This window comes from Falsochrobactrum shanghaiense (assembly GCF_003149535.1).
Taxonomy (GTDB): Bacteria; Pseudomonadota; Alphaproteobacteria; order Rhizobiales; family Rhizobiaceae; genus Brucella; species Brucella shanghaiense.
Map to the genome: position 1 here is coordinate 344,895 of NZ_QGDB01000002.1, position 450,624 is coordinate 795,518.

The following is a 450,624-nucleotide window of genomic DNA, read 5'->3' on the forward strand; positions in this document are numbered from 1 at the left end:
TACGAGAAATGGTCGCCGCTTATTCTGTCGCGCAAATATGATTCCTCGCAAAAGCCAGCGCTGAACAAGCAGGGCATCACGCTCGGCATGGGCATGACCGAAAAGCAGGGCGGCACCGATGTTCGCGCCAACACCACAAAGGCGGTCCGCAACGATGACGGCAGCTATAGTATAACTGGCCATAAATGGTTCATGTCCGCGCCGATGTCCGATGCGTTTCTGGTGCTGGCGCAAGCGGAAGAGGGGCTTTCGTGCTTTTTGCTGCCGCGCCTGAGCATCGAGGGTGCGGGAAACGGCTTTATGTTCCAGCGCCTCAAGGACAAGCTCGGCAACCGCTCGAATGCCTCGGCGGAAGTCGAATTCGGCGGGGCCATCGGCCATATGGTCGGAAACCCCGGCGAAGGCGTAAAAACGATCATGGATATGGTGACGCTGACGCGGCTCGATTGCGCGGTCGCCTCTGCCGGGCTGATGCGCTCCGGCCTTGCCGAAGCTGTTCATCATAGCCGCCACCGGCAGGTTTCAGATAAAGCGTTGATCGAACAGCCGCTGATGAGCCGGGTTCTGGCGGATATGGCGCTGGATGTGGCTGCTGCCACGGCGCTTTCCATGCGGCTTGCGCGCGCATTCGATATGGCGGCAAGCGACCGCGCTGAAGCGGCCTTTGCGCGCGCTATGACGCCGGTGGTCAAATATTGGGTCTGCAAGATCGCACCTGCACTGCTTTACGAGGCCATGGAGTGTCTTGGCGGCAATGGCTATATCGAAGACGGCAATCTTGCGCGTGCTTATCGCGAAGCGCCCGTCAATGCGATCTGGGAAGGCTCCGGCAATGTCATGGCGCTGGATGTGGCGCGCGTGCTCTCGCGTGCGCCTGCGCTTTTCGATGAGGTGCTGGACTGGATCAGCGTGCAGCTTGGCGTGCGCGGGCAGGGCACGATCGATGTGTTGCAGGCGGCATTGCATCTGACCGAAACCGATCAGGGCATGGCGCGGCTTCTGACCGAGCAGCTGGCCTTTGCCGCCGCTGCCGCCGAATTGCGCAATCTGGGGGCTGACGATATTGCCGATGCCTTTATCGACACCCGGCTTGGCGGGCAATGGCGCACGACCTATGGCATGCTCGATGCGCGCCACGATGCCAGCCGGTTGCTGGAACTGCTTTATCCGGCATCGTGATCGTCGTTCCGGCGCAGCATGTGCAGCCGGTCGAGCGCGCCCTGAAGGATGAAGGCGGCGGCAGCCGAATCGATGCGTTCGGCCCGCTTGCCGCGCGAGACATCCATGCCGATCAGCGCGCGTTCGGCGGCAACGGTCGAAAGCCGCTCGTCCCAGAAGACGAAGGGAAGGTCGGTCAAAGGCTGCATGGTGCGCACGAAAGCGCGCGTTGCCTGAACGCGCGGACCCGCGCTGCCATCCATATTCATCGGCAGGCCGATAATGATGGCGCCCACATTATCGGCTTGCAGGGCTTTAAGCAGCACCTGAGCGTCGATGGTGAACTTGACCCGCTTGATGACGGGACGCGGATGGGCGAAGGACAGGCCGAGATCGGACACGGCCAGCCCGATTGTCTTCGTGCCGAGATCCAGCCCGGCGATGGTCTGTCCGGGTTGCAAAATCTGTGCAATGTCTTCTATTTCAATAACGGCCATTCATCCTCACCGGCTTTTTAAGCCCGTTGCTGTTGCCTTCTTTCTTATCGGCGTCATATCTGTTCGCAAACCTGAAATCGAGACCAGAGGAAGAACTTATGAAAATCACCTGGCTGGGCCATGCCGCCTTTCGCGTTGAAACTGCGAATGCGGTTATCCTCATCGATCCTTTTCTCAATGGCAATCCCGGCGCCAAGGGCATCGATTTTGCTCAAGCGACAAAGGGCGTTACGCATATTGCCCTGACGCATGGCCATGGCGATCATGTCGGCGATACGGTTGCCATTGCGAGGGAAAGCGGCGCAACCGTCATCGCCAATGCCGATCTGGCAAGCTGGCTTGGCAGTCAGGGCGTGGAAAAGGTCGATCCGGGCAATACCGGCGGCACGATTGCCCATGACGGCTTCACGATCACCTTTGTCAATGCGCTGCATTCTTCCGCCATGCTGACCGAAAACGGCGTTTCGCAGGCGCTGGGCAATCCGAACGGACTGGTGTTTCATTTCGATGATGCGCCAACGCTTTATCACATGGGCGATACCGATATTTTCTCGGATATGGCGCTGATCAACGAATTGCATCAGCCGGAAATCGGCATCGTGCCGATCGGTGATCGCTTCACCATGGGCGGGGCGGTGGCAGCACTTGCCTGCCAGCGCTATTTCCGGTTCAAGGCCGTGCTGCCCTGCCATTATGGATCGTTCCCGATTATCGATCAGACAGCGGAGCATTTTATCGCAGGCATGGCCGATCATTCGGAAACGAAGGTAATTGCTGATCCGGCTGGCACGGTTCACAGCTTCTGAACAGCTTAAAATGTTGCGCTTGCACAGCCGCGCCGTTATAGCCGGTAACAAGGAAACTTCGGGGCGGCGGTGCGTCGCCCGTCATGATTATTGCGGAGAACAGGATGTCCGTCGACCTTTCCACCGTCAAGCGCGTCGCGCATCTGGCGCGCATTGCGGTCAGCGAAGAAGCTGCCGAGCGTATGACAGGTGAACTCAATGCAATTCTGGGCTTTGTCGAGCAATTGAACGAAGTCGATGTCGAGGGTGTCGAGCCGATGACATCCGTTACGCCGATGAAGATGCGCCTGCGCGAAGATGCGGTTACGGACGGCAATATTGCCGACGCCATCGTCGCCAATGCGCCGGTTACGGAAGAAAATTTCTTCGTGGTGCCGAAGGTCGTCGAATAGGACCCTTTGAACCCGCTACGAAAAACGCCCTTTGTTTTGCTGGAAATGCTCTAACTACGGCGTACTGACAGGATTTTACAATGAGCGAACTGACCGCACTCACCATTGCCGAAGCGCGCGACAAGCTGAAGGCCAAGGCCATCACCGCGACCGAACTGACCGACGCCTATCTGGGCGCTATCGATTCAGCCAATGGCGCCATTAACGCCTATATTGCCGTGACCGCCGATCAGGCCCGTGAAATGGCCAAGGCTTCCGACGAGCGCATCGCCAGCGGCAAGGCGGGCGCGCTCGAAGGCATCCCGCTCGGTGTCAAGGATCTGTTCGCCACCAAGGGTGTGCACACGCAGGCCTGCTCGCATATTCTCGATGGCTTCAAGCCTGAATATGAATCGACCGCCACCGCCAATCTCTGGAATGACGGCGCAGTCATGCTGGGCAAGCTCAACATGGACGAATTCGCCATGGGTTCGTCCAATGAAAGCTCCTATTACGGCCCGGTCAAGAATCCGTGGCGCGCGAAAGGCTCCAATGCCGATCTCGTGCCGGGCGGCTCATCGGGTGGCTCGGCTGCGGCTGTTGCGGCGCATCTTTGCGCGGGCGCGACCGCAACCGACACGGGCGGTTCGATCCGCCAGCCGGCAGCTTTCACCGGCACGGTTGGCGTCAAGCCGACCTATGGCCGTGTATCGCGCTGGGGAATTGTTGCTTACGCTTCCTCGCTCGATCAGGCGGGACCGATCGCGCGCGACGTGCGCGATGCCGCCATATTGCTTAAATCGATGGCCTCGCTCGACCTGAAGGATTCGACCTCCGTCGATCTGCCGGTGCCGGATTACGAGGCGGCGATCGGCAAATCCATGAAGGGCATGAAAATCGGTATTCCCAGGGAATATCGCATGGACGGAATGCCCGATGAAATCGAGCAGCTTTGGCAGAAGGGCATTGAGTATCTGAAAGATGCAGGTGCCGAGATTGTCGATATTTCGCTGCCGCATACCAAATATGCGCTTGGCGCTTATTATATTATTTCGCCTGCTGAAGCATCGTCGAACCTCGCCCGTTACGATGGCGTGCGCTATGGCCTGCGCGTGCCCGGCAAGGATATTGCCGACATGTACGAGCAGACCCGTGCAGCCGGGTTCGGTCAGGAAGTCAAGCGCCGTATCATGATCGGCACCTATGTGCTCTCGGCCGGTTATTACGACGCCTATTATCTGCGCGCGCAGAAAGTGCGTACGCTGATCAAGAAGGATTTTGACGATGCCTATGCGCAGGGCATTCAGGCGATCCTGACGCCTGCGACGCCTTCGGCGGCTTTCGGCCTTGCCGACGAGGAACTCGCCAACGATCCGGTGAAGATGTATCTCAACGACATTTTCACCGTCACCGTGAATATGGCCGGACTTCCGGGCATCGCGGTTCCCGCCGGTCTCAACGCGCAGGGCCTGCCGCTGGGCTTGCAGCTTATCGGACGTCCCTTTGAGGAGGAGACGCTGTTTCAGGCAGCAAGCGCCATCGAAAAGGCCGCTGGCCGGTTTACGCCGCTCAAATGGTGGTAAACCACACTCGATTGAATAAGTTGCTAGTGTAGCTTTGAAACCGAAATTCGCTACACTAGCGAAATCGCTTGAGCGCGAAACCGTCGAGCTTGTGCCGGGGTTGTCTGTTTTCCACCAGATCGGCGACTACCAGCCCCATCCCCGGCCCGATCCCGAACCCATGGCCGCTCATGCCGGTTGCAATCGTCACCCCGCCAATAGGCGCATGATCGACAATCGGGAGCATGTCCGGCATGGTATCGATCATGCCCGCCCAGGTCGATTTCACGCGTGGCTTCTCGATATTCGGAAATGTGCTTGCGAAGAATTCCAGCACCCGGTCAAGCTCTTTCCTCCCTGGCTCGGGATTTAGAATCCGGCAGCGCTCAAACGGGGTGATCTCGTCTGCTTTCCACTTGCGGCTCGTGCTCCAGGCATCCGGATAGTTCTTCGGAGCGGCGAGCTTGAAACGCGTGCTGGCAAACTCCTCGCGCAATTGTGGAAGATAAGACACGAAATTACGAAACGCGTCCGGCCCGATGAAGAAATCATGGTTTGACCAGGGCGTCAGGGTATAGCCGCCATCCGCGCGTCTGCGAAATGCAATGCGCTCGTCGCCAGCGGCTGCATTGAAGAACTCCGCCATGGGTTCTGTGCGGATCACCGATGAAACGACGGAAAGCTGCGGAATGCGTATGCCGTGCGCAGCCAGAAACAGCGAGCTCCATGCGCCAGCGGCCACGACCACGCGTTCGCATCTGACCATGCCCTTTTCAGTGATGACGCCCTGCACGCGACCGCCTGCGACGTCGAGCGTGCGAACCGCACAATCTTCGCGGATGATGACGCCATCCTCCACCGCAGCTTCGGCAAGGGTGGGAACGGTGACGAATGGTTCTGCCATGGCATCCGACGGGGTTGTCATGGCTCCGATCCACGCGGTCGAATCAGGCACCAGTGATCGGGTTTCGCGTTGGGACAGCATGCGGGTATCGACGCCGAATTCCCGCGCGCCTTCCAGCCATTGTTCAAATTCAGCCAGACTTGCCTCGTTTCGCGCAAGATAGGTGATGCCTGCCTGCCGGAATCCTATTCTTTCGCGAAGCCTGTCACTGAGGCTTTTCCATATGGGGATAGTCTCCATCATGATCGGCAGTTCGGCATATTCGCGGCCCTGTTGGCGCACCCATCCCCAGTTTCGGCTGGATTGCTCTCCTGCAATCCGCCCTTTTTCACAAATGAGGACTTTTACCCCGCGTTTCGCCAGTTCCCATGCCGTCATGACCCCGATAATCCCGCCGCCGATGATGGTGACATCGACAGATTCGGGAAGGATTCCGGTGAACTGGGCGGGAATATTCATATGGATCGGAAATGTGGACATGGGTGATTAAAATCTCGCTCAATCGGTGAGGCAGGCACGACCTGCGGTCTTTTGTACTGTATCGGAAGGGAGGTTTATAAGGGTTAACCCCAATATCACGGCCCTGTCTGCTTGCTTATATATCACTCACGATAAGCAAATCGGGAGGATTTGCTGGACTGGCGATGCGTGCATCTTGATGGATCGATCTTAGTTCTCATTTGACACGCTTCACGGCTCCTGCTTCCTTTCGAAATGGCTAAGCGTTTGACGCTTCTGGCAGGTATGCGGCCCAAATATGCGATTCGGGCCCGCATGTGGCCGGACTTTTGCAGCCAGCGTCTGGCGTGGAGGCCTCATGCAGAATTGAGAGGATCCACTATGTCCAAGAAGAAATGCGCCATCATCGGTTCGGGCAATATTGGCACGGACCTGATGATCAAAGTCATGCGTACGTCGAAAAATATCGAGATGGGCGCCATGGTCGGCATCGATCCGAATTCAGATGGGCTTGCACGCGCGGCCCGGCTCGGCGTTCCGGTGACCCATGAAGGCATTCACGGCCTCATGCGCATGCCGGAATATCGCGATATTGATGTCGTATTCGATGCTACTTCCGCCAAGGCGCACCTCGTCAATGATGAATTGCTGCGCAAGGATGGCAAGAAAGTCATCGATCTTACTCCTGCCGCCATCGGCCCCTTCACCATTCCCGCTATCAACGGCGATGCCAATATCGACGAGCCGAATGTCAATATGGTGACATGCGGCGGTCAGGCGACCATCCCCATGGTCTATGCCGTCAAGCGCGCGACCGAGCGCGTTTTCTACGGCGAGATCGTCGCTTCGATCTCGTCGCGTTCCGCAGGCCCCGGCACGCGCGCCAATATTGACGAGTTTACCGAAACCACATCCAACGCGATCCAGAAACTGGGCGGCGCGGAACGCGGCAAGGCGATCATCATTCTCAATCCGGCCGAACCGCCGCTTATCATGCGCGACACGGTTTTCGTGCTGTCGCAGGGCGGAAGCCGCGAGGCCATCGAGGCTTCCATCGAGGACATGGTCAAGACCGTGCAGGCCTATGTGCCCGGCTATCGTCTGAAGCAGAAGGTCCAGTTCGAAACGATCGGCGACAATGCGCCTGTGCGGGTTCCGGGAATTGGCCCGGTTTCCGGTCTCAAGACTACCATTCTGCTTGAGGTCGAGGGTGCCGCCCATTATCTCCCGGCCTATGCAGGCAATCTCGACATCATGACATCTGCCGCCCTGATCACCGCCGATCACTGGGCAGCGAAAGCTCTTGCGAAGGAGGCTGCATAATGGCCCGGACCAATCCCGATAAGCTCTATGTGCAGGATGTAACCCTGCGTGACGGCATGCATTCCATTCGCCATCAATATACGCTCGACGAGGTGGTCAAGATCGCCCGCGCGCTGGATGCAGCCAAGGTTGATGCCATCGAAATCACCCATGGCGACGGTCTTGCCGGGTCCACTTTCAATTATGGCTTCGGACTGCATGACGATGTGGAATGGATCGGCGCGGTTGCTGATGCTTGCGATCATGCGCGCGTCACGGTGCTGCTTATTCCGGGCATTGGCACGGTCCACGATCTCAAGGAAGCCTATAAGGCGGGCGCGCGTTCTGTGCGCGTGGCAACCCATTGCACCGAAGCGGACGTTTCGCGCCAGCATATCGAGGTTGCGCGTGAAATGGGCATGGACACGGTCGGCTTTTTGATGATGGCGCATATGGCGGAGCCTGAAAAGCTCGCCGAACAGGCCAGGCTCATGGAAAGCTATGGCGCGGAATGCGTCTATGTCACCGATTCCGCAGGCGCTTTGCTGCCAGAACAATATAATACACGCGTAACCGCATTGCGCGATGCGCTGCGCCCCGAAACGGAAGTCGGCGTTCATACCCACCACAATCTGACGCTTGGCGTCGCCAATGCGGTGGCCGGTATCGAGGCGGGTGCCGTGCGCGTGGATGCGTCGCTTGCGGGCATGGGGGCAGGAGCGGGCAATGCGCCGCTCGAAGCGCTCATTGCCGTCCTCAATCGCAAGGGTATCGACACGGGCTGCGATCTTTCGGCCCTCATGGATGCCGCTGACGATCTCGTGCGGCCATTGCAGGACCGTCCGGTCCGGGTGGACCGCGAAAGTCTTTCGCTCGGCTATGCGGGCGTTTATTCGAGCTTCCTGCGTCATGCGGAGAATGCCTCGAAACTCTATGGCGTTGATACGCGTGAAATTCTCATGGAACTGGGCAAGCGCCGCATGGTCGGCGGCCAGGAAGACATGATCATCGACGTTGCGCTGGACATACTCAAAAACAAAGCGGCGTAAGCAAAAAACTGCGCCTTCCCATCGGAGGAAGTGAAATGACCGTCTCGGAAGGCGTGGCTTTGCCGCGCGTAGAAAAGGACACCCTCGTCACGGAACGAGATCGCCGTCGCGCTCTTATCGGCAGCGCGGTTGGCAGCACCATCGAATGGTATGACTATTTCCTGTATGGAACCATGTCGGCCATCGTTTTCGGCAAGCTGTTTTTCCCAGCGGATGATCCGGTGACCAGCCAGTTGCTGGCATTGGCATCATTTGCGCTCGCCTTTCTGATCCGTCCTATCGGCGGTATTCTGTTCAGCCATATCGGCGACCGCATCGGGCGCAAGAAAACCCTGGTCATCACTCTCTCGATCATGGGTATTTCCACGGTGCTGATCGGTCTCATGCCGACCTATGCCATGATCGGCATATGGGCGCCGATTATTCTGACCCTTCTGCGTCTGCTGCAAGGTCTGGCTCTGGGTGGCGAATGGGGCGGCGGACTTTTGCTTGCCGTCGAATATTCGCCTCGCAACAAGCGTGGCTTCTATGGTGCGGTGCCGCAGACCGGCGCGCTTTTCGGTCTGGCGCTGGGCAATCTTGCCACGTCCGGCCTTGCCCTTGGCTTCAGCGAAGAAGCGTTCCTCTCCTATGGCTGGCGTATACCGTTCGTTCTGTCGTTCGTGCTGGTCGCGGTCGGCATGTGGATCCGCAACAAGGTTGACGAAACGCCTTCCTTCCGTCGCGTTGCCCAGTCCAACACGGCCAAGAAGGTGCCGCTGCTTGAGACCCTGAGCAAGCACTGGCGTGCCGTTCTGATCGTGATTGGTGCGAAGTTTATCGAAACGTCGACATTCTTCCTCTTTGCCACATTCACCATCTCCTATCTGGTCGGCCTGGGTTATGCCCGCGTGGATGCGCTTAATGCCGTTCTGGTCGCCGCTATCGTCGCCGTTCCCGTCATGCTGTATTTCGGCAGCCTTTCGGACCGCATCGGCCGCAAGAAGGTGTTCATGCTGGGTACGGTCGTGATGATGGCTTACATCCTGCCTTATTTCTGGCTGCTCAATCAGGGCTCGTGGTTCGTTGCCATGCTCGCAGTCGTTATAGGCTTTGGCATTATCTGGTCCACCTACGGTTCGGTACTCGGCACATTCTTCGCCGAAAGCTTCCCCGCAGATGTGCGCTATACCGGTGTGTCGCTCGGCTATCAGGTGGGCGCTGCCATCGTCGGCGGTCCGCTGCCGCTGATCGCAACCGCACTCCTTGCCAAATATGATGGCAGCTACCTGCCTATCGGTCTGTTCATCATCGCCTGCGGCATCATCTCGCTGATCGCGGTCGCCTTCACGACCGACAGAAGCGGCCAGCAACTGGACGACTGATATTCCCTTGATCAAGGAGCCGGCTCAGGCCGGCTTCTTTTTTGCGCATTATTATAGGAAAGCATCTGGCGGATGAGTTCGGCCACATTTGCCACTTCCATTTTTTCCATGACGTGGCTGCGGTGGGCTTCGACCGTCTTGATGCTGATATTCATCAGGTCCGCGATCTGCTTGTTCAATTTGCCCGCGACGATATAGTCGAGCACTTCCTTCTCCCGCTGTGTCAGGCTTTCATATCTGCGCAAAAAGTCCCCGGACTGCTTGCGGCGCTCTGAAATCTCCCGCGCGCGCGCCAGGCAGAATGCAATGCGCTGCAACACGTAATCGTCATCCAGCGGCTTTTCGATGAAATCGACAACACCGTCGCGAAAGGCCGTGACGGCCATTGGCACGTCGCCATGCCCTGTGACGATGATGGTCGGAAGATCGACGCCGAGGGCCAGCATATGCCGATGCAGTTCAAGGCCGTTCATACCCGACATGCGCATATCGGCTATGACACAGCCGGACAGGCCGGCGGACAAGTTCTGCTGCACGAAATCCAGAAATGCCTCTGCCGACGTGAATGAGCGCACGGGATAATTGCTCGATTCAAGCAGCCAGCCGAGCGAATCGCGAAATGCTTCATCGTCATCAATGACATAGACGGTTTCGTTCATGCGGTGCTTTCTGAAGACGTGCGGCTGGCGGGCAAGGAGAAATGGAAGGCTGTGCCGCCTTCGGGATTGGCCTCGCACCAGAGCTGTCCGCCATGAAATTCCATGATCGTGCGGCATATATTAAGGCCGACCCCCATGCCTTCGGCTTTGGTCGTATAAAATGGATCGAATATTTTCTGAAGATCGGCTTCGGCAATTCCCTGTCCGAAATCGCGGACCGTCGTTTCCACCCATCGCCCGCCTGCAACCGCCCTGGAAGAAATCACGATGTCCCGCCGTGGAGGGGGCATTGTGCTTGTTGCTTCTATGGCGTTGCGCAAGAGGTTGAACACGACCTGCTCGATCATCACGCGATCGGCGAGAACGGGCGGGAGAAAGCCTGCAATTTCCATTTTGATGCGGAAGCCCCGCCTGCGCGACTCTATCTCGGCAATCAGCGCGGTTTCCTCAATAATTTCGTGCAGTTCAAGCGGTTTGAGGGTCGGCTCGCTCCGGCGAAGAAAATTGCGTATCCGCGATACGATGCCGGATGCACGCTGGGCCTGACGGGCAGCTTTTTTCATGGCGTCGAGCAGGGCTGCCCTGTCGTCCGTTCCGGCTTCCAGCCGCCGCACCGAACCCATGCAATAATTGCTGACGGCAGCAAGGGGCTGGTTGAGTTCATGCGCAAGGCTGACGGCCATTTCGCCCATTGAAACCAATCGGGCCGTCTGTTCCAGACGCAATGCGCTGTCGCGTTCAAGCGCAAGCATCGCCTCGCGGTCTGCCTGTGCCCTGGCTTCCTGCTCGCGCAGCTTTAGCTGGAGAACCTCGAATTCCCGCCCCGTTTTCTTGAAAATTTCGACCGCCCTTGCAATATCCCCGATTTCATCGTGACGGTGCTGGTCCTCGACTGTGAAATCATATTTGCGGCGCGTCAGTTGCCCGATAACGGCGGTAAGACGCCCAAGCGGCTGCGTTATGCTGCGCGCAAGAAGAACGAGAAGCGCGATGATGGCCAGAGCGATCGCCGCAAACAGGCCGCCCGCGCGCATGACAACGCTTGTCGTCTCGCGCTCGACATCATCGAGATAAATGCCTGTGGCAACAAACCAGCGCCATGGTTCGAACGGGCGCACATAGGCAAGTTTCTCCGCTGTGAAACCTGTATTGGGCTTGGTGAATTCATAGCGCACCACGCCGCCGCCAGCCTTGGCTGTTTCAGCTTGCATCTTCACATAATAGCGGCCTTCTGAATCGACCAGACCGGAGGCGTCGGTGCCTTCCAGTTCGGGTCGAATGGGCAGAAGGACGGAATTGCCGTCAAAATCGTCGATAAAGAAATATTCGTCATTGGCATAACGCAGCCTGCGCAGCGTTTCGACCGCATTGTTTCTGGCCGCATCTTCGCTGATCTCACCGGCTTTATAGCGATCATATTCTCCCTGAATTATGTCGCGCGCCACTTCGGTCATGTTGCGAACCATCGCGACACGATCTTCGATCATCTGCGAACGCAATGCATGAATGGTAACGACAGCCATGACAAGCAGGCCAACGAAACTGACGACGCTCGACAGGAGCAGTTTGGACCGGATACCCAATTTGATTTCGCTTCGATGAATGTGACGCCAGCGGCGCGGATTGTATTTTGTGCCTCAAAGGCGGCCACCGCCGCAACCTGTTTTCCAGTCATGGCGGATCGGAGCAAATTATTGATAGCTGTTGCAGCCTTTCGTCAAGATGCTACTCATGACGCGTCAGCATGGCTCCGCCGCCGGGGCTTGAAGCGAAATATCGGTGCAAGCAGTGAGATAAACAGTGTTGAAAATCAGCGGCCTGATCATTGTATCCGTCATCGCGATACTGGTCGTAGCCCACATCGTCTTCAGGCCGCCGTCTCTTGAAGGGCGATCTGTGACGCAGGCCGTCAAGGCCTCTCCCGAGACAATGCTTGGGCGGATCGCACTTGAGCCCGCAGCGCTGGATAAGGGCGATAGCGGCGTCTTGCCCCTGCTCGACGGGCCGGATGCTTTTGCTGCGCGTGTGGCGGTGATCCGTGCGGCGGAGGTTGCTCTTGATGTCCAGTATTATATCTGGCAGCGCGATGCGACAGGCTTGATGCTGATGGATGAGCTGCGCATGGCGGCGGAGCGCGGTGTGCGGATTCGCCTTTTGCTCGACGATAACGGCATCAGCGGCCTCGATGACGACCTTGCGGCACTGGATGCTTTGCCCAATGTGGAAGTCCGGCTGTTTAACCCGTTTATTCTTCGAAGCTTTAAACCGCTCGGCTTTACGTTTGATTTCGTGCGTTTAAACCGGCGGATGCATAACAAGTCGCTGACCGCTGATGGTGCAGTCAGCATTCTGGGCGGTCGCAATATTGGCGATATTTATTTCGGTTTCGGCCCGGGGCTTCAATTCATCGACAGCGACGTCATGGTGGTGGGGCGGGCGGCTGCGGATATAGGACTGGATTTCGACCGCTATTGGCAAAGCCGCTCTGCCCATCCCATCGACCGCATCGTGAAAACTCAAGGCTTGCTCGATGTGCTGATGAGCGATGCCCGGCAGGCCGGGCAGTCCGCGGAAGGGCAAGCCTATATCGAACGGCTGCGCAGTTCCAATATCGTCACCCGGATCGAGGCAGGACAACTGGCCTTCGAATGGACCAAGGTCACGCTGGTCAGCGATGATCCGGCCAAGGGCATGGGCGAGGCCCGGATTCGCGATATGCTTTTTCCGCAACTCATGGCGCTTACTGCGGCGCCATCGCATTCGGTTGATGTGGTTTCCGCCTATTTCGTTCCCGGCAGGCTGTTTTCGGAAAGGATCGAACGACTTGCGGAGCAAGGTGTGCGGGTGCGCATTTTGACCAATTCGCAGGCGGCGACCGATGTGTTCGTGGTGCATAGCGCCTATGTAAAATACCGGCCGGACCTGCTGCGCTCGGGCGTTGAGCTTTATGAACTCAAACCCGCTTTCTCGATACGCGATGAACCCGAAACACAGGGCTTTGCGCGAACCTCGCGCGCAAGCCTTCACTCGAAGACCTTGGCCATTGACGGCAAGCGGATTTTCATCGGCTCGTTCAATTTCGACAAGCGCTCTTTATTGCTCAATACCGAGATGGGCGTCCTCATCGAAAGCCCCGATATGGCCAGCGCTCTTGCCGCTGCATTTTCGAGCAGCTTTCCCTTTGTGAGCTATACGCCACGACTGAACGATACAGACAAGCTGATATGGGACGAGGCAGCAGCGAATGGAACGAACATCCACCACGAGCTTGAGCCGGGAACGAGCCTTGGCTCGCGGTTGCTTTTATGGTTCCTCGGCCTGCTTCCAATCGAATGGCTGCTTTGAAGGGAAGAAGTCTGGAAGAGCGGTTTTACTCGTCTCTTCTATTGCCAGATGCGCGTTCAGGCTGGCCCAAGAAAAATATGGGTTTCGGATTTGGCAACGCCTTCCATGGCGCGGATACCGGTAATAAGGCGGTGAAACTCGTTCATATCCGCAACCTCGATCTCGGCAATCAGGTCCCATGCGCCATTCGTCGTGTTGACGGCTGAAAAGCTCGGATTCTTGCGCAGCATCGAAATCACGCTTTTGATGGAGCGTCCCGTCAGTTCGATCATCATTATGCCGCGTATCATGTCCGAACTGCCATGGTCGCGCAGCCGGACGGTAAAGCCCGCAATGACCCCGGAGGCAATCAGCCGTTCCATACGGTTTTGTACTGTGCCGCGTGCAACGCCCAGAATACTCGCCAGGGTGGGAATTGATGCACGCGCATTAACGCGCAATTCGGATATGAGGCGCTGATCGAGGTCGTCCATGCTGTTCCTTTGACGATTTAGTCAGATAAATAGCGTTTATCGCAAATTGTTGCGCTTTTTTATACATAAATGGCGTTTTCGTTAGGTCTTTTCTTGGCTAGTTGGGGAATTCAAACGCTTGAACAGCGCCCGATTGTAATGCACAAGGCAAGGCGATGAGGGAGGACAGGTCATGACATCCACCAATCAATGGGATCCCACGCAACGGGTGCGCGAACTTTCCTGCCGGATGGTACGCTGGCCGAGCGAGACGGGAACGCCGGATGAAGCCGCTTTCGCGCCTAAGCTTGTGGAGCTTCTGCGTACAATTCCCTATTTCAGGGACAATCCGGACAATATAGCGCTCATCGACAGTCACGGCTCTCCGCTCACCAGGAATGTCGTTGCGCTGGTGCGCGGGACAGGGCGGCGCACACTGGCTCTGGCTGGCCATTATGACGTGGTGGAGACGACCAATTTCCGCGATCTCAAACATCTCGCATTTGAACCGGATGCATTGCTGGAGGCCCTGCTGGCCGATCTGACCAGCCGTCCGCTTGCGGAAAACGAAGAAAAGGCGCTCGCTGACTTCCAAAGCGGCGACTATCTGCCCGGACGCGGCATGCTGGATATGAAGAGCGGCGTGGCGGCGGGCATTGCCGTGCTTGAACGTTTTGCCCAGCTTCCCGAGCGCGAGGGCAATCTGGTCCTGTTTATCACGCCCGACGAGGAACGCGGATCACGCGGCATGCGCAGCCTGCGTGATGCATTGCCGGAACTGATGGAAAGCTGGGGCCTTGATATTGTGGCGGGCATCAATCTGGATGCGACAAGCGATCAGGGTGACGGCTCCGAAGGCCGCGCCATTTATCGCGGCACAATCGGCAAGCAATTGCCCTTCGCTTTCATTATCGGCCAATCTTCCCATGCCAGCTACCCCTTCGAGGGCATCAGCGCGCATCGGATCGCTTCGGAGATCATGCGTGCCGTTGAGGCCAATACCGCACTTTGCGACCGGGGCGAGGGGAATGTGTCGCCGCCGCCGGTCTGCCTTGAAGCCCGCGATTTTCGCGGCGGTTATGAGGTGACGACGCCGGAGCGCGCATGGATCGCCTTCAACTGGCTTACCCATTCGCTTTCGCCCACGGCCCTGTTCGCCCGATTTACGGAGATTATCGGCAGCGCGCTCGAAGACGCGATTGCGCAATTCAATGCCAATGCGCGCACTTATGCGCAGCTTACGGGAGAAAAGTTTCTCGCCGGCCATAAGGGCCGGGTGATTAGCGTTGCGCAATTGCGTGAAATCGTGCGTGAAACCGGCGGCGAAGAAGCATTGCAGCGCATCGCGGAATTGGAAGCGAAGCTTTCGATAAGCGATAATCCCTTGCTGATAACCCGCGAACTGGTTGAGCAGATGGTGTCGGACGCACGACTGACCGGACCGATGGTGGTTGTCGGTTTTGGCAGCCTCGTCTATCCGCATGTGAATATGAGCAATGAGACACCGCTTGAGTGCGATTTCGCAAAAGCGCTGGAAGATGCCCGCATTCAGATTGAAGAACGCTGTCGTACCACGATCAAATATCGCGAAATCTTCGCGGGCATATCGGATATGAGCTTTTTCGGCCATGTGCCCGATGAAAGAGACAGCGAGATTATTGCGGGCAACACACCGGCGGCGCAGTTCATCGACAAGGCCAATCCGAATGCCTTGTCTTATCCGGTGGTCAATATCGGCCCTTGGGGGCGCGAATATCACCAGAGGCTGGAACGCGTCCATGCGCCTTATGCTTTCAGCATATTGCCGCAATTTCTCGATGAAATCGCCAGACGCCTTTTGCGGGACAAATAAATATAGCGGTAGCATTTCATCCGGGAGCGGGTCAGACTCCCGGATAAGACGTTTTCTATCGTTCGGAGAATTCCAGAAGCGTGCCGCTCGCATTTTCCGGCAGAATAGCAATGCCGTTTTGCGTCTTTATATAGGGCACGCCGTTTGCATCCAGCGATGTGCGGGCTTTCTCCAGCGCGCTTACGCGGAGGCGAAGGACCGCAAAGGCGTTTGCGGGTGTCGCCGGGAAATCGACGCCGGGATAGGTTTCCGCAGCCTGCTGTGGCGTCAGCACGATGAGATCGGCAGAATGCGCGCCGGTCGTGACTTTCCAGCTACCGTCATCCTGTGCCTGCGCCTTTCCATCCCTGTAAAGCCGCGCAAAACCTCTTGCCGTCGTTTCCGGATCGGACGACAAGGCAAAGATTGCTGAAAGCGCATTGGCGCCATTGGCGTGTTCGAGCAATTCAGGCAGCCAGACCGTATCGCGGGTCTTGTGCTGGCACATGAACACCATGCCTTGCGGCACTTCGCTCTCGGCATAGGCCACAGTCTCGAAGGCTGCCACGCCTTCGCCGCCATTGGGCAATTGCACGGGACGCGAAAAAGCGCCTACGCTGCCTGTTTCGATGCCAAGCTCGGCGAGTTCTGCCTTGGCCTGCTGGGCATTGTCGATGCGGCAGGCAATGGCATGAAGCCCTTGTCCCTGTGCCGCGAGCTTCTTGCGCTGGTGCAGATTGCCCTCGGTTTCGGCCACGATGCCCAGAAGCTCGAAATAATCTTCCGGGAACATGATCGTATAATTACCCGTTCCCTTTTCCTTGCTGTGCAGGCCGCGCGGACTCAGCGTAAAGCCGAAACGGCGATATTGGGCAGCACTTTCTTCAAGATCGTCAACAAGAAGAAAAACATGATCGACGCCTTTAACTGGATGGGACATAGGCAGCTTCCTTTTCGTGCGGTGAGAGATATTATTTCTTCGAGGGCAAGGCTGACAAGCCGATGCCTGCTTTGCAACCTGACCGATAATTGCGCCCGACAGGCGTGCTACCTGAAGAAAATCGGCTTTTCTTCAGGTGGCCCTTTGGAGTATTTTTCCAATATTGGGACTAATATTAGTTTATATTAACATGATCTCCGTTTATTCTGGCATGACAGTGCTTGTGTGGGAAGACTCGTCTGGAAAGGGTGCTTTTTAAGCAATATCAGGGACTTGAACAATATTGGTACATGCGGGAAAAGAGGATTGAAAGCCCTCTCTCAACATTCTTCAGGGGAATAAAAATGCATATAAGAAAAGCTGGCCTCGGCCTGTTTCTCGCTGCTTTTTCGCTCGCTGTGACGCCTTCTCACGCCGAAGAAGTCAAGCGCGGCGGCACCGTCATCGTCCACATGAACTCCGAGCAGGGCGTTCTCAACCCTGCGCTGCGCGCTTCTACAGGCGTCTATCAGATCACGGGCCGCATCATGGAGCCGCTGATCGATCGCACCTATGAGGGCTATGTGCCGGTGCTGGCGACGAGCTGGACTTCTTCGGAGGACGGCAAGGAGATCACCTTCAAGCTGCGCGAGAATGTGCGCTGGCATGATGGTCAGCCCTTTACCTGTGATGACGTTTCCTACACAGCAATGAATCTGTGGAAGGAACTGCTCAATTATTCCTCCACGCTTCAGGCCAATCTGGAAGCTGTCGACTGCCCCGATCCGCATACGGCGCTGTTCCGCTATTCCAAGCCCATGCCGCTTGAATTGCTGGTTGCGGCCATGCCCGATCTGGGCCATCCGGTGCCAAAGCACCTGTATGAAGGCACGGATATTCTCAAGAACAAGTATAATTCCGCGCCGGTGGGTACGGGGCCGTTCAAATTCGTGCAATATGAGCGCGGCCAGCACATTATCGCCGAGCGCAATGAAGATTACTGGCGCGGTAAGGAATATCCCTATCTCGACCGTATCATCTGGCGTTTCATGCCGGACAAGGCTGCTGCTGCCGCAGCCCTTGAAGCGGGTGAAATGATGGAGACCGGCTTTAACGGCATTTCCATGTCCGATACGGAACGTCTGCAAAAGGACGGGCGTTTCGATACCGGTCCCAAAGGCTTTGAAAACAACGTCGCTCATTCGACCGTCGAGTTCAACCTGCGCAATCCGATCCTTGCCAATCTGAAGGTGCGGCAGGCGGTTTATCATGCACTCGACATCGACTTTGCGATCAAGACCATCATGCGCGGCTATGCCAAGCCGGGGCGCGGACCTATTCCGAGCACGGCGGGCGCAAATTATACCGATGACGTCCAGACCTATGATTATGACGTCGAGAAAGCCAAGGCGCTGCTCGATGAAGCCGGTTATCCGGCCGGGCCTGACGGTATCCGCTTCAAGCTGCGCCATCGTCCGGCGCCCTGGGGTGAGTATACGCAGCTCTGGGCTGAATATTACGCACAGGCGATGAAGGAAGTCGGCATCGATGTCGAGATTCTGACCAATGATGCGCCGGGCTTCCTCAATGGCGTCTATCGCGATCATGATTTTGATACGGCCAATGGCTGGCACCAGTTCCGTTCGGACCCGGCTGTTTCCACCACGGTCTGGCTGCGTTCCGGCGCTCCTGTGGGCACGGCATGGTCCAACCAGTTCGACTACAAGTCGGACGAGATGGACAGCCTGATCGATCAGGCCGCATCCGAACTCGATCCTGCCAAGCGCGCCGAACTCTACCACAAGATCCAGCAGCTTGAGATGAAGGACCTGCCGGTCATCTTCGCCATCGAACATCCATTCATCGGCGTGACCAACAAGGTTCTGAAAAATCACCACAATACGCCACGCTGGGATTCTTCGAGCTGGTATGATCTGTGGATCGACCAATAATAATCCAACCATGCCGCTGCCGGCTGTCCGGCAGCGGTTTAAGCTCAGGCCAATGCCAGAAATGCTTTTGAATAATTTGCAGGATAGTACGCAATGACCTTGCCCCCCATCCTGAGTTTTGCGCTGCGGCGCATCTTGCAGGCGATACCCGTCATTTTGCTGATAATGATCGGGTCGTTTCTGCTTATCAAACTTGCGCCCGGTGACACCGTTGATGCGCTGGTCGGCGATATGGGCGGTGCAGATCCGCAATTTGTCGCCAATCTGCGCGCCGAATACGGGCTCGACCAACCTGTCTGGGTGCAGCTCTGGATCTATATGAGCAAGCTTGCACGGCTCGATTTCGGCTGGTCCTATGTCTATGAACTGCCGGTTCTCGACGTGCTGATGAGCCGTCTCGTCCCTACGCTTTTGCTGATGCTGGCTTCGCTTTCGGTGGCGTTCATATTCGGCGTCGCGCTTGGTGCCTTTGCGGCGCGGCGCGCCTATACGCTGACCGATAATGCCATTTCCACGCTCGGTCTCGTCTTTTATGCCATGCCGAGTTTTTTCCTCAGCCTCATTTTGATGTTCGTCTTTTCGGTCAAGCTGGGCTGGCTGCCCGTGGGCGGCTACAAGACTCTGGGCGGCTTTTATACGGGCTGGAAGAATGTCTGGGACATTGCGGTGCATCTGGTGCTGCCGACCACGGCGCTCTCGCTCATCTATCTTGCTTTCTACATGCGGCTGATGCGCACCAGTGTACTGGAAGTGGAGGGCCTTGATTATGTGCGCACTGCGCGCGCCAAGGGGGCCAGCGGCGCGCGGCTGATGTTCCATCACATCATGCGCAATGCCTTCCTGCCGGTGGTGACGCTGCTGGGGCTTCAGTTCTCGACCATTCTGGGCGGCTCGGTGGTGGTCGAAACGATCTTCTCGCTGCCCGGCCTTGGCCAGCTCGCCTATACATCTGTGATCAAGCGCGATCTCAACACGCTCATGGGCATCATCTTCCTGTGCTCGGTGCTGGTGGTGTTGGTCAATCTCATAACGGACCTGATCTATGCGCGGCTTGATTCGAGGATAGAACTGTCATGACCTCTCAGGATTTTTCCCTCAGCCGCCCGCAAGTCTCACGAACGAGAGTTCTCTGGCAGCGTTTCAGCCGCAATCGCGCCGCAGTGCTCGGACTGGCTCTTTTCATCGCCGTGGTGGCGATCGCACTTCTGGCCGATGTGATTGCGCCCGGCGATCCGCTGCGTCGCGCAGGCGATCCGCTGCTCTGGCCTTTCATCAATGCCGCAACACCGCTTGGCACCGACCAGCTTGGCCGCGACATCATGGCGGGTATTTTCCATGGCGCGCGCATCTCGCTGCTGATTGGTGTCGTCGCAACGCTGATCTCGATCTTTATCGGCATCATAATCGGCGCGCTTGCAGGCTATTATGGCGGTTGGGTCGATGATGTGCTGATGCGCGTGACGGAGGCATTCCAGACAGTGCCGAGCTTCGTGCTGCTTCTGGCGCTGGTTGCGATTTTTGGTTCATCGATTGAAAATATCATCATCTGCATAGGCATTGTTTCGTGGACAGCGCCTGCGCGCATGGTGCGCGCGGAGTTTCTTGCCCTGCGCCAGCGCGAATTCGTCGATGCCGCGCGCAATCTTGGCGTCGGTAATATCTCGATCATCTTTCGTGAAATCCTGCCCAATGCCCTGCCGCCGGTCATTGTTTTCGCATCGGTCGTCATGGCGACATCCATATTGATGGAAAGCGCGCTGGCCTTTCTGGGGCTTGGTGATCCCAATTATGCAAGCTGGGGCAATATGATCGGGCAGGGGCGTGCGGTTTTGCGCAGCGACTGGTTTTGCTCCGTCATTCCGGGTATCGCCATTCTGCTGACGGTGCTGTCTTTCAGCCTGCTTGGTGAAGGACTGAACGACGCGCTTAATCCGAGGCAGAAGAAATGACGGCCGCGCCCATTCTCGAAATCAAGAACCTGCAAATCGCGCTGCCCGAGGGGGCTGACCGGCCATTCGCCTTGCAGGACCTCACGCTCAGCGTTCATCCGGGCGAGATCGTCTGCCTTGTCGGCGAAAGCGGCTCGGGCAAGTCGCTTTGCGCCAATGCCATCATGCGTCTGTTGCCGCAGCCGCATGTGCGTGTCACCAGGGGCACCATAGCGCTGGAGGGCACCGATCTTTATTCGCTTGGCGAAGCGGAAATGAAGAAGCTGCGCGGCGACCGTATCGGCATGATCTTTCAGGAGCCGATGACCGCGCTTAACCCGCAGAAGACAGTGGGATGGCAGATCGATGAAGTGCTGCGCCTGCACACGAAGCTTGGCCGCAAGGAGCGTCGTGCGGCGGTTCTCGACATATTGCATGAAGTGAAGATACCCGACCCGGAATCTGCCTATAACGCCTATCCGCACCAGATTTCGGGCGGGCAGCGCCAGCGCGTGATGATCGCCATGGCGCTGATCCTCCAGCCGCGCCTTATCATCGCCGACGAGCCGACGACAGCGCTCGATGTGACGACACAGGCGCGGATTCTCAAACTGATCCGCGATCTGCAAAAGGAACACCAGACCGGCATCTTGTTCATTACCCATGATTTTGGAGTGGTGGCCGAAATTGCCGATCGCGTTGCCGTGCTGCGGCTTGGCGAACTGGTCGAGGAAGGCCCGGCCGAAGAGGTTCTCAACCGTCCGCAGCATCCCTATACGCAGGCGCTGATCGCTTCTGTTCCCGCACTCGTGCCGCCGCCGCACAAGCCATTTGGCGAAGCGCAGCCCGTCATTCTCAAGGCGGAGAATTTGCAGAAAACCTTCAAGGCGCGCGGCGGGCTGTTCAGCGGCAAGCGCAGCGCCGTGCCTGCGGTGAAAGACCTGTCGTTTGAACTGCGTCAGGGCGAAACGCTTGGCGTGGTGGGCGAAAGCGGTTCTGGCAAGACGACTGTTTCGCGCATTGTCACCCGGCTTCTTGAGGCTGATAGCGGCAAAGTCGAGGTCAATGGTAAGAATTTCCTTGATGCGGGCCCGCGTGAAGTGCGCGCCATGCGCAAGAATATCCAGATGGTCTTTCAGGACCCGATGGCCTCGCTCAATCCGCGCCGTCGTGTCATCGACCTGATCGCGCAGGGGCCTATCGTGCATGGCATGCCGAAGAAGCAGGCACATGCAAAGGCGCGCGAGTTGCTGGAACTGGTGGAACTTTCACCTGCCGCCGCAGACCGCTTCCCGCACGAATTTTCCGGCGGTCAGCGACAGCGCATCGGCATTGCCCGCGCCCTTGCGCTGGAGCCGCGCATCATCGTGGCCGACGAGCCGGTCTCCGCACTTGATGTCTCGGTGCAGGCGCAGGTGCTGCGTCTGCTGGCCGATCTGCGCGAGCGGCTCAACCTGTCGCTGCTGTTCGTCACGCATGATCTGCGGGTTGCAGCACAGCTTTGCGACCGCATCATCGTCATGTCCAAAGGCGAGATCGCCGAAGCGGGGCCAACGGCGCAAGTTTTCGCCAATCCGCGCCATGAATATACGCAGCGCCTTCTGGCCTCCATACCGGGCAGGGACTGGACGCCTCCTCATATTGAAACCGTGTGATCCATGCAGAATGTGAAATTTCCGCCATCCATCTGGGCTGCAACCGCGCCTGAACGCGTACCGGCACCACCACTTACCAATGATACGGAAGCCGATGTCGCAATCGTTGGCGGCGGCTTCACTGGCCTTTCGGCAGCGCTTCATCTGGCAAAACGCGGTAAGCGCGTGATCCTGCTGGAAGCCAAGGCGGTGGGCTGGGGTGCGTCGGGGCGCAACAATGGTCAGGTCATTCCGACCATGACCGCAGCCGAGCCGGACGCTATCGCCAGACGTTATGGGGCGGCGGGCGAGCGTTTCGCCAGACTGATCGGCAGCAGCGCCGATATTCTGTTTTCCATCGTGCGCGAGGAAAATATCAAGGCCGAAGCCGAGCAGAACGGCTGGTTTCAGCCTGCCCATTCGCCGGGCCGGGTGAAGCTTTCGCAAATGCGCGTCGAGGCATGGAAACGCTTCGGCTTTCCCGCCGAATTTCTTGATCGTGCGGCGACATCGAAGCTGATCGGCAGCGACTTCTGGTATGGCGGCATGTTCAATCCGACCGGCGGACACATCAATCCGCTGGCGCTGGCGCGCGGTCTTGCGGCGGCTGCCGAAAGCCATGGCGCGATCATCCATGAGCAAAGTCCCGTCACCTCTTTCCGACAGGAAGGCGATATTTGGGTCGTGCGCACAGAAAAGGCGACGGTTCGCGCCAAAGGCTTCCTGCTCGCGACCAATGCCTATACGGGCGAATTGCGCGAAGGGCTTGCCCCGCGTCTTGCGCGCACCATCGTGCCGGTTCTTTCATGGCAGATGGCGACCGCACCCGTCAGCGACAATCTGCGCGCCACGATCCTGCCCGGCAGGCAGGCGGTATCCGATACACGTGGCGATCTGCGTTTCTTCCGCTATGATGCGCGCAACCGGCTGATTACCGGCGGCGTGGTGATGGGCAACTACAATGTTGCCGAACGGGTGAAGCGCAAATCGGCACGCAATATGGCGGAAGCTTTTCCAGCATTGGGTGAGCCGGAAATCACCCATGTATGGAGCGGCTATATCGGCATGACATGGGATCGCTTTCCGCGCGTCCATCAGCTTGGCTCCAATGGCTGGGCGTGGATCGGCTGCAATGGGCGCGGCGTGGCGCTCGGCACCGCTCTTGGACGTGAATTCGCGCGCGCACTCGATGGCGAGCCGGTCGCGGAACTGGCCTTGCCGGTTTCGGAGCCTGCGCCGCTGCCGTTTCACAAGGTCGCGCGGAAGATCGCTCCGTTTTATCTCGCATGGCTTCGGCGAAAAGATCTTACCGAGCCAAAATTCTAGCTCAATATGTGAAGGGGCAAGCCGATGAATCAAATGCCAATTCTCGAACGTCGCCGCATCGAGGCGCTGGTTCTCAAGAACGTTTACGAAGTTATTCGCGAACGCTCCGGCGAGGAAGAAGCGCAAGCTGCAATCGGCGAGGCTGTGAGCCGTTCGGCCATCGAACAGGGCAAGAGCTTTGCTGAAGAACTTGGCCGCACACCGACGATACAGGATTTTGCCGACATTCAGCCGCTCTGGACGAAAGAAAATGCGCTGGAAATCGATGTGATTTCGCAGGGCGAAGATCATTTCGATTTCAACGTTACGCGTTGCCGCTATTCGGAAATGTATCGCGAGATGGGACTGGGTCATATCGGCCATCTGCTTTCGTGCAATCGCGATGGCGATTTCTGCATCGGCTACAATCCGGACATGAAGCTGGAGCGGACGCAGACGATCATGAAGGGCGCAAGCCATTGCGACTTCCGCTATCGTCTCGAAACATCTGCAAACGAAGAAAGGGCCTGACATGCCGGTTGAAAACTGGACCTCGAACCAGCTCGATGAACTCATCGCATTCCGTCGCGACCTGCATCAGAATCCCGAACTTCTTTACGATGTGAACCGTACTGCGGAAAAGGTTGCCGAAGAGCTGCGCGCAGCCGGTGTCGATGAAGTCGTAACAGGCATCGGGCGCACGGGCGTTGTCGGCGTCATTCGCGGCCAGAGCAACCATTCGGGTCGCGCCATCGGCCTGCGCGCCGATATGGACGCCTTGCCGATCCTTGAGGAAACCGGCGTGGAATGGGCGTCGAAAACCCTTGGCAAGATGCATGCCTGCGGCCATGACGGCCACACGACCATGCTTCTGGGGGCTGCGCGCGAACTGGCCAGAAGCCGTGCTTTCGACGGCACGGTCGTCGTCATTTTCCAACCAGCCGAAGAGGGTGGAGCGGGCGCGAAGGCGATGATCGACGATGGCCTTCTGACCCGCTGGCCTCTCGATGAGGTCTATGGCATGCACAATCGTCCCAATCTCCCCGTCGGCCATTTCACCATCAATTCGGGGCCGATCATGGGTTCGGTGGACGTACTGGAAATAAATATCGAGGGAATTGGCGGGCATGCGGCCTCGCCGCATCATACGGTCGATCCGATTACCGTTACCGCCGCGCTCATTCAGGCGATCCAGACATTGACGGCGCGCACCATCGACCCGCTGGATTCGGCAGTGATTTCGATCACCACCATTCACGGCGGCGACGCGTTCAACGTTATTCCGCAGAGTGTCTCGCTGACGGGAACGGTGCGCACGCTGCGCGAGGAAGTGCGTGACCATATCGAGGAACGGCTGGGACGTGCGGTGCAGGGCATCGCTGATGCCTTTGGCGCCAAGGCAACGCTTGATTATCGTCGCAATTATCCTGTCACCGTCAATCATGAGCAGGAAACCGAACTCGCAGCCCTAGCCGCCGAGGCGGTTTCGGGTGCCGAGCGGGTCACGCGCGACATGCCGGCAACGCTTGGCGGCGAAGATTTCGCCTTCATGCTCAATGAAGTGCCGGGCGCGATGATCAATATCGGCAATGGCCCCAGCGCCAATCTGCATCACCCCAAATATGACTTTAATGACGATGTCATTGCCTGGGGCTGTTCTTACTGGACGACATTGGTGCGCCAGCGTCTGCCCGCGGTCGCCAAGGCGGCCTGAATTCAATCTCTTTAACCAAGAAAAACGCCGCATCCAATCGATGCGGCGTTTTGCTTGCGATTTGTTCTGCTGATTAGCCGTCGATCTTTCCGATGGTGAAGAACTGCGTTTCACCGTTGCTGTCATCCACGCCGTCATTATCGGTGACGACATAGGCATCGCCGGATTTGGTGATCGCAAAGCCTTCAAGCTTGTCGGGAACAAAGCCGTTGAGCTTCTTGAGGTCGGGGATGAAATCACGCACCAGGGTCTTTGTGAGCACTGGCAATTTTTCACCCAGTTCCACAGGCTTGAGATCGGCAAGCGCGACCTTGTAGAGACGCTTGTTCACCGCTTCCGAACCAATCAGATTGTCGCGCTCGACGATATAGAGATTGCCGTCATGAGCGGTGACTTCCGACAGGCCGACCCAGCCCTTTTCTTTCACATCGAGCGGATAGGCGACGGCCTTCCAGCTCTTGTCCTTGATGTTATAGGCAAGAAGCTTGACCTGCCCCTTTTCATCATCGGCCCATTCGCGCTGGATAACCATCCACAAGACGGCGTCGTCGCCTTCACCAACACGCGTGATGCCTTCGAGGCCGAAGCGCGTCTGGTGCTTGAGCAGGTCGTTTGGAAGCGCGATTTCCTTCTTGATGACACCCTTCTCGTCCACATTGAGGATCGCATGCGGAACCAGCTTGGCCTGATCGCCTTCATTGGCGAGCCAGAAGCCGCCTTCGCCGTCGGTGGTAATGCCTTCAAGGTCGATTTTCTGTGCCGCATCCTTGCCGCGCTTGACGACGAGCGCCGAGGTGATTTTTGCAGGCGTCTGGTTGGCATCGATCGTGTAGATCGACGGCGCGGCATAATAAGCGGAGTCGGATACGGCGTAGAAAATGCCATCCTTGCTTTCATCCGCTACCAAACCGGAAAGCGCACCCCAGCCAATCGGCGTACCGTCTTCGGTGAGTTCGGAGATGATTTGCGGATATTGCGCAGGCTGGTCCTGCAATTCGAAGATCATGACATGGGAGCGTGCGCCGCCGTCTTCGCCAAGGTCGGTTTCATTGGCGGTGACGAAGAGATTGCGCTGCGGGATGGCGAGCAGTCCTTCAGGACCGATTCCCGAAGGCAGCAATTGAAGCAGTTCAGGCTCTGCGCCGCTATCCTTGTAAACGCCGACCATCGAACCGCGTTCGCTGGCGACGAAAATATAATTGGTGTCACCGAATTTGCCGACTTCCGCGCCTTCAGGCTCGATGCCCTTCTTGTTGCGCTTGTCGGGATAATGGCCTGCCGCAGCAATCTTGTGTTCCAGCGTCGCGCCCGATTCATAAAGCAGTTCGCCACTCTTGGAGAAGATCGAGAAGCCGCGCGAGCCGCCCTTGTAGTCGCCTTCATTGGCAATCAGGATGCGATCATTATCGATCCATTTTACCGTATCGGGCTCACGTGCAACGCCCTTCATCTCGCCGCTAAAGCTGATCTGGCCGTCTTTTTTGGTATCGATCTTTTCGAGATCCACCGACCCGGCGGAGAAATGCGAAGTGACCTTGCCCGTCGCGGCATCGATGATTGCAATATGGTTGTTTTCCTGAAGAGTGACTGCAATCTCGTTGTTATCGTTGAAGGAAACGAATTCCGGTTCCGGATCTTCAGGCCCAACTTCGGCAATGCCGGTGAGATCGACCGTCTTCATCGATGCGCAATCGAGATTGCCATCCTTCAATTCAAAAACCTTGAGATTTCCGGCCGGCAATTGCGGCAGCTCGCCGTCATTCAAATCTTCATCGCGTTCGTTCTCGATAGCGACGGCCAGAAACTTGTGGTCATTCGATATGGCGACCGAATCCGGCTGTCCGCCCAGATCGCAGCTGGCTTCGACTTTTCTGGAAGCCACATCGATAATATCAAGCCGGCCCGATGGGTTCGTGTAGCTTTCCGATGTGTTGACGCCCGCATAAACGCGCGTGCCGGATACGGCAACGGATGTCGGCTCGCCATCCACCTTGAGGATGCCGCCAGCCTTCGGCGCCTTTGGATCGGTAATGTCGACAAAGCCGATCGCGCCATAAGGACTGTCGGAATAAATCAGCGTATTGCCATCTTCCGTGACGGTAATGATTTCAGATGAAGTGGCTTTGGACTTGTCTGCATCCGCAGGCAGGTTATCCACCACCGGAAAAGAGGCAATGCGATTAAATACCGGCTCAGCCGATGCGGAAAAGGCAACGGACGCAGAAAGCGCTGTCAGCATTGCAAGTGTAATCGAACGTGTTTTCATCGGAAATCCCCGGCTCCATTCATTTAAACCGGGGTGAGCTTTGACGAGCGATCATTGCAATGCGATGACACTTATATGAAGAGACGATGACAGAAGTGGCGCAGGCAGCATCCACCTGTCCGGATGCTGCCTGCTGCGCCTTATCAGGCAGCGCTGGAAGAAGACGATGAAGGTGAGGGATTGGCGGCAGCGCGATTGGGCCGTGCCGCCAGAGGCTTCCGTTTGGGGCGCGGCAGCAGGCCCTCTCTCTGGGCCTTCTTTTTCGCTTCCTTGCGGGCGCGGCGGATGGCTTCATCTTTTTCGCGCGCTCGACGTTCTGAAGGCTTTTCGTAAGCGCGGCGCGCTTTCATTTCGCGAAAGACACCTTCGCGCTGCAACTTTTTTTTGAGCGCCCTGAGCGCCTGATCAACGTTGTTATCGCGTACAATGACTTGCAAGTGGTCTCCTTTCGCAGCAAGGGGCTGCTAAATCGTGGGTGATGAAAAATCCTCGTGAGTGGGCGATGGGGGCGGCAAATGATAAATGGTGCGTCTGAACGGCATGAAAACGTGTTCAAACCCAGTATCGCCGGAGCTTTGGCCCGAGTTCTGACAGCAATATCAGCCGTCACTTCGCCAGATATTATTTACGAGGTGCGGCAAGCAGCTCATCCAGACGCTGTTGCTCCAGTCGCGCTTCTCTCAGGCGACGGGTCTTCGCGTCGATGGCCTTCCTCTCGCCAAGCAGAATGGCTCTGGCAATGCGGTCTGTTTGCGCGCTTTTGGATTCGGTCCGCGTGGGCGGCTTGTTAAAGGAAGCATTCTTGTTCAAGCTGACGCTTTGTTCTTGCATGAAGCATTCTCCTTGCTTGGTAATCTCCGTTGTGAGGGGTTGAAATCAAATGTTTAAAAAAGGTCGGGTTTCCCCGACCTTCCGATCGCCTCAACAATCAATGCCAGTACATCCGTGGTCAAAGATCGGAGACAATATTTAAAAAGCGCTTGTTAAAGAGCTTGCAGGTTCTCTGCTGCGATCTTGCCCGAGCGGCGATCCGTAACAGCTTCGAAGCTTACTTTCTGGCCTTCATGCAGGCTGGAAAGCCCTGAACGCTCTACTGCCGAAATATGTACGAATACATCCTGCGCACCATCGTCAGGCTGAATGAAGCCGAAACCCTTGGTGGTGTTGAAAAACTTGACTGTACCATTTGCCATATTGAATTCCTTTCAATTCTCATGGTCTTTATCTAGTGAACTTGCGCTCACTGCCGAGTGTACGAGATTGAAAGAAAGAAATTGAGCGGCTATGGCCCAGATGCATTCGAAAACAATATCGATACGTTCAATATAGGGCGTGCGATTTATCTTTACAAGCCCGGACGGGGATTTAATTTTTATTAAAGTATAGAATATTTCTATTTAGGTGAATGTGAATATATCGAGAGATTATATGCAGCAATAATAAGCACCGAAAGGAAAAAAGAAAGATTGTGCATGGTTGGAATAGTTCACCGGTCAGGCTGGCTTCCGGGCGGTGAGACGATTTGGCTGAAGCTTCAGCCGGCTTGCAGTTCCTTGGCGATCATTTCGCGGAAGATTGCGCCGCCAAGGCCAAGGGGCCGGGCTTTGCGGTGAATGAGAAAACATGTGTTCTCTGTGCGGCCCCGATCGATCTGCAATTCCCTTATCGCGCCCTTTTCAACCCAATGGCGGGCGAATTCGACGGGGACGACGCCCAGATAGCGCGACGACAGGATCATGATCATGCGTGACAGGATCGTGGGGGCTATGGCCTTTATGGTGAGGCCGCGGAAGAATTCGGAAAAGCCTTCCTCCTGCATGACCTCCGACGCCACGAAACCGTGCTGGCGCAGGTCGTCATAGCTCAGTTTGGTATCATCGGCGCGAAACAGGGGATGGTCGCGTCCGCAGAAAATCCCCATCAGCTCCGTGCTGATCGGAGTGGCATTCAGCGCCGGATTGTCCCGGATGAGCGCTGTAAAGCCAATATCGGCCGAGCCTTCCAGCACGGATTCATAAATATGATCCGGGGAAGACATACGAATATTGAGCTTAACGTCGGGGTAGTGGTCATTGATGCGGGCTATGGCGCGCGCGAGCGGATCGCCAAACTCGAACACGAAACTGTCGTCGGCATAAAGAGTTATCTCATCTTCGAGCTTGCGCGTCGTGGCCCCGACGAAATCCGTGAAGCGACCTATTTCGGCGAGCAGCTGCACGGCGGCAGAATGCACGAGCAGACCTTGCTGGGTAAGGCGGAAGCCGCCGCGCCCGCGTTCGCACAAATGCAGCCCCAGCCGTTCTTCCAGCCGCGTCAGCCCCAGGCTGATGGCGGATTTCCCTTTTCCCAGCCGCGCTTGTGCCGCGGTAATGCCGCCAGCGGAAACGATTTCCACGAATTCGCGCAGGCGGGCAATGTCCGCATTGGAAAGATTGCCCCGAAAAGGCGTTGCATGTTTTGTCACGATCTCCTCCCGCATGGCTTGGTTATCTAATCGTCAAACTTGCGTTAAGCAATCTTGTATCGAACTCTGTCCCACATTCCTTTAGTGAGGAATGAACAGGCAGTGAAATTCGGGTTGATGTGAACGACTCCATGGCAAAACACGACATCATCGTGATCGGCGCAGGCATAGTGGGGCTTGCGACCACATATTATCTGAGGCGCACGCGCCCGGATCTGGACATTATGGTGATCGAAAAGGAAAACGCGCCCGGCCTGCATCAGACGGGGCATAATTCCGGGGTCATTCATGCGGGTATCTATTATGCGCCGGGCAGCCTCAAGGCGCGGCTGTGCAAGGCCGGTGCCGAGCAGACCAAAGGCTTTTGCGAAGAAAACGATATTCCTTTCGATGAATGCGGCAAGCTGATCGTCGCAACAGACGAGGGCGAGCTTGCGGCGCTGGATAATCTGCGCAAGAGGGCCGAAACCAACGGGTTGGGTATTCGCATCATCGAAGCTGCGGAAATGGCTGAAATCGAGCCCAATATAAACGGGGTTCGCGCCATTCTCAGCCCCGCCAGCGGTATCGTCGATTATGGCCGGATTTGCCGCGTTCTGCGCGACAGGCTGGCGGCGGATGGGGTGGAGTTTCATTTTGGCACGCAAGTATCGGGCATTCGGGAGCGGGCGGACGCGGTAACGGTCCAAACCACGTCGGGCGATTTTTCCGCCTCGACGCTCGTTGCCTGTGCGGGCCTTCAGGCCGACCGTCTGGCGGATATGTCCGGTCTGGCCGATGATTTCCGCATCATTCCATTTCGCGGCGAATATTTCCGCCTGTCGGAGCAGGCAGGCAATCTGGTCAGCCATCTGATTTATCCGGTTCCGGATCCGTCATTGCCCTTTCTGGGCGTTCACCTGACCAAGATGATCGGCGGCTATACGACCGTCGGTCCCAATGCGGTGTTCTCGTTTGGCCGCGAAACCTACAAGGGCAACGGGCTTGATCTTGCCGATGCCATGCGCAGTGCGGCTTTTCCCGGTTTCTGGAAGCTGATGGCGCGCTCTGTAAGGCCGGGAATTCATGAGCTGCGCGGCACGCTTTCGCGGCGGGTCTATCTTGAGCGCTGTCGCCGTTATTGCCCGGCGCTGACCCTTGCCGACCTCCAGCCTTATGAGCCGGGCATCCGCGCGCAGGCGGTTGATCGCCATGGCAAGATGATCGACGATTTCCTGTTGCGGCAGACGGCGCGGACCATTCATGTTTGCAACGCTCCGTCTCCTGCTGCAACATCGGCATTTCCGATCGGGGCCGAAATCGGCTCCAAAATTCTGGAGAAAATCTCTGTCTGAACTATTTTGGGTGCAGGAAGCTGCGCCATTTCGACAATAAGCTATCTCGGCGGCTAACCGCCTTCACTCAAGGAATCTCTTCATGAATACGATCCCAAACTTCACGAACACTCTGGAAGCGCGAGACATCGAATTCCACTTTCATGGCTACACCAATGCCCGGCGCCACGCGGAAGTCGGCCCCATGGTGATCGAGAAGGGTGACGGCATTTATGTTTTCGACAATGACGGCAACCGCTATATCGAGGGCCTCGCCGGTCTCTGGAGCGTTGGGGTAGGCTTCAACGAGCAGCGTCTGGTCGATGTTGTCACCAGGCAGATGAGCAAGCTGCCCTTCTATCACAATTTCGGGCACAAGAGCCACGCTCCCGCCATCGATCTCGCCGAGCAGCTCATCGCTCTGGCGCCGGTGCCGATGAGCAAGGTTTTCTATACCAATTCCGGCTCCGAAGCCAATGATACCGCGCTCAAGATGATCTGGTATCGCTCCAATGCAATGGGCAAGCCGGAGAAGAAGAAGGTTATCGCGCGCCAGCGCGGCTATCATGGCGTGACGATTGCCTCCGCCAGCCTGACCGGGCTTCCCAACAATCACCGTTCCTTCGATCTTCCCATCGACCGCGTTCTGCACACGTCTTCGCCGCATTACTGGAGAGAGGCGCTTCCCGGCGAAAGCGAAGAAGATTTTGCAACGCGTTGCGCGCAGGAACTCGATGCACTGATCCAGCGTGAGGGACCCGATACGATTGCCGCCTTTTTTGCCGAGCCGGTAATGGGTGCTGGCGGGGTGGTCACGCCGCCTGCGACCTATTTTGAGAAAATCCAGGCCGTGCTTGCCAAATATGACATCCTGTTTGTCGCTGACGAAGTCATCTGCGGCTTTGGCCGTACAGGCAATATGTTCGGCTCCATCACCTATGACATCCGCCCCGACATCATGGTCATGTCGAAGCAGATCACTTCGAGCTACGTTCCCTTCTCCGCGCTGATGGTCAATGAACGTGTATTCGGCCCGATTGCGGATGAAAGCAACAAGATCGGAACCTTCGGCCATGGCTTCACCGCAGGTGGTCATCCGCTCGGTGCTGCGGTCGCGCTCGAAAACCTTGCGATCATCAAGGAGCGCAATCTCGTCGAGAATGCCCGCGACGTCGGTGCGCACTTCATTTCCCGTCTGGAAACACTCAAATCCAGCCCACTGGTCGGCGAAGTCCGTGGCGTCGGCCTTATCGCTGCCATCGAACTGGTGGATGACAAGGAAGCGAAATCCGTCAAAACTCCTGCTATGCTCGGCACGTTGATGAACACGGCAATGCAGCGCAATGGTCTTATTTCACGCAATATGGCCGATGCGGTAGCATTCTGTCCGCCAATGATCATGACACGCGCCCAGGCGGACGATATGTTCGAGATCATCGCAAAATCGCTTCGTGAAACCGAAGCAGAGGTAGGAGTGGCCTGATGAATGTGGAAACCAATATGAAAAAGCTTGAAAAAGCCAATTTCATCAATGGGGAATGGGTTAGCAGCGACGATTTCAGCGAGAATCGCAACCCTTCCAATCTGGACGATCTGGTCGGCCTTTATGCCCGCGCATCGGCGCAGCAAACCCATGACGCCATTGCCGCCGCAAAGGCAGCGCTGCCAGCATGGGCTGCGACTTCGCCGCAGGTGAGGGCAGAAATTCTCGAACGCGTCGGCATCGAATTGCTGGCGCGCAAGGAAGAGCTGGGTGAGCTCTTGTCGCGCGAGGAAGGCAAGATTCTTTCCGAAGGCATCGGCGAAGTCACTCGTGCCGGTCAATTGTTCAAGTTCTACGCGCAGGAAGCCCTGCGTGTGGAGGGCCTTGCAATCGCTTCCATTCGTCCCGGCGTTCGCGTTGAAGTGCGCCACGAGCCGGTGGGCGTCGTGGGATTGATCACGCCGTGGAATTTCCCGATTGCAATTCCTGCGTGGAAGACCGCGCCAGCGCTTGCGTTCGGCAATACGATCGTCTTCAAGCCTGCCGATCTCACGCCGGGCTGCGCCTGGGCGCTGGCCGACATTCTGGCGCGCGCGGGACTGCCTGCCGGTGTATTCAACCTCGTCATGGGGCGCGGCAGCGTGGTGGGCGACATCATAACCCGCTCGCCGGATGTTAATGCGGTTTCGTTTACCGGCTCGGAGGCGACCGGACGCGGCATTCGCACAATCGTTGCCGAGCGCGGCGGCAAGATCCAGCAGGAAATGGGCGGTAAAAGCCCGCTGGTGGTGCTCGACGACGCCAACCTTACCAATGCGATCGACTGTGCGATTGGCGGTTCCGTCATTTCGACCGGCCAGCGCTGCACGTCGAATACCCGCATCATCGCAACCCCCGGCATCTACGATGCACTTGCCGAGGGGATGGCCGAGCGGGCACGCAGTCTGGTGGTCGGCAACGCGCTCGATCCCTCCACGCAGATCGGGCCGGTTGTGGACCAGCGCCAGCTTGATACCAATCTGCGCTATATCGGCATTGCGGACGGTGAGGGCGCCCAGCGGCTTTGCGGCGGCGAAGTGCTCGAAAAGTCGGAGCGCGGCTTCTATATGTCGCCTGCGGTTTACGCAAATTGCACGAATGACATGGTGCATGTCCGCGAAGAGATTTTCGGCCCCGTCGTCAGCGTTCTGAAGGCTGCGGATTATGAGGAAGCATTGTCGATCGCCAATGATTCCGACCTTGGTTTGTCGTCGGGTATCTGCACGACGTCACTCAAATATGCCGAGGATTTCAAAACCCGCTCGACTTCGGGCATGGTATTCGTGAACCTGCCTACGGCGGGTGTCGATTATCACGTTCCATTTGGCGGGCGCAAGGCATCCAGCTACGGCCCCCGCGAACAGGGACGCGCTGCGCGGGAATTCTTCACCGTATCGAAAACCGCCTATACAAATCCGGTCTGAAGCATAGTGTAGGCCGTGCGCTCTCGCAGGAGTGAAGAGCGCATAGGTTTCACATGGCCTGACAGGAATATATGATACAAGTGCCCGCCCGGGAGGGCGGTTGCCGATGGCGACCGGGCCTGCCGGGGTACTTGCCGCGACCAGAAGGAGGACATTATGGCCGCAATATTGGACAAGCGTAAGTTTTATATCGATGGTGCCTGGGTTGATCCCGTGCAGCCCAACGATCTGGAAGTGATCGATCCTTCCACCGAGGAAGCGGTTGCCGTCATCAGTCTTGGCGGCGAAGCGGATACGAACCGCGCCGTGGCTGCTGCAAAAGCTGCATTTCCCAGCTGGTCGCAAACCTCCCCTGCCGAGCGTCTGGCTTATGCGGAGAAGATTCTGGAAATTTACAAGCGCCGCGCGAAGGATATGGCGGAGGCCATTACGCTGGAAATGGGTGCGCCGCAGGATATGGCGCTCGATGCCCAGACCGGCGCGGGCAGCTATCATATTGAGAATTTCCTCAATGCGTTTCGCAATTTCAAGTTTATCGCCCCTCTGGGCGATCATGCCCCGACGACGATGGTGGCGTGGGAGCCGATTGGCGTTGTCGGTTTGATCACGCCATGGAACTGGCCGATGAATCAGGTCACGCTCAAGGTGCTTCCGGCCCTGCTGGGCGGAAATACTGCGGTTCTCAAGCCGTCTGAAATCGCGCCCCTGTCTTCCATTGTGTTCATGGAAATCGTGCATGAGGCAGGATTGCCCAAGGGCGTCGTGAACATGGTGAATGGCGATGGCGCTGGCGTCGGCACCCAGCTCTCCACGCATCCGGATGTGGACATGATCAGCTTTACGGGTTCGACCCGTGCCGGTATCGCGATCACCAAGGCGGCGGCGGATAGTTTGAAGAAGGTAACGCTGGAACTGGGCGGCAAGGGCGCCAACCTGATTTTTGCCGATGCCGATGCCGATGCGGTCGCACGCGGAACCCGCCATTGCTTCAATAATAGCGGCCAGTCCTGCAACGCTCCGACGCGGATGCTGGTCGAGCGTTCGATCTATGACAAGGCCGTGGAAACGGCAGCGCGGGTCGCGAAGGAAACTGCGGTTGCAACGGCGCATCAGCCGGGCAAGCATATCGGCCCGGTCGTCAGCAAGCAGCAATGGGACAAGATTCAGGATCTGATCCAGCAGGGCATTGACGAAGGCGCGCGTCTGGTCGCCGGCGGCACGGGTCTGCCCGAAGGCGTCAACCGTGGATATTTCGTTCGCCCGACCGTTTTTGCGGATGTGAACAACGAAATGTCGGTTGCCCGGCAGGAAATTTTTGGACCCGTTCTCTCGATCATTCCTTTCGACAGCGAGGAAGAAGCCGTCGAAATCGCCAACGATACGATCTACGGGCTGACCAATTATGTGCAGTCGCAGGACGGGGAACGCCGCAACCGGCTTGCACGCAAATTGCGTGCAGGGATGATCGAAATGAACGGCGAGTCGCGTGGGGCAGGCTCTGCCTTTGGCGGCGTGAAGGCGTCGGGCCGTGCGCGTGAAGGCGGACTGATGGGGCTGGAGGAATTCATGGACTCCAAGCAGATTTCCGGCTGGAGCAGGTAAGCCCGACCGCTGATCATTGATATGAAGAGAACCTGCGGCAGATAGGCTTCGCCCATCTGCCGCATGGTATCGGGCATGCCTGCCTCGGCGCTTGCCGATACCTTCCGTTCAAAAGCCATATTCCACAAAATTCAGGGTCCAATCCGCAAGGACGAACAGGCTGATTCATCTCATGCCTGCCTGTAGGCTTGCGCATATTTCAAAATGATACATCAAATTGATTTTAAATATAAAATATCAGCTTCGTCTTTTGACGTAAGCTGTGGTGTGAAAAATAAAATAGTATAAAAACAATATGTTAAAAAATTTTCACAGAGTCTGTTGACAGGAAAATAAGATGCATCATAGTGTGAAAAAATAAAAAGAACCGATCCCGGAATCCACATTCGCGTGAACTAAAAAGGGGAAATCCTGTATGCTGAAATCCTTTCTTCGGCTGGCGACAGCCGCATTGTTAAGCTGTGCCTGCATTGGCGGTGCAGCCATGGCCCAGAGCGCTTCCGATGGTGAAGTGACAAAGGGCGGGACGCTGAACATGATCGTTCAGCCGGAGCCGCCAATGCTGGTGGTCGGCCTGAATACCCAGGGCCCGACGCTTTATGTGGCAGGCCAGATCTATCAGAGCCTGCTGACCTATGACAAAGACCTCAACCCGCTGCCGCAGCTCGCCAAAAGCTGGGAAGTTTCGGAAGATGGACTGACTTATACATTCAAGTTGCAGGATGGCGTGAAATGGCATGACGGAAAGCCTTTCACCGCTGCGGATGTGGCTTTTACCGCCAATGAATTTCTCGTCAACGCGCATCCGCGCTGGCGTCTGATCGCCGAAACCTATGTCGAGGACGTAACGGCGCCGGATGATCTGACCGTCATCTTCAAGATGAAAAAGCCGTTTTCGGCATTCCTTTATGGTTTCGAGCTAAGCTCGTTCCCGATCATGCCCAAGCATATTTATGAGGGCACGGACTACCGCACCAATCCCGCCAACACTGTGCCGATCGGCACCGGCCCCTTCAAGTTCAAGGAGTGGCAGCGCGGGAGCTATATTCACCTCGTGCGCAATGAGGACTACTGGAAAGACGGAAAGCCTTATCTCGACGATCTGTATTTCCGCGTCATTCCCGATGCTGCTTCGCGCAGTGTCGCCTTCGAGCAGGGAACAGTCGATGTCTTGCGCGGCGGTGACGTAGAGGGCTTCAATATCCGCACGCTGGCTGCATTGCCGGGCGTCGAAACCACCATGGCTGGCTGGGAGTATTTCTCTCCGCAGATGTTCATTCAGCCGAATCTGCGTCTTGAAGTGTTCAAGAACGATAAGATCCGCAAGGCCATGTATCATGCGCTCGACCGTGATTTCATTGTCAATGCGATCTTCTTCGGTCAGGGCAAGGTTGCGCGCGGGCCTTTCGCCGCCACCACGCTTTTCCACGATCCCGAGCTTGTGCAATATCCTTTCGATATGGAACTGGCCAAGAAACTGGTTGCTGAATCCGGCGTAGACCTGAGCCAGCATCCGATCCGCCTGATGGGCCTGCCTTACGGCGCGACCTGGGATCGCATGGCTGAATATGTCAAGCAGCAGCTGGAAGAACTGGGCTTCAAGGTCAGCATTCAGGCAGTGGATCCGGGCGGCTGGTTGCAGAATATAGGCAATTTCGATTTCGATCTGGCTTTCAACTTCCTCTACCAGTTTGGCCATCCGGCGCAGGGCGTTGCGCGTAACTACTACAGCGACAATATCGTCAAGGGCACGCATGCGGGCAATAATGAAGCCTATGTGAACCCGAAGGTGGATGAGCTGTTCACCAAGGCAGCGGATGCTGTGGACCAGAAGGATGCGGCGCAGGCCTATTCCGAAGTCCAGAAAATCCTCGCCGACGATGTTCCGCTTCTGTGGATGTTCGACATGCAGAACACGACTGTCTATCGCGACAAGGTCAAGAACCTCGTCCGCTCGGCGATCGGCCTGAACGAGCCGATGGATGACGTCTGGATTGCGAAATAACCAGCCTTTTCCCACCCCGGAAGATTGCTCTTCCGGGGTGGGATTTGCCTCGAATACAATGCCAAAACGGAGCCCGGAACTATGCTAGCTTTTACCGTTCAGCGTATTGGAAAGGCGCTGATGGTGATCATAGGCGTCATCATCCTCAATTTCCTGCTGATCAAACTTGCGCCCGGAGACCCTGCGGCTATCCTCGCTGGCGAAGCCGGCTCCGGCGATCCGAAATATGTTGAAATGCTGCGCGCGCAGTTCGGGCTCGACCGTCCCGTGCCGGTGCAGCTCTGGCATTATCTCACAAGTGTCGCCACGGGCGATCTTGGTTTTTCCTACCGCAATCAGGTGCCGGTGCTCGATCTCATTTTAGACCGCCTGCCTGCCACGATTTTGCTGACCGGTGCTGCATTCATCTTCTCGCTGGCAACGGGCATTCTGTTTGGCGTTCTGGCTGCGACCAATCGCGGCAAGGCGCTTGATAGCGTCATTACATCTCTGGCCCTGCTTTTCTACGCGACGCCATTGTTCTGGATCGCGCTGATGTCGGTGCTGCTGTTCTCGATCAATCTTGGCTGGCTGCCGCCTTTCGACATGGAAACGATCGGGGCGGGATATACCGGCTGGCGCCGCCTGGCCGATATTGGGCATCACCTTATCCTGCCTGCCATTACACTCGGCCTGTTTTACACCGCGATCTATACCCGTGTGACGCGTGCTTCCATGCTGGAAGTGATCGGGCTGGATTTTGTCAAGACGGCCCGTGCCAAGGGCGTGCCGCGCAAGCGCATTATCCGCAGGCATGTGCTGCGTAATGCCATTTTGCCGGTCTTCACCCTCGCCAGCATGCAGGCGGGACAGTTGGTCGGCGGGGCGATCCTGACCGAGACGGTTTTCGCCTGGCCGGGGATTGGCCGATTGATGTTCGATGCATTGATGCAGCGCGACTATCCTGTATTGCTCGGCGTATTTCTTGTTACGGCGATTGTTGTCGTCGTCGTCAATTTCATCGCCGATCTTCTCTACCGCGTCGTCGATCCGCGTATCGGCATCGCCTGAGGACTGACCATGAAAAACCTGAAACGATTCTCACAGAATTACGGGGCTGTCTTCGGCCTTGTCATTCTCACCCTCATCATCCTCATGGCGTTGACTGCGCCCATCCTGTTTCCCGGAAATCCGTGGCGGACGGTCGCCATGCCTTTGCTGCGGCCGATGGAAAATCCGCAATATCTGCTTGGCACCGACATGCTGGGGCGTGACATTGCTGCGGGAATTGCCCATGGAGCAAAGGTTTCGCTCCTGATCGGCGTCGTTTCAACGGCGGTTGCGGTGCTGATTGGCGTGAGCATCGGTGCTCTGGCCGGCTTTTTTGGCGGGCGCGCCGATGATCTGCTGATGCGCTTCACCGAATTTTTCCAGATCATCCCGGCCTTTGCTATGGCGGTGGTTCTGGTTGCGATTTTCAGTCCGAACATCGTGTCGATCACGCTTGCCATCGCCGTCGTGTCATGGCCGGGCGTGGCGCGGCTGGTGCGGGCGGAGTTTCTCAGCCTGCGGGAGCGCGAATTCGTTCAGGCAGCTGTCGTCATCGGGCAGAGCGCGCCGCGCATCATCCTCACACAGGTGCTGCCGAATGCCATTTCGCCCATTATCGTTACCGCGTCGCTGATGGTCGCAACTGCAATTCTGACGGAAAGCGCCCTGTCGTTTCTTGGACTGGGCGACCGCAACATGATGAGCTGGGGTTTCATGATCGGGGCCGCACGCACCATGCTGCGTGAAGCCTGGTGGATGAGCTTCTTCCCCGGCCTTGCGATCCTGCTTTCGGTGCTGGCGATCAACCTGATCGGCGAAGGCATCAACGACCTGATGAATCCGCATCTGCGCGGGAGAAAACAATGAGCACCGTCAATTCACCGCTTTTGAGCGTAAAGGGCGTTTCCGTTGCGCTTCCTGCCGGTTTCGACCGCGAATATGCGATCAGGGACATTACATACGACCTGCATGCAAATGAGATTCTTTGCGTCGTGGGCGAGTCCGGCTCGGGTAAGTCCATGACCGCAAACGCCATCATGGGGCTGCTGCCTTCCTATCTGACGCCGAGCGAGGGCCGGATAGAATATCGGGGCAAGGACCTGCTCACGCAGTCCGAGGAAACCCTGCGCGAGCTGCGTGGCCGTGATGTCGCGATGATCTTTCAGGAGCCTTTGTCCGCGCTCAACCCGCTGATGACGGTGGGCGAGCAGATCGACGAGGTGATGCTGGTTCATGGTGAAACCAATGCCGCCGCACGCTCGAAGCGTGTTCTGGAACTTCTGGAATATGTTGGTCTGCCCGATCCCGCAACGCTGAGGAATTCCTATCCGTTCCGCCTGTCGGGTGGACAGCGCCAACGTGTGGTGATCGCCATGGCGCTTGCGCTTGAGCCGTCTGTCCTGATCGCTGATGAGCCGACCACTGCTCTCGACGTGACGACACAGGCACAGATACTCGAACTCATCAGGCGCATCCAGCGCGCCAAGGGCATGGGCGTGATTTTTGTCACGCATGATTTTGGCGTCGTCGCCGATATTGCCGATCGCGTCGTCGTCATGGAAAAGGGGCTGGTGGTCGAGGCCGGTCCTGCCAGGGAAGTGCTCAATGCGCCAAAGCATCCTTATACGCGCAGGCTGATCGCTGCTGTTCCTCACCGCAAAAGCGGGGATCAACTGGCTGAAAAAGCCGAAAGCTCGCGCGAAATCCTGCTTGAAGTGCGCAATCTCAACAAGACCTATCGCAGCAAAGGGGGCCTTTTCTCCAGGCAGCGTGTGGTGCCAGCGGTTCAGAATATCAGTCTCAATCTGCATCAGGGCGAGACCTTGGGTGTGGTCGGGGAATCCGGCTCTGGAAAATCGACCCTTGGCCGCGTCATCATGAAGCTGACGCCCCATGATGATGGTGAGATTCTGTATCGCGGCAAGGATATTGCCTCGCTGTCGCCTTCGGCCTTCCGTCCGATGCGGCGCAAGATCCAGATGATCTTTCAGGATCCTTTCGCCTCTCTCAATCCGCGACAGACCATTGGCCGCATTCTGATCGACGGTCCGCTGGCCAATGGCGCATCGCTCGATACGGCCAAGCGGCGGGCGGAAGAGCTTCTGGCCCGCGTCGGACTGGACAAATCCGCCTATGAGCGCTTTCCGCATGAATTTTCCGGTGGTCAGCGCCAGCGTGTCGGCATTGCCCGCGCGCTCATGCTGGACCCGGAAATCCTGATTGCGGATGAAAGCGTTTCCGCGCTCGACGTTTCGGTGCAGGAGCAGGTGTTGCGGCTTTTGAAGGAAATTCAGGAGCAACTGCAAATCGGAATGATCTTCATTACACATGATCTGCGCGTTGCAGCGCAGATTTGCGACAGGGTTGCCGTCATGCGCCGGGGCGAAGTGGTCGAGATGGGGCCGCCCGCGCAAATTTTCGAGAAGCCCCAGCACGAATATACCCAGCGCCTGATCGCAGCCATTCCGGGGCAGGACTGGGATCCACAGCAAGTCATCAAGGGAATTTACGAGGAAGCACGATAATGTCGACTGCCAATGTCAACGCCAGCACCAATATTGCCGAAGCCGGCGGCGGCGAGATTCTCGTTCGCCAGCTCGAACTGCACGGGGTGGATACCGTGTTCATGGTTCCCGGTGAAAGCTTCCTTCCCTGCATCGATGCGCTCAGCACCCGCCAGCAGCGCATCCGCACCGTCACCTGCCGTCAGGAAGGCGGCGCGGCCTATGCGGCTGAAGCCTATGGCAAGCTGTCGGGCAAGCCGGGTGTTTGTTTCGTTACCCGCGGCCCCGGCGCGACCAATGCCTCCATCGGTCTGCATGTGGCGCGTCAGGACGGCACGCCGATGATCCTGTTCGTGGGCCAGATCGGCTCCGATACGACGGAGCGCGCCTGTTTTCAGGAAGTCGATTATCGCCAGATGTTCGGCCCGGTCGCCAAATGGGTGGCCCAGATCGACCGTACCGACCGTATTCCGGAATTCGTGGCCCGCGCTTTTGCGGAATGCCGCAGCGGGCGTCCGGGGCCTGTGGTTCTCGCTTTGCCGGAAGATACGCTGTGGGGCAATGCGGCTGTTGCCGATGTTGCGCCATTCGAGCGCGCCCATCCGCGTCCGCATGCCGGTGAAATTGCCCGGCTGGAAGAATTGCTGGCCAAGGCCGAACGCCCCTTCGTGATTGCAGGCGGCACCGGCTGGACGGATTCCGCGCGCGCCGATCTCGCCGCTTTCGCCGAGCGCTTCGATCTGCCGGTTGGCGTTTCATGGCGACGTCATGAGGTTTTCGACAACCGGCATCCGAATTTTGCAGGCCATGTCGGTTATGGCACCGATCGCGCGCTGGCCGAGCGCATCGCCAAGGCCGATCTGCTGATTTCAGTCTGCTCGCGTCTGGATGAACCCACCACCGAAGGCTACAAGCTGGTGGAAAGCCCGCTGCCGCGCCAGACGCTGGTTCATATCCATCCTGATGGCAACGAGCTTGGACGCGTCTATCGTCCGGCCCTTGCGATCAATGCCGATCCGGTGGGGATCGCGGGCGCACTGGCGCAAATGCGTCCGGCTGCGCCGGTTCGCTGGGCGGGGCTGGCGAAAGCGGCCAATGCGGATTATCAGCGCTCGCGCATTGCTCCTGATTGCGATTCAGCTCTGGATATGTCGCGCATATGCCTGCATATGGCCGATGTCCTGCCCGAAGACACGTTCGTTTCGGTGGGTGCTGGCAATTTCGCCCTGTTTCCGCACCGTTTCATGCAATTTTCCCATCTGGGAACGCAGGCTTCACCGATCTGCGGGTCGATGGGCTATGGATTGCCAGCGGCAATCGCTGCGAAACTGGCTTTCCCGGAGCGCGAGACAATCGCCTTTGCCGGTGACGGCTGTTTCCAGATGACCATGCAGGAGATCGGCACTGCCGTTCAGCAGAGGCTCGGGATCGTCATTCTGGTGTGCAACAATCAGGCATGGGGCACCATCCGCGCGCATCAGGAGCGGGAATATCCGGCGCGGTCATTCGCGCTTGATCTGGAAAATCCCGATTTTGCCGCTTTGGCGCGCAGCTATGGCGTGTCGGGAGAGGTCGTGGAAAAGACCGAGGATTTTGCCGCAGCCTTCCAGCGTGCGCGTGATTATGCCGGGAAAAACCAGCGCCCGGCTTTGATCGAACTGCGTTATGATGTTGAATATATCACGCCAGATACACGTCTCAGCCAGATAACCGCAGCCGCGCAGGCCGCAAATGCGTAATAATAACCACAATAATAACGTCGAGTTCAATTGAGGATCAGGCCATGCGCGCATTCTATCATCCCGATCAGGCGCTTCATTCCCCGCAGCAATTCATGCGTTACGGAGTTCTTGCCGATCCGACCGATATTCCGGTTCGCACCGAAAAGCTGCTGGGCGCCTTGGCGCGTCTTGGCGTCAATGTCGAAACGCCGCCCGATTTCGGGCGTGCGCCGGCGGAGGCGATTCACCCGGTCCACTATCTCGACTATCTCGAAACGGCCTATCAGCGCTGGCTCGAATTGCCTTCACATGGACCTGAAGTCCTGCCCAATACGTTTCCTTATTGGAATGGCGATCCGTCGAAGGATAGCCGCCCGCCATGCCCGACGGATCAATTGCTGGCGCAGACCGGCTATTATCTTGGCGATCTTGCCGTGCCGATCAGCGAATTCACCTATCAGTCCGCCTTGCGTTCGACACATACCGCTACGGCAGCAGCCGATGCGGTGATTGCGGGCGAGAAAATCGCCTATGCCTTGTGCCGCCCGTCAGGCCATCACTGCCGCGCGGATCGGGCGACCGGCTTTTGCTATATGAACAATTCCGCGATTGCCGCCCAGCGCCTTCGCAGCAAGTTCGGCAAAGTGGCGGTTCTGGATATTGACGCCCATCACGGCGACGGGACGCAGGAGATTTTCTATCGCCGCAAGGATGTGATGACGGTTTCGGTGCATGTCGATACCGACTACTACAATCCGTTCTTCACGGGCCGTCCGCATGAAACCGGCTATGGCGAGGGGGAAGGGTTCAATCTGAACATTCCATTGGCTCCGCATAGCGGCAACGAGGCGTTCCTTGCCGGTGTCGAGCGCGGTGTCGAGGCCGTCAAGGCCCATGGCACCGAAGCACTGGTGCTGGCGCTGGGCTATGACACCCACGTCGAGGATCCGCTAAGTCTCGTCAAAGTGACGACGGAAGCTTTCGGCGCAGCCGGAAAGGCGGTGGCATCGGCTGGTATACCCGTCGTCGTCGTTCAGGAAGGCGGCTACCAGATAACCGTGATAGGCGATTGCCTGGAAGCTTTCCTGAGCGAATTGCAGGCAGGCTGACGGGTATATCTGATTGAGGAGGCAATTTTGTTGACTGGATCAGGCAGAGATAAAATCGGGCTCGCCGTCGACGTTTACAACCAGCTTGCAAATTCCCTGATGTCGGGAGCCTTGTCTCCCGGCAGCAGGCTGAAAATCCGTGAACTTGCCGATCAGATGGGTGTGAGCGTCACACCGGTGCGCGATGCGGTCCTGCGTCTGGTCAATAATGGCGGGCTGCTTTTCCAGAGTCCGCGCGATATTCGCGTACCGGTGATCGAAAGGGCGCGCTATCTGGAGATTCGCGCCATTCGAATGGAGCTTGAGGGGCTGGCGGCTGAACAGGCGGCGATCCATGCATCGACGCAGGATATAGCCTTTCTTGAAGCCTTGTTACAGGAGAACGAGGAGGCGCTGGCGGCAGGCGATTATCAGCAATGCCTGCGCATGAACCAGCGCTTCCATTTCGCTTTAAGCGAAATCGGCAACATGCCCATTCTTCGAGAATTGCTTGAAAATCTTTGGCTGCAGATGGGACCGCTGATTTCTTCCGGCTACAAGGAAGGCGGGCGCACGATGGTCGAACATCACTATACGGTCATAGAAGCCGTAAGGAATGCGGACGGAACCGCAGCGCGCAGCGCCATCCGCAAGGATATTCTCGAAGGCGGCAAAATCCTGCTGCTTCGCGGCGCGCTTTCCGCACCTTCCCCTGCCAATTAGAGCGGTTCCTGTTTAAACAAGAACATCGGAACCGCTCTATCTATTTGTTTTGACGCATTATCCGGTCGCAAAACCGCTTCGCAGTTTTGCTGGAAATGCTCATCTTTGCTTGTCGCATTATCCGACGCATCGGAGCAAGGAAAGAAATCAGTCCAGTGAACTGATTTCCTTGCGAAGGCGCTTTGCACTTTTGCTGGAAATGCTTATTTCAATGCGGCTTCAAAACTGTCACCGAGAACATCGAGCAGATGATCCGCATTCGCCTTGCTGAAGATCATTGAAGGGCGCATTTTCAGCACATTGTCGAAAGGCCCTTCGGTTCCCATCAATATACCACGCTCACGCGCGCCGTCATTGATCGCTTTTGCAAGCGCGGTTGCGGGTGCTTTGGTCTTGCGATCCGTCACCAGTTCAATGCCGAGAAACAGCCCCTGTCCGCGCACATCGCCGATAATATCGAACCGTTCCTGCATCTTTTTGAAACCGTTGATCAGATAATTGCCGGTTTCAAGCGCGTTTTCACGCAGCTTGTCGCGTTCGATGGCATTCAATACCGCCAGCCCCGCCGCACAGGAAACGGGATTGCCGCCGAAGGTGTTGAAATATTCCATGCCATTGTTGAAGCTTTCGGCTACTTCGCGCGTCGTTACCACCGCCGACATGGGGTGTCCGTTACCGATCGGCTTGCCCATGGTCACGATGTCGGGAACCACGTTCTGCATTTCGAACGCCCACCAATGGCTGCCGATACGGCCAAAGCCCACCTGTACTTCGTCTGCAACGCACAGTCCGCCTTCAGCGCGCACCATCGCATAGACTTCTTCCAGATAGCCTTGCGGCAGGAAAACCTGTCCGGCAACGCTTGGAATGGATTCCGCAAGGAAAAGAGCTGGCGCACGTCCCTGCTTGCGCATGGTTTCAATCTGTTCGGCAACGCTTTGCGCAAAGCGTTTTCCATGTTCTTGCAACGGCCAGTCCTCGGGCGCGCGATAGCTGTCCGCAATGGCTGCTTCATAGACGTGATCGGGACGTCCTTTTCCGCCTTTTCTTTTGTATTTATATGGGCTTAGATCGATAAGTTCCTGCGTTGTGCCATGATAGGCCCAGTCAAGAACAATGGCATCGCTGCGCCCGGTATGATTGCGCGCCATGCGCAGCATGAGACTGTTTGCTTCACTCCCTGAACAGGCGAAGGATGCAACGCACAGGCCGTCTGGCAGGGTTGCGGTCAGCCGCTCGGCATAATCAATGATATTGTCATGCAGATAGCGCGTATTGGTATTGAGCAGCGCCGACTGGCGTGCAATGGCCTCGACCACATCGGGATGGACGTGGCCCAGATGGCAGACATTGTTGAAGCAATCCAGATAGGCGCGCCCGTAATTGTCGATCAGCCATACGCCATCGCCGCGCACGAACTTGATCGGCTCGGAATAGGAAATCGACAGGTTGGGCAGCAATATTTCCTTGCGCTTGCTGATGATTTCGCTGCGCGTATGGCCGCTCTGGCGATAGGTCTCCGGCGGAATTCCGGCCAGCATCGATGCGTCAGGGAAAATATCGGCCCAGACGTCCAGATAATGGGCCTCTCCGACGCCGAGAATCTCGGTTGCACTCAGGGCCGTATCCGTTGAAATCTGGAAATGAAGATGTGGGGTCCAGCCGCCATTCTCATGAATGTCACCCATATAGCCGACGAGATCGCCTGCTGCAAGTTCTTGTCCGGGCTTGAGCCGGGACAGCGCCTCATGCGCCATGTGTCCCCACAAAGTGATAAAGGCGGGGCAGTCTTGCGGCCTGTGTTCGAGCGCGATCAGTCCGCCATAGCCAAGCGGATCGGGTTCTATTTCAACACTTCTGACCGTTGCATCCAGCGGCGTATAAAGGGGCGTACCCGCTGGCATGAAAAGATCAACGCCAAGGTGATGTATCCGCCGTACGCCTTCCATGAAGCGCGATTCGAAAGCCTTGTCCGTATAGACGGTGCGCTTTTCTCCCCATGGACCGACACCGAGTTCGATATTGTTGGTCTTGCAGAAATCATCCCACCATCGGGTTGCCTCCTCCGCCCGTTCCTCCGCCGAGGCGATGGTCATTTCATGGGTTGCGTCTCCGTAAGGAACGATGGCCTTGGTCAATGTCGCCGCCGCAGGGCGCACGATAGATGCAAAACCCTTGCGGTTTTCATCCAGCCAGCCGCGAATGGCGGAAGCTCCCTCGACCGCATCGAAGCCGCAGGCCTTGCGGATAATGGCGGTGGCGAAGCGTGGATTCATCGCGTCCATTTTTTGCAATAGTCGCCATGCCGGAGCCTCGCTTATCGCCAGATAGGGATTGTCGCCGGTCTTGTCGTGTCGTGACGCCGAAATGGTAACACTGGTCACCAGTCGCATGGCGATGAGGTCGAAAAGAATGTCGATTTCTTCGGCCTGCAACGGGTAGCTTTCATGAAAACCCGCAGCGAGCGCCGCCGCAGCACCGATCGGGTCTTTTGTATCGAGAATGGAATAGGCACAGGCAATCGCGACTTCCGCGATCAGCAGCGTATGGACCGCATCACCGAAATCGATCACCCCGGCAATATGCTCCGGTTCTTCGGGGTCGATCAGTATATTCCAGTCATTGGCGTCATTATGAATGACCTGCGCGCGCAAAAAGGGCAGCTTTGGTGCGACATGCGCGTCAAAGCGGTCGAGAAAACGCTCAAGAAGCGCTCTTTTTTCCATATCCTGTATGAAATGCAGTCGTGAACGCGCCCGTCCTGCATGGCGAATATCCCAGTCAATATCGCGAAGCGCGCCCGGATGAATAAAACCCTTGAGCGCCTGATCGAGCCTGCCGAGCGAGCGGCCGAGATTGCGCATCAGGCCGAAGCCACGCTCAGCCCTGGCAAGCGGAGTGCCCGGCAGCCATTGGACCAGACGTATGGCGTGCTGCTCGCCGTCTGTTGTGGTGGCGCAGGCAAGGAAATTCCCCGAAATTGCGGCCTTTAGATGGGGAACCGGCAAATCGTCATTTGCTTGCGCAAGATGGCGTAGCAAGGCCGTCTGGAATTCGCTTTCAATACGGGGTTCGCTCGAATTGACGATCTTGAGAACCCATCGGGGCGTGCCATCCACATCGAGCCGGAAATTGCGATCCCTCTCGCTGTCGAGCAGGGTGGCTTTCGCCGTGATGCCGAAAAGGTCCTGGGCCAGTTTTTCAGCTTCTGCGACGCAGTGAGACGGGGAGCGATGAGAAAGATCGGTCATGGTCATATTTTCCGTAGGGAATTACATGACGGAAACTTGGCATGGTTCTCGTTTTGAGGCATCAAGCATAATATCGGCTCAACCGTCATTATGCCGGAATGGACCGGCATATTGCCGGTCGGACGCCCAGGGAAACCATATGCAAAAACTTGATGCAAAAGACCGTGAAATCCTGGCGATCCTTTCCAAGGACGGGCGTATCGCCCTCAAGGCGCTTGCAGGGCGTATCGGGCTTTCGCGCAGTGCCGCCAGCCAGCGCGTGACCAATCTGGAAAAAAGCGGAATCATCAGGGGCTATCGTGCCGATATTGGTGAAATCGATACCAATATTATCCGCGCGATATTGCTTGTAAGCCTCAAGCGGACACCCGCTCTGGAGCTTCTCGATATACTGGCGCGGCAGGCCGAGGTGAGGCGCGTTTCTTCGGTGAGCGGCCAGCTTGACCTGATCGTGGAACTGGAAACGTCGACCATCGACAATCTCAATCGCGTGCGCGATCTGCTCGCAGAGCATGAGACGGTGGAAGACCTGACGACTGCTTTCGTCTTGCGCCGGGATATTGATCGTACTTAAATAGTTGCGCAGCGGTTTGCGCCCGCCGGTCCGACGGGCGCAACACTCTATCTGACCCACAGGATGCGGCGGGTGCCGCTTTCGACAAGCGCCGGCCTGCCGTCCACATAAATATAGGAGTAGGTCGGCTCGTCGGGTATGATTTCGAGCGGGATGTCATCGGGCAGGATCGCCCCCTCGACCAGCTCATCCTCATATATCACCGGCGGCGAGGGATTGGTTTCTATATAGGTGACGACATCATCTGGAATTAAGGGTCCGGCATCGGGGCCTTCGCTGTAATAGACCACCCGTCTATTCTGCATGGAAACGATCACCGGCTTTCCGTCGACATAGATATATCCGAAATCAGGATCATCGGGGATGGGGATGACGGTGACAGCTTCAGGCAGGATATAGCCCTCGCCAATATCATCATCGATGATGACCGGATCGGCGGGATGGGCGATGACATAGTCCTGAACGGTTCTGGGCACCTCGATGATGACCCTATCCTGCGCGAAGGCTGCGCAAGGCAGGGTAAAGAAGGCTGTGGTTGCAATCAGAATTATCTTTTTCATGACAGGCCTCACTTTCGTAGGGGCCTAATGCCTGTGCGGCTTTTGCGTTCCGTTCATAGCCAACACAACATGCAAAAGAGCGAAATAAAATATGCTCGGCGATCCGAGGGATCGGCAATCATGCCATATCGGCAAACTGCATAGATTGTCGTCATTATGAACAAAAATATAAGGCAGACTTGTCAGTTCAACATATTGCTTGTTCAAACATTCAATGGAACAGTTCCCAACAACAAAGGAAAAACAAAATCGGGGAACAGTGCGGGAGCGGCAGCTGATATATCCAGGGCGGACCGAATTTCCGGCGAAGGCGAAATCCATAGGGAGATCGCCGCAACTATCCGCGTGTTTTCCTTTATAAAAACTGTGAGTCGATGTTTCTGGGAGGAAATGACTGCATGCCTGCAAGGCCGGAATTACACGCCGATACCATCTTGTTCAATGGCACAATCTGGTGTGGTTATCAGGAAGGGACTGTCGAGGCATTGGCCATATGGCAGGACAAGGTTCTGGCGACAGGAAACCAATCGGAAATCATGGCTTTCAAAGGCGCAGATACGCGCCTTATCGATCTTGAGGGCGGCTTTGCGACGCCCGGTCTCAATGATGCGCATCTGCATCTTATCTCGCTGGGGCTGACGCTTGACTGGATCGATGCGACGCCGCACGCAGCCCCCACGCTTGACAGCCTTCTTGATGCCATTCGCAGCAAGGCCGCAGAAACAGCGCCCGGCGCATGGATCATGGCGCGCGGCTATGACCAGACGAAACTCGACATTGGGCGTCATCCTCTCAAGGAAGAGCTGGATGCGGCCACCCCTGACCATCCCGTTATGCTGGTTCGCGCCTGCGGGCATGTGGCGATCTTCAATTCTGCCGCCTTCCGTCTTGCGGGAGTGGATGAGAATACGCCTGTGCCTGAAGGGGGGCTGATCGAGAAGAAGGACGGCAAGCTGACCGGCATGGTTGCGGAAAACGCGCAAGGTCTGGTACGGGCCGCCATTCCGGATCCCACGACCGGGCAGATGATCGACGCCATCGAGGCCGCAGGCAATCTGCTGCTATCTTATGGCATTACGAGCGTTATGGATGCTGCCGTCGGGCAGGTTGCGGGCTTTGACGAGATTCGCGCCTATAATCTTGCCAGGCTGCATAAGCGCCTGCCGGTGCGCTCATGGCTGGTCCTGCTCGGTGATCCGGGCAAATCCATTGTGGAGCAATGCTACGAGACCGGCCTTGTTTCCGGCGTCGGCGATGACATGGTCACTATCGGCGCGGTCAAGATTTTTCTCGATGGATCGGCAGGCGGGCGCACCGCATGGATGAGCAAGCCCTATCTGGGCGATGATGATAATACCGGTGTTCAGATATTGCCTGATGCGGAGCTGGAAGCACTGGTTCTTGATTGGCACGCCAAGGGCTATCAGTTTGCCTGCCATGCCATCGGCGACGGGGCCATCGAACAACTGATCACCGCTTACGAAAAGGCGCTGGCCGCACATCCGGACGCTGATCGGCGTCACCGTATCGAACATTGCGGTTTTTCCACGCCGCAGCAGCATGAACGCATGCGCGAGGCAGGCATTTATCCATGTCCGCAGCAGGTCTTCATCTATGATTTCGGCGATGCCTATATTTCAGTTCTTGGCGAGGAGAGAGCGCTTTCCAGCTACCCGCTGAAAACGTGGAAAGATCTGGGGTTCAAGCCTGCGACGGGCAGCGATTCACCGGTTTGCCATCCCAATCCCTATCCGAATATCTATTCCATGCTGACGCGTGAAACCGGCAAGGGAACGGTAATGGACGCCAATGAGTGCGTTTCTATCGAGGAAGCCTTGCAGGTCTATACTGAATATGGTGCATTCTCGCAGAAGCTTGAGAATGTGAAGGGGAGGCTGGTGCCGGGGCAGTTGGCGGATATTGCGGTTTTCTCGCGCAATATGCTCACCGCGAAGCCGGAGGAAATCCTCAACGATACACAATGCATGCTCACCATTCGCGGCGGCGAAGTCGTGTTCGAGCGCAGATAAGCCGGGGGGCAGCCGGGCGGCCTGGCATCTTGCTGTGCCGCCCGGATAGACGGTGCCGGAAAACCAGAACAATAATCTTGCCAGAGCAACAATCTTGAAGGGGAAAGAAATGAAAAAATTCGCATTGATGGCAGCTTTATCCGCCGTGCTGATGGCGGGGACCGCAGCTTATGCTGCCGAGGAGCCGCGTTCCGGCGGGGTGGTGAATTTTGTCGCGCCTTATGGCGACAGCTTTTCGTCGCTTGATATTCATGCTTCACCCGCCACGCAGGACGAATTTCACGCCAAGGCAATTCATCGCACGCTCTATGACTGGGATGCCGATGAAAATACGCCGGTCCTTGGACTTGCAACGGAAGTGAGCGTTTCGGACGACAAGCTCACCTATACCTACAAGCTTCGTGAAGACGCCTATTTCCATAACGACAAGCAGCTTACAGCCGATGACATCATCTGGAGCTATACAAGGATGATGGACCCCAAGAAGGCTTTTCCTCCGGCTCGCTATATCGCGGAAATCAAGGGGGCCGATGAATATTCGCAAGGAAAGGCCACCGAGATTTCCGGCCTCAGGAAGATCGATGATCACACGCTTGAAATAACCCTCAAGCAGCCGGTCGATCCCAGCTTCCTTTTCATGCGCAACAATACGGCGATCTATCCCGACGGTGAGGGCGATAGTGAGGAATTCCTGCGCCATCCCATCGGGCTTGGGCCTTATAAATTTGCCGAATATATTCCCGGCTCGCGCCTTACGGTCGAAAAATGGGACAAATATTACGGCGATGGCCAGCCTCATGCCGACAAGATCAATATCATGATCATGGGCGATGCGGCGGCGCGCGACGTGGCCTTCCGCAACAAGGAAATCGACGTGGCGGTGTTGGGATCGGCGCAATATGTCGCCTATCAGCAGGATCCGGAACTGTCGAAGAACCTGCTGGAAGTGGCTGAGGTCTATACGCGCCTTGTCGGCTTCAATCCCGATCATGAGCCGTTCAAGGACAAGCGCGTCCGGCAGGCAATCAATTACGCAATCGATAGCGATCTGATCATCAAGCGGCTGGTCAAGGACAAGGCCTATCGCGCCGTAGGCTATCTGCCCGCTTCGTCGCCTGCCTTTGACAAGGACGCGAAGCCCTATCCTTATGATCCGGAAAAAGCCAAGGCCCTGCTTGCCGAAGCTGGATACCCGGATGGTTTCGAGTTCGAACTGACGGCAACGCAGAATGAAAGCTGGGGCCTGACGATTGTCGAAGCGATCATTCCGATGCTCGATAAGGTCGGCATCAAGGTCAAGGCGAAGCCGGTGGAAGCTTCTGTTCTTTCTGAAGTCGTGCCGGCTGGCAATTTCCAGGCCTATATGTGGTCGCTTGAAAGCGGGCCCGATCCGCTGACCTCGCTTCAGTGCTTCCATTCCGAGACGCCGCAATCTTCCTGTAACTATCAGAAATTTGCCAATGCAAATTTCGACAAGCTGATCAATGATGCGAAGGTCGCAGCGAGCGAAGAAGAGAAGAACGAACTTCTGCGCAAGGCCAATAATCTGTTGCAGGAAGAGGCGCCGATCTGGTTCTTCAACTACAACAAGGCCGTCATGGCCTATCAGCCCTGGCTGCATGGTCTTCAGCCAAACTCTGCCGAGCTTGCCATCCAGTCCTACGAAAAATTGTGGGTGGATGACACGGTGCCGTCCGGTCGCTGATCGCGGACGAACAGGATCGGCCCGCTCTGGATAATATCCGGGCGGGCCACTGATCCCCTTTGCTCCAGCGCCTTGAGCGCTGATACGGAAGGAGGACCGTGTGCTTTATTTTATCGTGCGGCGCGTATTGCAGATGATACCGACCATCATTGCGGTGTCTTTGCTCATATTCGTCATTTTCAGCGTTGTGCCGGGCAGTATCGCGTCCGGGCTTCTCGCTGGCGGCAAGGGTATGAACGACCCCAGGGCGGTTGAAAAAATCAAGCAGGAATTCGGGCTGGACAAGCCGGTGCATGTGCGCTTCGGCAATTATCTCGTGCAGCTCGCCCAGTTTGATCTTGGAACGTCCTATCGCTCGCGCCAGCCGGTTATAACGCTCATTCAGGAGCGCATGTGGCCGACGCTCAAGCTGGCTTTCGCCGCCATGGGTTTCGCTATTCTCATCGGTGTGCCGCTGGGCTTCATCGCTGCGCTCAAGCCCGGAAGCATTCTCGACAGCGTGACGATGATCGGGGCGGTTTCGGGCCTGTCGCTGCCGCAATTCTGGCTCGGCCTGCTCGCCATGTACCTGTTTGCGCTGACGCTCGGCTGGCTGCCCAGTTTCGGCTATGGCGATGGTGGTCTGCGCAATATCATCCTTCCCGCCATGACATTGGGCGTGGCCCCGCTGGCGCTGCTCGCCCGCACGACACGCGCCGCGGTTCTTGAAGTGATGAATGCCGATTTCATCCGCACCGCGCGCTCCAAGGGCATGAGCAATTTCCGGCTCGTCAAATGGCATGTCGGACGCAATGCGCTGGTGCTGATCATTACGACAATCGGCCTTCAGTTCGGTTCGATGATGGGGCAGGCGGTGGTGGTGGAGAAGCTCTTCTCCTGGCCGGGACTTGGTTCGCTTCTTATCGACAGTGTTTCACTGCGCGATATTCCGGTGGTGCAGGGAGCAATCCTCGTGATCGTATTATGGTTTCTGACCATCAATACAATCGTCGATATTCTTTACGCGGTCATCGATCCGCGCATAAGCCACGAGTAAGCTCATGAATCTGCGGTTTAATTTCGTCTTCGGCGGAGCCATCTGCATCATCATGGTGCTGGGCGCGATCTTTGCGCCCCTGCTTACCCCTTATGAGCCGATCATGGGCGCAAACCTGATGAATGCCGAACTGCCCCCCGACGCCGAATTCTGGTTTGGCACCGATGCGCAGGGGCGCGATGTGTTTACGCGCATTCTCTATGGTGCGCGGGTATCCTTGACCGTCGGGGTCGTCTCCCAATGTATCAATACGGTCATCGGGCTTTGCTTTGGTATTTCAGCGGGATATTTCGGCGGCTGGTGGGATGATTTCGTCAACGGCCTCACCAATCTGATGCTGGCTATTCCCTCGTTGATTTTTGCGCTCGCCATCATGGCGGTGCTTGGCCCCGGCTTGCCGAGCCTGCTGATAGCACTCGGACTGACCAACTGGTCCTGGACCTGCCGCATTGCGCGCAGTTCTACCCTGTCGCTGAAAAAGCAGGGCTATGTGCAGGCGGCCAAGACGCTTGGCTATAGTGATATTCGCATCATGATCACGCAGATCCTGCCCAATATGGTCGGCCCGATCCTTGTCATCGGGACGCTTGGCATGGGGGATGCGATCCTTGCCGAAGCGGCGCTGTCTTATCTTGGTCTGGGGATCAGTCCGCCAAATCCGAGCTGGGGCAATATGCTGACTGATGCGCGCGAATTGATCGTCAATGCGCCATGGGCGGCAATTTTCCCCGGTATTGCCATTTTCCTCACCGTGCTTGGGCTTAATCTTTTCGGAGACGGCCTGCGCGACTGGCTCGACCCGCATATGAGGACGCGCAAGATATGAGTGAAAACGTGCTTCTGGAGGTGGAAAACCTCCGCCTCGACATCGTTTCAGGCAGTCAAAGCTATAATGTGGTGGAAGATGTCTCTTTCACGATTCGTCGGGGCGAGACTTTCGGCCTGGTGGGGGAATCGGGCTGCGGCAAGAGCATCACAGCACTTTCGATGATCGGCCTGCTGCGCAAGCCGCTGGCAGTCACTGGCGGCGCCATCCGCTTCAAGGGGCAGGATTTGCGCTCCGCATCCGCGCGCGAAATGCGCAAGCTGCGGGGCGATCGCATCGCCATGATTTTTCAGGAGCCCATGACGGCGCTTAATCCGCTCTCGCCGGTGGGGCGGCAGATCGCGGAGATGTTTGTGCTGCATAAGGGCGCAACCTGGCATGAGGCGGAGCGCAAGGCCGTTGAAGCTCTGGCAAGCGTGCAGGTTCCGGCCCCCGATCAGCGGGTGAAGAATTATCCGCATCAGATGTCGGGAGGCATGCGCCAGCGTGTCATGATCGCCATCGCACTGGCCTGCAATCCCGATCTTTTGATCGCCGATGAGCCGACCACGGCGCTTGATGTGACGGTGCAGGCGGAAATCCTGCGGCTGATGCAGGAATTATGCAGCGCGCGCGGCACGTCGGTTCTGATGATCAGCCACGATCTGGGGGTGATCGCCAAAATGTGCCGCCGTGTCGGGGTCATGTATGCGGGGCATCTGGTGGAAGAACGTGCGACGGCGGATTTGTTTCACAGCCCCTCGCATCCCTATGCCGAAGGGCTTCTCGCCTCGCTACCGCAGCTTGGCTCGCGCCAAAGCGAGGGCCAGCGGCGTTTGCAGGAGATCGAAGGCGTGGTGCCTTCCATTTCCGCCTTTCCAAAGGGATGCCGGTTTGAACCGCGCTGCGTGCGCGCAACTCAAATATGCCGGGAGAGCCCGCCGGGCCAGACGCCGCTGGCGGATGCCGGTTTCGTGAGGTGTTATCACCATGATTGACAGAGCGAGCTATTCCGCAGCCCTTGCCGAGCCGCTGGTCCGCATTGATGATCTGTGCGTCTATTTTCCAGTGGGCGGCGGGGTGTTCAACCGGTCAAGGCAATTGCTGCGGGCGGTCAACAATCTCAGCCTGACGCTGAACAAGGGAGAATGCCTGTCGGTCGTGGGTGAATCGGGCTGCGGCAAGTCCACATTGGCGCTTTCGATCGTCGGCCTGCAAAAGCCGACGAGCGGGCAAATCTATTTCGAGGGCAAGCCGATCTCGGGAAAGGGAGAGCCTTCCCGGCTGGAACGCGCAAAAATGGCGCAAATGGTATTTCAGGATCCGTTTGCCTCGCTCAATCCGCGCCAGACGGTATACACCTCCCTGGCCGCCCCCTTGCGTCTTCACGGCGTGACGAACCGCAGCGAAATCGACGGGCGTCTGGAAGAAATCCTGAAACTCGTCGGCCTGAAGCCAGAGCAGGCAAAGCGCTTTCCGCACGAGTTTTCCGGTGGTCAGCGCCAGCGTATCGGTATTGCGCGCGCCCTCCTGCTTAATCCCAAAGTGATCGTGCTCGATGAGCCGGTATCGGCGCTCGATGTTTCGATCCGGGCACAGATCATCAACCTGCTTCTGGAACTGAAAGAACGGCTGGGCCTTTCTTATATCATGATCAGCCACGATCTGAGCGTCGTCGAACATATGAGCGACCGCGTTGCGGTGATGTATTTCGGGCAGATCGTCGAAACAGGGCCGTGGGACCGGATTTTTTCCAATCCCACCCACCCTTATACGCGGCGGCTGATCAGCGCCATTCCCGATCCGATGACGGAACTGGCGGGCGGAAAGCTGGTGGATGACAGCGTGCCGCCGCTGCCGCCGGAAGGCTATCGCTTCTACCCGCAAAGTTTCGGCACGCATGACGTGCATCAGGTGCCGCCGCCCACGCAGCTCGTGGGGATTGGAGGCGGGCAAAGCGTGCGGGTTATCGAGGAAGCCTGAGCGGCTTCACCCGATCAGGCGGTTCTGGCCCGCAGCCTTTCTTCGCCAAGGACGAATGCGCTGTTGATCAGGATGGCAAGGGCCGCAACGACAAGGCCGCCTTGCAGGACGAAGGCGGTATTGCCCGATAGCAGACCAGCGACGATCACCTCGCCAAGCGTGCTGGCGGCCACGGTCGAGCCGATGGTCGCGGTCGCAAGCGAGATAATCGTGCTCAATCTGATGCCCGAAAGGATGACCGGCAGGGCCAACGGCAATTCGATCTTCAAAAGCAGTTGCCGCTCGGTCATGCCCATGCCGCGCCCAGCATCGACCACCGATGCGTCAAGCTCCGTCAGTCCGGTCAGCGTATTTTCAAAAATTGGCAGCAATCCATAAAGCAGCAGGGCGATGAAGGTCGGCACAGGGCCAAAGCCGAAGACCGGCACCGCGATGGCAAGGACCGCGACGGGCGGGAATGTCTGCCCGATATTGGCGATGGCGCGCGAAAGCGGCAGGAATTCGCGCCCGCCCGGACGGGTTGTCAGGATGCCGAGTGTGACGGCAATGAGCGTTGCAGTCAGCGTTGCGGCGCCGACGAGCGCGAGATGATTGATCGTCAGCTGCAGCAGGGAGTTTTGCGTATAGATCGCCGGTGCGTTGTTGCGCGTATAAGGCGCAAGCACAGCTTTGAAGAGCTGGGGCTCGAACAGAAATACGCAAAGAAGCGCAAGCAAGGCGATTTTTGCAATCGTGCCTGCCTTCATGATGCCGCCTTGCGGGCGTGTTCTTCAATTGCAGCGCGGCTGATATGCCCGACGATCTCACCGTCACGGCTTACCGGCAGGGTGGCGCGGCCGCTCCACAGGCTCGTACCCAGCGCTTCGCGCAGGGAACTGGAACTTGCCACCGGCTCGCCATCCGCAGGGCCTGCTTCAAGCAGCTCGTTGACCGTTTTCAGCGCAAGCAGGCGAAACACGCGGTCCCCGCCGCCGCCCAGCAGCGCGCGGACGAAATCCGTGGCAGGATGGGTAATGATGCGCTCAGGAGCGGCATATTGCAGCAATTCACCCTTATCCATCACCGCGATCCGGGAACCCAGACGGATGGCTTCTTCCATATCATGCGTCACCAGCACGATCGTCGTGCCATAATGTTTCTGGATTGCCATCAGATCTTCCTGCGCCTTGTCGCGTATGATGGGATCAAGGGCGCCGAAAGGCTCGTCCATCAACAGGATTTGCGGGTTGGAGGCAAGTGCGCGCGCCACGCCGATGCGCTGCTTTTCGCCGCCGGAAAGCTCATGCGGCATGCGCTCGCGATAGCGGGCGGGATCAAGACGGAACAGCGACAGGAGTTCATCGACGCGGGCCGAAATCCGCGCCTTGTCCCAGCCAAGCAGCACGGGGACGGTGGCGATGTTTTCGGCGATGGTGCGGTGCGGAAAAAGCCCATGCCCCTGAATGGCATAGCCGATGCCGCGCCGAAGAATATGCGGGGGCAGTTCACGGTTGTCCTGTCCATTGATGCGAATGGTGCCGGATGTCGGCTCGACCAGACGATTGATCATGCGCAGCAAGGTGGTCTTGCCTGAACCCGACGTGCCCACGATCACGGCCACATCGCCTGCGCCGACCGTAAGTGAAACATTATCGACGGCAGCCTGTGCGCCAAAGACGCGGGTTATATTGGTAATCTCGATCATGAAGTTCGCTCCGGATTTATCGGCACGCGGCTGATTTCGATAAGCGCATCAAGAAGAATTGCAGCCACAAAGGCCATGGCGACGGTCGGCAATGCGCCCAGCAGCACGAGATCGGTTGCCGTCTGGCTGATGCCCTGAAAGACGAAAATGCCCAAACCGCCGCCCCCAACCAAGCCTGCAATCACCGCAAGCCCGATATTCTGCACGAGCACCACACGGATACCGGTGAGGATTATGGGAAAGGCAAGCGGCAGTTCGACCGAGAAAAGCCGTTGAAGCCGGGTCATGCCGACGCCCTTTGCCGCATCGATTACCGTTGCAGGCACGCTGTCGAGGCCCGTTACGCTTGCAAGGGCGAGGGGCAGGAGAGCATAGGCGACCAGTGCGATGAAGGCTGGAGCAGGGCCGATACCGGCAATGCCCAGCGCCGCCGCACCGGGAAAATTGGCCGCCACCCAGGCAAGTGGCGCAATCAGCATGCCAAACAGCGCCATGGACGGAATGGTCTGGATGACGTTGAAAACGGAGAGCACCGCGTCGCGCAATCCTTTGACGCGATGGATCAGGACGCCAATCGGCATGGCGATGATGAAGGCCGCAATGAGCGAACCGCCAGCGAGAAGCGCATGGGTGCCCAGAGCATTCAGGAACGGCCCGCGATGGGACGCATATTCCTTAAGCAGGGAGAGTTCGTTCCACATGCCGCTATAAAGAAATATAGCCAGCGCAATGAGAAACAATGCAAGCACCGCCAGCCGCGTTATCGGCTTTAGCTGCAAGCGAACGAAAGTGTCGCCTATGGCCAGCGCGAGCGCCAGAAATAACAGCCAGAAACAGCCGCCCGGTGAAACGCGCGTGTAATTGCTTTCGGCAGGTGTGAGGTAGTTTGCGCTTGCACCGATTGCGACGGCAAGGGCCAGCAGGGTCAGGCACAATATTGCCAGGCGCGACAGCAAGGCCGTGCGCAGCGCCATCATAAGCGCGGATGCGAGTGCCAGCCCGATCACCACGAGCGATTGCCAGAAGGCAAGCGCGCTGGCGACGAAAACAGGTTCCGCCGCTGCAATGCGATTGGGGCGCACGAGCGCGAAGGGTTGCAGGGTCAGGGCCAGAACCACGATAAGCGCAATGACCAGTCCAAGCCGGTCAATGCGAAAACGCGCGGGAAAAGCTGCGGCATGGTCTGCTGGTGATTGCATGAAACTCCTCTTCACCGGGATGAAGGATTTCCAGCGCTTCTGCTTGAACGGAATCGTCGGAACCGCTCTATCTATTTGTGTTTACGCATTATCCGGACGCAAAACCATTTCACGCTTTTGCTGGAAATGCTCTATTTGATGAAGCCCTTGCCGGTCAGATAATCGCGTGCGACATCCGCCGCCGGTTCGCCGCCCACCTGCACCCGGCCATTCAATTCCTGAAGGGTTGCGAGATCGAAGGACTCGAAAACGGGTTTTAACAGTTCCTCGATTTGAGGATATTCCTTGAGCACTGCTTCGCGAATGATCGGGGTGGGCAAATAGACGGGCTGCACGCCCTTGTCGTCCTCCATGACGAGAAGCCCTGCTGGCGCGATGCCGCCATCCGTACCATAGACCATCGCGGCATTGGCGCCGGAAGTCTGTTGGGCTGCGGCTGCAATGGTTGCGGCCGTATCACCGCCCGAAAGAGTAATGAGCTGATCCGGTTTCAGGGTGAATGCGTAGGCGGTCTGGAAGGCGGGGAGAGCGGTAGGAGAGGTCACGAATTCGGACGAGGCTGCAAGTTTTATCTCGCCGCCATCGGCAATATATTTGCCGAATTCCGACAATGTCTTGAGATCGTTCGCTTCCGCCAGATCCTTGCGCAGGGCTATGGCCCAGGTATTATTGGCATTTGCCGGCGTCAGCCATACAATCTTGTTGGCGTCGTAGTCGAGCTTTTTAGCCTCCTCATAGCCTTCTTCGGGCTTGTTCCAGACCGGCAATTCCGCCTTGTTGAAGAAGAACGCCGCATTGCCCGTATATTCGGGGTAAATATCGATCTGTCCCTGAATGATTGCCTCGCGCACGATGGGCGTGGCGCCAAGCTGTATCTTGTCGGCGACGGGAATATCATTGGCTTTAAGAACCTGAAGAATGACGTTGCCCAATACGCCCCCTTCGGTGTCGATCTTCGAACTGACGACAACGTCAGCGGCGTTGGCGCTGCTTATGACGCCCATACCGACAAGGAGGCCGGCCATGATCAGTGATGTCTTCATCATTCTGTCTCCATTCAAGTCAGGCTCGTGCAGAGGGCGGTTCCTGTCAGAGCGGAAATGGCAGACCCTCTCCATGTCTTTGCACATCGTGATGTCTTTGCCGCATCGTGCGGTGCAAGTGCGCCGTGCGCCTTTGCCGGAATTGCACCAGCTTAACCCGATTAGCATTCATCGGATAGGGTTAATGCGGATTCGGAATGATGACGGTAAAAATTTTACTGACAAGATGTCGGGATATATTCGTATGATACCGCTTCGGGGCATGAAAAGGACAGGCCGGAAGGCGCGGATTTGCGCACGGCGCAGGTCGGGGGCGAGGGGAAACCGCTAGTTGAGGCAATTTACCCCTTTAGTTAACGCATCGAGGCGGTTAAACGTGCGGAATGCGGCACATCCTGCGGATGTCGAAATACAGATCGCAATGCGATGATTATCGCAGACAGAAAGGAAATATAATGAGCTGGAAACCCCATGGAAGCCATCTGATTGCCGGTGAATGGGTTGCGGGCGCGGATAGATTTGCATCCTCACCTGCGACGGGGCCGTCATATGCGTTTGCCGTTGGTACGCCTGAGCATGTGGCCCGCGCCTGCGAGGCCGCGGAAGAGGCATTCTGGACTTATGGCTATACTTCGCGTGAAGAGCGCGCCGCGTTTCTGGAAGCAATCGCTGACGAAATCGAAGCGCGCGCTGCCGCCATTACTGAAATCGGCACGCAGGAAAGCGGATTGCCCGCCGGACGCCTCGAAGGCGAGCGCGGACGCACGACCGGCCAGTTGCGGCTTTTTGCCGAGCATATTCGCAAGGGTGAATATCTCGATCACCGTGTCGATGTGGCTTTGCCAGACCGCAAGCCTGCGCCACGTCCTGAAATCCGCATGATCCAGCGCCCGATTGGCCCGGTGGCCGTATTTGGCGCTTCCAATTTCCCGCTGGCTTTCTCGACCGCAGGCGGCGATACCGCAGCAGCGCTTGCTGCGGGTTGCCCCGTCGTCGTCAAGGGGCACTCCGCCCATCCGGGGACCGGAGAGATCGTTGCAGATGCCATTCTGGCGGCGATCGAGAAGACCGGAATGCCCAAGGGAGTGTTCAGTCTCATTCAGGGCGGCGATCGCAAGGTCGGCGAAGCGCTCGTAACCCATCCATTGATCAAGGCAGTCGGTTTTACCGGTTCGCTTGGTGGCGGACGCGCCTTGTTCGATCTCTGCGCCCGGCGTCCGGAGCCGATTCCTTTCTTTGGCGAGCTTGGATCGGTCAATCCGATGTTCATGCTGCCCGAAGCCCTCAAGGCGCGCGCCGCTTCGCTTGGCGAGGGCTGGGCCGGTTCGCTTGCCATGGGCGCGGGCCAGTTCTGCACCAATCCCGGAATCGCCGTCGTGATTGACGGGGCCGATGCGGATAATTTTGTCGCCTCGACGCGTGATGCGCTTGAGAAGGTCGGCCCGCAGACCATGCTGACCGACGGGATCGCCAAAGCCTATCAGGATGGCAAGGCGCATTTCGACAGCCGCAATTCGGTCAAGCCGATCCTGACCACCGAAAGCAAAGGCCGTGAAGCCTCGCCAAACCTTTATGAGACGACGGGCGATGCCTTCCTCGAAGACGACTCTCTGAGTGAAGAAGTATTTGGTCCGCTGGGCGTGGTTGTTCGCGTCAAATCCACAGATGATATGGTGCGTCTTGCCAAGGGTTTTGACGGCCAGCTCACGGCAACGCTGCATATGGATGCGGGCGACGCGGAGGCTGCGCGCAAGCTTCTGCCGGTGCTCGAACGCAAGGCGGGCCGCGTGCTGGCCAACGGTTTTCCGACCGGCGTGGAAGTCGTTGATGCCATGGTGCATGGCGGCCCCTATCCGGCGAGCACCAATTTCGGTGCAACCAGCGTCGGTACGCTTTCCATCCGTCGCTTCCTGCGCCCGGTCAGCTATCAAAATCTTCCGGCTGATGTTCTGCCGGAAGACGCCTGATACGCATCTGGTTTCCGGCTGATAATAAAGGGTGGCCCCTCTCTGTTTAAGGGAGGGGCTGCCCTATCTTTATTTGCCAATTGCCGGATGCGACAACACAGACAGATCAGTGCAGAACCGGGGAGGGCAATTGATATGGTTCCTCAACGGGACTCATGCTAACCAGTGCAGATTGGACGCCGTAAAATTGACCGGTTTTTTCATTGTCTCTGGCTATGAGTGAGAGCAAATACATATGAGTTTTGGATCGCCATGGCAGAGACTTGTCTTGCTGCCGCGCCGAAGCAAGCAGATCATTTTGCTGTTGAGCGATTTCGTTTTGTTGTTGCTCAGCGCCTATCTTGCTTTTGTCATCCGCCTTGGCTTCGTTTTTGTGCCGACCAAAGCACAATTCTTTCTCATTCTGGTCGCGCCGATTCTGGCGATTCCGGTTTTTGTCCGTTTTGGCCTGTATCGGGCTATTATCCGTTATCTGGCCGAGCGCTCCATCTGGCCGATTTTTCAGGCTACCGCTATTTCCGCCCTGTTCTGGGTGGCTCTGGTCTTTCTTATGGAGCTTTATGGCGGCTCGGGACTGCCGCGTTCGGTGCCGCTGCTTTACTGGCTGCTGAGCACTGTATTAATTTCCGTCAGCCGTTTTGGCGCAAAATGGCTGATGCGTCGCGCGGAGCCGCACAAGAACTATTCGAGTTCGGCCCTTATCATCGGCGTCGGTGAATCGGCGCGTCAGCTGGCTGTCGCGCTCAGAAGCCATAGCGATACCCGCGTCATGGGTTTTGTCGATCCGGGCGGCCAATTGGCGGGCATGGATATAGTCGGCCTGCGCGTTTACCGGGCCAATCAAATTCCCAGCCTGATTGATAATTTGGGGCTTGATCAGGTGCTGATCTCTGAACCGGCCCTCACACAGCAGCAAAGACAGGATTTTGCCCGGATTCTGGGGCGGTTGCCGGTAAACACCCGTATGCTGCCCCCAATTGCCGATCTGACCGCAGGAAAATATCTCGTCAGCGCGCTCCGCAATATCGAGATCGATGACCTGCTGGGGCGCTCGCCGGTTCCGCCTGACACTGAAATGTTGCGAGAGGTGATCGAGGGGCGCCGTATCATGGTGACGGGTGCCGGGGGATCGATTGGCAGCCAGCTTTGCCAAACCATCGCGAAGTATAATCCTGCCTGCATCGTTCTTTTCGAACTGAGTGAATTCGCGCTTTATCAAATCGACAGACAATTGCGCCAGATCGCATCCTGTCCTGTTATCCCCGTGCTTGGATCGGTGCGCGACCGGCTCAGCGTCGAAAAGGCGATCCGCGAGCATGGCATCGATACGGTCTATCATTGCGCGGCCTATAAGCATGTGCCGCTGGTGGAGAAAAATCCGCTGGTCGGCATTTACAACAATGTTTACGGCACGTTGGAAACCGCGGCGGCCTGCCTTGCAAGTGATGTGGAACGCATGGTGCTGATCTCATCGGACAAGGCTGTGCGGCCCACCAATATTATGGGGGCGACAAAACGCTGGGCGGAACTGGTCGTCTATTATCATGGCCTGCTGGCGGCGCAGGCCGGCAAACGCAAACTGTTTTATTCGGTTCGTTTCGGTAATGTGCTCGGCTCCAACGGTTCGGTTGTCCCGCTGTTTCGCGAACAGATCGCCCATGGTGGTCCCGTAACGCTGACACATAAGGATATGACGCGTTATTTCATGTCGATAAAGGAAGCGGCGGAGCTGATTGTTCAATCGGGGGCCATTGCAGAATCCGGCGATACGGTTCTGCTTGAAATGGGAGAACCGGTAAAAATCCTCGATCTGGCCGAGAATATGATCCTGCTGGCCGGGCTTAGCATCCGCGACGAAGAGAACCCCGACGGCGACATTGCCATTGAAGTGACGGGCGTGCGCGAAGGGGAGAAGATGTATGAAGAGCTCTTCTACGATCCCTCCCATGCGCAGCCGACGCGTCACCCCAAAATCATGCGCGCGCCGAAGGGCAAAAAGACGGACGTGGACGTGCCTGCCAGTCTGGAGGCCTTGCAAGCAGCCATCGAAAGTGGCGATGTCGAAACAGTCCGCAAGGTTTTGTTCAGCGTCATAGCTTTCTGAAATGTCCGCGAAAGTCGAGTATCAGCACCAATACGGCAACGATTGCGACCAGCAGGAAGGCCAGCCGCACGAACATGTGATCAAGGCTCATCATGGCGATGGCGCTGCCAATCAGAATGAGGTTGAGCATGGTGACATGTCCGATGATTTTCCAGACGCTCCAGCCCGACCGTCTTGCGATCTGATAGGCATGTCTGGAATGGGCCTTGAGAATATTCTCGCCGCTGAGCGCACGCAGGATGATGGTAGTGACGGCGTCAACGATATAATAGAGCGGCAATATCAGGGCCACGGCGATATGGGTTTCTTTAGCCAGCAGAAGAAACGCCGTCCCCGCCAGCAAGCCGAGTGGAAAACTGCCTGAATCGCCCAGAAAAATGCTTGCGGGAGGGCGGTTGAAGAATGCGAAGCCGAAAAGCGCGCCTGCGGTAATGGCGGCAATCAGGCCGCTTTGCGCGTCCGCAAGATGCAGCGCCGCAAGCACGGCCACACCGGCCAGTGGCATGCCGATGCCTGCAACCGTCATCAGGTCGAGGCCGTCCATGAAGTTTGTGACATTGATCGTGGTGACGAGAGCAAGCACGACAAGCGCCATTTCGAGCCCATGCGGCAGCATATCCGGCAGCAAGCGGAAATCAGGGCCCAGTCCATAGACGACAAGGCAGGAGGCGACGATTTGCGAGCCAAACCGCGTTGGAACCGAAAGATCGAAACGATCATCCAGTCCGCCAATGACCCATAGCAGGGCGGTTGCACTGCAAATACAAAGCACAAACCGGCCCGTCAGTCCTGCATCCGCACCAAATATCAGCAGGGTCGCAATGATGGCCGGTATGAGGGCAAGCCCGCCGATTTGCCGCGCGGCCACCGTATGATTGGAGCGTGCATTGAAATGGGCTGCCAGAAATTTGCCCGGCAATATGGTCGCCAGGAGATAGAGGCCAACGCCGCAAAGCACGGCGCTCACAAGAAAAACGACCAGCAGAAAAACCATTGCGATTACCAAGGAAAATAAAACTGCAAATCGATTAACAGTTTTGCAGCCGCACGCAAATCCCCGCACCGGCAATGATCTGTGCAATCCCGCCCATACCAGCCGTTTCGGGATATGGAATTTTGATATGCGCTTCGCTATGGTTCGGGCCTGTCTCAATAGGAGAGTTCGTTGACTATTTTTGTTTTCGGCAGCGTTAATATCGATGTCAGCGCCAGAATGGCGGCGCTTCCGCGTCCCGGAGAGACTGTCAATGCCTCGACCTATGGCATTGGTCTCGGCGGCAAGGGTGCCAATCAGGCCGTGGCGATCGCCAGACTTGGCGGAGAGGTTCACTTTGCCGGCGCGGTCGGCAGGGATGCCTTTGGTGATCTGGCGATCAGCCAGATGCAGGAATTCGGCCTCGGCACGGAGGGAATCCGCATTATCGACAATGTCGATACCGGCATGGCGATCATTCAGGTGGAGGAAGCGGGGCAGAACACTATCGCAGTTTGCGCCGGGGCAAATGGCCGCTGGAGGGCGGCGGATGTCGATGAATATGCCGCCGATATGGCGAGGGCGAAAATCGCGCTTCTGCAACGGGAAGTACCCCACGAGGCTAATCTTGCGGTCGCAAAGGCCGTAAGGGCTGCGGGCGGTGCGGTTTGTCTGGACCCCGCTCCGGTTGGCGGTGCGGATCACCTCATGGACCTGATTGCGCTTTGCGACATTATCTCGCCCAATGAAACGGAAGCCGCGCAGATAACCGGTATCGAGCCGAACGATCTGGCTTCGGCGGAAGCGGCGGCACGCGCAATTCTGAAACAGGGACCGGAAACCGTGATCATAAAGCTTGGCGGGCGCGGATCGCTGCTGGTGACGGCGGACGAGACACGTCATTTCGAGCCTTTCAAGGTCAAGGTCGTCGATACGGTCGCCGCAGGCGACAGTTTCAACGGCGGATTTGCCACTGCTTATGCGCAGGGCCGTTCATTGCATGACTGCGTGCTCTATGCATCGGCTGCGGGTGCGATAGCCGTGACCCGCCCCGGCGCGGGGGCGGCGGCGCCAACCGGGCATGAAGTGGAGGCATTGCTCAAAGGCGGTTGAAGCGGCTCGCCTTGCGGGAAGCGAATGATGTCATGCCTTAATAATGGATGACATTCCCTTGAGCTTTCTGGACAAAATCCGGCAGAACAACTATGTGTTCGGAACGGACAACAGCGTGTTTGACGGTGACGGTCATGTTTGCATACCAGCGTTACACAATTTGTGTTGCTGCAGTCGTTTTGACGCTGATTTCGCTTCTGGGCGCAATTTTCTATAATAGCTGGTTATGGCTGCCTGCGGCCCTCTTCGGCGCTCTGGTGCTGGTGGGCATTCATGATGTGCGGCAGCGCAGGCATGCGATCCTGCGCAACTATCCCATCATCGGCCATATGCGTTTCATCCTTGAAAGCATCCGCCCCGAAATTCGCCAATATATGCTCGAATCCGATCATGAAGAGGTTCCTTTCAGCCGGCAGGATCGCGGACTGGTCTATCAGCGCGCCAAGGGCGTGGAAGACAAGCGGCCCTTTGGCACGATCGAAAATGTCTATGGTTCGGGTTATGCGTGGCTGACGCATTCTGCGGCCCCCGTCGTCATCGCCGATACGGATTTCCGCGTCCGCATCGGCGGCTCTGCCTGCAATCAGCCTTATAGTGCCAGCCTTTATAATATCTCCGCCATGAGTTTTGGCGCGCTGTCCGCAAACGCTATCCTCGCGCTCAATAGCGGTGCGCACAAAGGCGGCTTTGCACATGATACGGGCGAGGGCAGTATCAGCAAATATCATCGGCAGGGCGGCGGCGACCTGATCTATCAGGTGGCATCGGGCTATTTTGGCTGTCGCGATGATGCGGGACGATTCTCGCCGGAAAAATTTGCTGTCACTGCCGCCGATCCGCAGGTCAAGATGATCGAGGTGAAACTTAGTCAGGGTGCCAAGCCCGGCCATGGCGGCATGTTGCCGGCATCCAAGATTTCTGCGGAAATCGCTGAAGCGCGCGGTATTCCCATGGGCGTGGATTGCGTGTCTCCGGCGGCGCACAGCACTTTCTCCACGCCTGTCGAGCTGATGCAGTTCATCGGGCAATTGCGCATGCTTTCAGGCGGCAAGCCGGTCGGCTTCAAGCTGTGCATCGGTCATCGCCGCGAATTCATGAGCATGGTCAAGGCCATGCTGAAGACCGGCATTGTTCCCGATTTCATCGTTGTCGACGGTGCGGAGGGCGGCACGGGTGCAGCTCCCGTTGAATTCGCAAACCGTGTTGGCATGCCGATGCTGGAAGCCCTGACCTTCGTGCATAATGCGCTGCGTGGTGCTGGCATAAGGGATGAAGTGAAGATCGGCGCGGCAGGCAAGATCATTTCTGCCTTCGATATAGCCCGTACATTGGCTCTGGGCGCCGACTGGTGTAATTCCGCACGCGGCTTCATGTTCGCTGTCGGCTGCATTCAGGCGCAGTCATGCCACACCAATACATGCCCGGTGGGCATCGCCACACAGGATCCTCTGCGTCAGAAGGCCATTGATGTCGGTGACAAGAGCGAGCGCGTAGCACGCTTTCATCGCAATACCATGCGTGCCCTGGGGGAAATCGCCGGTGCCGCGGGCCTGACCAATCCAAGCGATTTCATGCCCTATCACTTCATGTTCCGCCAGAAGGACAATGAATTCCTCGATGGCAACGAAGCCTATCCCTATCTGCCGGAAGGTTTTCTGGTCTCAGGCAGCGAGATTCCTGAATTGTCAGACTGGTACAGTCGCTGGGACCGTGCGTCGGCGGAATCATTCACGCCGCCGGAAATTCCCCATGGGCCATTTCAGCGTCGCAAGGCGGCATGATTCCGGCTGGTTCGCTTTACAAATAATTCATCCGGGCCGTCGTGCTTGTCCCCTTTAAGTGGGATATTGGAGGCCGGATGTTTCCGCTATATGGACCCATGCGCCTTTCATGAATTGCGCGTCGACCATAGGAGGAATTTATGTTCAAGCGTACTGCTTCGGCAATTATCGCAGTTTTGATGGCATCCAGCGCGGCGGTTGCGGCGGAAGAAATCACGATCGCCACCAATATCGCCAATGTGCCTTTTGAGTTTGAAGATGCCAGCGGCAAGCTGCAGGGATTTGAAGTCGATCTGGTCGACATGATCGCAGCGCGGATCGACAAGACAGCCAAATTCACGCAAATGCCTTTCAACAGCCTGTTTTCGGCTGTGCAGTCCAGCCGCGCCGACATTGCGATCGGATCGATCACCATCACGTCCAAGCGGCTTGAGTCGGTCTCCTTCACGCAGCCTTTCTACGATGCCGACCAGTGCCTGACGGTTGCTACATCCGGCGGCATTGAAGGCTTGGATGGCCTGGAAGGAAAGGACGTTGCAGTCATCACCGGAACCACCGGCGAAATGTGGGCTTCGGAAAATGAGCCGAAATATAAATTTGGAACAATCAAGCGTTATGATGGAAATGCTGACCCGATGCTGGACATTGCGACCGGTCGTATTGCCGGTTTCATCCATGATTGCCCAATCGACGCATATTACATCCGCGACAAGCCGCAATATAAGATCGTAGCCACGATTCCGACCAATGAGCAGTTTGGTCTGATGCTGCGCAAGGATAGCCCGCTTCTCAATGATGTGAACGAAGCCATCACCGCCCTTAAAAACGAAGGCGAGATGGAGCGTTTGCACAAGAAGTGGTTCGGAACCGATGCAGCAGCCGATTCGAGCACTTTGACGGTGCAGCCGATCCCTACGAACTGATCGTCTTCAAGACAGCCTGAAACGATGGCCTCCTTTTAGGGAGGCCATCTCTTTACTCGGCTGTTGCCGGCAGCCGAACAAACATAATGCCATTGGTGGTTTGAATGGATTTTATAACAACTTTCGTGAATGTCGGCGTACTCACGCAGGCGGCTCCGCTGCTCCTGAAAGGCTTTGGCCTTACGATCGTTCTGGGCGCGACGAGCCTGGTCCTCTCGCTGGTTCTGGGGCTGATGCTGGTGCTGATCCGCCTTTATTCGCCCTATGTCACGCGTGTTCTGGCAACGGCCTATATTGATTTGTTCCGTGCGATACCGCTGCTCGTCCTGCTTGTGCTGATCTATTACGCCCTGCCTTTTGTCGGCATCCGCCTGTCATCCTTCTGGGCCGCGACCGCAGCGCTTTCGCTTGTCGCATCGGCCTATATGGCAGAAACCTTCCGCGCCGGGATCGAGGCCGTCTCACGCGGCCAGTTCGAGGCAGCGCAGGCGCTTGGTTTTTCCTGGCCGCGCATGATGCTCGATATTATCCTGCCGCAGGCCATGCGCATGGTCATCCCGCCCGCAACAGGCGTTGCCGTCGGTCTGATCAAGGATACAGCACTTGCTTCCGTCGTGGCCCTGCCGGACCTGCTCAAGCAGGCAACCCAGGCGCAGGCATTCTATGCAAATCCCTCGCCGCTGATCGGCGCCGCAGTATTATATCTGATCCTGCTGCTGCCGCTTGTCCGCATCGTCAATGTCCTTGAGTCGAAGCAAAAGCGCTCTCGTTGAAAACAATGCGAAATATCACGCGGCCGCGCGGGAGGAATTACTCATGAATCAAACCAGTCAGAAATCGAACGACGCCGATGTAATCATCGAGATCGAAAAGCTGGAAAAGCATTATGGCGATTTCCATGCCCTCAAGGGTATCGATCTTTCGGTGAAGCGCGGTGAAGTCATCGCCATCATCGGATCGTCGGGTTCCGGAAAATCGACGCTCATTCGCTGCATCAACCTGCTTGAAGACTTCTCTTCCGGCAAGATCACTGTCGACGGCGTGCCCGTCACGCAAGGAAAAAATCTTGCAAAAGTGCGTGCTGAAGTCGGCATGGTCTTCCAGCAGTTCAACCTGTTTCCGCATATGACGGCGATCCGGAATGTGGCGATTGCCCCGGTGCGGGTACGCGGTCGCACATGGGCCGATGCGGAAGCAAAAGCAAAGCAATTGCTTGAGCGGGTCGGTCTTGCGGAGCATATGCACAAATATCCGGACCAGCTTTCGGGCGGACAGCAGCAACGTGTGGCAATCGCACGCGCTCTCGCGATGGAGCCGGTCGTCCTTCTCTTTGACGAGCCGACCTCGGCGCTCGATCCTGAAATGGTCGGCGAAGTGCTCGATGTGATCCAGCAGCTTGCGAAAACCGGCGTGACGATGCTGGTGGTGACGCATGAAATGTCGTTTGCCCGGCGTATCGCAGACCGCATTCTGTTCATGGAACGCGGCGAGATTATCGAACAGAACGATCCAGACAGCTTCTTCGATAATCCGCAGACGGAACGGGCCAAATTTTTCCTCAGCTCGATCGTCCGCTCGTCGGAAAACTGACGTCTCCTTTTCGATATTTCTGTCTTGCAAAGGCAAAACCCATGAATATTCACCCGTCTTTTCCGATTGAAGCCCGGCCTCAGGTTCAGGCGCTCTCCAGCTCGCTTATTCGCGAGGTCGCCAATAGTGCGATGGGGCAGGCGCAGGTTCTGCCTTTCTGGTTCGGGGAATCGGACCGTCCGACGCCGGATTTCATTCGCGAAGAAGCCGCGCGCTCCTTGATGGGCGGAGAGACCTTCTATTCGCAAAATCTGGGGCGGCCTTATTTCCGTGAAGCTGTCGCACAATATCTGAGCAATCTGCATGAGCGCTCCATTGAAGTGGAACGGGTGGCGGCGGTCGGCTCCGGTGTTTCGGGTCTTATGATCGCCTCGCAGCTTTTGCTGTCGCCAAACGATAAAGTCGTTGCCATCACGCCTCTTTGGCCGAATGTGTGCGAAATACCGCGCATTCTGGGCGCGCGCGTTGAACGCGTGGCTCTGGATGTGGCCGAAGGCAAATGGTCGCTGGACCTTGATAAGCTTATTGCCGCGCTGACACCGGATACGCGTGCACTTTTCATCAATTCGCCCAACAACCCCACGGGTTGGACAATCGATGAAGAAGGCATCACGGCAATTCTCGACCATTGCCGCAAGCATGGTATCTGGATTTTCGCCGACGATGTCTATGAACGGCTGGTATATGATCCCGCCAAGCGTTCGGCACCCTCGTTTCAGCGGCATTATCAGGATGGGGATCGTATAATCTCCGTCAACAGCTTTTCCAAAGCCTGGTCGATGACAGGATGGCGTGCAGGCTGGATTCTTGCGCCAAAGGCTCTTGCCGATGATCTGGCTAAGCTGATCGAGTATAATTTTTCCTGCATCTTCGAGCCGACCCAGCGGGCCGCGACCATCGCGCTTGAAAAGGGGGAAGCGGAAGTGCTCAGCCTGCGACAGCATCTCGCGCATACGCGTGCGGTCCTGCAAAATGCGCTCAACGGACTTGACGGCGTTGAAGTGCCTGATGCGGGCGGCGCCATGTATGTCTTCTTCCGCGTCAACGGATTTGACGACACGCTGGCCCTTGCAAAGCAACTCGTAAGCGAGGTCGGCCTCGGGCTTGCACCGGGCGGTGCATTCGGCTCCGAAGGCAATGGCTGGCTGCGCTGGTGCCACGCTGTGCAGGAAGACAAGCTGCTCGCCGGGATCGAGCGTTTCTCGTCATTTATCGGCAAGCATCGGTAATTCCGGGCAAGCCAAGAACTGGCCGATCGGGTTTGGCGCCTTTCAAGGCGCCAAACGCGTTTTAAGTTGCTGTTCTGACATCAGTTATTGCCCTGGCAGACTTGTGTTTTATGAAAAAAGTCCATTGACATGGCGGGGTTCTCGTAGCATTGTTCATATTGTAAACAATATGTCCATATTATGAACAGGGAGGAGAGCGTGTCTGCAGAACAGCCGGGCGATAATATCGACCCCGAAACTATACGACGGATGCCTTATCAGAATCCCCAGCCGGTCGAGATGTTGCCGGATCTGGTGGTTCCGAACGCTATTCCGACCGACGACCGCATCTGGGTGCCGCAATCTGAAAATGTCTGGTTCAGGCCGCTTTGCCTCAACCGGTCGGCGGGCTACTGGATGAACCTGCTCAAGGTGCGCAAGTCGGGCGTTTTAAGCCGCCATCGTCATCCGGGGCCGGTGCATGCACTGGTGCTGAAGGGGAGCTGGCGTTATCTGGAACATGACTGGATCGCCACCGAGGGCTCTTATGCTTTTGAACCGCCGGGCGAGATTCACACGCTGGTGGTCGATGAAGGCGTCGAGGAAATGATTACCTATTTCCAGGTCAATGGCTGCATGTATTACGTTGACCCATGGGGCAACAATAATGGCTATGAGGACATCTTCACCAAGATCGATATGTGCCGCAAGCACTATGAGGAAGTCGGTCTTGGCGCGGATTATGTTGATCAGTTCATTCGCTGAATTGTGAATTGCCAGATTGCGGACGGCCATAAGGCCGTTCGCTTTTTTAGAGCGCATCTCGAAAACTGTGAAACGGTTTCGGGATAACGACATGCTTTAATGATGCGTTGCGGGTGGAGCTTATGACATTTCAATCGGATATTTTTGCCGGTAAAACGGCTCTGGTTACGGGGGCTACGACCGGCATTGGCGCAGGCGTGGCGCAAGGTCTTGCCCGTCTTGGCGCGAATGTGACAGCCGTCGGGCTTGGTGCCGATCAGGCGCGTGCGCAGGACGGGAGCGCAATCAGTTTTCGCGAGCTGGATGTTTGCGACGAAGCCGGTGTGCAGGCTTTGGTCGACAGTCTGGACCGCATCGATATTGTCGTGAATTGTGCTGGCGTGATCCGCCGCCACGAAGAGCATCAGCTCGATGTTTTCGAAAAGGTGCTGGCCATCAACCTGACGGGCACCATGCGGGTTTCAACGGCGGCACGCGCGAAGCTTGCCGAAAGCAAGGGAGCGATCGTCAATACGGCTTCCATGCTGTCTTTTTTCGGCGGCGGGCTGGTTCCCGCCTATAGCGCCAGCAAGGGCGGCGTGGCGCAATTGACCAAATCGCTCGCTATCGCCTATGCGCCTGATGGCATCCGGGTCAATGCCGTCGCACCCGGCTGGATCGCGACACTGCTCACGCAGGCGCTTCAGGATGATCCCGCGCGATCTGGCCCGATTCTTGAGCGCACGCCGATGAAGCGCTGGGGCAAGCCCGAGGATATTGCCGGAGCTGTAGCATTTCTGTGCAGCCCTGCCGCAGCATTCATCACCGGCATTGTCATGCCGGTCGATGGGGGCTATCTGGTGAGCTAGAGCATTTCCGGCAAAAGCGTGAAACGCCTTCGCAGGTAAATCAGTTCACTGGACTGATTTACCTGCTCCGGTGCGTCGGATAATGCGATGAGACAAAAACCCGGAACGGTTGGAGGTTGCGGCGCCGATGAGTGACGAAGAAGCTGGTCCTTCGGGCAGGCAGGAAGTGCCCGGCACGGCGTCTTTTTCGCGTTTCATGCGCGTATTGCAGGCGGTCAGCGACAGTGAAGCGCCATTGACGACGGCCCGGCTTGCAATATTGGTGGGGCTCCCGCGTCCGACGGTCTATCGTATCGTCGCAGCACTTAAAGCCGAAGGCATGCTGACGGAAGAAGCACAGACCGGCGCATGGCTTCTCGGTCCCCGGCTCGTCAGTCTTGCCGCGCGCAGTTGGGACCGATCCGATCTGAGAAAGGCTGCGCAAATTCCGCTTGCCCAACTTCGCGACCAGCTTGACGAGACGATCCATCTGGCAATTCGCAGCGGCGATGAAATGGTCTATATCGACAAGATTGAGAGCAATCGCACCGTACGCATGATGTCGCGCGTCGGAACATGCGTTCCGCTTCACTCCAGTTCAGTGGGCAAGGCCTGGCTCGCCAGCCTCGATGATGTGGAAATGCGCGCAATTCTCGCGCAATTGCCTCTCAGGCCGCGCACGAAGCATACATTGACGACCCGCGAGGCGGTCGCGGCTGAAATTGCGGCTACGCGCGAGCGCGGCTACTCGCTCGATTTGCAGGAAAATGAAGAAGATATTTGCTGCTATGGTCGTGCCATTCCCGATCAGAATGGCCGCGCTCGGGGCTGTATCAGCGTGAGCATGCCGCGCTATCGTTTTGAAGAGGCCCCGTCCGGGCCGATTACGCAGGCAATGGAGCAATGTGTCCGCGCTATTGCTCAACAGATGATTTCCATGGATGGCTGAACCAATGACAATTCCCGTATCCCCTGCTTTCGTTTGTGTCGTTGATTGGGGCACCACCAGCTTTCGCCTGTGGCTGCTCGATCGCGAGGGCGCGGTTCTTGCTGAAAGCCGTTCCGATGAAGGCATGATGAAGGCGGCGGAGACAGGCTTCGCTGTCGTCTTGCAAAAGCATCTTGCAAAGGTTGAGGCGCATCCCGAACTGCCGGTGCTTGTCTGCGGCATGGCCGGTGCGCGGCAGGGTTGGGTGGAAGCGCCTTATGTTGCAGTGCCCGCGACGCTTGCCGGGCTTGCGCAAGCCGCCGGAAAGATCGAGGAACTGCCGCGCGATATTCGGATTCTGCCGGGTGTCGCGCAGCGTGATCCAGATGCGCCCGACGTCATGCGCGGCGAGGAAACCCAATTGCTGGGCCTTGCAGACATCGGCGCGGAGCAGATCATCTGCATGCCCGGCACCCATAGCAAGTGGGTTGAAATGCGTGAAGGAGCCATCCATGGCTTCACCACCTATATGACCGGGGAGCTTTTCAGCGTTATCGGCAAGCATTCCATTCTCAGGCACACGGTTGGCGACGCGAAGGGCGGCACGGAAATTCCGCCAGCCTTTCTGGAGGCGGCGAGCCGCGCAATGGGCAATCCTGACGCATTGACGCAAGGTCTCTTCAAGCTGCGCGCAGGCCAGCTTCTGGGCTATAGCGAGGACGGAGAAGGCGCAGCGCAATTGTCGGGCCTGCTGATCGGTGCCGAAATCGGCGCTGCCTTGCGGCAATATCGCGATATGCGCGCGCCTGTCCTCATTTCCGATGGCCGTCTGGGGCTGCTTTATGAAGCAGCGCTGAAACAAGCCGGATTGGAGCCGGTCATCGTTGATGCCGGCGACATTACGCGCGCTGGCCTCTATACGCTCGCCCGCCAGATATGGGCGGCTTGAGCCAAACCTATAATCCGCCTTTGTTGCAAGGAGTTACATATGTCCACACCATCGCCCAAAATGCCATGGCCCGATCTCAAGCGTTCACTGGTGGCGATCCTGCGGGGTATTCGCCCGCAAGAGGTGGAAGCCATTCTGGGCGTTCTGATCGAGGAGGGATTTGAAGCCATTGAAATTCCGCTCAATTCGCCCGAACCGTGGGTTTCGATCGGCAAGGCGGTCGAACTATATGGCGATCGCGCGCTCATCGGAGCAGGCACGGTGCTCAGCGCGGAGGATGTGCATAAATTGGCTGATCTGGGCGGACGCATCATGGTCAGCCCCAATACGGATGCCGAAGTCATTCGCACGGCAGCCGAGCGCGGTCTTTATTCCATGCCGGGCTGCTTCACAGCCAGCGAAGCCTTGCTGGCCATCAAGAGTGGCGCATCGGCGCTTAAATTCTTCCCGGCAGCAACCCTTGGACCATCCGGCATTGCGGCAATCAGCACCATCCTGCCGCGCGATGCGGTCGTCGGCGCGGTCGGTGGCGTTTCCGAGCGTGATTTTGCGGATTACGTCAAGGTCGGCGTGCGTGCTTTCGGTCTGGGAAGCAGTCTCTACCGGGCGGGCGATGACGCGGCAAGCGTGCGTGAAAAGGCGAAAAGAACAATCGCTGCCTATGATGCACTGGAGCTATAGAAAGTTCAGCCGCTCTGGTAAGGCCAATTGAAAAAGCCTGCCTTTCAGGGTAAAGCCTGAAACCATCCTCTTGAGTGGGGATGGGCATCATTGATGTTTCGCATGGTCAGCGAGGTTCAGGGACGATAATCAGAGATGAGATCGGTTGAGACGAGCGATTTCGCAAAATGCAACAAGGCGATAGCTGCCCTTATCGAGGAACTGGATAATCCCAATTTCGAGAGCAGCTTTGTGACCGCATTGCGAAAGGTGGTTCCTTTCGATCTCGCCATGATTTCCATTTACGACCGCGACAATGTGTTTGCGCCCGATTGTGCGCTTCCTTTCGGAATCAGCGAGGATGTGCTCGAAAAATATTATGCGTCTACCTATCGGTTTAGCCCGTTTTTCCAGATGCATAAGCGCGGGCTGCGCGGCGGTATCTACCAGATGGAAAAGCTGGCGCACTCGTCGGTCTTGAAAAAGCCGACCCGTAATATGGATATTCTGGAAATCGACCACTCCGAAGAGGTCGGTTACAGCACGATCGGCTGGCCCAAGCGCCTGCGGGAAATCGGTCTGGCGATCCGTCTTTCGAGCACGCAGACCGTGCAGGTCGCCCTCTATCGCGTCGGCGCTTCGCATTACCGACCGGGAGAAGTGGAAAGTCTCGCCGCTATTTCGCAGGTCATGGGTTCGCTTTACAGGCGTTTCCGTTCCAGAGCCGGTGAACGGCGGCAGCAGCCCCAGTCGATGGTTGCCCAGTCATTGCAGGAACTGGCCGCTCATATGCTTTCTCCGCGCGAGCTGGAAGTGATCACGCTGATTGTGGAAGGCCAATCCGGCGAAAATATCGCCCGCATACTCGGTGTGGGGGAAGAGACGGTCAAGACCCACCGCAAGCGCGCTTATCAGAAGCTGGGGGTGAAATCCCATGTGGAATTGTTCGTTCTTTTGATAAGCCAAATGAAAAGAGCCTGATTGCCGAAGATTCTGATTGCTTGGGCAGTTTTCACGCCTGTTTGTCGGGCATGGCATGGTCTCCCAGCGTGATTTCGGGCGTGAACACGATTCGGCGGGTGAGGGTAGCGCGCTCGTCGGTCAAGGCGCGGCATGCGATGCGCGCAGCCATTTCGCCCATATGACGGCGCGGAGAGCATGAGGTTGCGATCTTGACGGGAAGGGCTGCGGTCAGTTCCAGACCGTTGAAGCCCGCAATCAGCACCTGATCGGGAACTGCGACGCCTTTTTGCATGCAGGCAAACAAACCGCCCGCGGCCATGTCATCATTCGAATAATAGATGCAGTCAGGTTCGGGCGCGGTTGCCAGCATTTCCAGCGTCAGCCTCTTTCCGAGGGCCGCAGAGGAGAATTCCGGTGCGATTGATTGTGCGATGAAGCTCAATCCCGCAGCCTTCAGGACTTTTTCAAAGCCCAGTTTGCGCTTTGCCGCGCGTAAATCCTTGTCGAGCGCACTGCCGACATAGCCGAATTTCCTGCGGCCCGCGCCAAGCAGGGCATGGGCCATTTCTTCGCCAGCCACGCCATGCGAAAGCCCGATGTTGAATTCGATCGGATAACCATCCGTATCCATGATCTCGATCACGGGAATTTTTGCCTGTTCCAACAGCCGCCTTGTCTCCTCGCCATGTTCAAGGCCGGTCACGATAATGGCGGCAGGCTGCCATGAGAGCATGTCGCGGATAACAACATGCTCCTTGAGGGGATCGTAATCGGTGATGCCGAAGACGGCCTGCATGCCGCTTCCTTCAAGACCTGCACTTATGCCCGCAAGTACCTCAGCAAACACGATATTCGACATGCTCGGCACGACGACGCTGACCAGATTGGTTCGTTGGGACGAGAGTGCGAGCGCCAGGCGGTTGCCCACATAGCCGAGCTGCTCTGCCGCACGGCTGACTTTCAGCACGCTTTCTCTGGAGACGTCAGCCGCCCCGCGCAGCGCACGCGAAGCCGTCATCTTGCTTACGCCTGCCGCTGCCGCAACTTCTTCCAGGGTCGGTTTTCGCATCTATGAAACGGCTTCCCGCCAAATGGCCCGGTCAATATTGCTGCTATTGTTAGGCGCGGGACGCTTAAAACGCAAATCATGCCAGCCGTTGACAGAGGGCGTTTAATATACATAGTTTACAAAACCGGTACCGATACCGGTATCGATACCAGCGAGCGGAGGGCAGCGTGTCAGCGGACAATACGGCTACTGTGATCGGGCTTGGATCGATGGGCTGGGGTGCGGCCTTGTCGCTGCTGCGTGCCGGTTTCCGCGTCAAGGGTGTCGATATAAATCAACAGGTGCTGGAGCGTTTCAAGGAAGAGGGCGGTGAACCTTATGCGCTGCCTGCCAATGCTGGTGAAAGCGACGTCGTTCTGGTATTCGTGGTCAATTCCGATCAGGTCCGGCAGGTTCTTTTCGGGCCGAATGGCGCTCTTGAAAGTGCAAGGCCCGGCACGGTCTTTCTGTTATGCGTGACCATGGCGCCAAGTGCGACGGTTGAAATCGCAGCCAAACTCGAAGCGGCAGGAATGGCCGTCATCGATGCGCCGGTATCGGGCGGACATCTCAAGGCGCTTGCAGGCGAACTCACGGTCATGGGATCAGGACGGGAGGCGGCTTTCGAAGCGGCCTCCGCTGCATTGGATGCGGTGGCCGTCAAGGTATTCCGGCTGGGCAGCGAAGTCGGCACCGGCTCGAAAATCAAAATGATCAATCAGCTTTTGGCGGGCATCCACATCGCAGCGACTGCCGAGGCGCTGAACCTTGCGGCAAAAATCGGCCTCGATCTTGAAACCGTCTTTGAGGTCATTCGCGTTTCTGCGGGGTCGTCCTGGATGTTCGAGAACCGTGGGCCGCATATTGTGGACGGTGATTATACGCCGCGTTCGGCGATTGATATTTTCGTCAAGGATCTGGGCATTGTCACAGGCGAGGCGCAAGGTTATTGCGGCGTGACGCCCTTGAGCGAGACAGCGCTTGCTTTGTTCAAAGAAGCTGCGCAAGCCGGGCTGGGGGCGGAAGACGACGCTGCGGTGGCCAAGATTCTGGCCCGCAAAAGCGGCGTCCTCTTGCCGGGCATGCCGGGGCAGGCCGGTGGGGAGCGCGTTTGAAATGGTAAGGTTTTCGGCCAATCTTGGTTTCTTATGGCAGGAATTACCGCTTCCCGAAGCTATTCACGCGGCAAAAGCCGCTGGTTTCGATGCGGTTGAATGCCATTGGCCTTATGCTTTCGGCACGGATGAGATTGGCGCCGCACTCCGGCAAACCGGGTTGCCGATGCTCGGGCTGAATACCAGCCGCGGCAATGTCGAGGCCGGGGATAACGGGCTTGCGGCCATCCCCGGACGCGAGAGCGAAGCGCGTCAGGCTATCATGCAGGCTATCGAATATGCGGCGGCACTTGAGGTTCCCAATATTCATGTCATGGCTGGAAAAGCGCAGGGCAGCGAGGCGCATCGGACATTTCTGGACAATCTCGCCTATGCCTGCGATGAGGCCGCAAGGCACAATATTACGATCCTGATCGAGCCGCTCAATCATCGCGATGCGCCGGGTTATTTTCTCAAGACATCCGTACAGGCCGCTGCAATCATTGAAGAATTGAGTATCTCCAATCTGAAGATCATGTTCGACTGTTATCATATCCAGATCATGGAAGGGGACATCGGCACACGGCTTCAGGCCCTGCTGGCGCATATCGGGCATATCCAGATCGCCTCGGTGCCCGACCGCAGCGAGCCCGATCATGGCGAACTGGATTATCGGCATATACTCCGGCTGATTGCTTCTATAGGCTATGCACAGCCCATTGGTGCGGAATACCGCCCGGCGGGTACGACCGATGCCGGACTTTCATGGATGAGGGAGTTGGGATGAGCACGCTGGCGCGCGGGAAAAATGGTGGTGTTGCACTTGTGACCGGCGGCGGTACGGGCGTGGGCCGGGCCATCAGCAAGGCGCTGGGGGCTGCCGGCTATAGGGTCGTGATTTCCGGTCGCCGCGCAGAGGTGCTGGAAAAGGCCGCAGCCGAACTTCGCGACGAGACAGGGGCGGAATTTGTGGCCATCGCGGCCGATGTCAGTGATCCGCATTCCGTGCGCGCGCTCTTTGATGCAATATCGGACAAGTTCGGACGCCTTGATCTTCTCGTCAACAATGCCGGCGGCACAACTCCGGGCATCCCGCTGGAGGAACTGAGCTTCGAGCAGTGGAGCGCAATTGTCGGAAGCAACCTGACCGGTGCCTTCTTGTGTACCCAGCAGGCATTCCGTCTCATGAAGGCGCAGACCCCGCGCGGCGGACGCATTATCAATAATGGCTCTGTTTCCGCCACCGCGCCGCGACCCAATTCCGCGCCCTATACGGCAACCAAACATGCCATCACCGGCCTGACCAAATCGACCGCACTCGACGGACGCAACTTCGACATCGCCTGCGGGCAGATCGATATTGGCAACGCCGCAACCGACATGACACAGACAATTGCGGCTGGCGTGATTCAGGCTGACGGGACGCTGGCGGCTGAACCGACCATCGATGCAGCTCATGTCGGAGATGCCGTGGTTTACATGGCCGGTTTGCCGTTGAACGCAAATGTGCTTACCATGACAGTCATGGCAACGAAAATGCCGTTTGTCGGACGCGGCTGAACGAAGAAAAAAGCCGCCTGCCAAACGAAACGAATAAGCAAGGAGAATGCCCAAGGCGCAGAACCGGGAAGTGAGGAGCCCGCCACCGCGCTGCAAGAAACATCAAATCAGGTTGCACTCTGGGAGGAGACGCATGGCCGCTGTTCAATTTGCCGAGGTGAGGAAATCTTTTGGTAATTTCCCCGTCATCAAGGGCGTGGATATTGATATTGAAGATGGCGAATTTGTCATTCTGGTAGGACCATCGGGCTGCGGCAAGTCGACTCTGCTGCGCATGCTGGCAGGGCTGGAGAATATTTCCGGCGGAGAAATCCGCATCGGCGGCAGAACGGTCAATCATTTGCCGCCCAAAGAGCGGGACATTGCAATGGTGTTCCAGAATTATGCTCTTTACCCCCATATGACCGTTTCAAAAAATATGGCTTTTTCGCTGATGCTCAATTCCGCGCCGCAGGCGGAAATCGATAAGCGCGTCAATTATGCGGCCGATATTCTGGGCCTCAAGAATCTGCTTGATCGTTATCCCCGTCAGCTTTCCGGCGGGCAGCGCCAGCGTGTGGCGATGGGGCGGGCTATTGTGCGCGACCCGCAGGTCTTTCTCTTTGACGAACCGCTTTCCAATCTCGATGCGAAATTGCGTGTCGCCATGCGTTCGGAAATCAAGGAACTGCATCACCGCCTGAAAACCACGACCGTCTACGTGACGCATGACCAGATCGAAGCCATGACCATGGCCGACAAGATCGTTGTCATGCATGATGGCAAGGTGGAACAGATCGGCTCGCCGCTCGAACTTTACGATCACCCCAACAATTTGTTTGTCGCAGGCTTTATCGGCTCGCCTGCCATGAACATGATCAGGGGCAGGCTCGACCCCGCTGATAGCCGCACTTTCATTGCGGTCGACGGTACGCGGCTGCCTTTGACCCATGCTTACCCCCAGGGCGCGGGCAAGGATCTGGTTTATGGGCTTCGTCCTGAATATATCCGGCTCGACAGTGCGGGAGTTTCCGCACCGGTCGCCGTTATCGAGCCGACCGGTTATGAAACCCATATCGTCGTGAGTTTTGGCGGCGCGGAAATCACCTGTGTTTTCCGAGAGCGGGTCAATGCACGCCCCGGCGAGACGATCACGGTTTCGATCGACCCGGGCAATGTTCATCTTTTCGATGAACAAAGTGGAGAGCGCCTGACAGCATGACGAAACAGGATGCGCTGACGGAGAGGAGCCGTCTGCGTATCCACCGCCTTGCAATTCGTCGCTTGATCGCAGCATTCGACCATTGGGACAGCGAATGCGGCAGGGGAAAATGTCCCGAATTTGGAGGAGGAGCATTATGAGCATCAAGAGAAGAACATTCCTTGCCGGAACAGCAAGTCTTGTGGGTGCCAGCAGCCTTTCGGGACTGGGTATTCGTCCCGCCTTTGCCGCGGAGCCTCAATATACGCCGGAGGAGGGTGCCAGTCTGCGTCTTTTACGCTGGACGCCTTTCGTGAAAGGCGATGAGGATAGCTGGCTGGCGAACACCAAGAAGTTCACCGACGCCACCGGCGTCGAAGTGCGCATAGACAAGGAAAGCTGGGAAGATATTCGCCCCAAGGCTGCGGTTGCGGCGAATGTGGGGTCCGGCCCCGATCTCGTCATGTGCTGGTTTGATGATGCGCATCAATATCCCGAGAAGCTCGTCGACCTGACCGAACTGGGCAATTACCTCGACGCCAAATATGGCGGTTTCTATGACGGGTTGAGAGGCTATGCCACGCGCGATGATAAATTCATCGCCATGCCGTTGACCGCCATCGGTAACGCCATCGTCTATCGTGACAGCCATATGAAAGCAGCCGGTTTCAGCGAATTTCCGCAGGATACTGCGGGTTTTCTTGAACTATGCAAGGCGATGAAAGCCAAGGGAACACCAGCTGGCTTTCCGCACGGCAAGGCGGTGGGCGACGGCAATAACTATGCCCACTGGCTTTTGTGGAGCCATGGCGGACAGATGGTCGATGAGAGCGGGCAAGTCACGATTGACTCACCCGAAACACTTGCGGCGATCAATTACGCCAAGGAGCTTTATGCCACCTTCATTCCCGGCACCGAAAGCTGGCTCGACATCAATAACAACCGTGCTTTTCTCGCAGGGCAGGTCTCGCTGACGGCAAATGGCGTTTCCATCTATTATGCCGCCAAGAACGATGCCGCACTTGCTGAATTCGCCGAGGATATGCGCAGCACGAACTTCCCCGTCGGGCCAGTCGGAAAAAGCATAGAATTGCATCAGACCAGTTCCTTGCTGTTGTTCCAGCACACCAAATATCCGGAAGCCGCCAAAGCCTATATCAAATTCATGATGGAAGCCGATCAGATGAACGCCTGGATCGAGGGTTCCAGCGCTTATTGCTGCCAGCCATTGAAGGCTTTTGCTGAAAATCCGGTCTGGACGGCCAATCCGATCCACGCACCTTACGCGCGGGCATCCGAAACCTTGCGTCCGAATGGATATGCGGGTCCGCTTGGCTATGCCTCGGCGGCGGTCATGGCGGATTATGTGCTGGTCGACATGTTCGCGGCGGCGGTGACCGGGGCTTCCACGCCCGAAGAGGCCATCGCTGGTGCGAAAAAGCGGGCCGAACGATATTACCGCGTCTGATCCGTTGCGGCTTTGGGGCGGGATATGATTTTCCCGCCCCGCCACCGCTATCGTGCCTTGCCGTGCTTTGCTTGCCCTGGAGATATGATCCATGACAGTGACGAGTCCTATCGAACCCGGCCCACCGCAGCGCTCCATTCGTACCCGGCTTGGAAACAACCGCGACATGCTTGGCTTTTTGTTCATGCTGCCTGCGGCGGTTTTCCTGCTCTGCTTTCTGACCTATCCGCTGGGCCTTGGTGTCTGGCTCGGTTTCACCGATACGACCATTGGCCGCGACGGTATTTTCATCGGGCTGGAGAATTATGAATTTCTCTGGGACGACAGCGTCTTCTGGCTCTCTGTGTTCAATACGCTCCTGTACACATCCGTTGCGTCAGTGCTGAAATTCGCGCTCGGCTTGTGGCTTGCGCTGCTGCTTAATGAGAATCTGCCGATCAAATCCTTCTTCCGCGCAATCGTGCTGCTGCCCTGGGTGGTGCCCACCGTGCTTTCTGCCCTTGCATTCTGGTGGATATATGATGCGCAGTTTTCCATCCTGTCATGGTCACTGATGAAAATGGGACTGATCGACCAGCCGATCAATTTTCTCGGCGATCCCAATAATGCGCGCGCATCGGTGATTGCAGCCAATATCTGGCGCGGCATTCCCTTCGTGGCGATCTCGCTGCTTGCAGGGCTGCAAACAATTCCCGCTTCGCTGCAGGAGGCGGCATCGCTGGATGGTGCATCGAGCTGGCAACGCTTCCGCTATGTGACATTGCCCATGCTCACCCCGATCATTGCCGTGGTCATGACCTTCTCGGTATTGTTCACATTCACCGATTTTCAGCTCATCTATGTGCTGACCAAAGGCGGCCCGGTCAATGCGACGCACCTTATGGCGACGCTGTCTTTCCAGCGCGCGATCCCCGGTGGCCAATTGGGTGAGGGGGCGGCCATTGCGGTTGCGATGATCCCCTTTCTGCTTGCGGCCATCATGTTCTCCTTCTTCGGCTTGCAGCGCCGCAAATGGCAGCAGGGCGGGGGCGATTGATGACGGAGACGAGCATGAATACCATTTCTAAAACGGCTCATGATAAAGCTTTGAGCGACGATACGCAGGGCATGTCCTATCTCAACCGCCTGCCGCGGCGGATCGTGGTGCTTTATCTGCCGCTCGCACTTTTTGTTTTCGTGCTGCTGTTTCCATTTTACTGGATGGCGATCACTGCGGTGAAACCCAATGCGCAATTGACCGATTACGATAATTACAGCCCCTTCTGGGTGGTCGGCGCGACCTTGGACCATATCAAATATCTGCTGTTCGAGACGTCTTATCCGGGTTGGCTGTGGAACACGATGCTGGTTGCGATGGCGTCTACCATCCTCTCGCTCATTGCTTCTGTGGCGGGGGCCTATGCTATCGAGCGCATTCGCTTTACCGGTTCGCGTTCGGTGGGCCTGCTGATTTTCCTGGCCTATCTCGTGCCGCCATCCATCCTGTTCATTCCGCTTGCCTTCATCGTCTTCAAGATCGGCATTTATGATTCCCGCCTCGCGCTGATCTTTACCTATCCGACCTTTCTCATCCCGTTCTGTACCTGGTTGCTGATGGGGTATTTTCGCTCAATTCCCTTCGAACTTGAGGAAAGCGCGCTGGTGGATGGTGCAAATCGCTGGCAGATACTCACCAAGATCATCCTGCCTCTGGCGGTCCCGGGGCTGATTTCAGCAGGCATATTCGCCTTCACCCTTTCATGGAACGAATTCATCTATGCCCTGACATTCATTCAGTCTTCCGAAAACAAGACTGTGCCGGTGGGGGTGCTGACCGAACTGGTGCGCGGCGATATTTTCGAATGGGGCGCGCTGATGGCGGGGGCGCTGTTCGGGTCGCTGCCGGTCGTCATCCTCTATTCCTTCTTCGTCGACTATTATGTCTCGTCCATGACAGGCGCAGTGAAGGAATGAGTTCTATCGGGGCGGCTTTTCATCGCTTTATCGTGTCGCATTATGCGAGGAAAAGCCGTTTCATAGTTTTGCCGGAAATGCTCTAATTCTAGCTCTTCGCCAAACCGAGTCGCGCATGGCGCGTTTGGGCTTCAGATAAGCGGATGAACAGAAAGGCAGTCCGGATGTCGCAACGAGTTTCTGCTCTTGCACCGTTTCAGAACAAAACCTTTCGCGGATTGTGGTCCGCCACGCTGGTTTCCAATCTGGGCGGTCTGGTGCAGACGGTCGGCGCGGGCTGGATGATGGCCACCATCGCCCATTCCGATGCGATGGTCGCCTTGGTGCAGGCATCAACGACATTGCCGATCATGATTTTCTCCGTTGCCGCAGGGGCGCTGGCCGATAATTTCGACCGGCGGCGCATCATGCTGACTGCGCAGAGCATGCTGCTGCTGGTATCTTTTGCCCTGGCTGCCTTCGCCTATATGGGGGCGCTTACACCATGGATGCTGCTGGGCTTTACTTTCCTGATAGGCTGCGGCGGCGCATTGCATAATCCGTCATGGCAGGCCTCGATGGGCGACATCGTTCCCCGCGCGGACCTGCCTGCGGCGGTTGCTCTCAACAGCATGAGCTTCAATCTCATGCGCAGCATCGGACCGGCGATCGGCGGACTGATCGTAGCAATTGCCGGGGCGGCTTTCGCCTTTCTTTTCAATGCCATGAGCTATTTTGTTCTCATTATAGCGCTATGGCGTTGGAAGCCGCAAATCGCCAAGTCTGTTCTGCCGCGCGAGACATTCGGTTCGGCAATGATGGCGGGATTGCGCTATGCGTCCATGTCGCCAAACCTTCTGAAAGTCATGTTTCGTGCCTTTCTCTTTGGCTTTTCTGCGGTCATCATATTGGCGCTTCTGCCATTGGTCGCACGCGATCTGGTGCAGGGCACAGCGCTGACTTACGGCATCATGCTCGGCTTTTTCGGACTGGGCGCGATTGGCGGTGCGCTCGCAAGCGCACACTTGCGTGAGCTTTTGGGCAATGAATGGCTGGTTCGCTGCGCGTTTCTGGTTTTTGCCATAAGTTGCGCGCTGCTTGCGCTCAGCAGGAATGTATGGCTCGGATGCCTGTTTCTGCTTCCGGCGGGCATGTCATGGGTTCTGGCGCTTTCGCTCTTCAATATGACGGTGCAGCTTTCCACGCCGCGCTGGGTGGTGGGGCGGGCTTTGGCGCTCTATCAGACCGCCACTTTCGGCGGCATGGCGGCTGGCAGCTGGCTATGGGGAGCAATGGCCGATGAATATAGCGCTCCCACCGCCTTGATGGTGGCGGCTGTGGTTCTTGTATTTGGAGCGCTGATCGGTTTCTTGCTGCCGCAGCCGGAGTTTGAATCGCTCAATCTCGATCCGCTCAATCATTTCAGCGAACCGAAGCTGCGCCTTGACCTTCGCTCACGCAGCGGCCCGATCATGATCATGGTCGATTATAAGATCGCGCAGGAAGATGTTCCGGCCTTTCTGGCCGCCATGACCCTGCGTCGACGCATCCGCATTCGCGATGGCGCGCGGCAATGGGCGCTGCTGCGCGATCTGGAAAATCCGGAGACATGGACCGAAAGTTACCATGTGCCGACATGGGTGGAATATGTGCGCCATAATCAGCGCCGGACCCAATCCGACGCTGAAGTGTCAGAACGCCTGTTCGCTCTTCATCAGGGCGACAAGCCGCCTGTGGTTCATCGCATGATCGAACGCCAGACGGTGCCTGTGCGCGACGACATGGCGCTCAAGCCCCATCTCGACGTGCCATAACGAGACAGGGCACAGCCCCGGAAACGCGTAAGAAGGCTTTCGGGTGAGGGAAATCAGCTCGTAACCTGCTGTCCCTTCGTCGGATCGGGAATGACGACCAGCGTGCTGCCGTCACGCACATTATCGTAGAGATCGATTATATCCTGATTGAGCAGGCGGATACAGCCTGATGAAACAGCCTTGCCGATGCTCCATTCCTCTGGCGAGCCATGAATGCGGTAAAGCGTGTCGCCTCCACCGTCATGTATATATAAGGCGCGTGCGCCCAATGGGTTTTTGAGGCCGGGCGGCATGCCTCCATTGGCGATGCTATAGGGTTCAAGCGAGGGCTGGCGAGCGACCATTTCATCGGGCGGCGTCCAGCGCGGCCATTGCCGCTTATAAGCAATCCTCGCGCGTCCTGCCCATGAAAACCCGTCGCGTCCCACGCCGATGCCGTAGCGCATTGCCCGCCCATTGCCGCGCACATGATAAAGAAACTTGTTCGGCGTATCGACGATCACCGTACCGGGCGCTTCACTGGTCGGATAATCGACTTCCTGCCGCCAGAATTTCGGGTCCACCTTGCTGACATCTACCGCTGGCAGCGGAAATTGCTCTTCAGGCATGGCCTGATACATGAGGGGCACAGCCCGTATCGGCTGCGACGGTGCCGGTGCCGTGGACGGCTGGGAAGGCGGTGCCGCCGAAACACAGCCCGAAAGCGCCATGGCGCCTGCCCCAAATAAAAAAGCGCGGCGTGTCGCCAATCCATGTTTTGAAAAAAGGGAGCTTTTATTGTCGGGCAATCCATCCGGCATTCTGCAACTCTTCCACGTCGATTCAACAATTTATGATCAATGTCCCGCTTTGCGGAGCGGGAAGGAAGATGCAGAAAAAGGGGAGAAAACTTAAGCCAGCCTTAAGAGAGGGCCAGCGCCGCAACAATGGGGCAGGATTTGCCACCACGACCTCAAAATAAAGACCCCTGACCCGAGGGACCAGTGGATGTTTTGCGGCCGGAGGGAGCTGCCGAACTTTTGGAAACGGGTGTTTCTCCCGCTATGGCGGCAATATCGCCGTCACGGAATCGAAGCGATAAGGTATCCCCATCTGAAATGGCAGCCGCCTGTTTGACCGGATTGCCATCCGCGTCGAAAACAACGGCGAACCCCCGCTCCAGCACACTTTCATAGGACAGTGTGCGCATGAGCCGTTCCAGTTCCTGCCCGCGCCTGCGAATGCGTTCGATGGTGACGCCTATTGCCTGATCGCGGCGGCGATCAAGCTGATCGATCGTTGCCTTGGCCTGCTGCATATGCCGCAGCAAGGGGCTTGCCACCAGCCGTCCGGCGCGATGCGCAAAGAGCGTGCGCCTTTCCCGCAAGAAAGCTTCCAGCCCGCGCGGCAGGCGCTGGCCGAGCATATTCGTGTTGCGCTTCTGCTCATCAAAACGCCGTTGCAGCAGCCGCGGCGATAATTGACGCGCATGTCCTTCAAAGTGAACGCGTTTCTTTTGGGTGTTGACAAACAGTGCCCGCGTGAGGCGCGAAGCCGCTTCGTCATAACGGCGGCGGGGCAGGGCCAGCAATTGATCGGCAGAAGGCAAAGCCCGCGCGCAGGCACGGTGCGCCTGTCGTTTCAGATCGATAAAGCGCGATATGGCTGCGTTCAGGCGTGCCGAAAGCGTTGCGACCGTAGCCGCCAGATCAGCCTTGACCGGAACGGCCATCTCAGCGGCGCCGGTCGGTGTGGGCGCGCGAACATCGGCGGCAAGATCGATCAATGTCCAGTCGGTTTCATGGCCGACGGCGGAAATTATCGGGATGTTTGATGCGGCAACCGCACGCACCACCACTTCATCGTTGAAACCCCAGAGATCCTCCAGACTGCCGCCACCGCGCGCGACGATCAGCACGTCCGGGCGCGGGATGGAGCCATTTTCTGAAATATTGTTGAAGCCTTCGACCGCCCCGGCGACTTCCGCGCCGCTGGTCTCTCCCTGAACGCGCACGGGCCAGACCAGCACATGCAAGGGATAGCGGTCCGAAATACGATGGATGATGTCGCGGATTACCGCGCCGGTCGGGGATGTCACGACCCCGATCACGCGTGGCATGAAAGGCAGCAATTGCTTGGCGGCGGGGTCGAACAGTCCTTCAGCGGCAAGACGGCGCTTGCGCTCTTCGAGCAGTGCCATGAGCGCGCCTGCACCCGCCGGCTCCATCTGTTCGATAACGATCTGGTATTTGGACGAGCCGGGATAGGTCGTCAGCTTGCCGGTGGCAATGACTTCCATCCCCTCTTCGGGGCGAAAGCGCAAACGGCTCATCGAGCCGCGCCATATGACCGCTTCGAGCCGCGCCCGGTCATCCTTGAGCGCGAAATAGGCATGGCCTGACGAGTGTGGCCCGCGATAACCGGAAATCTCCCCGCGCACGCGAATATGCGAAAATGCGCTCTCGACCGTGCGCTTGAGCGCGCCGGAAATTTCGGAAACGCTATATTCGGCTACATTGGAAGCAGCCTCACCAAAACTCGAATCGGAACCCATGCTCATCCCGTTATTGGTTATCTGGTGCCGCGATACGTCAACTGGTCAATACGCCGCCCCGGTGACTATCCCCGCTTACCAGCCGGGCAGCAACTCACTGGAGCGTACGCGCCGCATGCGCACGGAAGAAAAAGGGGTTATTTCCGGCGAAACCAGCGCCGCTTGCGCAGGCGCGGAAATATTGTCGAGGCTTTCAATAATATGCTGGGCAAGGGCGTCGACAATAGCGTTTTGCTTGCTGTGGCCGCGCATGATGCCGATGCCGAATTCCGGCAATGCGCCAAAACCTTCGGCCTCGCCAAGCACCCGCATGCCGGGCCGCAACGCACATTCGGGCAAAACAGAAATCGCAAGCCCCGACAGCACCGCTGCGGCGAGGACCGTTGCCGACCAGCTCGTGATGATGATGCGATAATCGCGCTGTGCGCTTTCGAGCATATCGATCGCCACCTGCCGCCAGATGCATGTGGGGCGCCCCACCGCCAGCGGCAGCATTGCTTCTTCATGGACCGTATGGGTGGCGGATGTGACCCACAAGAGCGGCTCCGTGCGGACGACTTCGGAGCGGCGCTTTTCATCGCATTGCGTCACAAGCGCAATATCGAGGGTTCCGCGTCGGATCATTTCGTCCAGATTGACGGTCGGCTCGCAGACCACGGAAAGTTCCACGCGCGGATTGGAACGGGCAAAGCGCGCCATGATTTCCGGGAGGAAACGATCCGCATAATCATCGGGCGTGCCGATACGCACATGTCCTTCAAGCTGTGTATCGTCGAAGGCGGCGAGCGTCTCGCCGTTGAGTTGAAGCATGCGTCTGGCATGATGCAGCAATTTCCTGCCGTCTTCCGTCAGGCGGTTGGTGCGGCCATCGCGTTCGAATAAAGGCTTTCCCACCCGTTCCTCAAGGCGACGCATCTGCATGGAAACCGCCGACTGCGTCTTGAAAACGGCCTCCGCCGCCTTCGTGAAGCTGCCAGTGTCGGTTATGGCGACAAAGGTTTGCAACTGATCAAGATCCAGCGGTGTGCTCATCCGAACCATCCATCACAATTATTGAAGAAATATATTAGAAACATTCGTTGGAATAATCAATTCGATTATTCAATAACGCATGCGCCGGATTTATTCCGACAAGAACTCCCATTGAAACGAGCGAGCTTGAAGGAGAGCCGCCATGACATCGACAAGCAAGACCATGACAACGTTTTTACCCTTGGCCGGTCGGCGCGTCTTCGCGCCTGGACAGGCGGTCGGGGCGGTTTTTGGCCGGGTTAAGCATCGATGGACCTCGTGGCGCAATCGACGCCACCTTTCGCATCTTCATGAGCTGGACGATTATTTATTGCGCGACCTTGGTTTGGAGCGCCGGGACATCAGCGCAGCACTTCATCATTCGGGCAATGAAGATCCCACGCGGCTTTTAAATGTTCTTGCCGATGCGCGGCTGCGACTGGAACTGAGTCGCAACATCACCTGAAGGAAGAGAATCATTCTGATTGTCAGGCAGGCGCCGCCCTCACATGCCGGATTCCCCTCCGGATCAGCCTGCCCTTTGGCCCGACCGCTTTTGCTGTCGGGCTTTTTTTAGCGCTATAATTGGCAGTTTTGCGGGACAAACGCCCCATAGAGGGCATGGCCTGTCTCGTCGTGAATTCATTATCTTCCGGCATTTGAATTTACTTCAATTTTTTGTCGCAAAGGGGTTGCGTTCGTAATTCGGAAACGGTAGATGAAAGCCGCTCGCAGACAGACAATCCGGTCGGAGCAAAGTTGCAGATCACGGTGCTGATCCGCAATCCCTGCTGGGGGATAGTTTAAGGGTAGAACAGCGGACTCTGACTCCGTTAGTCTTGGTTCGAATCCAGGTCCCCCAGCCATTTGATTTCCTTTATGACAGCAAGACTATAGGCTTATTGGCAAGTTAAGCTGGATAGCTGGGGTTTATCGCGCGGCTGCTTTTCGCCTCTGCCAATAGCGATTGCGCATGCGTGGGGCGAGAAACCATGATGCCAGGGGCGTGACCAGAAAACTTATCAAGATCACTGCTGGCAATCCGTATTTTGCATGTTCCGCCAAGGCCGGGATGGACAGGACGGTGATCGCGCCGATCCCGAAGATCACAGAATTGACGACGATGCACAACACGGCGGCAATTTGAAAACGGACAGACATTTTTGAGCTCCCATAATAAGAAACTCAACGTCGCAAGGCAGTGATGGTTCCAGATGGCGCTGGGCTGTCCCGGATAAAGGGTGGTGGGATCAGCCCTTGAAATCGCGTGCGAGCAGATAGAGCTCGACGGATTCGGCTCGTGATGCCGGTGGCTTGACGTGATGCACAGAACGGAACTTCTGCTTGAGCAAAGCCAGAAGTTCGTTTTCAGTCCCACCCTGAAAAGTCTTGGTGAGGAAATGCCCGCCCGGCTTGAGCACGGAAATGGCAAAGTCGGCCGCGACCTCGCACAGATGCACCGTTCGCAGATGGTCGGTGCGGCGGTGGCCGGTGGTCGGTGCCGCCATATCCGAAATAACAAGATCGGGCTTCTCGCCGAGTGCTTCCATAAGCTTTTGCGGAGCCTCGTCGTCGAGGAAATCCATTTCGAGCAGAATCACGCCGGGCAGGGGGTCGACGGGAAGATAATCGATACCCACAATATGCGGATCTTCATCCGTGGATCCCACAATCTTGGCGGCGATTTGCGACCAGCCGCCGGGTGCGGCACCCAGATCGATAATCTTCTGGCCTTTTTTCAACAGATCATAGCGGTCATTGATCTCGATCAGCTTGTAAGCCGCGCGTGAACGATAGCCATCGGCCCTGGATTTATGCACATAGGGATCATTGAGATGGCGCTCCAGCCAGCGGCGCGAAGAAGCCTTGATCGTGCCCGCCTTCTTCTTCACGCGTACATGAAGATTGCTGCTGCCCGCCCCGCCGCGACCGCCTGTGGTCCGTCCGCCGCCTTTATTTCCGCCCGCCTTGCTCATCGTCAATGCCTGTTTCTTATATCTGTTTTAGCGCCCGTTCTGGCGCCTGCGGCACGATTGTGCCGCCAGGCACCATCACGCGACATCAGTTCAGTTAAAATGCCTTCGCGCAAGCCTCGATCGGCAACGAGAAGTTTTTCGCTGGGCCACACGCTGCGGATGGCATCCAGAATGGCACAGCCCGCCAGAACCAGATCGGCGCGGTCCGCTCCGATGCAGGGATTTGCAACACGCGCTTCGAAATCCCATGAAAGCAGCCGGCTGGTCATTTGCGTGACCTCGTCGGCCCCCATCCACATGCCATCCACCCGCCTGCGATCATATCGTTCAAGTCCAAGGTGGATGCCTGCAAGCGTCGTCACCGTGCCTGATGTTCCCAGCAGATGAAAGCGTGAACCGGCTGCAAGCTGGCCCAGGCAATGACGCTCCGAAAAGGCCGAGAGAAGCCCGGTCACATGTTCGACCATGGAATCGTAACTTTCTGCGGTGACATTGCGCCCGCCAAAGCGCTCTGCCAATGTAACCACGCCAACGGGCAGTGACGTCCATGCCATGATATGTTCGGCAAGGCGGGGAGAGCGGCGTTGGGACACGTCGATCAGCGCGATTTCGGACGAGCCGCCGCCAATATCGAACAGGACCACTGCATCAGTGTCGCGCGTAACCAGCGTACCACAGCCGGAAACAGCAAGCCGCGCCTCGGTCTGGCGGTCAACGATTTCAAGTTCGAGGCCGGTTTCATTGCGGACGCGGCTTAGAAATTCCTCGCCATTCGCAGCTGAGCGACAGGCTTCGGTGGCGATCAGTCGTGCACGCTTGACCTTGCGCGAGGCAAGCTTTTCGGCGCAAATTTTCAGCGCGTCGATGGCGCGCTGCATGGCCTGCTCACCAAGCCGCCCTGTGGCGCTTACCCCTTCACCAAGCCGGACGATGCGCGAAAACGCGTCTATGACGCGAAACTGCCCGGGCCGCGTCGGTGCCGCAATCAGCAGGCGGCAATTATTGGTGCCCAGATCAAGGGCCGCGTAGAGGGGTGCCTCGCGATGATCGCTTTGGGCCGGGTGCGGTGGCCGAACATTGTTCCGGTTGTGCTGCGGGCGCATATTCTGGCTGTCCGGCCTGATCGTAGCTCCCTGCGTCACGCCTGCATTGTCCGCCCCTGCAATGGCACCATTTTGCTGGAGTGCCTGCTTTTTCTTGCGAGCGCGGCGGCGGCGATTGGATATTTTTCCGGAAGGCCGGACATCTGTCGATTTCTCGCTGGCAGCGGGACTTTCGGCGATGGCGGACTTATGCACCGCGCCCGTCGCAGCGCCTGCCGTTTTTCCACGGTGGCGGCGGCGCGCACGCTTGCGCTGGCTCTGGGAGCCCTTGCTTTCCGTATCCGGGCATCCTGAATCGGCAGCTTCAGATGATGCATTGCCGACTTCTGAAACGGCTTGCTTGCGCGGTTTGCGCTTGCCGTTTCCGAACGGATTCCGGGCTTGACTATTGCCCGATTGTCCGTTGGACGCCCCCTGATGCGCCATAACTGCGTGGCGCTCCTCGGGGTCTTTCAAGGTACTTATCCTTTTGGCGCCGCGCGAACCGATGAGGACGCAGGCAAGGCGCTTTTATCTTACGTTGCCCTTAATGTAGCAGCGCTTGGGGGATTTACCAAGGGGCAGGGATGAGAGCCGGTATAAAATTTCCAAAGGACAAGGTCTGGCGGAAGGAATGAACCTCCCCAAAGGACGCAAGGCGGGGGCTTGAAATTGTAAAAAGGGCTCTTGCAACACGCAAAAGCCCCTGTTCTTCATGTCAGCGGGATTAAAACTAAATGTCGTAGGTATGAGCGGCGTTGATCGTCGCCACGAATTTTTTGGTTCGGTCGCGTGCCGGACGGGTGAAAATATCGTGCGCGCTGCCGGTTTCGACGATCTTGCCTGATTCCAGAAACACGACATTCTGGGCAATCTTGGACGCAAGCCGCAGATCATGCGTGGCAATCACCATGGTGGTGCCTTCCTGGGCGAGTTTGCTCAGCACATCGACCACTTCCGAAGCCAGTTCCGGGTCAAGCGCAGATGTCGGTTCGTCGCATAGCAGCACGCGCGGCGAAGGCGCGAGCGCTCGCGCAATTGCGATGCGCTGCTGTTGCCCGCCTGAAAGTGTCGATGGCCAGGCATCGGCCTTGTGCGCCATGCCCACTTTGGTGAGCAGCTCCATCGCCCGCTCCCTGGCTTTTTCCTTTGGCCATTTGAGCACTGTCAGAAGACCTTCCATGACATTCTGGATGGCCGTCTGATGCGGGAAAAGCTGGAAATTCTGGAACACCATGCCGGTTTGCCGCCGGATCGACTGGATTGCCTGCCAGCTTGGCTTGCGCTCCGGTTCGAATGCCAGACTCTGCCCGCCGAGGATCAATGTCCCGGAGGTGGGCACTTCCAGCAGATTGATGCATCGCAACAGGGTGCTCTTGCCGCCTCCCGATGGCCCGACAAGCGCCGTAACCGTGCCTTCCGCGATTGTCACGCTGACATCATCGAGCACGACAGTGTCACCGAAGCGTTTTACGATATGCTGTAACTCGATCATGAATTTGTCTCCAGCGTTCCGCCATAGCGTCTGAAACGCTGTTCGAGCCGGGCCTGAAGCTGTGACAGGATTGTGCTCAACGCCAGATAGATGAGCGCTGCTTCAATATAAAGGATGAGCGGTTCGTAGGTGGTGGCGACGATGCGTTGCGCGGATTGAAACAGTTCCGGCACGGTGATGGCGGCGGCGAGCGATGTGTCTTTCACCAGCGAGATAAAGGTGTTGGAGAGCGGCGGAACAGCAGTTCTGGCCGCTTGTGGCAGCACGGTGCGTGCCAGCGCCTGCCGCCAGCTCATGCCAATGGAATAGGCGGCTTCCCATTGTCCTTTTGGGACCGATGAAATCACCGCCCGGATGACTTCGGAACTATAGGCGCCCACATTGAGCGAGAAGCCGATAAGCGCAGCTGGGAATGCATCGAGATAGATGCCTGCGCTCGGCAAGCCGTAGAAGATCACGAAAAGCTGCACCAGCAAGGGCGTTCCGCGAAAAATCCAGACGTAAAAACGCGCGACGGATGACAGCCAGATAGGTGCGAACAGGCGCACCAGCGCCGTGATAAGGCCGAGCGACAAGCCGAAAATGAAGGACAAGATTGTCAGGGGAATGGTGAACATCAACCCGGCCCACAAGAGCGTCGGCAGTGATTCCACCATCAGTTGAAGCCAGTGGGGCAAGTGTCCGGTTCCTCTGCTCGGAAATTCATCAAGCTATTTAATCGAATAAGTCCATGGCCGCAAAGGAAAGAAGCCGGAAACTTGTTCCGGCTTCACATTCGCGGTCGAGCGGGAGCTTACTTGGAAACGTCCTTGCCGAAATATTTCTGCGAGATTTTCTCGTAAGTGCCGTCAGCCTTGATGTCGTCGAGCGCCTTGTTGATCGCAGCGACCAGTTCGTCATCGCCCTTGCGAACGATAATGCCTGAAGGAGCTCCCTTTTCTTCTTCCGCAACGACCTTTACCGGAGCGTTAGGCTGCTGCTTCTTGAAATCAAGATAAGACAGGCTGTCATTGAGTGTCGCATCGGCGCGTCCGGTCAGGACAAGCTGGATGGACTGGTCAAAACCGTCGGTTGCGACCAGTTCGGCCCCGGCTTCCTTGGCCATCTTGCCGTAATTGCTGGTCAGCGATTGCGCCGATTTCTTGCCTTGAAGATCGGCGAAATCCTTGATCGTGTCATTCTTGTCGCTGACGATCAGCACCACCTTGGAAACGATATAGGGATTGGAGAAGTTGAACTTCTGCTGGCGCTCTTCCGTGATGCCGACCTGATTGATCACGGTGTCGTAACGCTTGGAATCCAAGCCCGCGATCAGGCCATCCCATTTACCTTCGACGAATTCCGGCTTCACGCCAAGCTTCTCGGCCACCGCTTCACCGATTTCCACGTCGAAACCAACAAGCTTGTTGTCCTTGTCGTGATAGGTGAAGGGGGCATAGGTGCCTTCGGTGCCGATCTTGAGGACGCCCGCGGCTTTAATGGCATCAAGGTTTTCACCCGCCAGGGCGGTCGAAAGAAATGCGGCCTGAAGAATGCCGACCGTAGCGAGAATTTGAGCGAGCTTCATGTTCGTTACCTGTAAAATTATTCGACTGAGCGTAAAATACAGGAAATTCATTCTAATGTAGCGTTCAAACATGCCGCTTTCGCATAGCAAAGAGAAATTATTTTTGATGATTGGATATATATAGCAATAATATTCTACAGTACTTCAGGCTCTGATTGTCCTGCCTTTCTGCGGTTTTCTGGAAATGAAAACGCCGCCCTTTCGAGCGGCGTTTTCGTCGTCGTTATTCGGGCTTTCCGTAACCCCCGCCCGTGGGCGTAATGACGGTAAAGGCTTCACCCGCCTCAAGAATAGTCTGATCGCAATTGCCGAGCACTTCCACCGAGCCATCCTTGCGGCGCACTTCATTGCGGCCTGTCTGGCCGGGTTCACCGCCTTCAAGGCCGAAGGGCGCAACGCGGCGATGGCCGGAGAGAATGGCAAAATCGAGCCTCTCCAATGCGCGGATCGTGCGGCTGGTGCCATTGCCCGCATGCCATTTGCCCTTGCCGCCCGAATTCTCGCGGATGTGGAAATCCTCAAGCAGAACGGGGAAGCGTGTTTCGAGAATTTCCGGGTCGGTCAGGCGCGAATTGGTCATATGGGTGTGGACGGCATCCGCACCATTGAAGCCCGGACCGGCAGGCGCGCCGGAGCAGATGGTCTCATAATACTGATACTGGTCGTTGCCGAATGTCAGATTGTTCATGGTTCCCTGTGCTGCTGCCATGGCGCGGGTTGCGCCGAACAGGCAATTGGTGACAGCCTGACTGACCTCGACATTACCGGCTACAACCGCTGCCGGATAACGCGGCGACAGCATCGAGCCTTCAGGAACGATGATCCTGACGGGCCGCAAGCAACCTGCATTCATCGGAATGTCGCCTTCGACCAGCACGCGGAAGACATAAAGCACTGCCGCGCGCGTGACAGGTTCGGGTGCATTGAAATTATCCGGACGCTGTTCGGATGTGCCGGTAAAATCGACGGTCGCCTCGCGTCTGGCCTTGTCGATGGTAATGCGCACCACGATCTTGCAGCCCTGATCCATCTCATAGGTAAACTGGCCGTCGGGCAGCTTGTCGAGGACGCGGCGCACGCTTTCGGCGGCATTATCCTGAACATGACCCATATAGGCTTTGACGACATCTTCGCCGAAATGGGCGACCATCTTCCTGAGTTCTGCGACGCCCTTTTCATTGGCCGCGATCTGCGCCTTCAGGTCGTTGACATTCTGCGTAAGATTGCGAACCGGGTATTTTGCGCCGGTCAGCAGTTGCGCCAGTGCTTCTTCGCGGAAAGTGCCGCGATCGACCAGTTTGAAATTGTCGATATAGACGCCTTCCTGCTCGATATTGACCGCAAGCGGCGACATGGAGCCGGGCGCGATGCCGCCAATGTCGGCATGATGGCCGCGACTTGCCACCCAGAAGCGGATTTCGCGATTGTCGTCATCGAAAACGGGCGTGCAGACGGTGAGGTCGGGCAGGTGGGTGCCGCCATTATAAGGGGCGTTGATGAGGAATACGTCGCCCGGCCTGATGTCTTTGTTCTCGCGGATCGCGGTGGCGACGGAGGCGTCCATCGATCCCAGATGCACAGGCATATGGGGCGCATTGGCGACGAGATTGCCCTGCGTGTCGAATACCGCGCAGGAAAAGTCCAGACGTTCCTTGATATTGACCGAATAGGCGGTGTTCTGAAGCGTCACGCCCATCTGCTCGGCAATGGACATGAACAGATTGTTGAAAATCTCCAGCATGACCGGATCGGCTTCCGTGCCGATGGCCGTGCGAGCGGGCAGAGCCTTGATGCGGGTCAGCACCACATGGTCGTGGGCTGTCAGGCGCGCCTGCCAGCCATCCTCGATCACGATGGTCTGGTTCTTTTCGATGATGATCGCCGGGCCGGTCACGGTCTGGCCGCGCTGGATCTGCTCGCGCATGATGACGCCTGCATCGTGGAATTCACCTTGCGAGAAGATGCGCGTGCGCTTGCTGGCCTGTGCCTCCGTCTCATTTTCCAGCGGCTGTGCGGTTTCGGTTTCGCTTGCGCCGCCGCCGACGGCCTCAACCTCGACCGCATCAATTACCAGAGCCTTGTTTTCAGCGATAAAGCCGAAGCGGCGCTTGTGGGCAGCCTCAAATTCCGCACGTAACCGCCCGGCATTATCCATGTCGGGGAAGGTTGCATCAATGGAAAGCACGGTATCCGTACCGGCATAGCGGATATGCGCGCGCAGATATTGATGGATGGCGGAAGCCTCTATGCCCTGCGCGGTGAGTTCTTCCACGCATTCGCTCGCCAATTCCTTGCCAAGTTCCTTGAGGGCGGCGGGAGCATCGGCATCAAGCGAAACCCCCAGTGCCTTCTGGCGGGTCGAGCGAATATCCGCAAGGCCCATGCCATAGGCGGAAAGCAGGCCGGACATGGGGTGAAGGAGAATATTCTTCATGCCCAATGCATCGGCCACGAGGCAGGCATGCTGGCCACCGGCACCGCCAAAGCAATTCAGCGCATAGCGCGTCACGTCATAGCCGCGCTGCACCGAGATTTTCTTGATCGCCTCGACCATATTGGCCACCGCAATGCGGATGAAGCCATCGGCAACGGCCTCTGGTGAACGCCCGTCACCGATTTCATCGGCAAGCTTGGTGAAGAGTTCACGCACACGCTCGACATCGAGTGGCTGGTTCTGCTGCGGGCCGAAGATTGCCGGGAAGAATTCAGGCACCAGCTTGCCCAGCATGACATTGGCGTCGGTGACGGCAAGAGGGCCGCCATTGCGATAGCAGGCGGGACCAGGATTGGCGCCCGCCGAATCGGGTCCGACCCGGAAACGGCCTGCGTCATAATGAAGTACAGAGCCGCCGCCTGCCGCGACCGTGTGGATCAGCATCATCGGCGCACGCACGCGCACACCGGCTACTTCCGTCTCGAAAGCGCGTTCATATTCGCCGTCAAAATGCGCGACATCGGTGGACGTTCCGCCCATGTCGAAGCCGATCACCTGCCCGAATCCGGCTGTTTCACCCGTCCGTGCAAGGCCGACAACGCCGCCAGCGGGGCCGGACAAAATCGCGTCCTTGCCCTGAAACAGATCGGCTGCGGTAAGCCCGCCCGAAGACATCATGAACATGACGCGCGCGCCGGTGCGCTCGACGTCGAGTTCATTGGAAACCTGCGCCACATAGCGCCGCAGAACCGGCGATAGATAGGCATCGACAACGGTGGTATCGCCGCGCCCGACCAGCTTGATCAGGGGCGAAACCTCATGGCTGACGGAAACCTGCTCGAAACCAAGATCGCGGGCAATGCGAGCAATTTCAGCTTCATGCGCCGGAAACTTGTAAGCGTGCATTAAGGCAATCGCGATCGATTTGTAGCCTTGGTCTTTCAGGCTGCGAAGTGCTGTTTCAGCCTCTGCAAGATCGAGCGCCTTTTCGACGGCGCCATCGGCGCGGACACGCTCGTTTATTTCCACAACACTATCATAAAGCGCCTCAGGCTTGATGATTTCGGTGGCGAAAATATCCTTGCGTTCCTGATAGCCGATGCGCAAGGCGTCGCGGAAGCCCCTGGTGGTGACAAGCGCCAGCCGCTCGCCCTTGCGCTCCAAGAGTGCGTTTGTGGCAACTGTCGTACCCATGCGCACTTCACCGATCAGCCCGGCTGGAACCGGTTCGCCGGATTCCAGGCCAAGGTGCAGGCGGATGCCATGAACGGCGGCATCCCGATAGGCTGACGGATTTTCAGAGAGAACCTTGCGTGCATGGAGATTGCCCTCAGGATCGCGTCCGATGACGTCGGTGAACGTACCGCCACGATCGATCCAGAAGTCCCATACTCCCCGTGCAGTTTCGCTCATTTGAGGCTCCCTGATGTGCAATATTCGGCATATTCTGAAATCTTTTTCAGAATTTAATGGTCCCACTTTATTGACAAAATGTCGATAAGATGGTGACATAAAATACACAAAAATGTGGGAGCGGCAAGAATGGAGAATAGGAGAAAGGCGGAAAATATGGCAAATCCGCCAGATCAGCAGCCAATTCAGCAGCAGGATCGGATGCAGGAATCGGGCTTTGACGAAAGCACGCTGCACACGAATCTGCATTCGCTTGCCGGTCCCATCGTTTCTTCCGCACATCTTGCCGACGGCGGCTCGCCTGCCATGTCCGAGGTCGAATATGGCCTTATTCTCGCGTCGCATGCGTTTTCGCGCTGGATGGTGCGCTGCATGGCGGCGGCCGGTGTGCCCGGACTATCGCCCATCGAGGTATTGATCTTGCATTCTATCCGCCATCGCGGACGAGAGAAAAAGCTTGCGGATATTTGTCTCGTATTAGATATCGAAGATACGCATATTGCCAGCTATGCTATTCGAAAACTTGAAAAGGCGGGCTTGTTGACGACAGGCAAGGCGGCAAAGGAAAAGACAGTGCAGATCACCGCGAAGGGAGCCGAAGCTTGTGCCCGCTATGGCCAGATTCGCGAACGTCTGCTGGTCGATGCGACGGCAAGCGCGCGCCCTTCGGAGGAATTGCTTTCAGAAGTAGCCATGCTTTTGCGATTCATGTCAGGCGCATTCAATCAGGCCTCGCGGTCTGCCATTACGCTATAGAATTTAGAAACTGATCGGAGCCGAGTTGAGCGAAGCTGTGTCGAAGCCTCTTTTGACCGTTGATGGACTTAGCGTTGAATTCGGCGCAAGCCGCGTGGTCGACGATCTGAGTTTTTCTGTTGCCCCCGGACGCACTTTGGCCATTGTCGGTGAATCGGGTTCGGGCAAATCCATCACGTCGCTTTCCATCATGCGGCTTGCCGATATGAGCGGAGCGAAATTCCCGACCGGACGAATCCTGTTCGACGATCGCGCTAAAGGAGAGCGCGATCTGCTCAAAGCCGATCAGGACACCATGCGCGGCATCCGCGGCAATGAGATCGCGATGATCTTTCAGGAGCCGATGACATCGCTCAATCCTGTTTTCACCATTGGCAACCAGATTGCCGAGGTGCTGATGCTGCATGAGAACATGAGCAAGCGCGCGGCCCTTGCGGAAGGCAGGCGCCTTCTCGAAATGGTGCGGCTACCGGATGCCGAAGGGCTGCTCAAGCGTTACCCGCACCAGCTTTCGGGCGGCATGCGCCAGCGCGTCATGATCGCCATGGCTCTGGCTTGCCGACCCAAATTGCTGATTGCCGACGAGCCGACGACGGCGCTGGATGTCACCATTCAGGCTCAGATACTGCACATTATAAGAGAATTGCAGCAAGAACTTGAAATGGCGGTGATTTTTATCACCCACGACATGGGCGTGGTTGCGGAAATGGCCGATGATGTCGTCGTCATGTGGAAGGGTAAGAAGGTCGAGGAAGGCCCGGTGGAGCGCATTTTCGAGGCGCCGCAGCATCCTTATACACAGACGCTTCTTTCGGCTGTGCCCAGGCTCGGCAGCATGACGGGACAGGAATATCCCAAGCGCATGCCCGTCATGACGATGCAGAATGGCGTGCCGGTGCTTGCGGGTGAGGAGCGCATTCAGGATACCGCACGTTACGACGTCAAGCCGGTTTTGGCGGTCGATGATCTTTATGTGCGTTTTCCGATCAAGAAGAATATTTTCGGCAAGGTCACGCATGTCTGCAATGCCGTTTCCAAAGTGGCCTTCGACATTTATCCGGGCGAGACACTGGCGCTTGTCGGCGAGTCGGGGTCGGGGAAATCGACCATCGGGCGCACGATCCAGCAGTTGCAGAATCCGCTCTCGGGCGAGATCCGCTTCAATGGCAAAGCCTATTCCCAGATGAGCGCTGGCGAGCGCTATGCCATGCGCCGCGAAGTGCAGTATATTTTTCAGGACCCCTTCGCTTCGCTCGATCCGCGCAAGACGGTCGGCTTCTCCATTGCCGAACCCATCCGCACGCATGGGCTTCTTCATAGCGATAAAGAGATCAATGCCCGCGTTACGGAATTGCTGGAACGTGTCGGACTGGGGGCGGAACATGCCTCACGTTATCCGCATGAGTTTTCCGGCGGCCAGCGCCAGCGCGTCTGTATCGCCCGTGCTCTGGCTTCCAAGCCCAAGCTCATCATTGCAGACGAAGCATTGTCAGCGCTCGATGTTTCCATTCAGGCGCAGGTCATCAATCTGTTCATGGACCTGCAGAAAGAGCAGGGGCTGGCTTATCTCTTCATCAGCCATGACATGGCAGTGGTCGAGAAAATGAGCCATCGTGTCGCCGTGCTTTATCTGGGGCAGATCATGGAACTCGGCACCCGCACGCAGGTTTTTGAGACGCCTGCACATCCCTATACGCAACGGCTTCTTTCCGCGGTTCCCGTTGCCGATCCATCGGCGCGCACCAGACGTCCGGTGCTGGAAGGCGAAATTCCAAGCACGACGCGGCGCGTAGAAGATGAACAGATTATTTATGGTCATCGCGAAATCGTCCCCGGACATTTCGTGGCGACCAATGCCTGAAACAGAAAGTTCAACCGAACCCAATGGGGGAGAGACAATGATGAGGAAAACTTTTAAGGCCATGCTTCTGGCTTCTGCCGTTTCGGCAGCCGTGCTGGCATCCGCTCCGGCCTTCGCGGAAGGCAAACTGACCGTTTCATCGCCGCAGGATCCCGGCAGCTGGGACCCGATCGATACGTTTCTGGTGAACTGGGCTTCCGTTGCGACCAATATTTTCGACGGTCTTGTCTATCGCGGTCCCGATCTCAAGCTCGTTCCCGCACTGGCGACATCGTGGGAAGAACTGGACGAAGGCAAGCGCATTCGCTTCAATCTGCGCGAGAACGTCAAATTCCACAATGGCGAGCCATTCAATGCCGAGGCCGTCAAGTTCACCTTTGATCGCCTGCTTGGCGATGAAGGCGCCAAAGGTCCGCAGCGCTCCAACTATATCGCCATTGAGAGTGTCGAAGTCATCGACGACAAGACGGTTGATTTCCACCTCAAGGAGCCTGATCCGGTTCTCATCACCAAGCTTGCCGGATACGGCGGGATGATCGTTCCGCCGAAATATATAGCGGAAAAGGGCGATGATTTCTTCAACATGAATCCGGTCGGCACCGGCCCGTTCAAATTCGTCTCCTACCAGCCGAAGGTGAGCATCAAGCTTGAGGCATTCGCCGATCACTGGGATGGCGCGCCGAAGCTTTCCGAACTCGAATACCGTTTCATCACGGAGCCTTCCACGGCGGTTGCCGAATTACAGGCTGGCCGTGTCGATCTGGTCATTCCGCCCACCATTCCCATCGGCATGATCCCGACCATTGAGGGCGATCCCAATCTCGAACTGGTGACGACCGCAGGTCCAACCGTCGATGCGCTGCGCTTTAATACGCGTGACGGCATCACCAAGGATGAGCGGGTGCGCAGGGCGCTGATCATGGCTGTGGATCGCGATGCGATCATCCAGTCGATCCTTGCCGGTCAGGCTGAGCCGATTGCGAGCTTCCAGAGCGCACTTTCGTTCGGTTACGATCCCGAATTGAAGCCGCTGCCTTATGATCCGGAACAGGCGAAGAAACTGCTTGAAGAAGCAGGCGTGCAGCCCGGTGCAACGGTGCAGATCGACGTGCGCGGCAATGATGCGACCTTCAACGAGGTGGCGCAGGCGGTGGCAAGCTTCCTGCAAATGGTCGGCGTGAATGCCGCCATCAAGCCCTATGACACCAATGTCCTGCTCAATGACATCATCCCGCAGGGCAAGACCGGCGCCATGTTCCAGCAGAAATGGGGCGGCTGGACTTTCGACTATGACAACACCGCCTATGCGATGTATCATTCCGGCGAGAAGTGGAATCCGTACGAGAAAGACGAAAAGCTCGACGAGATGCTTGAAGCGCAGCGTTCCGTCCTTGATCGCAATGAGCGCGAAAAGCTCCTTCAGGACATCGCGAAATATGCCGCCGATCGCGCATATGAAATGCCGCTCTACAACACGAAGGCGATTTACGGCGTCAACAAGCGCGTGAAGAATTTCGTGCCGGCACCCGATAACCGCATGCGCCTGTCGGATGTGACTGTCGAGTAAAACGCAATTGAACGGCAAGCCGCTTGTCGGCTTGCCGCAGCATTCTGGAGGCTCTGGTGGCCGGATTTCTCATAAAACGAATTTTGCAGGCGCTGTTCGTGCTCGTCGTAATGACGCTGCTCGTCGCCTATGCAATTCGCCTGACCGGCGATCCGGCCCTGATGCTGACGCAAGGCGCGGGCAGCATAACCGAAGCCGATCTTGAGCGTATCCGCGAGGGGCTTGGCCTCAACCAGCCGTTCCTTGTGCAATACTGGCAATTCTTCAAGGGCCTGTTCACCTTCGATCTCGGTCGCAGCTTCCTTGGCGGAACGCCGGTTTCCCTGCTTGTCAGCAACGCACTTCCAGCAACACTGATGCTGGCCTTCGCCTCGCTTTTCGTGTCCATCCTCATTTCGATCCCGCTTGGCATCAAGGCCGCCGTTTCACGCGGCAAATGGGCGGATCAGTTGATCCGTGTCTGCTCGCTAGTCGGCTTGTCATTCCCGAACTTCTGGCTTGCTACCATGCTGGTGCTGCTGTTTGGCATCTGGCTGCAATGGCTGCCGCCAAGCGGTATGAGCGGCATTGCAAGCTTCATCATGCCTGCTTTGACGATGGGCATCATTCTGACCGCGACCAATGTGCGTCTTGTGCGCACCTCCATGCTCGAAACGCTGCAATCGCAATATATCATGGTGGCGCGCGCCAAGGGGCTGAGCGAGAACAAGGTTCTTTACAAGCATGCGCTGCGCAATTGCGCCATTCCGCTCATTACCTATATCGGGCTTCAGTTCGGCGGGCTTTTAGGCGGCATCGTCGTGGTTGAGCGCGTGTTCAACTGGCCGGGCATGGGCACACTGGCCTTCGACGCTGTGGCCAGCCGCGATTATCCGACGCTACAGGCGACCATCGCAATCCTGTCGATGCTCATCATCGGCGTCAATCTTCTCGTGGACATTGCCTATGGCCTTGTCGATCCGCGTATTCGCACGGAGTAGAGCCATGGCGAGCAAAACATCTTCCATCCTTTCCTCCCGTTTTACGAGCTTTGAATTCATTTTCGGCGTGCTGCTGACGGGTGCGATCTGCTTTGCCGTGCTCTTTTCCGGCTATCTGTTTCCGGGCGGCGCCAACAAGATCGATCTGCTGGCGCGCCTCACACCGCCATTCGTCAATCCCGCGCATATATTCGGCACCGATCCGCTTGGCCGTGACGTGCTGGCGCGGGTGGTGTCAGGCGGCAAGATTTCGCTCTTTGTCGGCTTCGTATCGGTAATCGGATCGGTCATCATCGGCACGATCATGGGGCTTGTGGCGGGTTATTATCGCGGCTTCTGGGACATGGCGCTGATGCGTTTTGTCGATGTGCAGCTTGCCATGCCCTTTATTCTGCTTGCCATCACGGTCATGGCGATTTTTGGTGCGGGACTTTTCAACACGATCCTGCTGCTGATCATCTCGCAATGTGTGCAATATGCGCGTCTGGTGCGTGGATCGGTCCTGTCGCTGCGCGAGCGCGAATTCATTCTCTCGGCGCGCGCCATTGGCGTGAAGGACCGGCGCATTATTTTCCAGCATCTTCTGCCCAATCTGCTTGGCCCGGTCATCGTGCTGATGACGCTCAATGTCGCCAACAATATCCTGCTCGAATCCAGCCTGACCTTCCTTGGCCTTGGTGTCGATCCGACAACTCCAAGCTGGGGCGGCATGCTGGCCGACGGACGGACCTATCTCCAGACTGCATGGTGGGTCAGCGTATTTCCCGGCCTTGCCATCCTGTTTACCGTGCTTGGCCTCAATCTCCTTGGCGACTGGCTGCGCGACAGCCTCGATCCGACTGGCAGAACCCGATGAGCCTGATTTTTGAAAAGAGCTATGAGCGGACGATCGATGCTCTGATTGCCCGCTTCTCGAAACCTGAAATGCGCGGCGCAAAGGTCGAGGCATGGCTGTTCGATGATCAGCCGAGCCGCTTTGCCGCCGAAACCGCATTGCGCGAGGCTGGCATCAGCGCGCGCCTGCGTTCGGCCTATAAGCCGCTTTTGCACTTCTTCCTGGAGGAAGTGGATGGAAAAGCGCTTGCGTCGGCCACCATTCATTATCCGCGCCATGAGAATTGCGTTAAAAACCGCTTTCTGCTCGAAACCTATCCGCTATCCGCGCTTCTGCCGCATGCTGATATTGCGTTCGCCGCCTCCGGCAAGGATGATTTTTTCTATGAAGTCGAACTGACCCTTAAAGACGGCAGCGCTCAAAATCATCGCGTTTTTGCGCCCAACCGGGTGCATCAGGATTTTATCGGCGAAACGCTGGTTTCTCCGACGGGCTGGCTGATTGTCGAACATGGCGGCGCCATCGAAAACAGACGCTACGAAACGGCCTATGAAAAGCTGTTTCATGAGACGGTTTCTGCGATTGCCAGCCATGACTGGGGCAGGGACGAGCCTTATTTCGATGAACTGAACATTGCCGTCAACCTGCCGGTTTCCGACCGTCGCCTGTCTTACGATGAGGAATCGCTGAGTCTCACGGAAGCCATGCACGAGGATATTTATTTCTCGCTGCTGGAAGTGTTCCAGAAGAAATCCGGTCGGCCTATCGGTGATCGCGGATTGCAGCCCGGCCAGATCGTGCCGGAAGTGCGCTTTTTCGATGGCGCGCCCGGTGTGAAAGTCGAAACCCGACCATTTTCTGTTGCCGATTCATTGACGGCTGAACAAGTGCTGGAAAAGGCGCAGGCGCCGCTTTCCGCCGATCAGTTGCGCCGCGAAATCCGCAAGCTCGGCGGCGAGCCGTTTGAGGCCAAAACCCGCGCAGGCCGCGTTGTTTACGCCACTTACATCAAGGGCAGCGATACGCCCATGATGATCAGCGCCGGGCAACATGCCAATGAAACGACCGGCGTTGTGGGTGCCCTGCGTGCAGCAAACCGCCTTGCGGCGCGCAAGGACGCGCATTTCACGATCTCGCCGCAGGAAAATCCGGACGGTTATGAAATTCATAAGCGTCTTTGCAAGTTACAGCCGCATCACATGCATCACGCGGCGCGCTATACGGCTCTGGGTGACGATCTGGAATATCGCAGCGGCGAGGGGCTTTACGAAAAAGCCATCCGCGTCGAGGCGGAAGCGCGCACCAATGCGAAACTGCATGTCAATCTGCATGGCTATCCCTCGCATGAATGGACGCGGCCATTATCGGGTTATGTGCCGCGCTCCTTCGCCATGTGGACGCTGCCCAAGGGTTTTTTCCTGATTATCCGGCATCATCAATCATGGGAAAAAGAAGCGGAAGAACTGATCGACCGCGTGACAAAACATCTGGCTGCAATCGATGGGCTGGTCGATTACAACAATGCGCAGATTGCGTTGTTCGAGCAGCATGCAGGCGAGACGGGCTTCCGCATCATTAACGGCTTTCCATGTCTTGTCGGCATCGACGACCGGCATACGGTTCCACTGACATTGATTACCGAATATCCGGACGAAACCGTCTATGGTGATGCCTTTGTGAAGGGGCATACGGCGCAGATGGAGACCGTTCTGGCAGCCTATCATGCCTTGCAGGCCATTATCCCTGCAACGCCTGCAGTGTAATTAGAGATAATAAACGCCGATACGCTTGCCGCCGATTATTTCGACGGCAATTTCCATCTGATAGATGTCTTGCAGGATTTCCGGGCGAATGAGTTCGTCCGGAGTTCCCTGATGCACGACCCGGCCATGGCGCATGGCGACGATGTGGTCGGAATAGCAGGACGCGAAATTGATGTCATGCAGCACCAGCACGACCGTCTTGCCCAATTCATCGGCCGCGCGCCGCAACAGCTTCATCATCGCGGCGGAATGCTTCATATCCAGATTGTTGAGCGGCTCGTCCAGCAACACATAATCCGTATCCTGACACAGGACCATCGCCACGAATGCCCGCTGGCGCTGACCGCCTGAAAGCTCATCCAGAAAGCGGTCCTGAAGATCCTCAAGCCCCAGATAGCCGATGGCCTGTTCGACATGTTTGAGGTCTTCGCTGTTGGGCCGACCCTTGGAATGTGGATAGCGGCCAAAGGCAACCAGATCGCGGACCGTCAGGCGCGAATTGATGGCATTGTCCTGCCGCAGGATCGAAAGCCGCTTTGCCAGCACATCACCGGGCGTCTTCACGACATCCAGTCCATCCACGGTGACGCGGCCCTTATCCATCGGCAAAAGGCGGCTGACCATGGAAAGCAGTGTGGATTTACCAGCACCATTCGGCCCGATGATCGAGGTGATGCCGCGCGCCGGCAATTTCAGCGTCACATCGTCAACGACGAGGTTCGTGCTGTAGGATTTGCTGACTTGGCTGATTTCGATCAACGTGCCGTACCTCTTACAAGAAGGATTATGAAGACAATCCCGCCGAGAAATTCGATGATGACGCTGAGCGCCGTATTGAAAGCAAAGACGCGCTCAAGAACCGTCTGCCCTCCGACGATACACAGGATCGCCAGCAGCACCGCCACCGGCAAGATGACGCGATGTTTGGCAGAGCCTGAAATCATATAGGCAAGATTGGCGACAAGCAGGCCAAAAAAGGTGATCGGGCCAACAAGAGCGGTGGATACAGAAACAAGGATCGTCACGATCAGCAGGATCTTATGGACCTCGCGGCGATAATTGAGGCCGAGATTGATCGCCGGATCGCGTCCGAGCGAGAGCACATCCATCACATGAATGAGGCGCAGGCCATAAAGCGAGACGGCTGCCACGATAATGGCCGCAAGCAGGAGAATATCGGCATTGATGCTGTTGAAGGTGGCAAAGAAGCGATCTTGCAATATGGCAAACAGGTTGGGGTCGAGCATTCGTTGCATCAGGTTTGAGATGCTGCGGAAGAAGACGCCGAATATTATGCCCACAAGCATTACCAGATGGAGACTGCGCGCAGCACCTGAAAACAGCCATGCATAGAGCAATCCGGCAAAGATGATCATGATGGCTGCTTCGGCGAGGAAGCGGATATTGGGCCCGATGCCTTCGATATGAACCGCGCCGAACGCGAAAACCGCAAGGGTCTGGATGAGGATATAGAGGGCATCGAAGCCCATGATCGACGGCGTCAGGATACGATTATGCGTGACGGTTTGAAACAGCACCGTGGAAACCGCGATTGCATAGGCGACCAGCAGCATTCCCGCGAGTTTGGTTCCGCGAAATGACAGAATAAATGACCAGCTTCCCTTGGCACCGAGTGTCATGAAGGCGGCGCAACTTAGCACCACGAGCACGGCCAGAAGGGTGATGATGAAGGCGGGACGGCTCTTAGGCAAGGCGCGACCCCCGCCGTAAAAGCAGATAAAGGAAGATCGCGCTTCCCACCACGCCCATCATGGTTCCAATAGGAATTTCATAGGGATAGCGGATCAGGCGACCGGCAATATCACAGGCGAGAACGAGAGCGGCCCCCAGAACCGCAACCCAGGGCACCGCACGGCGCATATTATCGCCTATGAATATGCTTACCACATTGGGCACGATCAGACCCAGAAACGGGATCATGCCGACCGTCACCACGACGGATGCGCTCACCATGGAGACAATGACAAGGCCGAGCGTTACGACGCGACGATAATTGAGGCCCAGATTGGTGGTGAAATCCTCGCCAAGCCCGGCAACCGTAAAACGGTCGGCGGCGATATAGGCAATTATCGTGAGGAAGAAGGAAAGCCACAACAGCTCATAGCGCCCGCGAAGAACGCCGGAGAAGTCGCCATTGGTCCATGAGTTGAGCGATTGCAGCAGATCGAAGCGATAGGCTATGAAAGTCGTGATCGCGCTGACGACCCCGCCCAGCATAATGCCGACCAGTGGCACGACCAGAATGGAGCGAAGCGGGATAGCGCGCAGGATACGCAGGAAGAGCGCCGTACCGGCGAGGGCGGTGACGGAAGCCACCAGCATCTTGCCGAAGACGGGTGTTTCGGGTGCAAACAGAATAACGAGAAGAATACCGAGGCTCGCCGATTCCACCGTGCCCGCGGTTGACGGCTCGACGAAGCGGTTACGGGTCAGCATCTGCATGATCATGCCGGCCACCGCCATCGACATTCCGGCAAGGATGATGGCCAGCGTGCGGGGTATGCGGCTGATCAGGAGAACCTGCGTGGCGCGGTCTGTGCTGCCAGTCCCGAAAAGCGTGTTTAGCGACACATCGCTGACGCCGATAAACAGGCTGGTTACAGCCAGTACGGCGACAATGATTATGGCGGCTGCAAATCCTTTCACGCTGGGGTCCTGTTTTCCTGCCTTGTCACAATAACGGGCCATCCGGCTTTGCCTGCGAATGGCCCGCATGGACTGGGTCGTTATTGATTATTTCGCCTTGTCGAAAGCCTGCGACAGCTGCTCGATATTGTTGTGCATCGCACCCAGGCCGCCTCCGACGAGATACCAGTTCTGCGAGACCAGATAGACGATCTGGTCATTCTTCGAAGCGTTGGTCTGGCGGACGAGGTCGTTGTCGAGAAGCTGTTTGGCCGAATTGCCTTCACGGCCGATCGCAGCATCGCGATCAATGACGAACAACCAGTCAGGATTGGCTTCCAGCAGGAATTCCGCGCTGATTGGCTGGCCATGATTGCCGATGGAAAGATCAGGTGCCGCCGGTTCGATGCCGAATTCATCGTGCAGCGTGCCAAAACGCGATCCGGGGCCATAGGCGCTCATTTTGCCGCCAGAGGTGAGGATCATCAGGCCCTTGCCTTTTCCGGCAGCTTTTTCATGCAGGGCCTTGATTGCCGCATCGAGCTTTTCGACTTCGGCCTTGGCTTCCGTTTCCTTGTCAAAAATCCGACCGAGCTTTTCGACATTGGCTTCGACATCGGAAACGAAGTTCTTGGCATCCACCGTCAGATCGATCGTGGGGGCGATCTTTGCCAGTTCAGCATATTTTGCCGCAGAGCGACCGCCGACGATGATCAGATCGGGTTCAGCGGCATTGACCGCTTCATAATCGGGTTCAAACAGCGTGCCGACCTTGGTGTAATCATCGCCTTCATATTTTTTCAGATAGTCTGGAAAAGCGATATTGCTTGGAATGCCGATTATCTCGACGCCGAGGCGGTCAAGATTGTCGAGCGTTGCAAAGTCGAACACCACGACCTTTTGCGGATTGGCAGGAACGGCCGTTTCGCCCTGGGCGTGCTTGATGTTGATGTCGGCAGCGCTGGCCGCAGAGGCGAGGGCGGCTGCGACAAATACTGCACCGCAGAGACGGGATATGTGCCGGCTGAGGTTCAACATGGTATTCGGTCCTTCTATCAATCCTGTGCTTTATAGTCTGGTTTTCTTCCAGTCAAAGCAGGAAGTTAAAATTTCTGCTTTTTGGCCTAACCAGAGGATTCAGCGGTGATACCATTTGAATGGATCACACCGTAAATAAGAGCTGGCGATTGAAGCAATCGCCAGCCCACCGATCAGCAGTATTTAATCAAAATTTCGATGTGAGAGAGATGAAGTAGCTTCTGCCGTTCTCAACGTAATTAGATTCTGTCTTCGGCTGTTTATCGAAAATATTGTTCACGCCGAGGCGGAGAGTTACATGTTCCGTAGGATCATATTTGAAGGAAACATTGGCAACCGCGTAGGGTGATACGTTCTGGGCTACAAGTGTTTCAGGGGACAGAACATAATCAACCTGCTTGCCATAATAATCGACTGAGCCAGTAACGCTGAAGTCTTCACGCGCCTGCCAGGTGACTTCCGAATGGACCGAGTATTCCGGATCCGCGGAAAGAGGCATTCCTGTTTCAAGGTTTTTGGATTCAAACAGGTAGGTAAATGAGTTCGTCCAGGTCCAGTCCTGATGAGGATAGACCGTCAATCCGCCTTCCAACCCTTGTGTGCGAGCGCGGTCGATATTGACCTGTTGCACATATTTGGTGCCTTCGCCCGTTATAAGCGACGCTTGGCGGGCCGAGGTGATCTTGTCGTCAATTTCATTATAGAAATAGGTCAGGCTGGCTTCCCATATGCTTTGCTGATAAACGCCGCCAAGCTCGAAGCTGTTGCTCGTTTCCGGCTTCAGGTCCGGATTGCCAACCATTTCGCAAGGGCCACCAACGGCACCGCAACCGCGACCCCGAGACGTCTGTACCCAGTTCGGATTCAGCTGGCGCATATTTGGCGCCTTGAATGCCTGCGCCCACCCGGCCTTGAAAGTCAGATTGTCGTTGAAATCATAATTTAGATAGACACGAGGGCTTGCGTGGGTGCCGAATTTCTCGTGCTGATCAATACGAAGGCCAGCTGTCAATTTCAGATCTTCACGAAGCTTGATCTGGTCTTCGACAAATATTGCCCCGGTCCACATGCTCGTTTCAGTGGAGCCAGTGGTTCCGGTTACAGAGTTGGCTTTTCCAAGGTTTTCCGGATCACTCATTTCTTCGTAACGAAGTTCACCGCCAATCGTCAAATCCTGTTCAAACCAGAAATCCAACGGCATTGAAAGTTTGCCGTCCAGCGTATAGCTGCGCACATTGATGGTCGTGTCACCGGTTACAACGCCACTCCGGTCAATAGTATTGTGATGGTTATCGGCATTTTCGATAAATGCCGTGATCGTCGATGTGCCAAAATCCCATTCGCCCACATGCCGGAGGGAGCCCGTAGTGCGGCGGATAGAGGTCTTACTCGTATCGATCTCACCGTCAGCTAGATAAGGACGATATTTCTCCTGCCCTGTGCTTCCTTCAACTTCAAACAATTGGTTGGAAGTGGGGGTCCAGGAGAATTTTGCCGTAATGTCATAATCATCGACGCCGCGCGGCGTCTGGATGTCATCATGCTCTGTCGGATTAGAGGGTTTTTGTCTACCGATACTGCCGTAAGCTGTGAAAGTCAGCTCATCGGGAACAATAGGCCCACTTACATATGCGCTTACTTTTTTGGTGACACCCGTTGATTTGCTCTCAGGTTGAATCCATTCAGTGGTGAGGGATCCCGTCCAGCTATCTTTAGATTTCTTGGTGATAATATTTACCACACCACCCAATGCATCTGATCCGTACAGCGTGGACATTGGACCACGAACGATTTCGACCCGCTCGATCGCGTCAACAGGAATCCAGTCAAGATCGCCATTGTAGTGACGCAAGGTTGTAAGGCCAGCATTTACGCGCTTTCCATCAATAAGAATAAGCGTGTATCCGCTGCCCATGCCGCGCATACTGATACCGCGGGTTCCATCACTTCCAAAACCGACATTGACGCCCGGTACGGTTCGCAATGCTTCCGTTATATCGGGTGCTGCTCTTTGCTGTAGTTTTTCCTGGCTCAGAACAGAGATGCTTGCTGGCGCATCCTTTGCGGTCGTTGCGATCGAGGACGCCGTAACAACGATCTGATCGAGTACAATTCCGCCACCATTCGTCGTGGCCTGCGCAGCTTCATTGCTGGTTGCATCTGTGTTTGATGCATTTTGCGCAAGAGTTGTCGTATTACCAAGAATGAGTGCCGTCGAAAGACATGTACCTGCAAAAACAGCCTTTATGAAGAGCGATCTGCGGATCGACTGCCCGCTCTGCGCATCTTCGATACACAATCCCCGAAACAAGCTGGTCATATTTGTCACCGTTAAAGTTGAGCTTTACGCTCTCCTTATGTATGGCAATAAGATGACGTCAAGGATCATGTTTTAAAAGAGTTCCAAATTGCAAAAACCGCAACTAAGCCTATATGGAGGATTCGATGGGTAAGCCTGAGAAAACGCAGGCAGGGGTTGAAGCAGCGCCTTTGGGGCAATTGCGGCTGTTAATCGCATTGGATGCGCTGCTCGTTGAGGGGAGCGTCGGCGGGGCGGCAAAACAAATGGGGGTAAGCACCGCCGCCATGAGCCGCCTGCTTGGCCAGATTCGTGAAAAATTCGACGATCCTATCTTAGTCCGCTCCGGGCGCAGCATGATTGCCACGCCTAAAGCAGAGGCGCTTCGCAGCAGGCTTCGCCATCTTGCCAATGAGGCAGAGGCTCTCATGAACCTTGGCGGCGCCGATGCTCCAACCGCCTCGCGCGATGCCCATGAGGGCTGGAAGCATAAAAGCATCATGGGCGCGCCGCCGCGCCTTGGCCTTCGCAAGATTGTCCAACTGGAAAACCACCCATCCCCGGAACATGTCGCCGCGCAATTTGCGTTCATTCATACAGAGAACGATCCTGCCCGGCGACTGGCAAAATATATCGCAGTAACGGGACGTAAAGTCGGCCATACCCGCCCCCTTCATATCGATGAGGCGGAAGATGCATTCACAACGATCCTTGCGGGTGAAGCTGATCCCATGCAGATAAGCGCCTTGCTGCGCCTCATTCATTATCGCGGGGAAACAGCGCCCGAGCTTGCCGGGATGGCGCGTGCGGCCCATAGATATTATTCCACCGATACGGGCATGCGCTCACCGGCCCTCGACTGGCCCGCGCATCTTTCAGCCAATTCGCGGCAGTCTCCATGGTTCATACTGGCGGCTTTGCTGGTCGCGCGCGCGGGTTATCCTGTCGTCCTTCATGGCAATTACGGGACAGGCGAGCTTTCCGGCAAGCTGGAACTGGCAGCGGAAGCGGTCGACATACCAGTTGCAACATCGCTGGCACAGGCGAAAACGGCACTGGCGGCACGCCATATCTGCTTTATGCCCCTGGCAGGGTTTGCGCCGCAAATTCATGCGCTGCTTGCGCTCTATCCATTATTTGAATCGCGATCGTCAATTAACAGTCTGGTCCATCTGCTCAACCCCATGCGGCTTTCAGCGTCCTTCCTCGGCGTCACGCAGCCAGCCTATCGTGAGCTTCACCGCGATGCCGCAGCCCTGCTCGAGCGGCAATCTGTATCGGTTGTTTCGACGAGCCGCGACGTGGCGGAACTCGTCCCCCATCGCCCGCATGCGATACACCGGCTGATCAATGGTGAAAAAACGGATTTGCTGCTGCCGACCTTATCGAAGGCCGATGGGGACAGCCATGTGGGCCTGAGCACTTTCGAATATTGGCAAGCCGTCTGGTCGGGGGCCGCCACAGACCAGCGGGCGCAATACACCATCATCGCCACGACAGCTTTGGCCTTGATGACAGTGCAGGGCGCGGATGATGGCAGCTATGCGCAATTCTACAGCAAGGCAGAAAATTTATGGCTTCATCGGCATCAGCGACGTGTTTAACCCATTCCTTGACGGCCAGAAATTGAGCTTAAAGCGTGTTGCGTTTTATCGGATTTATACAACACGCTTTAACTGTTTGTTTTTACGCATGTCTTTATCCCAAAACCGGTACCCACTTTTGGGAGACATGCTCTAGCTTGCCGTCAAGGAACAGGCCGGGGGTACGCGCCTATAATCGGCCTGTTTCGCGATTCGATTAAGCTGCTAATAGTGCCAGTCGAAGCGCACAATGCGGCGCCGGTTTATTCGTTCTCATATGTCTCGACGTCTATTCCCAGCGCAACCAGACCTTCCTCTATATAGTCGCCCAGAAGGGGCGTTCCGAGAAGGTATTTCGCCTCGCGCCCATTGTGGCGTTCGCTTGCCATATTCAATGCATCTTCCCACTCATCGGCGCTGAAATCCCCGCGCCCCACCCACATCAAGGCCAGAAGTTCCATTTTCTGATCTTCATTGAGAGAACGGATTGCCGCGACCAGTTCCTTGCGGGTCGGATTGTCGGGCGAGGCGTCGAAAATATCGACATCGCCATCATCGGCGGCATTGGAACCGGAGTTTTCATCGACGGTCGGCACCTGCACATCATATTCGCGTGCCTTGGAGATGATATATTCCAGGTTATCGATATTGTTTGCCAGCTCGACCATGATGCGTCTCCGTTTTTCAGCCACGCAAGGATATGGTGACGGAGGTGGCGAGCGTTGGCAAGCGGAAATAATCTACCCGAAAAATGACAGAGTCCAGTCGGCAATCAGCTTTATGGACAAGCCGAAAAGCGCAAGCTGCACGAGAAGAAAGAAGGGGCCGTCCGGCATGATGCGGGTTAGTTTTGCGCCGGCAAAAGTGCCGATGACAGCAGCCGGAATCAGCCAGTAGCCCAATCCCCAGTCGAGGCGGGAGAACTGCTGCATTTCCCAATAAGGAACGAGCTTGACCGCGTTGACGACCGCGAAAAGGATCGTCGATGTTCCGGCAAAGACCAGTTTTTCCAGACGCTGCGGCAGCACATATATCTGGAAAGGCGGACCGCCGGAATGCGATACGAAGCTGGTCAGCCCGGTCAGCGCGCCCCAGAAAACCCCGCGCGGTATATCGGCCTTGCGGGCCTGTCGGCGATAGCGCGCGCCGATCCAGGCATTCAGGCAAAAGAAGATGCCGATCAACCCCACCAGCATGCCGATGAATTTGCCGGAAAGATGGGAGCTGAACAGCCAGCCGATACCAATGCCGATAATTGCCGCCGGTATCATGATCGCCAGATTTCGCGCCGAGTAATGGCGGCGGTAGAGATAAAGGCCGAACATATCGCTGATGACATAGATGGGCAGCAAGAGTGCGGCCGCCGTTACCGGCGAAATAACCAGCGCCATCAGCGGCACCGCAAGAGTGCCGACCGAAGGCAGGCCGCCTTTCGAAAGCCCGACCAGAAAGGCTGCGATGATCGCGATCGAAAGAAAAAGAGGGCTATGCTCAAGCATCAGGGATGCGTCTTTGCCGATCAGCTATGCGCCCATTCCCAGTAGAGCGCGCGAGCGCGTTTTGTCACCGGACCATAGGCAAGTGCCCGGTCGTCGAAGCCGATAATCGGCACGACCTTGCTTAAATTTCCGCTGGAGAAGATTTCGTCCGCTTCGCGAAAGTCCTGAATTTTCAACGTCGTTTCGTGGACGCTCACACCTGCCTCGCGCAGAAGCCCGATTACCCGCTGCCGCGTAATGCCGTTGAGGAAGGTGCCATTGGGAACAGGGGTGAAAACCTCTCCGCCGCGCACCATGAAGACATTCGAGGTTGCAGTTTCTGCAACATTTCCGAGCACATCGGTCACCAGTGCATTGTGGAAGCCTTTCGCCTTCGCCTCGCGCAGCATGCGCGCATTATTGGGATAGAGGCAGGCGGCTTTTGCATTGACCGGCATGACTTCGAGATAGGGCCTGCGGAACGAAGTCGTCGTGATCGTAAAGCCTTTGGGCTCCACCATCGGGATGGCTTCAAGGCATAGGGCGAAGTCGGTGGATTCGGGCAGGGCGGCAACCGTGCTGGCGTCGCCTTCTTCCGCCCAATACATGGGGCGGATATAGACATCTGTTCCGGGGCCGAATTTTTTTAGCCCTTCGCGCGCCAATGCCTCAATATCCTGTGTCGAGAGCGCTGGCTCCAGCCCCAGGGCGCGGGCTGAGTCATTGGCGCGGGCGCAATGGCGATCAAGATCGGGCGTGACGCCTTCAAACAGGCGCGCACCGTCGAATACGAGCGAGCCGAGCCACGTCGCATGGGATGCTGCGCCCAGAATACGAACATCGCCCTCATGCCATTCGCCCTTGTAATAGGTCCACATAGCCCGCTTCTCTGTCATTTTCTCGTCCTCCAGGATCACATTCTCACAAGATGCCCGGAAGCTCGATACCGGACTCAATTGAGTGCCTTATATCTGAAATCCGCCTTGAATGGATCAGCTTTGTGCATCTTCAATCAGGGCCGGAGCAGCCTCAAGAGAAGTAACCGCCGGAGGGCCTTCCACACCGCGTTCGCGTTCGCGGATGAAGGTGAAAAGACCGGAGACGGTAATGAGTACGATACCGATCAGCATCGGCAGGTCGATATGATCGTTGAAGATGAAATAGCCGAACAGGATCGCCCAGAGCATCTGGCTATATTGCGGGGTGGCAATGGCGCTGGCGGGCGCGCGCTGCGCTGCAAGCATCAGCAAAATATTGGCGAGCGCCGCCAGAAGGCCATAGCCTGCGAGATAGGTCCATTGGAGCAAATCCGGTGCCTGATAGGAGGGGATCATCAGAAGCCCGCAAATGATGATCGGGCCGATAAGACCAGCGGTATAAAGCGAGATGCGCTTTTCATGCTTGCCCATCACGCGGAAGATGATGATGCTCATTGCACCGCCAAAGCCGCCGCCCAGCGCCCCAAGATGGCCGATCGAAAGCTCGCGGAACCCCGGCCGAAGCACGATCAGAACGCCCAGAAACCCGATCGCGACGGCTGACCAGCGCCGCCAGCCGACCTGCTCTTTAAGAAAGAGGACCGACAAGATGGTGACGAAGGTTGGCAGGAGGAAAATCAGCGCGAAAGCTTCAGCCATGGAAAGATGCGTGAAGGCGACGACACTGCCGATAACGCCCATGGTGGCGGTCACGGTGCGCAGCAGCCATAATTTCATATTGCTGCTGCGGAACATATCGGACCAGGCATCGTCTCGCTTCTTGGTGAAGGGGATCGCCAGAAGCCCCAGCACGGCTCCAAAAAATGCCGTTTCATAGGGAGAAAGCGTGCCGTCGATGAATTTGACGCAGGCGTCACTGATGGCGAAAGCGGCGTAGGAGGCAAAGGCCAGAAAAATACCGTAAAGCATGGCGGCGTCCAGAAAATGCGGGGGCGTATTTCTCTGCCCTAATCCATCAGCTCCGAATTGGCAAAAGGCATTTTCGTATTTATGGCGCGGGAGGGGCTCAATGTGCGCCAAGACCTTATGACGTAGGCGATTGCGGCCAATTCAAGACCGGCAGCATCAGCGAAAATGCATGCCTCATTTGCAATCATATCCGTGGTGATTTTTTGGGCAAAAGCTTATTTAAAGATCATCCAACGAGGAGAAAGCAAATGAACATCCGTCAGAAAGTCCAACAGTATGTATCCCGCCGCCGCGCCGTCCGTGAACTGGGTGCGATGGACGACTATCTTCTTGCCGATATTGGTGTATCGCGTTCCCAGATCCAGAGCGCAGTTTTCGGCAGGTAATTTCGTATGGTGCGGCTGATAAATGATCGCCCCATAACGGAAACAAAAACAAGGTAAAAGCGTCGGTCTCCAGTCCCGACGCTTTTTTTATTTGTTTTACTGCATTGTCCGACTGCTCGAAGCAGGAAAATAAATCAGCGCGGTGAAGTGATTCCCCTGCACAAGCGTTTTAAACTTTTGCCGAAAAATGCTCATTTCCTCCATCACCCCGATGGGAGAAGCTGCGAATCGCTCCTTGCACGCGTTTTCGCAAGCATGCCGGATCAGTCGCCCGGATCAAAATTCCGGCCAGGACATCCTGCATTTTCTTGAAATTCTTTCAAAAAATTTACAGAAATGACGGGCTGGCGCTATTTGTCCTGCCGGTCCAAGTTAAATCGTGTCAATAAATAGGCATTCTTGCGACAGAACTGTGCTTTTGTGTGCAATGGGTGTATGGGGAACAATCCGCGTGCGTGACATGCGCAAGCGGCTAACAATTCGGCAATCGCTTGAGGTTGCTCCAAACTGATGATGCGGACAGCCCGTATGTCGGCTGCATATCGGAGGCGGGGAGCTGAGGAGCGCAATTTCTGCCTGGAGGAACTATGCTCGAAAAGCTGTTCAAACTACGAGAACATGGCACGTCCGTTAGAACGGAAGTGATCGCGGGTCTGACGACCTTCCTGACCATGTCCTATATTATTTTCGTCAACCCGGATATTTTGTCCACTACAGGAATGGACCGCAATGCGGTCTTCGTGGCGACCTGCCTTGCCGCAGCGCTCGGTTCGTTTGTGATGGCCTTCGTCGCCAATTGGCCGATCGGCATGGCGCCGGGCATGGGCCTCAATGCCTTCTTCGCTTTCACGGTTGTGGGCGCGATGGGCTTTACATGGCAGCAGGCGCTCGGAGCGGTCTTCATTTCCGGCGTGATCTTCCTGCTGTTGACCGTTACCGGCGTCCGCCGCTGGCTGGTCGATGGCATTCCGGTTTCGCTGCGCAGCGCCATTGCCGCCGGTATCGGCATGTTTCTGGCGCTCATCGGGCTAAAGAGCGCAGGCATCGTCGTGGCCAATGAGGCAACGCTCGTTGCGCTGGGCGATCTGACCCATTCGGGTACGCTGCTCGCCATCCTGGGCTTCTTCATCATTGCCGCCCTCGACGCACTCAAAGTGCGCGGCTCTATCCTGATCGGCGTTCTGGTCGTCACGATCATTTCCATCCTTCTGGGCATCAGCCAGTTCGGTGGCGTTTTCTCCGCACCGCCCAGCCTTGCGCCGACCCTCCTGCAACTCGACATACTAGGCGCGCTGCATACCGGCATCATCCATGTCATTCTCGTATTCGTTCTGGTCGAAGTCTTCGATGCAACGGGAACGCTGATCGGCGTCGCAAAGCGCGGCGGTCTGATCGAGCCGGGCAAGCCCAACCGTCTGAACCGCGCCTTGTTTGCCGACAGCACCGCAATTCTCGGCGGCTCGCTTCTGGGCACTTCATCGACCACGGCCTATGCGGAAAGCGCATCGGGCGTACAGGCAGGCGGACGGACGGGGCTGACGGCTCTCGTCGTCGCCGTGCTGTTTCTGGCCGCCTTGTTCATCTCGCCGCTCGCAGGTTCCGTGCCTGCTTATGCGACTGCTCCGGCGCTGATCTACGTCGCCTGCCTGATGATGCGCGAACTCTCGGAAATCAACTGGGACGAGATCACGGATGCTGCCCCGGCTGCCTTGACTGCCCTGGCAATCCCGTTCACCTATTCGATTGCCAACGGCCTTGCTTTTGGCTTCATCAGCTATGTCGTGCTGAAAACCGCTACGGGCAGGGTGCGCGAAGTGCATCCGGCAACCTGGATCGTCGCTATATTGTTCATTATCCGCTTTGCTTTCTTCCCTGAAGGCTAAACGGAATTATCGATAAAAAACACCGCATATCCATAGGGATATGCGGTGTTTTTAATAGAGCGTTTTATGCTCGAAATCCAGATCAGATCCGGTCGAGCAGCTTGCGTTCCTGCAGGTTTCGAATCAGCGCACGAATGCCGAATGTCCATTCCGGGCACTTGTCGGTGCGATCAACCCGGTTGATGAGACTTCCCAGCTTGGGCGTCGAAATCTCCACAAGGTCGCCAATTTCATGGGTGAAGCCCTGACCCGCGCCGCGGCGGTCCTTTACCGGGGCGAACATGGTCCCAAGGAAAAGAACGGCGCCGTCTGGATATTGATGATTGCGGTTCATCATCTGCCCGGCAAGATCTTCCGGGTCGCGGCTGATTGCCTCCATCGGGCTTTCACCCGTCATTTCGAAGCCATCCTCGCCATGAACCTTGAGCGAGAGCTTGAGCTTGCGCAGCACGTCCATGGTGAAATCGCCATCGAACAGGCGAATGAAAGGACCAATGGCGCAGGAGGCGTTATTGTCCTTGGCTTTACCAAGCAGCAATGCGGAACGGCCTTCGACATCGCGCAGATTGACATCATTGCCCAATGTGGCGCCTACAATGCGGCCATCGGATGCAATCGCGAGAACCACTTCCGGTTCAGGATTGTTCCATTCGGAAATCGGCAGGATACCGACGGTCGCGCCGCAACCGACAGCGGACATGGGCTGGGATTTGGTGAAGATTTCCGCGTCAGGCCCGATGCCGACTTCCAGATATTGTGACCAAAGCCCCATTTCCTGCAAAAGCGCCTTCACCTGAGCCGCCTTTTCAGAGCCTGCTTCCACGCCGCGCAGATTATCGCCAATGACCGGTGCAAGCCGTTCGCGAATTTCGCGCGCGCGGGTAGGGTCGCCCTTGGCCTGCTCCTCGATGACGCGCTCAAGCATGCTATCGGCGAAAGTCACGCCCGCGGCCTTGATTGCCTGAAAATCGATCGGGGCGAGCAATTCGCCTTTCTCGCCTGACAGAAAATCATCCAGCGCGCCAAGGGCAGTGAAACGGCCTGCATCTTTCAGTTCATTCACGAGCGTCTTGCGTTCCAGCAAACCCGAGACGGTTGCGGAAAGGCTGGAAAGGTCGTGTACCTGCCCATTCGAGACGAGGACAGGGCAGGGACCATTTTCGGCTTTGGACCAGACGCGTCCGATCAGCAGCGCCGAAGAACTGTCTTCAGGCAGGATCAGGGTCGAGTTCAAAACAGCTTTGTCTAGCACGGATATATCTCCCGGTTTCATGATTGGTTGGAGGTGTCTTTATGGGTGACAGGGGGAGGCAAGCCCGTCCATCATGGCCGGGCTTCGATCTCATCTTCGATATGGGCCTTGATGATTTCATCGAAGGATGTTTCCGCCGTAAAGCCGAGCGCACGGGCGCGATCTGCTTCGAAACCGGCTGCCCATCCGGCAACGATGCGCATGATCGCTTCGTCCGGCTCATGGCGGATGAGCTTGACCGCCTTTTCACCGGCAACCCGGCGCAAGGCTTCGATTTGTTCGCCGACTGTGGCACTTAGGCCCGGCATGGAAAGATTGCGGCGGGGACCGATCTTTTCGCTGTCAATAGTGGCGGCATGAATGAGAAATCCGACCGCCGATCTTGGCGAGGTGTGCCAGTGCCGGACATTTTCGGGCACGGGCAGCACAGCCTCCTGACCCACCAGCGGTTCGCGCAATATATTGGAAAAGAAGCCCGACGCCGCCTTGTTCGGCTTGCCGGGACGAATACAGATTGTGGGCAAGCGAATGCCAATGCCGTCAAAAAATCCCCGGCGTGTATAATCGGACAAAAGAAGTTCGCCGATGGCTTTCTGCGCGCCATAGCTGGTCAGCGGCGTCGTGTGAAAATCGTCCGGAATGGATTGGGGAAGCGGTGTGCCGAACACTGCAATCGATGAGGTGAAGACCACGCGCGGTCTGTAGCCGTCTTTCTGGTGGGCGTGGCGGATGGCATCGAACAGATAGCGCGTGCCGTCAAGATTGATGCGATAACCCTTGTCGAAATCCAGTTCCGCCTCACCGGAGACGATTGCCGCGAGATGGAAAATGACCTCAGGCCGCGCGGCAATGATTTTTTCGGCAGTTTCGGGTCTGGAAATATCGGCTGCCAGCGAAACAACATCGCCGGTGAAGCCTGCGGGCGCTTCGGCAGCTGTCACATCAACGAGTATCATCTTTTCAACCGGACGATCGCCAAGCGCGCCCTGTGCGGCAATGCGTTGAGCAAGCTTGCGCCCGATCATTCCCGCCGCGCCAATTATTGCAATATGCATATCCGACAGCCTCCTCACACCGTCCGATCCGCTTTCGGGATCTCCCATGAAAGCCCTGCACGCCAAAGGAGGGAGCTCAATCCTTCGTCATTGCGAAAGAACAAACCACCTTTGTCTTTGCGCACTTGTAATGTTGTCTGATAACTTGATATCGAGCTCTTGGGAACCGTTTTCTGCTCCAGGGCGACAGGTGAAATAGGAAAAAGCACAAAATGTCACTCAAGGCGAAAAGGCGGGATGCGGGACAGGCAGGAATATTTGGCGAGATCAGGCGCGGCGAGCAGCTTCCCGCTCGCATCGCGACGCAGATCATGCGGCAGATAGATGAAGGTCATTGGGCACCCGGAGATAAATTGCCGACCGAGCATAGTCTGGCGCAAGGTTTCGGCGTCAGCCGCTCGGTCATCCGCGAAGCCATTGCGCAATTGCGCAATGAAGGGCTGATTGAAACGCGACAGGGCGTCGGGGCTTTTGTCATGGAGCCGGAGCGGCGGCAGGCCATCCGGATTGAGCCGGAAATGCTGGCTGACCGCGACAATTTCCGCAGCCTGTTTCAATTGCGCATGGCGCTTGAAATTGAAGCAGCCGGACTTGCTGCGGTGCATCATGATGCAGATGATTTGCACAGGCTTGATACAGCACTTGCACAGATGAGCGGCGCGCAGAAATGGACGGATGAAGGCATTTCCGCTGATCTGGCCTTTCATCGCGCTATCGCCGCCGCGACCCATAATGAATATTTTCCACATGTCCTGGGCTTCATTGCCGAGCGTATCAATCAGGCGATCAGGGCTGCACGCGCCCGCGCGGTGCTAAAGGACATCGTCGAGCTTACCATTGGCGAACACGAGCAAATCCGCGATGCCATCGCCATGCGCGATCCTCTGCACGCGCGCACCGTCATGCGTCGGCATATTGTCGGGGCTGCAGGGCGCGTCAATCTCCAGCTTGAAACATTTTGATGCCGCCCTTTGGAATTCGGACTTGTTAATGATCGGGTTTTGCCTATTGATGCCGCGACAAGATTTGAGCATGTGAGGGCATGATGCTGCGTATTATAGTCATGGGCGTTTCTGGTTCGGGAAAATCGACCATAGGCGAGAAGCTGGCGGACGCCCTTGATCTGCCTTTTCTGGAAGGCGATTCACTGCACCCCAAAGCAAATATCGAGAAGATGTCCTCGGGCATTCCCTTGCAGGACGAAGATCGCTGGCCGTGGCTGGATGAGATCGGTGCTCGCCTCGCGGGGGCAAAAGACGGCATTGTCATTTCGTGTTCGGCGCTTAGAAAAACCTATCGCGATCGCTTGCGCACGGCTTGCGACGGGCCGCTCCTGTTTGTCTTTCTCGATGGCAGCTTCGAAGTGCTGCATGAGCATATGGGCCATCGTAGCGGCCATTTCATGCCTGTTGCCATGCTGGAAAGCCAGCTTGCGACATTGGAGAGCCCTGTCGGTGAACCGCTTGTTTTCCGCGCCGATATTGCCGATCCGGTCGAAGATATTGTTGTCCGCAGTCTTGACTGGATTCGTTCGGGCCAGCGATAGGAACTTATTGCAGCGGCCAGAAGAAGATGAGTGTCGGTACGCTGACCAGCGCGATGAGAACTGAAAGCGGGAATCCAAGCCGCGGATAATCGGCGAACTTATACCCGCCCGGCCCCATGACCAATGTATTGCACTGATGGCCGATAGGGGTGAGGAAATCACACCCCGCGCCGATGGCGACCGCCATCAAGAACGCCTCCGGCCGAAAGCCAAGCCCGGTCGCAAAGCTTGTTGCAATCGGCGCCATGACCAGCACGGTTGCCGCATTATTGAGGAAGGGCGTGACGATCATCGCAGCTATGAGGATAAGCGCCAGAGCGCCTGCGGGCGGCAGTTGAGTGCCGATCCCGGCAAGCCCTTCTGCGATCAGATCCGTGCCGCCCGTGACGCGTAAAGCGTCGGAGACGGGAATAAGGGCGGCGAGCATCACCAGAATGGGGCCGTCGATTTCATCATAGACTTCGTTAAGGGGAATAACCCTGAACAGGAGCATCGCGACGGCGGCAGCGAAAAAGGCGATGGCAACGGGAAGAATGCTGAAAGCAGTGGCAATAACGGCTGCAATGAGTATCGCCAATGGAATCAGGCCGCGCCTGACACTGCCCAGCATCAGCTTGCGGCGGGCAAGCGGCAACAGTTCGAATTCGGGGAGAAAGGTCGAAAGCTTGGCCTGCCGCCCTTGCAGAACGACCACATCGCCAAAACGCAGGGTCACTTCGCTGGGCCGTTCGGTGATGCGTTCTCCGGGGCGGCTGACCGCAAGAAGGTTGACGTCATAGCGGGCATAAAGCTCAAGTTTTTGCGCAGTCAGCCCGATGAGCCGCGAGTTTTTCCCAATGACCGATTCCACGACCTCAATGTCGGTCGACCCGCTCGTATCCGAAGGATTGCGGTTTTCGTTCAGGGTCAGCTTGCCCGAATTGATAACGAGATCGAGCGCCTTGGGATCGCCTTCGAGCAGCACCACATCGCCTTCCGCAAGAACGGTGTCGGGAAGCGGCGTCATGCGCTGTTTCTTGCGGATGATCGCCATCACCATCGCTTCGCCCTCAGAAGGCTTGATGAGATCGGTGACGCGCTTGCCAACGACTGGCGAACCCTTGGGAATGCGGGCTTCCGAAGCGTAATTCTTGATCTTGATCGCTTCATTGAGCGAGACGTTGCCCCGGCTTCGCTGCGGCACGAGCCAATAGAACCCGGTCAGATAGATCAGGCCCACCACCGCCAGCACGGCGCCAACCGGGGTGAAGTCGAACATGGTGAAAGGTTCGCCGACCAGCTCTCCGCGAATGCGGGATACCACGATATTGGGCGAGGTGCCGACCTGCGTCATCAATCCGCCCAGAAGCGCTCCGAATGCCATGGGCATAAGGAATGTCGAAGGGGAAACATTGGACCGGCGCGCAAACTGAAAGGCGACCGGGATCATGATCGCCAGTGCGCCGACGTTTTTCACGAAAGCGGAAAGAATGGTGACGATGGCGACGAGCACCGCCAGTTGCAGCCGGAGACTGTTGATGTCGGGCAGAAACCGCTGCACCGCTTCCTGCATCAGACCGGAGCGGGCAACGCCTGCACTGACCACCAAAGCGCTGCCGACGATGATGACAATATCGTCGCTAAAGCCGGTGAAAGCCTGATCATAAGGCACGACGCCAACGGCAACCGCAAGAAGAAGGGCGCAGAGTGCGACCACGTCGTAGCGAAACCGCCCCCAGATAAATGCCCCCATCATGAGAATGATGACTGCAAAGGACAATATCTGCTGATGGGTCATGAAACGCGGAATCCCCAGTCTGGAAATATGGAGAGAAACTGTTCCGCATTGTGTAGCGCATAAGCATGAGGCATAAAACAACTATTCAAGCGCATATGCATATGTCGCATGGAGAAAAAAGCGGGACCGCTCCTGAGCGCTCCCGTTACGGATTTTCGACAGTCAGGCGCTGACACGCTTCCCATTTGCATCGAATATATGAATGTTGCGCGCCGATGCGCCGATTCTGACCACTTCATCCACATTATGGCCTGCGCGGCCCGCAACCCGGAAGATCAGCGGCTTGCCATCAGGCAGCGTGCTGTGAATATAGCTTTCGGCCCCGATAAGTTCGATGGCGTCGATGCGGGCCTGGGCATTGAAGCCGTCTTCGGCAGCATCGCCTTCTTCCAGAATGCGAATATCCTCCGGGCGTATGCCCAGGCTGAACTTATCCCCGGAGGGCAGGGTGACGGCACGGCCCGGTTGCCATGCTGCGGACTGACCGCCTTCGAACAGGTTCATGGATGGCGAGCCGATGAATGTCGCGACGAAAGTCGTTGCCGGTTTTTCATAAAGTTCAATCGGCGTGCCGACCTGCTCGATATGGCCTGCATTCAGCACCACCAGCCGGTCGGCCATGGTCATGGCTTCCATCTGGTCATGGGTGACATAGACGCTCGTCGTCCCCAGCGAGCGTTGCAGGCGCTTGATTTCCACCCGCATCTGCACGCGCAATTTGGCGTCGAGATTGGAAAGGGGTTCATCGAAAAGAAAAGCAGCCGGTTCGCGTACGATAGCACGCCCCATCGCGACACGCTGGCGTTGCCCGCCGGACAATTGCCGTGGCTTGCGTTCAAGAAACGGCTCTATTTCCAGCGCTTTTGCGGCTTTTGTTATGCGGCGTTCGATCTCGTCTTTCGCTGTCTTACGGTTTTTCAGCCCATAGGCGAGGTTGTCGCGCACCGACATATGCGGATAAAGCGCATAATTCTGGAAGACCATGGCGATGTCGCGATGGGCCGGTTCCACATCGTTTACCACGCGTTCGCCGATGGCAATGGTGCCTGCGCTGATGCCTTCAAGCCCCGCGATCATGCGAAGAAGCGTCGATTTTCCGCAGCCGGACGGACCGACCAGAACGACGAATTCCCCATCCTGGATTTCCAGCGAAACGCCTTTAATGACGTCGACATTGCCGCCATAGCTCTTGCGGACATTATCAAGAACGATCTTGCTCATTATTTTTCCGTTTCAACGAGACCTTTGACGAACCAGCGCTGCATCAGCACCACGACGAGGATTGGCGGCAAAATGGCCAGAATAGCCGTCACCATCACATAATTCCACGGCGTGGAGGCATCGGCGAAATCCACCATACGGCGCAGGCCGATGATGATGGTATTCATCTGTGCGTCATTGGTGACGAGCAGCGGCCAGAGATATTGGGTCCATCCATAAATGAAGAGAATGACGAAAAGGGCAGCGATATTCGTCTTCGAAAGCGGCAGCAGAATATCGCGCATGAAGCGAAGCGGACCGGCATTGTCCATGCGTGCGGCTTCGACCAGTTCGCCCGGAATGGTCAGGAAAAACTGCCGAAACAGGAAAGTCGCCGTGGCAGACGCGATAAGCGGCAGCGTAAGCCCGGCATAGGTATCGATCATGCCAAGATCGACGATGACCTTGTAGGTCGGCAATATGCGCACTTCCACCGGAAGCATGAGTGTGACGAAGATCATCCAGAAGAAGAACATGCGGAAGGGAAAGCGAAAGAACACGATCGCGAAGGCCGACATGAAGGAAATGATGATCTTGCCGATAGCGATCACCATGGCGACGACGAATGAATTCCAAAGCAACCGTTCGAGGCTCACCCCGACGGTGCGCTCGACACCGCCAAAAATCGCCTCCTTATAATTTTCGATCATGTGACTGCCGGGCAGCAGCGAAATTGGCGGGCGAATGATTTCGCCAGAGGTCATGGTCGAAGCGACATAGGTGTAATAAATCGGGAAGGCGACGATGATGATCCCGATGACGAGGATCAGATGCGCCAGCAAGTTTGAGATCGGGCGTTTTTCAATCATCTTCGCCTCATCACGAATAATGCACCCGCTTCTCGATGAAGCGGAACTGGAAGGCGGTCAGGGCGATCACGATAATCATCAGGATAACCGACTGGGCGGAAGAGGAGCCAAGGTTGAGATTGACGAACCCGTCATTATAAACCTTGTAGACCAGCGTTTCGGTCGCCTTGGCCGGACCGCCGCCGGTGACGGCATGAATGATGCCGAACGTATCGAAGAAGGCATAGACCGTATTGACCACGAGCAGGAAGAATGTGGTGGGCGCAAGCAGCGGAAACATGATGGTCCAGAATCGGCGCGCGCCGCGCGCACCGTCAATGGCAGCGGCTTCGATCAATGATTTGGGAATAGCCTGCAAGCCTGCGACAAAGAACAGGAAATTATAGGAAATCTGTTTCCATGCAGCGGCAACGACCACCAGCCCCATGGCCTGATTGCCATCAAGCAGTGGATCCCACGCAAAACCATTGCGGCGCAGGATATAGGCCAGCGTTCCCATTGCCGGATTGAACATGAAGAGCCACAGCATGCCTGCAACCGCCGGCGCGACGGCATAGGGCCAGATGAGCAATGTACGATAGAATGTCTTGCCGCGTATGACCCGGTCGGCGGAGGTCGCAAGTAATAATGCGACGCCCATCGCCAGCAATGCAGTCAGCACATTGAAGACAATCGTTATCTTGACGGAATGCAGATAATTAGGGTCGCTCAATATGGTTGTGAAGTTGGACAGCCCGACAAAGGTTGATCTTAGTCCGAAGGCGTCTTCGCGTAAAAACGACTGATAGATTGCCTGACTAGCCGGCCAGAAAAAGAAAACCACCGTCAGGATGATTTGTGGCGCAAGCAGGAAATAGGGCAATATCTTATTTGGAAATATGACTTTCTGCACGGATGGCTTCCTCGCGGACAACAAAGCCGCCTGATTTTGGCATCAGGCGGCATGTTTTAATTCATTCCGTTATTGAGCGGCTGCGATAGCTTCATTGGCGCGCTTGACGCCATTCTCAAGCGCGGTTTTCGCATCCTGCTTGCCGCCGAGCATGGCCTCGAATTCTTCATTGAGAATGTCGCGAACCTGCGGCAGGTTGACGAGGCGTACGCCCTTGGAGTTCTCGGTCGGCGCCTTGCCCATCATCTGAAGGATCGGCGTTTCACGGCCCGGATTCTTCTCATAGAAATCCGACTTCTTCGTTTCCTCATAGGCCGCCATCGTTACCGGCAGATAACCTGATTTTTCGTGCAACTTGACCTGAATCTTGGTCTGGGAAAGGAAGTTGAAGAACTCGGCGACGCCTTTGTACTGATCGTCGCTCAGACCTGCGAATACCCATAGGCTGGCGCCACCCGGAATCGTGTTCTGCGGACCATGACCTTCATAATAGGGCAGTTGGCCGATGCCGTAATTAATGCCGGATTTCACCACATCGCCAAGGCCGCCGGACGATTCGGTCAGCATGGCGCATTCGCCGGAGGTAAAGAGCTGCTTGGCCTCGGAAGTGCGCCCGCCATAACGGAAGGTGTCATCCTTGGCGAGATCGGCGATCGCCTGAAAATGCTCGATATAAAGCGGCGAGTTGATTTCAAGCTTTACGTCCGTGCCACCAAGCCCGTTTTCATTGGTGCCATAGGGAACATTGTTCCAGGCCGCAAAATTTTCGGTCTGGATCCAGGTCAGCCAGGTCGAGGTAAAGCCACATTGCGAAGCGCCGCTGGCCTTGATTTTCTTTGCAGCCTCAAACACTTCCGGCCAGGTCTTTGGCGGCGTGTTTTCATCGAGGCCAGCCTTCTTGAAGGCGTCCTTGTTGTAATAAAGGATCGGCGAAGAGGAATTGTAGGGGAAGGACAGCATGGTGCCGTCGGGCTTTGAATAATATGCCACGATACCGGGCAGATATTGCGACTTGTCGAACTTGTAGCCGCCCTTTTCGAGCACTTCGGCTGCGGGAACGACCGCGCCTTCCGCCGCCATCATCACGCCGCTGCCTGCATCGAACACCTGAATGATTGCAGGCGGCTGCTTGGAACGGAATGCGGCAATACCGGCATTCAGCGTTTCGGGATAGCTGCCCTTGTAAACCGGTACGATCTTGTATTCGCTCTGGCTTTCATTGAACTCGTTGGTGAGTTCATTGATCATTTCATTGTTGGCGCCGGTCATGCCGTGCCACCATGCCAGTTCCGTCTGGGCGAAAGCCTGCGAACCGATGGTGAGGGCCAGTGCGCCGGTAAGCGCTGAAGTCGTAATCAGACGGGTAAGCATGTTTCCTCCTCGAAGATGAGATTGCCTGAACATCAAGGACGATATGCATTGTCCCTGCGGTCCGGGCATCGGCATTTTATTATTGCACTATATGAATGCAATTTTTGACGAAGGATCAACCTTCAATTTCTTCAATGGCAGAATAAATGCGAAAACGGTAGCGGTTAAAATGAAAAAAAACGAAAAAGAATCGATAATAATGAAGGATTATGTGGATAGATTTGAATTATGTGGCTGATCTGGCGGCTACACGATTAAAGACAATGTTGACCGATAAGTGCGTCTTCACTGATATATCGCATAAATCCCGACGGGCCTGTTTTGTTTCATCCCTTTGAAACCGAACAGGATTGCCCGATGAAAAATAATCATGCGGGGAGGAAAATGAGCGCAGACGATCACAGGAAAAGCAGGGTTACGCTGCTGGATGTCGCACGCCATGCAAATGTTTCGCGCGCGACGGTTTCTCTCGTTGTGCGCAAAAGCCCGCTCGTGAGCGAGGCAACGCGCGCAAAGGTCGAGCGGGTTCTTCACGAACTGGGCTATATCTACAATATGGGCGCGGCCAGCCTGCGCGCCGAACGTTCCAATACGGTCGGGGTGATCGTCCCCACGCTTGGCAATCCTTTTTATGGTGAGCTTCTGTCAGGCATAGACAGCGTGGTCGGCGAAACGGGGATGGCGGTGATTCTCGCCAATAGCGGCGAGCAGTTCTCGCGCCAGAGCCTGTTGCTGCAACGGATGCGCGAGCATGGGGTGGACGGCATCATCGCGTCCTTGACTGCGGAAACGCAGGCCGAATGCATCGAGCAGATTTCCGATTGGGGATTGCCGGTTGTGCAGGTCCTGCGTCAGGTAACGGACCGGCTGGATTATGCCGGCGTGGATTATGCCGGAGGCATGCAGCAGGCGGTCGATTACCTCGCCTCGCTGGGCCACCGGGAGATTGCCTTTGCCGTGCATGGACCCGTTCATTCCGCGTATCGCGAGCGCATCGAGGGGTTCCGGGGCGCGATGCTGGAGCGCGGCCTCGATCCTGATCTGATCGTGCGGGTTCCGATGGCAATGCCCGACATCGCCAGTGCGGTGCCGCTTTTATTCGAACGGAAGACACCCACTGCCACAATCTGCTTCAACGATGTGATCGCCCTGGGACTTGCCGCAGGGCTTTACGACAGTGGCCGCGTGATCGGGCAGGATTTCTCGCTGGTCGGTTTCGACGACGTTTCGGACGCTGAGGCCACGCGGCCCAGACTGACATCCGTTTCGAGCAGACCCACCACGGTCGGGCAGAATGCGGCGCGTCTTTTATTGCAGCGCATCGCGAAACCCCATCGCGCCCCGCAACAAATTGTCAGCAAGACTTATCTGAAAATTCGGCAGTCCTGTGGACCTGTTGATGCTTTTACTATCTAATTCAGAAATCGCCTATTGCGTATTGACTGACCGCCCTGAGCGTTTTAGATCGATCTAAATTCGATCCTTGAAGGGATTGGCCAGATCCATGCTAGGAGTCACAACACTTGTATAATTTCAATTTTGCACCAGTGTTTGCATCAATGGACAAGTTGCTGGTCGGTGCGTGGCAGACGATCCAGCTATCCTGTGTCGCGATGCTGGTTGGCCTGATCGTCTCGATCGTTTGTGCCTGGGGCAAGACATCCGGTCCGAAGCCGCTGCGCTGGGTCATCGATGCTTATGTCGAGATCATTCGCAACACACCCTTTCTGGTGCAGATTTTCTTCATCTTTTTCGGCCTGCCTTCGCTCGGCCTGCGGCTTTCGCCCAACAGCGCGGCATTGCTGGCCCTGGTCATCAACTTTGGCGCTTACGGCACGGAAATCATCCGCGCCGGTATCGAATCCATTCATCGGGGGCAGATGGAGGCGGGGACGGCGCTCGGCCTTTCGAAATTGCAGGTTTTCCGCTATATCGTGATGAAGCCTGCGCTGCGCACGGTCTATCCGTCGCTGACCAGCCAGTTCATCTACCTGATGCTGACATCGAGCGTGGTTTCGGTGATTTCCGCCAATGAGCTTGCTTCCGCAGGCAATGATCTGCAATCAGCCACCTTCGCCAGTTTCGAAGTCTATATCGTCATCACGCTTCTTTACCTCGTCATGTCCATCGGCTTTTCAGCGATTTTCGCGATCATCGAAAAGATGGCATTCAAATATCCCCTGAGCCGATAGGAGCGCATCATGATCAGACCTTTTGGCTGGAACGAGTTTCTCATCATCGTCTACGCAGCGCAGTGGACCATCGCGCTTTCGGCGCTGGCCTTCGCCGGCGGCGGACTGGGCGGAATCCTTGTCGCGCTCATGCGTGTTTCGGATGCGCGTCTGCCGCGTTATATCGCGCTTGGCTTTATCCGGCTTTTTCAGGGAACGCCGCTCCTCATGCAGCTTTTCCTGGTGTTTTTCGGCCTCAACATCTTCGGTTTTGGCATCAACCCCTGGATTGCGGCGACGATTGCGCTGACGTTGCATGCCAGCGCGTTTCTGGGCGAGATCTGGCGCGGCTGTATCGAGGCGGTGCCGCCGGGACAGAAAGAAGCCGCGACCGCTCTGGGACTTCGCTATTTTAACCGCATGCGCTACGTGATCCTGCCGCAGGCAAGCCGGATTGCCGTTGCGCCGACCGTGGGTTTCCTGGTGCAGCTGATCAAGGGCACGTCGCTTGCAGCCATTATCGGCTTTACCGAACTGACCCGGCAGGGGCAGATCATCAACAATGCGACATTCAGCCCCTTCATGGTGTTCGGAACCGTGGCGGCGATTTATTTCATCCTGTGCTGGCCGCTGTCGATTCTCGCGCGCCGTATGGAAGCAAGGTTTTCTCGTGCAACAACCCGTTAATCGGGGATTTGACGAGATTTATCGCCGGCGGGAGCCCGGCCTAATCAGGGAAGGAAAGAACATGAATTTTACCAGACGTATGGCCCTTATCGGAGCGGGAACTCTGATCGGCGCAAGCGCGCTGGCAACAGCCTTTGCACCTGCGGCCTTCGCCCAGACGGTCGAAGGCATCAAGTCCGCAGGTGAGGTCAAGATCGGCATGCTGGTCGATTTCCCGCCTTTCGGCATCATGAACACCAGCAACGAGCCTGACGGCTATGATGCCGATGTTGCGAAGCTTCTCGCCAAGGAACTGGGCGTCGAAGCCAAGATCGTTCCAGTGACCGGCCCCAACCGTATTCCATATCTGCAAAGCGGACAGGTCGATGTGCTGGTCGCCTCGCTGGGCATTACCGAAGAGCGCGCAAAGAACGTGGATTTCTCGCAGCCATATGCGGGTATTTCCATCGGCATCGTCGGCCCCAAGGATGCCACCGTCACCAAAGCGGAAGATCTTTCGGGCAAAAGCATCGGCGTGGCGCGTGCCAGCACGCAGGATACGGCCGTAACCAACTTCGCCCCATCCGACGCGACCATCCGTCGTTTTGATGATGACGCCAGCGCCGTGCAGGCCCTGCTCTCCGGGCAGGTCGACCTGATCGGTCTTTCCAACGTCGTTGCGGCGGAAATCGAGAAGGCTGCTCCCGGTCGTTATGACCAGAAAATCCAGTTGAGCCAGCAGGTTCAGGGTATCGCCGTGAAGAAAGGCTCCACGGAGATGCTCGAATTCGTCAACAAGTTCCTTGAAAAAGTGAAAGGCGACGGCGAACTCAACAAGATTCACGAAAAATGGCTCGGCTCGCCGCTGCCTGATTTCGTGGCAGACGCAAAATAAGAACGAAATTTCCATGTCCGGGACCGCCCGGACATGGACCCAATTTGAAATGAGGGAAGGAAGTTTCTCATCATGAACCAGACGGCTCAGAATAAAGCGCAGCGGCCAGAAGCTTCCGGTCCCGCAGTGCTGATGGAAGGTGTCAACAAGTGGTATGGCACCTATCACGCATTGCGCGATGTCAATCTCACCGTCGCACGCGGCGAACGCATCGTTATCTGCGGGCCTTCCGGCTCGGGTAAATCGACGCTCATCCGTTGCATCAACCAGCTTGAAACCATTCAGAACGGCCGCATCGTCGTCGACGGTCTCGACCTGACCGCGAGCAGCAAGAATGTCGATATTGTGCGTCAGGAAACCGGCATGGTTTTCCAGCAGTTCAATCTGTTTCCGCATATGACGGTTCTGGAAAACTGCACGCTTGCACCGATGAAGGTGCGCGGTCTTTCTCAGGCGGAAGCCGAAAAGACGGCGCGCAAATATCTTGAGCGCGTTCGTATTCCCGAACAGGCGGATAAATACCCGGCGCAGCTTTCTGGCGGCCAGCAGCAGCGTGTGGCGATTGCACGTGCGCTATGCATGAATCCCAAGATCATGCTGTTCGACGAACCGACCTCGGCGCTCGATCCCGAAATGGTCAAGGAAGTGCTCGACACGATGATCGATCTCGCCAAGGAAGGCATGACCATGCTCTGCGTGACCCACGAAATGGGCTTTGCGCGGCAGGTTGCCGACCGGGTGATCTTCATGGATCAGGGTTCCATTCTCGAAATGGCAGCGCCGGACGAGTTCTTCGACAATCCCAAGCACGAGAGAACCCGCGCCTTTATCGGGCAGATTTCCTGATAGTAACCAGTAATCTGGCGATGGAGCTTAAAGTGACGCACGAAATTCTGCTCGTGGAACCGATGATGCCGCAAATCGAGGAGCAGCTCGATGCCGCCTATAAGGTGCACCGGCTCTATAAGGCGGATGAAAAGCCGGCCATCGAGGCGGCGCTCGGCGCAATCCGCGCTGTTGTCACGGGCGGCGGTGCGGGGCTTTCCAATGAGTGGATCGAAAGGCTTCCTTCGCTCGGCCTGATCGCCATCAATGGGGTGGGGACCGATAAGGTCGATCTCGATTTTTCCCGCAGCCGCAATGTGCATGTCAGCACGACGCCCGGTGTCCTCACCGATGATGTGGCCGATACAGGCATTGCGCTGATGCTCGCCGTTCTGCGTCACCTTCCCCAAGGCGACCGGTTCGTTCGCAATGGCGAATGGGCGCAACGCAAGGCATTTCCGCTTGGAACCAGCCCCAAGGGCAAGCGCGTCGGCATTCTCGGTCTGGGACAGATCGGCAAGGCGGTTGCCAAACGCGCGGAAGCTTTCGGCATGAGCGTTCATTACTGGAACCGCTCTCCCGTTTCAGGCTGCAACTGGACCGCACATGCCTCTCCGATTGAGCTTGCACACAACAGCGATGTGCTTGTCGTCTGCGTTGCCGCTAATGCGCAGACGCAGAATATCGTCAATGCGGACGTGCTTGCGGCCCTTGGCAGCAAGGGCATCATCGTCAATGTCGCGCGCGGCAGCGTGATCGATGAGGATGCATTGCTGGCAGCGCTTGACAAGGGCACGATTGCGGGAGCGGGGCTTGATGTCTTCGTCAACGAACCGGTGATCCGCGAGGCGTTCCTTACCGCGCCCAACACGGTGTTGATGCCGCATCAGGGCAGCGCCACCTTCGAGACACGCATCGGCATGGGTGAACTCGTCCTCTCCAATCTGAAAGCCTATTTTGCGGGCGATGTGCCGCCCACCAAAGTCAATTGAGACACTCCGATGATCGTCAGACAAGCTTTTTTTGAAGGCCGTATCCATGCCGGGAGCGAGGATGCATTCAAGACCTATGTATCGGAAATATTGATGCCCATGTGGCTCAAATTCCCCGGCATCAGGGAAGTCCGCGTCCTTTATGCGGTAGAGCGCGACGAGGGCGCTCCGGCCTATCCCATGGTCTTGTGGACCGTCTATGAAAGCCGCGAAGCACTGGCGCAGGCGCTGGAATCGCCTGTGCGCTATGAAAGCCGCGAAGCGACCAGGGGCCTGATGGAAATGTTCGAGGGCCATATCCACCACCATGTTTTCGATCTGGCTCTGCAAAATCCGTAAGACCGGTGGAAATAATAAAATCGTTTCAGTCTTTTGCCGGAAATGCTCTAATTGATTCCACATGAGATGGAGCGAGCAGATGCTGGAACAGATGATCGATCAGGGGGCGGGGCGGGAGCCTGCCGATCTTGTACTCAAGGGCGGGCGCTTTTTTGATCTTGTGACCGGCGAGCTGGTCGAAAGCGATATTGCCATTTGCGGCGACCGCATCGTCGGCACTTTCGGAACCTATCGCGGCAAGCAGGAAATCGATATTTCGGGGCGCATCGTCGTGCCGGGATTCATCGATACGCATCTGCATATCGAATCCTCCAATATCACACCGCATGAGTTCGACCGTTGCGTCTTGCCGCAGGGCGTGACAACCGCCATCTGCGACCCGCATGAAATCGCCAATGTGCTCGGCACCGAAGGAATCCGGTATTTTCTCGACAGTGCTCTTGAAACCATCATGGATATTCGCGTGCAGCTTTCAAGCTGTGTGCCCGCCACGCATATGGAAACATCCGGCGCGGAACTACTGATTGGCGATCTTCTGCCCTTTGCCGATCACCCCAAGGTTATTGGCCTCGCCGAATTCATGAATTTTCCGGGTGTTCTTGCCAAGGACCCCGAATGCATGGCCAAGCTTGATGCCTTTCAGGGGCGGCATATTGACGGCCACGCACCGCTTTTGCGCGGTTATGAACTCAATGGCTATATTGCAGCGGGCATTCGCACCGAACACGAAGCGACGAGCGCTGAGGAAGCGCTCGAAAAAATGCGCAAGGGCATGCATGTTCTGGTGCGCGAAGGCTCGGTATCCAAAGATCTGCATGCATTGATGCCGATCATCACAGAACGCCACGCGCAGTTTCTGGCCCTTTGCACCGATGACCGGAACCCGCTCGACATTGCTGATCAGGGCCATCTCGATTACCTGATCCGCACTGCAATTGCCGGTGGGGTCGAGCCCATCGCGATCTATCGCGCAGCGAGCATTTCGGCGGCGCGCGCTTTTGGACTGTTTGATCGCGGTCTTGTCGCTCCGGGGCAGCGTGCCGATCTGGTGGTGATCGATAGCCTTGAAGGCTGTCATGCGCAGATCGTGATTTCAGCGGGCAGGGTGGTTTCGGAAGAACTCTTTGCAAGCCGCAAACAGATTGCCCCGGTCGGACGCAACAGCATGAAAGCGCCGTTGGTGCAGGCATCGAACTTTCGCTCCCAATCCAATAGCGGCAGGACGCGGGCAATCGGGATTATCCCGGGCAAGATTATTACCGAAAGCCTCGAATTCGACCTTGAAACCGGCCCGCACGGGGTGGAACCCGATCTCGAACGCGATGTGGTCAAAATCGCTGTGGTGGAGCGCCACGGCAGGAATGGCAATATCGCGACCGGCTTCGTGCATGGTTTTGGTTTGAAAGCAGGCGCAATTGCCTCGACCGTCAGCCATGACAGCCACAATATCTGCGTGGTTGGCGTGTCCGACGAGGATATTGCCGTTGCAGTCAACCGACTGGGCAAGATTGAAGGCGGATTTGTGGTCGTGCGTGATGGCGAGGTGCTCGCCGAAATGCCGCTGCCTATCGCCGGGCTGATGAGCATTGAGCCTTATGAAATCGTGCGCGAGCAACTGCGCGGGCTTCGTCATGCAGCGGAAGAACTCGGCTCTGTGCTGGAAGAGCCGTTCCTGCAACTGGCCTTTGTCGCCTTGCCGGTTATCCCGCATCTCAAGATCACGGATCGCGGGCTTGTCGATGTGGACAGGTTTGAATTTGTCGGCAATGGATGACTGATCGTCCGCTCCAGCCGGGGCGAACAGATTATTGACTTATAGCTTATAACCTCCCGCTTTGTTGGTGTTTTCGTTGTTGAGTTTTTGGGTTAGGTAATAAAAATATTTTGCTATCCAACTATATTTAAATGTCAAATGGAGCTCACCATTGCCTGCCGAGCAAAGTCAAATGACACTGGCACAATTGGGAATGGCTCCATGTGGCTATCATGGCTTCATTCATTGCATTGACGTTTCCAACGTGTCTTCCAGCCTGAAACCCGAAGAAATCGAACGCCGCCTGCTTGAGCTTGGTTTTATCGAAGGCGCGGAAATATCCATATTGCATGAAGGTCCGATCGGGCGGGATCCGATCGCGGTCAATGTGAGCGGGACGACAGTGGCTCTCCGGCGGAATGAAGCCATGGCTATTCTGGTCCATGAAAGTCCTTGTCATGCTCGATTTCACTCGCCCGAAAATTCGCCGCCTCGCACTGGTCGGTGCACCCAATTGCGGTAAGACGGCCCTTTTCAACGCCCTGACCGGAAGCCGGCAGAAAGTCGGCAACTATGCGGGTGTTACCGTCGAGCGAAAAACCGGCATGGCCTTCACGCCCGGCGGGCATGCACTGGAAATCATCGATCTGCCCGGAACCTATTCCTTGCGCGCCCGCAGTCCCGATGAAGAAATCACCCGCGATGTGGTGCTGAATCGAAAAAGCGGGACTATGCAATGCGACCTGCTGCTCGCTGTTGCCGATGCGACCAATCTGCGCGCGGCGTTACGGCTGGTGCTCGAATTGCGCCAGACAGGACAACCGTTATTGCTGGTCCTCAATATGATCGATATAGCGCGGCATCGCGGCATCGTGATCGATACGCAGAGACTTTCCCAACTGCTTGGAATTCCCGTTGTCTGCGCCAGCGCCGTACGGCGCGCCCTGATGGGCGATTTATGGCAGGCGCTTGACAGCCTGTCTCGATCAGGCCTTTCAGGTGAACCGGAAAACAGCTGGACCGAACCTTCTGTTTCCGATTTGCGCGCAGCCCAGCGTCAGGCCGATCGGCTGATCGCAGAAACGGTCCATTATCCACCCAAGCCCGATACGCTGACAAATCGCATCGATCAGGTTTTGCTCCATCCGGCGGGCGGGCTGATATTTCTTCTGGTTTTGCTGTTTTTCATGTTTCAGGCGGTTTTCGACTGGGCGCAGCCGGTCATGGACCTGATTTCCACGGGGTTCGATACGCTCGGGGAATGGATACAGCAAGGGATCGCCCCCGGAATTCTCCAGAGCTTTCTGGTCGATGGCGTCATCGCCGGGGTCGGCAGCGTCATCGTCTTTCTGCCGCAGATACTCATCATGTTCCTGTTCATCCTGCTGCTGGAGGATCTGGGCTATATGGCGCGCGCGGCCTTTCTGATGGACCGGCTGATGGGCGGCGTCGGCCTGCATGGGCGTGCTTTCATTCCGCTGCTCTCAAGCTTTGCCTGCGCAATCCCCGGCATCATGGCGGCGCGCGTCATCGATAATCGTCGTGATCGCATGACGACTATTCTGGTCGCACCCCTGATGACCTGTCCGGCTCGAATTCCGGTCTATACACTCATCATATCCGCCTTCATTCCGGCGCGGCGGATAGCGGGCTTTCTCAGCCTGCAAGGGCTGGTCATGTTCGGCCTTTATGCTGCTGGCATCGCCAGCGCGCTTGTTATGTCGCTACTGGCGCGGCTGTTGTTCTGGCGGCATGAAGCGACACCGCCTTTCATGCTGGAACTGCCCGACTACAAGTTGCCGCGTTTGCGCAATGTGCTCATCGACCTGCTCATGCGCGCCAAAATGTTCCTGCACCGCGCTGGAACCACGATCTTCATGATGAGCATACTCATCTGGTTTCTGGCCTCGTTTCCGCAGCCCCCCGCCGACGCAACCGAGCCTGCGATTTTTTATAGTCTGGCCGCCATGGTTGGCAAACTCATTGAACCGCTGCTCGCGCCCATTGGCTTTAGCTGGCAGATGAGCGTGGCGCTCATTCCCGGCATGGCCGCGCGCGAAGTGGTGGTGGCGGCACTGGGAACGGTCTATTCCATTCAGGGCGGTGCCGATGCGGCGTTGCAGGTAGGGCAGGCGCTTGCGCAGAACTGGACATTGCCGACGGCCCTGTCATTTCTGGCATGGTATATTTTTGCGCCGCAATGCACTGCCACGCTTGCGGTGATACGCCGCGAAGCCGGGGGAGCGCGCTGGATGTGGCTGAGTTTCGGCTACATGCTCGCCCTCGCTTATGCCGCATCCTTTATCGTTTACCGGATTGCCCTGTTGTTTTAGGGAAATTCAGCCTGATAGCTTACCGGTCGATGCGCGTCGAGAGAATGATCGAGGACATGGTCCGCTCGACGCCTTCCAGTGCGCCGATCCTGTCGAGAATATCATCCAGCTCCTTGATGGATGGCGCCTCCACCACCACGATCATATCGAAATGGCCGCTGACCGAATGCAAGGTGCGCACGGCCATGAGGCCCCGCAGGGCATTTTCAAGCCGGGGCGCGAATTTCGGCAATGCTGTAACCAGCACATGCGCGCGCACCAGATCACGCTCGAATTCTGGCGCGATCCGCACCGTATAACCTTCAATCACCCCGCGTTTTTCCAGCTTTTCGAGCCGGCTTTGCACCGTCGTTCTCGATACGCCAAGACGTCTCGCAAGGTCGGAGGTTGAAGCGCGCGCATTCTCACGCAGGAGGGCAATCAGGGCAAGATCAGCATTTGTCGTCATAATAACTATTAGTTACGTCATTCTGTACAGATATACAACGTGAAATCGTCGGTTTGAATGCTTCTTTTCGCCGAAATTTGTGCGACTCTTATGTATCTGAATTACATTCCAAAAGGGAAAGAAATGAAAGAGATCGTTGTTGTTGGCGCAGGCAAAATCGGGGCGACCATTGCCGACCTTCTGGCCGAAACGGGCGACTATGCCGTCACTGTCGTAGACCGTGCGCAGGCGCAGCTCGATGCGCTTGAAACTTCCGCGACCGTCAAGACCCAGGCTCTCGACATCAAGGATGCCGCAGCGCTGGAAGCCGTGCTCGCAGGAAAATTCGCAGTGCTCAGCGCCGCGCCGTTCCAGCTTACGACCCTTATTGCGGAAGCTGCCGCCAAGACCGGCGTTCATTATCTGGACCTGACCGAAGACGTGGCCAGCACCAAGCGGGTCATCGAACTGGCCCAGGATTCCAAGACGGCGTTCATTCCGCAATGCGGTCTGGCTCCCGGCTTCATCTCGATTGTCGCCTATGACCTTGCAAAGCGTTTCGATGCGCTCGACAGCGTGCGCATGCGCGTTGGCGCCCTGCCGCAATACCCGTCCAATGCGCTCAACTACAATCTGACCTGGAGCACCGACGGGCTGATCAATGAATATATCGAGCCATGCGAAGCCATTGTAAACGGCAAGCTGACCAAGGTTCCGGCGCTTGAAGAGCGCGAAGAATTCTCGCTTGACGGCGTAACCTATGAAGCCTTCAACACATCCGGCGGACTGGGCACCTTGTGCGAAACGCTCGACGGCAAGGTACGCACGCTCAATTACCGCACCATCCGCTATCCGGGCCATGTGGCCTTGATGAAGGCCCTGCTCAATGATCTTGGCCTGCGCCATCGCCGTGAAGTGCTCAAGGACATTTTTGAAAACGCATTGCCGTCCACCATTCAGGACGTGGTGGTGATTTTCGTCACGGTTTCGGGCACGAAGAATGGCCGTCTGGTTCAGGAAACCTACGCAAACAAGGTCTATGCCAATCAGGTGGGCAAGATCGTGCGCTCGGGTATCCAGATCACGACCGCCTCGGCGATCTGCGCCGTTCTCGACATGCTCGCCAAGGGCGATCTTCCACAGGCGGGCTTCGTGCGTCAGGAAGACATCACGCTTGAAAAGTTCCTCGCCAACCGTTTTGGCAAGGCCTATGCGCAGACCGACCAGTGCACGCGTCTGGTCGCCTGATCTTAGCAGGCTGAGATGGATTGTTCCGTTGCGCCTCTGGCGCAGCGGAATTTTGCATTTGCATGGGTCGTTTGGATTTCGGCCAAATTTTTGGTTGAAACCATGCGTTCGAGGTGCAACGAAAGCGCCACGTAAAATCAAGAAACGGGAAAATCATGTTGAAATCATTTCTGCTGGCCGGCTTGGCCGCTACCGTTCTCGCCCTGCCGGTGCAGGCAAAGGAATGGAAAGAAATCCGTATCGCCAGCGAAGGGGCTTATCCGCCCTTCAATTATATGTCTCCCGAGGGGAAGCTGATCGGTTTCGATCTGGATATTGCGCAGGCCCTTTGCGATGCGATGGAAGCAAAATGCGAGATCGTCGCCAATGATTGGGACGGTATGATCCCCGGCCTTCAGGCCAACAAGTTCGACGCAGTCATTGCATCGATGGCGATCACGGAAGAACGCGCAAAGCAGGTGGCGTTCACGGATCGCTATTACACGACGCCGCTGGCGGTCGTGGTGCCCAATGACAGCGATATTGCCTCGCTCGAACCATCCGCCTTCGACGGCAAGACGGTTGGCGCGCAGGCGGGGACTACGCAGGGCAATTATGCCGACGATGTATATGGCAAGGCTGGTGCGGATGTCCGGCTCTATCCAACGGCGGACGAGGCCAATGCCGATCTTGAAAGCGGTCGTCTCGATGCCATCGCAGCCGATAAGTTTCTTGCCGCCGACTGGCTGAAAAACGGCGCAGGCGCGGATTGCTGCAAGTTCCTGGGCGATATTCCCGGTTCCGAAACGCAGATTTCGGTTGCCTTGCGTCAGGGTGACGATGATCTGCGCGAACAGTTCAATGCGGCCATCAAGAAAATTCGCGAAGACGGCACGTACGACACGATTCGCAAGAAGTACTTCGATTTCGATATATATTGATGCGAAATGATCATCGGGCGGCTTCAACTTTCACTTGAAGGAAAAGCCGCCCGGTGCTTGAGTATAGGCTCACAAGATAAAGACAGGGGCAAACCCTGCATCACAGAGGCAACAACAAGGGGAACATCATGCTGAAATCTATCCTGTTTGCAGGCGTCGCAACCGTGCTGGCCGCATTTCCGGCGCAGGCAAAGGAATGGAAGGAAATCCGTATTGCGACGGAAGGGGCTTATCCGCCGTTTAATTTCGTTGCAGCGGATGGTTCGCTGCAAGGGCTGGATGTTGAAATCGCCCGGGCGCTTTGCGATGCGATGGAAGCGAAATGCGAGATCGTCGCCAATGATTGGGACGGTATGATTCCGGGCCTTCAGGCCAACAAGTTCGATGCCGTCGTCGCATCCATGAGCATTACCGAAGAGCGCAAGAAGCAGGTCGCTTTTACCGATAAATATTATTCAACGCCGCTTTCCGTGGTCGTGCCGAAAGACAGCCCCATTACCTCGGTTGACGCTGCCGCCTTTGCGGGCAAAACCATCGGAGCGCAAGGCTCGACGACGCAGAGTGCCTATGCCGAAGATGTTTATGGCAAGGCCGGTGCGGAGGTCAAACTTTACCCGACCGCCGACGAAGCCAATGCCGATCTTAAAAGCGGACGCCTCGATGCCGTCGTGTCGGACAAGTTCCCGATCTCCGACTGGGCCAAGGGTGATGGCGCGGATTGCTGCAAGATGCTCGGCGATATTCCGGGGACACAGACAGATACGGCTATCGCGCTTCGTCAGGGTGACGATGATCTGCGTGAGCAGTTCAATGCCGCCATCAAGAAAATCCGCGAGGATGGCACCTACGCGACGATTGTGAAGAAATATTTCGATTTCGACATCTATTGATCGCTTGTAAAGAACCTTGTTCTTTGCTGTATGCAACAGCACATTGGTCCATGGCCGGTGTGCTGTTTTATTTCGGGGGCTGGCGGGAAGATCATGCGACAAGAAGATGTCATCGTTCTGGGCGCAGGGATTGTCGGGGTTTCTGCCGCTCTTCACTTGCAGGCGAGAGGGCGCTCCGTCTGCCTGATCGACCGCGGAGAACCCGGACAAGGCACGAGCTTCGGCAATGCAGGGCTGATCGAACGCTCCAGCGTCATTCCCTATTCATTTCCGCGCGGTTTTGGCAAGCTGCTTCGCTATGGTTTAAACCGGCGTACCGATGTCCGCTATGATCCGCTTTATGTGCCGCACATAGCCCGCTGGCTGGTGCAATATTGGCGGCAGTCATCGCCTGAAGGGCTGAAGATCGCCACCGAAGCCATGCTGCCGCTGATTGAAGCCAGTGTGAACGAACATGATGCGCTTGTCGCGCAGGCAGGATGTGAAAAGCTGGTTCGCAATCAGGGCTGGCTGGAGGTCTTCCGCAATCAGGCCGCACTTGAGAGAGCCATCGAGCGCTTGCCGCAGTTGCAGCGTTTCAACCTTTCCTATGAGGTTCTGGAAGCGAAGGCCGTCCGCCAAAAGGAAGTTACTCTGGGCAAGGTCGCTGGCGGCATTCATTGGCTCGATCCCAAAACGATCGTTAATCCCGGCGGTCTGGTCCAAGCCTATGCGGAGCTCTTCCGCCGCAATGGGGGGAGCTTCGTTCATGGCGATGCAGCGACCCTTGCGCAGAATAATGGCCGCTGGCAGGTGATGACCGATGAAGGCATCGTCCCGGCGCGCGACGTGGTCGTCGCCCTTGGCCCGCAGTCCGGGCTGGTCTTTCAGAAACTGGGCTATGATTTCCCGCTGGCCATCAAGCGGGGGCATCATCTGCATTTTGAAATGAAGGATGGCGCACGGCTTGGGCATACCGTACTCGACGAGGAAGCGGGCTATGTTCTTGCGCCGATGGTGCAGGGGGTGAGGCTTTCGACAGGCATTGAATTTGCCGCGCCTGATGCGCCTCCAAACCGTATTCAGCTCGCGCGCGCGGAAAAAATCGCCCGCCGCCTCATTCCGCAACTGGGTGCACCGGTTGAAAAATCGCCTTGGCTGGGCTTGCGTCCCTGCTTGCCCGACATGCGGCCAATCATCGGACCGGCTCCCCGCCATAAGGGCCTGTGGTTCGATTTTGGCCATGCGCATCATGGGCTGACGCTTGGTCCCGCCAGCGGTCGTCTGCTCGCGGAAATGATGACGGGCGAAAAGCCGTTCACCAATCCCGCCCCCTATGCGGCGGAGCGGTTCCTGAAAGCCTGACTGGGCAATTTGCGCGGTTCCGCTTGCAGTGGAACCGCTTCTGAATCAGGCTTGCTTTATTTCGTGTTGCGCTTCGGCCCTTGCCGTGCGCCATGAGGAAAACAGGAATGCCGCGATGAAAATGATCGTCATCAGCAATACGATTGTCGGGGCAGGAGCGCTGTCGATAAAGAACGAGAGATAAACGCCCATAAAGGACGAGAAAACGGCAATAATGACCGATAGCAGCATCATCATACTGAACTGTCGCGTCAGCAGATAGGCGATGGCGCCCGGCGCAATCAGCATTGAGATCGCAAGGATGATTCCAACCGCCTTGAGTACGCCAACAATGGTTAGCGAGATCAGGCACAGCAGCCCGTAGTGAAGCAGGCGCACGCGCAGTCCAACAGCTCTCGCCTGTGCCGGATCGAATGCGTGAAGCAGGAAATCACGCCATTTTACGATAAGAACTCCGGCGGTTATGGCCGCGATAATGGCTGTTTCGACCAGATCGCCAGCGGTAATACCCAGCATGTCGCCAAATAAAATATGGTCGAGATGCACGTCGGAGCGGACGGCGACATAGAGCACCAGTCCCAGACCGAACATTCCCGAGAACACCACGCCCATGACCGTGTCCTGCTTGATGCGGCTGTTTTCCTTGAGAAAACCCGTTGCAAGCGCACAGGCCAGCCCGGCCACAAATGCGCCAATGCCAAAGGGCAGGCCGACAATATAGGCTATCACGACCCCCGGCAGTACGGCATGGCTGATGGCGTCTCCCATCAATGACCAGCCCTTGAGCACCAGAAAACAGGAAAGGAGCGCTGTGGGTATCGCAATCAGCACAGAAATTGCAAACGCATAGCGCATGAATTCGAACTGAAACGGCATGAACAGCATTTCGCTAAATGTCACGGCTGCGCCTCCTTTAAAGCCATTGCTGCACGTCGCCGCGCAGCGATCATGCCGTGCTTGGGAGCGAAGAAAAATACGACGAGAAAAATCAGGGTCTGCAACACAACGATGATCCCACCCGTGGCTCCGTCAAGGAAATAGCTGATATAGGCACCGGCGAAGCTAGTGACGGAGCCGATGATGACGGCGATCCATAACAGGCGCGAAAAACGGTCGGTCAGCAAATAGGCGGCGGCACCGGGCGTCACGACCATGCAGATGACCAGAAAAGCGCCCACCGTCTGCATCGCTGCCACAGTACAGGCGGCCAGCAGGGTGAAAAACATGATCTTGAGCGCTGTCGTCTTCAACCCGATGGAGCGGGCATGGCTTTCGTCAAAGAAGACCACCATGAGGTCTTTCCATTTGAGAAGCAGCAGGACCAGTGTAACGAATCCGATAACGGCCAGTTGCAGCGTATCCTGCGGCGTGATGGCCAGAATATTGCCAAGCACGATAGTCTGAATGCTGACGGCGGTCGGCTTCAATGAGATCATGAACAGGCCGAGGCCGAAAAAGGACGTAAAAATCAGCCCGATGATTGCATCCTCTTTCAGCTTCGTACGCTGATTGAGAAACAGCATTGCCGCAGCCGCAAGTCCACCGGAAAAAAACGCGCCAATGGAGAAGGGCAGGCCGAGCATATAGGCACCCGCGACACCGGGAACGATCGCATGCGAAAGCGCGTCGCCAATCAGGGACCAGCCCTTGAGCATCAGATAGGCTGATAAGAAAGCGCATACTCCGCCCACAAGGGCCGAAACCCACATCGCGTTGAGCATGTAACCATAGCTGAAGGGCTCCAGCAGATATGCCATTATTTGCGATCCTCAGTCCTGTTTTCGTAGAGCACGAAAGGACGTTCATCATCGGTGATGACGCCGACTGCGGCGCGGTTCTTCCTGGTCGTGTCGTCAATAACGAGATGGCGCAGCACGCCGCCAAACGTCTTTTCCAGATTGGCCTGGGTGAAGACCTCGTCTGTGGGGCCATAGGCCAGAACCGTATGCTTGAGCAAAACCGTGCGGTCACAGAATTCAGGCACGCTGCCGAGATTATGCGTGGAAACCAGCATGACGCGGCCTTCATCGCGCAGGCTGCGCAACAGCACGACAATGGCTTCCTCCGTCTTTACGTCCACGCCGGTAAACGGCTCATCAAGAAGAATGACACGGCCATCCTGAGCCAGTGCGCGGGCGAGAAAAACACGCTTCTTCTGCCCTCCGGACAATTCTCCGATCTGGCGCTTGCGGAAATCGAGCATGTTTACGCGGCGCAGCGCATTTTCAACCGCCTCGTGATCGGCGCGGCGCGGAATGCGCATCATGCCCATATGGCCGTAGCGCCCCATCATCACCACATCTTCAACCAGCACCGGAAAGTTCCAGTCGACCTCCTCACTCTGCGGCACATAGGCAACGAGATTTTTCTTCAAGGCCTCGTTTACCGACAAGCCAAGGATCGATATTTCTCCCCTGGCGAGGCGGACGAAACCCATAATCGCCTTGAACAAAGTGGATTTGCCGGAGCCGTTTACGCCCACCAGCGCGGTAATCGTTCCGGTCGGCGTTGTAAAACTGGCATTGCGCAACGCCGTATGACCATTGCGATAAGTGACCGTCGCATCTTCTACAGACAAACCACTGGCTGCGCTCTCATCAAGCGCAGCCGCAGTTTTCCGGTTATGATTTACCGGAACATTCATTGTTGCAGACCTTTCGCAATCGTATTTGAGGTAACCTTCAGCAGATCGATATAGTTTGGCACAGGTCCATCCGGCTCCGAAAGGGAATCCACATAGAGAACGCCGGCATATTTGGCACCGGTTTCCCGGGCCACCTGCTCGGCGGGCGCAGCGGAAACCGTGCTCTCGGAGAAGACCGCCGTAATGCCATGCTCGCGGACTGCGTCGATGACCTTGCGCACCTGTTGCGGAGTGCCTTGCTGATCGGCATTGATCGGCCAGAGATAAAGCTCCTTGAGGCCGAAATCACGCGCCAGATACGAGAATGCGCCTTCGCTTGTAACCAGCCAGCGCTTATCCTCGGGGATCGCGTCGAGTTCCGCATGGATCGGGTCGATCGCCGCCTTTATCTGCGCTTTGTAGTCTTCCGCATTGGCCTTGTAGGTTTCAGCATTGTCCGGATCGTATTTCACAAAAGCATCGCGGATATTGTCGACGTAAATCAGCGCGGAAGTGGGAGACATCCACGCATGCGGATTGGGCTTGCCACTATAAGGCCCTTCCGCGATCCCGATCGGATCGACGCCATCCGAGACGACTGCGCTGGGCACGTCTTTAAGACGCGAGAAGAACTTTTCGAACCAGCGTTCCAGGTTAAGGCCGTTCCACAAAATGAGATTTGCGTCCTGCGCCTTGATGAGATCGCCCGGGGTGGGCTGATAATCATGAATTTCCGCACCCGGCTTGGTGATGGATTCAACCGTGGCCGCGTCCCCCGCTACGTTGCGGGCAATATCGGCAATAACGGTAAAGGTCGTTACGGCTTTAAACTTGTCGGCAGCAAATGCGGTGCCGGTCGCCATGCATAATAAAAGGCTGCCCACGAGGCCGGCAGTCACTTTACGCATTGTGAGTCGAAACATACCTATCTCCATGTTGCAAATAACTCGCAACTGCATAATGAAAAGGATAAGGCTAATCAAGCCTTTTTGCAAATGATTTGCAAAAGTAGGAGATTTGATGTGATGCTATGGTGTATCAGGAGATATATGCACGTATAAATTGCAATCAGGATTATTTTGTGTAGTCTGGACAATGGAGCGCGTCTGTTTTGAGCTGCATGCCAGTCAGTCAAGAATCGATACAGAAGACGGTCGGAGCGCAGAGCGGGCAAGTAAGCATCCGAAATTCATTTTTGATTTTGATTTGAGGATCGGGGGATATTGATGGTTTTAACGATGCAAAGCCGCAGTAGTAACGTTGTTGGCCCGCTTATTGGAAAAGCAACTGATCGTGATGTGACGAATGCCATACAGTCGAAAGGACCGTTTCGTTATGGCCTGACACCGGTGGGTATCGATTTTTACGCACCGGATAAAATGCTTGCTCTTACTTTGCTTGAACCCGTTCGCAATTTGCGATGGCGAAGTGCGGACGGTCTGGACAATTCGGCAAGCTGTCCCGCCGGAACGGTTTTCTTTATCCCGGCGGATCATGGTGTCGCCATAACATGGCCAGAGGCAGTGCAATTCCTGTCGATGACCATAGACAAGACAGAGGATACGACGGATTTATCTGCCAGAATACCTGCGAGTATCATCAGGTTCTCCAGCAAACAATGTTTGCAGGTCAGCGAAATCATTCTGGAGCAGCTGGGAGAGGGGGCAGAGGAAAACTCCAATTATTTCGCCTCATTGCAATCGGTTCTGGTCAATCTTTTGTTACGCAATGCGCAGGTTGCACACTCGATGGGCGGGACGCAATCGGGCCTTAGCGCTTATGCCTGTGGGCAAATAGAGGCCTATTTGAAGGCGAATTTTCGCAACCCGGTTTCCGTGCCGGAGATGGCGCTCATGCTGGGCATATCGGCGGGACATTTCGCAACCTGTTTTCGTGAGAGTTTCGGTGAGACCCCGCATCAATATCTGATGAAGCTGCGATTGGACGAGGCAGAACGCTGCCTGGTCGAAACCGATATGCCGATAAGCGAGATCGCGGCGCGGTTAAGCTTTTCAAGCCAAAGCCATTTGACAACCGCATTGCGAAAATATCGCCAGCTGACCCCGGGAGAGATAAGGCGGCGCGGACGACAGCAGCGCTTGCGATAAGGGCAAATCGTCACCTGAAGATTGGGCCGCATAATTCTCGTCGAGAAATAGCAGGGTTTTTGGCCTGATCTGTCCAGCAATAGATCAAAAGATGAGGAAATCAGCCTATCAGGCTGATTTCCTTGCTTATTATTCAAGGCTTCATATTAGTTCGTCACCACGACCTGAATAATCCTGCCATTCATCGTGCCTGCGCCATATGACAATCCACACTCCCCCCGGCTTCCGCCAGCACCAAGAAAGGGCCATTCCATTTGTCGCCTTGCTGTAATGCTTCGTGCGCAGGTATACTCTTGCCAATTATGAGGGTAGAAATCCCTTCCTTGCGCGGGAAAGGAATTGAAAAATGGCGCGTATTACTGATGAAAAGGATGAGCAGATCACCATCACTCCGGATGCGGCAAGTGGAGGAGATTCGAAGGGCAGCACGCTTCTGCCGATGTTGATAGCCGGGCTGGCTCTGGTTGTCATTGGAGCCATTGTCCTCATGTATTTCGTCTAAGCCTCATAGAGAATTGGTGACTGTGCCCGGACGGTTTTATTTTCCGGCCATCCCCGGATTGGTCCTTGCCTGAAGAGAGCAGATTGTGCGCTCAGGCCGATTATGCTGCGGGCAAAGGCAGCCATTATCATAAAGTCGAAGAGCACTTGCCTTTCTGCCATATCCTTGCTTTGTATTTTAGACATATCCAATGGGAAGCGACTTCTCGTACCTGACGGACTCTCAGCTATTCAAATCGGACGAAAATGGACGTTCCCTCTAATCCGCTTGTTTTGATAGGGCCGAGCATATTGCTTGTTTTTGCCCTTTATTTTCTTGCGTTCTGGATGTCCGATAAAAGGCGCAGGCATCTCCTTTTCTTTGCTGTCGCCGTCTTTTTGTTTTGTCTGGGCGCACTCTCGCAAATGCTCAAGATTCCCTTCGATCAGGGCATCAACGCGCTTGTCTCCGCCTTTGTTTATACACTCAGTGTCTTGCTGCTTTGCGATGGTTTGCTCCGGCGCAGCGGCAAGCGAATAAGCGGTCTGCTTTATTGCGTGGCCCTGTTCTTTGTCGTGGGAGGGATTGCCTATTATTTTTATGTCGAGCGCAATCTGTTCGTTCGCATTTATATCCTGAATTTCGGGATCGGCCTGATCTTCCTTTTTACACTCTGGCAATTACATATGTTGCGCCGGGGAAGTGTGCCTGAAAAAATGTTGTTCTGGCTGCTTTTGGCTTTTACCAGCCAGTTCTTTATCCGGACCGGGCTGACTGCAAATAGCCTCCTTGAAACACCAGCCGTTTTCAGCGAGTCGCAATTTTGGTTGATATTACAATTTTCTCTTGCAGTGTTCGGCGTCGCCTTTGCATTGGCCATACTGGCAGTCGTGGTGAGCGACAAAGTATCGACGCTTGAAGTCGAGCGTGCGATGGATCCGATGACCGGCCTCCTCAATCGTCGTGGCTTTACGGAACAAGCGGAAAGATTAATGCAGAATGCGCAGGAAGCGCCATTGTGCCTTCTCGCCATCGATATTGATCATTTCAAACGCGTCAATGATAGCTATGGCCATCCCGTCGGTGACAATGTGATCAGGGGAATTGGCGAGATCATCAAAAGGGTGGCTGGTCCGGCTGCCTTATGCGCGCGATTGGGCGGGGAAGAGTTTGCGGTACTCTCGCCGCGCACCGATCTGGCCGCGGCAACGCAATTGGCGAATGATATTCGGGCCACTATCCGGGACGCGTCTTTCGCGGGCATTCCTGCTACCTATGAAGTAACTGTCAGTATCGGCATAAAGGCGGCAAAGTCGCACTATACGCTCGAGAGGCTGCTGCTCAACTCCGATGAGGCGCTCTATCGTGCAAAGCGCGCAGGCCGTGACAGGGTAGAGGCCTGACGCATATATTGCCGTCAGCGGTTGAATTTCTCAGTGCATGCCATATCCTTTCATGCATGCAGCAGAATGATCCTGAAATGGCTGGACCAGCTATTAATTCCACAAAAATCGATATGATCTCTTCCAGCGGCATTCGCTTTTTAAGTCCGTTGGGAAACGTGGATCAGATCGACTTTTCCGATCTTGCGGATTGGGCATTCTTCTTTGATCTCGACGGAACCCTGCTCGATATAGCATCCTTGCCCGATGCGGTGGCGCCGGAAGAAGGATTGCAGGCCGCTCTTGAGGCACTGGAGCAACGATGTGCGGGTGCGCTTGCTATCGTCACGGGCAGGTCGGTGGAATTTGTGGACCAGCTTTTCCCCACGCACAGATTTTCCGTGGCTGGCCTTCACGGCGCGCAGATCAGGCTGGCGGCGGGGAAGGGCGGTTTAGATGACGGCAGCGCCATAACAGTTTCCGAAGATTTCCGGCAGGCTCTTGAATTTGCAAGGCGGGCTGCAAGCAGCCTTGCAGGCGTAATTTTCGAAGATAAAGGCGGGGCTTTTGCACTGCACTATCGTCTTGCGCCTGATCGGGAAGCAGAGGTCCGGCTTGTTATGGAGAAAGCCCATGATCTTGCGGGCAGGGGCTTCTCCTTGCAGCCGGGAAAGTTCGTTGTCGAACTCAAGCCGTCCGGCAGCGACAAGGGGGCGGCCATCCACGCCTTCATGCGGATGGAACCTTTCAACGGCAGACGGCCTTTCGCAACAGGGGATGACGATACGGATGAGCGGATGTTTGCCGTCGCCAATAAGATGGGCGGATTGAGCCTGCGAGTGGGAACATTGCAGGACGCCGCACAAAGTGCTGCCGTGGCGCAAATCGCATCGCCGCAGATTTTGAGACGCTGGATAAGGAGATTAACGGAATGAATGCGGATTCGGCATCACAAAGACCCGCTCCGTCACTGGATCTGGGAGTTGTGGGCAATGCCGCACTTGCAGCCCTGATCGACCGGCAGGGGAGCGTATCGTGGATGTGCTTTCCGCGTATGGACGCAGATCCGGTTTTTTGCGGATTACTGGCCCCGACCGAAGACCCCGATGACGGGGTCTGGCGCTTTTCATTGGCAGGGCAGGCAGCAAGCCAGCAACGCTATATGCGCAATACGGCGATCCTTGAAACCATATTGAGCGATGCGGAAGGCAATCAGGTAAAGATCACCGATTTCGCGCCGCGGTTTAAAATGGGAGGCCGAATATTTCGGGGATACACTCTGGTTCGCATCGTCGAGCCGCTTTCGGGCACGCCCAGATTGTCCGTCTTGCTGCGCCCGCGCCGCGCCTATGGCGAATATCCTCCAGAAACGACACGCGGAACCAGCCATGTCCGCTATATTCTTGGCGATCATGTTCTGCGCTTAACCACCGATGCGCCAGTCGAATATGTGTTGAGCGAAACGCCCTTCATACTCGATCGCCCCTTGGCTTTCGTCCTCGGACCCGATGAACGGCTTACAGAAAGTCCGATGGGTATTGCGCGTCGCTTCCTGCGCGAAACGCGCCATTACTGGCTCGACTGGGTGCGCAGCCTCGCGCTTCCGGCGGATTTTCAGGATGTGGTCATTCGCGCAGCAATCACCCTCAAGCTCTGCTCGAATGAAGAAACCGGAGCCATCGTTGCCGCACTGACCACGTCTATTCCCGAATATGAGGCAAGCGGGCGGACATGGGATTATCGCTTCTGCTGGCTTCGGGATTCCTATTTCACGGTCAAGGCGCTGAACAGCCTCAACGCGACGCTGACCATGGAAAACTATCTTGCCTATGTCTCCAACCTCGCAGCCGGATCAACCGATGGTTACATGCAGCCGCTATTCGGACTGGGGCTTGAGCGGCAACTGGACGAATATGTTGTAAAGGGTCTTTCCGGCTATCGGAATTTCGGTCCCGTAAGGCGCGGCAATGCAGCGTGGACGCAGGTGCAGAACGACGGCTACGGCTCTGTAATCCTTGCAGCGATCCAGTGCTTTTTCGATGAACGACTGCCCGATATGGGCGGCGAGGCGCTCTTCCGCCTTCTGGAGCGGTTGGGGGAGGAGGCGGAGGCGAGGTGGGACCAGCCGGATGCCGGCCTGTGGGAATTTCGGTTGCGCAATGGAGTCCATACACATTCGGCGGTGATGTGCTGGGCCGCATGCGACCGGCTGGCCCGCATAGCAACACGGCTCGACTTTCCCGATTCTGCCGAGCGATGGGCTGCCAGCGCCCAAAAAATGCGCTCAGAAATTCTGGAGCGCGCCTGGAATTCCGCAAAGGGGACGTTCGTTTCGGTCTTCGAAGGCTCTGATCTGGATGCCAGCCTGCTCCTGATGGCCGAATCCGGCTTTGTTGCGCCGGATGACCCGCGTTTTCTGGCGACAGTTGCGGCCTGCGAAAAGACATTGCGCTTTGGCAATCATCTTTATCGCTATCGTACACCCGACGATTTTGGTGCGCCGGAGACGGCTTTTACCGCCTGCACCTTCTGGCTGATCGACGCGCTGGTTCGCACCGGTCGCCAAGCGGAAGCGCGCGAAATATTCCATGACATCCTTTCGCATCGCAATCATCTTGGCCTGCTTTCGGAAGGTGTACATGTCGAAAGCGGCGAACTCTGGGGCAATTTTCCGCAAACTTATTCGATGGTGGGGCTGATTAACGCTGCAATGGCGCTATCTCGTTCATGGGAGGAAGTCCTGTGAGCCGCCTTATCGTCGTTTCCAACCGGGTTCCCGATCCGGGGCGCCCGCCAGCGGGCGGCCTAGCCGTAGCCATGCACGCCGCGCTACAGGCGCGCGGTGGAGTGTGGATGGGCTGGTCTGGTCAATCAAGCGGGGAGGACGATCCCGGACCGCTGGCCACCCGACAGGAGGGGCAGATTTCCTATGCCCTGACTGACCTGTCTGATCGTGACCTGTCGGAATATTATGAAGGTCTGGCCAACAGGGTGCTCTGGCCGCTCTGCCATTATCGCATCGACCTGACCGATTATGCACGACGCGATATGGCGGGCTACCTGCGTGTCAACCGCTTGTTCGCCAGCCGCCTGCGGCCACTGATCGAGCCGGACGACATCATCTGGATTCACGATTATCACCTCATCCCGCTCGCCGCCGAATTGCGCCAGATGGGCGTTGCGAACCGCATCGGCTTTTTCATGCATATTCCCTGGCCATCGCCGGACGTGTTTCTCACATTGCCGGTTCAGGATATGCTTTTGCGCGCCATGACCGCGCATGACCTGATCGGTTTTCAGACAGAGGACGATGCGGAGAATTTTGCGCTTTGCCTGAAGCGTGGCGGAGTAGCCCGCCCTTTAGTGGAGCAACCGGGCCTGTTTTACACTCAAGAGCGGCAGTTTCGGGTCGGCGCCTTTCCCATTGGCATCGATGCGAGGGCATTTTCCCATTCGGCCAGGACGACAATCGAAAACGCAACGATCCGGCGGTTCGGACAATCGCTTGAGGGCCGGGAACTGATCATCGGAGTCGACCGGCTGGATTACACGAAAGGCTTGCCACAGCGGTTGATCGGCTTTCACCGTTTTCTTGAAAACAATCCGGCATGGCATGGGCGTGTAACCTTTCTTCAGATCACCCCGAAAAGCCGTTCAGGCGTGGCGGAATATGAGGCATTGCAGCGGGAAGTCGATGAAGTCGCGGGCCACATTAACGGAACATTGGGCCGCCTCGACTGGACACCCGTGCGTTATGTCAACCGGGCATTCAGCCATCATGTGCTGGCAGCAATCTATCGAATGGCCAAGATAGGTCTGGTAACGCCGCTGCGGGATGGAATGAACCTCGTTGCAAAGGAATATGTGGCCGCTCAGGACCCGGAGGACCCCGGCGTGCTCGTGCTGTCGCGTTTTGCCGGTGCGGCGCATGAACTCGGGGGCGGGGCGCTTCTCGTCAATCCCTATGATGTGGAAACCATCGCCGACGCGATTGGGCGTGCAGTGTCCATGCCCCTTGAGCAGAAACGCGAACGTTATGCAGCCATGGCCGAAGCGGTCAGGAAAAACGATGTCTTCGACTGGTGCAATCACTATCTCGATCAGCTCGCGAATTTGCCTGCAACGACTGTCAATCACGAGAACGAGATTCCGCGAGGATGATTTCCCGCGTTACTCCTTGCTTGCAACAAGCGGAACGAACATGACGCTTCCAAGGTCTTGCTCTTCGAATTCGTTAGCGGCTCGCCGCCGGATTCGCAGCAAGCGCTGCAAACGCCTGTTCGGACCGACAGGAATAATCAGATTACCGCCAATTGCGAGCTGCTTGTAGAATTCAGGCGGAATATCCGTGCTGCCTGCTGCAACAATAATGGCATCGAAAGGAGCCTGTTCAGGCCAGCCCTTGCTGCCGTCGCCAATACGCAATTCGACATTTTCGCAACCAAGCTCTTTCAAGCGCAATCGGGCAGCATTTCCAAGAGAAGCATGCCGTTCGATGGAAAAGAGGCGCTGAACCATTTGTGCCATGACAGCCGCCGCATATCCGGAACCGGTTCCCACTTCCAATATGCGAGCAGCGGGCATCAGTTCAGCAGCCTCAAGCATGAGCGCCACGATATAAGGCTGTGAGATGGTTTGTCCTTGCGCGATCGGAAGGGGTGAATCTTCATAGGCCGACTCTTCCCAGCCTGCATCGACAAACCGCTCTCTGGGCACTTTGCCCATAGCATCCAGAACGCGCTTGTCATGAATGCCGCGCTGGATCAGTTGAGTTTCGACCATTTGTGCGCGTGCATATTCGAAATCGGGCATAAGAACCTCCTCGGATGAGCGGTTCGTCAAAGCTGGACCGGATTGAAGCCGCGGGGGTCAGGGTGTTTTGCCGTCCGCAGTGTATCCATTTCCAAACGTCCATAGGGAAGGAAAGTTTCCTTCACCATTGCAGTCCGGGAGAGGCGCGGCCTCCAGTTGTGTCTACTCCGGCTCTATACATGGATCACATAATCTATCTTATGGAACTACTGTTCTGATCGCAGATACTGGAGTTAAATCCGTGGTTGGCTGGCTAGATAAGCCGTTGGAAAAAGCCGGAGGCAAGCTTTCGCCTCACGCTTTGAAGGATTTCATTCCGCTTTATTATGCTAAACTCAGCCTATGAAAGATTTGTTTTCCGAACTTGAGACGCATGAAGCGCTGGCGGATGGCGCCATTCTTATGCATGGCTTTGCGCTCGCAGATGAAGCGGCCATTCTCCATGCCATAGAACAGGTCGTCGAGGCCGCACCATTCCGGCATATGAATACGCCTGGCGGTTTTCGCATGTCCGTGGCAATGACCAATTGCGGTGCTTTTGGCTGGGTCACGGATCGTCACGGCTATCGCTATAGTCCAGTAGACCCGCAATCCGGTGATCCATGGCCGCAAATGCCACCCATATTGCAAGCGCTGGCAGAACGTGCAGCGCAAGAAGCAGGCTATCGGGATTTTTCGCCGGATGCCTGTCTCATCAATCGCTATGAACCCAGCACGAAAATGTCGTTGCATCAGGATAAAGATGAACAGGACTTCAATAATCCGATCGTATCGGTTTCACTCGGCCTGCCTGCGAGCTTTCAGTTTGGCGGCTTGAAACGCACCGATCCTGTCCGCAAATATGCCCTGCATCACGGAGACGTCGTCGTATGGGGTGGTCCATCCCGCCTCTTCTATCATGGGATTCTGGCATTAAAACAGGGGCAGCACCCGCTGGTGGGAAGCCTGCGTCTCAATCTGACATTCAGAAAGGCAGTTTAGAAAGCAATATATGAGGAATATAAGATAATATATTGATTTTACGTAATAATGGCCCTGAACTTTCGTGAGTTCAGGGCCTTGTTTTATCAGTTGAGGGCCTGATCGCGTGTTTCGACATTGATGAAGAATGCGATGATACCCGCAAGTGCAAGCAGCCCGGCAAAGAGTGCGACGGCCAGGTTAAAGCTCTGGCTGACGACGATTGCCAATGCAGATGGTGCAAGCAGCCCGCCAAGCCGCGCCATGGCTCCGGCTGCACCCATGCCGCTTCCACGCAAGGCAGTCGGATAGAGTTCAGGCGTAAAGGCATAGAGTGCGCCCCATGTACCAAGCAGCGCAAAGCTCATGATCAGGATGGAGCTGCCGACAACAATGGAACTGGTTGCGACCGTGAACAGCGCACAGGCAGCGGCACTGATGAACAGGAATGCAATCAGCGTCTTGCGGCGACCCCAGGCCTCCACGCCATAGGCAGCAAGAGCATAGCCCGGCAACTGGGCAAGGGCAACGACAACCAGAAAGCCGTAGCCGCGCACAAAGCCGAAGCCTTCACTGGCAAGCTTGGCCGGTATCCATGTGAAGATACCATAATAAGACACGGATACGAGGAACCAGATCGCCAGTGTCGTCACCGTGCGCTGGCGCAAATTCGGCGAAAAGAGCTTTTCATCCGTTACCATGGCCGAGGCGTCCAATACGACCTTGGGCGGCAGTTCCGGCTTGCCATTGCTCCGCAGTACCCGGTTCATCACTTTCTTGGCTTCATCCGCCCTTCCCGATTTCAGCAGATGCATTGGCGATTCCGGTATCCAGAGGCGCAGCCAGATGCCGATGAGCGCCGGGGCCGCCGTAACGACGAAAATATAGCGCCATGCGTCTTCCACGCCTGCAAGGCTTGTCGCCCATGCCGCAAGCGCGATGACAACCGTGCCGACCGCCCAGAAACCTTCCAGCATGACAAGCCAGCGACCGCGGTTCTTTGCGGGAAGAAACTCCGCCATCATGGCGTAATCGACAGGCAACGTACCGCCCACGGCCACACCGGTGAGAAAGCGCAGGCCCAAAAGTATGCCGAAACTTGGCGCGAAAGCGGAAAGAAGCCCGAATACGGCATCACAGGCAACCGTGATCAACAGCACATTGCGCCGCCCATAGCGATCAGCGAGCCGTCCGAAAAATGCCGCCCCAATCAGCATGCCCAGGAAGAATAATGTACCGGTCTGAAGGGCCTCGCCAATGGTGAGGCCGAAGGTCTTGGCAATCGCAGCACCTGTAAAACCAACTGCCAGAACCTGCATGGCATCCGCAGCCCAGACCAGGCCGAATACGCCTAGAAGATTGCGCTGGAAACGGCCCGTCCCGGCCTGATCCAGTGTCTGTTCGATAGTCGTCTTCATGCTGGTTTCATCCCCTTTTCCGCTTCCGGATAAAATTTAGGGGTCTTTGCTGCGCCTCCCGCAGCCATCTGTCAACGAAAGTTTTCTCAGATTCGGGACTTTTAAACGATTTGAGCATAAGTACCCTGTTCCACCCTGCCCAAAACCGCAATTTCAGCCCTGCCGGACGGTCGCAGACACCAATCAAGGCGAATCGTTTGATCGCGCCTCGATCAAGTCTGAAGCGGGAATCATATCGACATGCCTTTTTTTTGGAGGGGGGGTGCGGATGCTCAAGCACGCAGGAAACGGGGCTTAACTCCATCTGCGCAGCTCAAGCCCAAAAGAAGAAGGTTGCCGCAATCGGCTCCGCCCCCCGATGCCGGGACAGAGCCCTCCGCAGAATGGGCGGTTGCCGCCAAGCGACGCCACCATTTCTAATAAAACACTTTATTATTACTCTATAAAATATTGTAATTACAACATATATTAGGGGTTTAATTTTTTGCCACCCCGCTTCCAGCAGCGATGGCCATCGGCTTGCCATTGGAAAAAGATCGTCTTTGAAGCGTTTCGGAAGGGGGTTGTTAACCTTCATTTTTTATTACTTGAGGCCATTCGGGCGACATATCGATGGTTCAGGTATCATGCGTAATTTGAGAGATAATTTTTCCTTGGCACATGACAACGGTGGGCAGGCCGCTTCCGATCAGAAGCCCAAGCAGGATGAGCCGCACAATGAGCCATTGTCATCGAGCCCATTGTCATCGAGCAATGCGGCGTGGAAGGTCCATTTTTCTCTGGGGGAAAATGTACGCTTCACACGCACGCCGGAGGCGGAGCTGGCCCGGCGTCGGGGTGAGCACCTGCCAGACATTAATGAGAGTGCGCGCGTTCGCAAGGCCGAGGCGTCAACTCTTGATCCTGTAAAGGCAGCAGAATCCCAGCCCATGGCTGTCGCCGCTCTTCAGGAGACCGTAACACAGAATATGGCTCCCAGCCCGGTGGCCCCTCAGCCCCCTGTCCTGCCCGTGACGCCCAGAATTTCGCCGGAAACAGTTTCTCAACCTGCCGCTCCAGTGAAAGATGAGATGGCGACAGCAGACGATCCGGCTCTTTCAGCCTTTGCCTATCTGTCGGATTTTGCTTTCTGGGAAGGTTTCGATCTGCCGACCGTGCCGGCATCTGCACCGGCTGTAGTGCCAACGGAGCCGAAGCGTCCCGCCCCATCGGTGGAGTCGATCCTCGCGCAGTTTCGTATGGTTGAATGGAACAAGCCGAAGGCTGAGGAAGTGGCCGTCTCAGCCGCGCCATCCGCAGCCGATATTCCGCCAGCACAGAAGCCATCAGCCGATGCAGCATTTGAGAAAGCCGAGGCTTTTACGGATGCCGCCGGTGAAGCGACCGATGACGACGTGGTCATGGGCCTTGTCGATGCCGGGGAGCATGATGAGGGCGATGATAATCTCGCCGTAGCAGACAATGCATCTGTTGCGACTCCGGCACCTGCCCCTGTTTCCACGCCGCCCAAGCCTGCGCCTTCCATCGCTCTTTATCAGCCGCGCCCCCTCCCCCGCGTGGAGACTGTGGTTACTTCCGGTGATTATGAATATCCGCCGCGCGATCTTCTTCAGGAAGTGCCGTCGCTCGAAGGAAATATCATCACGCAGGAAATGCTGGAACGCAGCGCCGGTCTGCTCGAAAGCGTTCTGGAAGACTTCGGCGTGCGTGGCGAAATCATCCATGTTCGCCCCGGCCCTGTCGTCACATTATACGAGTTCGAGCCTGCGCCCGGCGTGAAATCCTCACGCGTCATTGGTCTGGCAGATGATATTGCCCGCTCCATGTCGGCGCTTTCGGCACGCGTGGCAGTGGTTCCGGGACGCAATGTCATCGGCATCGAATTGCCCAATGCCAATCGCGAAACGGTTTATTTGCGCGAAATGATCGAATCGCGGGCATTCGAATCCTCGAATTATCGCCTGCCGCTTTGCCTCGGCAAGGGGATCGGCGGCGAGCCGATCATCGCTGAACTTGCCAAGATGCCTCACCTGCTGGTGGCGGGCACCACGGGTTCGGGCAAGTCGGTGGCCATCAACACCATGATCCTTTCGCTGCTCTACCGCTTCAAGCCGGAAGAATGCCGCCTGATCATGGTGGACCCCAAAATGCTGGAACTGTCGATCTATGACGGTATCCCGCATCTTCTGACCCCGGTTGTGACCGACCCCAAGAAAGCTGTTGTAGCGCTCAAATGGGCCGTGCGCGAAATGGAAGACCGCTATCGCAAGATGGCTCGTCTGGGTGTGCGAAACATAGAGGGCTTCAATCAGCGCGCTTCCTCCGCCATGGGCAAGGGCGAAACGGTGATGTGCACTGTGCAGTCCGGCTTTGACAAGGAAACGGGTGAGCCGACCTATGTTCAGGAAGAACTCGACCTGACGCCAATGCCCTATATCGTGGTCATCATCGATGAGATGGCCGACCTGATGATGGTCGCAGGCAAGGACATCGAAGGTGCAGTGCAGCGTCTGGCGCAAATGGCGCGCGCTGCCGGTATCCATCTTATCATGGCGACGCAGCGCCCGTCGGTCGATGTCATTACCGGCACGATCAAGGCAAATTTCCCGACCCGGATTTCATTCCAGGTCACGTCCAAGATCGACAGCCGCACAATCCTCGGCGAAATGGGTGCGGAGCAGCTTCTTGGACAGGGCGATATGCTCCACATGGCAGGCGGCGGGCGCATCGTGCGCGTGCATGGCCCCTTCGTCTCCGACGAGGAAGTGGAAAAAGTCGTCGATCACCTGAAAGATCAGGGTCGGCCCGATTATCTGGCGACCGTCACCGAGGACGAGGAAGACGAAGACGCAGCCGTGGATACCGCCGTATTCGACAATAGCGCGGTCGGCTCCGAAGATGGCGACGATCTCTATGAGCAGGCTGTAAAAGTGGTGATGCGCGACAAGAAATGCTCCACTTCTTACATCCAGCGTCGTCTTGGCATCGGCTATAATCGCGCGGCTTCACTCGTCGAGCGCATGGAGCAGGAAGGGCTTGTCGGCCCCGCCAACCATGTCGGCAAACGCGAAATCCTGACTGGCAATCGCGACTGATGATCGAAGGATAGAGGGACTAAACCGTTTCTCCAGCCGGGGCATTCAAAAGGCCCCGGCTTTTTATCAAACATATCCAGCCACTTATGACGCCTGCTTGCTAAAGCGTGTCGCGATCTTTCAGATACGCTCCTTACGCTTTAAGTTGTTGTTTTTACACATGTCGTTATCCCGAAACCGGTTCCCACTTTCGGGCGACATGCTTTAGATGCTTGTCAAGCTGCCAGTTTTGGTTAATAATTTGTTTATTCGCACATTCTTGACGCATTGGCGGGCGCAACCCGAAGCTGTGCCCTGCCCGAAATAGGGAGAATGATCGATGAAAAGCATTATAATCGGGCCTACTGGCAAGGACCGGCCAGTGACACCGCAAATATTGCAAAACGTACAATCACAAATGCCGAAACCTTCCGAGGATCGGACACAGGTATGCAATGTGCTGAGACTGTCAAAAGGCGGTTATTCGCACCGTCGGCGCAGGGCGCATAAATACGCATAATAAGCGCAGGCCGGTTTGTCTGGCATATACGGCAAAGCACACGAACACGTTCTTTTGTGCGACGCAGACTTTTTAAAAAACGGCATCTGGGGTATGGGAAGGCGGTCGCCCCCAACGATCGGAATATACCATGCCCATCCCCGCCGAAAGTAACGGAGACTTGCAAGCAAAACCTTCCAGAACGCTTCTCGTTTTCATGGCGATTCTGGGAGCTTTTTTGTTCGCACTGTTTGCTGGTCTGGGAATCTGGCAGGTCGAGCGCTTGCAGTGGAAGCTTGATTTGATCGCGCGCGTCGATGAGCGCGTGAATGCGGAGCCTGTGGCAGCACCGGGCCGGGACAACTGGGCCAATGTCAACAGGGCCGACGATGAATACAGGCGCGTTACCCTTACCGGCACTTATCTCAACGACAAGGAAGTGCTTGTCCACGCCCTGACCGAGCGCGGGGCGGGCTATTGGCTGCTGGTGCCCATGCGCTCATCCGATGGAACACTCACCTTCATCAATCGCGGCTTTGTGCCAAAAGAGAAGGTCGATCCCGCATCGCGGCCCGACACGCAGATTTCAGGCGAAACTACGGTGACGGGCTTGTTGCGCATGCCGGAACCGGAGGGCTTCTTTCTTCGCCCCAATGATCCTGAGCGTGACGACTGGAACTCCCGCGATGTCGTGGCATTTGCAGCCAGAAAAAATCTGGGCCACGTCGCCCCCTATTTCATCGATGCAGACGCAAACCCCGACCCCGACAAGGTTCTCATCGGCGGCCTGACGGTCGTAACCTTCCGTAACCACCACCTGTCTTATGCCATAACCTGGTTTGCACTTGCGGCCATGGTTGTCGGCGCCGCCATTTTTATCTGGCGGCACGAGCGCAAGCTGAAAAGTTAAATATGCAGTGCGTGGCCGAGCGCCTTCATACAGGCTTCGGCGAAACCTTCGCTCAGCGTCGGATGAGCATGAATGGTTCCGGCAATATCCTCCAGCCTTGCACCCATTTCGATCGCCTGCGCAAAGGCAGATGAGAGTTCGGAAATGCCCGCGCCCACGGCCTGAACACCAAGAAGAACATGGTTGTCGGACCGTGCAACCACCCGGATCATGCCATCTTCACGCTTGAGGGTCATGGCGCGACCGCTGGCCTGAAACGGAAAAACAGCCGTCTGGATGCTGATGCCGGATTTGCGCGCTTCATCCGCTGTCAATCCAACCGTGACGATCTCGGGATCGGTGAAACAGACAGCGGGAATGCATTGCTTGTCCCATATCTGTTTGCCGCCTGCGATAATCTCGGCCACCATTTCGCCTTGCGCCATGGCGCGATGCGCCAGCATGGGTTCGCCGGTGACATCGCCAATGGCAAAGACACCGCGCATGGATGTACGGCAGCGATCATCGATGCGGATGAAACGACCATCCATATCCAGCCGGATTTCGCTAAGACCCCAGCCATCCGTCTGCGGCTTGCGCCCAACGGTCACAAGAACCTTGTCGGCCTCTATCCGCTGGATGACGTCATCCGTTGTCCGGATTTCCAGTGCCTGACCGTCTTCAGACAGACCTTTGGCAGAGGTGCCCGTGAGAACGTCAATGCCAAGCTGCTCAAGCCGCATCATCACCGGGCGGGTAAGCTCAGCTTCATATTGCGGCAGAATGCGCTCCGCAGCCTCGACAATTGTAACTTTCGCACCAAGCTTGGCAAAAGCCGTGCCGATTTCCAGACCGATATATCCGCCGCCTATAATGGCCAGCCGCTGCGGTATTTTTTCCAGCGAGAGCGCCTCCGCCGATGAAATAACCTTCCCGCCAAAGGGCAATGCCTCAATTTCCACCGGCACGGAACCGGTGGCGATGACAATATTTTCCGCATGAACAGTCTGCCGCCCTGTGTCGGTTTCAACCAGCACGGTTTTACCGTCGAGAAAACGTGCCTGTCCCTGAAACATCCGGACATGCGCTTTTTTCAGAAGTGCTGCCACTCCCCCGTTAAGGCGATTGACGATGCCGTCCTTCCATTCCATCGTCCTTGGGAAATCGATCGACGGATTTTGGGCTTTTATGCCGAATTCACCCTTGCCGGCAAAAACAGTCAACCGATGGAATTCATCCGCCGCATGGATCAGCGCCTTGGAAGGAATGCAGCCGATATTCAGGCAGGTTCCGCCCAGCCGCTTCTTTTCCACCAGAACGGTATCGATGCCGAGTTGGCCAGCGCGAATGCCGCAGACATACCCGCCCGGCCCGCCGCCGATGATCAGAAGTTTGCACGAAATCTCGCTCATCGCATCAGCCTTCCACGAAGATCATTGCAGGCGTTTCGGCCAGTTTTTTCAGTTTCTGTACGAAAACCGCAGCATCCCAGCCGTCGATGACCCGATGATCAAAACTGCACGAAAGGTTCATCATCTTGCGCGGTACAAATTGCGTACCGTCCCACATGGGACGTATGGCGATTTTATTGACACCGATAATCGCTACTTCCGGGCGGTTGATGATAGGTGTCGTGGCGATTGCCCCAAGCGGTCCCAGCGATGTGATCGTGATGGTCGAGCCTGACAGCTCGTCACGCTTTGCCGTGCCGTCGCGCGCCGATTGCGTCACGCGGGCAAGCTCGCTGGCTACAGCAAAAATATTCATGCTTTCGGCGTGACGAACGACCGGCACGATCAGCCCATTGGGTGTCTGCGTTGCAATGCCGACATGGACACCGCCAAACTGGCGGATAATATCCGCCTCATCATCGAAATGGGCATTCAGGCCCGGCTGTTCCTTCACCGCCTTGACAATGGCGCGAATGATGAAGGGCAACAGAGTCAGGCGTGGGTGCCCCTCTTTTTTCTCGTCATTAAGACCGGTGCGCAGGCGTTCAAGATCGGTGACGTCCACTTCTTCGACGATGGTTATATGCGGAATATGCCGCTTGGCTTCGGCCATGCGCTCGGCGATCTTGCGGCGCAGACCCACGACCTTGATTTCATTGACCGAAGTATCCGCTGCATAGCCCGATAGGGGCTGCGCTCCCGGCTCATAGGATTGGAAATAGGCATCCAGATCTTCATGGGTGATGCGCCCTGCAGGGCCTGTGCCGGGCACACGGCGTAAATCGACGCCTGCTTCGCGCGCCCTCAGCCGTACCGAGGGGGTAGCCAGCGGCCTCTCCCCTTCCAGACGCACCGGGCCAGCACCGGCAAAGGAGCGGACTGTGTTTTCCTGTTTTGGAGCAATGTGTTTGTGCGGGACGGGCGTTTGCAGCAAAACCGGAGCCTCTGCGGCTTCTGCTTCCTGCGCTTCGATCTTCTGCGGAGGCGGCACCTGTTTGGTTTCAACCGCCCCGCTCTCGATTTGCAACCTCACCAGTTCGGACCCAACCGCGATTTTATCGCCGATTTCGCCATTGATCGCCACCACAGTCCCCGCGCGCGACGAAGGAATTTCCACCGTCGCCTTGTCCGTCATGACGGCTGCGAGCAGATCATCCTCGCGCACGATGTCGCCCGGCTTCACATGCCACTCGACCAGTTCGGCTTCCGCAACCCCTTCACCGACATCGGGGAGTTTAATCGAGAACTCGGCCATATCGCCCTCCCCCTCAGGCTTCCATAATCGATATGAGCGCCCGGCCCACGCGCTGCGGACCGGGGAAATAGGCCCATTCCTGTGCATGGGGATAGGGCGTATCCCAACCCGTCACCCGAAGGATCGGGGCTTCGAGATGGTAAAAGCAATCACGCTGCACCAGAGCCGCCAGTTCCGCACCATATCCGCAGGTCAGTGTTGCTTCATGCACGATCACGCAGCGCCCGGTCTTGCGGATGGAGGCCATGATGGTTTCGGTATCGAGCGGCAGAAGTGTGCGCAGATCGATGATTTCGGCATCGATGGCAACTTCCTCCGCCGCTGCCAGCGCCACATGGACCATGGTTCCATAGGCCAGCACCGTGACGGCGCTGCCTTCGCGGCGAATGGCGGCCTTGCCAAGCGGTACCGTATAATACCCCTCCGGCACCTCACCCAGCTCATGCTTTTTCCATGATGTAACCGGTCGGTCATGGTGCCCGTCGAAGGGACCGTTATAAAGCCGTTTCGGCTCGAACATGATAACCGGATCGGCATCCTCGATTGCAGCCAGAAGCAGGCCCTTCGCGTCGGCAGGTGTGGAGGGCATCACCGTTTTCAATCCGGAAACATGGGTGAAAAGCGCTTCCGGGCTTTGGCTATGGGTCTGTCCGCCATAGATACCGCCGCCCGATGGCATGCGAATGACGATGGGACAGGTGAATTCACCCGCGGAGCGATAACGCAGGCGCGCCGCTTCCGATACGATCTGATCGTAAGCTGGATAGACATAATCGGCAAACTGGATTTCCACGCAGGGCCTGAGACCATAGGCGGCCATGCCGATGGCAGTGCCGATGATTCCAAGTTCGCTGATCGGCGTGTCGAAACAGCGCTCCTTGCCATATTTCTTTTGCAGTCCCGCCGTGCAGCGGAATACACCGCCGAAATAGCCGACATCTTCGCCAAACACGATCACTTTCTGGTCGCGCTCCATGGCAATATCATGCGCGCTCTGGATAGCCTCGATCATCGTCATTCTGCTCATTGCTCAGAACCCCGCTTCCTGACGCTGGCGGATGAGATGCGGCGGCGTCTCGGCATAGACATCCTCGAACATATCGCGCATCGAAGGCTTGCGCCCGTCATGCAATGTGCCAATGGCCTCCGCCTCGCGTTGGGCTGTGACGACAAGGTCCATCACTTCCGCTTCCGCCTGCTTGTGACGTTCGTCGCTCCATTGACCGCGCAGGATCAGATGGTTTTTCAATCGCAGCACCGGATCGCCCAGCGGCCATGCATCGCTTTCCGCCTTGGGGCGATAGGCGGAAGGGTCATCCGATGTGGAGTGACCGCCTGCGCGATAGGTCACATATTCAATAATGGTCGGACCAAGATTGCGGCGGGCGCGCTCCACGGCCCATTTCGCAACCGCATGGACGGCCAGATAATCATTGCCATCGACACGCAGCGACGGAATGCCAAAGCCGTGGCCGCGCGCGGCAAATGTGCCGGAGCCGCCGCGCGCAATGCCCTGAAAAGTCGAAATAGCCCATTGATTGTTGACGATGTTCATCACCACCGGCGCTTTATATGTGGAGGCAAAGACAAGTGCCGCGTGAAAGTCGCTTTCGGCGGTCGATCCATCACCGATCCATGCGGCGGCAATCTTCGTGTCGTGGCTGATTGCCGAGGCCATGGCCCAGCCCACGGCCTGCGTATATTGCGTGGCCAGATTGCCGGAGATCGTGAAGAACCCATGCTCCTTGGATGAATACATTACAGGCAGCTGACGTCCCTTCAGCGGGTCGTGCTCATTGGAAAAAATCTGGTTCATCATGGTGACGAGCGGATAATCATCTGCGATCAGCAGCCCCGCCTGACGATAGGTCGGAAAATTCATGTCACCCTTACGAAGCGCCTTGCGAAAAGCGCAACTCACCGCTTCTTCGCCCAGATGCTGCATATAGAACGAGGTCTTGCCCTGCCGCTGCGCCATCATCATACGCGCATCATAGGCGCGCAGGATCATCATATGGCGAAGCCCTTCCTTCAATTCATCATCGCTCAGCGTGCCAGCCCAGGGGCCGACGGCCTCCCCATCGCGGTTGAGCACGCGAATGATGCTGAAGGCCAGATCGCGCATGGCTTCCGGCTTTTCATCGATTTCGGGTCGGCGCACGGTGCCCGCGCGTGGAATCTTGACATGAGAGAAATCGGGCGCGTCTCCGGGCCGCCACTCCGGTTCGGGAACATGCAGGGAAAGTACGACATCATCGCTCATGCGGACAAACCTCATAAACCGGCCTCACTGACCGAATAAAAGGACCAGACAGACGGTAAGGGCGCGATGGATATCCCTCCCCCGGCAGCTCCTCCTCCGGCTCCACTTGTTACAAGGGTGGATCGGCTTTCAAAATAAAGCAAGAATATTCTTCAAAATTATAGAAAATATAATTCCTTTGGTTCGGTCATTCATCAATGAGAAAGCGATCAGCTATAGCTCTGTAGCCTATATAATTGTTTTAAAACGAAAATATTTGCAATAAAACACCTGCTCATAAAGAAATATTGTTTCATTTTAAATCGTACCAGAAAGTACCATTCCGTCAGAATTTCATATCCGGGTACAGGGATCGATCGGCAATTCACACAGGGAACTTCAGCATGGACGCTGCACGCTTGCGCCGAAAATGCTCTAACTGTCTGTTTCTCTGCCGAAAACCGTTTCACAGTTTTCGTCGCCTGTTCTAATGCTATGGCAAATAGCGAATCCGGAGTGGCCTGATGGCGGAATTCTTTATCGGTGTGGATGGCGGCGGCACCGGTTGCCGTGCCGTGATAGCGGATGCGGACGGCAATGTTCTTGGTCAGGGAAGCGGCGGTCCGGCAAATATTGTCACCGATCCGCAACGCGCGCTGATCAATGTGCAAACGGCAATCGGCAGCGCAGTGGCGCAAGCGGGGCTGGATGAAGCGATTTATGCACGAAGCCATGCTTTTCTTGGTCTGGCTGGTGCCAATGTCGCAGGTTCAGGCATGGCAATTGCACAGGCCATGCCCTTTGCGCATACGCGTGTGGAATCTGATGGCCTCATTGCGCTTCAGGGCGCTTTGGGCGATCAGGACGGTGTCGTCGTTATTCTGGGAACCGGCACTGCCTATATCATCCGCAGGCAAGGAAAAATCCGTTTCGTTGGCGGATGGGGCTTTCCTTTAAGTGATCTGGGCAGCGGTGCCCGGCTCGGCCAGAGCCTCCTGGAAGAATGTCTTCTAGTGCATGACGGCATTCATTCAGGCTCTTCGCTGACCAGTGCAATCCTGCAAGAGTTCGACAACAATCCCGACAATCTGGTGGAGTTTGGCCGCAAGGCCGCGCCGGGAGATTATGGGAAATATGCGCCGCGCATTTTCGAATATGCCAGCCGGGGCGACACGACGGCGCTCATGCTGCTTGAGCGCTCTGCCGCCCATGTCGGCAAAACGCTCGATATGCTGATCGCGCAAGGCGCCGAACGCATAAGCCTGCTGGGCGGCATGGCCAGGCTCTATGCCGAATATCTGCCGCCTTCCCAGAAGGCGCTATTGGTCGAACCGGCAGCGGACGGCCTGAGCGGCGCTGTGCAGCTTGCGATGAAGACCGTATCCATGCCGCGTAAAGCGGAGGCTGCGGATTACGTCTGAAGCGTCAATATCAATGATTTTCATTGCCCATACGTGCCATCGCGGCTGTCGGATCTTCTGAAAGACGCTTGCGCGCCCGATCATCCATCAGTTCATACCACATGGCATTGAGGACTGCGAAAGCCACAGCCAGAGGCAGACCGAGCAACCAGGCAAAATACCACATTTTACTCTCCTTTCCGGATGCAAGACCGTTTCACACTTTTGCTGGCAATGGCTGGCCGTTTATTGCCGCATTGCCGGACGCAAAACCGTTTCACACTTTTGCTGGCAATGACTGGCTATTTATTGTCGCATTGCCGGACGCAAAACCGTTTCACACTTTTGCTGGCAATGCTTTAATAAGCATGGTTGCTTTCATCTTCGATCATGTCCTTTTCGACCTTGCCCCATAAAACCTTGTAGACCCATGACGTATAGACGACGATAATCGGCAGGAAGATCGCACACACCACCAGCATGATGAACAAGGTGAGATGGCTTGACGATGAATCCCATACCGTCAGGCTCATCTTCGGATCGACGGTCGATGGCAGGATAAACGGGAACATCGATACGCCGACCGATGAAATAATGCCGAAGATCGACAGCTTGCCAAACAGAAGCGGTGCGAGTTGACGTCCGCTGCGCAGCGCAATGACCACCGCAAGCGCCCCCAGAATGCCAAGTGCGGGCGCAATCAGCAGCCACGGATGGTTCGCGAAATTGGCAAACCACGCATTGTGATCCAGTTCGACAGTTTTTCGCAGCGGGTTCGACGGGCCGTCAGTGACGATCGGGCTGGTAATGCGATAACCCGAAATCCATAACCAGCTTGCCACACCGGCGAGCGCATAGATTACCACCGTGGCAATTGCCGAGATATAGCCGCAGGCTCTGGCCCGTGCCTGTATCTGGCCGGAGGTTTTCAGCACCAGCCATGAGGAACCGTGCATAAGCAGCATAGCGACCGACAAGACGCCGCAAAGAAGCGCGAACGGATTGAGCAGGCCAAGGAATGATCCCTCATAAAATATCTGCAAATCCTGATTGAGACGGAATGGAACGCCCTGAAATGCATTGCCCACGGCGACACCAAAGATCAGCGTCGGCACAAAACCGCCGATGAACAAGGCCCGGTCCCAGCCTGAACGCCAGGCTTCGCTATCGCGTTTGGAGCGATACTTGAAAGCGACGGGACGCAATATCAGGGCGAAGAGAATAATGAACATCGCCAGATAAAAGCCGGAAAAGGACACGGCATAAATCATCGGCCAGGCGGCAAAAATCGAAGCCCCGGCCACAATCAGCCAGACCTGATTGCCCTCCCATACGGGTCCCATCGTATTGATGATGACGCGCCGGTCCATATCGCTTTTGCCGATAAATGGCAGGAGCATGCTGGCGCCGAGATCAAAACCGTCCATTACGGCGAATGCAATCAGCAACACCCCAATGAGCAGCCACCAGATGATGCGAAGGGTTTCATAATCTAACAATTCGCTGAGTATCATGATCTTTACTCCGCAGGTGCGATGGTGGCAGGCGCGAGCGTCGCCTCCGGTTTGCTGTCCGGTTCAGGCCCGGCCTTGATAGCGCGCAGCATCAAGCCCATTTCGATGATGAACAGGACCGTATAGATGGCCACGAAGCCAATGATCGTGAACAGGACCGTTGAAGCGCCCAGATTGGAGACTGCCACCGCCGTCGGCAGAATTCCTTCGATAACCCATGGCTGACGGCCATATTCGGCGACAATCCATCCCATTTCCGCAGCAATCCACGGCAGCGGGATGGCAAACACGGCGACTTTAAGCAGGAACGGATAGCGGTCGAGCCTTCGCATGGCCGACAGGACGAAGAAAGTCGCCGTAAGCAGGATCAGGAAAAAGCCGATGGCGACCATGATGCGGAAGGCCCAGAACAATGGCAGCACACCCGGAACCGTGTCGCTTGCAGCCTGCTTTATCTGCGCGTCTGTTGCCTCTCGGGGATCATCCACATAACGCTTGAGCAGCAGCGCATAGCCCATCCACTGGCTGTTATCCGCAAAAACATCCTTGACGTCCTGCGCAATAGCGCTCGTATCGCCTTCTGCGCGAATTTTCTGCAAGGCGTCATAAGCAAGAATGCCTTTACGGATATGGCCTTCGGCATTCTGGACGAGTTCATCGATACCGGGAATGGGTGTGGTCAGCGAGCGCGTACCGATCAGGCCCATAACCCACGGAATGCGGACAGCGAAATGCGTTTCACGCGCCTCCTGATCGGGGAAGCCAATTGCGGTGAAGGAAGCGGGCGCAGGTTCGGTTTCCCACATGGCTTCAATCGCGGCAAGCTTCATCTTCTGATGCTCATTGGCGAGATAGCCGCTTTCATCGCCCAGAACCACCACCGATAAAGACGCGGCAAGACCGAAAGAGGCGGCGACCGTCAGCGAGCGCTTGGCAAGTTCTACCGAACGCCCTTTGAGCAAATACCAGGCTGAAATACCGAGCACGAAGATGGAGGCGGTCGCATAGCCGGCTGAAACCGTATGAACGAATTTTGCCTGCGCGACGGGATTTGTCAGGACCGCGAAGAAATCGGTGATTTCCATGCGCATCGTTTCAGGATTGAAAGCCGAACCGACCGGATTCTGCATCCAGCCATTGGCGATCAGAATCCACAGCGCCGAAAAATTGGAACCGGCGGCGACCGCATAGGTCGCCATCAGATGCCCAACCTTGGAAAGACGGTCCCAACCGAAAAAGAACAGGCCGACAAAGGTGGCTTCAAGAAAGAAAGCCATCAATCCTTCGATCGCCAGCGGAGCTCCGAAAATATCGCCCACATAATGGCTGTAATAGCTCCAGTTCATGCCGAACTGGAATTCCATCACGACACCGGTTGCAACCCCCATGACGAAGTTGATGCCGAACAGCGTACCCCAGAATTTGGTCATCTGGCGCCAGATGAGCCGACCGGTCATGACATAAACGGTTTCCATGATGGCCAGCAGCACGGACAGTCCCAATGTGAGGGGTACGAAGAGGAAGTGATAAAGCGCCGTGATTGCAAACTGCAATCGCGACAGGGTGACAATATCGAATTCCATCTTTTTAAACCGCTACAGACGGCCTCCTGATCTTGCGGACTGCGCGGTTGCGCAGCCCTTTGCACTCATTCATCTCAGGGCGGCAATAAGCTGGCCAAAGCGAGCTTCGCTTTTGGCCGCGGATTCTATGAGTTTGCCCTGTTTCAAAACAATAATGCGGTCGCATATGGATGCTTCACGCTCGATATGGGTTGCAATTAATAAAGTATGTCCCTCGGCCCGCTGGGCAAGCCGCAAAAGCACGTCTTGCGCGGTGGCCCGATCCAGACCTTCGGTCGGCTCGTCAAGCAGCCACAGCAGCGCATCGGTCAGAAAAAGCCGCGCCAGCGCAAGGCGCCTTGCCTGTCCGCCGGAAAGTCCCAGACCGCCCTCGCCTAACATCGTGTCCAGCCCCGCTGGCTGGGCTTCTATAAATTCGCCAAGGCCAGCCGCCTGCAAGGCCAGCAGGAGGTCTTCGTCACTTGCCTGGGGGTTGGCCAGTTGCAAATTGCTGCGAAGACTGTCCTGAAAAAGCTCGGTTCGCTGGGTCAGAAGCCTTGCCGGCACTGTGCGCACGCTCCCGCTTTCCGCTCCGATTTCTCCGGCCAAAACATTGAAAATCGTGGATTTCCCCGCTCCGCTGGCGCCGATAATGGCGACCCGCTCGCCTTGCGCGATTTCCAGATCGATTCCTTTAAGCGCTGCATCGCGCGTGCCATCATGACGGGCGACGAGCTGTTTCAGGCTTGCCGCGATGCCGGAACCCGGCAAAGGCAGAGTTTCGAATATATCGGATTCTTTTAGCTGCGGAGCGAGGCGTCGGGCGGCAAGAATGGTGCGGCCAAGCTCCATCGCGCCGCGCCGAAGGGCAAGAAACGGCTCCATCGCACCCAGAATGATGAGTATACCCAAAGCCGCCACCGGGGCGTTTATCTGGCCAGCCTGCACAAGCAGCCCCACGCCGACAAGCCCGCAGGAAAGCAGTCCCGCATGCAAGATGCCAAAAGCCGTTCCGGTCCGGATTTCAATGCGGTTCAACAGCCGATCCGCCGAGGCGATATAGCTATCGGCGCGCGTGATGGCAGCATTTTGCGCGTCTATTCGCCCGGCCATGAGCAGTTCGGTTTGACCAGCTACCAGATCAATGGTCCGCGCACGCAGCGCTTCGGTCCCTTTTGCCCGCCGGCGCATAGGTTTTTGCGATTGCCTTGCCGCCATGAACGGCAGGCCGATGCCCGCCGCCAGAAATGCCAGCCCGACAAGAAGCCCGAAAACCGGCGTCATGAGGCCGAGCGCCAGCCCGGCAATCAGCGCTGTCGCAAAAGCCGCGCCTGCCGGAACGATGACACGAAGATAAAGGGAATCGAGCGCATCAATATCAGCAGTCAACCGGAAGAGAAGCTGTGCGGGACGCTTGAGCAGGGCCTTAGCGCTTGCAGGCCTTGCCCAGCTGCGAAACAGTTTTTCGCGCAAGGCCGCAAGAATGGAGAGTGTGGCATCATGCGTAACCAGACGTTCCAGATAGCGCGCGCCCGTACGAATGATTGCCAGAAGCCGAATGCCAGCAGCCGGGGCAAACACATCAAACACAATGGCTGTGGCGACGCTCAGCCCTGCAATAGCAGTTGCAGTGATAAACCAGCCCGAAAGCCCCAGCAGCGCGATACCGGCAAGTACCGTTGCGGTAGCAACTAGAATGCCGGCATATAAGGCCAAGCCTCTGGTACGAAAAAAGAGGTGCAGGATGGGACGAAGTAATCGAAGCGCGTTCATTCCGCTGCCCTCTTCGGCCAGTATGGCTCATTTCCTCTCATATCATCAAGCCGGACGATACGATCCAGCCTGCGTGCAAGCATCTCGTCATGAGTGGAAATAATCAGGGTTTTGCCTTTGGCAAGGTCAAGCAGGCTATCGGCAATGCGCCTTGCAGTCTCATGATCGAGATGGGCGGTCGGCTCATCGGCAAGAATAATATCGGCCTGATCGTCAACCGCGATACGAGCCAATGCAAGGCGAAGCGCTTCGCCGCCCGAAAGCCCGGCCCCGTTTTCGCCGATCAGCCCATTACCGGTAACGCCTATAACATGGCTCAATTCGACTTGCCCGACGATGGATCTGGTTTGCTCAGCATCGACCGGGCGGCCCAGCGTGATATTATGACGGGCACTGCCCGCAAAAATATGCGGCTTCTGGCCCACCCAGCGCATTCTTTTCCGTAAGGCTGCGGCAGTCTCGTCCTCCAAGCTTACGCCGCCGATTTCGATTTTGCCCTTTTGCGGAGCGGCCAAACCGGCGATCAGCGCCAACAGGGTCGATTTACCATAGCCGCTTGGTGCAAGCACCGCGACATGCTCGCCCGCTTCTATATCGAGATCGAACCGGGTGAGAATATTTGCGCCGCCGGCATAGGCGAAATCGACGTCGCGCAGCACGATGGATGGGGCCTGATGCCCGCCGCCGTTTTCAGCCGATCCGCCATCTATGATGGACATATCATGGCGCGAAAGTTCTTCCAGCGCATCAATTGCCGCCTCGCCCGACGCCTTGTCATGCCAGACTGCGGACAGATCGCGCAAAGGTTCGAAGAAGGCGGGCGACAACAACAGGATGAACAATCCTTCGGCAAGGGTGAGCTTGTCTCCCCAGGCGCCGAAATTCAGCGGACCGAGAAGATGGAACCCGATATAGACCGCGACCATCGCAACGCCGAGCGCCGAAAACAGCTCCAGAACCGCCGATGACAGAAAGGCAATGCGCAGCACATTCATGGTCTTTGCGCGCAATGTTTCGGCATTGGCGCGCAGCCGCAATGCCGTCATGTCGACAGCATGAAAACTGCGGATCGTCGCAAGACCGCGCAGACGGTCGAGCAGGAATCCGTTCATATCGCCAAGCGCCACAAGCTGTTTTTCACTTGCCGCCTGCGCCCGCCAGCCGATCAGCGCCATGAAAATTGGAATGAGGGGTGCCGCGATGAACAAAATCAGCGCCGATACCCATGAAAACCATAAAACGACCGCGAGAATGACAAGCGGCAACAGCATGACGCGGAAACGGACCGGCGCAAAACGCGACAGATAAGGAACAATCATTTCCGCCTGTTCGGCAAGCATGCTGGCGGCTTCGCCAGAGGCCGGGCGGGATCGGTCGAGCGGCGAACGCCGGGAAAGAGCGAAAACGGCTTTTTCCCGCATTCGGGTAAGTTCCGCCCTCGCCGCATCATAGGCCATTGCCGCGCCGCGTTCATCCAGAAGGCTGCGAAGACAGCCGATGAGAAACAGGCCCGCTGCAAGATAATACAGCGTTGCGTCAAAGCCGGTATCGGCAAGCAGCCCCACGCCATAGGCCAGAAGGGCCGCCTGCGGCAGCCATAAAACCGCGGCCGCGGCCTGTATTCTCGCCCCCCTTTTTAGCTCAGGCGGAATTGCCCTGCCGCGCGCACGACGTTTTTTGCCTGCTTTGCCTGCCGGTCCGCCTACCGGTCCGCTTGCCGGTTCCGCCTGGGGGGTAACGGATGTCACTCTTGCTTAGGCTCCTTTTTGGCCGATGTCCGACCGCGTCCCAAGGCCACGATCTTATCCGTGGTCTCAAGGAAACGGGTGACTTTGGCGCCAAGCGCCAGAAGGCTCGTCAGTCTGTCCGTGTCGAGTTTCTTGACGTCGTCATACCAATTGGTCAGCCGCTCGATCAGGGCATACATGTCTTTCATGCGGTCCTGCGCATAGCGGTCCTTGTCGTCCTGCGGCTGCTCCATCAGCACTTCGCGCAGCACGCTCAGCGTGGGGTCGATCTCACGCTTCTTGCGCTCCTCCGCAAGCGTGCGCAGAATCTGCCACACATCTTCGGGCGTCGTATAAAAATCCCGACGATCGCCGGGTATGTGCTTGAGAATAACAAGATTCCATCCCTGCAACTCGCGAATACCCATCGAGACATTTGAACGCGAGACCCCAAGCGCCTCAACGATCTCATCGGCACAGAGCGGTTCTGTTGCAAGATAAAGCAAAGCGTATATCTGCCCTACAGTGCGATTGATGCCCCAACGGCTGCCCATCTCTCCAAAATGAAGCACAAACGACTGAACGATCGGTGATAATTCCAAGTTCCCTCTCCCGTAAATTCTGAATTTTCAGAAATTACTGAAAATCAGATAGACCATTTTCTCGGCTGCTTCAATCTGCACGCCCAAGAGCCATGTGCATCTGGTCAATTAGCCGCAGGTCTTCGCATTCCTCCCATGCGGTCGACCTTCACTTTAATTCGGAAGACGATGGAAGCTCCTTACTGTCATCTGTCTGGTCGCGGTGGATCACCGCGCGGCTCAACAGCATGAGTGTAACCGGCGTGGTAACAACCACAAAGACGGTAATCAGCACTTCATGGAAAATCGGCCTGGATTGCAGGATCGAGAAAAAGATGATCGATGCGATCAGAATGCCGCCTGCGCCGAAAGTCGAGCCGAGCGTGGGCGCGTGCAAGCGTTCATAAAAGCTTTTGAAGCGCACAAGCCCGATACACCCGATCAATGTCAGGGCCGCACCGGCAAGGAGAAAAAACGAAACGAGAATTGCCGCCCAGACTGGCAGTTCAGCGGTTGGGGTCATTCGATCACCTCGCCACGCATCAGGAATTTGGCCAAGGCCACGGTTCCGACGAAACTCAGCAGCGCAATGATCAGCGCCGCTTCGAAATAGATGATGGTTCCGGTGCGCATCCCGAAAGTCAGCAGAAGCAGCATCGAGTTCAGATAAAGCGCATCGGTTGCCAGAACCCGGTCCTGTGCCCGCGGACCGACCAGCAGCCGGTAAACTGTACAGCCCATTGCTGCCACGAGCATCAGCTGGGCGGCAAGCAGAGACCAGAAGATGATGACTGCACTCATGCCGATTTCTCCATTTAAGCCGGATTTTCCTCTGCGACAGGATCTTTCGCACCAAAAATGCGGATCAAAGGCTGTTCATATCTTTGCTTGATCGTATCGCGCCAGGCTTTCGCATCTTCGAGATCAAGCACATGGATTGTAAGCGTCTTGCGCGTCACATGATAGTCGACCCAGGCCGTTCCCGGCGTAGCCGTGATGATGCAAGCCAGGACTGCCAGCCCGAAGCGGTTTTCCAGATCGAGCGGAATGATGACGAAGCCGGGATGACGCTCATGCTGCCGGGACAAAATAAGCTTTGTTACGGCGATGTTGGAATGCAGAATGTCGATACTGACCGCGCCCAGCAGGGACAGCGCGGTGGAAACAGAGCGCACATGGTTCTTTTTAGGCTCCAGCGCGGTCATGACATGGCAGGCAAGCAATGCAATGGGTATGCCGAGCAAGAACTGCGCCCGCGTAAAGCCGTTGAGCAGCAGCCAGAATAAGACCAGCGAAACAAACAGCAGCGGGTAAGGCAGGATCTTTTTCATTGTGCTTCCACCTCCTCCCCGCCCGCGCGCGGCGCGGACAGTACACTGTCGATATAATCATCCGGACTATGCAGGGCACGCGCCGTTGCATCCATATATTGCATGGCCGGGCCTGCCGCGACGGTCAATGCCAGGCACAGCGCCAGCAAGCCGGCAATCGGCACCGCCTCTCGCACAAGAACGCGCGGCACATTGCCTTCCAGCGACGCCCAGAACGTGCGTATGCCCGTCCGGGTCATTGCAATCAGCGCCGAAAGACCCGAAAGCAGGATGAGCGTTATGAGCACCCAGCTTGCCGGGCTGACCGGCATGGCCAGTTGCGGCGTGCTGCCTTCGCCATTGAACACTGCGGCCAGAAGCAGGAATTTTGCGATGAAGCCCGAAAAAGGCGGCAGGCCGATCAGCAATATGGCGCAGATGGCGAAGAAAGTGCCAAGGATGGCAAGCGTGGCGGGCAGAACGGCGCCTACTTCCTCCTCTTCCTCTTCTTCCTCATCGTCGCCATAGGCTTCCATGGTGACGGCGAGAACGTTCGCAGCCGCATCCTGACCGCGTTCTATAAGCTCGATCAGCAAAAAGAAGGCGGCAATCGTCAGCGTTGAACTGATCATATAATAAAGTGCAGCCCCCGTCATCGCGGTATTGCCGCTGCCGATGGCAGCAAGCAGCGTGCCGGAAGAAACCAGAATGCTGTAGCTGGCAAGGCGCCCCATCGCCTGCGAAGCGACCACGCCGATCAGCCCGAATGCGAGCGTTACCATACCGCCATAATAAAGCCAGTCGTTGCCAAAGCCATAGGAAGGGCCGGCACCAAGACCGAAGAGCAGCGGCGACAGGCGCAGCAATACGTAGACGCCGACTTTACTCATAACGACAAAAATAGCCGCTACAGGTGCTGCCGCAGCGGTGTAGGTCGGAGCAAGCCAGAAATTGAGCGGCCACATGCCTGCCTTGATAAGAAAGGCCAGGCCAAGAATGGCGGCTCCTGCTTCCAGCAGCATGCGGTCATCAGCCGCCACCTGCGAAATACGTTGTGCAAGATCGGCCATGTTGAGCGTGCCGGTCACGCCGTAGATCAGGCTCACGCCAATCAGAAACAGGGACGAGGACACAAGGTTGATCGCAATATAATGCAGCCCTGCCTTGACGCGCGCCGGACCGGACCCATGCAGCGCCAGACCATAGGATGCGACCAGCAGGACCTCGAAGAAAACAAACAGATTGAACAGGTCGCCGGTCAGAAATGCGCCATTCAGCCCCATGAGCAGGAGCTGGAAAATCGTATGAAAATGCGGACTTGCCTTGTGCCAGTGCGCCAATGCAAAACTCAGGGCGGCCATTCCGAGCAGGCTGCTCAGGACGATCATGAGCGCGGATAATTGATCGAGCACGAGCACGATGCCGAATGGCGCTGGCCAGTTGCCGATCAGATAGACATCGGCGCGCGGGGCAATTGCCTGCGCCTCTTGAAGCAGCGCAACACAGATTCCGATCAAGACGAGGATCGACGCGGAGTTGATGGTCATTTTCAGCTTGCGCTTGCGCTCATCGAACATGAGCAGCACGGCTGCCGTTACAAGCGGCAGGAGAATAGGCATGAGAATGAGATGCGATTTCCAATCCATCATCAACTCTCCTTGCCGTCGACATGGTCGGTGCGGGTCAAGCCGCGCGAAGCAAGCAGAACGACCAGAAAAAGTGCCGTCGTGGCAAAGCCGATAACGATAGCCGTCAATACCAGCGCCTGCGGAACCGGATCGGCATATTGATCCGGCTGGACACTCAGGCCGGAGTCAAGCACTGGCGGCGCGTTCACGCGCAATCTGCCCATGGAGAAAATGAACAGATTGACCGCATAGGACATGAGCGACAAGCCGATGGCGACCTGAAAGGTTCGCGGGCGCAAGATCAGCCATACACCGGAAGCCATCAGAACGCCGATTGCGATCGAGAGAACCAGTTCCATCAGTTCTCCTCCTTCGCGGCTGCAATTTTCTCAACGCGGTGCTTGCGGATCGACTGGTGCGCAAGGGCGATGAGGATCAGCACCGTCGCGCCCACGACAAGCGTGAAAACGCCAAGATCGAAAAGAAGGGCGCTGGCCGCGGGCATTTTTCCAATATGCGGTATGTCGATATACTGGAAGTAGGACGTAAGGAATGGATAGCCGAACAGCCAGGCTCCCGCACCTGTCGCCGCAGCGGTGAGAAGCCCCATTGCGATCCAGCGCACGGGCAGGATACGCAGCCTGTCCTCCACCCAGCGGGTTCCCGATGCAAGATATTGCAGCAAGAAGGCGATTGCCAATGTGATGCCTGCGGCAAAGCCGCCGCCCGGCAGATCATGGCCGCGCAGGAAAAGATATACCGCCATGACGATAATAACCGGAAACAGCCATTTCATGATGACCGAAGGTACAGCGAGATAGTCCATCAATGTTTCGCCCGTGCTGCGGTCGGGCATGGCCTCGTCATAAGCATCCTGAATTTTCTGCTGCTCGGTGGAACCGGTGCTGTCCGGAGCAGGACGGAAGCGCCGCAGCAGGGCAAAAATCGTAAGGGCGACGATGCCCAGCACCGTGATTTCCCCGAAAGTATCGAAGGCACGGAAATCCACCAGAATAACGTTCACGACATTTTTGCCCCCGCCGCCCGAATAGGCGTTCTGGAGGAAAAAGTCGCCGATACTATCGGACAAGGAACGCGTCATCGTGGCATATGCGATGATAAACACACCGACGCCGCTGATGATCGCCAGCATGAAGTCGCGATAGCGGCGAATTCTCGGGCCGATCTTGATAGGCGCGGGATCGGGATCCTGCCAGCGCTTGGGCAGCCAGCGCAGGCCCAGCAGCAACAGGACCGTCGTTACGATCTCCACCAGCAATTGCGTCACGGCAAGATCGGGCGCGGACAGCCAGACAAAGGTGAGGCAGGTAACGAGACCCGCGCCGCCAAGCAGGATAAGTGCCGCCAGACGGTGGAATTTTGCCTGATAAGCCGCGCCGATCGCGCAAGCTCCGCCCAGCACCCACAAGGCTGCAAAGACCGGATCGACAGGCTGCACCGGAACGCCGCCAGCCTGAATACCGGTCGCCAGAATCGGCCATGCCGCGGCGACGATCGCGACCCCCACCACGATGCGCAGCTGCGGCTGAAGTCTGCGGGTGCTCAGGAAGCTTTCGGCCTTGCGCGCCCAGTTCCACGACAGGGTGACGAGCACGCGTTCGAAGATGCGCTGTCCCTGAAGATGACGCAGCAGCGGAGGGCCATCCTCACTGGTTGCAAGGTATTTTTTCAGCATCCAGTGCAGCAAAATACCGCCAATCATGGCGACGAAGCTCATCATGAGCGGCAGATTGAAACCGTGCCAGACCGCAAGGCTATATTGAGGCGTCGCATCGCCCAGCACCGACATGACCGCCGAATGCAGGAACGGGCCAATAATGATACCCGGAATGACCCCGATCAAAAGGCATAACAACACAAGAAGCTCGATCGGTCGCCGCATCCATGCGGGCGGCTCGTGCGGCTCCTTTGGCAGATCAACCGGCGGCGGACCGAAGAAGGTCGAATAGATAAAACGTATGGAATAGGCGACCGTGAACGCGCTTGCTATCGTCGCGACATAGGGCGTGATCGTATCGAGCCAGGAAGCCATATGCGTTTCAACGGCTTCGGCAAAGAACATCTCTTTCGAAAGGAAGCCGTTGAGAAGCGGAACGCCCGCCATGGACGCACTCGCGACCATTGCGAGCGTCGCCGTATAGGGCATTGCACGCAGCAGGCCACTCAGCTTGCGCATGTCGCGTGTGCCGGTTTCATGGTCGATAATGCCAGCTGCCATGAAGAGAGACGCCTTGAATATGGCGTGATTGACCATATGGAAGATCGCCGCGACGGTCGCAAGCGGGCTTCCCAGACTCAAAAGTGCCGTTATCAGGCCGAGATTGCTGATCGTCGAATAGGCCAGAAGCCCTTTCAGGTCTTGCTGGAACACGGCAAAAAAGCTTGCGATCAGCAGCGTCGTCAGTCCGCCGATCCCCAAAATCCAGAACCATTCTTCCGTACCCGCAAATACGGGCCAGAGGCGGGCAAGCAGGAACACCCCGGCCTTGACCATGGTTGCCGAATGCAGATAGGCGGAAACAGGCGTTGGCGCCGCCATGGCATTGGGCAGCCAGAAATGGAACGGAAACTGCGCACTTTTCGTAAAGGCGGCCATCAGGATCAGAATGAACGCGACAGTGTAAAGCGGGTGCGCGCGAATGAGATTGCCTGAAGAGAGCACCTCATCAAGATCGTAGCTGCCCACGATATGGCCCAGCAACACGACACCGGCGAGAAGACAGAAGCCGCCAATTCCGGTAACTGTCAGCGCCATGCGCGCCCCATCACGGGCGCTGGCGTTCTGATACCAGTAACCGATCAGCAGGAACGAAAAGATGCTGGTCAGCTCCCAAAAGACGGCGAGCAGAATTATATTGCCCGAAAGGACAATACCCAGCATTGCGCCCATGAAAGCCTGCAGAAAGGAAAAGAAGCGCGGAACCGGGTCTTCCGGCGACATGTAATAGCGCGCATAGACGACGACCAACAGGCCAATACCCGTAATGAGCATGGCGAAAAGCCAGGAAAAGCCATCCATGCGCAGGGTGACATTAAGGCCATAGGCAGGCACCCATTCGATCGTGCCGCGCAGCACATGACCATCCGAAACCACAGGATAGAGACTGGCGGTAATCACGAAGGCAACGAGCGCAATGGCTGCGGTAAACCAGGCGGAGCCGGTGCGATCCACTCCCTTGAAAAGCCCTGTTACTGCGCTACCCAGAAAGGGAAGAAGGACAAGCAAAAAAAGCATTCTGCCGTCCGTCGTCATGCGCCACAGGCCTCCATTCCGCAATCAAGGTTGACCCGAAGCAGGCACCGCTTATCAAAACAGCAACAGAACGCTCCGGTAGGGTGTTGAGAGGAATCATATATTCCGTTGGCCTTATTATGACCGGCTTAGGAATATTATGGCAATAGCTTTCAATAGCTTATCGCGAGAATTTGAATCATTTCAGTTTCATGACAACAAGAAATCCTGCCCGCTAATCATGCCGACGCATGCAAGCATTAAATTACGGACATATTGCCGCGTATATTTTTCAAAAGCATGACATGCGTCGCCAATTCAGCCGACGCCTTTGGCCAGTCTTTGCGCCTGAATGCGAAACGGGGATGGTCGACACTCCCAAGTTGCCCCCCGCTCCCGTCACCCCCGGCCCTCACAATATGTTGACAGTGTGTTTCATAAAACCGGGTTGGTTTAAACACTGCAATTACAATATCTAAGGTCAGGCTTTCAAACGCCCTTCACTCCCGGAAGGGCATCATGACCGCAGGAACAGGATATAAAATGAGCAACAGCTTTATCAATTCTCTCAAGCAGCGTCGCACCCAGTATGCTCTCGGCAAGAACATCTCCCTTTCCCATGAAGAGGTAGCCAAGCTCGTTAGCGATGCGATCAAGCATTCGCCTACGTCGTTTAATTCACAAAGTTCGCGCGCTGTTGTCCTGTTTGGTGCCCAGCATGAAAAGCTTTGGAATATCGCCAAGGAAGAACTGCGCAAGATCGTTCCGGCTGAATCTTTCGCCAGCACCGAAGCCAAGATCGACAGTTTTGCAGCAGGTGCCGGAACGGTTCTGTTCTTTGAAGATCAGGACGTCGTCAAAAACTTGCAGGAAAACTTTGCGCTTTATGCCGATAATTTCCCCATCTGGTCTGAACAGTCCGGCGGCATGGCTCAGTTCGCGGTCTGGCTGGCATTCTCCCACGCTGGCATCGGCGCGAGCCTCCAGCATTACAATCCCCTGATCGACGAAGAAGCAGCCAGGGAATGGGAGATTCCCGCCTCGTGGAAACTGCGCGCGCAGATGCCATTCGGCTCGAATGAACAGCCCTTTGGCGAAAAGACGTTCATTGAAGATTCTGAGCGTTTCAAGGCGTTCTTCTGATATAATTCGCCTTGACCGAATTTACATGAATAAGGCCGGATGCGATGAATTCGTATCCGGCCTTTAAATTTCAGCCCGGCCTGTGCGCCTTCACGACTGAAGGGTCTGTCTCGATGCGGCCCGCACCAATCAGATCAAGGCAATAGGGTATTGCCGGAAAAACCGCCTGCAACGTCATTTCAATAGATGCAGGCTTACCCGGCAGGTTGAGAATGAGGCTCTTGCCGCGTATGCCTGCGGTCTGGCGCGAAAGAATAGCCGTCGGGGTTTGCTCAAGGCTCTTTCGGCGCATCAATTCGCCAAAACCAGCCAGTTCCTTATGCAAGACCGCCTGCATGGCTTCCGGCGTTTCGTCACGCGGCGCAGGGCCGGTGCCGCCTGTAGTCAGCACAAGGTCACAGGCCAGATCATCGCATAGCTCAATCAACGTATCGCGCACCGATGCCATGCCATCCGGAATGACCCGGCGGATCACATCATATGGCGTGATCAGCGCATTTCTCAGCCAGGTTTCGATTGCGGGGCCGCTCAGATCCTCATATTCGCCGCGCGCGGCGCGGTCGGACACGGTGACGACTGCAATTTTCACGGCTTCTCCTTTTAAACTGCCTGCAAATGGGCTTATACGGCCTCGTGCAAAGCTTGTGAAGCTTGCATGTCGCGGCGACTTTACAGAAGGACAAAAACCCTATTGCTTTCATGTCGAACTCGCGCTTCAATCATCGAAGGAGGGCAGGATGCCATTTCGGGAAAGCCGGTATCAGGGAGTTTTCAAGCCTGACGATCTGCAGATATTACAGGCTGCATATGATCGTTGTTGCCTGTTGCTCGATCGCCGCCCGACGACCGACGAGGATAGCGACAAACTCGCCCGCACGATTATCCGGGCATTCCAGTCTGGTCAGCATGCGCCGGAAAGAATTGCAGAAATTGTGACGCGCCCTGAATTGTCCCCTCAATTAGAGCACCGATCTGATCCAATCGGATCGAAGCGAGCTCTGGAACAGCCATAAATTATCAATCTTTCTATGCTAAAGTGCTAATTGATGCCTCATGCATTGCATGAAACCATAAGCAGACTCTAAATAGCCCGTGCAGCCATAGTGTGAAATATATGCCGTTTTCGAGAGACTATTATTTTAAGCGATTCAACACTACCGAGCTTGAAATGCTACAGGCGGCTTATCACAGTGCCTGCATGGAGCTTGGGCGCTGTCCTGTAACGTCAGCGCATAAGGACGACATGGCGCGTGCCATCATCCAGATTTATGAATGCGGCATTCTTAACCCCAACCGTATCGCTCAAATCATGGTCAAGGCGGAAAGCGTCAAACCGCGACCGTTAATGCAGGAACCTTTTGCGGCGACACGCGCGGTTCCTGCCAAACACGCCTGAAGATTTCGCACCATCGAGTGAATTCCCGCCCGGCTTTCTTAAGAGTTTCGTAAACTTTGGATTCAGTTTTATCCGATAGACTATGATTTGCAGTCTGCTCGCAAGGGCATTGCAAGTGTTGGTCGAAGGCAGATGGCTTCCGCTTCAGAACGCCAATTATGCCTGGTTTGTGTGCGAGTATCATGCGTTTTTCGGTTGTGACGGCAATTGCACTTGGCTGCACTGCTCTTGTGGGCTGCACCTCAAGCTCCGGTATTGACAGCCTCATGCTGCAACCGTCGGCGGAAACCACCAATTCGATTGCCCGGCCCGTGCCGCCGGCTCCCTTGACCGAAATTACCGCTACCGAACAGATAGCACCGGCTGCACCGCAGCAGGAAATCCTCGCCTGGGCGGGACCCGTGCCCGATGCCGCGCCGTTCCAGAACCAGCCGCCAGCGCCTGTGCCCGAATACAAGCCCCAACAAGCAGCGCCCGTCCCGGTTTCGCTGCCCCGACCGGAAGTGGCGGCTTATCCGGCTGTTCGTTTGGCACCGCAGCAACGTTCGAAAGTTTACAGCCAGCGTTTTCGCGACGCCAAGCCAATTAATTTTGGCCATAAATCGCCCAAAAAACATGCAGTGCACGGGGTGGATGTGTCGCGCTGGCAGGGAGAAATCGATTGGGCTACATTGCGCCAGCATGGAGCCAATTTTGTCTACATCAAAGCAACCGATGGCGGCGATCATCTCGATCCGATGTTCCGAAAGAACTGGCGGGACGCAAAGGCTGCTGGTCTGAAGCGCGGCGCTTATCACTTTTTCTATTGGTGCCGCGTTGCAAGCCAGCAGGCCGACTGGTTTATCCGCAATGTACCTAAAGATCCCGACGCACTGCCCCCCGTCATTGATGTGGAGTGGAACGGCGATTCATCCTGCAAGCGGCGTCCATCGCGCAAACAGGTGCTGGAAAAGATGCAGGTCTTCATGGACAAGCTCGAACGCCATTACGGCAAGCGTCCCGTGATCTATACCGCGCCCGACTTTTATGCCGATAATCTCAAAGGCGCGTTTACCGATTATCCTTTCTGGTTGCGCGCCGTCGCCCAACACCCTTCCAAGGTCTATCCCGGCCGCCAATGGGTGTTCTGGCAATATTCCGGCTCCGGTCTGTCGCAGGGCGTCAACGGAAAAATCGACCTCAATGTCTTCCATGGCAATGAAAACGAATGGCATCGATGGCTATCGAACTTCGCCAGCTAAAGCATGTCGCCCGAAAGTGGGAACCGGTTTCGGGATAACGACATGCGTAAGGAGCGAAGCTGAAAGATCGCGACACGCTTTAGAACCCGTGGATAGCAGTTTAAACTGCGTTTCATGAGCCTCACCTCATAATGGTGAAGCTCACGCCAGATTACACCCGTTCACATTTGTGTAAAACGGGTTGCGCTCTGCGTAACAGGCTGTTACATTTCGTTACGGTTTGAAATCTTGGAACCAGATGAAAGGGGCATCGTGGTTCAGGGAGTTGGACAATGAGCGATATTACAAGAACAGCACTCATCTATGGCATGATGATCATTTCGCTGAATACGGCGCTGGCCATCGGTCTTCTCGGCTTGGATATTCTGCATTAAAGCAGTGTCAGCGAAAACCTGCCGAACCTGATTTATCTATTGGCCACTATCATCAAAACTATATTTTGCCCTCCAGGCAAGCATGAAAAAGGACGCTCCTGTTGTATCAGAAGCGTCCTTTTCTTTTTGAATTCAAAATCATTGCGAGGCACCATAGGCGAATTTCAGCCCCTCACCCAGCTTGCAATCAAAACTCCTGGGTTCTCCAATCGGCTCGTAGGTATTCGGTGACAGCATCTTGACGCTGATCTTGGCCTTCTGATCAGCGGAAACCTCATAACGGACAAATTCGATGACGGGCGCATTGTCAGGATGCACCGTGAAATGCGTGTTGGAAAATACGATAGTTTCGTTGGGTGCCTGAATATTCATGAATGAATCGATGGCAAAACCACCGATGATTTCGGGCGAATTATGCTTGTCTCCCGAAGATTGATCGCATTTTGCAGCATATAAAAGAGCTGTCGTACGGGTTCCGGCAAGAAGATGATGTTTGAATTGCCCGAACTGGTCCATATCGTCAGCATGAGCCAATCCCATGGTACTCATAATCGCCGCCACGACTGCAAGTCCGCTATTCCAGCGCATGATCCATCTCCATGTTTGATCTATGCGCTAGAATTATCCCAATCGCAGGTCATTGCTATCCCAAACAATGGCCTGCAATTGGATCAGAGAATGAGAACTTAGCGGATACGGCCCTGACTTTGCGGATCGAAGAACACCGCCTTGTCGAGATTGAATGCCAGCCGCGCTGCTTCACCGGCTGCAATCCGCGCATCGGCGCGCAGGCGGGCAACCACGTGCTTGCCGCCAAGGCGCGTTACCGCAAACGTATCCGACCCGGCAGGCTCCACCACGTCGATCAGGCAATCGCCCTCGACAACGGATCCTGCATTGCGGTCGGCGCCATCCGGGTCGGTGAGCGCCTCAGGCCGGATGCCGAAAACGACCTCCTTACCCGCATAATCCGCCAGTCCCGCCGGAGCATTTTTCAAGACGAGTTTGAGCGGTTCGCTCTCGCCGCGGTCCAAAAGGATTGCCATATCGGCTGCGTTCTTCTCGACACGCACATTGAGCAGGTTCATGGCAGGCGATCCCATGAAATCGGCAACAAACATATTGGACGGGTCATTATAAATCTGCGCCGGCGTTCCGAACTGTTGCAGAAAGCCGTCCTTGAGGACCGCGATCTTGCTTGCAAGGGTCATGGCCTCGATCTGGTCATGTGTCACATAGACGATGGTCGTCTTCATGCGGCTATGCAGCCGCTTGATCTCGGTGCGCATATCGACACGAAGCTTGGCATCGAGATTGGAAAGCGGCTCATCAAACAAAAACACCTGCGGATTGCGCACCAATGCCCGCCCCATGGCGACGCGCTGGCGCTGCCCGCCTGAAAGCTGGCTCGGCTTGCGATCCAGAAGATGCCCGATCTGAAGCATATCGGCCACTTCGTGAATGGCCTTATCGCGCTCGGCTTTAGGCACTTTGCGGATTTCCATGCCAAAGGCGATATTTCCCGCCACGGTCATATTGGGATAAAGCGCATAAGACTGAAACACCATTGCGATGTCGCGCTGCGAAGGATGGAGGCTCGCCACCGATTTTCCATTGATGGCAATGTCACCGGAGGTAATCGGCTCAAGCCCTGCAATCGTATTAAGCAGCGTGGACTTGCCGCAACCCGATGGCCCGACCAGCACCAGAAACCCGCCTTCATCGATTTCGAGATTGATGTCCTTGAGAACCGGAACCGCGCCATAGGACTTGTAGAGGTCTGTGATTTTCAGAAATGACATTTTAAAGTTATCCCTTGACCGCACCGGACATCAGACCGCGCACAAAGTAGCGACCCGAAACGATATAGACGATCAATGTTGGCAAGGCGGCCAGAATGGCGCCTGCGAAATGAACGTTGTATTCCTTGACGCCGGTGGATGAGGAAACGAGATTGTTGAGCGCGACCGTCATCGGCGTCGAATGCGCGCCGGAGAAGGAAGCGCCGAACAGGAAGTCGTTCCAGATATTGGTGAACTGCCAGATTACCGACACCACGATGATCGGGCCGGAAGAAGGCAGAAGAATGCGCCAGAAAATCTGGAAAAAGCTCGCGCCGTCAATCTGCGCCGCGCGCACCAGTTCAGTCGGGAAAGCCTCGTAATAATTGCGGAAATACAGCGTCGTAAAGCCGATGCCATAGACCACATGGACGAGGATCAGGCCCCAGATCGTACCGGCAATTCCCAGAAAGCCCAGAACACGCGCCATTGGGATGAGCACGATCTGGAACGGAATGAAGCACGATAGCAGCAGCAGCCCGAAGAAGATGTTCGAACCGGGAAAGCGCCACTTGGTCAGCACATAGCCATTCAGCGCCCCGAGAATCGTGGAGATTGCGACGGCAGGCACGACCATCAGGATCGAATTGATGAAAAACGGTTTGAGCCCCGTTGGCTGCACGCCGATTTGTGCCGTGGACCACGCCGAAAGCCATGGTGCGATCGTCCATTGCTGCGGCAGGTTCAGCATGCCGCCCTGCCTTATCTCTTCAAGGGGTTTGAACGAATTCACCACCATCACGTAGAGCGGCAGCAGATAGTAGAAAGCAAACAGCAGCAGCGCTGAATAGATCAAAGCGCGGGTCAGCCTGCCGCTATTGATGGCATTTTCCTGGGTCGGGGCACTCATGAACGTGGCCCTCCGCGAAGTTCGGAATAGAGATAGGGGATGATGATCGAGAAAATCATCGCCAGCATGATGATGGCCGAGGAAGCACCAATACCCATCTGGTTGCGGGTGAATGTATAGGAATACATGAAGGTCGCGGGCAGCTCTGTCGCCTGCCCCGGCCCGCCGCCGGTCAGGGCGATCACAAGATCGTAAGCCTTGATCGCAAGATGCGCCAGCACCACGAAAGCCGAAAGAAACACCGGACGCATCAGGGGGATGATGATGCGGCGATAGATGGTCGCGGTCGATGCCCCGTCGATCTGTGCCGCCTTGATGATCTCGTTATCGACGCCACGCAGGCCGGCCAGGAACATGGCCATCACGAAACCGGAGGATTGCCACACCGCCGCGATCACCAGACAATAGATCGCCATCGTGTTGCTCTTGATCCAGTTGAAGGAAAAACTTTCCCAGCCCCACAGATGCATGGTGTTCTCAAGGCCGATGCCCGGATCGAGAAACCATTTCCATGCCGTGCCGGTGACGATGAAGGATAACGCCATCGGATAGAGATAGATGGGACGCAATACGCCTTCACCGCGGATTTTCTGATCGAGCAGGATCGCAAGAAACAGGCCGATAACCGAACAGATGATGATGTATAACGAGGCGAAAATCGCAAGATTGGTAATCGCCCGCCACCAATGCGGCAAAGCCCAGAGCTTTTCGTAATTAGCCAGACCAACGAAGCCATAGGATGGCAACATGCGGCTATTGGTGAGAGACAGAACACCTGTATAGATAATAAAACCGTATACGAAGACGAGCACGATCAGAAAGCTCGGCGCCAGAACCAGTTTGGGCACCAGTTCCTGTAGTCGGCTGTTACGCTGCATATTCACGTCATCCTGTTATATTGTAGGAGCCCCGCCATAAATCGGGATGCGCAGACAGCAGCGCCGGGGAAGTCCCCGGCGCTGTTGCTCTTTACTGTGCAGCCGCAACAGCGGAAACCAGTTCCTGGACGGCATCTTCCGAAGAAAGCTGGCCATTGAACTGGCGCGTCACGACGTCATAAATCGCGTTCTTAACGGAAGCGGGATTGGCATAGCCATGTGCCATCGAACCCAGCATCGTGCCTTTTTCGTTCGCTTCCCTGACGTCAGCGATGGCCTTCTTGCCGCAAGCGTCGAAATCGGTGTCAGGCACGTCTGTACGCGCGGGAGCCGATCCCTTGACCACGTTGAATGCCGACTGGAATACCGGGCTTTCGATAGCGGACGCCATTTCCATCTGCGCCGGAACCTTGTCCTCGGAGACCTTGAACATCGCAAACACGTCGGAGTTGAAAGTCACTGCACCCTGCGTTTCAGGATAGCGAACGCAGACGAAATCCTCACCCGGCTTCTTGCCGGCCTTCAGGAACTCGCCCTTTGCCCAGTCGCCCATGAACTGAACGCCGGCCTTGTCCTCGATAACCATGGCCGAAGCCAGATTCCAGTCGCGGCCGGAGAAGTTGTCATCGACATAGGAACGCAGTTTCGTCATGCGGTCGAAAGCTTCCTTCATCGTATCGCTGCCCAGGGTTTCCGGGTCGAGATCGATAAAGGCCTTCTTGTAGAAATCAGTGCCGAAGGAAAGAACAACCGCATCAAAAATTGTCGCGTCCTGCCATGGCTGGCCGCCATGGGCGATCGGCGTGATGCCCTGCTCCTTGAAATTGTCGAGCATAGCGATCAGTTCGTCCCAGTTGGTCGGCTCCTTGCCGCCCGCCTTGTCGAGAGCGGCCTTGTTGATCCACATCCAGTTGGTGGTGTGAATGTTCACAGGCGCGGCGATCCAGTGGCCGTCATATTTTGCAAAGTCCTGCAAAGGACCGGGAATAACCTTGTCCCAGCCTTCCTTGTTGGCCACCTCATCAAGATTGCCAAGTACGCCCTGCTCCGCCCAGTCGCGAATATCGAAACCGAGCATCTGCACGGCGGTTGGGGCATTGCCTGCCGTGACACGGGCGCGAAGCACGGTCATGGCTTCGGTGCCGCCGCCGCCGGCAACAGGCATATCCGTCCAGCTGATGCCCTTCGATTCAAGGTCTTTCTTCAGGACGTCGAGCGCCGCAGCTTCACCGCCGGAAGTCCACCAATGCAGGACCTCCACATTTTGCTTCTCCTGCGCGATTGCGACAGGAGCTAAAGCGGCAATCATGGCGCAGGTGGCTGTCCCCAACGCCGCCATTTTGAAAAACTTCTGCATGTCTACCTCCCAATAGGACCAAACAAAACTAAATATGACGGGCGAACTTTCACGCTTTTAAACGGCACGCGGCAGTCTGCCCGAATAAGATGAATCCGCGCCTTTCGGCACAGATCGGGTCAAAGGGTTCGGCCATTTCGACCCGCTATATTCTTGCCGCACCAGCTTGCCGAAGCTTGTGCCTGTGCGACAATTCCTTTCGCAATTTTTGAAAATCCTCCTGAGCGTCGTCTGCTCAAAACCTCCATCCCGCCTTCCGTTCCACCCAATTGACAGCGTTGTCTTTTTAGGATGCAGATCATCCCCAAGACAAGATGTGCCCTTAGGATAGGCCCAAATACCGGATGGCTGTCAATATGGGCTGCACGAGAAAATTGAAGATATTTATGAGATGCCTGCGAAGCGCTTGGGAAAAGACTATAATTTTCTTTTAAAATCATAATTTTAAAGCATGTACTGTATCCATCCTGATAAGTTGGGATGCCGGCGCGGTTGCGCCCTTCAGCCCTGTTGTGCCTGTCCGGGAGCGGCTTTCTCTCCGATGTTTTATTTGGGCTGGACAAACGACATGAAAATACATAATTTTCGGGCGCTTGCACGATGATGTGCAGGCTGTTCTCGGGGCGGGGTGAGATTCCCCACCGGCGGTATGAAGAGCAATCTTCGAGCCCGCGAGCGCTTGAAACGAAGAGATGATTCGTCTCTTTATTTCAGGGTCAGCAGATCCGGTGAGATGCCGGAGCCGACGGTCATAGTCCGGATGAAAGAGAGCGAATGAACGTGGTCCCGCGCGGGCTTGCGTTCCTTTGTACGCCCTGATTCTAGTTTCGCGAGGAATCTATGAACCAGAGCTATCCGAACAAGACATCCTTCAAGATTGCATTCATTCAGGCCCGCTGGCATGCGGAAATAGTCGATGAAGCGCGCAAGAGTTTTATTGCCGAGCTTGAAAAGCAGGCAGGCAGCAACGTGGAAGTCGAGGTTTTTGACGTACCCGGCGCTTATGAAATACCGCTTCAAGCCAAGATGCTTGCCAAGACCGGCCGATATGCGGCCATCGTCGGAGCAGCCTTTGTGATCGATGGCGGCATATATCGCCATGACTTTGTCGCAGCTGCCGTAATCAATGGCATGATGCAGGTACAGCTTGAGACCGAAGTGCCTGTGCTTAGCGTCTCGCTTACCCCGCATCATTTTCATGACAGCAAGGAACACCGCGATTTCTTCTTCGCCCACTTCAAGGTGAAGGGCGTGGAAGCAGCCCATGCGGCGCTGCAAATCATTGGCGAACGCAGCCGTATCGCAGCCTTGGCATGACTGTTTAAAGCGTGTCGCGATCTTTCAGATTCGCTCCTTACGCTTTAAGTTATTGTTTTAACGCATGTCGTTATCCCGAAACCGGTTCCCACTTTCGGGCGACATGCTTTAGACCGGACTTAACCTGACGAAGTCCGGTCACTACCCGAAATACGCTGCGGATGGGTATAAATATCGAAATCATTGCCCCGCACCAGCGCCACGAGCGTCAGATTGGCCTCTTGCGCCATGCGGATAGCCAGCGCGGTCGGCGCAGAAACAGCGGCAAGCAGCGGCACTCCTAAAATCGCGGCCTTTTGCACCAGTTCGACGGAAATGCGGCTGGTGATTACCACCAGTCCGCGATCCGCTGGCTGGTCGGCGCGCGCGAGTGCGCCAATGAGCTTATCGAGCGCATTATGGCGTCCCACATCTTCGCGAGCGGCAAGAAGCCCCTCGCCCGGCAAATAGAACCCGGCTCCATGGACAGCGCGGGTCTGTGCATTCAGTCGCTGCGCCGCCCCCAGCGATTCCATGGCTAAAATAATATCATGCGCGTCAAAACTGCCCGCATCAGGAGCCAGTGGCGTAACCGGGCGCAGGGCCTGATCGATCGAATCTATCCCGCACAGGCCGCACCCGACCGGCCCGGCCATGAAACGCCGCCGCGCCGTCAGTCTTTCATTGGGCTGGTCGCCCAGCCAGATTTGTACATCAATGCCCTTGTCATAGGTCTTGATACCCAGATCTTCAACTTCGGATATGTTCGAGATGATAGCTTCCGTGAGACTGAAGCCTATCGCGAAATCTTCCAGATCGGCGGGCGTGGCCATCATGACCGCATGTGTGGTGCCGTTATAACTTATGGCCACCGCCACTTCTTCCGGCACATTTCGCTGGCCATTTTGAAAATTGCCCTCGCGATATGCCCAATGTGGCGCAACCCGGCTGATCTTTTGCGTCACCATGTCTCCCCCCCTGCCCCTGAAGCATGTCGCCCGAAAGTGGGAACCGGTTTCGGATAACGACATGCGTAAAAACAACAACTTAAAGCGCGTCCCGAAAAGTGTGAAACGGTTTTCGGAAAAGATGCGCGTTAAAACAAAAACTGAAAGCGTAAGGAGCGAATCTGAAAGATCGCGACACGCTTTAACTGCGGCTCCAGCATTCATCGGTTCAGTTTCATGTGGCATGAAAAGCCGTTTTATGTAAGGTGCCTGTGAACAGGAAAGCGCGCAGACGCCAAGCGAGGAAATCATGGATATTCGCCAGATCGACGAAAATTATTCGGTCGCCGGACAGATCAACCCCGATGACGTGCGGGATATTGCAGCGGAAGGATTTCAGGCCATAATCTGCAACCGCCCCGATGGAGAAGGCGGTGCCGATCAGCCCGATTTTGCGGAAATCGCCCGCGTTGCCGAAAAAGCCGGATTAAAGACCTATTATGTTCCGGTGGCAGGCGGACAGCTGACGCAGGATGATGTCGATGCAATGCGTGCAGCGCTTGATGAGGCGGAAGGCCCGGTCCTGGCCTATTGCCGTTCGGGGACGCGCTCTACGAATATTTACGGTATCGTGCAGAGCCAAAAGCGCGGATAAAGAATGAACGAAGGCTGTAAGGGCGATGAAGGCGCGAAGGCATATCGATCGTCTTTGCAAACATGGCCATCATCGTCCTGAAAACCTTGGACCTGAATATTTGCCCCGGCGCACGGAAACATGCCGTGGCTGGGTATTGTGCACTGTATATTGCCGGTAATAGCTCAGGCCCGTGCGAATGACCGTGGCTGCGACACCGCCGCCAACCATCAGCCAGCCCAGCAGCTGCGGCCAATTGAATGTGTCGAGGCCGCTGCTCAACGCGACGACGAGAACGCCCCCCCACAAAAGTGCCGCCGTGCGGCGCCAGAAGACCGGATTGAGCTCGTCAAACACGGCTTTCCACAAAGAATGCACCAGACAGGCAAAGAAGAGCGCCGCCGCCAGGCCAATATTGAGCAGCTCTATCGGCAGCCATTGTTGTGTATTCAGCATTGCTTCCATCATCCAGGCAACTCGCGATTTACACGGCCTCGCTTCAGCGGGCTAGAACATGCTCGCGATTTTGTTTCGATTGCGTCCATTGAGCTTCCGCTTTATGGCTGCATCGTGTTAGAAGCATGGAAAACCTTACATAATACAGTCACATATTATTGCGATCACGCGAAATATCGTGTTGAAATCATTAGGTTATCTTCATCAAAACAGATCCCGCGCCTCCTGCTGTCAGGACTGCCTGCCTGTTTTATGCAGACGCCGCCCCACCCGCGCCAGCAAGATGACGGGCAGAATGCCGGTCACCACAATGGCAAGGGCTGCGACCGAAGCTTCTTCATAAGTACCACGTGCTGCTTCGCCATAAAGATGGGTTGCGAATGTCTCTATATTGAGCGGCCTTAGCAGCAGCGTAGCGGGCAATTCTTTCACGCAGTCGACGAAAACCAGCAGTCCCGCCGCAACAATCGCAGTTCGGGAAAGCGGCAGATGTATTGACCGGAAAGTGCCTGTAACGCTGCGGCCCAATGTTCGCGATGCATGGTCGAGCGATTGCGGAATGCGCTCAAGACCGGCATCGATGGAACCGGCGGAAATTGCCAGAAACCGCACCACATAAGCATAGACGAGCGCCGCGCCGGAACCGATCAATACAAGACCTGTGGACCATCCGAACAGATATGCCGTAATCTCGCTGAACAGGCGATCGAAGCTGCCGGCGACCACCATGATGCCAATGGCGATCACCGTGCCGGGGGCGGCATAACCCATGGTCGCGATACGATAGAACCAGCGGGATGCAGCGGCTGGAAAGAGCCGGATCGCATAGGCCACAAGCATTCCGCACAAAAGCACCAGCAAAGTGGCGACTGTGGAAAATGCGATCGTATTAAAAGCCTCACCGGCAAGGCGCGGCGATATACCGGCAAAACGCAGCCGCTTGACCGCTTCCGCCACCAGATAGGTTGCAGGCATGATAAAGCCGATGATGATCGGCAACGCGCAGAGCAGAAACAGCCAGATGCCCTTGAAGCCGCGAACCCTGAGAGAATCGAAACCACGAGACCGGCGAATATTCGAGGAAAAGCGCTGCTTGCGGCGTGCCCACCGCTCTATGGAAATGAGGAGGACGACAATCAACAGCAGTGCCAGCGCGATCTGTGCGGCCCCCGGCAGGTCGGAGCGCGTCACCCATGTCGTATAAATAGATACGGTCAGCGTCCTGACCCCAAGAAATTCCGCAGCGCCAATATCATTGAGTGTTTCCATCAGGGCGAGGCTCACACCCACTGCGACCGCAGGACGCGCCAGAGGCAAGGCAACGCGCCAGAAAATACCTTTGCGGCTGACCCCGAGCGTACGCGCTGCCTCGACCAGACTGGCTGACTGGGTAAGAAACATGGCGCGCGTCGGAATATAGACATAAGGATAAAGGACGAAGCCAAGCAATAGGATGCAGCCGGTCATCGACCTTATGTCGGGCAAACGAAACTGACGCGGGCTATCATAGCCCAGCAGAAAGCGGATCGCGCCTTGCACGGGGCCGATCGGATGCAGAATATCGAGATAGGCATAGGCGACGATATAGGTGGGTACGGCAAGCGGCAGGAGCAAAGCCCATTCCAGCACCGCCCGCCCCCGAAAATCATAAGCTGTAACCAGCCATGCGGCGGAGGTGCCGACCAGTCCGGTTATGATCCCGACACCTGCAAGCAGAATGACCGTATCGACGAAAGCCGTGGTTAGGATAGTGGAGAAAAGATGGCTCCACAGACCTGAGGAGCCTCGTAATGCTTCAAGGCAGAGCGCGAACACCGGCAGGAATACGAGAAACGCCACCAGCCCCGACAAGCAAAACCAGCCCCATCCCGCACGAATATGAAGCCGTTTCATTCTGGACGGCGCTGAACGGGTTACGGACATGCTTTCCTCATATCACAACGCTGGCGCGGATGATTTGCGCCAGCGTTGCGATGTAGCTTAATTATCGAAGCCGACCTTATCGACCAACTCGCTTGCCTGCTTGCGATGACTGACGATTTCCAGCAAGGGAACGGAATCAATCTTCAACTCGCCAAAGGATTCAACGATTGGATCAAGCGGCGCGCCCGGCTTCACCGGATACTCATAATTGGCCTTGGCGTAAAGCTGCTGCGCCTCGTCGGATACGAGATATTCAAGAAGCTTGACGGCTTCATCCTTGTTCGGCGCATTCTTGGCCACGGCTGCACCGCTGATATTTACCTGCGTGCCGCCATCCTTGAAGGTCGGCAGAAGAACCTTGATGCCCTCGCCCCAGCTCTTCTGCTCGTCTCCGCTTTTGCCCGAGCGCATCAGGCCGACATAATAGGAGTTGGCCACGGCAAGATCGCAAATCCCGCCGACAATATCCTTTGCCCCATCGCGGTCGCCGCCGGCAGCCTTGCGCGCCAGATTGTCCTTGAGGCCGCGCAGCCATTCTTCGGTTTTCTCAGCACCATAATGCGCGATATAATCGGCAAAAAGCGCCGTATTATAAGGATGCTGGCCTGCGCGGATGCAGATTTTGCCCTTCCATTTCGGATCGGCCAGTTCTTCATAAGTGATCGCGTCAAGATCAAGATCCTTGTCGGCATAGACGACGCGCGCACGCATGGAAAGCGCATACCAGTTGCCATCGGCATCGCGAAGCTGTTCGGGCACTGCATCTTTCAGGACCTGAGAATCAATCGGCTGGGTCAATCCCTGTTCGACGAGATCAATGAGATTGCCGGCATCGACAGTCATGAGAATGTCCGCAGGCGACTTTTCACCCTCCGATGCCACACGCTCGGCAAGACCATCCTTGAGCAATACCGTGTTGACGGTCGTGCCGGTCTTTTCCTTATAGGCGTCCAGCAAAGGCTGGATCAGCCCCGGTTCACGCGTCGTATAAATATTGACTTCGTTGGCATATGCCGCACCGGAAAGAAATGATGCAGCCGTAAGAGCCAGTGCGTATCGCGCAAACTTGGGCATTGTGTCTCCCATCAAGTTGGATTGATCTTAATCTGTAAGCATCGCGAAAACCGCGGGGAAGAATTTCCCACAACAATCTCGCTCTCCATAAACATGAGTACGATACTCATTATTTAGTAAAAATCAAGGCTTTGCTCCAGTCGATTGCGACCGCAACGCGGCTGACCGATGGCGCGAAATGCTGTTCCGCCCGCACCCTGAGGCACAGGGGAGCACCCTCCAGCCGCAGCGTCAGTTCTTCTGCATCTCCCAGAAAAGTCCGGCTTTCGATATGAGCGCACAGGCATGGTCCGGTTGCGTTCTCATCCGCCGTGACCGATATGTCGCGCGGACGGACATAAACAAACGCATTCTCAGCCTGATCGACATTAGCGGGAGCCGGAAAGGCGCCCAGAGGAGTTGCCAGGGAGGCACCACGAACTTCTGCTGGAATCACATTGAAATCGCAAAAGAAATCCGCTGCGTAACGATTGGCGGGCCGATCATGGAGATCGCGCGCGGTGCCATTTTGCACGATCTGACCCGATCGCATCAGGATAACGTGGTCGCCGGTTGAAAGTGCTTCCTCCGCCTCATGGGTGACAATGATAACCGGCGTTCCCAGAGCCCGAAGCAATGCCATCGTTTCGCCCCGCACCCTGGCGCGCAAGCCGCGGTCAAGATTGGAAAACGGCTCATCCATAAGCAGCAGGTCCGGCTTGGGCGCCAGCGCTCTTATCAAGGCCACACGCTGCTGCTCACCACCCGAGAGCATATGCGGATAACGATCCGCCATAGAGACAAGGCCCACCAGTTCCAGCAGTTCATCCACCCTCTGATGGGCTGCATCCCTGCGCATATTGCGCAGTCCGAACAGGACGTTTTCCCTGACCGTAAGATGCGGAAACAAGGCATAATCCTGAAAGACCACGCCGATATTGCGTTTTTCCGGTTCCACGAAGACAGACGGCGAAACCAGCGTCTTGCCATACATGATGAGCGAACCGCTATCGGGGGCATCGATGCCCGCTATGATGCGCAAAAGCGAAGTCTTGCCGCAGCCTGAATGTCCGACAAGGCAGATGATTTCACCGGGCTGAATATCGAGCGAAATATTGTCCAGCGCGCGCACATTTCCAAACTGACGACTGACACCTGAAAGCGTCAGCGCAGCACTGATACCATTTTCTATGTCTCCATGTTGCAGGCTGGATGCGTCCATATCTGAAACCGTTACTGATTTTGCAAGCCGGGGCTACAAATGCACTTGGACCGGAATGCCATAAAAAACAAGACCGATACAATCAGGAATTGGCGCTTTCTTCATCAAAGGCTTGCGTTCTTAACATTCAAAAGCAGTGATTAACCATTGATAATACTTAATAAAAATCCGTGCCGGATGTTCTATGCGGCCTATCAGCTCTTTTAAAGAATACCCCAGGCGCGGAAACGACCCCGGCCCGTTATCTCGCGCAGATTCAAATCGGCAATCAATTTCAAAGCACCCTGCTGCGTAACCGCGAGTTCTTTTTCGACCATCTGGCTGGAAACCAGCGGGTTTCGCATCATCATATCGATAAGCTGCGGCAGGCGCGAATTGGAACGGCGACCTTTGAGTTTAAGCTGCATCTGCTCACGCGCCAGCATGAGCCGGTCATGCTCCTTCATGCCCGCATCCGCTGTTTCTACCATTGCAGAAAGAAATGTCTTCAACCGCGTCAGCCGATTGGTGGAACGTCTTTCATCGGGACGCTTTGTCCGCAAACCGAGGCTGATTGCTGGCAAATGCCCCGCAGCAATTCCCGATTGCCGCAGATAAGAGGCTGTAAATATTCGCCCGATCCACGCGGAACGCTGCACCACTTCCGCAGAAAACCATGCATCATGCATGAGAGCGGCCCGCAAAAGCACTGGTAGAGAAGAGGTGCGCGCAAAACCTTCCTGCCACTCTTGCAGTCGCTCCTGCTCATCCCAGTCCTCGTCATAAAGCAACGAATCCATTTCGGCTGGCGTGGTTCTGGAGTTGGACGCGGGCGTGGATTTGACGGCCCCCTTGAGCAAAGCATCCGTGCGCGCGAGCAAGGCATCCACATCGTTAAACAGCGAATCCGCCTCTTCATTGTTTTCGGGTTCGGCTCCCTCTTCAATTGTGGGAGCTTCCACATGGAAATTTCGCCCAAGCAATTGCTGGATTCCTGCCGGGCTGAGAGCCCAGCCGGGCGCGCGACCCATGATCTGGCGGCGCAAACGCACCACGGCATGGCCAACGGTCAGCGCATGGCTCGGTGTCCGGCTGTCCATCAAGGCATCATGCAGAACGAGGTCTTCGAGATGAATAAGCTCGCCTTCCAGCCACATCGAAGCGACGGCATCATGCATATGCAGGCGCTGTATCATTCCCTCGCGAATTGGCGAGCGCGCCAGTCTTTCATCGAGCCTTGCCAGTGCAGCCGTCGCATCGGCTACGGGAACCAAAAGCTCTTCAAGCGGCAAAGTGTCCAAATCATAAGCCATGTCCTGCATATCGCAGCCGACGGCGGAAAAAAGCAAACAAAATTGGCGTATTGGGCGAGTTTCACACTGCGGTTTTCCAACCTTGCGCCAAATAACAAGGCGGCCCGAAAGCCGCCTTTGCATTTTTCAGATCGATGAACGATCAACCGATCGCCATCAGGCTGGCATTGCCGCCTGCTGCCGTCGTATTGATCGAGGTCGAAACTTCCTCAAGCAGCCAGTTCAGGCAATAGGCGTTCGGATTGACCGCCAGTTGCTCCAATGAGGCCGCCTGAGTGAGAACCAAAGGCCCCGGAAGTTCGGCGATCTTGCGGTTTATTTCCACCAGCCCTTCGCCCTCGCCTTCCACAAGCGCACCGGAAAAGGGCGCGTCCGCCTGCCAGTCTTTCGTCCAGACGATGCGGGCGGCGACACTTGCAGGCAGGCCCTTCAACAGACTCCGAAGCCCCGATGTTTCATCGATGACCGCAATATTGCCGGTGGCGAGCGCCGCCGTCAACTGGCGATAAAGACCAATTTCCGTCTGGGGAACGAGCAAAATGCGTCCACGGGGATGAAGCGCATAGAGATTGCGTTCACCCACCGGGCCGGGCAGCTCAATATCGAGACCCAGTGCCGATGCGCTTCCGGTTTCGCGGGCATCCTGCGCCAGATTGTTCATACCGCGCTGACCAAGCCATTTGGCGAAATCCTTGAGTGCGGCATCGCTGTGAACGGAGTTGAGACGCGGCGGAATCGGCGCTGTTTCAACCAGACGCCCGAGATAGAGCGGCCCACCCGCTTTTGGTCCCGTACCGGACAAGCCGCGACCGCCGAATGGCTGCACACCAACAACGGCGCCGATGACATTGCGGTTGATATAGACATTGCCGACCCGGACCAGATCGGTCACATGGGCAATCGTCTCATCAAGACGGGTATGCAGGCCGAATGTCAGGCCATAGCCGGTCGCGTTAATGTCATCGATCAGGCGATCCATATCATCACGCTTATAACGGACCACATGCAGAACGGGGCCGAAAACCTCGCGCTTGAGATCGCGCAGGGAATTGATTTCGATAATCGTCGGCGCGACGAAAGTGCCGTCTTTGGTTTCAGGCCCAAGCGGAAGCTGCTCGACCTTGCGGCCAAGATCGCGCATGCCCTGAATATGCGTTTCAATAATGGTTCTGGCTTCATCGGTGATAACCGGGCCAATATCCACATTGAGCCGGTCGGTACGTCCGATGGAGAGTTCCCGCAACGCGCCCTTGAGCATGGTGAGAATGCGCTCTGCGACATCTTCCTGCAGGCAGAGAACGCGCAGCGCCGAACAACGCTGTCCCGCACTGTCGAATGCCGAGGCGATCACATCGAACACGACCTGCTCGGCCAGTGCAGAGGAATCGACGATCATCGCATTCTGCCCGCCGGTTTCCGCAATCAGTGGGATCGGCTTGCCATTGGCAAGCAGGCGTGAAGCAAGCTGCGCCTGAATAAGCCGTGCAACTTCCGTCGAGCCGGTAAACATCACGCCGCATGTTTCAGGCGCCGCCACAAGCGCCGCACCGATGCGCCCGTCGCCCGGCAGAAGCTGCAATGCATCAGCCGGAACACCCGCTTCATGCAATATGCGGACCCCTTGCGCGGCAATCAGCGGCGTTTCTTCGGCAGGCTTGGCCAGCACGGGATTGCCCGCGACAAGGGCTGCTGCAACCTGTCCTGTAAAGATTGCCAGCGGAAAATTCCATGGGCTGATGCAGACAATCGGGCCAAGCGGCTTGTGTGACGTACCAAGCGTCCGCCGGGTCTGTTCGGCGTAATAACGCAGGAAATCAATCGCCTCGCGCACTTCAGCAATCGCATTGGGCATCGACTTGCCCGCTTCGCGCATGATGAGACCAAGCAAGACAGCCATATCGCGCTGCATGATGTCAGCCGCACGTTCAAGACAGGAAGCACGCTCCACGGGCGCAATCATTGACCAGCTTGCCATGGCCTTTTGCGCAACCGACATGGCCTTGGCGACATCGCCCTCGGCAATTTCCGTCACCGTGCCGACCACGTCATTGCGATCACCCGGATTGAAAACCGACCGGCTTGTGCCGTCGACTTTTACGCCGGCCATCTGCGGTTCGGCTGTCCATGCGCGTGTGGCGCTTTCCTTGAGAACCTTGCTCAGTTCCGCAAGCGTCACCTCATTGGACAGGTCAAAACCTGCGGAATTCCTGCGGGCGCCATAAAGATTTTCCGGCAGGGCAATCTGGTCATGGTGTGCTCCGACAACCGTCATTGAGCGGACGACCTCCACCGGATCGGCGACCAGTTCATCAACGGAAACGCTCTTGTCGCCGATACGATTAACGAATGAAGAATTCGCCCCATTTTCAAGAAGGCGGCGAACCAGATAGGCAAGCAAGGTTTCATGGGTGCCAACGGGCGCGTAAATTCGCGCCGGGCGACCGAGCTTGTTCGATCCGACCACTTCGTCATAGAGCGGCTCGCCCATGCCATGCAGGCACTGGAACTCGTATTTTCCGGATTTGAAATCGGGACCGGCCAGATGATAGATCGTCGCCAGCGTCTGTGCATTGTGGGTGGCAAATTGCGGGAAGACGACATCGCTTGCAGCCAGCAGCTTGCGCGCGCAGGCGATATAGGAAACGTCGGTGTGAACCTTGCGCGTGAAAACGGGGAAGTCTTCAAGACCCTCCACCTGCGCCCGCTTGATTTCAGCGTCCCAGTAAGCGCCTTTAACAAGGCGAACCATAATGCGGTGATCGGTCCGGCGGGCCAGATCGATAATGAAATCAAGCACAAAGGGGCAACGCTTGCCATAGGCCTGCACCACGAAGCCGATGCCTTCCCAACCGGCAAGGTCGGGATCTTCGCAAAGGCTCTGCAAAAGATCGAGCGAAAGCTCCAGACGATCCGCTTCCTCGGCATCGATATTGAGGCCGATATTGTATTTCTTGGAAAGCACCGCCAGCGCTTTCACCTTGGGCAGAAGCTCGCCCATGACGCGCTCGGCCTGCGCCCGCGCATAACGCGGATGCAGCGCGGAAAGCTTGATTGAAATGCCCGGCCCGTCATAAATGCCGCGACCTGCCGATGCCCGGCCAATCGCGTGAATGGCGTTTTCATAATCCTTGTAATAGCGCTCGGCATCGGCTGCAGTGGTCGCGGCCTCCCCCAGCATATCATAGGAATAACGGAAACCGCGCTCTTCCAGCGACTTGGCGCGCTTGAGCGCTTCTTCTATGGTTTCGCCTGTGACGAACTGCTCGCCCATCATGCGCATGGCCATATCAACGCCGCGACGGATGACCGGCTCGCCGCAACGGGCGATCAGGCGGTTCAATGCAGCAGACAAGCCGCTATCATTGACGGTATTGGTCAGCTTGCCGGTGACGACAAGCCCCCACGTCGCTGCATTGACGAACAGCGAGCGACCACCGCCGACATGGGATTTCCAGTCGCCATTGGAAATCTTGTCGCGAATGAGCGCATCGCGCGTCGCCATATCCGGAATACGCAGCAAGGCTTCGGCAAGGCACATCAGCGCCACGCCTTCCTGGCTGGAAAGTGAATATTCATGCACCAGACCTTCGACTCCGGTGCCTTTATGCTTGGCGCGCAGCGCTTCGATCAGCTTTGTCGCTGTCGCGCGGATCTGCCTGACCGTATCTTCCGGCAAGGCCGCCTGTTCGACAAGCGCTGTCACGCATTCCGCCTCAGGCATGCGATATGCGGCGGTGATTGCCTGGCGCAGCGGGTCTTGCTCGCGGATCGGCGGCGCAAAATTCTGAAAAACAGCGGCTTTGGAAACGGTATTCTTATCGGTCATGGTGCACTGCTCACAAGGAAACGGTTCCCGAATGGCTACAGGATACCTCTATTTGGCTTTAGATGGACATTATCATTGCTGCATGAACCATTCTGCCTTGATTTAATGATTATAAAGGCTATCAGGTCTTATTATTCGATAATTTAAAGGCATTATGGATGAAAAAACTCGATTCAATGGACGATCTGGATCAGTTCGATCGTCGTATCATCGAAGTGCTCAGCGAAGACGGACGTATCCCGGTTACAGAGCTGTCAAAAAAAGTCGGCCTTTCCAAGACGCCATGTCAGGCGCGGCTCAAAAGACTGGTCGATGAGGGCTATATTCTCGGCTTTCGCGCGGCGATTGATCCTGAAAAGCTGGGGCTCGACCACATCGCCTTTACCACGGTAAAGCTTTCCGACACGCGCGAAGCAGCCCTTGGCGCATTCAATGCAGCCGTTCGCAAAATACGCGAAGTCGAGGAGTGCCATATGATCGCAAGCTCCTTCGACTATCTGCTGAAAGTCAGAACACCCAATATAAGGCGCTATCGTGAGGTGCTGGGCGAGAAAATCTCCAGCCTGCCCAATGTGGCGAGCACTTCGACCTTCGTTGTCATGGAATCGGTCAAGGATAACCGCCCGGTCAGGGTCTATCCGGGCGCATTATGAAACTCTTCAAAGCGTCTCGCCTGCGAGATAAAGCTGGAGCGTCTTTTCCGTGCCGTCCTGCCAGATGCGCCGCAACGCCGACGAAAAAGCTTCTGCATAGGCAGGGCTGGATGCAAGCGTTCCGAAAATATCCTCCATCTCAAGCCATTTTACCGGATTGTCCCTGGCAAGCTTCGCCTGTTTCACCAAACGATCCCATGAAGGATCGTTCGGCTCGATGAGTGCACCACTATCGGTCGTGCCAAAACAATAGCGGCACCAGAATGCCGAAACGAGCGCAAGGCCAGTGACCGGCTCACCCTTTGCCACGCGGTCGGATACCGTGGGCAGAATGAATTTCGGCTGACGATTGGAGCCATCGAGGCAAAGACGCCGGATCGTGTCGCCGATGCTCGGATTGGCAAAGCGTTTGTCGATCAGGACGCGATAATCGTCCAGAACCGTGTTGGGTACGGGCGGGACTTCCGGGATGATTTCGTCTTTGGTGAGCTTTTCCAGATAGCGGCGGATCAGCGGGTGCTCCATGGCTTCATGGACGAAATGAATATCGAGCAGCCCGCCCGGATAGGCGATTGCCGCGTGTCCGCCATTGAGAATGCGAATTTTCATCAGCTCATAGGCTGAAACCTCACTGGAGAATGTGACGCCGACCTTATGCAGAGCAGGACGTCCGTTAGGGAAATTATCCTCCACCACCCATTGTTTGAAACTTTCGCAGAATACCGGCCAGCCATCATCAACGCCGAACTCCTGTGCTGCAATTTCGCGCTCGCGTGCACCGGTAGCGGGCGTGATGCGATCGACCATGGAATTGGGAAATGCGACATTGGCGCTGATCCAGTCGGCAAATTCCGGGTCGCTGAGTTTTGCAAGGCCGACAACCGCATCCTCCGTCACATGGCCATTGCCCGGAATATTGTCGCATGACATCACCGTGAACGGCTCGACGCCTTGCAGTTTACGCAGTCTGAGCGCCTGAACAATCAGGCCGAACACTGTTTCGGGCTTATCAGGGTTGACACTGTCGGCGACAATATCGGGATGCGCCGTATCGAAATGCTGGCTCGCGGGATCGATATAATAGCCCCCTTCGGTGATCGTCATGGACACGATGCGAATATCGGGCGAGGTCAGATACGCCATGAGGGCCTTGCGGCCCTCATCGGTGGAAATCGTCACATAATCGATCATCGCGGCGGTGATGCGCGCTTGCGAATGTTCTGCTTCCTGATCGACGACGGTGGTGAGCCAATCCTGCGCCTTGAGAATATCGCGCATCCTGTCGTCGCTTTCGCGAACGCCCGCACCGACCAAAGCCCAATCATGATCGAGGCCAAGTCCGAACAGATCGTCAAGATAGACAGCCTGATGGGCGCGGTGAAAATTGCCGACGCCAAAATGCACGATTCCCGGCTTCAACTCCGCCGGATCATAGGCCGGCTTATGCACCTTGGCGAAGCTTTTGAGCGTTGCGTGCGAGAGTTTGGTCATGACTGCTCCCTTTTATCCCGGCATTGTAGCCTTAACTCATGCCATCCAGTTTCCGCCATCGACACCGAAGGTCTGCGCCAGAATATAATCGCTGTCGGAAGAAGCAAGGAAGACGGCCATTCCGGTAATATCTTCAGGGGTCGCAAAGCGTCCGATCGGAACCGACCGGGCAACGGCAGCTTTCTTCTCGCCCGGTTTCAGCCCTTCCCATTTGGCGAAATTCGCATCCACTACGTCCCAATGCTCGCCATCGACGACGCCGGGCGCAATCGCATTGACCTGAATGCCGTGCTTGACCAGAGCGAGTGCTGCCGATTGCGTGGCGGAAATCATCGCCGCCTTGGACGCACAATAAAACGTCACCAGAGCCTCACCGCGGCGACCCGCCTGGCTTGCCATATTGATGATCTTGCCGCCGCGCTTGTGTTTGATCATGACATTGGAAACCGCCTTCATCATGAAAAGCGGCCCCTTGAGATTGATATTGAACACGCGCTCATAGCTGTCTTCGGTGATCTCGTTGATCGGGGCCATGTCAAAGATTGCGGCATTATTGACCAGAATATCGATGCCGCCATATTCCGCATCCACATCCGCCACGACTTTTTCAATCTGGGCGAGATCCGTCACGTCGAGCCTGACGGCTTTGACCATCGGGCCGATTTCACGCGCCGCTTCTTCGGCCCGCTCGATATTGATGTCGGCAATAACGACCTTTGCACCCTCTTGCGCATAGGCCCGCGCAAAGCCAAGCCCGATGCCGCGCGCGGCACCTGTGATAAGCGCGACCTTGTCCTTCAATTTCATGGGACTCTCCAGGATAATATCTACAGATGTGATTTCTTTTCCGATAGAATAAGCGGATGGCGTTCATGCCGTTCAAGCGCCAGCCCGTCTGCGCTAAATAAATGCGCATCGGCGGGATCAAAGCCTAGCTTGGCATGCTCATGCGCGCGCGCCTCACTATTGCCTCCCGCTTCGGAAACAAGCAGGCTGCTGGCATTTTCAGAATGCACGTAAAGATAGGTCTCGCCGCCGAGCCGTTCGACCACCATGATTTCCCCTGCAAGCACTCCGCCATCGGCAGGATGCAGATGTTCGGGGCGTATGCCAAGCACCAATGGCGTGCCTTCGGCCACTCCCTCGCCGTCAACAGGCACCTTGATCATCTTGCCATTGCCCAGATGAACGAAAACGCCATCCTTATCGACGGCTCCCGCCTTCACGTCGATGAAGTTCATCGTCGGAGAGCCGATGAAACCGGCTACGAAGCGGTTGACGGGATGATGATACAGCTCCAGTGGAGAGCCGACCTGCTCTACCCTGCCGTCGCGCAGCACCACGATCTTGTGCGCAAGCGTCATGGCTTCCACCTGATCATGGGTTACGTAGATCATCGTCGCATTCAGCCGGTCATGCAGGCGTGCAAGTTCGATGCGCATCTGTATGCGCAAGGCCGCATCGAGATTGGACAGGGGTTCATCGAACAGGAAAATCTTCGGCTCGCGCACCATGGCGCGCCCGATAGCGACACGCTGGCGCTGGCCACCGGAAAGCTGGCGCGGCTTACGGTCCAGAAGCTGGTCGAGCTGCAATGTTTTCGCCACTTCCTCGACCTTGCGGTCGCGCTCCGCCTTCGAAACACCGGCAAGCTTAAGCGCGAAGCCCATATTCTCGCGCACGCTCATATGCGGATAAAGCGCATAGGTCTGAAAAACCATAGCGAGGCCGCGTTCATCCGGCGGCACGTCATTGACCTGCTGGCCGTCGATCATCAACTCGCCGCTGGTGATTTCCTCCAGCCCCGCGATCATGCGCAGGAGCGTCGATTTTCCGGAGCCTGAAGGCCCTACGAAAACCACGAATTCACGATCTGCAATATCGAGATTCACACCCTTTATGACATTGATCGTATCAAAGGACTTGGTGGCGTTATGGAGCGAAAGTGTAGCCATGAGGTTCCCTTTATTTCACGGCGCCGAATGTCAGGCCGCGCACGAGCTGGCGCTGCGTAACCCAGCCGAAAATGAGGATCGGGGCGATGGCGAGCGTGGACGCTGCCGAAAGCTTCGCCCAGAAAAGTCCTTCAGGCGAGGAAAATGACGCAATAAATGCGGTGAGCGGCCCTGCCTGCGAGGCAGTCAGATTGAGGCTCCAGAAGGCTTCGTTCCAGCACAGGATGATGGAAAGAAGCGCTGTGGAGGCAATGCCCGGCAGGCTCAGCGGCAACAGAAGATAGCGTACCTGCTGTCCGACCCCCGCGCCATCCATCCGGCCCGCTTCAAGAATTTCATGCGGCACTTCCTTGAAGAAGGAATAGAGCATCCAGACCACGATGGGCAGATTGGAAAGGGTGAAGATGATGATAAGGCCGGTGCGGGTGTCCAGCAGCCCTGCATCGCGAGACAGAAGATAGATCGGCACCAGAACGCCGACGGCGGGCAGCATTTTGGTGGAAAGCATCCACAGCAGCAGATCCTTGGTGCGCTTGCCCGGAAAGAAAGCCGCCGCATAGGCTGCGGGCACTGCAATGATCAGTGAAAGGATCGTCGCACCAAGGCTTTCGACCACACTGTTCATGGCATAATGGAAATAGTCGGCACGCTGGTTGACGGCCGCGAAATTTTCGAGCGTCGGCTCGAAGAAGAGTTTTGGCGGCGCCACCGCATCGATTTCCGTCTTGAATGCTGCAAGCAGCATCCAGAAAATTGGAAAGAACATCAGGATAGCCACGGTCCAGCCGATAATTCCGGCGGAGACTACGGCCTTGTTGATCTTGCGCTTTGCAGCCATTGTCAGTCTCCTTTCCTCAATTATCCAGGTTTCGCGCGACGGTGCGAATGAGAAAAATCGCAACCACATTGGCAAGGATGATGGCAATTACGCCAGCCGCCGAAGCCCCGCCAATATCCCATTGCAGAAGCGCTTTAAGATAGATGAAATAGGTCAGTGTCGTGGTTGCGATACCCGGGCCGCCTGAAGTGGTAACGAGAATTTCGGCAAAGATCGCCAGAAGGAAGATCGTCTCGATCATAATGACGACCGAGATCGGGCGCAGCAGATGCGGCAGGATCATGTAATAGAACATCGCCAGTCCCTTGGCGCCATCAAGGCGCGCTGCCTCCATCTGCTCCCGGTCCAGCGACTGCATGGCGGTCATCAGGATCAGCGTCGCAAAGGGCACCCATTGCCATGAAACGATCAAAATGACGGATGCCATGGGAAATTGTGCAAACCAGTCAATCGGCGGCATTCCGAAACTGCGCGCGATGAATGCGAAAAGCCCATTGACCGGATGCATCAGAAGATTTTTCCAGATCAGCGCGGAGACGGTCGGCATTACGAAGAAAGGCGCGATCACCAGAAGCCGCGCTATATTCTTCCCCCAGAAATCCTGATCGAAAAGAACCGCGAAAAAAACGCCGAGCACTATCGAAATGACCAATACTGAGATGACAAGTATCAATGTATTGACGATTGCGGACCACAGCCCCGGATCGGCCAGCAGGAACTTGTAGTTTGAAAATCCGGCAAAGCCGGTGACGAATGGGTTGATGAGATTGTAATACTGGAACGAAAACCAGAGCGTCATTGCCAGCGGCACGATCATCCATAAAAGCAGCAGGATGACAGCGGGTGCAAGCAGCGGGCCGGTGCGAACATTGCGGCGCGATTTTCGTGCAAACCGCGATCCGCTACCGGCGGCAAACATCTGGCTTGTCGGCATGATGGATATTTCCTCCCTTGTTCGCCATTGCCTCCGGCAGCAATGCAGATTTGCGAAGAAGCAGACCTGCCGCCGCCTCCACAGAGCGGCAGGTCAAGCGCTCAGGCTTACTTGATGTAACCTGCCTGCTTCATGATCTGCTCAGTCTGGCGCTGCGCACTGTCGAGTGCTGCGTCAACGCTTTGCTGTCCGGCCACGGCGGAAGAAATGGCCTGTCCGACAATCGTGCCGATCGCCTGAAATTCAGGGATAGCGACGAACTGGATGCCCGTATAGGGAACAGGATCCCGGGTCGGCTTGGTCGGGTCTGCGGATTCAATGGCCTTGAGGACCGTATCCGCAAATGGCGCCGCTTCCTTGTATTTCTCGTTGGCATAGGTCGACTGACGCGTACCCGGCGGCACCGCTACCCAGCCTTCCTTTTCGCCGACCAGTTCGACATATTGCTGTGATGTCGCCCATTTGAGGAACGACTTGGCCGCTTCCGCCTTCTTGGTCGAAGCCGGAATGGCAAGATTCCAGGACCATGCCCATGCCGAACCATTCGGCGTTACCTCAACGGGCGCCTTGGTGAAGGCGACCTTGTCGGCAACCTGGCTTTGATTGGGATCATAGATGCGACCGGCGGCGGAAGTGGCGTCGATCCACATCGCACAATGGCCGGTGGAGAAGAGGGCCTGATTTTCGTTGAAGCCGTTGGAGGTAATTCCGGGAGGGCCAGCTTCCTTCATCAGCTCGACGTAAAAGTTGATCGCCTTTTTCCATTCGTCCGAATTGATCTGCGGATTCCATTCCTCATCGAACCATCGCCCGCCGAAAGTATTCACGAGCGTACCCAGATAGGCCATGTTTTCGCCCCAGCCCGGCTTGCCGCGCAGGCAAAGGCCATATTGCTCTTTCGACTTGTCGGTGAGCTTGGTGGCGAATTCCTTGATCTGCTCATAAGTCGGCTCGTCAGGCATGGTCAGGCCCGCGGCTTCGAACAGGTCCTTGCGGTAAAGCGTGAACGAGCTTTCCGCATAGAAAGGCACGGCATAGAGCTTGTCATCAACCGTCAGACCGGCGCGGACAGGCTTGATGAGATCGTCGTAATTATAATCGTCTCCAAGATCATCGACGGAAAGAAGCCACCCGGCTTTGCCCCAGATCGGCGTTTCATAGCCGCCAATGGTCAGAATATCGAACTGGCCGCTCTTGGTCGCGATGTCTGTGGTCACGCGCTGGCGCAGCACGTTTTCTTCCAGCACCACCCAGTTGATCTTGTTGCCGGTTTCCTTTTCCCACTCCGGCGAGAGCTTCTGCATGATGATCATGTCGCCGTTATTGACGGTGGCAATCGTCAGTTCTTCAGCCGAAGCCGCCCCGGCGATCAGGGCAAGCGCCGCCACCGAGCCGATCAGCCCTATTGCATGAGATTTGGTCCGCATCTCGTCTCCTCCTTTACGAATGCATAACAAATACCTTACATGTGTAAACTTTATCGCGTGCATATCCGCCGCTTGTCAAGCAGGGGTACACATTTCGCCTTCCAAAGCAGATCGCCCTTCGTCCCGATTATCGCGGGGTAATTTGCGCCGCGCCCCGCCTCCTCTTCTTTTGCGGCAAAGTCTAACACATCTCGAATATAGCTGCATCAAACTATGCTGATCATTTGCGCGCTTGACGTTTCGACCGGCCTTTGCCAGCTTGCTGGAGTTGGCAAGACTACCAGACTCTTGAAATCTTTAAAAAATACATGTGCCGATCTTCATGGTTTGCGAAAACAGGCTAAAAGGTTTCGCAGCCGCAGGGACCGGCAATCATGCAATGACCATACGCGGCAAGTGGCGTCGGGACGATGAGACAGGACAAGGATGTGCGCAAGAATATCCGCACCATGGAAGATTTTTCGGATTTCGTCGGACTGTCCCGTCCGACCGTTTCCAAGTATTTCAACGACCCCGCGTCCGTCCGGCCGAAGACCCGCGCGAGAATTGAGACTGCGATAAAACAGTCCGGTTTCCGGCCCAATCTTTTCGCCGTCAACCTGAACCGGCGCCGCACGACAATATTGGGCATCATCATCCCCAACCAGCTTGACCATTTCTATATGGCCATGACGCGTAAGCTCCAAAGCCTCGCCGAGCAGCGGGGCTATCTGGCCATTGTGCTCTCGTCGGACGGCAAGCCGGAACTCGAAATGCGCGCCATCGAAACCCTGCGCTCGCTCAACGTAGCCGGTGCAATCATTGCACCGCTTGGCGAACAGTCCCAGCATGCAGCACTCGCTCGCCTTGCTTCCGATGTGCCGATTATCTACGTCGACTCTCCGCTCGACAACAACTCGCCATTTGTCGGAACCGATAATCTGAAATCCTTCCATCTGATCGTCGATTATCTGTGCCGTTCAGGGAGCGAACCTTGTTATTTCGCGATGCCGGATGTGAATAATAATGCGCTCAAACGTCAGCACGCCTATTGCGCGGCGATGGAAAAACTTGGGGCAGAACCGCGCATCGTGGAGCTGCAACCGGCCAATAGCTGGGATTTTGAGCAATATGCCTTTGAGCAAGCGGCGCATATCTTGCGAGAAAAAGGCGGTTTCCCCACCAGCACGATCCTTTGCGCGAATGATCGTATCGCTTTCGGCGTCATGGCGGCAGCGTGGCAGGCGGGACTGAAAGTCGGGAGACTTAAAGACTGCGATATTCGTATTGCCGGACATGATAATAATCCGCTTTCCGAATATTGCTGCCCTCCACTGACCACCGTGGCACAGGACTATAATGAAATAAGTCGCCTCGCCATGGATTTATTGTTTCGCACACTTGGCGAAGCTGCGGGTTCTCAGGCGAACCCGCCAGATAGCACGCGCATTCTGCTCAATGCGGAAATCAAGCTGCGAATGTCTGCCTGACCAAGCCCGGATGGCTGGCTCTATTCCGCAGCGATTTTTGCCAATTGCGTCATGATGACGGCAGAACCGTTGAGGCGCTTCTCCGGCGTCGCCCAGTCGCGGATGAAGACGATGCTCTGATCCGGCCTGATCTTCGCCATGGAGCCCTGTTCGCCGATCATCTTCACCAGCCCGACCGGATTGGCGAAGGTCGCATTGCGGAACTGGATAACCACGCCTTTCGGTCCGGCATCGAGTTTTTCGACATTCGCCCTGCGGCAGAGCGCTTTGATGTAGACGATCTTGAGCAGGTGCTGCACTTCTTCCGGCAAGGGACCGAAACGGTCGATAAGTTCTGCACCAAAGGCGTCAATATCCTGCGGCTCTTCCAGATCGGCCAGACGACGATAAAGGCCGAGGCGCAATTGCAGGTCGGGCACATAGCTGTCCGGTATCATCACCGCTGTGCCAATCGCAATCTGCGGCGACCACTGGCTGTCCTCGACCTCGACCGAACCCTTGAGCGTCGCGACCGCTTCTTCCAGCATCTGCTGATAAAGCTCGAACCCGACTTCCTTGATATGGCCGGATTGCTCTTCGCCGAGCAGATTGCCCGCGCCGCGAATATCCATATCGTGGCTGGCAAGCTGGAAGCCCGCGCCAAGCGTATCGAGCGATTGCAGCACTTTCAGCCGCCGTTCCGCGGTCTGGGTCAACATCTTTCCCGCCGGAAGCGTGAACAGCGCAAAGGCGCGCTGTTTGGAACGCCCGACGCGCCCGCGCAACTGGTAAAGCTGCGACAGGCCGAACATATCCGCCCGGTGCACGATCATCGTATTGGCCGTTGGAATATCCAGTCCCGATTCCACGATGGTCGTGGAAAGCAGCACGTCATATTGTCCGTCGTAAAAGGCATTCATGATGTCATCGAGCACGCCCGGCGCCATCTGGCCATGTGCCACCGCAACTTTGAGTTCGGGTACATGTTCTTTCAGAAAATCTTCGATTTCCGCAAGATCGGCGATGCGCGGGCAGACATAAAAACTCTGCCCGCCGCGATAGCGCTCGCGCAGCAGCGTTTCGCGGATAACCAGCGGGTCGAAAGGCGAAACGAAGGTGCGCACGGCCATGCGATCCACCGGCGGCGTGGTAATCAGCGAAAGCTCGCGCACCCCCGTCAGTGCAAGCTGCAAGGTGCGCGGAATGGGCGTTGCCGAAAGCGTCAGCACATGTACGTCGGATTTCAACTCTTTGAGCCGTTCCTTGTGCTTGACGCCGAAATGCTGTTCTTCGTCGATGATCAGCAGGCCAAGATTCCTGAACCGGATCGAATTGCCAAGCAGCGCATGCGTACCCACGACAATATCGACTGTCCCCTCTTCCAGTCCCTTCTTGGTTGCTGCAAGTTCCTTTGCGCCCACAAGCCGCGATGCATGCGCCACATTGATCGGCAATCCATGGAAACGCTTGGAAAAGGTCTTGAAATGCTGGCGGGAAAGCAGCGTCGTCGGCACCACCACCGCCACCTGCACGCCGCTCATCGCAGCGATAAAGGCGGCGCGCAAGGCTACTTCCGTCTTGCCAAAACCGACATCGCCGCAAATGAGGCGATCCATCGGCTTTCCTTCGGCAAGATCGTCTGCGACCGCTTCAATGGCGGTTAGCTGGTCATCGGTTTCGTCATAGGGAAAGCGCGCGGCAAACTCGGCATAAAGTCCCTCTGGCGGCGTCATCACCGGCGCGCCGCGCATCTGGCGTTCGGCGGCAATCTGGATCAGATGACCGGCAATTTCCAAGAGCCGCTTCTTGAGCTTGGCCTTGCGTGCCTGCCATGCGCCGCCACCCAGCTTGTCGAGAACGGCATCGGAGCCTTCCGATCCATAGCGCGACAAAAGCTCGATATTTTCAACCGGCAGGAACAGCCGATCATCGCCCGCATAATGGATTTCAAGGCAATCATGCGGCGCTCCGACTGCGGTGATCGTCTTGAGGCCGATAAAGCGGCCGATACCATGATCGACATGAACGACAATATCGCCCGCATTGAGCGAGGCGACTTCAGAGATGAAATCCTGATCGCGCTTGCGGCGCTTCGAGCGCCGGATCAGCCGGTCGCCGAGAATATCCTGCTCGGCAACAACAACGAGATCGCCTGCATCAAAACCGCTTTCGACAGCCAGAACCGCCGCCGTTACCTTGTCGCGCGAAAGCGCCTTGACGGTTGCAAGCCGGTCAACAGTCTCGATTTTCTCAAGACCATGTTCGTCCAGCACCTGAAGCAGACGGTCCAGCGAGCCTTCCGACCAGGCGGCGACCACAACTTTTCTGCCAGCCGCGCGCAGTTCGGCAATGTGCTTCACGACGGCTTCGAACAGATTGACGTCCGTTGCGGCGCGCTCTTCGGCAAAGCTGCGGCCCTTATGCGTATCCGCATGCAGAATTTTCCGGCCCGTAACGTCCGGCGCGCCAAAGGGCGTCAGATCGATGCGCAAACCCGCAGCCTGCGCCTTGTCTTCCACCTCCTCGGGCGAAAGATAAAGCATTTCCGGTCTGACCGGCTTGTAGGGCACGGCCTCGCTGCCCGTTTCCTTGCCTTCTGCCTGACGCAGCCGCGCCTCATAATGATCCACAACCGTTGCATGGCGCTCGGTCAGCGCCTCATGCACCAGATGATCAAAGACCACCGGCATGCCGCCAGCATGATCGAAGATCGTCTCCAGCTCGTCATAAAATAACGGCAGCCAATGCTCCATGCCCGCAAAACGGCGGCCTTCGCTGATTGCCTGATAGAGCGCATCGTCACGCTGCGGCGCGCCAAACATGGCCACATAATTCTTGCGGAACCGGCTGATCATATCGGGGACAAGCGTGATCTCGCTCATCGGCTGAAGCACGAATTCCTTGCGCGTTCCGGTGGTGCGCTGCGAAGCCGGATCGAAGGCGCGGATCGTTTCCAGCGTATCGCCGAAGAAATCAAGCCGCAGCGGTTCCTCCGCGCCCGGCGCGAAAAGATCGAGAATGCCGCCGCGCACCGCATATTCGCCAATATCGCGCACGGTCGAGACGCGCTCGAAGCCATTGCGCTCAAGCCGGGACGCCAGATCGTTCATATTGAGCTGATTGCCGGGGCGCGCGGAAATGACCTGTTCTTCTATCGCCGCCTGCGGCGGCAGCTTCTGCAAAATGGCATTGGCGGTGGTCAGGATGATTGCCGGATGCGGCGACTTCTTCAAATGCGCCAGCGCACTTAACGCGGCAAGCCTGCGCGCACTGGCATCCGCGCCCGGCGACACGCGATCATAGGGCAGGCAGTCCCATGCGGGCAAATGCAGGACCGGCAGATCAGGCGCAACAAAGCCCAGCACCTGTTCGAGATCAGCAATGCGCTGCCCGTCACGCACAATATACATCACAGGTCCGCGTTCGCCGATCTCTTCCACCAGACGCGCGAGACAGAACGCCTCGAAACCATCGGCAACGCCGTCGATCACGATATGGCGGCTTACACCAGCCGCGACAATGGGCTTGAGACCTAGTTTGCTGAAAACGGGCATTACGGCTCTATCTTAGAATTTTATGCGGTCGCGGAAAGCAACGATGTCGCGGAAAAACGGCGTATCATAGTCGGCGGGAATCGGACTTTCGCCCGTCACCCATTTGAGAAGATCGCGGTCGAGCACTTCGAGAAGATGCTCGAATTCATCAAGTTGCGCATCGGTAAAGCCGACAAGATGCTGGTCGGCATATTGACCGAGAATCAGATCCATCTCCCGCATGCCGCGATGCCAGGCGCGAAACAGAAGCTTGCGACGCCTTACATCGAGATTTTCCCCCGCAAGTGTGCTGCCAGTCATCGTCATCGCGCTCCATTGATAAATCAGTGCCGGTATATAGCATCTGACACGCAAGTGGGAACCCGTTTTAGAGCAAGAACAAAAATAGTACAAAACTATTTCGCGGGCTTGCACATGGAAATAAAGCAGTTAATGCTCCCTGTCATGCGTCCGTCCCTGCTCGATCCGTTTTTCGCTTCTGTTCGCTCGCTTTCCGGCATTGGCCCGAAAGTGGCGGCTTTGCTTGGTAAATTGCTGGGAACCGATGTACCCGGTGCCGAGCCGAAAGTCGGGCAACTTCTCTTCCTGCCGCCGCACAGTGTCATTGACCGGCGCAACCGCCCCGGCATTGCCTTCGCGCAGGAAGGGGCAATCGTCACGCTCGAAGTGGTGATCGACCAGCACCAGCCCGCGCCGCGCGGTCGCAACAATGTGCCCCATCGCGTCTTTGCTCATGACGATACCGGTGAAATCGCCCTCACCTTCTTTCACGCGCAAGTGCCATGGCTGGAGAGAATGCTGCCGGAAGGAGAAACCGTCGTGGTTTCGGGCAAGGTGGAATGGTTCAATGGCCGCGCCTCGATGGTGCACCCGGACTATATCGCCAGTCTTGAGGATTCCGCCAGCCTGCCGATGGTCGAGCCCGTCTATCCGCTGACCGCGGGTCTTTCGTCCAAAACGCTTGCGCGCGCCGTCAAGGAAGCCCTTACCCGCGTGCCGGAACTCCCCGAATGGATCGATGGGCCTTTGCTTGCCCGCGAGCGTTTTGCGGATTTTCGCACAGCGCTCAACACGATGCATCTGCCCGAAGACCCAGGCGATATTGCGCTGGAAGGCATTACGAGACGCAGGCTTGCCTATGACGAATTTCTGGCCGGTCAACTGGCACTGGCACTTGTTCGTGCCAGGACGCGGCGGCTTTCGGGGCGTCCGCTTGACGGAACAGGCCGCATCATTGCCGAAATCATGCGCCACCTGCCTTATCGGTTGACGGCAAGTCAGGACCGGGCGGTGCGCGAAATCATTGCCGATCTCAAATCGCCCGAGCGTATGCTGCGGCTTTTGCAGGGCGATGTGGGGTCGGGCAAGACAGTCGTAGGATTGCTTGCAATGGCGCATGCCGCCGAATCAGGCGGGCAATCGGCGCTGATGGCGCCAACGGAAGTTCTCGCGCGCCAGCATTTTGCGACCATTGCGCCGCTGGCCGAAAAGGCGGGACTGAAAGCAGCACTTTTAACAGGCCGCGAAAAAGGGCGTGATCGCAATGTAGTGCTGGAAGGACTGAAAAGCGGCGAGATCGACATCATCATCGGCACCCATGCGCTGTTTCAGGAAAAAGTCGAATATCACGATCTGGTTCTTGTCATCATCGATGAGCAGCACCGTTTCGGTGTGCATCAACGTCTGATGCTGACCGCCAAAGGGGCTGCGCCGGATATGCTCGTCATGACCGCGACGCCTATTCCGCGCACGCTCGTTCTCACCGCTTTTGGCGATATGGACGTATCAAAACTGACCGAAAAACCCGCCGGACGGCAGCCGATCACCACGGCAATCCTGCCCATGGAGCGTATGGGGGAACTGGTGGAGCGTATTGCAAAGGCCGTAGCCGACGGCCAGAAAATCTACTGGATCTGCCCGCTGGTCGAGGAATCCGAAGTCGTTGAACTGACTTCCGCCGAAGAACGCTTTGAATCTCTGAAATCTGTCTTCGGCAATAAAATCGGCCTGATCCATGGCCGCATGAATGGCGCGGAGAAAGACGAGGCCATGCGCGCCTTCAAGCAGGGCGAAACGCGGCTTCTGGTGGCCACCACCGTCATTGAGGTCGGCGTCGATGTGCCGGATGCGACGATTATCGTCATCGAACATGCCGAGCGCTTCGGCCTGTCGCAATTGCACCAGTTGCGCGGGCGCGTGGGGCGCGGCGACAAGCCGTCCACCTGCCTGCTGCTTTATAAGGGGCCACTGGGCGAGGTCGGCCAGGCACGGCTGAAAGTGATGCGCGAAACGGAAGACGGTTTCCGCATTGCCGAGGAAGATTTGAAACTGCGCGGCGAAGGTGAGTTGCTCGGAACCCGCCAGTCGGGCACGCCGGGATTTCGGCTCGCTTCCATCGAGGCGCATGGTGATCTGCTGGAAATCGCGCGCAAGGATGCCCGCTATATTCTGGCAAGCGATCCCGATCTTGAGAGCGAGCGCGGGCAGGCGCTGCGCGTGCTGCTCTATCTCTTCGGACGGGACGAGGCCATCCGGCTGTTGCGGGCCGGATAGCAAAATGGCCGCAAATTGCGGCCATCGTTGTCAGCCTATGATATTTTATTCCACCGTTACCGACTTTGCCAGATTGCGTGGCTGGTCGACATCCGTGCCCATGATGACGGCGGTGTGATAAGCCAGCATCTGGATCGGCAGCGCATAAACAAGCGGCGTAATGAATTCCGGCACGTCGGGCAGGACGATGGTCGCCATCGTGTCGATGCTGGCCGCCTTGGCACCCTTTTCATCGGTAATCAGGATGATGCGTCCGCCGCGTGCCGCCACTTCCTGCATGTTGGAAACGGTCTTTTCATAAAGACGATCCGATGGCGCAATCACGATAACCGGCATGGCTTCATCGATCAGCGCAATCGGGCCATGCTTGAGTTCACCAGCTGCATAGCCTTCGGCGTGGATATAGGAAATTTCCTTGAGCTTGAGCGCCCCTTCCATCGCCAGCGGGAAGGATGTGCCGCGACCCAGATAAAGCACATGATTGACCTTGGCCAGTTCATGACAAACAGTCGCGATTTCCTCTTCCAGCTTGAGCACCTGATTGATGAAACGCGGTGCTTCGGAAAGCTCGCGCACCAGTTCCTGTTCACGCTTGTCGTCAATGACGCCACGTGCCTTGGCAGCAGCGATAGCAAGCGAAGCCAGCGCCGAAAGCTGGCAGGTGAAAGCCTTGGTCGATGCAACACCGATTTCCGGGCCCGCAAGCGTCGGGAAGACGGCATCGGATTCGCGTGCAATGGTCGAGCCGGTGACATTGACCACCGAGGCGATCTTCAGCCCTTGCGATTTGCAATAGCGCAATGAGGCCAGCGTATCCGCCGTTTCACCCGACTGCGAGATGAACATGGCCAGCGTATCTTTCGACAACGGCATTTCGCGATAGCGGAATTCCGAAGCAATATCGCAATCGACCGGCAGGCGCGCGATCTGCTCGAACCAGTATTTGCCGACCGAAGCCGCATAAAAAGCCGTGCCGCAGGCCGAAATCGTCAGACGGTCGATTGTGCTGAAATCGACCCCGACAGCTTCCTGTCGCACCGTGCCCTTTGTGAAATCAAGATAATTGGCGAGCGTATGGGAAATGACTTCCGGCTGCTCGAACATTTCCTTTTCCATGAAGTGGCGGTGATTGCCCTTGGAAACGAGAAAACCCGCGCTTTGCGATTTCTGCACGGGACGTTCGACTTGGCTGTTGGTCTCGTCATAGACGGTGACACCCTTGCGCGTCAGCACCGCCCAGTCGCCATCTTCCAGATAGGCGATGGAATCGGTAAAGGGCGCCAGCGCAATCGCGTCGGAACCAAGATACATTTCACCGTCGCCATAACCAACGGCGAGCGGCGGCCCCTGACGTGCGCCGATCAGCAGTTCTTCGTCGCCATCGAACAGGAAGGCGAGAGCAAAAGCACCGCGCAATTGCGGCAGGCAATCGCGCACGGCTTCAATCGGCGACTTGCCCTTGTCGAGTTCGCGCGTCACCAGATGCGCAACGGCTTCCGTATCAGTTTCGGTCTCGAATGTGTAACCATCGGCTTCCAGCGCAGAGCGTAATTCGGCGAAATTCTCGATAATGCCATTATGCACCACTGCAAGGCGCTTGGTGATGTGCGGATGGGCGTTGCGCTCCACCGGCTTGCCGTGCGTCGCCCAGCGCGTATGGCCGATGCCGATGGTGCCGGGCAACGGCTCACCACCAAGACGCTTTTCAAGGTTCACAAGCTTGCCTTCGGCGCGGCGGCGATCCAGCTTGCCATTTTGCAGCGTGGCGATACCAGCGGAATCATAGCCGCGATATTCGAGCCGTTTCAGGGCATCCACCAGAAGCGGCGCTACTTCGTCTTTTCCGATGATGCCAATGATTCCACACATGGACTGCTCCGATACGTCTTGGGATTATTGCGAGCGATGTAAATGCCCGGCTTTGAAAGGGCAAGAATGGTCTGGTTGTTCTATGATGACAATTTAGCTGCTTTGATGGCGGCATATTTCTCGCGCAGGATTTTCGCGCGGCCTTCCTTACTTTCCTGTCGCGCACGCCCCAGCGCCAGCGCATCGGCCGGCACATTGGCGGTAATCACGCTGCCGGAAGCCACATAAGCATTATCGCCAATCTCGACCGGAGCTACCAGTGAACTGTTGGAGCCGATAAAGGCGTTCTCGCCAATCACCGTCTTGTGCTTGTTATAGCCGTCATAATTGCAGGTGATCGTGCCTGCGCCGATATTGCTCGACGCGCCGATAGTGGCATCACCAATATAGGTGAGGTGATTGATCTTCGCGCCCTTGCCGACCTTGGCATTCTTGACTTCGCAGAAATTGCCAACCTTGGATTTTTCGGCCAGATCAGCACCCGGACGCAACCTTGCGAACGGTCCGATTTCAGCATTCTTACCGATATACGCACCTTCAATATGCGAGAAAGCGTGAATGACCGCACCCGATGCTACATGCGCGCCGGGGCCGAAAAACACATTCGGCTCGATAACGACATCGGCCTCGATCAGCGTGTCATGGCAGAAAAATACCGTTTCAGGCGCAATCATCGTGACGCCCGCAAGCATCATTTCGCGGCGCTTGCGGTTCTGCCAGATGGCTTCTGCTTCGGCCAGTTCGGCGCGATTATTGATGCCGATGACATTATCGAGCGGCACTTCAATCGCCGTCACCTTCAGCCCCTTCGCATGGGCAATGGCCACAATGTCGGTGAGGTAATATTCGCCCTTGGCGTTATCGTTTCCGACCGCGTCAAGCAGCGCCAGCGCATGCTGCCCACGCACCGCCATCAGCCCGCCATTGCAGAAACCGATCTTCTTCTGATCTTCCGTCGCTTCTTTTTCCTCGACGATTGCGACCAGTCGGCCATTTTCCTCGATCAGACGGCCATAGCCATGGGGATTGTCCGGGCGAAAGCCGATGACGACCACGTCGGCGCCATCGGCAAGCTTCGCGCGCGCCGCCTGCAAAGATTGCGCCTCGATGAGCGGCGTGTCGCCAAAGACGATCAGCAGATCGTCATAGCCGCGCTCGATGGCTTCGCGCGCAGCCAGAACCGCATGGGCGGTGCCGAGGCGCTCTTTCTGCTCGAAGGAAGAAACTTCTCCGGCAATTTTCTCGACCGCCCCGCGCACTTCATCGGCACCACGCCCGACGACCAGCGCGACATCGCTTTGTCCTGTCCCCTGCACCGCCTTGACGACATGACAAACCAGCGGCAGTCCGGCCACGCGATGGAGCACTTTCGGCAGGTTCGATTTCATGCGTGTGCCTTCGCCAGCGGCAAGCACGATGGAAAGGCAGGTACGGTCAGTCATCATATCGTCCGTAATTATTGAAGCGCTTATCCGCCCATAGCATCAAAGCGTATATGGAAACTTACAATTGGTCAGCCGAGCCTGCCCAGGGCAGGGAACGTCTCAAGCAGCCAGAACGAAAAGGATTGCATGCCGCCGGTAAGAAACAAGACGCCTGCAACAATGAGAAGTCCGCCCATGGCTTTCTCTACCTTGCCCAGATGAACCCGAAAACGGGACAGGAAGCGCATGAATGCACCCGAAAAAAGAGCGGCGATCAAAAACGGAATGCCAAGCCCCAGCGAGTAGACCGCCAGCAGCGATGCGCCCTCGCCCACGGTGCTGCTGCCGCCTGCAAGTGTCAGGATCGGCCCCAGAACCGGCCCGATGCAGGGTGTCCAGCCGAAGGCGAAAGCAAGGCCCATGACATAGGCCCCCAGTGGCGAAGCGGGCGCATTACGCGCCTGAAAACGCGCCTCGCGCGAAAGGAATGAAAACCGCAAAAGCCCGAGAAAATTCAGCCCCATCAAAATGATGACAATGCCCGCGACGATGGCGATTTCCTGCTGCCACATGCGCAAAAATGCACCGATTGACGAGGCGCCTGCCCCAAGCGCCACGAAAACCGTCGTAAATCCGAGCACGAAAGAAATTGCGGCAAACGCCAGCGAGCGTCGCTGCCTTGGCGCAGCAGCGATACCCGCCGGGCTGTTGCCCCGGAAGTCTTCGACGCTGACACCCGCCATATAGCAAAGATAGGGCGGCACCAGCGGAAGCACGCAGGGCGAAAGAAACGAAAGCGCACCCGCACCGGCAGCCGTCAAATAGGAAACACTGAGCACCAAAACCTCATTCAAAAAATCGAAGTTGCGCGGAGCCACGCATATCATCTTTTTTACGCATTATCCGGACGCAAAACCGCTACGCGCTTTTGCTGGAAATGCTTGTATAGCGCAACTTCGACTTTACTTTGAACATTTTCAATGCGGCATCTCGTTCATGGGCCAGCTATTCAGGACGAAACCACCTGCAATGTGCGCTTTCCTGCCGTAAGCGCGCTGACGGATGCAACCAGCGCATGGCGGTCAATCCGGAAATGGCGATAAAGATCGCCGATGGTTCCAGTCTGGCCGAAATGCTCGACGCCATGCGGGATCGTGCGATGCCCCGCCACGGCACCAAGCCATGAAAGTGTTGCCGGATGCCCGTCGATTACGGTGACGATGGAGCAATGGTTGGGCAGCGGGTCGAGCAGGGTTTCGATATGGCTTTTTGCAGAGGAATTGCCGCGCGCGCGCTCACGCTGCGCCGCCGTCCAGCCTGCATTGAGGCGGTCTGCAGAAGTTACCGCCAGAACGCCAATGTCACGCCTGAATTCCCCAATCATTCCGGCTGCGGCAATGGCTTCATCGGCGACTGCACCCTGATAGGCGATCACCACCGAGCAATTGGGGCCGGGCTTGCGCAGCCAGTAAGCGCCGTCGATGGCACCCTGCCGGAAGTCGTCGTCCGCGCGCTTCACCGGCTGTTCGAGCGGCTTGGTGCTCAGGCGCAGATAGACCGATCCGCCGGTTTCGTCGCGCAGCCATGTGCGCTCGTCGGGATCGCCTTCGCCGTCGCGCTGCATATAATCGAATGCCCATTGCATGATGACCGCAAGCTCGTCGGCAAAGGCAGGCTCGAACGCCGCCAGCCCATCCTGACTCATGCCGATCAGCGGCGTGCCGATGGATTGGTGCGCGCCGCCTTCGGGCGCAAGCGTCACCCCGGAGGGCGTGCCGACGATCATGAAACGCGCATCCTGATAGCAGGCATAATTGAGCGCATCGAGGCCGCGGCTGACAAAGGGATCATAGACCGTGCCGATAGGAATCAGCCGCTTGCCAAACAGCGAATGGCTCAGACCCGCAGCTCCCAGCAGCAAAAAGAGGTTCATTTCGGCAATGCCAAGCTCGATATGCTGTCCCTTGGGCGTAAATTCCCATTTCGCCGTCGAGGGGATGCGGTGCTCGATAAAAGCATCGGCCATCGCCTCCCGGGCAAAAAGCTTGCGCCGGTTGACCCATGGTCCCAGATTGGTGGTTCCGGTCACATCGGGCGAAGTCGTCATGATGCGATCCGCCAGTTCGCCGCCGCCCTTGGCCAGATCATCGAGAATCTTGCCGAAAGCCGTCTGGGTGGAGACTTCGCGCGCGCTGTCGATCTCGATCTGCGGAACCGCGAGGTCCGCATCGTGATAGCGACGTTTTCCGCGCGCAAAAAACGGCACGTCACGCAAAAATGCCTTGAGCGCCGCCGCATCGGGGACATTGGCGAAATGCTCCCATTCCTCGCCCTCTTTGATGCCCATATGAGCCTGCCATTCGGCGAACTGCTTCGTGTTCATCAGCCCGCCATGATTGTCCTTATGACCTGCAATCGGCGTTCCCCAACCCTTGATCGTATAGGCAAGGAAACAGGTGGGGCGGTCATGATCGATGGCGGCAAAAACATCCGCCATGGTGGAAACGCAATTGCCGCCAAGATTTTCCATCAGGGCGGAGAGCTCGGCATCGCTGCGACGCTCGATAAGCCGGGACACATCGCCCTGATCGCCAAGATCGTCCATGAGACGCTTGCGCCAGACGGCCCCACCCATGAAGGTCAGCGCCGAGTATTCCTGATTGGGGCACTGGTCGATCCAGTCGCGCAGCTTTTCGCCGCCCGGCTCCTCGAAAGCTGCGTGTTGCAATGCGCCATATTTAACGCGCACCACATCCCAGCCGAAAGCGTCGAAAATCTTTTCGATCCGCGTAAACAGGCCCTCACGGACGATACCATCCAGCGACTGGCGATTATAATCGATAATCCACCAGCAATTGCGCAATCCGTTCTTCCAGCCCTCCTGCAAGGCTTCATAGACATTGCCCTCGTCCAGCTCGGCATCGCCCACCAGCGCGACCATGCGGCCCTGCTCCACATCGCTGCCCCATTGCTTGCTTGCAATGAAATCCTGCACGATCGAAGCGAATGCGGTTACTGCAACGCCAAGCCCGACAGAGCCGGTGGAAAAATCCACATCGTCAATATCCTTGGTGCGGCTCGGATAGCTCTGCACCCCGCCAAGCCCGCGGAAATTCTCCATCTTCTCGCGCGTCTGATTGCCCATCATATATTGCATCGCATGAAAGACCGGAGAAGCATGCGGCTTCACCGCAACCCGGTCCTGCGGGCGCAAAGCTGAGAAATAAAGTGCCGTCATGATCGAGACCATTGACGCCGAACTTGCCTGATGACCGCCGATCTTGATGGCGTCGACCTTCGGGCGAATATGATTGGCGTGATGGATCATCCAGTGAGAAAGCCAGAGGAGCCGTTGTTCGATGGTCTTGAGATGAGAAGAGCTGGTCATGAGCGTTACTTTACGTTCCCGCTTATTTTGCGCAGTTGCAATCCCCATGCAGGGAGACCGGGCCTGAAGGCTCGATTCCCCTGCATGGCTTTCAAGGCAGTTTAGCCCTCGCGATAATAATAGCTATAGCCATTGAGCGCAGGCGCGCCGCCAAGATGAGCATAGAGCACCTTCGACCCTTCCGGGAAAAAGCCCTTATTGGCGAGGTCGATCAGCCCCTGCATCGACTTGCCCTCATAGACCGGATCGGTAATCATCGCTTCGGTGCGCGCGGCAAGGCGGATCGCCTCGTTGGTTTCCTCGGATGGAACGCCATAGGCGGGATAGGCATAATCGGGATTGATATGAATCTCGTCGTCGCTTATTTCGCGGCCAAGCCCTACCAGTTCGGCGGTATTATCGACGATCTGGCGCACCTGCGCGCGCGTCTGCTCGACCGTGCCGGATGCATCGATGCCGATCACCTGCCGCGCGCGGTCCTGCGCGGCAAATCCGACAATCATTCCCGCCTGTGTCGAACCCGTCACCACGCATACGACGATATAGTCGAATTTGAAGCCAAGCTCTTCTTCCTGCTGCGCCACCTCTTCAGCAAAGCCGATATAACCGAGTGCGCCGTATTTGTGCACGGAAGCGCCTGCCGGGATCGCATAGGGTTTTCCGCCCGCATCCTTGACCGACTGGATCGCATCTTCCCAGCTTTTGCGGATACCGATGTCGAAACCGTCCTCGACCAGACGGCTATCCGCACCCATCAGGCGCGTCATCATTATATTGCCGACGCGATCATAGACCGCATCGTAATGCGGAACCCATTTCTCCTGAATGACCACGCATTTCATGCCGATCTTGGCGGCAGTCGCAGCCACCATTCGCGTATGATTGGACTGCACGCCGCCAATCGAAACCAGCGTATCAGCCCCCGAGGCAATGGCGTCGGGCACGATATATTCAAGCTTGCGCAGCTTGTTGCCGCCCATGGCAAGGCCGGAATTGCAATCGTCGCGCTTGGCGTAAATATCGATCTTGCCGCCAAGGGCTTCGCTCAGGCGCGGCAGATGCTCGATAGGCGTGGGGCCGTCGAAGGTCAGCTTATAGCGTTCAAATTTTTCAAGAAGTGATTTGGTCTGCGGCATGGCTTGTCTCCGTTGTTGATGCGCGAAACATAGGCGAAAGCCGCTGAAAGGTGCTCTCTATTTTTATCTAAAAATTTCGTTTATAGATCGTGATATAAATAGTAATCTAAGATTGCTCTCATATTACTCGATGATAATGAAAGATTCTTTCATGCATGAACTTGACCGTATCGACCTGCGAATCCTTCGCGCGCTTCAGGCGGACGGGCGGCTGACCAATGCGGAACTGGCAACCCGCGTTCACATCAGCGCTGCGACCTGTCATCGTCGTACGCAGCGGCTGTTCGAGCAGGGCTATATTTCGGGCGTGCGTGCGCAAATTGCACCCGGCGCGGTCGGGCTGGGCGCATTGGTGATGGTCGGCGTGGTGCTCGACCGCTCGACGCCGGAAAGTTTTGGCGATTTTGAAAATGCGGTGGTGCAGATGAAGGAAGTGCTCGACTGCAATCTGGTGGCCGGGGATTTCGACTATCTGCTCAAGGTGCGCGTGCGCGACATGGCGGACTTCAACGCATTGCACGGCCGGCAACTGATTTCGCTGCCGGGCGTGCGCCAGATCCGCACTTTCTTCGTGATGAAGGAAGTCAAGGACAACCAGCCGCTGGCATTCTAGGCCCCATCAGCCCTTCCCGATCTGCTCCAGATCGTAAGGGGTGGACTGGTACAATTCGTTGATCCAGTTTCCGAAAAGCAGATGCGCATGACCGCGCCAGCGATTTTCCGGTTTGCGGTTCACATCGTCATTGGGGAAATAATTCACTGGCAGCGCTGTATCCGGCTGAAGCTGCATATCGCGGAAATATTCGTCCGCCAGCGATGTCGTGTCATATTCGACATGGTTGAACATATGCAGCGCGCGATGCTCCGGGTCGTCAAGCAGGCAAAGCCCGCTCTCCGCGCTATCGACCAGAATTTTCAACTCGCTCCCGCCCGGAATATCGTTTTCGCGTACTTCCGTCCATCGGGAGACGGGAATCGCAAAATCATCCGAAAAGCCGCGCAGATAGGGCGATGACGGCGCAAGATTGCGCTGGCGGAAAACACCGACCAGTTTTTGCGGAAGCTCATATTTATCCATTCCATGGAAGTGATGAACCGCCGCCTGCGCTGCCCAGCAAATATTGAATGTGCGGTGGACATGGGTTTGCGTCCAGTCGAAAATCCGCTGCATCTCGTCCCAATAGGTGACTTCCTCGAAAGGCAGCCGCTCGACCGGCGCGCCGGTAATCACAAACCCATCAAACCGTTCCTCTTTCACTTCTTCCCATGGACGATAGAAGGAAAGCATATGGTCGGCAGGCGTATGGCGAGCGACGTGATTGGTGATGCGCACCAATGTCAGCTCCAGTTGAAGCGGCGTGGCGCCCAGAAGCCGCGCGATCTGCGTTTCGGTCGTCACCTTGTTGGGCATCAGATTAAGGAGGCCTATTCTCAACGGCCTTATATCCTGACGAATGGCGTCGGCCTCACGCATGACCATGACGCCCTCGGCTTCGAGAACGCTGGTTGCGGGCAGATCGTCAGGAATTTTAATGGGCATTGTCGCGTCAGTCCTTCGTTATGTCAGAGCAGACGCATGTGGCTTGATCCGTTTATTTGCCGGCTGGCCACATCCTTCCTGAAGGAAGTACCACCTTGCCCGGAGAGGCAGGTTGGCGTTGGGCGTCGCCCCAACTCTTGATGTATCGCTACTACTATCCAAATTCACATGCGCTGACAAGTGCTTGCACGTCAGACCGGGCTGACGTGGTGGAATTTTATTCCCACACAGGCCATTGAGCATAGCGGCACATACAATGCCAGCCCCGCAAAGAGAAAACGATGCCTTTTCAATTTGTTTGCGCTCCGAGGCGCGACGGGCCGATTACGGAACGATCCCACGGCCTGCGCGTTTCTCCTCATGGCTCGTCATGTTATAGTGGCGAAAAGGGAGGGAACAAAATGAGCAATATCATATTCTGGATGGCGCTGGTCATTCTGCCGATTCTGGCAGGGAGTGCTTTTGCCTATTTAAGACATTATCGCCATCACGGTGACGATTTCTGATCAAAGCGATTGCATGAAATCAAAAAGCACCACGGCCTGATTGTGCTCTTCATCCTTTGCGCCATAAAGCAGCGTAAGCGTCTTGCCCTTGGCCTTGCTGGCAATTTCGCGCACAGCGGGAAGGTTGCCTTCGATTTCCCTGCGGTATTTTTGCTGGAATTCGTCCCATTTGGCCGGATCGTGATCGAACCATTTGCGCAGCTCGGTGGACGGGGCGACATCCTTGGCCCATAGATCGATAGCCGCCTTTTCCTTGGTCATGCCCCGCGGCCATACCCGATCCACAAGCACACGATAACCATCGCCCGGCGACGGGTCTTCATAAATTCTCTTGAGACGAATTTGCGCCATGGCCAGCCAGTGCTTTCTTCTGCCTGATCAGAATATGGCCTGATTTCATAGCAAGGCAAGACCTATCCTTATGCGGGATGCGTTCCAAGCTATTCGCAAATGCATATCTGCATTGCAGTATCCGGCGTTGCAAGTAGTGCGTACCGCCCCTATCTAGAGGTTGTTCAGTTTTACTCCTCCCAGAAACTGGACATGAAGCGCGATACTCCTCCTCCCTATCGCGCTTTCCAGATCAGCCCGCTGCACACTTCCTCCTCCCGGTGCAGCGGGCGTTCTTTTTTGATGGCTACCGCCCCGATTGCACGCGCATCAAACCCTATATTTCTTCCTGTTTATCCTGTTCATTCCCAAACAAGGACCATGCCGCAATAAACATTGCCGCAATCATTGGTCCCACGACAAATCCGTTAATGCCCACCAGTGATATGCCACCGATTGTTGAAATCAGGATCACATAATCAGGCATGCGCGTGCCTTTGCCCACCAGCGGCGGGCGCAGCAGATTGTCGATCATGCCAATGACCAGCACCCCCATAAGGATCAATATTGTTCCCCGGCCCCATTGACCGCTGAGAATGAACCATGTGGCCGCAGGCGCCCAGACCAGTGCCGCGCCGACGGCAGGCAGCATGGAACAAAACGTCATCACCACCCCCCACAGCAACGCAGCTTCTATGCCCAGCAGCCAGAAGGTAACGCCGCCGATCGTCCCCTGTATGACCGCGATGATAATATTGCCCTTGACGGTCGCACGAATGACGGCTGCGAATTTATCGAGGAACTGGCGTGTATAATCATCGCTGAGCGGAATGGTTTTACGGATCGTCGATCCCAGTTCCGCCCCGTCGCGAAACAGGAAGAAAAGCAGGTAGATCATGATGCCGAAGCTGATCAGGAATTGCGCGGTATTTTGCCCGAAGCTTACCAGACGGCTTGCAAAAAGCTGGCTGGCCTGCAAGGCGGCCGATGAAATACGCGAGCGCCACTCGGCAAAGCTGCCCAGTTCGAAACGCATCAGCCATTCTTCCAGTGAATCGGGCAAGGCAGCCGTGATGCGTGAAATATAACTGTTCAGATCAAATTCCCGCGTGCTGAGACGTTGATAAAGGGAATTGCCTTCCTGAACCAGCGAGCCGAAAATCAAAAGCATCGGAATAATGACGAGACAAATGCACATCAATACCGACAACATTGCCGCGATATTGCGCCGGCCACGCAGCATGCGCACCAGCCATTGCTGCACGGGATAGAAAATTATAGCGAGAATGATCCCCCATAAAACAGCCGAGTAATAGGGAATGAGCAGCCACGCGAAGGCTATGGTAACCAGAGTCAGGAGAATGTAAAAGCTTGCGCGCTCAACGGACATGGCATCTCATGAGTTATAGTGAGGCACTCAAGCCTCACCCTGCCCCGGATTCGTTTCGCATTCAATAACCCGATTTATGCCTTTGGGTCCATCAGGGGATGACTTGCTCGTTTGCGGCGTCCTGAAAAGGGCTTTGGCATCGCATCCAGCAAAGCTTGCGTATAAGCATGTCGCGGATGATCGAACACTTCGTGGGTCGGCCCCTCCTCCACGATGTGCCCCTGATAAAGAACAGCCACACGGTCAGTAATTGCCCGCACCACACCAAGGTCATGGCTGATAAAAAGATAGGACAGGCCGAATTTTTCCTGCAAGTCCATCATCAGGTTCAAAACCTGCGCCTGAATGGAAACATCGAGCGCGGAAACAGGCTCGTCGGCGACGATCAGCGCGGGTCGCGTGATCAATGCACGCGCAATCGCGATACGCTGACGCTGACCCCCGGAAAATTCATGCGGATATTTTTCCGCAGACGCAACTGGCAGGCCAACGGCTTCCAGAACTTCGATCACACGCTTGTCGCGTTCGCTGGCGCTTGTGGCGCGCTCCAGCGAGGTGATCGGTTCGGCAATGATGCGCCTGACCGTGTGCCGCGGATCGAGCGAACCGTAAGGATCCTGAAAAATTGCCTGAAAGCCCTTGCGCGCCTCGCGCAAGCCTGCCCTGTCGAGGGCATAAATATCCTGCCCATTGATCACAACCTGCCCCGATTGCGGCCTTTCAAGCCCCATTATGGTGCGCGCCAGCGTGGATTTTCCCGAACCGCTCTCACCAACGATGCCAAGGCTTTGTCCCGCTTCGATCTCGATGCTGATGCCATCAAGCACGCGCAGCCTTTTTGGCCTTGAAAGCAGCGATGCGCGCGCCAGATCATATTCGCAAACCACATTTCGCACCTGTAAAATGGCTGGCCTCATAAAATGACCTCGCCATCCTGCGGATGAAAACAGGCAGCCCGATGCGGGTGTCCGTTTCCGCTATCGAGCATATCGAGCGGCGGTATTGCCTGACGGCAATCATTCTGCACGAATGCGCAGCGCTCGGCAAAGCTGCAATAAGGCGGGCGCTCCAGCGGATCGGGAACCGCGCCCGGAATAGAAGCCAGGCGCTGGCGATGGCCTGAACGACTGGAAGCCAGTGCCGCAATATGCGGCGAGGCTGCAAACAAGCCGCGCGCATATGGATGCGCCATACGGCGAAAAACGGCCTCGGTAGAGCCTGTTTCGACAATGCGGCCTGCATACATGACGGCGATACGGTCAGTCATTTCGGACACCACGCCAAGATCGTGGGTGATGAGCATCAGCGCCATTCCCGTTTCATCGACCAGTTCATCGATCAGATCGAGTATCTGCGCCTGCACGGTCACATCAAGCGCCGTGGTCGGCTCGTCGGCTATCAGCAGGCCCGGCTCGCAAGCGATGGCAATCGCGATCATGACACGCTGGCGCTGTCCGCCCGAAAGCTGATGGGGGTAAAGATCGAGGCTGAAACGCGGTGCGGACAAACCCACCCGGTCAAGCAAGGCGCGGGCCTTGCGCTCCGCATCGGCACGGTTTTCTCCTAGATGCAGCCTGCGGCCTTCGGCAATCTGCGCACCGATGGGCTTGATGGGATTAAGCGCCGTCATCGGTTCCTGAAAGATCATCGCCATGCGTCGTCCCCGCATCCTGCATAATTGCCTTTCGGGCATCGCGGCAATATCCTCGTCCGCAAGGCGCAACATGCCGCGAAGTCGCATCCGGTCGGGCAGCAATCCCATTGCCGCAAGCGCCATGACGGTCTTGCCGCTGCCAGATTCGCCCACGATGCCAAGGCGTTCACCGCGATCAAGCGTCAGCGTGATGTCGGCGAGAATTTCCGCCGTCTCAAAACCGAGCGGCAGTTCAACGAACATCTGCGTCATTTCAAGCAAGGGTGCGCTCATCTGCGTCTCCTGACGCGCGGATCGAGCACATCGCGCAAGCCGTCACCCAGCATGTTCAGGCCGAGAACCGCCAGCGTGATGGCAATACCGGGGAAGATCGCAAGCCACGGCGCCTGATATATGAATGTCTGCGCATCATTGAGCATCTTGCCCCAGCTTGGCATTGGCGGCTGTGTCCCCAGTCCGACATAGGAAAGCCCCGCTTCGGCGACAATCGCCAGCGCAAACTGGATCGTTGCCTGGACGATGAGCACATGATTGATATTGGGCAATATATGCAACAGCGCGATCGAAATATCGCCCCGCCCCGCACATCGCGCGGCCTGCACATATTCGCGCTTCCACAAGCCAAGTGACGCACCGCGCGTCAGCCGTGCAAAAACCGGTATGTTGAAAATGCCGATGGCGATCATCGCATTCACCGCGCCGGGGCCGAATATGGCGGTAATGATGACGGCGGTAAGAAGTGCTGGAAATGCGAAGGCCAGATCGGTCATACGCATGACAATGCCATCGTCCAGCCCGCCGCGTGCTGAAGCAAAGACGCCCAGCGGAATGCCTATTCCCGCGCCCACAAGCACGGCAATAAGCGACACGGCGATGGAATTGCGCGCGCCAGCCATGATCATCGAAAAGACGTCGCGTCCGTAATTATCGGTCCCGAAGAAATGTGTGACACTAGGCCCCTGCAATTTGTCGCGGAAATTCATCGCCGTCGGAGAAAACGGCGTCCAGACAAAGGAACCGAGCGCCATGACCACGAAGATCATGGTTATGGCAAGGCCCGCACACAGGCTGCGGCTCATCAGGAGTGTTTTCAAAAGACCCGGCTTTGGCAGCAACTGCGTGACGCTCATCGGCTGCTCCCGCCTGAAAGGCGCGGATCGATGAGGCCATAGAGCAGATCAACGAGAAAATTGACCGCGATCACCGCTGCGGCCAGCAGCGTCACCAGCGATTGCACCGTGACCAGATCGCGCTGCGCGATTGCCTGAAACACCAGCCGCCCAAGACCGGGGAGATTGAAGACATTCTCGATGATGATGGTTCCCGCAAGCAAAAACGAGAATTGCAGCCCAATGATCGTTACAATCGGAATCAGCGCATTGGGCACCGCATGGCGCCAGAGCGCAGCCTGCTGCGTCAGCCCCTTGGCGCGCGCGGTGCGGATGAAATCCTCCCCCAGTGTCTCGATGACCGCCGAACGCGTAATTCGGGCGAGAATGGCTGCAAGAGGCAAGGCCAGCGCCAATGCGGGCAAGAACAATGAACGAATGCCGTTCCAGAAGCCATTTTCCCAACCTGCAAAACCCGAGGCCGGGAACCAGCCAAGCTGCAATGCGAAAAAAAGAATAAGCAGCAGCCCGAGCCAGAAATTCGGAATCGCTATTCCCACCTGTGCCATGCCCATGGAAAGCACATCGCCTGCCTGCCCGCGGCGGGCTGCCGCGTAAACGCCAATCGGAATGGCGACCAGAATAGAGATCGCCATCGATAAAAGGGCCAGCGGCAGCGTGACCATGATACGCGGCCCCAGCAACTCGCGGATCGGTACGGAATAGGTATAGCTGGTGCCAAAATCCCCGACAAAAAAGCCGCCGATCCAGTGCAGATAGCGCCACCAGAGCGGTTGATCGAGGCCAAGCTGCTTATGCAATGCGGCCAGCGTTTCAGGCTGCGCATTGATCCCGAGGATCACCGCTGCCGGATCGCCGGGCAAAACCTGCATCAGCAAAAAGACGACGATGGAGGCCGCAAGCGTCGTCAGCAGGAGCGAAACCACTCGCCCGGCTATGTAAAGCAGCATAACGTCCTCCCTGAATGGATCCGCCCTCCATTCCGCATTGCATCACTGCCATGCAGCATTTTTTCGCAAAGCGCCCGCCTCTTTGCAGGCTTGATCAATTCTCCCAGTAAGCTTGGGTCAGATCGTCTGCGGGAATAGGCATATTTTTCCATAGGCCTTTGATGTTCTTGTTCCAAACGCCAATCTTCGGCAGCGCGAAGAGGAAGATATTCGGCTCGTCCTGAGCCAGCTTCTCCTGCAATTCCTTCACAAGTTCGAGCTGTTCCGTCTCACTGGCCGCTTCTGAATAGGATTTGTAAAGCGCTTTATATTCAGGACTCCGGTAATTGAAATAATATTTATCGCGGGCATAGATATCGAGATCGCGCGCCTCCGTATGGGCAATGATGGTTGCATCGAAATCGGAACGCGTGAACACCTGATCCAGCCATTGGGCAAACTCAATCGGCACCAGATTTGCCTGAATGCCGACCTCAGCCAGCATGGCCGCAATGATCTCGCCGCCCCGGCGTGCATAGACCGGAGGCGGCAGCGTAATGGTGATCTGCGTACCCGCCGGAACGCCCGCCTCTTCCAGAAGCTGCATCGCCTTGGCGGGATCATAGGGATAGGTTTCCGACAGATCGACATAACCGGGATCGACCGGCGCATAATGGGAGCCAATCGGCGTGCCGAAGCCCGAATAAATGCCTTCGATCAGCGCCTTGCTGTCAATGGCATGCGCGAGTGCGCGGCGTACCCTGACATCGTCAAACGGCTTTCTCGCATTGTTGAGCGAGAGCAGAACCTTGCCAGCCGTATCACCTATCTCGACGTCAAGTTCATCTTCGCTCTTGAAGCGATTGATGAGTTCGGGGGCCTGAAACATTGGAAATGCGTCAATATCCCCCGCAAGAATTGCTGCCGCAGCCGCCGATGGATCGCTCACAAAACGAAAGGTGACGGCAGAAAGCCTTGCAGGCTCGCCCCAGTAATCGGGATTGCGCTCAAGCTCGACGCGATCACCCTGCACCCAGCGCTTGAACCGGAACGGACCTGTTCCAACCGGCTTTGTCCGGTTTGTGGCGGCCGAATCGGGTGCGATCATCACCGCATCCCCCCACCCCATATTGAACAGGAAATTCGAGCTCGGGCGTTTCAGCGTCACAACCGCCGTCTGCGGATCGGGACATTCGGTTCTGGCGATCGGCTCGAACAGACCTTTTTGCGCATTCGTGGAATCAGGTGCTGTCGCGCGCTCGTAGGAAAATTTCACAACCGAGCAATCGAAGGGTGTCCCATCATGGAATTTTACCCCTTCATGGAGCCTGAATGTATAGGTCAGCTGATCATCCGAAACAGCCCAGCTTGCGGCGAGGTGCGGCTTTACGGTGCCATCCTCGACAATACGCACCAGACCTTCATAGAGATTGGCATAAGTAACCTGCCTGATGCCTGCCGCGGCATTTGCTGTCGGGTCCAGCCCCGGCGGCTCAAGCACCTCGCCTACAATCAATGTGTCCTTGGCGAAAGCGCCGTTGATCGAAGCCAGCATCGTTATTGTCAGCAGCCCGGCCTTGAGCAAGTTCCCCATGGTTTCTATAGTCCTTACGGTTAACGGTCAGATCGCGCGCCACGATCCAGATCAGCTGCGATTCTGACAATCATAGAGGCAGCGGGCGAGCAAAGAAAAGCCGCAGTTGCATTAATATTCGCCCTCACGCATCTTCCTTCGGGCCTTGTTTGGTGCATTTATCGGCCAACCCTGCCCCATCTTCTTGATAATGAAAATTTGATCGGTCAATTGTTGGTATTTGCTGCGAAGAACAGCTAACCAATAGATAGAGATTTTTCACGCACCTCTTTACTTCATTGGATTTTTCCCGGCAGCGAACTGTAATCATGACCTCTCAATCAACGTCCAAAGCTTCCGTATTCGTAGCGCCTGATGGGTTATCCGCCCCTCGCCTTTATCGAGCCTGGGCAACGCTTATGCTCGGACTGACGCTTGCCGTGCTCGATGGCACGATTGCCAATGTCGCCCTGCCCACGATCGCGGCTGATTTCGCCGCAGGACCCGCAGCCTCGGTCTGGATCGTTAACGGCTATCAGCTTGCAATCGTCATCAGCCTGCTTCCATTCGCGGCCCTGGGCGAAATTTACAGCTATCGTCGCGTTTATCTTCTCGGCGTTTCACTCTTTACGCTCGCATCTATAGCCTGTGCCTTTTCCGGGTCGCTGGAAATGCTGACGGCTGCTCGTATTATTCAGGGTTTTGGGGCGGCCGGACTGATGAGCGTCAATACCGCGCTTCTGCGCTACACGGTGCCGCAAGCTAAATTCGGAACGGCAATTGGGCTCAATGCGCTGTTTGTCGCCTTCTCGGCCAGTGTCGGCCCGACACTTGCCGGTTTCGTTCTTCATGTTGCCAGCTGGCCATGGCTCTTTGTCATCAATATACCTCTCGGCGTGCTGACGGTCGCGATGGGTCTTAAAAGCCTGCCCGACAACGAACGCTCATCCCGGCGCTTTGACATTTTAAGCGCCATTTTAACCGCAATGACAATTGGATTGCTGATTACCGCGATAGACGGAGCAGGCAACGGCCTTCCCCCTGCACCCTTACTTTTGCAGGTAGCAGGATGCGTGATCGCTGCATTTTTCCTGATTCGCCGCTCCTCGCGCCGGATGGACCCGCTCCTGCCGCTGGACCTGCTGCGAATCCCTGCATTCAGCCTGTCCCTTTGCACCTCGATCATATCCTTTCTGGCCCAGATGATGGCGTTCATCTCACTGCCATTCCTGTTTCAGAGCGTCTATGGCTTTGAACCGATTGCCGTGGGGCTGCTCATGATGCCCTGGCCGATAGCGCTTGCAATCGTCGCCCCTTTATCGGGCAGGCTTTCCGATAAATATTCTCCGGCAATCCTCGGTCTTCTCGGGCTGATTATTTTTGCCATCGGCCTTGCTATGCTGGGCCTGCTGCCCACCCATCCCACTGTTGAGGATATTTGCTGGCGGATGGCTTTATGCGGCATCGGGTTTGGGCTGTTTCAAGCCCCCAATAACCGGATGATCATCACGTCTGCACCGCGTTCACGCAGCGGCGCTGCCAGCGGCCTGCTCGGAACCGCGCGACTTCTGGGACAATCCCTTGGCGCGGCTCTGACTGCCTTCCTGCTGGCAAGTTCCGGGATAGCCGGTATCCCGCGGATGTTGCTGATCGCCGCCGGTTTTGCCGCAATGGCGTCACTCGTCAGCCTTTCCCGCCATAGCCACGCAGAACGCCATTAATCCCGGAAATAATCCTGGCTAAAACATGAAATTCCCTGTTGCATTCCTGAAATCATTGGTACATATAGCGCCTGCCTGATGGAAACGACTGGCGCGAGCGGGTGTAGCTCAGGGGTAGAGCACAACCTTGCCAAGGTTGGGGTCGAGGGTTCGAATCCCTTCGCCCGCTCCAGTTTTCCGATGCGGATAATTCTGTACCGCATTGAAATTACTAGATTAATCTAGACCGATAATTCACCTGTAATTTTATTCGCTTGACTTTGCGCCCCGCCTGTAACCCGCAAGATCATATGGCAGCAAGCCGGATTTTGTGGGGAGTCGGCAAAAGCTGCGGAAAATCAAAGCCTTATAGCGAAAGCGCCACGACAGAAGGTTATGTCAGCCAAAATCAAGGCACACGGTCGGTTGCTCTAAATATCAATGTAAAAAATCTGAAAATCAGCGACGCGCTACAACTGAACTTTATTTTATCAATGATTTCAATGGTTTATAAATGCAAATGGCGAGGGTGGGAACTAAACTATACAATTAAGCAATTGATATAATTATCAAATTTAAAACTTGAAAAATTCTTCCCAACATTCCTCCCCACACTTTCTGAAAATGTCGCCCATCGTGACGCAACGGTAAGCGTGTAGGCGCGCTTCGGAAGTTCGGAAACCATCGCACCGATTTCTCTGGCTCCAAAAATCAAGATGGACGTAAACCGACGTAGGCAGAACACCGCGAAAGTTGATTTAGAAAAATCAACGTATAATATTAATTAATATATTATAGATTGTATTTAGTAAATATTTCCCTCTTATTTTCCGTCAATGCGTGATAAAATCATATTATAATACGACGCCAAAATATTATTATGATTTACTGAGTATTATTCGAATAATATTCTAATTTTTGTGCAATTTCTATTGATTCTTAGTGACATTTATACTGATTCATGCGAATTCGTCCTTGTCCGCTGTACGCCACGTTAAAGCGGACCCACTATAAACTGAGGAAGAAAGACCATGAATAATCAAAAGCTATGTTCAGTCCTCGATGCGGCAAAAATGCTCGGCGTCGGACGGACGAAAATCTACGACATGCTTGCCAAGGGGCAAATCTTGTCCATGCGGATCGGCTCACGGCGGCTGGTCAAGGTGGAGAGCATCAAGGCGCTGATTGAACGCGGTGATGCAGCATGAGCGGCATGGACCCAGACGAAAAAGCCGGTGCTGCGCTACCAGCCACCGGCCCTGATAATGCCAAAGCTTACGACCCGGCATTTTCACCTAACACGAAAGAGGAGGTTACGCCAGAAGGGGATGCCTCCGGTGTCGTCAACATCGACGGTGCGGACCTGCTGAACCGTGTCCACGCCTATGCCCGTCGCTTCATATGCTACCCGTCTGAAACGGCGAGCATCGCGCATGTGCTGTGGATGGCCCACACGCATCTCATGAATGCGTGGTTCACAACGCCGCGCCTTGCGGTCTTGTCCCCAGAGCAGGGAAGCGGAAAATCTCGGGTGCTGGAAATCACGGCGCTGCTTGTGCCTAATCCGGCTCATTCGGTGAACTCCTCGGCGGCTTACATATTGCGCAAGGTAGCCGACCAAAATAACCGGCCCACAATCCTTTATGATGAGATTGACACAATCTTCGGCCCCAACGCGAGGGGCAACGAGGATTTACGCGGCATGTTCAACGCCGGGTATAGACAGGGGGTAACGGTAGGCCGTTGCTTCACGGAAAAAGGTAAGGTTCTCACTCAAGATTTCCCAATCTATGCAGCGGTTGCTCTCAGCGGTCTCGGCAATCTACCAGATACGATCATGGGCCGGTCGGTCATTATCAGAATGAGGAAACGAGGACCGGGTGAGGAAGTAGAACATTTCCGACCTCGCCTGCACGAACCGTCTGCCGGTGTCCTGCGTGACGAACTGGCTGCATGGGCGGCAGGCGTTATTGTCTTGGCAGAAGGAAGCGAGCCTTCGCTGCCAGATGGCATTACCAATAGGGATGCAGATGTCTGGGAACCGCTGGTCGCAGTGGCAGACCTTGCCGGTGGCGATTGGCCCGCTTTAGCTCGGCAAGCAGCAACAGAGGCGGTGCAGTCAGCGAAGGCCAATAATAAGCCTTCGCTTGGTGTTCGGCTGCTGGCTGATATTCGGGCCTGCTTCGGTAGCAAGGATCGGATTTCGACCGCCGATCTGCTGGACAAGTTGCTGGCTGATGAGGAAGCCCCTTGGGGTGATCTCGGACGCAAGAAGCTGGATGCCCGCATACTGGCTAAGATGCTGGGCGAATATGATATTCGTTCTTCGAACATGCGAATATCAGGCGGTTCGCCGGTGAAGGGCTACACGCGTGAATCATTCCATGATGCATGGAAATGCTACCTCCCTCCTCTTGAAACAGACGCAACAAGCGCAACAGACGCCACAAGTCAGGAAAGCCTAGCTAAAACAGAGACTTCCGATGTGGCGGATGAAGCCACTTTGCCGATATGTAGCGGCAACGATGCAGATGTTGCGGAACCGAAAGGCTGAAACCCCAAGGATTTCAGGCGTTGTTGCGGTGTGGCGTTTGTGGCGGCAATTCCGGAAGGGGCAGGGAAAGTTCAAACCTGTTCCTTCTGATAGCCTTGAACCAAGGAAGGAACTGCTCTGTTGGAAGATTTAACGAACAATCCCATGCAACCGGAAAATCTCGCCAACGCGCCGCGTTGTGGAGCGAAAACGCGATCTGGTGCTGAATGCCGGTCTCCTGCTGTCAGAGGCAAGCGGCGATGCCGGATGCACGGCGGCACCAATTCCGGCGCACCTAAAGGTAACCGAAATGCTTGGAAGCATGGCGACCGTTCCGCCGAAGCTGAGGAACAGCTAAAAGTCATCACGGAAAACAGCCGTATTTTGCGGTTGCTGGATAAAGTCCGGCAGGGTGTAAAATTGCGGTCTGACGAAATGGACGAGATTATTTTCTATCTGAGATAAATAACCCAAACCGGATTTCTCCGATAAGGGTTTTCGATATTATTCAGATGCCGAAGGATTGAGCAGAGCTTTTAGCTCCGTATAATTTTCCGCAAAGAGCTTTGCGAAAATCGGGTCTTCCGCCATCTTGCGCTGATATGCGCTTTCCCGGCTGCTGATCTTCTCGGCATACGAAGAAAGCAGTTCTCTCTCGTAATTCGCATTGTCCAGCTTGGACCGCATTGCATGGCGCTGGTCCATGTCGTTCATCATGCGCTCGAACATATCGGCACCGGTGGAAATGCCGTTGATGACCTTGGTCGCTGCGATGGCGGTGTTGCTGACGGTATCGAACACGTTGATGGTGGCGTTCGATGCGGACGAAAGGACAGAGGTAGAGGACATGGGTGCTTGCTCCTATGGTTAGAACCATGGGGGGCGTCAGCCCATGTGTTGGTGTAAGAGACCGGGGGGGTCTCCGAAGTGTAGGGCCAGAGGCCCAGACACGGGCCACGTCAACAGGTATGAGCATTTTCAGTATGCGAAAAATATAGCGTAGAAAATCTACTATAGGATTTAATGTAATGTTTTTAATTAAATAACCTACCCTCTTCCCTTTTCTGGTTCCCGCCCCGTTCGGAACGAAGGCTCCCCATCGGTCCGAGCGCAGCGAGGAGCCGGGGCGGTAAAGCCGGGAGTGGAGAACGGGGCGGGAACCAGTGAAAAATATAAAAATAATTTAATATAAAATGTATTTATTTTTTATCTGATTGTCGGTTGATAATTTGAAGTATCCGCGTTTGCGTAAAATAATAATACCGCTTTTTTCGACGCTGGCACGATGATTAGCACCCGATTTGGCGGCTGGTCGGGGTTGCAAGCCTAATTGGGCGCGGGTGATAGGCGTCACTTTCCAAATTAAATCAATAATATATTTTAAATATTAAATATTATTATTTTATATTCTGAATTTTTTCCTTGGTTCCTGTGCGTCACTTGAGGGAGAGCGGGCAATCAGTACCGCCCCAATTTGCTCATCAACCTTTTAATTTCTGAATGCGGTGCACCGCAGATGCCGCATCGAATCCCAATATCTCTGACAGTTCTAGGAACTCCACTACGTCAACACGACGTTGGCCGCTCTCCATGCGAGCAACAAACGATTGGTACTCCCCCAGCTGCGCAGCCAATTCGCTTTGCGTTAGATCGGCGGCCTCTCGCTTCTCGATCAATAACGCTATTAGCTCCTTGTGCCGCTCTGTTCCGAGTGTTTTTACCACGGGTTGCCCCACCTGATTCCAGATGGGGTTTTCATTTATATCTGATTTTCAGTTATCTTAAATTCAGATAATCAGGTGTTAAGCGTCGGGGCTATAGAATGCGAATGCTGGAACTGGCATGGGTTATTTGGCCGCTCTCATTGCCCATTCACATTAGCTCACCATGAAATCGTGCGTTGAAAAAGACCGCTTATCGGGGGGATTGAAACAAAATATGGTATGGATAATTTCGCTTGTAATAGCCCTTGTGCTGACACTTCCAACATTTGGGCTGTCCTTGCTGGTCTGGATTGCCTGCTTTTTTCTCTTGTCTAAAGCGAAGCAGAGCGCAAACGAAGCGCGCCAGAAGAATAGAGAGATATTAAACGGGTACATCAGAGACCCCGGCTTGTTCATGAGAGATTTACATTTTCCGCGTTGGAAACCGATGAGCAAAGAAAATGCCAATAGATGCGGCTCTCTAATTCTGAATTACATCGCTCACAATCCATCAGAGATGCAGATTTTCATTGATGGTATTCATCAAGCAACTACATCAGGCATGCTATTAAGTATCAGTCGCAATGATGGTCACAAAGCGACTGCCATTGAAATGGCGGACGGGTCTCTTGATAAGAAAATCCATCTTGTTTGCTTCCGGGCGGTAGAGGCGCTGGTTCACAACAACAATTTTGATTATTTTAATGAAATTAATACAAAAATCATGAAGAAATACATAAATGAAATTGAGGCGACAGGAAAATTCGAAATAGAAAAAGAATTTTCCATATTTTAGGCGTCGCTTATGGCTGCACGGTTATCCATTTAAACCACCTGCGCCCGCCTGATCGGCACGATCTTGGTCAGCGTCATGTCGCTGGCGCAATAAGCGCCCCATGCCTGCATCAGCTTTCGGCGCTTGTCGAGCAAGCCGCCTCGCTGATAGGCGCGTTCAATTTCGTTGGGGTTCTGGTGCGCCAATGCCGCTTCCGCCACCTCTCCGGGGAAATTCGTGGTCTCTGCTACCCATGTGCGGAATGAGGAGCGGAAGCCATGCACCGTTACTGGTTCTTTCATGCGGCGAAGGACGGCCAACAAGGTCATGTCGGACATGACGCCACCGTTCGAACCGGGGAAGACAAGATCGGTTGTCGTCAGCCGGACAGCCGCAGCACTTCGCAGCACGGCCAGAGCTTCCGCAGATAGCGGCACGATATGCTCACGCTTCATCTTCATGTGCTTGGCTGGCACCGTCCAGAGGCCGCTTTCAAGGTCGAACTCATTCCATGTCGCAAGCCGTACTTCCTGCGAGCGGGCGGCGGTCAGGATGGCGAATTCCAATGCCAGCCTTCCCCATACCCCGCCGCTTGCCCGGAGCCGGGTCAGGAAGGCCGAAACCTCGGCATAGGGCATGGCGGGGTGGTGCTTGCCACCTGATTGTTTGGGCAGGCCCTTGCCTGCCGCCAGAGAGCGAGTGGGGGCTTCGGTGGTCTGCCAGCCGCGAGCATGAGCATAGTCCAATACGGTGCATATTCTCTGACGCACACGCCGCCCGGTTTCGGGCTTGGCCGTCCACACCTCGGAAATCGCCGTGATAATGTCACCAGCCGCAATGCTGCCAACCGGCTTGGAACCAAGAGAGGGGAATGCGTAGGTTTCGAGTGTACTGATCCATTGATCGCCATGCTTGGCGTTGGCCCATTGGTCCTTGTGCGTCTCGATGTAGGACAAAGCGGCTTCCCGGAAGGTGACGGCTTCCGCCTTGACCTTCCGCTTCTCGGCAACAAGGTCGCGTCCCTCTTCGCGGGTTGCCTTGCGGGCCTCTGCGGCCTTTGCCCGCGCCGCTGCCAGCGTGACGAGCTTGGCGCTGCCCAATCCTATATCCCGGCGCTTGCCCTCGTGCTGGACACGCAAGAGCCAGCTTGCGCCGCCGCCCTTGCTCACTTTCAGGAAAAGGCCGTCGCCGTCACCATAGGTTCCCGGCTTCGTCAGCGCCGCCTTAACTTCGTTCGCTGTCAGTTTTCCCATGCCCGCTTCCCCACACTTTGGGGCTGCCCTTCCCCACACTTGGGAATGTCCCCACACCGTTCCCCACATAATATCGTGGTTGCAGGCGGTTGGCAACGAACAGCGGCGGGCTGACGCGGTTAAATTTTCCGTATGAATTCGCGTACTTAGGCGGTCATCGGCAAATAGGGATGAATGAGAAAATGGCGGAGGGGGTGGGATTCGAACCCACGGTACAGTCTCCTGCACGCCGGTTTTCAAGACCGGTGCCTTAAACCGCTCGGCCACCCCTCCAAGTAATTGATTCGATTATCATTCTCTATTGTAAGAAATTTCAAATCGACGAAAGCTGCCAATTTGCAACCAATCACTTTTCGGTCGCTTTCTTAACAGCTTTTATGGCGGCGTCAACTTGCTCTACCGCATTTCCGGGCATTCCTGGCATCATATCTAAATAAAGATCGAATGCGATCCCGATTGCAGAATGCTCCAAAGGTTGACTGGCGATCCTTAATTGGACGCCAGTTGCGAATAATTGTGTTGTATAAGAACCTGGAGAGCATAAATCCTTCGCGTAAGAAGGTGTGAACTTCTTGATGAAGCGCATCCACAACCAGCCAAAACGACGAAATCTCTTAGAGCCTGTTCCAAAAAGGGTTGAGCGATTACAGTAGGTTATGATTCAATCGGATTGCTTACATTCGATGGAGATCACAATGGCCTGGACAGTAACCGCTCGCCGCCACTATGTACGACGCAATTCGCGCTATGCAACTGATTTAACGGATGCGGAATGGTCAGTGATCGAACCGCTGATGCCTTTGCCCAGATACCTTGGTCGCCCTCGCAAAACGGATCTGCGTGAGGTGGTAAACGCGCTTCTTTATATCGCATCTTCTGGCGGTGCGTGGCGGCTTCTGCCAACCGATTTCCCACCATTCTCGACGGTACAGAAATACTTCTACCGCTGGCGCGATGAAGGCTTGCTGCGTACCATCAACAACACGCTTGTGATGCTGGCGCGTGAGCAGGCTGACAGGCAGCCCAGTCCAACGGCTGGCGTCATCGACAGCCAGTCAGTTAGAACCACGGAAAGTGGCGGAATACGGGGCTTTGACGCGGGAAAGAAGATTAACGGACGTAAGCGTCACATTGTCGTTGATACCCTTGGCTTGATGGTTGGTCTGGTGATCCATTCTGCGGGTATTCAGGATCGCGATGGCGCACCGGACGTCTTGAAAACCATACTCAAACGATGGCCGTGGCTGCGACATATCTTTGCTGACGGCGGATATGCAGGCCCCAAGCTCAGAGGCAGGCTGGAAAAGGTCGGAAAGTTTACACTGGAAATTGTCAAGCGCTCCGATCAGGCCAACGGTTTCGAAGCCCTGCCACGCCGATGGGTGGTCGAGCGAACATTTGCATGGCTGGGAAGGTGTCGCAGACTGGCCAAAGACTTCGAGAAAACTATCGCTTCTTCCGAAGCGTGGATATACATCGCAAATATCCGCTTCCTCACACGGCGTATCGCAAGAGCCTGATATCATTACATTCATTATGATTCAGGCTCTTAAAGCGCGAACAGACAAAAAAGTGAGCACCTGAACCCGAAATATTGTGCTAGTGCACGTCCCGATAGATAGCAGTATGGAAATATTTAAAAGATGGAATGGATTCCTGTAGGCCTAATGGCGTTCAAGATTGTCGTGTTAGGCGTTTGCATGTTCTTCGCCATAAAGTGGCATTACGATAAAGATAAGGAGGAGAAGGAAAGAAGACTGGAAGGAGAATAACGAAAGGCCGTCCGCAGGAATCCGTTTGCTCGCATTCCAAATCTCAGCTCCCATCGGGGATGCCAAAGGACGATCCCTTCCCGATAAAGAAGGGGCTCTCCGAGTCGTATGGCGCTATGGCATAGCGATAGAACGCAGCAGGCGAGCGGTTTAACTTGAAGCTCCGATCATTGCGTCCTGGGTAAGGCGGCGGCGCACATCCTCTTTCTGGCTCTGCACCATTCCCGGAATCAGGAAGGCGTCAATCAAAACCCAGATGAAACCGATAAGAATGAAATAGGACAATATCTGAAGTACTGCCGTACCGGGACGGCCCAAATAAAACCGGTGCGCGGAGAAAAACCAGAGAAAGAACCAAAGCAAATATGCGGCACCAACCGATTTGGCTTCGTTGGTGACACGCTGCTCGATGAGCATTTGTTGTTGTGTTGAAAGTACCATCAGAAATCCCCCTATCAGCGAAATATCTGGTAGAGGCACGCGAGAAGGTCAAGTTATCAGGAAACTTGATATAAAGGCGGTGATTTCGCTCTCTGATGTGGCAATTCCGAAATTCCGGCACTCAATCCTCGCTTCTCCCCGACGATTCCCGATCTCGTTCATACTGCCGCTTTATCGGAAAATCCGGCAGCCAGTTTTCCCGGCGTATGGTCCAAAGCTCATAGGTCGGCATAAACTGGTCAGGTGCGTCCAGCGACCCCAGGTTTACTTCGATCTCGTCATTACTCCTGCCGAACACAGGCGATCCGCAAAGCGGACAAAAATGGCGTCCGCGATATTCGCTTGTCTCGCCCTCAATGCTAACCGCAGCCTCTGGAAAAATTGCCGAAGCATGAAAAAGCGCGCCGTGATGTTTGCGGCAATCCATGCAGTGACAGATGCCCACCCGATAGGGTGCGCCGGTCAGGCCAAATCGGACTTTACCACATAGGCATCCGCCCGTGATCGAGTTCATGTCGTCCTCCACAGAACAGCCCCACGCAACCCCATTGTGCGCAAACCCACCGTGCGCGCGCAAGTGGTAGATGGTCAAGCGGCCTGTAGATCGAGAGAAAGGCTCGCCGCCTGCCCCCTGCAAGGATGATGCCTTGCTCTTTGTAAAGGCGGCAGATAGCCTGATGTTGAAAGTCATGTTGAGATCGCGAGGGCGCTGATGAGTCTGGAATCTGTAAAGGCGTTTTTCGCAAACAAGGCGCCAGAGATTGAAGTTATCGAATTGCCGACCAGCACCGCCACGGTCGCTCTGGCGGCGCAGGCTCACGGTGTGGAACCCGGCCAGATCGCCAAAACCCTTTCCATCGCGGCAAAGGAACAGACGATACTCATCGTCACACGGGGCGACGCGCGCATCGATAATCGCAAGTTCAAGGACCATTTTGGCACAAAGCCGCGCATGCTCGATGCAGAAAGCGTATTAAGCCAGACCAGCCATCCGGTGGGCGGCGTCTGCCCGTTTGGATTGCCAAGCCCCCTGCCCGTCTATTGCGATCTTTCATTGAAAAGCTTCGATGAAGTGGTGCCCGCAGCAGGCGCAACCAATAGCGCCGTGCGCATTTCGCCTGACCATATGGCCGAACTTGTCGCCGCTAAATGGATCGATGTTTGCCAATAAAAAGATAAAATGCTTTTTCGCCCTTTAAAGATGAGAAAAGGCTTCATATATTTTAAGAATAGTTCTAAAGTGGAATCAGAGTCTACCATAGTCCAAATTCCGGGCTTGATACCCGGTATAGCAGAGCGATCATGAGCCGGACCGGAGAGCGAGCTTTCTGGACTTGTCACCGCAAAGCCGGAAAGATTTGGCAGATGCTGAAAGGAATATTCAATGCGCCTTACCCGTCAGACGAATTATGCCATTCGAATGCTCATGTATTGTGCCGCCAATGATGAAAAGCTAAGCCGCGTACCGGAAATCGCCCGTGCTTATGGCGTTTCAGAACTGTTTCTGTTCAAAATTCTTCAGCCCCTCGTCGGCAATGGCCTGATTGAAACCATACGCGGGCGAAATGGCGGTATTCGGCTCGGACGTGAAGCCAAGGATATTTCGCTGTTTGATGTCGTGCGTGTGACCGAAGAAAACTTCGCCATGGCGGAATGCTTTGAGAATGACGCCTCGGACTGCCCGCTCGTGAATAGCTGTGCGCTTAATTCATCACTGCGTGAAGCGCTGAACGCCTTCTTTGCGGTTTTGATGAAATATAGCATCGCCGATATGGTCAAGGCGCGCCCAAATGTGCGCGCCTTGCTCGGCATCGATGAACCCGAAGCCGAACGGCTGGTGGGCTAAAGTGTGTCGCGATCTTTCAGATTCGCTCCTTACGCTTTCAGTTTTTGTTTTAACGCGCATCTTTTCCGAAAACCGTTTCACACTTTTCGGGATGCGCTTTAAGTTGTTGTTTTAACGCATGTCGTTATCCCGAAACCGGTTCCCACTTTCGGGCGACATGCTTTAGACAGATATACCGTTCAGCCCTCATTCCGCCGCAGCACTATAGGCAGACTGCGGCAGAATGAAAGGAATACCGCGCGCTGGCGGCACGCCGACCTTCAACGAACATTCATAGACGCGCTCAAGCCGGTCATCGGTGAGCGCTTCCTCGGGCATGCCGATCGTATCAAGATGCCCCTTATGCATGACAGCGACGCTATCCGCGAACATGGCTGTCAGATTGAGATCATGCAAAATCGCAATCACCCCGCCACCGGCTGCCGCGAATTTACGAGCAATCTCCATGACCACGATCTGGTGTTTTATATCGAGGCTTGAAATCGGCTCATCAAGCAGGAGATAGCGCGGCCTACCGTCGACAACCGGCTTCCAGACCTGACACAAGACACGGGCAAGCTGTACGCGCTGCTGCTCGCCGCCGGAAAGTTCCTGATAGTATCTGCCGCTGAAGCCTCCCAGATCCACCATCTGCAAGGCGAGGTCGGGAAGGCGTTCCTGCTCTTGTGCCGACACGCCGCTAAACCCGCCCGTCAGGCCTATCCGCACGACTTCACGCACTGTGAAGGGAAAGGAAAGCGCATTGGCTTGCGGCAGGACGGCACGCCGCGCCGCCATTTTCCACGGCTTGATATTCCTGAAATTCTCACCATCGAGGCTGGCCGATCCCGTATAAGGCAGGTCGCCCGAAAGTGCGCGCAAAAGCGTCGTTTTTCCTGAACCGTTAGGGCCAACGATTGCAGTCACCTTTCGGGGATGCGCCACGAAGTTCACATCTTCGATGATCGTCTTGCCGCCAATGACAACGCCCAAGGCATTTGTTTCAATCATCTTATTCGCCTCACAGGTCCAGAACGCCGCGCTGGCGCAGCAATATCCAGAGGAAGAACGGTGCACCGCAAACGGCGGTTATAATGCCGATGGGCAATTCGGCGGGCGCCACGATCGTCCGGCTGACAGCATCGGCAAGCAGGAGCATGATCGCTCCCAACAGTGCCGAGGCAGGCAGCAAATAACGATGGTCCGGGCCGATGCTCAGCCGCAGCATATGCGGCACCACGATGCCAATGAAGCCGATTCCGCCTGAAATAGCCACCGTTGCGCCGACAGCCGCCGCAACCGTCACGATGGAGACATGCTTGATGCGCTGAACAGGGATGCCAAGATGGCCCGCCGCAGCCTCCCCGAGCGCCAGGGCATTCAGGCCGCGCGCCAGAAAAGGCGTTGCAACGAGCACGGCCGCAATAATGGGCCCGGCGGTTGCAATCTTGGTCCATGTGGCGCCTGCCAGCGAGCCAAGGCCCCAGAAAGTCAGATCGCGCAGCTGACGGTCATCGGAAACATATACCAGCGCGCCCGTCGCGGCGCCCGCCAGCGCACCAAGCGCGATGCCTGCCAGAAGCATGGTTGCTACGGAAGTCCGCCCGCGACGCGTCGCCACCCGATAAAGGAGCATCGTCGTAACAAGCCCGCTGAGAAAGGCTGCGACAGGCAAGGCGAAAATACCCAGCATTCCATAAATGGGGGCAAGTATGGTGCCGCCCAGAACGATCATCGATACAGCGCCCAGCCCCGCCCCCGCGGAAACGCCGACCAGCCCCGGATCAGCCAGAGGGTTGCGAAACAGACCCTGCATGACTGCGCCCGACACCGCCAGCGCCGCACCCACCAGCACTCCCATGACGATACGAGGGAAACGGATTTCCATAATTATCAGATGGTCGCGGCGAAAGGTTTCAAAGCTGTCCTGAGTGCCAAAAATCAGAGCGCGCAGGACACTCAGCGCCGACGCATCGGATGCCCCTGCCGTCAGGCTGAACAATCCCGTCAGGCAAAGGGCAATTGCCAAGACCACGATGGCAAGGCGCGCCCGTGCCGAACGGTCTCCGACATGGAAAGCCCTGGCTTGATCACGCATGACAGAATTTCCTGATTCCGCCACGCGGGTCTGGCTGTTCATTACGGTATTCCTTAGTGGAGCGGTTTTTGTTTAAGGAAAAACACCAAAACCGCTTTTCAAGTCTTTGTTTTATCGTATTGTCCGACGCAGGATCGGCCCCGGCATCTGCTGGAAACGCTCCATGCCCAGACGAAGCTATTGCACGGCTTGCTCACCATAAAGCTTCTGAGAAAGCTCACGACTTGCAGCACCGGTACGCGGCCCGAAGCCCAGCAGATACAATGAATCCATCTGAATGATATTTCCGCTTCTCCCGGCTGGCGTATTTGCGAGAAGAGGGTTTTTCAGCAATTCATCCTTCAGCACGCTGTCCTTGCCGATGTCCATTATGAGAATTGCGTCCGGGGCGGCTTGTTCGATGGCTTCATCGGTCAACTGCTTGTAGCCCTGATAGGCGTCGATGGCATTGACGCCGCCGGCAAGGGTTATGATGCCATTTGCACCCGTTCCCGTTCCCGACGCCGTAAAGCGTCCGCCTTGCGCGGAAATGATGAACAAGACGCGTTTACGCGGATTTTGATTGGCTGCGATCCTGGCTGCTGCCTCAAGATCGCGCGCAACATCGTCAGCCAGCGCCTTGGCCTTGCTTTCCAGCCCGAGCGCCTTGCCAACAATCTCGATTTTACGGATCACGCTCTCGCCGGTATGATCATCCGGAACGACCACCATCGGCACGGAGGCTTTTTCGAGAACCTGCAAGGTTTCCGGAGGGCCGCTGCCTTCCAGAAGCAGGATGCCGCTGGGATTGACCCCAAGCACACCTTCCGGCGAAAGACGACGCATATAGCCGACGTCCATCAGTTTTGCCGTTTCTTCAGGATAGGTGCTGGTCTCGTCGCGCGCGACCAGCATGTCGCCAGCACCCAGTGCATAGACGATTTCCGTCAGCGAACCGCCGACGGAAACAATACGTGACGTGTCCGGCAATCTGTCGACCGTATCGGCACGGGCTCCGACGGCAAACAGAAGCGACGCAGACATGAATGCAAGGACCGTAAAGTCGTGGATACGTAACATGGCAGTTGGCTCAGCCCCTTTACGCAGCGCTCGACTGTGGAAGACGCGGGAGGTTTTCAGCAACGACACGCCAATCGGCCAGCTCCGTCTCCCCCTCATGACGCTCACCAAAGAACTGGATAATCAGTTCACCCTTGGCATTATATGCCTCCAGCGACGTGACATGACCATCCTTTGTCGGCTTGCGCACCACCCATACATCCGCGATGTGGTCCGCGCGCAAATGCAGATGGAATGTCGGATCAAGCACATTCAGCCATGGCCCCATCATTTTGATCTCATGGATCGGGCCGGTGTGAATCTGGATACAGCCGCGGCTGCCGACGAAACACATGATCGAAAGCTCTTCCTGAATCGCATGCCGCATCATGGCTTCGACCGAGGACGTGTCCACGCGCCACGCGAAATCATTCCCCGCAAGATGCACCGCCTGATAGCGCTCCAGTCCGAAATCCTTCAGGAGTCCGACGAATTGATGAACATCGGTGAGTTTGCTCCAGCGCTGGCGGAAGGCAGCGGTATCAACCAATGACGTATCGACCTTTGCTTTTGCAGCGGCAGGCGGCGTGATTTCAATGCTGGGCGTCTGGTCATCAAGCAGAAGCTCGCTTACCAGCTCTTCATAGGCTTCGACATTTGAAGCGGGCCGCAGATGTATCTTGTGAACCGCCTCTCCGGCTGCATCGAAAAACTGCAGGCTGCGGCGGATATGCTCGCCATCATACTTGGCGACAGCAAAGCCATGCACCCAATGTTTCGGGAAAATACGCAGATCGATCTGCTTGCCCAGCGCTATGGATGCGTGCTGGTTGAAACCGGTTTTTTCAAATGGGCCGATTTTCTCATGGACCGCGCTTTCATTGCGCGTAAGCGTCATCACCTCACCTAGAGACGGCGCAGATTTAAGCAATGCTTCAACATCGGCACGGATGCGGCGGGCAGAAATTGCCGAAGTCTCATCCATACCGCAATGGGCCGCTATGAAATCAGCTTCGGATATAGCAAGACTCTGCGCAAAGTCTCGCTCACGCATTTTCGGGTTATCCGCCCGTGCCTGGATAATTTGCTCTGGGGAGGGCCTGGTCTGGGTCGTCATCTATATCTGCCTATTTGTTCAGAATGAGCTTGCCTTGGCGGGTGATCCTGAGACGATAGAGCGAGCCGCCATGCTCTATCGCTACTTCGTGGGAGCCGTTGAACAGTTCCCGGCTACCATAGGTCTTGAGTTTGGGTTCGAGCATGGAAGCGCGCGGACGCACTTCAATACGATTGTCAGCCTCCGAGCGTGACGGGCTTTCAGCAGCATGATTTGCGGTGCGCTCTCGCGGCAACCGCACCTGCATGTCAATATGAATACGCCTGTTCATTGTCCTGCCTCTGCACCGCTTCCAATCCACCAATAGTGAGCGGCTACTTGCCCGATTCATTAGTTGACAATAACACTCACATTTAATAATCACTGCATTACTGGATCAATCGAGTCAAGTTTAATTCTCGCTTTTTCCCGAGCAAGCCCGAAGGCCCGCCCTTCCAGCCAGCAAATCGTCCTCGGAAAGAGAGGACTCCATAACCATCTGATTTATTTTAGTTATCACGCCATTGGTGCGGGATATGTGCTTTGGCACGCAGGAGAGATAAGGCAATGCGGGCAACAAACGGGCGTCACAAACTGGCATTTTTCGCGGGCACAGGACTCGCGGTTATTCTTTCTGCTTTAGCGCAGCAGGCGATCGCGCAGGAGCAGGCTGCGACAAGTGAAGGTGGCGTAGCCCTCAAGACGATCACAATCCGTCAGACACCCAGAACACAGGAAACGCCCGCCCCGACCAGCACCGTTGATCGCCAGACGATCAATCGCTTTGGCGGAGCCAAAATCGATGATGTCCTGCGTTCTGAACCGGGTGTCTTTACATCCATAAATGCTTCCAACCCCGGCGTTGCGGTTAATATTCGCGGCTTCGAGGGATCGGGCCGTGTCAATATGCTGATTGACGGCGTACCGCAAAGCTATCGCAATACGGACCATAGCTCGGCTGGCTATTCCTATATCGACTCTAATCTGCTTGCTGACATCGACATTCAACGCGGCGCGGTAACGACTGAGCAGGGTGGCGCATTGGCGGGTAACGTGAATTTTCGCACGCTCGGAGTCGATGACATCTTGCTGGAGGGCAAGAACACCGGCGTTCTGGGGCGCGCGTCCTGGGGCAGCAACGGCACCGGCTTTTCTGAAATGCTTGCAGGGGCCGCTCGCGTGAATTCTCTCGGTCTTGCAGCAGCGATCAGCCGTCGTGATTCCAACGATTACAAGAATGGCGACGGCGAAACCGTCGAAGAGACCGGACAGGAACTGACCTCGGGGCTGTTTAAAGCCGAATTCGGTTTTGGAGAGGATCACAAACTCACGCTTGGCGGCATTTTATATAATAACCATTACGGTACGTATCAGGCAGGTTTTGGCGGCAGAGCGACGATCTACGATATGTTCGTGCAGAACCGGACTTTCTTCGCGCAATATGGGTTTAACCCCTCCGATAACGACCTGCTTGATCTTAACGTCAATATTTACCGCAATGTGACCAACCAGAACTGGGGCGAAGGCACCGGCAGTTTCACAGGCCGGCAGGTCTCAACAGAGACAACGGGGCTAACCGCTTCGAACACGTCCCGATTTGCCTTTGGCGACGTTCTTGTCAGTTGGAAAAACGGTTTCGAATATAATCATGACAATGCGGGCGGTAACAGTGTAGGCGTTAATCCTGTCGATGCCAATTCGGACAAGGCCGCTGTTTTTTCCGAAGCGACATGGACCTACAACGCCTTGCAGGTCATCACCGGGCTTCGTTACGATCATTTCAAGCTTGAAAACGAAGACGGCTCCATATCGAACGACGATAGTGAACTCAGCCCGAAAGTTACAGTCGCCTACAATCTTACGGATTGGCTCCAGCCTTACGTGACCTATGCGCATTCCATGCGCACCCCGACCCTGCAAGAGACATTTCTTGGTGGCGTTGCCCATGCAGGGACCGGCATGATGCACGGCAATCCCGATTTGCGCCCCGAAAAGCAGCGCGGCTGGGAGTTCGGCGTCAACATCGCCCGTGATGGAATTCTCACCGCCGAAGACGGGCTGCGGATCAAGGCGAATTATTACACCATGCGCGTGGAAGACTATATCACGCTCGCACCCGATTATAGTTCATTTGCCAATGTCGAAGGCACCTCGACCGTTAAAGGCTTCGAACTTGATGCGAGATATGATGCAGGCTTCGCCTTTGCCGGTATCGCCTATACGCATTCGAAGTCTGATCTGCCGGAGCAAAACTATCTGGGCGGCAATCAGTATCTGCCTGAAGACATCGTCACTGTTACCGCCGGAGCCCGCTTCTTCGAACGCAAGCTTGAGGCCGGTGCGCGCGTGCAGCACGTATCGAGCGGGAAGACGCTGGAGGGAGACGACAGCGATCCTTACACGCTGGTGGATCTGTTCGCGAAATACAAATTCACCGATACGGTCGATATGTCGTTTCAGGTGCTCAACGTCGCGGACGAAAGCTACACGCCTGCTCTAAGCATTTATGGCGGCGGGCGCGGCCGTACCTTCCTCGTGGCGACGCAGTTCCAGTTCTAAAAATTTCGGCAGGCACCTGCTTTTCGAAAACAATCGTCGCATCCAGAGGGACCAGCCATCTCTGACCGCGGCTTTGGTGTTCCGCTTGGATACGGCGCGGCGAATGCGGACCCTACCACCGCATTCGCCGGAATTTTGTTCCCATTCACCGGGACTTTCCTCGGCATCTATGCAATTGTCCCTAAAGCGTGTCGCGATCTTTCAGATTCGCTCCTTACGCTTTCAGTTTTTGTTTTAACGCGCATCTTTTCCGAAAACCGTTTCACACTTTTCGGGATGCGCTTTAAGTTTTTGTTTTTACGCATGTTGTTATCCCGAAACCGGTTCCCACTTACGGGCGACATGCTTTAGATAGCCAGCCTATAGCCAGCCCATCTTCACAGAAAGGATCAGCAATGTTTATCGCCATGAACCGCTTCAAGGTGAACATCGGATCGGAAGCCGATTTTGAAGCCGTGTGGAAAAACCGGGATTCGCAGCTTGCCGAATTGCCGGGCTTTGAAACTTTCCATCTGCTGCGCGGCGCCACCAATGAAGAGGAAGGCTACACGCTTTATTCTTCACACACCGTCTGGCGCAATCGTGACGATTTCATCTTCTGGACCAGGTCCGAGCAGTTCCGCAATGCGCATCGCAATGCGGGAACCAACAAGTCGCTCTATGCCGGCCCACCGCAGTTCGAAGGTTTCGAGGCCATCGAAGGCATCTGAAAACCTCTTTCCAGAGCGTTTTCCACAAAGTGCGGCGAAATATCGCAACAAGCAAGAACAGGGCAAAATTTGTCCTGTTTCAAGCGGTGTAAATCGCCAATTAACCTTTAAAGATGGGTAGTTAACTCATATTTAGAATAATTCTAAGTTATTGATTTTTAGAACGTTTCAAAAACATAAAATTTGACGAAACCGCCTCCAGTCGCCATAACCTGACTTAGCTTGGATAGTTTTAGAAAGTCTTGTCCAAGTCTACCTTTGATGTTCGGGCCTTTACCCCCTGCAATTGGAGGAATACTTGTTCGGATCTGCGTGGATTAGCATCGATATGCAAATCGAATTGCACTCAAAATGCAGTTGTTTTGGCATTAATGCCCATAAAGAAAAGAACACCCCCCTCCGCACTGTGAATTCTGTTCTGTCACATCGCGTTGCAGATGCTGGAGTATACTGAGTATGTTAGTCTGTAGCTGCAACGTTATTACGGACAAAGATATTGAAGCTGTCGTCATCGAACTTCTCGATGAGGATTGCTGGCAATTAATCGTTCCGGGCACCGTCTACAACGCCATGTCCAAGCGCGGTCGCTGCTGTGGCTGCTTCCCAAATGTCGTAGAAACGATCATAAGAGTGACTGAAGAATATCATCTTCGTCGCAACCAAATGGACGAAAACGTAATCCAGTTCATGGATCGTGTGCGTTCTCTACGAGAAAAATTCGGGAGTTCATGGAATGAAAGGCGAACCAAAGGTCATCGAGCGGCTTAACGAGGCACTGTTTCTCGAGCTTGGTGCGGTAAACCAGTACTGGCTGCACTACCGCCTTCTCAATGATTGGGGTTTCACGCGTCTTGCCAAGAAAGAGCGTGAGGAATCCATCGAAGAAATGCATCACGCCGACAAGCTGATCGACCGTATCATCTTCCTCGAAGGCCACCCAAATCTGCAAACCGTCGCGCCATTGCGCATCGGCCAGAACGTCAAGGAAGTTCTGGAGTGCGATCTCAAGGGTGAATATGACGCCCGCGCTTCCTACAAGAAGTCGCGCGAAATCTGCGACGAATTAGGCGATTATGTCTCCAAGCAGCTTTTCGACGAATTGCTGGCGGATGAAGAAGGCCACATCGACTTCCTCGAAACCCAGCTCGACCTGCTCGAAAAAATTGGCGAAGAGCGTTATGGCCTGCTCAATGCAACGCCAGCCGACGCAGCAGAATAAATCTGCAAAAAAACGCATTAAAAAAGGGGGCTTTTCAGCCCCCTTTCTGTTTTGACTTGTGATTATTGCGGCAGCTTGTCGTCAACGCCCGCAACATAGAAATTCAGGCCCAAAACCGTTGCACGATCGCAAAGCCGCTTCACCTCTTCCAGACGGTGGCAGATATACAGGATCGACTTGCCTTCAGATCTGAGCCGTTCCAGCGTCTCAAACAGGCGATCCACTTCCCGCGCGGGTTTGGCCACGTCCGCAAGCGACAGCGAACCATCGAGTGAAAGCGCTATATTTTCAGCGGCAGTCAAAGAATCTGAAAAATCGCGACACGCTTCAGCCTTTCCAGATGATTTCGTCTTCCAGCGGTTGCCTGATTGAAAAGACTTAAAACAAACGGCGGCGCATATATGCACCGCCGTATATTTTTCGCTGAATTCCGGTTCCCGGCAGACACTAAGGCCTGGCAGACCCTAAGGAATGAGAATGGTCGTCCCGGTCGTCTTGCGCGCTTCCAGATCCTCATGCGCCTTGCGCACATCCTTGAGCGCATAATTCTGGTTGATTTCAATTTTCACCGCACCGCTCGCCACCACGTCGAAAAGCTCGTTTGCGGTTTTTTCCAGAGCGGCCCGCTTGGCGACATAGTTGAACAGCGTCGGGCGCGTTGCAAAAAGCGATCCCTTCTGTGCCAGAATGTTGAGATCGAAAGGCGGAATCGTACCCGAAGACTGGCCAAAGCAGGCGAACATGCCCAGCGGCTTGAGCACATCGAGCGACCCCATATAGGTGTCGTGGCCAACGGAATCATAGACCACGTCAACGCCTTCGCCGCCGGTCAGTTCGCGCACCCGCTCGACAAAATTTTCGGTGCGGTAATTGATGACATGATCGTAGCCATGCGCCCTGGCGAGGGCCATTTTTTCTTCCGATCCTGCCGTGCCGATAACTCTCGCCCCAAGGTGCTTCGCCCATTGGCCCGCGATCAGCCCGACGCCGCCTGCAGCCGCATGAAACAGGATCGTATGCTCCGGCCCGACCCGGAATGTCTGGCGCAGCAGATATTGCGCAGTCATGCCCTTGAGCATCATCGCAGCAGCGGTCTTGAGTTCAACCGCATCAGGCACCTTCACCAGACGGTCGGCAGGCAGGATGCGTTCATCCGCATAAGAGCCGGGCGTTGCGGCATAGGCCACACGGTCGCCGACGCCGAGATTTTCAACCCCCTCGCCGACGGCGATGACGACGCCAGCACCTTCATTGCCGGGCGTGAATGGCAATTGCGCTGCCTTATAAAGCCCGGTGCGGAAATAGACGTCGATGAAATTCAGGCCGACCGCCTCATGGCGCACTTTCGCCTCGCCCGGCCCCGGTTCACCGATCTCCACCTGTTCATATTGCAGAACCTCTGGTCCACCCGTCTGATGAACGCGAATGGCATTAATCATCGTCTTTCTCCGCTATATTCGTTTTGGCGCTTGCAGCCTCGGCGGCAATCACGCTGGCCGTACGCCCCAGATTGGGAAACCACTGCATGATAGCTCCGATGAAATAGATATAAAGTCCCGTTACCGTGATCCCGATGCGAACCCAGTTGGGTGCATCCAGCATGTAGTAAAGCGCGACAACCCCGAAAGCGCACCAAAGAAAGAAGATCGACAGATTGAGCGGTCGAAGCCGGACCACTCGCACCGGGTGCAGGAAGTTGATCGGCAAAAACGACAGGAACGCAGAGATAACAACCGTTGCGAAGGCGACCCATTCGCCGGGCCTGACGATGAACAGGGTGAAGACCACCATGTTCCATACGACGGGAAAGCCCTTGAAGAAGTTCTCCTTCGTCTTCATCCCCGTATCGGCATAATAAATTGCACTGGAAACCACGATGATCGCGCCGGAGAGAAACGACAGATTGGTTCCCATGAACCCGCTTTGATAAAGGGCGAAGGCGGGGATCAGCACATAGGTGACATAATCGATGATATTGTCGAGCATCTCGCCCGACCAGTTGGGCAAGACATATTTGACTTCAAGCCTGCGCGCGATGGGACCATCGATGCCATCGACGAAAAGCGCCAGCGCCAGCCACCACCACATGGCGGTGTAATGCCCGTCACTGGCCGCCACGATGGACAGAAAGGCCAGAAAGGAACCCGATGCAGTCAGAAGATGGACGGAAAATGCCTTGGCCTGCGGCGCGGTCACTTTCCTGGTCTTGATTTTTCCGGTCAGTTTGGTTTTCACGCCCTTCGCCACTTCTCTGTGTCACGGCCCCACGGGTTTCATACGACAAGAGGCGGTCGCCATGACTCCTCCGGCTGATGCGCCCATCCGCAAGCCACAATCATGCTGCAAGCTTTCCCCGAATAAGATCAAAAGAGCAAGTAAGTCATGAGACAAAACCGCCCTCATTCCACCAAAGATTGAGGTTGAGCAGGCATGGCATTGGCCTTTTTTCTATATGCGTTTAAATATGACAGAAAATTATACGGCGAGAATCATCCTCTCCGGGGCGGCATGATGGCCAAGGATAGAGCAGAATGACGGACATAGCGGTAGACAAATCTCTCATCGAGATCGTGGTAAGCGGCGGCGGTCCCGCAGGCATGATGGCGGCTCTGGCACTCGCCGGTAAAGGCTATCGCACCACGCTGCTCGGCCCCGAAACCGACAGGAACGACCGCCGCACGACGGCGCTGATGATGCCTGCAATCCGCTTTCTGGAAGAGCTCGGCGTCTGGAACGCCATCCAGCCGCATACCGCACCGCTTGCTTCCATGCGCATTATCGATGCGACCGAGCGCCTGATCCGCAGCCCGACCGTTACATTTCGCGCCAGCGAAATCGATGAAACAGCCTTCGGCTACAATATTCCCAATGCGGTACTCAACGAGAAACTCGCCGAAGCGGTGGCGCAAAACAGCAGCATCGAGCGCAATTACTTGCCCGCGATCGAATATCGCAACAATGGCGATCATATAACGATCACGCTTTCAGACGGACAAACGCTGCATACACGCCTCGTCGTGGCAGCGGACGGACGCAATTCGGCAGCGCGCGAGGCAGCAGGCATCCGCACCCGGCGCTGGTCCTATCCGCAGACGGCCATGGTGCTGTCATTCGCCCACACGCTCGATCATCAGAATATCTCGACGGAGTTTCATACCGAGGAAGGCCCCTTCACACAGGTTCCGCTCACGGGCAGGCGCTCCAGCCTTGTATGGGTTATCAATCCCGGCAAGGCCGAGACCTTGCTGGCGCTCGACGATACGGCATTGGCAGGCCGGATTGAGAGCATGATGCAATCCATGCTGGGCAAGGTGACGCTGGAAACGAAGCCGCAAGCCTGGCCGCTATCGGGCCTCGTTCCCCATGTCTTTGCCGCAAGGCGGACCGTTCTGGTCGGCGAGGCCGCGCATGTCTTCCCTCCCATTGGCGCGCAGGGCCTCAATCTGGGCTCACGCGATGTGGAAACCTTGCTCGATGCCATTTCAAAAGACCCGTCCGATCCGGGTTCCGAGCGCGTAATCCGCGCTTACGACCGGGGACGACGGCCCGATATTCTGGCGCGCACGGGATCGGTGGATGCGCTCAACCGCTCCCTGCTCTCCCCCATGCTGCCCGCGCAGATCCTGCGTGGCATGGGATTGGAAATGCTGCGCTCATTCGCACCGCTCAGAGCCTTCTTCATGCGTGAGGGCCTGCGGCCCGGCAGCGGCTTTGCACATTTCCTGCCGCGGCTTCCCAGCCCGCCAAAATACACAAGGAATAGGCCCGGCGATAACGGCAATCACGCAACATAAATTGCATTCCCCGCAGGCTTTACTTCGCGGGGACGCAAACTACATAAGTCTTATGGCTATGACACAGATAAAACACGCAAAGTTCCAGATAGGCCAGGTGGTCAAACACCGGCTTTTCGCATTTCGGGGAATCATCTTCGACGTGGACCCTGAATTCGCGAATACCGAAGAATGGTACGAATCCATTCCCGAGGACAGCCGACCGCGCCGCGACCAGCCTTTTTATCATTTGCTGGCCGAAAACTCGGCCTCCGAATATGTTGCCTACGTATCCGAGCAAAATCTCGGACCCGATCTGAGCGGGGAACCATTGCGCCACCCGGATGTGAAGCAGATGTTCGAACGGCTTGACAACGGCACCTATCGCTCGAAAGCGCATGTAAACTGAGGCTGACGGTTTCTGTCGTTAGAGCATTTTCAGAAAAACTGTGAAACGGTTTGCGAAAAAGGGCGCTCGAAGCGCCCTTTTTGTTTGACAAGACTGGCAATCAATTGCCGGACTTGGCTTTTTCCTGCTCGGCCTTCATCTTGGCCTCGAATTCCTTCTGGCGCGCCTGGACTGCTTCCTGAAGCTCCTTCTGGCGCTCTTCAAGCTCGGACTGCTTGAGGCCCGGACCCGTCAAAGCCTGCGTGAAGCCGCTCAGCGTTACCGGAATCGGGTTCTGCTTGTTCTGATAGTTGACCGAGGTAAGCGTCAGCTTGCCGCCCTTCTTGAGCGCATTGACGAGATCGTCGGAAAGCGGCGCTTCGGCGATGCAGCGATCAGGGAAGCAAATGCCGTATTCGAGTTTCGTGGGCTTGTTGGTATCGATCTGAAGGCCGACACCTGCCGGGATCAGACGACCGATCGGCACGGTGACCTGAAAAATCTTGCGATTGATCTTGCCTGTGATCTCAATGAGGTTGACGGCGGTGAGGAGTTGGCCTGAATCGGCGGTGACAATGTTCTGCGTGTTGCAAATATCATTGTCTTCCTGCTTGGAGCAAACCTTGAACCAACCCTGCGGCGGCTGTTGCTGTTGCGCGGACGCAGGCACCGTCGCCGAGGCAAGCAGGGCGAGCGCGCCAGCGAATGCCGATGCGGCAGCGATTGTCTTCGTGCTGGACATGATCAACAGGTTCCTTTCAACGCTTTGATCTGTAGTTCCCATACTCTGGCTAAGTCAGCGATAGACCGTCACTGATTAGAAAATGCGGCAACAGCGTGACTTTCAGAAATTTCAATCCCTATCCGGGCCGTGTTACAACGCTTGAGCCTTCGAATCCAGATGGTGACAGGGATGCTGGTCCAGAATCCATCAAAATTCGCATTTAATTTAACCTGCGTCATGCGTCAGTCACGTTCTTGATCCCCACATGACAGGTTCATGCTAATTTCGCCACACGAATCGATGCTTTCTCTCAAGCTTATTGCAGCAGCAAAACTTTAAACAGGATGCACATAACTTGACCGGATTGATTGCCCTTTGCCGCCGCACGCTCCTTGCCTGCCTGACGGGGCTGTTTTTGAGTGCAAACGCCGATGGCGTGGCTTACGCGCAGCAAGCGGGCTCATCCGATCCCGATTACGCATTATCGATGCATGGCGATGTGGCCCTGCCGCCGGATTTCTCCCACTTCCCCTATGCCGATCCAGACGCGCCCAAGGGCGGAGCACTGAGAATGGGGGTGGTCGGTACTTTCGACAGCCTCAATCCCTTCATACTTAAAAGCATGCGCACGACCGCGCGCGGGCTGTTCGCCGATGGCGAATTCGGCAATCTTGTTTACGAAAGCCTGATGCAGCGCTCGCGCGACGAGCCATTTACGCTTTACGGCCTGCTGGCCGAAAAAATCGCGATCGATCCCCAGCGTCATTGGGTCGAGTTCACGCTCGACCCCCGCGCGACATGGTCCGATGGCCAGCCGGTGACGGTGGATGATATTCTTTTCACCTATGACATACTGACTGAAAAAGGCCGACCGCCCTATAATGGCCGCATGACCCGGATCGACCGGATTGAAAAGACCGGCGAACGTTCGGTACGCTTTGTTTTCAACGATAAGTCCGACCGCGAATTTCCGCTGCTGATTGCAGCCTCCATGCCTGTTTTGCCCAAACATGCCATCAATCGGGAGACTTTTGGCAATTCGACGCTCAAGGCGCCTCTGGGCAGCGGGCCTTATGTGGTTGCCAATATTCAACCGGGCCAGCGCATCACCTACAAGCGCAATCCGGATTATTGGGGCAAGGATCTGCCTGTACGGCGCGGCTTCGATAATTTCGATACGCTGACCATCGAATATTTCCGCAATGAGACCTCGCTGTTTGAATCCTTCAAGAAGGGACTGCTCGATGTCTTTGTCGAAGGCAATCCGACCCGCTGGCAGAAATCCTATAATTTCCCGGCTGTCATGGATGGCAAGGTCATCAAGGAAGCTTTCGAGACAGGCACGCCGGCCAATATGTTCGGCTTCGTCTTCAATACGAGACGGCCAATATTTGAAGATCAGCGCGTGCGTCAGGCGCTGGCGCTTTTGTTCGATTTTGAATGGGCAAACCGCAACCTGTTTGCCAATCAATACAAGCGCACACAAAGCTTCTGGGAAGGCTCGGAGCTTTCCTCGGTAGGCAAGCCCGCAGATATGCGTGAACGCCAGCTGCTCGCCGCTTTCCCTCACGCGGTTCGCAAAGAGGTGATGGATGGTCTCTGGCATCCATCCGTGAGCGATGGCAGCGGCCATGATCGGACCGCGGCCAGGCAGGCTTATGACCTGCTGATCGAGGCTGGCTTTTCACTTGAAGGGGGCAAGGCTCTCGATCCTTCGGGCCAGCCGTTCCAGTTCGAGATCATGACGCGTTCCGCTGAAGAGGAAAAAATCGCTCTTTCTTATAAGCGCAATCTGGCACGTCTGGGGATCAAGGTCGATATTCGCACCGCCGACGATGCCCAGTATCAACAGCGGCTGCAAACCTTCGATTACGACATGATCCTTGGTGCCTTGAGCGGTTCGCTCTCGCCCGGCAATGAGCAATGGATGCGCTGGGGTTCGGCATCGCGCGATGCGCAGGGCAGCTTCAATTATGCAGGCGTGGCGGACCCCGCCGTGGACGCCATGATCGATGCCATGCTTGAGGCACGAAGCCGCGATGATTTTATCAGCGCCGTGCGGGCGCTCGATCGCATCCTCATTTCCGGAGATTATTATATCCCGCTCTATCACCTGCCCCAACAATGGGTGGTGCGCTGGGACAGGATAGGACATCCCGACAGGACGTCGCTTTACGGCTATCAACTGCCGACCTGGTGGAATCGGGGCGGATAAACATTTTGATCCGGCCGAATTCTGCCCTACATCCCCTCATATAATCTTCAAATCGGGTATCGGGCGGAGATAAATACGCCTGCCTCTCCAAGCGGAGCAATTCCATGCCTCAGAAAAAGATAACTATCGACGTCGTTTCAGACGTGGTCTGCCCCTGGTGCTTCCTTGGCCGCAAGCGGCTTGAGCAGGCTCTCGACATGCTGCCCGAGATCGAGGCGCAAATCAGCTGGAGACCGTTCCAGCTCGACCCGACCCTGCCCCCGCAAGGCAAGGACCGCAGCACCTATATGCGCGAGAAATTCGGCAGCGGTTCGAAGATCGACGACATTCACAAACAACTCACCCAGCTTGGCGAGGAAAACGGTATCGTCTTCGATTTCGAGGCGATTACCCGCGCACCCAACACGCTCGATGCTCATCGTCTGATTCATTGGGCGGCGCAGGCTGGCCCCGATACGCAGGATCGCATCGTCGGCGCGTTATTCTCCCTCTATTTCGAGCAGGGGCAGGATATTGGCGATCATGAAGTGCTGGTCGAGGCAGCAAGCGCTGCGGACATGGAGGCGGCAGCGGTTGAGCGTCTGCTGCAGAGCGATGCCGACAAGGCCGTCATTCGCGAAGAGATCGATACCGCAAATCGTATTGGCGTGCGCGGCGTACCCTGTTTCATCATCGACCGGAAATATGCCGTCATGGGCGCGCAGAGCGCCGAGGTGCTGGCCGATGCCATCCGCCAGACCGCCGAAGGCTTTGAGCCGGGAATTGCCGAAGATCGGTGATAATTCAAGGCAATATCGTCTTTTTCTGACATATGGCTTTTCCATCCACAGCCGAATTTTCAAAATTTTCCGAAATGGTAAAAAATTATCAGCCGAGGGCTTGAACTATCTTGTCAACTGCTCCATATGACGGGTGCTTACCGCTGCGTCTCCTCCCATTACGCGCGGTAAGTGTTCCCCTCTGGAGGTTTGCCTAAATGGCACCTTCATAACTTAGCCGGACTTTTCAGTCCGGCTCTTTTTTTGCCTCAATCACGCCTGCATGAAGCAGGCAGCAGAGCATTTCCAGCAAAAGTGCGTAAGGCTTTGCGTCCAGATAATGCGATCAGGCAAAGCTATGGAGCGGTCGCCTCCAAGCGCTTTAAAAAAAGCGCCGCGTTTCCGCGGCGCTCCAATTGCTTGAAATCAGATCGTTGCGATCAGGCCATGCGCCGGTCGTAAGACGCGACGGGCGGGCAGGTGCAAACCAGGTTCCTGTCACCGCCGACATTGTCGACGCGGCTGACCGGAGGCCAGTATTTTGCCGTCGTATCGAAATTCCCGCCGGGGAATACCGCATCCTCACGCGTATAGGCGTGTGCCCACTCGCTTGCGAGCGTATCGCCTGCCGTGTGCGGCGCATTGACAAGCGGATTATCATCCGCAGGCCAGACGCCTTCGACAATCTTTTTTGCTTCCGCAGCGATGGCGATCATCGCATCGCAGAAGCGGTCGATCTCTGCCTTTGGCTCCGACTCGGTCGGTTCGACCATCAGCGTACCGGCCACCGGCCATGACATGGTCGGCGCATGGAAACCGTAGTCGATCAGGCGTTTCGCCACGTCTTCCACGCTCACACCCGCGCTGTCCTTCAACACCCGCGTATCCACGATACATTCATGCGCGACACGATCATGCGCGCCGGTATAGAGGATCGGATAGGCGTCCTTGAGACGATGGGCGACGTAATTGGCGCTCAGAACCGCATTTTCGGTCGCCTTTTTCAGTCCCGCGCCGCCCATCATGCGGATATACATCCACGTAATGGCCAGAATGGAAGCACTGCCGAACGGCGCCGCCGAAACGGCATGTTCTGAACCGACCTCCACATGCCCCGGCAGATAAGGTACCAGATGCTTTGCGACACCGATCGGGCCAACACCCGGACCGCCGCCGCCATGCGGAATGCAGAAGGTCTTGTGCAGGTTCATATGGCAGACATCGGCACCAATATCCGCCGGGCGGGCAAGGCCGACCAGCGCATTGAGATTGGCACCGTCGAAATAGACCTGACCGCCATTTTCATGCACGATCTCGCAGAAAGCCTTGATGCCTTCCTCGAACACGCCATAGGTCGAGGGGTAGGTGATCATGAAGGCCGCGAGATTGTCGCGATGCTTTTCCGCCTTAGCCCTGAGATCGTCGATGTCGATGTCGCCATCGGGGCGGCAATTGACCACCACGACGCTCATGCCCGCCATCGAGGCGCTGGCCGGATTGGTGCCATGCGCGGAAGATGGAATAAGGCAGATGTTGCGATGGCCTTCGCCGCGTGCCTGATGATAATGGCGAATGGCCAGAAGACCGGCATATTCGCCCTGGCTTCCGGCATTGGGCTGCAAGGAAACACCGGCAAAACCGGTAATTTCGCAAAGCCAGGCTTCAAGATCAGCCGTCATTTTCGCATAGCCGGCGCTATGGGCCGCAGGCGCGAACGGATGCATGTTGGCAACCGTGTTCCAGCTCACGGGCATCATTTCCGCAGCCGCATTCAGCTTCATCGTGCATGAGCCGAGCGGAATCATCGCACGGTCGAGCGCCAGATCCTTATCGGCCAGACGGCGCAGGAAGCGCATCATCTCGGTTTCGGAACGATGCGAATGGAACACGTCCTGCGTAAGAAAGCCTTCGCCGCGCCCGTTGCCCGGAACAAGCACCCCGCCCTCGTCGCCCGGCTTTGCGCCAAAAAGTGCGGCAAGAGCTTTGAGGTCTTCTTCGGTCGATGTCTCATCAAAGGTGACGCCGAGCGTATCGGCATCCAGAACGCGGATCAGGCGGTCACTTTTTTCTGCTTCCCGGGCAAGATCAGCAGCCTTGCCCGCAATCTTGACCGTCACGGTATCGAACAGGCTCTCGCCTGCAATTTCAACACCCGCAGCCTTGAGGCCAGCGGCGAAGCGGGCGGCAAGGGATGCTACGCGGGTTGCAATCGCCTGCAAGCCTGCCGGACCATGCCAGATGGCATAGGCTGCGGCCATATTGGCGAGCAGGGCCTGCGCGGTGCAGATATTCGAAGTCGCCTTGTCGCGGCGGATGTGCTGCTCGCGGGTCTGGAGCGCCAGACGATAGGCTTCACGGCCATGCGCATCGACCGACTGGCCGACGATACGGCCCGGAATGATGCGGGTGAGCGATTCTGAAACCGCCAGATAGGCCGCATGCGGACCGCCAAAGCCCATTGCAACACCATAACGTTGCATGGAGCCGACGGCCATATCTGCGCCCCACGCGGCAGGCGCTTCCATAATCGTCAGCGCCAGCGGATCGGCGACCGCAATCACCAGCGCGCCTTTGGCCTTGGCATCGGCGATCACCTTGGCAAAATCGCCATAGACGCCGCGCGTATCCGGCCAGGGAATGACCACGGCTGCGGTATTGTCATCGACTTCGCTGCCCATATCGATCTGCCAGTCGAGCGGTTCGGCACGCGTATTGACGACATCGACTGTCTGCGGATGCAGATCGCCCGCCAGAAGAATGCGGCTGCGCTTGTCGCGATGGTGACGGCAGGCAACGCCGATGGCTTCGGCAACGGCGGTCGCTTCATCGAGCAGCGAGGCGCAGGCGACCGGCAGGCCGGTGAGTTCGGCGACCAGCGTCTGGAAATGAAACAGCATTTCAAGACGGCCCTGGCTGATTTCCGACTGATAGGGCGTATAGGCCGTGTACCAGGCCGGGTTCTCGAACAGATTGCGCTGGATCACCGGCGGCGTATGGGTGCCGTGATAGCCCGCGCCGATGAAGCTCTTCTTCACCACATTGCGGCCCATGATGGCGCTGAGTTCCGCAAGCGCCTCGGCTTCGTCCAAAGGCGCAGGCAGATCGAGCGCACGGTTCAGCCGGATCGAGCCGGGAACGGCCTGCGAGATGAGCGTTTCCATGGAAGGAAGGCCGAGCGCCGCCAGCATGGCGCGCTCGTCTTCCAGTCTCGGCCCGATATGCCGGGCAACAAAGGGTGATTGTTGGGTCATTGAATTATCCTACCAGAGCGTCGTAACCGGCTTTATCCAGAAGGCCGGAAAGCTGGCTTTCATCGGAAAGCTTCAGCTTGAACAACCAGCCCTCGCCTTCCGCAGCCTGATTGATGAGAGCCGGATCGCTTGCCACTGCTTCGTTAACTTCCACCACTTCGCCATCGACCGGCGCATAGACATCGGAAGCGGCCTTGACCGATTCCACGACGACAATGGCTTCGCCCTTGGAGACGGTACGGCCCGTTTCCGGCAATTCAACGAAAACGAGGTCGCCGAGCTGTTCCTGTGCGTGGACCGTAATGCCGACTGTGGCGATGCCATTTTCGACGTTGAGCCATTCATGATCTTCGGTGAACAGGATATTGGCCATGGAAATCATCCTTTGCGATAGCGATGCGGTGTGAAGGGAAGTGCTGATACGTCAACGGGAACCTTGTTGCCGCGAACGTCCGCGAAAACACGGGTGCCGGGAGCTGCGAGAGCTGTCTCGACATAGCCCATGGCGACAGGAAAGCCGACCGATGGGCCAAAGCCGCCAGAAGTGACAGTGCCTACCTGGCGGCCTTCGGCGTCAAAAAGGGCCGAGCCTGCGCGCACCGGCTGACGGCCTTCCGGCTTCAAGCCGACGCGCTTTGCCGCAGCACCCTTGGCGATGGCATCAAGAACGGCTTTCGCGCCGTTAAAAGCAGCCTTTTCGCGTACGGGTTTGGAAATCGCCCATGTAAGCCCCGCTGAAACCGGGTCGGTCTCCGGCGTAATGTCCTGCCCATGCAGGCAAAGCCCGGCTTCAAGCCGCAGACTGTCGCGCGCGGCCAGACCGACCCATTCGACACGCTCGTCGGAAAGAAGCTTCGCCGCCAGTTCGCGACCTTCATCGATGGGCAGGCCGATTTCAAAACCGTCTTCGCCGGTATAGCCGGAGCGGGTCATGAACCAGCCTTCCTTCGGCTCTATGCCGGTCATGAAGGCAAGCTCGCTGCCCGCAAGTCCGGCAGCAGCAATGACAGCTTCCGCTTCCGGTCCCTGAATGGCGAGAAACACGCGTTCCAGCGGATCGATCTTCACGTCCCGGCCCGATGCCGCTTCATTGAGAAGTTCAATATCGGCTTCGACATTGCCGGCATTGGCAACGACCATGAAACGGTCTTCACCCAGACGGGTGACGATCACGTCATCCAGCACGCCGCCATTATCATTGAGGAAGAAACTATATTTGGACTGCCCGGTCTTGAGCACCGATGGATCGAGCGGGCAGGTTTGCGACAGAAGCGCCATGGCGTCCGCGCCCGATACTTCGATCAGCTTCATGTGGGAAATGTCGAAAAGACCGACATGCTCGCGCGTATGAAGATGTTCCTTCATCACGCCAAGCGGATAGGTGATCGGCATGTTCCAGCCTGCAAACGCGCCAAAACGCGCATTGGCTGCTTCATGCAGAGCCTGCAAAGGCAGGGTTTTCAGATGTGCGGTATCGCCCATAACAACTCCAGAGTCGCACGTATGCCTTCCGCGAAATGCGGTTGCTTCGTGCCCCTCTGTCTCAAGCCTGAGAGACTTGCGTGGCTCTATATAAAGCCACACTTACACCTTCGGCGCGGGGTTTCCCCCGACTTTCCAGAGTTGTCTTACCCGTCTGCGGTTCCTTGTACCTGAGAGATTTCGGGCGATTTCCCCTTCGGCGGCTGATTTTGTCAGCTCTCTCCCGCAGACCGACAGTGCAAGAACGCATATATATTGCAGCGTTCCGGCACCCGACTTATGTCCCATAACCCAATCCGCTTGAGGAGTCATGCGGAATTGTTGTCTTCAGCCGACAAATACCCGGGCTTTTGCGACAATATTTTGCACATAGCCGGGCCGAATTCTCATGTCCTGTCGTCACGCATCGCGACTGGTGGGGCGACTGGTGGGACAGTCTGAAAAATTGCGATCTATTCAGTAGACCAGATGATTGTGATGGCATGATGGCCAAACTGGGCAAAAGGGGTGCAATCGACAAGCTTTAACGCAGGGCAGCTATGCAAATATGGCCCTCCAATTCAGCGGGCATCGGACCTATATGCTGTTTGCAACAAGAGATTAAGATTTTTACTTAGGGTGAGAGAAATGAACCTGATCCGCTCGTACAATAACTGGCGCCGTTACCGCAATACCGTAAACGAACTGAGCCGCCTGAGCCCGCGTGAACTCAACGACCTCGGCATCATGCCTTCCGAGATCCCGCACATTGCACGCAAGGCCGCTGCTCGCTAAGAAGCGCCTGCCCGAAGGCTGCTGAACAAGACAGTCTTCTTTCAGGACCGCAATTCCAACGCTGTGCGGTCCTCCAGTTTCACAGTTGTCACCGGGGTCTCCTCCTCCCATCCCTGGTGATCGAAAGGCCGGAACTCCTCCTCCCAATCCGGTCTTCCCGATAACACCCGTCGCTCCTCCCGCGACGGGTGTTTTATTTTATCTGTCTCCCCGTGCAGTCTGGCGCGCCGCCACGACCTCGATTTCCACCTTGAATTCTTCGCGCGTAAACCCCGAAACGATCATCAATGTCGAAGCGGGAGCAGGCTGTGCAAACAGCCGGTCGCGAACATCCATATAGGGTCGCATATGGGTGCGATCCGTCACATAGGCATTGATGCGCACGACGTCTCGGAAATCCATGCCGCCATCGCGCAATATGCGGCGGATATTTTCAAAGCAGAGTTCTGCCTGTGCGCCGGCATCTTCCGGCACGTTTCCATCCGGCGCAATGCCAAGCTGACCGGAGCAGAAAACCATCTCCGCGCCCGCTTCTACTTTCACGCCATGACTATAGGCTGCGAACGGCGCCGCCATATCCTGCGGCAGCAAATGTTTCAAAGCGCTCATCTTTCTTCCTCAGCTTTTTGCTGCATTCGCGATCAGTTCTTTCAGGCGCGCAGCACCGGCTGCAATATCGGCTTCGGTCGGGCTGATGCCTGCCGCAAGCAGCCGCCGCGCAATCATATGATCCGCCGGGCGATTGATGGAATCGACCGCCACCAGCCTGTCGCCTGCAAAATGGAAAACCGAGAATGCATTTTCTTCGGGATTACCAGAAAGAATATGCCTGTCGGCATCAAATGACAGTCCTGCGGTCTGGAGCTTCATATCGCCCTGATCGGACCAGAACCAAGCGACTTCGCGAAACGGCGCGGCACGTCCGACGATGGAACGGGCCACATGCTTGGCCTGATCGGTCGCATTCTGAACCGATTCCAGCCGTACGCGGCGGCCTGCATGAAAATGGTCGTAGCTCACGCAATCGCCAATTGCATAAACATGTTCGGTAGATGCGCGCATATGCTCATCCACCACAATACCATTGTCGATAAGCACGCCCGCAGCCTCCGCCAGTTCCACATTCGGAACCGCGCCGGTGCCGATCACCACCATATCGGCGGGGAAAATACTGCCATCAACGGCCCTGACGCCGATCACACGGCCATTCGCGCCTTCAATTTCCTGCACGCCCACCCCAGTCAGAAGCGCAATGCCTGCCGAGCGGCTGCGCGCTTCCACATGGACGGAAATATGGGTTGCGACCGAGCGGCCCAATACACGCGGCGCTGCCTCGATCAGCACGGTCTTCTTGCCCAGCGCGATTGCGCTATGCGCCATTTCGAGACCGATGAACCCGCCGCCGATAATCACCACATTCTGCACTTCCGGCATCATCGCGGCGATGCGGCGCGCATCCTGCATACGACGCAATGTGACGACGCCATCCAGATCGACGCCCGACACATCGGGGATGCGCGCGCGTGCGCCGGTGGCAAAAACCAGTTCCGACCAGTTAAGCACCCGACCATCATCGAGCGTCACGGTCCTGTCGCCAATCGATACCGTATCGACACGATGGCCGAACACAAGTTCGATATTATTGTCGCGATAGGTGCTTTCAGGCCGCAGCACCAGACCGCCATGTTCCGGTGCCTTGAGATAGGATTTGGAGAGCGGCGGCTTGTGGTAGGGAATATCCTCCTCGTCATTGATGAGGAGGATTTCGCCCGTATAGCCTTCCTGCCTGAGACTGATTGCGGCCTGCGAGCCGGCATGGCCCGCCCCTATGATAATGCATCTGTCGTCCATAGGACCTCCGGAAATTTCGCGCATCATAAATACGCCATACGGCCATCGCGTGGCTTATTCGTCACGGATTCACATCTTAATTGCACGCATCTTTTATATTTTAAACATTTAGTTTGACCGATCGGTCAGATTGTTTAGTAAGTTGATTGCTTCACCGTGCAGCCGTGCCTGGGAGCGCAATCTTGAAAAGATATTGGTCAGATTACAGCAGCGAAGCATTCTCGCGACTTGAGCGGGAGAAAATCGTGGCAGTCCTTCCCGTAGGCGCGATCGAACAGCACGGCCCCCATCTGCCGCTGGCTGTCGATGCAGCGGTCGCTGACGGAATGGTCAAGGAAATCATCGCACGCCTGCCGGAATCAAGCCATACGCTGTTTTTGCCCACCCAATCCATCGGCAAGAGCAATGAGCATAGCCGCTATCCCGGCACACTGACCTTTTCAGCCGAAACTATCATTCGCATGTGGTGCGAAATCGGCGCCTGCGTTGCCGCGAGCGGCGTCCGCAAGATGGTGCTTCTCAACAGCCATGGCGGCCAGATCAGCGTCATGGACATTGTTGCACGCGAACTGCGCGTCAAACACAATATGCTGGTTTTCAGCGTCAACTGGTTCGGCGTGGGCATGCCGGAAGGCGTCTATGACGATTATGACGTAAAGCACGGCATCCATGCCGGCGACATGGAAACTTCGGTCATGCTGGAAATGCACCCCGATCTCGTTGACATGACGAAAGCGCAGGATTTCCGCGCTCTTACGGAAGTTTTCGAAAGCGATTACGAATATCTCTCCCTGAGGGGCGGCGCTAAGCCCGCCTGGCAGATGCACGATATAAATCCCTATGGCGCTGCTGGAAATGCGACGCTTGCCACCGCCGAAAAGGGTCGCAAGACCATCGACTTCGCCGCAGACCGTCTGGTCGAGGCGCTGGCGGAAATCGAGCGCGCACCGCTCTCCTGGCTCGACAACAAACCCGCCTGGTAAGGATAATGAGCGTGGCCCCCAACTCGCAATCCCCCTCTTCCCTGATCGAAATCAATGGCGTCTACAAGCAGTATGGCACCGGCGTCATGGCTGTCAGCGACATGTCGCTCAAGATCGAACAGGGGCAGTTCGTAAGTTTCCTCGGCCCATCGGGATGCGGCAAGAGCACAGCCTTGCGCATGATTGCCGGACTGGAATCGATTTCCGCAGGCAGCATTCACGTCAACGGACACGCGCCCGGCAAGGGCCCGTCGGGGGCACAGGACATCGGTTTCGTGTTTCAGGAGCCGACGCTGATGCCATGGGCCAGCGTCTTCGATAATGTCTACCTGCCGCTGCGGCTTTCCGGTCTTTCCCGCAAGGAAGCCACGCCGCGCGTCGAGGAAGTGCTCACACAGGTCGGCCTTTCACGCTTTGCGAAGGCCTTTCCGCGCGAGCTTTCGGGCGGCATGAAAATGCGTGTTTCCATCGCCCGCGCGCTCGTCACCCGTCCACGCCTTCTGCTGATGGATGAGCCTTTCGCAGCACTTGATGAAATGACGCGCTTCAAGCTCAACAATGATGTGCTGCGGCTCTGGCAGGAACATGGTCTGACGGTGGTTTTCGTCACCCATAGCGTTTATGAATCAGTCTATCTTTCCAATCGCGTCATCGTCATGGCAGCCCGACCGGGCCGTGTCGTTGACGATATTCCGATTATCGGAAGCTATCCGCGTGCCGAAAACTACCGCACCACCGAATCTTACGCGAAATATTGCGCCAAGGTTTCGGATGCGCTGACCGCGACCCTTTCCTCTGAAGACATAGACCATTGAGGACCGGCAGATGAACCAGATACAAAACGAATTGCCCGTTCTTAATTCCGAGCAGGATCGTCTCGCCCGCCGCGAGCGCAATCTGCGTATCCTCATGCCGACGCTTGCAATCATCATCGCGCTCGGCCTGTGGGAAGGACTGGTGCGCTATTATCAGGTGCCGCATTACCTTATCCCCGCGCCATCCCTCATCGCCGAAACACTCTTCAAGGACGGCCCATCCCTGATGACCTCGATGTGGTTTACGGTGAAACTGACGCTGATCTCGCTTGCCTGCGCTATTGTCGGCGGCGTATTGCTCGGCATGGTATTTGCCCTGTCGCGGCCTGTGGAAATGGCGTTCTTTCCCTTTGCCGTCATCCTGCAGGTGACACCGGTGATCGCGATTGCGCCGCTGATCCTGATCTATGTGCGCGACACTTTTTCAGCGCTGCTGATTTGCGCGTGGATCGTCGCCTTTTTTCCGATCCTGTCGAATACGGTAATCGGCCTGCGCAGCGCCGATCATAATCTGCGCGATCTCTTCAAGCTTTATCGTGCCTCGCCATGGCAGCGCCTGCGCTATCTGCTGGCGCCAAGCGCCCTGCCCTATTTCATGGCGGCGCTTAAAATTGCCGGCGGGTTGTCGCTGATTGGCGCGGTGGTTGCGGAATTCGTGGCCGGTAGCGCCGGACAAAGCACCGGCCTTGCCTCGCGCATTCTCGAATCGAGCTTCCGCAATGAAATCCCGCGCATGTTCGCCGCGCTCTTTCTGGTTTCGTTGCTCGGCATTGTGATCTTTCTGGCCACAAGCAGGCTGTCGCGCCTTGTCCTCGGACGTTGGCACGAAAGCGAGATTCGGCGCGAGCGCTAGAATGTTGCAGGGCGTCGCCATAGCGGGCCTGCCGGGCCGTTACGATATTCGCATCGAAGGCGAACATATTGGCGCGCTTGTGCCTTCGCAGGCAACAGGCGGGGGTTTTATCACCCCACTATTTGCCGATGTGCATGTGCATCTCGACAAGACTTTCACATTTGCGCGCATTGCCGCAAATGGCCCCGCAAAGGTCGAATGCCTGTTTGACGCAATCGAGCTGATGGCAAGCGACCGGCCCAACTGGAACGCCGACGATATACGCGCTCGCGCCACGCGCGGACTGAAAGCCGCCTTTGCGCAAGGGGTCGGGGCGATGCGAAGTCATGTCGACTGGACCACGCCGGATATGCCTGCCGCCTGGCCCGTTCTCAATGAATTGCGTCAGGAATGGAAGGGCCGCATCGATCTCCAGCTTGCAGCGCTTATCCATGGCGATCTGGTGCTGGATGCTGGCGAGGCGATTGCCGCGCGTGTGGCGCGCGATGGCGGTGTCTTGGGCGCTTTCTTCTATCGTAATGCCAATCTGGAAGCCAAAATCGAAGAAATATTCCGCCTCGCGGTCCAGCACGATCTCGATCTCGACTTTCATGTCGATGAAGGTCTGGAACCTGAAGCGGATGGTTTCTCGCTCATTGTTGCTGCTTCCCAAAAGCATGGCATGCAAGGCCGCGTTCTATGCGGCCATGCCTGTTCGCTCTCGCTGCGCACGGAGGATCAGCTCCGGCGCATTCTCGACGCTGCGGCGGCGGCAGGTGTGGCGCTCGTATCCCTGCCGACCACCAATCTCTATCTGCAGGACCGGCTTGGCGGAAAGTCGCCGCGCCTGCGCGGTGTCGCACCGCTGAAAGAAGCGCGGCAAGCAGGCATGAATGTCATGCTCGGCTCCGACAATGTGGGAGATGCCTTCTATCCCTATGGCGATTATGACCCGCTTGGAATTTTGCGCCTTGCGGCTCCTGTCTGCCATATTGAGCCGAATGAGTGGCTCGACAGTATCACCACGCTTCCCACAAGCCTGATCAAAAGCGATCGCATATCTGTTCCACAAAATGGCAGCGCCGCCAGTTTCATATGGCACGATGCCCATGACCTCAACGATCTCATCAGCCGTCCGCAAGCCCGCCGCGTCATCTGGCGCAACGGCATTTCGACGGAAATCAATCGGAGAAACCCATGAATTCTGTTGCCCCGCAACGCATATATGACTGGGCCGCGTTCCGTGCCGAAATCGACGGCATTCGCATCTATGACGACCCCAAGCAGGTCGAACTGCGCTCACGCGATTATTTCTGGTACAGCCCCATCCTCACCGAAGATATTGGCCATTATCTAGGCGATCTGGTCGTCATCCCCAAGGATCAGGACGAGGTGCGCCGTGTTGCGGCAGCGGCTGCAAAGCTGCGCATACCCATTACCGTGCGCGGGGGCGGCACCGGCAATTATGGCCAGTGCGTGCCGCTCGAAGGCGGCATCATTCTCGACATGACCAAAATCGACCGCGTGATTTCCATCGAACCGGGCAAGGTTCGTGTGGAAGGCGGTGCGCGCATTTCGCGTCTTGATGACGCCGTGCGCGAAACCGGCCAGGAACTGCTGATGTATCCGTCCACCCGTCGCATCGCCACCATTGGCGGCTTTTTCTCCGGCGGTTCGGGAGGCATCGGTTCGCTGCGCCATGGCATGTTGCGCGATGACGGCAATGTCTATTCGGTCAAGGTTATGACCGTCGAGGCGGAACCCAAAATCATCGAACTGACAGGCCGCGAAATTCATAAGGTCCAGCACGCCTATGGCACGAATGGCATCATTCTGGAGCTTGAAATCGGGCTGACCAAGGCAACCGACTGGATACATACCGCAGCCTTATTCGATAGTTATGAGGCGACGCTGAAATTCTGCCTCAAGGCGCTCGAAGAAAAGCTCGATTGCTATCTTCTGACCACGGTGGACCGCCGCTTTGCGCGCTTCTACACCAAATTCGGCGCGCTGTTTCCATCCGACAAGGATGCCGTCTTCGCGATGATCGCACCGGAAGAACAGGAGCGTTTCGCAGCGCTTGCAGCCGAATTTTCGGGCAGCGTCTCCTTTGGCATGACGCAGGAGGAATTGCACAAGAATGGCCTTCAGCCTGCCTATGAATGCGGCTGGAACCACACCACCCTTCAGGCGCTCAAGGCCGAAGAAGGCTGGACCTATCTGCAGGTCGCCTATCCCCGCCCCTTCGATCCCACGCTCGTCAAGCGGCAGATGGAACGTTACGGCGACACGCAATATATGCATCATGAAATGGCGCGCCTTGAGGGCGAAGTGCAAATTTTCGGCCTGCCGCTGGTTCGTTTTGAAGATCGCGATACGATGTATCGCCTGATTGATGAGCTTGAACAGATCGATGGCTGCGACATCTATGATCCGCATGCCTATACGATCGAGGATGGCGGCATGAAAGAAATCGACAGCGTGCAGATCGAGTTCAAGAAACTCGCCGATCCATACGGCCTGCTCAATCCGGGCAAGACACGCGGCTGGACCGCCGACATGGCACTTACAGATTAAACAAGGGGAACCTATCCATGAAAAAAGCTCTTATTACAGCACTGGCAGCCCTATCGCTCGGCCTTTCCGCACAGATGGCCCATGCGCTCGACAAGGTAACACTGGGCACCAACTGGCTGGCACAGGCGGGCCACGGCGGCTTTTATCAGGCGCTTGCCGATGGCACTTATGAGAAATACGGCCTCGACGTCACCATCGAAATGGGCGGGCCGCAGGTCAATAACCGCCCGATGCTGGCGGCTGGCCGCCTCGACTTCCTACTCGCAGGCAATCTGCTGCTCTCTTTCAACAATGTCGCCAACAATGTGCCGACAACCGTTGTGGCGGCATTTTATCAGAAAGACCCGCAGGCCCTGATGGCGCATGAAGGCGAGTATAAGGATTTTCAGGACCTCACCAATGCGGAGACGATCCTGATTTCCAAGGACGGACAGTTCTCCTTCTGGCCGTGGCTGGTAAAGGAATTCGGCTTCAAGGACGAGCAGCTTCGCCCCTATGGCTATAGCCTGGCGCAGTTCCTCAATGACAAGAAGGTCGCGCAGCAGGCCTATGCAACCGCCGAGCCGCTTTATGCCGAAAAGGAAGGGGCGAAAGTCACCACCTACCTTCTCGCCGACCATGGCTACAGCACCTATGGCAACACGATTGAAACCCGGCAGGAACTGGTGGAAAACAACCCCGATCTGGTGCAGCGCTTCGTCAGCGCCTCCATCGAGGGCTGGACCAATTTCCTTTATGGCGACCGCAGCAAGGCCTATGAGCGGATTCTCAAGGACAATGCGGATATGAGCACGGAAACGCTGGATGCCGAACTTGCCCGCATCAAGGAACTCCAGCTTATCGACAGCGGCGACACGCTCGAAAAGGGTATCGGCGCCATTGATATGAACCGCGTCAAGGAATTTTACGAACTGGCACGCAATGCCGGCATCGTGAGCGGCGACGAACTCGACATGAACAAGGTCGCAACCGACGCTTTCGTCAATAAGGGCGTCGGCCTCGACATCAAGCAGAAGCTTGGCCAGTAAGAAGCCCTCCACGTTGTGTATGTCGTGAGCGGCGAAGTCGAAAATAGCGACAATGAACTGACCGGCCGGGACAGGGTTCTCGGCCGCAGGCAGCGCATTCTCGACGCCATCCGCACTGCCGCCATCGATGAATTTGCTGAAAAAGGCCTTGTGGGAGCATCCACGCAGGGCATCGCACAGCGCGCCGGACTGACCAAGCCGCAACTGCATTATTATATTTCCAGCAAGGAAGAGCTTTACGAGGATATTATCGTCTTTATCCTCGATGAGTGGGAGCAGATCTTTCTCGGTGCGACCGCTGAACAAGATCCGGCAAAAGTAATCCGGCAATATATCCGGAGAAAACTCGAATACAGCCAGAAAAACCCGAAAGCCTCGCGCCTTTTTACCACCGAAATCGCCAATGGCGCGCCCTATTTGAAGCGTCATTGGGCCAAACATGTCGCCGCCACCCATAATGCGGTCGGGCTGATCCAGTCATGGGTCGATCAAGGCCGCATAAAGCCGGTCGATCCGCTGCTCCTTCAAATGCACATCTGGGCCGTAACGCAGCATTATGCCGATTTTGAAATACAGGTGCGCAGCATGATGGAACTGGCCTCTGAGGAACCACTCGATCTCGAACGCATCGAGAAGGAAGTCAGCACGCTTTTTCTGCGTGCCTGCGGACTGGAGCAGCCTGATTTCATCCGATGAAGGATGAAATGACTTGCCCCGATGAGACGGGCATGCAGACACGCATTCAAGGCTTTATCTGGACCTGCCCTGCCGTTGGCCCTTCATGCCATATTTCGAACAAGATTGCGGTTGCAATTATAACTATAAGTGCGCTAAAGTTGCTGTGCCTGATTAGAGAGTTTCCAGCGTGGCTGCGAAACAGTTTGCATTGAAAATGCATACCAGAACAAAGATTTGAGAAGAAAAACAGGCGATCCTGTTTAGGCGCGGTTCGCCTTGGAAATATTTCCGGGTCACGCATCGGCCAACCTTTAGCGGGGGGCGATGCATCCAGGGACGGGTTCTCGGGGGAGGAACCCGTCCCTGCCTGTCTTTCCGATAAGCGCCTGTTTTTCCAGCAAGAATGTGAAACACCGCCGCAGGGAAATCAGTTAACCGGACTGGTTTCTGTCCGGCTCCGATGCTTTCGGATGATGCAATAAAATGCGGCTCCGGATTGTGTTTAAACCGGAGCCGCTCTGGCGTTTATATGCACTTTACCTGAAACTCGATCAGCGTTTTTCCAGCTACTCTTCAGCAGCAGGTCCCGCCTTCAGGCTTGGCTTGCTTATTCAGCCAGCCATTCCTTGATGCGATCAGGATTGTCTGCGATATATTTGTCGACAGCCTGCTCGTAAGAGGTTTCCTGTGCCTGGAACATCGCCGCTTCCAGCTCGCTGATCGGAATGTTCATCTTGGTAAGCAGTGATGCCACCTTCGGATTGTCTTCCTTGAAGCCCTTGCGTGCAATGGCATCGATATGCTCTGCGCCGCCAAGCGCACCTTCCGGATCATCGATATAGCGCAGCTTGTACTTGCCGAACATCCAGTGCGGGCTCCATGAGGTGGCGACAAACCAGCCGTCCGAACGTGTTGCGCGGTCCACAGTCGTGAGCATGGCCGCTTCACTGGAAATATTGAGCTTGTAATCGAGACCGTATTTTTCGATTGCTTCCTGCGACAGGCGCGTCAGTCCCGCACCCGGATCAATGCCCTGAATTTCGCCTTTGAGCTTTTCGCGCACTTCCGGCTTTTTCAGGTCTTCAATAGAACTGATTTCACTTTCCGGAATATAATCCGGCACGATCCAGCCGAGCTTCGCCCCTTCATAAAGCGGACCGAGGTTTTCAACCTTGTCCTCGATGCGCTTGTAGTAATCCGCATGGGTTTCGGGCAGCCATGCCATCATCATGGCATCAATGTCGCCGCGGCTTACGCCCTGATACAATGGCGCAACGTCGGTTTGAACCAGTTCGACCTTCTGGTCCAGATTATCTTCGATCAGTTTGGCTGCAAGCTTGGTCACGAATTCCGCGTCGGACCATGGGGCCCAGCCGATTTTCACGGTCGTGCTATCCTGCGCATAGGCTGCGCCAGCTGTCATGCTGCCAGCGACAATCGCGGCCAGTCCGAACTTTGTCAGTTTTCCCAACATACCTTCTCCTTTTCTATTTTACGTGTTCCCATTTTCACATTCATGCTTCTTGTTTGCGAAATGGCGAAGCCGATGGCTCATCGGACGCCTTTTTCATGGCGACCAGCCGCTTGAAAAAGCCCATTACGCCGCCAGAATCCCCCTTGCCGAAGCTTTGCGTGATACGATCAAGAATGACGGCCAGAATGACCACTGCCAGCCCGCCTTCAAACCCCTTGCCGACATCAAGACGCTGAATACCCGTAAGAACCGTATTGCCCAGCCCGCCTGCGCCGATCATCGAGGCGATAACCACCATGGAAAGCGACAGCATGATGGTTTGGTTGACGCCAGCCATGATGGAAGGCATCGCATTGGGGAGCTGCACCTTGAACAGCAGCTGCCGCGAAGTGCAGCCAAAGGCCAGCCCCGCCTCAACGAATTCCGCATCGACCTGACGAATGCCCAGATTGGTCAGACGCACCACCGGCGGCATGGCGAAGATCACCGTAGCGATCGTGCCCGGTACGGCACCCAGGCCGAAAAACATTGCTGCCGGAATGAGATAGACGAAAGCCGGCATGGTCTGCATCAGATCGAGAACCGGGCGGATGATCGATGCAACAGTATCGCTGCGCGCCATGGCAATGCCGAGCGGAATGCCTACGATCATCGCCACGATCGTTGATGCCAGCACCAGCGACAGGCTTTCCATCGTACCGATCCACAAATTCATATGGATGACAAGCGCGAGCGCCAGGGCAGTGAAGACTGCAAATTTCCAGCCCACGCGCCACAGCGCCAGCAAAGTGAGAATTGCAGTGCCCGCCAATGGCGGAACAGCAATGAGCGTGTCCTGAATGCCGTCGGTCAGAAAGCCGATCGTTGCCGCGATCATGTCAAGCGCAGGCGTGAAATGGTCAAGGATATAATTGACCGCGACATCGGCCCACCCGCCGATACTAAAATTCAAATCCATGGTTCACCGTCCAGTTCGGATCGAGTTGCCTCTGGCTGGATGAGAGCGGACCCCATTCAAACGGGAACACCCAATCCGCTTCTCAAGTTCTTGTTTTAGAGCGCGTCTCGATCTGGTTGAATCAGATCGCGCTCTAAGCTTTTGTTTAAACGCGCATCTTTTCCGAAAACCGTTTCACACTTTTCGGGATGCGCTCCAACGCATTATCCAAAGGCAGAACCGCTGTGCGATTTGCCGGAAATGCTCCGGACGGTCCTTTGGGACCATCCTTGAATCAATCTGCCGGAAGCGTCCGACAGTGCGCGACAGATCAGCCAGCGCGGCCAAGCGTCTCCAGCAGTGCGGATTTGCTGATGGCCCCCAGATAACGATTATGCTGATCGGTTACGGGCACCGGCCACGGGCTTTCTGCAACACGCATCAAAAGCTCGGAAAGCGGTGCATCGGCCTTTATGGTCGCCGCGCAATCGAGATCATCATCAGCGCCCGCCGCGCTACCGCCATTTGCCAGCGCATCGCGCGTGACGACGCCACGATAAATATGATCGGTATCGACCAGCACCCCGTATGTCTTGCCGCTCGCATCGAGCCGCTCCAGCGCGGAAGCCAGTTGCGCGGGGTCGAAGGCGATCAGTTCGTCCTCACGCGCGACGTCGGCTGCGGTGAAAACGCGCGACACGTTGACGTTGCGGAAGAAGGAACGAACATAATCGTTGGCCGGTGCGGAAACGATCTCGTTGGGCGTCCCGATCTGGACAACCTTGCCATGCTGCATGATGCAGATGCGATCGCCGATACGCATGGCTTCGTCGAGGTCATGACTGACGAAAATGATGGTACGGCTCTTCTTTTCCTGAAGCCGCTTCAGTTCATCCTGCATTTCGGTGCGGATCAGCGGATCAAGTGCCGAAAAAGCTTCGTCCATCAGCAGGATGGTCGGCTCGCTCGCCAATGCGCGCGCCAGACCGACGCGTTGCTTCATGCCGCCTGAAAGCTGATCCGGCATACTGTTGGCGTAAGGCTCCAGCCCTACCGCGGCAAGCGCCTCAAGCGCATTTTCATGCCGCTCGGCCTCACCCATTCCGGCCACTTCAAGCCCGAAAGCAGCATTGTTCAAAACCGTGCGATTGGGAAGCAGCGCAAAAGACTGGAACACCATGCTCATGTCGCGGCGCCGAAGATCAATCAGCTCGCGCTTCGACATTTTCACGATGTCACGGCCATCAATTTCGATGGAACCCGAGGTTGGTTCGATGAGGCGGTTGAGCAGGCGCAACAGCGTTGATTTACCTGAACCGGAGAGGCCCATGATGACGAATACTTCGCCTTCGTAAATATCGAAACTTGCGTTATCTACGCCGATGGTTGCGCCATATTCCGTGTGAATCTGGGCCTTTGATTTACCTGCACGCAATTCCTGCATCGCGCGCTCAGGATCGTCGCCAAAGACTTTAAAAACGCCATTCAAGCTTATTTTCGTCTTAGCTGGCGACTTCATACTATCGTCCTTGTATAAAATACCATGCATTATGTTTAACCCCGCTGTGCCGGCGGACTTAATCTCCTTTTTACTATTAAATATTCTTCATCCTGGCGCAAAATTGACATGCACAACTTGCGGGAAACGAACGTCCCGTGAAGAATGATTGGCGATTTGTAAGCTGAATTTATATAGGTCATTTCTCGACATGTCCACCCACAGCCGCGAATTCTTCTTTATGCACCCGTTCCCTGAATTATTTTTCGATGGGCGCATGACAAAATATAGGGGCCTGACGATCAAGCGGATTGCCGCAAAAACCGGCCAGCCCGACAATGATAGTAGTCCCGTGAAAGCATCCTAAATCGGCGGACTGCGACAAATATGGATTTAGCTGCGACATGCGCTCTTTTTAGTATTATCATAAGAATACCAAATATAATCATATAGAAATTGTCTGGTTATACTTGGTCACTATCCCGCCTGACCAAACGTCATAACAGGCGCGAATCCGCGGTTTCGAGCTGCCCGATGCCGCTGCCCGAGCGGCCATTCTTCAGCGATATGCCATGTAGCCGACGAAGCCGGTTATCCTCCAGCGCCCGCCTTCACTGCGGCAAAAATAAAGTGTCTGCCAGTTCAGACGATCAAAGGATCCATCCGCTTTGGCGATCGTTCCATCGAATTTTTTACGCGCAACAGCGACATTTTCCGTGATGTCGATGGCGCTGAGATTCGTGGCCCTATATATGCCTTGCGCCAGGGATTCGGCATATTGCGTAGCCGCACTTTGCGCCGCCTGCCGCAGCCACTCAGCACGATAGGCACTCAATGTCGCAAAGGCCGCATCCCATTTATCAGGGTCGCGTTCTCCATGCGCATGAATACCCAGAAAGCGCTCCTCGTCGAAATCATCGGCCACACGCGCCCAATCCTGCGCCACGAACGCCTCAATATCGCGCCGCACCAGCATGTCCCAGATCTGCTCGCGATCCTTGTCCCCCTTAAAGGGATTGACGATTTCCTTCATTGGCACCTCCTGCAATCCAGGGCCGAAATCCAGGGCACTCGCGCGCCGCTGCGCATCATAGTGGCAAGCCGCTTTCCGGCTCGAAGAGATAGATATGCTCTGGCCGGGCAGTAACAGGAACCCGCTCCCCCGGTGAAAGATGAACCCGCTCGCGAAACACGACGCGCACCGGTTCGTCAGCGATCCGGCCATAAACATGTGTTTCCGGCCCGGTCGGCTCGACCGCTTCCACCGTCAGCGTCAACCCTTTGCCGTCTCGCGCAATGGTGAAATTTTCCGGCCGAATCCCGGCTTCTACCGGGCGCTGCAAGACCGATGGCGCGGAAACCGCAAGCTCTTCGCCATCCTTGCTGCGAAACAATTTGCCGCCAAAAAGCGTGCCGGAGATAAAGCTGATCGAAGGTGAGCCGATAAAGCCTGCCACAAATTTGTTTGCGGGCCGGTCATAAAGCTCAAGCGGCGCGCCAATCTGCTGAATTTTTCCCTGATTCATGACCACTATACGATCCGCCATGGTCATGGCCTCGATCTGGTCATGGGTCACATAGATGACGGTCGTTTTGAGCTGGCGGTGCAGCGCCTTTATCTCGGTGCGCATCTGGACGCGCAATTGCGCATCCAGATTGGAGAGCGGCTCATCGAACAAGAACACCGATGGCTCGCGCACGATAGCGCGGCCCATGGCGACACGCTGACGCTGACCGCCCGAAAGCTGGCGGGGGTAGCGATCGAGATAGGAATGCAGATTGAGAATGGACGCCGCCTTCTCCACCTTCGCTGCCGTGGTGGCGGCATCCTCACCGCGAATACGCGGCCCGAAACCGATATTTTCGCGTGTCGTCATATGGGGAAACAGCGCATAGGACTGGAACACCATCGCAATATTGCGTTTTTGCGGCGGCTGCTCATTTGCCCGTTCACCGCCGATAATCAGATCGCCAGCGGAAATCGTTTCCAGTCCGGCCACCATGCGAAGTAGCGTCGATTTTCCACAACCCGACGGCCCGACCAGCACGAGGAATTCGCCGCTTTTAACGTCGAGATCGATCCCATCGAGAACATTGAGCTGTCCATAGGTCTTGGTCAGTCCGCGAAGGGAAACGTCTTTCATTGCTTCAGTTTCCTCCGAGAATGTCGTCTATGAACGGACGGCATCCGGCCGTCAGCCCCGCATCGACGGGCAGCACCGCGCCCGTTATGCCGGAGGCGCGCGCCGATGCGAGAAAGGCCACCGCTTCGGCGACCTCATCGACATTGACGATGCGCCCCATCGGATAAAGCCGTCTGAGCTTGTCCAATATGCCGGGATCGCGGGCGATGCGATGATCCCATGCAGCCGTATGAATAGACCCCGGACAAACGACATTGGCGCGCAGGCCATTCCGGCCATATTCCACAGCCAGAGCGCGTGCAAATGCATTGATCCCCGCCTTGGCTGCGGCATAAGCAGGATTGCCGAAATGCAAAACTGCGTTCACAGAGGAGACAAACACGAAAACGCCGCTTCCCCGCGCGGCCATCGCACGCGCAAGCAGCGTGGAAAATCCCGCAACCCCTGTCAGATTGAGATCGATTTCCGCGCCGATCTTGTCCTGATCCAGCCCGTCAAATGATTCCGCGCGCGTCCAGCCGGCATTATTGATGACAATATCGGGAACCCCGTCGGCGTCGATAATTTCGCTCACTGCAGCATCAATAGCCGCGCGATTGCCAAGATCGAAAGCATGGCGCCTGTGAAAACCGGCCTCTGACATCGTATCAATGGCGATGTCGCAGCCGATGATCCGCGCGCCGCGCGATCCGAACAGCCGCACAAGGGCTGTACCAAGACCACCGCCTGCACCGGTGATCAGGACGGCTTTTCCGGCAAATTCGCCTGACTGCTCCACACTGTTCCCCTATATCCGACGCTTGTCGCGCCTGTCTTGTTCAAGTCCAGTTCCGTGAGCCTAGAAGTGATAATGCGGGTTTGCAATAATCGTTTTTGCTTGAAAGCAGATGAATTGCCGATAATGTAGGAAAATAATACTAAAAATAATGACTTCGCATAGACAAGTCCAATAAGGGAACGAGACAATGTCAATCAATAAATGGAAAGCCGGCCTTCTGGCCGGATTAGGCATTCTGATGCTTGGCTCGACTGCACAGGCGGGCGAAGTACGCATGACGGTCGCTGAGTACAGCTCCAAGACCGGTCCCTATTTCGAAGAGGTCAAGAAGGCTTTTGAAGCCGCCAATCCCGGCATTACCCTTAATTTCGAGATCGTCCCCTGGGATGTGCTTCTGCAAAAACTGACCACCGATATTTCGGCAGGCACCAATGCCGATCTTTCCATCATCGGCACGCGCTGGCTGATCGACTTCGTGCAGCAGGACATTGCCGAGCCGCTCGACAGCTATATGGACGACGAATTCAAGGGCCGCTTTATCGAGACTTTCCTGTCGCCGTCAGTGCTGGAAGGCAAGACCTACGGCCTGCCTATCGCAGCTTCTGCGCGCGCGATGTATTACAATAAAGACCTGTTCGAAAAGGCGGGTATCGAAAATCCGCCCGCGACATGGGATGAACTCAAGGCCGGTGCGGAGAAAATTAAGGCGCTGGGCGCCGAGAATTACGGCTTCGGCCTGCAGGGCAAGGAAATCGAGACCGACGTCTATTATTACTATGCCATGTGGTCTTACGGGACTGAAATCCTCAACGAGGATGGCACGTCGGGCCTGAGCACACCGGGCGCACTGGACGCCGCCAAGCTTTATAAATCCATGATCGACGAAGGACTGACCCAGCCCGGCGTCACCTCCTATGCCCGTGAAGATGTGCAGAACCTCTTCAAGCAGGGCAAGATCGGCATGATGATCACGGCACCTTTCCTGTCCAACCAGATCAAGGAAGAAGCGCCTGATCTCAAATATGGCGTTGCCGCTATTCCCGCCGGTCCCACCGGCGCGCGCGGCACCTATGGCGTGACTGATTCCGTCATCATGTTCCAGAATTCAAAGAACAAGGACGAAGCCTGGAAAGTGCTCGACTTCCTGTTCCAGACCGATTGGCGCGCCAAGTTCACGCAGGGCGAAGGCTTCCTTCCTGTGAACAAGGAAGAAGCGAAGATGGATTATTATGTCAATAATGCCGATCTTGCAGCCTTCACCGCACTTCTGCCCGATGCGCGCTTTGCGCCGGTGATCCCCGGCTGGGAAGAGATTGCCGACATTACGTCCAATGCGATGCAGAGCATCTATCTTGGACAGGGAGAACCCGAAACCATCCTGAAGGACGCCGCAGCCAAGGCGGATGCAATCCTCAAGAAATAACCTCCCCTCGCCCGGCATCATTGCATAATGGTGCCGGGCTTATTCCAAGGGAGCCGATTGTCGATGCAAAATCGCAGCCTGCCCTATTTGCTGATTCTGCCGAGCCTGCTGCTGGCAGCGGTGGTGATCTTCTGGCCGGTGGTCAACCTGTTTGAAATCGCAACCCACGATGTAAACCGCTTCGGACAATTGCGCGATTACAATGGGGGAGCGAATTTTTCGGCCTTGATGGCCTCACCGGATTTCATCAATGCATTGTCGCGAACCGCCTTCTGGACGATAGCCGTGGTGGGCGGCGCGATGCTCGTCTCGATTCCGGTTGCGATCATTCTGAATATGGATTTTTACGGGCGCTCATTGGCGCGCGTCATCATCATGCTGCCATGGGCCGTCTCGCTCACCATGACGGCGATTGTCTGGCGCTGGGCGCTCAATGGCGAAAGCGGCATGCTCAATTCGGCTCTGCGCAATCTGGGCATCATCGACACCAATATCCAATGGCTGGCAAGTGCCGCCACCGCCTTTCCCATGCAGATTCTCGTCGGAATTCTGGTGACGGTGCCTTTTACGACCACGATCTTCCTGGGCGGGCTTTCATCCATTCCTGACGATCTGTACGAAGCATCATCGCTTGAAGGCGCCAATCCGTGGCAGCAATTTCGCGAGATCACCCTGCCGCTGCTCAAACCTTTCGTGAACATCGCAATCGTGCTCAACACAATCTATGTGTTCAATTCCTTCCCCATCATCTGGGTAATGACGCAGGGAGGACCGGCAAACTCCACCGACATTCTGGTGACGCATCTTTACAAACTGGCGTTCCGGCTCGGAAAGCTCGGCGAAGCTTCCGCCGTGTCGCTCATCATGCTGGCGATATTGCTGGTTTTTACCGCGATCTATATCCGGCTTTCGATGCGGAGTGAAAACGCATGACCCGCTCAAAGATCAAACGCACCGTTCTGGCCTGGATCATTCTTGCACCCCTCATCGTGCTGACACTGTTTCCCTTCGCGGTGATGTTCTTGACGGCGGTCAAGCCGCCGCAGGAAGTTTTGTCGCCCCATTGGTGGCCCAGCACCTTTCGCTGGCGGAATTTTTCGGAAATGTGGGTGCAGACCGGGTTCGGTACGGCATTGCTGAACTCATTATATGTTTCCGTAATCGCCTCCGCCGGTGCAATCATCGTCTCCATTCCTGCCGCCTATGCCATGTCGCGGTTTCACTTTGCAGGACAGGGCGCGTTCCGGCAATTTCTGCTCGTCTCGCAAATGATTTCGCCCATCGTTCTGGTGCTTGGGCTGTTTCGCCTGCTCGCCGCCTATGGGCTTATCGAAAGTGTGTCGGCGGTCGGCGCGGTCTATATGGCCTTCAATATCGCCTTCACGGTCTGGATGCTGCAAAGCTATTTCGACACCATACCACGCGATCTGGAGGAAGCCTCATGGATGGAGGGCGCGGGACGCGGCAAGACGCTGGTGAAAGTCTTCCTGCCGCTTTGCCTGCCGGCAATCGCGGTGACGGCGATTTTCACCTTCATCAATGCGTGGAATGAATTCGTGGTCGCGCTCACCATGCTGCGCCGTCAGGAAAGCTATACGCTGCCCATTCAGGTCTTTTCTCTGGTGGCGGGGCGCTACACGGTCGAATGGCACTATGTCATGGCCGCGACCCTCGTCGCCACGCTTCCCGTCGCGATCCTGTTCATCTGGCTACAGCGCTATCTCATCAAGGGACTTGCGCTCGGAGCCGTCAAATGACCCATGGCAGGGCAAAAATGAAAAGCGCGGGTTTCCCCGCGCTTTTCTTTATCAGTAAGTAAGCAATGTCGAAATAATCGGCACGTAAGTCACCAGCCCCAGCAGCAGGAACAGTGCTGCATACATACTCACGGCCTGTTTCGTGAAGTCGCCAACGGTCACCTTGGCGATATTGCAAACCATCAGCATCACCGTGCCAACGGGCGGCGTCAACGTGCCGATGGAAAGGTTCACGATCACGACGATACCAAAATGCACCGGGTCGATGCCAAGCGCATGAACAGTCGGCATGAGCAGCGGCACCAGAACGATCATCAGCGCGGTGCCCTCGATCAGAGCGCCCAGCAGTAGCAGGATCACGTTCACAGCCAGCAGGAATGCATAAGGATTGTCGGTGAAGGACGAGATAAACTGCATCAGCGCCACACCAGCCTGCTCAAGCGAGAACACCCAGGCAAGCGCCGACGACGCCATGATGACAAGCATGACGGAGGCAGTCGATTTCGCGGTTTCAATCAGCGAATCCACCACATGCGACACGCGCATCTCGCGATAGATCACAAAACCGATGATCAGCACCAGCGTAACCGCAACCGCACCCGCTTCCGTGGGTGTGAAGATGTTCATGCGGATACCGCCAAGGATGGCAAACAGCAACACCACGGCAGGCCATGCGGAAGCCAGCGTCGACGCGACTTCCTTGCCTGACATCCGGTGCTCGCGGCTCGGCTTGTAGCCACGCTTCACGGAAGTCAGATAGGCAGCGAACATCAGGATTGCCGCACCCAGAATACCCGGAACAATACCGGCCATGAACATCTTGCCGATGGAAACGTCAGCAATCAGGCCATAAATGATAAGCGCGATACCGGGCGGAATGATCGGCGTGATCAGCGAACCGGCAGCGGTGACGGCGCAGGAAAACGCCTTGTCATAACCGCGCTTGACCATTTCCGGCACCATCATGCGGGTGAGCATGGCGCTGTCGGCGAGATTGGAAGCACTCACACCACCCATCAGGGTGGAAACCATGATATTGGTGAGCGCCATGCCGCCGCGCATGCGACCGACGAGAATGTCGGCCACCTTGATCAGACGTTCGGCAATTCCCGTATGGGACATGACCGTGCCGAGCATGATGAAGAACGGAATTGCCAATAGGGACGTGTTCTGCGCCGGGCTGATGAAGCGCTGCACGGCAATCGCGATCGGCATCGGATTGAAGAAGAGGAAATAGGTAAAGACGGCGATCAGAATGCCGACATAAAGGCGCATGTTGAGCGCGATCAGCGCCAGCATGATGAGAACGATGGTGGTCAGGCTCATGCCTTGTCTCCCGCAAAAGCGGCGCGCAAGGTCTTGAAAGCGCCGGAGAACATATAAAGGGCTATGATGACGAAGCCGACAGGCACAGCGATGTCGATCCAGAAATAGGAGACTCGCAATACGCTGGTCACCTTGAACTGTGCCCCTATCGCGAGCTTATAACCGGCATAGGAGACATAAAGCAGGAAGAGACCGGAGGCGAAGCCGACGACTGCGTTGATTATATCGCGAAGCTTTTCAGGGAAAGCATCAACAAGCATCGGAATATGCAGGTGCTGTTGGTCGCGTTCCGCCGCGACGCTGCCAAGCATCACGATCCAGATCATCAGCAGACCGGCGATTTCTTCCGTCCATTGCAAAGGCTGATGCATCCAGTAGCGCATGACGACCGCCACATTGAACAAAGCAAGCAGGATAAAAAGCGGGGCCGCTGCCAGCCAGTCGATAAGTTTTTCAAAAAGTTTCATCGGATCAAATTCCATGAAGATGCCATGCCGCGGGCCAGCCGCGACATGGCAATATCCGAATTGGGATTGAATCAGTTCAGTTCGGTCTGGATCTGTTCATAGAGACCTGGAGACCATTCCGGGAACTGGGTGTAGACCTTTTCCGCAAGCGCCTTGAAGGGAGCGCGGTCGACTTCGATGATCTCGACGCCCGCTTCCTTCATCTTTTCGATCATTTCATTGTCTTTTTCGATCGTCAGCTTCTGGCTGTAAAGGCCCGCATCATAAGCGGATTCGTGGATCATCTTCTGCTGCTCTTCCGGCAGCGTCGAGAAGAAGGCCTCACCACCAATGATGAGAGCGACATTGGTCAGATAGCCGACCTTGCTCAGATATTTGGCTTCTTCCTGGAACTTCTGGCCGTAAAGAACCGAGATCGGGTTTTCGACGCCATCGATCACGCCCTGCGCCAGCGCCGGAAAGGTTTCGCCAAGCGGCATCGGGGTCGGCGTTGCGCCCATGGCTTCAAAGGTCTTGATCTGCATGACGTTGTTCGGCACGCGAATCTTCATGCCCTTGAGATCGTCAGGGGTGCGGATCGGCTTCTTCGCGATGATATGACGAATACCGTAGAGGTAGTTCGGCATGACGACACGAATGCCTTTCGCCTTGAGTTCTTCCGACTTCTGCTTGAACCACTCGCCGTCATAGGCCTTGAAAAGGTCTGCCGGATTGTCGCTCAGGAACGGACCGTAAAGGACGCCGAGATCGGGGTCATATTCGGCAAGGAAGCCGACATCGGAAATGGTGACGACATTGAGGCCCATCATGGCCTGTTCCGTCACGTCTTTCTTGGAGCCGAGCTGCGAGCTTGGATAGAGTTCGAGCGTGATCTCTCCGTTGGAGCGCTTCGCCAGATCGTCTTTCCAATAATGCATGACTTCATCGAAAGGCTCGCCGGGATTGTTTTCATAGGCGACCTTGATCGTCACATTGGCCGCCAGGGCAGCCATGCTTCCGGCCAGCAACATGCCTGCCGCAATCATACCGGTAACAAGTTTTTTCATTGCTATTCCCTCCCTTCAGGGTTCTGGTGGCCCTACGGCCGGTTATGTGGAGGCTTTATGCATTTCCTTCCCTGCATAAGCCCCCATTTATCACGCTCGCTCGATCACGATTTTCAGAACGTTTCGGTCGCCGTCCCAGAATGGGAGCGCCGATTCGGCCTCCTCAAACGGGAAAACGCGTGAAATCAGTCCATCGGCATCCGCACCAAGCTTTTCGAGATGCTGGATCACCGCCTCGAAATCACCCAGCGTCGCATTGCGCGAGCCCATGATGTCGAGTTCCTTGAGATTGAAGAATTGAGTCTGGTAGGTAACCGGCGCTTTCGAATAGCCGACATAGACGACGCGACCGGCAAAGCCGGCCATATCCACCGCCTGCGTGAACGTGATCGGCAGGCCGACCGCTTCAAAGGCCACGTCTACGCCATCACCATTGGTCAGCTTCTCAACCTGCGCCACCGCATCCTCACCGCCCGCCAGTGCATGGCTTGCGCCGAATTTCAGCGCCAGCTCACGCTTTTCGGCGCTTGGATCAATGGCAATAACCTTCGCACCGCGTGCGACGGCGCCAAGCAGCACACCCATGCCGATCATGCCGCAGCCAAGCACCGCAACGACATCGCCTGCTGCAACCCGCCCGCGCTCGACCGCATGAAAGCCGACGGAAAGCGGCTCGACCAGCGCCAGATGACGCGGGGGCAGGCTTTCGTTCAGAATAAGCTTTTCGGCGGGCAGCACGATCTGCTCGGCCAATCCGCCATTCTGCTGTACGCCAAGCGTCTTGTTATAGCGACATGCGTTCAGCCGGCCTTTGCGGCAAGAGGTGCAGGTGCCGCAATTGGTGTAAGGCATCACGATGACGCGCTTGCCCTTCGCATAGGCCGCGCTCACGCCCTCGCCCGCCTCGATGATTTCGCCGCCGATTTCATGGCCGGGAATACGCGGCAGTTCGACCAGCGGATTAAGCCCCTTGAATGTGTTCAGATCGCTGCCGCACAGCCCGACATGCCGCACGGCCACACGAACATGGCCCGGCAAAAGCGGGGCTTCGTCGACCTCGGCGAAGCGGGTAATATTTTCGCTCTCGATGCGCAGAGCCTTGACCATCGAATATTTCCTGTCGGTTGTCATACTGTCTTGGTAAATCAGGTTACGGCGCCTACCTGCCAGGGTACGAATTCATTATCGCCGTAGTCGTAAATCTCGCTCAGGGTCTTCTCCTCGCCCGATGCGACCGCAATGATATGCTCGAAAATACGCGTTCCCGCCTCTTCGATGGTTTCCTCGCCCTTGACGATGCCGCCGCAATTGAGGTCCATATCTTCCTTCATGTGCTCGTACATTTCGGAATTGGTGGCGATCTTGATGCACGGCGCAGGCTTGAAGCCCGACACAGAACCGCGCCCGGTGGTAAAGCAAATGACATTGCAGCCGCCCGCCACCTGACCAGTCACTGCGACGGGGTCATATCCGGGCGTATCCATGAAGACAAAGCCCTGCTCCGTGACGGTTTCGGCAAATTCATAGACCGCCTTGAGCGGCATGGAGCCGCCCTTGGCGACTGCGCCAAGCGACTTTTCCAGAATGGTGGTGAGGCCGCCCAACTTGTTTCCATGCGAGGGGTTGTTGTTCAACTCATCGCCATTACGCGCTGTGTAATCGCGCCACCAGTCGATGCGCTGCAACAGCTTTTCGGCGACCGCAGGCGTCACCGCGCGCCGCGTCAAAAGATGCTCCGCGCCGTAGATTTCAGGCGTTTCGGACAAAACCGTCGTGCCGCCATTGCGCACGATCAGATCGGAGGCATAGCCCAGTGCCGGATTGGCGGAAATACCGGAATAGCCGTCCGAGCCGCCGCATTCGAGCGCCACCTTGAGCTTTGACAGCGGCTGCGGCGTCCGCTTGGCCGCGTTGACCAATGGCAGCATTTCCTTGATCTGTTCGATCGCCGCATCGATGGTCTTGCGGGTGCCGCCATGCTGCTGGATGGTCATAGTGCGCAGACGATCACCTTCTTCCATGCGATAATGCTCAAGAATCGGCGCGATCTGATTGGTTTCGCAACCAAGTCCGATCATCAGGATACCGCCGAAATTCGGATGTTTGGCATAGCCCTGGATGGTGCGGATCAGCAGGCGATAGCCTTCCGATTTGGTGTTGAGCGCGCAGCCCGTACCGTGCGTCAATGCCACCACGCCATCGATATTATCAAAGCCGTCCAGACCGCCCATGCGATTGAAATAGTCGGCAATGTAACGCGACACGGTGGCCGAGCAGTTCACCGAAGCGATGATGCCGATATAGTTGCGCGTTCCCACGCCACCAAAACCGCGATCATAGCCCATGAACTGACGTCGCTCGGCTTCAGGCAGCATGCCACGCTCTTCGATGTCGATGGAAAACTGATGCTTGTGCTCGGAAGGCAGCATGGCGAGATTGTGGAGATGCACATGCTCGCCCTGGGCAATGTCCTGCGTAGCCACGCCAATGACCTGGCCATATTTGAGCACTTCCTTGCCCTTTGCCACCGGATGCCGCGCAACCTTGTGGCCACGCCCGATAAGGTCGCGCGCAATCACATCGTCAAGACCAATCGGATCGCCGGCGCGTACCGAGACGCGCGCAACCGCCACATCATCCGATGGGTGCAAAAGGATTACGGGCGCTACCGTCGACAGGGCCTTGTCATTCATTTTCCGACCTCATTCTCAAATTCATATCGCCAGCCTCTGCGCGCGTCGGCTCGCTTTCCATCCAGCGCTGCTTCGAGGCTTCCAGATGCGTTCGCATCGCCGCCTGCGCCAGAAGCGGATCCCGCGCTTCCAGTGCGGCATAGATTTTCTCGTGTTCGGCCAGAGCCTGCACCCATGTGTCGACTGTCTCAAAGCGCGTTCTAAGCTGCGCCGTAAGCGGGCTGTGCCGCTCATCGAAAAGATCGCGCACAATGCGCGTCATGACCGAATTACCCGACTGCTCGGCAATGATCATATGGAATTGCCGATCCTGCTCGATTGCCTTGCGGCCCGCCGCGATCTGTCCTGCCATTACGTCCAGATTGGCGCGCAGGCGAGCCAGCGCTTCCGACGTTATACAGCTGCAAGCCATGACGATGGCGCTGCCTTCAATGAGCGCGCGCGCCTGCGTAATTTCCAGTGCGCTTTCTCCAATCGAACTGTTCGTACCAGCCGATCTGTTTTCAGGCTCGACAGATACGTAAACACCGGAGCCCATGCGGATTTCAACATTTCCGGCAATTTCGAGCGCGATCAGCGCCTCACGCAGCGAGGGGCGGGATACGCCAAGCTGATACGCAAGTTCGCGCTCCGCCGGAAGCCTGCTGCCGACGGGAAATTGCCCGTCCCGGATCAGCAGCCTGACCTGGTCGGCAATCTGTTGATAAAGCCTCCGTGGCTCAACCGAGCCATTATGATCACTCATCGTCACTCCCAAAACTGGCCTTACCATATTTTGAACTGACACAAAGTGCAATATTTATTAACTTATTGATTTATATAAACTCTCCATAAAATTACACTTTTGTCGCACCGCTATTTTAGCGATAATAATCGACTGGCTTGACCAATTTTACAGGCTGGATTAGCTATTCCTAGAATTTTCAAGGGAGATAAAATGAGCGACCAGCCATCGATTCTGCAATTTGGCACCAGTCGTTTTCTGCTGGGTCACGCGGATTTTTTCATTTCGGAAGCATTGGCGGAGGGGAATGCAATCGGCACCGTCGCCATCGTGCAGACAACTGCTAATCCCGATAGCGCGCGCCGTATCGCCGCGCTCAACAGCGGGGAAGGCTATCCCGTCATCATCCGCGGCCTCTCGGGCGGCAAGCCGGTCGATACGCAATATCAGGCAAAAAGCGTCACCGCAGCCTATTCGGCGCATCGCGACTGGGAGAAAATCCGCAGCCTTGCCGCTAATGTGAAGGTCATTCTCTCCAACACCGCCGACAAGGGTTATGAACTTGATGAAAGCGATGACCGCACACTGATTTCAACTCCGGAACGCCTGCCGAAAAGCTTTCCGGCCAAGCTTCTCGTCCTGCTGCACCATCGCTGGCAGGTCAATGCCGATGCACCTTTATCGATCTTCCCGTGCGAGCTCATCTCCCATAATGGCGACAAGCTGCGCAGCATTCTGCTAGGAATGGCGCAGGACTGGGATTTGCCGGAGGCTTTCACGCAATGGATCAAGGACAAGTGCATTTTTGCCAATAGTCTGGTTGATCGCATCGTATCCGAGCCGATCGATCCTGTCGGCGCAATCGCGGAGCCTTATGCGCTTTGGGCTATCGAACAGGCCGAGGGCCTGACCTTGCCCTGCAAACATGCCGACATCGTCGTAACCCACGATCTTGCCCGTTTCGAGCGCCTGAAACTCTATCTTCTCAACCTCGGCCACACTTATATTGCCGAGCAATGGCTGAAAAACGCGCGTCCCAAGGACGAAATCGTGCTCGACGCCATGCAGGATCCAACCATCCGCGACGAGCTTGAAGCGGTCTGGAACGATGAAGTGATTCCGGTCTTCGCTGCTGATGGACTTGAAGCGGAAGCGAAAGATTATCTGGTTTCCGTGCGTGAACGCTTTCTTAATCCGTTCCTCAAGCACCGGATTTCCGATATTGCCTCCAATCACGAGGAAAAAAAGCAGCGCCGCTTTGCACCGATTATCGCTCGCGCAAAAGAGCTTGGTCTCAATCTGGAACAGCGCCGACTCAATCAGGCGCTCAGCAGCAGCTGATAGCTGAAAAAGACGCAGCCGCGGCTTGTCCGCCTGTCATGATTGCAAAAAATTGCGGCAGCTTCCCATTCCGGGAAGCTGCCGCCTTTATAATACAGTCAATAAAGCTTCAAATATTTTACCGATATGCCCCGATAATTACGCTGGAGCGACCGGAACATGCGTTACGATCTGGTTATCCAATAGGCCCCTTGCTGATTGAGAGAATTCAGGAAGGAGCATTGCAGCCTGAAAACCCTCGGCTGCGAGGTGCTTATTATAAACAAATAATCAGCAAAATGGAAATATGCGTTGAAACAATTTCTTGTAAAATTCTCAAGTAAAATCCATCATAGTCTAATTCTGTATTAGTAACTGGCAATTTTATATTAGGTTAAATTTGGGATTTACCCAATTTAATCATGGCAATTTATTGTGGAGACGCGCATTGGCCTTCCATCCTCACATCGCAGAAAAGCGGTGCCACGCGACAGATTACCGATAGCGCATTAGGCATGACTAATATTGCTGCGGCCAATGCCGAAGAACGATGTCAATAGCGGCCAAAGTCGTACTGCATTTGCTGGCATTTTCGATTTCTCTTCTGTAATCTGGTTTATGGAGATCTGCCTCAAAGCAGAGGGAAACGCGCCTATAACGGGCATTCAGGGAGGACCTATGCGTAAATTGATTCTGGCTCTTACATCCGTCGCCGCACTGGCCATGGCAGGCGCTGCTTCAGCGGAAGATTATAAAATACTGGCTCCGGCAGCCCCGGGCGGCGGCTGGGACCAGACCGCGCGCACGATGCAAAGCGTGCTTCAGGACGAGAAGATTTCCGGCAGCGTACAGGTCATCAATGTACCCGGCGCAGGCGGCACGATCGGCCTTGCGCAATTCGTCAATCAGAACAAGGGCGACCCAAGCCAGCTGATCGTCGGCGGTTATGTGATGGTCGGCGCGATCCTCACCAACAATTCCCCGATCACGCTCGATGCCATCACGCCCATCGCGCGGCTAACGGGCGAATATGAAGCCATCGTGGTTCCCGCTTCTTCCGACATCCAGAATCTGGGCGATCTGGTTGAAAAGCTCAAGGCTGATCCCGGCGCGGTTTCCTGGGGCGGCGGATCGGCTGGCGGCACGGATCACATCACCGCCGGTCTGTTTGCAAAGGCTGTGGGCGTTGATCCGACCAAGGTCAATTATATCGCCTTTTCAGGTGGCGGCGAAGCGCTCGCCGCAATTCTCGGCAATCAGGTGACGGTCGGCATTTCCGGTTATGGCGAGTTCGAGCCGCAGGTGAAGGCCGGGACGCTGCGCGTCATCGGCATTTCCAGCGACGAACCGGTGGAAGGCATTGACGCGCCGACCTTCAAGGAAAGCGGCGTGGACGTCTCCATCCAGAACTGGCGCATGGTTGGCGCGGCTCCCGACATCACGGCCGAGCAGCAGGCAGCCATCAATGCCGATATTGAGAAAATGGTAAAATCCGACGCCTGGCAGAAGAACCTTAAAGACAAGGGCTGGGCCGACACCTATCTCGCAGGCGACGCCTTCAAGGAGCAACTCGCCAAGGATATTCAGTCGACAGAAGCCATCCTCAAGGAAATCGGCCTCGTTAAATGACAGGATCTGAACAGCAGAGACAGCGCCGTCCCGATGGGGCGGCGCAGCAGCACGTCAAACCGGATTATGCCGCTCTCGTCATAGCATTCGTTCTGGCGGCCATCGCCATCGCAATCGCCTGGGCGACTGCCTATGGAAATGCCATCCTGTCCTATTCTCCGGTCGGCCCCAAAACCGTGCCCTATATTATCGCAGCCGGGCTTTTCGGGCTGGCAATATGGACGGTAATCGAGGCGCTTCGCGGTGATTTTCCAGAACGCGAGCAGCAGGAAATCGCCCCCATGGCGTGGATCATCGGTGGTCTGGCGCTTCAGATGCTGACGATGAAATCCATCGGCTTTTCATTATCGACCGGCTTGCTTTTTGCAGCAACGGCACGAGGCTTCGGCTACCGCAAATTCTGGATCAGCCTGCCGGTCGGCATCATTTTCGCTTTCGCGCTCTGGGTGGTTTTTGCACGCGGCCTGCAATTATCGCTACCGGCGGGCTGGCTCGAACAATTCGTATAAAAGCGGGAGAGCGTCATGGATACTTTAAGCCTTCTCGCGCAGGGCCTTTTGGTGGCTTTGGAGCCCAGCAATCTTCTTTACGCACTTATTGGCGTCACGCTGGGAACCGCCGTGGGCGTTCTTCCGGGTATCGGCCCCGCGCTGACGGTCGCCCTGCTGCTTCCCGTTACCTATAAGCTCGATCCGTCCGGCTCGCTGATCATGTTTGCGGGTATTTATTACGGCGGCATGTATGGCGGCTCGACAACATCGATCCTGCTCAATACGCCCGGTGAAAGCGCATCCATCGTCACCGCGCTGGAAGGCAACAAAATGGCGCGTGCGGGGCGCGGCGGACCGGCGCTTGCCACCGCCGCCATCGGCTCCTTCATTGCCGGTCTGCTGGCCACGCTTGCGCTGGCCTTCGTTGCGCCATGGGTGGTGAAATTCGCGCTCTCTTTTGGCCCTTCGGAATATTTCGCGCTGATGCTTCTCGCCTTCATGACTGTTTCAGCGGCATTTGGCGATTCCACATTGAGGGGCCTGACAGCGCTCTTCATCGGCCTGGCGCTTGGCTTGATCGGGATCGATCAGTTGACCGGTCAGGCACGCCTCGTCATGGGCACGCCCAATCTTCTCGATGGCATCAACGTCACCACACTCGCTGTTGCGCTGTTTGCAATTGGCGAGACGCTGGCGGTCGTGGCCAAAAAATTAAGCCCCGATGACGAGGTCATCGCAGTCAAGGGCTCGGTCTGGATGACCAGAGAGGACTGGAAACGTTCCTTGATGCCATGGCTGCGCGGCACCGCCATCGGGTTTCCTATCGGGGCAATGCCCGCAGGCGGCGCAGACGTATCGAGCTTCCTGTCCTATTCGACGGAGCGCCAGTTTTCCAAACATCCCGAAGAATTCGGCAAAGGCGCGATTGAAGGCGTAGCGGGACCGGAAGCCGCCAATAATGCATCCGCGGCAGGCACTCTCGTGCCGCTTCTCACGCTCGGCCTGCCGACAACGGCGACCGCCGCGATCATGCTGGCCGGTTTCCAGCAATTCGGCCTTCAGCCGGGGCCGCTCCTGTTCATAACCAATGCACCGCTCGTCTGGGGACTGGTTGCCAGCCTTCTCGTCGCCAATCTGATGCTTCTGGTGCTCAACCTGCCGATGATCGGCATGTGGGTCAAAATGCTGACCATCCCGCGGCATTGGCTTTATGCGGGTATTCTTGTTTTCGCCACGCTCGGCACGATCGGCGCCAATGCCTCGACTTCGATGCTGTTTGGCTTGCCGGTCTCGTTCGAACTGGGATTGCTTCTGGCTTTCGGCCTGCTGGGCTATGTGCTGCGTCGTTTTTCCTACCCGATCGCGCCGGTCGTCGTGGGGCTGATCCTTGGACCAATGGCTGAGAAGAGTCTTCGGCAGGCCCTGCAGATCAGCCAGGGAAATCCGCTCACTCTGGTCAGTTCGTGGGTGTCGGTAACGCTGATCGCATTGGCAATTGCAGCGGTCGTGGTACCGATGATTTTGCGCCAGCGCGGCAAGGGTGCTCTGCTTGCGCAAATGGCATCCGATGAAGACTGAATAAGACACCAGATGACAAAAGAGACCGGAACATCTTAATCATGTTCCGGTCTCATCATATATAAGCCGATGATTTTACGGTCTTTCATCAGCCGTAATGCTATTTTGCAAAATGCCTCACCGCGTGAGGCTCATTCATGAATCTTGCGAAATTCAGCCACATCGATGCCAAGCGTCTGAAGATCGCGCTTGCGCGGCTGATGCCCTACGCGCAAAGCGGCAGCGGCCTGAACGGCGCTGTTGAACTGCGCAAAAGCATGACCAAAACGATTATTGAAACGGGCGAACATTGTTTTCTCCATCGCGGACATTCCTGCATCCGCACCCTCCATATGGGTATTGGCTGCGAATTCCGGTAGAGCAGCCAGCACATGACAGCCATGCATATGATGCATGCCGATCAGCCGGGCCTCTTGTCCGAACCCACTGACCGTTCCATCTTGCCAACGACGATGAACGTGACGATGACAATGGTGGTCGCAATGATCGCGATATGCCAAAGACCAAGGCCGCTCGCCAGCCCCACCGAGGCGGCAAGCCACATGCCGGCGCCGGTCGTAATACCCATGATCTTGCCTTTGGCAAAGATGATAAAACCGGCGGCCAGAAAAGCCACGCCATTGGTAATGGCTTCGATAAGGCGGGAGGGATCCATCCTGATGTTCGGATCATCGAATGCCGGGATATTGACCAGTTCGAGCGATACAAGGGTGAAGGTCGCGGATGCGAGGCAGACCACCATATGCGTTTTAAGCCCGGCAGGCCGCTGACGCCATTCGCGCTCCAGTCCGATAACCGCTCCCAGAATCGTGGCAAGCAGCATTCGCGCCAACACGACAGGCAGGCTTATGACATTATCATGAGTGAATTCGGCCCAGAACTGATCCATGCCGATTAACAAATATCATGGCACATGGTTCCGTCTTTTTCTCACCCCTTTAAATTACTGACCATCGCCAGAGGCGGGTGGGACAGGCTGGGTTGTAGCAGGCGGCAATGTCTCCTCGCTGTTGGACGGATTGTCCGGTGCGATTATCTCTCCATAAACCTCCAGCAGAAACCACACGGCAAATGCCGCGACTATGCTCACCAGCAATATGATGAGAACGGGCCTGCCCTCACGGCCCTGCCTTGCCTCCCTCGGACTGATCTGTTTCATAGATCAAGGCCTCCTGTCTCGATGAACCGCATAACGTCAGGAATAATCGTTCAGCAACGAGATAGTTCCATGCAAGGCGGGATGGGTAAATATGATGGATAAAGCATGTCGCCCGAAAGTGGGAACCGGTTTCGGGATAACGACATGCGTTAAAACAAAAACTGAAAGCGTAAGGAGCGAATCTGAAAGATCGCGACACGCTTTAGCGGCGCATCTGAAAGATGCTTAACCCGATGGCTGCTTTGGGAAAATGGTACGGTCGGTTGGTATCAAACTAACCTCTTAGTCATTGTTTTTATTATATTATTTTAATTGCGCATCCGTAATTGTATCACAGTTTGTTACACAATTAGTTGCACAGGTTGTTGCACGTTAAAGTACGTCAAATTTAGCGTCTTGACGACGGAGTACAATGAGAACAAAATAGGAACATATAAATTAGCAGGAGGAAGCCATGAACGCTCTTGTGCAAAATTACGAAGATGAAATTCAGCAGGTTCTCGCCTACCACGGTGGCGATGTGCACGCGGCCATTGAAGCGCTTTTGAAAGACCGCGACTTTCTGGCGCGTGAAGTTGAACTCGCTCGCCTTGCCGTAACACATGGCCAACGCGCCGACCTTTTTAAGAGGGCTGCGTGATGAAAACGTTCCAAGTCGCTCTTCCTGAAGCTTACGCTTTGAAATGTGCCCGGCGCGAAGTGCATCGCGATGCTGACCGTCTTGGCGCCCGTTTGCCTCATCGCATGGCGCGAAAGTCGGGCGTGGATTTCTGCGTATTCAGCTTCCCAACAGAAAGGCTCATGGGCGCCTTTATGCGACGGCACGGCGGGAAGCCATTCGGCGGCTCTGCATCTGCCGACAAGTGGGAAAAAATCGTCGTGCGATAATGAATGAGCCTGCGCCTGAAAACAGGGCAGGCACCGGTAATAAAATTTCAGACAGGTTTGGAAATGAAGATGTCTGCTTATGAGGAGCACGACAAATGAACGCGCTTGCGCAAAAAGAAGGATACCAGGACGAAATTGATCTGGTACTCGCCTTCCATGACGGTGACGTGCGAGCTGCAATAGAGACCTTGCTGAAAGACCGCGATTTTCTGGTGAAGGAAATCGAATATGCTAGCCTCACAATGTCGATGGGCTTTGCCCGCGGATGGAAGCCGACGGTGTTCGTAAAATGAGCGGCAGGTCACGCGGTGAGCCGCCTAAGACGCTCATCAACAAAGAATATCCGTTTCAAGTCGTGCTTTACCTCACAGATTGGCACCGAACAAACCTCGTTCAGATGTTGAACGACCGGGAGAGATTAGGCGGGTATCGGCTATGGAGAAGTGTGTATCACGATAAGAAAGATTTCAGCTCGGCCATGTTCCAGACCGAGGAAGGCCAGCAAGAATTCATCCGGCTTTATGGCGGCAAGGCACATAACCCGCACGACAAGTCTTCCAAGCCGTGGGAGACGTATTTTGAGAAATGAGAATAAGACCGACCTTCCTGAAGGAAATGCCTGCTTCAGCACGGATAATGGATCTGTTCGGCTGGTACGAGCTTTACGGCTATTGCTGCCGATGCGGCCATATCGGGTCCGTAGACAGAACCATCATTCTGCGAAAGTTCGGTACTCACACCTATTTCGTGGATCTGCACCCTCGAATGCGGTGCAAGGCCTGCACGGCCAAGGGCGATGCTCAATTCGGGATAACAAAGGCACCGAGATAAAATGAGCGGATATAAGAGCGAGAACACCGTCGCAACCAAAGGCGGCAAGCTTTTTGAGCACTACTGTGATTCGAAGGGCTGCAAAGCGTGGGGTTCGTTTGGCTACAAGACGGCCTTTGGACAGCTCTGGTTTTGCCGTGAGCATAAACAGGAAGGCGAAGACGCGCTGGCTGGCAGAAAGAAATAGGCGCCCGTTCACAGGCGCCCGTTGGAATTACCTTCCAGTCTTGCATCCTTTGCCGGTACGGCAGTGACTTTCTGGCTTCGAGCTAGCCATAGCCGACGCTGTAGATGCCCCAGCCAAGAGTAAAGCCATCGCGATAATTGCAAATTTCATAGCACCCTCCAATATTCCCTTCCCCTGCGGAAGGTTGGAGTACATTCAACCAATTCAGGCTTGTAGATTAAATACGCCATCCGCCGTATTTCGCGCTGGCTGGACGAAAACAATAAGCGCACTACATTTCCAGCAACCGGAGGCGCGCATGTGCGGACGATTTACCCAGACCTATACGTGGGCTGAAATCCACGCGATGTACAATCTGACGGCAGTTACGCCTCGGAATATCCAGCCTCGCTACAATATCGCGCCGACCACGCAGGTTGGCGTAATCACGCAGAAAGACGGCGCACTCTACTATTCAGAAATGCGTTGGCGGCTCGTGCCCAACTGGTGGTCGAAGGATTTGAAGAGTGTCCCGGCTACTTTCAACGCACGGTCTGAAGAGATCGCCAGTAAGCCAATGTTTCGCTCCGCCTTCAAAAGCACCCGCTGCCTCATCCCCGCAACGGGCTTCTTCGAATGGTCAGGCCCGAAAGAGGCGCGCCAACCCTGGTTCATCTCTGCTAAGGACGGGAAGCCCCTGACCTTCGCAGGCCTGCATGAGACATGGCGCGACCGAACCACCGGCGAAGAGGTGAAAAGCTGCACGATAATCACCTGTGCCGCTAACGACTTCATGGCAAAAATTCACACCCGAATGCCCGTCATCTTGGACGAGAAGGACTGGCACCTCTGGTTGTCAGAGCCACGTGAAGATTTGCTCAGACCCGCAAATGACGACGTACTGCAAGCGTGGCGCGTGTCGCCCCAGGTTAACAACAGTCGCTACACTGGCGATGACACCATGGAACCTATCAAACCCATGGAATAGCCTTTTCTGCGCCAAGGGCATACTTTTCAGAAACCTTCTGGGCCGTTCCGCATTAACCTATATCACTTGAATCAATGCCCCACGGCTTTTGCTTTGGTTGAGGACTGAAGGGAGGCTAATCATGCCGTTTTTTAGCGAGGGAAGCCGCATTTATACAATCGAGGAAGTGAACTTTATGCGACGGATTTATTCCGATGCTGTTGTCCTGCTCGATGAAAGCGAAAGAGAGTATGTGGGGATAGATCTCTCTGGCACAATTATCATGCTTTATGAGAGCGGGCTTCGAGACCTCGGCTACATGTCAGAATTGGCCGCCAAATTGACACACCAGAAATATCAATTCCGGCATCCAGAAGATCATTTTCCCGCCGCAAACTCCAATATGGAATCAGCCGATTATGATTAACATCATGGACACTTTGCGGAATTCGTTGAAGAACGAGACACGAAAGTCGAAGTAAGCAGTTCGGACAGTGCCCACCGACCCGACTAAGTATTTTTAGAATAAATAAAATTCATACTGAATGAAACTTTTTAAGAGCTGCCGAGTTCTCATCTCCAGAGCACAATCCATCGATCACTAAAATCCCGACCTTCGGGCATTTTTTTATCTATGCAAAGGAGACAATCAACATGAACTCTATCATCTATTTAGTAGGACTAGTTGTCATCGTGTTGTTCATTCTCTCTTTTCTGGGGTTACGTTGATGGTAGATCCAACTGTCGTAGAAAAGACGTCTGATCGCGGCTATGTAGACTGGGCGGCAATCTTTGCTGGCGCTACAGTGGCATCAGGTGTGATGGCCGTCCTGACCACATTCGCCGGCGGCCTTGGCTTAAGCTCATTTTCCGTCGATGAAGGCGGGGATATAAGTACGGTATGGCTCGTTATTACGGCGCTCTTTATCGTCATATCGACGGTCGCCTCTTATATGCTCGGCGGATATATCACCGGAAGAATGCGCCGCCCCGCTGGAACCACAACTCGTGACGAACTAACCGTTCGGGACGGCCTGAACGGCTTGGTTGTATGGGGTTTGGGAACGATCGTTTCCACGCTACTACTCGTCAGCGCTATTTCAGGTGGTGCAAAAGCGGTTGGAAGCGCGGCTGAGACAGCAGTACAAACCGCTGGTACAGTTGTTGGCAGCGCCGCTCAGGGCGCCGGTCAGTTAGCGGGCGGCATCGTTTCAGGTGCAGGGCAAGCTGTCTCGGGGCTTGCGCAAGGCGCAGGGCAAGCGGCCGCTCCATCCGTAGAGCAGATGTTGCCGCAAGGACTGAAAACCAACCCATTAGACTATCTTACAGATAGCCTGCTGCGCACAGACGCCCAAGGAAGCTCTGTGGCCGGTCAGGAAGCACAGAACTTGGCGGATTTCCAACGTCAGATAAGCGGCATTCTGGGAAACCTTCTTAGTACTGGCGAAATTTCTGACGCTGACCGCGCTTGGCTCACAAACCAAGTCGCCACGCGGACGGGACTTAGTCAAAATGACGCCCAGACGCGAGTGAACCAGACCGTTGAGCGCGTTCAGGCCCTGCGCTCCGAAGCTCAGGCGAAAGTGGAAGAAGCGAAGAAGGCACTCGCCGACGCTCAAGCACAGGCCGAGAAAGCTGCTGAAGAAGTAAAGGCTCAAGCGGCTGAAACTGCTGAAAAGGCCAGAATAACTGGCATTCTCACTGCATTCCTGCTTGCAGCATCTGCTCTCGTTGCCGCTGTGGCAGCCTACATCGGAGCCATACACGGAGGCCGTCATCGTGACGAAGGCAGAATTTGGGGTGGCTTATCTTACCACAGATAACCAATCCGCTTAGGCGAAAAGGGCTCTGGAGGAATCCGGGGCCCTTTTGATTTTTTTCCTAGACGGACAACCTCTTTGGCCGCCGGCCATCGAGCCGCCGAAGAAGGCGGCCTACATCCCTGAAAGGCAGAAAGTTTGAAGCCTGACTTCATGTCAGGCTTTACTTTTTTGACCAGATGGGTAAATTTTTGTCGCCCTTGGGAGAGAGGGCTCAGTAGCCTTACCCCGCGCGGTTTTCGCTGCGGGGTTCTTTTTGATACGAATTAAACTTCCGCTAATGAATCAATTGTAGGGCCGTTGGTCCAAAGTACGGTTTGCCCTTAAGTGACCTTAATTGTCCGCTTGCTATTCGCGTGCAGTCCGTCCACCATAGGTTGTCAGCTTTTGATTGAATACGGGCTCAGCTGACGCGGGCTGAACTGCCCTTGCCCGCAATTTGAAAGGAGGACGCTATGTCTTCCAACATCCATAATATTGATTTTCACTCAAACCATCGCATACTGAAGCAGATGATTATGAAAGCCGGTTATCTAACAGCCAGGATGAAGCCACTGCCGGGTCCTCATTACAATGACTCGGTATTGATTTTAAATAGCTTTATGGCTGAGGTCATGGGCGACATTCAAGCGAATGCAGGCCCCCACACTGATGGCTCATTCTCTTACGGCACAGCTTAACAATCATCATTTGAGGGAGCCCGCACCGGGCCTCTCAAGTAACTCGTTATTTCTATATGAAGACAACAGAAATAGTAATAGATTTAAGTTTTTCTCTCTATGAAAGAGATCGTGAGATATTAATAATTTGACAAAATTTATTTAAGCTGATAGAAGCTAGAAATCGAGATTTTCTTGCTGAGATTTGCTCCCTGCGCGATTAGCACTGCGCGCCGAACGAAAACTCCCTTTAAAAAATCGTTTCATCTCTGCGTTTAATTCAAACGCGGATATCAATATTGCTATGAAAGGGGTTCATATGAGCACCGGCACAGTTAAATGGTTTAACGCAGCAAAAGGCTTTGGTTTCATTCAGCCTGAAAACGGCGGTTTGGATGCGTTTGTTCACATCTCCGCTGTTGAGCGAGCAGGTATGCATACGCTCAGTGAAGGTCAGAAGCTGACATATGATCTTGAACAGGATCGCAAGTCTGGAAAAATGTCCGTTTGTAATTTGCAGGCGGCTTGAATGAAGTTTCTTCTTTCTAGTGACCACGGATGTACTGGCACAATCGGAAGAAGTTGACTTTTGGGGTCGGGCAATAGCCCGACCTTTTTTATTGCCCGGCAAGGGAGCCAACACGAAAGAGAGATTAGAATGAATAACCATGAAGTGAATATCGGAATTACCATTCCGAACAGTAACTTTAGCGTGGTGAAAAATGCTGTTGCTACGCAGCGCGATATTGAAGACGCGCACAAACAGATGTCATCCCCCTCAGAAGATTGGACAAAACTTTCCAATATACTTAGGCGGTCGTGCGGAGGCTCATCGCGAAAACGTTCTTTTCGTAGATAAGAACCCAAGGGAGCCGCGTTACTGGCTACGTTTTTCTTCTCGTTTCCAATGCCTTCAGCCTCTCAGCGAAATAAATAATCTTATTCAGATCGTACATTCGGCTGGCCGCGTCTTTCTCACCGAACCTATAGCAAGCCTTGAAGATGTTGCCGAGCGCGAAGGACATGCCTTTGTGCTCGATCAGGTCGTTTAGCTCGGTCGCATGGGGAGGCAGCTCGTAATAGCTCGTGCTGCCGCCGTCGGAGGTGACTGATTTAAACTTGAGGTCGGCATAAATGGGCGCTGTTCTGTCGACGACGAAACTCATACCTCTTCCCTCACCTTCCGCTTCGGCTCTTCAAACTTCTCAGTTACTGGCCCGCCGGCAAGCAGACCGCGCAGCGACGACAGCTTATCGCGAACAAGCGGCCTAAACCGACGTGCGGCGAACGGCGGGTTCTTGTACCCGAATTGCGGGCACTCACCGCGATCGATACCCACAAGGCGCACACCGATGTAATTGCCATGAATGTAATGGTCGAACGGGCCGATCCACGAAACGGTGTAAATCGCGCCTTCCTCTACCTCGACCGTCTGTTCGAAGCCTGCGGCGCCATCGATGCAGACGACTTGCTGGCCTACGTGGAAAGTCATGCGTTTTCTCCTGCAAGGATGGCGACATAGATCATTGCGCCGGCAGATCGTTGATTGCTGTTGTACTCGTCGCTTCGGAAATACTGGATGGCCACATCTGCGCAGCGTTGGCGCTCTGCGAGGATGGCCTTCATAACAATCTCGGAAGTAGTCCAGCCAAGGTGCGTATCACATATCTCGATGGCGGTATTTTCTATATCTGCGGGTATCGTCAAGCCGCTACCCTCCATCCTTCTAGCCGCCGATACTCGACCGGCACTCCATAGCTACGCGCTCGCGCCGTTCCTTCCGCCATGCCGCGGCTCATCCCGAAATCTTCATAAACAACGCATTTCTCAGCCACCCGATACCACGCGAGGCCAGCCTCGATGCCGAGTTCACGTTCATCGGGCCGCATATCATCCAGCACTTGCGTATGCAGTAGATGGCTCGCAATCGGCGCCTCGCCCCGACGCAAGCAGTCCAGAAGACAAGCGCGGGCATATTCGGTGTTGCGAGCGACGTTACCGCCGTACGGGGATTCTAGGATAACGAGTGGCTTGCGGCTGTCGTGATAAGGTTTTGGTAGGCAACTTATAACTGTCCCACCTGCCCTCATCTGTCGTCCTTCAATTGCCGCTCTCGCGACCCGGTCTTCTGCTTCTTCAAGCATATTCTCTCCTCGTGTTTTGTGGTGTGGTGGTTGGTTAGGGGGTGGGAGTTAGGCGGTGGCCTGCATCGACTTGTTATCATTGGCGGCCAGCCAAGCCTGTGCACGCTTCACCCTGCCGCCGGCAAGGCTGTATATATACGATGAGGGGATGCCCATATCACGAGCGACCCGCGACGGGCGCTCTCCGTTTTGCAGCCGTCGCATCACGGTATCTATCAATATATCGGAATATTTTGCACAATGATGGGCCTCACCTGTCGGTACGTGAAGTGTATATGAAGTCCCGTGCGCGATTGCGTCCGCAACATTTTCCTTCCGGGTGCCCCAATACATATGGGATGGATTTACGCACCCTAGATGCCCATTGCCACAAGAGTGGCAGCATTCGTGCTTTGGGGTTGGCTTATCGCCCTTGGCTGCTATTAAAACAGCAACGTCCGCATTAATTGATTTTCCAGCGACCCTAACCCTGCCTCGACCTTCGGCGTTTTTTCCAAATGGCCATGCAATGCACTCGTCAACATCTTGAAGCAGAGCAGTATCGCGCACAAATTTATTCGCCGCACCATAATCGATACCGCCGCCGAGCGGGTCGCCATGACGCAACAGCCTAGCATAATGCTTCCTGCAATAACCTTGCCCGCCTGTTCGGCCTACAGGGTTTTCACAACCGTCAACCGCGCAAACGCTGATTTTCCTCACGCCGCCTCCTCTGCGTTTCGTTATCATTCGTGGCCATAGGCCCATCATCAATCATCGCCACCCGCACCCGAGAAATCTCGCCGTAGCGCGCATGGTATGTGATCGTCTGCAAGGACCGCCCGGACAGGAAGCCCGCGCCGTAATGCCACGCGTCTTGCGGAATCGGTGCTTGGTGCGATTCGCAGATTACGCCGCCGCCTTCCGTCGCGAACTTCGACTGGTGATGGATATGAAAGCCATGGCAATAGCGGAACTTCGTCGCGCCCCACATCTCGGCCCGCCGGTGCGCCATAATTTGTGGCATGTTCTGAAGTTTGACGGTGTGTCCGTGCGTGGCTGCTAGCATCACATCGCCGTGCTGATGATAGAAGAACAGCGACGGATCGACGTCAACTGTGACGCGCGACTCATTGCGATACCAGGCAAGCAGGAAATAAGCCACGGCAACGGCGGTGTGCTCGTCATGATTGCCCGGCAGAACGCGCACAATCACATGCTGGTTGCGCCGTAGCGCCGCGTCGATGGTGCGGACTTTCAGGCGGCATGCAACCTCGATGCCTTTTGGGTAGCGCCCATCGACGTCCAGCACATTGCCCGACCGTGCCGTGCGGTTCTCGCTGTTGTCGGAATGAGTCAAGTCACCGCCACCAAGTACAATAGCGACGCCCGCCGAAGGGCTGCGCGCTATAGCGTCATCAATGCCTCTCCCGATAACCCGCTCTGCGGTTTCTAGATCCCAATTCGTGCCAGTCTCACGCCCCCACGTCAGCAAATTGATGTGCCAATCATTGCAGGGTATCAACGTCAGAAGGTCCATATCGGAAACGGCTGGCGCAGGCTGCAGCACGGCGAAGGGTTCATAATCGGCAAAGGCGGCCTTTAGTGTTTCTGCAATGTCGGCGGCAGTAGGCTCAACAGCCGTCTTCTGCCATTGCTGGATGACCCGACCTTCCGCGTCAATCAGCGCCGACACACCGCGCACGGCGTGGCCTTCCGGCACCTGCCACTTGTCGCCAGCCTCTTTCGTCTGCCGCACATACGTGCCGTTCGGCGTTTCGGTCAGGCTTTTGATAGAGTATCCGGGCAGGGTCTTTGACGGACCCAACAGCCCAATTTCTGCCGCGCGCTTTACGCTTTCGCCCATGGCGGACTTGCCGATACCAAGCGCAGCGGCAGCCTTAACCAGCGTACCGTGCTCGCGATAAGCCTCGGCGCGGCGCATGAGTTCTTCGTGTGGAAGCATTTAGTGTCCTCTTGCCGCAAGCATGGCGTCGGCGAGTGCGTAGCATTTACTGGCTAGATCGGGGCCATGGTCCGTAACCGGCCAACCGGCCAGCGCCTGCCCTGCGAAATAGTCGCGGAGGGACATGCCGTGAACAGGCGCGCTCGGTTGCGCGCAGTCATGAATGTGATTAACGTCTGGGAACATGACGGCGTTGCGCGTGCTCATGCCTCACCCCGCGCTTTTGCTAGGGCTTTATCAGCCATGCTCAGCCAGCAATCGAAACCTGCTTGCTCTTCGAGTCCGGCAAGGCGGCAATCAACTGATAGGCGATACAACGCCTCATACAGATCAGGCGCGGCAGCAAAAAGTTGAGCGTAGTCGGGCCGGCACCGGCACCACTCGCTCGTCCCCATAACTTCATTGCCCTTGCAGTCGGCAATCACCGCAGCATCAACAGCGTCAACGCCAGCCTGCGTTACATGCCACGGTGTGTTCTGGAATGCAGGCGCACCCGCGCCCTGTCTGTCATTGGACATACAGTCTCCTCGTGTTTGGTTGGTGGCCGACTCGCGGCGCGGATTGGTGGTCCGTACAAAGGATGGAAAGAGACTCAGAGCCGACTGTCAAGTGCTGGTTGTTAATCAACTGAAATTATCGATTGATTTAATCATGCCCTTTTATGATACTCGGCTATCAAATGGGCGGGCATGCTTATGTTTCATGGAATGAACCAAATTGGCAAAGTAAAAACGTCGCAAAGTGTACTCACGCCGTTCTTTTGGATTTTTAGTGCGTCTCTCACTAGTGCATGCTTTTTATTTTGGTCGGGCAATCAACTGCCTGCATATATTTTGCTCGGTATTGGTGCCCTTATTATCCTGATGTTCGGCTACGTTTATCTGCATTTTATGAAGAGAGACCCGTCCCGATTGCACTCTGAAACTCATATACAGCAAATGTATATGATAGGCACGATTGGAGATCCATTAAGCCAGTCCATGTCAGTTATTAATACTGATGTGAGTTCTAACCCGCAGTTGGAGAATCAGCATGACACTTGATTTGAAAAACGGGGTGAAAACATATTCTATTTACGGGGATTATTCCCATGTCAATATAGCTGCCTTCAGCCAGTATATTATGGATAGTGTTGATTTCCTCACATACTGGAACAACCTTCCATTGCTCTTTATTGTGAAAACAAAACTTTCAGTTAGCGAGGTTGCAATCAAATGCGCTCCGTTTTTTTCGAATGCACATTATCTGGTGGCTGAAATTAACCCATTAGGTGTGAACGGCAGATTGCCGACACATGCTTGGAACTGGTTTGCATCGCCAGCGCCGGCGCAAAAAACTCCCGCGCCCGCGTATGATCTTGCCGCATTATTATCTATCGACCCACCAAAAAAGTAGCTGACGCCTAACTCCTCAATCGACCCGTCTTTTGCTCAAACGCCCGATCCAAGCGCTCGTGCAGGCCATCAATGCGGCTCCCTACGCCTTCAATCGCCCGCAGCAACTGGGCCGTCTGCTCCTGCATACCTTGCTTTGTGGCAAAGGTTTCAGCCGCATGAACCTTGTGCGCAGCCAAGTCGTGCTGCGCTTTCTCGCCCTTCTTGCCAGCGGCGTCGATCAGGCCCCACATGCGCCAGAACGCGGTTGCGATAGCACCGAAGATCGCCAGCGCGATTCCTACTTCAATTGTCATACTTTATCCTAACGCGCCGCCCTTCGCGGTCGCTTCGCGCTGCGCTAACGTGCCAATAAGTCGCAAACAGCCCGCCCCGGTACGACGTAGCCTATCCCGACGATCGAGCGCCCCATGCCTGCTGGCGCAAGCATCACGCCGACTGTTATGCCGACAACTTCGCCTTGATCATTAAATACAGGCCCGCCCGATTGCCCCGGCACGGTGGCAATGTCGGTGACAATCACGCTATGCCATGGGCCTGCCGTGCGCTCTGCACCGGCCACCCTGCCCCAGACCGTTATGAAATCCATATTGGAAGGATTGCCCTTGGCGTGAATGTGCGTACCTACATCGGGCACGACGCAAGCCAGTTTCGCGGCAGCTATACCGCTGGCGCTAGCCTTGACCAAAGCAATATCATAGGCGCGGTTCGTCCAAAGCACGTCGCCTAGCACCTCACGCCCATCCGTGAAGACTAATGGCGCGGTTTCGTTTTTATCGACCACATGGGCCGCCGTGAGGAAATAGCCATCGCCGATATGCACCGCCGAACCGTGGCTGTTGTCATAAACAATCTTTGCAACGGATTCGGCTCGCGACGCTGTCGTGGCGGGCGACAAGACAGTAAACGCAGCCAGCATAGCGACAGCGAATGCCGCGGCAATCCAGAAAGCACGCATGACGCCCTCCTACCCTATGATGTTATTCGCAAGCACGCCTGCCCACAGGCAGGCTAACCACAGGCAGGTCAGCCACAGCTTGGCGGCAATCATGGCCGCACCCCGCACAGCTTTTCCAGTTTCGTGTTCTCTGCCAGGATCTGGCGCTTGGTGCCGTCTGTCAGGCTGTCCTCGACACTTGGACGGACGGGCCGCGCTACGTCGCAGTAGTTACCGGCTGTCACGCATCCACCGAGACAGAGCAGCGTCAACATCAGCGCCGCCAAGCTTGCTGGTTTCATCTTCGATCTTCCTTGCTTTGTTGGCAGCCTTCAGCCGGTCGGCGGTGGCGCTTGCGGCGTTGTCCGCCCTGCCTTTGAGGTAGGCGCCGAAGAGGATGGCCAATGCCGCAGCGATAGCCACGGCCCAGCCTGTGATCTTGGAGCGGAGGGTTAAGAGCCAGGTCATCGGACCATCTCCGTGAACCGTTTGGCTACGGCGTACGCCTCGCCGTACGTGTGCCAGAATGCACGCCCACCCTCGCCGACAGTTGCTCCGTCAACGGTCGGATAGTATGGCCCGTCGGGCGTTGTGTCGCCAAAGGGCAACTTTTTCACCTTTATGCGGTTCATGTCGGCACTCCTGTCAAAATCAGCATGCGCTGCTGCCCTGTGAGCGGCAGCAGGTAGCCGTCCCTTGTGGCGGTTGCGTCGCAGACTGTGAGTTTGGCATTGCCCCACTGCTGCGAGCCGTTATCGATCCGCACCGTGGCTGTTCCCGCGTCGCTGTCATATTCAATGGCAATCCTTGTGAGGCTCACGCCGCCACCCTCTTCAGTTCAAGCCTGCCGCTTTTCCAGAGCCAGAACCCTGCGCCTGCTGCGACTAGCAGGAGCGCGACCGTCGCAAACGCCCAAGGGTTGGAAACCGCACCGATAAGGCCCGTCACAAGCGTGCCGCCCGTGCCTGCGACGATGGTCTGCACCGTCTTGTCCTGCAACAGCGGCACATCGTCAGGTTTGGCATCCTCAGCGGCGGCAGGCTTCATTTCGCGAGCAGCCACAAGGCTGTCGAGGAAGTTGCGGTAGTAACCGGCGATGAGGCTGGCCTTGTCGCTGCCGTTGACGATAGCGCGGGCGCCCACTGGGTCAGAGTTACCGGCGCCGAAATAGTCAGCCAGCCGCTTGCCCGTGAACTTGCCGTTGATCATCCCGTCAAACAGGATGCGCACTGCGGTGCTGTCCTCAAGCGCCTTTTCGGGCGCGTCGCCGAGACCGTATTTCTTGTAGTTGTCTCGCCCGGTGATCTGCACCAACCCGCGACCACGGAACCGCCAGCCATCATTGGCGCCGATGTTGCCCATCCTTCCGCCATACACCTTGTTCGCCAAGGCCTGCGGATTGCGAACGTAAGGCTGGGCGGCAGCAACGGTGCTAAACCGCGACGGCCACGTCTTTTTAATCTGCGCCGCCGTGGTGTAGTTCATGTTTTCACGCAGTGGCTGCATCTTGCCGCCAGTCTCATGAAATGCCGTGGCCAGCACGTAAGCAGTGTATTCGTCGGGCAGGCGTCGTTTGGCGGCTTCGGCCAGAATGGCCTCCGTGCCTTCGACCTGCGCTTGGCTTAAACGCCCACCAAAAGGCGCGCGCCTCGCATACGCGAAGAACGTTGTTTTGTTCATTGGGATGTCCTGAATTTTTAGGAAAGGCTATTGAAACCGCCGACGCGATCATTAAATTTAAGCCGTCATTCCAACTTTTCGTTCGATCAAATGGAGGTTTCGATGAGCGACCGTTTGTTTGACAGTCCTGTTTTCGTTAAGGACGGCGAATTTCTGATCAGGGAAATTGCAGGCCCGATGGACGCAATTGATTTTCTTTATGAATGGCCAAAGGATGATCGCGACATCATATATGAAGTGGCATGGAGCGCCTGTTGTGACGCTCACAGCGGGCAGAAACCGCTAATCGTGGCGCAAAAAGCCTTTGAAGGCTTCGCTCGCAAACGCAACATTCTCGAAAAACCCGAAGCCGCCATGCCGTGGATGACATCACTGGACAATGGCGGTGGCCGCATCCCGGTGTGACGGAATGCCAATGAATTGGTATACTCTGATTTAATCCCCCAACCCTCGTCGCATTGGCCTGTGTCATACCTGTGGTTTTCTGTGGCGCCAGACTGCGGCAATAGCTTTTTAACCCCGGCCCGTCCGGGGTTTTCTATGACCAAACCACCCCATCCAGCGTGACGGATAAACCGCTCCTGCTGGCACGGTTTTACCCATGGTTTGTATCCTCGTTTAATATATCGTTATGGGCGGCAGGGTTCTTATAGCCAGACAACCAGCCTATGGTCATGATGCGCACCGGCCCCCAAGCCCCCCCGCTTATCGGTGCGCAACCCCGGCGGGACCTCCCAGCCGGGGTTATTTTTTGATAAGAAAAACCGCCTCAAAGGGCGGTGCGATCAGTCAGATTGTGGCAAGGATTATTCTACCGGCCATTCAAATTCCGGCAATTCCGCCAGAAACGCTTCCACGCTCGGCTGCTCGCGCTCGCCGCTCTGCACCTTATCCAGTTCGGCCAGCGCATAGGCCCAAACGGCATCACGCCATGCGACGAAGGCCACTGCCTCTGCCGCCCATTGCGGAATCGTTGAATTGATATAACTGGCAAGCGTTGCGCCGCTGTCGTATTGCTTTTCCTGTGCCTTGGCGTCGATTAGAGACTGGATGGCAGCACGGTATGAGTTGACTGCAACAGCAATTGCATCCGCATGCTTTGCCTCCGGTGTGATCATAAGCGATTTATTGAGCGGCATCGTCAATCTCCACTGTGCGACCTTCTGGCAAGGCGATAACACCGTCACCTGTGACTGTGATCGGATCGGGAAACGTGACCGCTGTTGGCGCATCTGGATTGCTGTAAGGCAACATAACAGTGATGTGGATCACGCCATCAAGACGCTTTATGCCACCGACTACAAATTCATTGTCGATTGCTTCGCGTGGGTATTCCCCACCTTCTGGAAGATCAGAGAAATCAAGCGGATCTCCATTGATCGTGAGAGTGTCTCCGCTTTTTGAGATGACCAAGTCGGCGTCACATCTGATTGGTGAAAAAGAGATAATCATTAGAACCACCTTCCAATTGCAGTCATAGAAAATGCAGCGGACGTTCCGGTGTCGGTTATTGCTGGAGCAACCAAGGCAAATCCATTGTTACCTGGGTAACGTGCCTCCGCTATCCCCGCATAGCCGGGGTCTGGAGGGTTGGATGTTAGCTGTATCGAAGGTGGCGCAGAAAATGCATGCGCGAATAAAAATGGCGGCCCAGATGTTTTCCATCCGCTACCAGCGTAACTGACCATTCTGGTACATATCAACGTTCCATTAGTCCATTTTACATACTGACCGTTAGCGTTAGACCCACTCTCAACAATCGCGCCGGTCGGTATGCCGCCAGATTGCGACACTGTACCAACAATAGGGCGGCTCGCAACCGCACCAGTTCCAGTCATCACGGGGATATTGCCGTTTGTTCCAGTCAATCCTAATAGGGCCGCGCCAAGAGCCGTAATATCCCCCTGAGACACATCGCCATTTGCGTCCGTGCGTAAGAATTTATTGACAGCCAGCGCGATTGTCTTCAACGCACCGTTGGCATCAGTCTGCAATATCTGCCTTGCAGCCAGTGCCAGCCCCGCCAGATCGGTCAGATTGTCAACATCTGTCAGCCCCGCCAACTCGCCAAGATTGCCATTCGGGTCTTGGATGCCGAGGTCACCCTCGTCAATCAAGTCCATGGTTCCGGGACCTGTAAAGATAGGCAGCTTGCCATTCTCCCCCACAAGACCAGCCAAAGCATCAACATTGCCTCCCGACAATAGGTACGCAGCAGCTTTATAAGCGGCTTGAAACCTGCTGCCGTCTGGCTGGAAGCGAATACGTAGGGGCATATTGGTGCCAGCAGCCCCGGCAGGACATGGCAGCATCAATGTGCCGCTGTCTTGGCCGGTTATACTGGAAATGACCAACACCGCCCCGGAAGGCGTAATTATGGCATCGCCGGGTTCTATTGCTGCGGTTTCCAGCAACGCCCCGGTTGTCGTAAAGTTGGCACTGCTCGCGGTCAGCGTAATAGTGCCAATGTTCCAATCAGGTCTGATCGCCATTATTTGCGCCCCTGTTTGCTTGTGGGTAGTTGATCGCCCAAAGGCTTGCCCTCCAACGCAGCAGCTTGCATGGCTTCTATTTGCTTCCGCAAAGCCATGTTTTCGTTGGCTAGGATAAGATTTCGGTTTTTGTAAAACTCCGCCAAAATATACGTCTCATTCAGAGCCGCCAGCGGTTCTACCTGCACCTGATGCTTAGTATCTTCAGCCATAGATTTACCTCCCCGCGCTCTTCACGCGGATTGCATTGGATTGAGATTGTAAGAGCAATCAGCGGTTCCAGACGAGCGCGCGTAGCAGCCAAGAGCCGCCATTGTAATTAAATGACAATCCCGTCGTACGTATCACCTGAACTGCGTATGTATTATTGCCTTGGACGGCAGTTGGGTCGATAAACAATCCGTTATTCGTCACTGTGAAGCTCAGGTTGCCTGTCCCACTCACACCGTTCTCGGTGACCTGAAAAACATGACCAGTTGTCAGATTGATCATCCTTAATTGAGCTATGAAAGTTGTCCCTCCGCCGCCGCCTGCCGCACCTGTGAAGCCACAGCTTGATCTAACCTCGATGAATGCTGTCCCAGCCTGCGGATTGCTCGTGACAAGCGATCCGACTGTGGTCCATACATTAGGTGTGGCACCAGATGGAAAGGCACCGCTGTTAGGATAAACCTGCGTCACGTTATGGAAATCGATATTGCTAGTCTTGACCTGCAAATCTCCGATCTTGGCGCTGGTTATTGCAGCGTTTTCTATTTGCGCTGTGGTGATCTGGACATCAACAATTCTGGCCCAATTGACATAAAGCTGGTTTGCATAAATAGCCCCATTCTGCACCAGAAACGGCAGGTAGAACTCGTCCCTGTCGTTCGGGTTCATCACCACAAACTGGTTTGCAACAATCGCAGCCCGACTTTGCCCGGATGATGTCGCGCTTAATAGGATCGCCGCAGTCTGCGTTGCGCCCGTTGCGGTTGCCGACACACCAATGCCAATTGTCGAAAGCGCACCCGTCTGCGTTGCTACCTGCTCCGAACGGAAATAACCCCCAGCGGTTACACCATCCACCGTCGCCGTCAATGAAGTGATGCGCGATGCTGTGGCTTGCAGTCCCGTGTCGGGGTCATTTACCTCAACCAGCACAACGTCGATTGCTTCTGCGGTTGCCCGAAGCCCCGTTACGGGATCGTCAACAGTTGCCTCAAGGCTTTCCACCCTGCCGACAAGTGCCGATCCGGGGCCTACCCATGCAACGATTTCTCGCATGTAGTCTGCCGTCAGACCTTCACTGCTGGCTGTTACTGTCTCATAGAGCCGATTGACCTCAAAGGTAATAGCACTATCTAGTTCCGTACCAACCTTGCCGAGACGGTCCATCTCTTCTTGCGCGGCACGCTGCGCATTGAACAGCCAACCCATACCTTGCTTAATGTCGGCGGTAAGTTCGTCAACATCGATTGGGTAGATGTCTTTCAGGCCCAGCCGTATGTTGAATGTCGTTACGGGTAGCCAGCCGGACCATAATGTCGGACGTGAGCTGCCGGGGATATACTTCCCCCGAACCACATAATCCGTTAGCGCAACAATTCCCTGAGAAATTAGGGTCGAGCCGACTTCCGGCCTGTCTGTTCTCCCACGATAGATGACCTCCAGCGTTGCTGCCAGTGCGACCTCAAACTGCACACCGACAACATCCACCTGATCGCCGTCCCACACCAGCCGGATAGCGGGCCTGCGCGCATCCCCATCGTTGTCGTAAACCGCATCTGGTTCAGCGTACCAATCCACAATCGGCTGCGGCGTAGGATATATTGTTCCTATTGGTGCAAACACCGGCGGCGTGTAGTCAGTCGATTGGTTCCAATCGTAATCGGACGGGTCGACTTCGGTTAGGTCTACTACCACGTCGAGATTTGCCCGATCTCCGACGCCATCAACACGCATGAGCTTGTTGACATAGCCGTTACGCGCGGAAGTCCACGAGATGACATCCCCAGGCTCCAGCGTCCAGTATGCGGGCGGCAAAACAAACGTATGACGCCGCGCGCGACGAGCCTCATTCAAAGCCGCTTTCATCAAGCGTTGCACCTGCCCCGGCCTATAGACATAATCCATCGGTATCGCGGTCAGCAGGCGGCGATTTCCGTCTTCAGCCTCAAATGTGCTATTGTAAAGCGGCGGTGCTGCCTTGGTATTCCAGCCTTCTTTCGGTTCTGGATAGGTCGCGGTGATACCGTTGACCGTCTCTGACAGACCGAAAAATGGTGTGAAAGACTGCTCTTCGGTCGAGATGATTACTTCATCATTGATTGACCCGACTGGCGGGTCAGGTTCGCCCACACGAATTTTGTATGTGCCCGCGCTTTCGACAAGCCGGGCATTGCCGCCGGTTAGGAGCGTATCGACCACATCGCCAATCGTATCATCAACGGTGATTTCGCCGCCAGTGACAAATTGCGGCTCCAATCCGTCCGGCCCTTGCACCTGCTGGCGACACTTATTGATCTGTGCAATCCAGTCAGCGGTTGGCAGGCGAGGCGTGGTAATAGATTGAATGCCATAGAGCCACGTTGATTGAACATTGATACCAAGCAGCAGATTGTAGACCTGTACGGCTAGTAGGTCGTCGCCATCGCCGCCCCATGTCGCCGGGTCAGACAGGCGATGCGTACCGATGCCGCCTGCCGTGCTGTCTTTCGATACGTCATAAAGCTTACGACCCTGCACCTCGAACCTGAAGGACGGGAAGCCGGTGAAAAGCTCGGCCTGATACTGCGAAGTAACGATTGCATAAGCCACGCCTTTGCCGATACGGCGATTGCTATATGGCCTTTGCGCACTGGAAACCGTACCGACAAGGAATGGATCAGGGGCAGTCTGTGTGCCGTCATACCACCTGATCCACATATTGTTGCCAGAGCTGCCATAGCGATATTCGGGGATGGCATAGCCCATCGGCTCTTCGTCGTTCATGTCGACGGTTACGGGTTCGCCATTCACCCAAAGGCCGGTAATGTCCCTGATGGGGTGGTCCGCAAGCGCAATCACCTGCGTGAAATAAGCGTTCGGCGTTTTGCCGGATTTGCCCCATGCATTGGCGTAAACGAGCGATCCTGCCGTACATGTGCGTCCGAGCACAATGGACCGCGCGACGTCGCCACCGGCTTGCAGCCTGCCATTGATGCCGCCCGATTCTTGCGTCTTGTTGCCTGCCAGAGCGCGCGCTGCAAGCGACAGGCCGATGCCAACGGCGGCTTTGAGGATAGCGCCACCGATAGCGCCCGACAAAAAGGTAGACGACAGCAAGCCGCCGATTGCAGCGGTTATACCAAATACAGCCATTTATACCTCGGAGATAGGCGAGCTAAAGCCGCTTTAGAAAATGCCGCTCTTGGGCGGTGTAGCCGTGGCGCTCGTAAAGGCGCATCGTGACAGGATCGGCACCAAGGCCGACCATATTGACGGCATGACAGCCCTTGGACCTCGCCCACGCCTCGTATTCGGCAAGCATTTTGACCGCGCCACGACCGCGATAGGCAGGCTCAACCCACCAGACGAGTTCCTGCGCACAGCGTTCGATTGAAAAGAAGTGCGGCTGGATGATTGCTGCGAAAACACCGCGCAGCTTGCCTTCAAGCTCAAGCACCAAGGCGAGAGCGTCATCATCGCCCATCACGCGGTCTATGGTTGCCATCGCCATGGCCGGGCTGAAGCCCAGCCCAACCCCACTTTCGGCATGGAAACGCTTGACCATGGATAGGATCGCCATGCGGTCGCTTTGCGCTGCCCGCCGTATCACTGATTGGCCGCCTTGATTGACGTCGCTATGCGCTTGAGCATCGCGCCGCTTGTGCTGACCTTGCCATTTATGCGGCCCCAGAAGTGCTCCCAATCGCCAACCGTCGATGCATCGATAAAAAAATCATCATTCGGATCACGCAGCTTCTGATCTTCATGCGATCTTGTCGCCGGGTTATAGCGCGTGAATTCATGGCTATGGCTGGCGCATGTCAGCGTGATCGCGCCCTCGTCGCCTTCCTTTGGAGTGTTAATCTCCACCTGATCCACATAGCCGATAAAGCGGTTGATGGCAGGAGCAACGATCTGGCGCGATGTGGGCGAAAACAGGCCGCGATAGACTTCAACCGGGGCCTGCTTGAGATCGTAACCGCGCACGATATTCTGCACCGCGTCATCGATCTGGTTCATTGTGACAGTGATGGTCTGCACGGTCAGGTTGGCCACAAGCGGAATGTCGCTGATCTGGATAAGCGTGCCCGAGCCTTCAAAGTTGCGCGTTTCAGCCAAGCCGGTATTCGGATTCAGGACCGGCGCGGAAACGTCACCTACATCTGACCAGAAGCCATATGGGAACGGCGCTCTTGTTGCCCGGTCACGCGCGACGATCCAGAGAAAGTCACGCGCCACCAGTTCGCGCGCCTGCAATGCCGCGTAGTTCGCGGCTGAAAGGTTTCTCATCGGCTTTCAAATCCCTGAAACGTCACCACACCGCGCCCCGTCGCCAGTTCCGCCGTGGTGCTAATGCTGCCCGGCACGATGGTCATGAGGCAGGATGGCTTAACGAGTGTCACGGCATTGCCGGTTGTGATTGTCGGCCACAGATGCGGCCTGATCTCGATTTCGGCCCCGGCCACATTCACGACTTGGTGCAGATTGTTCGGCGCGATCTGAAGATAATCGCCTACGTTGACGACATAACCAGCCGGCAGTCCGGTCATCGTCATCGTGTTGCGATTTGCGCCGATGGTGCCGACCTTGACGGTGGCAACATTCCCCATGCCCGTGCCGTTTGGATATGCAACCGGATAGCAGCGGCTTGTCGGCCTGCCGAAAAACTGTTTCAACCCGCCTTCCAGACCTTTCAATCGTGCGCGCCATGCATCCAGTTCGTTCGGCTTCATGCTACGCGACTGATACGTGGCCTGCCACAGCGGCGAGCCAAAGTCCTTGACAAATGTCTGCCCGATAGCCGTTCGGCTGGTTTCCTGCCGGTAAACAAGGTCAAAGTCAGTTGACCAACCCGGAAAATCGGAAAGGATGTCGTATGGGTACGTGATTGCCATTGATGCGCCCATAAAAAAGGGCGCTCGAAGCGCCCATCAATGTTTCGTTTTAGTCGGGAAGATCAGACCTTGGCGGTTGCAATCGCTCCGAAGAGTTTGCCGAGCCGTTCTGCCCCTGCCTGCTCAATTTCTTTGATGGTCTTACTTTCCCACTCTCCTTGGAGAAGGATCACTGTCATCTCACCGCCTTCGACATACTGAGCATCGTCCACATAACGATCCTCAGCGCCGTAATCGATATTGAAGATGACGTACATTACATCGTCGTGCACTTCGGTACGTGAAAGCTTGATGTCAATTCCGGGTTTCATAATCACCTCAATTGAAGCGGCCAAATTTTACTCGTGTACTATTAGCGTTGCGGACAGCTTCCACAACCCTATAGCTAAACTCAGCCTGTTGGCGCGCAACAACCTGTTCAAGCCGTGCCACCGCTGCGCTATCCGCACCGCGAGCGTCAATGACAGGTGCAAAGGTGATGGATTGCGTGTTGCTGTTGGTCGGCGCTTGGAGGCGGGGCATAGTCGGCACACTAGGCAGGCTCGCGCCCACATATCCGCCAGCGGCATAGCCTTTGAGGCCGCGCCGCATAGCGTCTAGCGCAGCCGGGCCACCCGCCTTCTTGACCGCATCTTGGTCAAAGACATATTCGCCTTTATGCACAACGCCCGCAGGTTCGTACTTGCCGCCGTGGCCGGTATAGCCGCCCTTGTCAAAACCAAAAATGCTGCCAATAGAGCCGAATATCCCGCCCCCGCCGCCGCTCTTGAACATGCCTGAAAACAGGTCATCAAACGCCATATCCAGCAGCTTATCCGCTATTTTCTGCAACGCGCCCGCAAACGCTTCCGCTGCCGATTTACCCGCAACGAGATCATCCACGATCCCGCGAAGGGCATCCTTTTGCGTGTCCTGCCATTCTTCGGCGCGCTGCCTGATTTTATCCTGTGCCTCGGCAAGTTGATTGGCTTCCACAGTAGCAAGAGCAAACTGCTCTGCCGCCTGATTGATTTCTTTTTTAAGTGCTGGCGTAATTTCTAAACCAGCCTTCTGGGCCGCATTAAGCAGTTCTTGCTCAGCCCGTGCCTTTTCAAGGGCAAAGCCATAATCGTCAATCGTCGGGTCAAGCTGCCGCAACGCTTCCGTTTCGGCAAGTATCGCTGCCGTCCGATCGGCAATCGATTTGGTCAGGCGCTCATAGTCGTTGTCGCGTTCGGCTTTGGGCTTCCTGCCTTCTGCTGATCGTGCGGCATCACCGGCAAGCTGCGCTTGCGCAATTTCCTTAATCTGCGCATCAGTAAGTTTGCGTCCATCCTTTTCAGCCTGCGCTCGAACTTGGGCAATCTTACTCTCAAGATCATATTGCGCCTTGCCTAGGCTAGCTCGCTGCTTGGCATTATTGACATATTCATCATTGAGTTGCCGCTCTTCGATCAGTTCCTGCCGGGCGCGAGTGCGACCGCCTCGGCTGAATGAGGATGATCCAAGACCATCGCCAGAAGTCGCCGCAACTTCTGCTCTGACTTCGCGGAAGCCTTGAGCGACAAGAGCCAGTCGATCAAGAAGGGGAGCAAGCTGATCTGCTAAGGCTTGGAAATTTGGGTTCGCGTTCGCGAGTGCATAGAGTTCATTTTTGGCCTCTTCTGCCCCATTTGCATTTTTGGCTAATTCATCGCGCAGACGATTCAAGTCATCCATCTGATCTTGAGACGCCATAGGTTGGCGGGACATATTGCCCGCCTCATCCGTCACGATTTTGAGCGCCGGAGCTACTTCGATAGCGGCATCCAGCAGCTTCAATGCCGCGGCGTGCGCATCCTCAAACTCTTGTTCAGCCGCACTGCTCTCATGTCCAAGCGCATTTTTGAGCGCTTCGTTATAGCGCTGCCCCGCCGCTTCGACTTTCTCTGCTGATTTTTCCGCGCGACCTTCAATATCCTCAAGGCGCTCTGCGAACCGCCGCGCACCCTCGCTAGCCTCCGCCGTCGCGCTGCTGTAAAGCATCAGCGACGAAACAACCGCCCCGCCGATAAGCAGCCCCACAGGGCCAGCAGCAGCGCCGAGGCCGGTAAATGCAGTGGCGAGGCCCGCCATAGTCCTTGCCGCTGTTAAGGCGCGCGTGAAGTTAATCAGTGCCGGTCCAGCAAGTCCCAGCGTCGAGATCATCTTGAGTAACGAGCGCCCGATAAGCGCACCGGCGATAACGCCAGCCAATTGCAACGCTACGTCTGCGGTCTTATCGAAGTTGTCGGCCATGATGACCAACGCTTCGGAAATTTTAGCGCTTACTCCCGTAGCCTGATCAGCGTTACCGACATATTCGAGCATCGCGTTATTTAGAAGCGTGAAGCCGTCGCCAATCGTGGCGGGCATGTCTGCCGCCTCTTTACGCAGCACCTCCATCTGGCTAGACAGGGATCGGACAATATCACGGCCCGTGATCTTACCCTGCTGGCCGAGTGCGCGGAGTTGATTGACGCCTACGCCCAGCCCCTCGGCCAATGCTTCAGCGAGCCTTCCGCCCTGCTCAATGACTGTATTGAGGTTGTCGCCTGAAAGCTTGCCACCAGCCATCGCCTTCGACAGCGCGTTCATGACGGCTTCCGCGCGCTGGCCTTTTGCACCGGAGATTACAAGTGCGTTATTGACGGACTCGGTATAATCCAGCGTCTGATTTGTGCTGTAGCCAAGCTCCTTCATGGCCGTGGCGTTTAGCAAATAGCCCTCTGCCGTCTGCTCCAACGACGAGTAGGTGCGGCGGGCAACCTCGCCCAGCCTACCCATTACTTCCGCGCCTTTATCCAACCCGCCTGCCGCAAGAGCAACGCGACTATTCAGGTCGGTCCACGTATCTGTCATCTGGCGTATCTGATCGGCGCCAAGCACCGCACCAATGCCAGCCATAGGGGCAATAAGGCTGCGCGCCATATTTCGGCCGATACCGTCGAGGCGCTTATTAGCTGCGCGCCATGTTCCCTCGACTTGCCGCGCGGCTTTTGCACTTACGCCGTTCATCTGCTGCAAATCGCGCATAAACGGCTTCATCTCCATGCGCAGCGTTGCGCGGAGTTCTTCAACGGTGACGGCCATGGAAAATCCTGATAAGAAAAAAGCCCGCGTGGGCGAGCTTGGAGATGGGGATGACGATACAACGATATAGATTGACGCGAACGGGATGGATCGGCGCGATTTTGTTTGTAGCGCCTACGCCGCTCGCAGTATGGCTGTCATTGCCGCCAAAGCTAACCACAGGCGGGGCTATGTTTCAAAAGCGCTTAGCTGAAATTAGCGGCACCATACCAACCCATGGGCCGTCAACTTTCACTTTGACAGCCCTAGCAACAATGACGCTCATTGGATTGGTTATGGTGCTGATCGGCAGGGAGATTTACACCTACTGAACCGCCGTTCCCCTCGCCGCCTTCACCATCGCCAGATGCTCTTCATAGGACGGCGGCGCAACTTCTTCTTCGGCGCCATTGGCTTTTGCCCAGCCTTTAGCTGCGACGGACAATTCCCACAGCGTCATCGTATCTACGTCACGCGGCGTGAAGCCCATAGCCGCGCCAAGCCCGTAATAGGTGGAGAACGTCAGGTGTCCGTCGCTGTCGTCTCCACTTTCTGCTCCCCCGGTGCCACATCCTCATCAGCCGACAATGACTTGATTAAGATCGCAGCGGCAAGGCCGATATGCTCCGATAATGGCCTGCTATCGACGTAGCTTTGTACGGCAAGGCTCGCCTCGGTAGGCGTTGCGCCAGCGCCGATCAGGCCCAATCGGATAGGCTCACGCACATCATCCACGCGCCAATCGCCACCGAAAGACCGCAACATACTGTAAATATTGAAGTCCGCTCGGAAATCTGGATCGTCGCCGCCAAATTCGTAATCCTTGGCGTTCGGGCGCTTCTGGTCTGCGGCCTGTGGCTGAAACGACATTAGCCGCCCAAGAATAGTCGCCGGGCCAGCGTTGCATTTCTCTTGTAACTGGCGCAACTCGCCAATGCCGAGGCGGAACTGCCGCTCCACCCCGCCAAACTCTTCGGTCAATGTCTGTGTCATTACGTTGCAGGCACCCACGTAATTTCGCCGTCAGACTGGAGCGCAACGGTCGAAGTAACATAACCCTTGCCTTCCTTAGCAAGCCCGAGGCTGGTCATGACATATCGCCCTGCGAAGTGCCCGCCTCCCTGCACCGACGTAAGGCCGTCAAGCGTCACGCGTACATTGAAAGGCTCGCCAGAAAGCATGTGAGTCCGCAGCACGCCGAACGACACCGGGTCCATTGTGCCGGCACCGTTGATATTTGCAGACAGTGTATCAACCGAGCGCAGCACCCATCCTGGGGCGTTCGGATCTTCACAGTTTGGCTCGGTGGCGTCGGTGGTCGTCGCTTCAATCGAGAAATCCTGCGACGTGTTGATGGTGCAGGAATGGGTAAATTCTTCAGGAGTTGCGGCGTCGCCGAACTGAATTAGCAATTTCTTGGTCGTAGCCATGAACGGCCTCCAAATAAAAATAGCCGCTCATGGCGGCTTGGTATGTTTTGGGGAGAGCCGTTTACGACGGCTGCGTTTCTATCGAGATTGACATGCGCGCGCGATAAAGCGGCGGATCGTCGGTGTAGACGATGCTTTCAACTCGAATGCGATCTACCGTATGCCCGGCGATGGTCAGATTTTGCTCGTGCAATGCATTGCGGATTGCCGCTGCTACATCTTTGGTCTTGATGTAGTTTAGCTGATCTGCCCACACGTCGATTTGCATTGTGCTTTCCGTGCGGTCCCAGCATTCTTCATCGATCGGCGTCTCAAATCCGGGCCAAACCTGCACATAAGGATATGCTGCATTGTCTGGAATGTAGCTGTAGACGCGCGTTCCTGCCGCCGTGTTGATTCCGCGAATAGTGGAGATCAGCGCCGCTTGCAGCGCAAGATTAGGGCTACCCATTCTTGACGGCCTCCCTCATCGCCCTGCGAATGCCAGTTCTGGCGCGGCTCATAGCTTTTCTTTTGCCAAGCTTATATCCGGGCCAGAAGAATGATTTGGGCGCGGCGTCTTTCGTGCCGTACTCAATAGCAAGCGCATAATCATACGTGGGCGAGTTGCCCTTTTCGCTATTGCGAACGGGCTTTGTTGTCGTCGGGCCGCCAGCGGCAACAGATACGCCAACCGTACCATCAGTAAGCGGTTCGGTGCGAATGGATGCCCGCAGAGTGCCATCGTCAACGGGCACGAACGTCCGCTGCCGCATATTAATCTCGCGGCCAGCCAGCATAAGGTCGGTTTGAGCGCGCTTCTTTACAGTGTCAGGGATGCGGGCAAGCTTGCGCTTCAATCGCTCCATGCCGATTATCGACATTGCCATTACGTCACCACTTCCTCGCAAAGCACTTCAAGCCATGCGTTTTTGCCGTCAGGGTCGGAAATCGCCTTAATGTCAAAGACACGCTTCGGCTCGCCCCGCGCATTATTGCCAGCGCGCGCGTCAACCAGCCGCCAAGCTGGCGTAATGACGCGCGTTGCTTCGCTGGAGCGGATTGTCACGACATAGGGCTGCTTGCCTGCCAAACGCGAAGCCATGACGGCCTCGCTGCCCCGCAATGGCAGGAAGCTGGCCGCAACCGTGGCCTTGGTTTCAAAGCCTAGTTTCGTGCCGCCCCACCCGTCGTCGCCTTCTACCCAATCCTGGCAGTGCACCAGCCCACGCAATGGCCCCGCGCTACGGGTTGCCATCGCTGGCCTCGTCTCGCGTGGCGTTCGGGTCTGCGCCCGGCTCTGGATCGGCACCACGGCGCGGCGTCGTCACCCGCTCGGCCTTGCCGGCGGCAATAGCAGCTTCACCGCAGCGCCGCGTCACGCTGCCGGACCAGCCGGCAGGGTAAGCTATCGTCACACCATAGCGCGGCGACCAGTCCATGCTTTCAAGAAAATGGACGTGCATTAGGTGGTCGCAACTGGCACCGTCGCGTTCGACGCAGCCGTAACGGACCCAGCCGCATTGGTCGCCGTCACGACAACAGTGATAACTGCGCCTTCTTCGGCGGCGGTCAGTGCGTACGTGGTCGCCGTGGCGCCCTCGATAGCCACATCATCTGCATACCACTGGCGCGCATAGGTTGGCGTCGGTGTGCCGGTCCAAGTGCCGTTCGTGACGGTCAGCGTCTGGCCCACGGTTGCCGTGCCGGTAATCGCGGGGGCGACCGTATTGGCAGGAGCGACATGCACCGCGCTGATTTTGAGAGTGCCGCCATCGCTCCAAAGCTGCCCGCTTCCGCTCGGCGCGGAAGTCGGCAACCCTGTGAACTGGACGACGCCGCCAAACACCGAAGTGTCACCGCCGTCGGCGTTATAATTCTTTGGTACGTAAGTATCGGCCATTTAGCCCTCCAATCTGCTGCGCCCGGCGCTACACGCGCAGCAGGCGATAAGGATCAAGCAATCTGCGTGCGGTCGGGACTTCGGCTTGAATGGTGCCTGTAATGACCGCCTCGCGGTTTTCATACATGCCCGCCATCATAAGCAGCGCGGCGGCGTCAAACGCGAACTCAGCACCTATCGGCACTTCGCTGCGGTTCGTATATGTCAGCGTCCAGTCTACAGCTGCGGCGAGATACAGCGTGATGGCCGCGTCATCGTCGCCGAAATCCACCCGCAAGTGCTTTTTGGCGAGCGCAAGGTCTACAGCCATTCATGCCTCCATAGGCGGTAGGGCGGCTCGCAAGAGCCGCCCGCGTCTATTACTTACGCCTCAATCGTGTGATAGCGGAACATCGTAGGGTCGGTGACGCCGCCGCCCACGCGCTTCGTGGTGTAGAACATGACGAAAGGCTTGGAAGTGTACGGGTCACGCAGGATACGAATACCCATGCGGTCGATCACCAAGTAGCCGCTGAAGTCGCCAAACACGATGGGGATATTGCCCGCGCCGACGTCCGGCATGGCCGCCATTTCAGTGACCGGGAAGCCGAGCACCGACGCCGGCTGACCAGCCTGAAGGCCGGGCTGCCAGATGAAGTTGCCGTTGCCGTCCTTGATCTTGCGGATAGCACCCTGCGTCTTGCGGTTCATGACAAACCGCGCGTTCGGCGTGCGCTCGCTCGGCAGGTCGTAGACCAGATCAATCAGGCCATCCAGCTTCAGCGCCGTCGCCGCGCCGGACTTCACGGACGGGATAGCGCCCCACGGATGCGCCGGAGTGTCGCCAGCAGCGTACTTCAGGATGCCGCGCGGCTTGTTAGAACCATCACCGCTCACGAAGGCAAGACCTTCCTGATAGGCGAACTCGGTTTCGACCTCGCCAGCCAGCCACGACTCGATGTTGATTTCGGAGTCGTCAAGCAGGCGCTGCGTTGCAGCCGGGTTTGCATAGATTTCGCCAGTGGTGAATTTCACCTCGGCGAACTTCGCCGTGGATGTCTCGGGGCGAGCGTCGGTCTCACCAACCCAGCCCGAGGCAGTGTTGCGGTCATTGTACAGCTTGGAGAAGCCGTTGCCGCTGATCGTCTGTACCGTCGCAATCTGTCGCATCGGAGACACGATCTTGAGTTTATCGACAATGGTGCGGTCCCATTCGGTCGGCGCGGTATAGCCGCCGTCTTCAGGCGTACCGACGTTCATGGATGCCTTCGGGCCGCTGGTCAGCGACTGAAGCTCACGCTCGTCACCCTTACGGAAGAAGCGATCAAACGCCTTGGCGTACTCGCCGCGCTCCGCAGGCTGTTCGTTCGCGCCACTTACCTGAAGCGCGCCCAGCTTGGCGTTGGCGTCGTCAATGGCGGCAGTCAGTTTGCCGATTTCGTCATTGATGCGATCGACCTTTTCGGTGCGAACAACATCTTCCTGCCCCTTGCGAATATCAGCAAGAGCGGTGTTGTGTTCAGATTTAAAAGCCTCGAAGGCCGCGCCCTGTTTTTCGATCAGAGCAGAAATAGTAGCGATGTCAGTCATAATGAGTCTCCATTGCTGACGTTAATTTCGTTAGTGAAGCCGCAAGCGCGGCGTAATCAGACGGTGCAACATCAGCGTTGGAATCCGGCACAGCGGCATCATCGCGCGCGGCTTTCTTCATGTCTGAGATGGTAGTTTTCGCGTCCTTTGCAGACGCACCAGCCATGCGCAGAGCGCGCTCAGCTTTCTTTTCGGCCCGAACTACCTGCGCCAAGGCGCGGGCATTGGGATCATTCTTCACGCGGTCAGCGGGCAGCAATTCAGTCGCGAATCCCGCGTCAATTGCCTCTTGGCCAGAAAACCATGTTTCCGCATTCATCCATGCGGCAACATCATCGGCAGAATTACCCGTGCGGGCCTCGTAAACCGCTGCCATGTTTGCATCGAACTGCTCCATGGTCTGCGCCATCTCGGCAAAATCATTCCGATTGCCTATGGCAACAGTCCAACAGTTATGAATCATGATGCTGGCTGCCGCACCGATCTCGATTTCATCGCCAGCCATAGCGATAACCGAAGCGGCGCTTGCCGCCAGCCCGAGCACCTTGACTTTGACCGACAGCCCATGTGCCTCGGCGTGATCGCGAATCTTGTTGTAGATCGCGACGCCCTCGAACATATCGCCGCCGGGCGAATTAATATGAACCTCAAAGTCACGACGCCCGATCTGGCGCAGCGCGCCGTCAAGCCTGCGCAGCGTGAAGCCGCCGCCAGTCCAGAAGTCCTCGCCGATCACGTCATAAATACTGACAACATTGTCGCCCACAGCATCAGCAGAACGGACGCCAGAATCCCATCGATCAAGCACAGTTTCAGGTGTGCGCGCACTGACATTATGCCGGCGGGCTAACACCCCCCCCGGCACCTCAATTCTTGGCATATTCATATATTTAATCCTGTGTCGGCGCGTTGGCCGTTGATGGCTGCGCGCCAATCGGAGCCATGTTCAGCGGCTGCAAATACTCGTCACCACCGTCGATCGGGTTCATGTCTTCCAGCGCGCGAATATCGTTGGACGATAGCCAGCCCCACTGCTTGCCGGTAGCGTAAGCCGCGTACCTCGCTGACGTGTCGCCTTTCAAAAGCCCGGCGATGTTGAATTTGGCGTAGACGTCGGTTTCTTTCTCGTCGATCAGGTCGCGGGCAATCGCCTGCTCCCACATCGTGAGCCAGTCCTGCATCGTGTAGGTAACAAACCCGATGCCCATCTGCTCGATGCCAGTGCCCCAGCTAGACGCCTTGTCGTTCAGGCCAATCAGATGCAGCGGTACGCCAAAGTACATGCCGATTTCTGCCAGAGATTGAACACGCGTCTCGATGAACTGCGCATCAACCGACGTCATAGTGAGGCGCTGGTAATCCATTCCCTCTTCGAGAATTAGATCGCGCCCTTCAAGCGCCCCGTCGCTGCGGTAATAGTCAAGGCTTTCTCGAAGGGCAACAATCCCCTCCTCATCTAGTTTGCCGGGGTGCTTGATAACGCCCCCTGCCCGCGTCCCGTTGCGGAACAGCGAGCCAGCGTGCCTCTCGGTGGACAGCGCAAGGTCCATAGATTCCCGCGCATAGGTGATAACCGGCAACCCGGTGATCCCGTCCATTGTCAACCCACGGAGATGAAGCATCTTATCTTGCTTCAAAATCTGACGCTGGCCGCTCGGTAGCGTCACCGTGTATATCAGCGACAGGTCGCGCTCCTGCTTGACCTCAACGTTATCGGCATTGAGCGGGATAAGCTCCAGCAACTTCTTGCCAGACGTTACCTTGTAGGCATAGCCATTCCCGCGAAGCAGCACCGATGCCTGCAACATGCGCCGAAACTCCGCCGGCGTTTGCCAGCGGTTCGGTTTTCGCCGGAGGATCGACCATAACTGATGGTCCTCGGCATCACGTCGCTCGTCGCCAATGCGCCGCTTCAAGTCCAGCGGCAAGGTCGCCACACCGCCAGAAATCAGGTTGACGCACCGCCACACCGCCGAAATCTTCATCGCCGTGTCAGCGGTCACGTTTGCGCTGCTTGCCGACTGCCCCGCGAGGTAATCGGCAAGCGCCCCTGTCTGGGCATTATAAGCAGGCCCCACAAACGCCGGTTCTCGTCGTGGCGCAGCAGAAGACGGCGGCCCTTTCGAGCCGCGCCACCAATCCATAAAGCCCATGCGGCCCTCACATAATTAAAAGGCCGCGGCCTTTGCGGTAGACGGATTCTTTCGGCTCCCCGGTCTCATAAGTGCCCGACGCGCCCACGGCCATTGCCAGCGCTACAGCACCGTCAATACGCCCACGAGATTTCTGCTTATCCAGTTTTCGGTTGCCAGACGGGTCCACCTTCACAGTGGAGTTCATCATGCACATATTCAGCAGCGGATGTTCCCCATGCGCCAGTCGCTTATTGAGGATCATTTCCTCCAAGGACCGCAGCGCAGGCGACATTGAGGCATAACCCTGCCCAAACTGCTCGAATATGGCTTCATCACCCTCTAGATCGCCCTCACTGAACCCGGCCTTAAGTAGCCACGGCTTGAAATGGCGCCAGTTCCATCGGTCAAACGCTATCTTACGCAGGTCAAGCTTCTGATGAAGATCGAACAGGTAATGAGCGACGAATTCGTAATCGACGGTTGGGCCGTCTGGCGCTTCAAGAAAACCTTGATCGTGCCAAACATCATAAGGCACGCGATCATCTTTCGCCTTCTGCCGCAACCCGTCACCGGGAAGCCAGAACGTCGGACGCACATGCCAGACACCATCTTTCGGCGCCATCAGCACCAAAGCGGTCAAGTCGCTAACTTCCGACAAGTCCAGCCCACCGAAGACCGGCAGACCTTCAAAACCTGCCAGATCAGCAGTACCGCACTCTTTCCAAACCGCTGGCGTCACAAACGGGGCGGATGCGTCAATGCGCTGATTTAAATGCAACCATCGAAAGCTTGCTTCCGCCGTAGGCTGTCGCGCTGCGCGAGCCGCGAAATCACGAACATCGCTTACCGCTTTGAATATACCAAGCGCCGGATTAGCCGCCTTCCACGCATCTTCATCTTGCAGGTCGCACTCCGCCGGGGCGGTATAAACATGGCTAACAATACGGGGGTCTTTGGAAGTTTCAGCATCATCAAGCCAGCGACTGAACAAATCGTTGTCGGTTGCGGCCTGTGTCGAAATGGCGATTAACAGCGCCAAGCCTTCATAGGCACCTTGCGACGTTTCAATCGCCTCAACGAAATCATCATGCGGGCCTTTAACCTGGCCGACCTCATCGAGGATCGCCAAAATTGGGCTGCCACCGTGAGCCGTCGCAGCCTCTGCTGAAATAGCCTGGTATTCAACGTTCTTAGCGTAACCGATAATGGTTTTGCTGGATGGAACGCACTTCGCCAGCTTACTCAACTCCGGCGACATCATAATCATTTTGCTGGCGTAGTTAAAAACTTCGGCAGCCTGTTTGCGTGAACGAGCGCCTGAAATAATGCGGCTGTTCTGATACGCCTCCGGGCCAACGATGTGAGCAAGAAGCAAGCATGCGATGATCGCCGTTTTTCCGTTCTTTCGGGCAATGGACAGATAAGCCCGCGATGTGCCGCTGGGGTTGTCGTAAATATCCAATATGAACCGCTTTTGGAACGGCAAAAGCACCACAGGCTTACCCAGAAGCGTGCCTTCCGGCACGATGCAATATCGTTCGATAAACGCAATAACACGCTCGCCGCGAGTCATGGTCCTTCGCTTCATTCAGGTCGCGCCAATAAATCATCGTCGAGCGGGCTGCCTGCCTCGATCTCTTTTGCAGTCGCACGACGCTTCGCCACATCTCTGCTTTCTCCCGCTTGCGCACGCGCGTGAAGCGACAACGACCGGCGAAAGGAGAGGATCGAACTGGCGTGCATCTGGACCAGACTTTTGCGCGGGTTAACCACGGGTGTGCCTTTTTCAGAGTAGGCAATACCGCCCTCGCCCCGTAATAAATCCTGCTCGCGCACTAAGTCAGCCATCGTGCGGGCCAGCATTGCGGCAAGCTCCAATTGATGTGCTGACCATTCAGAACGGGCGTATTCAGCAATCACATTTTCAAAAAATGGAATATCTTTTTCATCAAGCGGCACATTATAAGGATGGGGGATTTCATTTGCCGCCTTACCCATAACGCGCACGGATTCAGCAGCGCTATCAATACGCGCTTTGCGCTTAGCCATGGTGCGCCCTCATAGAAAAAACTGTATTAGCGTTAAATGTCGAGGACCCCGCCGGTCCGCGCCCCATCGGCTTGAGACTTTTGAGGCCCCCTACCGTTGCTGAATTGCAACACATTTCAAAATCGTTGCAAAAATGTCACAATATCGATTCTCGATCGGCGCTCACTCAATGGGGTATCCGTCATCGCCGAGCCGAATGATCTTCTGCCCAAGCTCTTCACGCTGCTTATCGCTGTCGTGGCATCGCTTGCATAGCGGCTGCAAATTCGACCCATCCCAGAACATGGCCTCATCGCCCTTATGTGGTGTGATGTGGTCTACAACGGTGGCAGGCTCAACGTCGCCCGCACGAAGACAGTACATGCAAAGCGGTTGCTCGGTTAGGATGCGCTCGCGGAGTCGCTGCCAGCGAGCGAGCTTATAAAGGCGCTGCCAAGGGCGAGCGTCATTGGACATGATACACCAAATAGTAACCCGCCGGGGTGCGCTTCCATGGAGAGGCGGGGCAGGTGTTGTTGATTGGTTGCGGCAGGTGGGATTTGCACCCACGACCTCCTGGTTATGAGCCAGGCGAGATAACTACTTCTCCACTCCGCAGAACTGGTCAGGGATGATGGATTCGAACCACCGTCTCGCGGGTCCAAGCCGCGAACTTTAACCAGACTAAGCTAATCCCTGTTAATAGACTGCTCCACGTAGAAGGCTTGAGCGCCGTCCTTCTACGCAACCGCGTAATCGCGCGCTGGCGCGCATCGAAGCAGAGGCCGGAGCAAAGACGCGGATGACATGAGCAGAGCCGCAGACATAAAAACTAACCGCGGCGCGGGAGCCAGAATAACTGACTACAACCGCGCCGCTATCCCGTCTGCTGGAGGAGAAAACAGCGCCGGGGATAATGGATAAGCCACAAGACACCATTTCACGCGTCGCGCCATAAAGGCCGGTGACTGCGCTACTTCCGCATCGCGGAGGGTCGGCGACTTATTCATGAATAAGTGGACGCGTAGATTAACGTGGCAGCGCCCAAGCCACATCATAGAGACAGCAAACGAACGACCGTGCACGGCCTTTTCAGCATCCGGGTGCCCATGGTTGTCCCGACCACGATGTGACGGTCGCCGCTCCTGCGCATAATGCAGACGGGTTGCGCTCATCCGTATAACGATACTGCGTTTGCTGTTGGCGTCAGCGGCCCATGGGTAACTGTGCTGCAAGTGCAGCGTCCATCGCCTGCCGCTGAATAGTTACCCCACACTCAGCGGCTGCAACGAAGTGCAGCATGGCGCAGGGTCCGCTCGATGGCGGAAACAGTGTGGGGCAACCACAATGGCGGCTGAACCCCTTCACTATACTCCGCACGAGATCGCGTTTTATGGACCTATGCCGCGTATTTTTTTATTGCGGCGGCAAGGTTGTCATTAGCCGCGAGCAATGCCCGCTTACCGCCTTTTCTACGCGAGTACTCTCCAGCCATACCGATTGACTGGCCCACATCCTTGTAAGTTTTCGCCTCCAGTGCGGCATCAAGCGCATCTCGGTCCCGGTCTTTTAGTTCCTGCAAGGCGTCAAACCAGACGTCTCGATCAATCATCGCTGACAGTGTGTCTTCCCATTTTTCACCGCCACCGCCAGCGCAGGTTGTTTTCCTCATGCCGAGGAAACTATCAGCAGCCTTCGGTGAGCCGCACGGCAAGCCCTTCGGGAAATGCGTATATGTAACTTTCTCCATATCGGTATTTGCGTAAGCTTCAGCCAATATCGCCTTGGATTGCTCCGCGGTGTAATTCTCGCCGTTGCGCCTTTTACCATTCGGAATGTAACGGTGCGGGGCCGTACTCAACATATCCTCGAAATACTGGTTGCTGGCCTTGATTTCTTGTGGGTTCGCATCGCCACCAGAAACACGGTCAGGCTTATCTCGCATCCCCATCATCGCACCCGCTGGCATTCGTATGTCTGCCTGAATGACCTCGCCGTCGATACCTGTCACGTAGCCCTTCTCTGTCAACCGTCCATCGCTGAAGCGCAGTCGACCAATGCGCACAATCTGACCATCGCTATTGCGCTCAATGTCGTCTGTTGCAACCTGCCGCATGATTTCCTGTACCGATGGCGTCTGCCTCCAATCCCGCTCATATCGCATATCGGCAACCTCCTCTGGATCGGCATTGTCATTTGCTGTGGCCACGGCCCAGTTGGTTTGCAATGGCTCAAATTTTTCTTCTGGCCTGCTGCGATACGCCTTCAATGCCTGAAGCTGATCGGCCATCGACCCGCGTCTGTTTTTGCTCATACGTTGCCCTCCGCTCGCTCGATTTCTGTCCGGTCATCATTCCCCGCGAGGAATGCCAGCACGAGTGCGACGGCCTTCTCTGCCGCCTCTTCCTCGCTGGCTGCGGTGACTATCTCCACGACATGCCCTAAACGGGCCAAATTCGCGTGCCTGTCGCGTTGTGCTACTGTTGGGCGACTTCCCTTCACCTTATTCTCGATTAGCAGCAGGCGGCCAAATTTGGCGTAAATACGTAAATCCGGCTCTCCGGCTGTCATCCCGGTGGCTATTGCGATGGTGCGAGCCTTGGGACCGCGACGCTCTGCGTTCATGTCGCCAGCAAGGAGAAATTCCCCTCCGTACTGCGGTAGCTGGCGCAAGCGGCGAACCTGCGCCGCTTGTAATTCCCATTCCAGCGGCAGGGCTGGCTTGGTGGTGACTTTACCGTTGCGTGTCGTGATTTTGGTCCGAACGCCGTTGATGCGGACGGTTTGGGTTTTGGTGGTGGGTCTGGACGTAGGCGAAAGCGCGCGTGCGCTGCTGCGTGCCATATCTGCTCCTCGTGTTATGGTCGTGGCTGGTAAGGCCGGTGGCGCGGAGTTAACGGGCGCCGATCTGCGCGGTATGCAGAAACAGTGAAAATGACTCCAACCGATTTAGCAAGTGTTTTTTTGGCGGATGGCGTAACCCGGCCTTTCAGGTTGTATTTTTAAAATCTCTTTTTTCCTAAAAAGCGCACACTTCTCAAATTACTAGAACTGTGCGCTGCACGCTTTGTGCACAAGTTTCTATATAAGAACTCTTGTGCACGAAAAGCAGCGTGTATTTGCACAAGTCTTTTGGTGTTTTTTGAGAACTGTGCAAGAAGTCTTGGGCAAACTTCTAGTTGCATTTTAATTGTGACAGTCGGTTGTATTAATGGCTAAAAAAAGAGAGGAAGGTGGCGCCCTTCCTCTCGTTTGAAACAAAAAATTATGCCTTGTTAATTTGGCTGATTGCCAGATTCGTGAGTTTATTATTGGCGGCTTTCTCCTGGTCTAATATCTGTGTCAGCAAGGTATGGGCTTCGGTGTGTCCAAGTTCCTTTGCCCATTCACGTAGCGAGCCATACCTAGCAATCTCGTAATGCTCCACCGCCTGACATGCGGCCAATAGACCGGCGTCGAGAGCCGTTCCGCTTGCCTCTTCCATCAAGCCATCCGCTTCCTTGATTAGCCCTTCGATAGCATCGCATTTCTCGGCGGTAGGCTTCAGCTTGAGAGACTTAAACACCTCATTCAAGATCGTGATCTGCCCCTTGGTTTCTTCAAGGTGCTCCTCGGCTGCTTTCTTCAGTTTGGCACTTTTGGCCGCTTTGGCCACTTTCGGAAGCGCCTTCGTAATGGCATTTTCTGCGTAATAAATGTCCTGCAAGGTATGCTCGAAAATATCAGACAGAGTTTTCATGATCGTCCTCCTGGTTGGAAAGGCGAAACGAAACAATCGCTGATATGTTCCTTATTAAAAAGCTCGCGACTTGAGCCAAGTCCTGATATTTTGGCCAAGTGATTCCGTCGACAATGAATAACATTATCGAGGGTCGATCAGATCGAGAACGCATTTTGCCGCTTTCCTGCCCCAACCGCACGCAACAATGGTTATCTTTAGGGCCACCTCCTATGCGGGGGCATGGTTTGAAACGGGCGAAAATCCTCACACACCATCAGAAACAGATGATGGTCAGCTCTATGCAGTTTGAGGGTAGGCTTTTGCCGCAACAATCTGATAAATAAGACGTATTAATTGGCCTATGTTAAATAATAAAGACATCAATTGCTTATGACACTTTACAAAAAAGCATGGCTATTTCTGATTATGGTGTCTGTTATCGTGATGACATCCCCTGACTGGACCAGAGGCATCGGTGATGTGATCGGGGTGAGCAACGTTACGATTGGATCAGTCGTTTTGGTCTTCGGCGCCCTTTTGTTCATGTTCGTATTTGTATGCCCCAAATGCTCGTTTTCACTTTTCAGAAGCGAGGGTTTTTTTGGCTTGTATATTTACCATCCATGGCCCAGCAAAGTCTGCTCCAGGTGCGGGCACAATCATTCTAGCGCTGATCGCTAGAATCCGCGCCCCAAATGGTCACCTACTCCACTACAGCAAAAGCGGAGCCGAAGCCCCGCTTTTGTTATTCCTGGTTGCTAGCGTTTTTGCTCCACCCATAGAATGGAATCTGGGTCAACTCCGAGCTGCCGTGCAACGCTGATTGCCTTGGCCTTAATTTCCTTAGTCAGCGTGGGCTGACGGGACAGTACCCAGAAATACTTTTCGGGTTTGTCTCCTGCCACGATTGACCATTGGTACTTTCTATCCAGTGCGACGACGTTATAACCCCCATAAAACGGCCCGAAGAAAGAAACCTTCAAGGCGCCAACTTCTGAATCACCCGCAAATTTCGCCTTCCCTGTAGCGCTCCTGAATGAACCCTTTTGCGGGTCATACCCCGCATTAACGACCTTGATTGTTCCATCGGTGTTCATCGAATAATGAGCTGTTGTGTGGGTCATTCCTCGCTCAAACCGATTCTCGACACGTCCAAGCTCGTACCATTTTCCAAGATAACGGTCAGGATCAAAACCACTGACTGCTTGGACCTGCGGCGATCGATTGGTCGTATGGCATGCGGCCAACGCTCCTGCCAGTAAGGTAAAGGCCAGTACTGATCTCTTTTTCATTAATACCACCAGTTAATATATCGGCATCGAGTTAAAGCTGAACTCAACATTTGGTTCCATTCCGCTGTGCTGCCGGCTGCTATGTCCTAACCCGCCCGCACAAACGTGGCCATCTCCCGCCGCACCGGATCCCGCTCCTCGACCTTCGCCAAGAAGCCCTCCTTGAACAGCGCCTTGGTAATGAGGCTGGCACGCTTCTTTTCTGCATCGTCGTCAAGGTCCAGGCCCAGCGCATAGGCAACCGCGCGCCCTACCCAATCCTTGGCCTGCGGAGCCTGCTTGTATGTACCGCCGTTGACTGTACCCCGTATGGCTTCTTTTTGCTCAACCGTCAGCGTGTCGGCCACCTCCTCGCTCGTCGGCCAAGCCCATGCCGTCACGACAGGCGCGTGGTCTTGCGGCTGTGTAAGCCCGCGCCCGTTGCCGAGCGCTACAGACTCAAGTTTGCGCCAATCGGCCTTATGTGAAAGCGCAGAAAGGTTGGACTTGCCGTAGATCATGCTGAAATACGAAAAGCGGTCTGGAACTGGAAGGCCAGCCTCATTTGCCTGCGCCTCCGTCATACGATTCAGCACGCGCACCGAACGGGCCGCGCCAATCAGGGAAACCGCGCCGCGCGCATCCTCAACGGTTGCCTCGCGCCCTTCCTGCTGTTTGCGAAGGTGGTGCACAATGTCGATAGCGCAGTTGGTGTGGTCCGCGATCTGTGCCCATAACTTCGCCACCTTGTCGATGGCGCCGTTATCATTTTCATTGACCTGGTGCGTTGATACAAATGGGTCCACAATCATCACATCGATACCAAGCTCCTTGATAGCCGCCACAACGGCCTCAACGACAGGCTCCTGTATTTTGACGCCCTTCTTATCGTCGATCGCAACTACAAGCTCCTGCTCGCGCCCGGTATCGAGGAACAGATGCCCTTCAATATCCTCCTGCTTTAAATTGAAATGGATGCACGCCGCCATGATACGGCGCTCTAACTCGTCGCGCGGGTCTTCGGCATTAAACAGCCAGACCTTCATGCGTTTGGGCGGCTTGATGCCGTTCAACGCCTTGCCGGACGCCATGGCGAGGGCCTCCACAATGCTGTTTGCCGTCTTGCCAAGGCCGCCAGGAGCGACGGTCACCGACACATATTTGCGTATAAAATGCTTGCCGAAAGCAAATTCACGACGCGGCAGCGTGGAGGGGTCTTTCCACTGGAACGGCGTGGCGATGATCGCGCGTTGGTGTTCTTGCTCAATGGGTTGCGTCGCATTGCTATCATCTTGAACAAGGTCGGTTTTGGTGACGGCTGTGGCGACTGCCAACGGGCTGGCGTCGCCGGGGTCTGCGTCTTGCGTCGGCGTATCTTGCGTCGCCTTGTTCCGCTCCGCTTTTGCCAACCCGTTTTCGATCATGCGGCTGATGTCTTCAAGCCGGGTGTTGTCATTAGCAGACTGCGGCACCGAACGGGGATGGCTGATTCCCGCGCGCAGACCATTGTCGATCGTTTTCACGCAGCGCGGCCAGTCCCTGGCCCACCCGCGCGCCACGTCTTGTAGCAAGGCACGCGCTTCGGATTCCGCGAGCGCGGCAGCCCCGACGAACGTGCCCAGCCGAAACGCCGCGTCGTTCAAGCGGTTGTTGCGGTTTCCCATCGGCTCCATGGCAAGGTCGTCTAGCTCGGATTGCACTGCGCGCTCGACATAACGATCGTTGATCGTACCGGAGACAGATGGTGCCACCGTGTGGCTGTCGTAAGAACGCGGCAGCACAAGCTCTAGCAACCAGCCCGGGGCATCAGCTGGCTCCATATCGACCAGCCAACTATAGGGCTTGCCTACCATTGGAACGCTGCCAGCCGCAATAACGTAACCGCCATCGCCGCGCACATCGATGCCAGCACCCAGAGCGCCACGATTGCGAACGCCTGCCTTGTGCTTGAAGAAATAATGGCGGCCGCCGCTTGTGGTTTCAGCGGTTAGCGTGGCGGGCAACGGGCCGTGCTGCTCTTCCAGCGCAACCAGCGTATCCGGCCCGCCGTGCTTCGGGTCTATGTCCAGCACCCACGCGCCGATAGCCGCCCCCGTCGGCACGCCGATCATTGCACCGGGATTGCGGCGCCAGAGTTCACGAACAATGCGCTCATTCAGAGTGGCGCCGCGGAAGCCGTTGCTGGTAAGCGGTGTTTTAGTGGCTAGAATTTCCATCTCGCCAGTTTGTGGATGGACTAACTCCTCGTCGGCGGCGCGGCATGGGAATACGGGCCAGCCTCTGGCGGCATAGTCGAGGGCGACGTCGAGCATGGGGTCGGTTGTGATGGCTGGGCTAGGCTGCAATTGCGTTATCCTCGTGTGTGGTAGTGGTGTGGCTGTTTAAATGTCGGTACGTGATACAATCAGAACGGTGCCTCCGCTAAAGCCGCACGCATCCCCCGCCCGCACCCTTCCCACGCGGCTTTCACCAGCATGCGTGCCTCTAGCTCATCCATGTCGGCAAGGTCGGTCTTTTGGATGGACTGCAAGTATTCCCCAACCGCCTCGACGCCTGTATCAAGCGCGCGAAGTTCGTACGGGTCCAACCGACGCCGATGCCTGATATGTTCGGCAATGTCGCCGCATTCCTTGCATAGCCAGCGGATGGGTTCGCGGCCTTCCTGCACCCCCAGGCCTACGGCATGGCGGGCGCAGACGTGGCAGATGTCGGTCATGCGGCGCTCCTGAAATTGTCGTTGGCTGGCGCATGCATCTTGAGCATGCCCGTTGGCACATTCGTGCCGGCTTCTGCAAAAGACGCCACCGGCAGATCGCGCCATTCGCCTTTCAATTCGCCATGATCGTAATGAGCGGTGGCGGGGAGGATAGACACGAGCGTGCCGCCAGGTTTTAGGAACTTCAAAGCATGGCGAACGTGCTTGACATAGTGCCGCCCATAGAAAGGCGGGTTCATCACCACTGTGTCGAACTCTGGAGCAGCAGGCTGTTCGAGAAAATTTGCCGTCAGGACATTGTGCCCCTTAGCCCTCGCTTGCGCCGCCCTGCCCGCATGGTATTCGATGCCGAAGACATGATGTCCACGAGCGCGGATAGCATCCATGATCCGGCCGTCGCCGCATGACGGCTCCAGAATATTCGACGGCTCCGGTGGATTGTGCCGCCATTCCGTCAGGTTATAAACACCGGCGAACTCCAGCGCCCGGTCAATAACTGCGTCTGGCGTCCAGTAGAATTGCAGGTCTTTGGAAACTGCCGTGCTGGCGCGGGGCTTGGCGTCATCCTCCTCGGCGTCGGGCAGCACGTCGCCGTAGAACTCGGCCAGAGCCATATTGATGTCGCGCTGTGCGTCTGGCCCGAAATACAGATGGCCGTTGCCATTCGCGTAGCGTTTCAGCCAAACATCGCGCCCGATGATGGTTTCTGTTTCGTCACTGCCTGCGCGCTGACGTGCTGTGTTGCCCTTCGGCACTTCTCTGGTTACGCGCAGTGTGTCGCCGTCTTCCAAGATCAGCGACAGCTCATGATACTCAATCAGCGGTTTGCCTTGATAGGCTGCCAGCGCATTCAGAACGTCGCGCAGGCGGTCGCGGCCATACCCATGAATACTGCCAAGTCCTGATATAATCACACGCTTGGGCAGGCCCTTCACGCCAATCTTGACCTTGCTATGAGACTTGTAAGCCGGATCCAGATCGGCAAAGACCTCGGCAAGTCCGCGCAGAATGTGCGAGCGCGGATTCTCCAAGTATGGCCCGAACGTCGCCTTGGCATTGTCAAAGGTCAGCTCTGGCGGGTCAGCCAGCGTGCGCTCGAATAGCTTCTTGTCCTTGGCGCTGGCGATGCGGTCGATCTGGCAGCGGTTATAGAGCGTCTTCCAACCAGACGCGCGCAGGTTCTTGCGCATCTCATTGGCAGACACGTGCGCGCGCCCACGCAGGACGGGATTGACGTATGTGCCCATGATCGTGCCTGCCATCTCGACGGCGATGCAGGCGCCCTCATACGCCTTGATGGCAGCGTCGACGTTATCGATCTTGCGCTCGTACTCGTCGATAATGTCGAGGACTGTGCTTTGGCGCGCAGGTGCGTTGTAGGTCATGCTGCCACCCTCCCTAACATATCCTGATTGTCATTAGCCGCTGCTGAAATAGCCGCCACATACTTCCCCGTTTCATTCCCCCACGCCGACCAACCCGGCCACGCTTGGCGTGCGAACAGTTCAAGGTACGGGCCGTCGACCAGCGCTTCTATGCGCGCGTATTGCTCGTCTGGCTTGCGGGAGTGCTCCCGCCTAGGCGCACGGATTAGCTGCCGAACGCCTTTGCTCTTGCGCTTGGGACGACCCCGCTTGAACAGGTGGCAGATTTCGACTTCCTGCCGGGTCCAGTAGCCCATGCCCATCCGGCCTTTATCCCAGACGAGCGCCACAGAGACAGGCTGGAATCCCCACGCAGCCGCCACGTCAAACGCAGCGGCTTGAAGATGTGAAACCGTCCACATGAACAGCAAGCAGTCCTTGGCCGCGACGTCTGCAACAGGCAAGGCTTTGATGTCATCCAGCGACATAACCGCGTAGGGTTGCTTGCCCCGCGCTGGCGCAACATTATCATTCGCGTAGGTTCTGAATGACCATGGCGGGTCGGCTAAGATACAGCCGTATTGGCCGCTCGGTAGCGGTTCATTCATCATCATAATCTCCTCGTGTTTCGTGGTGGTAACCTGCCAGTTGGTGGCTGGCGGGGTGTTGTTACTGAAATGGCCAGTAGGGCGGCTGGCTACTGATGCATTGACCGCAGAAATAGTCGGCCAAATAAAGCGGGCCGTAAGTAAGCGCCACGGCGAGCAGTATATGGCGCGGGCGAATTTTCGCTAAGATTGCAAACACGCCGCCATCCTTTCGCCGCCGCCTTGCTGCACAGCAGCAATTGGGCGGGTAAGGTCAGGAAACCAGTCGTCGTAGGTGGCGACGTCGATCATTGCTTCTTGCAGAGAGTACATGTCATTGATGTACGCGTCATAGTTTGGCTCATACTCGTACGTGGCCATTAGCCATGCGCATCCACCCATCACGCCGCCCTCACCGTAATTGTTTCGGCACCGACGCGCAGCGCTGCACCCGGCACATCTTCGCCAGCATCCAGCGCGGCCTTAATGGCTGTCTTATCGGGCTCACGCTTCAACTTAACAACGTTATCGGGCAGCAGGCTTTCGTCCATAATCTCAACCCCGGCGCGACCCTTGCCTATCGACACGGTTGCTTCCGGCAGACTAACCTTGTTCAGGTCGGCGGCTTTCAGCAGCCGCAACAGCAGCGCACGCATGGCGTCCTTGCGTCTGGCGTAGCGATCCTTTCGCGCGGCCAAGTCCTTGGCGCGCTCGCCAATCGCTTGCACCATCGCGTTTGCATCGCGCTCGATTGCCACGATGCGCCCAAGCACACGGTGCGCGTCGGTTTCACCCTCGATCATGTCGGCGCGCAGTTCTTCGTCTTCGGCCAGTTCGGGGTATGCCGCAACCAAGTCGGCAAACTCCCGTTCCAGCACCGTGACGTCATAGGCTAGGTAGTTCTGTACTTTCGTGTTGTCAGCTTTGTTCTGCATGATTGCTCCTCGTGTTTTTTGGTGTAAAGCGGCTGGTAAGGCCGCTGCTAGTGGTTAATCCTTATACGGGTCTTTTTCTGACTTGCCCGCCATAATCACGCCGAACGGGCGTAGCGTATGCTCAATCGAAATGGTCCCGGCGTGTTCTGCCAGCACATCAGGCAGGCGACGATAGGCTTGCGGCGCTTCATCAAGGTCACCACCGAGGACGGTGACGCCCTTGTCGGCTAGCCATGCCTGCCACTCGTCATGCCGAACCTTACCAGGCTGGCGAACTTTCTTACCCGTCTCTGGATCGCGAACAAATCGCCCTCGCGCTTCGGTGCGCGACATGACGCGACCAGCGCCATGGACTGTTGAATAAAGCGCGGCGCGGCTTTCTTCATTATCAACGCCCCGCAAGATCACCGCGTCATCACCCATGGAGCCACCGACGAAGCCATACTGCCCCGGAAAGGCTGGCGTTGCGCCCTTACGAACAACCCACATATCCACGCCGCCATGCGTCTCGCGCCATGCGAAATTGTGGTGGTTATGGACGCTGAATGTCACGTTGCCGCCGATAATCTGGCGCACCTTCTCGACTACCCATTCACGGCCCGCATAGGCATATAGCCCGCCAAGCGCGGTCCCGGCCAGATACCCGCGCCCCTGGTCACTGTCGGCCTCCAGCAAGGCAGGCGGAACTTCCATTCCGTCTTTTGCCCCGGCCATAGCGAGATATTTGGTTGTAATCTTGTGACCGAGACCCCGCGATCCGAAATGGACCCCAATCCAAGTCGCGCCGGCCTCATCTTCAAACAGGTCAACATAATGATTGCCACTGCCGACGGTGCCGAGTTGAGCGCGGGCCATAGACTTCAAGTCCTCGACGTCTGCCTCCCCCCAAAGGTCGCTATCGAATAGGTCGTGATCGATTCGCTCATCATTCTTTCGACCGACGCCGAATGACACGACCGCTGCAATATCTTGCAGGATGGTTGCCACGCGCGGTTTCAGCTCCGCAGCGGGGGTATCAAGCCTCACAGCCATATTCCCGCATGCAATGTCAAAGCCGACGCCGCTGATGCTGATATGGTCAGTGTAACCCACTACGCCGCCGATTGGATGGGCGTAACCAAGATGGCCATCCGCACACAAAACACCGGCAGCAGCACTACCCGTGGCCATGCAGGTCTCCATCTGCTTCATAGTGCGGTCGTCATGCTGGCCGTAAATCTTGTAGGACATATGATTCTCCTCGTGTTTTGGATGGTTGGTTGGGCAGTCCGGTATGCACTCTAACACGCCTCGCAGCCGTTACTGTTAATGGGGTGTCAAAATGGTATCTCGTCTTCCAATAATTCAGCCAGTCCGGCAGACAAGCGGCCATAATTCTCCGCTGGTTCATTGTCATTGCTAGCCTCCGGCGCGTTGTCATTGGCAGCACCCGCCACAAGCGCACCAACCTTGTAATCTTTCACATTCCAATATCTGCCATTCGGAACGACGCTGATTTCAGCGGTCGGGCCAAGCTCGTTCTGGCGATCCAGCCATTCCATGACTGTCTTTGGAAATGGCCGCTGACCGCCATGGGCTGCCCACCAGCGATGCGCCTTGGATTGTGCGAAGCCGGTATGTTGTGGGCATAACCATTCGTTGATCGACGTGTAGCCGGTCATGTAGCTGCACTTCACTGAGGGCGGCTTGTCACCCTTCCCCTCGTGGAATGTAAAACTGCGGCCTGTTACCGTGCGCCATTCAGCGGCAGCCACACTGACGATAGGGGCGTCGGCTGCAACGCGGGTTAGCTTTTCTTCCTCATTTGGGGGGAAGTCGTAGCCGCAGCAGGGGCACTTCATCAGGCTGATATGCACCTTCTCCCCGCAACCGATATTGCCGTTGCTGTCAGTTTCTTGCGGGCAAATCTTAATGGGCGGCTCGCCGTCTCCCTTGGAAGGCGCTTTTGGCGCAACCATATCGACCGGGCCATGCCGATCAACCAGCTTGGCAAAATCCAGAACCAAGCAGTTCGGCTTAGGTCCGGCTGCAATTGCCGCAAGGCGCTCTTCAACCGTATTCAGCGGCATACCTGCTGCGTATAGCGGGCGCGTCCCCCTGCCCGCCATCTGGACATACAGGGCTAAGCTCAGAGTCGGACGCATGAAGGCAATTAGATCAACACCCTTGTGATTAAAACCGGTAGTCAAAACTGAATTGTTCGTGACGCATTGCAGCTTATAGGACTTAAAATCCTCAAGGATGCGCCGACGCTCCTCTTTCGGCGTGTCGCCTGTTACCGCTTCACAAGAAATGCCACGCGCACGGAACTCATCCCGCACATCCAGAGCGGCCTTTACGCCTGCGCAGAAGCACAGCCAAGAGCGCCGATCCGCGCCTTTAGCAATAATCTCCGAGACAACCGCATCATTCAGGTCGGCACGATTGACCGCGGCCTCCAGCGCGCCTTGCTTATAATCACCCCCGAGGCGGCCAACGCCTTTTACGTCGTACTCGGTCGCAGTCGGCTTGCTGGTGAGAGGCGCAAGAAACCCGTCGCGAATGCCGTCACCGACGCCGTAGGTATAGACGATCTGGTCAAACAGACGATCCTCTCCCTCGTCCAGCCGCCCACTATCAAGGCGATAGGGCGTTGCAGTGAGGCCCAGGATTTTCATATCTGGATTGATAACCAGCAATGCATCAATGAACCGGCGATACATCGTGTTGTTGTTAACTGGTATCAAATGACATTCATCGACCATAAGCACGTCGACGTGACCAATCTGTCCAGACTTATTATGTACCGTTTGAATGCCAGCAAATACAATCTGACTGCGCGCATCACGCCTGCCGAGGCCGGCAGAATAAATGCCAGCGGGCGCGAAAGGCCAAACACCAAGAAGCTCAAGATAATTTTGCTCAATTAATTCCGCGACATGCGTCACAACCATAATGCGCATATCCGGCCAGCCTTCAACAAGGCGCTGGATAAGGGACGCCATCACCAAGCTCTTGCCCGTCCCTGTCGCGAGGTCAACCAGCGGGTTGCCAGCCTCCTCTTGCCAATAATCAAAGACACCGGCTATTGCTTCTGTTTGATAGTTTCGTAAGGTTAGCATTCGGGGGGGCTTTCTTTGAAAAGTGACGCGGACGGTGGTTTTTCTAGCGTAATTCTGGCGCTGGCAGTTGTGCTTTACATTACGATTGTCTGCTTAACTTTTGCTGGCTTGGTCGCGACTAAACCTACGGTTGGCATCGCCTTTTTGGAATTTGTAAAAGAGTACGGAGCCATTGTTGCCGGTATCCCGGTTTTGATCGCAGTTTTAGTAGCTAAACAGCAGTTGGATGCTAGTAATAGGCAGCATGTGGCGACATTAAAGAGGTCGTTTCAGAAAGAACTTGATGCACTGAATACTGCTAAATCATCCCTAATCGTCGTTTTAAATTTATCAGCACATGAGATTATTAAGAAATGCACTGCTGGCAATATTTTACCCTCTATACTTTCAGGTAATGAAGCGGAGTTAATCATAGACAACCTCCCCAAACGCATTGCCGAGGCAATTTTATGGTGCAACGAAGAAATTAATCGCAGCATCGTACGATACGGCCTTGGCCAACTTGATCTTTCCCAATTTGATGAGAGATTACAATTTATACAAATACGTGCAAAACTTGCGCTAGGAGATGTTCAGGCAATCTACGATGAAAGGGCGAAATACTGGTCCTAATCACGCCACCCTCCGCTGTTCATTGTCATTCGCCGCCCCATCCACCCACACACTACCGTCATGCATTTTGTAAGTGACTGTTTCGGCCTCTTCATCGCTATCAATCTGCTCTCCAGCAATTAACCCCGGCAGGTATAAATGAGCAGGGCAGCCTGCCAGTTGCTCATCATGCGACAATGGCTTCGCCCACCGGGCGCAAGACCATGAGCCGCCATCCTCCGGTGTGCTGTATAGGCACGTCCGACAATTCACGCGCGGCCATGCATCTTCGTGGCAAATGGCGCGATGCTTGCACCATCCGCACGCAAACGCCATTTTTGCATTCGGGTCTTCGTGCAGCTTTGCCGGTGGTTCATGCGCATCAATGATGCGCTGCGCTCGCGCTAGCAGGCGCATGACATATTCCGCATCAAGATGGACACGCTCGGCGTAAAGCTCGTCCGTGTCTTTGCAAACTGCCAAGTAGATTCCACGGTCCCGCCCACGCAGATAGCAATAGGTTTGCAACTGGCCGTAATGTAAAGGCTTGCTCTCCTTAACACCGCGTTTTTTGAGGTCAGTGAATGACTTGAGATTATGCGACTTGATTTCACCCACATGGATTGTTTTCGGCGCTTCAGGAAGCCCCAGAATTTCAGAGTCCAGATAACCACGCACATGCTTGCCGCACGCTTCCACCATGATTTGATCCAGCTTGCCGGTGCGCGGATTGTGCTCGTGCGAAACCACTTCGCAGCCGATCATGCGCAAGTTTTCAATCCAGCGCTCCTCCTCCATGACGCCGGTCTCAAATATGCGCAGTGTTCTACCGCCGATATGCTCCGCGTGTGATGCCCAGCGGAATTCATAGAACAGCTTGCGCTCGCATTCTTCTGCGAGCGTACTGACCGATATGGACCGGCCTTCACGCGGATTATTATTCGCCTCATAGGCCGCGTAAATCGCGGCCACGGTTGGGGATATGACTTGAGGGAGCGGGGCCATTAGTGCTGCTCCACGCCATGGCCGAGGTGCTCTAGAATGCGTTGATACACGTCACCTTCTTGGTATGACACACCGTTGTAACAGTGGGCGCTTGGCTGCAAATCTAGCACAAGTAGCCCATCGATATAGACGAGCGCGCCTTCGGCCCATGACGAGCCGCATGTTTCGCAATCATAAGTGTCGTCAAGCCATTCGATACTGATTTTCACTTAACCACCTCCAACTCGCGCAATAGACATTTGACGAACGGCATCAAGCTGGACGCCTCGTGGATTTCTACTTCGTATTCGCCATCTTCTGCAAACGCGACTTCGGTCACACCTTCGCGGCGCAGCGCATATTCAATGGCGTTGAAGATCGCGGTTTCGGTAAGGGTGGGCGGCCCACGCCTTTTCATCGGCGTCCATCGTCATGTCCTCATCGGCATCAAGACCGCAGTCCACTCGCCCTCGCCCTTGATAACGGCAGGCGAGCCTGCATCACCAAAAGCAAAGCGCACGCTCGGTTCATCCAACGCGCCAAGCATGTCGTTGACATACCGGCTGTTAAAGCCGATCTCCAAAGGCTCGCCTTCGAACGTGGCCTCAACTTCGTCGCTGGCCTTGTCTGCCAGTGACAGGCGCAGCACATCGCCGACGGCGAATTTCACGGCACGCGACCTGTCATCAGCAACCGCGGCGACACGCTCCACAGATTTCATGAGGGCTTGCCGATCGACGGTAAGTACATTGCCGTTGCCGGTGGGAATCACGCGCACATAGTCGGGAAATGTGCCGTCGATCAGCTTGCTCGTGATAACCGTCGAGCCAGACGTGACGCGCACCTTGTTCTGGGACAGTTCGACCGTAACCGCACCTTTCGGCAGTAATCCTACGAGCTTGCGCGGCAGAATGACGCCGCCCTCCAACGAGGAAGGCAGGGTACCGGCAGGGCCGATGTTGCGCATAAGCCGGTGGCCGTCCGTTGCGACAGCAACCAAGCGGCCTTCGACAGCATGCAGATATACGCCAGCCAGATAATAACGGGTCTCTTCGGTCGAGATGCAGTGCACACACGGCGCTACAAGCGTAGCCAGATCAAGCTCCAGCGTCGTGTCAAACTTACCGGCGCTGAATGACGGAAAGTCTTCTGCAGGCAAGACGTCGAGCTTATACCGGCTCTTGCCAGACTTGACGATAAGCTGATGACCTTCTGCGGTTAGCGATATATCGCCGGTCGCACGCTTGGCTATGTCAGCAAGCATTTTGCCGGGAACAGTTACGCTACCCGGCTGGCAGTCCAGCACCGGCAGGCTGGTCGCTATCTCCACGTCCAGATCGGTGCCGGTCAGGCGCAACTGGCCGTCCTCGACTGCCAAGAGTGCGTTGGCGAGAATAGGGATTGTGTTTCTTGTTTCAATCGCCTTGGTCACAATTGCCAAGGCGTGCGCAAGGTCTGCGCGGTCGAGCGTGACTCGCATGAAAATCTCCTCGTGTTCGGCAGTGGTAGGCGCGGTGGTGAGCCGCGCCTGTTGGTGGTTAGTGACTATACCAAGTGCGCATAGGCGGTAGGTCGCCGAACCACGGCTTGCCGATTGGCGGGAATGTCTGGGGCGGCTGGCTAATCTTTTCGGCGATTACGCGGTCCAGCTTACTTGCAATGGCCGCCCACTGCTCTGCATCAGGTGCGCCATCGATAAACGAAGTGCTGAAACCTTCCAGCCATGCCTTAAACTCGGATAAAGTCATGCTGCTTCCTTTCTGCCCTGTAGGACTTCATCGGCGAGAGGCCAGCCGTCTTCGTCAAGCTCTGTCGGTACGAACTCAACGCCATTCAGGTTTGCGATATGCCGCAACAAATCTTCCGCATTGCCCGGCATATTGTCATTCGCCGGCTGCACCCATGGCTCGCTTTCTGCGTCCTCGACGGTCAGCGCTTCGATGGCGGCATCAAGCGTAAACGGCTTGTCCTCATTGCCGAGAACAATCTTGTCGCCGTAAGCGCCGCCAATCTGGTCCTTCAAGTCTTCCCACGATTCTATACGAACCCCGCGAACAGCGAGCGCGATTTTCATCATGTCGCCTTTGCCGATCGTATATCCACGCTGCTGGTACTTCAGGACGCGCGTTGCGGACGCCAGTGGGTAACGCGTGCCGGGATTGAACTTCAAGAAACGCTGGCTATTGTGCTTCAAAAAGTCGGGGTGGAAGATGAACCCGGAATCGGGGTGCCCGTCCCTCTGGTGTACATCCAAATCCAGCGCGCCCATGCAGACGGTGTAATCAAAGGCCGCAAAGATGGCATCGGCGGTCGGGAAATAATCAAAGTGCATCAACTGTGCGATGGTGTCGCCGCTGACGAACGTCACGGCACGCTTGCTGGCAGCAACGCACCACAGGCCGTCTTCGTATGCCTGATAGACGCCGGTCTCGAATGCGCGGCGCGATTTGAAATACACGTCCACGTCGTTGATTTTCGCGTTGGTGAACGCGCTCGTGACAGCGCCGCCAGCAATGAAAGCGCCGTCAAAGCGCAGCGGACTTGCCGCCATAATCAGTTTTCGTTCGGCTTCGTAAGCCATGCGTATCTCCTCGTGTTCGGTTCGGTGCGATGGTTGCTACCGGCGCTTTCGCGCCAGTAGCAGGTTGGTTTAGATTAACCCCAAGGGCGCTTCTTGCCCTCCGCTGCCGCCGCTGGCTGGTTGCTGTTAGCAGCCGCAGGCCGGTTATCATTGGCCGGGCGCGGCGCGGTGGGCTGGGTGGCGTCGATCTCCGCAGGAGGCACATTGCCTTCATCTGGATAGTAATAGCGCTTGATCTCCGCACGTGCCGGATATTGCCCGTCCTTTGAAGGGCGGCCAAGTGCAACGCGAGCCGTGAAGGACTTGAAAAGCAGGTCTTCGGTGTCGTCCACCGCCGACACGCCGATCGCGCGGCAGAGCGACGCAAGTTGGCGCTGCCCTATCTCCTGCGCTTGCGGGTTTTTGTTTTCGATATTGTAGTTCGTGAAAAGCTTGCGGCCTTCCTGCTCTTGCGGCTCAAGCACCTTCATCGTGGTCTTGAGAATTGTTCCGCTGCCGGTCGATGTCGCAGCAACGTCCGCCGCTTCAACTTCCATGACATACGTGCCGTTGGGCAACTCCGCATAATCGGATTGGGTCGTATCGTGATCTGTCGCATTAAATCTTGTGGCTAGTTTCGCCATAGGTATTCCTCGTGTTTGTGGTGGTGGTTAGAACGGTGAAGGAAAGAAGCCGCCTGCAATGAGCAGCCATGTTGTGAGGCCGACGGCAATGAGTGACGACCAGATGCTGTAATTTGGTCGTGGCTTTCCGTGCATCGCTGCTGACGCGCCAAAACCAGTGGCCATCAGAACCAGCATGACTATCTGTGGCCACCCCATCACGCCGCCTCCTTCTGCGCCGCGTTGTCATTACTAGGCAACCAATACTTGGAAAGATCAGCGAAGCCCTGCCCTTTGCGATAGAGAACTGAATCTGGATGCGGATAGCGGGTCTTGGCCATAAATCCCGCTCCTTCAGACAAATGAATCTGACGCTCCTTGCCGCCCTCAGCTCGCGTAACCTTTGTTTGGCGCGCGACCTCCTTTTCTTTGATGCTGATGCGGTAATTCATGAATGCAACCACATCGGACTTTTCGCGCACCAAGGCGTTTGCTCGCTTGTGGAGCTTAGGCTGGTATCGTGAATACGGATCGGACGTAGGGCTGTCGAAACGAACGATTTCAGGGTGCGCCAGCATCACAACATAAATGCCTGCACGTGCGAGCGCAGACACCGCCGCCATGAGTTCATTCCATTCAGTGTCGGCCTCGACGTAGCCTTTCCCGTACCCTGCGTCCTCGACACTGTTAATGCCAAGACGCGCTGCCGTCGCCCGCCAGACAAGCGGCTCCAGCCCGTCAAGGCTATCGATAATGACGGTCTGGCGGTCGTGGTCTTCGGTCAGCAGTTCGCCAATGATGTTCAACAGATCATCAAAGCTTTCGATGGTGCCCGGCGTTGCAAGTTCAATGTCAGACGGCGGGCGCTCGCCTTCCGTGGCCAGATAGATCGGGTTCGGAAATTCGGCGGCAAGGCTGGTTTTGCCGATGCCGTCCACGCCATAAAGCAGCATGACTGGTGGGTCGTGTCTCTTTGTGGATTTCAAGCTGGATAGGCTGATCGCCATCGTGCTCTCCTTTTTTAGATGATAGCCAGTATGAAGATGGTGACGAGGAACAGCACGGTTCCTGCCAGCGCGTACCCGCTGGGGTCTGGGCCGGCTGTCATCACCCACCCCACAGATAAAGCAGCCCATAAAAGGGCAGAATGCCGTTCCAGAACACGACGCCCATGGCGACGAAGGCGAGCACCAAGGCAAGGGCAGCGTGCGCCAGCGACCGGCCTACGCGCCCCCCGCCGGGGATGCGTCCGGGTTGGATTAGGATGCGGTCGTCCTCGACGCGGTATTTGCTCCATGGGCTGTTGCGGCGTGTGTTGCCGGGGCGGTCGTTGACGGCGTAGTCTTTGTAGGGGTTAATCATGGCTCACCTCCAACTGATCCAGCTTGGCGCGGGCCTGCGGGATGCTGTAGCTGCGGCCGACATTGGTGGCCTTGGCCGAGATCGTGATAAACGCGATAATCGCGCCTACCCATTGCAACGCTACGCTCTGCAATAGGACACCAATACCTATGAGCGCAGCGAACAAGATAAATGTGCTTGCATCGCGCATCCACGACTTGAGCACCGTTTCGTGCACAATAATGACTTCGGGCTTCGACGTGGCTCTGCCGCCGCCCTCGTTGGGTTCTCTAAACATAATTCCTCCTCGTTCCCCGCCGCGAATGCAGCGGGGCTGGTAGGGTTGGCTGTGGTTGCTGTTGCGGGTTAGGCGGCGACTAGCTTGCTAGTTGCGATGATGACGGGCTGGTTGCCTCCGGTGTCAACAAATGACCATTTGTCGAACCGTGCCAGTTCATAGCCGTATCCCCGATGCGTCTTGACGAAGCGGACCTTAGTCACCGTAGGGGGCGTGGGGTCTACCGTATTCTCCAGCCACGATTTTGTTGCGTCTGCAACAACGCCCATGAGGTCGTCAAACGCTGACGAAACATTATCGTTATCGTTGCTGGCGGCTTCCTGTGAGGCAACCTGTGGCTCGTCGGCCCATTCGGCGATGAGGTCGGCGCTGGTTTCCATAGTGCTATTGGCTCGCCCATCGCACCACCAGTCCGCCCCGTTATGCGTCGCGCGGTCTGCTGTCGTACGCATCGGCCCTACCTTGCGCCCGTCGCGGGTGCGGTAGTATTTTCCTGATTGGATGCTGAGGACCGGCTCAATGCAGTCAGGCTTTGCACGTGTGTACTGGGGCTCCACAGACAACGTCTGATAGTTATATGGTGGGTCTATATTCAGCAGGTATTCGCCGTTGTTCATGAGCTTGCCGTCCCACGATTCAATCGTAGCCAGTTTTCCAACCGCGCCTATGGTGGATTTGCCGTCCTTTACCAATCGCACCCGGTCGCCGACCTTGAAGCGCGGTTCGTCGGACACGGCCCATTCACCGGTGTCCAAAGGATAGGCTTCACCTGCATCATCAGTAATGATCACGCAGTTCCCACATGCGCCAGAAACGACATATTCTTTACCCGCGACAACATCCATTTCAGTCACAAGGCTTTTGACCCTATCCCCGACCTTCACGCGTCTTGCGCCCTTGCCGTATTCATCAGCCTGCACATCGACCTGCGCAGCTTCCATTGTTCGCGTGACCATTAGGCGGCTCCCCTCGTTTTTGTTTTCGCCGTCAGCTTCACCTTCTTTGTGAAATCGACCGGAATGATGTTGTCTTCTGGTTCGGCTTGGCTACCACCCCCGCCGTCTTCATCATCAAACGGCTCGACTTCAAACCGCGATACTTCGGCGGCAACCAGCCCTTGGCCGGGGACTAAAAATCGCACAGTCAGCATCCTGCCAGCGTCACGGTCGCCAATGATGACGCCAAGCCAGCCTGTCAGCCGGTGGCGTACAAATTCGCCGGGCAAGTCCCAGCAATCTCCACAATCGCAGGTCATGCCGCACCTCTTTTCTGTCTGCTGTAGCTAACCGGCGAGCCGGACACATAGCGCCCGTCAACCAAGCGCGCTGTGCGCCGGGCGTCTTCTTTCTGCGCAGCGGTGCGATAAGGCTTGCGGTTTGTCATGTCCCGCGTGCCAGTTCGTGTGTACTGCGTTTGGTGCGCCGTTTCCGGTCGCGTGTATTTATGGGATTTCATAGTTCCTCCATGCTGGAGGTTAATCTTCGGCCCCGTTCCCTAGGCGGTCGGCCCTGCCTTAAAAGGCTAGTGGACGGTGGCTGTGCCTGCGCTAGCAGGGGCGCCGATAAAAGGCCCGTCCAGTAAGGTAATGCGCGGCATTGCGATATACATGTCGCGGCATAATGTTGAGCATCCACCGTTATGCGTGGAGCGTTTAACAACCGTGCTTTCTGTCGGCGTTGGCGGCGGTAGTGCGGGCACTCTGTCTGCGAGCAGAGACCAAGCGTGGCCTCTGGTAATGCCCATCATTTCCGCGATCTTCCCGAATGACGCACCTTTTTTACGATGCGCGGCGGCTTTCGCCTGCAATTCCTGTCGTGGTGAATACTGCATAACTCCTCGTGTTTGGTTGGTGGTGGTTGACAAATGCCGCGACTGGCGGCATCTGTCTGGCTGGCTGGGGTGGTACCCGGCAAGGAACGGGAGGGTTGGAGTTTTACTCCTCGTGGCCCGAACTAGTACGGGCAGGCTGGCGAAGGGTGGTACCGGAGCATAACAGCCTGCTTTTTGTTTGGCGTGGCATCTGGCGCAGGGCGTTTCCTCGTGTTTGGTCACATGCCAGATCATGCGTTCTGCAGGTGAGGCAGAATGGGGGTTAGGCCGCTTTATACTGCGACCAGATAATCGCGGCGAATTCCTGCCGGTCTGTTTCATCCAGCGCGGCCCACGCATCCCAGAACACTTGACGCTTTCTGTCCTTATTGGACGCCGTCGCCTTGGCTCCGCCAGCGGCGATAATTCCAAGCGCCTTATCGGCGGTTATTGGTTTGGTTTCGGGGGCTGGCCGCGCGCTAACCTTTTCGCCACGCTCCGCTCGACTGATAAGGCTTTCGCGCTCATCCGATGGCAGCTTAGCGAGCGCGTCCATCTCGACACCCTTATCGAGGCTGGTGCCAACAATGCGGTGAATGTCGGGGCCGAGCACCCTGCCTCTCGCCGCGGCCATCCTGATCGCGCGGTCGGTCTTGCCAGATGCCGAGGCTGTTTCTTGGACGAATGATGCCTTATCCGTGTGGAAAAATTTGCCAGACGGTGATTGATTCCCACCGTGCTTTGTCTCCGGGTGGATCTCCTCATAAATAGCCTTACGCCGAGCAATGTGCGCCGCCTCTTCGGCTGGAGACAGTTCCGAACGGGCCAGATTCTCGTCGATTTCCATGAGCTCGGCATGAAGATCGTCAACGTCATGAACGACGCATTCTACATATTCTTCACCGTTCATTTTGAGTGCTGCCAAGCGGTGGCGGCCATAAATCAAAACCGCCACCCCGTCGCACAACTCTCCGTCATCCATGACGATTTCGTCACGGATGCAGACCGCCGGCGGGTTCATTAGTCCGACTTCGGCAATGCTCTTCGCAATCTCTGCAACTTTATCTCCATCAGCATTACGATGGCGATTGCCGATAAATATGTCGTCAATGAATAACCGCCGACGCTCCATAGTCAGATCACCTCAGGCAAAGATGCGGGGGAAGTAGCTACAGCTAGGGACCGCCCTGCGCGCCAGATCAGGAAGTGGTGCACGATCCCACGTGTCCACTGCTGGCGTGTCCACTTGACTGTCTTTTCGCGCAAAGCCTCGCGAAGCGTATAAATTGGGTTGCGACGCTTAAGCATCTCACCAGTACGGAATGCGGTGAAGAAATGACGAATGTCGTCTTCGTTCGCACCCAAGGAAAGAAGGTGGAGCGCGGCAACACCAGGCGCAGCAGCCCCAAGCCCCTTCTGTGGATTTCCGATAAGGGAATTGGCAAGAACGATGTGCTCTTGGTTCTCGAAATAATAGTCTTGCGCTTCTGCAGGTGTGGCCGCGCGACCATTGTACATCTCGAACGCAAGGTTTGAGATAGCGGACATATGCACGGCGTTAGGAATGCTTGCGATATTCAACCGATCAACGCCGGTGCGCTTACGACCGATATTAACGGTGCGCATCGATTCCTTGGTGACGCCGTACGAGACGACCGATTCAATTGGCTGGCCAGTCAGCAAGACGCCGAATGTGCGGTGCTGACCATCGTTCACCGTTCCGTCCTGGCATACAACGATTGACTCGCCGTTCAAATCAAATCGATGGGTCGCAATATCCCGCATAATAGCGGCGAGGTTCGCGGCATTAACTCGGCGGTTGCCGATGTTATGGACGAGTAGGATCTGCGCGCGTTCTGGCGAAATGATATGCACATTGGCGCGAGCGTCGCCATCGCGAACAAGGCGCTGATGCCATTCCGATGCCTTGGTGAACTCCGGCGTCCCACCGTAAATATAAAAGCCTTCATCCTTACCCGCGTTGATAAGGCGAGCGGCGATGCGCGCTGCATCTTCAAACCGGCCTTCACGCACAAGACGAAACACTTTTTCATGTTCGGTTTCTTCTGTAGCGGCAGCGCGAACTACCACCTTCGGCGCATCTTCCAGAATGCGCGGCTTAGGAACCGATGTTGGTTTATTGAATAGCGCCTCCGCGCGAGCGCGCTCTGGTGTGTATCTCTTTCGACGGTGCTCAACGGGGACCGTGCGGCTATTGGCCTGTACAATCTGCATGTCATTCTCCTCTATAGGTTGAAAATTCTCGTATTACGTGCTTATGTGAAGGGACTGGCGGCTTTCTTCGCGTGCTCGCTGTGTGTCGTGTTGGCGACCATTGGCCCTCTATAAGACGGCCTTTTCACCAAAACCGACCACCACGACACGAGGAGGCAAAGCACATGAAAAAGATTATCGAACGTCTGGTTCACGTACGCGCCTATGTTCGCTTACGGTTCGGGAAGATTGAGTATGTCCGGGAGCACACACGCTCTTGGCCCAATCAATTATCCTTCGAGTTCTAATAATGTAGCCGCCAGCACCCACTAATAAGCATGTCAAACGCGCCAGCCGCGTTTTCAGCGGCCAGCGTCCCTTGTTGATTCTACGGTGGGTGATTGTCGTTGTCGGCGAAATAATGTCTGTCAGAATTTGTCATTGTGTTTCTCCTCGTGTTTTCTAGCTGGTCAGTCTTGGGGCTAATTAAATCTTCAGGCTAGCTATCTGTCCGGCTTTGGTAACTCCGGCTTCTGCATATTGGCCTCCTTTTCGGTTGGCACCGTCTTTCTGTGGGGCGGTATGGAGTTACAATAGTAGCACTACTACTTTATGTCAACATTAAAATGTAGCAACACGACATTATTTTTTTGTGGTAGTGATCCGCCATGACTAGGTTTGGGAAAAGGCTCACAGCCGCTCGTTTGGAAAAAGGTTATACGTCGCAGGCAAAAGCCGCTGCGCTCGTAGGGCTTGCTGCCGCCACATTTGGAAAGATCGAGCGCGGAGAAACCGTCCGCCCGAACAATTGGCGGCAGATCGCGCTCGCATTTGATATTCCTATCGATGAGGCGGACGAACTGATGAACCTGGACGCTCTGGACGCAGGCAAGGCATCTAAGCTGACAGCAGATATTCAGCCGGCTCAGCCCATTGTGCCGCGCCGGGCATTTAAAGGCGTGTCACCGGGGAAGACACCTGTTCTTGGGTATGCCGCGGCGGGCGATCCCGATAGGCTCGTGATGCTTGCCGATATAGTAGACCAGATTGATACACCATATCAGTTAATTGGCGTTGAAGGCGCATATGCGCTCTACGTCTATGGCACATCAATGATCCCGCGCTATTACCCCGGCGAACTAGTCTTCGTTCACCCGAAGAAGCCTCTAACCGCAAATTGTTTTTGCGTTGTTCAGGTTGGTGCTGGCGCGCCAGAAGGCGCCTTTATAAAGCAGTTCAAGTCATGGAATGACATACTGACCGTTGCCCAATTCAATCCGGCTGAAGATATAACCTTTACAAGCGACGAGATATTTGACGTACACCGGATCGTTGGGGCGGGCGACGATTAACCCCTTGCCCTTATGGCCGCAACTTGGCAGGGTGGCATCGTAGCAATCATAAGGGGGTGTAAATGGCATTGCCGGATAATATTGCTTTAGAAAAACGTACTCAGGTCGCGTTTGTTGCGCAGCAACATATGATATTTTCGCTGTACTCAATAGCTTTAACGCGCGGTCTAATCCAAAAATCGGACTTGGACCGCGTTTCTGAAGTTATTGACGATGAAGATGTGAAATCATTTATCAACGCCACCTTGGAGCCACTTAAGAAGGCTGGCAATTAATTCATCGCTGGTTTCGCGTAAGCGATCCCAGAAATCTTCTGAAAGCGGTTCATACTCATGGACCGCTTTTTTGTTGCCATTTCTCTGCACCCCGATTCTCCTTTTATCCGCCCATCTATTGCTGGCAGCAACAAGTATGCCCTATCACCACCACCCTTGCTACTTTTTATTGTTGACTATCGCTACTTTCTTCGCTACTACTCTTCTCAACAGCACGAAGACAGCCACGCGGCCCGATCTGCTGACAGACCAAAACACGAGGAGACTTCAACATGAGCGACACACCAAAGAGAAGAAGACCGTTCACCCGCAAAAACGAAATTATCGGCGGCGGATTCTTTGTATTTCGCCGCGGCAAGAAGACTGGCCGCATAGGCCGCACCAAGTTCCCATACGAACACGGCTCGTTTGCGTCTGCGATGGCAGAAGCGACGCGCCTAGCAGCCCTGTGCCCCGGCGAGACGTTCGAAGTTTTCCAGACGAGCGGCGCTGTAGCGCGAGGCGAGCCGGTAGATGCGCCTGCACCGGCTGAATTGGCCGAGATCTCCGTAAAGGAGGCAGCGTGATGAAGCGGAACCCCACAGAAGAACTTGCGAACATCCCGCTGTCGCGCGGACAAAAGAACATAGTCGATGCATTGGCAGCGATCTACCCGCGCCGCATGCATATCTTCGATCTCGTCAACCACGTCTATGCGCTAGACCCGAATGGCGGTCCAGATAACGCCATGGGATCAGTGCGCACACAAATTTGCAACATCCGGAAGCGCCTGCCCGGCTTTGGCTGGACGATCCCAAAGACGTTCGACGTGCAAGGTCAGCATGGATGGTATCGACTGGAACCAGTCGCAAACGACAACACCTCGGCGAGCGAACAACAGGCAAGTGTAGGGAGGGCAGCATGATGGCCCGCTGCAATCACAGCAACCGCTACACCCACGACCTTATCCCAGAGCGCGAATTTGACACAGAAGTCCTCGTTGACGACGTACGCAGCACAGCGCGTGCTGGCAGTGTAGAGCCAATGCGCCGCCCTGATTACCGCGCCAAGAAACACGCAAAGCCCCAACCGTGGATAAGATACGCACTGCGCGAAGCCGTTGAAATGACAGTCGTTGTCGCTTTCTGCGTGGCTGTGTGCGCCGTAGCTGTGGGGGTGGCGGCGTGATCAGGGTTGCCATAGCCACCGACGCGCTGCGGACGATTTTTGCACGTAGCAACAACGACCCGCTTGGCACCAGCAAAGTCAACGATATGCGCCGAATTGCGGAAGAAGCGCTGGCAAGGCTGGGCGAGCACGGAAGATAGCGACGGGGCGGCAAAGCCCCCCCCATACCCCTCTTTTTTGCGCGCTCACCAAGCGCACCACCCCGACCATGAGGAGATTTTTATGCGTAACCACAACGCCAACCGCCCGCGAGCCAGAAGACACGGAACAAGTAAGGCAAAGCCCAAAGTATACCGCACGCCAGAGCGCATCTTGACCGCCGCCGAGTTCCAGGCGCAAGGCACCAGCGCCGCAGCGGTTCTGTCAATCGCCAATCTGCACGCACCCAGAGCCGCCGACGAATTGCGCAAGACGGCAATTGAGCTTGCCCGCATGACCGGCGAGCCTCTTGGACGGGGCTTGACGCAGGGCGGCGCGAAGCCCGCCAATGACAACCGTACGCCAGTACGGAGGGCAGCGTGATGGACGCCGTCCTCCACCAGCAGCGCGGCGTCAATGTCCGCGCACCGATAAATGTCCGCACCCGCAACCATTCGCGCAGACCAGTGAATTGCCGCGCTACCCACCCTCTGGTGCGGGAGTTATTCCGCGTTATCGACGCCACGCCTATAGCCTTGTCGGACGTGGCGCGCCTTTCTGGTGTTAATGACGCAACGATTAACGCATGGCGCAATGGCTATCGCCTGCCAGCCATCGACAAGCTGGATGCCGTCGCGCGGGTGTTTGGCCGCAAGCTGGCGATTGTTGAGGGAGGCGGTCATGGTGAGTGATGAAGCCGTGAAGGCGGCAGATAAATCAATGGCTGATAGCATCGGTCATGGGATGCGGGAAAAGTGTTTAGATCACGCTCTCGCCGCCCTCACCGCTGCCGCACCTTATATGCAGGGAGCAGCGCGTGAACAGGCGTTGGACCTATCGGTACTAGAACGCTTGGCGAAAGTCGCTGACGACTATGATGAACCGGATGAGATCGGCCCGTTTCCTGACATTCAGGATGCGATGATAACCGTTCGCGATCTACGGCAAATCCGTAAGCTTCTCGCCGCCATCCGCGCCCTATCCTCCCCGGACCATGCCGACGCCGGTAAGTCGGTCGAAGCAGAAGCAGCCCGCACCTTACTGAACGGGGACCAAGGCAAGATTTATGCAGCGTGTGAGGGCATCAGCCGTGTTTATAAATTCACGGAAGTTCTCGAACGTATAGCTTTGGAGGGCGCGGAATGAGTAAGCCAGAATTTACGCCGGGGCCGTGGTCATTCCGCCAAAACCGCAATTGTTCGTTGGATTTTTTTGGTGAAGGTGGACAGAGGTTAGTACTCGGCAACACGTTCTTAATAAACCAAGACGCCAACGCCCATCTAATCGCCGCAGCGCCAAGTCTTTACCGATGTTTGGCAGAGGTCAGAAAGTGGATGGACACCGATGAATTTGGTCCGTGGGAAGCCGCATTCTGCGCTGAAATAGACGCAGTGCTCGCAAAAGCTCGCGGAGAAACCCACCCATCAGGAGGCGACCGTCATGGCGAGTGAAATATGCATGATGTGCAGACCGTTCCTAAGAACCACAGGATTTCATCCTGATTGCGCGTGGCATGGAACGAAGGCTCAAGAGCGGAACACCCGCCCCGCGCCTGCCGCTACAGATACGGGACTGGTGACGGTGGCATACTATCGAGTAAACCGAACACATCTTACGCATATTCCCCACAAAGGGTATGACGAACTCGTCACCCGCCAGAATGCCGAAGAACTATTGGCGGCGGTACGGGCGGAGAACGGAAAACTTGAAGCAGCATGGTTGAAAGCCGAAGGGATTATCTCTGACTTGAAAGCCGACAACGCGGCGAAGGAAGCGCGGATTAAGGAGTTGGAGAAGATCAACGCCATCCTGATGGGCGACGACGAGGACAAGCCGCGTTACACAACCAAGCGGCTCAAGCAGGAAATTGCCCGTGCTACCAAAGCCCTCGAAACCAAACTCGCCGCTGCTGAAAAGGCGCTGGAGCCGTTTGCCAGACTTGAAATTCCATCTAAGCCGCAAGGTAATGCGGGAGCCTATTCAATCCGTCACAAGGATATTCTTGAAGCCCGCGCCGTGCTGGGAGGGAAGTTATGATGATGCCGATCATTACCATCATCTTTCTTATTCCAGTTATCTTGTTCACAGCCATATTCTTGCGGGCAGTCTCCGCAAGAGTAGTGACGGGAAAGTGGCCACATCAAGATGATGTATCCCGACAGGTATTCGAGGATTTGCCATGACCGACCTCATTACCCGCCTCTCCAAGCTAGACGCACCTGACAGGGAAGCGGATGTCAGAAAAATCGTCTGTCAACTGCTGGTTCAAATAGAAAGCAAGATCATCCGCTTCAAATTGCGTGAGACCACATACCAGTTGTCCGCCGAGCTTGGGAAACTCTCCCGTTCGGGCGTCAAATACGGACCATGTGCCGTCCGGTTCGCAGCGAGTGAAATAGCGTGTTCTGGGCATAGGCTTAGTCTCTTAATGCAACACATTTAACCCAGAGATTCGGCACTTTCAACCGCCATCTTGCGCGCAAAGGAGGCCAACCATGGCCAGTAAGGAACTGATCGAGAAGATGGCTCGGGCAATAGCTGATGCCGACATGGAAGATTACAGGGAGTTTTCGATTCTTTATGACGCAAAAGCTCAGGCCGCCATCTCCACCATCCGCGCCTCGTACCGCCAAGCAATCGTTAATCTAGTTCAAGTGGATAGTCCCGGCGAATACAACCAAGGGCTTTTTGATGCGATTGATGCCATAGAATCTCTTTCCGCCTCCGCACTTGGGGAGCAGAGCGAATGAAGCTGACAGTGGCACAGATACTAGCCTTGCAGAAAGTGGAGCGGCGCGATTGGCCTGCCGGAGAACCTCGCAGAAGCTGGATCAATAAGGCAACTCTTTCAGTCCTAGAGCGGTTAGGGCTAGTTGAAGAGCACTTTCCAGACATTTTGCACCTAACGGACGCGGGACGCCAAGACCTGAAAGGCGGCGAGTGATGGCCCTATCGAGATTAGACAATGCAATCCGAATGGCAGTTGTGGCTCATGCAGGGCAAACTGACCTAGCTGATCAGCCATATATTCTTCATCCGCTTCGCGTCATGCTTGCGATGGAGGCGGAAGATGAGCGGGTTGTAGCCGTCCTGCATGATGTTCTTGAGGACTGCTCTTGCTACACGGAGGGCGATATTCGTTTTCTGTTCGGCGATACGGTGGCCGATGCTGTAAGTGCGCTCACCCGCCAAGAGGGCGAAACCTATTCTGATTTTATTATTCGGTGCCGGGAGAACCCAATCGCAGCAAGAGTGAAGCTTGGCGACATAAAAGACAATATGTCTCCATCGCGCTCATCATCGCTGAAATTAAGCCATAAAATGCGCTACGAGGCGGCAATAAAAGTCCTGTCAGGCCGCGCCGCACTGCGGGAAAGGGAGTGAGGATGGCGGCATATACTTACGCGGACACTGAGCGGTGGCTCAGCGACATTGCCGGCATCATCGGCGCCTACCCAGAAACGGAAGCGCGCTTGATACCGTTGTACGAACGGGTAGAGCAGATGCAACGCAAACTTGTTGCGAACGACAATGTGCGGGATCGCATCAGATCACGGCTGCGTCAAACGGCAGCGTAAACTTTTCCATTTGCTCTTTTCGCCACTCCAAAGAACCGCCCATGCCATATCGTGGGCGGTCAACTGTATGGCCCATCAGCATTCGGCGCAATTCATCGTCCAGGCCCGCCTCTTTCATGCGGTCCTCAAAGGAATGCCGAAGCGAATAGACGGTATAGCCCGCGCCTTTTGGAAACAGTTCGTTGTCCTTGAAATATTTATTCAACGTTGCCGACAGCGTGTCTTCCTTGTTTTTGTAGCGAGGGAAGCCATTCCTATGCCTCTTAAATACCTCATGCGCTATGCCGACCAACGGCAGCTTGCGAATAGACGAAGCGGTTTTAATCTCACGCGGATCAGCAGCATCTTTTCGAGGTGCAATCAGGATATGCGGTACCTTATCAGCGAGGAATATGTGCTCGGCTGTAATGTTACAAAGTTCGCTTGGCCTGCATCCTGTTTCGATCATCGCCAAGACGATACCGCGAGCCTCTTGGTTTAAGCTTACGAGTGGGCCATAAGTCAGGAACTTCGCTTGGATGATATCCGTTGGGATAGGCGGGCGCGACTTTTCAACTTTCTCCGCAAAGCTCAGATCGCGGAAAGGATTTGGTCGATCCCTATCGCCCATGTGCTTGAAGTATTCAGCAAAGAGAACGCGCATTCCGCCCATCATGCGATTGCCCATGCTGGCGGATATTACTGCTTGGTTCTTTTCGGGGCGCGTTATTTTCTGGAGCCAGACCTTGTAGAATTTCTGCGCATCCTCGCGGGTTATATCAGCGATTGCTTTATCCGAGACAATTTTCACAAAATGGTCGATCGCCCGCTGCTTGTGTGCGCGCCAACGTTTTTTCTGGATTTCGCTCTTGCCCGTCAGCTCATCGGGCGTGATCTCATCGAAGTAAATCCTCAAAGCCTGTGTCACGGACACAGATGGAACACCAGCCGCTCCGTAAACAGCGGTATTCTCGTCCACACTATCTCGACGATGTGTTAAGTGCGCCGCCAGCGCCTCATCTGTAAACGAAAGCAGCCTATCGGCTGACACATATGAAATGCCGATAGCGTCGGCTCGCTTAATGGCGGCATCATAAAGTGCCCTTGCCTTATCGCCATCAGCCCCAGCCTTCAGCATCGCCCATAACGCGTCGTCAGCAGATTCGTACTCATTGCGCTTCGTCATAGCCCGAGCGAGATCGTTTGTTTTCAGGCTTATGCGGATGATGGGAGCGCGACTATCCTTGTCTGCAACAGACGTGGGAACGCGGCGAACATACTGATAAACGCCGTCGCGATCTTTCAAATAACGATGAGGGTCTGATTTAATGCGATATCCAGCCATGACGGGATTATAGCACCGAGTAGCACGCTTTGTATCGCATTTTGTTGCACAGTATGTAGCACAAAACGGTACGTTTAACATCGAACCAGCAATATAAAATACGCCTAAGCGCTTGATATCACTATATAATTATCGTTTAATAGCGTGAAATTAATGGTACGGTCGGTTGGAGTTGAACCAACGACCTCAGGAGCCACAATCCTGCGCTCTAACCAACTGAGCTACGACCGCGTACCTTGCTATCAGCAGTTTTACGCCTAGAGCGCTCGCTGACAGGGGGTCACATACGGAGAATCGGTTCATATTGCAAGAGATTATAACGCCCTTTCAGCAAGAAATCCCCATTTGACCGCCAGAATGATCGGATCATTAAAATTGCTCGGGTTTTGCTTACCATATTTTACGCATGAATGTGCGCAAATACGGATATTCGCCGGACACGTAAAATTGCCCGGCACGCATTAACTAATGGAACAGAAAGTGGGGTCCATATCAAAGGCCAATATGGACCCGATGCCTCGATAGGCTTATTAACAGTAAGTTAAGAAGCCCAAGGGCGGTTGAACGAACAGGTAAAGGAACGGTATGTCCGAATCATACCCCTTCATCGATATTGCCGCGCTGGATGATGTCCGCGAAGGTTTTGTAAAGGGCGACGCGCAGCTCATACTCACGCGCGACCTTGCAACGATATTGTGGGTCAATGGCCCCGGTGCTGCGTTGTTTGGCTCTGGCCATATCGAAGATATGATCGGCCGCGAACCCGATCTGCCAATAGCCACCCGCCGCCAGATTGCCAGTTCCAGCGATGAGGCAGGCAATCAGGCCCGCATGGTGGCCGTTCGTCTTGGCGGCGGCGTGCGTTCGGAACTCACCCGCCTGCACATTTCCCGCATCACGCTTCCCTCTGGCGTCGAAGCGCTGCTGCTTGCAGCCTCGCAGCAGGATAAGCGGCCCCAAACGCTTATTTCAGGTCTGGCGAGCGACGCCACCCATGTGGCGCTGCTCGATGAAAAGGCTCAGCTCATTGCCGCCAATCAGCATTTTGCTTCTCTCGATATTTCTGAAAGCACGCTTGAAGACCTGATCGTCGAAGCTGCCGATTCATCCGATCGTATCGTCAAACGCCGCATTCGCGCAGGCAAACACTCGGTTCCGGGCGCGATAGCGCGCCTGTCTGACGATCCGGCCCTGCATCTTCTTTGCGTGATTGGCGAAACGTCCGCAAATGCGCGGACCTCCCCCACGCCTGAAAAAGCTTCTGCCGCACATGAAACGCAAGAAGCGGTTTCCAGCGAGCAGACTATCGTAGAATCGGGACCGAAAGCCTTCGCCTTCGACCGCGATGGCCCGCCTGCCCGTTTTATCTGGAAGACAGACGCGGATGGTTCTTTTACCGAAGTCTCGCCGGAACTGGGCGTCATCATCGGCCCGAATGCCGCAGACGTGATCGGAAGGCGTTTTGCAGAAGTCGCGACCGTCTTCGGTTTTGATACCGATGGGGCGATCTCCGCGCTTTTGCAGAAACGCGATACCTGGTCGGGCAAACGCCTGTTCTGGCCCGTCGAAGGGACAAATTTGCGCGTTCCGGTGGAACTGGCCGCGCTGCCTGTCCAGTCGCGCGACCGCGAATTCGTAGGTTTCCGTGGCTTTGGCCTTGTGCGTCCATCCGAGGCCGAGGAAGACCCCGAAGCGATTGGTCTGGTTCTGGCAGGCGGAATTCCGCAAAAACGCGAACCCGAAGCCACCCCTTCGGCAAGCGACGACGACATGGATGATGCGCTGGCTCTTACCGAGGAAGTCGCCAATGACGACCGCCCGGAAGCGACCATCCCGCAACCGCCACTCAACCTCACGCCCAATGAAGGGCGCCGCGACTCAGACAAGGTCATCGAGCTTCTCAATGCCGCCGCGCGGGAAAAAATCGCTGCCGATCAGGCAAGGCTGCTCAAGAAAGAGGAACACGCAGAGCCGCGACCCGAAGGTGGCCTGACTGCAACCGAGCGTAATGCTTTTCGCGAAATTGCGGATCGTCTGCGCAGGCAGGGCCTTGCCAATTCACGACAGGACGGCCACGCGGTAAAGTCCCCCGCACCTGAAGACGTCAATGCAGGAACGCCGGTCTCGCAGGAACCAAAAGCCGACAAAACCCCAGCAGTTACGGCTACAGGCGGCAACCGCATTACGACGGACGAAACCACGCTGCTGGCCAATCTGCCTGTGGCGGTGCTCATTCATGCGGGCGATGAGATTCATTATGCCAATCAGGCGTTTCTGGACCTGAGCGGTTATGAAACTCTTGACGCAATACACGAGGCAGGCGGCGTGGAAGTGCTGTTTAACAGCGAGCCTGACGACAGCGAAAAGCACCAGAGCATGATGCTGCGCCATGCCGATGGCGGTGAAGAGCCGGTGGACGCGCATCTGAATATCATCGGATGGCGCAACGGCCGTGCGCTCATGCTCAGCCTGATACCAGCGACGCCGGTTGCAGTGGAAGCAACAGCCAAGGAAGACAATACCGAGAAACAGGCCCTTGATTCACAGGTCGAGGAACTGAAAACCATCCTCGATACAGCGACCGACGGGGTTGTCCTGATCGATCCGGAAGGCCGCATACGCTCGATGAACCATTCCGCTGCTGCTCTTTTCGGTTATGAGAACGAGGAGACGGAAGGCAAGTTTTTCTCGATGCTTTTTGCCATTGAGAGCCAGCGTGCCGCAATGGATTATCTGCACGGGCTTTCCGACAATGGCGTGTTAAGCGTTCTGAATGACGGGCGCGAAGTCATCGGTCGTGAGGCAAAGGGCGGCTTCATTCCGCTGTTCATGACCATCGGCAAGCTGCCGCAGGCGCGCGGTTTCTGCGCTGTCCTGCGCGACATCACGCAGTGGAAGCGCACCGAGGAAGAACTGACCAATGCGCGCAAGGAAGCCGAACGTGCCTCGTCTGAAAAAACCGAATTTCTTGCGCGCATCAGCCATGAAATCCGCACGCCGCTCAACGCGATCATCGGCTTTTCGGAACTGATGTCCGATGAAAGATTCGGCCCCATCGGCAATGAGCGTTATCGCGACTATCTTCGCGACATCAACCGCTCCGGTAATCATGTGCTGGCGCTGGTCAATGATCTGCTTGATATTTCCAAGATCGAAGCTGGCGCGCTCGACATGCAGTTCGAGGCCGTTTCACTCAATGACGCCATTGGTGAAGCCATCGCATTGATGCAGCCGCAGGCCAATCGCGACCGCGTGATCATCCGCTCCAGCTTCCAGTCCAACCTGCCCGATATTGTCGCCGATGCCCGCTCCATCAAGCAGGTGGCGCTCAATCTGCTGTCAAATGCTGTCCGCTTCACCGCGACAGGCGGACAGGTCATCGTCTCGACCAATTACGAACTGAACGGCGATGTGGTCATGCGGGTGCGCGATACGGGCGTCGGCATGAGCAAGGCAGAAGTCGAACAGGCGCTCAAGCCTTTCCGGCAGGTCAACACCATGCAGCGCCGCCAGTTGGAAAACAACAAAGACTGGCGCAACGAGGGTACGGGCCTCGGCCTCCCGCTGACCAAGGCGATGGTCGAGGCAAACCGCGCCCAGTTCGCCATCGATTCGACACCGGGACAGGGAACGGTGGTCGAAATCGTCTTTCCGCCTACACGCGTTCTGGCGGACTGATATAATGCATCCTGCTGGAGAAACGTTGTAACGAATGCCGTTTTCGTACCGTCAGCAGTTTGCCTTGCTGTCATGATGGTTTACTGGTTGCAGCAGGAAATATGTTTCACTGATCGGATGGTTGATGCGCTGGCCTAAATTTATGCGCCTTGTTATTGCGGTTGTCATTCTTGGTGCGGCGGCGGCGGCAACCCTGCTCGCGGTGATGCCCTTCATCGTTTCGACAGATGCAATTCGTATACGCGTGGCGCAGGAGATCAGTGCCTGGACCGGATATAGCGTCGAATTGCGGCAGGCCCCGCGCCTGCGGGTCTTTCCCGTCTTGCGCGCTTCGCTCAGCGGCGTAACTTTAAGCAAAGTTTCCGGTCATGGCGCAGGGCCGTTGATGAGCGCCGACCGCATCGATGTGGAGCTTTCGCCTTTTGACGCGCTCATGGGGCGGCTTTCATTCTCCGAAACGCAAATCGTGCGGCCCCATTTCAACATTGGCGGCCCGGTTGAAAATTTTTCGGAGCTTCTCAACGCCATAGCCAGTTCCAACGGACGCCTTGGCACTGCCATACGCGCGCAGCGCGCATTGTTGAAGCAAGGTTCCAATGACGACAAGGCGCTTGCCGCGCAACTGGCATCGCAGCCTTTTGGCCGCGTCGTGGTGCGCGACGGCACGATCTCGTTCAATCGTCCCGATGCCGAAAATGATGCGGAAGATAAGCCCGATCCGCAACAGCAGATCACCGCTTTGAATGCCACACTCGAATGGCCGCGCACCTCCAGTCCGGCAACTCTCAAGGGCAGTGGGCAATGGCGCGGTGAAGGCACGCAATTCAGCCTGAGTGCAGCGCAGGCCCTGCCGCTTCTTGCCGGCGGCATGTCGGATGTGAGCGCAAGCTTCAATGCAACCCCTCTCAATCTCAGCTTTCAGGGCAAGGCCAATATTTCCGATGATCGCTTTTTTGAGGGCGCCCTTGGTATAAAAACCCCTTCCCTGCATGGCGCCGTGCGCTGGCTGGGCTTGCCGTCGGTGGTAGGGCGCACCGAAATCGGCGTTTTCTCGCTTGATTCAACGATCACCTCCACATCACACCGGCTCAAATTCGCCAATGTCGAAATGACCACAGACGAAAGCCCGGCCAAAGGCGTGATCGAAATCGGCTTCGAGCGCGAGCAGCCTGCCGTAACGGGAACGCTGGCTTTCGAGAAACTGGATTTGCGCCGGCTCTTTTCCATATTCGTGCCATTGCCCGATAACCGCCCCCGTTCGCCCAACGAACGCGACCAGAACAGCCGCGATATGATCGATACGAGCTTTATCGACCGTGCCGAGCTGGATTTGCGTCTTTCCGCCCAGAATGCGACTGCCGGACCGATTACGCTGACAGGTGTCGCCGCCGCCGTGCAGATACGCGGCGGACGCGCCATATTCGATATTGGCGATGCCAGGGCATTCGACGGTATCGTGCAGGCCAATCTGCAAATCGTACGCGATCTGAAATCAGCCACGGGTGAATTGCGCTTTAATGCGTCCGACATCGCCAGCTCGCAATTGTTTGCAGCGCTGGGCTATGAAAAGCCATTCATCAACGGCAAGGGCAATATCTCGCTGTTCATGAAAGGACCGGCCAATCGCTGGTCCAGCCTGCTTGCCAATGCGCAAGGCAATGTATCCGTGCAGCTCAACAACGGCCAGATGCAGGGTTTTTCGGTGCAGGACTTCTTGACCAAGGCGCAGAGCCAGCGCTTTTTCGCGCTTGAACGGCAGGAAAATGTCGCGCTCGCCTTTAACCGGCTGGACCTGAAGGCCAATCTTTCCGAAGGCGTGGCAACCTTGGAAAATGCCCGCGTCGACACATCGGACGGCACGCTCAATCTGGCCGGTATCGTGCCTTTCGTGGATCGCAGCCTCGCACTTAGCGGTGAAGTGATCTTTCCCGGCACCCAGCCCGAGCAACAGCCCGACACTGCCGAAGGACAGCAGGCCGAAACGCCTGCGGCAAAGCCGCCGCTGCATTTCTTCGTCGGCGGCTCATGGGACCGGCCCTTTATTTCGCCATCGGGACCAGTGCAGTAAACGGCCTTTTACTTTTATTTATGTCATGCGGAACGCCGCCTGCTCGTCGCGGCGGCGCTGCACTTCGCGGCGCTTGTTGATAACCGATGCGATGATGACGCCTATCGTCACCAGAGCAATCAGGATGGTACAGATCGCATTGATTTCAGGTGTTACGCCAAGACGCACTTGGCTATAGATTTTCATCGGCAGCGTCGTCGCCCCCGGCCCCGATGTGAAGCTTGCAATCACCAGATCGTCGAGCGAGAGCGTGAAGGCGAGCATCCAGCCCGACACCACGGCAGGCAGGATGACCGGCAATGTGACCTTCATGAAGGTCGTTACCGGTGTCGCGCCCAGATCCATCGCCGCTTCTTCCAAAGAGCGGTCGAAGCTGAGCAAACGCGACTGCACGACTACCGCAACAAAGCACATGGAGAATGTGATATGCGCCAGTGTCACCGTCCAGAAACCACGGTCGAAATTCATCGCCACGAATAAAAGCAACAGCGACAGGCCGGTAATGACGTCGGGCATGACCAGCGGAGCATAGACCATGCCGGAAAACAGGATACGACCGCGAAAGCGTGTGTAACGCGTGAGCGCGATGGCCGCGAACGTTCCCAGTACCGTGGCAATGGTTGCCGATAAAAATCCGACGCGGATCGTCACCCAGGCTGCATCCATAAGCGCCTGATTTCTGAACAACTCACCATACCAGCGGGTCGAAAAGCCCGCCCAGACAGTGACCAGCCGGGATTCATTAAACGAATAAATGACCAGAAGCACGATCGGCAGATAGAGAAAGGCAAAACCGAGCGCCACCGAGGCAATATTGAAGCGGGACCAGCTATTTTGCATCTTACCTCCCCTTTTCCTGTTGCCGCGCCTGTATCTGCTGGAAGATGACGATCGGCACGATCAGCAGAAGAAGAAGCACCACCGCCACCGCAGACGAAACCGGCCAGTCGCGATTGGAGAAAAACTCGCTCCAGATCGTTTTGCCGATCATCAGCGTCTGCGATCCGCCCAGCAGATCGGGGATGACGAATTCGCCCACGGCTGGAATGAAGACAAGGAAGCAGCCTGCCACAACGCCCGCAAGCGACAGCGGGAACGTGATTTTCCAGAAAGCCGCAATCGGCGTGCAACCCAGATCCTGCGCTGCTTCGATCAGTGAATAATCCAGCTTTTCCAGCGAGGAATAGATCGGCAGCACCATGAAAGGCAGATAGGAGTAGACGATGCCGATATAGACCGCCGTATCCGTGTTGAGGATGGTGAGCGGCGTATCGATGATATTGAGCCACATCAGAAACTGGTTGAGCAGACCTTCAGGCTTCAGAATCCCGATCCATGCATAGACGCGGATCAGGAAAGACGTCCAGAAGGGCAGGATCACCAGCATCAGCAGCGTCGCGCGAATGCTCGCTGGCGCGCGGGCGATGCCATAGGCCATCGGATAGGCGACGATGAGCGTCAGAACGGTTGAAATACCGGCAATGCGCACGCTCGACAGATAGGCTTTATAATAAAGCGGGTCGTCCAGCAGCCACAGATAATTGGCAAAGGAAAGCTGCTTTATGCTTTCCCACGCCTGTGCGAAGCCCTGCCCCAGATCAATGGTCGGCATATAGGGCGGAATCGCCATCGTGACTTCCGACAGGGAAATCTTGAAGACGATGAAAAACGGCACCAGAAAGAAGACCAGCAGCCACAGATAAGGCACTGCGATAACGAGACGGCTGGTGATGGAAGCGATCAGCTTGTGCATGGGGCACTCCTCATCAGGCTGTCAGTACCAAACCGGCGTCTGTGTCAAAGGACACCCAGACGCGCTCGTCATAAGTCAGCGGGTTATCCGTCTTGCGCACGGCGTTCAGGCTTGCGGCCTTGATCGTGCGCCCATTGTCGAGCCGCACATGAAAAACACTCATATCGCCAAAATAGGCAATGTCCCACAATTCGCCCTCGACCGCATTGACCGAAGTTTCTTCCGGTCTATCGCGCGTGATGCGGGTTTTTTCCGGGCGCACGGCATACCAGACCTTCTGGCCCGCTTCGAGTTGCTTGCGGGTTTCCGTCTGGATGTGAAAGCCGAATTTTTCGGTGGCGATTTCCGCTTCGCCATTGGCAGCCTTCACCACTTCGCCTTCGATAATATTCACATTGCCGATGAAGTCGGCCACGAATTTGGAACTCGGCGCTTCATAGACTTCCGCTGGCGTCGCCACCTGCATGATGCGCCCCCTGTCCATCACCGCAATACGGTCGGACATGGTCATCGCTTCTTCCTGATCATGCGTCACCACCATGAAGGTAAGGCCCAGCTTGACCTGCAAATCCATCAGCTCGAACTGGGTCTGCTCGCGCAGTTTCTTGTCGAGCGCACCGAGCGGCTCATCGAGAAGCAGAACTTTCGGGCGCTTGGCAACGGCGCGGGCAAGCGCCACGCGCTGGCGCTGTCCGCCGGAAAGCTGATGCGGCTTGCGCTTGCCATATTGCTCCAGTTTGACCAGCTTGAGCATTTCGGCCACGCGCGCATCGATTTCCGATTTCGCCATGCCGTCCTGCTTGAGGCCGAAGGCAATATTATTCTCGACCGTCATATGCGGAAACAGCGCATAGGACTGAAACATCATGTTGACCGGTCGCTTATAGGGCGGGATGCCGCGCAAATCCTGACCATCCAGCATGATGCGGCCTGAAGTCGGCTCTTCAAATCCGGCCAGCATACGCATCAATGTGGTCTTGCCGCAGCCGGAAGCCCCCAGCAGCGAAAAGAACTCGCGATTGAAGACATTGAGCGACAGATCATCGACCGCGGTAAAATCGCCGAAAATCTTGGTCACATTCTCGAATGATATAAATGGCTTCGCAGCCGGATCATTCCATGGTGCGAATGTGCGGCGAAAGCTGCCAAAAGATTCCATTCCGTTCCCCTGTTGCTGCTCAGGAACCCAAACGCCAAACAACCGGCCTGACGCTACAAGGCGCAGAGCGGCCCCCTGTCTGCACAGTGGGCCGCTCTTTACGATGTCAGAGGAAGCTTTACTTCCATGCGGGAGCCGATTGCAATCCGCTCTTATAGGCCGAGTATTACTGTCCTGTGACGATTTTGGTCCAGACGCGCGTGACGACACGCTGCGTTTTGGTGTCGTATGGCGTCGGCACGAACAGCTTCTTCATTACTTCTTCATTCGGATAGATTTCCGGGTCGTCGAGGATTTCCTTGTTAATGAATTCCTGCGACGCCTTGTTGCCATTGGCGTAGAAAACATAATCGGATGCCTTGGCCGCAACTTCCGGGCGCATGATATAATTCATGAATTCAAGCGCTTCGTCGACATTCTTCGCATCAGCCGGTATCGCCATCTGGTCGAACCAGATCAATGCGCCTTCCTTGGGGATCGAATAGCCGATTTCCACACCCTGATTTGCCTTTTCAGCACGATCGCGGGCCTGGAAAACGTCGCCCGAATAGCCAACCGCCATGCAGATGTCGCCATTGGCCAACGCATTGATATATTCGGACGAGTGGAACTTGCGGATATTGGGGCGGATTTTCAGATAAAGATCCTGCGCCTTCTGAAGATCGTCCGGCGAAGGCGAGTTCGGATCAAGGCCGAGATAATTGAGCGCCGGGCGCAGCATTTCGCTTGCGGAATCGAGCAGATAAATGCCGCAATCCTTGAGCTTGGCCGATTTTTCCGGGTCGAAAAGCGCATCCCATGAGTCAATCGTATCGGTGCCGAGCGCTTCCTGCACCTTGGCCTTATTATAGCCGATGCCGGTGGTGCCCCACATATAGTTGATGGAATATTCGTTGCCCGGATCGTAGGTCGCAGCACGGGTCGAAATTTCGTCCCACATATTCTTGATATTGGGCAGCTTTTCCTTGTCGAGCTTCAAAAATACGCCCGCTGGAATCTGACGCCCCAGAAACTCGCCCGACGGCACGACCAGATCGTAGCCGCTGCCGCCTGCCAGAAGCTTGGTTTCAAGAAGTTCATTGGAATCATAAACGTCGTAAACGACCTTGATTCCGGTTTCCTTGGTAAAATCCGTAAGGATGGAATCGTCGATATAATCCGACCAGTTATAGATATTGACCACCCGCTCCTGCGCACTTGCCGGGATTGCGGCAACGGATATGAGACCCGCCGCCATGGTTGTCGCCAGAAGAAAGGATTTGATCCTCATCGCCTACTCCATTCTGCACGACAATTTCCGGTGCAGGTTAAGGGTGGATAATTCAAGCTTCCACTTTTTTAGATTGCACCGCATTCGTCAACAGGCTGACGCCATGACGAACACGAAAATTATTACTGTCATGAAATATTCATTGGAAATCGAAGGCAGACAGGCCCGCGACCATCTCATCCAGCCCAAGCGGGCGGGTCAGCGGCGGCTCGGCGCGGGTAATGCATCCCTGCCGCTCGCATAAGCGGCAAACAGGCCCGATTTCAGTGTTGATCGATGTTCCCGCGCCGTAAACCGTTTCGCCTGCCTGCTCCAGTGCACAGGCCAGCAGCATCGCCGTTCGCCGCGGCCTTTCGTTGAAAGCGCCCTGCGGCCCCTCGATGGTGCGCGCAATCGCAAGATAGGCAGCACCATCGGGCAGTTCCACCGGCTCCACCAGCACCTGCCCCGCCTGCGCAAAAGCCGCATAGACCGGCAGCTTGGGGCATTGGCCGCCAAAGCGCATGGGGAAGCCTTCGGCCCCCGCCATGCGCAGGCGATTTCCCGCGTGATCGATCTCCATCAGGAAGAATGGCACTCCCGCAGAGCCGGGGCGCTGCAATGTCGTCAAACGGGTCGCCGCCTGCTGGAACGACACACCAAAACGCGAGCGCAGCACATCCACATCATAACGGGCGCGCACCGCCGCATCGCGAAACTGCCGATAGGGCATCATCAGGGCGTGCGCTGCATAGCGCGCCAGTTCAAATCGCGCGATGCGGCGCGCTTCACCCGACGAAAGTTTCAGCCCTTCCGTTTCGGCACCGATCACCACCTGCATGCGGATCAGCGCCGCTTCCATGGCGACCTCCTGCAACTGGTCGAAAGGCGACAGCCGCTCGGAAATGAAAAGGCGCTGCGAATGCCGGTCATAGCGCCTGCGCCAGTTGGGCATTGTGGCGACCGGCAAGGTGCGAACCGTGATGCCGTGCTCGCGCCGCAGCCATTCCTTCAATGCGGACGACAGATCACCTTCGACTTTAAGCAGGCTGAAAAAGCTTTCCGCCTCTTCTTCGATCCTCGGATAGTGATTGGACCGCCGCGCCATCACATCGCGCACCTCGTCCAAAGGCAGGCGCGCGGCGACAAGCTGCGCTTCGCTGCCCTCGTGTGAAAGCAATTGCGACAGGTCCGACAGACGCTGCTGCTGTTCGCGATAGGCACGGTAAAGCTTGACGATGCCGCCTGCCGCATTCGGCGCCGCCTCGCCGATTTCGACCAGTTCCTGATCGCCGGGCAGTTCCCCTGTCAAAAGCGGATCGGAAAACACTTCCTTTAGTCCCGCAATCGTCACGCCGCTTTCCGCCTGAAGACTGTCCAGATCGAGCTTGTAGACACTCGCCAGCTTCAAAAGAAGCTGCACGGTCAAAGGGCGCTGATTGCGCTCGATGAGATTGAGATAGGAGGGCGAAATGCCCAGCGCCTCGGCCATCGCCGTCTGGGTCAGACCGCGCTCGTTGCGAATGCGCCTTATGCGCGGACCGGCAAAAATCTTGCGCTCGCTCACCCGTTTCCCCTCCGTGGCGCTATCGCTTTTACAATTCGTGACAAGATAGCTGCAAATAAGACGTTTGACAATATTTACAATTTTACATTCCAGGTCAGTCAAGTTTGAGACAGCGTTACCTCAATTTTTGGCCAGTTAATACGGTTTTTCTGGTGAAAGGCCGGAAGAACTGTAAATTCAGTCATAGAGAAAACGTACATCAACGTTCTTCCAAATCCAGCTTCCAGTGTGAGGAGACACCGAAATGACAGATTTTTACAGCCTTATCCCTTCGGCACCCAAGGGCCGCTTTGACGGCATCGAACGGGCGCATACGGCCGAAGATGTAAAAAGGCTGCGCGGCTCGGTGGAAATCCGCTATTCGCTGGCCGAAATGGGCGCCAATCGCCTGTGGAAACTGATCCATGAAGAGGATTTCATCAATGCGCTTGGCGCGCTCTCCGGCAATCAGGCCATGCAGATGGTCCGCGCCGGGCTGAAGGCCATCTATCTCTCCGGCTGGCAGGTCGCAGCAGACGCCAACACCGCCTCTGCCATGTATCCCGACCAGTCGCTTTATCCGGCCAATGCCGGGCCGGAACTGGCAAAGCGCATCAACCGTACGCTGCAACGCGCCGATCAGATCGAAACCGCCGAAGGCAAGGGACTTTCGGTCGACACATGGTTCGCGCCTATCGTAGCCGATGCGGAAGCAGGTTTCGGCGGCCCGCTGAATTCGTTCGAGATCATGAAAGCCTATATCGAGGCCGGTGCGGCAGGCGTACATTTTGAAGACCAGCTTGCATCCGAAAAGAAATGCGGCCATCTGGGCGGCAAGGTTCTGATCCCGACTGCGGCGCATATCCGCAATCTCAATGCGGCACGGCTTGCAGCCGACATCATGGGCACGCCTACGCTCATCGTGGCGCGCACGGATGCGGAAGCCGCCAAGCTTCTGACATCGGACATCGACGAGCGCGATCAGCCCTTTGTCGATTACGAGGCAGGCCGTACACCGGAAGGCTTCTATCAGGTGAGAAACGGCATCGAGCCATGCATCGCGCGGGCGATTGCCTATGCGCCCTATTGCGATCTGATCTGGATGGAAACATCCAAACCCGATCTCGAACAGGCACGCCGCTTCGCGCAAGCCGTGCATAAGGCGCATCCGGGCAAACTGCTCGCCTATAATTGCTCGCCGTCGTTCAACTGGAAGAAGAACCTCGACGATGCAACCATTGCCAAATACCAGCGCGAACTGGGTGCGATGGGCTACAAGTTCCAGTTCATCACGCTGGCTGGCTTCCACCAGCTCAACCACGGCATGTTCGAACTGGCGCGCGACTACAAGGAGCGTCAGATGGCAGCTTATTCCGAACTGCAACAGGCGGAATTCGCATCAGAGGCCAACGGCTATACGGCGACCAAGCATCAGCGCGAAGTCGGCACCGGCTATTTCGATGCCGTGTCGCTCGCAATCACCGGCGGACAATCTTCGACCACCGCCATGAAGGAATCAACGGAAACAGCCCAATTCAGACCGGCTGCTGAATAAAACCGGCCAACCAATCGAACGGGAGTAACGATAATGGCTTCGATTTCACGCGTTAAGGAAAGAGCGGAAGAGCAATCTTCCTCGATGAATACCGACCAGCAAAGCGCAATCCGCCTGTTGGCCAACGATCTGCACCGCCTCAATCAGGCAGTCATGAATGCGGTCGAAGCCGGCGTCTCCGTCGAACTGGTCCGCTCCGCGCGTCATCATGGCGGCAGCGGCAACTGGGGTGATCTGCTCATCCCCGTTATCGTCAACAACAACAGATAGACTCCGAAACCACCAATAATGAATGTTTTACGGCTGGCTTTGCCAGCCGATTTTTTTAACAAAGCTGTATTTGTCAACGACGCCCGGTGCAGCTATCATGCCGAATATACGAAATCATTTTTTGGTGTTTGATGTCAGCTGATACGACGGAAAAAAAGGCTACGCGCACTCCGCGTCGGCGTACTCCTCCTTATGTCAAGGCGGCACGAGGGGTAAAAAACTGGAAACAGGCGACCGAATGGCTTGCATGGCGTGACATCGAAGACATTGAATGCATTACCCCCGATCAGGCAGGGGTTGCGCGCGGCAAGATGATGCCGTCCAAGAAATTTACGTCCAATACATCGCTGGCATTGCCTTCGGCTGTGTTCATGACGACGATTTCCGGCGACTATCCCGAAGACGGCCACGGCTTCCAGTATCCCGAAGACGATGGCGATCTGAAATTGTTGCCCGACCTTTCAACGCTCTCACCCGTGCCATGGGAATCCGACCCCACGGCGCAGGTCATTTGCGATCTCGTCTATCAGGACGGGCGTGCGGTGGAATTCACACCGCGCAATGTGCTGCGCAATGTCGTCGCCGCCTATAACAAGCGCGGATTAAAGCCGGTGGTGGCCCCGGAGATCGAGTTTTACCTTGTGCAAAAAAATCCCGACCCGGATTATCCGCTGGTCCCGCCCGTCGGTCGATCAGGCCGCGCTATTGGCGGCGGACAGGGCTATTCGATCGCTGGCGTCAATGAATTCGACGAACTGATCGACGACATCTATCATTTCTCCGAAGGTCAGGGACTGGAAATCGACACGCTGATCCACGAAGAAGGCGCAGGGCAGCTTGAAATCAACCTGCGCCATGGCGACCCGGTGGAACTGGCCGATCAGGTATTCATGTTCAAGCGCACGATCCGCGAGGCGGCACTCAAGCATGATATGTATGCCACCTTCATGGCCAAGCCCATTCAGGGCCAGCCCGGTTCGGCCATGCATATCCATCAGTCGATCGTAGACAAGAAAACCGGGCGCAATATCTTCTCGAATGAAGATGGCAGCGAGAGCGATGCATTCCGCCATTTTATCGGTGGTATGCAGCGCCATGTGCCCAATGCACTGGTCATGTTCGCCCCTTACGTCAATTCCTATCGCCGCCTGACGCCGGATGCGTCCGCACCCGTCAACGTCAAATGGGGTTATGACAACCGCACCACGGCGTTCCGCGTACCCCGTTCGGAACCGGGCGGCAGGCGTGTGGAAAACCGCATTCCCTCTTCCGACGCCAACCCCTATCTGGCGCTCGCCGCCTCGCTTGCCTGCGGCCTGATCGGGCTTATCCAGAAGATCGAGCCGGACCGGCCCGCCTCGACAAGCGTCAACACCAAGGAAATCGATCTCCCGCGCGGCCTGATCGACGCGGTGGAGCTTTTCGAAGACGATCAGGAGTTGCGCAATCTGATCGGCAGTTCCTTCGTCACCACCTATGCAGCGATTAAACGCGCCGAGTTTGAAACCTTCATGGAAGTCATCAGCCCTTGGGAACGCGAGTTCCTTTTGCTCAACGTCTGAGCGGTTCCAGATGCCCTATCAAAGCCCAATCGCGCCCGGCCTGTCATGGTACGAGGCAAGCATAGCCGACCGACCGCAATATCCGGAAATGGATGGCGCTCGCAAAGCCGATGTCGTCATCATCGGCGGCGGCTATACAGGGATTTCCGCAGCCTATCATCTGGCCGCGCAAGGCGTGGATGTGACCCTGATTGAAGCCGCGCGCTTTGGCGACGGCGCATCCGGGCGCAATGGCGGACAATTCGGCACCGGCCAGCGCGCATGGGCGGAAGATCTTGAAAAGCAATATGGTTTTGAACGTGCCAAGGCGCTGTTTGATGTGGCGGAAGAAGCCAAGGCCCATATGCTGGCCTTTGCTCATGAGCATGGCATCGACATGGAATATGTGCCGGGCCAGATTTCCGCCGCACACAGGCCGCGCTATCTCAAGGGTTACGAGCGCCACGCGGAACTGATGGCAAGCCGCTTCAACTATCCGCATATGCGCTATGTCGGGCGAGACGAAATGCAAGGCCTTCTTGGCACAAACCGCTATCACGGCGGCGTTTACGATTCAGGCACCGGCCACATTCATCCGTTGAAATTCCTGATCGGCACGGCCAAAGCCGCACACAAGGCTGGCGCGCATCTCTATGAAAACACCAGCGCCACCAAAATCAGCACGGCAAGCGGGCGTGTCGAAGTAGAAACGACGCGCGGCACGATCACAGCCTCGAAAGCCCTCATTGCCGTGAACGCATATGGCGGCAATCTGGAACCGATCAGTGCTTCGCATGTCATGCCGATCCGTTCCTTCATCGGTGCCACCGCGCCCTTGGGCCGTGACAGCTCCGTCATTCCCGGTGGTGAATCAGTCGATGATTCGCGCTTCGTCGTGCGTTATTTCCGGCGCTCAAAGGATGGGCGTCTGCTGTTTGGCGGGCGCGAAGCCTATACCGCTGACAATCCGCGCGACATCAGCCATCATATCCGCCGTCAGATCGCGGAAATCTACCCGGCTCTTGAAAATATCGAAATTACACATGCCTGGGGCGGATCGGTCGGCATAACCATGCCTCGCCAGCCTTTTGTTCGCGAGATCATGCCCGGTGTCATTTCTGCGGGCGGATATTCGGGCCATGGCGTCATGCTGGCCAATTATATGGGGCGGCTCTATGCCGAAGCTGTCACCGGCAGGCGTGAGAAACTCAGGCTATTTGAGGAATTGCGCGTGCCGTCCTTCCCCGGCGGGCGCAGTTTCCGCGCGCCGCTTCTGTTTCTCGCCTTGTCCTGGTACGCCTTGATGGATCGCATTTAGAGCATTTCCAGCAAAAGTGTGAAACGCCTCCGCAGGGAAATCAGTTCACTGGACTGATTTCTTTTCCTGCTCCGATACGTCCGGATAATGCGTAAAAACAAATAGATAGAGCGGTTCCAACGATTCCGTTTAAACAGGAGCCGCTCTAGCAAGCAGCGCAATCAGTACCGCCCATAATCAGTACCGCATTGCCATTTCCGGCACAGCCTTTATCCTCCGCCAAAGAACCGGTTTTCTAAAGGAGAGCAACCATGTGGATCATGCTGACGGATGTGAGCGGAGAGAAGGTCGCGGTCAATTTCAACCACGTTCTTTCCTATAATGCTTACGGAACCGGTACACGTATCGTGACGCTCAGCACCGACCTGACCTTTTTCGTCAAAGAGTCGATCGAGGAAATCGAAACCAAGCTCGGCATCGACGTCAAAAGCTAGAGCGGATTCGGTGTTCCTTAAATATCGAGTTCTTCCACGAAAGCCGCACGATCCTGAATGAAGCGGAAGCGCGCTTCCGGCTTGGTGCCCATCAGTTCATCGACCGTATTGCGGGTTTCATCGATATAATCTTCATCGACCTGCACTCGCAAAAGCGTGCGCTTGGCCGGGTCCATCGTCGTTTCCTTGAGCTGCTCGGCGCGCATCTCGCCAAGGCCCTTGAAGCGCCCGATCTCGATCTTGCCGCGTCCGGTAAACATGGTGCGCAGCAATTCGTCCTTATGCGCGTCGTCGCGCGCATAAGCGACCTTGCCGCCCTGGCTGAGGCGATATAGCGGCGGCACGGCCAGATAAAGATGGCCATTCCGGATCAGTTCCGGCATTTCCTGATAGAAGAATGTAATCAACAGCGACGCAATATGCGCGCCATCGACGTCCGCATCGGTCATGATGATAACGCGATCGTAACGCAGATCGTCTTCGCGATAATTCTTGCGCGTGCCGCAGCCCAGCGCTTGCACCAGATCGGCAATCTGCTGGTTGGCGGTCAGTTTTTCGCGGCCCGCGCTCGCCACATTGAGAATTTTGCCGCGCAACGGAAGAATAGCCTGCGTGGCGCGGTTGCGCGCCTGCTTAGCCGAGCCGCCGGCCGAATCACCCTCGACAATGAAAAGTTCCGCGCCCGCAGCCGCGGTCTGAGTACAGTCGGCGAGCTTGCCCGGAAGGCGCAGCTTGCGTGTCGCGCTCTTGCGGACAGTTTCTTTCTCCTGCCGACGGCGCAGCCGTTCCTCCGCACGATCGACAACCCAGTCGAGCAGGCGCGACGCTTCCTGCGGCGACGCTGCCAGCCAATGATCGAACGGATCGCGGATCGCGTTTTCCACGATGCGCTGCGCTTCGGCAGTCGCGAGCTTATCCTTGGTCTGACCGACAAATTCCGGCTCGCGAATGAAGACCGAAAGCATTGCCGCAGCCGATATCATCACATCGTCCGTGGTGATGATGGAAGCGCGTTTGTTATTGGTCAGTTCCGCATAGGCTTTCAACCCGCGCGTAAGTGCAATGCGCAGGCCCGCTTCATGAGTGCCGCCGTCGCCCGTTGGAATGGTGTTGCAATAGGAATGGACGAAACTATCGCCGCCATACCATGACACCGCCCATTCAACCGCGCCATGCCCGCCCTGCTTTTCGGTCTTGCCAGCGAAAATTTCGCGCGTGACCTGATGTTCCTTGCCCAATGACGCGGAGAGATAATCTTTCAGGCCACCGGGGAAATGGAAAACCGCCTTTTCCGGTGTTTCCTTCTTGGGGTCGAGCAGTTGCGGATCACAACTCCAGCGGATTTCCACGCCGCCGAACAGGTAGGCCTTCGAGCGCGCCATGCGGTAAAGCCGGTGCGGATCGAAACGCGCCGCCTTGCCGAAGATGTCCGGATCAGGATGAAAGCGAACACGCGTACCGCGGCGATTATGCACCTCGCCCAGATCTTCCAGCCCGCCCTGCGGCAGACCGCGCGAGAAACGCTGGCGATAAAGGCGGCGATTGCGCGCGACCTCCACTTCCAGCACGTCCGAAAGCGCATTGACCACCGACACACCGACGCCATGCAGGCCTCCGGAAGTCTCATAGGCCTTGCCGTCGAATTTACCGCCTGCATGCAGCTTGGTCATGATGACTTCAAGCGTGGATTTACCGGGCATTTGCGGATGCTCGTCCACCGGAATGCCGCGGCCATTGTCTGTAACCGTCACAAAGCCGTCCACATCAATGCCGACTTCGATGAAATTGGCATGACCGGCAACGGCCTCATCCATCGAATTGTCGATGACTTCGGCAAAAAGGTGATGCAGCGCCTTCTCATCCGTGCCGCCAATATACATGCCGGGGCGCAGCCGCACGGGTTCCAGCCCTTCCAGAACCCGGATGGACGATGCATTATAATCGTCATTCCCTGCCGCAGCAGGTGCGACCTTGGCCGCTGCGGGGACCGATGCGGGCTTCGGCGTAACTATGGACGGAGCGGACACAGGACGAGGCGCGGCCTGCGGCGCAGCGGGGCTATTCGCCTGCTGCTCGGTCTGCCGTTCCCTGGCATTGTTGACTACTCTTGAAAAGAGATCGTTGCTGTCGTCCATCTTTGTCCGAAAAGCTTTCTGTCTGAAACTGTCAAGACCACGTATTGTCGGCTTACGCGCCCGAATATCCTGTTGCGAATCACATGAATGATGCCACGGGAAATCGCGAAAGGCGAATAAAGTTCGCCTTACGTTCTGCCTCATACGCTTTTATCAAAGGGTTTTGCACATTGATGGTACGATTTGCACCGGAATGGGCGCGAATGTCAAATCAACGACGCCTTTTTGATAATGACGATGGCAAGCGCCGGGCAATTGTCCTACAGCTTCTGGACGGGATGAGGAGCCAGGAATGAACACACAGGCAATGAACAAGGCGGAGATACATTCGGATCAATCCGGCAGTCATGTGCGGGGCATGGTGATCATGGTGCTGGCGGTTCTGATGCTTCCGCTGATCGATGCCATCGGCAAGTGGCTGGCCATGATGGACGATGTTCCGCCTGCAACCATAGCCTTCCTGCGTTTTGCGGTCCAATGCGTATTAATGTTCGCCATACTCTTCGCCATGGGGGGCCTTAAAGGATTTCGCACATCGCATCTGACCGGCAATCTCGTGCGCGGCGCGTTGATCGGATTTGCAAGCCTGTGCTTCTTCATGGCGGTCAAATATATGCCGCTCGCCGACGCTATGGCCGTATTCTTCGCCGAACCGCTCATCCTCATTCTGATGTCGGCAGTTTTTCTCAAGGAAAAGATCGGCTGGCGCCGCTACAGCGCTGTAACCGTGGGCCTTATCGGCACGTTGATCGTCATCCAGCCCAGCTATGAAATTTTCGGCGCGGTTTCGCTGCTGCCGCTGTTATCGGCTGTGTGCTTTGCCACCTATCTTACGTTAAACCGGAAATACGGCGTGCAGGAATCTCCGCTCGTCATGCAATTTTATGCAGGCATCGGCGGTGGACTGCTGACAGCCGTCATCATATTCGCAACAAGAAATACGGGAATTGAAAACCTCCAGTTCAGCCTCCCGCACACCGCCTTTCCCTGGGTGCTGCTCCTGCTGCTCGGGACAATCGGCACCATCGGCCATCTGATGGTGGTGCAGGCTTTCAAGCTCGCCCCCGCCTCTCTGCTCGCGCCCTTTCAATATCTTGAAATCGTCACCGCCGTGATTGTCGGCCTGGTTCTCTTCGGTGACTTTCCCACGCCGTCGAAATGGCTGGGCATCGGCATTATTGTCGGCTCGGGCATTTATGTCTTCATGCGCGAGCGGCAGATAAAGAGCAAAGCTGCATCCGTTTAGAGCGCATCCCGAAAAGCGTGAAACGGTTTTCGGACAAGATGCGCGGTAAAAACAAACCGTTAGAGCGCCGATCTGATTCCGTCAGATCGAAATGCGCTCTAAGCGGCGCGCGCTCCGAAAACGGTTTCAAATGCCCTGCCCAGTGCGAGATCGACATCATCCATCGTGACCGGCAAGCCAAGATCGACAAGGCTGGTGACGCCATGTTCGGCAATACCGCACGGCACGATGCCGCTGAAATGCTCAAGCTGCGGTTCCACATTGATTGAAATACCGTGGAAACTGACCCAGCGGCGCAGCCGGATGCCGATGGCTGCGATCTTGTCTTCGCAAGGTTCGCCATTGGCCAGCCGCGGCTTTTCGGGCCGCACCACCCAGACGCCGACGCGATCCTCGCGCCGCTCGCCCTTCACATTGAATTGCGCCAGCGTTTCAATGATCCATTCTTCAAGCGCCGCCACGAAAGCGCGCACATCCTCGCGCCTGCGCTTGAGGTCCAGCATGACATAAGCCACGCGCTGGCCGGGACCGTGATAGGTATATTCGCCGCCGCGCCCGGTCTCGAAAACCGGAAAACGGTCCGGCGTCAAAAGATCCTGCGCCCGCGCGCTGGTGCCAGCTGTATAAAGCGGCGGATGCTCCACGAGCCAGACCAGCTCGCTGGCCGTGCCCTCGCGGATAGACTGCACGCGCTCTTCCATGAAGCGCAGCGCTTCGTCGTAATCCGTCAGCCCGTCGGCGATAAGCCATTCGACCGGCGGCGCATCCGCAGCCATCGGCAGAAAACGCGACTGCCGGGCGGTATCTTCTCGCGAAATTTGCATTTTCCCATTGAGAGCAGGCGAAAGAGGTGCGGAATTGTCGGTCATGATCGCATGCATATGGCGGTTTTCTGAACGCGCTTCCAGATGTCAAATTGCCTCTGGCCACAATAAAAGCGTCAGGCGATCAGGTGTCCTGATCCTTTGTGACAATCGAAACCGGGAAAAACATCCGGGCTGATTGGGGCCAGTACATCGATTTTCAAGCCGGTGGGCGCAAATTCGATGTCACAGCGCGCTTTGAGTTCCTCGGCGAGCACCAGACGCAAAAGCCTCTGGCCGAAACCACGGCGCGATGGGCGGGCAACTTCGGGACCACCCGTTTCCACCCAGCGCATCTGGAATTTTTTCTCTCCGTGATCCTCGACGATCTTCCAGTCAAACTCGATAATTCCGCGATCATTTGCCAGCGCACCATATTTCACCGCATTGGTGGCCAGTTCGAAAAGCCCCAGCGACAATGAAACCGTCACACGGTCACTGACGAATAATGACGGTCCCGTCATGCGAATGCGATGCCCGAAAGTGCTGTTGAAGGGGGCCAGCGCCGTATCGGCGATTTGCTGGATCGTAGCGCCGCCCCAATCATCCTGGAGCAGCATGTCATGCGCCTGTGCGAGCGCTCGAAGGCGCTCGTTGAACAGCCTGCCTGCCTCCGCGGGATCGCGTGCATTGCGCAGCGTCTGATTGGCGATGGACTGCACCATGGCCATCGAGTTCTTGAAGCGATGGGCTATTTCCCGCGCGACAAGAGCCTTGTCGGCTTCGGCTTTCTTGCGGTCGGTAATGTCCAGCATGACACCCATGAGCGTCGGCTCTTTTCCCAGCAGGGCCTTGGCGCGCGTTTCCACCCATACAGTCTGGCCGGTTTTACTGATGACCCGGTACTCCATCGAATAGGCTCCGCCGGATGCAAAGGCTTTCTGGGTCTGCTGGATAACCGCCATCCGGTCCTCCAGGGCAATCTGGTCCATAATCTGGTCAAAATGGACCGGCTCGTCATCCGTCAGGCCGAAAATGCGGCGGCACTCGGCAGAAAAATTGATCGTTCCGCTTCGCTGATCACGAACCCAAAAGCCAATCTTGGCAACATCGGCGATATAATTGAGCTGATCCTCGTGCCGCTCGGTCGCCATGCTCAGCGTATCGCGCTCTTTCTGCAATTCGGCGAAACGCTTGAGTTCCTGTGTCACATCAAGTTGCGTTCCGACAAAATGCTGCAAAACCCCGTCGGGCGTCTTGACCGGCGATATATGCAGCCGGTTCCAGAAGGCCGTACCCGATTTCTTATAGTTCAAAATATCGATCTCGATCGGCGATTCAGCGGCAAAAGCCGCCCGGATGGCGCCCACATCCCGAGCCGAGGTGCCTTCGCCTTGTAAAAACCGGCAATTGCGCCCCATCACCTCCTCCGCCTCATATCCGGTCAATTGCAGGAAGGCACGGTTGACGAAAACAACCGGATTGTCAGGCAGTCGCGGATCGGTGATGAGAATAGGCGTCGGCGTATGTTCCACCGCTGCACGAAATGGATCAACTGGTTTTAGAATGGAATTTTCCGAGAAGGGACTGGACGGTTCGAAATCTGGTGCCACTGCAACCCCCATGATACTCAAGGCATTATAAACACAAACCAATCCAGAGCATTTGAATTTAGCTCATTATCGCTATTATCGCGAATTAATATAGGAAATTCTATTAGCCATATTGAATATAAAGATTAGGGCATTTCCGGCACTTCTCCTCAGACAGCAACCGCGCCAGCTTGCGCAACCATGCAAGGCTTGCCGCAGAGCAGATGTGCATTATATGTTTTTCTATCATTCAGCGCACGTTCATCTTGCATCGGACATGATGTCGGCACTTGAACTGGAGAAGACGATGATTAACACCTTGAAAAAACTTATGGTTGGGGTGGTTGGCGCAACTTTGATGGTCGGCACCATGGTACCCGTCTCCGCCGCTCCCATCATGCCTTCCGCCCAGATTACGGGCAACAACAGTATCGAGCATGTGCGTGACGATCGCCGGCGTCGCCATGGCGACCGGCACTGGCGCGGCCGCCATTCAGGCCCTCGTCACTGGCATGGCCATCGCGGCTATCGGGAGTATCGTCGGGGCTATCGTCGTCATAGCGATGGCTGGTGGTATCCGCTTGCAGCCTTCGGAGCCGGTGCGGTCCTTGGCGGGGCGCTTGCTTCACCGCCGCCGCCGGTCTACCGCGCCCCGGCTCATCGCTCCAGCAATGCTCATGTGCAATGGTGCTATGACCGCTATCGGTCCTACCGGGCTTCCGACAACACGTTCCAGCCCTATAACGGTCCGCGCAGGCAGTGCTATTCGCCTTATCGCTAAAGCATTCCAGAAAAAGCCAGCCGCCCCGCCAAGGGCGGCTGTTTTGTTTCCAGACTTATCTTCCGTCACGCAGCCTCGGAGGCTATCAGGCACACAAATCCCTGCACCAATGCCGCAAACATGGCCGCGCATCGAAAATTTTTACAGCCCATCCCCTATTTTCGAATTTATATTGGAGAAAGGTGATTTTATGGTGTTGACCATTGCGAAAGCCGCCCTTATGTTCCGCCGCACTTCCACAGACGATTTGTCTGTTTCGGGAGCGCGTAGCTCAGCCGGTAGAGCAACTGACTTTTAATCAGTAGGTCCAGGGTTCGAATCCCTGCGCGCTCACCATTAAATCAAGACGTTATAGCTGCATCTTAATACGATACACGAGGCCGATAGCTTGCCCGGCCTTACCTCTGCGCACGGCGCGCTGCCCAGATTCCCACGAGAACGATCACGCCGCCTACGCCTTGCCAGGGCGTCAAGGCCTCGCCCAGAATCAGCCATGCCAGCAGCGCTGCGATAACGGGCTGAAGCAATAGTGTGAGCGATGAAAACGTCACCGGGAGCCATGCCAGGGCATAGGCAATCAGGCTCTGCCCAGAGGCCTGGCTCAACCATGACAGAGCGAACAGGACCGCCCAGCCCGCCAATGTGACCGGAATGAGCGTCGGCTCCGAAATCCAGGCAAAGGGCAGAATGGTGAGCGCCGCAGCACTGGAACTCCAGATCATGACCACCGGCGTGGAGAAGCGTTCACGCGCCTTGCCGAGCATGAGAATATAGGCGGCATAAAGCATTGCCGCAAAGATTGCGACGGCATCCCCCTTCAGGTCGCCGCCACCCAAAGCCTGCGGGCCGCCTTTCAGAATCACCACGCCGGCAATCGTGATAATCAATGCGGCTGCAAACAAGCGGCGCGGCGCCTGCCGCAAGACGAGCCAGCAATAGAGTGTGACGAAAATCGGAGCCATATTGACGAGCAGCGTCGAATTCGCGACCGAAGTCATGTGCAGCGAGATATGCCATGCGGCCAGTTCGGCGGCGAGCACGATGCCGGGCAGAACCACAAGCCATATGTCACGCGCGCTACGCGGCCGCGCGGCTTTCGGCACGGGATGCCTTAGCGTCAGAAGAAGCAGCGGAAACAATGCCAGCGCCAGCCTCCAGAACGCGGTCGAAATCGCGCCGAGTTCCGATAGCCGCACAAAAATCGGCGAGCAGCCGATCACTATTCCGCCCGCAAAAAGTGCAATCAGCGCAAGCTTTAGCTGACGGCGTTTGGAATCCGGCATGGTTTCGGTCGAGATTGTCATTGAACGGCTCTTGATCTAGAAGATGGCATGGCTGCAAATGCGTGAGATACCGGATCACTTTGCTTCAAAGGCTCCTATCATGCCGGAACGATAACAAGAAGCAGATCTTGTGCGGCGCGCGTCAAAGCCGCAGGACAGTCGCCCCCGACAGGCCAATATTGCTATGGGCTGTCCGGGACAGTTTCGAATTTATTTTCAGACAGATGGGGCAGATGTGAACAAAGCAGCTCTGCTGGCAATTCTTGGAGCATTCACAACCATGTCGGCTCAGGCGAGCGACAATTGGCAGGCCACCGAGATTATCCAGCCCTATGCCATCGCCGGACGCACAGCGCCCGATCTTTATGAATCCATCGGCGCCCGCGGCCCGAAAATTGGCAAAATCCGCGTCATTGCGCATACAAGTTACGTGCTGACATGGGACCGGAAATTTGACCGCAGCAACAATGCCTGCACCGTGATTTCCGCAACCCCGAAGCTCAAGATCACCTATACATTGCCAAAACCGTCGCAAAAGCTCGCCTCCCCCGTCAAGGAGAGTTGGGACACTTTCTATGAAGGCATCCGCACGCATGAACTGGTGCACGGCGACATAGCCAAGGACATGACGCGCGAGATCGTGCGCAAAACGGTTGGGCTTTCAGTCCCCAACGATCCGAAATGCCAGAAAATTCGCAAGGTTCTGGCAAAGGAAATTACCGATATGGTCAATGTACAACGAGCGCAAGGACGCGATTTCGACCGGGTGGAAATGGGCAATGGCGGCAATGTCCACCAGCTCATTCTGGCTTTCCTGAATGGCGATAATCGTCCCTGAATGTCGTTTACTGGCGCGTTTGCGTTTGGTTTTGCACCTATATGATCAAACGAACCCCTCTAAAGGTCTGGAATCGTGGAGAGAATAATGGATACAAAAGCGCTCATTCAGGCATATTACACTGCGTTCAATGCCGGACAGACGGACGATATGCTGGCTCTTTTGCATGAGGATGTGGAACATCATGTCAATGAAGGCGAGGTTCGCCGCGGCAAGGAACTTTTCGCCCGGTTCAATCGCCATATGACTGAAAGCTACAAGGAAGAGCTGACAGATATGGTGATCTTCGTGAATGAAGGCGGCGATCGCGCGGCAGCGGAATTCATCGTGAATGGCACCTATCTTAAAACCGATGAAGGACTGCCGGAAGCAAACGGGCAGACCTATCGTCTGCCTGCCGGCACATTTTTCGCGCTTCGGGACGGCAAGATCAGCCGGGTGACGACTTATTATAATCTCAATGAATGGACCAGACAGGTCGTGGGATGATTACGGTTCATATATTGACCGGAGATGAGGTGAATGCTGCGCTGGATGAACTGGCGCAGCTTCGGATCGCGGTATTTCGCGACTGGCCTTATCTTTATGAAGGTGGTCTGGACTACGAGCGGGAATATCTGACAAACTATCGTTCAGAAGGGGCAATCATCGTTGCCGCTTATGACGGCAAGCAGATGGTCGGCGCTGCAACCGGCACGCCGATGGAAGATCATGCCGACGATTTCGGCGCGGCCTTCGCCCATCGGGCGGAACCGCTGAACCGGATATTTTATTGTGCGGAATCAATCTTGCTGGCCCCCTATCGCGGACGCGGAATAGGCCATGCTTTTTTCGACAGCCGTGAAGCGCACGCCCGTGCACTCGGTCGCCAATACAGTGCTTTTTGCAGCGTCTCCCGCCCGGATGACCATCCCGCCCGCCCCGCCGATTATCGCCCGCTGGACAATTTCTGGCGCAAGCGTGGTTATGCGCCGCTGCCGCAGGTCGTGGCTGAATTTCCATGGAAAGATATAGGCGAGAGCGAGAGCTCGAAGAAACCCATGCAATTCTGGATGAAAGAACTATGAGCCGCACCAAAATTGCCACCGCCGCCTACCCGCTAAGCTGGTTTGACAGTTTCGCCGCCTATGAAGACAAGATAACGCAATGGGTAAAAGAGGCTTCCGATTGTGACCTTCTGGTCTTCCCCGAATATGGTTCGATGGAGCTTGCCTCTCTGGGCGGGCGCGAGGTGGCAGCCGATCTGGAAGCATCACTGCATGAAGTCGCGCGGCATGAAGAAGCGCGTGAGAAACTCCATATCGAACTGGCCCGGCGCTTCAATGTCCACATATTGATGGCTTCAGGGCCGGTTTTTGAAGGCGAGCGACCGGTCAACCGTGCGGTTTTGATCGGCCCCGAAGGCCGCATCGGCTTTCAGGACAAGCAGATCATGACGCGGTTTGAGCGCGAAGACTGGAACGTGGTCGGCTCGCCCGGCCTCAAACTGTTCGATACGCCGCTCGGACGGATTGGCATTCTGATATGCTACGACAGCGAGTTTCCGCTATTGGCCCGCATATTGGCGAAACAGCATGTCGAAATCATTCTGGTTCCCTCCTGTACCGATACGATTGCGGGTTTTAATCGCGTGAAGATCGGTTCAATGGCCCGCGCGCTTGAATCGCAATGCGTCGTTGTGCAGTCACCCATCGTGGGCGATGTGGACTGGAATCCGGCAGTCGATGAAAATTGCGGAGCGGCGGGAATATATTGTCCCCCCGATGGCGTCTGGCCGGAAAGTGGAATACTCGCTTGTGGCGAACTCAACCAGCCCGGCTGGGTCAAGGCGGAGATCGAGTTGGAGAAAGTTGCCCAAAGTCGCCGCGACGGGCGCGTGCTGACCTTTGCCCATTGGCCCGAGAGCGAAGCCTGCCCGTTCAAGGGATAGCTCGACGCAATCGTGACGCGTGCGCTCGATAATCAGGCACACGCGTCACGTCCCCCCCACCAACCTTCCACTTGGCCTTCCACTTGGCCTTCCACTGCAACCTTCCGCTTTGGCCCCCGCCTCGGAACTATCCCTATTTAAGCGGAACTGCCGCCCCCCAATAAATTATCCTTTGGTCGTATTATTCGGAAGATGCAGGCTTCGTCCGGCTTGACATTTAATCAATCGATTGATTAAATATAGACATGAAAAAGCCCCCACCTTCCCAAGATGTGCCGCCGCCCCCATCCAGCGACCAGACGCGCACGGCCCTTATTCACGCGGCGCTGCATCTTTTTGGATCGAAAGGCTATGATGCGACTTCGACGCGTGAAATCGCAAATCTTGCCAAGGCCAATATCGGTTCCATCGCCTATCATTTCGGCAATAAGGAAGGGCTGCGGCTTGCGACAGCCGATTATATCGTTGAGACGATGCAGGGTCTGGCGGGGCAGGCTTTTGGATATTACGGGGCGATAAGCACGGCCCCTGAAACAAAAGATGCGGCCCGCCAGCAGCTTGTTTCCGCTCTGGAGCGCATGGTCCATTTCATCGTGGCGCAACCGGAAGCGGGCGAAATCGTCCAGTTTCTCCTGCGTGAACTGGCCCATCCCACCGCAGCGCTCGATCGTATTTATTCCGGCGTATTCGAGCCGACCCATCGCAGGCTTTGCGCCATTTGGGAAACGGCGACAGGCGAAGCCGCCGAAAGCGAGAATACGCGGCTTACGGTTTTCACGCTGCTGGGTCAGGTGATCTATTTTCGCATCGGGCAGGAAGCCGTGAAGCGCCGCATGGGCTGGAACGCCATCGGCCCCGAACAAGAACAGGCGGTAGCGATCACCACGCGGCAGAATCTGTTGGCAATGTTCGCCGCCCGCGATGAAGCGGAAAAAGGAAAAACCTTGCGATGAGCCTTTTATGCATTCTTCCCTTTGCTTCATCCCTGTTTGCGGCGTGTGTGCCAACACCGCTTGCCGTTGGCTATGTCGAGGGCGAATTCGTGCAGCTTGCGCCGCTTCAGATTGCGCAGGTCAATGCCGTCATGGTCAGGCGCGGCGATCACATCGCAGCCGAGACGCCGCTTGCTGTGATGGAAGATACGGATGCCGTCATCGCGGTTGCGCAGGCGGAAGCCGCACTGGCACAGGCCGAGGCGCAACTGGCCAATTTGCAGGTCGGCAAACGCCCGGACGAAATCGCGGTTCTCGAAGCAGATCTCCGCATGGCCAGGGCACAGGCGGAAGAGGCTCGCCGCACCCTTGCGCGCACCCGCGACCTTGCCCAGCGCGGCGTCGTCACGCAGGCACAGCTTGACGATGCCGCAACCAGGCTGGAAGTCGCGGAAGCCGCCATCGGCCAGAGCACTGCCAATCTGGCCGTCGGTCGATTGCCTGCGCGCCCTGAAGAGATCAAGGCCGCTGAAAGCGCCGTCAAAAGCGCGAAGGCTCAACTCGACACAGCCCGCTGGCAGCAGGACAAAAGGGTGATAAAGGCACCCGCCGCAGGCCGGATAACCGACATTATCCGCAATCCGGGCGATATTGCCGGCCCCTCTGCCGCCGTCCTCACCATGTTGCCCGACAATGCGGTTAAGCTGAAAGTCTATATCCCCGAAGACAGATTTTCGAGCATTGCAGTGGGCGAATTGCTCTCTGTGCGCTGCGACGGATGCGCACCGGGCCTGCAGGCGCGTATAAGCTATGTTTCCCCCGACCCGGAATTCACCCCGCCCGTCATTTATTCGCTCGAAACACGCCAGAAGCTGGTCTATCTCGTTGAGGCGCGCCCTGTTGATCCCTCCTCTCCCCTGCAACCCGGCCAGATCGTCGATGTCGATCTGCAAGCGGAATAGGCGGAGGTCACATGCCCAACGTCATTGATGTAAACGGGCTGGTAAAGCGTTTCGGCGATGCCACGGTTGTCGATCATGTCAGCATGTCGGTTGCAGCCGGCGAGATCGTCGGCTTTCTTGGGCCGAACGGATCGGGCAAGACCACCACGATCCGCATCATGTGCGGGCTCCTGACCCCGGATGAAGGCAGCGGTCAGGTTCTCGGCTATGACCTGAGAACCCAAGGCGGACTGATCAAGCGCGAGGTCGGCTATATGACGCAGCGTTTTTCATTTTATGAAGACCTGACCATTGCCGAAAATCTGGAATTCGTCGCACGCCTCTACCAGCTCAAACCTGCAAAGGATCACGTCAAACGCACGCTGGAGGAGCTTGGGCTGACCTCACGCCGCAACCAGCTTGCAGGCACGCTTTCGGGCGGCTGGAAGCAGCGGCTGGCACTGGCCGCCTGCATCATGCACAAGCCTAAGCTTCTGTTGCTGGACGAGCCGACTGCGGGTGTCGACCCCAAGGCGCGGCGCGATTTCTGGGATGAAATCCATCGCCTCGCCGAAGGCGGTCTCACGGTTCTGGTCTCCACCCATTATATGGATGAGGCCGAGCGATGCCACCGCATCAGCTATATTTCCTATGGCAAGCTTCTGGCGACCGGGACGGTCAGGGACGTCATCGAGCGGTCGGGGCTTACGACCTTCATCATCAGCGGCGAGCGGCTTGGCGAGATTGCACGCGAGTTGGAAGGCGAACCGGGCGTCGATCAGGTCGCGCCTTTTGGCGCCACATTGCACGTTGTCGGCTCTGACAAGGCAAAGCTCGAAACAGCGCTTGCAAGAATAAGCCATAATGACGCAATCACTGTCAGCGCAGGCGAAACCAGCCTTGAGGACGTCTTTATCCAGTTCATGGCGCAGGCGCAGGCGCAGGACAATATGACCAGGGATGGCAAATCCGGAAACGGCACGGCATGAAGGGCAACTGGTTTTCGTTTGCGCGCCTTGGCGCCATGCTGCGCAAGGAATTCATCCAGATGCGGCGTGACCGCATTACTTTCGCCATGATGCTCGTCGTGCCGCTGATGCAATTGCTCCTGTTCGGCTTTGCCATCAACAATGATCCCAAACACCTGCCCAGTGCCTTGGTTGCAACCAGCAGCGATCACTATACGCGCGCCGTGGTTTCCGCACTGGAAGCGACGGGATATTACCGTTTCGACCATGTGGTTCGCAGTGCCGCAGAAGCCGAAGCGCTTATTGCCAGCGGGGCGGTGTCGTTCGTCGTAACCATTCCTTCCGACTTTGCCCGGCGCGTTGATGCCGGCGACAGACCGCAGATACTCATCGAAGCCGATGCCACCGATCCGTCGGTCGCAAGCGGAGCGATTTCAACGCTGGGAACGCTCGCCAATCAGGCGCTGCTGCGCGAACAGGGCAGGCAGGCGGAGGCGCGCGATGCCGCGCAGAGCCAGTTGGAGGTGGTTGTGCATCGCCGCTATAATCCCGAAGGCATTTCGCAATATAATATCGTGCCGGGGCTATTGGGCGTGATCTTGCAGATGACCATGGTGATGATGACCGCCATGGCGCTCACCCGCGAGGTCGAACGTGGCACCATGGAAAACCTGCTGGCCATGCCTGCCAGCCCCATTGAAATCATGCTGGGCAAGGTCTTGCCGTTTCTGGTGGTCGGTGCTGTGCAGGTCGTGGTCGTCCTCGTCGCGGCAAGACTTTTGTTTTCCATCCCCTTTGCCGGGTCGCTGACACTGCTTTTAAGCTGTGTGCTGATCTTCGTGCTGTCTCTGGTGCTGCTTGGCTACACGATCTCGACGGCTTCAAGAACGCAGATGCAGGCCATGCAGCTCACCTTCTTCTTCTTCCTGCCTTCGCTGATGCTCTCAGGCTTCATGTTTCCATTTTTGGGAATGCCCGTCTGGGCGCAATTGCTGGGCGAGATATTCCCGCTCACCCACTTTTTGCGTATTGTCCGCGCGGTCATGCTCAAAGGAGCCGGGTTTTCCGACATAAGTTCCGAGATAAATGCCCTTATCCTGTTCGTGCTGCTCTTTGCGGGGCTGGCGCTTTTGCGGTTCCGCCGCACACTTGATTAATACCCGTTCTACAGAACTTAGGCCATTGTCGAGGGTGATCGGCGCTTGAGCCATTTGCGCCAGATATGGATTTCACTTCTGCGACGCAACCGGCGCACGCGATGCGAATCGTGAGACAATATGATCAGCCCAAGCGGCAGCATCCAGAAGCCCAGCACGGGAAGGAACCCCAAGGTGCCCCCGACGATAAGCGAACTGCCCAGTGTTCTCCGCATCACTATGGATTGCGGCAGAGGGATTCGTCTTCCGAGAATCACTATGACGTGTTTGTGTGGTTTGGAGGTGTATTCGTCGTTCACCGGAGCGTTCTCAGCTATTGCAACACAGGTTTCCCTGTTGAAATGTATCAGAGAACGCAAGGTTTCACGAATGGAATATAAAAAGTACAAAAAAAACAATTTAGCCCTTTGCAAAAGCGAAACCCTTTTGCTATACGCCATCTCGCTGACGCAACGAGCGCCTATTCCCCGGTAGCTCAGCGGTAGAGCAACCGGCTGTTAACCGGTTGGTCGCTGGTTCGAATCCGGCCCGGGGAGCCACTTCACTTTTCCAATAAAGTTCGCCGCTCAATTATTTCATTAAAGCAATATCTTGGCACGCAGTGGCGGATTTATCTGCTGGCAGCATTCAGTCGCATCCGCAGAAGCAGAGCAAATGAACTGCTCTGCCTGCCTTTCGATATGACAGTGGGTCGGCCCCCTCACATGGTCAGGATAAATAACCCATCAGCCATAGGATAATGATAATTGGAATGGGGATGCCAATCAGCCAGAGAAGACCGCCTTTGAACATTATTTTCTCCATCGTGTGTGTCCGGATATTCAACGGATCAACGCTGCGATGGTTCCTGAAAAACATTCACTGATATGCGTGAAGCTGCCGTTTCAAGTGCATGCCATAAGGTGCCAGCAGCGGAGCGCATGCCCAGGATAGCAAGGCGATCAGGTGCGCGGCGGATCACGAAGACGCTTAAATGCTCAAGATTGGTCCGTGTGGCCGAACCTGCCCCAAAGCGTGACGTATCGATATTCACCAGCTTCGCCATGAGAGCGGTGATTGGCGCCTCGCCGCTTGCGGAATGGATTTCGAAAGCAACGAAACCATCCGTTTGCTCGGTCACGGAACAACCCGGACAGATTGCCGACACCTCAGCTGCGAAATCACTTTCGGCACGCCCCTCGGCTTCGATCAGCCATTGATGAGGTGCCATCCATAGCGCCGCAGCGCGGTCATTGCCTGTCCAAAGGCCCGGTCCGGGCAGATCGAGGCCAAAGGGTGCGGGCTGTATGCTATCGCGGCGCAATGCGAGCGAAGCCAGGGCAAGGCCGGTATTTTCTTCGATGGTGAAAACGCCGTGGCGCGCATTGCGGGCCTTATCTGCGCCCAAAGCAGTGGTGGGTTTTAGTTCAGGCACGAAGACGTACTCCCTCGGGATCGATGAAATGGGGCGAGACCACGCGCAGTTGAACGGATTGATTTTGCAGCGGATTAGCGGCGATAATCACCTCACCAAGACGCTCCTGCCCATCGGCAAGAAAGCCAAGGCCGATAGCGGAGCCGATATGGGGCGAGAAGCATGCCGAAGTGATCCAGCCCTCATCGGCATGCGTATTCTGCGCGGCACCTGTTGCGAAAAGATGCGAACCCGCAACCACCGGGTCGGCGGCATCGACCGGCTGGAGGCCAACCAGTATGCGCTTTTCCGCAACCAGTCCCTCACGCCGCGACATCACCGTGCCGATGGCATCCTTCCTGATCGAAACCATCCGTCTCATGCCCAGCATCTGCGCTGTGGTCTGGCCGTTCAGTTCATTGCCAGCGGCATGGCCCTTCTCGATGCGAAGCACACCCAGCGCCTCGGTTCCGTAAGGAACAGCGCCCAGATCCGCGCCTTTTTCCATCAGAACCGCCATCAGCGCATTGCCATAGCGCGCGGGCACCGCGATCTCATAGGCCAGTTCACCTGAAAACGAGATGCGGAAAAGCCGTGCGCGCAGGCCAGAGCACACGCTCAGGCTGGCACAGGCCATGAAGGGGAAGGCTTCGTTGGCAAGATCAAAGCCGTCCACTAGCCTTTCCAGCAGCCGGCGGGCGTTGGGCCCGGCGACTGAAAACTGCGCCCATGCATCGGTGGTGGAAATGAGCTGCACATCCATCTCCGGCCAGAGGCATTGGCGTGCAAATTCCATATGACGATAGGCAGGACCCGCCTGCGCCGTCGTGGTCGTCACGACATAATGATCTTCCGCCAGCCGCGCACAGGTACCGTCATCGTAAGCGTGGCCATCCTCGCGCAGCATGAGGCCATAGCGCACCATGCCCACTTTCAGGCTCTTCATGGCGTTGCAATAGAGCCGGTCGAGGAACTCGGCAGCATCCGCGCCCTGCACATCGATCTTGCCCAGTGTCGTTACATCGCAGATACCCACACCCTTTCGGGTGGCAAGCACCTCGCGATCGACCGATTGACGCCAATCTGTTTCGTCTGGTTGCGGAAAATATTGCGCCCGCATCCATTGGCCAACCTCGACGAAAACCGCGCCTTGCGCTTTCGCCCATTCATGGCTGGGTGTGAGGCGGCGCGGACGGAAATCTTCGCCGCTATTGCCGCCGCCAAGAACCGAGAGCGAGACTGGCGTATAAGGCGGACGGAAGATCGTGGTGCCGGTCTGCGGAATGGATTTTCCGGTCAGTTCCGCCATCACGGCCAGCGCCGTGACATTGGCCGTCTTGCCCTGATCCGTCGCCATGCCAAGGGTAGTCCAGCGTTTGAGATGCTCGACCGGACGCATATTCTCCTGATAGGCCAGCTTGATGTCCTTGACGGTGACGTCATTCTGAAAATCAACCCATGCCCGGCCCTTGCCCGGCACATGCCAGAGCGGTTCAACCTTCGTTTCGCTGTCGCTGCTCTGCGGAAGGGCAGGAAGCGTCGCTTTAATGCCAAGTGCATCCAGCGCCGTGATTGCCGCTTCGGCGCCGCTTGCCATTGCTGCGGCTGTAGCGCCTTTGCCTGCGGCAGCCCCCGCCACCACCATGCCCGCCGGTATATTATCATCCGGCAGGAAAATATGCCGCTCGGAATCCCAGACCGGCCTTCCACGATGATGCGAGGCCAGATGAACATTGGGGTTCCAGCCGCCGGAAACCGCAAGCGCCCCGCAATCAATCCATTCCCGGCTGCCGCCGCGTGTCACTTCGATGGATTTCAGGCCAAGCCGACCCTTGCTGTTGGAGACAAAGGCACCGGCAATCAGGCGATAATCGCCAGACGCGGCCACATGGTTACGGGAATCCACCACAACGGCGATCTCGACGCCTTTCGCCAGAAGATCGCGCGCGGTGCGATGCCCTTCATCGCTATTGGTAAAAACAGCGATCTTTTTGGCAGGACTGACCGCCCAGCGATTGGCATAGGCACGCATGGCGCCTGCCAGCATGACGCCCGGACGGTCGTTATTGCGAAACGGGATGTGGCGTTCGGTTGCACCGGATGCCAGCACCGTCCGTCTGGCAGTGATGCGCCAAAGCGTCTGGCGCACGTTTGCGCCGGGTTCAGCGAGATGGTCGCTCACCCGTTCCACGGCACCATAAATGCCATGATCGAAAGCGCCGAAAACCGTGGTGCGGCGCATCACGCGCAAATTGGGCAGGCTTGAAAATTCCGCCTCGACAGCGGCAATCCATTCGCTTGCCGGAGCACCATCAAGATGATCGCTTTCGGCCAGAAGACGTCCGCCAAGCAGGTAATCCTCGTCCGCAAGGATAACCTGCGCACCGGCGCGCGCCGCGCTCAGCGCCGCAGCCATTCCCGCAGCACCGCCGCCAATGACCAGAAGGTCGCAATGCAGGAAGCCCTTGTCATAGGCATCGGGATCGGCCAGCATCGAAAGAGTGCCAAGCCCTGCCGCCTTGCGAATGGCCGGTTCATAGAGCTTTTCCCAGAAGGCGCTCGGCCACATGAAGGTCTTGTAGTAGAAACCTGCAGTCAGGAAGTCCGAAAAGAAGTCATTGACCGCCAATGCATCAAAGCCAAGCGCAGGCCAGCGGTTCTGGCTGCGCGCTTCAAGCCCATCGAAAAGCTCGATGACCGTAGCGCGGCTGTTCGGCTCGCACCGCGCGCCCGAGCGCAGTTCCACCAATGCGTTCGGCTCTTCCGAACCGGCGGAAAAGACGCCGCGCGGGCGGTGATATTTGAAACTGCGCCCCATCAGGCGCACATCATTGGCCAGCAGGGCCGAAGCGAGCGTGTCGCCGGGATGGCCCTCATATTGTTTGCCGTCGAAGCTGAAGCGCAGCGTCCGGCTGCGGTCGATCAGTCCGCCTTCAAGCCTCATGCCGCACCGCCCTTCCTTGCGCCCATCGCCACATCGCGAGCAAGCTCCGCGCCAAGGATTTCATGGGTCAGCGTATTGCGGGTGACGACAAGCCAGGAGCGGTCGCCCTGCTCATGGAACCACAATTCGCGATGCACGCCAGCAGGATTGTCGCGCAGATAGACATAATCGTTAAAGGCGCTCAGCGCCTCCTCCGCCAGACCGTCGGGACGGTTTAGCAAGGCGGCGTCGCCCAAATAGGTGAATTCCTGCGCATCGCGCGGACCAAGAAGTGGGTGTGGAATAAGCATCGGCCAAGGCCCTCAATGCAGGTTCGGTTGGGCGCCTGCGCCCTTCTCGTCGATGACATAGCCGCGCTCGAAACGATCCAGCCGATAGGCCCGGGCAGTTTCGTGCGGCGTGTCGGTCGCCAGAAGATGGGCAAAGGCATAGCCGGAAGCGGGAGTGGCCTTGAAGCCGCCATAACACCAGCCGGCGTTGAGATAGAGACCATCGACCGGCGTGCGGTCGATGATCGGGCTTCCGTCCATCGACATATCCATGATACCGCCCCAGGTGCGCAGCAGACGGGAGCGGCCGATCATCGGCATAAGCGCCATTCCGCCCTCGGCCACATCCTCGATGACGGGCAGATTGCCGCGCTGGGCATAGGAATTGTAACCGTCAATATCGCCGCCAAAGACCAGCCCGCCCTTATCGGACTGGCTGACATAGAAATGACCCGCGCCGAAAGTGATGACACCGGGAATAGCGGGTTTCAACCCTTCGGTTACAAAGGCTTGCAGCACATGGCTTTCAATGGGCAGGCGCATTCCGGCGCGCTCCATCACGCGGCCCGTGGAACCGGCGACCGCGATCCCGATCTTTCCGGCCCCGATAAATCCGCGCGACGTCTCGACACCCCGCACCCGGCCCTCTTCGATGCGAAATCCCGTCACTTCGCAATTCTGGATCAGATCGACGCCCAGGAGATCAGCGCCGCGCGCATATCCCCATGCAACGCCATCATGGCGCGCAGTCCCCGCGCGGCGTTGCAGCAGCCCGCCCTTGATGGGAAAGCGCGCATTGTCGAAATTGAGGAAGGGGATCATCGCCCGCACCGCTTCGCGGTCGAGCAGCTCGGCATCCGCCCCCGCCAGCAGCATGGCATTGCCGCGCCGCCGATAGGCATCGCGCTGGCCATCGGTATGAAACAGATTGACGATGCCGCGCTGGCTTACCATGGCGTTGAAGTTGAATTCCTGTTCCAGCCCTTCCCAGAGCTTCATGGAGAATTCATAGAACGGCTCATTGCCGGGCAGGAGATAGTTTGAACGAATGATCGTCGTGTTACGACCGATATTGCCGGAACCAAGCCAGCCCTTTTCCAGAACGGCGATGCGTGCCTTGTGAAAGGTTTTGGCGAGATAATAGGCCGTGGCCAGACCATGCCCGCCACCGCCGACGATGACATAATCATAAGCGGGCTGCGGGTCGGGGTCACGCCAGAGCGGTCGCCATCCGTGATGCCCGGTAAGGGCTTCCTTCAATATCTGCAAAGCTGAGTAGCGCAATCTTATGATTCCTGATTTTGCAGGTTGTCGAAAGAAGCACCCGTGCGGGATCTGCTTCGTGTTTCATGCATGGCGGCCATCCGGCTTGTTGCAACACCAGTTCAGATTTCGAGACCGGCCTTTCGGCTTTCCATATTGGAAATCACCTGAAACCCGACCGTGCGGAATGGCTCCGGTGCGATCCAGCTTGCCGTGCCCATGCTTGCAGCCATAGCCTGATGATCGCCATGCCCAAGCATGAATTCGGCCAGATGCCGCCCCAGCATCGTCCCCTTGGCAATGCCGCTGCCATTGCAGCCGCCCGACGCATAGAGGCTGTTATCCAACTTGCCCCACCAGGGGGAGCCGTTCATGGTGAAAGCGGTCGTTCCGCCCCAGACATATTCGAACTGGACATCTTTGAGATCGGGCCAGCGGCGTTCAAAACGCTGGCGCAATTCGCGCGTGGCCTCTTTCTGGCCGATCTCCGTTTCATAGGCATAAAGGCTGCGCACCATGACCCGGTTATGGCCGATCCGGCGCAGGGTCGTCCCAAGCCGATGCGATGGCAGCAGGCCCCAGTCCGGCGATTCTCCGATCGAGGAAAGGCGGTGTTCGCTGATTTCTTCTGTTACCGCCGCATAGGTATAGATCGTAGCCATACGCGATTTCAGATAGCCGAATTTGGGAATGAACCCATTATTGGCAAGTGCAAGCGATTTGCATTTTATCCTGCCGCCAGCGGTTTCGAGAATCCAGCCATTCTCCTTGCGAAGACCGGTCACAGGCGTATTCTCATAAAGCTCGACCGAAACAGGCAGCGCATCCGCAAGCCCGCGGATCAGTGCTGCGGGCTGGAGCAGCCAGGTATCGGGCAGGTAAATGCCAAAGCGATAATAGTCGGAGCCGATGCGGCGGCGAATATCTTCGCGGCTCAAAATCTCATGTGGCAGCTTGTTGACGCGCGCGACTTCTTCGACGCTTCTTAGCGAGGCCTCGCCCCGCTCGGTCGCAGCGCCACGTATCGCGCCAGCCTTCGTCATTTCGCAATCGATATTATTGTCGCGGATGATGTTCGTCAGCCAGTCGAAGGCTTCGGCAAAGAAGCCGGACTGCAATCTGGCCTTTTCCGCCATTTCTATGGATGCGCCGCGCGGGAGCACATGTGCGCCGGTGAAGCCCGAATTGCGTGCGGACGACCCCTCGCCCACCGTGGTAGCTTCGACAACCGCAATGCGGGCATCGGGATTAAGCTCTTGCAGGCGGCGGGCGATTGCAAGCCCCGTATAGCCTGCGCCGATGATCGCATGATCGACACTTATATCTTCGCCCAGTGCCTTGCGCGGGGTTCGCGGCGGCAACATTGCATTCCAGCCGCAGGAATTCGAGTATTTGGGATAAGTCAGCTTTGCCATTTCGGGAGTTTCCGGGAAAAACGGGACCGCACCGAAGTGCGATCCCGAAAGATAATTCATTCCTTGAAAGAGGCCTGTTCGGTGAGAAGCGGCCCGAGCGACATGGACCCTTTCAGTTCGAAGCCCCAATCGAGCTTGTCGGTGCGTGCCCAGACCTGTGCGGTTTCGGTCAGCGGAACAGCGCAGACCTCATCCACGATCAGCTTCTGGGCTTCCTTCCAGAGTTCAATCTGCTTTTCCTGATCGGTTTCGACGCGGGCTTCTTCAATCTGCTTGTCCGCAACGTCGCAATGGCTGAAATTGGTTACCTGATCAGGGGCACCGATTGCGCTCTTCGAATAATAGAATTGTGTCAGATAGGTGTCCGCGACCGGAAAGCGCGCCGCCGAATAATCGACGATCGGGCTAAGGTCCTGGCGGATCATCTGGTGCCAGCTTGCATGTTCGACCGGCTGAAGATCGAGCTTGATACCCGCCTTGGCGAGCTGCGCCTGAAGGATCTGGTCCATCGTGGCATAGCTTGGCATCTGGCTTGAAATCATCTTGATCGTAATGCCGTCGGGGTAGCCAGCCTCCGCGAGAAGAGCCTTGGCTTTCTCGACATCGTGCGGCAGCAGGCCCGGTTCGGGGTTGAGCCCAAGATTGTTGGACGGGATGACCGAAACCGCCTGACGCGTGAATTCCTTGCCGCGGAACTGCGCAATCTCCGCCGGGTTGACCGCATAGCCGATAGCCTGTCGCACGCGTATATCGTCAAATGGCTTCTGGTTCTTGTTCAGGTGAAGCACGGCCAGTTCGGACGGATCGAAAATGTCGACCATTGTATTGGGCGTGTTCTGCATACGCTGAAGCCAGCGCTGTTCCGTGGTGCCGGCGGCAACATCGACTTCACCGGATGCGAAGGCAAGGTCACGGCCAGCGGCGGCATTGAGGAAGCGGTAAATGACTTTTTCGATCTTCGGCTTGCCGCGAAAATAGTCGTCATGCGACTTGAAGTTGATCGCAACGCTTGGTTCGATCGATTCAAGCTGGAAAGGACCGAAGCCGACCGGATTGCGCGAAAAGCTGTCGCCTTTTTCTTCATAGGCCTTCTTGCTGATGATGAAGCCGCCAGAATAATTGGCGAGCAGCCCCAGCATGCTGGGCACCTGGCTTTTCAGGGTGATCTTCACCGTATAAGGATCAACGGCTTCAACGCTTTCGATAGCGGTATAGTCGCTCGAAAAACCGGAACGGTCAGGGTCGGCAGCCTTTTCAAGGCTGAATACCACGTCATCGGCGGTGACTTCGCCATAGCCATGCTGCCACTGCACACCCTTGCGCAGCTTGAAGGTCCATTCGAGATTGTCGGGGCTGGCTTCCCAGCTCTCGGCGAGGTCGGGTTCGATAGTCGCGGGGTCGGTCGTGCCGGGCGCAAAACGCACAAGCGCACCATAGATCCAGGCGACCAGCGTGCGGTCAGAAGTGCTTGCCGCAAAATGCGGGTCGAGATTGCCAATATCGGCTGCGGCGGCGCCCAGCCTGAGTTCCGTCCGCTCGGCAAAGGCTGGCGTTACCGCCAATGAAGTACAGGCCAGCAAAGCCGCTGCTGCGCCCGCTTTCATGAATTTCATATATGACATTCCACAGTCCTCCCTTTTGAAGATTGAACTTCAGGCTGTATCAACGCCTGAAAGAGTGGGGCGAAGCCCGCTGTTTCCAGTCCGTCTGTCGCAGCCAGAATCTCGTCCTGCCATGAAGGCGGCAGGGTGTGCCTTGCGATATTCCTGAATTTTTGCGCCACTTGCTCGCGGCTCATCGGGTTTGCGACATCGCCAAGCGGATGCCACACGACCATTTCCTGCCGCCCCTCGCCCTGATCGAAAATTACCCGTGCCGGGGTTCCTGCGGGGAACGAGCCTGCAAAATCTTCCGAGACTTCCAGCTCGATGCGGGCTGCGAGATCAAGGACCTGCGCATCGTGAAGGCTCTCCGGCAAGACCGGCTGCAAAGCCTCGCGACCGCGCAGCGCCGCCAGCGCGCAACTGAAGTAAAAACTGTACTGCCCGCCTTCCAGAAAGCGCGGCGCACGCTCGTTGGCCAGACGCAGAGCCTGCGGAAAGGTCTCGATGCGCAGGCTGCGAATATCGCGTCCCGGCTTGCGAAGCTCAAGAATGGCATCCACTGCCGCATGCATATAGCGGCAGCAGGCATAGGGTTTGAGATAGCATTGCTGAAGCGCCCATGCGTCCCCAAGATCGCCGGTCAGCATGCTGCGATCATAAAGCTGCGCATCGTCGAGCAGATCGAGCGGTCCTGTCCCGCCAGCGCGTGCACGATAAACTGCGGCAAGGCCGGCAACTATGGCGGCAGGAATGCCTTCCTTGACCGTGCTGCCCTGATATTTCGACGTGCCGGACGCAAACATGCCGGGGCTCTCGGCCCCTGCAATCGCCAGCGCATGAGCCGTTTGTGCTCCGTTAAGCCCAAGCAGGCGGGATGCAGCTGCGGCAACGCCGTATCCGACCCAGCGGCCGCTGGCATAGGTTATGATCGTCGGCACCGGACGCGCGCTTGCCACGCGCAGTGCAACCTCGTAGCCCAGCGCGATCGCATCGGCAATCCGCGCATCGCTCGCACCGACAGCCTGCGCAACGGCGAGAGCGGCAGGAATGACACCCGCCCCTGCATGACCAGCCGCGCCGCGATGCCCGTCATCAATGTCGAGCGCACTCGCCGCAGCGCCATTGGCCATTGCGGCTCCAATAATGCTGCTTTTTTGCGACGTCAGCCAGACATCGACCGAACCTTCGCCAAAAACCGCAAGCCCCCCTTCGCGCGCTGTCTGCGCAAGCGGCGAGTTCAGGCCCGCAGCCGTCGCGCCGATCAGGTCGAGAACCAGCAGCGAGATAGTATCTCTTGTATCCCTGGGCAGGACATTTTCAGGATGCCTGGCAATGAATTCGGCGAGTTCGACAATCGCGTGCAACTTTCACTCTCCCGTTTCAGTCCGGCTGCCGGATGAAATGCCCCTCTGACAGACGCGACCAGCGAGCGGGTTCGGCCTGATAGTTGAGGGGCTTCATGGGGCTGCGGGGTGGACCCGGATCGATCTTTATGCGCGTGCGCGTCTCGCGCTGGTCCGGATGCATGATCGGAATGGCGGAAAGCAGGCGCTGCGTATAGGGATGGCCCGGCCTGCCGATGACATCCTCGCGCGGACCGATTTCGACGATTTCGCCAAAATACATCACCGCCACCCGGTCGCAGATGCGCTCGACCGCAGCCATGTCGTGACTGATGAACAGGTAGGAGACGTCGAATTCCTTCTGAAGATCGATCATCAGTTCGATGATCTGCCCCTTGATCGCCACGTCGAGCGCGGAAACCGCCTCATCCGCAATGATCAGTCGTGGCGACATGGCGAGCGCGCGCGCAATGGAGATGCGCTGACGCTGGCCGCCTGAAAACTCGTGCGGCAGGCTCGATGCACGCGCGGGATCGAGGCCGACACGTTCCAGCAGCCATTCCATCTTCTGGCGGATTGCCGGGCCCTTTTCTATGCCATGCACCAGCATCGGCTCCATAATCGCCGAGCCGATGGTCTGTCTTGTATCCAGAGACCCGAACGGATCCTGAAAAATCATCTGCACATTGCGGCGCATATGGGCCAGGCTTCTGGCATCGCCATAATTGACTGACTGTCCGCCGACCAGCACCCTGCCCGATTCGAGCGGCGCAAGATTGATGATCGCCTTGCCGATGGTGGATTTGCCCGAGCCGGACTCGCCGACAAGGCCCAATGTCTCCCCCTTACCAATGGCGAAGGAGACGTTCTCCACCGCGTGGACATTACCTTTCACGCGACCAAGAAGACCCCCATGCACCGGAAAGCGGACCATCATGTCGTGGACTTCGATAACCGGCTCTGTACGCAGATCGATCGGCAAGGCCCCGACAGGCTCGGCCGGCGCCGTATTGGGCTTGAGCTTTCCCGCAAGGCTTGGAACCGCAGCAATGAGCGTGCGCGTATAGTTATCTTTCGGGTTGGAAAAGACCTCGTGTACCGTACCGCTCTCGATGAGCTTGCCATGGCGCATGACCAGAACGTCATCTGCCACTTCCGCCACGACGCCCATATCATGCGTGATGAAGAGGACGGCGGTACCAGATTCCTGCTGAAGATTTTTCAGCAGTTCAAGCGTCTGCGCCTGCACGGTCACGTCGAGCGCCGTGGTCGGCTCGTCGGCAATGATCAGCGACGGATTGCAGGCCAGCGCCATTGCAATCATCACTCGCTGGCGCATGCCGCCGGAAAAAGTATGCGGATATTGATTGATCCGCTCTTCCGGGTCCGGAATGCGCACTTTGCGCAGCATTTCCAGCACCGCTTCGCGCAGTTCCGCGCCCTTCAGCCTGCGGTGGATGCGAATGGCTTCGCCGATCTGGTCGCCTACGGTCTGCACCGGATTGAGCGAAGTCATCGGCTCCTGAAAGATCATGCTGATCTTGTCGCCGCGCACTGCACGCATCTGCTTTTCAGGCAGGGTGAGAAGCTCCTTGCCGTCCAGACGGATCGAGCCTTGCGTCCGCGCGATATGCTCAGGCAGCAGCCGCATGACGGCGAGCGAAGTCACACTCTTGCCGGAACCCGACTCGCCCACAAGGGCGAGGGTCTTGCCCGGCTGGATGCTGAAGCTCAGATCATGGACAACCGTTCTGCTGCCAAACGAAATCGTCAGGTTTTCAACGCTAATAGCGGGCTCATTACGCATCAGCTCGCATCCTTCAAACGTGGATCAATTGCATCGCGCAGGCCGTCGCCGATGAGGTTCAGGGCGAGAACGAGTATGAGGATCGCAATACTCGGAAACAGTGCGAGATGAAAAGAACTCAGAATATTGTCGAAGCCTTCGCGCACCATGCCGCCCCAGGTCGGCGTTGGCGGCGCAAGTCCGAGACCGATAAAGGCCAGCGACGCCTCGGTACGAACCGCGGTGGCCATCCACAGCGACGCCATCACCATGATTTCCGGCAGGATCGCAGGCAGGATATGGCGAAAGAGCGTGCGGGAATTGGAGAACCCCATCGCATGACATGCCTGCACATATTCGCGGTTGCGCTGCGTGATGACCCCGGCGCGCGCGATACGTGCGAAGGCCGGAATGGCGGTAAAGGCAATGGCGATCACGATATTGGTGAGCGTTGCGCCCATCAGCGCCACCAGCGCCAGACCCAGAATCAGCGATGGAAATGCCAGCACCACATCCATGATCTGCATCAGGATGATGTCGATGCGCCCGCCCGCATAGCCCGCCACCATGCCGATGACAGAGCCGATGATGAGCGCTACGACAATCGCCAGAAAGCCGATCGTCAGGGAGTAGCGCGCGCCAAAAAGCAGGCGGGAATAAATATCGCGTCCGAACTGATCCGTCCCGAGGATATTTTCCGCACTCGGCGGCGAAAGATAAAGAAGGATGTTCTGCGCATTGGGGTCATGCGTGGCAAGCAGCGGAGCGAAGATCGCACAAAGGATCAACGCCGCCACCAGCACGATGCCGAACCATGTAGACAGGTTGAGCCTGCCCAGAAATGCGCGAAAAGCATTGAGTGACGCCGCTTTATCTGCGGCAGCAGGTACAGCGTTTGTCATTTGTACTGAATCCGTGGGTCAAGGAAGCCATAGATCAGGTCGGTGAGCAGGTTCACCACGACCACCATCAATGTGTAAATCACGATCATGCCCTGAAGGAGCGTGTAATCGCGCTGGGTGAGCGCCGTGAGAATCAGCTTGCCCAGACCCGGACGCGAGAAGACGATCTCGGTCAGGACCGAATTGCCGATCAGAATGCCGAGATAAAGCCCGACCACCGTGGTGATGGGAATGAGGCAATTGCCAAGCGCATGACGCCAGATCACCGCATAGGGAGAAGCCCCCTTGGCGCGCGCCGTGCGCACGAAATCCTGATTGAGCACTTCCAGCATCGCCGAGCGCGTCACACGCGTGATGTAGGCCATCATGATGAGGGCGAGCGACAGGGTCGGCAGCGTCATCTGCCGCAGCCGGTCCACAATCCCGTCACCGCCGCCAGCACTGATCACCGGAAACCAGCGGAACTGAATGGCGAACACCATCAACAGAATGATTGCCGCGACGAATGCAGGCAGCGAGAGGCCCAGCAGCGAAATGAGGCGCAGCGCAAAATCAGGAAACTTGTTGCGCTTTACCGCAGCCCAGACCCCCATCGGCACGCCAAGAAGCACGCCAAGCAGCAAGGACGCAAAGGTCAGTTCCAGCGTATAGGGCAGCACCGACAGGATTTCCGTGCTGATGGGGCGCCCCGTAATCATCGAAGTGCCAAGATCGCCCTGCACCACGTTCCAGAGAAACTGGACATATTGAACCAGCAGCGGCTGATCGAGTCCCAGACGCTCGCGCAATGCGGCGACACTGGCCGGACTCGCCTGATCGCCCAGAATAACCAGCACCGGATCGCCCGGCAGGATTCTGACAATCAAAAAAACCAGCGTGAGGACACTGAATAGCGTCAGGGCAGCAAAGCCCAGTCGCTTTATCAGGAATGAGACCACCGCACACCTCCTCTTGCGTCGTCACGTAATCAGAACAGAAGTCAGGAAGTGAAAACAGCAAAGATGCCAGATATATTCGCTCCCCGCTCTCGAGCCGTCTCACCACCCAAGAGCACTCAAGAACCGCCAATCTTCCTTATCAGCGGCAGTCCTGTCAAGAATTCCTTTTATTAAAATGAAAAATGTGATATTATTCCAATAATTAGAATATGATGGTATTTACCTTGCTTGCTAACGCGTCTTCCAATGCAGTTCGGGCTCTGGACATTCTTCTGGTCATCGCCAATGCCCACGAAGATGGGCTGGCATTGGCGGAAATTGCCCAACAGCTTGGCGAAACGAAACCGGCCGTCCATCGCAGCATAACATCACTGCTGCATCGCGGCTTTGTCGAATCAGCGGGCAAGCGGGGGCACTATCGTCTGGGCCCGGCCATTTTCCTGCTGGCGCGCAGGCAGGCGCGGCTTGAGCCGCTGATCGCCAAGTTTGGCCCCGGCATGACGGAATTTGCCCGCCGCACGGGCTTCACCGTTTATATGATGGTTCAGGCCGGCGTGGATGCGGTTTGCGCGGAAATGATCAGCCGCTTCACCCAGCAGCAATTATGGATGGGAATCGGGGCGCGCGTCCCGATGGGCGTGGCGGCGGGCAGTCTCGCGCTGCTATCGATGTTGCCGGAAGCCGACGCGCGGCAGATTATCGAACGCAATGCTTCCCGCTATGCGCAGCACCCGGCTGTGCAGCATGTGGACGAAAAGGTCGTCGCTGCTCAGGCAGCCGATGCGCGGCGACGCGGATACGCCGTCAATCTGGGTTATTATTTGCCGGGAGAAGGTGGGATCGGCCTGCCGATCAAGGCGACGAGCATGTATGAGATGGATATAGCCATCTCCTTTACCGCGCCGCTGGAACTCATGACCGAAAGCTGGATCGAGAACATCGTCGGCGAGCTCAAAAGCTGCCTCGCATAAGATTTTACGCGCCTGTCACATCCAGTCCGAAATTATTCTGAAACGCTTCCAGATCGACATTGCCGCCGGACAGAATGACCACGGCGGTTCGTCCTTCCAGCGGGATTTTTTTGGCAAGCAGCGCCGCAAAAGCCACCGCGCCGCCCGGTTCCACCACCAGCTTCGTCACTTCAAAAAGCATGCGCACCGCGCGCGCGACTTCCAGATCATCGACCGCAAAGCCGCCGGAAAGATTGGCGAGATTGATCGGGAAAGTCACCTCGCCCGGCTCAGGCGTCACGATTGCATCGCAGATCGTGGTCGCGCCCGGCGCATTGGCGACACGCTCGCCCTTTTCAAGCGATCTGCATGTATCATCAAAGCCCGCGGGCTCAGCCGCATAGATTTTCACCCCGTCAAGCAGTTCCCTGAGCGCAATCGAAATGCCCGCGACAAGCCCGCCGCCGCCGACGGGGCAGAGCAGAAGATCGGCATGCGCGCCTGCTTCCTTGAGTTGCTGGGCGACTTCCAGTCCGATGGTTCCCTGCCCGGCGATGACCATTTCATCATCATAGGGCGGAACGAGAACAGCGCCCGTTTCGGCGCTGATCTTTTCCGCCATCGCCTTGCGATCTCCGCTCTGGCGATCATAAAGGACAAGCTCTGCGCCAAGCCGGCGCGTATTTTCGCGTTTGAGTTGCGGTGCATCAGCGGGCATGATGACCGTCGCGGCTATGCCAAAAGCGCCTGCCGCCGCCGCAACGCCCTGTGCGTGATTGCCGGATGAAAAAGCCACCACGCCGCGCGCGCGTAATTGCGGATCAAGAGCGGCAATCTTGTTATAGGCCCCGCGAAACTTGAAGGAACCGGTTCGTTGCAGGTTTTCAGCCTTGAACAATACCCTGCCGCCGAGCAATTCGTTGATCTGCCCGTATTCAAGAAGCGGGGTCCGGACATGACGGCCTTGCAACCGGTCATAAGCCTCCGAGATAGCGCTGAAATCCATCATGATCCTTCATCCTGTCACCTGCCGCGGAAATTCGAGCACTCCCTCATCCGCTCCCGCCAAGGCCGCATATAGACTATCAAACCCGGCCTCATCGGCAAGTATCGCATCGGCAATCGCCATGACTTTTTCCCGCTCCAGCCTCGCACGCGCAATCAGGACGAATTTCTCGATCAATTCGGCATCCGACGGCTTGTTATAAGGCTCGCCCCATGGCGCATTCACTTCGGCTTCAAATTCGCCGCGACGGCTGTGCACCACGACATGACAAGGAACCCTTGCAGGATACTGCGCATTCATTTCTTCACTGATATGAAGCTTGATCTTGCGCGCAAAGGCCTCGATCACCGGCTGGTCGAGAACGTCCGATGTCATAGGCATCAGCGATTGCTCTCCCTTGATCGCGGCAATCGCCATGACATAGGGCACGCTGAATTGCGCGTCGATCAGCGTTTGCGGCTCATAGCGATTGTTGAGCCACGCCGCCTGATTGAAGGTCTGGACGTCCACTGCCTCGACCTCCTCCGGCTTGAGATCGTGTTCCTGCATGACCGTCAGAAGCGCTTCAACCGCCGTATGCGTCCAGCGGCAGCAGGAATAGCGCTTGAAATAGGTGGAGAGGATCAGGAATTCACTGCCTAGACCATCGAGCATCCATTCGGAATCAAAACGCTCCTCGATATTGAGGGCATCCCGATTGCCCAGAAATCCATTGCCCGCCAGTTCCGCGCAGGACATCCCCACCACGACCGCCCATGGCAGGCTTTCCTTCACATCGCTGCCCATTTCCTGACTCAGCGTGAGATCCGACACGCGCGGCCCATAATAGGCGCAGATACCCAGCGCATGCGCGATCTGCCCGGCGTCCAGCCCCTTGAGCGCTGCGGCGGCAGCGGTCACGCCGAAAGCCGTATAGTTGGCGGAATGATAGGAGCGGCGCTTTTCAGCCCGCCCGACGCGGACCGCGACTTCATAGCCAATAGTGACGGCTTTCAGGATCGCGTCGCGATCCGATTTGAGAAACTCGCCCAGCGCCAGCACCGCAGGCACCACGCCAGCACCGGCATGACCGGATGCCTGACGGCTGCCATCGTCAATATCGAGGATCATGGCGGCGGTGGCATTGACCATCCCCGCTCCGACCGGGCTAAGCGTCATATCGCTGTACCAGACCGTGCAATCGCCTGCGCCGAAAAGGACAGGCGCGCTTGCCGCTACAGCGCCGACCGCCGACGCACCCTTTCCGGCTGCAGCACATCCTGTCACGTCGATGATGCAGCGCCGTGCCTGATGCGCGACTTGCGCGGGCAAGGCAGAATTCATGACATTCCACGCCCAGTCGGCGATTTTGTGAGCAGCCAGATCACCCATTTCGACATCCTCATTCAGCATTTCGTTCAGCCCAGCGAGTGATTGTTGACACGAAAAACAATTTCCTTCAAGTTTGACAAAAAAAGAACATTTGTTACGACAAGGAAAATGGTCATCGCAAACCCGACCGACCGCACCAGGATAGAAAACCAGTTGAAGGCCAGCTTTGACGATTTGCCGAAAAAGCTGCAAATCGCTGCGAAATATGTGCTCGATCATTCATCGCGTTTCGGGCTGGATTCAATCCGCGAGACGGCCAGCAGATGTGGTGTCTCGACCAACACGCTGGTCCGGCTTGCGCATCATCTGGGCTTTGAAAATTTTGATGATCTGCGCAATCCCTTTCGCAGCGCCCTGGCGTCGGAATTTCCCTTCGGCAGCGATGACGAATGGCTGCGCAGGATCGATACAGGCTCGCCGCTGGGACAGGCCCATGCCGGCACGGTGCGCAATACGCTCACCGTCGTGCGCGGCTCGCTCAATGATATTTCCACCGCCCGCCTGGAACGCATCGCCGATCTGATCATCAATGCCCGCACCGTCTATGTGACGGGACTGCGCGCGACCTATGCGATGGCTTATTATTTTCATTATATCATCAAGATATTGCGGCCCAATGCGCGATTAATCCCGTCCAATATGAACAGCCCCATCGAGGACCTCAACGATATTGGCCCTGACGACCTGCTCATCGCCATCACCTTTGCCCCCTACAGCAAGAGCATCCTTTATGCCTGCGAACAGGCAGTTCGCGCGAAGGCGCGGCTTGTCACGATTACGGATTCCGATGTGGCGATGCATCGCCTCGCCCCGGATGAAGCCATCGTCGCCACGATGGTGAGCAGTTACAGTTTCGCGCGTTATACGGGGTTGCTGGCCATAATCGAATCCATCATCAGCGGCCTGATAACGCAGATGGGTGAAGACGGGCAAAGGCGCATCGCCCATTACGAGCAGCTTCGCGCGCTGGCAGACGAAATATAAAAAACATTTTTTCTTTTGCGATGCACCACGGGAGCAGGCTTTGGACTCATTTCTTTTCCTGTTCCGATGCGCAGGATAATGCGTAAAACAAATAGATAGAGCGGTTCCGTTTAAACAGAAGCCACTCTAATCGCCCAGCAATTGCCGGTTGTCGCCATCGCGCGAGCGGACCAGTTCCTGCTTTATCTGCCTGAGAACATGAACCGCGCGATTGCGATCCGCATAAGCGACCATGTTGGCCAGAATATCGATGGCGGCCAGATAGGCATAACGCGTGGAAGTGGGCCGGAAGATATTCTTCCCCTCTTCGAGATCGATTGCAATGACGATGTCGGAAGCCAGCGCCACTGGTGAATTGCTCTGCGTGATCGCAATCGTGGGAATTTCACGCGCGCGCAGCAGCTTCATGCATTCAAGCAGGTCGCGGTCGCGCCCGGTGATCGACGAGCCGATCACGACGGTGCCCGGCTGGGCTGCGGCCGAAAGCATGTGATTCATGCTGTGATCGGTCGATGCATTGACGCGGCATCCCAGACGAAACAGGCGATTGTGCAATTCATTTGCGATCATGGCCGAGTTGCCCATTGCGCCAAAGGCCTGAATGAACTCGGCCCCGCGCAACAGATAGGCCGCGCGCTCCATAGCCTTCAGATCAAGCTGGCGATGTAGCTGGAAAAGGGCATTCTGCGCCTTGGTGATAATGTCTTCGGCGACTTCCTCGACCGTATTGGTCTGGGTTTCCGGCATGAGATAACGCAACCCGACATAGGTGATTTTTGCAAGCTGCACCTTGAAGTCGGAATAGCCCTGACACCCCAGACGCCTGCAAAAGCGCGTCACCGTTGGCGGAGAAACCCCCGCCTGCCCTGCCAGATCGGCAATCGAGGAATTGACGACAAGATCGACATTATCGAGCACGAAGGCGGCAAGCTTTTTCTCAAGTCCGGAAAATTTGCCTTCCTTATCCGACAAGGCATGAATAACGTCCATATGGGCTCCGGTGTGCATGGCTCAAAACATGACAAACCGCAGAATGTGAAAAAAAGTTTCACTTTTGCAAGGATTTCATGCATCTGAATAGATAGTAGCTTTATAAATGCACCAATCAAGAAATTAATATACATATTGATTGGTTTCTGAGTTTTCATGCAGAAAGGCGATAAAATGCAATTTCCCTGGCCAGAAACGGGTACACCGGTCGAAAATATTCCCACGCCGATGCCTGTGATCGATGAAGACAGGCTGGCATCCAATATTGCCCGCGCCCAGGCCTATTTCGACGAGCATGGCAAGGCTTTCCGTCCGCATATCAAGACACATAAAATCCCGGCCATAGCGCATCAGCAACAGGAGGCCGGTGCAACCGGCATTAATTGCCAGAAGATCACGGAAGCCGAAGTCTTCGCCGATGCAGGTTTTGGAGATATTCTGATCACCTATAACATCCTCGGAGCGGCCAAACTCGCACGCCTGAAGGCGCTCAACGACAAAATCAGCGGCCTGAAAGTCACGGCGGATAATGAAACCGTCATAGAAGGTCTTGCGAAAACATTCGATGCCGCGCGACCATTGTCGATTCTCATTGAATGCGACACCGGCGGCAAGCGCTGCGGTGTTCAGACGCCGGAGGCCGCCGTCAAGCTGGCCGAACTGATTGCGGCGCAGCCGGGACTGCGCTTTGCCGGAATTCTGACCTATCCCGCCCCTGCGGGTGCAGCGGCAGTCGAGGCTTTCATCACCGAAACGATGGCAAAGCTTGCGGAAAAAGGGATTGAATGCCCGATCCGCTCCAATGGCGGCTCGCCCGATCTTTATAAGGGGCATCTGGTGCCCTCGGCCACGGAACATCGCGCCGGTACTTATGTCTATAACGACCGCAGCATGGTGCGCGCCGGCCATTGCACGCTCGATGATGTCGCCATGCATGTTCTGGCGACGGTCGTTTCAAGACCTGCACCGGACAGGGCCGTGCTCGACTGTGGCTCAAAGGCGCTGACCTCCGATCTGCTTGGCTTTGCCGATCATGGCCTTATCGAAGGCTATGAAGGGGCGCGCATCGTCTCGCTTTCGGAAGAACATGCGGTGGTCGATCTTTCGCAATGCACCACAGAATTCGCGCCTGTGGGCGCGATCGTCCACGTCATTCCAAACCATACCTGCGTGGTGAGCAACCTGTTCGATTATATGGTTTTTCATCGCAATGGCCGTGTGACCCGCGTGGAAAAAGTCGCCGCGCGCGGAACTGTCTGGTGAACGGCGGGAGTTTCCCTGCCGGAAGCTCAAGCCTCTTTGTGAAATCCACGAAAAAGAGCGCGGTTTTCGCGCTCTTTTTTTCATTTCCACAAGGGCGGACACGATCATTCCTGCCCGACCCATAATCGCGAAACCATTGAGGCTCTTCATATTTTTGCTTTCAACGACAGCCCACAGCCCCAAACGTTTCCTGAAAATCAATTTCATCAATTTTCAACTGCGCACCGTGTGCATAGGGATTACCCGCAATTACGGTTGACAATATTGAGTTTACCCGCATTAATGAGAAAATAATTTACATGGAATGATAACAGGGCGAACATCCAGAAACTGATCCTATTTCCTTTTTACAACATGCTGCACCGCAAGCTTGTCCGGTTTCAGGCCATTTGCGCGTGATGCGGCTTCCCAACCCGGAAACCGGGTTCACCTGCCGGAGCGGACAGGAGAACATGGCAATTTCCATCTCATTCGCGGACTGTATCATTCGGATTTGAAACATGCGGATTTTCACGGCTTCTCTGGCAACCGAAACAAATACCTTCTCGCCTGTCCCCACAGACATGGATTCGTTCAAGGCTGCTTTTTATGCCGGGCCGGGACAGCATCCGGAAACGCCGACACTGTGTTCTTCGGTCGTGCCGATCCTGCGCCGCCGCGGCAAAGCCGAAGGCTTCACGGTCATTGAGGGCACCTCGTGCTGGGCCGAGCCCGCCGGCCTCATCCAGCAACAGACCTATGAGACGTTGCGCGACACCATTCTTGACGAATTGAAGGCCGCCTTGCCGGTCGACGCGGTCATTCTCGGCCTTCACGGCGCCATGGTCGCACAGGGCTATGACGATCCAGAAGGCGACCTCCTGAGCCGGGTTCGCGAAATGGTCGGGCCGGAGGTGCTGATTGCCGCCGAGTTCGACCCGCACAGCCATCTGACCGCAAGACGGCTGGCCAATCTCGATCTCATGGCGGCATTTCTCGAATTTCCGCATACCGATTTCGAAGAACGCGGCGAGCATGTGGTCGATCTCGCATTGCGGACGCTGCGCGGCGAAATAAAGCCTTTAATATCGACTTTCGATTGCCGCATGATCACGATTTACCCGACCAGCCGCGAACCGATGCGTTCATTCGTCGACCGGCTGAAAGCCATGCAGGGCAAGAATGGCATCCTGTCGATTTCGGTCATTCATGGCTTCATGGCGGGCGACGTGCCGGATATGGGCACGCGCATCGTCGTGGTCAGCGATGGGAACAAGGTGGAAGGCGACCGGCTCGCGCAGGAACTGGGCCATGAACTTTACCATATGCGCAAACTGACCGCCATGCCGATGCTGGAGACGGAAGCTGGGCTCGACCGGGTTCTGGCCATACGCGAACAGAACCCTTCCCTCCCCGTCGTGATTTCCGACATATGGGACAATCCGGGCGGCGGCGTGGCGGGTGACGCGACCTATATTCTGCGCCGCATGATGGAGCGCGGAATGGACAATTTCGCGGTTGCCACCATCTGGGATCCGGTGGCCGTTTCCTTCTGCCATGCGGCGGGAGAAGGCGCGGAGCTTGAAATTCGTATTGGCGGAAAATCCTCATGGCAGGGCGGCGAACCGCTCGACATGCGGGTGACGATCCGCAAGGTGGTGGAGGCAGGCTGGCAGAGTTTCCGCAACAGCCGCGTCAATCTAGGCCGCGTGGCGGTCATCCGGCCCATCGGTACGCAGATCGACATTATTCTCATCACGAGCCGTTCGCAGACTTACGAACCGGATATTTTTTCCAATCTCGACATTGATTTTGCAGCCAGGGATGTGCTGCTCGTCAAATCGACCAATCATTTCCAGGCGGGCTTTCAACCGATCTCCTCCGAGATCGTCTATATCGCCGCGCCGACATCCTATCCGACAAATCCAGCGGTTACGCCCTACCGGAAGGCAAGCCTTGAGCTTTGGCCGCGTGTGGCCGATCCGCTGGGACTGGATTAACAGCGCAGACTGTGGAGTGTCTGCTTTCAAGGGGAGTTGATATGAAAAAAGGTTTCTTGCTGGCTGCTGCAGGTGCGGCACTCATGTGTTCAAGCGCATTGGCGATGGCTCAGGCCTCCGACGGCGTGCTGACGATTGCAACCATCGGCGAGCCGCCCACGCTCGACGTGATGCAGACGCCGACCGACATCGTCCTGACGATCGATCAGCATATTTTCGAAACGCTTTATACCTATGATCAGCAATGGAAGTCGGTGCCGCTCCTTGCAGCCGACATGCCGACAATATCCGAAGACGGGCTGGAATACCGCATTCCCCTGCGTGAAGGCGTGAAATTCCACGATGGCAGCGATTTCGATTCAAAGGACGTGGTGGCCTCGCTCAAGCGCTGGACGGAAATCAATTCCAAAGGCAAGCAGGTCGCGGAAATCATTGAAAATATGAGCGAAGATGGCGACCATGCGGTAATCATCAAGCTCAAATCGCGTTATGCGCCGCTTCTTGCCACCCTTTCGCAAGCTTCCGTCATCATTCCATCGGAAACCGTGGAAGACACGCTGACGCAATTTATCGGAACCGGCCCTTATGCGCTGAAAGAACGCAAGCCCGACCAATATACCCAGCTTGTGCGTTTCGAGGATTATAAATCGCCCGAAGGCGAGCCGAGCAATTATGCGGGCAAGCGCGAAGCCATTGCAAAAGAGCTGCATTTCGTGCCGGTGCCGGACGCCAATACCCGTGTCGAGGGCCTGATTTCCGGTCAGTTCGATTTCGCAGATTCCCTGCCCGTCAGTGCTTATGAGCGTATCGAGGCCAGCGACAAGGCAAAGCCGGTTATCTTCGAGAATTCCGGCTGGGCATCGCTCAACATGAATATGAAGGAAGGTCCGCTCGTCAAAAAGGAACTGCGCCAGGCGGTGCAGGCAGCGCTCAATGCGTCCGACATGATGCTTGCAGCCTTTTCGGATGACCGTTTCTACACCGTCGATGGCTCGATCTTCCCCAATGGCTCCTTCTGGCATACGGAAGCCGGTGTTGCGCGTTATGGCGAGGGTGATCCTGAAGCTGCGGCAAAACTCCTTGAGGAAGCCGGCTATGACGGCACGCCCATTCGCCTGATGACCAGCCGCCAGTATGAATTCCACTACAAGATCGGTGAAGTAGCCAAGGCCTATCTGGAAGCGTCCGGCTTCAAGGTCGACTTGCAGGTGGTGGATTGGGCAACGCTGACGACGCGGCGCGCCGATCCCAAGGAATGGGATATTTTCATCACCCATTCCAACTTCCCCGGCGATCCGACGACCATCAATACCATCACGGACACCTATCCGGGCTGGTACGTCTCGGATCAGAAGGCCAAGGCCGTTGCCGACTATATGGAAGCGACGACCGACGAAGCCAAGCAGAAGGCGTGGGAAGGCATCCAGACCGTCATCTATGAGGATGCGCCGCTCTACAAGGTCGGCAATTTCAATGCGCTGACCGGATTGGCCAATTCGGTGGAAGGTTATACCCCGACCTATTGGCCGCATTTCTGGAATGTAACTCCGGCAAAGTGAGGCGCTGATATGCACAGGATCGCCCGGGCACTGTTACACCGTCTGCTAGGCATGGTTGTCGTGCTTGCTCTCGTGGTGACAGTCGTATTCGTCATTGTCCGGGTCACGCCCGGCGATCCGGCGGCAGTCATGCTCGGGTCCGACGCGACGCCGCAGGATATTGCAGACCTGCGCGCGCGAATGGGCCTCGACGCACCGCTTCTTGTACAATATGGCCAGTTCGTCCTGGGGATATTCCAGGGCGATCTGGGCCAGTCGATATTTCTCAACCAGCCTGTCACCCAGGCACTCGCCTCGCGTGCGGAGCCGACTTTTTTCCTCACGCTGTTCTCCATCCTGATTGCGGTGCTGATCGCGCTGCCGGTCGGTGTGCTTTCGGCGGTAAAACGCGGCACCTTGTTCGACCAGTCGGTCGTCACGCTGACCATGATTGCAGCGAGCGTGCCCAGCTTCTGGCTTGGATTGATACTCATTCAGGTTTTCGCCGTTCAATATGGCTGGCTTCCCGCATCCGGCTATGGCGGGCCTGATACAAGCTTTCTGGTGCGCATCCAGCATCTCATCCTGCCTGCCGGGGCGCTGGGCGTGGTCAATTCGGCCCTCATTACGCGCTTTACGCGAGCAGCCATGCTCGATGTGCTTGGCGACGATTATGTGCGCACCGCGCGCGCCAAGGGCGCCAGCGAAGCGCGCGTCATTCTCAAGCATGCGTTCAAGAATGCGCTCGTGCCGATCATCACCGTCATCGGCCTGTCGATCGCCATGCTGGTGGCCGGTGCTGTCGTCACCGAAACCGTGTTTGGCCTGCCGGGCATCGGCAATCTCGTCGTCTCGGCTGTATTGCGGCGCGACTATCCCGTTATTCAGGGAACATTGCTTGTCGTCGCAGCCATTTATGTCCTGATCAATTTTCTGGTCGATATGCTTTACATTCTGGTCGATCCGAGGGTACGCCTGTGACACTCGCTTCTCTCTCCATGCCCTTCGCAAGCAGCCTGCGCCGCCTGTTTGGCAATCGCGCCATTCTTCTTGGCGCACTCATTTTGCTGATCGTGGTGCTGGCAGCATTGCTTGCGCCATGGGTCTCGCCCTATGCGCCCAACAAGCTCTCCATCGTCAACAAGTTGCAGGAACCGTCCTGGGCCCATTTTTTCGGCACGGATGAATTCGGGCGCGATATTTTTTCACGCGCGATCTATGCCGGGCGCATATCGCTCCTCGTCAGCCTCGGCGTTGTCGTCATCTCGACGATCATCGGCGTCATTCTAGGAGTCGCAGCCGGATATTTCCGCAAGCTCGACACGCCGATTTCACGCCTGCTTGATGCCATGATGTCCTTTCCCGACATTCTGCTGGCCATCGCGCTGGTCGCAGCCCTCGGGCCATCGCTGATTACGGTGATTATCGCGCTTGGCATTACCTATGCGCCGCGTCTGGCGCGTATCGTGCGCGGCTCGACACTCGTTATTCGTGAAATGCCTTATATCGAGGCCGCCGTGTCGCTCGGCCTGCCGACATGGCAGATATTGCTGCGGCATGTGCTGCTCAATCTGGCATCCCCCATTCTGGTGCAGGCGACATTCGTCTTTGCCTCCGCCATGCTTGCCGAAGCAAGCCTCTCCTTCCTGGGCGTGGGTGTCTCGGCTGACATGCCGACCTGGGGGACGATGCTGGCATCGGGCCGCGAATATATGAACAATGCGCCGTGGCTGATGCTGTTTCCGGGTCTGGCGATCGTCTTTTCCGTTCTCTCGCTGCAACTTGTCGGTGACGGCCTGCGCGATCTCGTCGATCCGCGACTTGCGAAGGAAAGCTGATCATGACTGGTATTGGTGAAACCTCGCAGCCGGTATTGTCGGTTGAAAATCTAACGACCTCGTTCAAGACGGGAGATGACTGGCGCTCTATCATCCGTAATATCAGCTTTCATGTCGAGGCGGGCGAAACCGTTGCAATCGTCGGCGAAAGCGGATCGGGCAAAAGCGTGACCGCCCTTTCCACCATGCGACTGCTGCCCAGGGACAAGTCGAAATCCGAAGGGCGCATATTGCTCGACGGGCGCGACCTGCTTCAGATTTCGGAAAAGGAAATGCGCTCGGTGCGCGGCGGCTCCATAGGCATGATCTTTCAGGAGCCCATGACCTCGCTCAACCCGGTCTTTACGGTTGGAAACCAGCTGGCGGAAGCGCTTGTTCTCCATCAGAAACTAAGCTGGAAACAGGCGGAATCCGAAGCCTTGCGCCTTATGGAGCGCGTGCGTATTCCCGCCGCCAGAACGCGCCTGAACGAATATCCGCATAAATTTTCAGGCGGCATGCGCCAGCGCGTGATGATCGCCATGGCATTGGCCTGTCGGCCCAGGCTGCTGATCGCCGATGAGCCTACGACTGCGCTCGACGTCACCATTCAGGCGGAAATCCTGCATCTCATTCGTGAATTGCAGCGCGAAGAGAATATGGCGGTCCTGTTCATCACCCATGATATGGGTGTGGTTGCGGAAGTGGCCGACCGCACTGTCGTCATGTTTCGCGGCGACATGATTGAAACCGGACAAACGGAAGAAATTTTTGCAGCCCCCCGGGCCATCTATACAAAATCGCTTCTCGCATCCATTCCCCGGCTGGGAACGATGGGCGACGCGAAAGCGCCAAAGCATTTTCCGCATGTCGATCCCGAAACGGGCAACGCCACCGATGGCGCGGAGACAAAGCCGGTGCTGGCAGAGCGGGAGCCTATTCTCAAGGCTTCCAATATCGTGGTCCGGTTCGATCTGCCCCATGGCCGTATTCACGCCGTCGAAGACGTATCCTTCGATCTTCGCCCCGGTGAAACGCTTGCACTGGTAGGCGAATCGGGCTGCGGAAAATCAACCACCGGGCGTGCGATCATGCGGTTGCAGCAGCCGACTTCGGGCAATATCATCATTGACGGTGAAGATATAACCAGTCTTGGCGCCTCCGCCCTGCGAGCCATGCGCCGCAATACGCAGATGATTTTTCAGGATCCGTTTGCGTCGCTCAATCCGCGCATAAAGATCGGCGCTGCAATTGCCGAACCCATCCTTTCGCATAAGCTGATGGGCAAGGCACAGGCAAGGGATCGCGTCGCGGAACTGCTCGAACAGGTCGGGCTTTCGGCATTCATGGCCGATCGTTTTCCGCACGAATTTTCCGGCGGGCAGCGCCAGCGCATTTCCATTGCCCGTGCCCTTGCGCTCAATCCGAAACTGATCGTCGCGGACGAGGCGGTTTCCGCGCTCGACGTTTCCGTCAAGGCGCAGGTGGCCAATCTTCTGCTGGACTTGCAGGAACAGCACAATCTTGCCTATCTCTTCATCAGTCATGACATGGCGGTGGTGGAACGGCTGAGTCATCGGGTCGCGGTGATGTATCTGGGCGAAATTGTCGAGATCGGACCGCGGGAAGCGGTGTTCAACAACCCGCAGCATCCTTACACGAAGCGGCTGATTTCCGCCGTTCCCATTCCCGACCCGAAATTGCGCGGCCTTGCGCGGCCCAAATTGAGCACGGAGATCAAAAGCCCGCTGCGTCCGCTCGATTATGTCCCCGTCAAGCGCACTTATATCGAAGTGTCGCCGGGGCATTTCGTGCATGAAATTTCCGAGCAGGACGAGCGGCTTTCCGCAGCATGAACGACGATTTTATGCTATCGACGGCGCGTATCGAATGAAGGAGTTACCCATGAGCAATGAAAAACTGATCCGTTATGAAACCGCCGACAGCCAGGCAGGCGGCCAGCGCCGTCCCTTTGCCAAGGCCGTCCGCGCAGGCGATTTCGTCTATGTTTCCGGACAGGTTCCAACCGTCGATGGCGAAGTCGTAGCCGGCAATATCGTCGCCCAGACGGAGCAGGTCATTGCCAATATCAAGGACGTGCTGGCGCTGGTCGATTGCACCCTCGCCGATGTGGTGAAGGTCAATGCCTGGCTGGATGACGCCCGCGATTTTTCAAGCTTCAATGCCGTGTTTCAAAAACACTTCATCGACAATCCGCCCGCGCGCTCCACGGTGCAGTCACCGCTGATGATCGACGCCAGGGTGGAAATGGACGTGATCGCATACAAGCCTCTGGCGTAAGCTACGCACGACACAGCCTTGCAGCCAGAGCATCATGCGTCTGGCGGCAAGGCTGCCATATGGTCAGTTCGCGCCTGAAGGATCCTTTGGATAAGCCTTCCTGAACGCCTCCACGCCCGCAAGCTCTGCACCGATGCGGCGGATATTTGCAAATGGGCTCAGATCGACTTCCCAGCGCTGTGCATTATAGAGTTGCGGCGCAAGGCAAATATCGGCAAGCGTTATGCTGTCACCATGGCAGAAGCGCCCTGTGTCGGGATGGTCGAGCATCTTTTCCAGCGCACCAAATCCCAAAGCGATGAAATGTTGCTGCCAGCTTTTCATGCTTATATTGCCGTCTGAATTCTGCGCCGCATAGGAGCCGACGCGAAGATTGCAGACGGCATGGATTTCCATCGCCACCGCATAAGCCAGCGCACGCACGCGCGCCCGACCGGCAGCGTCCAATGGCAAGAAAACCGGCCCGCGCGTCTCGTCGAGATATTCAAGGATTGCAAGCGACTGCGTCAGCGATACGCCATCTATTTCAAGCGTCGGCACAAGACCTTGCGGATTGCGCGAAAGATTGGTCTCGCTGTGCTGCTGCCCCTCTACAAGATTAACGGCTTCCGATTCGTAAGGCAGATCGAGCAGATTGAGCGCGATACGAACTCTATAAGCGGCGGATGAACGCCAAAATTCATAAAATTTTGTCACTTAATATTCTCCCGGGCGATTTCATTCGCGCTTTGCAGGCCATCATTTACAGCGGTTTAACGACTTATTTACCATGTTCGTAAGAATATGGAGCCAGGAAATCATTGCAGCGGCGTATTCGTGAACGCCATCGCCCATCAACACGCGGACCGGACGCTCCGAGTGTTGAACCTATGTATCGCGCTTTCCGATTTCAGGCCGATGCAACGACTGTTTTATCGATGGAAAAGTGGCTCTCATGGCAAATTCCTTTTCGGCTTCCGGTTCACATTCCATAATAAATGAACTCAACGCCCTGCGGGAACGCCAGTCCGCATCGAACAGGACAGATGAACTGCGCCGCACCCTGAGCGAACTTCAAGAACGGCTGGCGCAATTCGACACTCCTTTCGATCCATCGACCGAAAACACGAGCTATGGGGCCGATGAATCGTGGTTGCAGCCGGACGAATATTTCACGCGCCTCGATGAAACCACGGCTTCAGGCCGCAGTCCTCATTCGCACCACGATGAAGCGATCCGGCTGGAGCGGATCGAAAAGCAATTGAGCGAACTGGGCATGCAGCTTGATGCGTCTTTGGCCGGGCAGAACTTCGACATCCTGCTTCGCCGCCTTGACGATCTCTCGCAGCGCGTCGATGCGCTCAATATGACCGCTGACCTGCCCCAGCAGATGATTGCGCCGCTCACCCGTCAACTCGGCTTGCTCGCGCAGCATCTGGGCAAACTCATCGATAATCCGCGCCAGTCCGATTATGCCGCGCTCGACACTCGTCTTGAGCAGATCGGCGACCGGCTCGCCGCTATGGAAAAGCAGGCAGAGGAAGCCGGTCCCGCCGTTCTCGATAAAATGAACGAGCATTTTGCGGCGCTGACCCGCAGGCTCGATGCACAATTCTCGAACCATCGCGCCGACCACGAGGCGATCCATAATCTGGAAAGCCAGATTGCCATGATCGCACAGCATCTGGCGCAGCCGTCTCCCGAACTCGTGGCACTCGAGCCGCGCCTCGATACAATCGAACGGGCGCTGGCTTCCGGTCGGGAAGCCGTTTTCGATGTGGCGCGTGAAGCTGCCGAAAGCGCCATCGCCCGCTTGAGCGAACGCGGATCGCAGAACGACAGCGCCTTGGCCCGTCAGCTTTCCCATGACATCAGCTCGCTTGAAAGCCTTGCGCGCGCAGCAGAAGAACGCAACGGCAAGTCCTTCGAGGCGGTGCATGAGGCACTTGTCAAGGTCGTGGACCGCCTGACGCATCTTGAGCAGCATTTGCACCGCAAGCCGCCGGTTACGGGCAATCTTCCAGCCGCAGCACCACGCGCGGTCGCCAGCCCAACTCCCCTGCCAGCCGACAAGAAAAGCAGGATGAGAGCCGAATATCCGCAGCTCGATGAGGCACTCGGCCAACTCAGGCCGAAGGTGGCCAGTGAGCCTGCGCCCGTGCCGTCGGTCGCCTCGCCCCAGCCCGATAGTGACAGCGTGCTTGATCTTAACACGATCATGCGCCGTGTCCGTGAAGAACGCAGCCAGCAGGAAGCGGGCGAAAAGCAGACCGAACGTAAGGCCGATCTTATTTCTGCCGCGCGCCGCGCCGCGCAGCAGGCCGCCGAGGAATCAAAACAGCTCGAAGAAGCTTTGACCAAAGGCATCGAAGGCGACAAAGGCCCGCGAAGCAGCTTTTTTCACCGCCAGCGCAAATCGATCCTGATGGGCATTGGCGCGGTCATGATCGCCATAGCCGGTTTACAGATCGGCCCTGCATTTTTGCATTCCCGCGAGCAGGAAGTTGACCCGGAAGTCACCGCATCAATCCCGGAAGCGGCCCACGAGCCTGCTGCTCCCGTCGAGGCGCAAATGCAGGAACTGCCGCAAATGCCGGAGGCCATTGCCCCTGCCCCGCAGATCACCGAGCCGCGTGCTGAAAGCCTGCACAAAAGCCCGGTTTCGGCGACATCGACGAGCGACATGGATGAAGCCCAGGCCGGTGAGAGTGAACAACCCGCAACCAGGCCGGAAGCAGTACATCTCGATATTCCGCAAGATATAGGCTCGCAGGCATTGCGCGATGCCGCATCCGGGGGCGATGCCCGTGCGCTGTTTGCAATCGGCACGCGCTATATGGAAGGTCAGGGCGTAACCGCCGATTACGCGCAGGCCGCACAATGGTATGAACAGGCGGCAGCGCAGAATTTCGCCCCGGCGCAATATCGCCTTGGCAATTTCAATGAAAAAGGCCTTGGCATGCCCCGCGACATCGGCAAGGCAAAGGACTGGTATCAGCTTGCAGCAAAACAGGGCAACGCCAGCGCCATGCATAATCTCGCCGTGCTTTATGCTTCGGGCGCCAATGGTTCGCCCGATAATGCAGCGGCGGTACGCTGGTTTACCGAAGCCGCGGAACTGGGCGTGCGCGACAGCCAGTATAATCTGGGCATATTGGCCGCGAAGGGCCTCGGAATGCCGGTCAGCCTTGAAGAAAGCTACAAGTGGTTCGCCCTTGCCGCCAATTCCGGCGACAAGGATTCAGCGCAAAAACGCGATCAGATCGAAGTCGTACTCACACCGATACAGCGTGAGCGTGCCGAGGGCGCAGTGACGCTCTGGAAGGCAAAGCCTTTGAATGAAGCGGCCAATTCTCTCGACGTCCCGGCAGACTGGTCGGAAAATGCGCGCGTAACTGAGGCTCCGGCAGATATGAAAAAGGCGGTGCGCAATATTCAGCTCATTCTCCAGAAGAATGGTTATGATGTCGGCGGTGCGGATGGCATCATGGGCAGCCGGACGCGCAATGCCATTGCCGCGATCCAGAAGGCGAACGGCCAGAACCCGACAGGCGAAGTCGACCAGAAACTCGTGCAACTGCTTCTGAAGATGAATGGCTAAAGCATGTCGCCCGAAAGTGGGAACCGGTTTCGGGATAACGACATGCGTTAAAACAACAACTTAAAGCGCATCCCGAAAAGTGTGAAACGGTTTTAGGAAAAGATGCGCGTTAAAACAACAAAAGCGTAAGGAGCGAATCTGAAAGATCGCGGCAGGCAAGACAAGCATTCCAGCAAAAGCGCATAGCGCTTTTGTGCAAATTTTCCAATTTTTCAGCTAGTGGATTATTGCAGGAAAGTTACACAGTTTCCACATGGTAACTCTATTTCCAATCAGGGTTTGACTTCGCCGCCTCGAAAGCGCAAGACCGTATGGACAGACCTTGCGGCCCGGCGCAGCCGCAAGCGGCTGCGTGTCATGCGTTGTACAACCGGGTTCGGAATTGGGTATTTACCTTCCCATTGCAGAATTGTCGGTCAACATGCTGGTTCTGCTTGGCATGGGCGCTGCCGTGGGGTTTCTTTCCGGGCTTTTCGGCGTCGGCGGCGGCTTTCTCATCACACCCCTACTGATATTTTATAACATTCCGCCAGCAATTGCCGTTGCGACCGGCGCCAATCAGGTCATCGCCTCCTCGGTTTCAGGTGCGCTTGCGCATTTCAAACGCCGCACGCTCGACATCAAGCTGGGACTGTTCCTTGTTGCCGGCGGCCTTCTGGGCTCTCTCTTCGGCATATTCGTCTTTTCGTGGCTGCGCGATCTCGGCCAGCTCGATCTGATCGTCTCCATCCTCTATGTCTTCTTTCTGGGCACTGTCGGCGGGCTGATGCTGATCGAAAGCCTGCGTGCCCTGCGTCGCAGCAAAAAGGGGCAAGCCAGCGCCGCACGACGTTCCGGTCAGCATACCTGGATTCACAAACTGCCCTTCAAGATGCGCTTTCGCACTTCGACCATCTATGTCAGCATCATTCCAGTGCTCGGCATCGGCTTTTTCATCGGCCTTCTTTCCTCGGTCATGGGCGTCGGCGGCGGTTTCATCATGGTTCCGGCGCTGATCTATCTGCTGCATGTTCCCACCAATGTCGTGGTGGGAACCTCCCTGTTCCAGATTACCTTTGTCACTGCCTTCACAACCGTCTTGCAGGCGACCGCCAACCAGTCGATCGATATTGTGCTGGCTTTTCTGCTGATGCTGGGGGGCGTTATCGGTGCGCAATATGGCGCACGCGCGGGCCAGAAGCTGCGCGGCGAGCAATTGCGACTGCTGCTGGCGCTTCTGGTTCTTGCCGTGGGATTGCGCCTTGCCTTCGGCCTGTTCGTGCGGCCCGACAACCTGTTTTCCATATCGCTTGCGGATATGTGACATGAGCAAGCGCGCACTCATATCCTTAACGGCGCTCTGCCTTTCCGCCCTGCCAGCCGCCACGCAGATCAATTCCAGCGGCGACAGCAACGGCATGCCGCAATTGCAGAACCCTGCTGAGGAATCCATCGAGATCGGCCTTTCGACCGAAACCATCGCCATCACTTCGAATTATGGCGGCACCCGGCTGACGATTTTCGGCGCGCTCGACAATGCCGATCCGCTCATCCAGCGGCAGGGCCGCTATGACATCATCGTCGTGCTGCAAGGCCCCTCTCGCGATCTGGTCGTGCGCAAGAAAGAGCGCTATCTCGGCGTGTGGGTCAATGCGGATTCAGAGACCTTTATGGGCGTCCCGCTGTCTTATTCATTGGCATCCACACGTAATTTGCAGGATATTGCGGACGAAAAGACGTTTCGCCAGCTCTCGGTGGGGGTGAACAATTTCTATCTGGTGCCCGAAGACCCGTCGACCCTCTCGGGAAATATTCCCGCTTTCGCCGACGAGCTGCGCGCCATAAAAATTCGTCAGGGTCTCTATAGCCAGTCTATCGGCGGCGTCGAATTCGTATCGCGCACGCTGTTTCGCGCCACACTGAACCTATCAGCCAATGTACCGGTCGGACGGCACCGCGCACGCGCGCTGCTGTTTCGCCATGGCGTATTTCTGCGCGAGGCCAATGCCAGTCTCGAAATCGTCAAGGCTGGCCTTGAGCAAAGCATTTACGACGCAGCCCATAAGAACAGCCTGCTCTATGGCCTTTTCGCCGTTTTTCTGGCAATCACCACCGGCTGGCTGGGCCGCCTGCTTTTCCGCAAGGATTAGATCGTAACCACGACCTAGAGTGCATCCCGAAAAGTGTGAGACGGTTTTCAGAAAAGATGCGCGTTTAAACAAAAGCCTGAAGAACTCCGGCAAAGTCTCAACAGGGATAGCTTATTCGCCCGCCTGTACAGCCGTAACGCGAATGGCATAGATGTCGACGGGCTTTCCTTTGCCCTCAAGGTCCGAATTGATCATGATCTTACCCGCGCCATTGGCCTTTTGGTCAACCGGGAACTCCACATCGAAAAGAAAATCATTGATCGTGTCGCCAACATTATAACGCCGATTCCCGCAGTCACCCATAGCGGCGAAATCACAGCTCACCGACATTTGCGTGCTCTCTTCGCCTTCGCTGCGCGCCACAATGTCGAAAGTGGCCTTTTTGCCCGCCAATTGTGCAAGGACGCCCTCGCCCACATCGACGGTGATCGTATCTTCCGTCGCCGGAGACTGAATACGCGCGAAACTATTATTGCCCTCGTTCATGATTTCCACCTGCGCACGCCCCTGCACGGACACGCGCACTGCATCCTGCGGCGTGAAAATGGTAATCCATTCGCGCCCCTCCGGATCCTCGCCCTCCTTGACCGGCGCAAGACTGCTATCGGCATGCAGCGGCGAAGAGGACCCGCGCGTGAAATCGGCAAAACTATTGTACAATGAATAGCCGACCATGCCTGCCACAATCAGCACCAAAGCCGGAATGCCGTAAGTGTAAAATGGCGAATGCCGCTTTTTCGAACGCTTGCGACGGCGCGTATCCGTGTCATAGCCCGGCTGCGTGCCGCGACCGCTCTTGTCCGCAGCCGGGCGAATATCCTCTGCCGCCAGCACCGGACCGGCTCCAGAATCAGCCGTTCTCAGAACGGGATCGATCATATCTGGCGCATCGAGCGAGGGCTCGTGCTGGCGTGGAGTCTCCCGCCGGGGCGAGAATTCCTGCTCAATGCGCGAGATCGCCTCCTTGAGCTTCTCGCGCCGATGCGTCTTCTGCTCGGCATTCAATGCCGTATTCGTTGCAAGCGCGCGTTCATGCGCGCCCCAGGCAGCTTCATAAATGCGCTGGCGGGTCGCCGGGTTATGCGCCTCCGCTTTTGCAAATGCGTTCCTGATTGCGCGCTCGATGCTTTCCAAAAGGCCGATCTTCCCTCGTTCGCGTATTCTGGCTGCACCAGCATGGCGGCGCCAAAACCTTATCTCCGAATATCCTTAATTAAGACTCTGCGATATTCTTGTCTGAATCAAGATGTTTACCTGTTCAATCCATGGCTTGGCTAGCCAGTATGATTGGCAGCACCGGTCAAATATCGTCCTTTGAGCAGTTTTCCCCGGCCATTTAATACATGTCAGCTTATGATTTCATGACTAAAACGGCTCTGCCTGCTTCGTTTATACGTGGTTTTCTCATAAAACCCAGGCCCGTTCACAGGACATGCTTTCATAAGCGGGCTCCAACGACACCGGCCTGCCTGCCTGATTTCACCCTTGCCGCCGCCGCAACTCATCTTCAAGCGGAATTGCCGGAACCCCTTTGCTTTTCTATTTTACTATATTTTCAGACACATTGGAGTGGAACAATAAATCGGTCCAACAAGCTGATTTTCCAACAAGGGTGATTTCCATTTTTGCCGGAAATGCTCTATGACGTTTACGTAAAGATCATTAAACGGAGGACAGAATGGCATTGCCGGATATTTTGACAGGCAATTTGCGGATTCCGGTCGTCGGGGCACCCTTGTTTATCATTTCGCATCCGGCTTTGGTGCTCGCGCAATGCAAGGCGGGCATTATTGGCGCGTTTCCCTCACTCAATGCCCGACCCGAAGCCCAGCTCGATGAATGGCTGGCAGAAATTACCGAGGAGCTTGCCGCCTATAATACGGCCAATCCGCACCGTCCGGCTGCGCCTTTTGCGGTCAACCAGATTGTGCACCGCACCAACAGGCGGCTGGAACATGATCTGGAGCTTTGTGTAAAATACAAGGTCCCCATCGTCATTTCCTCTCTGGGGGCTGTACCAGAGGTCAATTCGGCCATCCATTCCTATGGCGGCATCGTCCTGCACGACACTATCAACAACCGCCATGCCAGATCGGCGATCCGCAAAGGCGCCGATGGCCTGATCGCAGTGGCGGCGGGCGCGGGCGGCCATGCCGGTACGCTATCGCCTTTCGCACTTATCCAGGAAATTCGCGCATGGTTCGATGGCCCGTTGCTGCTCTCCGGTGCGATTGCCAATGGCAACGCCATTCTTGCCGCACAGGCCATGGGTGCCGACCTTGCCTATATCGGCTCGCCCTTCATTGCGACGACCGAAGCCCGCGCGCCCGACGATTATAAGCAGATGATCATCGAATCTAATTCCGCCGACATCGTCTATTCAAATTATTTCACAGGCATAGCCGGCAATTATCTCAAGCCTTCCATTGCCAGATTCGGCCTAGACCCGGATAAACTGCCGGATGCAGATCCTTCCAAAATGGATTTTGCTGCAGCGCAGCCAGAAGGCGCGAAAGCCTGGAAAGATATATGGGGCTGCGGACAGGGGATTGCTGCGGTAGAGGAAATTCTGCCGACAGCCGATCTGGTCGACCGCCTCGCGCGCGAATATGCACAGGCACGCGAGAGGCTCTGCTCTTCCGGATAAGCCGGTACGGCAAGGGCAGCGTGTTCACGACAGGATAGGTTTGTTGCCATGAAGCCGTAAGTCTGCAAGCAAGATGAGAATTGTTCAATTTGGACCTTGCTTTCCCTCGTGCTTTTGGTTATCAGCGCACCGTCTGGTAACAAACCGGACAAACTTTCCAAGGGCTGCAACAGGCAGTTCTTCCGCCGCTTTAGCTCAGTTGGTAGAGCACATCATTCGTAATGATGGGGTCGCGTGTTCGAGTCACGCAAGCGGCACCAGTTAACTCACTGAAAATATTCACTTTTTCGATTTAAAGCCACTGCTCGACACGGTGTCCTAATGCCCCGATGCAGCATTAATCTCTGCGCAGGCTATTTGTAGCGCGCAAATTCGCGTGGCAACAGATTCACAATGTCAAAGAGCGAACCTGAAGACGTATTGAACGCAACTTTAATCCGAGCGCGCTTCAGGAGAAGTTGGTGATCGACAAAATTGCGGCTACTTATTTATCCGAAGCACTTTGTTTAACTAGAAATAACGCAACAATGAACACTGCTCGATGTGGGTTGATCCATATTGATACGGGAGAGTGAAACCGACATTTGGATAAGGTTCGAATATCGCCGTACAAAATATAAGGTGGCATTCACGGCGAATCTCGATAAGTTACGACTGTAACGGGGGCAAGTGGGGGGATACAGTATGCGCTATTTCGCGCATTCGGTAGAACTTTCGGATAAAAACGATTGGCAAACGCTGCGAGATCATCTTCTCGCTGTCGCTGAACTGGCCGCAAAAATGGCCGCGCCTTTGGGGTTGGAAAAAGCCGCACTTCTTGCGGGGCTATTTCACGATCTCGGTAAATACACTGCTGCTTTCCAGAGGCGACTGGACGGAAGCGGCCCATCGGTTGACCATTCAACCGCCGGCGCGCATCTGATGCTCAGCGATTTCGTGAGCGGGCAAGACAACAAGGCCATCGCCGAATTGATCGCATATTGCATCGCCGGCCATCATGCCGGACTGCCGGATCGTCACACGGACAATGTGTCCTGCCTCAATCTCCGGCTGAAGCGGCAACTCGAACCGTTGGACGATATTTGGAAGCAAGAGCTGTTTGCGGACACGAAGGGCCTCATGCCTGCCTTTGCCGCGAATATCGGCAAGCCCGACAAGAAGCGCGCGCCCTTTCAACTTTCCATCATGACCCGGATGCTTTTTTCGTGTCTGGTGGATGCGGATTACAAGGACACTGAACATTTCTACCAGGCGCTCGAAGGCTTAAAGCCCGACCGCGACTGGCCTTTGCTCCAGGATTGCCTGCCAAATTTCCTTGCCCAATTCGACGCCTATATGGCGGCGAAAAGCAGAAGCGACACCGAACTCAATCGCCTGCGTGGCCATATCCTCGACCATGTCCGGTCAAACGCCACACAAGCGCCGGGCCTGTTCACACTGACCGTACCGACAGGCGGAGGCAAGACGCTAGCCTCGCTTGGCTTCGCATTGGACCATGCCAAAGCGCATGGCCATTCACGCATCATATACGCCATCCCCTTCACGTCGATCATCGACCAGACTGCGGCGATTTTCCGCGACATTCTGGGCTCGGAAAATGTGCTTGAGCACCATTCCGCAATCGATGAAGAAAAGACAGGCTCGAAGGCGCGAGAAGGCAAGAGCAAATTGCAATTGGCGATGGAGGACTGGTCCGCGCCCGCCGTCGTGACGACGAATGTGCAGCTTTTCGAAAGCCTTTTTGCCGCAAAAACTTCGCGGGCGCGCAAGCTCCACAATATAGCGAACAGCGTCATTATATTGGACGAAGCCCAGACGCTGCCGCGCGGATTGCTTATGCCGTGCCTGCGCATGCTGGATGAACTTGCGCTCAATTACGGTTGCAGCATCGTATTGTGTACGGCGACGCAGCCGGCCTTCGACCAGCGCAAGCTTGCCAACGGCCTTCCGCTGGAGGGACGCGAGCTTGCGCCCGATCCGCAAGCCCTTTCATCCGCACTTCGGCGCACTACAATCGTTCAGGCCGGAGAAATGAACAACGACGCGCTCGTCGCGGCTTTGCGGGATACGGAGCAAGCGCTTGTTATCGTCAACAGCCGCAAACATGCGCTGGAACTATGGCGGCAGACGAATGCGGAAGGTCTTTCCGGCCTCGTGCATCTGACCACGCGGCAATATGCAGCGCACCGACAGAAGATACTCGCCGATGTGCGTGAGCGGTTGAAAGCCGGAAAACCGTGCCGGGTCATCGCCACGAGCCTGATCGAAGCGGGCGTCGATGTCGACTTTCCGAAAGCCTGGCGGGCGGAAGCCGGGCTGGAACAGATCATTCAGGCTGCGGGCCGCGTAAACCGCGAGGGCCGGCGACCCGTAGAAGAAAGTATCGTCACTGTGTTTTCCGCGCCCGATTATCCGCCGCCCGCGGAGATCAAGGGGTTGATCGGCGATCTGGGACGCATGCGCAAGAATCACATCGATCTGCAATCGCTTGAGGCCATCGAGGACTATTTCGGCGAGGTCTATTGGCGGGTGGGCGCGGACGGGCGCGACCACAAGAAAATCCTCGATGATTTCCGCTTGGGGCCAGCAGGCACGGATTTCGCCTTCCGCACGGTGGCCGACAAATTTCGCATGATCGAAAGCGGCATGGAGCCTGTGATTATTCAAACAGATCCGGTTGCAAAAAACGCTGTTGGCAAACTTAAAGCTCAGGAAGCTTCGTCTGGCAGAATCGCGCGTGAGTTGCAGACTTATATTGTGCAAGTTCCGCCGAAGGCCCGCGATCTGTTAATCGATAACGGTCACGTCGCCTTCGTTTATCCGGACTTGCGGGGGGACCAGTTCGCAGTTTTGCAGAATTCGAGTCTCTATAAACCCGATGTTGGATTGCTATGGGAGGATGCGGACTATCTGGCGATAGAAAATTCGTTAATTTAGGAAATTAACTAGTAGCTGTCTTGAACTTTCTATCAAAGCACCTTACCTTATGGGAAGATGCTCGATGGAGGTTTCTATGCGATTGCCCCCACTCAAAGAACCGGAGTTCTGGTCTAACGTTGCCATTATAACCGTCTATGTCTTGGTTAAGTTGGTGCGATTGTGTAATAATCCTTGAGGCTCGCCTCGTCGCTCTCTTTTGATGGCGTGGATAGAAACAAGACTGCTACGAGTTGAAATATTAATGTTAAAAAGGGGCGAGCCACCATGCCCTATGGTGTGAAGTTAAAAATTTCTGGCGATTACGCCTGCTTCACCAGACCTGAACTCAAGGTCGAGCGTGTAAGCTATGACGTTCTGACGCCATCGGCGGCACGAGGCATTCTCGACGCAATCCACTGGAAACCGGCTATCCGCTGGATCATCGACGCGATCCATGTGCTTGAGCCGATCCGTTTTCAATCGATCCGCCGCAACGAAGTTGGCGGCAAGATACCGGCAAGCAAGGTCAAGAGCGCCATGAAGCGCGGCGATCTCGAAGGCCTGCAACTGCTGGTAGATGAAGATCGGCAACAGCGGGCTTCGACGGTGCTGGTCAAGCCCGCCTATATCATCGAAGCGCATTTCGAAATGACCGGAAAGGCGGGACCGGACGACAATGAGGGCAAGCATCTCGACACTTTCAACCGGCGCGCGGCACGCGGGCAATGCTTCCACCAGCCATGCCTCGGTACGCGAGAATTCGCTGCGCATTTTGAACTGCTCGACCCCCATGCACCTCTGCCTGTCGCGATAGACGAAACCCGCGACCTCGGACTTATGCTCTGGGACATCGACCATCAGGCGCAAGGAAAACCTGCGCTGTTTTTCCGCGCCAAGCTGGAAAGCGGCGTCATGAAGGTGCCCTCCCCTCATTCGGGGGAGATTCTGAGATGAGCATTCTCGCTTCACTGGTCAGGGCCTATGGGCGCCTGCCAGACGCCCCGCCGTTCGGCTATTCGATGGAAAAGATCGGTTTCATTATCGGTCTTAACGAAGACGGCAGCGTCGCCAGCGTGACCGATTTGCGCGATGGAACCGGCAAGAAGAAGCAGCCGCCGATGTTGCTGGTGCCGCAGCCGGTCAAGCGTACGGCTGGCATTGCACCGAATTTTCTGTGGGACAAGACATCCTATGTTCTTGGCGTTACAGCCGGTGAAGGCAAGCGTACAGCAGACGAACACGCCGCCTTCGTTAAACGACATGTGGAAGCTCTAGAGGGCACGCAGGATGCGGGACTTCGCGCACTCCTGCTCTTTCTGAAAAACTGGTCGCCCGAATATCTTCTGCCACCTGAATGGTCCGAGGATTTGAAGGACCAGAATGCTGTTTTTGCGCTGGAAAGTGAGCGGCGGCAACAGCTTTTGCATGAGCGTGAAGCAGCCGAACAGCTTTGGGAGAAGCAATCTTCGGCGGCGGACAAGTCGGCAAAGATTTGTCTTGTGACTGGAGAAACGGGTCCCGTTGCCCGTCTGCATCCCTCGGTCAAGGGCGTCTGGGGCGCGCAATCTTCCGGTGCGGCGCTTGTTTCCTTCAATCTCGACGCTTTCGCATCCTATGGTCACAAGCAGGGAAGCAACGCTCCCATATCGGAATTGGCAGCCGCTAAATATACAACCGTCCTCAATCACTTCCTCGAACGTGACAGCAGCCACCGCGTGCAGATCGGCGACACGTCGACCGTATTCTGGGCGGATGCATCGAATGTGGAAGCCGCGAACGCCGCTGAAAGCTTCTTCGCCGCCCTTATCGATGATAATGATAAGGCTGCGGACGAAGAAGCCACGAAGACGATCGGCATCCAGATCGAACGCATCCGCAGGGGCGACTCCTTAAGCGAAGTCGAGCCAAAGCTCGCCGACAAGGTCGATTTCTATGTTCTCGGGCTCGCGCCCAATGCGGCGCGGCTTTCGATCCGCTTCTTTTACGAGGGCAGTTTCCAGACGCTGACCAGGCGCTACCAGCGTTTCGTCTCGGAAATGCGCGTCGAGCCGCCGCCGCGCGACGATTACCCGCCGCTCTGGCGCTATCTGGTCGAACTGGCCGTGCTCCGCAAGCGGGAGAACGTGCCGCCTAATCTCGCCGGAGACTGGATGCGTTCGATCCTCGCCGGTACGAATTACCCGCTGACGCTTCTGTCCACCACGCTGATGCGTATCCGCGCCGATGGCGAGGTGAACGCCTTGCGGACCGGCATCCTCAAAGCTGTTCTGATGCGAAACTACAAGATGGAGGTTCCCGTGGCGCTCGATCCGGAGGAACGAAATAAAGGCTACCTGCTAGGCCGGCTTTTCGCGGTCTATGAAGAAATCCAGCGCGCCGCGCTTGGCAACAATGTCAATGCGACGATCAAGGACAAATTCTACGCATCCGCATCGGCCACGCCGCGCAAGGTCTTTTCGATGCTCGACGCCGGTTCGGCGAACCATCTGTCCAAAATCGGAAAGCAAAGCAAGGGCCGGCAGATCAATCTGGTGCGATTGCAGGAAGAGATCATGGATCTGATGGAGCCGGGAAAGGACCCGTACCCATCTTCTTTTTCGGCCAACGAGCAGGCTCTTTTCGGCCTTGGCTACCATCACCAGCACAGTGAATTCTTCAAATCGCGCAAGACCGCCGACACGACTGAAACCGGAGACAACGCCTGATGACCACGCTCGCCAACCGCTATGACTTCGTCCTCATCTTCGATGTCACCAACGGCAATCCCAATGGAGACCCCGACGCCGGCAATCTCCCGCGCCTCGACCCCGAAACCAATCACGGCCTTGTTTCCGACGTCAGCCTCAAGCGCAAGATCCGCAATTATGTCGAACTGGCCCGTGCAGGCCAGGAGGGCTTTCACATCTATGTGCAGGAAGGCGCGATCCTGAACGAAAAGCACCGCCAGGCCTATAAGGCGCTGCGCCCCGGCGACCAAAAAGTGGAAAAGGAGGCCAAGCTCAATCCAAAGGATGATGCGGAAGCCATCCAGTTGCGCGATTTCATGTGCCGGAATTTCTTCGACGTGCGCACATTTGGAGCAGTCATGTCGACCGGCATTAATGCCGGACAGGTCAAAGGCCCGGTGCAACTGACTTTCGCAAGCTCCGTCGAGCCGATCGTTCCGGTGGAAATCTCCATCACCCGCATGGCGGCGACCAACGAGGCAGAAAAGAAGCAGAAGACGGAAGGCGACGACGCGAATGAGCGGATCGATAATCGCACCATGGGCCGCAAGCATATCGTGCCCTACGGCCTCTATGTCGCGCATGGCTTTATCTCCGCCAAATTCGCCGAGCGCACCGGCTTTTCGGAAAGCGACCTCGATCTGCTTTTCGAGGCGCTGACGACCATGTTCGAGCATGACCGATCTGCCGCCCGCGGCGAGATGACGACGCGCAAGCTGATCGTGTTCAAACATGAAAATGCGCTCGGCAACGCGCCCGCCGGAAAGCTCTTCGAGCGCGTCGGCATCGGTCGCAATGTGGACGGAGAATTCCGCACCATTGACCAGCGTCTCGACAATCTGCCGCCGGCCCGCAAATTTTCCGACTACATGGTGACGATCGACCGCGACAATCTTCCCGAAGGCGTCGAGATCATGGAAAAGCTGTAAGCCATGCAGGGATCGGCAACCGATAGCGTTGGTGAAACAGAGCCGATCCCGCTCTCTGCGCTCCAGCACGCCGTCTACTGCATGCGGCAGGCGGCGCTGATTCATCTGGAGCGCGTCTGGGCTGAAAACCGCTTCACGGCCGAGGGGCAGGTGCTGCATCAGGTGGCCGACAAGGGTGGGATGCGTAAAGCACGCGGCGTGCGGCGCGTGATGGCGTTGCCGCTGGCCTCGAAACGGCTGAACATTACCGGCGTTGCCGACATTGTCGAGTTCCTGCCGGGTGATGATGGCGAAACGCCATACCCTGTGGAATACAAGCGCGGCAAGGCCAAGCTCCACCGCGCCGACGAGGTGCAACTCTGCGCACAGGCGCTTTGCCTTGAAGAAATGACAGGACGCCCGGTTGCGGAAGGCGCGCTTTTCTATGCGGAAACCAAGCGTCGGCTTAGCGTGCCCTTCGACGCTGAACTGCGCCTCCTGACAGAAGAAACGATCACGGCGCTGGCCGACGTCTTCGCAAACCGTCGCACGCCACCGCCGACCGTGCGCAAGGATCGTTGCCGCGCCTGCTCGCTGATCGAACTCTGCCGCCCGGATGCGGTCGCAAGGCCCGCCAAAGCGTGGCGCAGCCGCATGCTGGCGCGGCTGCTTGCGGATGATGGATCGCCATGAAAAAACTTCTCAATACCCTCTATGTCACCACGGAAAACGCCGCACTGCGCAAGGACGGCGAAAACCTCGTGGCTGAAGTCGAGGGAACGGAACGCGCCCGCGTTCCTCTTCATATGCTTGCTTCGGTCGCTTTGTTCGGAGCTATCTTCATCTCGCCTGCGCTGATGGCCGCCTGCGCTTCAGCAGGCATCACCATCGTGCTGCTCGACCGAAACGGCCGGTTTCAAGCTCGTGTCGAAGGCGCTGTCACTGGCAACGTTCTGCTGCGCCGTGCGCAATATCGTGCTTCCGACCAACCGGAGGAAATCGTCCGTTCGATCATCATAGGCAAGGTGGCAAACCAGCGTTCGGTCCTGATGCGGTCCTTGAGAGATTATGGTCAGGACTATTCCGATGAGGCGCGCGATGCGATTTCTTTTGTGACTGATCGTCTTGCTCGCATCCTACGCCGCGTCGAACTTTCCGATGACACGCTGGATCGGCTGCGCGGTTCCGAAGGCGAGGCGGCCAATCTTTATTTTTCCGTGTTTGATCATCTTATCCGCTCGCCGGACGTGGAAATGCGCTGGACGGCACGCTCACGTCGGCCACCACTCGATCCGGTCAATGCATTGCTTTCTTTCCTTTACACGCTACTGACTCATGATTGCCGCAGCGCCTGCGAGAGTGTCGGACTCGATCCAGCCGTCGGTTTCCTGCACCGCGACCGGCCAGGTCGTCCTTCGCTGGCGCTCGACCTCATGGAGGAAATGCGGCCGATTCTCGCCGATCGCCTGGCCCTGTCGCTCATAAATCGGCGACAGTTGCGTGCGAAAGATTTCGAGACGCGCGATGGCGGCGCAGTGATGATGTCCGATGAAGCGCGCAAAGTGGTACTGACGGCTTGGCAGGAGCGCAAAAAAGACGAACGAATCCATCCTTTCCTCGAAGAGAAAGCTCCGCTGGGCCTGACACCCTATCTGCAAGCGCAAATGCTCGCGCGCCATTTACGCGGCGATCTGGACGCCTATCCGCCCTGGCTTTGGAAATAGTTCTAGTGGGCGAACTGTGATCCAAATTCTCAAATCGGATAAATCGCTTCGGAAACGCTAAGCAAAAGCAATGGAAAGCCGGAATGCTAGTTCTAGTCACCTATGACGTCAATACGACTGAGGCGCGGGGCACCGCACGACTGCGCGCAGTAGCCAAAGCCTGCCGCGACTATGGGCAGCGTGTGCAGTTCTCCGTTTTCGAAATCGAAGTAGATCCGGCACAATGGGCGAAACTCAAGGCCCGACTTGAAAGCATCATCAAACCGGAATTCGACAGCCTACGTTACTACTATCTCGGCTCCAATTGGCAGAGACGGGTTGAACATGTCGGCGCCAAACCCGCCACGGACCTTGGCGGTACATTGATCGTCTGACGCAGAAGCAATATTGGCGAATATCGGTGCGAACCATAAGCGTGTCGCGAAATGCCGTCAGGTTCGCACTCGGTTAGCTCTTTGAAATCGTATAAGAATTTTAAATATCGGCCTCGCCGGAGCGATCGCTGTCACCACTTTTGTTATATGCGCGCAATTTTCTAACTTTTTTGTTCTGCGCCAATTGATTAGACAAGGACAGTGTCGCCTCCTACGCGGAGGCGTGGTTTGAATTAATGTGACACCGCAGGCTCTAGCGCAGCATATTGCGTGTCGCCTCCTACGCGGAGGCGTGGTTTGAATTTGATGGCAAGTGGTCAAACAATGGCACTGTTACGTGTCGCCTCCTACGCGGAGGCGTGGTTTGAAACCATATAGGCCATAGCTCAGATTTAGGCTGCCGGAGTCGCCTCCTACGCGGAGGCGTGGTTTGAAACATCGCGCCCAAACAAGTACCAACTGCAATTGTCTGTCGCCTCCTACGCGGAGGCGTGGTTTGAAACGGCGTTAGGTTATCCATTGGTGACACTGCTACCCTGTCGCCTCCTACGCGGAGGCGTGGTTTGAAACACCTTTACCCCGGACATATAAGGGGCGGCTGCGGTGTCGCCTCCTACGCGGAGGCGTGGTTTGAAACATCCAATCCACCGGATGACGGCTGAATGCGATTGGTCGCCTCCTACGCGGAGGCGTGGTTTGAAACTCCAGTCTTTATCTTTGATAGCTTAATTCTGAATGGTCGCCTCCTACGCGGAGGCGTGGTTTGAAACCCCTCCACCATAAAATAGGTGCTAAACTGCCGGTGTCGCCTCCTACGCGGAGGCGTGGTTTGAAACCAGAAGCCTGCATCGCCACTGTCTGCCAAAGTTGTCGCCTCCTACGCGGAGGCGTGGTTTGAAACCGGTAAACACGGATTACCCGGAATGGGCTTCCGGGTCGCCTCCTACGCGGAGGCGTGGTTTGAAACATTCATTTGGCAAAAGCAGCAACCCGATTACCGTAGTCGCCTCCTACGCGGAGGCGTGGTTTGAAACCATCTTGAGGGTAGCAACCTTCGCAGTCTTGGCGTCGCCTCCTACGCGGAGGCGTGGTTTGAAACACCATCAACCAGAGCCTTAAGCAATGCGCGATAGATGGTCGCCTCCTACGCGGAGGCGTGGTTTGAAACCACCATTGGCATTAGCTGCGCGGATGGCAGAGTTCGTCGCCTCCTACGCGGAGGCGTGGTTTGAAACAACCAAAGCCTCTCAATGAGAAGGCAGCCGAACTGTCGCCTCCTACGCGGAGGCGTGGTTTGAAACGATCAACGGCGCAGAAAGCCACGTGCCACTGCCCGTCGCCTCCTACGCGGAGGCGTGGTTTGAAACACCGCGCGGGATATTTTTAGCCTTTCGAATGGAAGTCGCCTCCTACGCGGAGGCGTGGTTTGAAACCGACAGATGTTGCGAATGACAGCTCTCGTATCCGAGTCGCCTCCTACGCGGAGGCGTGGTTTGAAACTTCTGTGGTGGCATAAGGGCCGTACTTCCACGGCGGTCGCCTCCTACGCGGAGGCGTGGTTTGAAACTCCTGCAATGGCACGATGTCAGCTGCTGGATGATGTCGCCTCCTACGCGGAGGCGTGGTTTGAAACGCCTGTACCTTGAGCACATCAATCGGATCGCAGCCCGTCGCCTCCTACGCGGAGGCGTGGTTTGAAACTCGGCCTGCATGGCATTGACCAGACGCGGTGGGAGTCGCCTCCTACGCGGAGGCGTGGTTTGAAACTTTGCACCAAGGATTTTTACGTCCAGGAGAGCGGGTCGCCTCCTACGCGGAGGCGTGGTTTGAAACATGCCCATGGCCGCCGTCATGCCGATGTCCTGAAGTCGCCTCCTACGCGGAGGCGTGGTTTGAAACCCGATCGGGACGCGCAGCATCGGATGGAAATCCAGGTCGCCTCCTACGCGGAGGCGTGGTTTGAAACAGTTCATCGAACATGAGAGCTTTCGTGCCGCCTGGTCGCCTCCTACGCGGAGGCGTGGTTTGAAACATGCGCGGCAACTTCCATCGCCACGTCATAGTCGTCGCCTCCTACGCGGAGGCGTGGTTTGAAACCACTGGTAGCGGTGCCAGTGCCCGCTGCTGCCCGTCGCCTCCTACGCGGAGGCGTGGTTTGAAACAACGAGCGCGTTGGCAACACCACCCTTCAGGATGGTCGCCTCCTACGCGGAGGCGTGGTTTGAAACACGGGTTTGGCTTAGGATAACCTCTTCGGTGTAGATGTCGCCTCCTACGCGGAGGCGTGGTTTGAAACACAGCAAGGTTGTGCGCACGATCATTCGCTTGCGCAGTCGCCTCCTACGCGGAGGCGTGGTTTGAAACGATGGGAAGGACAAGGTGGGCAACCTTCATGGCGTCGCCTCCTACGCGGAGGCGTGGTTTGAAACGTCATTGCTGCAACTGCTGTCGTCATGGTGTTTGTCGCCTCCTACGCGGAGGCGTGGTTTGAAACTGCATCTGCATGCGCGGTACATCACCGCCTTCGAGTCGCCTCCTACGCGGAGGCGTGGTTTGAAACAACCATGATTACCCCGTTGCAACGCCGCTCTCGCGTCGCCTCCTACGCGGAGGCGTGGTTTGAAACCGCGTACCGGTTTGCCCGCTCTTCCGCCTCTTGCGTCGCCTCCTACGCGGAGGCGTGGTTTGAAACACCAACAAATCGGCCCATCGATCAGCAGTGACGCGGTCGCCTCCTACGCGGAGGCGTGGTTTGAAACATCAATTTTCTGGATGCAATCACACATGGCCGCACGTCGCCTCCTACGCGGAGGCGTGGTTTGAAACACCTCTACGACCACGACATCGCCAGACTTCGGGGTCGCCTCCTACGCGGAGGCGTGGTTTGAAACAATTTCGATGAGGGAAATCATGACGGGTAAAGATCGTCGCCTCCTACGCGGAGGCGTGGTTTGAAACGATCAGAACCGCCATGAAATCGTCGGCCCGTTGTGTCGCCTCCTACGCGGAGGCGTGGTTTGAAACCGGTCTGGGGCGCGGGAATGCAAAAACGTCTGCTGTCGCCTCCTACGCGGAGGCGTGGTTTGAAACAATCTCTGCCTCAACTGATCCCACACGGTCACGCGTCGCCTCCTACGCGGAGGCGTGGTTTGAAACGCCGAAACCGCGCCCAGCATGTCGAGGCAATATTGTCGCCTCCTACGCGGAGGCGTGGTTTGAAACGTAGCGCTGGTTTTTATCATTTGTCGATCGACGGGGTCGCCTCCTACGCGGAGGCGTGGTTTGAAACATTGCCAAGTCCGTCTTTAACGACCAACAGCTTTTGTCGCCTCCTACGCGGAGGCGTGGTTTGAAACATCCTGTCGATCCCGGTATTCTTCATGGGTGAGGGTCGCCTCCTACGCGGAGGCGTGGTTTGAAACACGGTATCCAGTCCATCACAACGCCTCGCCTGCCTGTCGCCTCCTACGCGGAGGCGTGGTTTGAAACCACAACATCAATCCGTCGCATCGATGAACGCGCGGTCGCCTCCTACGCGGAGGCGTGGTTTGAAACCGAAGCTTTCGACAAGTTTGCCAGGCACGGTCTTGTCGCCTCCTACGCGGAGGCGTGGTTTGAAACTCCGATCACCCGGCGCATGAAATCCATCGCGGCCCTGTCGCCTCCTACGCGGAGGCGTGGTTTGAAACTTTGCCAGCGCCACGCCCGTTGTGTCACCCTCATGTCGCCTCCTACGCGGAGGCGTGGTTTGAAACTGATTTATGCGGTGTTCGCAATTATCGGATTTTTGTCGCCTCCTACGCGGAGGCGTGGTTTGAAACGCTTTCAACATTTTTCATGCGCTCATCGTAACGCGTCGCCTCCTACGCGGAGGCGTGGTTTGAAACGCGGCAACGACGCAAGATCCGCTGCCCGAAAATAGTCGCCTCCTACGCGGAGGCGTGGTTTGAAACATCCTTGTATTCGGCTTGTGCTTTCGGCGACATGTCGCCTCCTACGCGGAGGCGTGGTTTGAAACGGTATTGGCATGTGGTCCTGGCTCCGTTGTTCCGGTCGCCTCCTACGCGGAGGCGTGGTTTGAAACCAACTAACTCCTCCTGCTGGCAAGCCGGTCAGAAAGTCGCCTCCTACGCGGAGGCGTGGTTTGAAACGTGTATTTATCCCATAACCATTGCAACGTCCCGATCGTCGCCTCCTACGCGGAGGCGTGGTTTGAAACTTTGCCAGCGCCACGCCCGTTGTGTCACCCTCATGTCGCCTCCTACGCGGAGGCGTGGTTTGAAATTGGTGGCGTAGTGATGTAACCTCATTTTTCGATGCTTCGACCGCCAACGACAATCGCCGCTTCCGTCAGATTGATGCTTTATGCGCCGCCAGCTTTGCGATGAAGGCGGAAGCCGCCAAGGAAGCGGGGGCGCTTGGTTTCATAGCGCGGGCAATGGTGCAGGCGACCATGCCACACAGCAAGGCTGACGGTAATGAATTTACCTGCACCAATGGCGCGTACACACTAAGTATGCTTGCCCCGTCGCGCATCGGCCTTCCCTATGGCAGCATTCCGCGCCTTTTGTTGGTTATTTGACCACCGAGGCGGTGCAGCAGAAACAGCGGGAAATCGTCCTCGGTACAAGCCTTAGCCGCTTTATGTCGGAATTGGGATTGGACGCGGCGGGCGGACGTTGGGGTTCTATTCCACGCCTGCGCGATCAAGTGACACGCCTTATGGCGTGCTCGATCTCTTGTACATGGGAGAGCGAACACGCCCTTTCTATTGGAGAATATAAGTATCGCAGACAGTGCGAATTTATGGTGGAAGCCAAAATCGCCTGAACAGGGTGCTTTGTGGGAAAGCACGGTAACGCTTTCTGAAAAATTCTTCCGCGAAGTTACCGAAAACCCAATCCCGATTGACCTGCGCGCGCTCAGGACCGGACAGCACTTCTATCTTAGGTATGTGACTGGTCATAATGGGCACATTACTCCTAACACTTAACAAGTGGGAGATCGTGTCCGGGGATTTAGGGGGCCACTACAGCTGCTAATCAGGCGGACGTGCCCAACGAGCCGGGCCTTTACTGTTTCTTGGTGGATTTGCCTCCTGCGACTCTCCCACCTATTGGCTATCCCTTATACGTTGGAAGACCGACAGAACGCTGAGGAAGAGGTTCGCCGAATACCTCGCTGAGAAGAACGATCCCGGCGGTCGGAAGCGCATCCGCAAGATTTTAACCGTTTTTCACGGAGAATTGACGTTTTCTTGCGCGCCTTTCCCGGGCAATCCGCAGCAGCGCAGGGCGGCCGAGACGGAACTACATGATGCGCTAATGCCCCCGTACAGCGATATCGGGTTTAGCACCGGCGTGCACCAAAAAAGCAGGCTTTTCCATGAGCAATCTGTTATATCTCCCAGCGCTGCAAGGGTCCTTTGGTAACTGGACATACTACACCGCTCTTATCGAAATCTCCGACCTCGTAGAGCGGGTCGGATACGCGCGCCAGCTTCAACACAATGAACGGTTGAGCCAACTGATCCAGCGTCGTTTAGACGAGGACCGCCGCGCACGTGACATTTCTGAATATCTACTCACAACGGAAAGCCGTTTTTTTTAATTCTTTAGTTATTGGCGTCCTTGGCGGCTCGCCCGAATGGCACCCATTCGATCTCAACTCTGATCACAAGGAACATGGTCTGGGGCCCGTCATTTAGAAGTGGTTCGGGAAATCTGGACAGCGGAGATAAGTGGAATTTCTGCCTGACTTCGGCTTAGATGCCGGGAACA

428 protein-coding genes, 9 tRNA genes, 2 pseudogenes, 1 CRISPR repeat array and 3 riboswitches (1 of these 443 cut by a window edge) are annotated in these 450,624 nt (G+C 56.2%); of the genes and pseudogenes, 207 read left to right on the forward strand and 232 right to left on the reverse strand.

Features of this window, described 5'->3' with window-relative positions:
* Positions 1-1,179, forward strand: partial view of an acyl-CoA dehydrogenase family protein gene (locus tag DKP76_RS05515; protein ID WP_109705449.1) — the 3' portion only. 450 nt of this gene lie to the left of the window's left edge; only the last 1,179 of its 1,629 coding nucleotides appear in the window; its start codon lies off the left edge, out of view; it ends in the stop codon at positions 1,177-1,179.
* On the opposite strand, the gene ruvX is transcribed toward DKP76_RS05515, so the two are convergent.
* A complete protein-coding gene (gene ruvX / locus DKP76_RS05520; protein ID WP_109705450.1) occupies positions 1,164-1,655 on the reverse strand; it encodes a Holliday junction resolvase RuvX in 492 nt (163 codons plus the stop codon). The genes DKP76_RS05515 and ruvX overlap by 16 nt on opposite strands.
* Before the next feature lie 98 nt (positions 1,656-1,753).
* On the opposite strand from ruvX, the gene DKP76_RS05525 reads away from it, so the two are divergent.
* The 3 genes from DKP76_RS05525 to gatA all read left to right on the forward strand — a co-directional run bounded on the left by DKP76_RS05525 (position 1,754) and on the right by gatA (position 4,415).
* Complete coding sequence (locus DKP76_RS05525; protein WP_109705451.1) at positions 1,754-2,461, forward strand: metal-dependent hydrolase; 708 nt, start codon at positions 1,754-1,756, stop codon at positions 2,459-2,461.
* Positions 2,462-2,565: 104 nt separating this feature from the next.
* A complete protein-coding gene (gene gatC, locus DKP76_RS05530) occupies positions 2,566-2,853 on the forward strand; it encodes an Asp-tRNA(Asn)/Glu-tRNA(Gln) amidotransferase subunit GatC (protein ID WP_109705850.1) in 288 nt (95 codons plus the stop codon).
* Between the two features lie 80 nt (positions 2,854-2,933).
* The gene (gene gatA / locus DKP76_RS05535; RefSeq protein ID WP_109705452.1) at positions 2,934-4,415 is read left to right on the forward strand and encodes an Asp-tRNA(Asn)/Glu-tRNA(Gln) amidotransferase subunit GatA; all 1,482 of its coding nucleotides are present in this window, start codon (positions 2,934-2,936) and stop codon (positions 4,413-4,415) included.
* A 55-nt stretch (positions 4,416-4,470) separates the two neighbouring features.
* Here the strand turns inward: gatA and DKP76_RS05540 are convergent, their stop codons facing one another.
* Positions 4,471-5,778 (reverse strand): NAD(P)/FAD-dependent oxidoreductase, encoded by a 1,308-nt coding sequence (locus DKP76_RS05540; RefSeq protein ID WP_199224755.1) that lies wholly within the window; start codon positions 5,776-5,778, stop codon positions 4,471-4,473.
* 360 nt (positions 5,779-6,138) lie between these two features.
* Here DKP76_RS05540 and DKP76_RS05545 point away from each other — a divergent pair, with 360 nt between their 5' ends.
* From DKP76_RS05545 to DKP76_RS05555, 3 genes are read left to right on the forward strand one after another with little or no spacing between them, the layout of a single operon-like run.
* Positions 6,139-7,080: an acetaldehyde dehydrogenase (acetylating) gene (locus tag DKP76_RS05545; RefSeq protein ID WP_109705453.1), complete on the forward strand. Its 942-nt coding sequence runs from the start codon at positions 6,139-6,141 to the stop codon at positions 7,078-7,080.
* Positions 7,080-8,108, forward strand: coding sequence for a 4-hydroxy-2-oxovalerate aldolase (dmpG, locus tag DKP76_RS05550; RefSeq protein ID WP_109705454.1), 1,029 nt, complete (start codon positions 7,080-7,082; stop codon positions 8,106-8,108). The genes DKP76_RS05545 and dmpG overlap by 1 nt, the downstream gene beginning before the upstream one ends.
* 35 nt (positions 8,109-8,143) lie before the next feature.
* Positions 8,144-9,472, forward strand: a complete 1,329-nt coding sequence (locus tag DKP76_RS05555; RefSeq protein ID WP_109705455.1) for an MFS transporter — start codon at positions 8,144-8,146, stop codon at positions 9,470-9,472.
* An 11-nt stretch (positions 9,473-9,483) separates the two neighbouring features.
* On the opposite strand, the gene DKP76_RS05560 is transcribed toward DKP76_RS05555, so the two are convergent.
* The gene (locus DKP76_RS05560) at positions 9,484-10,131 is read right to left on the reverse strand and encodes a response regulator transcription factor (protein WP_109705456.1); all 648 of its coding nucleotides are present in this window, start codon (positions 10,129-10,131) and stop codon (positions 9,484-9,486) included.
* Positions 10,128-11,714, reverse strand: a complete 1,587-nt coding sequence (locus DKP76_RS05565) for a cache domain-containing protein (protein ID WP_109705457.1) — start codon at positions 11,712-11,714, stop codon at positions 10,128-10,130. Before DKP76_RS05565 ends, DKP76_RS05560 begins: the two co-directional genes overlap by 4 nt.
* Before the next feature lie 217 nt (positions 11,715-11,931).
* On the opposite strand from DKP76_RS05565, the gene DKP76_RS05570 reads away from it, so the two are divergent.
* The gene (locus tag DKP76_RS05570; RefSeq protein WP_109705458.1) at positions 11,932-13,476 is read left to right on the forward strand and encodes a phospholipase D family protein; all 1,545 of its coding nucleotides are present in this window, start codon (positions 11,932-11,934) and stop codon (positions 13,474-13,476) included.
* Between the two features lie 56 nt (positions 13,477-13,532).
* Here the strand turns inward: DKP76_RS05570 and DKP76_RS05575 are convergent, their stop codons facing one another.
* Positions 13,533-13,949 carry an Lrp/AsnC family transcriptional regulator gene (locus DKP76_RS05575; RefSeq protein ID WP_109705459.1) on the reverse strand — a complete coding sequence of 139 codons (417 nt, stop codon included), beginning with the start codon at positions 13,947-13,949 and terminating at the stop codon, positions 13,533-13,535.
* Positions 13,950-14,121: 172 nt separating this feature from the next.
* On the opposite strand from DKP76_RS05575, the gene DKP76_RS05580 reads away from it, so the two are divergent.
* Positions 14,122-15,780 carry a M20/M25/M40 family metallo-hydrolase gene (locus DKP76_RS05580; RefSeq protein ID WP_245410148.1) on the forward strand — a complete coding sequence of 553 codons (1,659 nt, stop codon included), beginning with the start codon at positions 14,122-14,124 and terminating at the stop codon, positions 15,778-15,780.
* A gap of 55 nt (positions 15,781-15,835) precedes the next feature.
* On the opposite strand, the gene DKP76_RS05585 is transcribed toward DKP76_RS05580, so the two are convergent.
* Positions 15,836-16,699 (reverse strand): VOC family protein, encoded by an 864-nt coding sequence (locus DKP76_RS05585; RefSeq protein WP_109705460.1) that lies wholly within the window; start codon positions 16,697-16,699, stop codon positions 15,836-15,838.
* A gap of 344 nt (positions 16,700-17,043) precedes the next feature.
* On the opposite strand from DKP76_RS05585, the gene DKP76_RS05590 reads away from it, so the two are divergent.
* The 7 genes from DKP76_RS05590 to DKP76_RS05620 all read left to right on the forward strand — a co-directional run bounded on the left by DKP76_RS05590 (position 17,044) and on the right by DKP76_RS05620 (position 25,211).
* Positions 17,044-18,630 (forward strand): ABC transporter substrate-binding protein, encoded by a 1,587-nt coding sequence (locus DKP76_RS05590; RefSeq protein WP_109705461.1) that lies wholly within the window; start codon positions 17,044-17,046, stop codon positions 18,628-18,630.
* Positions 18,631-18,723: 93 nt separating this feature from the next.
* Entirely contained in the window at positions 18,724-19,707 is a 984-nt protein-coding gene (locus DKP76_RS05595) for an ABC transporter permease (RefSeq protein WP_109705462.1), read from the forward strand.
* Positions 19,704-20,579, forward strand: coding sequence for an ABC transporter permease (locus DKP76_RS05600; protein WP_109705463.1), 876 nt, complete (start codon positions 19,704-19,706; stop codon positions 20,577-20,579). Before DKP76_RS05595 ends, DKP76_RS05600 begins: the two co-directional genes overlap by 4 nt.
* Positions 20,576-22,213, forward strand: a complete 1,638-nt coding sequence (locus tag DKP76_RS05605; protein ID WP_109705464.1) for an ABC transporter ATP-binding protein — start codon at positions 20,576-20,578, stop codon at positions 22,211-22,213. The genes DKP76_RS05600 and DKP76_RS05605 overlap by 4 nt, the downstream gene beginning before the upstream one ends.
* 3 nt (positions 22,214-22,216) lie before the next feature.
* Complete coding sequence (locus DKP76_RS05610; protein ID WP_109705465.1) at positions 22,217-23,518, forward strand: NAD(P)/FAD-dependent oxidoreductase; 1,302 nt, start codon at positions 22,217-22,219, stop codon at positions 23,516-23,518.
* A gap of 24 nt (positions 23,519-23,542) precedes the next feature.
* Entirely contained in the window at positions 23,543-24,028 is a 486-nt protein-coding gene (locus DKP76_RS05615; RefSeq protein ID WP_109705466.1) for an L-2-amino-thiazoline-4-carboxylic acid hydrolase, read from the forward strand.
* Position 24,029: 1 nt separating this feature from the next.
* Positions 24,030-25,211: a M20 aminoacylase family protein gene (locus DKP76_RS05620; RefSeq protein WP_109705467.1), complete on the forward strand. Its 1,182-nt coding sequence runs from the start codon at positions 24,030-24,032 to the stop codon at positions 25,209-25,211.
* A gap of 73 nt (positions 25,212-25,284) precedes the next feature.
* Here the strand turns inward: DKP76_RS05620 and DKP76_RS05625 are convergent, their stop codons facing one another.
* From DKP76_RS05625 to DKP76_RS05645, 5 genes are all read right to left on the reverse strand, one after another.
* Entirely contained in the window at positions 25,285-27,477 is a 2,193-nt protein-coding gene (locus DKP76_RS05625; RefSeq protein WP_109705468.1) for an esterase-like activity of phytase family protein, read from the reverse strand.
* A 143-nt stretch (positions 27,478-27,620) separates the two neighbouring features.
* Positions 27,621-27,914, reverse strand: a complete 294-nt coding sequence (gene rpsU, locus DKP76_RS05630; RefSeq protein WP_109705469.1) for a 30S ribosomal protein S21 — start codon at positions 27,912-27,914, stop codon at positions 27,621-27,623.
* A gap of 184 nt (positions 27,915-28,098) precedes the next feature.
* Positions 28,099-28,308 carry a hypothetical protein gene (locus DKP76_RS05635; RefSeq protein ID WP_109705470.1) on the reverse strand — a complete coding sequence of 70 codons (210 nt, stop codon included), beginning with the start codon at positions 28,306-28,308 and terminating at the stop codon, positions 28,099-28,101.
* 152 nt (positions 28,309-28,460) lie between these two features.
* On the reverse strand, positions 28,461-28,670 hold the full coding sequence (locus tag DKP76_RS05640) for a cold-shock protein (RefSeq protein ID WP_109705471.1): 210 nt from the start codon (positions 28,668-28,670) through the stop codon (positions 28,461-28,463).
* A gap of 341 nt (positions 28,671-29,011) precedes the next feature.
* Positions 29,012-29,941, reverse strand: coding sequence for a LysR family transcriptional regulator (locus tag DKP76_RS05645; protein ID WP_158279419.1), 930 nt, complete (start codon positions 29,939-29,941; stop codon positions 29,012-29,014).
* 131 nt (positions 29,942-30,072) lie between these two features.
* On the opposite strand from DKP76_RS05645, the gene lhgO reads away from it, so the two are divergent.
* The 11 genes from lhgO (at position 30,073) to DKP76_RS05700 (ending at position 44,872) form a co-directional block, all read left to right on the forward strand.
* Positions 30,073-31,275, forward strand: coding sequence for an L-2-hydroxyglutarate oxidase (gene lhgO, locus DKP76_RS05650; RefSeq protein WP_109705473.1), 1,203 nt, complete (start codon positions 30,073-30,075; stop codon positions 31,273-31,275).
* Between the two features lie 82 nt (positions 31,276-31,357).
* A complete protein-coding gene (locus tag DKP76_RS05655; RefSeq protein WP_109705474.1) occupies positions 31,358-32,737 on the forward strand; it encodes an aspartate aminotransferase family protein in 1,380 nt (459 codons plus the stop codon).
* On the forward strand, positions 32,737-34,200 hold the full coding sequence (locus tag DKP76_RS05660; protein WP_425349366.1) for an aldehyde dehydrogenase family protein: 1,464 nt from the start codon (positions 32,737-32,739) through the stop codon (positions 34,198-34,200). The genes DKP76_RS05655 and DKP76_RS05660 overlap by 1 nt, the downstream gene beginning before the upstream one ends.
* Before the next feature lie 165 nt (positions 34,201-34,365).
* Positions 34,366-35,802 (forward strand): aldehyde dehydrogenase family protein, encoded by a 1,437-nt coding sequence (locus DKP76_RS05665; protein WP_199224777.1) that lies wholly within the window; start codon positions 34,366-34,368, stop codon positions 35,800-35,802.
* A 415-nt stretch (positions 35,803-36,217) separates the two neighbouring features.
* The gene (locus DKP76_RS05670) at positions 36,218-37,807 is read left to right on the forward strand and encodes an ABC transporter substrate-binding protein (RefSeq protein WP_109705476.1); all 1,590 of its coding nucleotides are present in this window, start codon (positions 36,218-36,220) and stop codon (positions 37,805-37,807) included.
* An 81-nt stretch (positions 37,808-37,888) separates the two neighbouring features.
* Complete coding sequence (locus DKP76_RS05675; RefSeq protein WP_109705477.1) at positions 37,889-38,857, forward strand: ABC transporter permease; 969 nt, start codon at positions 37,889-37,891, stop codon at positions 38,855-38,857.
* 9 nt (positions 38,858-38,866) lie between these two features.
* Entirely contained in the window at positions 38,867-39,703 is an 837-nt protein-coding gene (locus tag DKP76_RS05680; RefSeq protein WP_109705478.1) for an ABC transporter permease, read from the forward strand.
* Positions 39,700-41,361: an ABC transporter ATP-binding protein gene (locus DKP76_RS05685; RefSeq protein WP_109705479.1), complete on the forward strand. Its 1,662-nt coding sequence runs from the start codon at positions 39,700-39,702 to the stop codon at positions 41,359-41,361. Before DKP76_RS05680 ends, DKP76_RS05685 begins: the two co-directional genes overlap by 4 nt.
* Entirely contained in the window at positions 41,361-43,079 is a 1,719-nt protein-coding gene (locus DKP76_RS05690; protein WP_109705480.1) for a thiamine pyrophosphate-binding protein, read from the forward strand. Before DKP76_RS05685 ends, DKP76_RS05690 begins: the two co-directional genes overlap by 1 nt.
* 44 nt (positions 43,080-43,123) lie before the next feature.
* Positions 43,124-44,170: a histone deacetylase family protein gene (locus DKP76_RS05695; RefSeq protein ID WP_109705481.1), complete on the forward strand. Its 1,047-nt coding sequence runs from the start codon at positions 43,124-43,126 to the stop codon at positions 44,168-44,170.
* 30 nt (positions 44,171-44,200) lie between these two features.
* Positions 44,201-44,872 carry a GntR family transcriptional regulator gene (locus tag DKP76_RS05700; protein WP_245410149.1) on the forward strand — a complete coding sequence of 224 codons (672 nt, stop codon included), beginning with the start codon at positions 44,201-44,203 and terminating at the stop codon, positions 44,870-44,872.
* Positions 44,873-45,075: 203 nt separating this feature from the next.
* On the opposite strand, the gene DKP76_RS05710 is transcribed toward DKP76_RS05700, so the two are convergent.
* Positions 45,076-48,123, reverse strand: coding sequence for an aminotransferase class III-fold pyridoxal phosphate-dependent enzyme (locus tag DKP76_RS05710; RefSeq protein WP_109705855.1), 3,048 nt, complete (start codon positions 48,121-48,123; stop codon positions 45,076-45,078).
* Positions 48,124-48,262: 139 nt separating this feature from the next.
* On the opposite strand from DKP76_RS05710, the gene DKP76_RS05715 reads away from it, so the two are divergent.
* Positions 48,263-48,697, forward strand: coding sequence for an Lrp/AsnC family transcriptional regulator (locus tag DKP76_RS05715; RefSeq protein WP_109705483.1), 435 nt, complete (start codon positions 48,263-48,265; stop codon positions 48,695-48,697).
* A 47-nt stretch (positions 48,698-48,744) separates the two neighbouring features.
* Here the strand turns inward: DKP76_RS05715 and DKP76_RS05720 are convergent, their stop codons facing one another.
* A complete protein-coding gene (locus DKP76_RS05720) occupies positions 48,745-49,257 on the reverse strand; it encodes a DUF1236 domain-containing protein (protein ID WP_109705484.1) in 513 nt (170 codons plus the stop codon).
* Between the two features lie 398 nt (positions 49,258-49,655).
* Between DKP76_RS05720 and DKP76_RS05725 the strand changes: the two genes are divergently transcribed.
* From DKP76_RS05725 to DKP76_RS05750, 6 genes are all read left to right on the forward strand, one after another.
* On the forward strand, positions 49,656-51,287 hold the full coding sequence (locus DKP76_RS05725) for an amidohydrolase (protein WP_109705485.1): 1,632 nt from the start codon (positions 49,656-49,658) through the stop codon (positions 51,285-51,287).
* Positions 51,288-51,396: 109 nt separating this feature from the next.
* Positions 51,397-52,992 (forward strand): ABC transporter substrate-binding protein, encoded by a 1,596-nt coding sequence (locus DKP76_RS05730; RefSeq protein ID WP_109705486.1) that lies wholly within the window; start codon positions 51,397-51,399, stop codon positions 52,990-52,992.
* 100 nt (positions 52,993-53,092) lie between these two features.
* On the forward strand, positions 53,093-54,028 hold the full coding sequence (locus DKP76_RS05735; RefSeq protein WP_109705487.1) for an ABC transporter permease: 936 nt from the start codon (positions 53,093-53,095) through the stop codon (positions 54,026-54,028).
* 4 nt (positions 54,029-54,032) lie between these two features.
* Complete coding sequence (locus DKP76_RS05740; protein ID WP_109705488.1) at positions 54,033-54,854, forward strand: ABC transporter permease; 822 nt, start codon at positions 54,033-54,035, stop codon at positions 54,852-54,854.
* Complete coding sequence (locus DKP76_RS05745) at positions 54,851-55,831, forward strand: ABC transporter ATP-binding protein (RefSeq protein WP_109705489.1); 981 nt, start codon at positions 54,851-54,853, stop codon at positions 55,829-55,831. Before DKP76_RS05740 ends, DKP76_RS05745 begins: the two co-directional genes overlap by 4 nt.
* The gene (locus tag DKP76_RS05750; protein ID WP_109705490.1) at positions 55,824-56,816 is read left to right on the forward strand and encodes an ABC transporter ATP-binding protein; all 993 of its coding nucleotides are present in this window, start codon (positions 55,824-55,826) and stop codon (positions 56,814-56,816) included. The genes DKP76_RS05745 and DKP76_RS05750 overlap by 8 nt, the downstream gene beginning before the upstream one ends.
* A 14-nt stretch (positions 56,817-56,830) precedes the next feature.
* Here DKP76_RS05750 and DKP76_RS05755 read toward each other — a convergent pair whose 3' ends face one another.
* The 4 genes from DKP76_RS05755 to osmF form a co-directional block, all read right to left on the reverse strand.
* Positions 56,831-57,562 (reverse strand): ABC transporter permease, encoded by a 732-nt coding sequence (locus DKP76_RS05755; RefSeq protein WP_109705491.1) that lies wholly within the window; start codon positions 57,560-57,562, stop codon positions 56,831-56,833.
* On the reverse strand, positions 57,559-58,500 hold the full coding sequence (locus tag DKP76_RS05760) for an ABC transporter ATP-binding protein (RefSeq protein ID WP_109705492.1): 942 nt from the start codon (positions 58,498-58,500) through the stop codon (positions 57,559-57,561). Before DKP76_RS05760 ends, DKP76_RS05755 begins: the two co-directional genes overlap by 4 nt.
* A complete protein-coding gene (locus tag DKP76_RS05765; RefSeq protein ID WP_109705493.1) occupies positions 58,497-59,699 on the reverse strand; it encodes an ABC transporter permease in 1,203 nt (400 codons plus the stop codon). The genes DKP76_RS05760 and DKP76_RS05765 overlap by 4 nt, the downstream gene beginning before the upstream one ends.
* 131 nt (positions 59,700-59,830) lie before the next feature.
* Positions 59,831-60,742, reverse strand: coding sequence for a glycine betaine ABC transporter substrate-binding protein OsmF (gene osmF / locus DKP76_RS05770; RefSeq protein ID WP_109705856.1), 912 nt, complete (start codon positions 60,740-60,742; stop codon positions 59,831-59,833).
* Between the two features lie 455 nt (positions 60,743-61,197).
* Here osmF and DKP76_RS05775 point away from each other — a divergent pair, with 455 nt between their 5' ends.
* Together DKP76_RS05775 and DKP76_RS05780 are read left to right on the forward strand one after the other, a co-directional pair.
* Positions 61,198-62,709 carry an aldehyde dehydrogenase (NADP(+)) gene (locus tag DKP76_RS05775; protein ID WP_109705494.1) on the forward strand — a complete coding sequence of 504 codons (1,512 nt, stop codon included), beginning with the start codon at positions 61,198-61,200 and terminating at the stop codon, positions 62,707-62,709.
* A gap of 235 nt (positions 62,710-62,944) precedes the next feature.
* Complete coding sequence (locus tag DKP76_RS05780) at positions 62,945-64,813, forward strand: polysaccharide biosynthesis protein (protein WP_109705495.1); 1,869 nt, start codon at positions 62,945-62,947, stop codon at positions 64,811-64,813.
* Here DKP76_RS05780 and DKP76_RS05785 read toward each other — a convergent pair.
* Positions 64,800-65,807 carry an MraY family glycosyltransferase gene (locus DKP76_RS05785; protein ID WP_109705496.1) on the reverse strand — a complete coding sequence of 336 codons (1,008 nt, stop codon included), beginning with the start codon at positions 65,805-65,807 and terminating at the stop codon, positions 64,800-64,802. The genes DKP76_RS05780 and DKP76_RS05785 overlap by 14 nt on opposite strands.
* Positions 65,808-66,026: 219 nt before the next feature.
* Between DKP76_RS05785 and rbsK the strand changes: the two genes are divergently transcribed.
* The 12 genes from rbsK (at position 66,027) to DKP76_RS05845 (ending at position 77,511) form a co-directional block, all read left to right on the forward strand.
* On the forward strand, positions 66,027-66,899 hold the full coding sequence (gene rbsK / locus DKP76_RS05790; protein ID WP_245410178.1) for a ribokinase: 873 nt from the start codon (positions 66,027-66,029) through the stop codon (positions 66,897-66,899).
* 134 nt (positions 66,900-67,033) lie between these two features.
* A complete protein-coding gene (locus tag DKP76_RS05795) occupies positions 67,034-68,680 on the forward strand; it encodes an FMN-binding glutamate synthase family protein (protein WP_109705498.1) in 1,647 nt (548 codons plus the stop codon).
* Between the two features lie 140 nt (positions 68,681-68,820).
* A complete protein-coding gene (locus DKP76_RS05800) occupies positions 68,821-69,603 on the forward strand; it encodes a transporter substrate-binding domain-containing protein (RefSeq protein ID WP_109705499.1) in 783 nt (260 codons plus the stop codon).
* Between the two features lie 104 nt (positions 69,604-69,707).
* On the forward strand, positions 69,708-70,376 hold the full coding sequence (locus DKP76_RS05805) for an amino acid ABC transporter permease (protein ID WP_109705500.1): 669 nt from the start codon (positions 69,708-69,710) through the stop codon (positions 70,374-70,376).
* A 43-nt stretch (positions 70,377-70,419) separates the two neighbouring features.
* Positions 70,420-71,193: an amino acid ABC transporter ATP-binding protein gene (locus DKP76_RS05810; protein WP_109705501.1), complete on the forward strand. Its 774-nt coding sequence runs from the start codon at positions 70,420-70,422 to the stop codon at positions 71,191-71,193.
* A gap of 41 nt (positions 71,194-71,234) precedes the next feature.
* Entirely contained in the window at positions 71,235-72,422 is a 1,188-nt protein-coding gene (locus tag DKP76_RS05815) for a pyridoxal phosphate-dependent aminotransferase (protein WP_109705502.1), read from the forward strand.
* 249 nt (positions 72,423-72,671) lie between these two features.
* On the forward strand, positions 72,672-73,166 hold the full coding sequence (locus tag DKP76_RS05820; protein WP_245410179.1) for a 2,4'-dihydroxyacetophenone dioxygenase family protein: 495 nt from the start codon (positions 72,672-72,674) through the stop codon (positions 73,164-73,166).
* Between the two features lie 122 nt (positions 73,167-73,288).
* Complete coding sequence (locus DKP76_RS05825) at positions 73,289-74,014, forward strand: SDR family NAD(P)-dependent oxidoreductase (RefSeq protein WP_109705504.1); 726 nt, start codon at positions 73,289-73,291, stop codon at positions 74,012-74,014.
* 127 nt (positions 74,015-74,141) lie between these two features.
* The gene (locus tag DKP76_RS05830; protein ID WP_109705857.1) at positions 74,142-74,942 is read left to right on the forward strand and encodes an IclR family transcriptional regulator; all 801 of its coding nucleotides are present in this window, start codon (positions 74,142-74,144) and stop codon (positions 74,940-74,942) included.
* A gap of 4 nt (positions 74,943-74,946) precedes the next feature.
* Entirely contained in the window at positions 74,947-75,870 is a 924-nt protein-coding gene (locus DKP76_RS05835; RefSeq protein ID WP_109705858.1) for a 2-dehydro-3-deoxygalactonokinase, read from the forward strand.
* A 39-nt stretch (positions 75,871-75,909) separates the two neighbouring features.
* Positions 75,910-76,551: a 2-dehydro-3-deoxy-6-phosphogalactonate aldolase gene (locus DKP76_RS05840; protein ID WP_109705505.1), complete on the forward strand. Its 642-nt coding sequence runs from the start codon at positions 75,910-75,912 to the stop codon at positions 76,549-76,551.
* A gap of 135 nt (positions 76,552-76,686) precedes the next feature.
* Positions 76,687-77,511 (forward strand): helix-turn-helix transcriptional regulator, encoded by an 825-nt coding sequence (locus DKP76_RS05845; RefSeq protein WP_109705506.1) that lies wholly within the window; start codon positions 76,687-76,689, stop codon positions 77,509-77,511.
* A 31-nt stretch (positions 77,512-77,542) separates the two neighbouring features.
* Here the strand turns inward: DKP76_RS05845 and DKP76_RS05850 are convergent, their stop codons facing one another.
* Positions 77,543-78,562: a LacI family DNA-binding transcriptional regulator gene (locus DKP76_RS05850; protein WP_109705507.1), complete on the reverse strand. Its 1,020-nt coding sequence runs from the start codon at positions 78,560-78,562 to the stop codon at positions 77,543-77,545.
* A 167-nt stretch (positions 78,563-78,729) separates the two neighbouring features.
* Between DKP76_RS05850 and ltnD the strand changes: the two genes are divergently transcribed.
* The 8 genes from ltnD (at position 78,730) to DKP76_RS05890 (ending at position 87,589) form a co-directional block, all read left to right on the forward strand.
* The gene (ltnD, locus tag DKP76_RS05855) at positions 78,730-79,656 is read left to right on the forward strand and encodes an L-threonate dehydrogenase (protein WP_109705508.1); all 927 of its coding nucleotides are present in this window, start codon (positions 78,730-78,732) and stop codon (positions 79,654-79,656) included.
* Position 79,657: 1 nt separating this feature from the next.
* Positions 79,658-80,422 carry a hydroxypyruvate isomerase family protein gene (locus DKP76_RS05860; protein WP_109705509.1) on the forward strand — a complete coding sequence of 255 codons (765 nt, stop codon included), beginning with the start codon at positions 79,658-79,660 and terminating at the stop codon, positions 80,420-80,422.
* Positions 80,419-81,195: an SDR family oxidoreductase gene (locus DKP76_RS05865; RefSeq protein WP_109705510.1), complete on the forward strand. Its 777-nt coding sequence runs from the start codon at positions 80,419-80,421 to the stop codon at positions 81,193-81,195. The genes DKP76_RS05860 and DKP76_RS05865 overlap by 4 nt, the downstream gene beginning before the upstream one ends.
* Before the next feature lie 133 nt (positions 81,196-81,328).
* On the forward strand, positions 81,329-82,396 hold the full coding sequence (locus tag DKP76_RS05870; RefSeq protein ID WP_109705511.1) for an ABC transporter ATP-binding protein: 1,068 nt from the start codon (positions 81,329-81,331) through the stop codon (positions 82,394-82,396).
* Between the two features lie 136 nt (positions 82,397-82,532).
* On the forward strand, positions 82,533-83,843 hold the full coding sequence (locus DKP76_RS05875; protein WP_109705512.1) for an ABC transporter substrate-binding protein: 1,311 nt from the start codon (positions 82,533-82,535) through the stop codon (positions 83,841-83,843).
* 91 nt (positions 83,844-83,934) lie between these two features.
* Positions 83,935-84,879 carry a carbohydrate ABC transporter permease gene (locus DKP76_RS05880; RefSeq protein ID WP_109705513.1) on the forward strand — a complete coding sequence of 315 codons (945 nt, stop codon included), beginning with the start codon at positions 83,935-83,937 and terminating at the stop codon, positions 84,877-84,879.
* Between the two features lie 14 nt (positions 84,880-84,893).
* Positions 84,894-85,796, forward strand: coding sequence for a carbohydrate ABC transporter permease (locus tag DKP76_RS05885; RefSeq protein WP_109705514.1), 903 nt, complete (start codon positions 84,894-84,896; stop codon positions 85,794-85,796).
* A 164-nt stretch (positions 85,797-85,960) separates the two neighbouring features.
* The gene (locus DKP76_RS05890; protein WP_109705515.1) at positions 85,961-87,589 is read left to right on the forward strand and encodes an MFS transporter; all 1,629 of its coding nucleotides are present in this window, start codon (positions 85,961-85,963) and stop codon (positions 87,587-87,589) included.
* Between the two features lie 53 nt (positions 87,590-87,642).
* On the opposite strand, the gene DKP76_RS05895 is transcribed toward DKP76_RS05890, so the two are convergent.
* Positions 87,643-88,299, reverse strand: coding sequence for a L,D-transpeptidase (locus DKP76_RS05895; RefSeq protein WP_245410150.1), 657 nt, complete (start codon positions 88,297-88,299; stop codon positions 87,643-87,645).
* Here DKP76_RS05895 and DKP76_RS19330 point away from each other — a divergent pair.
* Positions 88,298-88,483: a hypothetical protein gene (locus tag DKP76_RS19330; RefSeq protein WP_199224781.1), complete on the forward strand. Its 186-nt coding sequence runs from the start codon at positions 88,298-88,300 to the stop codon at positions 88,481-88,483. The genes DKP76_RS05895 and DKP76_RS19330 overlap by 2 nt on opposite strands.
* 58 nt (positions 88,484-88,541) lie before the next feature.
* Here the strand turns inward: DKP76_RS19330 and xseA are convergent, their stop codons facing one another.
* Both xseA and DKP76_RS05905 read right to left on the reverse strand, forming a co-directional pair.
* The gene (xseA, locus tag DKP76_RS05900; RefSeq protein ID WP_109705517.1) at positions 88,542-90,122 is read right to left on the reverse strand and encodes an exodeoxyribonuclease VII large subunit; all 1,581 of its coding nucleotides are present in this window, start codon (positions 90,120-90,122) and stop codon (positions 88,542-88,544) included.
* Between the two features lie 75 nt (positions 90,123-90,197).
* The gene (locus DKP76_RS05905; protein WP_109705518.1) at positions 90,198-91,154 is read right to left on the reverse strand and encodes a LysR substrate-binding domain-containing protein; all 957 of its coding nucleotides are present in this window, start codon (positions 91,152-91,154) and stop codon (positions 90,198-90,200) included.
* 142 nt (positions 91,155-91,296) lie between these two features.
* On the opposite strand from DKP76_RS05905, the gene DKP76_RS05910 reads away from it, so the two are divergent.
* The 3 genes from DKP76_RS05910 (at position 91,297) to DKP76_RS19145 (ending at position 92,280) form a co-directional block, all read left to right on the forward strand.
* Entirely contained in the window at positions 91,297-91,599 is a 303-nt protein-coding gene (locus tag DKP76_RS05910; RefSeq protein WP_109705519.1) for a DUF1127 domain-containing protein, read from the forward strand.
* A 326-nt stretch (positions 91,600-91,925) separates the two neighbouring features.
* Positions 91,926-91,999, forward strand: a tRNA-Gln gene (locus DKP76_RS05915).
* A 140-nt stretch (positions 92,000-92,139) separates the two neighbouring features.
* Positions 92,140-92,280 carry a hypothetical protein gene (locus DKP76_RS19145; RefSeq protein ID WP_158279420.1) on the forward strand — a complete coding sequence of 47 codons (141 nt, stop codon included), beginning with the start codon at positions 92,140-92,142 and terminating at the stop codon, positions 92,278-92,280.
* Between the two features lie 103 nt (positions 92,281-92,383).
* Here the strand turns inward: DKP76_RS19145 and DKP76_RS05925 are convergent, their stop codons facing one another.
* The 6 genes from DKP76_RS05925 to DKP76_RS05950 form a co-directional block, all read right to left on the reverse strand.
* Positions 92,384-93,109, reverse strand: coding sequence for an RlmE family RNA methyltransferase (locus DKP76_RS05925; RefSeq protein ID WP_109705521.1), 726 nt, complete (start codon positions 93,107-93,109; stop codon positions 92,384-92,386).
* Positions 93,110-93,111: 2 nt separating this feature from the next.
* A complete protein-coding gene (locus DKP76_RS05930) occupies positions 93,112-94,668 on the reverse strand; it encodes a Ppx/GppA phosphatase family protein (RefSeq protein WP_245410151.1) in 1,557 nt (518 codons plus the stop codon).
* A 256-nt stretch (positions 94,669-94,924) separates the two neighbouring features.
* A complete protein-coding gene (locus tag DKP76_RS05935; protein WP_109705523.1) occupies positions 94,925-95,686 on the reverse strand; it encodes an amino acid ABC transporter ATP-binding protein in 762 nt (253 codons plus the stop codon).
* On the reverse strand, positions 95,683-96,363 hold the full coding sequence (locus tag DKP76_RS05940; protein WP_109705524.1) for an amino acid ABC transporter permease: 681 nt from the start codon (positions 96,361-96,363) through the stop codon (positions 95,683-95,685). Before DKP76_RS05940 ends, DKP76_RS05935 begins: the two co-directional genes overlap by 4 nt.
* A gap of 116 nt (positions 96,364-96,479) precedes the next feature.
* On the reverse strand, positions 96,480-97,253 hold the full coding sequence (locus DKP76_RS05945) for an amino acid ABC transporter substrate-binding protein (RefSeq protein ID WP_109705525.1): 774 nt from the start codon (positions 97,251-97,253) through the stop codon (positions 96,480-96,482).
* A gap of 223 nt (positions 97,254-97,476) precedes the next feature.
* Positions 97,477-101,100, reverse strand: a complete 3,624-nt coding sequence (locus DKP76_RS05950) for a hydantoinase B/oxoprolinase family protein (RefSeq protein WP_109705526.1) — start codon at positions 101,098-101,100, stop codon at positions 97,477-97,479.
* 201 nt (positions 101,101-101,301) lie between these two features.
* Here DKP76_RS05950 and DKP76_RS05955 point away from each other — a divergent pair, with 201 nt between their 5' ends.
* The 6 genes from DKP76_RS05955 to DKP76_RS05980 are packed head-to-tail and all read left to right on the forward strand — an operon-like array spanning position 101,302 to position 108,862.
* Positions 101,302-101,856, forward strand: a complete 555-nt coding sequence (locus DKP76_RS05955; protein WP_109705859.1) for a winged helix DNA-binding protein — start codon at positions 101,302-101,304, stop codon at positions 101,854-101,856.
* A 10-nt stretch (positions 101,857-101,866) separates the two neighbouring features.
* Positions 101,867-103,717, forward strand: coding sequence for an ABC transporter ATP-binding protein (locus DKP76_RS05960; RefSeq protein WP_109705527.1), 1,851 nt, complete (start codon positions 101,867-101,869; stop codon positions 103,715-103,717).
* 40 nt (positions 103,718-103,757) lie between these two features.
* Positions 103,758-105,284, forward strand: a complete 1,527-nt coding sequence (locus DKP76_RS05965; RefSeq protein WP_425349374.1) for an ABC transporter substrate-binding protein — start codon at positions 103,758-103,760, stop codon at positions 105,282-105,284.
* Positions 105,285-105,340: 56 nt separating this feature from the next.
* Complete coding sequence (locus DKP76_RS05970) at positions 105,341-106,264, forward strand: ABC transporter permease (RefSeq protein WP_109705860.1); 924 nt, start codon at positions 105,341-105,343, stop codon at positions 106,262-106,264.
* A gap of 4 nt (positions 106,265-106,268) precedes the next feature.
* Positions 106,269-107,120 carry an ABC transporter permease gene (locus DKP76_RS05975; RefSeq protein ID WP_109705529.1) on the forward strand — a complete coding sequence of 284 codons (852 nt, stop codon included), beginning with the start codon at positions 106,269-106,271 and terminating at the stop codon, positions 107,118-107,120.
* Positions 107,117-108,862, forward strand: a complete 1,746-nt coding sequence (locus DKP76_RS05980) for a M14 family metallopeptidase (protein ID WP_109705530.1) — start codon at positions 107,117-107,119, stop codon at positions 108,860-108,862. The genes DKP76_RS05975 and DKP76_RS05980 overlap by 4 nt, the downstream gene beginning before the upstream one ends.
* Here DKP76_RS05980 and DKP76_RS05985 read toward each other — a convergent pair whose 3' ends face one another.
* The 5 genes from DKP76_RS05985 to DKP76_RS06005 form a co-directional block, all read right to left on the reverse strand.
* Entirely contained in the window at positions 108,863-109,621 is a 759-nt protein-coding gene (locus tag DKP76_RS05985) for an iron ABC transporter ATP-binding protein (protein WP_109705531.1), read from the reverse strand.
* Entirely contained in the window at positions 109,618-110,574 is a 957-nt protein-coding gene (locus tag DKP76_RS05990; RefSeq protein WP_245410152.1) for an iron chelate uptake ABC transporter family permease subunit, read from the reverse strand. The genes DKP76_RS05985 and DKP76_RS05990 overlap by 4 nt, the downstream gene beginning before the upstream one ends.
* Complete coding sequence (locus DKP76_RS05995; RefSeq protein ID WP_109705861.1) at positions 110,567-111,529, reverse strand: ABC transporter permease; 963 nt, start codon at positions 111,527-111,529, stop codon at positions 110,567-110,569. Before DKP76_RS05995 ends, DKP76_RS05990 begins: the two co-directional genes overlap by 8 nt.
* Before the next feature lie 87 nt (positions 111,530-111,616).
* Complete coding sequence (locus DKP76_RS06000) at positions 111,617-112,546, reverse strand: siderophore ABC transporter substrate-binding protein (protein WP_109705533.1); 930 nt, start codon at positions 112,544-112,546, stop codon at positions 111,617-111,619.
* 187 nt (positions 112,547-112,733) lie between these two features.
* Positions 112,734-114,866 (reverse strand): TonB-dependent receptor domain-containing protein, encoded by a 2,133-nt coding sequence (locus DKP76_RS06005; protein ID WP_109705534.1) that lies wholly within the window; start codon positions 114,864-114,866, stop codon positions 112,734-112,736.
* 125 nt (positions 114,867-114,991) lie between these two features.
* Between DKP76_RS06005 and DKP76_RS06010 the strand changes: the two genes are divergently transcribed.
* Complete coding sequence (locus DKP76_RS06010) at positions 114,992-116,449, forward strand: glycosyl transferase family protein (protein WP_245410153.1); 1,458 nt, start codon at positions 114,992-114,994, stop codon at positions 116,447-116,449.
* 242 nt (positions 116,450-116,691) lie between these two features.
* Here DKP76_RS06010 and DKP76_RS06015 read toward each other — a convergent pair whose 3' ends face one another.
* From DKP76_RS06015 to DKP76_RS06030, 4 genes are all read right to left on the reverse strand, one after another.
* Positions 116,692-117,096, reverse strand: a complete 405-nt coding sequence (locus tag DKP76_RS06015) for a DUF3775 domain-containing protein (protein WP_109705536.1) — start codon at positions 117,094-117,096, stop codon at positions 116,692-116,694.
* 72 nt (positions 117,097-117,168) lie between these two features.
* Positions 117,169-117,927, reverse strand: coding sequence for a sulfite exporter TauE/SafE family protein (locus DKP76_RS06020; protein ID WP_109705537.1), 759 nt, complete (start codon positions 117,925-117,927; stop codon positions 117,169-117,171).
* A gap of 20 nt (positions 117,928-117,947) precedes the next feature.
* Positions 117,948-118,802, reverse strand: coding sequence for a branched-chain amino acid aminotransferase (locus tag DKP76_RS06025; protein ID WP_109705538.1), 855 nt, complete (start codon positions 118,800-118,802; stop codon positions 117,948-117,950).
* Positions 118,803-118,898: 96 nt separating this feature from the next.
* Positions 118,899-119,813, reverse strand: a complete 915-nt coding sequence (locus DKP76_RS06030) for a DMT family transporter (RefSeq protein ID WP_109705539.1) — start codon at positions 119,811-119,813, stop codon at positions 118,899-118,901.
* 248 nt (positions 119,814-120,061) lie between these two features.
* Between DKP76_RS06030 and DKP76_RS06035 the strand changes: the two genes are divergently transcribed.
* Together DKP76_RS06035 and DKP76_RS06040 are read left to right on the forward strand one after the other, a co-directional pair.
* A complete protein-coding gene (locus DKP76_RS06035) occupies positions 120,062-120,199 on the forward strand; it encodes a DUF1127 domain-containing protein (protein ID WP_109705540.1) in 138 nt (45 codons plus the stop codon).
* Positions 120,200-120,786: 587 nt separating this feature from the next.
* Positions 120,787-122,082 carry an NCS2 family permease gene (locus DKP76_RS06040; protein ID WP_109705541.1) on the forward strand — a complete coding sequence of 432 codons (1,296 nt, stop codon included), beginning with the start codon at positions 120,787-120,789 and terminating at the stop codon, positions 122,080-122,082.
* Positions 122,083-122,164: 82 nt separating this feature from the next.
* Here the strand turns inward: DKP76_RS06040 and DKP76_RS06045 are convergent, their stop codons facing one another.
* Together DKP76_RS06045 and denD are read right to left on the reverse strand one after the other, a co-directional pair.
* Complete coding sequence (locus DKP76_RS06045; protein WP_245410154.1) at positions 122,165-123,334, reverse strand: fumarylacetoacetate hydrolase family protein; 1,170 nt, start codon at positions 123,332-123,334, stop codon at positions 122,165-122,167.
* Between the two features lie 71 nt (positions 123,335-123,405).
* A complete protein-coding gene (gene denD, locus DKP76_RS06050; protein WP_109705543.1) occupies positions 123,406-124,389 on the reverse strand; it encodes a D-erythronate dehydrogenase in 984 nt (327 codons plus the stop codon).
* 212 nt (positions 124,390-124,601) lie between these two features.
* On the opposite strand from denD, the gene DKP76_RS06055 reads away from it, so the two are divergent.
* Positions 124,602-125,351: a FadR/GntR family transcriptional regulator gene (locus tag DKP76_RS06055; protein WP_199224757.1), complete on the forward strand. Its 750-nt coding sequence runs from the start codon at positions 124,602-124,604 to the stop codon at positions 125,349-125,351.
* Between the two features lie 83 nt (positions 125,352-125,434).
* Positions 125,435-125,935 carry a gluconokinase gene (locus DKP76_RS06060; RefSeq protein WP_109705863.1) on the forward strand — a complete coding sequence of 167 codons (501 nt, stop codon included), beginning with the start codon at positions 125,435-125,437 and terminating at the stop codon, positions 125,933-125,935.
* A gap of 4 nt (positions 125,936-125,939) precedes the next feature.
* On the opposite strand, the gene DKP76_RS06065 is transcribed toward DKP76_RS06060, so the two are convergent.
* From DKP76_RS06065 to ugpB, 5 genes are all read right to left on the reverse strand, one after another.
* Positions 125,940-127,712, reverse strand: coding sequence for an SLC13 family permease (locus tag DKP76_RS06065; protein ID WP_109705544.1), 1,773 nt, complete (start codon positions 127,710-127,712; stop codon positions 125,940-125,942).
* Positions 127,713-127,874: 162 nt separating this feature from the next.
* Entirely contained in the window at positions 127,875-128,933 is a 1,059-nt protein-coding gene (locus DKP76_RS06070; protein ID WP_109705545.1) for a sn-glycerol-3-phosphate import ATP-binding protein UgpC, read from the reverse strand.
* Complete coding sequence (ugpE, locus tag DKP76_RS06075) at positions 128,933-129,781, reverse strand: sn-glycerol-3-phosphate ABC transporter permease UgpE (protein WP_109705546.1); 849 nt, start codon at positions 129,779-129,781, stop codon at positions 128,933-128,935. The genes DKP76_RS06070 and ugpE overlap by 1 nt, the downstream gene beginning before the upstream one ends.
* Before the next feature lie 10 nt (positions 129,782-129,791).
* Positions 129,792-130,673, reverse strand: coding sequence for a sn-glycerol-3-phosphate ABC transporter permease UgpA (ugpA, locus tag DKP76_RS06080; RefSeq protein WP_109705547.1), 882 nt, complete (start codon positions 130,671-130,673; stop codon positions 129,792-129,794).
* Positions 130,674-130,742: 69 nt separating this feature from the next.
* Complete coding sequence (ugpB, locus tag DKP76_RS06085; protein WP_199224758.1) at positions 130,743-132,044, reverse strand: sn-glycerol-3-phosphate ABC transporter substrate-binding protein UgpB; 1,302 nt, start codon at positions 132,042-132,044, stop codon at positions 130,743-130,745.
* Positions 132,045-132,428: 384 nt separating this feature from the next.
* On the opposite strand from ugpB, the gene DKP76_RS06090 reads away from it, so the two are divergent.
* From DKP76_RS06090 to feoB, 10 genes are all read left to right on the forward strand, one after another.
* Positions 132,429-133,460, forward strand: coding sequence for a LacI family DNA-binding transcriptional regulator (locus DKP76_RS06090; protein ID WP_109705548.1), 1,032 nt, complete (start codon positions 132,429-132,431; stop codon positions 133,458-133,460).
* Positions 133,461-133,567: 107 nt separating this feature from the next.
* On the forward strand, positions 133,568-134,236 hold the full coding sequence (locus DKP76_RS06095) for an amino acid ABC transporter permease (protein WP_109705549.1): 669 nt from the start codon (positions 133,568-133,570) through the stop codon (positions 134,234-134,236).
* A gap of 9 nt (positions 134,237-134,245) precedes the next feature.
* Positions 134,246-134,902, forward strand: coding sequence for an amino acid ABC transporter permease (locus DKP76_RS06100; protein ID WP_109705550.1), 657 nt, complete (start codon positions 134,246-134,248; stop codon positions 134,900-134,902).
* A gap of 61 nt (positions 134,903-134,963) precedes the next feature.
* Entirely contained in the window at positions 134,964-135,776 is an 813-nt protein-coding gene (locus DKP76_RS06105) for a transporter substrate-binding domain-containing protein (RefSeq protein WP_109705551.1), read from the forward strand.
* Between the two features lie 72 nt (positions 135,777-135,848).
* Complete coding sequence (locus DKP76_RS06110; protein ID WP_109705552.1) at positions 135,849-136,622, forward strand: amino acid ABC transporter ATP-binding protein; 774 nt, start codon at positions 135,849-135,851, stop codon at positions 136,620-136,622.
* 20 nt (positions 136,623-136,642) lie between these two features.
* Positions 136,643-137,593 (forward strand): 2-hydroxyacid dehydrogenase, encoded by a 951-nt coding sequence (locus DKP76_RS06115; protein WP_109705553.1) that lies wholly within the window; start codon positions 136,643-136,645, stop codon positions 137,591-137,593.
* Between the two features lie 9 nt (positions 137,594-137,602).
* Positions 137,603-137,932, forward strand: a complete 330-nt coding sequence (locus tag DKP76_RS06120; protein ID WP_109705554.1) for an EthD domain-containing protein — start codon at positions 137,603-137,605, stop codon at positions 137,930-137,932.
* A gap of 61 nt (positions 137,933-137,993) precedes the next feature.
* The gene (gene ade / locus DKP76_RS06125; protein ID WP_425349367.1) at positions 137,994-139,706 is read left to right on the forward strand and encodes an adenine deaminase; all 1,713 of its coding nucleotides are present in this window, start codon (positions 137,994-137,996) and stop codon (positions 139,704-139,706) included.
* 172 nt (positions 139,707-139,878) lie between these two features.
* Positions 139,879-140,208 carry a FeoA family protein gene (locus tag DKP76_RS06130; protein ID WP_109705556.1) on the forward strand — a complete coding sequence of 110 codons (330 nt, stop codon included), beginning with the start codon at positions 139,879-139,881 and terminating at the stop codon, positions 140,206-140,208.
* Positions 140,144-142,018: a ferrous iron transporter B gene (gene feoB, locus DKP76_RS06135; RefSeq protein ID WP_425349368.1), complete on the forward strand. Its 1,875-nt coding sequence runs from the start codon at positions 140,144-140,146 to the stop codon at positions 142,016-142,018. Before DKP76_RS06130 ends, feoB begins: the two co-directional genes overlap by 65 nt.
* A gap of 19 nt (positions 142,019-142,037) precedes the next feature.
* Here feoB and DKP76_RS06140 read toward each other — a convergent pair whose 3' ends face one another.
* Entirely contained in the window at positions 142,038-142,466 is a 429-nt protein-coding gene (locus tag DKP76_RS06140) for an Lrp/AsnC family transcriptional regulator (protein ID WP_109705558.1), read from the reverse strand.
* 123 nt (positions 142,467-142,589) lie between these two features.
* Between DKP76_RS06140 and DKP76_RS06145 the strand changes: the two genes are divergently transcribed.
* The 4 genes from DKP76_RS06145 to DKP76_RS06160 all read left to right on the forward strand — a co-directional run bounded on the left by DKP76_RS06145 (position 142,590) and on the right by DKP76_RS06160 (position 146,847).
* On the forward strand, positions 142,590-143,693 hold the full coding sequence (locus DKP76_RS06145; RefSeq protein WP_109705865.1) for a saccharopine dehydrogenase family protein: 1,104 nt from the start codon (positions 142,590-142,592) through the stop codon (positions 143,691-143,693).
* A gap of 155 nt (positions 143,694-143,848) precedes the next feature.
* A complete protein-coding gene (locus DKP76_RS06150) occupies positions 143,849-144,613 on the forward strand; it encodes an ABC transporter substrate-binding protein (protein WP_109705559.1) in 765 nt (254 codons plus the stop codon).
* Positions 144,614-144,741: 128 nt separating this feature from the next.
* Positions 144,742-145,503 (forward strand): ABC transporter substrate-binding protein, encoded by a 762-nt coding sequence (locus DKP76_RS06155; RefSeq protein ID WP_109705560.1) that lies wholly within the window; start codon positions 144,742-144,744, stop codon positions 145,501-145,503.
* Positions 145,504-145,596: 93 nt separating this feature from the next.
* Positions 145,597-146,847 carry an NAD(P)/FAD-dependent oxidoreductase gene (locus DKP76_RS06160; protein WP_109705561.1) on the forward strand — a complete coding sequence of 417 codons (1,251 nt, stop codon included), beginning with the start codon at positions 145,597-145,599 and terminating at the stop codon, positions 146,845-146,847.
* Positions 146,848-146,892: 45 nt separating this feature from the next.
* Here DKP76_RS06160 and DKP76_RS06165 read toward each other — a convergent pair whose 3' ends face one another.
* Genes DKP76_RS06165 through DKP76_RS06180 form a run of 4 tightly spaced genes read right to left on the reverse strand, consistent with a single transcriptional unit; the run spans position 146,893 to position 150,333 of the window.
* Positions 146,893-147,732: a metal ABC transporter permease gene (locus DKP76_RS06165; RefSeq protein ID WP_109705866.1), complete on the reverse strand. Its 840-nt coding sequence runs from the start codon at positions 147,730-147,732 to the stop codon at positions 146,893-146,895.
* A gap of 11 nt (positions 147,733-147,743) precedes the next feature.
* A complete protein-coding gene (locus DKP76_RS06170; RefSeq protein ID WP_109705562.1) occupies positions 147,744-148,604 on the reverse strand; it encodes a metal ABC transporter permease in 861 nt (286 codons plus the stop codon).
* Positions 148,604-149,491: a manganese/iron ABC transporter ATP-binding protein gene (locus DKP76_RS06175; protein WP_109705563.1), complete on the reverse strand. Its 888-nt coding sequence runs from the start codon at positions 149,489-149,491 to the stop codon at positions 148,604-148,606. Before DKP76_RS06175 ends, DKP76_RS06170 begins: the two co-directional genes overlap by 1 nt.
* Complete coding sequence (locus DKP76_RS06180; RefSeq protein ID WP_245410183.1) at positions 149,488-150,333, reverse strand: metal ABC transporter substrate-binding protein; 846 nt, start codon at positions 150,331-150,333, stop codon at positions 149,488-149,490. Before DKP76_RS06180 ends, DKP76_RS06175 begins: the two co-directional genes overlap by 4 nt.
* A 492-nt stretch (positions 150,334-150,825) precedes the next feature.
* Between DKP76_RS06180 and DKP76_RS06185 the strand changes: the two genes are divergently transcribed.
* Together DKP76_RS06185 and DKP76_RS19335 are read left to right on the forward strand one after the other, a co-directional pair.
* A complete protein-coding gene (locus DKP76_RS06185) occupies positions 150,826-151,578 on the forward strand; it encodes an AraC family transcriptional regulator (RefSeq protein ID WP_425349375.1) in 753 nt (250 codons plus the stop codon).
* Between the two features lie 346 nt (positions 151,579-151,924).
* Positions 151,925-152,080: a hypothetical protein gene (locus DKP76_RS19335; RefSeq protein WP_199224759.1), complete on the forward strand. Its 156-nt coding sequence runs from the start codon at positions 151,925-151,927 to the stop codon at positions 152,078-152,080.
* A gap of 230 nt (positions 152,081-152,310) precedes the next feature.
* Here DKP76_RS19335 and DKP76_RS19590 read toward each other — a convergent pair whose 3' ends face one another.
* Positions 152,311-152,739, reverse strand: coding sequence for a hypothetical protein (locus DKP76_RS19590; RefSeq protein WP_245410156.1), 429 nt, complete (start codon positions 152,737-152,739; stop codon positions 152,311-152,313).
* 213 nt (positions 152,740-152,952) lie between these two features.
* On the opposite strand from DKP76_RS19590, the gene DKP76_RS19595 reads away from it, so the two are divergent.
* The 4 genes from DKP76_RS19595 (at position 152,953) to otsA (ending at position 157,602) form a co-directional block, all read left to right on the forward strand.
* Positions 152,953-153,462, forward strand: a complete 510-nt coding sequence (locus DKP76_RS19595; RefSeq protein WP_245410157.1) for a GGDEF domain-containing protein — start codon at positions 152,953-152,955, stop codon at positions 153,460-153,462.
* Between the two features lie 158 nt (positions 153,463-153,620).
* Positions 153,621-154,376: a trehalose-phosphatase gene (otsB, locus tag DKP76_RS06200; protein WP_158279421.1), complete on the forward strand. Its 756-nt coding sequence runs from the start codon at positions 153,621-153,623 to the stop codon at positions 154,374-154,376.
* On the forward strand, positions 154,373-156,187 hold the full coding sequence (locus tag DKP76_RS06205; RefSeq protein WP_109705568.1) for a glycoside hydrolase family 15 protein: 1,815 nt from the start codon (positions 154,373-154,375) through the stop codon (positions 156,185-156,187). Before otsB ends, DKP76_RS06205 begins: the two co-directional genes overlap by 4 nt.
* On the forward strand, positions 156,184-157,602 hold the full coding sequence (gene otsA, locus DKP76_RS06210; protein ID WP_109705569.1) for an alpha,alpha-trehalose-phosphate synthase (UDP-forming): 1,419 nt from the start codon (positions 156,184-156,186) through the stop codon (positions 157,600-157,602). Before DKP76_RS06205 ends, otsA begins: the two co-directional genes overlap by 4 nt.
* Before the next feature lie 9 nt (positions 157,603-157,611).
* On the opposite strand, the gene DKP76_RS06215 is transcribed toward otsA, so the two are convergent.
* Positions 157,612-158,253, reverse strand: coding sequence for a protein-L-isoaspartate(D-aspartate) O-methyltransferase (locus DKP76_RS06215; protein ID WP_109705570.1), 642 nt, complete (start codon positions 158,251-158,253; stop codon positions 157,612-157,614).
* 342 nt (positions 158,254-158,595) lie between these two features.
* Between DKP76_RS06215 and alkB the strand changes: the two genes are divergently transcribed.
* Complete coding sequence (gene alkB / locus DKP76_RS06220; RefSeq protein ID WP_109705571.1) at positions 158,596-159,234, forward strand: DNA oxidative demethylase AlkB; 639 nt, start codon at positions 158,596-158,598, stop codon at positions 159,232-159,234.
* A gap of 86 nt (positions 159,235-159,320) precedes the next feature.
* Here alkB and DKP76_RS06225 read toward each other — a convergent pair whose 3' ends face one another.
* Positions 159,321-160,631, reverse strand: a complete 1,311-nt coding sequence (locus tag DKP76_RS06225) for an MFS transporter (RefSeq protein ID WP_109705572.1) — start codon at positions 160,629-160,631, stop codon at positions 159,321-159,323.
* 1,097 nt (positions 160,632-161,728) lie between these two features.
* Here DKP76_RS06225 and DKP76_RS06230 point away from each other — a divergent pair.
* The 3 genes and pseudogenes from DKP76_RS06230 to DKP76_RS06240 all read left to right on the forward strand — a co-directional run.
* Positions 161,729-163,726, forward strand: a pseudogene (locus DKP76_RS06230) (DNA translocase FtsK); the annotation flags it as partial.
* A gap of 319 nt (positions 163,727-164,045) precedes the next feature.
* Positions 164,046-164,225, forward strand: a complete 180-nt coding sequence (locus tag DKP76_RS06235; RefSeq protein ID WP_109705573.1) for a hypothetical protein — start codon at positions 164,046-164,048, stop codon at positions 164,223-164,225.
* A 130-nt stretch (positions 164,226-164,355) separates the two neighbouring features.
* Positions 164,356-165,114: an SURF1 family protein gene (locus DKP76_RS06240; protein ID WP_109705574.1), complete on the forward strand. Its 759-nt coding sequence runs from the start codon at positions 164,356-164,358 to the stop codon at positions 165,112-165,114.
* Here DKP76_RS06240 and lpdA read toward each other — a convergent pair.
* From lpdA to DKP76_RS06260, 4 genes are read right to left on the reverse strand one after another with little or no spacing between them, the layout of a single operon-like run.
* Positions 165,111-166,505, reverse strand: a complete 1,395-nt coding sequence (gene lpdA / locus DKP76_RS06245; protein WP_109705575.1) for a dihydrolipoyl dehydrogenase — start codon at positions 166,503-166,505, stop codon at positions 165,111-165,113. The genes DKP76_RS06240 and lpdA overlap by 4 nt on opposite strands.
* Before the next feature lie 4 nt (positions 166,506-166,509).
* Positions 166,510-167,799: a dihydrolipoamide acetyltransferase family protein gene (locus tag DKP76_RS06250; protein ID WP_109705576.1), complete on the reverse strand. Its 1,290-nt coding sequence runs from the start codon at positions 167,797-167,799 to the stop codon at positions 166,510-166,512.
* Positions 167,800-167,812: 13 nt separating this feature from the next.
* Positions 167,813-168,826, reverse strand: coding sequence for an alpha-ketoacid dehydrogenase subunit beta (locus tag DKP76_RS06255; RefSeq protein WP_109705577.1), 1,014 nt, complete (start codon positions 168,824-168,826; stop codon positions 167,813-167,815).
* 3 nt (positions 168,827-168,829) lie between these two features.
* Positions 168,830-170,062 carry a 3-methyl-2-oxobutanoate dehydrogenase (2-methylpropanoyl-transferring) subunit alpha gene (locus DKP76_RS06260; protein WP_109705578.1) on the reverse strand — a complete coding sequence of 411 codons (1,233 nt, stop codon included), beginning with the start codon at positions 170,060-170,062 and terminating at the stop codon, positions 168,830-168,832.
* A 503-nt stretch (positions 170,063-170,565) separates the two neighbouring features.
* Between DKP76_RS06260 and DKP76_RS06265 the strand changes: the two genes are divergently transcribed.
* The gene (locus DKP76_RS06265; RefSeq protein ID WP_109705579.1) at positions 170,566-171,462 is read left to right on the forward strand and encodes a glucosamine kinase nucleotide-binding domain-containing protein; all 897 of its coding nucleotides are present in this window, start codon (positions 170,566-170,568) and stop codon (positions 171,460-171,462) included.
* Positions 171,463-171,472: 10 nt separating this feature from the next.
* Here DKP76_RS06265 and cydX read toward each other — a convergent pair whose 3' ends face one another.
* The 12 genes from cydX to DKP76_RS06325 all read right to left on the reverse strand — a co-directional run bounded on the left by cydX (position 171,473) and on the right by DKP76_RS06325 (position 184,810).
* Positions 171,473-171,628, reverse strand: a complete 156-nt coding sequence (gene cydX / locus DKP76_RS06270; RefSeq protein WP_109705580.1) for a cytochrome bd-I oxidase subunit CydX — start codon at positions 171,626-171,628, stop codon at positions 171,473-171,475.
* 172 nt (positions 171,629-171,800) lie between these two features.
* Complete coding sequence (gene cydB / locus DKP76_RS06275) at positions 171,801-172,955, reverse strand: cytochrome d ubiquinol oxidase subunit II (protein ID WP_109705581.1); 1,155 nt, start codon at positions 172,953-172,955, stop codon at positions 171,801-171,803.
* Positions 172,956-172,960: 5 nt separating this feature from the next.
* Positions 172,961-174,538, reverse strand: coding sequence for a cytochrome ubiquinol oxidase subunit I (locus DKP76_RS06280; protein ID WP_109705582.1), 1,578 nt, complete (start codon positions 174,536-174,538; stop codon positions 172,961-172,963).
* 69 nt (positions 174,539-174,607) lie between these two features.
* Positions 174,608-176,290 carry a thiol reductant ABC exporter subunit CydC gene (gene cydC / locus DKP76_RS06285; RefSeq protein ID WP_109705583.1) on the reverse strand — a complete coding sequence of 561 codons (1,683 nt, stop codon included), beginning with the start codon at positions 176,288-176,290 and terminating at the stop codon, positions 174,608-174,610.
* The gene (gene cydD / locus DKP76_RS06290) at positions 176,287-178,038 is read right to left on the reverse strand and encodes a thiol reductant ABC exporter subunit CydD (protein WP_109705584.1); all 1,752 of its coding nucleotides are present in this window, start codon (positions 178,036-178,038) and stop codon (positions 176,287-176,289) included. Before cydD ends, cydC begins: the two co-directional genes overlap by 4 nt.
* The gene (locus tag DKP76_RS06295; RefSeq protein ID WP_199224760.1) at positions 178,035-178,619 is read right to left on the reverse strand and encodes a GbsR/MarR family transcriptional regulator; all 585 of its coding nucleotides are present in this window, start codon (positions 178,617-178,619) and stop codon (positions 178,035-178,037) included. Before DKP76_RS06295 ends, cydD begins: the two co-directional genes overlap by 4 nt.
* 148 nt (positions 178,620-178,767) lie before the next feature.
* Positions 178,768-179,121, reverse strand: coding sequence for a monovalent cation/H(+) antiporter subunit G (gene mnhG, locus DKP76_RS06300; protein WP_109705586.1), 354 nt, complete (start codon positions 179,119-179,121; stop codon positions 178,768-178,770).
* Positions 179,118-179,399: a K+/H+ antiporter subunit F gene (locus DKP76_RS06305; RefSeq protein WP_109705587.1), complete on the reverse strand. Its 282-nt coding sequence runs from the start codon at positions 179,397-179,399 to the stop codon at positions 179,118-179,120. The genes mnhG and DKP76_RS06305 overlap by 4 nt, the downstream gene beginning before the upstream one ends.
* Before the next feature lie 14 nt (positions 179,400-179,413).
* Complete coding sequence (locus DKP76_RS06310; protein WP_109705588.1) at positions 179,414-179,929, reverse strand: Na+/H+ antiporter subunit E; 516 nt, start codon at positions 179,927-179,929, stop codon at positions 179,414-179,416.
* Positions 179,926-181,554 (reverse strand): monovalent cation/H+ antiporter subunit D, encoded by a 1,629-nt coding sequence (locus tag DKP76_RS06315; RefSeq protein WP_109705869.1) that lies wholly within the window; start codon positions 181,552-181,554, stop codon positions 179,926-179,928. Before DKP76_RS06315 ends, DKP76_RS06310 begins: the two co-directional genes overlap by 4 nt.
* A gap of 2 nt (positions 181,555-181,556) precedes the next feature.
* Positions 181,557-181,895: a Na+/H+ antiporter subunit C gene (locus DKP76_RS06320; protein ID WP_109705589.1), complete on the reverse strand. Its 339-nt coding sequence runs from the start codon at positions 181,893-181,895 to the stop codon at positions 181,557-181,559.
* On the reverse strand, positions 181,895-184,810 hold the full coding sequence (locus DKP76_RS06325; protein WP_109705590.1) for a monovalent cation/H+ antiporter subunit A: 2,916 nt from the start codon (positions 184,808-184,810) through the stop codon (positions 181,895-181,897). The genes DKP76_RS06320 and DKP76_RS06325 overlap by 1 nt, the downstream gene beginning before the upstream one ends.
* A gap of 522 nt (positions 184,811-185,332) precedes the next feature.
* Between DKP76_RS06325 and DKP76_RS06330 the strand changes: the two genes are divergently transcribed.
* On the forward strand, positions 185,333-185,932 hold the full coding sequence (locus DKP76_RS06330; RefSeq protein WP_109705591.1) for a nitroreductase family protein: 600 nt from the start codon (positions 185,333-185,335) through the stop codon (positions 185,930-185,932).
* 70 nt (positions 185,933-186,002) lie between these two features.
* Here DKP76_RS06330 and mog read toward each other — a convergent pair whose 3' ends face one another.
* The gene (mog, locus tag DKP76_RS06335; RefSeq protein WP_109705592.1) at positions 186,003-186,521 is read right to left on the reverse strand and encodes a molybdopterin adenylyltransferase; all 519 of its coding nucleotides are present in this window, start codon (positions 186,519-186,521) and stop codon (positions 186,003-186,005) included.
* 148 nt (positions 186,522-186,669) lie between these two features.
* On the opposite strand from mog, the gene DKP76_RS06340 reads away from it, so the two are divergent.
* From DKP76_RS06340 to DKP76_RS06350, 3 genes are all read left to right on the forward strand, one after another.
* Positions 186,670-186,945 (forward strand): hypothetical protein, encoded by a 276-nt coding sequence (locus tag DKP76_RS06340; protein WP_109705593.1) that lies wholly within the window; start codon positions 186,670-186,672, stop codon positions 186,943-186,945.
* 101 nt (positions 186,946-187,046) lie between these two features.
* Positions 187,047-187,328 (forward strand): hypothetical protein, encoded by a 282-nt coding sequence (locus tag DKP76_RS06345; RefSeq protein WP_109705594.1) that lies wholly within the window; start codon positions 187,047-187,049, stop codon positions 187,326-187,328.
* Positions 187,329-187,510: 182 nt separating this feature from the next.
* A complete protein-coding gene (locus DKP76_RS06350) occupies positions 187,511-188,569 on the forward strand; it encodes a glycoside hydrolase family 25 protein (RefSeq protein ID WP_109705595.1) in 1,059 nt (352 codons plus the stop codon).
* Positions 188,570-189,081: 512 nt separating this feature from the next.
* Here DKP76_RS06350 and DKP76_RS06355 read toward each other — a convergent pair.
* From DKP76_RS06355 to DKP76_RS06375, 5 genes are all read right to left on the reverse strand, one after another.
* Positions 189,082-189,531, reverse strand: a complete 450-nt coding sequence (locus DKP76_RS06355) for a VirK family protein (RefSeq protein ID WP_109705596.1) — start codon at positions 189,529-189,531, stop codon at positions 189,082-189,084.
* A gap of 98 nt (positions 189,532-189,629) precedes the next feature.
* Positions 189,630-190,745 carry an ABC transporter ATP-binding protein gene (locus DKP76_RS06360; RefSeq protein WP_109705597.1) on the reverse strand — a complete coding sequence of 372 codons (1,116 nt, stop codon included), beginning with the start codon at positions 190,743-190,745 and terminating at the stop codon, positions 189,630-189,632.
* A 7-nt stretch (positions 190,746-190,752) separates the two neighbouring features.
* Complete coding sequence (locus DKP76_RS06365; RefSeq protein WP_109705598.1) at positions 190,753-191,634, reverse strand: carbohydrate ABC transporter permease; 882 nt, start codon at positions 191,632-191,634, stop codon at positions 190,753-190,755.
* Positions 191,631-192,512 carry a carbohydrate ABC transporter permease gene (locus tag DKP76_RS06370; RefSeq protein ID WP_109705599.1) on the reverse strand — a complete coding sequence of 294 codons (882 nt, stop codon included), beginning with the start codon at positions 192,510-192,512 and terminating at the stop codon, positions 191,631-191,633. Before DKP76_RS06370 ends, DKP76_RS06365 begins: the two co-directional genes overlap by 4 nt.
* Before the next feature lie 91 nt (positions 192,513-192,603).
* Entirely contained in the window at positions 192,604-193,869 is a 1,266-nt protein-coding gene (locus tag DKP76_RS06375) for an ABC transporter substrate-binding protein (protein WP_109705600.1), read from the reverse strand.
* A gap of 610 nt (positions 193,870-194,479) precedes the next feature.
* A riboswitch (FMN riboswitch) is annotated at positions 194,480-194,645 on the forward strand.
* A gap of 64 nt (positions 194,646-194,709) precedes the next feature.
* Between DKP76_RS06375 and DKP76_RS06380 the strand changes: the two genes are divergently transcribed.
* Positions 194,710-195,186, forward strand: a complete 477-nt coding sequence (locus DKP76_RS06380; RefSeq protein WP_109705601.1) for a 6,7-dimethyl-8-ribityllumazine synthase — start codon at positions 194,710-194,712, stop codon at positions 195,184-195,186.
* Between the two features lie 119 nt (positions 195,187-195,305).
* On the opposite strand, the gene fdhD is transcribed toward DKP76_RS06380, so the two are convergent.
* Complete coding sequence (fdhD, locus tag DKP76_RS06385) at positions 195,306-196,133, reverse strand: formate dehydrogenase accessory sulfurtransferase FdhD (protein ID WP_109705602.1); 828 nt, start codon at positions 196,131-196,133, stop codon at positions 195,306-195,308.
* 289 nt (positions 196,134-196,422) lie between these two features.
* Here fdhD and DKP76_RS06395 point away from each other — a divergent pair, with 289 nt between their 5' ends.
* Positions 196,423-196,767 carry a protein tyrosine phosphatase family protein gene (locus DKP76_RS06395; protein WP_109705604.1) on the forward strand — a complete coding sequence of 115 codons (345 nt, stop codon included), beginning with the start codon at positions 196,423-196,425 and terminating at the stop codon, positions 196,765-196,767.
* Positions 196,768-196,836: 69 nt separating this feature from the next.
* Here DKP76_RS06395 and DKP76_RS06400 read toward each other — a convergent pair whose 3' ends face one another.
* From DKP76_RS06400 to putA, 6 genes are all read right to left on the reverse strand, one after another.
* Positions 196,837-197,202 carry a hypothetical protein gene (locus DKP76_RS06400; RefSeq protein ID WP_245410158.1) on the reverse strand — a complete coding sequence of 122 codons (366 nt, stop codon included), beginning with the start codon at positions 197,200-197,202 and terminating at the stop codon, positions 196,837-196,839.
* 231 nt (positions 197,203-197,433) lie between these two features.
* The gene (locus tag DKP76_RS06405) at positions 197,434-199,125 is read right to left on the reverse strand and encodes an ABC transporter permease (RefSeq protein WP_109705606.1); all 1,692 of its coding nucleotides are present in this window, start codon (positions 199,123-199,125) and stop codon (positions 197,434-197,436) included.
* A 57-nt stretch (positions 199,126-199,182) separates the two neighbouring features.
* Complete coding sequence (locus DKP76_RS06410) at positions 199,183-200,199, reverse strand: Fe(3+) ABC transporter substrate-binding protein (RefSeq protein WP_109705607.1); 1,017 nt, start codon at positions 200,197-200,199, stop codon at positions 199,183-199,185.
* A gap of 109 nt (positions 200,200-200,308) precedes the next feature.
* Positions 200,309-201,400, reverse strand: a complete 1,092-nt coding sequence (locus DKP76_RS06415; protein ID WP_109705608.1) for an ABC transporter ATP-binding protein — start codon at positions 201,398-201,400, stop codon at positions 200,309-200,311.
* A 203-nt stretch (positions 201,401-201,603) separates the two neighbouring features.
* Entirely contained in the window at positions 201,604-202,692 is a 1,089-nt protein-coding gene (locus DKP76_RS06420; protein WP_109705870.1) for an RHE_PE00001 family protein, read from the reverse strand.
* A 142-nt stretch (positions 202,693-202,834) separates the two neighbouring features.
* The gene (gene putA, locus DKP76_RS06425; RefSeq protein WP_109705609.1) at positions 202,835-206,518 is read right to left on the reverse strand and encodes a trifunctional transcriptional regulator/proline dehydrogenase/L-glutamate gamma-semialdehyde dehydrogenase; all 3,684 of its coding nucleotides are present in this window, start codon (positions 206,516-206,518) and stop codon (positions 202,835-202,837) included.
* A gap of 158 nt (positions 206,519-206,676) precedes the next feature.
* On the opposite strand from putA, the gene DKP76_RS06430 reads away from it, so the two are divergent.
* Positions 206,677-207,171 (forward strand): Lrp/AsnC family transcriptional regulator, encoded by a 495-nt coding sequence (locus tag DKP76_RS06430; RefSeq protein ID WP_109705610.1) that lies wholly within the window; start codon positions 206,677-206,679, stop codon positions 207,169-207,171.
* Positions 207,172-207,177: 6 nt separating this feature from the next.
* Here the strand turns inward: DKP76_RS06430 and DKP76_RS06435 are convergent, their stop codons facing one another.
* From DKP76_RS06435 to DKP76_RS06460, 6 genes are all read right to left on the reverse strand, one after another.
* On the reverse strand, positions 207,178-208,662 hold the full coding sequence (locus tag DKP76_RS06435; RefSeq protein ID WP_109705611.1) for a mannitol dehydrogenase family protein: 1,485 nt from the start codon (positions 208,660-208,662) through the stop codon (positions 207,178-207,180).
* 36 nt (positions 208,663-208,698) lie between these two features.
* Positions 208,699-209,469 (reverse strand): L-iditol 2-dehydrogenase, encoded by a 771-nt coding sequence (locus tag DKP76_RS06440; protein ID WP_109705612.1) that lies wholly within the window; start codon positions 209,467-209,469, stop codon positions 208,699-208,701.
* A gap of 20 nt (positions 209,470-209,489) precedes the next feature.
* Complete coding sequence (locus DKP76_RS06445) at positions 209,490-210,617, reverse strand: ABC transporter ATP-binding protein (protein ID WP_109705613.1); 1,128 nt, start codon at positions 210,615-210,617, stop codon at positions 209,490-209,492.
* 10 nt (positions 210,618-210,627) lie between these two features.
* Entirely contained in the window at positions 210,628-211,455 is an 828-nt protein-coding gene (locus DKP76_RS06450; RefSeq protein ID WP_109705614.1) for a carbohydrate ABC transporter permease, read from the reverse strand.
* A gap of 16 nt (positions 211,456-211,471) precedes the next feature.
* The gene (locus DKP76_RS06455) at positions 211,472-212,389 is read right to left on the reverse strand and encodes a carbohydrate ABC transporter permease (protein ID WP_109705615.1); all 918 of its coding nucleotides are present in this window, start codon (positions 212,387-212,389) and stop codon (positions 211,472-211,474) included.
* 107 nt (positions 212,390-212,496) lie between these two features.
* Complete coding sequence (locus DKP76_RS06460; RefSeq protein WP_109705616.1) at positions 212,497-213,816, reverse strand: ABC transporter substrate-binding protein; 1,320 nt, start codon at positions 213,814-213,816, stop codon at positions 212,497-212,499.
* Positions 213,817-214,265: 449 nt separating this feature from the next.
* Between DKP76_RS06460 and DKP76_RS06465 the strand changes: the two genes are divergently transcribed.
* Positions 214,266-215,285 carry a LacI family DNA-binding transcriptional regulator gene (locus DKP76_RS06465; protein WP_109705871.1) on the forward strand — a complete coding sequence of 340 codons (1,020 nt, stop codon included), beginning with the start codon at positions 214,266-214,268 and terminating at the stop codon, positions 215,283-215,285.
* 20 nt (positions 215,286-215,305) lie between these two features.
* Here the strand turns inward: DKP76_RS06465 and mfd are convergent, their stop codons facing one another.
* On the reverse strand, positions 215,306-218,818 hold the full coding sequence (mfd, locus tag DKP76_RS06470) for a transcription-repair coupling factor (protein ID WP_109705617.1): 3,513 nt from the start codon (positions 218,816-218,818) through the stop codon (positions 215,306-215,308).
* 12 nt (positions 218,819-218,830) lie between these two features.
* Complete coding sequence (locus DKP76_RS06475) at positions 218,831-219,118, reverse strand: FAD assembly factor SdhE (RefSeq protein ID WP_109705872.1); 288 nt, start codon at positions 219,116-219,118, stop codon at positions 218,831-218,833.
* Between the two features lie 132 nt (positions 219,119-219,250).
* Here DKP76_RS06475 and recG point away from each other — a divergent pair, with 132 nt between their 5' ends.
* Entirely contained in the window at positions 219,251-221,371 is a 2,121-nt protein-coding gene (gene recG / locus DKP76_RS06480) for an ATP-dependent DNA helicase RecG (RefSeq protein WP_199224761.1), read from the forward strand.
* 45 nt (positions 221,372-221,416) lie between these two features.
* Here recG and glmS read toward each other — a convergent pair whose 3' ends face one another.
* From glmS to DKP76_RS06505, 5 genes are all read right to left on the reverse strand, one after another.
* Positions 221,417-223,240, reverse strand: coding sequence for a glutamine--fructose-6-phosphate transaminase (isomerizing) (glmS, locus tag DKP76_RS06485; RefSeq protein WP_109705618.1), 1,824 nt, complete (start codon positions 223,238-223,240; stop codon positions 221,417-221,419).
* Between the two features lie 80 nt (positions 223,241-223,320).
* Positions 223,321-224,682 carry a bifunctional UDP-N-acetylglucosamine diphosphorylase/glucosamine-1-phosphate N-acetyltransferase GlmU gene (gene glmU, locus DKP76_RS06490; protein WP_109705874.1) on the reverse strand — a complete coding sequence of 454 codons (1,362 nt, stop codon included), beginning with the start codon at positions 224,680-224,682 and terminating at the stop codon, positions 223,321-223,323.
* A 71-nt stretch (positions 224,683-224,753) separates the two neighbouring features.
* The gene (locus DKP76_RS06495) at positions 224,754-225,503 is read right to left on the reverse strand and encodes a cytochrome c biogenesis CcdA family protein (protein ID WP_109705875.1); all 750 of its coding nucleotides are present in this window, start codon (positions 225,501-225,503) and stop codon (positions 224,754-224,756) included.
* 170 nt (positions 225,504-225,673) lie between these two features.
* Entirely contained in the window at positions 225,674-228,052 is a 2,379-nt protein-coding gene (locus DKP76_RS06500) for a 1-deoxy-D-xylulose-5-phosphate synthase N-terminal domain-containing protein (RefSeq protein ID WP_109705876.1), read from the reverse strand.
* Positions 228,053-228,153: 101 nt separating this feature from the next.
* On the reverse strand, positions 228,154-229,188 hold the full coding sequence (locus tag DKP76_RS06505; protein ID WP_109705619.1) for a 1-aminocyclopropane-1-carboxylate deaminase: 1,035 nt from the start codon (positions 229,186-229,188) through the stop codon (positions 228,154-228,156).
* A gap of 151 nt (positions 229,189-229,339) precedes the next feature.
* On the opposite strand from DKP76_RS06505, the gene DKP76_RS06510 reads away from it, so the two are divergent.
* Positions 229,340-229,801, forward strand: coding sequence for an Lrp/AsnC family transcriptional regulator (locus DKP76_RS06510; RefSeq protein ID WP_425349369.1), 462 nt, complete (start codon positions 229,340-229,342; stop codon positions 229,799-229,801).
* Between the two features lie 6 nt (positions 229,802-229,807).
* On the opposite strand, the gene DKP76_RS06515 is transcribed toward DKP76_RS06510, so the two are convergent.
* The 8 genes from DKP76_RS06515 to DKP76_RS06555 all read right to left on the reverse strand — a co-directional run bounded on the left by DKP76_RS06515 (position 229,808) and on the right by DKP76_RS06555 (position 238,261).
* A complete protein-coding gene (locus DKP76_RS06515; RefSeq protein ID WP_109705621.1) occupies positions 229,808-230,728 on the reverse strand; it encodes a homoserine O-succinyltransferase in 921 nt (306 codons plus the stop codon).
* Positions 230,729-230,770: 42 nt separating this feature from the next.
* Positions 230,771-230,877: riboswitch (SAM-I-IV-variant riboswitch) on the reverse strand.
* A gap of 357 nt (positions 230,878-231,234) precedes the next feature.
* Positions 231,235-231,585 (reverse strand): DUF488 domain-containing protein, encoded by a 351-nt coding sequence (locus DKP76_RS06525; protein WP_109705623.1) that lies wholly within the window; start codon positions 231,583-231,585, stop codon positions 231,235-231,237.
* Between the two features lie 316 nt (positions 231,586-231,901).
* Positions 231,902-232,954, reverse strand: a complete 1,053-nt coding sequence (locus tag DKP76_RS06530) for an AI-2E family transporter (protein ID WP_109705624.1) — start codon at positions 232,952-232,954, stop codon at positions 231,902-231,904.
* A 74-nt stretch (positions 232,955-233,028) separates the two neighbouring features.
* Positions 233,029-233,871 carry an ATP-binding cassette domain-containing protein gene (locus DKP76_RS06535; RefSeq protein WP_109705625.1) on the reverse strand — a complete coding sequence of 281 codons (843 nt, stop codon included), beginning with the start codon at positions 233,869-233,871 and terminating at the stop codon, positions 233,029-233,031.
* A complete protein-coding gene (locus DKP76_RS06540) occupies positions 233,868-234,881 on the reverse strand; it encodes an ABC transporter ATP-binding protein (protein WP_109705626.1) in 1,014 nt (337 codons plus the stop codon). The genes DKP76_RS06535 and DKP76_RS06540 overlap by 4 nt, the downstream gene beginning before the upstream one ends.
* Positions 234,878-235,738: an ABC transporter permease gene (locus DKP76_RS06545; RefSeq protein WP_109705627.1), complete on the reverse strand. Its 861-nt coding sequence runs from the start codon at positions 235,736-235,738 to the stop codon at positions 234,878-234,880. Before DKP76_RS06545 ends, DKP76_RS06540 begins: the two co-directional genes overlap by 4 nt.
* On the reverse strand, positions 235,735-236,688 hold the full coding sequence (locus DKP76_RS06550; RefSeq protein ID WP_109705628.1) for an ABC transporter permease: 954 nt from the start codon (positions 236,686-236,688) through the stop codon (positions 235,735-235,737). Before DKP76_RS06550 ends, DKP76_RS06545 begins: the two co-directional genes overlap by 4 nt.
* Before the next feature lie 94 nt (positions 236,689-236,782).
* Positions 236,783-238,261, reverse strand: a complete 1,479-nt coding sequence (locus DKP76_RS06555) for an ABC transporter substrate-binding protein (RefSeq protein WP_109705629.1) — start codon at positions 238,259-238,261, stop codon at positions 236,783-236,785.
* Between the two features lie 308 nt (positions 238,262-238,569).
* Between DKP76_RS06555 and DKP76_RS06560 the strand changes: the two genes are divergently transcribed.
* The 6 genes from DKP76_RS06560 (at position 238,570) to DKP76_RS06580 (ending at position 242,938) form a co-directional block, all read left to right on the forward strand.
* Positions 238,570-239,961 (forward strand): MFS transporter, encoded by a 1,392-nt coding sequence (locus tag DKP76_RS06560; RefSeq protein ID WP_245410159.1) that lies wholly within the window; start codon positions 238,570-238,572, stop codon positions 239,959-239,961.
* Positions 239,962-240,058: 97 nt separating this feature from the next.
* A tRNA-Gly gene (locus tag DKP76_RS06565) sits at positions 240,059-240,133 on the forward strand.
* A 118-nt stretch (positions 240,134-240,251) separates the two neighbouring features.
* The gene (locus DKP76_RS18985; RefSeq protein WP_146198907.1) at positions 240,252-240,506 is read left to right on the forward strand and encodes a hypothetical protein; all 255 of its coding nucleotides are present in this window, start codon (positions 240,252-240,254) and stop codon (positions 240,504-240,506) included.
* Between the two features lie 465 nt (positions 240,507-240,971).
* Positions 240,972-241,148, forward strand: coding sequence for a helix-turn-helix domain-containing protein (locus tag DKP76_RS06570; RefSeq protein ID WP_109705631.1), 177 nt, complete (start codon positions 240,972-240,974; stop codon positions 241,146-241,148).
* Complete coding sequence (locus DKP76_RS06575; protein ID WP_199224762.1) at positions 241,145-242,494, forward strand: DUF3631 domain-containing protein; 1,350 nt, start codon at positions 241,145-241,147, stop codon at positions 242,492-242,494. Before DKP76_RS06570 ends, DKP76_RS06575 begins: the two co-directional genes overlap by 4 nt.
* A gap of 120 nt (positions 242,495-242,614) precedes the next feature.
* The gene (locus DKP76_RS06580) at positions 242,615-242,938 is read left to right on the forward strand and encodes an HGGxSTG domain-containing protein (protein ID WP_245410160.1); all 324 of its coding nucleotides are present in this window, start codon (positions 242,615-242,617) and stop codon (positions 242,936-242,938) included.
* Positions 242,939-242,977: 39 nt separating this feature from the next.
* On the opposite strand, the gene DKP76_RS06585 is transcribed toward DKP76_RS06580, so the two are convergent.
* Positions 242,978-243,322 carry a hypothetical protein gene (locus DKP76_RS06585; RefSeq protein ID WP_109705633.1) on the reverse strand — a complete coding sequence of 115 codons (345 nt, stop codon included), beginning with the start codon at positions 243,320-243,322 and terminating at the stop codon, positions 242,978-242,980.
* Positions 243,323-243,954: 632 nt separating this feature from the next.
* Positions 243,955-244,197, reverse strand: coding sequence for a helix-turn-helix domain-containing protein (locus DKP76_RS06590; protein WP_109705878.1), 243 nt, complete (start codon positions 244,195-244,197; stop codon positions 243,955-243,957).
* A 214-nt stretch (positions 244,198-244,411) separates the two neighbouring features.
* Between DKP76_RS06590 and DKP76_RS06595 the strand changes: the two genes are divergently transcribed.
* Positions 244,412-244,972: a hypothetical protein gene (locus DKP76_RS06595; protein WP_109705634.1), complete on the forward strand. Its 561-nt coding sequence runs from the start codon at positions 244,412-244,414 to the stop codon at positions 244,970-244,972.
* Between the two features lie 29 nt (positions 244,973-245,001).
* On the opposite strand, the gene DKP76_RS06600 is transcribed toward DKP76_RS06595, so the two are convergent.
* The 3 genes from DKP76_RS06600 to DKP76_RS06610 all read right to left on the reverse strand — a co-directional run bounded on the left by DKP76_RS06600 (position 245,002) and on the right by DKP76_RS06610 (position 246,790).
* The gene (locus DKP76_RS06600) at positions 245,002-246,204 is read right to left on the reverse strand and encodes a tyrosine-type recombinase/integrase (protein ID WP_158279422.1); all 1,203 of its coding nucleotides are present in this window, start codon (positions 246,202-246,204) and stop codon (positions 245,002-245,004) included.
* A gap of 183 nt (positions 246,205-246,387) precedes the next feature.
* Positions 246,388-246,477, reverse strand: a tRNA-Ser gene (locus DKP76_RS06605).
* 73 nt (positions 246,478-246,550) lie between these two features.
* Entirely contained in the window at positions 246,551-246,790 is a 240-nt protein-coding gene (locus DKP76_RS06610) for a hypothetical protein (RefSeq protein ID WP_245410161.1), read from the reverse strand.
* A 109-nt stretch (positions 246,791-246,899) separates the two neighbouring features.
* On the opposite strand from DKP76_RS06610, the gene DKP76_RS06615 reads away from it, so the two are divergent.
* Entirely contained in the window at positions 246,900-247,724 is an 825-nt protein-coding gene (locus tag DKP76_RS06615) for an IS5 family transposase (protein WP_109705636.1), read from the forward strand.
* Between the two features lie 402 nt (positions 247,725-248,126).
* On the opposite strand, the gene DKP76_RS06620 is transcribed toward DKP76_RS06615, so the two are convergent.
* Positions 248,127-248,417, reverse strand: a complete 291-nt coding sequence (locus tag DKP76_RS06620) for a TM2 domain-containing protein (RefSeq protein WP_109705637.1) — start codon at positions 248,415-248,417, stop codon at positions 248,127-248,129.
* Positions 248,418-248,538: 121 nt separating this feature from the next.
* Positions 248,539-248,931: a GFA family protein gene (locus tag DKP76_RS06625; RefSeq protein ID WP_109705638.1), complete on the reverse strand. Its 393-nt coding sequence runs from the start codon at positions 248,929-248,931 to the stop codon at positions 248,539-248,541.
* A 198-nt stretch (positions 248,932-249,129) separates the two neighbouring features.
* Here DKP76_RS06625 and DKP76_RS06630 point away from each other — a divergent pair, with 198 nt between their 5' ends.
* Both DKP76_RS06630 and rirA read left to right on the forward strand, forming a co-directional pair.
* Positions 249,130-249,588: a YbaK/EbsC family protein gene (locus DKP76_RS06630; RefSeq protein ID WP_109705639.1), complete on the forward strand. Its 459-nt coding sequence runs from the start codon at positions 249,130-249,132 to the stop codon at positions 249,586-249,588.
* Positions 249,589-249,801: 213 nt separating this feature from the next.
* A complete protein-coding gene (gene rirA / locus DKP76_RS06635) occupies positions 249,802-250,263 on the forward strand; it encodes an iron-responsive transcriptional regulator RirA (protein WP_109705640.1) in 462 nt (153 codons plus the stop codon).
* 186 nt (positions 250,264-250,449) lie between these two features.
* Here the strand turns inward: rirA and DKP76_RS06640 are convergent, their stop codons facing one another.
* The 5 genes from DKP76_RS06640 to hemP form a co-directional block, all read right to left on the reverse strand.
* A complete protein-coding gene (locus tag DKP76_RS06640) occupies positions 250,450-251,253 on the reverse strand; it encodes a heme ABC transporter ATP-binding protein (protein ID WP_109705641.1) in 804 nt (267 codons plus the stop codon).
* 10 nt (positions 251,254-251,263) lie between these two features.
* Complete coding sequence (locus tag DKP76_RS06645; RefSeq protein WP_245410162.1) at positions 251,264-252,340, reverse strand: FecCD family ABC transporter permease; 1,077 nt, start codon at positions 252,338-252,340, stop codon at positions 251,264-251,266.
* 177 nt (positions 252,341-252,517) lie between these two features.
* A complete protein-coding gene (locus DKP76_RS06650; RefSeq protein ID WP_109705643.1) occupies positions 252,518-253,399 on the reverse strand; it encodes a heme/hemin ABC transporter substrate-binding protein in 882 nt (293 codons plus the stop codon).
* Positions 253,400-253,418: 19 nt separating this feature from the next.
* Positions 253,419-254,495 (reverse strand): hemin-degrading factor, encoded by a 1,077-nt coding sequence (locus DKP76_RS06655; protein ID WP_109705644.1) that lies wholly within the window; start codon positions 254,493-254,495, stop codon positions 253,419-253,421.
* Positions 254,496-254,505: 10 nt separating this feature from the next.
* Positions 254,506-254,766, reverse strand: a complete 261-nt coding sequence (gene hemP, locus DKP76_RS06660; protein ID WP_109705645.1) for a hemin uptake protein HemP — start codon at positions 254,764-254,766, stop codon at positions 254,506-254,508.
* A 275-nt stretch (positions 254,767-255,041) separates the two neighbouring features.
* On the opposite strand from hemP, the gene DKP76_RS06665 reads away from it, so the two are divergent.
* From DKP76_RS06665 to bfr, 4 genes are all read left to right on the forward strand, one after another.
* The gene (locus tag DKP76_RS06665) at positions 255,042-257,033 is read left to right on the forward strand and encodes a TonB-dependent receptor domain-containing protein (RefSeq protein ID WP_109705646.1); all 1,992 of its coding nucleotides are present in this window, start codon (positions 255,042-255,044) and stop codon (positions 257,031-257,033) included.
* A 395-nt stretch (positions 257,034-257,428) separates the two neighbouring features.
* The gene (gene hmuQ / locus DKP76_RS06670; protein WP_109705647.1) at positions 257,429-257,743 is read left to right on the forward strand and encodes a heme-degrading protein HmuQ; all 315 of its coding nucleotides are present in this window, start codon (positions 257,429-257,431) and stop codon (positions 257,741-257,743) included.
* Between the two features lie 456 nt (positions 257,744-258,199).
* Positions 258,200-258,511 carry a (2Fe-2S)-binding protein gene (locus DKP76_RS06675; protein WP_109705648.1) on the forward strand — a complete coding sequence of 104 codons (312 nt, stop codon included), beginning with the start codon at positions 258,200-258,202 and terminating at the stop codon, positions 258,509-258,511.
* Complete coding sequence (gene bfr, locus DKP76_RS06680; protein ID WP_109705649.1) at positions 258,477-258,962, forward strand: bacterioferritin; 486 nt, start codon at positions 258,477-258,479, stop codon at positions 258,960-258,962. Before DKP76_RS06675 ends, bfr begins: the two co-directional genes overlap by 35 nt.
* Positions 258,963-259,072: 110 nt before the next feature.
* Here bfr and DKP76_RS06685 read toward each other — a convergent pair.
* The 3 genes and pseudogenes from DKP76_RS06685 to pcsA all read right to left on the reverse strand — a co-directional run.
* Positions 259,073-259,340 (reverse strand): annotated as a pseudogene (locus DKP76_RS06685) (hypothetical protein); the annotation flags it as partial.
* Between the two features lie 86 nt (positions 259,341-259,426).
* The gene (locus DKP76_RS06690; protein ID WP_109705650.1) at positions 259,427-260,401 is read right to left on the reverse strand and encodes a quinone oxidoreductase family protein; all 975 of its coding nucleotides are present in this window, start codon (positions 260,399-260,401) and stop codon (positions 259,427-259,429) included.
* Positions 260,394-261,209, reverse strand: coding sequence for a phosphatidylcholine synthase (pcsA, locus tag DKP76_RS06695; protein WP_199224763.1), 816 nt, complete (start codon positions 261,207-261,209; stop codon positions 260,394-260,396). The genes DKP76_RS06690 and pcsA overlap by 8 nt, the downstream gene beginning before the upstream one ends.
* A 284-nt stretch (positions 261,210-261,493) precedes the next feature.
* Here pcsA and DKP76_RS06700 point away from each other — a divergent pair, with 284 nt between their 5' ends.
* Complete coding sequence (locus DKP76_RS06700; RefSeq protein ID WP_109705651.1) at positions 261,494-262,756, forward strand: UbiH/UbiF family hydroxylase; 1,263 nt, start codon at positions 261,494-261,496, stop codon at positions 262,754-262,756.
* 52 nt (positions 262,757-262,808) lie between these two features.
* Positions 262,809-263,144, forward strand: coding sequence for a heat shock protein HspQ (hspQ, locus tag DKP76_RS06705; RefSeq protein WP_109705652.1), 336 nt, complete (start codon positions 262,809-262,811; stop codon positions 263,142-263,144).
* A gap of 100 nt (positions 263,145-263,244) precedes the next feature.
* On the opposite strand, the gene DKP76_RS06710 is transcribed toward hspQ, so the two are convergent.
* Positions 263,245-263,865 carry an invasion associated locus B family protein gene (locus DKP76_RS06710; RefSeq protein WP_109705653.1) on the reverse strand — a complete coding sequence of 207 codons (621 nt, stop codon included), beginning with the start codon at positions 263,863-263,865 and terminating at the stop codon, positions 263,245-263,247.
* 346 nt (positions 263,866-264,211) lie between these two features.
* Between DKP76_RS06710 and DKP76_RS06715 the strand changes: the two genes are divergently transcribed.
* On the forward strand, positions 264,212-266,062 hold the full coding sequence (locus DKP76_RS06715; protein ID WP_425349376.1) for an extracellular solute-binding protein: 1,851 nt from the start codon (positions 264,212-264,214) through the stop codon (positions 266,060-266,062).
* A gap of 104 nt (positions 266,063-266,166) precedes the next feature.
* Entirely contained in the window at positions 266,167-266,841 is a 675-nt protein-coding gene (locus tag DKP76_RS06720) for a DsbA family oxidoreductase (protein WP_109705654.1), read from the forward strand.
* A 419-nt stretch (positions 266,842-267,260) separates the two neighbouring features.
* On the opposite strand, the gene gcvP is transcribed toward DKP76_RS06720, so the two are convergent.
* Genes gcvP through gcvT form a run of 3 tightly spaced genes read right to left on the reverse strand, consistent with a single transcriptional unit; the run spans position 267,261 to position 271,553 of the window.
* Positions 267,261-270,071 carry an aminomethyl-transferring glycine dehydrogenase gene (gene gcvP, locus DKP76_RS06725; protein ID WP_109705655.1) on the reverse strand — a complete coding sequence of 937 codons (2,811 nt, stop codon included), beginning with the start codon at positions 270,069-270,071 and terminating at the stop codon, positions 267,261-267,263.
* 4 nt (positions 270,072-270,075) lie between these two features.
* Positions 270,076-270,444, reverse strand: a complete 369-nt coding sequence (gene gcvH / locus DKP76_RS06730) for a glycine cleavage system protein GcvH (RefSeq protein ID WP_109705882.1) — start codon at positions 270,442-270,444, stop codon at positions 270,076-270,078.
* A gap of 5 nt (positions 270,445-270,449) precedes the next feature.
* Positions 270,450-271,553, reverse strand: coding sequence for a glycine cleavage system aminomethyltransferase GcvT (gcvT, locus tag DKP76_RS06735; protein ID WP_109705656.1), 1,104 nt, complete (start codon positions 271,551-271,553; stop codon positions 270,450-270,452).
* A gap of 147 nt (positions 271,554-271,700) precedes the next feature.
* A riboswitch (glycine riboswitch) is annotated at positions 271,701-271,789 on the reverse strand.
* A 391-nt stretch (positions 271,790-272,180) separates the two neighbouring features.
* Here gcvT and DKP76_RS06740 point away from each other — a divergent pair.
* The gene (locus DKP76_RS06740; RefSeq protein ID WP_109705657.1) at positions 272,181-272,327 is read left to right on the forward strand and encodes a DUF1127 domain-containing protein; all 147 of its coding nucleotides are present in this window, start codon (positions 272,181-272,183) and stop codon (positions 272,325-272,327) included.
* 198 nt (positions 272,328-272,525) lie between these two features.
* Here DKP76_RS06740 and DKP76_RS06745 read toward each other — a convergent pair whose 3' ends face one another.
* Positions 272,526-272,936 carry a RidA family protein gene (locus DKP76_RS06745; protein WP_109705658.1) on the reverse strand — a complete coding sequence of 137 codons (411 nt, stop codon included), beginning with the start codon at positions 272,934-272,936 and terminating at the stop codon, positions 272,526-272,528.
* A gap of 9 nt (positions 272,937-272,945) precedes the next feature.
* Complete coding sequence (locus DKP76_RS06750) at positions 272,946-274,178, reverse strand: NAD(P)/FAD-dependent oxidoreductase (protein WP_109705883.1); 1,233 nt, start codon at positions 274,176-274,178, stop codon at positions 272,946-272,948.
* Positions 274,179-274,360: 182 nt separating this feature from the next.
* On the opposite strand from DKP76_RS06750, the gene DKP76_RS06755 reads away from it, so the two are divergent.
* From DKP76_RS06755 to DKP76_RS06785, 7 genes are read left to right on the forward strand one after another with little or no spacing between them, the layout of a single operon-like run.
* Positions 274,361-275,161: a creatininase family protein gene (locus DKP76_RS06755; protein WP_109705659.1), complete on the forward strand. Its 801-nt coding sequence runs from the start codon at positions 274,361-274,363 to the stop codon at positions 275,159-275,161.
* Positions 275,162-275,166: 5 nt separating this feature from the next.
* Entirely contained in the window at positions 275,167-275,976 is an 810-nt protein-coding gene (locus tag DKP76_RS06760) for an ABC transporter ATP-binding protein (RefSeq protein ID WP_109705660.1), read from the forward strand.
* A 10-nt stretch (positions 275,977-275,986) separates the two neighbouring features.
* Complete coding sequence (locus DKP76_RS06765; RefSeq protein ID WP_199224764.1) at positions 275,987-276,829, forward strand: ABC transporter permease; 843 nt, start codon at positions 275,987-275,989, stop codon at positions 276,827-276,829.
* 1 nt (position 276,830) lies between these two features.
* Positions 276,831-278,009, forward strand: a complete 1,179-nt coding sequence (locus DKP76_RS06770; protein WP_109705661.1) for an amidohydrolase family protein — start codon at positions 276,831-276,833, stop codon at positions 278,007-278,009.
* A complete protein-coding gene (locus tag DKP76_RS06775; protein WP_109705662.1) occupies positions 278,006-279,385 on the forward strand; it encodes an FAD-binding oxidoreductase in 1,380 nt (459 codons plus the stop codon). The genes DKP76_RS06770 and DKP76_RS06775 overlap by 4 nt, the downstream gene beginning before the upstream one ends.
* A gap of 17 nt (positions 279,386-279,402) precedes the next feature.
* Positions 279,403-280,413: an ABC transporter substrate-binding protein gene (locus DKP76_RS06780; RefSeq protein ID WP_109705663.1), complete on the forward strand. Its 1,011-nt coding sequence runs from the start codon at positions 279,403-279,405 to the stop codon at positions 280,411-280,413.
* Between the two features lie 24 nt (positions 280,414-280,437).
* Complete coding sequence (locus DKP76_RS06785) at positions 280,438-281,109, forward strand: TetR family transcriptional regulator C-terminal domain-containing protein (RefSeq protein ID WP_109705885.1); 672 nt, start codon at positions 280,438-280,440, stop codon at positions 281,107-281,109.
* A gap of 589 nt (positions 281,110-281,698) precedes the next feature.
* Here the strand turns inward: DKP76_RS06785 and DKP76_RS06790 are convergent.
* The 6 genes from DKP76_RS06790 to DKP76_RS06820 all read right to left on the reverse strand — a co-directional run bounded on the left by DKP76_RS06790 (position 281,699) and on the right by DKP76_RS06820 (position 287,922).
* A complete protein-coding gene (locus tag DKP76_RS06790) occupies positions 281,699-282,565 on the reverse strand; it encodes a glycine betaine ABC transporter substrate-binding protein (protein ID WP_109705664.1) in 867 nt (288 codons plus the stop codon).
* A gap of 40 nt (positions 282,566-282,605) precedes the next feature.
* Positions 282,606-283,523, reverse strand: coding sequence for an ABC transporter permease (locus tag DKP76_RS06795; protein ID WP_109705665.1), 918 nt, complete (start codon positions 283,521-283,523; stop codon positions 282,606-282,608).
* A 310-nt stretch (positions 283,524-283,833) separates the two neighbouring features.
* Positions 283,834-285,021 (reverse strand): glycine betaine/L-proline ABC transporter ATP-binding protein ProV, encoded by a 1,188-nt coding sequence (gene proV, locus DKP76_RS06800; protein WP_109705886.1) that lies wholly within the window; start codon positions 285,019-285,021, stop codon positions 283,834-283,836.
* A 538-nt stretch (positions 285,022-285,559) separates the two neighbouring features.
* Positions 285,560-286,033, reverse strand: coding sequence for a hypothetical protein (locus tag DKP76_RS06810; RefSeq protein WP_109705667.1), 474 nt, complete (start codon positions 286,031-286,033; stop codon positions 285,560-285,562).
* 55 nt (positions 286,034-286,088) lie between these two features.
* Positions 286,089-287,144: an ABC transporter ATP-binding protein gene (locus DKP76_RS06815; RefSeq protein WP_109705668.1), complete on the reverse strand. Its 1,056-nt coding sequence runs from the start codon at positions 287,142-287,144 to the stop codon at positions 286,089-286,091.
* 4 nt (positions 287,145-287,148) lie between these two features.
* Positions 287,149-287,922, reverse strand: coding sequence for an SDR family NAD(P)-dependent oxidoreductase (locus tag DKP76_RS06820; RefSeq protein ID WP_109705669.1), 774 nt, complete (start codon positions 287,920-287,922; stop codon positions 287,149-287,151).
* Positions 287,923-288,109: 187 nt separating this feature from the next.
* On the opposite strand from DKP76_RS06820, the gene DKP76_RS06825 reads away from it, so the two are divergent.
* The 3 genes from DKP76_RS06825 (at position 288,110) to DKP76_RS06835 (ending at position 291,102) form a co-directional block, all read left to right on the forward strand.
* Positions 288,110-289,345 (forward strand): ABC transporter substrate-binding protein, encoded by a 1,236-nt coding sequence (locus tag DKP76_RS06825; RefSeq protein ID WP_109705670.1) that lies wholly within the window; start codon positions 288,110-288,112, stop codon positions 289,343-289,345.
* A gap of 63 nt (positions 289,346-289,408) precedes the next feature.
* Positions 289,409-290,278, forward strand: a complete 870-nt coding sequence (locus DKP76_RS06830; protein WP_109705671.1) for a carbohydrate ABC transporter permease — start codon at positions 289,409-289,411, stop codon at positions 290,276-290,278.
* Positions 290,275-291,102, forward strand: coding sequence for a carbohydrate ABC transporter permease (locus tag DKP76_RS06835; protein WP_109705672.1), 828 nt, complete (start codon positions 290,275-290,277; stop codon positions 291,100-291,102). The genes DKP76_RS06830 and DKP76_RS06835 overlap by 4 nt, the downstream gene beginning before the upstream one ends.
* A gap of 51 nt (positions 291,103-291,153) precedes the next feature.
* Here DKP76_RS06835 and DKP76_RS06840 read toward each other — a convergent pair whose 3' ends face one another.
* The 6 genes from DKP76_RS06840 to DKP76_RS06865 all read right to left on the reverse strand — a co-directional run bounded on the left by DKP76_RS06840 (position 291,154) and on the right by DKP76_RS06865 (position 297,379).
* Complete coding sequence (locus DKP76_RS06840) at positions 291,154-292,428, reverse strand: TRAP transporter large permease (protein WP_109705673.1); 1,275 nt, start codon at positions 292,426-292,428, stop codon at positions 291,154-291,156.
* Positions 292,425-292,895, reverse strand: a complete 471-nt coding sequence (locus DKP76_RS06845) for a TRAP transporter small permease (protein ID WP_109705887.1) — start codon at positions 292,893-292,895, stop codon at positions 292,425-292,427. Before DKP76_RS06845 ends, DKP76_RS06840 begins: the two co-directional genes overlap by 4 nt.
* Positions 292,896-292,966: 71 nt before the next feature.
* Positions 292,967-293,941 (reverse strand): C4-dicarboxylate TRAP transporter substrate-binding protein, encoded by a 975-nt coding sequence (locus DKP76_RS06850; RefSeq protein ID WP_109705674.1) that lies wholly within the window; start codon positions 293,939-293,941, stop codon positions 292,967-292,969.
* Between the two features lie 90 nt (positions 293,942-294,031).
* The gene (locus DKP76_RS06855; RefSeq protein WP_109705675.1) at positions 294,032-295,048 is read right to left on the reverse strand and encodes a zinc-binding alcohol dehydrogenase family protein; all 1,017 of its coding nucleotides are present in this window, start codon (positions 295,046-295,048) and stop codon (positions 294,032-294,034) included.
* A gap of 38 nt (positions 295,049-295,086) precedes the next feature.
* The gene (locus DKP76_RS06860; RefSeq protein ID WP_109705676.1) at positions 295,087-296,634 is read right to left on the reverse strand and encodes a UxaA family hydrolase; all 1,548 of its coding nucleotides are present in this window, start codon (positions 296,632-296,634) and stop codon (positions 295,087-295,089) included.
* Complete coding sequence (locus DKP76_RS06865; RefSeq protein WP_109705677.1) at positions 296,627-297,379, reverse strand: FadR/GntR family transcriptional regulator; 753 nt, start codon at positions 297,377-297,379, stop codon at positions 296,627-296,629. The genes DKP76_RS06860 and DKP76_RS06865 overlap by 8 nt, the downstream gene beginning before the upstream one ends.
* 192 nt (positions 297,380-297,571) lie before the next feature.
* Between DKP76_RS06865 and DKP76_RS06870 the strand changes: the two genes are divergently transcribed.
* The 4 genes from DKP76_RS06870 to DKP76_RS06885 all read left to right on the forward strand — a co-directional run bounded on the left by DKP76_RS06870 (position 297,572) and on the right by DKP76_RS06885 (position 302,376).
* On the forward strand, positions 297,572-298,699 hold the full coding sequence (locus DKP76_RS06870) for a mannitol dehydrogenase family protein (RefSeq protein ID WP_109705678.1): 1,128 nt from the start codon (positions 297,572-297,574) through the stop codon (positions 298,697-298,699).
* 657 nt (positions 298,700-299,356) lie between these two features.
* The gene (locus DKP76_RS06875; RefSeq protein ID WP_109705679.1) at positions 299,357-300,307 is read left to right on the forward strand and encodes a Bug family tripartite tricarboxylate transporter substrate binding protein; all 951 of its coding nucleotides are present in this window, start codon (positions 299,357-299,359) and stop codon (positions 300,305-300,307) included.
* Entirely contained in the window at positions 300,304-300,816 is a 513-nt protein-coding gene (locus DKP76_RS06880; RefSeq protein ID WP_109705680.1) for a tripartite tricarboxylate transporter TctB family protein, read from the forward strand. Before DKP76_RS06875 ends, DKP76_RS06880 begins: the two co-directional genes overlap by 4 nt.
* 15 nt (positions 300,817-300,831) lie before the next feature.
* Complete coding sequence (locus DKP76_RS06885; RefSeq protein ID WP_109705681.1) at positions 300,832-302,376, forward strand: tripartite tricarboxylate transporter permease; 1,545 nt, start codon at positions 300,832-300,834, stop codon at positions 302,374-302,376.
* A gap of 131 nt (positions 302,377-302,507) precedes the next feature.
* Here the strand turns inward: DKP76_RS06885 and DKP76_RS06890 are convergent, their stop codons facing one another.
* Genes DKP76_RS06890 through DKP76_RS06900 form a run of 3 tightly spaced genes read right to left on the reverse strand, consistent with a single transcriptional unit; the run spans position 302,508 to position 303,535 of the window.
* Positions 302,508-302,771 (reverse strand): hypothetical protein, encoded by a 264-nt coding sequence (locus tag DKP76_RS06890; protein ID WP_109705682.1) that lies wholly within the window; start codon positions 302,769-302,771, stop codon positions 302,508-302,510.
* Positions 302,772-302,776: 5 nt separating this feature from the next.
* Complete coding sequence (locus DKP76_RS06895; protein ID WP_109705683.1) at positions 302,777-303,265, reverse strand: MgtC/SapB family protein; 489 nt, start codon at positions 303,263-303,265, stop codon at positions 302,777-302,779.
* 54 nt (positions 303,266-303,319) lie between these two features.
* Positions 303,320-303,535, reverse strand: a complete 216-nt coding sequence (locus DKP76_RS06900) for a hypothetical protein (RefSeq protein WP_109705684.1) — start codon at positions 303,533-303,535, stop codon at positions 303,320-303,322.
* 454 nt (positions 303,536-303,989) lie between these two features.
* Here DKP76_RS06900 and DKP76_RS06905 point away from each other — a divergent pair, with 454 nt between their 5' ends.
* The 9 genes from DKP76_RS06905 (at position 303,990) to DKP76_RS06955 (ending at position 309,395) form a co-directional block, all read left to right on the forward strand.
* Positions 303,990-304,175 carry a CUE domain-containing protein gene (locus tag DKP76_RS06905; protein WP_109367115.1) on the forward strand — a complete coding sequence of 62 codons (186 nt, stop codon included), beginning with the start codon at positions 303,990-303,992 and terminating at the stop codon, positions 304,173-304,175.
* A gap of 343 nt (positions 304,176-304,518) precedes the next feature.
* Positions 304,519-304,716 carry a hypothetical protein gene (locus DKP76_RS06915; RefSeq protein WP_109705686.1) on the forward strand — a complete coding sequence of 66 codons (198 nt, stop codon included), beginning with the start codon at positions 304,519-304,521 and terminating at the stop codon, positions 304,714-304,716.
* Entirely contained in the window at positions 304,689-305,012 is a 324-nt protein-coding gene (locus DKP76_RS06920; protein WP_109705687.1) for a hypothetical protein, read from the forward strand. Before DKP76_RS06915 ends, DKP76_RS06920 begins: the two co-directional genes overlap by 28 nt.
* 243 nt (positions 305,013-305,255) lie before the next feature.
* Positions 305,256-305,441, forward strand: coding sequence for a hypothetical protein (locus DKP76_RS06930; RefSeq protein WP_109705688.1), 186 nt, complete (start codon positions 305,256-305,258; stop codon positions 305,439-305,441).
* Between the two features lie 298 nt (positions 305,442-305,739).
* Entirely contained in the window at positions 305,740-306,408 is a 669-nt protein-coding gene (locus DKP76_RS06935) for an SOS response-associated peptidase (protein WP_109705689.1), read from the forward strand.
* A gap of 121 nt (positions 306,409-306,529) precedes the next feature.
* A complete protein-coding gene (locus tag DKP76_RS06940) occupies positions 306,530-306,814 on the forward strand; it encodes a hypothetical protein (protein ID WP_109705690.1) in 285 nt (94 codons plus the stop codon).
* Between the two features lie 301 nt (positions 306,815-307,115).
* Entirely contained in the window at positions 307,116-308,210 is a 1,095-nt protein-coding gene (locus DKP76_RS06945; RefSeq protein ID WP_109705691.1) for a hypothetical protein, read from the forward strand.
* Between the two features lie 452 nt (positions 308,211-308,662).
* The gene (locus DKP76_RS06950) at positions 308,663-308,887 is read left to right on the forward strand and encodes a hypothetical protein (protein ID WP_109705692.1); all 225 of its coding nucleotides are present in this window, start codon (positions 308,663-308,665) and stop codon (positions 308,885-308,887) included.
* 298 nt (positions 308,888-309,185) lie between these two features.
* Positions 309,186-309,395, forward strand: a complete 210-nt coding sequence (locus DKP76_RS06955) for a cold-shock protein (protein ID WP_167836075.1) — start codon at positions 309,186-309,188, stop codon at positions 309,393-309,395.
* A gap of 355 nt (positions 309,396-309,750) precedes the next feature.
* Here the strand turns inward: DKP76_RS06955 and DKP76_RS06965 are convergent, their stop codons facing one another.
* Genes DKP76_RS06965 through DKP76_RS07005 form a run of 8 tightly spaced genes read right to left on the reverse strand, consistent with a single transcriptional unit; the run spans position 309,751 to position 313,473 of the window.
* Positions 309,751-310,032, reverse strand: coding sequence for a hypothetical protein (locus tag DKP76_RS06965; protein ID WP_235942811.1), 282 nt, complete (start codon positions 310,030-310,032; stop codon positions 309,751-309,753).
* Entirely contained in the window at positions 310,029-310,358 is a 330-nt protein-coding gene (locus tag DKP76_RS06970; RefSeq protein ID WP_109705694.1) for a hypothetical protein, read from the reverse strand. The genes DKP76_RS06965 and DKP76_RS06970 overlap by 4 nt, the downstream gene beginning before the upstream one ends.
* On the reverse strand, positions 310,355-310,573 hold the full coding sequence (locus DKP76_RS06975) for a hypothetical protein (protein WP_146198908.1): 219 nt from the start codon (positions 310,571-310,573) through the stop codon (positions 310,355-310,357). Before DKP76_RS06975 ends, DKP76_RS06970 begins: the two co-directional genes overlap by 4 nt.
* Positions 310,570-311,010, reverse strand: a complete 441-nt coding sequence (locus tag DKP76_RS06980) for a DUF7768 domain-containing protein (protein ID WP_109705696.1) — start codon at positions 311,008-311,010, stop codon at positions 310,570-310,572. Before DKP76_RS06980 ends, DKP76_RS06975 begins: the two co-directional genes overlap by 4 nt.
* Positions 311,011-311,058: 48 nt before the next feature.
* The gene (locus DKP76_RS18990) at positions 311,059-311,712 is read right to left on the reverse strand and encodes a hypothetical protein (protein ID WP_146198909.1); all 654 of its coding nucleotides are present in this window, start codon (positions 311,710-311,712) and stop codon (positions 311,059-311,061) included.
* Entirely contained in the window at positions 311,684-312,934 is a 1,251-nt protein-coding gene (locus DKP76_RS06995) for a hypothetical protein (RefSeq protein ID WP_245410164.1), read from the reverse strand. The genes DKP76_RS18990 and DKP76_RS06995 overlap by 29 nt, the downstream gene beginning before the upstream one ends.
* A 21-nt stretch (positions 312,935-312,955) precedes the next feature.
* Positions 312,956-313,162 carry a hypothetical protein gene (locus tag DKP76_RS07000; RefSeq protein ID WP_199224765.1) on the reverse strand — a complete coding sequence of 69 codons (207 nt, stop codon included), beginning with the start codon at positions 313,160-313,162 and terminating at the stop codon, positions 312,956-312,958.
* Entirely contained in the window at positions 313,159-313,473 is a 315-nt protein-coding gene (locus DKP76_RS07005) for a hypothetical protein (protein WP_109705699.1), read from the reverse strand. Before DKP76_RS07005 ends, DKP76_RS07000 begins: the two co-directional genes overlap by 4 nt.
* A gap of 514 nt (positions 313,474-313,987) precedes the next feature.
* Between DKP76_RS07005 and DKP76_RS07015 the strand changes: the two genes are divergently transcribed.
* Positions 313,988-314,350, forward strand: a complete 363-nt coding sequence (locus DKP76_RS07015) for a hypothetical protein (RefSeq protein ID WP_109705701.1) — start codon at positions 313,988-313,990, stop codon at positions 314,348-314,350.
* A 7-nt stretch (positions 314,351-314,357) separates the two neighbouring features.
* On the opposite strand, the gene DKP76_RS07020 is transcribed toward DKP76_RS07015, so the two are convergent.
* The 5 genes from DKP76_RS07020 to DKP76_RS07040 all read right to left on the reverse strand — a co-directional run bounded on the left by DKP76_RS07020 (position 314,358) and on the right by DKP76_RS07040 (position 316,966).
* Complete coding sequence (locus DKP76_RS07020) at positions 314,358-314,645, reverse strand: hypothetical protein (RefSeq protein WP_109705702.1); 288 nt, start codon at positions 314,643-314,645, stop codon at positions 314,358-314,360.
* A gap of 44 nt (positions 314,646-314,689) precedes the next feature.
* Positions 314,690-315,307: a S1C family serine protease gene (locus tag DKP76_RS07025; protein WP_109705703.1), complete on the reverse strand. Its 618-nt coding sequence runs from the start codon at positions 315,305-315,307 to the stop codon at positions 314,690-314,692.
* A gap of 210 nt (positions 315,308-315,517) precedes the next feature.
* A complete protein-coding gene (locus DKP76_RS07030; RefSeq protein WP_109705704.1) occupies positions 315,518-315,754 on the reverse strand; it encodes a hypothetical protein in 237 nt (78 codons plus the stop codon).
* A gap of 160 nt (positions 315,755-315,914) precedes the next feature.
* Positions 315,915-316,106: a hypothetical protein gene (locus tag DKP76_RS07035; protein ID WP_109705705.1), complete on the reverse strand. Its 192-nt coding sequence runs from the start codon at positions 316,104-316,106 to the stop codon at positions 315,915-315,917.
* The gene (locus DKP76_RS07040; RefSeq protein WP_109705706.1) at positions 316,103-316,966 is read right to left on the reverse strand and encodes a chitinase; all 864 of its coding nucleotides are present in this window, start codon (positions 316,964-316,966) and stop codon (positions 316,103-316,105) included. The genes DKP76_RS07035 and DKP76_RS07040 overlap by 4 nt, the downstream gene beginning before the upstream one ends.
* Before the next feature lie 102 nt (positions 316,967-317,068).
* Between DKP76_RS07040 and DKP76_RS07045 the strand changes: the two genes are divergently transcribed.
* Positions 317,069-317,371 (forward strand): DUF982 domain-containing protein, encoded by a 303-nt coding sequence (locus DKP76_RS07045; protein WP_109705707.1) that lies wholly within the window; start codon positions 317,069-317,071, stop codon positions 317,369-317,371.
* Positions 317,372-317,772: 401 nt separating this feature from the next.
* On the opposite strand, the gene DKP76_RS07050 is transcribed toward DKP76_RS07045, so the two are convergent.
* The 39 genes from DKP76_RS07050 to DKP76_RS07240 form a co-directional block, all read right to left on the reverse strand.
* Positions 317,773-318,105 (reverse strand): hypothetical protein, encoded by a 333-nt coding sequence (locus DKP76_RS07050; RefSeq protein WP_109705708.1) that lies wholly within the window; start codon positions 318,103-318,105, stop codon positions 317,773-317,775.
* On the reverse strand, positions 318,092-318,418 hold the full coding sequence (locus DKP76_RS07055; RefSeq protein ID WP_109705709.1) for a hypothetical protein: 327 nt from the start codon (positions 318,416-318,418) through the stop codon (positions 318,092-318,094). Before DKP76_RS07055 ends, DKP76_RS07050 begins: the two co-directional genes overlap by 14 nt.
* Complete coding sequence (locus DKP76_RS07060) at positions 318,418-319,458, reverse strand: hypothetical protein (RefSeq protein WP_109705710.1); 1,041 nt, start codon at positions 319,456-319,458, stop codon at positions 318,418-318,420. Before DKP76_RS07060 ends, DKP76_RS07055 begins: the two co-directional genes overlap by 1 nt.
* Positions 319,458-319,670 (reverse strand): hypothetical protein, encoded by a 213-nt coding sequence (locus tag DKP76_RS07065; protein WP_109705711.1) that lies wholly within the window; start codon positions 319,668-319,670, stop codon positions 319,458-319,460. Before DKP76_RS07065 ends, DKP76_RS07060 begins: the two co-directional genes overlap by 1 nt.
* Before the next feature lie 58 nt (positions 319,671-319,728).
* Positions 319,729-322,800 carry a phage tail protein gene (locus tag DKP76_RS07070; RefSeq protein ID WP_109705712.1) on the reverse strand — a complete coding sequence of 1,024 codons (3,072 nt, stop codon included), beginning with the start codon at positions 322,798-322,800 and terminating at the stop codon, positions 319,729-319,731.
* Positions 322,801-322,822: 22 nt separating this feature from the next.
* On the reverse strand, positions 322,823-323,257 hold the full coding sequence (locus DKP76_RS07075) for a GNAT family N-acetyltransferase (RefSeq protein WP_245410165.1): 435 nt from the start codon (positions 323,255-323,257) through the stop codon (positions 322,823-322,825).
* The gene (locus DKP76_RS07080; protein WP_109705714.1) at positions 323,254-323,937 is read right to left on the reverse strand and encodes a hypothetical protein; all 684 of its coding nucleotides are present in this window, start codon (positions 323,935-323,937) and stop codon (positions 323,254-323,256) included. Before DKP76_RS07080 ends, DKP76_RS07075 begins: the two co-directional genes overlap by 4 nt.
* Complete coding sequence (locus DKP76_RS07085; protein ID WP_109705890.1) at positions 323,934-324,542, reverse strand: hypothetical protein; 609 nt, start codon at positions 324,540-324,542, stop codon at positions 323,934-323,936. Before DKP76_RS07085 ends, DKP76_RS07080 begins: the two co-directional genes overlap by 4 nt.
* 62 nt (positions 324,543-324,604) lie before the next feature.
* The gene (locus DKP76_RS07090; protein WP_146198910.1) at positions 324,605-324,877 is read right to left on the reverse strand and encodes a hypothetical protein; all 273 of its coding nucleotides are present in this window, start codon (positions 324,875-324,877) and stop codon (positions 324,605-324,607) included.
* Positions 324,861-327,632, reverse strand: a complete 2,772-nt coding sequence (locus DKP76_RS07095; RefSeq protein WP_109705716.1) for a tape measure protein — start codon at positions 327,630-327,632, stop codon at positions 324,861-324,863. Before DKP76_RS07095 ends, DKP76_RS07090 begins: the two co-directional genes overlap by 17 nt.
* A gap of 304 nt (positions 327,633-327,936) precedes the next feature.
* Positions 327,937-328,101: a hypothetical protein gene (locus DKP76_RS19150; RefSeq protein ID WP_158279423.1), complete on the reverse strand. Its 165-nt coding sequence runs from the start codon at positions 328,099-328,101 to the stop codon at positions 327,937-327,939.
* A gap of 32 nt (positions 328,102-328,133) precedes the next feature.
* Positions 328,134-328,604 (reverse strand): gene transfer agent family protein, encoded by a 471-nt coding sequence (locus DKP76_RS07105; protein WP_109705718.1) that lies wholly within the window; start codon positions 328,602-328,604, stop codon positions 328,134-328,136.
* Positions 328,604-329,041 (reverse strand): phage tail tube protein, encoded by a 438-nt coding sequence (locus DKP76_RS07110; RefSeq protein ID WP_109705719.1) that lies wholly within the window; start codon positions 329,039-329,041, stop codon positions 328,604-328,606. Before DKP76_RS07110 ends, DKP76_RS07105 begins: the two co-directional genes overlap by 1 nt.
* A 61-nt stretch (positions 329,042-329,102) precedes the next feature.
* A complete protein-coding gene (locus DKP76_RS07115; protein ID WP_109705720.1) occupies positions 329,103-329,492 on the reverse strand; it encodes a DUF3168 domain-containing protein in 390 nt (129 codons plus the stop codon).
* Positions 329,485-329,910 (reverse strand): HK97 gp10 family phage protein, encoded by a 426-nt coding sequence (locus tag DKP76_RS07120; protein WP_109705721.1) that lies wholly within the window; start codon positions 329,908-329,910, stop codon positions 329,485-329,487. Before DKP76_RS07120 ends, DKP76_RS07115 begins: the two co-directional genes overlap by 8 nt.
* A complete protein-coding gene (locus DKP76_RS07125; RefSeq protein ID WP_109705722.1) occupies positions 329,910-330,278 on the reverse strand; it encodes a head-tail adaptor protein in 369 nt (122 codons plus the stop codon). The genes DKP76_RS07120 and DKP76_RS07125 overlap by 1 nt, the downstream gene beginning before the upstream one ends.
* A complete protein-coding gene (locus DKP76_RS07130; protein WP_109705723.1) occupies positions 330,265-330,486 on the reverse strand; it encodes a hypothetical protein in 222 nt (73 codons plus the stop codon). Before DKP76_RS07130 ends, DKP76_RS07125 begins: the two co-directional genes overlap by 14 nt.
* Positions 330,486-330,923 (reverse strand): hypothetical protein, encoded by a 438-nt coding sequence (locus DKP76_RS07135; protein WP_245410166.1) that lies wholly within the window; start codon positions 330,921-330,923, stop codon positions 330,486-330,488. The genes DKP76_RS07130 and DKP76_RS07135 overlap by 1 nt, the downstream gene beginning before the upstream one ends.
* A gap of 28 nt (positions 330,924-330,951) precedes the next feature.
* The gene (locus tag DKP76_RS07140; protein ID WP_109705724.1) at positions 330,952-331,233 is read right to left on the reverse strand and encodes a head-tail connector protein; all 282 of its coding nucleotides are present in this window, start codon (positions 331,231-331,233) and stop codon (positions 330,952-330,954) included.
* 53 nt (positions 331,234-331,286) lie between these two features.
* The gene (locus DKP76_RS07145) at positions 331,287-332,492 is read right to left on the reverse strand and encodes a phage major capsid protein (protein ID WP_109705725.1); all 1,206 of its coding nucleotides are present in this window, start codon (positions 332,490-332,492) and stop codon (positions 331,287-331,289) included.
* Entirely contained in the window at positions 332,485-333,378 is an 894-nt protein-coding gene (locus tag DKP76_RS07150) for a head maturation protease, ClpP-related (RefSeq protein WP_109705726.1), read from the reverse strand. Before DKP76_RS07150 ends, DKP76_RS07145 begins: the two co-directional genes overlap by 8 nt.
* Positions 333,379-333,382: 4 nt before the next feature.
* On the reverse strand, positions 333,383-334,645 hold the full coding sequence (locus DKP76_RS07155) for a phage portal protein (protein ID WP_109705727.1): 1,263 nt from the start codon (positions 334,643-334,645) through the stop codon (positions 333,383-333,385).
* Between the two features lie 7 nt (positions 334,646-334,652).
* Positions 334,653-336,200: a terminase large subunit gene (locus DKP76_RS07160; RefSeq protein ID WP_245410167.1), complete on the reverse strand. Its 1,548-nt coding sequence runs from the start codon at positions 336,198-336,200 to the stop codon at positions 334,653-334,655.
* Positions 336,201-336,211: 11 nt separating this feature from the next.
* A complete protein-coding gene (locus DKP76_RS07165) occupies positions 336,212-336,676 on the reverse strand; it encodes a terminase small subunit (RefSeq protein ID WP_109705729.1) in 465 nt (154 codons plus the stop codon).
* A 162-nt stretch (positions 336,677-336,838) separates the two neighbouring features.
* Positions 336,839-337,039 carry an HNH endonuclease gene (locus tag DKP76_RS07170; protein WP_342587834.1) on the reverse strand — a complete coding sequence of 67 codons (201 nt, stop codon included), beginning with the start codon at positions 337,037-337,039 and terminating at the stop codon, positions 336,839-336,841.
* 157 nt (positions 337,040-337,196) lie between these two features.
* A tRNA-Met gene (locus DKP76_RS07175) sits at positions 337,197-337,273 on the reverse strand.
* 4 nt (positions 337,274-337,277) lie between these two features.
* Positions 337,278-337,354: transfer RNA gene (locus DKP76_RS07180), tRNA-Pro, on the reverse strand.
* Positions 337,355-338,054: 700 nt separating this feature from the next.
* Positions 338,055-338,969 carry a hypothetical protein gene (locus DKP76_RS07185; protein ID WP_109705731.1) on the reverse strand — a complete coding sequence of 305 codons (915 nt, stop codon included), beginning with the start codon at positions 338,967-338,969 and terminating at the stop codon, positions 338,055-338,057.
* Complete coding sequence (locus tag DKP76_RS07190) at positions 338,966-339,499, reverse strand: VRR-NUC domain-containing protein (protein ID WP_109705732.1); 534 nt, start codon at positions 339,497-339,499, stop codon at positions 338,966-338,968. Before DKP76_RS07190 ends, DKP76_RS07185 begins: the two co-directional genes overlap by 4 nt.
* Before the next feature lie 421 nt (positions 339,500-339,920).
* Entirely contained in the window at positions 339,921-340,394 is a 474-nt protein-coding gene (locus tag DKP76_RS07195) for a YciE/YciF ferroxidase family protein (RefSeq protein ID WP_109705733.1), read from the reverse strand.
* Between the two features lie 740 nt (positions 340,395-341,134).
* On the reverse strand, positions 341,135-341,668 hold the full coding sequence (locus DKP76_RS07200) for a lipocalin family protein (RefSeq protein WP_109705734.1): 534 nt from the start codon (positions 341,666-341,668) through the stop codon (positions 341,135-341,137).
* Between the two features lie 86 nt (positions 341,669-341,754).
* Positions 341,755-343,959 (reverse strand): bifunctional DNA primase/polymerase, encoded by a 2,205-nt coding sequence (locus DKP76_RS07205; protein ID WP_109705735.1) that lies wholly within the window; start codon positions 343,957-343,959, stop codon positions 341,755-341,757.
* A gap of 92 nt (positions 343,960-344,051) precedes the next feature.
* Positions 344,052-344,363 carry a DUF6511 domain-containing protein gene (locus DKP76_RS07210; RefSeq protein ID WP_109705736.1) on the reverse strand — a complete coding sequence of 104 codons (312 nt, stop codon included), beginning with the start codon at positions 344,361-344,363 and terminating at the stop codon, positions 344,052-344,054.
* The gene (locus DKP76_RS07215; protein WP_109705737.1) at positions 344,360-345,748 is read right to left on the reverse strand and encodes a DUF4942 domain-containing protein; all 1,389 of its coding nucleotides are present in this window, start codon (positions 345,746-345,748) and stop codon (positions 344,360-344,362) included. The genes DKP76_RS07210 and DKP76_RS07215 overlap by 4 nt, the downstream gene beginning before the upstream one ends.
* Positions 345,745-346,338 (reverse strand): MT-A70 family methyltransferase, encoded by a 594-nt coding sequence (locus tag DKP76_RS07220; RefSeq protein ID WP_245410168.1) that lies wholly within the window; start codon positions 346,336-346,338, stop codon positions 345,745-345,747. The genes DKP76_RS07215 and DKP76_RS07220 overlap by 4 nt, the downstream gene beginning before the upstream one ends.
* 180 nt (positions 346,339-346,518) lie before the next feature.
* Entirely contained in the window at positions 346,519-346,695 is a 177-nt protein-coding gene (locus tag DKP76_RS19155) for a hypothetical protein (RefSeq protein WP_158279424.1), read from the reverse strand.
* Between the two features lie 20 nt (positions 346,696-346,715).
* Positions 346,716-347,249: a siphovirus Gp157 family protein gene (locus tag DKP76_RS07230; protein ID WP_109705739.1), complete on the reverse strand. Its 534-nt coding sequence runs from the start codon at positions 347,247-347,249 to the stop codon at positions 346,716-346,718.
* Between the two features lie 54 nt (positions 347,250-347,303).
* Positions 347,304-348,479, reverse strand: coding sequence for an RtcB family protein (locus tag DKP76_RS07235; protein ID WP_109705740.1), 1,176 nt, complete (start codon positions 348,477-348,479; stop codon positions 347,304-347,306).
* A gap of 86 nt (positions 348,480-348,565) precedes the next feature.
* Positions 348,566-350,350: a DEAD/DEAH box helicase gene (locus DKP76_RS07240; RefSeq protein WP_109705741.1), complete on the reverse strand. Its 1,785-nt coding sequence runs from the start codon at positions 350,348-350,350 to the stop codon at positions 348,566-348,568.
* A gap of 15 nt (positions 350,351-350,365) precedes the next feature.
* On the opposite strand from DKP76_RS07240, the gene DKP76_RS07245 reads away from it, so the two are divergent.
* A complete protein-coding gene (locus DKP76_RS07245) occupies positions 350,366-350,962 on the forward strand; it encodes a hypothetical protein (RefSeq protein WP_109705742.1) in 597 nt (198 codons plus the stop codon).
* Here DKP76_RS07245 and DKP76_RS07250 read toward each other — a convergent pair whose 3' ends face one another.
* The 15 genes from DKP76_RS07250 to DKP76_RS07320 form a co-directional block, all read right to left on the reverse strand.
* Entirely contained in the window at positions 350,963-351,946 is a 984-nt protein-coding gene (locus DKP76_RS07250; protein WP_109705743.1) for an oxidoreductase, read from the reverse strand. It abuts the gene before it with no gap.
* Positions 351,946-352,155 carry a hypothetical protein gene (locus tag DKP76_RS07255; RefSeq protein WP_109705744.1) on the reverse strand — a complete coding sequence of 70 codons (210 nt, stop codon included), beginning with the start codon at positions 352,153-352,155 and terminating at the stop codon, positions 351,946-351,948. The genes DKP76_RS07250 and DKP76_RS07255 overlap by 1 nt, the downstream gene beginning before the upstream one ends.
* Positions 352,152-352,343, reverse strand: a complete 192-nt coding sequence (locus tag DKP76_RS07260; RefSeq protein WP_109705745.1) for a hypothetical protein — start codon at positions 352,341-352,343, stop codon at positions 352,152-352,154. The genes DKP76_RS07255 and DKP76_RS07260 overlap by 4 nt, the downstream gene beginning before the upstream one ends.
* Positions 352,344-352,355: 12 nt before the next feature.
* Positions 352,356-353,405 carry a DNA polymerase III subunit beta gene (dnaN, locus tag DKP76_RS07265; RefSeq protein WP_109705746.1) on the reverse strand — a complete coding sequence of 350 codons (1,050 nt, stop codon included), beginning with the start codon at positions 353,403-353,405 and terminating at the stop codon, positions 352,356-352,358.
* Positions 353,406-353,463: 58 nt separating this feature from the next.
* On the reverse strand, positions 353,464-353,673 hold the full coding sequence (locus DKP76_RS07270) for a hypothetical protein (RefSeq protein WP_109705747.1): 210 nt from the start codon (positions 353,671-353,673) through the stop codon (positions 353,464-353,466).
* The gene (locus DKP76_RS07275; protein ID WP_109705748.1) at positions 353,670-354,506 is read right to left on the reverse strand and encodes a Gabija anti-defense Gad2 family protein; all 837 of its coding nucleotides are present in this window, start codon (positions 354,504-354,506) and stop codon (positions 353,670-353,672) included. The genes DKP76_RS07270 and DKP76_RS07275 overlap by 4 nt, the downstream gene beginning before the upstream one ends.
* A 74-nt stretch (positions 354,507-354,580) precedes the next feature.
* Positions 354,581-355,129 carry a DUF669 domain-containing protein gene (locus tag DKP76_RS07280; RefSeq protein ID WP_109705749.1) on the reverse strand — a complete coding sequence of 183 codons (549 nt, stop codon included), beginning with the start codon at positions 355,127-355,129 and terminating at the stop codon, positions 354,581-354,583.
* A 27-nt stretch (positions 355,130-355,156) separates the two neighbouring features.
* On the reverse strand, positions 355,157-355,327 hold the full coding sequence (locus tag DKP76_RS19160; protein ID WP_158279425.1) for a hypothetical protein: 171 nt from the start codon (positions 355,325-355,327) through the stop codon (positions 355,157-355,159).
* Entirely contained in the window at positions 355,327-356,115 is a 789-nt protein-coding gene (locus tag DKP76_RS07285; protein ID WP_109705750.1) for an ATP-binding protein, read from the reverse strand. Before DKP76_RS07285 ends, DKP76_RS19160 begins: the two co-directional genes overlap by 1 nt.
* Before the next feature lie 100 nt (positions 356,116-356,215).
* Positions 356,216-356,470: a hypothetical protein gene (locus DKP76_RS07290; RefSeq protein ID WP_109705751.1), complete on the reverse strand. Its 255-nt coding sequence runs from the start codon at positions 356,468-356,470 to the stop codon at positions 356,216-356,218.
* A complete protein-coding gene (locus tag DKP76_RS07295; protein WP_109705752.1) occupies positions 356,463-356,747 on the reverse strand; it encodes a hypothetical protein in 285 nt (94 codons plus the stop codon). The genes DKP76_RS07290 and DKP76_RS07295 overlap by 8 nt, the downstream gene beginning before the upstream one ends.
* Positions 356,748-356,815: 68 nt before the next feature.
* Positions 356,816-357,703, reverse strand: coding sequence for a hypothetical protein (locus DKP76_RS07300; protein ID WP_109705753.1), 888 nt, complete (start codon positions 357,701-357,703; stop codon positions 356,816-356,818).
* Positions 357,703-357,972 (reverse strand): hypothetical protein, encoded by a 270-nt coding sequence (locus DKP76_RS07305; RefSeq protein ID WP_245410169.1) that lies wholly within the window; start codon positions 357,970-357,972, stop codon positions 357,703-357,705. The genes DKP76_RS07300 and DKP76_RS07305 overlap by 1 nt, the downstream gene beginning before the upstream one ends.
* An 867-nt stretch (positions 357,973-358,839) precedes the next feature.
* Positions 358,840-359,688, reverse strand: a complete 849-nt coding sequence (locus DKP76_RS07315; protein WP_109705756.1) for a ParB/RepB/Spo0J family partition protein — start codon at positions 359,686-359,688, stop codon at positions 358,840-358,842.
* A 2-nt stretch (positions 359,689-359,690) separates the two neighbouring features.
* Positions 359,691-360,791, reverse strand: coding sequence for a hypothetical protein (locus DKP76_RS07320; RefSeq protein ID WP_109705757.1), 1,101 nt, complete (start codon positions 360,789-360,791; stop codon positions 359,691-359,693).
* A gap of 683 nt (positions 360,792-361,474) precedes the next feature.
* Between DKP76_RS07320 and DKP76_RS07325 the strand changes: the two genes are divergently transcribed.
* The 12 genes from DKP76_RS07325 (at position 361,475) to DKP76_RS07390 (ending at position 367,086) form a co-directional block, all read left to right on the forward strand.
* On the forward strand, positions 361,475-362,122 hold the full coding sequence (locus tag DKP76_RS07325) for a S24 family peptidase (protein ID WP_158279426.1): 648 nt from the start codon (positions 361,475-361,477) through the stop codon (positions 362,120-362,122).
* Positions 362,123-362,184: 62 nt separating this feature from the next.
* Positions 362,185-362,397: a hypothetical protein gene (locus DKP76_RS07330; protein ID WP_109705759.1), complete on the forward strand. Its 213-nt coding sequence runs from the start codon at positions 362,185-362,187 to the stop codon at positions 362,395-362,397.
* 272 nt (positions 362,398-362,669) lie between these two features.
* A complete protein-coding gene (locus tag DKP76_RS07335) occupies positions 362,670-362,963 on the forward strand; it encodes a hypothetical protein (RefSeq protein ID WP_245410170.1) in 294 nt (97 codons plus the stop codon).
* Positions 362,963-363,301 carry a hypothetical protein gene (locus DKP76_RS07340; RefSeq protein WP_109705760.1) on the forward strand — a complete coding sequence of 113 codons (339 nt, stop codon included), beginning with the start codon at positions 362,963-362,965 and terminating at the stop codon, positions 363,299-363,301. Before DKP76_RS07335 ends, DKP76_RS07340 begins: the two co-directional genes overlap by 1 nt.
* Before the next feature lie 259 nt (positions 363,302-363,560).
* On the forward strand, positions 363,561-363,704 hold the full coding sequence (locus DKP76_RS19165) for a hypothetical protein (protein ID WP_158279427.1): 144 nt from the start codon (positions 363,561-363,563) through the stop codon (positions 363,702-363,704).
* Positions 363,705-363,786: 82 nt separating this feature from the next.
* On the forward strand, positions 363,787-364,086 hold the full coding sequence (locus DKP76_RS07350; protein ID WP_109705761.1) for a hypothetical protein: 300 nt from the start codon (positions 363,787-363,789) through the stop codon (positions 364,084-364,086).
* Positions 364,086-364,394: a helix-turn-helix domain-containing protein gene (locus DKP76_RS07355; RefSeq protein ID WP_109705762.1), complete on the forward strand. Its 309-nt coding sequence runs from the start codon at positions 364,086-364,088 to the stop codon at positions 364,392-364,394. The genes DKP76_RS07350 and DKP76_RS07355 overlap by 1 nt, the downstream gene beginning before the upstream one ends.
* A complete protein-coding gene (locus tag DKP76_RS07360; protein WP_109705763.1) occupies positions 364,384-364,848 on the forward strand; it encodes a hypothetical protein in 465 nt (154 codons plus the stop codon). The genes DKP76_RS07355 and DKP76_RS07360 overlap by 11 nt, the downstream gene beginning before the upstream one ends.
* Complete coding sequence (locus tag DKP76_RS07365; protein WP_109705764.1) at positions 364,845-365,153, forward strand: hypothetical protein; 309 nt, start codon at positions 364,845-364,847, stop codon at positions 365,151-365,153. The genes DKP76_RS07360 and DKP76_RS07365 overlap by 4 nt, the downstream gene beginning before the upstream one ends.
* On the forward strand, positions 365,143-365,739 hold the full coding sequence (locus DKP76_RS07370) for a hypothetical protein (RefSeq protein WP_109705765.1): 597 nt from the start codon (positions 365,143-365,145) through the stop codon (positions 365,737-365,739). Before DKP76_RS07365 ends, DKP76_RS07370 begins: the two co-directional genes overlap by 11 nt.
* Before the next feature lie 458 nt (positions 365,740-366,197).
* The gene (locus DKP76_RS07380) at positions 366,198-366,452 is read left to right on the forward strand and encodes a hypothetical protein (protein WP_109705767.1); all 255 of its coding nucleotides are present in this window, start codon (positions 366,198-366,200) and stop codon (positions 366,450-366,452) included.
* Between the two features lie 193 nt (positions 366,453-366,645).
* A complete protein-coding gene (locus DKP76_RS07390; protein WP_109705769.1) occupies positions 366,646-367,086 on the forward strand; it encodes an HD domain-containing protein in 441 nt (146 codons plus the stop codon).
* Positions 367,087-367,248: 162 nt separating this feature from the next.
* Here DKP76_RS07390 and DKP76_RS07400 read toward each other — a convergent pair whose 3' ends face one another.
* Complete coding sequence (locus DKP76_RS07400) at positions 367,249-368,604, reverse strand: site-specific integrase (RefSeq protein ID WP_199224766.1); 1,356 nt, start codon at positions 368,602-368,604, stop codon at positions 367,249-367,251.
* A gap of 154 nt (positions 368,605-368,758) precedes the next feature.
* Positions 368,759-368,835 (reverse strand) — tRNA-His (locus tag DKP76_RS07405).
* A 354-nt stretch (positions 368,836-369,189) separates the two neighbouring features.
* Here DKP76_RS07405 and pdhS point away from each other — a divergent pair.
* A complete protein-coding gene (gene pdhS, locus DKP76_RS07410; protein ID WP_109705771.1) occupies positions 369,190-372,282 on the forward strand; it encodes a cell-division control histidine kinase PdhS in 3,093 nt (1,030 codons plus the stop codon).
* A gap of 124 nt (positions 372,283-372,406) precedes the next feature.
* A complete protein-coding gene (locus tag DKP76_RS07415; RefSeq protein ID WP_109705772.1) occupies positions 372,407-374,350 on the forward strand; it encodes an AsmA family protein in 1,944 nt (647 codons plus the stop codon).
* An 18-nt stretch (positions 374,351-374,368) separates the two neighbouring features.
* Here the strand turns inward: DKP76_RS07415 and DKP76_RS07420 are convergent, their stop codons facing one another.
* The 5 genes from DKP76_RS07420 to DKP76_RS07440 form a co-directional block, all read right to left on the reverse strand.
* Positions 374,369-375,190 carry an ABC transporter permease gene (locus DKP76_RS07420; RefSeq protein WP_109705773.1) on the reverse strand — a complete coding sequence of 274 codons (822 nt, stop codon included), beginning with the start codon at positions 375,188-375,190 and terminating at the stop codon, positions 374,369-374,371.
* A gap of 1 nt (position 375,191) precedes the next feature.
* Positions 375,192-376,103 carry an ABC transporter permease subunit gene (locus DKP76_RS07425; RefSeq protein WP_109705774.1) on the reverse strand — a complete coding sequence of 304 codons (912 nt, stop codon included), beginning with the start codon at positions 376,101-376,103 and terminating at the stop codon, positions 375,192-375,194.
* 13 nt (positions 376,104-376,116) lie between these two features.
* Complete coding sequence (locus DKP76_RS07430; RefSeq protein ID WP_109705775.1) at positions 376,117-377,262, reverse strand: ABC transporter ATP-binding protein; 1,146 nt, start codon at positions 377,260-377,262, stop codon at positions 376,117-376,119.
* A 166-nt stretch (positions 377,263-377,428) separates the two neighbouring features.
* Positions 377,429-378,532 (reverse strand): polyamine ABC transporter substrate-binding protein, encoded by a 1,104-nt coding sequence (locus tag DKP76_RS07435; RefSeq protein ID WP_109705776.1) that lies wholly within the window; start codon positions 378,530-378,532, stop codon positions 377,429-377,431.
* A gap of 139 nt (positions 378,533-378,671) precedes the next feature.
* A complete protein-coding gene (locus DKP76_RS07440; RefSeq protein WP_109705777.1) occupies positions 378,672-380,078 on the reverse strand; it encodes a helix-turn-helix domain-containing protein in 1,407 nt (468 codons plus the stop codon).
* Between the two features lie 244 nt (positions 380,079-380,322).
* On the opposite strand from DKP76_RS07440, the gene aceA reads away from it, so the two are divergent.
* From aceA to DKP76_RS07465, 5 genes are all read left to right on the forward strand, one after another.
* Entirely contained in the window at positions 380,323-381,612 is a 1,290-nt protein-coding gene (gene aceA, locus DKP76_RS07445; protein WP_109705778.1) for an isocitrate lyase, read from the forward strand.
* Between the two features lie 33 nt (positions 381,613-381,645).
* A complete protein-coding gene (locus DKP76_RS07450) occupies positions 381,646-381,882 on the forward strand; it encodes an SMc00767 family acetate metabolism repressor (protein WP_109705779.1) in 237 nt (78 codons plus the stop codon).
* A 131-nt stretch (positions 381,883-382,013) separates the two neighbouring features.
* Entirely contained in the window at positions 382,014-383,444 is a 1,431-nt protein-coding gene (locus tag DKP76_RS07455; RefSeq protein WP_109705780.1) for a glutamine synthetase family protein, read from the forward strand.
* 10 nt (positions 383,445-383,454) lie between these two features.
* Complete coding sequence (locus tag DKP76_RS07460) at positions 383,455-384,741, forward strand: NAD(P)/FAD-dependent oxidoreductase (RefSeq protein ID WP_109705781.1); 1,287 nt, start codon at positions 383,455-383,457, stop codon at positions 384,739-384,741.
* Positions 384,742-384,992: 251 nt separating this feature from the next.
* Positions 384,993-385,175, forward strand: a complete 183-nt coding sequence (locus DKP76_RS07465) for a hypothetical protein (protein WP_109705782.1) — start codon at positions 384,993-384,995, stop codon at positions 385,173-385,175.
* 17 nt (positions 385,176-385,192) lie between these two features.
* On the opposite strand, the gene parE is transcribed toward DKP76_RS07465, so the two are convergent.
* The gene (gene parE / locus DKP76_RS07470; protein WP_109705783.1) at positions 385,193-387,310 is read right to left on the reverse strand and encodes a DNA topoisomerase IV subunit B; all 2,118 of its coding nucleotides are present in this window, start codon (positions 387,308-387,310) and stop codon (positions 385,193-385,195) included.
* 292 nt (positions 387,311-387,602) lie between these two features.
* Here parE and DKP76_RS07480 point away from each other — a divergent pair, with 292 nt between their 5' ends.
* On the forward strand, positions 387,603-388,556 hold the full coding sequence (locus DKP76_RS07480) for a DMT family transporter (protein WP_245410171.1): 954 nt from the start codon (positions 387,603-387,605) through the stop codon (positions 388,554-388,556).
* Between the two features lie 98 nt (positions 388,557-388,654).
* Here the strand turns inward: DKP76_RS07480 and lipB are convergent, their stop codons facing one another.
* Positions 388,655-389,380: a lipoyl(octanoyl) transferase LipB gene (gene lipB, locus DKP76_RS07485; protein WP_425349377.1), complete on the reverse strand. Its 726-nt coding sequence runs from the start codon at positions 389,378-389,380 to the stop codon at positions 388,655-388,657.
* A 116-nt stretch (positions 389,381-389,496) separates the two neighbouring features.
* Positions 389,497-390,972 (reverse strand): PAS domain S-box protein, encoded by a 1,476-nt coding sequence (locus DKP76_RS07490; protein ID WP_425349370.1) that lies wholly within the window; start codon positions 390,970-390,972, stop codon positions 389,497-389,499.
* A gap of 286 nt (positions 390,973-391,258) precedes the next feature.
* Between DKP76_RS07490 and DKP76_RS07495 the strand changes: the two genes are divergently transcribed.
* Positions 391,259-391,732: a BA14K family protein gene (locus tag DKP76_RS07495; RefSeq protein ID WP_109705897.1), complete on the forward strand. Its 474-nt coding sequence runs from the start codon at positions 391,259-391,261 to the stop codon at positions 391,730-391,732.
* Between the two features lie 260 nt (positions 391,733-391,992).
* A tRNA-Lys gene (locus DKP76_RS07500) sits at positions 391,993-392,068 on the forward strand.
* A gap of 62 nt (positions 392,069-392,130) precedes the next feature.
* Here the strand turns inward: DKP76_RS07500 and DKP76_RS07505 are convergent.
* The gene (locus tag DKP76_RS07505) at positions 392,131-393,030 is read right to left on the reverse strand and encodes a DMT family transporter (protein ID WP_425349378.1); all 900 of its coding nucleotides are present in this window, start codon (positions 393,028-393,030) and stop codon (positions 392,131-392,133) included.
* A gap of 220 nt (positions 393,031-393,250) precedes the next feature.
* Between DKP76_RS07505 and DKP76_RS07510 the strand changes: the two genes are divergently transcribed.
* From DKP76_RS07510 to DKP76_RS07545, 8 genes are all read left to right on the forward strand, one after another.
* Positions 393,251-393,853, forward strand: a complete 603-nt coding sequence (locus DKP76_RS07510; RefSeq protein WP_425349371.1) for a DUF922 domain-containing Zn-dependent protease — start codon at positions 393,251-393,253, stop codon at positions 393,851-393,853.
* Between the two features lie 87 nt (positions 393,854-393,940).
* A complete protein-coding gene (locus tag DKP76_RS07515) occupies positions 393,941-394,342 on the forward strand; it encodes a ketosteroid isomerase-related protein (protein ID WP_109705786.1) in 402 nt (133 codons plus the stop codon).
* Between the two features lie 29 nt (positions 394,343-394,371).
* A complete protein-coding gene (locus tag DKP76_RS07520; RefSeq protein WP_245410173.1) occupies positions 394,372-394,920 on the forward strand; it encodes a GNAT family N-acetyltransferase in 549 nt (182 codons plus the stop codon).
* A complete protein-coding gene (locus DKP76_RS07525; RefSeq protein ID WP_109705788.1) occupies positions 394,917-395,783 on the forward strand; it encodes a carbon-nitrogen hydrolase family protein in 867 nt (288 codons plus the stop codon). The genes DKP76_RS07520 and DKP76_RS07525 overlap by 4 nt, the downstream gene beginning before the upstream one ends.
* A gap of 245 nt (positions 395,784-396,028) precedes the next feature.
* Complete coding sequence (locus DKP76_RS07530; protein WP_109705789.1) at positions 396,029-396,736, forward strand: CerR family C-terminal domain-containing protein; 708 nt, start codon at positions 396,029-396,031, stop codon at positions 396,734-396,736.
* Entirely contained in the window at positions 396,733-397,677 is a 945-nt protein-coding gene (locus tag DKP76_RS07535; RefSeq protein ID WP_109705790.1) for an HlyD family secretion protein, read from the forward strand. Before DKP76_RS07530 ends, DKP76_RS07535 begins: the two co-directional genes overlap by 4 nt.
* A gap of 11 nt (positions 397,678-397,688) precedes the next feature.
* The gene (locus DKP76_RS07540) at positions 397,689-398,645 is read left to right on the forward strand and encodes an ABC transporter ATP-binding protein (RefSeq protein WP_109705791.1); all 957 of its coding nucleotides are present in this window, start codon (positions 397,689-397,691) and stop codon (positions 398,643-398,645) included.
* Positions 398,642-399,781: an ABC transporter permease gene (locus DKP76_RS07545; RefSeq protein WP_109705792.1), complete on the forward strand. Its 1,140-nt coding sequence runs from the start codon at positions 398,642-398,644 to the stop codon at positions 399,779-399,781. Before DKP76_RS07540 ends, DKP76_RS07545 begins: the two co-directional genes overlap by 4 nt.
* A gap of 17 nt (positions 399,782-399,798) precedes the next feature.
* Here DKP76_RS07545 and DKP76_RS07550 read toward each other — a convergent pair whose 3' ends face one another.
* Positions 399,799-399,996, reverse strand: a complete 198-nt coding sequence (locus tag DKP76_RS07550) for a hypothetical protein (RefSeq protein ID WP_245410186.1) — start codon at positions 399,994-399,996, stop codon at positions 399,799-399,801.
* A gap of 249 nt (positions 399,997-400,245) precedes the next feature.
* Between DKP76_RS07550 and DKP76_RS07555 the strand changes: the two genes are divergently transcribed.
* Positions 400,246-400,320: transfer RNA gene (locus DKP76_RS07555), tRNA-Asn, on the forward strand.
* Between the two features lie 290 nt (positions 400,321-400,610).
* Here the strand turns inward: DKP76_RS07555 and DKP76_RS07560 are convergent.
* The 10 genes from DKP76_RS07560 to DKP76_RS07605 form a co-directional block, all read right to left on the reverse strand.
* Complete coding sequence (locus tag DKP76_RS07560; RefSeq protein WP_109705793.1) at positions 400,611-401,195, reverse strand: sarcosine oxidase subunit gamma; 585 nt, start codon at positions 401,193-401,195, stop codon at positions 400,611-400,613.
* Entirely contained in the window at positions 401,188-404,118 is a 2,931-nt protein-coding gene (locus DKP76_RS07565; RefSeq protein ID WP_109705794.1) for a sarcosine oxidase subunit alpha family protein, read from the reverse strand. Before DKP76_RS07565 ends, DKP76_RS07560 begins: the two co-directional genes overlap by 8 nt.
* Positions 404,115-404,408, reverse strand: a complete 294-nt coding sequence (locus DKP76_RS07570; protein WP_109705795.1) for a sarcosine oxidase subunit delta — start codon at positions 404,406-404,408, stop codon at positions 404,115-404,117. Before DKP76_RS07570 ends, DKP76_RS07565 begins: the two co-directional genes overlap by 4 nt.
* A gap of 12 nt (positions 404,409-404,420) precedes the next feature.
* Complete coding sequence (locus DKP76_RS07575; protein ID WP_109705796.1) at positions 404,421-405,671, reverse strand: sarcosine oxidase subunit beta family protein; 1,251 nt, start codon at positions 405,669-405,671, stop codon at positions 404,421-404,423.
* A gap of 101 nt (positions 405,672-405,772) precedes the next feature.
* Entirely contained in the window at positions 405,773-407,065 is a 1,293-nt protein-coding gene (locus DKP76_RS07580; protein WP_109705901.1) for an NAD(P)/FAD-dependent oxidoreductase, read from the reverse strand.
* 56 nt (positions 407,066-407,121) lie between these two features.
* The gene (locus DKP76_RS07585; protein ID WP_109705797.1) at positions 407,122-408,687 is read right to left on the reverse strand and encodes an ABC transporter substrate-binding protein; all 1,566 of its coding nucleotides are present in this window, start codon (positions 408,685-408,687) and stop codon (positions 407,122-407,124) included.
* Positions 408,675-410,033, reverse strand: a complete 1,359-nt coding sequence (locus DKP76_RS07590; RefSeq protein ID WP_109705798.1) for an MmgE/PrpD family protein — start codon at positions 410,031-410,033, stop codon at positions 408,675-408,677. The genes DKP76_RS07585 and DKP76_RS07590 overlap by 13 nt, the downstream gene beginning before the upstream one ends.
* Positions 410,034-410,049: 16 nt before the next feature.
* Positions 410,050-411,819 (reverse strand): ABC transporter ATP-binding protein, encoded by a 1,770-nt coding sequence (locus DKP76_RS07595; RefSeq protein ID WP_109705799.1) that lies wholly within the window; start codon positions 411,817-411,819, stop codon positions 410,050-410,052.
* Entirely contained in the window at positions 411,819-412,700 is an 882-nt protein-coding gene (locus DKP76_RS07600; RefSeq protein WP_109705800.1) for an ABC transporter permease, read from the reverse strand. Before DKP76_RS07600 ends, DKP76_RS07595 begins: the two co-directional genes overlap by 1 nt.
* Positions 412,697-413,638: an ABC transporter permease gene (locus DKP76_RS07605; RefSeq protein WP_109705801.1), complete on the reverse strand. Its 942-nt coding sequence runs from the start codon at positions 413,636-413,638 to the stop codon at positions 412,697-412,699. The genes DKP76_RS07600 and DKP76_RS07605 overlap by 4 nt, the downstream gene beginning before the upstream one ends.
* A 209-nt stretch (positions 413,639-413,847) precedes the next feature.
* On the opposite strand from DKP76_RS07605, the gene DKP76_RS07610 reads away from it, so the two are divergent.
* Positions 413,848-414,609, forward strand: a complete 762-nt coding sequence (locus tag DKP76_RS07610) for an IclR family transcriptional regulator (RefSeq protein ID WP_245410174.1) — start codon at positions 413,848-413,850, stop codon at positions 414,607-414,609.
* Positions 414,610-414,613: 4 nt separating this feature from the next.
* On the opposite strand, the gene DKP76_RS07615 is transcribed toward DKP76_RS07610, so the two are convergent.
* Both DKP76_RS07615 and DKP76_RS07620 read right to left on the reverse strand, forming a co-directional pair.
* Positions 414,614-415,597 carry a threonine ammonia-lyase gene (locus DKP76_RS07615; protein WP_109705802.1) on the reverse strand — a complete coding sequence of 328 codons (984 nt, stop codon included), beginning with the start codon at positions 415,595-415,597 and terminating at the stop codon, positions 414,614-414,616.
* A 6-nt stretch (positions 415,598-415,603) separates the two neighbouring features.
* Positions 415,604-416,986 carry an MmgE/PrpD family protein gene (locus DKP76_RS07620; RefSeq protein ID WP_158279428.1) on the reverse strand — a complete coding sequence of 461 codons (1,383 nt, stop codon included), beginning with the start codon at positions 416,984-416,986 and terminating at the stop codon, positions 415,604-415,606.
* Positions 416,987-417,073: 87 nt separating this feature from the next.
* On the opposite strand from DKP76_RS07620, the gene DKP76_RS18995 reads away from it, so the two are divergent.
* Positions 417,074-417,949, forward strand: coding sequence for a MurR/RpiR family transcriptional regulator (locus DKP76_RS18995; RefSeq protein WP_146198912.1), 876 nt, complete (start codon positions 417,074-417,076; stop codon positions 417,947-417,949).
* A 126-nt stretch (positions 417,950-418,075) separates the two neighbouring features.
* On the opposite strand, the gene DKP76_RS07635 is transcribed toward DKP76_RS18995, so the two are convergent.
* Positions 418,076-418,939 (reverse strand): MurR/RpiR family transcriptional regulator, encoded by an 864-nt coding sequence (locus DKP76_RS07635; protein WP_109705805.1) that lies wholly within the window; start codon positions 418,937-418,939, stop codon positions 418,076-418,078.
* Between the two features lie 174 nt (positions 418,940-419,113).
* On the opposite strand from DKP76_RS07635, the gene DKP76_RS07640 reads away from it, so the two are divergent.
* The 7 genes from DKP76_RS07640 (at position 419,114) to DKP76_RS07670 (ending at position 427,837) form a co-directional block, all read left to right on the forward strand.
* Positions 419,114-420,202, forward strand: a complete 1,089-nt coding sequence (locus DKP76_RS07640; protein WP_109705903.1) for a D-TA family PLP-dependent enzyme — start codon at positions 419,114-419,116, stop codon at positions 420,200-420,202.
* A 500-nt stretch (positions 420,203-420,702) separates the two neighbouring features.
* The gene (locus DKP76_RS07645; RefSeq protein WP_109705806.1) at positions 420,703-422,181 is read left to right on the forward strand and encodes a M81 family metallopeptidase; all 1,479 of its coding nucleotides are present in this window, start codon (positions 420,703-420,705) and stop codon (positions 422,179-422,181) included.
* 41 nt (positions 422,182-422,222) lie between these two features.
* Positions 422,223-423,740, forward strand: coding sequence for an ABC transporter substrate-binding protein (locus tag DKP76_RS07650; protein ID WP_109705807.1), 1,518 nt, complete (start codon positions 422,223-422,225; stop codon positions 423,738-423,740).
* An 18-nt stretch (positions 423,741-423,758) separates the two neighbouring features.
* Positions 423,759-424,700 carry an ABC transporter permease gene (locus tag DKP76_RS07655; protein WP_199224780.1) on the forward strand — a complete coding sequence of 314 codons (942 nt, stop codon included), beginning with the start codon at positions 423,759-423,761 and terminating at the stop codon, positions 424,698-424,700.
* A gap of 17 nt (positions 424,701-424,717) precedes the next feature.
* Complete coding sequence (locus DKP76_RS07660) at positions 424,718-425,557, forward strand: ABC transporter permease (RefSeq protein ID WP_109705809.1); 840 nt, start codon at positions 424,718-424,720, stop codon at positions 425,555-425,557.
* 2 nt (positions 425,558-425,559) lie between these two features.
* Positions 425,560-427,392 carry an ABC transporter ATP-binding protein gene (locus DKP76_RS07665; RefSeq protein ID WP_109705810.1) on the forward strand — a complete coding sequence of 611 codons (1,833 nt, stop codon included), beginning with the start codon at positions 425,560-425,562 and terminating at the stop codon, positions 427,390-427,392.
* A gap of 49 nt (positions 427,393-427,441) precedes the next feature.
* The gene (locus tag DKP76_RS07670) at positions 427,442-427,837 is read left to right on the forward strand and encodes a RidA family protein (protein ID WP_109705811.1); all 396 of its coding nucleotides are present in this window, start codon (positions 427,442-427,444) and stop codon (positions 427,835-427,837) included.
* Between the two features lie 63 nt (positions 427,838-427,900).
* Here the strand turns inward: DKP76_RS07670 and maiA are convergent, their stop codons facing one another.
* Complete coding sequence (maiA, locus tag DKP76_RS07675; RefSeq protein WP_109705812.1) at positions 427,901-428,533, reverse strand: maleylacetoacetate isomerase; 633 nt, start codon at positions 428,531-428,533, stop codon at positions 427,901-427,903.
* A 238-nt stretch (positions 428,534-428,771) separates the two neighbouring features.
* On the opposite strand from maiA, the gene DKP76_RS07680 reads away from it, so the two are divergent.
* From DKP76_RS07680 to DKP76_RS07690, 3 genes are all read left to right on the forward strand, one after another.
* Positions 428,772-431,417, forward strand: coding sequence for a peptidoglycan-binding protein (locus DKP76_RS07680; RefSeq protein ID WP_109705813.1), 2,646 nt, complete (start codon positions 428,772-428,774; stop codon positions 431,415-431,417).
* 382 nt (positions 431,418-431,799) lie between these two features.
* A complete protein-coding gene (locus DKP76_RS07685; protein ID WP_109705904.1) occupies positions 431,800-432,720 on the forward strand; it encodes a sulfite exporter TauE/SafE family protein in 921 nt (306 codons plus the stop codon).
* Position 432,721: 1 nt separating this feature from the next.
* A complete protein-coding gene (locus DKP76_RS07690) occupies positions 432,722-433,546 on the forward strand; it encodes a TIGR02186 family protein (RefSeq protein ID WP_109705814.1) in 825 nt (274 codons plus the stop codon).
* Positions 433,547-433,657: 111 nt separating this feature from the next.
* Here the strand turns inward: DKP76_RS07690 and DKP76_RS07695 are convergent, their stop codons facing one another.
* Positions 433,658-434,680: a hypothetical protein gene (locus tag DKP76_RS07695; protein WP_109705815.1), complete on the reverse strand. Its 1,023-nt coding sequence runs from the start codon at positions 434,678-434,680 to the stop codon at positions 433,658-433,660.
* 544 nt (positions 434,681-435,224) lie between these two features.
* Between DKP76_RS07695 and DKP76_RS07700 the strand changes: the two genes are divergently transcribed.
* From DKP76_RS07700 to DKP76_RS07750, 13 genes are all read left to right on the forward strand, one after another.
* Positions 435,225-436,193 carry an NAD(P)H-dependent flavin oxidoreductase gene (locus tag DKP76_RS07700; protein ID WP_109705816.1) on the forward strand — a complete coding sequence of 323 codons (969 nt, stop codon included), beginning with the start codon at positions 435,225-435,227 and terminating at the stop codon, positions 436,191-436,193.
* Positions 436,194-436,377: 184 nt separating this feature from the next.
* Positions 436,378-436,453: transfer RNA gene (locus DKP76_RS07705), tRNA-Thr, on the forward strand.
* Between the two features lie 424 nt (positions 436,454-436,877).
* Positions 436,878-439,130, forward strand: a complete 2,253-nt coding sequence (cas3, locus tag DKP76_RS07710) for a CRISPR-associated helicase Cas3' (protein ID WP_109705817.1) — start codon at positions 436,878-436,880, stop codon at positions 439,128-439,130.
* Between the two features lie 267 nt (positions 439,131-439,397).
* On the forward strand, positions 439,398-440,066 hold the full coding sequence (gene cas5c, locus DKP76_RS07715; RefSeq protein ID WP_109705818.1) for a type I-C CRISPR-associated protein Cas5c: 669 nt from the start codon (positions 439,398-439,400) through the stop codon (positions 440,064-440,066).
* On the forward strand, positions 440,063-441,817 hold the full coding sequence (gene cas8c, locus DKP76_RS07720) for a type I-C CRISPR-associated protein Cas8c/Csd1 (protein WP_109705819.1): 1,755 nt from the start codon (positions 440,063-440,065) through the stop codon (positions 441,815-441,817). The genes cas5c and cas8c overlap by 4 nt, the downstream gene beginning before the upstream one ends.
* Positions 441,817-442,767 (forward strand): type I-C CRISPR-associated protein Cas7/Csd2, encoded by a 951-nt coding sequence (gene cas7c, locus DKP76_RS07725; RefSeq protein WP_109705820.1) that lies wholly within the window; start codon positions 441,817-441,819, stop codon positions 442,765-442,767. Before cas8c ends, cas7c begins: the two co-directional genes overlap by 1 nt.
* A gap of 3 nt (positions 442,768-442,770) precedes the next feature.
* Complete coding sequence (gene cas4, locus DKP76_RS07730) at positions 442,771-443,439, forward strand: CRISPR-associated protein Cas4 (protein ID WP_109705821.1); 669 nt, start codon at positions 442,771-442,773, stop codon at positions 443,437-443,439.
* Complete coding sequence (gene cas1c, locus DKP76_RS07735) at positions 443,436-444,470, forward strand: type I-C CRISPR-associated endonuclease Cas1c (protein WP_109705822.1); 1,035 nt, start codon at positions 443,436-443,438, stop codon at positions 444,468-444,470. Before cas4 ends, cas1c begins: the two co-directional genes overlap by 4 nt.
* A gap of 83 nt (positions 444,471-444,553) precedes the next feature.
* Positions 444,554-444,844: a CRISPR-associated endonuclease Cas2 gene (gene cas2 / locus DKP76_RS07740; protein ID WP_109705823.1), complete on the forward strand. Its 291-nt coding sequence runs from the start codon at positions 444,554-444,556 to the stop codon at positions 444,842-444,844.
* A gap of 203 nt (positions 444,845-445,047) precedes the next feature.
* Positions 445,048-449,129: direct repeats of the CRISPR family, unit length 32 nt; unit sequence GTCGCCTCCTACGCGGAGGCGTGGTTTGAAAC.
* Between the two features lie 99 nt (positions 449,130-449,228).
* Positions 449,229-449,426, forward strand: a complete 198-nt coding sequence (locus tag DKP76_RS19340) for a hypothetical protein (protein ID WP_199224767.1) — start codon at positions 449,229-449,231, stop codon at positions 449,424-449,426.
* Between the two features lie 11 nt (positions 449,427-449,437).
* Positions 449,438-449,674 carry a replication protein RepA gene (locus DKP76_RS19820; RefSeq protein ID WP_425349379.1) on the forward strand — a complete coding sequence of 79 codons (237 nt, stop codon included), beginning with the start codon at positions 449,438-449,440 and terminating at the stop codon, positions 449,672-449,674.
* Positions 449,616-449,837: a replication protein RepA gene (locus DKP76_RS19825; RefSeq protein WP_199224769.1), complete on the forward strand. Its 222-nt coding sequence runs from the start codon at positions 449,616-449,618 to the stop codon at positions 449,835-449,837. The genes DKP76_RS19820 and DKP76_RS19825 overlap by 59 nt, the downstream gene beginning before the upstream one ends.
* A 392-nt stretch (positions 449,838-450,229) precedes the next feature.
* Positions 450,230-450,454, forward strand: a complete 225-nt coding sequence (locus tag DKP76_RS07750) for a hypothetical protein (RefSeq protein WP_109705824.1) — start codon at positions 450,230-450,232, stop codon at positions 450,452-450,454.
* Positions 450,455-450,624: the final 170 nt, after the last annotated feature.

Excerpts from the sequence above, each read along its gene's own strand:
- DKP76_RS06150 (WP_109705559.1), top strand. The coding sequence starts at position 143,849 with ATGTTGAAATCATTTCTGCTGGCCGGCTTGGCCGCTACCGTTCTCGCC.
- DKP76_RS06875 (WP_109705679.1), top strand. The coding sequence starts at position 299,357 with ATGCGTAAATTGATTCTGGCTCTTACATCCGTCGCCGCACTGGCCATG.
- DKP76_RS06325 (WP_109705590.1), bottom strand. The coding sequence starts at position 184,810 with ATGACGACGGACGGCAGAATGCTTTTTTTGCTTGTCCTTCTTCCCTTT.
- gcvT (WP_109705656.1), bottom strand. The coding sequence starts at position 271,553 with ATGGGCGATACCGCACATCTGAAAACCCTGCCTTTGCAGGCTCTGCAT.
- DKP76_RS06905 (WP_109367115.1), top strand. The coding sequence starts at position 303,990 with ATGAACGCTCTTGTGCAAAATTACGAAGATGAAATTCAGCAGGTTCTC.
- DKP76_RS06310 (WP_109705588.1), bottom strand. The coding sequence starts at position 179,929 with ATGAAAAAGATCCTGCCTTACCCGCTGCTGTTTGTTTCGCTGGTCTTA.
- DKP76_RS05870 (WP_109705511.1), top strand. The coding sequence starts at position 81,329 with ATGGCCGCTGTTCAATTTGCCGAGGTGAGGAAATCTTTTGGTAATTTC.
- DKP76_RS05775 (WP_109705494.1), top strand. The coding sequence starts at position 61,198 with ATGAGCTGGAAACCCCATGGAAGCCATCTGATTGCCGGTGAATGGGTT.
- DKP76_RS05595 (WP_109705462.1), top strand. The coding sequence starts at position 18,724 with ATGACCTTGCCCCCCATCCTGAGTTTTGCGCTGCGGCGCATCTTGCAG.
- DKP76_RS06410 (WP_109705607.1), bottom strand. The coding sequence starts at position 200,199 with ATGCCCAAGTTTGCGCGATACGCACTGGCTCTTACGGCTGCATCATTT.
- DKP76_RS06545 (WP_109705627.1), bottom strand. The coding sequence starts at position 235,738 with ATGAGCGTCACGCAGTTGCTGCCAAAGCCGGGTCTTTTGAAAACACTC.
- DKP76_RS06980 (WP_109705696.1), bottom strand. The coding sequence starts at position 311,010 with ATGCTTGAAGAAGCAGAAGACCGGGTCGCGAGAGCGGCAATTGAAGGA.
- DKP76_RS06525 (WP_109705623.1), bottom strand. The coding sequence starts at position 231,585 with ATGGCGCAAATTCGTCTCAAGAGAATTTATGAAGACCCGTCGCCGGGC.
- DKP76_RS05610 (WP_109705465.1), top strand. The coding sequence starts at position 22,217 with ATGCAGAATGTGAAATTTCCGCCATCCATCTGGGCTGCAACCGCGCCT.
- DKP76_RS06560 (WP_245410159.1), top strand. The coding sequence starts at position 238,570 with ATGACCTCTCAATCAACGTCCAAAGCTTCCGTATTCGTAGCGCCTGAT.
- DKP76_RS06915 (WP_109705686.1), top strand. The coding sequence starts at position 304,519 with ATGAACGCGCTTGCGCAAAAAGAAGGATACCAGGACGAAATTGATCTG.
- DKP76_RS05905 (WP_109705518.1), bottom strand. The coding sequence starts at position 91,154 with ATGAGCACACCGCTGGATCTTGATCAGTTGCAAACCTTTGTCGCCATA.
- DKP76_RS06180 (WP_245410183.1), bottom strand. The coding sequence starts at position 150,333 with ATGGCGACCGGCACCGCATTTGCTGCCGACAAGTTTAAAGCCGTAACG.
- DKP76_RS06930 (WP_109705688.1), top strand. The coding sequence starts at position 305,256 with ATGAGCGGATATAAGAGCGAGAACACCGTCGCAACCAAAGGCGGCAAG.
- DKP76_RS06535 (WP_109705625.1), bottom strand. The coding sequence starts at position 233,871 with ATGAGGCCAGCCATTTTACAGGTGCGAAATGTGGTTTGCGAATATGAT.
- DKP76_RS06205 (WP_109705568.1), top strand. The coding sequence starts at position 154,373 with ATGAATGCGGATTCGGCATCACAAAGACCCGCTCCGTCACTGGATCTG.
- cas3 (WP_109705817.1), top strand. The coding sequence starts at position 436,878 with ATGCGCTATTTCGCGCATTCGGTAGAACTTTCGGATAAAAACGATTGG.
- DKP76_RS06700 (WP_109705651.1), top strand. The coding sequence starts at position 261,494 with ATGACGGACATAGCGGTAGACAAATCTCTCATCGAGATCGTGGTAAGC.
- DKP76_RS05600 (WP_109705463.1), top strand. The coding sequence starts at position 19,704 with ATGACCTCTCAGGATTTTTCCCTCAGCCGCCCGCAAGTCTCACGAACG.
- cas2 (WP_109705823.1), top strand. The coding sequence starts at position 444,554 with ATGCTAGTTCTAGTCACCTATGACGTCAATACGACTGAGGCGCGGGGC.
- DKP76_RS07160 (WP_245410167.1), bottom strand. The coding sequence starts at position 336,200 with ATGACTCGCGGCGAGCGTGTTATTGCGTTTATCGAACGATATTGCATC.
- DKP76_RS06890 (WP_109705682.1), bottom strand. The coding sequence starts at position 302,771 with ATGCATCATATGCATGGCTGTCATGTGCTGGCTGCTCTACCGGAATTC.
- DKP76_RS07350 (WP_109705761.1), top strand. The coding sequence starts at position 363,787 with ATGCGTAACCACAACGCCAACCGCCCGCGAGCCAGAAGACACGGAACA.
- DKP76_RS05805 (WP_109705500.1), top strand. The coding sequence starts at position 69,708 with ATGGATTTTATAACAACTTTCGTGAATGTCGGCGTACTCACGCAGGCG.
- DKP76_RS06675 (WP_109705648.1), top strand. The coding sequence starts at position 258,200 with ATGTTAGTCTGTAGCTGCAACGTTATTACGGACAAAGATATTGAAGCT.
- DKP76_RS07070 (WP_109705712.1), bottom strand. The coding sequence starts at position 322,800 with ATGGCTGTATTTGGTATAACCGCTGCAATCGGCGGCTTGCTGTCGTCT.
- mfd (WP_109705617.1), bottom strand. The coding sequence starts at position 218,818 with ATGCCCGTTTTCAGCAAACTAGGTCTCAAGCCCATTGTCGCGGCTGGT.
- DKP76_RS06955 (WP_167836075.1), top strand. The coding sequence starts at position 309,186 with ATGAGCACCGGCACAGTTAAATGGTTTAACGCAGCAAAAGGCTTTGGT.
- DKP76_RS05560 (WP_109705456.1), bottom strand. The coding sequence starts at position 10,131 with ATGAACGAAACCGTCTATGTCATTGATGACGATGAAGCATTTCGCGAT.
- DKP76_RS07540 (WP_109705791.1), top strand. The coding sequence starts at position 397,689 with ATGCCCAACGTCATTGATGTAAACGGGCTGGTAAAGCGTTTCGGCGAT.
- DKP76_RS06315 (WP_109705869.1), bottom strand. The coding sequence starts at position 181,554 with ATGGATTGGAAATCGCATCTCATTCTCATGCCTATTCTCCTGCCGCTT.
- DKP76_RS06060 (WP_109705863.1), top strand. The coding sequence starts at position 125,435 with ATGCTGCGTATTATAGTCATGGGCGTTTCTGGTTCGGGAAAATCGACC.
- DKP76_RS07295 (WP_109705752.1), bottom strand. The coding sequence starts at position 356,747 with ATGTTTAGAGAACCCAACGAGGGCGGCGGCAGAGCCACGTCGAAGCCC.
- DKP76_RS06720 (WP_109705654.1), top strand. The coding sequence starts at position 266,167 with ATGCCTCAGAAAAAGATAACTATCGACGTCGTTTCAGACGTGGTCTGC.
- DKP76_RS06055 (WP_199224757.1), top strand. The coding sequence starts at position 124,602 with ATGTCACTCAAGGCGAAAAGGCGGGATGCGGGACAGGCAGGAATATTT.
- DKP76_RS07425 (WP_109705774.1), bottom strand. The coding sequence starts at position 376,103 with ATGCACAAGCTGATCGCTTCCATCACCAGCCGTCTCGTTATCGCAGTG.
- DKP76_RS06795 (WP_109705665.1), bottom strand. The coding sequence starts at position 283,523 with ATGGATTTGAATTTTAGTATCGGCGGGTGGGCCGATGTCGCGGTCAAT.
- DKP76_RS07615 (WP_109705802.1), bottom strand. The coding sequence starts at position 415,597 with ATGATGGATTTCAGCGCTATCTCGGAGGCTTATGACCGGTTGCAAGGC.
- DKP76_RS07140 (WP_109705724.1), bottom strand. The coding sequence starts at position 331,233 with ATGGCTGTAGACCTTGCGCTCGCCAAAAAGCACTTGCGGGTGGATTTC.
- DKP76_RS07125 (WP_109705722.1), bottom strand. The coding sequence starts at position 330,278 with ATGGCAACCCGTAGCGCGGGGCCATTGCGTGGGCTGGTGCACTGCCAG.
- DKP76_RS07610 (WP_245410174.1), top strand. The coding sequence starts at position 413,848 with ATGATGGTATTTACCTTGCTTGCTAACGCGTCTTCCAATGCAGTTCGG.
- DKP76_RS06260 (WP_109705578.1), bottom strand. The coding sequence starts at position 170,062 with ATGAGCGATGATGTCGTACTTTCCCTGCATGTTCCCGAACCGGAGTGG.
- DKP76_RS06010 (WP_245410153.1), top strand. The coding sequence starts at position 114,992 with ATGGGTAAGCCTGAGAAAACGCAGGCAGGGGTTGAAGCAGCGCCTTTG.
- DKP76_RS06370 (WP_109705599.1), bottom strand. The coding sequence starts at position 192,512 with ATGCAGCGTAACAGCCGACTACAGGAACTGGTGCCCAAACTGGTTCTG.
- DKP76_RS05955 (WP_109705859.1), top strand. The coding sequence starts at position 101,302 with ATGCAGGAATCGGGCTTTGACGAAAGCACGCTGCACACGAATCTGCAT.
- pdhS (WP_109705771.1), top strand. The coding sequence starts at position 369,190 with ATGTCCGAATCATACCCCTTCATCGATATTGCCGCGCTGGATGATGTC.
- DKP76_RS06340 (WP_109705593.1), top strand. The coding sequence starts at position 186,670 with ATGCCATTTCGGGAAAGCCGGTATCAGGGAGTTTTCAAGCCTGACGAT.
- DKP76_RS06855 (WP_109705675.1), bottom strand. The coding sequence starts at position 295,048 with ATGGTCAAGGCTCTGCGCATCGAGAGCGAAAATATTACCCGCTTCGCC.
- DKP76_RS06175 (WP_109705563.1), bottom strand. The coding sequence starts at position 149,491 with ATGAATGTTCCGGTAAATCATAACCGGAAAACTGCGGCTGCGCTTGAT.
- DKP76_RS07335 (WP_245410170.1), top strand. The coding sequence starts at position 362,670 with ATGAGCGACACACCAAAGAGAAGAAGACCGTTCACCCGCAAAAACGAA.
- ugpB (WP_199224758.1), bottom strand. The coding sequence starts at position 132,044 with ATGCTTACCCGTCTGATTACGACTTCAGCGCTTACCGGCGCACTGGCC.
- DKP76_RS07110 (WP_109705719.1), bottom strand. The coding sequence starts at position 329,041 with ATGGCTACGACCAAGAAATTGCTAATTCAGTTCGGCGACGCCGCAACT.
- DKP76_RS07135 (WP_245410166.1), bottom strand. The coding sequence starts at position 330,923 with ATGGCCGATACTTACGTACCAAAGAATTATAACGCCGACGGCGGTGAC.
- DKP76_RS07690 (WP_109705814.1), top strand. The coding sequence starts at position 432,722 with ATGAGCAAGCGCGCACTCATATCCTTAACGGCGCTCTGCCTTTCCGCC.
- DKP76_RS06830 (WP_109705671.1), top strand. The coding sequence starts at position 289,409 with ATGCAAAATCGCAGCCTGCCCTATTTGCTGATTCTGCCGAGCCTGCTG.
- DKP76_RS06225 (WP_109705572.1), bottom strand. The coding sequence starts at position 160,631 with ATGAAGACGACTATCGAACAGACACTGGATCAGGCCGGGACGGGCCGT.
- DKP76_RS07370 (WP_109705765.1), top strand. The coding sequence starts at position 365,143 with ATGGCGAGTGAAATATGCATGATGTGCAGACCGTTCCTAAGAACCACA.
- dmpG (WP_109705454.1), top strand. The coding sequence starts at position 7,080 with ATGGCCCGGACCAATCCCGATAAGCTCTATGTGCAGGATGTAACCCTG.
- DKP76_RS07430 (WP_109705775.1), bottom strand. The coding sequence starts at position 377,262 with ATGGAATCTTTTGGCAGCTTTCGCCGCACATTCGCACCATGGAATGAT.
- DKP76_RS07535 (WP_109705790.1), top strand. The coding sequence starts at position 396,733 with ATGAGCCTTTTATGCATTCTTCCCTTTGCTTCATCCCTGTTTGCGGCG.
- DKP76_RS06815 (WP_109705668.1), bottom strand. The coding sequence starts at position 287,144 with ATGAAAGACGTTTCCCTTCGCGGACTGACCAAGACCTATGGACAGCTC.
- rbsK (WP_245410178.1), top strand. The coding sequence starts at position 66,027 with ATGGCGGCGCTTCCGCGTCCCGGAGAGACTGTCAATGCCTCGACCTAT.
- DKP76_RS06440 (WP_109705612.1), bottom strand. The coding sequence starts at position 209,469 with ATGAAATTGAAGGACAAGGTCGCGCTTATCACAGGTGCCGCGCGCGGC.
- DKP76_RS07190 (WP_109705732.1), bottom strand. The coding sequence starts at position 339,499 with ATGGCACGCAGCAGCGCACGCGCGCTTTCGCCTACGTCCAGACCCACC.
- DKP76_RS05580 (WP_245410148.1), top strand. The coding sequence starts at position 14,122 with ATGACATCCACCAATCAATGGGATCCCACGCAACGGGTGCGCGAACTT.
- DKP76_RS06395 (WP_109705604.1), top strand. The coding sequence starts at position 196,423 with ATGGATATTCGCCAGATCGACGAAAATTATTCGGTCGCCGGACAGATC.
- glmU (WP_109705874.1), bottom strand. The coding sequence starts at position 224,682 with ATGACTGACCGTACCTGCCTTTCCATCGTGCTTGCCGCTGGCGAAGGC.
- DKP76_RS19330 (WP_199224781.1), top strand. The coding sequence starts at position 88,298 with ATGGCGCCTGCCCCAAATAAAAAAGCGCGGCGTGTCGCCAATCCATGT.
- DKP76_RS05850 (WP_109705507.1), bottom strand. The coding sequence starts at position 78,562 with ATGCGAAAACCGACCCTGGAAGAAGTTGCGGCAGCGGCAGGCGTAAGC.
- gcvP (WP_109705655.1), bottom strand. The coding sequence starts at position 270,071 with ATGACCCAACAATCACCCTTTGTTGCCCGGCATATCGGGCCGAGACTG.
- DKP76_RS07665 (WP_109705810.1), top strand. The coding sequence starts at position 425,560 with ATGACTGGTATTGGTGAAACCTCGCAGCCGGTATTGTCGGTTGAAAAT.
- DKP76_RS07165 (WP_109705729.1), bottom strand. The coding sequence starts at position 336,676 with ATGGCTAAGCGCAAAGCGCGTATTGATAGCGCTGCTGAATCCGTGCGC.
- DKP76_RS07580 (WP_109705901.1), bottom strand. The coding sequence starts at position 407,065 with ATGGCAAAGCTGACTTATCCCAAATACTCGAATTCCTGCGGCTGGAAT.
- DKP76_RS07260 (WP_109705745.1), bottom strand. The coding sequence starts at position 352,343 with ATGAAAAGGCGTGGGCCGCCCACCCTTACCGAAACCGCGATCTTCAAC.
- DKP76_RS06065 (WP_109705544.1), bottom strand. The coding sequence starts at position 127,712 with ATGACCCATCAGCAGATATTGTCCTTTGCAGTCATCATTCTCATGATG.
- DKP76_RS05865 (WP_109705510.1), top strand. The coding sequence starts at position 80,419 with ATGAGCACGCTGGCGCGCGGGAAAAATGGTGGTGTTGCACTTGTGACC.
- DKP76_RS06895 (WP_109705683.1), bottom strand. The coding sequence starts at position 303,265 with ATGGATCAGTTCTGGGCCGAATTCACTCATGATAATGTCATAAGCCTG.
- DKP76_RS07105 (WP_109705718.1), bottom strand. The coding sequence starts at position 328,604 with ATGACACAGACATTGACCGAAGAGTTTGGCGGGGTGGAGCGGCAGTTC.
- DKP76_RS06265 (WP_109705579.1), top strand. The coding sequence starts at position 170,566 with ATGGCGGAATTCTTTATCGGTGTGGATGGCGGCGGCACCGGTTGCCGT.
- DKP76_RS05655 (WP_109705474.1), top strand. The coding sequence starts at position 31,358 with ATGAATACGATCCCAAACTTCACGAACACTCTGGAAGCGCGAGACATC.
- DKP76_RS07015 (WP_109705701.1), top strand. The coding sequence starts at position 313,988 with ATGACACTTGATTTGAAAAACGGGGTGAAAACATATTCTATTTACGGG.
- DKP76_RS05815 (WP_109705502.1), top strand. The coding sequence starts at position 71,235 with ATGAATATTCACCCGTCTTTTCCGATTGAAGCCCGGCCTCAGGTTCAG.
- DKP76_RS05825 (WP_109705504.1), top strand. The coding sequence starts at position 73,289 with ATGACATTTCAATCGGATATTTTTGCCGGTAAAACGGCTCTGGTTACG.
- DKP76_RS07050 (WP_109705708.1), bottom strand. The coding sequence starts at position 318,105 with ATGCCGCTCAATAAATCGCTTATGATCACACCGGAGGCAAAGCATGCG.
- DKP76_RS05860 (WP_109705509.1), top strand. The coding sequence starts at position 79,658 with ATGGTAAGGTTTTCGGCCAATCTTGGTTTCTTATGGCAGGAATTACCG.
- DKP76_RS07270 (WP_109705747.1), bottom strand. The coding sequence starts at position 353,673 with ATGACTTTATCCGAGTTTAAGGCATGGCTGGAAGGTTTCAGCACTTCG.
- DKP76_RS07455 (WP_109705780.1), top strand. The coding sequence starts at position 382,014 with ATGTCAGCTGATACGACGGAAAAAAAGGCTACGCGCACTCCGCGTCGG.
- DKP76_RS07185 (WP_109705731.1), bottom strand. The coding sequence starts at position 338,969 with ATGAGCAAAAACAGACGCGGGTCGATGGCCGATCAGCTTCAGGCATTG.
- DKP76_RS07080 (WP_109705714.1), bottom strand. The coding sequence starts at position 323,937 with ATGAGAAACCTTTCAGCCGCGAACTACGCGGCATTGCAGGCGCGCGAA.
- DKP76_RS06100 (WP_109705550.1), top strand. The coding sequence starts at position 134,246 with ATGATCAGACCTTTTGGCTGGAACGAGTTTCTCATCATCGTCTACGCA.
- DKP76_RS06585 (WP_109705633.1), bottom strand. The coding sequence starts at position 243,322 with ATGTCCTCTACCTCTGTCCTTTCGTCCGCATCGAACGCCACCATCAAC.
- DKP76_RS05590 (WP_109705461.1), top strand. The coding sequence starts at position 17,044 with ATGCATATAAGAAAAGCTGGCCTCGGCCTGTTTCTCGCTGCTTTTTCG.
- DKP76_RS07250 (WP_109705743.1), bottom strand. The coding sequence starts at position 351,946 with ATGGCCCCGCTCCCTCAAGTCATATCCCCAACCGTGGCCGCGATTTAC.
- DKP76_RS06235 (WP_109705573.1), top strand. The coding sequence starts at position 164,046 with ATGAAAAGCATTATAATCGGGCCTACTGGCAAGGACCGGCCAGTGACA.
- DKP76_RS07210 (WP_109705736.1), bottom strand. The coding sequence starts at position 344,363 with ATGACCGACATCTGCCACGTCTGCGCCCGCCATGCCGTAGGCCTGGGG.
- DKP76_RS07200 (WP_109705734.1), bottom strand. The coding sequence starts at position 341,668 with ATGAAAAAGAGATCAGTACTGGCCTTTACCTTACTGGCAGGAGCGTTG.
- DKP76_RS06865 (WP_109705677.1), bottom strand. The coding sequence starts at position 297,379 with ATGAGTGATCATAATGGCTCGGTTGAGCCACGGAGGCTTTATCAACAG.
- cas8c (WP_109705819.1), top strand. The coding sequence starts at position 440,063 with ATGAGCATTCTCGCTTCACTGGTCAGGGCCTATGGGCGCCTGCCAGAC.
- DKP76_RS07340 (WP_109705760.1), top strand. The coding sequence starts at position 362,963 with ATGAAGCGGAACCCCACAGAAGAACTTGCGAACATCCCGCTGTCGCGC.
- DKP76_RS07150 (WP_109705726.1), bottom strand. The coding sequence starts at position 333,378 with ATGAATATGCCAAGAATTGAGGTGCCGGGGGGGGTGTTAGCCCGCCGG.
- hspQ (WP_109705652.1), top strand. The coding sequence starts at position 262,809 with ATGGCTATGACACAGATAAAACACGCAAAGTTCCAGATAGGCCAGGTG.
- DKP76_RS06945 (WP_109705691.1), top strand. The coding sequence starts at position 307,116 with ATGGTAGATCCAACTGTCGTAGAAAAGACGTCTGATCGCGGCTATGTA.
- DKP76_RS05635 (WP_109705470.1), bottom strand. The coding sequence starts at position 28,308 with ATGCAAGAACAAAGCGTCAGCTTGAACAAGAATGCTTCCTTTAACAAG.
- DKP76_RS05760 (WP_109705492.1), bottom strand. The coding sequence starts at position 58,500 with ATGATCGAGATTACCAATATAACCCGCGTCTTTGGCGCACAGGCTGCC.
- DKP76_RS06885 (WP_109705681.1), top strand. The coding sequence starts at position 300,832 with ATGGATACTTTAAGCCTTCTCGCGCAGGGCCTTTTGGTGGCTTTGGAG.
- DKP76_RS05875 (WP_109705512.1), top strand. The coding sequence starts at position 82,533 with ATGAGCATCAAGAGAAGAACATTCCTTGCCGGAACAGCAAGTCTTGTG.
- DKP76_RS06555 (WP_109705629.1), bottom strand. The coding sequence starts at position 238,261 with ATGGGGAACTTGCTCAAGGCCGGGCTGCTGACAATAACGATGCTGGCT.
- DKP76_RS05935 (WP_109705523.1), bottom strand. The coding sequence starts at position 95,686 with ATGATCGAGTTACAGCATATCGTAAAACGCTTCGGTGACACTGTCGTG.
- DKP76_RS05925 (WP_109705521.1), bottom strand. The coding sequence starts at position 93,109 with ATGAGCAAGGCGGGCGGAAATAAAGGCGGCGGACGGACCACAGGCGGT.
- DKP76_RS06430 (WP_109705610.1), top strand. The coding sequence starts at position 206,677 with ATGAAAAAACTCGATTCAATGGACGATCTGGATCAGTTCGATCGTCGT.
- DKP76_RS07640 (WP_109705903.1), top strand. The coding sequence starts at position 419,114 with ATGCAATTTCCCTGGCCAGAAACGGGTACACCGGTCGAAAATATTCCC.
- DKP76_RS07285 (WP_109705750.1), bottom strand. The coding sequence starts at position 356,115 with ATGGCGATCAGCCTATCCAGCTTGAAATCCACAAAGAGACACGACCCA.
- DKP76_RS07480 (WP_245410171.1), top strand. The coding sequence starts at position 387,603 with ATGAACACACAGGCAATGAACAAGGCGGAGATACATTCGGATCAATCC.
- DKP76_RS06550 (WP_109705628.1), bottom strand. The coding sequence starts at position 236,688 with ATGCTGCTTTACATAGCCGGGCGAGTGGTTTCGCTCCTGCTGACGACG.
- cas1c (WP_109705822.1), top strand. The coding sequence starts at position 443,436 with ATGAAAAAACTTCTCAATACCCTCTATGTCACCACGGAAAACGCCGCA.
- DKP76_RS06840 (WP_109705673.1), bottom strand. The coding sequence starts at position 292,428 with ATGAGCCTGACCACCATCGTTCTCATCATGCTGGCGCTGATCGCGCTC.
- DKP76_RS05810 (WP_109705501.1), top strand. The coding sequence starts at position 70,420 with ATGAATCAAACCAGTCAGAAATCGAACGACGCCGATGTAATCATCGAG.
- DKP76_RS19150 (WP_158279423.1), bottom strand. The coding sequence starts at position 328,101 with ATGGGCTTCACGCCGCGTGACGTAGATACGATGACGCTGTGGGAATTG.
- DKP76_RS07045 (WP_109705707.1), top strand. The coding sequence starts at position 317,069 with ATGAGCGACCGTTTGTTTGACAGTCCTGTTTTCGTTAAGGACGGCGAA.
- DKP76_RS06575 (WP_199224762.1), top strand. The coding sequence starts at position 241,145 with ATGAGCGGCATGGACCCAGACGAAAAAGCCGGTGCTGCGCTACCAGCC.
- DKP76_RS06115 (WP_109705553.1), top strand. The coding sequence starts at position 136,643 with ATGGAGCTTAAAGTGACGCACGAAATTCTGCTCGTGGAACCGATGATG.
- putA (WP_109705609.1), bottom strand. The coding sequence starts at position 206,518 with ATGACCGATAAGAATACCGTTTCCAAAGCCGCTGTTTTTCAGAATTTT.
- DKP76_RS19155 (WP_158279424.1), bottom strand. The coding sequence starts at position 346,695 with ATGGCCACGTACGAGTATGAGCCAAACTATGACGCGTACATCAATGAC.
- DKP76_RS07355 (WP_109705762.1), top strand. The coding sequence starts at position 364,086 with ATGGACGCCGTCCTCCACCAGCAGCGCGGCGTCAATGTCCGCGCACCG.
- DKP76_RS07670 (WP_109705811.1), top strand. The coding sequence starts at position 427,442 with ATGAGCAATGAAAAACTGATCCGTTATGAAACCGCCGACAGCCAGGCA.
- ade (WP_425349367.1), top strand. The coding sequence starts at position 137,994 with ATGAGATGGAGCGAGCAGATGCTGGAACAGATGATCGATCAGGGGGCG.
- DKP76_RS05695 (WP_109705481.1), top strand. The coding sequence starts at position 43,124 with ATGCGCGCATTCTATCATCCCGATCAGGCGCTTCATTCCCCGCAGCAA.
- DKP76_RS06280 (WP_109705582.1), bottom strand. The coding sequence starts at position 174,538 with ATGGAATTCGATATTGTCACCCTGTCGCGATTGCAGTTTGCAATCACG.
- DKP76_RS06255 (WP_109705577.1), bottom strand. The coding sequence starts at position 168,826 with ATGAGCAGAATGACGATGATCGAGGCTATCCAGAGCGCGCATGATATT.
- DKP76_RS06460 (WP_109705616.1), bottom strand. The coding sequence starts at position 213,816 with ATGCGGACCAAATCTCATGCAATAGGGCTGATCGGCTCGGTGGCGGCG.
- DKP76_RS06420 (WP_109705870.1), bottom strand. The coding sequence starts at position 202,692 with ATGGCTTATGATTTGGACACTTTGCCGCTTGAAGAGCTTTTGGTTCCC.
- DKP76_RS05555 (WP_109705455.1), top strand. The coding sequence starts at position 8,144 with ATGACCGTCTCGGAAGGCGTGGCTTTGCCGCGCGTAGAAAAGGACACC.
- DKP76_RS07275 (WP_109705748.1), bottom strand. The coding sequence starts at position 354,506 with ATGGCTTACGAAGCCGAACGAAAACTGATTATGGCGGCAAGTCCGCTG.
- DKP76_RS06645 (WP_245410162.1), bottom strand. The coding sequence starts at position 252,340 with ATGCGTGATCAAGCCAGGGCTTTCCATGTCGGAGACCGTTCGGCACGG.
- DKP76_RS05545 (WP_109705453.1), top strand. The coding sequence starts at position 6,139 with ATGTCCAAGAAGAAATGCGCCATCATCGGTTCGGGCAATATTGGCACG.
- DKP76_RS05980 (WP_109705530.1), top strand. The coding sequence starts at position 107,117 with ATGAGCCTGATTTTTGAAAAGAGCTATGAGCGGACGATCGATGCTCTG.
- DKP76_RS06740 (WP_109705657.1), top strand. The coding sequence starts at position 272,181 with ATGAACCTGATCCGCTCGTACAATAACTGGCGCCGTTACCGCAATACC.
- DKP76_RS07120 (WP_109705721.1), bottom strand. The coding sequence starts at position 329,910 with ATGGCAATGTCGATAATCGGCATGGAGCGATTGAAGCGCAAGCTTGCC.
- DKP76_RS06040 (WP_109705541.1), top strand. The coding sequence starts at position 120,787 with ATGCTCGAAAAGCTGTTCAAACTACGAGAACATGGCACGTCCGTTAGA.
- DKP76_RS06515 (WP_109705621.1), bottom strand. The coding sequence starts at position 230,728 with ATGCCCATTAAAATTCCTGACGATCTGCCCGCAACCAGCGTTCTCGAA.
- DKP76_RS05585 (WP_109705460.1), bottom strand. The coding sequence starts at position 16,699 with ATGTCCCATCCAGTTAAAGGCGTCGATCATGTTTTTCTTCTTGTTGAC.
- DKP76_RS06825 (WP_109705670.1), top strand. The coding sequence starts at position 288,110 with ATGTCAATCAATAAATGGAAAGCCGGCCTTCTGGCCGGATTAGGCATT.
- recG (WP_199224761.1), top strand. The coding sequence starts at position 219,251 with ATGCTCCCTGTCATGCGTCCGTCCCTGCTCGATCCGTTTTTCGCTTCT.
- DKP76_RS07040 (WP_109705706.1), bottom strand. The coding sequence starts at position 316,966 with ATGAACAAAACAACGTTCTTCGCGTATGCGAGGCGCGCGCCTTTTGGT.
- DKP76_RS07320 (WP_109705757.1), bottom strand. The coding sequence starts at position 360,791 with ATGCAGATTGTACAGGCCAATAGCCGCACGGTCCCCGTTGAGCACCGT.
- DKP76_RS06160 (WP_109705561.1), top strand. The coding sequence starts at position 145,597 with ATGCGACAAGAAGATGTCATCGTTCTGGGCGCAGGGATTGTCGGGGTT.
- DKP76_RS06400 (WP_245410158.1), bottom strand. The coding sequence starts at position 197,202 with ATGCTGAATACACAACAATGGCTGCCGATAGAGCTGCTCAATATTGGC.
- DKP76_RS06690 (WP_109705650.1), bottom strand. The coding sequence starts at position 260,401 with ATGATTAATGCCATTCGCGTTCATCAGACGGGTGGACCAGAGGTTCTG.
- DKP76_RS07025 (WP_109705703.1), bottom strand. The coding sequence starts at position 315,307 with ATGCGTGCTTTCTGGATTGCCGCGGCATTCGCTGTCGCTATGCTGGCT.
- mnhG (WP_109705586.1), bottom strand. The coding sequence starts at position 179,121 with ATGACCCCAACCGCTGAACTGCCAGTCTGGGCGGCAATTCTCGTTTCG.
- DKP76_RS05780 (WP_109705495.1), top strand. The coding sequence starts at position 62,945 with ATGAGTTTTGGATCGCCATGGCAGAGACTTGTCTTGCTGCCGCGCCGA.
- DKP76_RS06070 (WP_109705545.1), bottom strand. The coding sequence starts at position 128,933 with ATGAGCAAGATCGTTCTTGATAATGTCCGCAAGAGCTATGGCGGCAAT.
- DKP76_RS05720 (WP_109705484.1), bottom strand. The coding sequence starts at position 49,257 with ATGAAAAAGATAATTCTGATTGCAACCACAGCCTTCTTTACCCTGCCT.
- DKP76_RS06215 (WP_109705570.1), bottom strand. The coding sequence starts at position 158,253 with ATGCCCGATTTCGAATATGCACGCGCACAAATGGTCGAAACTCAACTG.
- DKP76_RS06380 (WP_109705601.1), top strand. The coding sequence starts at position 194,710 with ATGAACCAGAGCTATCCGAACAAGACATCCTTCAAGATTGCATTCATT.
- DKP76_RS06665 (WP_109705646.1), top strand. The coding sequence starts at position 255,042 with ATGCGGGCAACAAACGGGCGTCACAAACTGGCATTTTTCGCGGGCACA.
- DKP76_RS18995 (WP_146198912.1), top strand. The coding sequence starts at position 417,074 with ATGGTCATCGCAAACCCGACCGACCGCACCAGGATAGAAAACCAGTTG.
- DKP76_RS05615 (WP_109705466.1), top strand. The coding sequence starts at position 23,543 with ATGAATCAAATGCCAATTCTCGAACGTCGCCGCATCGAGGCGCTGGTT.
- DKP76_RS06760 (WP_109705660.1), top strand. The coding sequence starts at position 275,167 with ATGAGCGTGGCCCCCAACTCGCAATCCCCCTCTTCCCTGATCGAAATC.
- DKP76_RS06020 (WP_109705537.1), bottom strand. The coding sequence starts at position 117,927 with ATGCTTGAGCATAGCCCTCTTTTTCTTTCGATCGCGATCATCGCAGCC.
- DKP76_RS07235 (WP_109705740.1), bottom strand. The coding sequence starts at position 348,479 with ATGTCCTACAAGATTTACGGCCAGCATGACGACCGCACTATGAAGCAG.
- DKP76_RS07420 (WP_109705773.1), bottom strand. The coding sequence starts at position 375,190 with ATGCAAAATAGCTGGTCCCGCTTCAATATTGCCTCGGTGGCGCTCGGT.
- DKP76_RS07230 (WP_109705739.1), bottom strand. The coding sequence starts at position 347,249 with ATGCAGAACAAAGCTGACAACACGAAAGTACAGAACTACCTAGCCTAT.
- DKP76_RS06750 (WP_109705883.1), bottom strand. The coding sequence starts at position 274,178 with ATGGACGACAGATGCATTATCATAGGGGCGGGCCATGCCGGCTCGCAG.
- DKP76_RS05795 (WP_109705498.1), top strand. The coding sequence starts at position 67,034 with ATGTTTGCATACCAGCGTTACACAATTTGTGTTGCTGCAGTCGTTTTG.
- DKP76_RS07195 (WP_109705733.1), bottom strand. The coding sequence starts at position 340,394 with ATGAAAACTCTGTCTGATATTTTCGAGCATACCTTGCAGGACATTTAT.
- lipB (WP_425349377.1), bottom strand. The coding sequence starts at position 389,380 with ATGCAAATTTCGCGAGAAGATACCGCCCGGCAGTCGCGTTTTCTGCCG.
- DKP76_RS05605 (WP_109705464.1), top strand. The coding sequence starts at position 20,576 with ATGACGGCCGCGCCCATTCTCGAAATCAAGAACCTGCAAATCGCGCTG.
- DKP76_RS05750 (WP_109705490.1), top strand. The coding sequence starts at position 55,824 with ATGATTGACAGAGCGAGCTATTCCGCAGCCCTTGCCGAGCCGCTGGTC.
- DKP76_RS06790 (WP_109705664.1), bottom strand. The coding sequence starts at position 282,565 with ATGTTGGGAAAACTGACAAAGTTCGGACTGGCCGCGATTGTCGCTGGC.
- DKP76_RS07095 (WP_109705716.1), bottom strand. The coding sequence starts at position 327,632 with ATGGCCGTCACCGTTGAAGAACTCCGCGCAACGCTGCGCATGGAGATG.
- DKP76_RS06880 (WP_109705680.1), top strand. The coding sequence starts at position 300,304 with ATGACAGGATCTGAACAGCAGAGACAGCGCCGTCCCGATGGGGCGGCG.
- DKP76_RS07145 (WP_109705725.1), bottom strand. The coding sequence starts at position 332,492 with ATGACTGACATCGCTACTATTTCTGCTCTGATCGAAAAACAGGGCGCG.
- DKP76_RS07365 (WP_109705764.1), top strand. The coding sequence starts at position 364,845 with ATGAGTAAGCCAGAATTTACGCCGGGGCCGTGGTCATTCCGCCAAAAC.
- bfr (WP_109705649.1), top strand. The coding sequence starts at position 258,477 with ATGAAAGGCGAACCAAAGGTCATCGAGCGGCTTAACGAGGCACTGTTT.
- DKP76_RS06640 (WP_109705641.1), bottom strand. The coding sequence starts at position 251,253 with ATGATTGAAACAAATGCCTTGGGCGTTGTCATTGGCGGCAAGACGATC.
- DKP76_RS07645 (WP_109705806.1), top strand. The coding sequence starts at position 420,703 with ATGCGGATTTTCACGGCTTCTCTGGCAACCGAAACAAATACCTTCTCG.
- DKP76_RS06365 (WP_109705598.1), bottom strand. The coding sequence starts at position 191,634 with ATGAGTGCCCCGACCCAGGAAAATGCCATCAATAGCGGCAGGCTGACC.
- DKP76_RS06305 (WP_109705587.1), bottom strand. The coding sequence starts at position 179,399 with ATGAGTGCAGTCATCATCTTCTGGTCTCTGCTTGCCGCCCAGCTGATG.
- DKP76_RS06650 (WP_109705643.1), bottom strand. The coding sequence starts at position 253,399 with ATGTTACGTATCCACGACTTTACGGTCCTTGCATTCATGTCTGCGTCG.
- gatA (WP_109705452.1), top strand. The coding sequence starts at position 2,934 with ATGAGCGAACTGACCGCACTCACCATTGCCGAAGCGCGCGACAAGCTG.
- DKP76_RS07585 (WP_109705797.1), bottom strand. The coding sequence starts at position 408,687 with ATGTCATATATGAAATTCATGAAAGCGGGCGCAGCAGCGGCTTTGCTG.
- DKP76_RS05680 (WP_109705478.1), top strand. The coding sequence starts at position 38,867 with ATGAAAAACCTGAAACGATTCTCACAGAATTACGGGGCTGTCTTCGGC.
- glmS (WP_109705618.1), bottom strand. The coding sequence starts at position 223,240 with ATGTGTGGAATCATTGGCATCATCGGAAAAGACGAAGTAGCGCCGCTT.
- cydX (WP_109705580.1), bottom strand. The coding sequence starts at position 171,628 with ATGTGGTATTTTGCCTGGTTGCTCGGTCTGCCTCTGGCTGTGGCTTTC.
- DKP76_RS07390 (WP_109705769.1), top strand. The coding sequence starts at position 366,646 with ATGGCCCTATCGAGATTAGACAATGCAATCCGAATGGCAGTTGTGGCT.
- DKP76_RS06620 (WP_109705637.1), bottom strand. The coding sequence starts at position 248,417 with ATGGTACTTTCAACACAACAACAAATGCTCATCGAGCAGCGTGTCACC.
- DKP76_RS07570 (WP_109705795.1), bottom strand. The coding sequence starts at position 404,408 with ATGCTTATTCCACACCCACTTCTTGGTCCGCGCGATGCGCAGGAATTC.
- DKP76_RS07170 (WP_342587834.1), bottom strand. The coding sequence starts at position 337,039 with ATGTACTGTCTTCGTGCGGGCGACGTTGAGCCTGCCACCGTTGTAGAC.
- DKP76_RS06600 (WP_158279422.1), bottom strand. The coding sequence starts at position 246,204 with ATGGGAAAACTGACAGCGAACGAAGTTAAGGCGGCGCTGACGAAGCCG.
- DKP76_RS05620 (WP_109705467.1), top strand. The coding sequence starts at position 24,030 with ATGCCGGTTGAAAACTGGACCTCGAACCAGCTCGATGAACTCATCGCA.
- hmuQ (WP_109705647.1), top strand. The coding sequence starts at position 257,429 with ATGTTTATCGCCATGAACCGCTTCAAGGTGAACATCGGATCGGAAGCC.
- DKP76_RS06120 (WP_109705554.1), top strand. The coding sequence starts at position 137,603 with ATGATCGTCAGACAAGCTTTTTTTGAAGGCCGTATCCATGCCGGGAGC.
- DKP76_RS07215 (WP_109705737.1), bottom strand. The coding sequence starts at position 345,748 with ATGACCTACAACGCACCTGCGCGCCAAAGCACAGTCCTCGACATTATC.
- DKP76_RS05945 (WP_109705525.1), bottom strand. The coding sequence starts at position 97,253 with ATGAAGCTCGCTCAAATTCTCGCTACGGTCGGCATTCTTCAGGCCGCA.
- DKP76_RS05745 (WP_109705489.1), top strand. The coding sequence starts at position 54,851 with ATGAGTGAAAACGTGCTTCTGGAGGTGGAAAACCTCCGCCTCGACATC.
- denD (WP_109705543.1), bottom strand. The coding sequence starts at position 124,389 with ATGCATATTGCAATAATTGGCGCGGCGGGAATGATCGGGCGCAAGCTT.
- DKP76_RS06360 (WP_109705597.1), bottom strand. The coding sequence starts at position 190,745 with ATGTCATTTCTGAAAATCACAGACCTCTACAAGTCCTATGGCGCGGTT.
- lpdA (WP_109705575.1), bottom strand. The coding sequence starts at position 166,505 with ATGAGCGAGATTTCGTGCAAACTTCTGATCATCGGCGGCGGGCCGGGC.
- DKP76_RS07600 (WP_109705800.1), bottom strand. The coding sequence starts at position 412,700 with ATGACAAACGCTGTACCTGCTGCCGCAGATAAAGCGGCGTCACTCAAT.
- DKP76_RS05715 (WP_109705483.1), top strand. The coding sequence starts at position 48,263 with ATGCAAAAACTTGATGCAAAAGACCGTGAAATCCTGGCGATCCTTTCC.
- DKP76_RS06250 (WP_109705576.1), bottom strand. The coding sequence starts at position 167,799 with ATGGCCGAGTTCTCGATTAAACTCCCCGATGTCGGTGAAGGGGTTGCG.
- DKP76_RS07130 (WP_109705723.1), bottom strand. The coding sequence starts at position 330,486 with ATGCACGTCCATTTTCTTGAAAGCATGGACTGGTCGCCGCGCTATGGT.
- DKP76_RS06610 (WP_245410161.1), bottom strand. The coding sequence starts at position 246,790 with ATGCGCTTCATCAAGAAGTTCACACCTTCTTACGCGAAGGATTTATGC.
- DKP76_RS05910 (WP_109705519.1), top strand. The coding sequence starts at position 91,297 with ATGACATCGACAAGCAAGACCATGACAACGTTTTTACCCTTGGCCGGT.
- DKP76_RS07495 (WP_109705897.1), top strand. The coding sequence starts at position 391,259 with ATGATTAACACCTTGAAAAAACTTATGGTTGGGGTGGTTGGCGCAACT.
- DKP76_RS06455 (WP_109705615.1), bottom strand. The coding sequence starts at position 212,389 with ATGCCGACAAGCCAGATGTTTGCCGCCGGTAGCGGATCGCGGTTTGCA.
- DKP76_RS05885 (WP_109705514.1), top strand. The coding sequence starts at position 84,894 with ATGAATACCATTTCTAAAACGGCTCATGATAAAGCTTTGAGCGACGAT.
- DKP76_RS05755 (WP_109705491.1), bottom strand. The coding sequence starts at position 57,562 with ATGAAGGCAGGCACGATTGCAAAAATCGCCTTGCTTGCGCTTCTTTGC.
- DKP76_RS07530 (WP_109705789.1), top strand. The coding sequence starts at position 396,029 with ATGAAAAAGCCCCCACCTTCCCAAGATGTGCCGCCGCCCCCATCCAGC.
- DKP76_RS05880 (WP_109705513.1), top strand. The coding sequence starts at position 83,935 with ATGACAGTGACGAGTCCTATCGAACCCGGCCCACCGCAGCGCTCCATT.
- DKP76_RS05765 (WP_109705493.1), bottom strand. The coding sequence starts at position 59,699 with ATGCAATCACCAGCAGACCATGCCGCAGCTTTTCCCGCGCGTTTTCGC.
- DKP76_RS06870 (WP_109705678.1), top strand. The coding sequence starts at position 297,572 with ATGAGCGACCAGCCATCGATTCTGCAATTTGGCACCAGTCGTTTTCTG.
- DKP76_RS07155 (WP_109705727.1), bottom strand. The coding sequence starts at position 334,645 with ATGGGCTTTATGGATTGGTGGCGCGGCTCGAAAGGGCCGCCGTCTTCT.
- DKP76_RS06530 (WP_109705624.1), bottom strand. The coding sequence starts at position 232,954 with ATGTCCGTTGAGCGCGCAAGCTTTTACATTCTCCTGACTCTGGTTACC.
- DKP76_RS05540 (WP_199224755.1), bottom strand. The coding sequence starts at position 5,778 with ATGTCCACATTTCCGATCCATATGAATATTCCCGCCCAGTTCACCGGA.
- DKP76_RS06140 (WP_109705558.1), bottom strand. The coding sequence starts at position 142,466 with ATGACGACAAATGCTGATCTTGCCCTGATTGCCCTCCTGCGTGAGAAT.
- DKP76_RS07595 (WP_109705799.1), bottom strand. The coding sequence starts at position 411,819 with ATGCGTAATGAGCCCGCTATTAGCGTTGAAAACCTGACGATTTCGTTT.
- DKP76_RS06145 (WP_109705865.1), top strand. The coding sequence starts at position 142,590 with ATGAAAGAGATCGTTGTTGTTGGCGCAGGCAAAATCGGGGCGACCATT.
- DKP76_RS07465 (WP_109705782.1), top strand. The coding sequence starts at position 384,993 with ATGTGGATCATGCTGACGGATGTGAGCGGAGAGAAGGTCGCGGTCAAT.
- DKP76_RS06330 (WP_109705591.1), top strand. The coding sequence starts at position 185,333 with ATGAGCAACAGCTTTATCAATTCTCTCAAGCAGCGTCGCACCCAGTAT.
- DKP76_RS07460 (WP_109705781.1), top strand. The coding sequence starts at position 383,455 with ATGCCCTATCAAAGCCCAATCGCGCCCGGCCTGTCATGGTACGAGGCA.
- DKP76_RS07005 (WP_109705699.1), bottom strand. The coding sequence starts at position 313,473 with ATGTCCAATGACAGACAGGGCGCGGGTGCGCCTGCATTCCAGAACACA.
- DKP76_RS07330 (WP_109705759.1), top strand. The coding sequence starts at position 362,185 with ATGGCATTGCCGGATAATATTGCTTTAGAAAAACGTACTCAGGTCGCG.
- DKP76_RS05890 (WP_109705515.1), top strand. The coding sequence starts at position 85,961 with ATGTCGCAACGAGTTTCTGCTCTTGCACCGTTTCAGAACAAAACCTTT.
- DKP76_RS07750 (WP_109705824.1), top strand. The coding sequence starts at position 450,230 with ATGAGCAATCTGTTATATCTCCCAGCGCTGCAAGGGTCCTTTGGTAAC.
- DKP76_RS06500 (WP_109705876.1), bottom strand. The coding sequence starts at position 228,052 with ATGACCAGCTCTTCTCATCTCAAGACCATCGAACAACGGCTCCTCTGG.
- DKP76_RS06105 (WP_109705551.1), top strand. The coding sequence starts at position 134,964 with ATGAATTTTACCAGACGTATGGCCCTTATCGGAGCGGGAACTCTGATC.
- DKP76_RS07380 (WP_109705767.1), top strand. The coding sequence starts at position 366,198 with ATGGCCAGTAAGGAACTGATCGAGAAGATGGCTCGGGCAATAGCTGAT.
- DKP76_RS07020 (WP_109705702.1), bottom strand. The coding sequence starts at position 314,645 with ATGACAATTGAAGTAGGAATCGCGCTGGCGATCTTCGGTGCTATCGCA.
- DKP76_RS06920 (WP_109705687.1), top strand. The coding sequence starts at position 304,689 with ATGGAAGCCGACGGTGTTCGTAAAATGAGCGGCAGGTCACGCGGTGAG.
- DKP76_RS05830 (WP_109705857.1), top strand. The coding sequence starts at position 74,142 with ATGAGTGACGAAGAAGCTGGTCCTTCGGGCAGGCAGGAAGTGCCCGGC.
- DKP76_RS05640 (WP_109705471.1), bottom strand. The coding sequence starts at position 28,670 with ATGGCAAATGGTACAGTCAAGTTTTTCAACACCACCAAGGGTTTCGGC.
- DKP76_RS06965 (WP_235942811.1), bottom strand. The coding sequence starts at position 310,032 with ATGAGTTTCGTCGTCGACAGAACAGCGCCCATTTATGCCGACCTCAAG.
- DKP76_RS07240 (WP_109705741.1), bottom strand. The coding sequence starts at position 350,350 with ATGCTAACCTTACGAAACTATCAAACAGAAGCAATAGCCGGTGTCTTT.
- DKP76_RS05785 (WP_109705496.1), bottom strand. The coding sequence starts at position 65,807 with ATGGTTTTTCTGCTGGTCGTTTTTCTTGTGAGCGCCGTGCTTTGCGGC.
- hemP (WP_109705645.1), bottom strand. The coding sequence starts at position 254,766 with ATGAACAGGCGTATTCATATTGACATGCAGGTGCGGTTGCCGCGAGAG.
- dnaN (WP_109705746.1), bottom strand. The coding sequence starts at position 353,405 with ATGCGAGTCACGCTCGACCGCGCAGACCTTGCGCACGCCTTGGCAATT.
- DKP76_RS06775 (WP_109705662.1), top strand. The coding sequence starts at position 278,006 with ATGAATTCTGTTGCCCCGCAACGCATATATGACTGGGCCGCGTTCCGT.
- DKP76_RS06625 (WP_109705638.1), bottom strand. The coding sequence starts at position 248,931 with ATGAACTCGATCACGGGCGGATGCCTATGTGGTAAAGTCCGATTTGGC.
- DKP76_RS06035 (WP_109705540.1), top strand. The coding sequence starts at position 120,062 with ATGAACATCCGTCAGAAAGTCCAACAGTATGTATCCCGCCGCCGCGCC.
- DKP76_RS06000 (WP_109705533.1), bottom strand. The coding sequence starts at position 112,546 with ATGTTGAACCTCAGCCGGCACATATCCCGTCTCTGCGGTGCAGTATTT.
- DKP76_RS05730 (WP_109705486.1), top strand. The coding sequence starts at position 51,397 with ATGAAAAAATTCGCATTGATGGCAGCTTTATCCGCCGTGCTGATGGCG.
- DKP76_RS07315 (WP_109705756.1), bottom strand. The coding sequence starts at position 359,688 with ATGGAGCGTCGGCGGTTATTCATTGACGACATATTTATCGGCAATCGC.
- DKP76_RS05800 (WP_109705499.1), top strand. The coding sequence starts at position 68,821 with ATGTTCAAGCGTACTGCTTCGGCAATTATCGCAGTTTTGATGGCATCC.
- DKP76_RS07290 (WP_109705751.1), bottom strand. The coding sequence starts at position 356,470 with ATGATTAACCCCTACAAAGACTACGCCGTCAACGACCGCCCCGGCAAC.
- DKP76_RS07545 (WP_109705792.1), top strand. The coding sequence starts at position 398,642 with ATGAAGGGCAACTGGTTTTCGTTTGCGCGCCTTGGCGCCATGCTGCGC.
- cydB (WP_109705581.1), bottom strand. The coding sequence starts at position 172,955 with ATGATACTCAGCGAATTGTTAGATTATGAAACCCTTCGCATCATCTGG.
- DKP76_RS06630 (WP_109705639.1), top strand. The coding sequence starts at position 249,130 with ATGAGTCTGGAATCTGTAAAGGCGTTTTTCGCAAACAAGGCGCCAGAG.
- DKP76_RS05840 (WP_109705505.1), top strand. The coding sequence starts at position 75,910 with ATGTCCACACCATCGCCCAAAATGCCATGGCCCGATCTCAAGCGTTCA.
- ugpE (WP_109705546.1), bottom strand. The coding sequence starts at position 129,781 with ATGATTGAAAAACGCCCGATCTCAAACTTGCTGGCGCATCTGATCCTC.
- DKP76_RS06405 (WP_109705606.1), bottom strand. The coding sequence starts at position 199,125 with ATGTCCGTAACCCGTTCAGCGCCGTCCAGAATGAAACGGCTTCATATT.
- DKP76_RS06940 (WP_109705690.1), top strand. The coding sequence starts at position 306,530 with ATGCCGTTTTTTAGCGAGGGAAGCCGCATTTATACAATCGAGGAAGTG.
- DKP76_RS19335 (WP_199224759.1), top strand. The coding sequence starts at position 151,925 with ATGGCGCGTATTACTGATGAAAAGGATGAGCAGATCACCATCACTCCG.
- DKP76_RS06835 (WP_109705672.1), top strand. The coding sequence starts at position 290,275 with ATGACCCGCTCAAAGATCAAACGCACCGTTCTGGCCTGGATCATTCTT.
- DKP76_RS05950 (WP_109705526.1), bottom strand. The coding sequence starts at position 101,100 with ATGAGCGAAACTGCACGGGGAGTATGGGACTTCTGGATCGATCGTGGC.
- DKP76_RS05660 (WP_425349366.1), top strand. The coding sequence starts at position 32,737 with ATGAATGTGGAAACCAATATGAAAAAGCTTGAAAAAGCCAATTTCATC.
- DKP76_RS06170 (WP_109705562.1), bottom strand. The coding sequence starts at position 148,604 with ATGGCATATCTGCTGGAGCCCTTCAGCTATGGTTACATGCTCAACGCG.
- DKP76_RS07550 (WP_245410186.1), bottom strand. The coding sequence starts at position 399,996 with ATGCGGAGAACACTGGGCAGTTCGCTTATCGTCGGGGGCACCTTGGGG.
- DKP76_RS06465 (WP_109705871.1), top strand. The coding sequence starts at position 214,266 with ATGGAAGATTTTTCGGATTTCGTCGGACTGTCCCGTCCGACCGTTTCC.
- lhgO (WP_109705473.1), top strand. The coding sequence starts at position 30,073 with ATGGCAAAACACGACATCATCGTGATCGGCGCAGGCATAGTGGGGCTT.
- DKP76_RS07115 (WP_109705720.1), bottom strand. The coding sequence starts at position 329,492 with ATGGGTAGCCCTAATCTTGCGCTGCAAGCGGCGCTGATCTCCACTATT.
- DKP76_RS05710 (WP_109705855.1), bottom strand. The coding sequence starts at position 48,123 with ATGACCGATCTTTCTCATCGCTCCCCGTCTCACTGCGTCGCAGAAGCT.
- DKP76_RS07030 (WP_109705704.1), bottom strand. The coding sequence starts at position 315,754 with ATGACCTGGCTCTTAACCCTCCGCTCCAAGATCACAGGCTGGGCCGTG.
- DKP76_RS05575 (WP_109705459.1), bottom strand. The coding sequence starts at position 13,949 with ATGGACGACCTCGATCAGCGCCTCATATCCGAATTGCGCGTTAATGCG.
- DKP76_RS05965 (WP_425349374.1), top strand. The coding sequence starts at position 103,758 with ATGAGGAAAACTTTTAAGGCCATGCTTCTGGCTTCTGCCGTTTCGGCA.
- DKP76_RS06570 (WP_109705631.1), top strand. The coding sequence starts at position 240,972 with ATGAATAATCAAAAGCTATGTTCAGTCCTCGATGCGGCAAAAATGCTC.
- DKP76_RS06615 (WP_109705636.1), top strand. The coding sequence starts at position 246,900 with ATGGCCTGGACAGTAACCGCTCGCCGCCACTATGTACGACGCAATTCG.
- gcvH (WP_109705882.1), bottom strand. The coding sequence starts at position 270,444 with ATGGCCAATATCCTGTTCACCGAAGATCATGAATGGCTCAACGTCGAA.
- DKP76_RS07660 (WP_109705809.1), top strand. The coding sequence starts at position 424,718 with ATGCCCTTCGCAAGCAGCCTGCGCCGCCTGTTTGGCAATCGCGCCATT.
- DKP76_RS07400 (WP_199224766.1), bottom strand. The coding sequence starts at position 368,604 with ATGGCTGGATATCGCATTAAATCAGACCCTCATCGTTATTTGAAAGAT.
- DKP76_RS06350 (WP_109705595.1), top strand. The coding sequence starts at position 187,511 with ATGCGTTTTTCGGTTGTGACGGCAATTGCACTTGGCTGCACTGCTCTT.
- DKP76_RS06710 (WP_109705653.1), bottom strand. The coding sequence starts at position 263,865 with ATGTCCAGCACGAAGACAATCGCTGCCGCATCGGCATTCGCTGGCGCG.
- DKP76_RS06845 (WP_109705887.1), bottom strand. The coding sequence starts at position 292,895 with ATGAAACTTTTTGAAAAACTTATCGACTGGCTGGCAGCGGCCCCGCTT.
- DKP76_RS06090 (WP_109705548.1), top strand. The coding sequence starts at position 132,429 with ATGAGCGCAGACGATCACAGGAAAAGCAGGGTTACGCTGCTGGATGTC.
- DKP76_RS06165 (WP_109705866.1), bottom strand. The coding sequence starts at position 147,732 with ATGCTGTTCATGCCGTTTCAGTTCGAATTCATGCGCTATGCGTTTGCA.
- DKP76_RS06450 (WP_109705614.1), bottom strand. The coding sequence starts at position 211,455 with ATGGCTGCAAAGCGCAAGATCAACAAGGCCGTAGTCTCCGCCGGAATT.
- DKP76_RS07620 (WP_158279428.1), bottom strand. The coding sequence starts at position 416,986 with ATGCTGAATGAGGATGTCGAAATGGGTGATCTGGCTGCTCACAAAATC.
- DKP76_RS06475 (WP_109705872.1), bottom strand. The coding sequence starts at position 219,118 with ATGACTGGCAGCACACTTGCGGGGGAAAATCTCGATGTAAGGCGTCGC.
- DKP76_RS05690 (WP_109705480.1), top strand. The coding sequence starts at position 41,361 with ATGTCGACTGCCAATGTCAACGCCAGCACCAATATTGCCGAAGCCGGC.
- DKP76_RS07565 (WP_109705794.1), bottom strand. The coding sequence starts at position 404,118 with ATGAGGCTTGAAGGCGGACTGATCGACCGCAGCCGGACGCTGCGCTTC.
- DKP76_RS05725 (WP_109705485.1), top strand. The coding sequence starts at position 49,656 with ATGCCTGCAAGGCCGGAATTACACGCCGATACCATCTTGTTCAATGGC.
- cas4 (WP_109705821.1), top strand. The coding sequence starts at position 442,771 with ATGCAGGGATCGGCAACCGATAGCGTTGGTGAAACAGAGCCGATCCCG.
- rirA (WP_109705640.1), top strand. The coding sequence starts at position 249,802 with ATGCGCCTTACCCGTCAGACGAATTATGCCATTCGAATGCTCATGTAT.
- DKP76_RS06345 (WP_109705594.1), top strand. The coding sequence starts at position 187,047 with ATGCCGTTTTCGAGAGACTATTATTTTAAGCGATTCAACACTACCGAG.
- DKP76_RS06745 (WP_109705658.1), bottom strand. The coding sequence starts at position 272,936 with ATGAGCGCTTTGAAACATTTGCTGCCGCAGGATATGGCGGCGCCGTTC.
- DKP76_RS07680 (WP_109705813.1), top strand. The coding sequence starts at position 428,772 with ATGGCAAATTCCTTTTCGGCTTCCGGTTCACATTCCATAATAAATGAA.
- aceA (WP_109705778.1), top strand. The coding sequence starts at position 380,323 with ATGACAGATTTTTACAGCCTTATCCCTTCGGCACCCAAGGGCCGCTTT.
- DKP76_RS07450 (WP_109705779.1), top strand. The coding sequence starts at position 381,646 with ATGGCTTCGATTTCACGCGTTAAGGAAAGAGCGGAAGAGCAATCTTCC.
- DKP76_RS07360 (WP_109705763.1), top strand. The coding sequence starts at position 364,384 with ATGGTGAGTGATGAAGCCGTGAAGGCGGCAGATAAATCAATGGCTGAT.
- DKP76_RS06510 (WP_425349369.1), top strand. The coding sequence starts at position 229,340 with ATGCATGAACTTGACCGTATCGACCTGCGAATCCTTCGCGCGCTTCAG.
- DKP76_RS06950 (WP_109705692.1), top strand. The coding sequence starts at position 308,663 with ATGTCTTCCAACATCCATAATATTGATTTTCACTCAAACCATCGCATA.
- DKP76_RS06355 (WP_109705596.1), bottom strand. The coding sequence starts at position 189,531 with ATGCGCTGGAATAGCGGACTTGCAGTCGTGGCGGCGATTATGAGTACC.
- DKP76_RS07205 (WP_109705735.1), bottom strand. The coding sequence starts at position 343,959 with ATGCTCGACGTCGCCCTCGACTATGCCGCCAGAGGCTGGCCCGTATTC.
- DKP76_RS06770 (WP_109705661.1), top strand. The coding sequence starts at position 276,831 with ATGTTGCAGGGCGTCGCCATAGCGGGCCTGCCGGGCCGTTACGATATT.
- DKP76_RS06240 (WP_109705574.1), top strand. The coding sequence starts at position 164,356 with ATGCCCATCCCCGCCGAAAGTAACGGAGACTTGCAAGCAAAACCTTCC.
- DKP76_RS05685 (WP_109705479.1), top strand. The coding sequence starts at position 39,700 with ATGAGCACCGTCAATTCACCGCTTTTGAGCGTAAAGGGCGTTTCCGTT.
- DKP76_RS18985 (WP_146198907.1), top strand. The coding sequence starts at position 240,252 with ATGGCAGCAAGCCGGATTTTGTGGGGAGTCGGCAAAAGCTGCGGAAAA.
- DKP76_RS07525 (WP_109705788.1), top strand. The coding sequence starts at position 394,917 with ATGAGCCGCACCAAAATTGCCACCGCCGCCTACCCGCTAAGCTGGTTT.
- alkB (WP_109705571.1), top strand. The coding sequence starts at position 158,596 with ATGAAAGATTTGTTTTCCGAACTTGAGACGCATGAAGCGCTGGCGGAT.
- DKP76_RS06320 (WP_109705589.1), bottom strand. The coding sequence starts at position 181,895 with ATGGAACTGGTTCTCTCGATCGCAATCGGCGTTCTGATGGCTTCCGGT.
- DKP76_RS06155 (WP_109705560.1), top strand. The coding sequence starts at position 144,742 with ATGCTGAAATCTATCCTGTTTGCAGGCGTCGCAACCGTGCTGGCCGCA.
- DKP76_RS05895 (WP_245410150.1), bottom strand. The coding sequence starts at position 88,299 with ATGGCGCTTTCGGGCTGTGTTTCGGCGGCACCGCCTTCCCAGCCGTCC.
- DKP76_RS06445 (WP_109705613.1), bottom strand. The coding sequence starts at position 210,617 with ATGGCTACACTTTCGCTCCATAACGCCACCAAGTCCTTTGATACGATC.
- DKP76_RS06810 (WP_109705667.1), bottom strand. The coding sequence starts at position 286,033 with ATGAAGGAAATCGTCAATCCCTTTAAGGGGGACAAGGATCGCGAGCAG.
- DKP76_RS06765 (WP_199224764.1), top strand. The coding sequence starts at position 275,987 with ATGAACCAGATACAAAACGAATTGCCCGTTCTTAATTCCGAGCAGGAT.
- cas7c (WP_109705820.1), top strand. The coding sequence starts at position 441,817 with ATGACCACGCTCGCCAACCGCTATGACTTCGTCCTCATCTTCGATGTC.
- DKP76_RS05675 (WP_109705477.1), top strand. The coding sequence starts at position 37,889 with ATGCTAGCTTTTACCGTTCAGCGTATTGGAAAGGCGCTGATGGTGATC.
- DKP76_RS07060 (WP_109705710.1), bottom strand. The coding sequence starts at position 319,458 with ATGGCGATCAGACCTGATTGGAACATTGGCACTATTACGCTGACCGCG.
- DKP76_RS06780 (WP_109705663.1), top strand. The coding sequence starts at position 279,403 with ATGAAAAAAGCTCTTATTACAGCACTGGCAGCCCTATCGCTCGGCCTT.
- DKP76_RS07700 (WP_109705816.1), top strand. The coding sequence starts at position 435,225 with ATGGCATTGCCGGATATTTTGACAGGCAATTTGCGGATTCCGGTCGTC.
- DKP76_RS06435 (WP_109705611.1), bottom strand. The coding sequence starts at position 208,662 with ATGACCAAACTCTCGCACGCAACGCTCAAAAGCTTCGCCAAGGTGCAT.
- DKP76_RS06860 (WP_109705676.1), bottom strand. The coding sequence starts at position 296,634 with ATGAATGACAAGGCCCTGTCGACGGTAGCGCCCGTAATCCTTTTGCAC.
- DKP76_RS07300 (WP_109705753.1), bottom strand. The coding sequence starts at position 357,703 with ATGGTCACGCGAACAATGGAAGCTGCGCAGGTCGATGTGCAGGCTGAT.
- DKP76_RS05820 (WP_245410179.1), top strand. The coding sequence starts at position 72,672 with ATGCCTTATCAGAATCCCCAGCCGGTCGAGATGTTGCCGGATCTGGTG.
- gatC (WP_109705850.1), top strand. The coding sequence starts at position 2,566 with ATGTCCGTCGACCTTTCCACCGTCAAGCGCGTCGCGCATCTGGCGCGC.
- DKP76_RS05835 (WP_109705858.1), top strand. The coding sequence starts at position 74,947 with ATGACAATTCCCGTATCCCCTGCTTTCGTTTGTGTCGTTGATTGGGGC.
- xseA (WP_109705517.1), bottom strand. The coding sequence starts at position 90,122 with ATGGGTTCCGATTCGAGTTTTGGTGAGGCTGCTTCCAATGTAGCCGAA.
- DKP76_RS07415 (WP_109705772.1), top strand. The coding sequence starts at position 372,407 with ATGCGCTGGCCTAAATTTATGCGCCTTGTTATTGCGGTTGTCATTCTT.
- DKP76_RS07635 (WP_109705805.1), bottom strand. The coding sequence starts at position 418,939 with ATGGACGTTATTCATGCCTTGTCGGATAAGGAAGGCAAATTTTCCGGA.
- DKP76_RS05740 (WP_109705488.1), top strand. The coding sequence starts at position 54,033 with ATGAATCTGCGGTTTAATTTCGTCTTCGGCGGAGCCATCTGCATCATC.
- DKP76_RS06900 (WP_109705684.1), bottom strand. The coding sequence starts at position 303,535 with ATGAAACAGATCAGTCCGAGGGAGGCAAGGCAGGGCCGTGAGGGCAGG.
- DKP76_RS06015 (WP_109705536.1), bottom strand. The coding sequence starts at position 117,096 with ATGGTCGAGCTGGCAAACAATATCGATAACCTGGAATATATCATCTCC.
- DKP76_RS05845 (WP_109705506.1), top strand. The coding sequence starts at position 76,687 with ATGAGATCGGTTGAGACGAGCGATTTCGCAAAATGCAACAAGGCGATA.
- DKP76_RS07435 (WP_109705776.1), bottom strand. The coding sequence starts at position 378,532 with ATGAGGATCAAATCCTTTCTTCTGGCGACAACCATGGCGGCGGGTCTC.
- DKP76_RS06110 (WP_109705552.1), top strand. The coding sequence starts at position 135,849 with ATGAACCAGACGGCTCAGAATAAAGCGCAGCGGCCAGAAGCTTCCGGT.
- DKP76_RS06540 (WP_109705626.1), bottom strand. The coding sequence starts at position 234,881 with ATGAGCGCACCCTTGCTTGAAATGACGCAGATGTTCGTTGAACTGCCG.
- DKP76_RS06935 (WP_109705689.1), top strand. The coding sequence starts at position 305,740 with ATGTGCGGACGATTTACCCAGACCTATACGTGGGCTGAAATCCACGCG.
- fdhD (WP_109705602.1), bottom strand. The coding sequence starts at position 196,133 with ATGGTGACGCAAAAGATCAGCCGGGTTGCGCCACATTGGGCATATCGC.
- osmF (WP_109705856.1), bottom strand. The coding sequence starts at position 60,742 with ATGAAGACATCACTGATCATGGCCGGCCTCCTTGTCGGTATGGGCGTC.
- DKP76_RS06375 (WP_109705600.1), bottom strand. The coding sequence starts at position 193,869 with ATGCAGAAGTTTTTCAAAATGGCGGCGTTGGGGACAGCCACCTGCGCC.
- DKP76_RS06130 (WP_109705556.1), top strand. The coding sequence starts at position 139,879 with ATGACACTGGCACAATTGGGAATGGCTCCATGTGGCTATCATGGCTTC.
- DKP76_RS19340 (WP_199224767.1), top strand. The coding sequence starts at position 449,229 with ATGAAGGCGGAAGCCGCCAAGGAAGCGGGGGCGCTTGGTTTCATAGCG.
- DKP76_RS06995 (WP_245410164.1), bottom strand. The coding sequence starts at position 312,934 with ATGCGCCGCGCCGAGGCTTATCGCGAGCACGGTACGCTGGTTAAGGCT.
- DKP76_RS06025 (WP_109705538.1), bottom strand. The coding sequence starts at position 118,802 with ATGACAGAGAAGCGGGCTATGTGGACCTATTACAAGGGCGAATGGCAT.
- DKP76_RS07000 (WP_199224765.1), bottom strand. The coding sequence starts at position 313,162 with ATGAGCACGCGCAACGCCGTCATGTTCCCAGACGTTAATCACATTCAT.
- DKP76_RS07220 (WP_245410168.1), bottom strand. The coding sequence starts at position 346,338 with ATGATGAATGAACCGCTACCGAGCGGCCAATACGGCTGTATCTTAGCC.
- DKP76_RS07065 (WP_109705711.1), bottom strand. The coding sequence starts at position 319,670 with ATGGCTGAAGATACTAAGCATCAGGTGCAGGTAGAACCGCTGGCGGCT.
- DKP76_RS19160 (WP_158279425.1), bottom strand. The coding sequence starts at position 355,327 with ATGGGGTGGCCACAGATAGTCATGCTGGTTCTGATGGCCACTGGTTTT.
- DKP76_RS07085 (WP_109705890.1), bottom strand. The coding sequence starts at position 324,542 with ATGGCAATCACGTACCCATACGACATCCTTTCCGATTTTCCGGGTTGG.
- parE (WP_109705783.1), bottom strand. The coding sequence starts at position 387,310 with ATGGACGACAGCAACGATCTCTTTTCAAGAGTAGTCAACAATGCCAGG.
- proV (WP_109705886.1), bottom strand. The coding sequence starts at position 285,021 with ATGAAGTCGCCAGCTAAGACGAAAATAAGCTTGAATGGCGTTTTTAAA.
- DKP76_RS06505 (WP_109705619.1), bottom strand. The coding sequence starts at position 229,188 with ATGCCGCAGACCAAATCACTTCTTGAAAAATTTGAACGCTATAAGCTG.
- ruvX (WP_109705450.1), bottom strand. The coding sequence starts at position 1,655 with ATGGCCGTTATTGAAATAGAAGACATTGCACAGATTTTGCAACCCGGA.
- DKP76_RS07515 (WP_109705786.1), top strand. The coding sequence starts at position 393,941 with ATGGATACAAAAGCGCTCATTCAGGCATATTACACTGCGTTCAATGCC.
- DKP76_RS07280 (WP_109705749.1), bottom strand. The coding sequence starts at position 355,129 with ATGGCGAAACTAGCCACAAGATTTAATGCGACAGATCACGATACGACC.
- DKP76_RS06030 (WP_109705539.1), bottom strand. The coding sequence starts at position 119,813 with ATGCTTTACGGTATTTTTCTGGCCTTTGCCTCCTACGCCGCTTTCGCC.
- cas5c (WP_109705818.1), top strand. The coding sequence starts at position 439,398 with ATGCCCTATGGTGTGAAGTTAAAAATTTCTGGCGATTACGCCTGCTTC.
- DKP76_RS06970 (WP_109705694.1), bottom strand. The coding sequence starts at position 310,358 with ATGACTTTCCACGTAGGCCAGCAAGTCGTCTGCATCGATGGCGCCGCA.
- feoB (WP_425349368.1), top strand. The coding sequence starts at position 140,144 with ATGCTCGATTTCACTCGCCCGAAAATTCGCCGCCTCGCACTGGTCGGT.
- DKP76_RS06595 (WP_109705634.1), top strand. The coding sequence starts at position 244,412 with ATGGTATGGATAATTTCGCTTGTAATAGCCCTTGTGCTGACACTTCCA.
- DKP76_RS07055 (WP_109705709.1), bottom strand. The coding sequence starts at position 318,418 with ATGATTATCTCTTTTTCACCAATCAGATGTGACGCCGACTTGGTCATC.
- DKP76_RS05975 (WP_109705529.1), top strand. The coding sequence starts at position 106,269 with ATGGCGAGCAAAACATCTTCCATCCTTTCCTCCCGTTTTACGAGCTTT.
- DKP76_RS07650 (WP_109705807.1), top strand. The coding sequence starts at position 422,223 with ATGAAAAAAGGTTTCTTGCTGGCTGCTGCAGGTGCGGCACTCATGTGT.
- DKP76_RS05525 (WP_109705451.1), top strand. The coding sequence starts at position 1,754 with ATGAAAATCACCTGGCTGGGCCATGCCGCCTTTCGCGTTGAAACTGCG.
- DKP76_RS05625 (WP_109705468.1), bottom strand. The coding sequence starts at position 27,477 with ATGAAAACACGTTCGATTACACTTGCAATGCTGACAGCGCTTTCTGCG.
- DKP76_RS06005 (WP_109705534.1), bottom strand. The coding sequence starts at position 114,866 with ATGACCAGCTTGTTTCGGGGATTGTGTATCGAAGATGCGCAGAGCGGG.
- DKP76_RS06655 (WP_109705644.1), bottom strand. The coding sequence starts at position 254,495 with ATGACGACCCAGACCAGGCCCTCCCCAGAGCAAATTATCCAGGCACGG.
- DKP76_RS06415 (WP_109705608.1), bottom strand. The coding sequence starts at position 201,400 with ATGGACGCATCCAGCCTGCAACATGGAGACATAGAAAATGGTATCAGT.
- DKP76_RS05670 (WP_109705476.1), top strand. The coding sequence starts at position 36,218 with ATGCTGAAATCCTTTCTTCGGCTGGCGACAGCCGCATTGTTAAGCTGT.
- cydC (WP_109705583.1), bottom strand. The coding sequence starts at position 176,290 with ATGAACGCGCTTCGATTACTTCGTCCCATCCTGCACCTCTTTTTTCGT.
- DKP76_RS06850 (WP_109705674.1), bottom strand. The coding sequence starts at position 293,941 with ATGAAAAAACTTGTTACCGGTATGATTGCGGCAGGCATGTTGCTGGCC.